This is a genomic window from Stenotrophomonas sp. WHRI 8082, from assembly GCF_040223995.2.
In the GTDB taxonomy this organism is placed as follows: domain Bacteria; phylum Pseudomonadota; class Gammaproteobacteria; order Xanthomonadales; family Xanthomonadaceae; genus Stenotrophomonas.
Genome location: NZ_CP167826.1, coordinates 1,307,022 through 1,768,394, shown reverse-complemented (window position 1 = coordinate 1,768,394; position 461,373 = coordinate 1,307,022). Strand labels below are relative to the sequence as shown.

The 461,373-nt window shown below is 66.2% G+C and carries 383 protein-coding genes, 4 tRNA genes, 2 pseudogenes and 2 riboswitches (2 of these 391 running past the window's edge); of the genes and pseudogenes, 213 read left to right on the top strand and 176 right to left on the bottom strand.

Translation table 11 applies throughout. The features are described from left to right. From ABRP17_RS07795 to ABRP17_RS07760, 8 genes are all read left to right on the top strand, one after another. Window positions 1–158: the 3' end of a glycosyltransferase family 2 protein gene (locus ABRP17_RS07795; protein WP_349985347.1), read on the top strand. It extends 565 nt beyond the left edge of the window; the window shows 158 of its 723 coding nt (coding positions 566–723); the start codon falls outside the window, past its left edge; the stop codon is at window positions 156–158. Then, a complete protein-coding gene (locus tag ABRP17_RS07790; protein ID WP_188325439.1) occupies window positions 158–499 on the top strand; it encodes a lipid-A-disaccharide synthase N-terminal domain-containing protein in 342 nt (113 codons plus the stop codon). The genes ABRP17_RS07795 and ABRP17_RS07790 overlap by 1 nt, the downstream gene beginning before the upstream one ends. A gap of 145 nt (window positions 500–644) precedes the next feature. Next, a complete protein-coding gene (locus ABRP17_RS07785) occupies window positions 645–2,420 on the top strand; it encodes a DUF885 family protein (RefSeq protein ID WP_349985346.1) in 1,776 nt (591 codons plus the stop codon). A gap of 68 nt (window positions 2,421–2,488) precedes the next feature. Next, the gene (locus tag ABRP17_RS07780) at window positions 2,489–3,100 is read left to right on the top strand and encodes a hypothetical protein (RefSeq protein WP_349985345.1); all 612 of its coding nucleotides are present in this window, start codon (window positions 2,489–2,491) and stop codon (window positions 3,098–3,100) included. 58 nt (window positions 3,101–3,158) lie between these two features. Then, a complete protein-coding gene (locus ABRP17_RS07775; protein WP_349985344.1) occupies window positions 3,159–3,536 on the top strand; it encodes a hypothetical protein in 378 nt (125 codons plus the stop codon). 58 nt (window positions 3,537–3,594) lie between these two features. Continuing rightward, window positions 3,595–4,866, top strand: coding sequence for a TolC family protein (locus ABRP17_RS07770; RefSeq protein ID WP_349985343.1), 1,272 nt, complete (start codon window positions 3,595–3,597; stop codon window positions 4,864–4,866). After that, complete coding sequence (locus tag ABRP17_RS07765; RefSeq protein ID WP_349985342.1) at window positions 4,863–5,840, top strand: efflux RND transporter periplasmic adaptor subunit; 978 nt, start codon at window positions 4,863–4,865, stop codon at window positions 5,838–5,840. The genes ABRP17_RS07770 and ABRP17_RS07765 overlap by 4 nt, the downstream gene beginning before the upstream one ends. Continuing rightward, entirely contained in the window at window positions 5,830–9,036 is a 3,207-nt protein-coding gene (locus ABRP17_RS07760; protein ID WP_372486928.1) for an efflux RND transporter permease subunit, read from the top strand. The genes ABRP17_RS07765 and ABRP17_RS07760 overlap by 11 nt, the downstream gene beginning before the upstream one ends. A gap of 125 nt (window positions 9,037–9,161) precedes the next feature. Here the strand turns inward: ABRP17_RS07760 and ABRP17_RS07755 are convergent, their stop codons facing one another. Further along, a complete protein-coding gene (locus ABRP17_RS07755; RefSeq protein WP_188325433.1) occupies window positions 9,162–9,566 on the bottom strand; it encodes a RidA family protein in 405 nt (134 codons plus the stop codon). A gap of 127 nt (window positions 9,567–9,693) precedes the next feature. Between ABRP17_RS07755 and ABRP17_RS07750 the strand changes: the two genes are divergently transcribed. From ABRP17_RS07750 to ABRP17_RS07740, 3 genes are all read left to right on the top strand, one after another. Beyond that, window positions 9,694–10,602, top strand: a complete 909-nt coding sequence (locus ABRP17_RS07750) for a LysR substrate-binding domain-containing protein (protein ID WP_349985341.1) — start codon at window positions 9,694–9,696, stop codon at window positions 10,600–10,602. A gap of 172 nt (window positions 10,603–10,774) precedes the next feature. Beyond that, complete coding sequence (locus tag ABRP17_RS07745; protein ID WP_349985340.1) at window positions 10,775–12,049, top strand: AAA family ATPase; 1,275 nt, start codon at window positions 10,775–10,777, stop codon at window positions 12,047–12,049. A gap of 2 nt (window positions 12,050–12,051) precedes the next feature. Beyond that, window positions 12,052–12,924, top strand: a complete 873-nt coding sequence (locus ABRP17_RS07740; protein ID WP_349985339.1) for a hypothetical protein — start codon at window positions 12,052–12,054, stop codon at window positions 12,922–12,924. A 216-nt stretch (window positions 12,925–13,140) separates the two neighbouring features. Here the strand turns inward: ABRP17_RS07740 and ABRP17_RS07735 are convergent, their stop codons facing one another. Continuing rightward, on the bottom strand, window positions 13,141–14,364 hold the full coding sequence (locus ABRP17_RS07735) for a glycosyltransferase (protein ID WP_349985338.1): 1,224 nt from the start codon (window positions 14,362–14,364) through the stop codon (window positions 13,141–13,143). 271 nt (window positions 14,365–14,635) lie between these two features. On the opposite strand from ABRP17_RS07735, the gene rpmB reads away from it, so the two are divergent. The 6 genes from rpmB (at window position 14,636) to ABRP17_RS07705 (ending at window position 23,428) form a co-directional block, all read left to right on the top strand. Further along, the gene (gene rpmB, locus ABRP17_RS07730; RefSeq protein ID WP_005411638.1) at window positions 14,636–14,872 is read left to right on the top strand and encodes a 50S ribosomal protein L28; all 237 of its coding nucleotides are present in this window, start codon (window positions 14,636–14,638) and stop codon (window positions 14,870–14,872) included. Between the two features lie 7 nt (window positions 14,873–14,879). Then, the gene (rpmG, locus tag ABRP17_RS07725) at window positions 14,880–15,047 is read left to right on the top strand and encodes a 50S ribosomal protein L33 (RefSeq protein ID WP_182339464.1); all 168 of its coding nucleotides are present in this window, start codon (window positions 14,880–14,882) and stop codon (window positions 15,045–15,047) included. Between the two features lie 112 nt (window positions 15,048–15,159). Next, on the top strand, window positions 15,160–16,578 hold the full coding sequence (gene cls, locus ABRP17_RS07720) for a cardiolipin synthase (RefSeq protein ID WP_349985393.1): 1,419 nt from the start codon (window positions 15,160–15,162) through the stop codon (window positions 16,576–16,578). A gap of 34 nt (window positions 16,579–16,612) precedes the next feature. Next, on the top strand, window positions 16,613–18,016 hold the full coding sequence (locus ABRP17_RS07715; RefSeq protein ID WP_349985337.1) for an FAD/NAD(P)-binding protein: 1,404 nt from the start codon (window positions 16,613–16,615) through the stop codon (window positions 18,014–18,016). A gap of 9 nt (window positions 18,017–18,025) precedes the next feature. Further along, a complete protein-coding gene (gene uvrD / locus ABRP17_RS07710) occupies window positions 18,026–20,215 on the top strand; it encodes a DNA helicase II (RefSeq protein ID WP_349985336.1) in 2,190 nt (729 codons plus the stop codon). 213 nt (window positions 20,216–20,428) lie between these two features. Continuing rightward, window positions 20,429–23,428 carry a hypothetical protein gene (locus ABRP17_RS07705; protein ID WP_349985335.1) on the top strand — a complete coding sequence of 1,000 codons (3,000 nt, stop codon included), beginning with the start codon at window positions 20,429–20,431 and terminating at the stop codon, window positions 23,426–23,428. Window positions 23,429–23,435: 7 nt separating this feature from the next. On the opposite strand, the gene ABRP17_RS07700 is transcribed toward ABRP17_RS07705, so the two are convergent. Beyond that, a complete protein-coding gene (locus ABRP17_RS07700; RefSeq protein WP_349985334.1) occupies window positions 23,436–24,149 on the bottom strand; it encodes a ThuA domain-containing protein in 714 nt (237 codons plus the stop codon). 130 nt (window positions 24,150–24,279) lie between these two features. Here ABRP17_RS07700 and ABRP17_RS07695 point away from each other — a divergent pair, with 130 nt between their 5' ends. Further along, window positions 24,280–24,726 (top strand): universal stress protein, encoded by a 447-nt coding sequence (locus ABRP17_RS07695; protein WP_188325425.1) that lies wholly within the window; start codon window positions 24,280–24,282, stop codon window positions 24,724–24,726. A 37-nt stretch (window positions 24,727–24,763) separates the two neighbouring features. On the opposite strand, the gene ABRP17_RS07690 is transcribed toward ABRP17_RS07695, so the two are convergent. The 4 genes from ABRP17_RS07690 to ABRP17_RS07675 all read right to left on the bottom strand — a co-directional run bounded on the left by ABRP17_RS07690 (window position 24,764) and on the right by ABRP17_RS07675 (window position 26,785). Continuing rightward, a complete protein-coding gene (locus tag ABRP17_RS07690) occupies window positions 24,764–25,654 on the bottom strand; it encodes a type II CAAX endopeptidase family protein (protein ID WP_349985333.1) in 891 nt (296 codons plus the stop codon). A gap of 26 nt (window positions 25,655–25,680) precedes the next feature. Next, a complete protein-coding gene (locus ABRP17_RS07685) occupies window positions 25,681–26,172 on the bottom strand; it encodes a helix-turn-helix domain-containing protein (RefSeq protein WP_349985332.1) in 492 nt (163 codons plus the stop codon). A 69-nt stretch (window positions 26,173–26,241) separates the two neighbouring features. Beyond that, on the bottom strand, window positions 26,242–26,484 hold the full coding sequence (locus ABRP17_RS07680; protein ID WP_188325422.1) for a hypothetical protein: 243 nt from the start codon (window positions 26,482–26,484) through the stop codon (window positions 26,242–26,244). Window positions 26,485–26,500: 16 nt separating this feature from the next. Further along, complete coding sequence (locus ABRP17_RS07675) at window positions 26,501–26,785, bottom strand: DUF2782 domain-containing protein (protein WP_372486980.1); 285 nt, start codon at window positions 26,783–26,785, stop codon at window positions 26,501–26,503. Window positions 26,786–26,885: 100 nt separating this feature from the next. On the opposite strand from ABRP17_RS07675, the gene polA reads away from it, so the two are divergent. Next, on the top strand, window positions 26,886–29,660 hold the full coding sequence (gene polA / locus ABRP17_RS07670) for a DNA polymerase I (protein WP_349985331.1): 2,775 nt from the start codon (window positions 26,886–26,888) through the stop codon (window positions 29,658–29,660). 365 nt (window positions 29,661–30,025) lie between these two features. Here the strand turns inward: polA and hemF are convergent, their stop codons facing one another. The 7 genes from hemF to ABRP17_RS07635 all read right to left on the bottom strand — a co-directional run bounded on the left by hemF (window position 30,026) and on the right by ABRP17_RS07635 (window position 38,431). After that, entirely contained in the window at window positions 30,026–30,922 is an 897-nt protein-coding gene (gene hemF, locus ABRP17_RS07665; protein ID WP_192082326.1) for an oxygen-dependent coproporphyrinogen oxidase, read from the bottom strand. A gap of 208 nt (window positions 30,923–31,130) precedes the next feature. Continuing rightward, entirely contained in the window at window positions 31,131–32,414 is a 1,284-nt protein-coding gene (locus ABRP17_RS07660) for a hypothetical protein (protein WP_349985330.1), read from the bottom strand. A gap of 48 nt (window positions 32,415–32,462) precedes the next feature. Beyond that, window positions 32,463–33,023, bottom strand: a complete 561-nt coding sequence (locus ABRP17_RS07655) for a hypothetical protein (RefSeq protein ID WP_349985329.1) — start codon at window positions 33,021–33,023, stop codon at window positions 32,463–32,465. A 32-nt stretch (window positions 33,024–33,055) separates the two neighbouring features. Next, window positions 33,056–33,475, bottom strand: a complete 420-nt coding sequence (locus ABRP17_RS07650) for an NUDIX domain-containing protein (RefSeq protein ID WP_349985328.1) — start codon at window positions 33,473–33,475, stop codon at window positions 33,056–33,058. Further along, window positions 33,472–35,841 carry a S9 family peptidase gene (locus tag ABRP17_RS07645; protein ID WP_349985327.1) on the bottom strand — a complete coding sequence of 790 codons (2,370 nt, stop codon included), beginning with the start codon at window positions 35,839–35,841 and terminating at the stop codon, window positions 33,472–33,474. Before ABRP17_RS07645 ends, ABRP17_RS07650 begins: the two co-directional genes overlap by 4 nt. A gap of 177 nt (window positions 35,842–36,018) precedes the next feature. Beyond that, window positions 36,019–37,032, bottom strand: coding sequence for a cytochrome d ubiquinol oxidase subunit II (cydB, locus tag ABRP17_RS07640; protein ID WP_349985326.1), 1,014 nt, complete (start codon window positions 37,030–37,032; stop codon window positions 36,019–36,021). Window position 37,033: 1 nt separating this feature from the next. Further along, window positions 37,034–38,431, bottom strand: coding sequence for a cytochrome ubiquinol oxidase subunit I (locus tag ABRP17_RS07635; protein WP_192095687.1), 1,398 nt, complete (start codon window positions 38,429–38,431; stop codon window positions 37,034–37,036). 328 nt (window positions 38,432–38,759) lie between these two features. Here ABRP17_RS07635 and ABRP17_RS07630 point away from each other — a divergent pair, with 328 nt between their 5' ends. From ABRP17_RS07630 to ABRP17_RS07540, 19 genes are all read left to right on the top strand, one after another. Further along, window positions 38,760–39,500: a beta-ketoacyl synthase chain length factor gene (locus ABRP17_RS07630; RefSeq protein WP_349985325.1), complete on the top strand. Its 741-nt coding sequence runs from the start codon at window positions 38,760–38,762 to the stop codon at window positions 39,498–39,500. Next, entirely contained in the window at window positions 39,490–40,296 is an 807-nt protein-coding gene (locus ABRP17_RS07625) for a lysophospholipid acyltransferase family protein (protein ID WP_349985324.1), read from the top strand. The genes ABRP17_RS07630 and ABRP17_RS07625 overlap by 11 nt, the downstream gene beginning before the upstream one ends. Next, entirely contained in the window at window positions 40,283–40,540 is a 258-nt protein-coding gene (locus ABRP17_RS07620) for a phosphopantetheine-binding protein (protein WP_188325409.1), read from the top strand. Before ABRP17_RS07625 ends, ABRP17_RS07620 begins: the two co-directional genes overlap by 14 nt. A 17-nt stretch (window positions 40,541–40,557) precedes the next feature. Then, entirely contained in the window at window positions 40,558–40,815 is a 258-nt protein-coding gene (locus ABRP17_RS07615) for an acyl carrier protein (protein WP_188325408.1), read from the top strand. Window positions 40,816–40,837: 22 nt separating this feature from the next. Further along, window positions 40,838–41,389: a hypothetical protein gene (locus ABRP17_RS07610; protein ID WP_223202932.1), complete on the top strand. Its 552-nt coding sequence runs from the start codon at window positions 40,838–40,840 to the stop codon at window positions 41,387–41,389. Then, window positions 41,382–43,088: an AMP-binding protein gene (locus tag ABRP17_RS07605; RefSeq protein WP_349985323.1), complete on the top strand. Its 1,707-nt coding sequence runs from the start codon at window positions 41,382–41,384 to the stop codon at window positions 43,086–43,088. The genes ABRP17_RS07610 and ABRP17_RS07605 overlap by 8 nt, the downstream gene beginning before the upstream one ends. Next, a complete protein-coding gene (locus tag ABRP17_RS07600) occupies window positions 43,078–43,848 on the top strand; it encodes a glycosyltransferase family 2 protein (protein WP_349985322.1) in 771 nt (256 codons plus the stop codon). Before ABRP17_RS07605 ends, ABRP17_RS07600 begins: the two co-directional genes overlap by 11 nt. Then, the gene (locus ABRP17_RS07595; RefSeq protein ID WP_188327381.1) at window positions 43,845–44,786 is read left to right on the top strand and encodes an acyltransferase; all 942 of its coding nucleotides are present in this window, start codon (window positions 43,845–43,847) and stop codon (window positions 44,784–44,786) included. The genes ABRP17_RS07600 and ABRP17_RS07595 overlap by 4 nt, the downstream gene beginning before the upstream one ends. Beyond that, on the top strand, window positions 44,776–46,326 hold the full coding sequence (locus ABRP17_RS07590; RefSeq protein ID WP_349985321.1) for an aromatic amino acid ammonia-lyase: 1,551 nt from the start codon (window positions 44,776–44,778) through the stop codon (window positions 46,324–46,326). The genes ABRP17_RS07595 and ABRP17_RS07590 overlap by 11 nt, the downstream gene beginning before the upstream one ends. Then, window positions 46,319–46,735 carry an acyl-CoA thioesterase gene (locus ABRP17_RS07585; protein ID WP_372486927.1) on the top strand — a complete coding sequence of 139 codons (417 nt, stop codon included), beginning with the start codon at window positions 46,319–46,321 and terminating at the stop codon, window positions 46,733–46,735. Before ABRP17_RS07590 ends, ABRP17_RS07585 begins: the two co-directional genes overlap by 8 nt. Before the next feature lie 32 nt (window positions 46,736–46,767). Then, the gene (locus tag ABRP17_RS07580) at window positions 46,768–47,358 is read left to right on the top strand and encodes an outer membrane lipoprotein carrier protein LolA (RefSeq protein WP_349985392.1); all 591 of its coding nucleotides are present in this window, start codon (window positions 46,768–46,770) and stop codon (window positions 47,356–47,358) included. A 1-nt stretch (window position 47,359) separates the two neighbouring features. Then, window positions 47,360–49,717: a hypothetical protein gene (locus ABRP17_RS07575; protein WP_349985391.1), complete on the top strand. Its 2,358-nt coding sequence runs from the start codon at window positions 47,360–47,362 to the stop codon at window positions 49,715–49,717. Between the two features lie 8 nt (window positions 49,718–49,725). Further along, window positions 49,726–50,307, top strand: coding sequence for a DUF3261 domain-containing protein (locus ABRP17_RS07570; protein WP_372486978.1), 582 nt, complete (start codon window positions 49,726–49,728; stop codon window positions 50,305–50,307). Next, the gene (locus ABRP17_RS07565; RefSeq protein ID WP_188325402.1) at window positions 50,304–51,497 is read left to right on the top strand and encodes a beta-ketoacyl-ACP synthase; all 1,194 of its coding nucleotides are present in this window, start codon (window positions 50,304–50,306) and stop codon (window positions 51,495–51,497) included. The genes ABRP17_RS07570 and ABRP17_RS07565 overlap by 4 nt, the downstream gene beginning before the upstream one ends. After that, window positions 51,494–51,946, top strand: a complete 453-nt coding sequence (locus ABRP17_RS07560; protein ID WP_349985318.1) for a hotdog family protein — start codon at window positions 51,494–51,496, stop codon at window positions 51,944–51,946. Before ABRP17_RS07565 ends, ABRP17_RS07560 begins: the two co-directional genes overlap by 4 nt. Further along, window positions 51,943–52,674, top strand: a complete 732-nt coding sequence (locus ABRP17_RS07555; RefSeq protein WP_349985317.1) for a 3-ketoacyl-ACP reductase FabG2 — start codon at window positions 51,943–51,945, stop codon at window positions 52,672–52,674. The genes ABRP17_RS07560 and ABRP17_RS07555 overlap by 4 nt, the downstream gene beginning before the upstream one ends. Next, window positions 52,674–53,924, top strand: coding sequence for a beta-ketoacyl-ACP synthase (locus tag ABRP17_RS07550; protein WP_349985316.1), 1,251 nt, complete (start codon window positions 52,674–52,676; stop codon window positions 53,922–53,924). Before ABRP17_RS07555 ends, ABRP17_RS07550 begins: the two co-directional genes overlap by 1 nt. Window positions 53,925–54,052: 128 nt before the next feature. Further along, window positions 54,053–54,313 carry a YcgL domain-containing protein gene (locus ABRP17_RS07545; protein WP_188325398.1) on the top strand — a complete coding sequence of 87 codons (261 nt, stop codon included), beginning with the start codon at window positions 54,053–54,055 and terminating at the stop codon, window positions 54,311–54,313. Next, window positions 54,306–57,641 (top strand): ankyrin repeat domain-containing protein, encoded by a 3,336-nt coding sequence (locus ABRP17_RS07540; protein WP_349985315.1) that lies wholly within the window; start codon window positions 54,306–54,308, stop codon window positions 57,639–57,641. The genes ABRP17_RS07545 and ABRP17_RS07540 overlap by 8 nt, the downstream gene beginning before the upstream one ends. A gap of 36 nt (window positions 57,642–57,677) precedes the next feature. Here the strand turns inward: ABRP17_RS07540 and ABRP17_RS07535 are convergent, their stop codons facing one another. Next, window positions 57,678–59,474, bottom strand: a complete 1,797-nt coding sequence (locus ABRP17_RS07535; RefSeq protein WP_349985314.1) for a monovalent cation:proton antiporter-2 (CPA2) family protein — start codon at window positions 59,472–59,474, stop codon at window positions 57,678–57,680. Between the two features lie 326 nt (window positions 59,475–59,800). Between ABRP17_RS07535 and mgtE the strand changes: the two genes are divergently transcribed. The 3 genes from mgtE (at window position 59,801) to ABRP17_RS07520 (ending at window position 64,712) form a co-directional block, all read left to right on the top strand. Then, window positions 59,801–61,171 carry a magnesium transporter gene (mgtE, locus tag ABRP17_RS07530; RefSeq protein ID WP_349985313.1) on the top strand — a complete coding sequence of 457 codons (1,371 nt, stop codon included), beginning with the start codon at window positions 59,801–59,803 and terminating at the stop codon, window positions 61,169–61,171. A 99-nt stretch (window positions 61,172–61,270) separates the two neighbouring features. Then, window positions 61,271–63,985 carry a bifunctional acetate--CoA ligase family protein/GNAT family N-acetyltransferase gene (locus ABRP17_RS07525; protein ID WP_188325394.1) on the top strand — a complete coding sequence of 905 codons (2,715 nt, stop codon included), beginning with the start codon at window positions 61,271–61,273 and terminating at the stop codon, window positions 63,983–63,985. A gap of 25 nt (window positions 63,986–64,010) precedes the next feature. Continuing rightward, window positions 64,011–64,712 carry an alpha/beta hydrolase gene (locus ABRP17_RS07520; protein ID WP_349986597.1) on the top strand — a complete coding sequence of 234 codons (702 nt, stop codon included), beginning with the start codon at window positions 64,011–64,013 and terminating at the stop codon, window positions 64,710–64,712. Between the two features lie 93 nt (window positions 64,713–64,805). Here ABRP17_RS07520 and dkgB read toward each other — a convergent pair whose 3' ends face one another. Beyond that, complete coding sequence (gene dkgB / locus ABRP17_RS07515) at window positions 64,806–65,609, bottom strand: 2,5-didehydrogluconate reductase DkgB (protein ID WP_349986596.1); 804 nt, start codon at window positions 65,607–65,609, stop codon at window positions 64,806–64,808. An 89-nt stretch (window positions 65,610–65,698) separates the two neighbouring features. Continuing rightward, a complete protein-coding gene (locus ABRP17_RS07510; protein WP_349986595.1) occupies window positions 65,699–66,913 on the bottom strand; it encodes an MFS transporter in 1,215 nt (404 codons plus the stop codon). Between the two features lie 105 nt (window positions 66,914–67,018). Between ABRP17_RS07510 and ABRP17_RS07505 the strand changes: the two genes are divergently transcribed. Next, the gene (locus ABRP17_RS07505; protein ID WP_192082368.1) at window positions 67,019–67,927 is read left to right on the top strand and encodes a LysR substrate-binding domain-containing protein; all 909 of its coding nucleotides are present in this window, start codon (window positions 67,019–67,021) and stop codon (window positions 67,925–67,927) included. A 32-nt stretch (window positions 67,928–67,959) separates the two neighbouring features. On the opposite strand, the gene ABRP17_RS07500 is transcribed toward ABRP17_RS07505, so the two are convergent. After that, window positions 67,960–70,083 carry a methyl-accepting chemotaxis protein gene (locus ABRP17_RS07500; RefSeq protein WP_349986593.1) on the bottom strand — a complete coding sequence of 708 codons (2,124 nt, stop codon included), beginning with the start codon at window positions 70,081–70,083 and terminating at the stop codon, window positions 67,960–67,962. A gap of 183 nt (window positions 70,084–70,266) precedes the next feature. Here ABRP17_RS07500 and ABRP17_RS07495 point away from each other — a divergent pair, with 183 nt between their 5' ends. From ABRP17_RS07495 to ABRP17_RS07485, 3 genes are all read left to right on the top strand, one after another. Further along, window positions 70,267–70,719: an Rrf2 family transcriptional regulator gene (locus ABRP17_RS07495; protein WP_349986592.1), complete on the top strand. Its 453-nt coding sequence runs from the start codon at window positions 70,267–70,269 to the stop codon at window positions 70,717–70,719. Beyond that, window positions 70,709–71,626, top strand: a complete 918-nt coding sequence (locus tag ABRP17_RS07490) for an NAD(P)/FAD-dependent oxidoreductase (RefSeq protein WP_349986591.1) — start codon at window positions 70,709–70,711, stop codon at window positions 71,624–71,626. Before ABRP17_RS07495 ends, ABRP17_RS07490 begins: the two co-directional genes overlap by 11 nt. 77 nt (window positions 71,627–71,703) lie before the next feature. Next, complete coding sequence (locus ABRP17_RS07485) at window positions 71,704–74,397, top strand: hypothetical protein (protein WP_349986590.1); 2,694 nt, start codon at window positions 71,704–71,706, stop codon at window positions 74,395–74,397. 99 nt (window positions 74,398–74,496) lie between these two features. On the opposite strand, the gene ABRP17_RS07480 is transcribed toward ABRP17_RS07485, so the two are convergent. Further along, window positions 74,497–75,453: an aldo/keto reductase gene (locus ABRP17_RS07480; RefSeq protein ID WP_349986589.1), complete on the bottom strand. Its 957-nt coding sequence runs from the start codon at window positions 75,451–75,453 to the stop codon at window positions 74,497–74,499. A 169-nt stretch (window positions 75,454–75,622) separates the two neighbouring features. Here ABRP17_RS07480 and ABRP17_RS07475 point away from each other — a divergent pair, with 169 nt between their 5' ends. Beyond that, on the top strand, window positions 75,623–76,486 hold the full coding sequence (locus ABRP17_RS07475; protein ID WP_372486926.1) for a class I SAM-dependent methyltransferase: 864 nt from the start codon (window positions 75,623–75,625) through the stop codon (window positions 76,484–76,486). A gap of 186 nt (window positions 76,487–76,672) precedes the next feature. Continuing rightward, entirely contained in the window at window positions 76,673–77,212 is a 540-nt protein-coding gene (locus tag ABRP17_RS07470) for a pseudouridine synthase (protein ID WP_349986588.1), read from the top strand. A gap of 94 nt (window positions 77,213–77,306) precedes the next feature. Here ABRP17_RS07470 and ABRP17_RS07465 read toward each other — a convergent pair whose 3' ends face one another. Together ABRP17_RS07465 and hrpB are read right to left on the bottom strand one after the other, a co-directional pair. After that, window positions 77,307–77,708 carry a hypothetical protein gene (locus ABRP17_RS07465; protein WP_188325382.1) on the bottom strand — a complete coding sequence of 134 codons (402 nt, stop codon included), beginning with the start codon at window positions 77,706–77,708 and terminating at the stop codon, window positions 77,307–77,309. 128 nt (window positions 77,709–77,836) lie between these two features. After that, entirely contained in the window at window positions 77,837–80,344 is a 2,508-nt protein-coding gene (gene hrpB / locus ABRP17_RS07460) for an ATP-dependent helicase HrpB (RefSeq protein ID WP_349986586.1), read from the bottom strand. 67 nt (window positions 80,345–80,411) lie between these two features. On the opposite strand from hrpB, the gene ABRP17_RS07455 reads away from it, so the two are divergent. After that, window positions 80,412–81,221 carry a TatD family hydrolase gene (locus ABRP17_RS07455; RefSeq protein ID WP_349986585.1) on the top strand — a complete coding sequence of 270 codons (810 nt, stop codon included), beginning with the start codon at window positions 80,412–80,414 and terminating at the stop codon, window positions 81,219–81,221. A gap of 31 nt (window positions 81,222–81,252) precedes the next feature. On the opposite strand, the gene ABRP17_RS07450 is transcribed toward ABRP17_RS07455, so the two are convergent. The 4 genes from ABRP17_RS07450 to ABRP17_RS07435 are packed head-to-tail and all read right to left on the bottom strand — an operon-like array spanning window position 81,253 to window position 84,877. Next, a complete protein-coding gene (locus tag ABRP17_RS07450; RefSeq protein ID WP_349986584.1) occupies window positions 81,253–82,146 on the bottom strand; it encodes an NAD-dependent epimerase/dehydratase family protein in 894 nt (297 codons plus the stop codon). 5 nt (window positions 82,147–82,151) lie between these two features. After that, on the bottom strand, window positions 82,152–83,090 hold the full coding sequence (panE, locus tag ABRP17_RS07445; protein WP_349986583.1) for a 2-dehydropantoate 2-reductase: 939 nt from the start codon (window positions 83,088–83,090) through the stop codon (window positions 82,152–82,154). A 42-nt stretch (window positions 83,091–83,132) separates the two neighbouring features. After that, window positions 83,133–83,933 (bottom strand): ABC transporter permease, encoded by an 801-nt coding sequence (locus ABRP17_RS07440; RefSeq protein ID WP_188325377.1) that lies wholly within the window; start codon window positions 83,931–83,933, stop codon window positions 83,133–83,135. Further along, entirely contained in the window at window positions 83,930–84,877 is a 948-nt protein-coding gene (locus tag ABRP17_RS07435) for an ABC transporter ATP-binding protein (protein ID WP_188325376.1), read from the bottom strand. Before ABRP17_RS07435 ends, ABRP17_RS07440 begins: the two co-directional genes overlap by 4 nt. 103 nt (window positions 84,878–84,980) lie before the next feature. On the opposite strand from ABRP17_RS07435, the gene ABRP17_RS07430 reads away from it, so the two are divergent. After that, window positions 84,981–85,730, top strand: a complete 750-nt coding sequence (locus ABRP17_RS07430) for a ferredoxin--NADP reductase (protein ID WP_349986581.1) — start codon at window positions 84,981–84,983, stop codon at window positions 85,728–85,730. A gap of 595 nt (window positions 85,731–86,325) precedes the next feature. On the opposite strand, the gene ABRP17_RS07425 is transcribed toward ABRP17_RS07430, so the two are convergent. The 5 genes from ABRP17_RS07425 to ABRP17_RS07405 form a co-directional block, all read right to left on the bottom strand. After that, window positions 86,326–87,585 (bottom strand): OprD family outer membrane porin, encoded by a 1,260-nt coding sequence (locus ABRP17_RS07425; protein WP_349986673.1) that lies wholly within the window; start codon window positions 87,583–87,585, stop codon window positions 86,326–86,328. A gap of 39 nt (window positions 87,586–87,624) precedes the next feature. Continuing rightward, window positions 87,625–88,965 (bottom strand): GntP family permease, encoded by a 1,341-nt coding sequence (locus tag ABRP17_RS07420; protein WP_188325373.1) that lies wholly within the window; start codon window positions 88,963–88,965, stop codon window positions 87,625–87,627. A 69-nt stretch (window positions 88,966–89,034) separates the two neighbouring features. Next, on the bottom strand, window positions 89,035–89,967 hold the full coding sequence (locus ABRP17_RS07415; protein WP_349986671.1) for a hydroxymethylglutaryl-CoA lyase: 933 nt from the start codon (window positions 89,965–89,967) through the stop codon (window positions 89,035–89,037). Then, window positions 89,964–91,157: a CaiB/BaiF CoA-transferase family protein gene (locus ABRP17_RS07410; RefSeq protein WP_349986669.1), complete on the bottom strand. Its 1,194-nt coding sequence runs from the start codon at window positions 91,155–91,157 to the stop codon at window positions 89,964–89,966. Before ABRP17_RS07410 ends, ABRP17_RS07415 begins: the two co-directional genes overlap by 4 nt. A 96-nt stretch (window positions 91,158–91,253) precedes the next feature. Next, a complete protein-coding gene (locus tag ABRP17_RS07405; protein ID WP_349986667.1) occupies window positions 91,254–92,150 on the bottom strand; it encodes a LysR family transcriptional regulator in 897 nt (298 codons plus the stop codon). A 642-nt stretch (window positions 92,151–92,792) separates the two neighbouring features. Between ABRP17_RS07405 and ABRP17_RS07400 the strand changes: the two genes are divergently transcribed. Genes ABRP17_RS07400 through ABRP17_RS07390 form a run of 3 tightly spaced genes read left to right on the top strand, consistent with a single transcriptional unit; the run spans window position 92,793 to window position 96,231 of the window. Continuing rightward, window positions 92,793–94,307, top strand: coding sequence for an alpha/beta fold hydrolase (locus ABRP17_RS07400; RefSeq protein ID WP_349986665.1), 1,515 nt, complete (start codon window positions 92,793–92,795; stop codon window positions 94,305–94,307). Beyond that, the gene (locus ABRP17_RS07395) at window positions 94,304–95,050 is read left to right on the top strand and encodes an ATP-binding cassette domain-containing protein (RefSeq protein ID WP_349986663.1); all 747 of its coding nucleotides are present in this window, start codon (window positions 94,304–94,306) and stop codon (window positions 95,048–95,050) included. Before ABRP17_RS07400 ends, ABRP17_RS07395 begins: the two co-directional genes overlap by 4 nt. Next, a complete protein-coding gene (locus ABRP17_RS07390) occupies window positions 95,047–96,231 on the top strand; it encodes an ABC transporter permease (RefSeq protein ID WP_192082157.1) in 1,185 nt (394 codons plus the stop codon). The genes ABRP17_RS07395 and ABRP17_RS07390 overlap by 4 nt, the downstream gene beginning before the upstream one ends. Window positions 96,232–96,280: 49 nt before the next feature. Here ABRP17_RS07390 and ABRP17_RS07385 read toward each other — a convergent pair whose 3' ends face one another. The 3 genes from ABRP17_RS07385 to ABRP17_RS07375 all read right to left on the bottom strand — a co-directional run bounded on the left by ABRP17_RS07385 (window position 96,281) and on the right by ABRP17_RS07375 (window position 98,940). Next, window positions 96,281–96,991 (bottom strand): transposase, encoded by a 711-nt coding sequence (locus tag ABRP17_RS07385; protein WP_349986661.1) that lies wholly within the window; start codon window positions 96,989–96,991, stop codon window positions 96,281–96,283. 145 nt (window positions 96,992–97,136) lie between these two features. Beyond that, a complete protein-coding gene (locus ABRP17_RS07380; protein WP_349986659.1) occupies window positions 97,137–98,162 on the bottom strand; it encodes an energy transducer TonB in 1,026 nt (341 codons plus the stop codon). A gap of 154 nt (window positions 98,163–98,316) precedes the next feature. After that, the gene (locus ABRP17_RS07375; protein WP_192082160.1) at window positions 98,317–98,940 is read right to left on the bottom strand and encodes a TIGR00645 family protein; all 624 of its coding nucleotides are present in this window, start codon (window positions 98,938–98,940) and stop codon (window positions 98,317–98,319) included. A gap of 110 nt (window positions 98,941–99,050) precedes the next feature. Here ABRP17_RS07375 and ABRP17_RS07370 point away from each other — a divergent pair, with 110 nt between their 5' ends. The 3 genes from ABRP17_RS07370 to ABRP17_RS07360 all read left to right on the top strand — a co-directional run bounded on the left by ABRP17_RS07370 (window position 99,051) and on the right by ABRP17_RS07360 (window position 104,035). Further along, the gene (locus tag ABRP17_RS07370) at window positions 99,051–99,740 is read left to right on the top strand and encodes a glutathione S-transferase N-terminal domain-containing protein (protein WP_188325364.1); all 690 of its coding nucleotides are present in this window, start codon (window positions 99,051–99,053) and stop codon (window positions 99,738–99,740) included. Between the two features lie 110 nt (window positions 99,741–99,850). Next, window positions 99,851–102,076, top strand: a complete 2,226-nt coding sequence (locus ABRP17_RS07365; protein ID WP_349986657.1) for a DPP IV N-terminal domain-containing protein — start codon at window positions 99,851–99,853, stop codon at window positions 102,074–102,076. Window positions 102,077–102,223: 147 nt separating this feature from the next. Next, the gene (locus ABRP17_RS07360) at window positions 102,224–104,035 is read left to right on the top strand and encodes a DUF885 domain-containing protein (protein ID WP_192082163.1); all 1,812 of its coding nucleotides are present in this window, start codon (window positions 102,224–102,226) and stop codon (window positions 104,033–104,035) included. A gap of 130 nt (window positions 104,036–104,165) precedes the next feature. Here ABRP17_RS07360 and ABRP17_RS07355 read toward each other — a convergent pair whose 3' ends face one another. After that, window positions 104,166–104,621: a hypothetical protein gene (locus tag ABRP17_RS07355; RefSeq protein WP_188325360.1), complete on the bottom strand. Its 456-nt coding sequence runs from the start codon at window positions 104,619–104,621 to the stop codon at window positions 104,166–104,168. Between the two features lie 196 nt (window positions 104,622–104,817). Between ABRP17_RS07355 and ABRP17_RS07350 the strand changes: the two genes are divergently transcribed. From ABRP17_RS07350 to ABRP17_RS07325, 6 genes and pseudogenes are all read left to right on the top strand, one after another. Continuing rightward, on the top strand, window positions 104,818–105,066 hold the full coding sequence (locus ABRP17_RS07350) for a hypothetical protein (protein ID WP_188325359.1): 249 nt from the start codon (window positions 104,818–104,820) through the stop codon (window positions 105,064–105,066). A gap of 126 nt (window positions 105,067–105,192) precedes the next feature. Continuing rightward, window positions 105,193–105,493 (top strand): annotated as a pseudogene (locus tag ABRP17_RS07345) (bestrophin family ion channel); the annotation flags it as partial. 91 nt (window positions 105,494–105,584) lie between these two features. Next, window positions 105,585–106,574, top strand: a complete 990-nt coding sequence (gene hemB, locus ABRP17_RS07340) for a porphobilinogen synthase (protein ID WP_349986050.1) — start codon at window positions 105,585–105,587, stop codon at window positions 106,572–106,574. 33 nt (window positions 106,575–106,607) lie between these two features. Next, window positions 106,608–106,838 (top strand): SHOCT domain-containing protein, encoded by a 231-nt coding sequence (locus ABRP17_RS07335; protein WP_188325357.1) that lies wholly within the window; start codon window positions 106,608–106,610, stop codon window positions 106,836–106,838. A gap of 182 nt (window positions 106,839–107,020) precedes the next feature. Next, window positions 107,021–107,398, top strand: a complete 378-nt coding sequence (locus ABRP17_RS07330) for a hypothetical protein (protein WP_188325356.1) — start codon at window positions 107,021–107,023, stop codon at window positions 107,396–107,398. 40 nt (window positions 107,399–107,438) lie between these two features. After that, window positions 107,439–108,818 carry an XVIPCD domain-containing protein gene (locus tag ABRP17_RS07325; protein ID WP_349986049.1) on the top strand — a complete coding sequence of 460 codons (1,380 nt, stop codon included), beginning with the start codon at window positions 107,439–107,441 and terminating at the stop codon, window positions 108,816–108,818. Window positions 108,819–108,870: 52 nt separating this feature from the next. On the opposite strand, the gene ABRP17_RS07320 is transcribed toward ABRP17_RS07325, so the two are convergent. Then, on the bottom strand, window positions 108,871–109,767 hold the full coding sequence (locus ABRP17_RS07320; protein ID WP_349986048.1) for a hypothetical protein: 897 nt from the start codon (window positions 109,765–109,767) through the stop codon (window positions 108,871–108,873). A gap of 67 nt (window positions 109,768–109,834) precedes the next feature. Here ABRP17_RS07320 and aroE point away from each other — a divergent pair, with 67 nt between their 5' ends. From aroE to dinG, 3 genes are all read left to right on the top strand, one after another. After that, window positions 109,835–110,674 (top strand): shikimate dehydrogenase, encoded by an 840-nt coding sequence (gene aroE, locus ABRP17_RS07315; RefSeq protein ID WP_188325353.1) that lies wholly within the window; start codon window positions 109,835–109,837, stop codon window positions 110,672–110,674. A 2-nt stretch (window positions 110,675–110,676) separates the two neighbouring features. Beyond that, complete coding sequence (locus ABRP17_RS07310) at window positions 110,677–111,030, top strand: hypothetical protein (RefSeq protein WP_188325352.1); 354 nt, start codon at window positions 110,677–110,679, stop codon at window positions 111,028–111,030. A gap of 129 nt (window positions 111,031–111,159) precedes the next feature. After that, window positions 111,160–113,262, top strand: coding sequence for an ATP-dependent DNA helicase DinG (gene dinG / locus ABRP17_RS07305; RefSeq protein WP_192082169.1), 2,103 nt, complete (start codon window positions 111,160–111,162; stop codon window positions 113,260–113,262). A 105-nt stretch (window positions 113,263–113,367) separates the two neighbouring features. Here the strand turns inward: dinG and ABRP17_RS07300 are convergent, their stop codons facing one another. Next, the gene (locus ABRP17_RS07300; protein ID WP_349986046.1) at window positions 113,368–113,958 is read right to left on the bottom strand and encodes a hypothetical protein; all 591 of its coding nucleotides are present in this window, start codon (window positions 113,956–113,958) and stop codon (window positions 113,368–113,370) included. Between the two features lie 172 nt (window positions 113,959–114,130). Next, the gene (ilvD, locus tag ABRP17_RS07295; RefSeq protein ID WP_349986045.1) at window positions 114,131–115,966 is read right to left on the bottom strand and encodes a dihydroxy-acid dehydratase; all 1,836 of its coding nucleotides are present in this window, start codon (window positions 115,964–115,966) and stop codon (window positions 114,131–114,133) included. A 191-nt stretch (window positions 115,967–116,157) separates the two neighbouring features. Between ilvD and ABRP17_RS07290 the strand changes: the two genes are divergently transcribed. Continuing rightward, on the top strand, window positions 116,158–116,730 hold the full coding sequence (locus ABRP17_RS07290; RefSeq protein WP_188325348.1) for a DUF1190 domain-containing protein: 573 nt from the start codon (window positions 116,158–116,160) through the stop codon (window positions 116,728–116,730). Between the two features lie 3 nt (window positions 116,731–116,733). Next, window positions 116,734–117,912 (top strand): glutathionylspermidine synthase family protein, encoded by a 1,179-nt coding sequence (locus ABRP17_RS07285; protein ID WP_349986043.1) that lies wholly within the window; start codon window positions 116,734–116,736, stop codon window positions 117,910–117,912. A gap of 73 nt (window positions 117,913–117,985) precedes the next feature. Here ABRP17_RS07285 and ABRP17_RS07280 read toward each other — a convergent pair whose 3' ends face one another. The 9 genes from ABRP17_RS07280 to ABRP17_RS07240 form a co-directional block, all read right to left on the bottom strand. Beyond that, the gene (locus tag ABRP17_RS07280; RefSeq protein ID WP_349986041.1) at window positions 117,986–119,284 is read right to left on the bottom strand and encodes a DUF58 domain-containing protein; all 1,299 of its coding nucleotides are present in this window, start codon (window positions 119,282–119,284) and stop codon (window positions 117,986–117,988) included. Beyond that, a complete protein-coding gene (locus tag ABRP17_RS07275; RefSeq protein ID WP_188325345.1) occupies window positions 119,281–120,291 on the bottom strand; it encodes a MoxR family ATPase in 1,011 nt (336 codons plus the stop codon). The genes ABRP17_RS07280 and ABRP17_RS07275 overlap by 4 nt, the downstream gene beginning before the upstream one ends. Next, entirely contained in the window at window positions 120,288–121,484 is a 1,197-nt protein-coding gene (locus ABRP17_RS07270; RefSeq protein WP_349986040.1) for a DUF4350 domain-containing protein, read from the bottom strand. Before ABRP17_RS07270 ends, ABRP17_RS07275 begins: the two co-directional genes overlap by 4 nt. Further along, window positions 121,481–123,118 (bottom strand): DUF4129 domain-containing protein, encoded by a 1,638-nt coding sequence (locus ABRP17_RS07265; RefSeq protein ID WP_349986038.1) that lies wholly within the window; start codon window positions 123,116–123,118, stop codon window positions 121,481–121,483. Before ABRP17_RS07265 ends, ABRP17_RS07270 begins: the two co-directional genes overlap by 4 nt. Beyond that, window positions 123,108–124,109 carry a stage II sporulation protein M gene (locus ABRP17_RS07260; RefSeq protein WP_349986037.1) on the bottom strand — a complete coding sequence of 334 codons (1,002 nt, stop codon included), beginning with the start codon at window positions 124,107–124,109 and terminating at the stop codon, window positions 123,108–123,110. The genes ABRP17_RS07265 and ABRP17_RS07260 overlap by 11 nt, the downstream gene beginning before the upstream one ends. Beyond that, window positions 124,106–124,798 (bottom strand): RDD family protein, encoded by a 693-nt coding sequence (locus ABRP17_RS07255; protein WP_223202927.1) that lies wholly within the window; start codon window positions 124,796–124,798, stop codon window positions 124,106–124,108. The genes ABRP17_RS07260 and ABRP17_RS07255 overlap by 4 nt, the downstream gene beginning before the upstream one ends. Window positions 124,799–125,034: 236 nt before the next feature. Next, window positions 125,035–125,571 (bottom strand): gamma carbonic anhydrase family protein, encoded by a 537-nt coding sequence (locus tag ABRP17_RS07250; RefSeq protein ID WP_349986035.1) that lies wholly within the window; start codon window positions 125,569–125,571, stop codon window positions 125,035–125,037. A gap of 94 nt (window positions 125,572–125,665) precedes the next feature. After that, the gene (gene mnmG / locus ABRP17_RS07245) at window positions 125,666–127,555 is read right to left on the bottom strand and encodes a tRNA uridine-5-carboxymethylaminomethyl(34) synthesis enzyme MnmG (RefSeq protein ID WP_349986034.1); all 1,890 of its coding nucleotides are present in this window, start codon (window positions 127,553–127,555) and stop codon (window positions 125,666–125,668) included. A 455-nt stretch (window positions 127,556–128,010) separates the two neighbouring features. Beyond that, a complete protein-coding gene (locus ABRP17_RS07240; protein ID WP_349986033.1) occupies window positions 128,011–128,553 on the bottom strand; it encodes a hypothetical protein in 543 nt (180 codons plus the stop codon). Window positions 128,554–128,710: 157 nt separating this feature from the next. On the opposite strand from ABRP17_RS07240, the gene ABRP17_RS07235 reads away from it, so the two are divergent. After that, on the top strand, window positions 128,711–129,670 hold the full coding sequence (locus ABRP17_RS07235; RefSeq protein ID WP_349986032.1) for a pyridoxal-phosphate dependent enzyme: 960 nt from the start codon (window positions 128,711–128,713) through the stop codon (window positions 129,668–129,670). Continuing rightward, the gene (locus ABRP17_RS07230; RefSeq protein ID WP_349986031.1) at window positions 129,667–130,272 is read left to right on the top strand and encodes a YdcF family protein; all 606 of its coding nucleotides are present in this window, start codon (window positions 129,667–129,669) and stop codon (window positions 130,270–130,272) included. Before ABRP17_RS07235 ends, ABRP17_RS07230 begins: the two co-directional genes overlap by 4 nt. A 241-nt stretch (window positions 130,273–130,513) precedes the next feature. On the opposite strand, the gene bioC is transcribed toward ABRP17_RS07230, so the two are convergent. The 5 genes from bioC to ABRP17_RS07205 all read right to left on the bottom strand — a co-directional run bounded on the left by bioC (window position 130,514) and on the right by ABRP17_RS07205 (window position 134,685). After that, window positions 130,514–131,398 carry a malonyl-ACP O-methyltransferase BioC gene (gene bioC, locus ABRP17_RS07225; protein ID WP_349986030.1) on the bottom strand — a complete coding sequence of 295 codons (885 nt, stop codon included), beginning with the start codon at window positions 131,396–131,398 and terminating at the stop codon, window positions 130,514–130,516. Between the two features lie 30 nt (window positions 131,399–131,428). Continuing rightward, window positions 131,429–132,211 (bottom strand): SDR family oxidoreductase, encoded by a 783-nt coding sequence (locus ABRP17_RS07220; RefSeq protein WP_349986029.1) that lies wholly within the window; start codon window positions 132,209–132,211, stop codon window positions 131,429–131,431. A gap of 36 nt (window positions 132,212–132,247) precedes the next feature. Then, complete coding sequence (gene bioH / locus ABRP17_RS07215; protein ID WP_349986028.1) at window positions 132,248–133,045, bottom strand: pimeloyl-ACP methyl ester esterase BioH; 798 nt, start codon at window positions 133,043–133,045, stop codon at window positions 132,248–132,250. A gap of 9 nt (window positions 133,046–133,054) precedes the next feature. Further along, the gene (locus tag ABRP17_RS07210; protein ID WP_349986026.1) at window positions 133,055–134,254 is read right to left on the bottom strand and encodes an aminotransferase class I/II-fold pyridoxal phosphate-dependent enzyme; all 1,200 of its coding nucleotides are present in this window, start codon (window positions 134,252–134,254) and stop codon (window positions 133,055–133,057) included. A gap of 161 nt (window positions 134,255–134,415) precedes the next feature. Next, window positions 134,416–134,685 (bottom strand): hypothetical protein, encoded by a 270-nt coding sequence (locus ABRP17_RS07205; protein ID WP_349986025.1) that lies wholly within the window; start codon window positions 134,683–134,685, stop codon window positions 134,416–134,418. Window positions 134,686–134,795: 110 nt separating this feature from the next. Here ABRP17_RS07205 and ABRP17_RS07200 point away from each other — a divergent pair, with 110 nt between their 5' ends. Beyond that, window positions 134,796–135,482 (top strand): ComF family protein, encoded by a 687-nt coding sequence (locus tag ABRP17_RS07200; protein ID WP_349986024.1) that lies wholly within the window; start codon window positions 134,796–134,798, stop codon window positions 135,480–135,482. A 55-nt stretch (window positions 135,483–135,537) separates the two neighbouring features. Here ABRP17_RS07200 and ABRP17_RS07195 read toward each other — a convergent pair whose 3' ends face one another. From ABRP17_RS07195 to ABRP17_RS07175, 5 genes are all read right to left on the bottom strand, one after another. Continuing rightward, the gene (locus ABRP17_RS07195) at window positions 135,538–135,750 is read right to left on the bottom strand and encodes a hypothetical protein (RefSeq protein WP_192094383.1); all 213 of its coding nucleotides are present in this window, start codon (window positions 135,748–135,750) and stop codon (window positions 135,538–135,540) included. Between the two features lie 648 nt (window positions 135,751–136,398). Next, window positions 136,399–136,851 carry a PA2169 family four-helix-bundle protein gene (locus ABRP17_RS07190; protein ID WP_349986023.1) on the bottom strand — a complete coding sequence of 151 codons (453 nt, stop codon included), beginning with the start codon at window positions 136,849–136,851 and terminating at the stop codon, window positions 136,399–136,401. 318 nt (window positions 136,852–137,169) lie between these two features. Beyond that, window positions 137,170–137,565 (bottom strand): hypothetical protein, encoded by a 396-nt coding sequence (locus ABRP17_RS07185; RefSeq protein WP_349986022.1) that lies wholly within the window; start codon window positions 137,563–137,565, stop codon window positions 137,170–137,172. A gap of 422 nt (window positions 137,566–137,987) precedes the next feature. Then, window positions 137,988–138,064: transfer RNA gene (locus ABRP17_RS07180), tRNA-Arg, on the bottom strand. Between the two features lie 134 nt (window positions 138,065–138,198). Further along, window positions 138,199–139,365 (bottom strand): nucleotide sugar dehydrogenase, encoded by a 1,167-nt coding sequence (locus ABRP17_RS07175; RefSeq protein ID WP_349986021.1) that lies wholly within the window; start codon window positions 139,363–139,365, stop codon window positions 138,199–138,201. A 247-nt stretch (window positions 139,366–139,612) separates the two neighbouring features. On the opposite strand from ABRP17_RS07175, the gene ubiA reads away from it, so the two are divergent. Beyond that, complete coding sequence (gene ubiA / locus ABRP17_RS07170) at window positions 139,613–140,434, top strand: 4-hydroxybenzoate octaprenyltransferase (RefSeq protein ID WP_372486923.1); 822 nt, start codon at window positions 139,613–139,615, stop codon at window positions 140,432–140,434. A gap of 432 nt (window positions 140,435–140,866) precedes the next feature. Beyond that, window positions 140,867–141,028 carry a hypothetical protein gene (locus ABRP17_RS07165; RefSeq protein ID WP_349986018.1) on the top strand — a complete coding sequence of 54 codons (162 nt, stop codon included), beginning with the start codon at window positions 140,867–140,869 and terminating at the stop codon, window positions 141,026–141,028. Between the two features lie 76 nt (window positions 141,029–141,104). On the opposite strand, the gene ABRP17_RS07160 is transcribed toward ABRP17_RS07165, so the two are convergent. Continuing rightward, complete coding sequence (locus tag ABRP17_RS07160; protein WP_349986016.1) at window positions 141,105–141,776, bottom strand: VOC family protein; 672 nt, start codon at window positions 141,774–141,776, stop codon at window positions 141,105–141,107. 510 nt (window positions 141,777–142,286) lie between these two features. On the opposite strand from ABRP17_RS07160, the gene ABRP17_RS07155 reads away from it, so the two are divergent. Together ABRP17_RS07155 and ABRP17_RS07150 are read left to right on the top strand one after the other, a co-directional pair. After that, window positions 142,287–149,966 (top strand): YadA-like family protein, encoded by a 7,680-nt coding sequence (locus ABRP17_RS07155; RefSeq protein ID WP_349986015.1) that lies wholly within the window; start codon window positions 142,287–142,289, stop codon window positions 149,964–149,966. Between the two features lie 87 nt (window positions 149,967–150,053). Further along, window positions 150,054–150,863 carry an OmpA family protein gene (locus ABRP17_RS07150; protein ID WP_349986013.1) on the top strand — a complete coding sequence of 270 codons (810 nt, stop codon included), beginning with the start codon at window positions 150,054–150,056 and terminating at the stop codon, window positions 150,861–150,863. 126 nt (window positions 150,864–150,989) lie between these two features. Here the strand turns inward: ABRP17_RS07150 and ABRP17_RS07145 are convergent, their stop codons facing one another. Together ABRP17_RS07145 and ABRP17_RS07140 are read right to left on the bottom strand one after the other, a co-directional pair. Beyond that, window positions 150,990–151,337, bottom strand: coding sequence for a hypothetical protein (locus tag ABRP17_RS07145; RefSeq protein ID WP_349986012.1), 348 nt, complete (start codon window positions 151,335–151,337; stop codon window positions 150,990–150,992). A gap of 119 nt (window positions 151,338–151,456) precedes the next feature. Continuing rightward, a complete protein-coding gene (locus tag ABRP17_RS07140; RefSeq protein WP_349986011.1) occupies window positions 151,457–152,959 on the bottom strand; it encodes a YifB family Mg chelatase-like AAA ATPase in 1,503 nt (500 codons plus the stop codon). Between the two features lie 228 nt (window positions 152,960–153,187). Here ABRP17_RS07140 and ABRP17_RS07135 point away from each other — a divergent pair, with 228 nt between their 5' ends. The 11 genes from ABRP17_RS07135 (at window position 153,188) to ABRP17_RS07085 (ending at window position 163,284) form a co-directional block, all read left to right on the top strand. Further along, window positions 153,188–153,811 (top strand): hypothetical protein, encoded by a 624-nt coding sequence (locus tag ABRP17_RS07135; RefSeq protein ID WP_349986009.1) that lies wholly within the window; start codon window positions 153,188–153,190, stop codon window positions 153,809–153,811. A 99-nt stretch (window positions 153,812–153,910) separates the two neighbouring features. Then, complete coding sequence (locus ABRP17_RS07130) at window positions 153,911–154,435, top strand: hypothetical protein (protein WP_349986008.1); 525 nt, start codon at window positions 153,911–153,913, stop codon at window positions 154,433–154,435. A gap of 20 nt (window positions 154,436–154,455) precedes the next feature. Further along, a complete protein-coding gene (locus ABRP17_RS07125) occupies window positions 154,456–154,698 on the top strand; it encodes a hypothetical protein (protein WP_192094357.1) in 243 nt (80 codons plus the stop codon). Between the two features lie 155 nt (window positions 154,699–154,853). Next, window positions 154,854–155,804 (top strand): glutathione S-transferase family protein, encoded by a 951-nt coding sequence (locus ABRP17_RS07120; RefSeq protein WP_349986006.1) that lies wholly within the window; start codon window positions 154,854–154,856, stop codon window positions 155,802–155,804. An 89-nt stretch (window positions 155,805–155,893) separates the two neighbouring features. Next, the gene (locus ABRP17_RS07115; protein ID WP_349986005.1) at window positions 155,894–157,369 is read left to right on the top strand and encodes a hypothetical protein; all 1,476 of its coding nucleotides are present in this window, start codon (window positions 155,894–155,896) and stop codon (window positions 157,367–157,369) included. A 199-nt stretch (window positions 157,370–157,568) separates the two neighbouring features. Further along, complete coding sequence (locus ABRP17_RS07110) at window positions 157,569–157,964, top strand: glycine zipper 2TM domain-containing protein (RefSeq protein ID WP_188327374.1); 396 nt, start codon at window positions 157,569–157,571, stop codon at window positions 157,962–157,964. Window positions 157,965–158,062: 98 nt separating this feature from the next. Then, complete coding sequence (locus ABRP17_RS07105; protein WP_349986003.1) at window positions 158,063–159,133, top strand: tartrate dehydrogenase; 1,071 nt, start codon at window positions 158,063–158,065, stop codon at window positions 159,131–159,133. A gap of 350 nt (window positions 159,134–159,483) precedes the next feature. After that, complete coding sequence (locus tag ABRP17_RS07100) at window positions 159,484–159,816, top strand: hypothetical protein (RefSeq protein WP_349986001.1); 333 nt, start codon at window positions 159,484–159,486, stop codon at window positions 159,814–159,816. Between the two features lie 409 nt (window positions 159,817–160,225). Beyond that, window positions 160,226–160,738, top strand: coding sequence for a hypothetical protein (locus ABRP17_RS07095; protein ID WP_349986000.1), 513 nt, complete (start codon window positions 160,226–160,228; stop codon window positions 160,736–160,738). A 67-nt stretch (window positions 160,739–160,805) separates the two neighbouring features. Next, a complete protein-coding gene (locus tag ABRP17_RS07090) occupies window positions 160,806–161,402 on the top strand; it encodes a hypothetical protein (protein WP_349985998.1) in 597 nt (198 codons plus the stop codon). Window positions 161,403–161,493: 91 nt separating this feature from the next. Then, window positions 161,494–163,284, top strand: coding sequence for a peptidoglycan-binding protein (locus ABRP17_RS07085; RefSeq protein WP_349985996.1), 1,791 nt, complete (start codon window positions 161,494–161,496; stop codon window positions 163,282–163,284). Between the two features lie 58 nt (window positions 163,285–163,342). Here ABRP17_RS07085 and ABRP17_RS07080 read toward each other — a convergent pair whose 3' ends face one another. Then, window positions 163,343–163,600 carry an accessory factor UbiK family protein gene (locus ABRP17_RS07080; RefSeq protein ID WP_188325313.1) on the bottom strand — a complete coding sequence of 86 codons (258 nt, stop codon included), beginning with the start codon at window positions 163,598–163,600 and terminating at the stop codon, window positions 163,343–163,345. A 99-nt stretch (window positions 163,601–163,699) separates the two neighbouring features. On the opposite strand from ABRP17_RS07080, the gene ABRP17_RS07075 reads away from it, so the two are divergent. Both ABRP17_RS07075 and ABRP17_RS07070 read left to right on the top strand, forming a co-directional pair. After that, window positions 163,700–164,038, top strand: a complete 339-nt coding sequence (locus tag ABRP17_RS07075) for a P-II family nitrogen regulator (protein ID WP_192082244.1) — start codon at window positions 163,700–163,702, stop codon at window positions 164,036–164,038. A 350-nt stretch (window positions 164,039–164,388) separates the two neighbouring features. Beyond that, window positions 164,389–165,303, top strand: a complete 915-nt coding sequence (locus ABRP17_RS07070; protein WP_349986822.1) for a transposase — start codon at window positions 164,389–164,391, stop codon at window positions 165,301–165,303. 76 nt (window positions 165,304–165,379) lie between these two features. On the opposite strand, the gene ABRP17_RS07065 is transcribed toward ABRP17_RS07070, so the two are convergent. Beyond that, window positions 165,380–166,045 carry a kinase gene (locus ABRP17_RS07065; protein WP_349986762.1) on the bottom strand — a complete coding sequence of 222 codons (666 nt, stop codon included), beginning with the start codon at window positions 166,043–166,045 and terminating at the stop codon, window positions 165,380–165,382. 445 nt (window positions 166,046–166,490) lie between these two features. Here ABRP17_RS07065 and ABRP17_RS07060 point away from each other — a divergent pair, with 445 nt between their 5' ends. Continuing rightward, window positions 166,491–167,396: an aspartyl/asparaginyl beta-hydroxylase domain-containing protein gene (locus tag ABRP17_RS07060; RefSeq protein ID WP_188325310.1), complete on the top strand. Its 906-nt coding sequence runs from the start codon at window positions 166,491–166,493 to the stop codon at window positions 167,394–167,396. A gap of 148 nt (window positions 167,397–167,544) precedes the next feature. Here ABRP17_RS07060 and speE read toward each other — a convergent pair whose 3' ends face one another. Continuing rightward, window positions 167,545–168,399: a polyamine aminopropyltransferase gene (gene speE / locus ABRP17_RS07055; RefSeq protein WP_188325304.1), complete on the bottom strand. Its 855-nt coding sequence runs from the start codon at window positions 168,397–168,399 to the stop codon at window positions 167,545–167,547. Window positions 168,400–168,574: 175 nt separating this feature from the next. Between speE and speA the strand changes: the two genes are divergently transcribed. Beyond that, window positions 168,575–170,464 (top strand): arginine decarboxylase, encoded by a 1,890-nt coding sequence (speA, locus tag ABRP17_RS07050; protein WP_188325303.1) that lies wholly within the window; start codon window positions 168,575–168,577, stop codon window positions 170,462–170,464. Window positions 170,465–170,535: 71 nt separating this feature from the next. On the opposite strand, the gene ABRP17_RS07045 is transcribed toward speA, so the two are convergent. The 3 genes from ABRP17_RS07045 to ABRP17_RS07035 are packed head-to-tail and all read right to left on the bottom strand — an operon-like array spanning window position 170,536 to window position 172,834. After that, window positions 170,536–171,864, bottom strand: a complete 1,329-nt coding sequence (locus tag ABRP17_RS07045; RefSeq protein ID WP_349986765.1) for a sensor histidine kinase — start codon at window positions 171,862–171,864, stop codon at window positions 170,536–170,538. Window positions 171,865–171,875: 11 nt separating this feature from the next. Then, entirely contained in the window at window positions 171,876–172,538 is a 663-nt protein-coding gene (locus tag ABRP17_RS07040; RefSeq protein WP_188325301.1) for a response regulator transcription factor, read from the bottom strand. Further along, window positions 172,538–172,834 (bottom strand): PepSY domain-containing protein, encoded by a 297-nt coding sequence (locus ABRP17_RS07035; protein WP_188325300.1) that lies wholly within the window; start codon window positions 172,832–172,834, stop codon window positions 172,538–172,540. The genes ABRP17_RS07040 and ABRP17_RS07035 overlap by 1 nt, the downstream gene beginning before the upstream one ends. Window positions 172,835–172,955: 121 nt before the next feature. On the opposite strand from ABRP17_RS07035, the gene ABRP17_RS07030 reads away from it, so the two are divergent. Continuing rightward, on the top strand, window positions 172,956–173,399 hold the full coding sequence (locus ABRP17_RS07030; RefSeq protein WP_188325299.1) for a PepSY domain-containing protein: 444 nt from the start codon (window positions 172,956–172,958) through the stop codon (window positions 173,397–173,399). A gap of 113 nt (window positions 173,400–173,512) precedes the next feature. On the opposite strand, the gene ABRP17_RS07025 is transcribed toward ABRP17_RS07030, so the two are convergent. The 3 genes from ABRP17_RS07025 to ABRP17_RS07015 all read right to left on the bottom strand — a co-directional run bounded on the left by ABRP17_RS07025 (window position 173,513) and on the right by ABRP17_RS07015 (window position 176,055). Beyond that, the gene (locus ABRP17_RS07025; RefSeq protein ID WP_188325298.1) at window positions 173,513–174,013 is read right to left on the bottom strand and encodes a hypothetical protein; all 501 of its coding nucleotides are present in this window, start codon (window positions 174,011–174,013) and stop codon (window positions 173,513–173,515) included. 328 nt (window positions 174,014–174,341) lie between these two features. Continuing rightward, entirely contained in the window at window positions 174,342–175,556 is a 1,215-nt protein-coding gene (locus ABRP17_RS07020) for an FAD-dependent oxidoreductase (RefSeq protein WP_349986767.1), read from the bottom strand. Window positions 175,557–175,560: 4 nt separating this feature from the next. Then, window positions 175,561–176,055 (bottom strand): lipocalin family protein, encoded by a 495-nt coding sequence (locus ABRP17_RS07015; RefSeq protein ID WP_188325296.1) that lies wholly within the window; start codon window positions 176,053–176,055, stop codon window positions 175,561–175,563. Between the two features lie 162 nt (window positions 176,056–176,217). Between ABRP17_RS07015 and ABRP17_RS07010 the strand changes: the two genes are divergently transcribed. Then, window positions 176,218–176,466, top strand: a complete 249-nt coding sequence (locus ABRP17_RS07010; protein WP_349986768.1) for a hypothetical protein — start codon at window positions 176,218–176,220, stop codon at window positions 176,464–176,466. Between the two features lie 120 nt (window positions 176,467–176,586). Continuing rightward, entirely contained in the window at window positions 176,587–178,959 is a 2,373-nt protein-coding gene (locus ABRP17_RS07005) for a DUF3772 domain-containing protein (RefSeq protein WP_349986770.1), read from the top strand. 884 nt (window positions 178,960–179,843) lie between these two features. Here ABRP17_RS07005 and ABRP17_RS07000 read toward each other — a convergent pair. Next, entirely contained in the window at window positions 179,844–181,946 is a 2,103-nt protein-coding gene (locus ABRP17_RS07000) for a phosphoglycerol transferase I (RefSeq protein ID WP_349985792.1), read from the bottom strand. 294 nt (window positions 181,947–182,240) lie between these two features. Further along, entirely contained in the window at window positions 182,241–183,881 is a 1,641-nt protein-coding gene (locus tag ABRP17_RS06995) for an AarF/UbiB family protein (RefSeq protein WP_349985793.1), read from the bottom strand. Window positions 183,882–184,069: 188 nt separating this feature from the next. Between ABRP17_RS06995 and ABRP17_RS06990 the strand changes: the two genes are divergently transcribed. After that, window positions 184,070–185,011: a DUF808 domain-containing protein gene (locus ABRP17_RS06990; protein ID WP_349985791.1), complete on the top strand. Its 942-nt coding sequence runs from the start codon at window positions 184,070–184,072 to the stop codon at window positions 185,009–185,011. 127 nt (window positions 185,012–185,138) lie between these two features. On the opposite strand, the gene ABRP17_RS06985 is transcribed toward ABRP17_RS06990, so the two are convergent. Further along, window positions 185,139–186,668: a GGDEF domain-containing protein gene (locus ABRP17_RS06985; RefSeq protein WP_349985790.1), complete on the bottom strand. Its 1,530-nt coding sequence runs from the start codon at window positions 186,666–186,668 to the stop codon at window positions 185,139–185,141. A gap of 111 nt (window positions 186,669–186,779) precedes the next feature. Here ABRP17_RS06985 and ABRP17_RS06980 point away from each other — a divergent pair, with 111 nt between their 5' ends. Next, window positions 186,780–187,415 (top strand): NAD-dependent dehydratase, encoded by a 636-nt coding sequence (locus ABRP17_RS06980; protein ID WP_188325290.1) that lies wholly within the window; start codon window positions 186,780–186,782, stop codon window positions 187,413–187,415. A gap of 147 nt (window positions 187,416–187,562) precedes the next feature. Here ABRP17_RS06980 and ABRP17_RS06975 read toward each other — a convergent pair whose 3' ends face one another. From ABRP17_RS06975 to pdhA, 4 genes are all read right to left on the bottom strand, one after another. Further along, window positions 187,563–188,957: a dihydrolipoamide acetyltransferase family protein gene (locus ABRP17_RS06975; protein ID WP_192082566.1), complete on the bottom strand. Its 1,395-nt coding sequence runs from the start codon at window positions 188,955–188,957 to the stop codon at window positions 187,563–187,565. After that, entirely contained in the window at window positions 188,954–189,307 is a 354-nt protein-coding gene (locus ABRP17_RS06970) for an SH3 domain-containing protein (protein WP_188325288.1), read from the bottom strand. The genes ABRP17_RS06975 and ABRP17_RS06970 overlap by 4 nt, the downstream gene beginning before the upstream one ends. Before the next feature lies 1 nt (window position 189,308). Next, the gene (locus ABRP17_RS06965; RefSeq protein ID WP_372486974.1) at window positions 189,309–190,295 is read right to left on the bottom strand and encodes an alpha-ketoacid dehydrogenase subunit beta; all 987 of its coding nucleotides are present in this window, start codon (window positions 190,293–190,295) and stop codon (window positions 189,309–189,311) included. Between the two features lie 73 nt (window positions 190,296–190,368). Then, window positions 190,369–191,451, bottom strand: a complete 1,083-nt coding sequence (gene pdhA / locus ABRP17_RS06960; protein WP_188325286.1) for a pyruvate dehydrogenase (acetyl-transferring) E1 component subunit alpha — start codon at window positions 191,449–191,451, stop codon at window positions 190,369–190,371. Between the two features lie 349 nt (window positions 191,452–191,800). On the opposite strand from pdhA, the gene ABRP17_RS06955 reads away from it, so the two are divergent. Beyond that, a complete protein-coding gene (locus tag ABRP17_RS06955; protein WP_188325285.1) occupies window positions 191,801–192,655 on the top strand; it encodes a tryptophan 2,3-dioxygenase in 855 nt (284 codons plus the stop codon). Window positions 192,656–192,682: 27 nt separating this feature from the next. Here ABRP17_RS06955 and ABRP17_RS06950 read toward each other — a convergent pair whose 3' ends face one another. Then, on the bottom strand, window positions 192,683–194,305 hold the full coding sequence (locus ABRP17_RS06950) for an alpha/beta hydrolase (protein WP_349985789.1): 1,623 nt from the start codon (window positions 194,303–194,305) through the stop codon (window positions 192,683–192,685). A gap of 377 nt (window positions 194,306–194,682) precedes the next feature. Here ABRP17_RS06950 and ABRP17_RS06945 point away from each other — a divergent pair, with 377 nt between their 5' ends. The 3 genes from ABRP17_RS06945 (at window position 194,683) to ABRP17_RS06935 (ending at window position 197,994) form a co-directional block, all read left to right on the top strand. Further along, complete coding sequence (locus ABRP17_RS06945; protein ID WP_188325283.1) at window positions 194,683–196,188, top strand: peptide MFS transporter; 1,506 nt, start codon at window positions 194,683–194,685, stop codon at window positions 196,186–196,188. Between the two features lie 11 nt (window positions 196,189–196,199). Beyond that, window positions 196,200–196,793 (top strand): thioredoxin family protein, encoded by a 594-nt coding sequence (locus tag ABRP17_RS06940; RefSeq protein WP_188325282.1) that lies wholly within the window; start codon window positions 196,200–196,202, stop codon window positions 196,791–196,793. Window positions 196,794–196,887: 94 nt separating this feature from the next. Next, window positions 196,888–197,994 (top strand): hypothetical protein, encoded by a 1,107-nt coding sequence (locus tag ABRP17_RS06935; protein WP_349985788.1) that lies wholly within the window; start codon window positions 196,888–196,890, stop codon window positions 197,992–197,994. A gap of 172 nt (window positions 197,995–198,166) precedes the next feature. Here the strand turns inward: ABRP17_RS06935 and ABRP17_RS06930 are convergent, their stop codons facing one another. Beyond that, window positions 198,167–198,655: a MarR family winged helix-turn-helix transcriptional regulator gene (locus ABRP17_RS06930; protein WP_188325281.1), complete on the bottom strand. Its 489-nt coding sequence runs from the start codon at window positions 198,653–198,655 to the stop codon at window positions 198,167–198,169. 123 nt (window positions 198,656–198,778) lie between these two features. Between ABRP17_RS06930 and hppD the strand changes: the two genes are divergently transcribed. Both hppD and hmgA read left to right on the top strand, forming a co-directional pair. Next, window positions 198,779–199,891 (top strand): 4-hydroxyphenylpyruvate dioxygenase, encoded by a 1,113-nt coding sequence (hppD, locus tag ABRP17_RS06925; protein WP_188325280.1) that lies wholly within the window; start codon window positions 198,779–198,781, stop codon window positions 199,889–199,891. Between the two features lie 59 nt (window positions 199,892–199,950). After that, window positions 199,951–201,255, top strand: a complete 1,305-nt coding sequence (hmgA, locus tag ABRP17_RS06920) for a homogentisate 1,2-dioxygenase (protein ID WP_188325279.1) — start codon at window positions 199,951–199,953, stop codon at window positions 201,253–201,255. Between the two features lie 11 nt (window positions 201,256–201,266). On the opposite strand, the gene ABRP17_RS06915 is transcribed toward hmgA, so the two are convergent. Continuing rightward, window positions 201,267–201,797, bottom strand: a complete 531-nt coding sequence (locus tag ABRP17_RS06915) for a hypothetical protein (RefSeq protein WP_188325278.1) — start codon at window positions 201,795–201,797, stop codon at window positions 201,267–201,269. A 121-nt stretch (window positions 201,798–201,918) separates the two neighbouring features. Here ABRP17_RS06915 and ABRP17_RS06910 point away from each other — a divergent pair, with 121 nt between their 5' ends. Both ABRP17_RS06910 and ABRP17_RS06905 read left to right on the top strand, forming a co-directional pair. Next, window positions 201,919–202,542, top strand: a complete 624-nt coding sequence (locus ABRP17_RS06910) for a hypothetical protein (protein ID WP_188325277.1) — start codon at window positions 201,919–201,921, stop codon at window positions 202,540–202,542. An 86-nt stretch (window positions 202,543–202,628) separates the two neighbouring features. Continuing rightward, entirely contained in the window at window positions 202,629–203,585 is a 957-nt protein-coding gene (locus tag ABRP17_RS06905) for a sodium:calcium antiporter (protein ID WP_349985787.1), read from the top strand. Between the two features lie 8 nt (window positions 203,586–203,593). On the opposite strand, the gene ABRP17_RS06900 is transcribed toward ABRP17_RS06905, so the two are convergent. The 8 genes from ABRP17_RS06900 to ABRP17_RS06865 form a co-directional block, all read right to left on the bottom strand. Beyond that, window positions 203,594–204,028, bottom strand: a complete 435-nt coding sequence (locus ABRP17_RS06900; protein WP_188325275.1) for a Na+/H+ antiporter subunit G — start codon at window positions 204,026–204,028, stop codon at window positions 203,594–203,596. Next, the gene (locus tag ABRP17_RS06895) at window positions 204,025–204,309 is read right to left on the bottom strand and encodes a K+/H+ antiporter subunit F (RefSeq protein ID WP_188325274.1); all 285 of its coding nucleotides are present in this window, start codon (window positions 204,307–204,309) and stop codon (window positions 204,025–204,027) included. Before ABRP17_RS06895 ends, ABRP17_RS06900 begins: the two co-directional genes overlap by 4 nt. Continuing rightward, window positions 204,306–204,812 carry a Na+/H+ antiporter subunit E gene (locus ABRP17_RS06890; protein ID WP_188325273.1) on the bottom strand — a complete coding sequence of 169 codons (507 nt, stop codon included), beginning with the start codon at window positions 204,810–204,812 and terminating at the stop codon, window positions 204,306–204,308. Before ABRP17_RS06890 ends, ABRP17_RS06895 begins: the two co-directional genes overlap by 4 nt. Further along, entirely contained in the window at window positions 204,809–206,344 is a 1,536-nt protein-coding gene (locus ABRP17_RS06885; RefSeq protein WP_188325272.1) for a monovalent cation/H+ antiporter subunit D, read from the bottom strand. The genes ABRP17_RS06890 and ABRP17_RS06885 overlap by 4 nt, the downstream gene beginning before the upstream one ends. After that, window positions 206,341–206,718, bottom strand: a complete 378-nt coding sequence (locus ABRP17_RS06880) for a Na+/H+ antiporter subunit C (protein WP_042614269.1) — start codon at window positions 206,716–206,718, stop codon at window positions 206,341–206,343. The genes ABRP17_RS06885 and ABRP17_RS06880 overlap by 4 nt, the downstream gene beginning before the upstream one ends. Then, the gene (locus ABRP17_RS06875; protein ID WP_349985786.1) at window positions 206,718–209,546 is read right to left on the bottom strand and encodes a monovalent cation/H+ antiporter subunit A; all 2,829 of its coding nucleotides are present in this window, start codon (window positions 209,544–209,546) and stop codon (window positions 206,718–206,720) included. Before ABRP17_RS06875 ends, ABRP17_RS06880 begins: the two co-directional genes overlap by 1 nt. Window positions 209,547–209,888: 342 nt before the next feature. Beyond that, window positions 209,889–210,371: a DUF962 domain-containing protein gene (locus tag ABRP17_RS06870; RefSeq protein WP_188325270.1), complete on the bottom strand. Its 483-nt coding sequence runs from the start codon at window positions 210,369–210,371 to the stop codon at window positions 209,889–209,891. 75 nt (window positions 210,372–210,446) lie between these two features. Beyond that, window positions 210,447–211,373 carry a phosphoribosylaminoimidazolesuccinocarboxamide synthase gene (locus tag ABRP17_RS06865; protein WP_192082541.1) on the bottom strand — a complete coding sequence of 309 codons (927 nt, stop codon included), beginning with the start codon at window positions 211,371–211,373 and terminating at the stop codon, window positions 210,447–210,449. Window positions 211,374–211,514: 141 nt separating this feature from the next. On the opposite strand from ABRP17_RS06865, the gene ABRP17_RS06860 reads away from it, so the two are divergent. The 4 genes from ABRP17_RS06860 (at window position 211,515) to yegS (ending at window position 214,488) form a co-directional block, all read left to right on the top strand. Continuing rightward, window positions 211,515–211,844 (top strand): DnaJ family molecular chaperone, encoded by a 330-nt coding sequence (locus ABRP17_RS06860; RefSeq protein ID WP_188325268.1) that lies wholly within the window; start codon window positions 211,515–211,517, stop codon window positions 211,842–211,844. Window positions 211,845–211,880: 36 nt separating this feature from the next. After that, complete coding sequence (gene rpe, locus ABRP17_RS06855; protein ID WP_057509104.1) at window positions 211,881–212,552, top strand: ribulose-phosphate 3-epimerase; 672 nt, start codon at window positions 211,881–211,883, stop codon at window positions 212,550–212,552. A 59-nt stretch (window positions 212,553–212,611) separates the two neighbouring features. Continuing rightward, window positions 212,612–213,082 (top strand): GNAT family N-acetyltransferase, encoded by a 471-nt coding sequence (locus ABRP17_RS06850; RefSeq protein ID WP_349985785.1) that lies wholly within the window; start codon window positions 212,612–212,614, stop codon window positions 213,080–213,082. Window positions 213,083–213,549: 467 nt separating this feature from the next. Beyond that, complete coding sequence (gene yegS, locus ABRP17_RS06845) at window positions 213,550–214,488, top strand: lipid kinase YegS (RefSeq protein WP_349985784.1); 939 nt, start codon at window positions 213,550–213,552, stop codon at window positions 214,486–214,488. Between the two features lie 41 nt (window positions 214,489–214,529). Here yegS and ABRP17_RS06840 read toward each other — a convergent pair whose 3' ends face one another. Then, window positions 214,530–215,390 carry an ankyrin repeat domain-containing protein gene (locus ABRP17_RS06840; RefSeq protein ID WP_349985783.1) on the bottom strand — a complete coding sequence of 287 codons (861 nt, stop codon included), beginning with the start codon at window positions 215,388–215,390 and terminating at the stop codon, window positions 214,530–214,532. Window positions 215,391–215,503: 113 nt separating this feature from the next. Here ABRP17_RS06840 and ABRP17_RS06835 point away from each other — a divergent pair, with 113 nt between their 5' ends. From ABRP17_RS06835 to ABRP17_RS06805, 7 genes are all read left to right on the top strand, one after another. After that, window positions 215,504–217,873, top strand: coding sequence for an XVIPCD domain-containing protein (locus tag ABRP17_RS06835; RefSeq protein WP_349985782.1), 2,370 nt, complete (start codon window positions 215,504–215,506; stop codon window positions 217,871–217,873). Between the two features lie 198 nt (window positions 217,874–218,071). Continuing rightward, window positions 218,072–219,562, top strand: a complete 1,491-nt coding sequence (trpE, locus tag ABRP17_RS06830; RefSeq protein WP_188325263.1) for an anthranilate synthase component I — start codon at window positions 218,072–218,074, stop codon at window positions 219,560–219,562. A gap of 69 nt (window positions 219,563–219,631) precedes the next feature. After that, complete coding sequence (locus ABRP17_RS06825; protein ID WP_349985781.1) at window positions 219,632–220,414, top strand: SIMPL domain-containing protein; 783 nt, start codon at window positions 219,632–219,634, stop codon at window positions 220,412–220,414. Between the two features lie 3 nt (window positions 220,415–220,417). Then, on the top strand, window positions 220,418–220,996 hold the full coding sequence (locus ABRP17_RS06820; protein ID WP_349985780.1) for an aminodeoxychorismate/anthranilate synthase component II: 579 nt from the start codon (window positions 220,418–220,420) through the stop codon (window positions 220,994–220,996). Window positions 220,997–221,025: 29 nt separating this feature from the next. Beyond that, window positions 221,026–222,057 (top strand): anthranilate phosphoribosyltransferase, encoded by a 1,032-nt coding sequence (gene trpD, locus ABRP17_RS06815; protein ID WP_349985779.1) that lies wholly within the window; start codon window positions 221,026–221,028, stop codon window positions 222,055–222,057. Between the two features lie 55 nt (window positions 222,058–222,112). Beyond that, window positions 222,113–222,907, top strand: coding sequence for an indole-3-glycerol phosphate synthase TrpC (gene trpC, locus ABRP17_RS06810; protein WP_349985778.1), 795 nt, complete (start codon window positions 222,113–222,115; stop codon window positions 222,905–222,907). Continuing rightward, window positions 222,904–223,620 carry a haloacid dehalogenase-like hydrolase gene (locus tag ABRP17_RS06805; protein WP_349985777.1) on the top strand — a complete coding sequence of 239 codons (717 nt, stop codon included), beginning with the start codon at window positions 222,904–222,906 and terminating at the stop codon, window positions 223,618–223,620. Before trpC ends, ABRP17_RS06805 begins: the two co-directional genes overlap by 4 nt. A gap of 566 nt (window positions 223,621–224,186) precedes the next feature. Here ABRP17_RS06805 and ABRP17_RS06800 read toward each other — a convergent pair. Together ABRP17_RS06800 and crp are read right to left on the bottom strand one after the other, a co-directional pair. Further along, complete coding sequence (locus ABRP17_RS06800; protein WP_188327371.1) at window positions 224,187–224,948, bottom strand: sulfite exporter TauE/SafE family protein; 762 nt, start codon at window positions 224,946–224,948, stop codon at window positions 224,187–224,189. A gap of 280 nt (window positions 224,949–225,228) precedes the next feature. Continuing rightward, a complete protein-coding gene (gene crp / locus ABRP17_RS06795; protein ID WP_188325257.1) occupies window positions 225,229–225,918 on the bottom strand; it encodes a cAMP-activated global transcriptional regulator CRP in 690 nt (229 codons plus the stop codon). Window positions 225,919–226,068: 150 nt separating this feature from the next. On the opposite strand from crp, the gene speD reads away from it, so the two are divergent. Next, window positions 226,069–226,863 carry an adenosylmethionine decarboxylase gene (gene speD, locus ABRP17_RS06790; protein ID WP_188325256.1) on the top strand — a complete coding sequence of 265 codons (795 nt, stop codon included), beginning with the start codon at window positions 226,069–226,071 and terminating at the stop codon, window positions 226,861–226,863. 167 nt (window positions 226,864–227,030) lie between these two features. Further along, complete coding sequence (sugE, locus tag ABRP17_RS06785) at window positions 227,031–227,351, top strand: quaternary ammonium compound efflux SMR transporter SugE (protein WP_188325255.1); 321 nt, start codon at window positions 227,031–227,033, stop codon at window positions 227,349–227,351. A 407-nt stretch (window positions 227,352–227,758) separates the two neighbouring features. Here the strand turns inward: sugE and coq7 are convergent, their stop codons facing one another. Beyond that, window positions 227,759–228,403, bottom strand: a complete 645-nt coding sequence (coq7, locus tag ABRP17_RS06780) for a 2-polyprenyl-3-methyl-6-methoxy-1,4-benzoquinone monooxygenase (RefSeq protein ID WP_188325254.1) — start codon at window positions 228,401–228,403, stop codon at window positions 227,759–227,761. Between the two features lie 196 nt (window positions 228,404–228,599). On the opposite strand from coq7, the gene rplM reads away from it, so the two are divergent. Together rplM and rpsI are read left to right on the top strand one after the other, a co-directional pair. Next, window positions 228,600–229,028 (top strand): 50S ribosomal protein L13, encoded by a 429-nt coding sequence (gene rplM, locus ABRP17_RS06775; RefSeq protein WP_006398837.1) that lies wholly within the window; start codon window positions 228,600–228,602, stop codon window positions 229,026–229,028. Window positions 229,029–229,030: 2 nt separating this feature from the next. Further along, the gene (gene rpsI, locus ABRP17_RS06770; RefSeq protein WP_188325253.1) at window positions 229,031–229,423 is read left to right on the top strand and encodes a 30S ribosomal protein S9; all 393 of its coding nucleotides are present in this window, start codon (window positions 229,031–229,033) and stop codon (window positions 229,421–229,423) included. 253 nt (window positions 229,424–229,676) lie between these two features. Here rpsI and ABRP17_RS06765 read toward each other — a convergent pair. Together ABRP17_RS06765 and ABRP17_RS06760 are read right to left on the bottom strand one after the other, a co-directional pair. Next, a tRNA-Gln gene (locus ABRP17_RS06765) sits at window positions 229,677–229,751 on the bottom strand. Between the two features lie 51 nt (window positions 229,752–229,802). Then, window positions 229,803–229,879: transfer RNA gene (locus ABRP17_RS06760), tRNA-Met, on the bottom strand. Between the two features lie 119 nt (window positions 229,880–229,998). On the opposite strand from ABRP17_RS06760, the gene ABRP17_RS06755 reads away from it, so the two are divergent. The 3 genes from ABRP17_RS06755 (at window position 229,999) to bfr (ending at window position 231,519) form a co-directional block, all read left to right on the top strand. Further along, on the top strand, window positions 229,999–230,613 hold the full coding sequence (locus ABRP17_RS06755) for an RNA pyrophosphohydrolase (protein WP_188325252.1): 615 nt from the start codon (window positions 229,999–230,001) through the stop codon (window positions 230,611–230,613). A gap of 123 nt (window positions 230,614–230,736) precedes the next feature. Beyond that, window positions 230,737–230,943: a bacterioferritin-associated ferredoxin gene (locus tag ABRP17_RS06750; RefSeq protein ID WP_188327370.1), complete on the top strand. Its 207-nt coding sequence runs from the start codon at window positions 230,737–230,739 to the stop codon at window positions 230,941–230,943. Between the two features lie 105 nt (window positions 230,944–231,048). Beyond that, window positions 231,049–231,519 carry a bacterioferritin gene (gene bfr, locus ABRP17_RS06745; protein ID WP_192082528.1) on the top strand — a complete coding sequence of 157 codons (471 nt, stop codon included), beginning with the start codon at window positions 231,049–231,051 and terminating at the stop codon, window positions 231,517–231,519. A gap of 109 nt (window positions 231,520–231,628) precedes the next feature. On the opposite strand, the gene ABRP17_RS06740 is transcribed toward bfr, so the two are convergent. From ABRP17_RS06740 to ABRP17_RS06730, 3 genes are read right to left on the bottom strand one after another with little or no spacing between them, the layout of a single operon-like run. Then, the gene (locus ABRP17_RS06740; RefSeq protein ID WP_349985776.1) at window positions 231,629–233,854 is read right to left on the bottom strand and encodes an ATP-binding protein; all 2,226 of its coding nucleotides are present in this window, start codon (window positions 233,852–233,854) and stop codon (window positions 231,629–231,631) included. A gap of 42 nt (window positions 233,855–233,896) precedes the next feature. Next, entirely contained in the window at window positions 233,897–235,741 is a 1,845-nt protein-coding gene (locus tag ABRP17_RS06735; RefSeq protein WP_349985775.1) for an EAL domain-containing protein, read from the bottom strand. A gap of 28 nt (window positions 235,742–235,769) precedes the next feature. Next, window positions 235,770–236,384 (bottom strand): DUF4126 domain-containing protein, encoded by a 615-nt coding sequence (locus ABRP17_RS06730; protein ID WP_188325248.1) that lies wholly within the window; start codon window positions 236,382–236,384, stop codon window positions 235,770–235,772. 218 nt (window positions 236,385–236,602) lie between these two features. Between ABRP17_RS06730 and ABRP17_RS06725 the strand changes: the two genes are divergently transcribed. The 5 genes from ABRP17_RS06725 to ampE all read left to right on the top strand — a co-directional run bounded on the left by ABRP17_RS06725 (window position 236,603) and on the right by ampE (window position 240,106). Further along, window positions 236,603–237,340, top strand: a complete 738-nt coding sequence (locus ABRP17_RS06725; protein ID WP_349985774.1) for a DUF6776 family protein — start codon at window positions 236,603–236,605, stop codon at window positions 237,338–237,340. Between the two features lie 4 nt (window positions 237,341–237,344). Continuing rightward, window positions 237,345–237,815: a polymer-forming cytoskeletal protein gene (locus ABRP17_RS06720; protein WP_188325246.1), complete on the top strand. Its 471-nt coding sequence runs from the start codon at window positions 237,345–237,347 to the stop codon at window positions 237,813–237,815. A 31-nt stretch (window positions 237,816–237,846) separates the two neighbouring features. Continuing rightward, window positions 237,847–238,236: an iron-sulfur cluster insertion protein ErpA gene (gene erpA / locus ABRP17_RS06715; RefSeq protein ID WP_188325245.1), complete on the top strand. Its 390-nt coding sequence runs from the start codon at window positions 237,847–237,849 to the stop codon at window positions 238,234–238,236. 70 nt (window positions 238,237–238,306) lie between these two features. Continuing rightward, complete coding sequence (gene nudC, locus ABRP17_RS06710) at window positions 238,307–239,209, top strand: NAD(+) diphosphatase (protein WP_188325244.1); 903 nt, start codon at window positions 238,307–238,309, stop codon at window positions 239,207–239,209. Between the two features lie 9 nt (window positions 239,210–239,218). After that, on the top strand, window positions 239,219–240,106 hold the full coding sequence (ampE, locus tag ABRP17_RS06705) for a regulatory signaling modulator protein AmpE (protein ID WP_349985773.1): 888 nt from the start codon (window positions 239,219–239,221) through the stop codon (window positions 240,104–240,106). A 169-nt stretch (window positions 240,107–240,275) separates the two neighbouring features. Here the strand turns inward: ampE and ABRP17_RS06700 are convergent, their stop codons facing one another. From ABRP17_RS06700 to ABRP17_RS06665, 8 genes are all read right to left on the bottom strand, one after another. Then, the gene (locus tag ABRP17_RS06700; RefSeq protein WP_349985772.1) at window positions 240,276–240,701 is read right to left on the bottom strand and encodes a DUF2752 domain-containing protein; all 426 of its coding nucleotides are present in this window, start codon (window positions 240,699–240,701) and stop codon (window positions 240,276–240,278) included. Between the two features lie 50 nt (window positions 240,702–240,751). After that, a complete protein-coding gene (locus ABRP17_RS06695; protein WP_192082517.1) occupies window positions 240,752–241,030 on the bottom strand; it encodes a CD225/dispanin family protein in 279 nt (92 codons plus the stop codon). A gap of 32 nt (window positions 241,031–241,062) precedes the next feature. Then, on the bottom strand, window positions 241,063–241,353 hold the full coding sequence (locus ABRP17_RS06690) for a CD225/dispanin family protein (RefSeq protein ID WP_188325240.1): 291 nt from the start codon (window positions 241,351–241,353) through the stop codon (window positions 241,063–241,065). A gap of 183 nt (window positions 241,354–241,536) precedes the next feature. After that, window positions 241,537–243,423 (bottom strand): MFS transporter, encoded by a 1,887-nt coding sequence (locus tag ABRP17_RS06685; RefSeq protein ID WP_349985771.1) that lies wholly within the window; start codon window positions 243,421–243,423, stop codon window positions 241,537–241,539. A gap of 607 nt (window positions 243,424–244,030) precedes the next feature. Beyond that, window positions 244,031–246,211 carry a YccS family putative transporter gene (gene yccS / locus ABRP17_RS06680; protein WP_349985770.1) on the bottom strand — a complete coding sequence of 727 codons (2,181 nt, stop codon included), beginning with the start codon at window positions 246,209–246,211 and terminating at the stop codon, window positions 244,031–244,033. 115 nt (window positions 246,212–246,326) lie between these two features. Then, the gene (locus tag ABRP17_RS06675) at window positions 246,327–249,449 is read right to left on the bottom strand and encodes an efflux RND transporter permease subunit (protein ID WP_188325237.1); all 3,123 of its coding nucleotides are present in this window, start codon (window positions 249,447–249,449) and stop codon (window positions 246,327–246,329) included. Window positions 249,450–249,480: 31 nt separating this feature from the next. After that, window positions 249,481–252,726 (bottom strand): efflux RND transporter permease subunit, encoded by a 3,246-nt coding sequence (locus tag ABRP17_RS06670; RefSeq protein WP_349985769.1) that lies wholly within the window; start codon window positions 252,724–252,726, stop codon window positions 249,481–249,483. Between the two features lie 74 nt (window positions 252,727–252,800). Further along, window positions 252,801–254,051 carry an efflux RND transporter periplasmic adaptor subunit gene (locus tag ABRP17_RS06665; RefSeq protein WP_349985768.1) on the bottom strand — a complete coding sequence of 417 codons (1,251 nt, stop codon included), beginning with the start codon at window positions 254,049–254,051 and terminating at the stop codon, window positions 252,801–252,803. A gap of 184 nt (window positions 254,052–254,235) precedes the next feature. Between ABRP17_RS06665 and ABRP17_RS06660 the strand changes: the two genes are divergently transcribed. From ABRP17_RS06660 to ABRP17_RS06630, 7 genes are all read left to right on the top strand, one after another. Then, on the top strand, window positions 254,236–255,555 hold the full coding sequence (locus ABRP17_RS06660) for a M20 family metallopeptidase (protein ID WP_192082509.1): 1,320 nt from the start codon (window positions 254,236–254,238) through the stop codon (window positions 255,553–255,555). A gap of 586 nt (window positions 255,556–256,141) precedes the next feature. Further along, window positions 256,142–256,960, top strand: coding sequence for an NADPH-dependent 7-cyano-7-deazaguanine reductase QueF (gene queF, locus ABRP17_RS06655; RefSeq protein WP_349985446.1), 819 nt, complete (start codon window positions 256,142–256,144; stop codon window positions 256,958–256,960). A 107-nt stretch (window positions 256,961–257,067) separates the two neighbouring features. After that, window positions 257,068–257,358, top strand: coding sequence for a LysM peptidoglycan-binding domain-containing protein (locus tag ABRP17_RS06650; RefSeq protein ID WP_349985447.1), 291 nt, complete (start codon window positions 257,068–257,070; stop codon window positions 257,356–257,358). 43 nt (window positions 257,359–257,401) lie between these two features. Next, the gene (locus ABRP17_RS06645; protein ID WP_349985448.1) at window positions 257,402–257,911 is read left to right on the top strand and encodes a hypothetical protein; all 510 of its coding nucleotides are present in this window, start codon (window positions 257,402–257,404) and stop codon (window positions 257,909–257,911) included. A 288-nt stretch (window positions 257,912–258,199) separates the two neighbouring features. Next, a complete protein-coding gene (locus ABRP17_RS06640; protein ID WP_349985449.1) occupies window positions 258,200–260,431 on the top strand; it encodes an NADP-dependent isocitrate dehydrogenase in 2,232 nt (743 codons plus the stop codon). A gap of 113 nt (window positions 260,432–260,544) precedes the next feature. Beyond that, complete coding sequence (gene aceK, locus ABRP17_RS06635; protein ID WP_349985450.1) at window positions 260,545–262,275, top strand: bifunctional isocitrate dehydrogenase kinase/phosphatase; 1,731 nt, start codon at window positions 260,545–260,547, stop codon at window positions 262,273–262,275. A 49-nt stretch (window positions 262,276–262,324) separates the two neighbouring features. Continuing rightward, complete coding sequence (locus tag ABRP17_RS06630; protein WP_349985451.1) at window positions 262,325–263,194, top strand: energy transducer TonB; 870 nt, start codon at window positions 262,325–262,327, stop codon at window positions 263,192–263,194. Window positions 263,195–263,842: 648 nt separating this feature from the next. Here the strand turns inward: ABRP17_RS06630 and ABRP17_RS06625 are convergent. The 6 genes from ABRP17_RS06625 to trxA all read right to left on the bottom strand — a co-directional run bounded on the left by ABRP17_RS06625 (window position 263,843) and on the right by trxA (window position 274,081). Beyond that, window positions 263,843–265,411, bottom strand: coding sequence for a sensor domain-containing diguanylate cyclase (locus tag ABRP17_RS06625; protein WP_349985452.1), 1,569 nt, complete (start codon window positions 265,409–265,411; stop codon window positions 263,843–263,845). 288 nt (window positions 265,412–265,699) lie between these two features. Next, window positions 265,700–266,719: a cupin-like domain-containing protein gene (locus ABRP17_RS06620; protein ID WP_349985453.1), complete on the bottom strand. Its 1,020-nt coding sequence runs from the start codon at window positions 266,717–266,719 to the stop codon at window positions 265,700–265,702. A gap of 6 nt (window positions 266,720–266,725) precedes the next feature. Continuing rightward, window positions 266,726–269,737: a TonB-dependent receptor gene (locus ABRP17_RS06615; protein WP_188325226.1), complete on the bottom strand. Its 3,012-nt coding sequence runs from the start codon at window positions 269,735–269,737 to the stop codon at window positions 266,726–266,728. Between the two features lie 713 nt (window positions 269,738–270,450). Then, complete coding sequence (locus ABRP17_RS06610; protein WP_349985454.1) at window positions 270,451–271,467, bottom strand: LacI family DNA-binding transcriptional regulator; 1,017 nt, start codon at window positions 271,465–271,467, stop codon at window positions 270,451–270,453. A gap of 283 nt (window positions 271,468–271,750) precedes the next feature. Further along, a complete protein-coding gene (rho, locus tag ABRP17_RS06605; RefSeq protein ID WP_349985455.1) occupies window positions 271,751–273,526 on the bottom strand; it encodes a transcription termination factor Rho in 1,776 nt (591 codons plus the stop codon). Between the two features lie 225 nt (window positions 273,527–273,751). Beyond that, window positions 273,752–274,081, bottom strand: a complete 330-nt coding sequence (trxA, locus tag ABRP17_RS06600) for a thioredoxin (RefSeq protein ID WP_188325223.1) — start codon at window positions 274,079–274,081, stop codon at window positions 273,752–273,754. A 523-nt stretch (window positions 274,082–274,604) separates the two neighbouring features. Between trxA and rhlB the strand changes: the two genes are divergently transcribed. The 5 genes from rhlB (at window position 274,605) to ung (ending at window position 279,771) form a co-directional block, all read left to right on the top strand. After that, window positions 274,605–276,344 (top strand): ATP-dependent RNA helicase RhlB, encoded by a 1,740-nt coding sequence (gene rhlB / locus ABRP17_RS06595; protein ID WP_349985456.1) that lies wholly within the window; start codon window positions 274,605–274,607, stop codon window positions 276,342–276,344. 197 nt (window positions 276,345–276,541) lie between these two features. Beyond that, complete coding sequence (gene ftsE / locus ABRP17_RS06590; RefSeq protein ID WP_188325221.1) at window positions 276,542–277,228, top strand: cell division ATP-binding protein FtsE; 687 nt, start codon at window positions 276,542–276,544, stop codon at window positions 277,226–277,228. Next, entirely contained in the window at window positions 277,225–278,199 is a 975-nt protein-coding gene (gene ftsX / locus ABRP17_RS06585) for a permease-like cell division protein FtsX (protein WP_188325220.1), read from the top strand. Before ftsE ends, ftsX begins: the two co-directional genes overlap by 4 nt. A gap of 7 nt (window positions 278,200–278,206) precedes the next feature. After that, window positions 278,207–279,046 (top strand): response regulator, encoded by an 840-nt coding sequence (locus ABRP17_RS06580; protein WP_192082053.1) that lies wholly within the window; start codon window positions 278,207–278,209, stop codon window positions 279,044–279,046. Then, window positions 279,046–279,771, top strand: coding sequence for a uracil-DNA glycosylase (gene ung, locus ABRP17_RS06575; RefSeq protein ID WP_349985457.1), 726 nt, complete (start codon window positions 279,046–279,048; stop codon window positions 279,769–279,771). Before ABRP17_RS06580 ends, ung begins: the two co-directional genes overlap by 1 nt. A 35-nt stretch (window positions 279,772–279,806) precedes the next feature. Here ung and ABRP17_RS06570 read toward each other — a convergent pair whose 3' ends face one another. Continuing rightward, the gene (locus tag ABRP17_RS06570; RefSeq protein ID WP_372486972.1) at window positions 279,807–280,157 is read right to left on the bottom strand and encodes a helix-turn-helix domain-containing protein; all 351 of its coding nucleotides are present in this window, start codon (window positions 280,155–280,157) and stop codon (window positions 279,807–279,809) included. A gap of 336 nt (window positions 280,158–280,493) precedes the next feature. Between ABRP17_RS06570 and ABRP17_RS06565 the strand changes: the two genes are divergently transcribed. The 4 genes from ABRP17_RS06565 to rpoH all read left to right on the top strand — a co-directional run bounded on the left by ABRP17_RS06565 (window position 280,494) and on the right by rpoH (window position 302,660). Continuing rightward, the gene (locus tag ABRP17_RS06565; protein WP_349985459.1) at window positions 280,494–282,632 is read left to right on the top strand and encodes a hypothetical protein; all 2,139 of its coding nucleotides are present in this window, start codon (window positions 280,494–280,496) and stop codon (window positions 282,630–282,632) included. A 115-nt stretch (window positions 282,633–282,747) separates the two neighbouring features. Then, on the top strand, window positions 282,748–297,858 hold the full coding sequence (locus ABRP17_RS06560; RefSeq protein WP_349985460.1) for an Ig-like domain-containing protein: 15,111 nt from the start codon (window positions 282,748–282,750) through the stop codon (window positions 297,856–297,858). 3 nt (window positions 297,859–297,861) lie between these two features. Then, a complete protein-coding gene (locus ABRP17_RS06555) occupies window positions 297,862–301,500 on the top strand; it encodes a hypothetical protein (RefSeq protein WP_349985461.1) in 3,639 nt (1,212 codons plus the stop codon). Window positions 301,501–301,784: 284 nt separating this feature from the next. Further along, window positions 301,785–302,660 (top strand): RNA polymerase sigma factor RpoH, encoded by an 876-nt coding sequence (gene rpoH / locus ABRP17_RS06550; RefSeq protein ID WP_188325213.1) that lies wholly within the window; start codon window positions 301,785–301,787, stop codon window positions 302,658–302,660. Between the two features lie 193 nt (window positions 302,661–302,853). Here the strand turns inward: rpoH and purD are convergent, their stop codons facing one another. The 5 genes from purD to prmA form a co-directional block, all read right to left on the bottom strand. Then, window positions 302,854–304,137, bottom strand: a complete 1,284-nt coding sequence (gene purD, locus ABRP17_RS06545) for a phosphoribosylamine--glycine ligase (protein WP_349985462.1) — start codon at window positions 304,135–304,137, stop codon at window positions 302,854–302,856. A 63-nt stretch (window positions 304,138–304,200) separates the two neighbouring features. Beyond that, complete coding sequence (purH, locus tag ABRP17_RS06540) at window positions 304,201–305,784, bottom strand: bifunctional phosphoribosylaminoimidazolecarboxamide formyltransferase/IMP cyclohydrolase (RefSeq protein WP_349985463.1); 1,584 nt, start codon at window positions 305,782–305,784, stop codon at window positions 304,201–304,203. 107 nt (window positions 305,785–305,891) lie between these two features. Next, entirely contained in the window at window positions 305,892–306,167 is a 276-nt protein-coding gene (gene fis / locus ABRP17_RS06535; RefSeq protein ID WP_188325209.1) for a DNA-binding transcriptional regulator Fis, read from the bottom strand. Between the two features lie 117 nt (window positions 306,168–306,284). Next, on the bottom strand, window positions 306,285–307,058 hold the full coding sequence (locus ABRP17_RS06530; RefSeq protein WP_349985464.1) for a DUF3426 domain-containing protein: 774 nt from the start codon (window positions 307,056–307,058) through the stop codon (window positions 306,285–306,287). A gap of 50 nt (window positions 307,059–307,108) precedes the next feature. Further along, the gene (prmA, locus tag ABRP17_RS06525; protein ID WP_349985465.1) at window positions 307,109–308,029 is read right to left on the bottom strand and encodes a 50S ribosomal protein L11 methyltransferase; all 921 of its coding nucleotides are present in this window, start codon (window positions 308,027–308,029) and stop codon (window positions 307,109–307,111) included. Window positions 308,030–308,188: 159 nt separating this feature from the next. On the opposite strand from prmA, the gene ABRP17_RS06520 reads away from it, so the two are divergent. Continuing rightward, window positions 308,189–309,160 (top strand): hypothetical protein, encoded by a 972-nt coding sequence (locus tag ABRP17_RS06520; protein ID WP_349985466.1) that lies wholly within the window; start codon window positions 308,189–308,191, stop codon window positions 309,158–309,160. Further along, window positions 309,157–309,525: a hypothetical protein gene (locus tag ABRP17_RS06515; protein ID WP_192082042.1), complete on the top strand. Its 369-nt coding sequence runs from the start codon at window positions 309,157–309,159 to the stop codon at window positions 309,523–309,525. The genes ABRP17_RS06520 and ABRP17_RS06515 overlap by 4 nt, the downstream gene beginning before the upstream one ends. Before the next feature lie 50 nt (window positions 309,526–309,575). Here the strand turns inward: ABRP17_RS06515 and accC are convergent, their stop codons facing one another. The 4 genes from accC to ABRP17_RS06495 form a co-directional block, all read right to left on the bottom strand. Then, a complete protein-coding gene (gene accC, locus ABRP17_RS06510; RefSeq protein ID WP_188325204.1) occupies window positions 309,576–310,943 on the bottom strand; it encodes an acetyl-CoA carboxylase biotin carboxylase subunit in 1,368 nt (455 codons plus the stop codon). Window positions 310,944–310,953: 10 nt separating this feature from the next. Continuing rightward, the gene (gene accB, locus ABRP17_RS06505; protein ID WP_188325203.1) at window positions 310,954–311,439 is read right to left on the bottom strand and encodes an acetyl-CoA carboxylase biotin carboxyl carrier protein; all 486 of its coding nucleotides are present in this window, start codon (window positions 311,437–311,439) and stop codon (window positions 310,954–310,956) included. 59 nt (window positions 311,440–311,498) lie between these two features. Continuing rightward, window positions 311,499–311,942 (bottom strand): type II 3-dehydroquinate dehydratase, encoded by a 444-nt coding sequence (gene aroQ / locus ABRP17_RS06500; RefSeq protein WP_188325202.1) that lies wholly within the window; start codon window positions 311,940–311,942, stop codon window positions 311,499–311,501. A 159-nt stretch (window positions 311,943–312,101) separates the two neighbouring features. Next, complete coding sequence (locus ABRP17_RS06495; protein WP_372486922.1) at window positions 312,102–312,380, bottom strand: SOS response-associated peptidase family protein; 279 nt, start codon at window positions 312,378–312,380, stop codon at window positions 312,102–312,104. 108 nt (window positions 312,381–312,488) lie between these two features. Here ABRP17_RS06495 and ABRP17_RS06490 point away from each other — a divergent pair, with 108 nt between their 5' ends. From ABRP17_RS06490 to ABRP17_RS06480, 3 genes and pseudogenes are all read left to right on the top strand, one after another. Further along, a complete protein-coding gene (locus tag ABRP17_RS06490; protein WP_349985467.1) occupies window positions 312,489–312,950 on the top strand; it encodes a VOC family protein in 462 nt (153 codons plus the stop codon). Window positions 312,951–313,056: 106 nt separating this feature from the next. Next, a pseudogene (locus ABRP17_RS06485) lies at window positions 313,057–313,455 on the top strand (transposase); the annotation flags it as partial. Window positions 313,456–313,903: 448 nt separating this feature from the next. Next, entirely contained in the window at window positions 313,904–314,389 is a 486-nt protein-coding gene (locus tag ABRP17_RS06480; protein WP_349985468.1) for a hypothetical protein, read from the top strand. 121 nt (window positions 314,390–314,510) lie between these two features. Here ABRP17_RS06480 and ABRP17_RS06475 read toward each other — a convergent pair whose 3' ends face one another. Continuing rightward, entirely contained in the window at window positions 314,511–315,056 is a 546-nt protein-coding gene (locus tag ABRP17_RS06475; RefSeq protein ID WP_372486921.1) for a hypothetical protein, read from the bottom strand. Between the two features lie 166 nt (window positions 315,057–315,222). Here ABRP17_RS06475 and ABRP17_RS06470 point away from each other — a divergent pair, with 166 nt between their 5' ends. Continuing rightward, complete coding sequence (locus tag ABRP17_RS06470) at window positions 315,223–316,134, top strand: type II CAAX endopeptidase family protein (protein WP_349985469.1); 912 nt, start codon at window positions 315,223–315,225, stop codon at window positions 316,132–316,134. A gap of 637 nt (window positions 316,135–316,771) precedes the next feature. On the opposite strand, the gene ABRP17_RS06465 is transcribed toward ABRP17_RS06470, so the two are convergent. Both ABRP17_RS06465 and ABRP17_RS06460 read right to left on the bottom strand, forming a co-directional pair. After that, window positions 316,772–317,221, bottom strand: a complete 450-nt coding sequence (locus ABRP17_RS06465; RefSeq protein ID WP_349985470.1) for a hypothetical protein — start codon at window positions 317,219–317,221, stop codon at window positions 316,772–316,774. Between the two features lie 188 nt (window positions 317,222–317,409). Beyond that, complete coding sequence (locus ABRP17_RS06460; protein ID WP_349985471.1) at window positions 317,410–318,285, bottom strand: LysR substrate-binding domain-containing protein; 876 nt, start codon at window positions 318,283–318,285, stop codon at window positions 317,410–317,412. 111 nt (window positions 318,286–318,396) lie between these two features. Here ABRP17_RS06460 and ABRP17_RS06455 point away from each other — a divergent pair, with 111 nt between their 5' ends. Next, window positions 318,397–319,266, top strand: a complete 870-nt coding sequence (locus ABRP17_RS06455) for an NmrA family NAD(P)-binding protein (RefSeq protein WP_349985472.1) — start codon at window positions 318,397–318,399, stop codon at window positions 319,264–319,266. Between the two features lie 158 nt (window positions 319,267–319,424). On the opposite strand, the gene ABRP17_RS06450 is transcribed toward ABRP17_RS06455, so the two are convergent. Then, window positions 319,425–319,952: a hypothetical protein gene (locus tag ABRP17_RS06450; RefSeq protein WP_349985473.1), complete on the bottom strand. Its 528-nt coding sequence runs from the start codon at window positions 319,950–319,952 to the stop codon at window positions 319,425–319,427. Between the two features lie 292 nt (window positions 319,953–320,244). Here ABRP17_RS06450 and ABRP17_RS06445 point away from each other — a divergent pair, with 292 nt between their 5' ends. Both ABRP17_RS06445 and ABRP17_RS06440 read left to right on the top strand, forming a co-directional pair. After that, window positions 320,245–321,030 (top strand): DUF3011 domain-containing protein, encoded by a 786-nt coding sequence (locus ABRP17_RS06445; protein WP_349985474.1) that lies wholly within the window; start codon window positions 320,245–320,247, stop codon window positions 321,028–321,030. A 56-nt stretch (window positions 321,031–321,086) separates the two neighbouring features. After that, window positions 321,087–321,758, top strand: a complete 672-nt coding sequence (locus ABRP17_RS06440) for a class I SAM-dependent methyltransferase (protein ID WP_349985475.1) — start codon at window positions 321,087–321,089, stop codon at window positions 321,756–321,758. Between the two features lie 119 nt (window positions 321,759–321,877). Here ABRP17_RS06440 and ABRP17_RS06435 read toward each other — a convergent pair whose 3' ends face one another. Both ABRP17_RS06435 and ABRP17_RS06430 read right to left on the bottom strand, forming a co-directional pair. Continuing rightward, on the bottom strand, window positions 321,878–322,312 hold the full coding sequence (locus ABRP17_RS06435) for an H-NS family nucleoid-associated regulatory protein (protein ID WP_349985476.1): 435 nt from the start codon (window positions 322,310–322,312) through the stop codon (window positions 321,878–321,880). Between the two features lie 171 nt (window positions 322,313–322,483). After that, a complete protein-coding gene (locus tag ABRP17_RS06430; protein ID WP_349985477.1) occupies window positions 322,484–322,906 on the bottom strand; it encodes a BLUF domain-containing protein in 423 nt (140 codons plus the stop codon). Between the two features lie 109 nt (window positions 322,907–323,015). Between ABRP17_RS06430 and ABRP17_RS06425 the strand changes: the two genes are divergently transcribed. Both ABRP17_RS06425 and ABRP17_RS06420 read left to right on the top strand, forming a co-directional pair. After that, entirely contained in the window at window positions 323,016–323,330 is a 315-nt protein-coding gene (locus ABRP17_RS06425) for a hypothetical protein (RefSeq protein WP_349985478.1), read from the top strand. Window positions 323,331–323,422: 92 nt separating this feature from the next. Continuing rightward, window positions 323,423–324,085: a hypothetical protein gene (locus ABRP17_RS06420; protein WP_349985479.1), complete on the top strand. Its 663-nt coding sequence runs from the start codon at window positions 323,423–323,425 to the stop codon at window positions 324,083–324,085. Here ABRP17_RS06420 and ABRP17_RS06415 read toward each other — a convergent pair. From ABRP17_RS06415 to ABRP17_RS06405, 3 genes are all read right to left on the bottom strand, one after another. Continuing rightward, window positions 324,048–324,344: a hypothetical protein gene (locus tag ABRP17_RS06415; RefSeq protein ID WP_188325174.1), complete on the bottom strand. Its 297-nt coding sequence runs from the start codon at window positions 324,342–324,344 to the stop codon at window positions 324,048–324,050. The two genes, ABRP17_RS06420 and ABRP17_RS06415, sit on opposite strands and share 38 nt — an antisense overlap. A gap of 470 nt (window positions 324,345–324,814) precedes the next feature. Next, a complete protein-coding gene (locus ABRP17_RS06410; RefSeq protein WP_349985480.1) occupies window positions 324,815–327,421 on the bottom strand; it encodes a TonB-dependent receptor in 2,607 nt (868 codons plus the stop codon). A 706-nt stretch (window positions 327,422–328,127) separates the two neighbouring features. After that, the gene (locus ABRP17_RS06405) at window positions 328,128–329,438 is read right to left on the bottom strand and encodes an acetamidase/formamidase family protein (RefSeq protein ID WP_349985481.1); all 1,311 of its coding nucleotides are present in this window, start codon (window positions 329,436–329,438) and stop codon (window positions 328,128–328,130) included. 168 nt (window positions 329,439–329,606) lie between these two features. On the opposite strand from ABRP17_RS06405, the gene ABRP17_RS06400 reads away from it, so the two are divergent. Next, a complete protein-coding gene (locus tag ABRP17_RS06400) occupies window positions 329,607–334,400 on the top strand; it encodes an ATP-dependent helicase (RefSeq protein WP_349985482.1) in 4,794 nt (1,597 codons plus the stop codon). Between the two features lie 203 nt (window positions 334,401–334,603). Here the strand turns inward: ABRP17_RS06400 and ABRP17_RS06395 are convergent, their stop codons facing one another. Next, window positions 334,604–335,221, bottom strand: a complete 618-nt coding sequence (locus ABRP17_RS06395) for a DNA-3-methyladenine glycosylase (RefSeq protein WP_349985483.1) — start codon at window positions 335,219–335,221, stop codon at window positions 334,604–334,606. Window positions 335,222–335,562: 341 nt separating this feature from the next. On the opposite strand from ABRP17_RS06395, the gene ABRP17_RS06390 reads away from it, so the two are divergent. Genes ABRP17_RS06390 through ABRP17_RS06380 form a run of 3 tightly spaced genes read left to right on the top strand, consistent with a single transcriptional unit; the run spans window position 335,563 to window position 337,566 of the window. Beyond that, window positions 335,563–336,291, top strand: coding sequence for a DUF72 domain-containing protein (locus ABRP17_RS06390; protein WP_349985484.1), 729 nt, complete (start codon window positions 335,563–335,565; stop codon window positions 336,289–336,291). After that, window positions 336,284–337,012 (top strand): DNA-formamidopyrimidine glycosylase family protein, encoded by a 729-nt coding sequence (locus ABRP17_RS06385; protein ID WP_349985485.1) that lies wholly within the window; start codon window positions 336,284–336,286, stop codon window positions 337,010–337,012. Before ABRP17_RS06390 ends, ABRP17_RS06385 begins: the two co-directional genes overlap by 8 nt. Continuing rightward, window positions 337,009–337,566: a GIY-YIG nuclease family protein gene (locus ABRP17_RS06380; protein ID WP_349985486.1), complete on the top strand. Its 558-nt coding sequence runs from the start codon at window positions 337,009–337,011 to the stop codon at window positions 337,564–337,566. The genes ABRP17_RS06385 and ABRP17_RS06380 overlap by 4 nt, the downstream gene beginning before the upstream one ends. A gap of 31 nt (window positions 337,567–337,597) precedes the next feature. On the opposite strand, the gene ABRP17_RS06375 is transcribed toward ABRP17_RS06380, so the two are convergent. Then, window positions 337,598–338,746, bottom strand: a complete 1,149-nt coding sequence (locus ABRP17_RS06375; RefSeq protein WP_349985487.1) for a GGDEF domain-containing protein — start codon at window positions 338,744–338,746, stop codon at window positions 337,598–337,600. 304 nt (window positions 338,747–339,050) lie between these two features. Here ABRP17_RS06375 and ABRP17_RS06370 point away from each other — a divergent pair, with 304 nt between their 5' ends. Both ABRP17_RS06370 and ABRP17_RS06365 read left to right on the top strand, forming a co-directional pair. Then, window positions 339,051–340,322, top strand: a complete 1,272-nt coding sequence (locus ABRP17_RS06370) for a carbohydrate porin (protein WP_349985488.1) — start codon at window positions 339,051–339,053, stop codon at window positions 340,320–340,322. Window positions 340,323–340,526: 204 nt separating this feature from the next. Next, window positions 340,527–343,052 (top strand): methyl-accepting chemotaxis protein, encoded by a 2,526-nt coding sequence (locus tag ABRP17_RS06365; protein ID WP_349985489.1) that lies wholly within the window; start codon window positions 340,527–340,529, stop codon window positions 343,050–343,052. Window positions 343,053–343,235: 183 nt separating this feature from the next. Here ABRP17_RS06365 and ABRP17_RS06360 read toward each other — a convergent pair whose 3' ends face one another. Next, window positions 343,236–343,997: an SDR family oxidoreductase gene (locus ABRP17_RS06360; RefSeq protein ID WP_349985490.1), complete on the bottom strand. Its 762-nt coding sequence runs from the start codon at window positions 343,995–343,997 to the stop codon at window positions 343,236–343,238. Between the two features lie 100 nt (window positions 343,998–344,097). Between ABRP17_RS06360 and ABRP17_RS06355 the strand changes: the two genes are divergently transcribed. Then, window positions 344,098–345,015 carry a LysR family transcriptional regulator gene (locus tag ABRP17_RS06355; protein WP_349985491.1) on the top strand — a complete coding sequence of 306 codons (918 nt, stop codon included), beginning with the start codon at window positions 344,098–344,100 and terminating at the stop codon, window positions 345,013–345,015. A gap of 102 nt (window positions 345,016–345,117) precedes the next feature. On the opposite strand, the gene ABRP17_RS06350 is transcribed toward ABRP17_RS06355, so the two are convergent. The 5 genes from ABRP17_RS06350 to ABRP17_RS06330 form a co-directional block, all read right to left on the bottom strand. Further along, window positions 345,118–347,637 carry a PepSY domain-containing protein gene (locus ABRP17_RS06350; RefSeq protein ID WP_349985492.1) on the bottom strand — a complete coding sequence of 840 codons (2,520 nt, stop codon included), beginning with the start codon at window positions 347,635–347,637 and terminating at the stop codon, window positions 345,118–345,120. A gap of 137 nt (window positions 347,638–347,774) precedes the next feature. Beyond that, window positions 347,775–348,320 carry a TlpA disulfide reductase family protein gene (locus ABRP17_RS06345; protein ID WP_349985493.1) on the bottom strand — a complete coding sequence of 182 codons (546 nt, stop codon included), beginning with the start codon at window positions 348,318–348,320 and terminating at the stop codon, window positions 347,775–347,777. Further along, the gene (locus ABRP17_RS06340; RefSeq protein WP_349985500.1) at window positions 348,317–350,707 is read right to left on the bottom strand and encodes a protein-disulfide reductase DsbD; all 2,391 of its coding nucleotides are present in this window, start codon (window positions 350,705–350,707) and stop codon (window positions 348,317–348,319) included. Before ABRP17_RS06340 ends, ABRP17_RS06345 begins: the two co-directional genes overlap by 4 nt. Window positions 350,708–350,721: 14 nt before the next feature. Next, window positions 350,722–351,060 carry a divalent-cation tolerance protein CutA gene (gene cutA / locus ABRP17_RS06335; protein WP_192082009.1) on the bottom strand — a complete coding sequence of 113 codons (339 nt, stop codon included), beginning with the start codon at window positions 351,058–351,060 and terminating at the stop codon, window positions 350,722–350,724. Between the two features lie 69 nt (window positions 351,061–351,129). Further along, window positions 351,130–352,923: an endonuclease gene (locus ABRP17_RS06330; protein WP_349985494.1), complete on the bottom strand. Its 1,794-nt coding sequence runs from the start codon at window positions 352,921–352,923 to the stop codon at window positions 351,130–351,132. A 270-nt stretch (window positions 352,924–353,193) separates the two neighbouring features. Here ABRP17_RS06330 and ABRP17_RS06325 point away from each other — a divergent pair, with 270 nt between their 5' ends. The 4 genes from ABRP17_RS06325 (at window position 353,194) to ABRP17_RS06310 (ending at window position 357,322) form a co-directional block, all read left to right on the top strand. Continuing rightward, window positions 353,194–353,484, top strand: coding sequence for a co-chaperone GroES (locus ABRP17_RS06325; protein ID WP_188325157.1), 291 nt, complete (start codon window positions 353,194–353,196; stop codon window positions 353,482–353,484). A gap of 72 nt (window positions 353,485–353,556) precedes the next feature. Next, complete coding sequence (gene groL, locus ABRP17_RS06320) at window positions 353,557–355,206, top strand: chaperonin GroEL (protein ID WP_188325156.1); 1,650 nt, start codon at window positions 353,557–353,559, stop codon at window positions 355,204–355,206. A gap of 343 nt (window positions 355,207–355,549) precedes the next feature. Continuing rightward, window positions 355,550–355,981: a DUF1090 domain-containing protein gene (locus ABRP17_RS06315; protein ID WP_349985495.1), complete on the top strand. Its 432-nt coding sequence runs from the start codon at window positions 355,550–355,552 to the stop codon at window positions 355,979–355,981. Between the two features lie 246 nt (window positions 355,982–356,227). Continuing rightward, window positions 356,228–357,322, top strand: coding sequence for a 3-deoxy-7-phosphoheptulonate synthase (locus tag ABRP17_RS06310; RefSeq protein ID WP_349985496.1), 1,095 nt, complete (start codon window positions 356,228–356,230; stop codon window positions 357,320–357,322). Between the two features lie 276 nt (window positions 357,323–357,598). Here ABRP17_RS06310 and ABRP17_RS06305 read toward each other — a convergent pair whose 3' ends face one another. The 4 genes from ABRP17_RS06305 to ABRP17_RS06290 form a co-directional block, all read right to left on the bottom strand. Next, window positions 357,599–360,658, bottom strand: a complete 3,060-nt coding sequence (locus tag ABRP17_RS06305) for an efflux RND transporter permease subunit (protein ID WP_349985497.1) — start codon at window positions 360,656–360,658, stop codon at window positions 357,599–357,601. Then, window positions 360,655–363,762, bottom strand: a complete 3,108-nt coding sequence (locus ABRP17_RS06300; RefSeq protein ID WP_349985498.1) for a multidrug efflux RND transporter permease subunit — start codon at window positions 363,760–363,762, stop codon at window positions 360,655–360,657. The genes ABRP17_RS06305 and ABRP17_RS06300 overlap by 4 nt, the downstream gene beginning before the upstream one ends. Further along, the gene (locus tag ABRP17_RS06295) at window positions 363,759–364,922 is read right to left on the bottom strand and encodes an MdtA/MuxA family multidrug efflux RND transporter periplasmic adaptor subunit (RefSeq protein WP_349985499.1); all 1,164 of its coding nucleotides are present in this window, start codon (window positions 364,920–364,922) and stop codon (window positions 363,759–363,761) included. The genes ABRP17_RS06300 and ABRP17_RS06295 overlap by 4 nt, the downstream gene beginning before the upstream one ends. A 291-nt stretch (window positions 364,923–365,213) precedes the next feature. Then, a complete protein-coding gene (locus tag ABRP17_RS06290) occupies window positions 365,214–365,831 on the bottom strand; it encodes a trimeric intracellular cation channel family protein (RefSeq protein WP_188325151.1) in 618 nt (205 codons plus the stop codon). 118 nt (window positions 365,832–365,949) lie between these two features. After that, window positions 365,950–366,043, bottom strand: a riboswitch (glycine riboswitch). 12 nt (window positions 366,044–366,055) lie between these two features. Next, a riboswitch (glycine riboswitch) is annotated at window positions 366,056–366,146 on the bottom strand. Window positions 366,147–366,186: 40 nt separating this feature from the next. On the opposite strand from ABRP17_RS06290, the gene ABRP17_RS06285 reads away from it, so the two are divergent. After that, the gene (locus tag ABRP17_RS06285) at window positions 366,187–366,456 is read left to right on the top strand and encodes a GIY-YIG nuclease family protein (RefSeq protein ID WP_349985939.1); all 270 of its coding nucleotides are present in this window, start codon (window positions 366,187–366,189) and stop codon (window positions 366,454–366,456) included. A gap of 253 nt (window positions 366,457–366,709) precedes the next feature. On the opposite strand, the gene ABRP17_RS06280 is transcribed toward ABRP17_RS06285, so the two are convergent. Then, window positions 366,710–367,996, bottom strand: a complete 1,287-nt coding sequence (locus ABRP17_RS06280) for an NAD(P)/FAD-dependent oxidoreductase (protein ID WP_349985937.1) — start codon at window positions 367,994–367,996, stop codon at window positions 366,710–366,712. A gap of 102 nt (window positions 367,997–368,098) precedes the next feature. On the opposite strand from ABRP17_RS06280, the gene ABRP17_RS06275 reads away from it, so the two are divergent. After that, window positions 368,099–368,953 (top strand): NYN domain-containing protein, encoded by an 855-nt coding sequence (locus tag ABRP17_RS06275; protein ID WP_188325148.1) that lies wholly within the window; start codon window positions 368,099–368,101, stop codon window positions 368,951–368,953. A gap of 60 nt (window positions 368,954–369,013) precedes the next feature. Beyond that, window positions 369,014–369,634, top strand: a complete 621-nt coding sequence (locus ABRP17_RS06270; RefSeq protein WP_349985935.1) for a glutathione S-transferase — start codon at window positions 369,014–369,016, stop codon at window positions 369,632–369,634. 200 nt (window positions 369,635–369,834) lie between these two features. Here the strand turns inward: ABRP17_RS06270 and ABRP17_RS06265 are convergent, their stop codons facing one another. Further along, complete coding sequence (locus ABRP17_RS06265) at window positions 369,835–372,012, bottom strand: primosomal protein N' (protein WP_349985933.1); 2,178 nt, start codon at window positions 372,010–372,012, stop codon at window positions 369,835–369,837. 415 nt (window positions 372,013–372,427) lie between these two features. Here ABRP17_RS06265 and ABRP17_RS06260 point away from each other — a divergent pair, with 415 nt between their 5' ends. The 4 genes from ABRP17_RS06260 (at window position 372,428) to sppA (ending at window position 377,593) form a co-directional block, all read left to right on the top strand. After that, window positions 372,428–373,429, top strand: a complete 1,002-nt coding sequence (locus tag ABRP17_RS06260) for a hypothetical protein (RefSeq protein ID WP_192094260.1) — start codon at window positions 372,428–372,430, stop codon at window positions 373,427–373,429. Then, window positions 373,422–374,000, top strand: coding sequence for a DUF3106 domain-containing protein (locus ABRP17_RS06255; protein ID WP_349985931.1), 579 nt, complete (start codon window positions 373,422–373,424; stop codon window positions 373,998–374,000). Before ABRP17_RS06260 ends, ABRP17_RS06255 begins: the two co-directional genes overlap by 8 nt. Window positions 374,001–374,185: 185 nt before the next feature. Beyond that, window positions 374,186–375,550: an MATE family efflux transporter gene (locus tag ABRP17_RS06250; RefSeq protein WP_349985929.1), complete on the top strand. Its 1,365-nt coding sequence runs from the start codon at window positions 374,186–374,188 to the stop codon at window positions 375,548–375,550. Between the two features lie 120 nt (window positions 375,551–375,670). After that, window positions 375,671–377,593, top strand: a complete 1,923-nt coding sequence (gene sppA / locus ABRP17_RS06245; protein WP_188325142.1) for a signal peptide peptidase SppA — start codon at window positions 375,671–375,673, stop codon at window positions 377,591–377,593. A gap of 159 nt (window positions 377,594–377,752) precedes the next feature. Here the strand turns inward: sppA and ABRP17_RS06240 are convergent, their stop codons facing one another. Further along, window positions 377,753–377,965, bottom strand: coding sequence for a hypothetical protein (locus ABRP17_RS06240; RefSeq protein ID WP_188325141.1), 213 nt, complete (start codon window positions 377,963–377,965; stop codon window positions 377,753–377,755). A 124-nt stretch (window positions 377,966–378,089) separates the two neighbouring features. Between ABRP17_RS06240 and ABRP17_RS06235 the strand changes: the two genes are divergently transcribed. After that, complete coding sequence (locus ABRP17_RS06235) at window positions 378,090–378,866, top strand: SDR family oxidoreductase (protein ID WP_188325140.1); 777 nt, start codon at window positions 378,090–378,092, stop codon at window positions 378,864–378,866. A 55-nt stretch (window positions 378,867–378,921) separates the two neighbouring features. Here ABRP17_RS06235 and ABRP17_RS06230 read toward each other — a convergent pair whose 3' ends face one another. The 9 genes from ABRP17_RS06230 to ABRP17_RS06190 all read right to left on the bottom strand — a co-directional run bounded on the left by ABRP17_RS06230 (window position 378,922) and on the right by ABRP17_RS06190 (window position 388,440). Then, window positions 378,922–379,590: a DUF4124 domain-containing protein gene (locus ABRP17_RS06230; protein WP_349985926.1), complete on the bottom strand. Its 669-nt coding sequence runs from the start codon at window positions 379,588–379,590 to the stop codon at window positions 378,922–378,924. A 34-nt stretch (window positions 379,591–379,624) separates the two neighbouring features. Next, on the bottom strand, window positions 379,625–380,326 hold the full coding sequence (locus ABRP17_RS06225; protein WP_349985924.1) for a DUF4124 domain-containing protein: 702 nt from the start codon (window positions 380,324–380,326) through the stop codon (window positions 379,625–379,627). Between the two features lie 127 nt (window positions 380,327–380,453). Beyond that, entirely contained in the window at window positions 380,454–381,014 is a 561-nt protein-coding gene (locus ABRP17_RS06220) for an L-threonylcarbamoyladenylate synthase (protein ID WP_188325138.1), read from the bottom strand. Between the two features lie 111 nt (window positions 381,015–381,125). Further along, on the bottom strand, window positions 381,126–383,600 hold the full coding sequence (locus tag ABRP17_RS06215) for a DNA topoisomerase I (protein ID WP_188325137.1): 2,475 nt from the start codon (window positions 383,598–383,600) through the stop codon (window positions 381,126–381,128). Between the two features lie 192 nt (window positions 383,601–383,792). Next, complete coding sequence (locus tag ABRP17_RS06210) at window positions 383,793–384,722, bottom strand: RDD family protein (RefSeq protein ID WP_349985921.1); 930 nt, start codon at window positions 384,720–384,722, stop codon at window positions 383,793–383,795. 53 nt (window positions 384,723–384,775) lie between these two features. Then, entirely contained in the window at window positions 384,776–385,543 is a 768-nt protein-coding gene (locus ABRP17_RS06205) for a pilin (protein ID WP_349985919.1), read from the bottom strand. Between the two features lie 39 nt (window positions 385,544–385,582). Next, window positions 385,583–386,056 (bottom strand): DUF494 family protein, encoded by a 474-nt coding sequence (locus tag ABRP17_RS06200; RefSeq protein WP_188325134.1) that lies wholly within the window; start codon window positions 386,054–386,056, stop codon window positions 385,583–385,585. Then, window positions 386,053–387,222 (bottom strand): DNA-processing protein DprA, encoded by a 1,170-nt coding sequence (gene dprA, locus ABRP17_RS06195; RefSeq protein WP_188325133.1) that lies wholly within the window; start codon window positions 387,220–387,222, stop codon window positions 386,053–386,055. Before dprA ends, ABRP17_RS06200 begins: the two co-directional genes overlap by 4 nt. A gap of 78 nt (window positions 387,223–387,300) precedes the next feature. Next, window positions 387,301–388,440, bottom strand: a complete 1,140-nt coding sequence (locus ABRP17_RS06190; RefSeq protein ID WP_349985917.1) for a LysM peptidoglycan-binding domain-containing protein — start codon at window positions 388,438–388,440, stop codon at window positions 387,301–387,303. A gap of 131 nt (window positions 388,441–388,571) precedes the next feature. Between ABRP17_RS06190 and def the strand changes: the two genes are divergently transcribed. From def to ABRP17_RS06165, 5 genes are all read left to right on the top strand, one after another. After that, window positions 388,572–389,084: a peptide deformylase gene (gene def, locus ABRP17_RS06185; RefSeq protein WP_188325131.1), complete on the top strand. Its 513-nt coding sequence runs from the start codon at window positions 388,572–388,574 to the stop codon at window positions 389,082–389,084. A gap of 134 nt (window positions 389,085–389,218) precedes the next feature. Then, entirely contained in the window at window positions 389,219–390,142 is a 924-nt protein-coding gene (gene fmt / locus ABRP17_RS06180; RefSeq protein ID WP_349985914.1) for a methionyl-tRNA formyltransferase, read from the top strand. A gap of 4 nt (window positions 390,143–390,146) precedes the next feature. Beyond that, entirely contained in the window at window positions 390,147–391,478 is a 1,332-nt protein-coding gene (rsmB, locus tag ABRP17_RS06175; RefSeq protein WP_188325129.1) for a 16S rRNA (cytosine(967)-C(5))-methyltransferase RsmB, read from the top strand. Window positions 391,479–391,503: 25 nt separating this feature from the next. After that, on the top strand, window positions 391,504–393,225 hold the full coding sequence (locus tag ABRP17_RS06170; RefSeq protein ID WP_349985912.1) for a glycosyltransferase family 39 protein: 1,722 nt from the start codon (window positions 391,504–391,506) through the stop codon (window positions 393,223–393,225). A 117-nt stretch (window positions 393,226–393,342) separates the two neighbouring features. After that, the gene (locus ABRP17_RS06165) at window positions 393,343–394,617 is read left to right on the top strand and encodes an O-antigen ligase family protein (protein WP_372486970.1); all 1,275 of its coding nucleotides are present in this window, start codon (window positions 393,343–393,345) and stop codon (window positions 394,615–394,617) included. A 7-nt stretch (window positions 394,618–394,624) separates the two neighbouring features. Here the strand turns inward: ABRP17_RS06165 and ABRP17_RS06160 are convergent, their stop codons facing one another. From ABRP17_RS06160 to ABRP17_RS06150, 3 genes are all read right to left on the bottom strand, one after another. Then, window positions 394,625–395,512, bottom strand: coding sequence for a glycosyltransferase family 2 protein (locus ABRP17_RS06160; protein WP_349985910.1), 888 nt, complete (start codon window positions 395,510–395,512; stop codon window positions 394,625–394,627). Further along, a complete protein-coding gene (locus ABRP17_RS06155; protein ID WP_349985908.1) occupies window positions 395,505–396,779 on the bottom strand; it encodes an O-antigen ligase family protein in 1,275 nt (424 codons plus the stop codon). The genes ABRP17_RS06160 and ABRP17_RS06155 overlap by 8 nt, the downstream gene beginning before the upstream one ends. A 145-nt stretch (window positions 396,780–396,924) precedes the next feature. Then, window positions 396,925–397,731, bottom strand: coding sequence for a glycosyltransferase family 2 protein (locus ABRP17_RS06150; RefSeq protein WP_188325125.1), 807 nt, complete (start codon window positions 397,729–397,731; stop codon window positions 396,925–396,927). Between ABRP17_RS06150 and ABRP17_RS06145 the strand changes: the two genes are divergently transcribed. After that, on the top strand, window positions 397,732–398,784 hold the full coding sequence (locus ABRP17_RS06145) for a CDP-glycerol glycerophosphotransferase family protein (protein WP_349985906.1): 1,053 nt from the start codon (window positions 397,732–397,734) through the stop codon (window positions 398,782–398,784). It abuts the gene before it with no gap. A 153-nt stretch (window positions 398,785–398,937) separates the two neighbouring features. On the opposite strand, the gene ABRP17_RS06140 is transcribed toward ABRP17_RS06145, so the two are convergent. The 4 genes from ABRP17_RS06140 to ABRP17_RS06125 form a co-directional block, all read right to left on the bottom strand. After that, complete coding sequence (locus ABRP17_RS06140) at window positions 398,938–400,482, bottom strand: PH domain-containing protein (protein ID WP_349985904.1); 1,545 nt, start codon at window positions 400,480–400,482, stop codon at window positions 398,938–398,940. Continuing rightward, on the bottom strand, window positions 400,479–400,994 hold the full coding sequence (locus ABRP17_RS06135) for a PH domain-containing protein (RefSeq protein WP_188325123.1): 516 nt from the start codon (window positions 400,992–400,994) through the stop codon (window positions 400,479–400,481). Before ABRP17_RS06135 ends, ABRP17_RS06140 begins: the two co-directional genes overlap by 4 nt. A gap of 115 nt (window positions 400,995–401,109) precedes the next feature. Further along, on the bottom strand, window positions 401,110–402,258 hold the full coding sequence (gene ribA, locus ABRP17_RS06130; RefSeq protein ID WP_349985902.1) for a GTP cyclohydrolase II RibA: 1,149 nt from the start codon (window positions 402,256–402,258) through the stop codon (window positions 401,110–401,112). 34 nt (window positions 402,259–402,292) lie between these two features. Then, window positions 402,293–403,213 carry a lauroyl acyltransferase gene (locus ABRP17_RS06125; RefSeq protein ID WP_349985900.1) on the bottom strand — a complete coding sequence of 307 codons (921 nt, stop codon included), beginning with the start codon at window positions 403,211–403,213 and terminating at the stop codon, window positions 402,293–402,295. A 61-nt stretch (window positions 403,214–403,274) separates the two neighbouring features. On the opposite strand from ABRP17_RS06125, the gene dtd reads away from it, so the two are divergent. The 4 genes from dtd to ABRP17_RS06105 all read left to right on the top strand — a co-directional run bounded on the left by dtd (window position 403,275) and on the right by ABRP17_RS06105 (window position 408,411). Next, complete coding sequence (gene dtd, locus ABRP17_RS06120) at window positions 403,275–403,715, top strand: D-aminoacyl-tRNA deacylase (RefSeq protein ID WP_192080767.1); 441 nt, start codon at window positions 403,275–403,277, stop codon at window positions 403,713–403,715. Between the two features lie 91 nt (window positions 403,716–403,806). Next, window positions 403,807–405,654 carry an RNA polymerase sigma factor RpoD gene (rpoD, locus tag ABRP17_RS06115; protein ID WP_188325119.1) on the top strand — a complete coding sequence of 616 codons (1,848 nt, stop codon included), beginning with the start codon at window positions 403,807–403,809 and terminating at the stop codon, window positions 405,652–405,654. A 326-nt stretch (window positions 405,655–405,980) separates the two neighbouring features. After that, a complete protein-coding gene (yjjJ, locus tag ABRP17_RS06110) occupies window positions 405,981–407,384 on the top strand; it encodes a type II toxin-antitoxin system HipA family toxin YjjJ (protein WP_349985897.1) in 1,404 nt (467 codons plus the stop codon). A gap of 121 nt (window positions 407,385–407,505) precedes the next feature. Then, window positions 407,506–408,411 carry a TIR domain-containing protein gene (locus tag ABRP17_RS06105; protein ID WP_349985895.1) on the top strand — a complete coding sequence of 302 codons (906 nt, stop codon included), beginning with the start codon at window positions 407,506–407,508 and terminating at the stop codon, window positions 408,409–408,411. Between the two features lie 25 nt (window positions 408,412–408,436). Here ABRP17_RS06105 and ABRP17_RS06100 read toward each other — a convergent pair whose 3' ends face one another. After that, a complete protein-coding gene (locus ABRP17_RS06100; protein ID WP_349985893.1) occupies window positions 408,437–409,714 on the bottom strand; it encodes a solute carrier family 23 protein in 1,278 nt (425 codons plus the stop codon). 137 nt (window positions 409,715–409,851) lie between these two features. On the opposite strand from ABRP17_RS06100, the gene ABRP17_RS06095 reads away from it, so the two are divergent. The 3 genes from ABRP17_RS06095 (at window position 409,852) to ABRP17_RS06085 (ending at window position 411,903) form a co-directional block, all read left to right on the top strand. Further along, window positions 409,852–409,927: transfer RNA gene (locus ABRP17_RS06095), tRNA-Ile, on the top strand. 120 nt (window positions 409,928–410,047) lie between these two features. Next, window positions 410,048–410,617, top strand: a complete 570-nt coding sequence (locus ABRP17_RS06090) for a DUF4224 domain-containing protein (RefSeq protein ID WP_349985891.1) — start codon at window positions 410,048–410,050, stop codon at window positions 410,615–410,617. A gap of 365 nt (window positions 410,618–410,982) precedes the next feature. Further along, a complete protein-coding gene (locus ABRP17_RS06085; protein WP_349985889.1) occupies window positions 410,983–411,903 on the top strand; it encodes a hypothetical protein in 921 nt (306 codons plus the stop codon). Between the two features lie 42 nt (window positions 411,904–411,945). On the opposite strand, the gene ABRP17_RS06080 is transcribed toward ABRP17_RS06085, so the two are convergent. Both ABRP17_RS06080 and ABRP17_RS06075 read right to left on the bottom strand, forming a co-directional pair. Next, on the bottom strand, window positions 411,946–412,146 hold the full coding sequence (locus tag ABRP17_RS06080; protein ID WP_349985941.1) for a DUF1272 domain-containing protein: 201 nt from the start codon (window positions 412,144–412,146) through the stop codon (window positions 411,946–411,948). 40 nt (window positions 412,147–412,186) lie between these two features. Next, entirely contained in the window at window positions 412,187–412,453 is a 267-nt protein-coding gene (locus tag ABRP17_RS06075; protein ID WP_372486919.1) for a hypothetical protein, read from the bottom strand. 292 nt (window positions 412,454–412,745) lie between these two features. Here ABRP17_RS06075 and ABRP17_RS06070 point away from each other — a divergent pair, with 292 nt between their 5' ends. Next, a complete protein-coding gene (locus ABRP17_RS06070) occupies window positions 412,746–413,387 on the top strand; it encodes a hypothetical protein (RefSeq protein ID WP_188325101.1) in 642 nt (213 codons plus the stop codon). Window positions 413,388–413,543: 156 nt separating this feature from the next. Here the strand turns inward: ABRP17_RS06070 and ABRP17_RS06065 are convergent, their stop codons facing one another. After that, on the bottom strand, window positions 413,544–414,599 hold the full coding sequence (locus ABRP17_RS06065; RefSeq protein WP_349985885.1) for a hypothetical protein: 1,056 nt from the start codon (window positions 414,597–414,599) through the stop codon (window positions 413,544–413,546). A 1,024-nt stretch (window positions 414,600–415,623) separates the two neighbouring features. Next, window positions 415,624–417,246 carry an alpha,alpha-trehalase TreA gene (treA, locus tag ABRP17_RS06060; protein ID WP_349985883.1) on the bottom strand — a complete coding sequence of 541 codons (1,623 nt, stop codon included), beginning with the start codon at window positions 417,244–417,246 and terminating at the stop codon, window positions 415,624–415,626. Between the two features lie 278 nt (window positions 417,247–417,524). Here treA and ABRP17_RS06055 point away from each other — a divergent pair, with 278 nt between their 5' ends. The 3 genes from ABRP17_RS06055 to ABRP17_RS06045 all read left to right on the top strand — a co-directional run bounded on the left by ABRP17_RS06055 (window position 417,525) and on the right by ABRP17_RS06045 (window position 419,529). Further along, window positions 417,525–418,283, top strand: coding sequence for a hypothetical protein (locus ABRP17_RS06055; RefSeq protein ID WP_188325098.1), 759 nt, complete (start codon window positions 417,525–417,527; stop codon window positions 418,281–418,283). Window positions 418,284–418,381: 98 nt separating this feature from the next. After that, window positions 418,382–418,849, top strand: coding sequence for a hypothetical protein (locus tag ABRP17_RS06050; RefSeq protein ID WP_349985880.1), 468 nt, complete (start codon window positions 418,382–418,384; stop codon window positions 418,847–418,849). Window positions 418,850–419,163: 314 nt separating this feature from the next. After that, window positions 419,164–419,529, top strand: a complete 366-nt coding sequence (locus ABRP17_RS06045) for a hypothetical protein (protein ID WP_188325096.1) — start codon at window positions 419,164–419,166, stop codon at window positions 419,527–419,529. An 89-nt stretch (window positions 419,530–419,618) separates the two neighbouring features. Here ABRP17_RS06045 and ABRP17_RS06040 read toward each other — a convergent pair whose 3' ends face one another. Next, window positions 419,619–419,780 carry a hypothetical protein gene (locus ABRP17_RS06040; RefSeq protein WP_349985878.1) on the bottom strand — a complete coding sequence of 54 codons (162 nt, stop codon included), beginning with the start codon at window positions 419,778–419,780 and terminating at the stop codon, window positions 419,619–419,621. Window positions 419,781–419,824: 44 nt separating this feature from the next. Between ABRP17_RS06040 and ABRP17_RS06035 the strand changes: the two genes are divergently transcribed. Beyond that, window positions 419,825–420,742, top strand: coding sequence for a hypothetical protein (locus ABRP17_RS06035; protein ID WP_188325094.1), 918 nt, complete (start codon window positions 419,825–419,827; stop codon window positions 420,740–420,742). Between the two features lie 28 nt (window positions 420,743–420,770). Here ABRP17_RS06035 and ABRP17_RS06030 read toward each other — a convergent pair whose 3' ends face one another. Further along, window positions 420,771–421,715 carry a LysR family transcriptional regulator gene (locus ABRP17_RS06030; protein WP_188325093.1) on the bottom strand — a complete coding sequence of 315 codons (945 nt, stop codon included), beginning with the start codon at window positions 421,713–421,715 and terminating at the stop codon, window positions 420,771–420,773. Window positions 421,716–421,890: 175 nt separating this feature from the next. On the opposite strand from ABRP17_RS06030, the gene ABRP17_RS06025 reads away from it, so the two are divergent. Beyond that, a complete protein-coding gene (locus ABRP17_RS06025) occupies window positions 421,891–423,012 on the top strand; it encodes an MFS transporter (RefSeq protein ID WP_372486967.1) in 1,122 nt (373 codons plus the stop codon). A 42-nt stretch (window positions 423,013–423,054) separates the two neighbouring features. Here the strand turns inward: ABRP17_RS06025 and ABRP17_RS06020 are convergent, their stop codons facing one another. Next, the gene (locus tag ABRP17_RS06020; protein ID WP_188325092.1) at window positions 423,055–423,597 is read right to left on the bottom strand and encodes an ankyrin repeat domain-containing protein; all 543 of its coding nucleotides are present in this window, start codon (window positions 423,595–423,597) and stop codon (window positions 423,055–423,057) included. Window positions 423,598–423,655: 58 nt separating this feature from the next. Continuing rightward, window positions 423,656–425,170 carry a catalase gene (locus ABRP17_RS06015; protein ID WP_188325091.1) on the bottom strand — a complete coding sequence of 505 codons (1,515 nt, stop codon included), beginning with the start codon at window positions 425,168–425,170 and terminating at the stop codon, window positions 423,656–423,658. Window positions 425,171–425,360: 190 nt separating this feature from the next. On the opposite strand from ABRP17_RS06015, the gene lexA reads away from it, so the two are divergent. The 10 genes from lexA (at window position 425,361) to hemC (ending at window position 437,975) form a co-directional block, all read left to right on the top strand. Then, a complete protein-coding gene (gene lexA, locus ABRP17_RS06010; RefSeq protein ID WP_188325090.1) occupies window positions 425,361–425,975 on the top strand; it encodes a transcriptional repressor LexA in 615 nt (204 codons plus the stop codon). A 1-nt stretch (window position 425,976) separates the two neighbouring features. Next, window positions 425,977–426,603 carry a translesion DNA synthesis-associated protein ImuA gene (gene imuA / locus ABRP17_RS06005; RefSeq protein ID WP_188325089.1) on the top strand — a complete coding sequence of 209 codons (627 nt, stop codon included), beginning with the start codon at window positions 425,977–425,979 and terminating at the stop codon, window positions 426,601–426,603. Window positions 426,604–426,612: 9 nt separating this feature from the next. Continuing rightward, entirely contained in the window at window positions 426,613–428,031 is a 1,419-nt protein-coding gene (locus ABRP17_RS06000) for a DNA polymerase Y family protein (RefSeq protein WP_349985871.1), read from the top strand. After that, entirely contained in the window at window positions 428,028–431,243 is a 3,216-nt protein-coding gene (locus ABRP17_RS05995) for an error-prone DNA polymerase (RefSeq protein ID WP_349985869.1), read from the top strand. Before ABRP17_RS06000 ends, ABRP17_RS05995 begins: the two co-directional genes overlap by 4 nt. Before the next feature lie 206 nt (window positions 431,244–431,449). Further along, window positions 431,450–431,623, top strand: a complete 174-nt coding sequence (locus ABRP17_RS05990; protein ID WP_192094228.1) for a hypothetical protein — start codon at window positions 431,450–431,452, stop codon at window positions 431,621–431,623. A gap of 389 nt (window positions 431,624–432,012) precedes the next feature. Then, window positions 432,013–433,920 (top strand): glucans biosynthesis glucosyltransferase MdoH, encoded by a 1,908-nt coding sequence (mdoH, locus tag ABRP17_RS05985; protein ID WP_349985866.1) that lies wholly within the window; start codon window positions 432,013–432,015, stop codon window positions 433,918–433,920. Window positions 433,921–433,959: 39 nt separating this feature from the next. Then, entirely contained in the window at window positions 433,960–434,619 is a 660-nt protein-coding gene (locus ABRP17_RS05980; RefSeq protein WP_349985864.1) for an alpha/beta hydrolase, read from the top strand. A 30-nt stretch (window positions 434,620–434,649) separates the two neighbouring features. Next, window positions 434,650–435,666 (top strand): sensor histidine kinase, encoded by a 1,017-nt coding sequence (locus ABRP17_RS05975; protein ID WP_372486965.1) that lies wholly within the window; start codon window positions 434,650–434,652, stop codon window positions 435,664–435,666. Next, the gene (locus tag ABRP17_RS05970; protein ID WP_349985860.1) at window positions 435,635–436,420 is read left to right on the top strand and encodes a LytTR family DNA-binding domain-containing protein; all 786 of its coding nucleotides are present in this window, start codon (window positions 435,635–435,637) and stop codon (window positions 436,418–436,420) included. The genes ABRP17_RS05975 and ABRP17_RS05970 overlap by 32 nt, the downstream gene beginning before the upstream one ends. Before the next feature lie 643 nt (window positions 436,421–437,063). Continuing rightward, on the top strand, window positions 437,064–437,975 hold the full coding sequence (gene hemC / locus ABRP17_RS05965; RefSeq protein WP_349986724.1) for a hydroxymethylbilane synthase: 912 nt from the start codon (window positions 437,064–437,066) through the stop codon (window positions 437,973–437,975). A 156-nt stretch (window positions 437,976–438,131) separates the two neighbouring features. On the opposite strand, the gene ABRP17_RS05960 is transcribed toward hemC, so the two are convergent. After that, window positions 438,132–438,908, bottom strand: a complete 777-nt coding sequence (locus tag ABRP17_RS05960; RefSeq protein ID WP_188325081.1) for a YdiY family protein — start codon at window positions 438,906–438,908, stop codon at window positions 438,132–438,134. 138 nt (window positions 438,909–439,046) lie between these two features. Continuing rightward, window positions 439,047–439,670 (bottom strand): hypothetical protein, encoded by a 624-nt coding sequence (locus ABRP17_RS05955; RefSeq protein ID WP_349986722.1) that lies wholly within the window; start codon window positions 439,668–439,670, stop codon window positions 439,047–439,049. A gap of 114 nt (window positions 439,671–439,784) precedes the next feature. Here ABRP17_RS05955 and ABRP17_RS05950 point away from each other — a divergent pair, with 114 nt between their 5' ends. Next, on the top strand, window positions 439,785–440,750 hold the full coding sequence (locus ABRP17_RS05950; protein ID WP_188325079.1) for a YafY family protein: 966 nt from the start codon (window positions 439,785–439,787) through the stop codon (window positions 440,748–440,750). Window positions 440,751–440,774: 24 nt separating this feature from the next. Beyond that, window positions 440,775–441,566, top strand: coding sequence for a MetQ/NlpA family ABC transporter substrate-binding protein (locus ABRP17_RS05945; protein ID WP_192080792.1), 792 nt, complete (start codon window positions 440,775–440,777; stop codon window positions 441,564–441,566). A 58-nt stretch (window positions 441,567–441,624) separates the two neighbouring features. Here ABRP17_RS05945 and glpK read toward each other — a convergent pair whose 3' ends face one another. The 5 genes from glpK to ABRP17_RS05920 all read right to left on the bottom strand — a co-directional run bounded on the left by glpK (window position 441,625) and on the right by ABRP17_RS05920 (window position 447,359). After that, the gene (gene glpK, locus ABRP17_RS05940; protein ID WP_349986720.1) at window positions 441,625–443,115 is read right to left on the bottom strand and encodes a glycerol kinase GlpK; all 1,491 of its coding nucleotides are present in this window, start codon (window positions 443,113–443,115) and stop codon (window positions 441,625–441,627) included. A 48-nt stretch (window positions 443,116–443,163) separates the two neighbouring features. Beyond that, on the bottom strand, window positions 443,164–443,994 hold the full coding sequence (locus ABRP17_RS05935; RefSeq protein ID WP_349986718.1) for an MIP/aquaporin family protein: 831 nt from the start codon (window positions 443,992–443,994) through the stop codon (window positions 443,164–443,166). Continuing rightward, window positions 443,991–445,529, bottom strand: a complete 1,539-nt coding sequence (glpD, locus tag ABRP17_RS05930) for a glycerol-3-phosphate dehydrogenase (RefSeq protein WP_349986716.1) — start codon at window positions 445,527–445,529, stop codon at window positions 443,991–443,993. Before glpD ends, ABRP17_RS05935 begins: the two co-directional genes overlap by 4 nt. 214 nt (window positions 445,530–445,743) lie before the next feature. Then, window positions 445,744–446,427: an OmpW family outer membrane protein gene (locus ABRP17_RS05925; protein ID WP_349986714.1), complete on the bottom strand. Its 684-nt coding sequence runs from the start codon at window positions 446,425–446,427 to the stop codon at window positions 445,744–445,746. A gap of 254 nt (window positions 446,428–446,681) precedes the next feature. Continuing rightward, complete coding sequence (locus ABRP17_RS05920; protein WP_188325074.1) at window positions 446,682–447,359, bottom strand: OmpW family protein; 678 nt, start codon at window positions 447,357–447,359, stop codon at window positions 446,682–446,684. 185 nt (window positions 447,360–447,544) lie between these two features. Between ABRP17_RS05920 and ABRP17_RS05915 the strand changes: the two genes are divergently transcribed. The 4 genes from ABRP17_RS05915 (at window position 447,545) to ABRP17_RS05900 (ending at window position 452,630) form a co-directional block, all read left to right on the top strand. Further along, window positions 447,545–448,060 (top strand): DNA-deoxyinosine glycosylase, encoded by a 516-nt coding sequence (locus ABRP17_RS05915; protein WP_349986711.1) that lies wholly within the window; start codon window positions 447,545–447,547, stop codon window positions 448,058–448,060. Between the two features lie 240 nt (window positions 448,061–448,300). Further along, complete coding sequence (gene aceF, locus ABRP17_RS05910) at window positions 448,301–450,031, top strand: dihydrolipoyllysine-residue acetyltransferase (RefSeq protein ID WP_349986710.1); 1,731 nt, start codon at window positions 448,301–448,303, stop codon at window positions 450,029–450,031. Window positions 450,032–450,138: 107 nt separating this feature from the next. Then, on the top strand, window positions 450,139–451,947 hold the full coding sequence (gene lpdA, locus ABRP17_RS05905; protein ID WP_349986708.1) for a dihydrolipoyl dehydrogenase: 1,809 nt from the start codon (window positions 450,139–450,141) through the stop codon (window positions 451,945–451,947). Between the two features lie 362 nt (window positions 451,948–452,309). Continuing rightward, window positions 452,310–452,630, top strand: coding sequence for a hypothetical protein (locus ABRP17_RS05900; RefSeq protein WP_372486917.1), 321 nt, complete (start codon window positions 452,310–452,312; stop codon window positions 452,628–452,630). Between the two features lie 857 nt (window positions 452,631–453,487). Here the strand turns inward: ABRP17_RS05900 and ABRP17_RS05895 are convergent. Continuing rightward, a complete protein-coding gene (locus ABRP17_RS05895; protein WP_349986546.1) occupies window positions 453,488–454,306 on the bottom strand; it encodes a hypothetical protein in 819 nt (272 codons plus the stop codon). 471 nt (window positions 454,307–454,777) lie between these two features. Between ABRP17_RS05895 and ABRP17_RS05890 the strand changes: the two genes are divergently transcribed. From ABRP17_RS05890 to atpD, 8 genes are all read left to right on the top strand, one after another. After that, window positions 454,778–455,143, top strand: coding sequence for a hypothetical protein (locus ABRP17_RS05890; RefSeq protein ID WP_188325069.1), 366 nt, complete (start codon window positions 454,778–454,780; stop codon window positions 455,141–455,143). Between the two features lie 32 nt (window positions 455,144–455,175). Continuing rightward, complete coding sequence (gene atpB / locus ABRP17_RS05885; RefSeq protein ID WP_349986547.1) at window positions 455,176–455,964, top strand: F0F1 ATP synthase subunit A; 789 nt, start codon at window positions 455,176–455,178, stop codon at window positions 455,962–455,964. 65 nt (window positions 455,965–456,029) lie between these two features. After that, entirely contained in the window at window positions 456,030–456,332 is a 303-nt protein-coding gene (atpE, locus tag ABRP17_RS05880) for a F0F1 ATP synthase subunit C (protein WP_188325067.1), read from the top strand. A gap of 114 nt (window positions 456,333–456,446) precedes the next feature. Further along, a complete protein-coding gene (locus ABRP17_RS05875; protein ID WP_188325066.1) occupies window positions 456,447–456,917 on the top strand; it encodes a F0F1 ATP synthase subunit B in 471 nt (156 codons plus the stop codon). A gap of 1 nt (window position 456,918) precedes the next feature. Beyond that, window positions 456,919–457,446, top strand: coding sequence for a F0F1 ATP synthase subunit delta (locus tag ABRP17_RS05870; protein ID WP_188325065.1), 528 nt, complete (start codon window positions 456,919–456,921; stop codon window positions 457,444–457,446). A gap of 45 nt (window positions 457,447–457,491) precedes the next feature. Further along, window positions 457,492–459,039 (top strand): F0F1 ATP synthase subunit alpha, encoded by a 1,548-nt coding sequence (gene atpA / locus ABRP17_RS05865; protein ID WP_349986550.1) that lies wholly within the window; start codon window positions 457,492–457,494, stop codon window positions 459,037–459,039. 58 nt (window positions 459,040–459,097) lie between these two features. Further along, window positions 459,098–459,961 carry a F0F1 ATP synthase subunit gamma gene (atpG, locus tag ABRP17_RS05860; RefSeq protein ID WP_188325063.1) on the top strand — a complete coding sequence of 288 codons (864 nt, stop codon included), beginning with the start codon at window positions 459,098–459,100 and terminating at the stop codon, window positions 459,959–459,961. A 37-nt stretch (window positions 459,962–459,998) separates the two neighbouring features. Continuing rightward, window positions 459,999–461,373 carry the 5' portion of a F0F1 ATP synthase subunit beta gene (gene atpD / locus ABRP17_RS05855; RefSeq protein WP_188325062.1) on the top strand. Its footprint extends 32 nt past the window's final position, so 1,375 of the gene's 1,407 nt are visible here — the first part of the coding sequence; it begins with the start codon at window positions 459,999–460,001; its stop codon lies beyond the right edge, outside the window.

Sequence of the window (461,373 nt, the reverse complement as noted above, 5' to 3'; positions counted from 1 at the left end):
GCTGGCAGACCACCAGCGTGCCGGTCAACCACCGCCATCGCACCACGGGCGTGTCCAAGTACACCAACCTGGGCCGCGCGCTGGTCGGCATCCGCGACCTGCGCGGCGTGGCCTGGCTGATCACCCGCAGCCGCCGTACTGTCGTGGAAGAAGCCTGATGGAACTGCACTGGCTGGACCAGCCGCTGACCTGGTTGTACTGGACCGGGCTGCATGTGACGGGTTGGAAGCTGATCGGCTATACCGGCGCGCTGATGTTCGGGGGCCGCTGGCTGGTCCAGTTCGTCGCCTCGCGGCGTGCCGGTAAACCGGTGATCCCGCGCCTGTTCTGGTACATGAGCGTGGTCGGCAGCCTGATGACGCTGAGCTACTTTCTGTTTTCGGCCAAGCAGGACTCCGTCGGTGTGCTGCAGAATCTGTTCCCGGCGTTCACTGCCCTGTACAGCCTGAAACTGGATATCGACCACCGCGGCTGGAAGCGCGACAAAGCCGCGCACTGACGGGGCGACGCACACCCCTGCGTCCACCGCCCCTGCGTAGACGTGATCGACGCCATTGCCCGGCACGGGCAGGACATTCGACCCATGTCGCAGGCAGCCAACGGTGCCATGATCGGTGGTCTGCCTTCCCGGGAACCTGTCGCTCGTGAAAAACCGTCTTGCCGTTGCCCTGCTGATTGCCCTTTCCTCGCCGTTGGCCGTCCATGCCGCCGTGCCCACTGCCACGACCGCGCCGGCCAGCGTCGCCAACGAACGCGCTGTCGATGCCGCGTTCCGCGCTATCTATGAAAAGGAATGGGCCTGGCGCCAGGAGGGCGGCGGTGAAGCCAGCGAAGACGGCGATGCGCCGGCCAGCGCGGCACGGCTGCCCGACGTGGGCCCCGCCGCGCAGCAGGACCGGCTGAAGGTCTGGGACGAGGTGCTTGCGCAGCTGGACCGCACCGACGTCAAGGCGCTGTCCCCGGTGAACCAGGTGAACTTCGCGATCTATCGCGACCAGGTCTTCAACCTGGCCCAGGAAGTGCGCCTGCGGACCTACGAGATGCCGTTCAACTCCGACTCGTCGTTCTGGTCCAACCTGTCCTTCATGGCACGGCGCGAGATGAAGACCGCGCAGGACTACCGCAACTACATCGCCCGCTTGAATGACGTACCGCGCTACTTCGGCCAGCAGACCGACAACATGCGGGCCGGCCTGAAGCGCGGCTTCAGCGTGCCGCGCGCGGTGCTGGATGGACGTGAGGTGGCCATTTCCAACGTTGCCGACCTGAAGGATCCGACCGAATCCCCGCTGTACGCACCGTTCAAGAAGCTGCCCGCCAGCATGCCGCAGGCGGAACAGGCCGCGTTGCAGGCGCAGGCACGCGAGGCGATCAGCGGCAAGGTCATCCCGGCGTTCCAGCAACTGCGTACGTTCTTCCTGCAGGACTACGTGCCGCAGGCGCGCACCACGCTGGCAGCCGAAGCCATGCCCGATGGCAAGGCGTTCTACAAGCAGCAGATCCACGAATACACGACGCTGGACCTGACCCCGGATGCGATCCATCGCATCGGGCTGGATGAGGTGGCACGCATCCAGAAGGAAATGAACGCCATCATCCAGCAGGTCGGTTTCAAGGGCAGCTTCGATGAGTTCCTGACCTTCCTGCGCACCGATCCGCAGTTCTACGCGAAGACCCCGGACGAGCTGCTGCATCGTGCGGCGTGGATCTCCAAGCGCGTGGACGGGGTGATCGGCAAGTACATGACGCTGCCGCGTGCGCGCTTCACCATCGTGCCGGTGCCGCCGGACATCGCGCCGTTCTGGACCGCCGGCCGCGGTGGCATGGGCACCTACTGGCTGAATACCTACAACCTGCCGGCGCGCCCGCTCTACAACCTGCCCGCACTGACCCTGCACGAATCAGATCCCGGCCATGCGCTGCAGGGTGCGTTGGCCGCCGAACAGGGTGACCTGCCGGCGTTCCGTCGCACCAGCTATATCTCCGCCTACGGTGAAGGCTGGGGGCTGTACTGCGAAAAGCTCGGCATCGAGATGGGCATCTATGAGACCCCTTACGAAGACTTCGGCCGCCTGACCTACGAAATGTGGCGTGCGGCGCGTCTGGTGATCGATACCGGCGTGCACAGCAAGGGCTGGTCACGTGACAAGGCCATTGCCTACCTGCGTGACCACACGGCGCTGAGCGAGCATGAGGTCACCACCGAAGTCGACCGCTACATCTCCTGGCCGGGACAGGCCCTGAGCTACAAGCTGGGTGAGATCGCCATCGTCCGGCTCCGCGCACAGGCCGAACGGGAGCTGGGCGACAAGTTCGACATCAAGGCCTTCCACGACGCCGTGCTGGAACAGGGCTCAGTGCCGTTGCCGGTGCTTGAGCAGCAGATCCGGGCGTTCATCGCAGAGCGCAAGCGCGCATGAGCGATCCACGGTAGCGCCGCAGCAGGGATGCGGCAGCCTTGGGGGGGTCACCTTCAAAAGGCTGCCGCATGAACAACGTTCCGGATGATTTCTCCATTCAGTGGCGAACCTTCAGCGTATCGCAGGGGGTCGTGCAGCCCTCGGGCGAGCCACCGGCATGGGCGCCGCTCTCGGTGACCAACGCGCCAGCAATGACCACCACCACGACAATGTGCGGCATGCCGTGCTACCAGCATGGGCTGCGCACCAGTGTCATGGACCTGTTGACCCACGCGGAGCGCAGTACCCTCTACCTGGATTACGCCGTACATTCTTCCGCACTCGCCGATCCGGAGCGCATCATCGCGGTGCGCCCGGACCAGGCCGAGGCTCACCTGACCTACCGGCAGTTGTGCGAGCCGGGAAGCTTCTGCGTGCGTCGTGATGAGGCGGGCGGCTTCGTACTCGTGCATCGTCCGCGGCCGGCTGCGGGGGCAGGGGCACTGGTGCCGCTGGTGCGTACGCTGCTGGAGTTTTCGGCACAGGGCTGGCGCCTTCAGGTACCGGAGACAGCTCGCCCGGCATGGAATGGCGTACGTGATGTGCACTTCTCCAGTCTGGACGCGCTGAAAGCGGCGCTGCCGCCCGGCATGAAGGAGGTGACGGGCGCGTCGCTTGATATCGAGGCGACCCATCTGTAGCGGCGCATGCGGTCGCTGCGATTGTGTAACGCCCGATGCGCCCGCTACCCTGCGGGTGATGATCCGTCCACCCCGCCACCGCCGCTTGTTCCTGCTCCGCCTGCTGATGCTGGTGGTGGTGGCGCTGGGTACCGCCGGCGGCGCGCTGGCATCGGCATTGGGTGACCTGCACGAGCTGTCGCACGCGGATCATCCGGCCGTGCCGCATGGCAGCCTGGAAAGCGATAGCGGTCACGACGATGAAGAGGTCGGCGACCGGCTGCTGCATGCGCTGGTGCATTGTGGCCATTGTCACGGGCAGGGCGGGCAGCTGCCGATGGGGCACGCTGGCTGGTGCAGCTTGTCTCCCGGCGTCGTTCTGCTCGACGCGGTGTACGACGCCGGCGGGACATCGATGATGCCCGATAGTCTGCTGCGTCCTCCGATCCAGGGCTGATCCACCGCCGGCCCGCAGCCGGTGATCTGATCCCTGATACGTCCTTCGGAGAGACCCCATGTGGAAATGCCTGGCCGCCTTGGCGGCCTTGGCGATGGCACCGTGCGCCCCTGCACAGGTGACGCCGCCCCCTGTCCCGTTGACACTCGATGCCGCCATCGAGCGTGTTGCGCACACCCATCCTGACCTGCGACTTCTGCCCTTGCAGCAGGATGCCGCGCAGGCACGACGCGATGCCGCCGGGCTCGCACCGCCGCTGGTGTTCGGCGCAGACGTCGAGAACGCCCTCGGCACCGGTGACAGCCGCGGTGTCCGCTCACTGGAGACCACCGTGTCGTTGGCCGGCGTGCTGGAGCGAGGAGGCAAGCTGGATGCGCGCCGTGCGGTCGCGCAGGCCAACCTCGATGCACTGGCCCCTCAGCGGGAGATCACCCGCCTGGACATGATGGCGGAGGTGGCACGCCGCTACCTGGCCATCACCGCCGCCGCCGCCCGCGAGCGGATTGCCCGGGATGACATCGAACAGCGTCGGCGCGCGGTGGACGCAGCACAGCGGCGCCTGACCGCCGGTGCGTCACCGGCTTCGACCCTGATGACCGCACAGGCCGCCCTGGCGCAGGCAGAGCTGGATCGTGACCGTGCCGTGCAAGAGGCCCAGGCAGCGCGGCTTTCGTTGGCCGCGTTGTGGAACGAGCGCAGCGTTGCGTTCGATGTGGTCAGCGGCGATCCGCTGCAGCTGCCTGCGTTGCAGGACTTCGCCCAACTGGCCGATCTGCTCGAGCGCACACCCGAGCTTGCGGTGATCGCCGGCGAACAACGTGTGCGTGAGGCACAGCTGCAGTTGGCGAGTACCCAACTGCGCGGTGACATGTCCTGGCAGCTCGGCGTGCGCCACGACCGGGCCAGCCGCGATGCATCGCTGGTGGGCGGCTTCAGCATCCCGCTGGGCGCTGCACGGCGGGCCGAGCCGGAGATCCGGGCGGCACGCAGCGAACTGGCGATGAGCGCGCTGGAACGTCAAGGGCGCGCGCTGCAGCTGCACGCGACCTTGGCGGAGGCACATGGACGCTACGGCACCGCCAGGCTGGAGGTCACGCGGATGGACAGCGACGTCGTACCGCAGTTGCGCCGTGCCGAAAAGGCCGCCGAAACCGCATGGCGCGCCGGTGCCATCAGCTATCTCGAATGGTCGCAGCTGCAGGCCATGCGCATCGAAGCGCGGCAGCGCCAGCTGGATGCGGCCCTGGCGGGACAGGCCGCTCTCATTGAAATCCAGAGGCTCACCGGGCAACCGCTGGTTGCCCCTGCCATCCAAGGAACCGCACCATGACCCTGACCCTCACGATGTTGGCGCGCAGCGCGTTGTCGTTGCTGCTGCTTTCCGCGCTTGCCGCGTGCACCGGCAAGGTGGACAACGGGGCCTCGGTTGCTGGCACGTCCGCGGTGGACCATGACGCAGCGGAAGCACATGACGAAGAAGAGGCACCGGCCACCACCCACATCGCCGCGTCACAGGCGAGTGCAGCGGGCATCGTCACCGCGCCCGCTGCGGCGGGCACGATTGCCGATGAGCACGAAGTGCAGGGCCTGCTGGCACCCGTCGACGGACGCAGCGCCCAGGTCACTGCACGCTTCCCCGGTCCGGTGCGCGCACTACGGGCGAATGTCGGCGACCGCGTACGCGCCGGACAGCCGCTGGCCAGCATCGAAAGCAACCTCAGCCTGTCGACCTACAGCGTAGCCGCCCCTATTTCCGGCGTCGTGCTGTCACGCCAGGTGCAGCTCGGTGCTGTCGCTGCCGAGGGCCAGGTCCTGTTTGATATCGGCGACCTGTCGCAGCTGTGGGTGGACCTCCACATCTTCGGTTCCGACACGCAGCACATCACCGCGGGCGTGCCGGTCACGGTGACCCGCATGACCGACGGTGCCAGCCAGACCGTCACCCTGGAACGCGTGCTGCCCGGCACCGCGACCGCCAGCCAGAGTACGGTCGCCCGCGCCCTGATCGACAACGCGGACGGCCTGTGGCGGCCCGGCGCGGCCGTGCGGGCCCGCATCGTGGTGGCGAGCACCCCGGCGCCCATCGTCGTACCGCTGACCGCGCTGCAGACGCTGGACGGTGGCGACGTGGTGTTCGTGCGCGACGGCGACACCTACACCGCACGCCCCGTGCAGCTGGGCGCGCGTGATGCCCGCCAGATCGCGGTGACCGATGGACTGCGCGCAGGCGAGCAGGTCGTGGTCGAGCAGAGCTACACGGTGAAGGCGGACATCGGCAAGGCGGGGGCGGCCCATGAGCATTGAGCCGTCTCTCGATGGCACCCCGCACGGCCTGCTGGAGCGCCTGGTCCGCGGCGCCATTGCCCAGCGCTGGCTGATGATGGGGCTCACCCTGGCCTTGGTACTGGTCGGAACGTGGAGCTTCAGCACGCTGCCGATCGATGCCACCCCGGACATCACCAACGTACAGGTGCAGGTCAACACGGCTGCGCCGGGCTATTCGCCGCTGGAGAGCGAGCAGCGCATCACCTATGCCGTCGAAACCGCGATGGCCGGCTTGCCGGCACTGGACCAGGTGCGCTCGTTGTCGCGCTATGGGCTGTCCCAGGTCACAGTGGTATTCGAAGACGGCACTGATCTGTACTTCGCCCGCCAGCAGGTGGCCGAACGTCTGCAACAGGTCAAGTCGCAGCTGCCGGAGGGAGTGGATCCGCAGCTGGGTCCGATCGCCACGGGCCTGGGCGAGATTTTCATGTACACCCTGGATGCGGCGCCCACTGCCCGCAAGCCTGATGGGACGGCGTACACCGCCACCGATCTGCGCACCCTGCAGGACTGGGTGATCCGGCCGCAGTTGCGCAACGTGCCGGGCGTCACCGAGGTCAACACCATCGGCGGTTTCCAGCGTCAGGTCCACGTCACCCCGGATCCCGCGCGCCTGCGCGCGCTGGGCTTCACCATGGACGACGTGGTCGCCGCCGTGCAGGCCAACAACCAGAACGTCGGTGCCGGCTACATCGAGCGCAATGGCCAGCAGTTCCTGGTGCGCATACCGGGGCAGGTCGCCAACCTGGACGAAATCGGCGACATCGTGCTGGACCGCCGGGAAGGCGTGCCGATCCATGTGCATGACGTGGCGCGCGTGGCCGAAGGCGCAGAGCTGCGCAGTGGTGCGGCCACCCAGAACGGCCACGAAGTCGTGATGGGAACCGTGGTGATGCTGGTCGGCGGCAACAGCCGTGACGTGGCGCAGGCCGCTGCGGCGAAGCTGGCGCAGGCACAACGCAGCCTGCCTGATGGGGTCACCGTGACCGCCAGCTATGATCGCACCGCGCTGGTGGACCGCACCATCCACACCGTGGCGAAGAATCTGCTGGAAGGCGCGTTGCTGGTCATCGTGGTGCTGTTCCTGCTGCTCGGCAACTTCCGGGCCGCGCTGATCACCGCGGCGGTGATTCCGCTGTCGATGCTGTTCACCCTGACCGGCATGGCCCGCGGCGGTGTGTCCGCGAACCTGATGAGCCTGGGCGCATTGGACTTCGGCTTGATCGTGGATGGTGCCGTGATCATCATCGAAAATTGCCTGCGTCGCTTCGGCGAACGCCAGCACGCACTGGGCCGCGACATGACCGCCGCCGAGCGCTTCGACGAGACCGCACGCGCTACCGCCGAGGTCATCCGCCCCAGCCTGTTCGGCCTGGGCATCATCACTGCCGTGTACCTGCCGATCTTCGCCCTGACCGGCGTCGAAGGAAAAATGTTCCACCCGATGGCGATCACCGTGGTGCTGGCACTGACCGGGGCGATGCTGCTCTGCCTGAGCTTCGTACCGGCGGCCATCGCGCTGTTCCTGGGCGGAAGGGTCCAGGAAAAAGAGAACCGGGTGATGGCCTGGTTGCGGCGACGCTACCACCCCCTGCTGGACCGGGTGCTGCAGCACGCGGGCTGGGTGATGGCCGGTGCGTTGGTGCTGATCGTGGGATGTGGTGTGCTGGCGACCCGGCTGGGGAGCGAGTTCGTACCCAGCCTCGACGAAGGCGATGTCGCGATGCATGCCATGCGCATACCGGGTACCAGCCTGAGCCAGTCCGTGCAGATGCAGGTCCAAATTGAAACGCGCCTGCTGCAGTTCGCAGAGGTGGAGAAGGTGTTCTCGAAGATCGGCACCCCCGAAGTCGCGTCCGATCCGATGCCTCCGTCGGTGGCCGATACCTTCGTGATGATGAAAGACCGCAGCGAATGGCCCGACCCGCGCAAATCGCGGGCCGCCCTGCTGGGCGAACTGGAAACGGCGGTGGAACAGCTGCCGGGCAACAACTACGAGTTCACCCAGCCCATCCAGATGCGCATGAACGAGCTGATCTCGGGGGTGCGCGCGGATGTGGCCGTGATGGTCTACGGCGATGATCTGGACACGCTGGTGCAGCTCGGGAAACGCATCGAGAAGCAGGTTGCAGCGATACCGGGGGCAGCGGATGTACGTCTGGAAGAGACCAGTGGCTTGCCGTTGCTGACCGTACTGCCCGATCGCCAGGCGCTGGCGGGGTACGGGCTGAATCCTGGGCAGGTACAGTCCACCGTTGCGACGGCGGTAGGGGGCCAGGTGGCCGGCCAGCTGTTCGAAGGTGACCGCCGCTTCGACATCGTCGTGCGGCTTCCGGAAGCGCTGCGGCAGGACCCGGCTGCCCTCGCCGACCTGCCCATATCCCTGGAGGCCGCACTCGCTGGCGGCAACGCGGATGAGCTGAGCCGGGGTGTCGGTGCGGCCGGTCGCGGGCCACGGACCGTGCCGCTGCGGGAACTGGCGCGCATCGAGACCAGTGAGGGACCGAACCAGATCAATCGTGAGAATGGCAAGCGACGCATCGTGGTGACGGCCAACGTGCGCGATCGTGACCTGGGCAGCTTCGTCGCCGATCTGCAGGCCGCGGTCACCGCGCAGGTGCCGCTGCCGACCGGGTACTGGATCGACTACGGCGGCAGTTTCGAGCAGCTCATATCGGCCAGCCAGCGCCTGGCGGTGGTGGTGCCGGTCACCCTGGTACTGATCTTCGCGATGCTGTTCTGGGCGTTCGGTTCGGGTCGCGATGCCGTGGTGGTGTTCAGTGGCGTACCGCTGGCGTTGACCGGCGGTGTGCTGGCGTTGGCCGCACGGGGCATGCCGATGTCGATATCCGCGGGCGTCGGCTTCATCGCGCTGTCCGGCGTGGCGGTGTTGAACGGTCTGGTGATGATCAGCTTCGTTCGCCAGTTGCGCGCGCAGGGCATGCCGCTGAGCGAGGCCGTACGCGAAGGCGCGCTGGGACGCCTGCGACCGGTGCTGATGACGGCGCTGGTGGCCTCGCTGGGTTTCGTGCCGATGGCCTTCAATGTGGGTGCCGGTTCGGAAGTGCAGCGTCCGCTGGCCACCGTGGTGATCGGTGGCATCGTGTCGTCCACGCTGCTGACCCTGCTGCTGTTGCCGGTGCTGTACCGCTGGCTGCACCGCAACGAACGGTAGTGACCCGAAGGTAGAGCCGACTTCAGTCGGCTTCCAAAAACGCAGGGTAGAGCCGACTTCAGTCGGCTTCCAAAAGTGCAGCCGACTGAAGTCGGCTCTACCCGTTCCAGTCGGTTCCGCGCGCCTCAACGCGCGGGCTGGCTGTCCGGCACCCTGGCGATCACCTTGATTTCAAACTGGAAGCCATACAGCCAGGTCACGCCAATCCCTGTCAGGGTGGGGTAGGGCGCCTCGCCCCAATACTCCGGCACGATCGCCCAGGCTTTTTCGAAGTTCTTTTCCGGGTCGACGATGAACACCGTCACGTCGACCACGTCATCAAAGGTGCACCCGGCCGCAGACAGCACGGCATTGAGGTTGTCGAAGGCGCGGCGCACCTGATCTTCCAGCACGGGCTCGGGTGAGCCGTCCTCGCGGCTGCCCACCTGGCCAGACACGAACAGGAAGCCATTGGCCCGTACGGCAGGGGAATAATGATTACGGTCGTAAAGGGCCTGGCGGCCAGCGGGAAAAACGACATCACGGATCATGGAAGGGCTCCAGCAGGATCGCTGCACGGCGCAGCGGGGATGCCTGCATGCTGGACCGCTTCGTGTGCTGGATAAACCGTCCAATCACGCCTAGATTGTTCGGCATAACCGACAGATACAGGCCGCCATGGACCGTTTCGACGCAATGCGCGCCTTCGCCCGGGTGGTCGAAACTGGCAGCTTCACCAAGGCAGCGCACACCCTGCAGGTGGGGCGTACCCGGGTCACCGAACTGGTGCAGCAGCTGGAAACGCACCTGCGCGTGCGCCTGCTCAACCGCACCACCCGGCGGCTCAACCTGACCGCGGAAGGGGAGGCGTACTACCCTCGCGTGGTCGGCCTGCTGGCTGAACTGGAGGCGGTCGAGGGGAGTCTCTCCACCGCCACGGCGGCACCGCGCGGACGGCTGCGCATCGACGTGCCCAGCCCGTTCGCCCGGCTGCTGCTGGTACCGGCGCTGCCGGACTTCCACGCGCGCTATCCGGACATCGAGCTGCATATCGGGGTCAGTGACCGCGAGGTGGACCTGATCGGTGACAGCGTGGACTGCGTGATCCGCGGCGGCACGCCGGACGACCTGACGCTGGTCGCCCGCCCCCTCGGTGCGCTGCCCTTGGCGGTGTATGCCAGTCCGGACTACCTGCAAAGCCATGGCACGCCGACGCATCCGCGGGACCTCGACGGGCCGCACCACCTCACCGTTGGCTTCCTGCGCCCGCGCACCGGACGCACCCGCCGTTTCATCCTGCAGCGCGGTGATGAACGGATGGACGTGCAGGGCCGTCACGTGATCGCTCTGGACGATGGCGATGCGTATCTCGCTGCTGGCCTGGCGGGTCTGGGCATCGTCTGCGTGCCCGTCTACATGGCGGCCCCTCATGAGGGACGTACTGAACTCGTGCGCCTGTTCGATGACTGGCACCTGCAGGCGATACCGATGCATGTGATGTTTCCGCCCAACCGGCACGTCAGTCACCGCCTGCGCGTGTTCATCGAGTGGGTGACGCAGATGATGGCACCCGGCACGACGGGCTGAACTGACGGGATGCGTTGCCTCCTGCCTTCCGTGCTGCTCGCGCGTGCGGTGCGACAGCGATGCACGTATCCGACAGCCATCGCAGCGCCGCACGGCGACCTCGACGGGTTTGCCTGCTGCAGCGGCTGCGGTGGGTTGCCATGCTGGGTCGGCACCCTGCATCGGCACGCACATGCACATCCAGTCTCTCCGCATCCGCAATTTTCGTTCCATCCAGGACATCAGCGTTTCATTGCTCGGACCGGGTGATGCGCCAGACGGGACAGCGCTGGCCAACGTCAACGTTCTGCTGGGGGTGAACGGCGCCGGCAAATCGAGTGTCCTGCGCGCCATCGCATTGAGTGTGCTCGCCCCGGTGCTTGAACGCGGCGCAGGGTTCTTTCCCGATGGCTTGGTGCGGACCCCTCGCGCAGGCACGGACGGCAAGGCAGGCGTCCCACGCCGTGCACCGCTGGTGGCCACGCTGGATACGGCGGTGTGGATTGACGCGCAGGATGGCGCACTCGGCGGCGATTCGGCGAGCGTGGCGTTGACGATGCAGGCGAAGGTCGAGCAGGTCGGTGATTCGGAAGTGCTGCAGTGGATTCCACCCGACGATCCGCACGTGGCACGCGAGGTCCGTGAGCTCCAGGACACACGGCAGACCAGTGCCTTCTTCCTGGTGGGCTACGGTGCGACCCGGCGTGTTGAACACGATCACGATGCAGACCCGGCGCAGCGTTTCAAGACCCGCGCCCCGCGCTACGAGCGCGTGGCGGGCTTGTTCGAAGACCATCACAGCATGGTGCCGTTGTCTGCCTGGTGGCCCGCTTATGCCACGCAGAATCCAGGCCGCGGCAAGCAGGTGATCAACCTGATGAACCGGTTGTTGCCCGAATCGTGCCGCATGCACGCGGCCGGACAAAACAGGGGCGATACGGAAGCGCCTGGCTTCAGCATGCACGGCGTCCACGTGCCATTCCGTGCGCTGTCGGACGGCTATCGTGCGTATATCGGCTGGATCGGTGACATGCTGTACCACCTGTGCATGGGGGCGCCTTCAGGCCTCAAGCTGGTGGACAACCGCGGGGTGGTGCTGATCGACGAGATCGACCTGCACCTGCATCCGGATTGGCAACGCTCGTTGCTGCCCACGCTGTCGCGCGCCCTGCCCAACATCCAGTTCATCGTCACGACGCACAGCCCCTTGGTGGTGGGCTCGTTGCAGCCGCAGAACCTGCTGGTCCTCGACGAAAGCGATGACGACGGCGCCCAGTGCCGCCGCCTGCCCGAACAGGTGCACGGGCGCAGTGCGGAACAGGTGCTGCTCAGCCCCTACTTCGGCTTGGCGTCCACCCGCGCACCGGGCGTGGCGGACCGGCTGGAACAGTTGAGGCGCGCAAGCGAGGCGGGGGATCTGCGCGCTGCGGCCGACTATCTGCACCTGCTGTCTTCCGGAGCGCTGTGAGCATGATACGGATCGAGACCGAAACCGACGTCCTGTACGCTGCCATTGCCGCCCATCGGCCGTCGTGGCTGGCCAGGGCCAAGAGCAGGAAAGCGATGTATCGGCGTACAGGACGCTACGTGGAAGGGCAGGACTTCTGGGGGGAGATAAAAGACATCTACATCGAACTGCAGCACGAGAAATGCGCCTACTGCGAGACCCGTCTGGCCGGCAGGGAGCTGAGCAGCAAAGTGCATGAGGTAGAGCATTTCAGGCCCAAGTCGCGGGTGAAGACGTGGCCGCCGGCGACCGGAAAGGGCGCCGTGGGATTCGTGCCGCCGTGCCGGTTGGGGCGGGCCAGCCGACGTGGCTACTACCTGCTCGCCTACCATCCGTTGAACTACGTCATCGCCTGCACGCGCTGCAACTCGACCTTGAAGGCGGATTACTTCCCGGTCCGCCGGGCGCGCAGCACGCGCGCTGCCCATCCGGACACCGCCATGGCCGAAGATCCGCTGTTGATTTATCCCCTCGGCCATCTGGATGTCGATCCGGCGAGCCTGATCCGTTTTGCGGGTGTGCTGGCTGTGCCGCGGCATGACCGGGGACGGGATTTCGAACGCGCACTGGTGACCATCGCGTTCTTCCAGCTCAACCATCAGGACCTGTGCAGTCGCCGCGCGCGCTTGATTGGAGCGCTGTGGCTTTCGTTGCGTACCAGGGACACGCCCGGACTGCCCGCCCTGTTGATTCAGTACCACCAGCAAGCCGTGGACGCGGCACAGGCCGCTGCGGGAGAGTTCGCGGCCTGTGCGCGGGATTTCGTCGCACTGCATGCCACCGATCCTGCGCTGGCTGACCAACTCGGTGAAGCCGCCGCCGCCATGAGCTGGTGAACACGCGTCTCGCCCTTGGCGCAGCGCCACGCTCGGCGGATGCGTTCGGCGGTGCGATGTCGGATACAGGCCGCGCTGCGCGCTCGCCGAGCATGGCTCGGCGCTACCGGGCTGGCGGCACATCTTTGTAGCGCCGAGCCACGCTCGGCGGAATCCGTCCGGCGATGCGATGTCGGATACAGGCCGCGCTGCGCGCTCGCCGAGCACGGCTCGGCGCTACCGGGCTGTGGGGAGGGCCGCCTGTATCGCGGCCACCGCGTGGGCCACGCCGTCTTCGCCTGCCATGCGTTCGCCCAACGCAGCGGCCCGTGTGCGCGTTTCGGCTTGTTCGACGAAGGCCAACGCTTCCGCCAGCGATGCAGCGGCCAGTCGCTTCGGCGACAGCGCGCGTGGGGCCACGCGCAGGCGGTGCAGGCGATCTGCCCAGAAGAACTGGTCGGCCGCGAAGGGCATCACCATCGACGGCACGCCCGCCCGGCAGGCCGAGTGTGTGGTGCCGCTGCCGCCGTGGTGGATCACCAGCGAGGTGAGCGGAAACAGCTTCTCGTGGGGCACCGCGTCGATCACATGGACGCTGGACGGCATCGCCACCTGTGGCATGCCGGACCAGCCAGGCGACAACAGCACGCGTCGCCCATCCAACATGCGCAACAGCGCGGTCAGCACGGCCTCACGATCAAAGCCGGTCATGCTGCCGAAGCCGACATACACCGGACGCTCGCCGTCATCGAGAAACGCCTGCAAGGCCGCATCCGGTGCCCATTCCAGCGTCTCCGGCATCCGCCATTGCCCGCAGATCCGATGGTCGGACGGCCAGTCCGGCGGAGCCGGCACCAGACTGGGGGAAATACCATAGAGCATCGGCACGTCCGTCCACGGGCTGCGTCGTGGAGGCCGATCCAGCACTGCCCGGCGCGCGTCGTTGATCGGGCCGCGGAACTGACGCCAGATCAGCTGGTTGACCAGCCGATAGCTCGCCCGGTTGAGCAGCGCCGGGGTCCAGCCCGGTGGCAGGAACGGCGAAGGAAACGCGCCGGTGGGCGTGATCGGGATCATGCCGGTGCCGATCAGGGGAAGGCCATGGTGTTCCGCCACGCTCATGCCGACGAAGGCCGCCAGCCCGCCGGTCAGCACGGCATCGCAGTCCTTGGCCACTGCATCGGCCTGACGCATCCAGGCCCCGACATGGCGCTGGGCCATCCGTGCCAGTCCCCGGCTGGCGGCGCGCGGGCTGTTGCCGCGGGCGAGCAGCGCCACCACTTCTTCGTGGATGTCGCCGTCGAGTGCCGCATGCGGCACACCCAGCTGACGTGCGCTGCCCAGCGTGCTGCCATCCGCGAGCAGCATCACCTCGTGGCCGGCGTTCATCAGGCCTCGGCAGAGCAGGGTCAGCGGGCGGGTATCGCCTTCGGTACCGTAGGTGAGTGCGAGCAGTTTCATGGGGCTCTGTGTAGCAGGCGCCGGGGCAGGGCGCTGTGTACCGGCCCGATCCCTGAGGGGTGGCCCGGAGCGCGCTTGCGCCAAGGTCCCGTTCGCGGCATACTTCGCGGCTCGCTGTGTCCGGTTGATTCCGGGCGGCGGGGCCGGGAACACGTCCTCCGGTCCGCCCAGGTCAGCGTAACCCTTTGATTCTCTTGACGTGTGGTGGGCAACCATCGAGGCCGCCGTCGCCCGGGCTACGGGCTGACAACAACTACTATCGAGGTGCGCAATGTCCCGCGTATGCCAAGTTTCCGGCAAGCGAGTGCAGACGGGTAACAACGTCTCGCACGCCAACAACAAGACCCGTCGTCGTTTCCTGCCCAACCTGCACGAGCGCCGCTTCTGGGTTGCCAGCGAGAACCGCTGGGTCAAGCTTCGTGTTTCCGCGCATGCACTGCGCACCATCGACAAGAACGGTATCGACTCCGTTCTGGCTGAGCTGCGTGCGCGCGGCGAAAAGGTCTGAGGAGTAAATCATGGCAGGCAAGCGCGACAAGATCCGTCTGATTTCGACGGCCGGTACCGGCCACTTCTACACGACGGACAAGAACAAGAAGAACACCCCCGGGAAGATGGAATTCCTGAAGTACGATCCGGTCGTGCGCAAGCATGTCCCGTACAAGGAAGGCAAGATCAAGTAATCCTTGCGGATTACGGGTCTCCCCGAAGAAAGAACCCGCCGCGAGGCGGGTTTTTTTTTGCCTCCTTGCCGCCCGTGCCAGAATGCAGGTCGATGTTCCGACGGGCGATGCGATGCTGTTCGAGTGGATGCTGGGGTCATGGTTGTTGCTGCTGGACTGGTTGATCCGGCTGGCGGCGCTGTTCTGGATCCCCACCCGCACCACCCCGGGCGCAGCGCGCAGTTGGCTGCTGCTGGTGGGCTTCGTGCCGTTGCTGGGCCTGCCCCTGTATCTGCTGTTCGGCCATCCGTGGCTGTCCGCCGAACGCGTGCGGCGTCAGGCCGAGGCCTCGCAGGTGATCCGCGAGGAACAGGCGCTGCAGGCCGCGCTGCGTTGGCAACCCTGCCCGGACACCGCGGTGGCCGAGGTGGTGCCGCTGGTGGAGCGCCAGGGCGACTTCATGCCGGTCCATGGCAATGCGCTCGACCTGCTGACCGGGTATGACGAGTCGCTGGCCCAGCTGATCGCCGACATCGATCAGGCCGAAGAGCGCGTGCACCTGCTGTACTACCTGATGTTCGACGATCGGGTCGGCGAGGCCATCGTGGAAGCGCTGCAGCGTGCCGCCGCGCGTGGCGTGCACTGCCGGTTGCTGCTGGACGCGGTGGGTGCCAAACGCGGCCTGCGCGCGTACCGCAAGCGCCTGCTGGCGCGCGACATCGACGTGCGCGCGATGTTGCCGGGTGGCCTGCGTTGGCGCCGCAGCGGACGCATGGATCTGCGCAACCACCGCAAGATCGCGGTGATCGACAACAAGGTCGGCTACATCGGCTCGCAGAACCTGGCCGATGCCGGTTTCGTGCCGGGCCACCCGAACCGGGAACTGGTGGCGCGCGTGCGCGGCCCCGCCGTGGCCCATCTGGAAGCGGTGTTCGCCAGCGACTGGTACATGGAAACCGGCCAGCGCCTGGACGTGATGGCCGATGTGCCGGTATGCACCGAGGACATCGCCACCCAACTGCTGCCCAGCGGACCGGCGTATCCGTTCAGCAACGCACGCGATGCGGTCAACGCGCTGATCCACCTCGCCCGCCGCCGCATCGTGCTGGTAACGCCGTACTTCGTCCCTGATGAAGCCACGCTCAGTGCCCTGCGCATCGCAGCGCTGTCCGGCGTGGATGTGCAGCTGATCGTATCGGCCAGCAGCAATGCCGTGCTGACCGCCTGGGCGCAGGAGGCGTACTACGATGAACTGCTGCGCAGTGGCGTGCGCATCGCGTTGTACGAGCCCCACTTCCTGCATGCCAAGCACTTGAGCGTTGACGAGGACATCGCCTTGCTGGGGTCGATCAATCTCGATATTCGCTCGTTCGCGCTGAATGCCGAGATCGGCCTGCTGTGCTACGACCGCAAGATCGTGCGCCAGCTGCTGGACATCGAAGCGGAATACCTGCGCCACTCCCGCCCACTGGAACTGGACCAGTGGCGCAGGCGTGCCGCCTGGCGTCGCAGCCGTGAAGGCATCGCCCGCCTGGCCGACGCGCTCATGTAAAGGCAGCCCGCTGCCCATCGCCTACAATCGAGTCATGAACGATCAAGCGCATCCACACCGCATCGACCTGGCCATCATCGGGGGCGGCGCCGCCGGCGTGATGGTCGCCCTGCAGGCGCTCCGTCATGCGCGCCACCCGCTGCAGCTGCAGCTGTTCGAGCCCGCTTCCACGCTGGCCGAAGGCATCGCCTACGCCACCCGCGTGCCGCAGCACCTGCTCAACGTACCGGCCGGGCGGATGAGCGCGCTGCCGGACCAGCCGGCGGACTTCATCGCGTACCTGCGCGCGGTGGCGGCCTATCCACAGGATGACGACGCAACCCTCGCCACCCGCTTCGTCTCGCGTCATCACTACGCGGCCTACCTGCGGCAGCGTCTGTCCGAGGCGCAACAGACCAGCGTCGCGCAGCTTACGGTGGTGCAGCAGCCGATCCTTGCGCTGCGTCGTGTCGACGATGGGCTGCAGCTGCAGTTCGGCGACGGGCGTACGGCGATCGCGCGGCAGGTTGTCCTGGCCTGCGGCAACAGCGTCCGCCCGATGCCCGTGGCCGGTGCCGATGCCCTGCCGCACGAGCAGGTCGCAGAAGCCTGGGACTACGATGGCGTGCGCCTGCTGGCGGGTGACGACGCGATCGGCATCATCGGCTCCGGGCTGAGCATGGTGGACAGCGTGTTGGCCCTGTCGGCGGCGGGGCAGACCGGTGTGATCCATGTGTTCTCCCGCCACGGCCTGCTGCCCCTGCCGCATGCGCATGGCGCCGCAGCGGAGTTCGACCCGCAGCCCTTGCTCGCCCTGTCGCTGCGCGGCCGCATGCGTGCTCTGCGCCAGCACGCCCGCGATGCGGCCGCGCGTGGCATTCCCTGGCAGAGCGTGATGGAACGCATCCGTCCGCTTGGCCAAGCGCTGTGGCAAAGCCTGGATGCCGCCGACCAGCGCCGCTTCCTGCGCCACGTTGCGCGGCAGTGGGATGTGCATCGGCACCGGATCGATCCCGATGTACACGCCCACCTGCGCGACGCGATGCGCGACGGGCGCCTGCTGCAGCACCGTGCTCGGCTGCAGGGCGTGGTGGAAACCGAAGACGGCCTGCAGCTGGCGGCGCACAGCGCCCAGGACACGCTGCGGCATTGGCACCTTGGTGCCCTGGTCAACGCCACGGGCGTGGAGACGCGTGCCCATGGCCTGCGCAATCCCCTGCTGCGGCAGCTGCTCGCCGAGGGGTTGGCGCGGCCCGGTCCGCACGGACTGGGTGTGGACAGCGCGCCGCAGGGTGACCGGCTGCTCGATGCAAACGGCACGGCCCACACGGATATCGCCGTGCTCGGCAGCCTGCGCATCGGCACCCTGTGGGAGAGCCTGGCCGTGCCTGAACTGCGTCAGCAAGCGCAGAACGCCGCGCGTCACGCCGTGCAGGAGCTCGAAGCAGCGATGCCGTAAAATGGGGGCATGGATGTCTCCCACTTGCTTGATGGCCTGAACCCGGCCCAGCGCGATGCCGTTTCCGCCCCTCCCGGCCACCACCTGGTGCTGGCCGGTGCCGGCTCCGGCAAGACGCGCGTACTGACCCACCGCATTGCGTGGCTGCACGAAGTATTCGCCGTGCCGACCCATGGCATCTTCGCGGTGACCTTCACCAACAAGGCCGCCGGCGAGATGCGGCACCGCATCGACGCGCAGCTGCCCAATGGCAGTCGCGGCGCGTGGATCGGCACCTTCCACGGACTGGCCAACCGCCTGCTGCGCCTGCATTGGGCGGACGCCAAGCTGCCCGATTCCTTCCAGGTGATGGATTCGGATGACCAGCTGCGGCTGGTCAAGCGGGTCGTGCAGGCGCTTGAACTGGATGATGGCAAGTACCCGCCCAAGCAGATCGCCTGGTGGATCAACGAGCAGAAGGACGAGGGCCGGCGGCCGCAGCACATCCAGCCCGAGCCGCATGACGCGTGGCTGGACACCATGCGCCAGGCCTACATTGAGTACCAGGCGCGCTGCGACCGCGCCGGCCTGGTCGACTTCGCCGAGCTGCTGCTGCGCGCCCACGAGCTGCTGCGTGACAACCCGGCCCTGCTGGCCCATTACCGCGCTCGCTTCCGCGAGATACTGGTCGACGAATTCCAGGACACCAACTCCATCCAGTACGCCTTCGTGCGGGTGCTGGCGGGCGACACCGGACATGTCTTCGTGGTCGGTGACGATGACCAGGCGATCTACGGCTGGCGCGGTGCCAAGGTGGAAAACGTGCAGGGGTTCCTGCGTGATTTCCCCGGCGCGCAGACCATCCGCCTGGAGCAGAACTACCGGTCCACCGCCAACATCCTCGGCGCCGCCAACGCGGTCATCGCGCACAACCCGGACCGCATCGGCAAGGAGCTGTGGACCGACAGCGGCGACGGTGACCCGATCGATCTGTACGCGGCCTACAACGAGATGGACGAGGCGCGCTACGTCGTCGAACGCGCACGTCAGTGGGTGCGCGATGGCGGCAGCCACGGCGAAGTGGCGGTGCTCTACCGCAGCAATGCGCAGTCGCGCGCGCTGGAAGAAGTCCTGCTGAGCGAGCAGGTGCCTTACCGCGTTTATGGTGGCATGCGTTTCTTCGAGCGCGCGGAAATCAAGGACGCGTTGTCTTACCTGCGGCTGCTGTCCAATCGCAACGACGACGCAGCGTTCGAGCGCGCGGTCAACACGCCCACGCGCGGCATCGGCGATCGCACCCTCGACGAAGTGCGCCGCGAAGCGCGCGCGCAGGGTATTTCGCTCTGGGAAGCCACCATGCTGGTCACCCAGGGCAGCGCGCTGGCCGGGCGTGCACGCAACGCACTGGCCGGTTTCCTGATGCTGGTCAACGAACTGCAGGCGCAGACCGCAGAGATGACGCTCGCCGAGCGCATCGACCACGTGCTGTCGCGCTCGCTGCTTCGCGAACACTGGAGCAAGGAAAGCCGCAACGCGCTGGATTCCGAGTCCCGCACCGACAACCTCGACGAACTGGTCTCGGTGGCGTCGCGCTTCGTGCGTCGTGCCGATGATGTCGAGGAAGTCGAAGACATGGACGAGCTGGTCGCCTTCCTCGCCTATGCAGCGCTGGAGGCCGGTGAAGGCCAGGCACAGGCCAATGAAGACGGCGTACAGCTGATGACGCTGCACTCGGCTAAGGGGCTGGAATTCCCGCTGGTGTTCCTGGCCGGCATGGAAGATGGCTTGTTCCCGAGTGCGCGCTCGCTGGAAGAAAGCGGGCGCCTGGAAGAAGAGCGTCGGCTTGCCTATGTGGGCATCACCCGCGCACGGCAGAAGCTGGTGCTCTGCTACGCCGAATCACGGCGCATCCATGGCCAGGACAACTACGGTGTGCCGTCGCGGTTCCTGCGCGAGATCCCGCGTGAATTGCTCCATGAAGTGCGGCCGAAGGTGCAGGTGTCGCGGCCTTCTTCGCTGGGCGCCAGCCGCACTGCCGGCCACGGGTCGCTGGACGTGCCGCCGATGAAGCTGGGCACGCTGGTCACGCATCCGAAGTTCGGCGAAGGCATGGTCACTGATTACGAAGGCAGCGGTTCGCACGCGCGCGTGCAGGTGGAATTCGCCGATGTCGGCAGCAAGTGGTTGGTGATGGCGTATGCGAATCTGACGGCGGCATGACACCCGCGTAGCGGCCCGGTGGATTCATTTGATGAATCGAAGGCGGCGTTTGTGAAAGCCGGTGGCGATTCACACCTGCATTGTGTCCCGCCGTAAACGCCGGAACTGTCCATGCTATCGCCCACCCGCGCCGCCGCGGCTGCTCATGCTCCCCACCCGTCTGTGAGACAGGAGCAGGAGCCAACCGCAGGCCCGTCATCGGCTCCCCATCAGGTGGCCAATGCGGCGGCGCTGCCACGAAACGCACCGCCCATCCTCGATCTCACCGGTGCGAAAGCCATCAAGTGGCAGGGCGCCGGTAGTGGAGCGGCGATAAGGATCGAACTCAATCGCGAACAGTGGCGGGTAAAGCAGAGCGATTGCAGTGCGCAGGAAGTAGCGATGGCCAAGCTGTTCCAGCTGACCGGCCTGACTGTGCCGGAAACCGCGCTGGCCAGCCCGCTCAGCACGCAGGCCGGTGCCGCGCCCAGCGTCGCGTCGCGCTTTGAGGAAGCGTTCTATGACCTCGGCACATTTCTCACCACAGAGCACGCGCTGGCACGGGTAAGCAAAAACGATCCGCAAGCCGCGCAGCGTTATTCCGCACTGCAGCTCGCGCATCAGGATGCGACCGCAGCATGTGGCCAGTTGCTTGCACAGGCCAACGTTGCCCAGCCATGGGAGTTGCCCCCTGAGCTGCATGCGGCACATGCCAAATCTGATAAGGCACGCTTCGACGCGCTGGAGCGCATGAACCGTATGCTGCCCACTGCGCTGCGCTGTGAACAGCTGCGTCACTATGTTGCCTCTCGCTGGCTGGCCAACTGGGATCAGCTGAACTACCGGATGGAGAATTTCGGCTACACGATGCGTAATGGTGAGCCAGTGGGAATGAGCCTGGACTTCGGTGCCTGCGGACCGCTGGGTTTCCGCAACCTGCGCACCGGCGTGATGATGCCCAAGGAGGCGAGCAAGGATGTGGCGATCTGCCAGCGACCGCCGTCCCTGTTCCCGATGCCACCTGCCTTCAAGGTCTACGCAGATGAATTCGATGCAATGGACTGTGACCCCGGCCCGCTGCACGACACACTGCGCTGGCCGTACGGTTTCCAGTCTGAAACCATTGCCGAGCTTTTCCGTCCGCCAGCGGACCCCGATTCGGCCGTCTGCGACACCTTGGCTGAGATGGGGTACAGGCTCTCGCTGATTCCCGAAATGGCCATCGGCGCGGTGACCGAAACGTACTGGCAACCACCGGCACAGGCGCGACCCAACGCATGGCCCGATCCTTCAGTACTTACCGTGCTGTTGAGCGAGCGCCGTGACGCGATGCTGAGGCGATTCGACAGTGTGCAGCTGGTGGACTGGGTCCAGGCAGATCCCACACGTGCGCAGCGGGTGAGAAAGGAGATGTCCGAGGCGATGCAGCCCCTGATGCAGACTTCAACGGGATACGACGCAGAACGCATGATCGAGGCCCGACACAAAGCGCTGCTACGCACTGTCGAGCCCTGCGCGGCGCCGACGCTCAACAGCATGCATCGCGAAATACGTTCGTTGCAGGCGTTCCATAATGCGGTGAGCCGATTGGGCGACGGGCTTACTACAGGTGACGACAAGGTGGTCAGCGCAGCCGCCGCCGAGCTCATGTCACCGGATGTGTATCAGTCACTGCTGCAGAGTCTGGATTTTGGGCCTGGCTACCAGCCACATAGCGTCGCTGCGTTCACCGCCAACCAGGACTGGCTGCTGCTGATGCGCAAGCTGGTACAAGAGCGGCGAGTCGATGCGAAGGCGGTGGCTGCGTTGCTGATGACGCCGATAGAGTACGCTGCCTATCCCGCCAGTGTCGGCTTTCATACCGTCGACCGTCCCGAGGTAGGCATGGCCTTCATCCAGTTGCTGGAAGCGCTGATTGAAGTCCCCAACGGCGTGACGCGCGAGGTGATACGCGCTCAGCTGCTGAAAGCCAAGCAGCCCGGGACAGCCAACTACTTTTCGGCGCTGCTGCAGTCCGACGCGGCGCAAGGCTGGATCGACCGCCTCAAGGCTTCGCAGTTGTGGCCGTCATCGGCCGAGGTAAGCGAGCACAGGTCGCTGCACGCAGCCAACATGTTCAAGTTGAGGTCCGGCATGTTCAAGCTGCGAAACGCAGTGCTGGGCAGTGATACGTCCCTTGGCGAGACCAATTTCTCGGTGGTGCGCGCCAAGATGGAGCTTCAGCAGCTTGTCGAGGAAGTAGACCTCGCTTACTGCCCGGCCAAGCAGTTGCTGCTGGAGTCCAAGCTGTTCCGGCAGGACGTTCTCTCTAAAGTCACACTGGTCTCTTATGACGAGTTGAATTCCCTCGATCACGCCGTGACCGACGCGGTTGGAGAGGCATGGAGGGATGCGCTGCGCAAGTATCCGGCGCTACGCGGGGTCCCTGTGCCTGCAAGCTTGTTGGAGCAGCAGCAACAAGAGGCCGCGCGAGGGTATACCGAGCAGATGCAGGCGGACCGTCATGGCCCTGCCTCCACCCGGATCCAGGGTGCGTGGAAGCGCTATGAAGCGCAGGTGCTGGCGCAGCCGCAGATGACCCGCAGTGAGCGGGGCCTGGCGTGGAAACAGTGCATCGAGCAGGCCTCAGATGAGATCGGTTCTATGGTGAGCGGGCGCGAGATTCCCATCGCTCCGCAGGTGGAGACCGCCTCCATCGCATCGCAGGTGCACACACACGCGGCCCGCCAAGCCAGTGAGGCTGCAGCGGTTCAGGCAGCGGAACAGGCCCAAAGCCAAGCGCAGAAACAGGCTGCCGCGCAGGCGAGCCAGCAGGTAAGAGAGTCGGCGAAGTCCCACGCAGCGGAGCAGGCGAAGAAGGCGGTGCCGTCCTTGGTGGCGACTGCCGTGGCGGCGCAGGCGCAGGCAGCGGCGGCCAAGGCTGCGCAGAAACACGCTGCGGACAAAGCGGCACATGAAGCGGCATCACGTGCGGCGCGCGACGCAGTGATAAACAACAGGCAGTTCCAGGACGAAGTGAATACCCGCTTGGCCCTGCTGCGCGCGCCGGACGTGCAGGGCGTCGCGTCCTCGTCGCGACAGACCACCGCGCAGATCGCGCAGCGCCTGACCGCACTGCAGGACGATCGCCTGAACGAGCCACTGGAAGCACGCCTGCGGGCCCTGCGTGACCCACCTGCGGCGGCAGGCGCATCGGCTGGGCGTACTCGCATTGCGCTGCGCGAGATGAAATAGCCAGGCGTCAGCAGCGAGGCGTCATGCCGGTGGCGTACGCCAGACCCCGCCGCAGCAGGGCCTGCACGTTGGCATCGGCGTATACCGCCGCATCGTGGCCGAAGCCGGTGTACCAGCTGCGGCCCTTGCCCATCGCCCGGCACCAGGCGATGGGGTGGTCCTCGCCCATGCTGCCGCCCTCGTAACGGGATTCATCCACCGTCGCCAGCACCTGCACGAAAGGCCGCGGATTGCGGCGGTAGTTGTAGATCTCGTCGGTCAGGGTCCACTGCACGGGTTCGACAGCGTCCCCTTCCAGGATGACGTGTGTCGTCTGCAGGCCAGGTGGATGCTTGTCGAACCAGGCGCCGACCAGTTCGCCATACCAGGGCCAGTCGTACTCGGTGTCAGCGGCCGAATGCAGCCCGAGGTACCCGCCGCCGCCTTCGATGTAGGCCTGCAACGCCGCCTGCTGGGGGGCATCGAGCACATCACCGGTGGTATTGGCGAACACCACCGCCTTGTACGGGGCGAGGGTGGCCGCAGTGAAGATCGTACTGTCTTCGCTGTGGTCGGTACGCAGGTGCTGGTCACTCGCCAGCTGGCGCAGCGTATGCACGGCGACCGGGATCGACTCATGGCGAAATTTGGCGGTGCGGGTGAACACCAGGATCGCGTCGTCGGCTGCGGCCGGCAGCGGCAACAGCACGAGACACAGACACCACAGCAGAGCTCGTCGCATGCGGCCGATCATGCCACGGCCTGCCGGGCAGGCCATGCTGCACTGCACTGACCCAGCTCACGGCGCGGCCTGCACATTATCTGTGCAATGGTGATATTCCCACCTGGCCCATCCCGCAAGGAGTCCCGCCATGTACAAACGCATCCTGATCGCCACCGATGGTTCGGAGCTGGCTGAAAAAGGTCTTATGAAAGGGCTCGAACTGGCCAAGGACCTGTCCGCCGAAGTGGACATCGTGACCGTGTCCGAACCATGGGCCGTCGGCATGTACGACGCCATGGGCTGGAGCGTGGGCTACATGAACAGTCCCGAGTACAAGGCGGATCGCGAAGAAAGCGCGCAGAAGATCCTGCAGCCGGCCGTCGCCAAGGCGGAAGCCTACGGCGTGCGTGCGAACGCCGTGCACGTGCTGGACCGCTACGCCGCCGATGGCGTGATCGATATTGCCGACGAGCGCAGCACCGATCTGATCGTGATGACCTCGCATGGGCGACGCGGCGTGACACGTGTGCTGCTGGGCAGTCAGACGGCCGAGGTACTGGCCCGTAGTTCGGTGCCGGTACTGGTCATCCGTTGATCGTCAGCGGACCGAGGTCCGCCGGCTGACGTCGGTTTTATCGTGCGAAGCGGCCCATCCGCCACGCCCGCCACATGACCAACGCGCCGATGGCAAGGCAGACGGCCAGGCCGGGCAGCGAAGCCTCTGGGCCGAAGGCACCGCCGGTGAGCCATTCCGGCATGCCCGGAACGGCCGTGCTGCGTGCGATCGCCGGGCCCAGTTCGCTGCCCGATACGGCGGCACCGAAGACATAGCCCTGCGTGAAGTTCCAAGCGGCGTGCACGCCGATCGACATCCAGATACGCCCGGTCAGGGCGTAGAAAGCAGCCAGCATGATGCCCGCCTCCAGGGCGATGCAGACCGCAGCAAAGACGGTGGCGTTCGGATTGGGCATGTGGCCGAAGCCGAACAGCGCCGCAGAGACGGCAAAGGCGATCCAAGGTCCAAAGGCGCGCCAGACCAGACGCAGCAGGATGGCGCGCAGCATCAACTCCTCGATGACCCCCGCCTGCAGCGCTTTGCCTGTGGCGATCCAGGCCGGCGCAGGGCCGGTAAACGTGGTGTCGTACAGGCTGCATACGGCCATGATCACCATCACCGCGGCGAACATCGCCGCACCGAGCAGCAGCCCCAGCAGCAGCTCGGGCAGCAACGACCGCAGCGCGAGCTCCGACGGGCGGCGTCCCTCACCGAACCGCACCGCCAAGGCATAGATTCCCAAACCGACCAGCACCGAGCCGACATAGCCCAGCAGTTGCGCTGGCCCGCTTGTCTTCGGCAGCAGGGTACCCAGCAGTTGGCCGGTGGACATCGAACTCATCACCACCAGTACGAACAGCGCCACCACCCAAGCGAGTGCGCGCAACCAGCGGAAGCGGCCGGGCCGCAGTACGCGCTGGTCGCCCAGCTGGATCGGGTGCACGCGGGAACAGAGAGAGGTCGCCATCAGGTACATCCTCCGGTGCGGTTGAGTCAGGGATTTGCGGAAGCGTCGTCCGGCAGCGTCGCCGCGGCGGCCGCGATGCGCTCGCCATAGGGGCGCTGGTGCAGGGCCGTGATGGCTTCGTCGAGCAGCACCGACAACGGCGAAGACAGCTCGGCGTCCAGCTGGGCGGCGGCTGCATTGGTGGCCGCCCATTGGCGCTGCAGCGCCGGGATCATCTTCACTGCCTTGGGCGTCAACGCGACGATACGCTCGCGCGCATCGACTCCGGGCCTCAGGGCCAGCAGGCGGGCCGCGCGCATCTGTGCAACGGTCTGGCTGACGGCCGAATGGCTGATCCCGATCTGCAGCGCCAGCGTTTTGATCGATACCGGGCCCAACCGCATCAGCGCACGCAGCAGCGGGGTGTAGCGGGGCCGCCAATCCAGCCCGGCCGCCACGTAGGCCGACTCCACCTCACCGTCGAGCAGCTCGATCAGATGGCGGATCAGGGTACCGAGGGTGGCGGAGGGCAATGACATGCAGCGAATGTATAAGCACTGTTATATGTCCGCAACAGGACAAAGGTCACGGTCCGTCGCTGCACCGATTCAGTCGCGAAGTTTCAGGGTCTGCGATTCATCCAGGCTGCCGTCACCCTGCAGCACCACATAGCGCTCACCGCTGCGATCGAACAGCACCGGGATGGGTTCGCGGAACAAAGGCCGGCGCACGAAACGCAGCTGCCAGCCGAAATGCTCAAGGGTCTGTACCGCGGCCAGCTGTTCGCCGGTCAGCCCTTGGCGAAGGGCGACCTGGTCGAGGGCAGCGTTGCGGCGGTCGGCGGTACTCATCGCAGGAAAGCAGGCATTACCAGCTGTAGAGCTTCCAGTACACAGGGGACACCCCGTCCTTGGAATTATCCATTCGGCCATCGCCGTTCTGGTCGTACATGTAATACGGCGCGCCACGTGCCGGGGTTACCTTGACCATGCGCAACTGGCCGGACACGCGGTATTCCTCCACCACATCGCCATTGTCCAGCGTGCGCTGGGCAACCTCGGCACCGGCCACGTCGACCGGCGGCATGCCGGCACCGCCGGACGTCGCACAGCCTGCAAGCAGGAGCGCCAGGACCAGCGGGGTGGCAGGCATCATGCGTTTCATGGACGGGACTCCGGGGCCGGACGGGGACGGTGATTATGCCCCACCCGGTGTGGGCGCCGTGCATGCCACGGGCGCGTAGAATCGTCGCATGAGCAGATTAGTCCTTATCGACGGGTCCAGTTACCTGTATCGCGCGTTCCACGCGCTGCCGCCCCTGTCCAATCCGCAGGGTGAACCCACAGGTGCGCTGTTCGGCGTGGTCAACATGCTGCGGTCGACATTGAAAGAGCGCCCCGCGTTCGTGGCGTTCGTGGTCGATGCGCCCGGCAAGACCTTCCGCGACGACCTGTACGACCAGTACAAGGCCAACCGCCCGCCGATGCCCGATGAGCTGCGCAGCCAGATCGAGCCGATGTGCCGGATCGTCGAGGCGCTCGGCATCAGCATCCTGCGCATTCCCGGCGTGGAAGCCGACGATGTGATCGGCACGCTTGCCCTGCAGGGCGTCGCGCGCGATCTGTCGGTGACCATCTCGACCGGCGACAAGGACTTCGCCCAGCTGGTGCGGCCGGGTATCGAACTGGTCAACACCATGACCGGCAGCCGGATGGATTCCGACGCGGCGGTGATGGAAAAGTTCGGCGTACGCGCCGACCAGATCGTCGACCTGCTGGCGTTGATGGGCGACACCGTGGACAACGTGCCGGGCGTGGACAAGTGCGGCCCCAAGACCGCAGCGAAATGGTTGGCCGAGTACCAGCACCTGGACGGCGTGATGGCCGCCGCGACTGGCATGAAGGGCAAGATCGGCGAGAACCTGCGTGCCGCACTGGAGCGACTGCCGCTGAACCGCGAGCTGGTGACCATCCGCACCGACGTCGCCCTGGATGCCGGCCCGCAGGACCTGCCGCTGCGCGAGCGCCATGTTGACGACCTGCGCGAGCTCTACGCACGATACGGTTTCACCCAGGCACTGAAGGAACTGGAAGGCAGCGCGGGTTTGCCGCCTACCGTCAGCGAGGTAGTGCCAAGCCTGCGCGGCACCGCGGCGGGTTTCGCGCGTGGCGCGGGCGAGGAAGCTGCAGTCGCTGACGTGGACCCGTCGCTGTCGGTGCCCGGCGAGTATGAGACCGTGCTCGAACCGCAGCAGCTGCAGGCCTGGGTGGAGCGGCTGCAGCAGGCGGAGCTGATCAGTTTCGATACCGAAACCGATGCGCTGGATGCCATGCGCGCGCGGCTGGTGGGCATCAGCCTGGCCGTGGAGCCGGGCAAGGCGGCCTACATCCCGCTTGGTCATGACTACCCTGGCGCGCCGGCGCAGTTGCCGATGCAGCAGGTGCTCGATGCGCTGCGTCCGGCGCTGGAAGACGCAAAGAAGAAGAAGCTGGGCCAGCACGGCAAGTACGACCTGCATGTGCTGCGTCGCCACGGCATCGCGGTGCAGGGCTACCACGACGACACCATGCTGGAGAGTTTCGTACTGAACTCCACGGCCACCCGCCACGACATGGATTCGCTGGCCCAGCGCTACCTGGGCTACACGACGATCAAGTTCGAAGACGTGGCCGGCAAGGGCGCCAAGCAGATTTCGTTCTCGCAGGTGGGGATCGACGAAGCCAGCCGCTACGCTGCAGAGGACGCGGACGTGACCTTGCGCCTGCACCACGCGCTGCGCCCGCAGCTGGCGGCGGTGCCGAGCCTGGACGAGGTGTATCGCGACATCGAGATGCCGCTGGTACCGGTGCTGACCCGCATCGAGGCCCATGGCGTGCAAGTGGACATGGCGGAGCTGCGGCGACAGAGCCAGGACCTGTCCACGCGCATGCTGGCCGCCCAGCAGAAGGCCACCGAGCTGGCCGGCCGCAGCTTCAACCTGGATTCGCCCAAGCAGCTGCAGGCGGTGTTGTTCGACGAGCTGAAGCTGCCTGCGCTGGTGAAGACGCCCAAGGGCCAGCCGAGCACCAACGAAGAGGCACTGGAAGCGATCGCCGAGCAGCATGAACTGCCGCGGGTGATCCTGGAGTACCGCGGGCTGGCCAAGCTGCGCAGCACCTACACCGACAAGCTGCCGGAAATGATCAACGCCGATACCGGCCGCGTACACACCAGCTATCACCAGTCAGGCGCCGCCACGGGCCGCCTGTCGTCATCCGACCCGAACCTGCAGAACATCCCGATCCGCACGGAAGACGGCCGCCGTATCCGCCGCGCGTTCATCGCGCCGGAGGGCAAGCTGTTGTTGGCGGCCGACTATTCGCAGATCGAACTGCGGATCATGGCGCACCTGTCTGGCGATCCCGGTCTGGTGGGGGCATTCGAACAGGGCGCGGACGTGCACCGCGCCACCGCGGCAGAAGTGTTCGGCCGTTCCCTGGAGGAGGTCACCAGCAACGAGCGACGTGCGGCGAAGGCGATCAACTTCGGCCTGATGTATGGCATGAGCGCCTTCGGATTGGCGCGCAACCTGGGCATCGACCGCGGGCAGGCGCAGGACTACGTGGCGCTGTACTTCAGCCGCTACCCCGGCGTGCGCGATTTCATGGAGAGGATGCGGCAACAGGCGCGTGAGCAGGGCTACGTGGAAACCCTGTTCGGCCGACGCCTGTACCTGAACGACATCAACGCACGCAACCAAGGGCTGCGGGCAGGCGCGGAACGTGCCGCCATCAATGCGCCGATGCAGGGCACGGCGGCGGACATCATCAAAAAGGCGATGGTGAAGGTGGATACCTGGCTTCGCGATTCGTCCGCGCCGGCGAAGATGATCCTGCAGGTGCACGATGAACTCGTCTTCGAATGCGAGGCGGGCTACATCGACGAGCTGCGTACCGAGGTCGTCAAACACATGTCGCAAGCAGCTCAGTTGCGGGTTCCGCTGGTGGTCGACACGGGCCATGGACTCAACTGGGACGAGGCGCATTGAAGCCTGAATACGTCTGCTGCGGCGACAGTCTGACTAAACGATGAATATTGCACGGGGCAGCAAAGGCTAAATGGGCCGCCTTCACGATTCATCAATGTTCGTAGTGCTTTTATAGCCATCAACAGGCGCAACGCCTGTTGTGGATCTCTCCCATCCCCTGGAGAAGATCTTGGAACGGGGGCTCCTCCCCAAGCACCCGTTCCCCGGCCCCGTTGACCTCCCCCTGGTCAGCGGGGCTTTTTATTTCCAGATCCGGTACGCAGCGCCGACTGATGGCGCCGACCGGTAGAGCCGACTTCAGTCGGCTGGCTTCGGCTGTCGTCCCCTCGCCATCACCCGCTACAGCCGCGCTACCGCCCCCTGCCTCACACCCAGTCGCGCGGCACCAGGTAATCCGCCAGCCGCGCCTCGGCACTGCCGGCCTCCGGCTCGAACCCGTACTCCCAGCGTACGCGCGGCGGCAGGCTCATTAGGATGCTTTCGCTGCGGCCACCGCTCTGCAGCCCGAACAGCGTGCCGCGGTCGTAGACCAGGTTGAACTCCACGTAGCGGCCCCGGCGGTACAGCTGGAACTCGCGCTCGCGCTCGCCATGCACGGTGTCCTTGCGGCGCTGCACGATCGGCAGGTAGGCATCGAGGAAGCCATCACCGACCGCACGCAGGTAATCGAAGTCCCGCTCGAAGTCGCCGTGCAGGTCATCGAAGAACAGGCCGCCGACGCCACGTGTCTCGTTGCGGTGGCGCAGGAAGAAGTATTCATCGCACCAGCGCTTGTGCGCGGGATACCGCTCCGGCCCGAAGGGCGCGCACAGGTCGCGGGCGGTGCCGTGCCAGTGCTGCACGTCTTCGTCGAAGGGGTAGAACGGCGTCAGGTCGAAGCCGCCGCCGAACCAGCTGGCTACCGTCTCACCATCGCGCTGCGCCTGGAAGAAGCGCACGTTGGCGTGGGTGGTCGGCACCATGGGGTTGAGCGGATGGAACACCAGCGACACGCCAGTGGCCCGCCAGGTGGCGCCCGCCAGCTCCGGACGGTTGGCTGATGCGGAAGGCGGCAGGCGGCTGCCGGCCACGTCGGAAAAGCCGATGCCGGCCTGCTCGAACACCGCGCCATCGCGCAGGATACGGGTGCGGCCACCGCCCCCCTCGGCGCGCTGCCACTGGTCTTCCTGGAATCGAGCCTGGCCGTCGGCGCCCTCGATGGCGGCGCAGATGCGGTCCTGCAGGTCGGTGAGGTAGGCGCGTACACGGTCGAATTCGTTCATGCCGTGCAGTTTAGCCGGTGCCCGTCACCCGCTGCAGGCCGGCATCCTGACGGTAGCGCCGAGCCGCGCTCGGCGGAGTGGCGCAGGCCCCCGCGGTGCCCGACGCAGGCCCGCATCCTGACGGTAGCGCCGAGCCATGCTCGGCGGAGTGGCTCAGGCCCCGCGGTGCCCGACGCAGGCACTACCGACCTGCATCGCCGCAGGCGGCTTACCGCTTATGGTTGCGGGTGCGCGCAGGCGCCTCAGGTTCGGCTACGTCGTCGGCTGCTTCCTGCAGCATCCTGCCCATCGCGATCATGTCCCAGTTGGTCGTGGCCAGGACGTCGCAGGCCACGGCCGTGCCGCTGCCATCCGCCTTGCACAGGTGCTCCAGGGCCGCCCGCGCGTCCACCTCGGCACTGCTGTCCTGCGCGCTGACCAGGTTCTCGCAGCCTTCGCGCACACCGGCACGGCATACCGTCTGGTAGTGCGTGGCGGCCTGCGGCCACTGCTCGTCCAGCGCCAGCTGGTTCCCCAGCACGTTGCAGCCCTGCAGCCGCCCCGCTGCGCAGCACGCCTCCGCCGCGCCCTCAGCGGTCGCACCAGGGCAATCCTGCGGCAGCGGCACGGCCTTGAACACCACGGCCGGGCTGCACTGCGCAGCACCGCCGACGCGGCGGTAGACCCGCATCTGCGTCCAATCGTCCATGCCGACCAGATGCCCACCGGCCAACACCTTGAACACGAAGTCGCCGCCCTTGTCGTGGCGGATCCGGATCGCGCCGTCTTCCAACCGTGCCCGGGCATGGTCACCGAGGCCGAACCCCACCAGCCCGCCATCGCCGAACTCCAGCGTGTCCAGCATGCCGCCTTCGCTGCGGTACTCGCCGCAGGGGACCGCAGTAGCAGGCAGCGGCCGCGGCGCGGTGCCCAGTGACTGCAGCGGTGCGTGCAGTTCACAGGCGCTTTCGTCGCCACTCGCGCAGCCGGCTTTCAGCGCGACTAGCGCCGTGTCGTAGCTGCCGGCCGTCCACTGCGCCTGCCCGACCTCGCGGCAGAACTCCCCTTCCGGGTGCGCCAGGCAAAGCTGCTGCAGTGTCTGCCGGCGTGCAGCCGGCAGTACGATCTGCCGCTGGTCGAAGATGCCGACAAGGGCCATTCCCATCGCCTTGGACAGGGCCGCCTTCGCAGCCTCCTCGCACGCCTGCTCATCGAAGGCAGGATCCGCTTCCTTGCACACAGCGGGTTCCTGCAGCACCGGGTCATCATTCTGCGGGCGCGTGTCGGCACTGCGCGCCTCACTGGTCCACTCGCGCAGCAGCCCGCTGCACGCGGCCATCGTGCCCTGCTCGCACCAGCGCTGCAGTTGCGGTGCTTCGGCGGTGTACAGCTGGTTACCGCAGGTGGCGTCGTCATACACCGCGCAGTCCTGCGCAACGACGCTGCCCGTGGCGGCCAGCAGGGCAAAGGGGAGCAACGCGCGCAGCAGGCGCACAGGCGTCTTCAGTGACATGGGGGACTCCAGGAAAAAACAGAAAAGGAAACGGCAACAGCAACGGCGTCAGTAGCGCGAGCGGATATCCGGACGCATCAATCGCCACGCCAGCCAGCCCTGCAGCACGGCGAACAGCACGCAGCTGCCGAGCACGGTGAAGGTGAACAGCAGGCGCTGGGCCTGCAGCTCTTCGACAACTGGCGCGTCACCCAGCTTCATGATCAACGCGGCCGCCACGCGGTCAAGCCACCACGCCACGCCGATATTGCCGAGGCCGGTGATGACCAGCAGCCAGACGTAACTGATCAGTCCCCATCGGGTGCCTTTGTAAAGGCCCCAGCTGGAGACCAGCGAAGGCACGCACACGGCGCCCATCAGCAGGCTGGTCAACACGGGGTGGGCCAGCATCCAGCGCAGGCTGCGTGGCCAGTCATGTTCGGTCGCGGCGTCCACCAGCAGCTGCCACGGATGGCTGGCACCCAGCGGCCAGGCCAGCAGCGCCTGGAACAGGAACCACAGCACCATCGCCGCGCAGACCAGCAACGTGGTCAGGGCCAGCGGACGCACGAAATCCGTGCGCGGCGGCGTCATGCGGGGAGCGCCGAGGGTGGGAGGAGCTGATGACATCCGGTGTCCTTGCGGCAGGCGCGCGCTGGAAATCAGCGCGTGGCGAAGAGGGTACGTGCGGCGGGCAGGATATGGCCTTCGCTCAGTGCTGCCAAGCACACCCCGTGGGGTGGGTGCAGGGGAATCCAGATCAGCTCGGCGATCTCGGCCTGTGCGAGGGGCACGCCCTCCACACGGACCCACCAGACGTCGGCCTGTACACGCTGTCCGGGCTCGTTGACTGCCCACTCACTGAACTGGCCCAGCGCGATCGCAGAGTCGGCGAGCAGCTGCACGCCAAGTTCCTCGCGCAGTTCACGCGCCAGCGTCTGCAGCGGCGTCTCTCCCGGCTCCGGTTTTCCACCGGGCTGCATGAAGGCGGTGGCGCCGTGCTTGCGCACCACCAGCACGTTGCCACGCCCATCATCGATCACCGCGGCGACGATCCGTATCGTCGCCGCGGCAGGGGTCACTTCACGTTCTCGTTGAACAGCTTGAGGATGCGCTTGTACTGGTCCAGCCACGAGTCGGCGCGGGTGTAGCCGTGGCGTTCGAGCGGATACGGTGCGATGGACCAGTTGTCCTTGTGCAGTTCGATCAGGCGCTGGCTCAGGTTCACCGAATCCTGGAAGAACACGTTGTCATCCATCATGCCGTGGCCGATCAACAGGTGGTCCTGCAGGTTCTGCGCATATTCGATGGGCGAGGAAACGCGGTAGGCCTCGGGGTCGATGTCCGGCGTATTGAGGATGTTGGCGGTGTACGCGTGGTTGTAGTTGTGCCAATCCACCACCGGGCGCAGCGCGGCACCGGCCTTGAACGTCCCCGGCGAACGGAACAGCGCCATGAAGGTCATGAAGCCGCCGTACGAACCGCCGTAGATGCCGGCGCGATCGCGGTCGCCCTGCTGCGTGTCCACCAGCCAATCCAGCCCATCCTTGTAATCTTCCAGTTCCGGGTGGCCCATGTTGCGGTAGATCGCCGTACGCCAGTCGCGGCCGTAGCCTTCGCTGCCGCGGTAATCCATGTCCAGCACGATGTAGCCCTGCTGCACCAGCAGGTTATGGAACATCTGCTCACGGAAATAGGCGGGGTAGCGCTGGTGCACGTTCTGCAGGTAGCCGGCACCGTGCACGAACATCACGATCGGATACTTCTTGCCGGGCTCCTTGTTCTGCGGCTCGTAGTACTTCGCCCAGACCACGCCGGCACCGTGCTGGGACGGCACCGCCACCAGCTTCGGCTGGATCCACTCCCGTGCCTTGAACTCGGCGCTGCGGGTATCGGTCAGTACGCGCGGCTGGCCACCGCCGGCCGGCACCACGGCCAGCTGCGCAGGCAGGTAGGCCGCGGAGTAACGCACCAGCAGCTGCTGGCCATCCGGCGACACCGTGAAGTCTTCCACGCCGTTGAGGCTGGTCAGCTCGCGCACCTGGCGGCTGGCCACGTCCACGCTGCACACTTCGTAATCGTGCGGGGCCTGCTGGTTGCACAGGAAGTAGAACCCCTTGCCATCGGCGGACAGCGTCGGCGCGGAGGTCTCCCACTTGCCGCTGGTCAGTGCCTGCGGCTTGCCGTTGCCGGTCTGGGTGTACAGGTGCGAGAAACCGGATGCTTCGGACAGCAGCCACAGCGTGCGGCCATCGGCCATCCAGCCGAAATCATTGAAGCCCCAGTTGATCCACGCCTCATCGGTCAGCCGGTCACGGGTCTGCAGGCGGCCATCGGCAGCGGCCAGGCTGATGATCCAGCGGTCCTTGTTGTCGTTGGCGCGCAGCATGATCGCAACCTGCTGGCCATCCGCGCTCCAGCGGATGCCGCCACCCATGAAGTCGCTCATCACCTCCAGCGCACGGTTGCCCTTCAGCGCGTCCTTGCCCGCCTTCTTGCGCAGCGCAGCCAGCGGGTCGGTGCCGATGCCGGGGAGTGCATCCAGCGACACTTTTTCCACCTTGCCGCTACGCGCATCGACACGCCAGAGCGTATGCGGTTCCGGATCGTTGCGGCCGACGCGGGTGCGGGTGTCTTCGGTTTCCTCGTAACCGGATTCGGTCACGTACAGCGGCATCTTGCTGGTGCGGCCTTCCTCGAAATCCTTCGGCTTGGTCACCACCAGCAGGTGCACCAGGTCCGGCGACAGCACGCTGTCGACGATCTCCACGTCGGCCCCGAGGAACACCGGGCCCGGCGCGCGGGTGTTGTCCGCTTCGCGCCAACGCTGGTCCTGTTCTTTCAGGGCTTCGCGCTGTTCGCGGTCGCGACGCAGGGTTTCCAGCGTACGCAGTTGCTGCTCGCGCAGGGTATCGGCCTTGGGGGGATCGGACGGATTTTTCTCTGCCTTCAGGCTGGCCACCTGGGCGACGCCGCTGGCGGCGGTCCAGTGGAACCAGTTCTGCCCGGTGCGCCAGATCACGCCGCCATCGACGGCGAAGTCGACGCCGGCGGCACGCTCGTTGCCACGGGTCAGCTGGGTCAGCGCACCACTGCGCAGGTCACGGACGAACACATCGCCGTTGCGCACGAACGCCATGCGCGTGCGTCGGCTGTCGTAGATCGGGTTGGCGACGTCGAGGGTGCCGCGCTGGTCGTCGGCGACCTGCGTGGCCACGCCACCGGCAAGCGGCTGGCGGAAGGTGTCGCGGACCGCGCTGCCCTTGCGCTTAAGCTGGTATTCCACCTGCTGGCTGTTCCACGACCACCATGCCCGCTCGACCGGTGGTCCGATCCAGTCCGGATCGGCCATGGCCTGTTCGATGGTGATCGGGGTGGGCGCGGCGTACGCCGCCGGCGCAGCGAGTGCGGCGGACAACAACAGGGAAAGAGGCAGCACTCGGAACATGGGCGGACGGCACCAAGGATGGAAAACCGGCCAAGGGTAGCAGCCCGCTTCCCGCGGCGGCTGGCCCACAGGTCATGCCACCGCGGCAGGCAAAGCCTTCCTGCCGCCGGCACGGTAACGCCGAGCCATGCTCGGCGAGCGCGCCGCGCGGCCTGTGCCCGGCGTTGCGATGCCGGGTCAGTGGTAACCCGCGCCTGCTTCCACCTTGCCGCGGAACACGCGATACGACCACGCGGTGTACCCCAGAATCACCGGCAACAACACCACCAACCCGACCAGGCTGAAGCCCAACGACGAGGCGGGGGCGGCCGCATCCCACAGGGTCATCGTCGGCGGCAGCAGGTAGGGCCACATGCCCAGCACCAGCCCGGCAAAGCCGAGCACGAACAGCGCCATGCTGAGCAGGAAGGGCGGCAGGTCCCGCTTTGGATGGATGGCGCTGCGCCATAGTGCAAAGGCGACCCCGAGCGTCAGCAGCGGTACGGGGGACAGCCACCAGAAATTGCCGTCACTGAACCACCGTGCCATCAGGCGCGACTGCAGGAACGGAAGCCAGCAGCTGACCACGCCCATGGCCACGATCACGGCCACCACCAAGGGCCGCGTCATCTTGCGTGCCAGTGCCTGCACCGGGCCGTTGGTCTTCAACAGCAGCCAGGTACTGCCCAGCAGCGCGTACCCGGCGATCAAGGCGACGCCGGTGACCAGCGCGAACGGGCTCAACCAGCCGAACGCGCCGCCCTGGTAGACACCATCGACGATATCCAGTCCCTGCACCAAGGCCCCCAGGATCACGCCCTGCGCGAAGGCGGCCAGCACCGAGCCGACGGCAAACGCCACGCTCCACAGGCGCCGTGAACGGTGCGCCTTGAAGCGGAACTCGAACGCCACGCCGCGGAATACCAGCGCCATCACCAGCAGCAGCACCGGCAGGTACAACGCCGACAGCAGCGCAGAATAGGCCTTCGGGAACGCCGCCAGCAGACCCGCGCCGCCCAGCACCAGCCACGTTTCGTTGCCGTCCCAGATCGGCGCGGCGGTGTTCATCATCTGGTCGAGCTCGTCCTCGCTGTGGGCGAACGGGGCCAGGATGCCGATGCCCAGCACGAAGCCGTCCAGCAACACGTACATCAGCACGCCGAAGCCGATCACCGCGAACCATGCCACCGGCAGCCAGGTTGTCATCTCCATCTCAGCGCTCCTCAAGCGGTTCATCGGCGGCCGACAGCGGCCGCGCCGGGGTATGGCTGCCACCATCAAGCGCCGGCCCGTCCTCGTACGGCCTGGGCCCTTGGCGCAGGATCTTCACCAGGTACCAGATGCCCCAGCCGAACACGAAGGCGTAGCCCACGATGTACACGCCCAGCGACAGCGCGGTCATCCACGCACTCTGTGGTCCCACCGCATCGGCAGTGCGCAGCAGCCCGTAGACCACCCATGGCTGGCGCCCCATTTCAGTGACGAACCACCCCGACACCAGTGCGATGAAGCCGGCCGGCAGCATCCAGTTCCAGCCCCGCAGCAGCCACGCAGACTGCAGCAGCTTGCCGCGCCACAGCGCGATGGCCGACAACCATGCCAGCACCAGCATCAGCGTGCCCAGCCCGACCATGATGCGGAACGCAAAGAACACCGGCGTCACCGGCGGTCGCTCGCTGGCCGGGACCGACGTCAGGGGCTCGAAGGTGCCGTCCAGCGAATGGGTCAGGATGACGCTGCCCATTCGCGGTATCGCCACCTCGAAATCGTTGCGTTCTTCCTTTTCGTTGGGCAGCGCGAACACCACCAGCGGCACGCCTTCGCCTTCCGCGCTCGGGTGCCAGTGCGCTTCCATGGCGGCGATCTTCATCGGCTGGTGTTTGAGCGTGTTGAGGCCGTGCATGTCGCCGACGAAGATCTGCGCAGGCACGGTGATCGCCGCGAAAATCACGGCGGCCACCAGCATGCGGCGGCCTTCCTCGACGTGCTTGCCACGCCGCAGGTACCAGGCACCGATGCCGCCGATCACGAAGCAGGTAGTGATGAACGAGCCCAGCGCCATGTGTGCGAGGCGGTAGGGGAATGAAGGATTGAACACCACCTGCCACCAGTCGCTGGGGTGCACGATGCCATTGACGATTTCATAGCCGGCCGGGGTGTGCAGCCAGCTGTTGGACGCCAGGATCCAGAACGTGGACACCAGCGTGCCCAGCGCCACCATGCAGGTGGAAAAGAAATGCAGGCGGGGAGATACACGACCCCAGCCGAACATCATCACCCCCAGGAAGCTGGCCTCGAGGAAGAAGGCGGTCAGCACTTCGTAGGTCAGCAGCGGACCGATCACCGAGCCGGCGAACTGGGTCAGCCGCGGCCAGTTGGTGCCGAACTGGAAGGCCATGACGATGCCGCTGACCACGCCCATGCCGAAGGAAACGGCGAAGATCTTCTGCCAGAAGAAATAAAGTTCGCGCCAGATCGGATCGCGCGTGCGCAGCCAGCGCCACTCGATGAAGGCCAGCCAGCTGGCCGTGCCGATGGTGAAGGCGGGGAACAGCACGTGGAAACTGACCACGAATCCGAACTGGAAACGGGACAACAACAATGCGTCCAAGTGACGCCTCCTGCCGGGCGCGGGTGGGGATACCGGACCAGTCTGGGTGGGTTTCCGTTAAGAAGGGATGCGACCCGATGACGCTGTGCTTCACTTTGACGCAGGGGGCAGGCGTCGCCATCGGCCTGCCTTCTTGCCGCTGCGCTCGCCGAGCATGGCTCGGCGCTAACGGGGGCCAGCATCGCCGCGCATGCCGAAGGAGGGGTGGCGCGGAGCCACGCTCGGCGAGCGCAGCGGTGCCGGAACCCGTCCGATCCGAGCCCCAGCCACCGTCTGCAGACAGCGGGCGTGCTAGCGTGCGCGGCTCCGTGTGACTGCCGCTTCCGCAATGATCGAGTTTTCCGTCGTCGACTGGGCCGCCTGGGCCCCGGGCCTGACTACCCGTAGTGACTGGCAGGCCTGGGCGCGGGCGCCATGGCCGCCGGAAGGCGAGGGCACGCCGGGTCTCTCCGAAGTGCCCGCCATGCAGCGGCGGCGAATCGAGCGCCTGGGGCGGATGGCGATCCAGGCCGCGTGCTGGTGTGAGCCGGAACAGGGCGCGGACAGTACGGTGCCGTTGATCTTCGCCAGCCGCCACGGTGACGTGGAGCGGTCGATGGAGCTGCTGCGCTCGCTGGTCGCCGATGAGGCCCTGTCGCCCACCACCTTTGGTCTCTCGGTACACAACGCCATCGGTGCGCTGTATTCGATCACCCGCGGTCACCGCGGCAACAATCTGGCATTGGCCGCCGGCAAGGCGACGGTCGAAGCCGCTTGCCTGGAAGCCGTTGGCCTGCTGGCCGACGGTGCGGCAGAGGTGCGCATCATTGCCTACGACCCCCCGTTGCCTGAGCTGTATGCCGAGTTCATCGACGAGCCGGCGCCTTACTACGCCTGGTGCTGGCGGATCGCTGCGGCGTCGCCGGAGGGCACCCGACTGCGGCTGGCATGGCGGGGCGATACCGCCCAGGACGATCCGCCCGGCCCGCTGCCGCACGCGCTGGACCTGCATCGTTTCCTGCTGTCCGGCAAGCGCCACGATGAACGGGTGATCGATGGCCAGCGCTGGAGCTGGCAGCGTGTCGGCTGATCCCGGATCCGGCCCGTTGGGCCGGGCGTGGCGGACCCTGGCCACCGGCTTCAGCTTCGCCCTGTTCGGCGTCGGTGGACTGATCGCCGGCATCCTGGTCGCGCCGGCCTTGCTGGTGCTGGTGCATCCCCCGGCACGTCGGCGCCGACTGGCCCGCACATGGGTGCAGCGCAGTTTCGCGCTGCACGTGGCGATCATGCGCGGCCTCGGCGTGATGACCTTCGAGGTCACCGGCGCCCACCGCTTGCAGCGCAAGGGCCTGCTGGTGCTCGCCAACCACCCCACCCTGATCGACGTGGTACTGCTGGTGGCGCTGCTGCCGGACGCGGACTGCGTGGTCAAACGGGCGGTGGCGCGCAACCCGTTCATGCGCGGGACGGTCAGGGCCGCCGGTTACATCGTCAACGATGACGGGCCCGCCCTGGTGCAGGCCGGCATTGATGCCGTACGGGAGGGGGGCTGCCTGGTGATCTTCCCGGAAGGCACCCGCAGCACGCCGGGCCACCCCCTGCAGCTGCGCCGCGGGGCGGCCAACATCGCCGTGCGTGGCGGCCTGGACATCACCCCGGTACGGATCAGCTGTACCCCGCCGACGCTGGAAAAGGGAGGGAAATGGTATCGTGTGCCCCCGCGTCGCTTCCATGTCTCGCTGGAGGTCGGTGAGGACATTCCGATCGGTACGTTTGTCGACGACGTCGCTGTGGCAGGAGGGGAATCCCTGGCCGCGCGCCGCGTCACCGACCATCTCACCCGTTACTTCCAACCCTGTGGAGAGCTGCCCCGTGCAGGAACTTGAGCACGAGATCAAGGAGCTGATCATTTCCGCGTTGTCGCTGGAAGACATCTCCGCCAACGACATCGATACGACCGCGCCGCTGTTCGGCGAAGGCCTCGGCCTGGATTCGATCGATGCACTGGAACTGGGCCTGGCCCTGCAGAAGCAGTACGGCGTCAGCCTGTCTGCCGACTCCGAAGAAACCCGCCGCCATTTCGGCAGCGTGCAGGCGCTTGCCGCCTTCGTCGCCAGCAGCCGCGCGTGACCTTCTCTGGTATCGCCATGACCAAGACCGAACTGTTCGACCACATCGCCCAGCTGCTGACCGCCGGGTTCGAGATCGAGCCGGCGCTCATCGTGCCGGGCGCCCGCCTGCATGAAGACCTGGACATCGACAGCATCGACGCGGTGGACCTGATCGTGCAGCTGAAGCCACTGCTTGGCCGCAACCTGCAGCCCGATGCCTTCAAGGCCGTGCGCACCGTGCAGGACGTGGTCGATGTCGTTCATGGCCTGCTGCCCGACCAGGCCGCTGCCTGACCGCGCGCTGCGGACCGCCGCCGTGCCCTCCTTCCGCAAAGTCGCCTTCGTCGCCGTATCGCTGGCGTACCCGCTGCTGATGTACGCCGCGATGGGGCGCTTCGAGCCGCGCTGGCTGTCGTTGTTGCTGTTCGCGTTGGCCGTGTTGCGCGCGCTCGGCAGCCGTGAAGCGGTGTGGATGTGGGCCGCTGCGGGCACCGGGCTGCTGGCCGTGGTGGCGTTGCTGGGCAACCAGGCCTTGCCGCTGAAGCTGTATCCGGCCCTGGTCAATGCGGTGCTGTTGGCGGTGTTCCTGGCCAGCCTGCGTTGGCCACCGAGCATGGCCGAGCGCTTCGCGCGCATGCAGGAACCCCAGCTGCCCCCCTTTGCCATCGTCTACACCCGGCGGGTCACCCAGGTGTGGTGCGGCTTCTTCGTCATCAATGGCGGTCTGGCGCTGGCCACCGCGCTGTGGGCGTCTGATGCCACCTGGGCGCTGTACAACGGCCTGCTGGCCTATCTGCTGATGGGCGTGCTGCATGCGGTGGAGTGGACGGTGAGGCGCCGGGTGAAGGCGGCACATGGCCATGGCTGAGTGGATCCCGCTGCACCAGCTGCTGGGCCCGGCGCGGCCGGACCGCTGGATTGGCGGTGCCGGTGCGGATCGTATCGACCACGCCGGGCTGCTGGCCCGGGTGGCGGCGTGGCGCGTGGCGTTCTCGCAGGCGGGAGGACGCGACTGGGCCCTGTACTTCGATGACAGCCTGGCGTTCGCCGCTGCCCTGTTGGGCGCGTGGTCAGCGGGCAAGCGCGTATACCTGCCTTCCGACAACCTGCCGGCCACGCTGCAGGCGCTGCGGCCGCGGGTCGACGGCGTTGCCGGTGACGTCGACCTGCACTGGCAACCGCTGGCCCCGTCTGCGGTGGGGGCCGATGCCATCGCGCCGATCATGCTGGACGAACGCGCCTGCCGGCTGGTGGTGTTCACCTCCGGCAGCACCGGGGCGCCGGTCGCGATCGAGAAACGCCTGGACCAGTTGGCCTGCGAAGTGGGTGCGCTGGAGCAGGCCTTTGGTGCGCTGCTGGAGGGTGCGCAGGTTCACGGCACCGTGTCACACCAACACATCTACGGCCTGCTGTTCCGGGTGTTGTGGCCCTTGTCGGCGGGTCGGGCGATCCTGCCACGGCGCTTCTTTCACGAAGATCTGGTGGCGGCGCTGTCGACCGGGCCGAGCGTGCTCGTTGCCACGCCTGCCCACCTGAAACGGCTGCCGGCGCAACTGGACTGGCGCGCTGCGCGCACGCATCTACGCGCGGTGTTCTCCTCCGGTGGTCCGCTACCTGCGCAGGCGGCCGTCGATGTCCGCGCGCTGCTGGACCGTGTGCCGATCGAGGTGTTCGGCAGCAGTGAGACCGGCGGCATTGCCTGGCGTGGCGGTGATGCATCGACCAGCGCGTGGCAGCCGCTGCCGGGCGTGCAGTGGCGGATCGACGAGGGCCAGTTGGCGGTTGCCTCCGCGCACCTGCCCGATGGCGGCTGGTGGCGCAGCGAGGATCGTGCCGAGGCTGACGCGCAGGGCGGCTTCCGCCTGTTGGGTCGCGCCGACCGCATCGTCAAGGTGGAAGAGCGACGTGTGTCGCTGGACGCGCTGGAACATGCGCTGCGCGCCCACCCCGCCGTCGCCGACGTCCGCGTGCTGCTGCTGCCGGGCCAACGCGAACAGCTGGCCGCCGTGGTGGTGCCGCGCAATACCCGCCTGCTGCAGGCTGACGAGGCCGGCCGCCGTGCCGCCGGCCGTCAGTTGTCCAACGCCCTTGCCGATGCCCACGACGCCGTCGCGCGGCCACGGCGCTGGCGCTTCGTCGATGCACTGCCCCTCAATGCGCAGGGCAAGACGACCCAGGCCGCCCTGCTGTCGTTGTTCCAGCCGGAGCAGCCGGAGCCGGTGGACCTGCCGCCGGTGCAGTGGCTGCAGCGTGGACCGGCCTCGGCCAGCGCGCAGTTGACCCTGCAACCCGACCTGCGTGCGTTCGATGGGCACTTCCCCGGGGTGCCGGTGCTGCCCGGAGTGGCCCAGGTCGACTGGGCGATCCGCTTGGCCCAGACGGTGTTCGCCCTGCCGGCGCGCTTCGTGCGTATCGACGCGCTGAAGTTCCAGCGGGTGGCGCGCCCGGGTGACACCCTCCTGCTGCAACTGGACTGGGACGCGTCGCGCCGCATGCTCGCATTCCGGTTCAGCTCCGGTCACGGCATCCATGCCAGTGGCAAAGTAGTGTTCGCCGATGCCGATTGAATCCCCGTCCGCTGCCATTGACCATGCCCTGCTGGTGGTGGTGCCGGTGTACGACCACGAACACGCCATCGTCGAGGTGGTGGCAGGCATCCGCGCTGCCGGCCTGCCTTGCCTGCTGGTCGATGACGGCTCGCACGACGCCTGTGCCGCCGTGCTGCGTGCGCTCAGCGCGGGCGATGGGGTGGGGTTGCTGCGGTTGCCGCGCAACGAAGGCAAGGGCGGCGCCATGCTGGCCGGCTTCAGCGAGGCATCACGGCTGGGCTACAGCCACGTGCTGCAGATCGATGCCGATGGCCAGCACGACACCAATGAGCTCGAACGCTTCGTGGCCTTGTCGCAGGCGCATCCGCACGCTGTGATCTGCGGCATCCCTGCCTACGACGAGACGGTGCCGAAAATCCGCCTGTACGGCCGCTACGCCACCCATGTGTGGGTGTGGATCAACACGCTTTCGCTGCATCTGCGTGATTCGATGTGTGGCTTCCGGGTGTACCCGCTGCCGCCTGTCATCCGCCTGATGGCCGAGGAAACCATTGGCCGCCGCATGGATTTCGATACAGAGATCCTGGTGCGGCTGTATTGGCGTGACATTGCGGTGCTGCACGTGGCGACGCCGGTGACCTACCCACGCGACGGCGTTTCACATTTCGATGTATGGCGCGACAACGTGCGTATCAGTGGCATGCACGCGCGGCTGTTCGGCGGCATGCTGCGGCGTGCGCCGCGATTGCTGCGTCGTCGCCTGCGAGGCACGCGCTGATGGCCGCCCGACCGGCGCCGCACTGGGCGGACATCGGCGAGCGCACCTCCGTCAGCGGCGTGCTGCTGCTGTGCTGGGTGCACCGCTGGCTCGGACGCTGGCCTTACCGGATGGGCGCATGGCCAGCGGTGGCCTGCCACTGGCTGGGAAACGGCCTGGCGCGGCGTGCCTCCATGCAGTACCTGCAGCGCCTGCAGGCCCACACCGGGGCATTGGGCCACACGCCCGGCTGGCGTGACAGCCTGCGCCACTTCGCCCTGTTCGGCGACACCATGCTGGACAAGCTGCTGGCGCTGGGACGCCGTTATCCGGCGCAGCAGCTGCAGTTGCATGACAACGCGGCGCTGCAGCGCATCGGCCGTGCCGAAGGAGGCGTGTTCCTGACCGCGCATGTGGGCTGCCTGGAGCTGTGCCAGGTATTGGCCGAAAAAGTGCCGGGGCTGCACCTCACCGTACTGGTCCACACCAAGCATGCGCAGCGCTTCAACAGCCTGTTGGCGCGCCTGGATCCGTTGGCATCGGTAGAACTGCTGCAGGTGACCGAGGTGGGTCCGGCAATGGCGATGGCGCTCGGTCGTCGGGTCGCCGCGGGTGGCTTCGTCGCCATCGTGGGTGACCGGGTGCCGGTGAACAGCGAGCGGGTGGCGCATGCCGATTTCCTGGGTCACCGCGCGCCCTTCCCGGTGGGCGGCTATGTCATGGCGTCGGCGCTGGCTTGCCCGGTCTACACCCTGTCGTGCCTGCACCACGGCGACGGTTATCGCGTTCGCTTCGATCTGTTCGCGGAGCGCATCAGCCTGCCCCGCGGGGCACGCGACGCCGCCCTGCAGGACTGCGCCCATCGCTATGCGCAGTGGCTGGAACAGCAGGTGACCCAGTCACCGCTGGATTGGTTCAACTTCTTTCCTTTCTGGGACCAGGCACCTGATGCCGACTGATCTTTCCCCTTGCTGCCACTTCGGCGCCGCTGCGCTGACCATCGAAGACGTGGTCGCGCTGGCAGACCGGCGTGCACGTGCCGAGCTCAGCGATGCACCGGCTTTCCGTGCGCGCATCCAGCGCGGTGCCGATTTCCTCGACCGCCTGCTGCGCGAGGACGGGGTCATCTATGGCGTCACCACCGGCTACGGCGACTCGTGCACGACGGTGATCCCGCCCTCGTTGGTCGCCGAGCTGCCGCATCACCTGTACACCTACCACGGCTGCGGGCTGGGTCGTTTCCTGGATGCACAGGAAACGCGGGCTGTCTTGGCGGCTCGCCTCGCCTCGCTGTCACAAGGCATGTCCGGCACCAGCGTGGCGCTGCTGGAAGGGCTTACTTCGCTGCTCCAGCACGACGTGCTGCCGCGCATCCCGGCGGAAGGATCGGTCGGCGCAAGCGGTGACTTGACCCCGCTGTCCTACGTGGCGGCCGTGCTGTGCGGGGAGCGCGACGTCCTGTTTGAAGGACGCGTGCAGCCTGCGGCCGAGGTGCTGCCGCGGATCGGCATGGTGCCGCTGCGGCTGCGACCGAAGGAAGGCCTGGCGTTGATGAATGGCACTGCGGTGATGACAGGGCTGGCCTGCCTGGCCTGGCACCGTGCCGACTATCTCAGCCGCCTGGCGACCCGCTTGACGGCATTCAACGTGTTGGCCAGTGATGGCAACGCCCATCATTTCGACGAGACCCTGTTCGCGGCCAAGCCGCATCCGGGCCAGGCACGCATCGCCGCCCGCCTGCGCGCGGACCTGCACAGCGAGCGGCCGCCGCGCAACGCGCAGCGACTGCAGGATCGCTATTCGTTGCGCTGTGCCCCGCATGTGATCGGCGTATTGGAGGATACGTTGCCGTTCCTGCGGCAGTTGATCGAAACCGAACTCAACAGCGCCAACGACAACCCGCTGATCGACCCGGACGAAGAGCGCGTGCTGCACGGTGGCCACTTCTATGGCGGCCACATCGCGCTGGCCATGGATACCTTGAAGAACACCGTGGCCAACATCGCCGACCTGCTGGACCGGCAGCTGGCGCTGCTGGTCGATGCACGCTACAGCCATGGCCTGCCGGCCAACCTGTCTGCCGCCACGGGGCCGCGCGCGGCCATCAACCACGGGCTGAAGGCGCTGCAGATCAGTGTCTCGGCGTGGACGGCCGAGGCGCTGAAAAATACCCTGCCTGCCTCGGTGTTCTCGCGTTCCACGGAATGCCACAACCAGGACAAGGTCAGCATGGGCACCATCGCCGCGCGTGACTGCCTGCGCGTGATCGAGTTGGTGGAGCAGGTGGTGGCGGCGATGCTGATCGCGGCACGTCAGGCGGTGGCGCTGCGCCAGCGGGTCGGCATGCAGGCGCAGCTGCAGGGTGCGCTGGATGCGATGAATACCGATCTCGTCGGGCGCATCGCGCTGGTCGAGGAAGATCGCGCGTTGGACGGCGAGCTGCGCCAGCTGCTGCAGGACATCCGCGGACGCGCGTGGGTGATCTATGCCGATGCATGATCTGACGGAAGAAATCGCCCTGTCGCCCGCGTTTCACGACTGTGACCCGATGCAGGTGGTCTGGCACGGAAACTATTTCAAGTACTTCGAGATCGCCCGCTGCGCCCTGCTGCAGCGGCATGATTACGACTACCCGCAGATGCAGGCGTCCGGCTTCCTGTGGCCGGTGGTGGACGCGCGGGTCAAGTACATCCGCCCGTTGCGTTTCCAGCAGGCGCTGCGCGTGGTGGCACGCATCGTGGAGTGGGAGAACCGCTTGAAGATCGCGTACGAAATTTTCGATGCGCTCAGCGGTGAGCGCCTGACCCGCGCCCATACCATCCAGGTCGCCGTCGCCGCCGACAGCGGCGAGATGCAGTACCTGTGTCCCCCGATCCTGTGGCAGAAGCTGGGAGTATCCGCACCATGAAACTGTTCGCTCCGCTCCGTCTGTTGGCGGTCATGTCGCTGTGTCTGCTGGCGTCGGCAACCAGCGCCGCCGACGCGGTCATCGAATCGATCACCCGGGATGTCGCGCGTCCTGCCGTGCTGCGTGGCAGCTTCAGCCAGCAGAAGCAGGTGGCGGGATTCCGCAATCCATTGCAGTCGCAGGGGCGCTTCGTGGTGGCGCACCAGCGCGGTGTCATCTGGTCCACCCTGAAGCCGTTCCCCTCGGAGATGGTCATCACCGCCGACCGCATCCTCAGCCGGCAGGCCGATGGCAGCACCCGCGTGGAACTCGATGCACGCGAGCAGCCGGCAATGCGTTCGGTGAACGCGACCCTGTTCGCGCTGATGAGCGGTGACGTGCGGGCACTGTCCAGCCAGTTCAATGTCGATGCGCGGCGCGAAGGGGCGGGCTGGACGCTGCAGCTCACGCCGAAGTCGGCGATGCTGGCAAAGGCATTCACCTCGCTGCGGCTGCGCGGTGACCGCTACGTACGTGACGTGGAGATCGTGGAAGCGGGCAATGACCGCACCCTGATCACCTTCAGCGCATTGACCGAAACGCCGGCCACGCTGAGCGCTGAAGAGGCCGCGCGCCTTGACTGACATGCGCCCTGGCGCGGCCGCGGCCGCGGCCGCCCGCCCACACCGCGCTTGGCGCTGGCTGGCCCTGGCGTGGCTGCTGGTGCTGCTGGCGCTGGGTGTGCAGCAGGCCCTGCAGTGGCGCCAGCAGCCACCGATCGACACCGACATTCTGGCAATGCTCCCGCAGGACGCCCACGATCGCCTGCTGTCGGATGCTACCCGGCGCATCGCCGATGCGAACTCGCGCGACGTGGTGGTGCTGCTGGGCAGCGATGACAGCGCAGCCGCTCTGCGTGCGCAGGAGGCATTCGCCCAGGCCATGGCCGACGATGCGGACAGCGGCCTGCTGCGGCCTGCCGGTGCGATGGACGGGTGGTTCGACCAGGCACGCGGGTTCTACGCCCCGTACCGGGATCGCCTGCTGACGCCAGCCCAGCGCGATCAGCTGCAGCAGACCGGCGCCGGCGATCTGGCAGGGCAGGCGCTTGCGTCCCTGTACGGGCCGATGGGCGGTCCGCGTTTGACGGCGTGGCTGCAGGACCCTTTGGCGCTGTGGCCGGCATGGTGGCAACAGCAGGCCAAGGCGGCAGGTCTGCGCCTGGGCGACGATGGCTTGGTGCAGGCCGATGGCAAGCACTGGGCGGTGCTCCGTTTCGATACCCGTGATTCCGCCTTCCAGCTGGATGGCGAGCCGCATATCGACGCGCTGCTGGAGCGCGCGGGCACGGCAGCACGCGGGGCGGCGCCCGGGCTGGAAATCCTGCATGCCGGTGTTCCGTTGCATGCCGAAGCCGCCGCCGTGCAGGCCAACCGGGAGATCAATACGATCGGCTGGGGCTCGTTGGCGGCCGTGCTGTTGCTGGTCTGGCTGGCGTTCCGCTCGCTGCGACCAATCCTGCTGGTGGCGGTGTCGCTGCTGGTGGGGTGTGGCGTCGCCTTGGCCGTGACCGTGCTGGTGTTCGGCAAGGTGCACCTGCTCACGCTGGTGTTCGGTGCCTCGCTGGTCGGCGTCGCCGAGGACTACGGCATCCACTGGTTCGCGTCGCGCCAGGCGGCCCCACGTGAGAGCCGTTGGACCCTGCTGCGGCACCTGCTGCCGGGCCTGTGGCTGGCCCTGCTGACGAGTGCGCTGGCTTACCTGGCGCTGGCGATGGCGCCGTTCCCGGGGCTGCGGCAGATGGCACTGTTCTCGGTGGTCGGATTGTCCGCTGCGTTCGTGACGGTGATCTTGTGGTTTCCGTGGCTGGACGGCGGCCAGGTGCGGCAGACCGGTTTTTCGCGCTGGCTTGGCGGCACGCTGCAGCGCTGGCCACGGCTTGCCGGGCGACGCCTGCTGCTGGTGCTGGTCGGTCTGGTGGTTGTGTCCGCTGCGGGCATGACCCGATTGAAGGTGGACGATGACCTGCGCAGCCTGCAGTCCTCGCCCCCGGCATTGATGGAGCAGCAGATCCGTATCTCGCGGCTGCTGGGGATGCCCAGCCCCGCGCAGTTCTTCCTGGTGCAGGGGGGAGATGCCGAACAGCTGCTGCAACGCGAAGAGGCCCTGACCCGGCGGCTGCGCGCGCTGGAGCACGACGGCCGCATCGGCAGCCATCGCGCGATCAGCGACTGGTTGCCTTCAGCGGCGCAGCAGCAGGCCGATGCCGCACTGACGCGTGGCATCGAGGCGGGCGTACTGCGGGCCGTGGCGGAGGTCAGTGGCGAAACGCTGGAGCGCCCGGCGTTCACCGCAGCGCCGATGACCATCGAACGCTTCGTGGCCTCTCCGGCGTCGTTGCCGGTCCGCCCCTTGTGGTTGGGTCGGCTGGGCGACGGGGTCGCCAGCGTGGTGCTGGTGGATGACCTGTCGCAGCCGCAGGCGCTGCGCGACCTGCAGGGTGCCGGTGCAGGACTGGACGGCGTGCGCTGGGTTGACCGCACCGATGATTTCTCGCGCTTGCTCGGTCATTACCGCAGTCTGATGAGCGTCATGCTGCTGGCAGGCATTGCGCTGGTGTTCGCCGCGCTGTGGTGGCGCTATCGGCGCGATGCGTGGCGGGTGATGGTGCCGACGTTGTTGGCGGGGACGCTCACCGTCGCCCTGCTGTCCTTGTTCGGCCAGCCCGTGCAGCTGTTCAATGTGCTCGCACTGATGCTGCTGTTGGGCATGGGCATCGATTACGGCATCTTCCTGCTGGAGCATCGGGGTGACCCCAGTGCGTGGGTGGCGGTCTGCGTGGGCGCGGCCAGTACCTGGCTGTCCTTCGGGCTGCTCGGGCTGTCGGCCACGCCGGCGCTGCGTGCCTTCGGCCTTACCCTGCTGCTGGGTATCGGCCTGGTCTGGCTGTTGTCACCGCTGTTCCGGCCGGCCGGTGTGCATGAAACAAAGGAGTCCACCTGATGCGTTGGATGCGCTGCGTTCGCCCGGCCCTGCGCCTGTTGGCGGCAATGACCGTACTCGCCGCGCTTGTCGCGTGCGCCGACCGGCCCACGCGGCCCGGTGGCGATCTGCCACCGCTGCGGCTGTCGCCGGCCAGCCTGCAGGGCACCCTCGCGCTGCAGCAGCAACTCCACTTCCGCTTCGGCCGGGTGGAGCGTGATCTGGATGCGTTGCTGGAGGCTGACGACGCGCAGGTGCAACTGCTGGTGCAGGCGATGGGTCAGACCGGCTTCCGCGTGCGCTGGGATGGCCAGCACCTGGACGAACAGCGCGCCCCGTGGCTGCCACGCCAGGTGCGTGCCGAACGGGTGCTGGATGATCTGCAGTTCGCACTCTGGCCCACCGCTGCCATCGCCGCCGTATTGCCGGCCGAGTGGAAGGTCACCGACGATGGTGAACATCGCCGCCTGCAGCACGCCGGCCAGGATGCACTGCACCTGCAGCGCCATGCCGATGGCAGCCTGCAGTTGGACAACCTGCGCGAAGGATACTCATTGACCATCCGTTCGGTGGATGGCGCGGCTGCACCGGCGCAGGAGACGCCGCCGTGACCGCCGCGGTGTATCTCAATGGACTGGGCGTGGTGTGCGCCCTGGGCGCGGACCGCCACAGCGTGGCCAAGGGGCTGTTTGCCGCGGCCCCTGGCGGGCTGTCCGACTGCGATGACGTGGTGCGCGGGCGGACCCTCGCGCTGGGGCGCGTACGGGACGCGCTGCCAGACCTCTCGACGCTGCCGATCTCGCTTCGTGGTCGCAACAATGCCCTGCTGGATGCGGCGCTGGTGCAGATCGCACCGCTGGTGAAGCAGGCCATCAGCCGACATGGTGCCGAGCGTGTCGCCGTGATCATCGGCACCAGCACATCCGGCATCGGTGAGACCGAACCTGCGCTTCGCGCGCTGCAGTCTGATGGCCAATGGCCTGCCGGCTTCTCCTACGGGCAGCAGGAGATGGGCAGTGCGGCATCGTTCGTGCGCCATCGCAGCGGGGCCGGCGGCCCGGCATGGACCTTGTCCACGGCCTGTTCGTCGAGTGCGAAAGCGTTGGCTTCGGCGGCGCGGCTGCTGCGCGCCGGGGTCGTCGATGCGGTGATCGCCGGTGGGGCCGACTCGCTGTGCCACTTCACCGTCGCCGGTTTCAGCGCATTGGAGTCGATCTCGGCCACGCGCTGCCTGCCTTTCTCGCGCAACCGCACGGGCATCAACATCGGCGAAGGGGCGGCGTTGTTCCTGCTCAGCCGTGAGCCGGGCCCGGTGCAGCTGGCCGGGTGGGGGGAGAGCTCCGATGCCCACCACATGTCCGCGCCGGACCCGAGCGGCGCCGGCGCCACGGCTGCGCTGCTCGAGGCACTGCAACGTGCAGGGTGGTCACCGGACGAGGTGGACTACATCAACCTGCATGGCACCGCCACGCGGCACAACGATGCGATGGAGTCCCGGGCAGTGGCCGGCGTGCTGGGCAGCACGGTGCCAGCCAGCTCGACCAAGCCACTCACCGGCCACGCGCTGGGTGCCTCCGGTGCCATTGAAGCCGCCCTGTGCTGGATCGCGCTGGTCGACAATCCCGATAATCGCCTGCCGCCACATTGGTATGACGGCGATATCGATCCGGATCTGCCGGCACTCAGGCTGGTCACCCCGGGCGACTGTTCACCGGTCCCCCTGCAGCGGATGCTCAGCAGCTCGTTTGCTTTCGGCGGCAGCAACGCCGTGCTTGCCCTGCAGCGGAGTACGGCGGCATGACCTTGTATCCCATCCGGGATGTCGTGCCGCACCGGGCCAGCCTACTGCTGTTGGACGAGCTGGTGCACTGGGACGATGACAGCATCCATGCCGCCCTGGTGGTGCCGTCGAAGGGTGCATTCGCCGGGCCTGACGGCGTGCCGGCGTGGATCGGCATCGAGTACATGGCGCAGGCCATCGCGGCCTGGGCCGGCTGCCGTGCGCGCCGTGACGGCGGCGAACCGAAGATCGGGTTCCTGCTCGGCAGCCGCCGCTACAGCAGCCAGCGCGATCTGTTCCCCGCCGGCACCCGGCTGGAGGTGTACGCGCGCCGCGAACTGATGGGTGACAATGGCCTGGGCATGTTCGCCTGCCGGATCGACGCGGGCGGGGAGACATGGGTGGAAGCGAATGTGTCGGTGTTCGAGCCCGCTGACGCGCAGGCCTATCTGGAGAGTGGAACCGCATGACAGCCAACCTGGCGGTGCTGGTGACCGGCGCAAGCCGGGGCATCGGCCGTGCAATCGCGCTGCGCGCCGCGCGCGACGGCTTCGACGTGACCGTACATTGCCGCAGCCGCGTGGAAGAAGCGCAGGCCGTGGCCGATGAGATAACCGCGATGGGACGGCAGGCGCGGGTACTCCCGTTCGATATAGCCGACCGCGCCGCGGCACGTGCCGCCCTGGAAGCCGATGTCGAAGCGCACGGCGCTTACTATGGTGTGGTCTGCAATGCCGGTATCGCCCGCGATGGCGCGTTCCCTGCGCTCAGCGAAGACGACTGGGACCAGGTGCTGCACACCAATCTGGACGGCTTCTACAACGTGCTGCACCCGCTGGTGATGCCGATGGTGCGCCGTCGCCAGCCCGGCCGCATCGTGACGCTGGCATCGGTATCCGGCCTGATCGGCAACCGCGGCCAGGTCAATTACAGCGCGGCCAAGGCCGGCATCATCGGCGCCAGCAAGGCGCTGGCGGTCGAGCTGGCCAGCCGCCGCATCACGGTCAACTGCGTGGCCCCTGGCCTGATCGACACCGACATGCTGGATGCCGGCGTGCTGGAACACGCCTTGAAGGGCATTCCGGCCGGTCGTGTCGGGACGCCCGACGAGGTCGCTGCCACCGTCGCATTCCTGCTGTCCCCTGACGCTGCCTATATCACCCGGCAGGTGATCTCGGTCAATGGCGGGCTTGCCTGATGGCACGTGACGGGCGCCGCGTCGTGGTGACCGGTGCGGCCGCCATCAGTCCGTTGGGCCACGACTGGGCCACCATCCACGCGCGGCTGCGCGCACTGCGCAATGCCGTACGCGCGATGCCGGAGTGGGATGTCTATGAAGGGCTGAATACCCGGCTGGCTGCGCCTGCCGCGCCTTTCGAGCTGCCACCGCACTACAACCGCAAGACCACCCGTTCGATGGGACGGGTCGCCTTGATGGCGGTGCGCGCCAGCGAGCTGGCCTTGCAGCAGGCCGGACTGATCGACCACCCGGTGCTGCGTGGTGGACGCACCGGGGTGTCCTACGGTTCGTCTTCCGGCAGCCATGAAGCGGTGGGCGAGTTCGGCCGGATGCTCAGCAGCTTCAGCACCGATGGCATCACCGCCACCACCTACCTGAAGATGATGAGCCACACCGCGCCGGTCAACATCGGCGTGTTCTTCGGTCTCAGCGGGCGCATCCATACCACCTCCAGTGCCTGCACATCCGGCAGCCAAGGGGTGGGCGAAGCGTACGAAACCATTCGCGCGGGGCGCCAGACCGTGATGCTGGCCGGCGGTGCCGAACAACTTGATGCGACCGCCGCGGCGGTGTTCGACACCCTGTTCGCCACCAGCGTGCGCAACGCGGCCCCAGCCACCACGCCGCGTCCGTTCGATGCCGGGCGCGATGGCCTGGTGCTGGGTGAAGGCGCCTGCACCCTGGTGCTGGAGGATCTGCAGCACGCGCTTGAACGCGGTGCCACGATCCTGGCCGAGGTGCGCGGCTATGCCAGCAACAGCGATGGCCAGCATGTCACCCAGCCCAGCAGCCCGACCATGGCCCATGCGATGCGCCTGGCGCTGGAGGATGCCGGGCTGGATGCTGCACGGATCGGATATATCAATGCGCACGGTACGGCGACCGAGCACGGGGACATCGCCGAAAGCCAGGCGACCGCCGAGGTATTCGGCAGCGCCGTGCCGATCAGTTCGCTGAAGAGTTACGTCGGCCACATGCTGGGCGCGTGCGGCGCGTTCGAGGCCTGGGTGAGCATCGAGATGATGCGCAGCGGCTGGTTCGCCCCCACCCTGAACCTGGAAGACCCGGATCCCCGCTGTGCGGCGCTGGACCACATCATCGGCGACGGCCGTACGTTGCAGGTGGACCACGTGATGAGCAACAACTTCGCCTTCGGCGGCATCAATACGTCGCTGGTGTTTGCGCGTTTCGACGCCTCGGCAGCCTGAACGGCCTGCGGACAATGATGAACCCGGTGCACGAAAGTTCGCCGCGGTGGCGCTGTCGGGGCTGTGACGCCTTCCGCCCGTGACGGGTTTCCGACACAATCATGTCTTAAAGGGTAAAACCTGAAAGCATGCAAGCCTACGTCTACAAAAGCCACCGTAAAGACGACACCTACGTCTATCTCGCCGAGCGTGATGGCTTCGCTGTGCTGCCTGCACCGCTGGCTGCCTCGCTGGGAAAACTCGATCTGGTGATGGAAGTTGCGCTGACCGAAGATCGCCGCCTTGCCCGCGCCGACGCGGCGCTGGTGCGTGCCGAGCTGGCCAGTCGCGGGTTCTACCTGCAGGTGCCGCCCAGCATCACCAGCATGATGCCGCGCCACAATGACTGACCGCAGGCCGCGCGAGGTATACGGCGCCCTGGGGCTGGGCGCGTTGCTGTCGCTGGGTGCCGCCATCGGGGGTATCCCCGGCGCGGTGCTGGCGGCGCTGGCGCAGCCGGTGTATGCGCTGGGCGTGTCATGGGCCCGTCGCAGCCGCGTACCGCGCGCCGTGCCGCAGGTGCTGCGCGAAGAGATTCCCGCGCTGTTGGCGCTGTGGTTGGCCGGCCCTGCGGTGCTGGCGCTGCTGATGGCCTGGCCCCTGGCTGCGCTGCGTGAAAGCGGCAGCCTGGCCGCCGCGCTGGGACTGGCGGTGCTGCTGGGGGTCGCGTTGCTTGCGGTCTGGCGTACCTGGCCGTTGTGGAGCGACGTGGAACGTCTGGCCGGTGGCCTGCAGCGGCATGGGGCAGGCCTGTCCGGCCGCGACCTTGGTGCGTGGCGCGGACTGGCCGTTGCGGCCCTGGTACTGGCGATCAGTGCACTTGTCGTGTTGCCAGCGTGGCCGGCCCTGTTGCCGGTGGCGCTGCGCTGGCCTGCTGTCGCTGCGATCGTGCTGCTGTCGCCGCTGCTGCACCTGATGCTGCAGCGGATCGCGCCGGCCGGCGCGGGGCGCGTGGCTCCGGCGACCCATACGGACGCGCTGCGTACCGCGTGGGAAGCAAACGAGCCCAGGGTCGACGCCGTGCCCACGGCGCTGGAGCCGATGCAGGCCGATGCCTTGGGCCCGGCCCTCTACGAAGCGGCGCGACATGGCCGCATCGAGCGCGCGCTGCAGCTGCTGCAGGCCGGCGCGGACCCGCGTGCTGCGCCGGACCCGCAATGGCGCGACCAACGCAACCTTCCGGTGCTGGCCGCGGTGCTGCCAGACCTGCGGCTGCTACGCGAACTGATCGCGCGTGGCGTCGACGTCAATGCACCGCACAAGGGAATGACGCCGCTGCTGGCGGCGACCCGTGACAGCTGGCACGGTCGTCCCGAAGCGGTGATGACGCTGCTCGCCAATGGCGCCGATTCGCGCGCCACCGACGCCGATGGCAATACGCCCCTGCACCATGCCGCGCGCAGCTCGGATCCCGGGGTGGCCGCGCTGCTGCGTGACGCCGCCGCCGAAATCGACGCACTGAACAATGAAGGCTGGTCACCGCTGGCGGTGGCCTGTCAGGTCGGCAACTGGCGGCTGGCGCGTTTCCTGCTGGAACGCGGCGCGCGGGCCGAGCCCGTGGAAGGCATTCCGGTGCTGCTGGCCGCTGCGGCCACCGACGATGATGATCCCGCGGGCGTCCAGCTGCTGCTCAAGCACAAGGCGCGCGCCGATGCGCGTGACGCCCAGCGCCGCAGCGCGCTGCATGAAGCGGCGCTGGCAGGCCACTCGGCCATCATCGATGCGCTGTTGGCGGCCGGAGCCAACCTGGAAGCGCGTGATGCCCTGGGCCGCACCCCGCTGCTGGAGGCTGCCGCAGGCGGTCGTGCCGCCGTGCTGGAACACTTGCTGCCGCACAAGCCCGACCTGGCGGCGGTGGACGGTGACGGCCGCAACGCGCTGATGCTGGCCGCGATGGCAACGGACGTCCCGCCGCAGCTGGTCCGTCGCCTGCTGGACCTGGGTCTGGTCGCCGACCTGGCAGATCCCGTGGCAAGACGCGCGGTGGACAGCGCTGCCGAAGCGGGCCGTTGGGCCATCGTCAGCATGCTCGACCCCGCGTATCCGCTGCCCGCTGCGGTCAGCGACGGCCTCGCGGCCGCCGAAGGCAGCGAAGGCGGGGCGTCGCTGCTGCCTGACCGGCCGCCGTTGGAACTGCTGCGCGAGTCCTTGGGCTTCGGTAATCTGGACGGTCTGGAGGCGCTGGTCCGGTTGTGCCGCCCTGACGAACTGGGCGCGCTGCTGCACGATCCGGAGCTGGCACTGGATCCGCGCGCGGTCAGCTGGCTGCTGCAGCACGGCGCCTCGCATGACGCGCTCGATGCCTGCACCGACACGCCGATGTTCGCGTTGCTCGCGCGTGGCGTGGACGCCGTGCCTGCCTTGCAGGCCATGCTGGAGCAGGGCGTATCGCCCGCCGGCGCCGGCGGCCTGGCACGGTTCCTGGCGGCGTGTGCACAGCATGACCACGCCAGTCGCGGACTTGAACAACTGGCGCTGGAGCTGCTGGAGCGGGGCGCGGATCCGTTCGCGGCGTCCCCGGCAGGTGATCCGCCGCTGTCGCTGGCCGTGCGCCTGGGCTGGTTGCGCCTGCAGACGGGCCTGTTGAGCCTGGGCGTGGACCGCGAAGCACGCGACAGCCATGGCATGACGGCCCTGCATCTGGCGACCGCGCTGGGTCGCGAAGCCGCGTTGAAGACGCTCGTCCGCCATGGCGCATCGCCGGAAGCCCGTGCCGCCGATGGCCAGACGCCGCTGGGCGTGGCGCTGTCCAGTGGCCGCCGCGATCTGGCCGATTGGCTGGACTGGCGGGTATGGACCCTGCCGCGCCGCACCCTGCGCGAGTCGGACGTGGCCGCGGCCGCCACTACCGGCGATGTCGATGCCGTGCGTCGCCTGATCGACCTGGGTTTCGCCGTCGACAGCGTCGATGCGCAGGGCTGTACCGCCCTGCTGCGTGCCGCAGGCGGCGGGCACCTGGCCGTGGTGGACCTGCTGCTGGCCCGCCACGCGGATCCGCAACATGCCTCGGCCAGCGGTGCCACGCCGTTGTCAGCGGCGGTCAGCATGCGCCAGATGGATATCGTGTCGGCCCTGCTGGACGCCGGTGCGCAGCTGGAACACCGGCTGCCGGGCGGCGTCACGGTGTTGATGCTGGCATCGGCCCTGGGCCTGCCCGACATCGTGGCGCGTCTGCTCAGCGCCGGTGCCGACGTCCACGCGTGCGATGCGCAGCAACTGGCGCCGCTGCATTGCGCTGCGCTGTACGGATTCTCCGCGCGTGATCGTTCGCGCCTGCTGGCGCTGCTCGATACCCTGCTGCTGGCAGGGGCCGAACCGGATCAGTCCGCTGCAGGTGACGTAACCCCGCTGCTGTTGCTGCTGGGCGCGCGTGCCGAACCGGGCACGGCCTGCGACGAGCAGGTGGTGCTGGCCGGCGTCGAACGCCTGCTGGATGAAGACGTATCGCTGGACGTCCGCGATCCACGCGGGTTCGGGCCGCTGCACCTGGCCGCATTGCATGGACTGCCGCTGCTGGTCCAGCGCCTGTTGCGTGCAGGAGCGGACCCCGAGGCACGCGACACGCTCAACCGCAGCCCGCGCGAGATCGCGGTGATGCGCGGTTTCATCGACGTGGCAGGTGAGTTCGCACCCCGGGTCCCGGGCGTGTCATCGATGGCGCGTTTCCTGCGCGAATGAAGCGCTGCGCCGCTGGCCAGTGACGAGCCCCTATCGTCACTGGTCCTCGCGTGACCGGTCCCCATCGTGGCCTGCGTCGGCCTCGAACAGATGCATCAGATCGGCGCGGGCGTCACGCGAGGTCTGGATCACGGCGGTCTCATCGTCGTACACCAGGTACTGGTCACGCAGCAGCTTCTCGTCGTGCTCGCGGAAACGCTGCACGTGCCGCTTCGCCGTGTCGCCCGGGATGCCCAACGCGATCAGTACCCGTTCGCTGAGCTCCAGGCTGGTCCCGAAGACTTCGCGGAACGGTTCGGCGGCCATGTCCATCAAGCGCCACGCATGCTGGCGGTTACGCGCACGCGCCAGCACGCGCGCGTCCGGATACAGCCTGCGGATCACCCGCGTCGCGCGCAGGTTGGTTTCCGGATCATCCATCGTCACCACGAATACCGCGATCTCGGCGCCGCCGGCTGCGCGCAGCATCTCCGGGCGGGTCGGATCACCGTAGTAAAGCTGGTTACCGAATCGCCTCAGGTCGGCCACGGTATCCGGGTTGGCTTCCAGTGCGACGAAAGGCACCTTCTGCGCCGTCAGCAGCCGCGCCACCACCTGGCCGAAGCGTCCCATGCCGGCAATCAGCACCTTCGGCCGATTATCCGGCGCGACGTCGTCAGCCGGTGGGGCCTGGGTGGTCGTGCTGGCTTCGCGCCCCAGCAGCCGCAAGAGCACGATCATCAGCAGCGGTGTCAGCGCCATCGACAGACCGACGATGGCGACCAGCCGATCATGGTTGGCACTGCCCAGCAGCTGCGCGCGCTGTGCCTCGTTGAACACGACGAAGGCAAACTCACCGCCCAGCCACAGCACGCTGCCCAGCAGCAGCGCTTGTCGCGACGGCAGCTTGGCCAAGCGGCCGATGGCGTAAAGAATGCCGAACTTGACCACCAGCAGGATGCCCACGCCGGCGGCGATCATGCCCGGCTCGGCGATGATGCGGTCCAGATCGATGCCCATGCCGACGGCAATGAAGAACAGGCCGAGGAACAACCCCTTGAAGGGTTCGATCTGCGCTTCCAGCTCGTGCCGGAACTCCGAATCAGACAGCAGCACCCCGGCCAGGAACGCGCCGAGGCTCGCACTCAGCCCCGCTTCCTGCATGAACCACGCCGTGCCCAGCACTACCAGCAACGCCGTGGCGGTGAATACCTCCGGGCTGCGGCTGCGTGCGACAACACCGAACACGCGGCGCAGCAGCGGGCGTCCGCACAGGATGACCACCGCCAGCGCACCGATCGCGATGGCGGCATCCTGCCAGTGCAGGGTCTGGTTGCGCGCGCCGCCCAGCAGCGGAATCGCGGCCAACAACGGGATGGCGATGAGGTCCTGGAACAGCAGGATCGCGAAGGCCAGTCGGCCATGATTGCTGTTCAGCGCCTTGTGCTCGGACAGCAGCTGCAGGCCCACCGCCGTGGATGACAGGGCCAGGGCGATGCCCACGACCAACGCGCTCTTCCATTGGAAATGGTCAAGCATCAGCAGGCCGCCCAGCACGAGTCCGCAACTGGCGACCTGCAGCGCGCCGGCGCCGAACACCGAACGTCGCATCACCTTCAGTCGCGACGGCGATAGTTCCAGGCCGATGACGAACAGCAGCATCACCACGCCGATCTCAGCCGCGCCGAGGATGCGGTCTGCATCCTGCACGAAGCCCAGGCCATCGGGCCCCAGCACCACGCCGGCGGCCAGGTAGCCCAGCACTGCCCCGAAGCCGAGGCGGCGGAACACGGGGACGGCAATCACCGCCGCAAGCAGCAGGACCAACGCGAGTTCAAGCACACCGCTATGCATGGGGAGGAACGTCTGGGATGCGGGGGAACGGGCCGGATGCGAAGCACCGGACCCTCGGCGGTCATTATGCGCCGCGTGTTGCCCACGGCGCAGCGCGGAAACTGAGTGCGACCCTACCTGGCGCCGCGATGGGGTTGACCCACCCTGCCGACAGGTCCATCCTGCCCCCCGCCACGGCATGCCCGTCGGCACACCCTTCCGGAGTCCAACCCCCATGTCCAGCGACAGTAGAAGTCGACCTCGTTCGACGCCAGCGACGGCGACCGCCTGACAGGGACGGTTCGCCTGCGTTGGCGTTGCGCTTGCAACCACGAAGGCGAACCACGATGAACCAGAAGCAGATGCTGCGTCCCGCTGCCGACGCCGCCACCCTTGCCGCACCCCTGGCCGGTTTCAACACGGCCGATGCGGTCGAATACCTCAACACCTTGTTGCTGTCCCGCGCCGTGGAACTGCTGGGCGCGCTTCCGTTGCCGCGCGCGGTGAAGCTGCTGGAAGCGCCGGAGCTGCAGCGCGCCGGCGACCTCGTGGCTGCATTGCCGCCGGCCCGCGCCGCCGCGCTGCTTGGGTTGATGGCCGATGACCGCGCCACCGATATCGTCCATCAGCTGGATGAAGAAGAGCGCGCCCGGCTGGTGCCCCTGATCAGTGCCGACGCACGGCAGGTGATCCAGCAGCTGTTGAGCTATCCACCGCATACCGCCGGTGCACTGATGACGACCGAATTCGTCAGCGTGCCTGCCACGTGGACGGTCGGGCAGACCCTGCAGCACATCCGTGATGTGGAGCGCACGCGCGAGACCGTGTACGCGATCTATGTGCTCGACCTGGCCAGCCAGCGCCTGCAGCAGGTGGTGACGATGCGCCGCTTGATCACCGGTCGGGCGGAGGACGCCATCCTCGACGTGGCGCAGGTCAACGCACCGGTCACCGTGGACGTGCAGATGGACCAGGAAGAAGTCGCGCAGCTGATCCGGCGCCACGATCTGCTGGCGATCCCGGTGGTGGATGCAGGGCAGCGCGTGCTGGGCATCGTCACTGTGGACGACATCCTGGATGCGCTGATCGAAGAGTCCACCGAGGACGCGCATAAGTTCGGCGGCATGGAGGCGTTGGAGAAGCCGTACATGCAGATCGGTTTCCTTGAGATGCTGCGCAAGCGCGGCGGCTGGCTGAGCGTGTTGTTCCTCGGCGAGATGCTGACGGCAAGCGCGATGCAGCACTACGAACACGAGCTCGCCCGTGCGGTGGTGCTGACGCTGTTCATCCCGCTGATCATGAGCTCCGGCGGCAATTCCGGTTCGCAGGCGACCTCCCTGCTGATCCGCAGCCTGGCACTGCGCGAACTGCGCCTGCGCGACTGGTGGAAAGTGGCCCTGCGTGAACTGCCCACGGGCATCGTGCTGGGCGTCATCCTGGGCACGCTGGCGATGACCCGCATCACGGTGTGGCAGCTGGGCGGACTGCACGATTACGGCGAACACTGGCTGCTGCTCGGCTTCACCGTCGCGGCAGCACTGGTCGGCATCGTGACGTTCGGCTCATTGTCCGGCTCAATGCTGCCGTTCGCCCTCAAGCGGCTGGGCTTCGACCCGGCCAGCGCCTCGGCCCCGTTCGTCGCCACCCTGGTCGACGTCACCGGGTTGGTCATCTACTTCAGCATTGCCGCCACGATCCTCCACGGCACCCTGCTGTGAAAAAAGGGGACGGAGGGGATTAAGTCGCAATCGGCCGCTGCGTAGCGAGCCGATTGCGACTTAATCCCCTCCGTCCCCTTTTTTTGCTCTACTACGGCCATGAGCACCTACAACCTGCAGTCCGTGTTCCGCCCGCAGTCCGTTGCCGTTATCGGGGGCAGTCCGCGTGATCGTTCGGCGGGCCGTGCGGTGATGCGCAACCTGCGCGGGGCGGGCTTCGCCGGCAAGGTGGCGTGGGTCAATCCACGCCATGCGGAGATCGATGGCACGCGCACCGTCAAGCGCCTCAAAGACCTGGACTGGGTGCCGGAGCTGGTGGTGGTAACTGCGCCAGCCAGCATCGTGCCGCAAGTGATCGCCGATGCAGCGGCGCTGGGCGTTGCGGCGGCCATCATCCTTACCGCGCATCTGGGGGAGGGGCCCGGTTCGTTGGCGGCGCAGGTCGAAGCCAGCGCGCGCGCCAAGGGCCTGCGCATCCTCGGCCCGCACTGCCTGGGCGTGATCGCGCCCCATGCCCGGTTGAATGCCAGCATCGCCGCGCACGTGCCGCAGGCCGGCGACCTTGCCTTGATCTCTGAATCCAGTGCCATCGCCGCTGCTCTGGTGGAGTGGGGCGTGGCGCGCTCGGTCGGGTTCTCCGCCGTGGTGTCGCTGGGTGACACGATGGACGTCGACTTCGGCGACCTGCTGGATTATTTCGCCACCGACTACCGCACGCGCGCGATCCTGCTGTATGTCGAACAGATCAAGGACGCGCGCAAGTTCATGTCTGCTGCGCGTGCAGCCGCGCGCTCCAAGCCGGTGATGGTGGTGAAGTCGGGGCGTGCCGAACGGATCATGCCGGGCAATGACACCCACGTGCAGGCGCTGGCACGTGCCGATGATGTGTATGGCGCGGCGTTCAACCGTGCGGGCCTGCTGCGGGTGAGCGCGCTGGACGAGCTGTTCACCGCGGCAGAGACCCTGGGCCGGTTGGGTGCGTTCCCCGGCCGCCGGTTGGCCATCCTGAGCAACGGGGGCGGTGTGGGCAGGCTCGCGGTAGATCAATTGTCGGCACTGCGCGGCACGCTGGCCGGCCTGTCCGACAGCACCGTCAAGCAGCTCGATGCGGTGCTGCCGCGCGGGTGGTCACGCTCCAACCCGGTGGACATCGTGGTCGACGCCGATGGCGATCGGTATGCCGCCGCCATCGAAGCGCTGCTGGCCGACAACGAAAACGACGCCCTGCTGGTGGTCAACGTGCCCACGGCCTTCACCTCATCGGCCGACGCCGCGCAGGCACTCACCCGCACACTGGGCCTGCGGCCACGGCATCAGCGGGACAAGCCGGTATTCGCCGTCTGGCTGGGCAACGACGAGCGCGCCACGGCCACGTTGAACGCCGCGCGCGTACCGACTTATCCCACCGAAGCCGAGGCCGTGCGCGGCTTCCAGCACCTGGTGCGCTATCGCGATGCGCAGAGTGCGCTGATGGAGACCCCGCCCAGCCTGCCGCAGGATTTCGTCGTCGATGCCGGCGCGGCGCGCGCGATCGTCGAGGCGGCACTGGCTGCCGGCCAGCGCTGGCTTGACCCCTTGGCGACGCATGCGCTGCTGAAGGCCTATGGCATTCCCTCCGCACCCGTGCTGCATGCCCGCGATGCCCACGAGGCGATGGACCTGGCCCAGCCCTTGCTGGAGCAGGGTGCCAGCGTGGCCTTGAAGATCCTGTCGCCCGATATTCCGCACAAGTCCGAGGTGGACGGTGTACGCCTGAATCTGTCCACCCTCGCGGCGGTGCAGGCAGCAGCGATCAGCATCCTGTCTCGCGCGCGCGAACTGCGTCCCGATGCGCGCATCGACGGCCTGCTGGTGCAGCCCACCATCGTGCGCCCGAAAGCGCGCGAACTGATTGCCGGCATCGCCGACGATGCGACGTTCGGGCCGGTGATCGTGTTCGGCCGCGGCGGTACCGCCGTCGAAGTGATCAATGACAAGGCCCTGGCGCTACCGCCGCTGGATCTACGGCTGGCCCACGAGCTGATCGGCCGCACGCGTGTGTCGCGCATCCTCAAGCCGTACAGTGATTTCCCGGCGGCCGACGAGCGCGCCGTGGCGCTGGTACTGGTCAAGCTTGCGCAGCTCGCCGCGGACATCCCCGAGATCCGCACCCTGGATATCAATCCCCTGCTGGCCGATCGCGAAGGCATCCTTGCACTGGATGCCCGCGTGGCCGTCGCGCCATCGCGCATCCTGCACAAGGGACGCGGCCACCCGCGGTTCGCGGTGTTCCCGTATCCCAAGGAATGGGAGCGCGAACTGGTGCTGTCTGATGGCAGCACCGCCTTCGTGCGGCCCGTCCGTCCGGAGGACGATGCGCTGTTCCGTGCGTTCTTCGCCCGGGTCAGTGACGAAGATCTGCGATTGCGTTTTTTCCAGTCGGTGAAGCACTTCAGCCATGAGTTCATCGCGCGCCTGACCCAGCTTGATTACGCACGCTCCATTGCGCTGGTCGCCCTTGATCCGCGATCAGGCGAGATGCTCGGCGCGGTCCGCCTGCATGCCGACGCCGATTACCACAGCGGCGAGTACGGCATCCTGATCCGGTCGGACCTGAAGGGCCACGGCATCGGCTGGCGTCTGATGACGATCATGATCGAGTACGCGAAGTGGCTGGGCCTGGACACCGTGGAAGGCCAGGTGCTGCGCGAGAACAGCACGATGATCGCGATGTGCCAGAGCCTGGGCTTCACTACCCGGCTGGACCCGGACGACTCCACGGTGATGATGGTCAGCCTGCCGGTGCAACAGGTGGCGTCTACGTTGTTGGCGTGATGCGCGGACCGGCGATAATGCACGAATGACCGAACGCATCCCGCTGCTGCTGCTCCCCGGCCTGCTCAATGATGCAGAGCTGTGGCGCGACCAATTGACCGCACTCGAAGATATCGCGGCGTGCACCGTCGGCGATCTGACCCGGGGCGATACGATGCAGGCGGTGACCGACGCCGTACTGGCGCAGGCGCCACCGCGTTTTGCACTGGCCGGATTCTCGATGGGCGGTTTTGTCGCCCAACAGATTGTTCGCACGGCACCCGAGCGTGTTCTCCGGCTGGCCCTGATCGGCACCTCGATTCGTGCTGATTCGCCCGAACGCGCTGCGCAGCGCGCCACCCAGGTGGCCAGCGTGCGTCTTCCGGGCCGGTTCAATGGGTTCGGTGACACGCTGATGCGCAGTTACATCGATGCCTCGCGGCTGGATGACGAGGGGCTGGTACAGCGCGTGCGGGCAATGACGGCCCGGCTGGGCGCCGGGGTGTTCCTGCAGCAGAGCGCGCTGCAGCGGGTGGACGGGCACGATGTGCTGTCCGGCTATCAGGACCCGTTGTTGATCGTCTGTGGGGCGAATGACCGCATCACCCCCGTCTCGATCAGCGAGGAAATGCAGGCGCTGGTGCCGCATTCCACGCTGGTCGTCGTGCCTGGCAGCGGGCATCTGGTGCCGATGGAGAAACCGGCCGAGGTCAGCGCGGCGCTGCGCGCGTGGTTGCTGCGGGACTGACGCAGAAACGCCGAGCAGGGCTCGGCGCTACCGAAGAGGCGCAGGAAGTCCGACGAACCGGGTCGGGTCCGTCTCACGCCCGAACCGGCTCGATCAGTCCCACGCCGGGGCGATGCCCTCGGGATTGGCGAGTCGATGACCGCGGTCCAGTTTGGCGATCTGCGCCAGGTCCTCGTCGGTCAGCCGCAGGCGGGCCGCTTCCAGGTTGCTGGCCAGGTTCGCGCGCTTGGTCGAAGAGGGGATGACCGCGAAGCCCTGCTGCAGTGCCCAGGCCAGCGCGACCTGGGCAGCCGTCGCCTGATGGCGCCCTGCGATGGCCTGGATCACCGGATCCTTGATCACCTCACCGTAGGCCAGGCTCATGTACGCCGTGATGTGGATGCCCTGTTCCTGCAGGAACGGCACCAGCAGGCGGTTCTGCAGGTAAGGATGGATTTCCACCTGATTGGTCGTGATCTGGTCCGCACCGAGGATGCCGATGGCGCGGCGGGTCTGGGCGATGGTGAAGTTGGAGATGCCGATGGCGCGCGTCAACCCGCGTGCCTTCGCGTCAGCGAGGGCGGGCAGGTAGGTCTCCATCGGCACCGCGTCGTCCGGTGACGGCCAGTGGATCAGGGTCAGGTCGACCCGATCGGTGCGCAGCTTCTGCACGCTGGCCTCCAGGCTGGCGATCAGCGCATCGGGCTGGAACTCGCTGATCCAGATCTTGGTGGTCAGGTACACGTCATCGCGCGACACATCGGATTCGGCGAGCGCCTGACCGACCTCGGCTTCATTGCCGTAGATCTGCGCGGTATCGATGGCGCGGTAGCCGACGTCGAGTGCGTTGCGCACCGAATCGATCACCGCTTGGCCTTTCAGGCGGAACGTGCCGAGGCCGAGAGCAGGAAGGGTCATGGGGGAGGACTCCAGCAGGGGATGGAAAGAGGGTAGGGCAGGGGGTGTGTGCATGCGGGCAACGCTGCGTCGTGGCAGCGGGATGGTGCTCAATGCGCGGCCACGGGGATCCCGTTGGCCTGCTCATCGATGCCATCACGTCGATCCAGGCGGCCGCTCAGCGCCGTCAACCCGAGCGCGCCCAGGACCACCACGGCCCCCAACCAGGGCGTGTGCATCAAGCCGACGTGTTCCACCACCAGGCCGCCCAGCGAGGCGCCGAGGGCGATACCGATGTTGAAGGCGGCGATGTTCAGGCCGGACGCCACATCCGTTGCCTGCGGTGCGTAACGCTGCGCCTGCTTGACCACGTAGACCTGCAGGCCGGGCACGTTGCCGAACGCCACCGCACCCAGTGCCAGCACGGTCAGCAGGACCAGCCAGGTGTTGTACGCGGTGAACGTCAGCACCAGCAGCACCAGCGCAAGCAGCGCGAAGATGCGCTTCAGCGCGGGAATCGGGCCCAGCCGGTCGGCCAGTCGGCCGCCCCACACATTGCCGAATGCCACCGAGATGCCATACACCAGCAGCACGCCGCTCACGGCATTGGCCGAGAAGCCGGTGACATCCTGCAGGATCGGGGCGAGATAGGTGAAGGAAAGGAACGTGCCGCCGTAGCCCAGCGCGGTCATGGCGTACACCAGCAGCAGGCGCGGCTGTGCGAGCACCCCCAGTTGTTGCCGGAACGTCGCCGGCGCGCTCTGCGCCAGGTTGCGTGGGACGAACAACAGGCTGCCCAGCAGGGCCACGACACCCAGCGCGGAGACCGCAAGGAACGTCGCACGCCATCCCATGTGCTGGCCGATGAAGGTGCCCAGCGGCACGCCGGTCACCAGGGCGACAGTCAGGCCGGTGAACATGATCGCGATCGCGCTGGCGGCCTTCTCCTTCGGCACGACCGAGGTGGCGATGATCGAGCCGATGGAGAAGAACACGCCATGCGCCAGGCCCGTGAGGATGCGCGCGACGATCAGTGAGCTGTAACCGGGGGCCAGGAAGGCGACCAGGTTGCCAAGGGTGAACACCACCATCAGGGCGACCAGGAGGGTTTTGCGCGGTACGCGGCCGGTGAGCGCGGTAAGCACCGGGGCACCGATCGCCACCCCCAATGCGTAGAGGGACACCAGCAGCCCTGCCGAGGGCAGGCTGACCTGCAGGTCGGCGGCGATGGTGGGCAGCAGCCCGACAATGACGAACTCCGTGGTGCCGATGGCAAAGGCGCCGAGAGTCAAAGCCAGAAGGGCGAGGGGAATGCCACGGGTCATGACAGGGTCCAGCGGGGAGGAAGGAGCGCAGTCTGCGCCGCGTACCTTTGCGCCGGAAGCCATCTTCACGCCAATCACTCTTGCGCCATGGTCAATAATGGCCCCATGAAGACGACCCTTGATGAGATGCAGGCGCTGCTGGCGGTCATCGACTGCGGCACCCTCAGTGCGGCAGCGGAGCAGCTTGGCCAGACCACGTCAGGGGTAAGCCGCGCACTGGCGCGTCTGGAACAAAAGCTCGGCACCACCCTGCTGACCCGCACGACGCGGCGGCTGCACCTGACCGCCGAAGGCGAGGCGTTCGTACGCCAGGCGCGGCACATCGTGGAGGCGGTGGAGACGGCCGAAGAGCAGATGGCGCTGCGTCGCCAGCGTCCGGCCGGCCGCCTGCGCGTGGACGCGGCGATGCCCTTCGTGCTGCATGTCATCGCCCCCTTGGTGGCCCGTTATCGCGATCAATTCCCCGACGTCGCCCTGGAGGTCAACAGCTCGGAGCGCTACATCGATCTGTTGGAACGACGAACCGACCTGGCCATCCGCATCGGCCCACTGGCCGACTCGACCCTGCATGCGCGCCTGCTGGGCCGGTGCAGGTTGCAGCTGGTGGCGGGCCCGGGATATCTGCAGCGGCACGGCATGCCGGACAGCCTATCGGCCCTGCAGGGGCATACCCTGCTGGGATTCAACGAGCCTGAATCGCTCAACCGTTGGCCAGTGCCCGGTGATGATGAGGGGCAGCTGCGGATCCGCCCGGACATCGCCGCGTCGAGCGGCGAAACGTTGCGCCGGCTGGCGGTGGAAGGTGCCGGCATCACCTGCCTGTCCGATTTCCTGACCCACAGCGACCGCGCTGCCGGCAGCCTGGTACCGGTGTTGTCGGCGCAGACCCTTGATGTCTTCCAGCCCATCCACGCGGTGTACTACCGCAACACGGCGGTGTCAGCGCGCGTACGCTCGTTCCTGGACGTACTGGCCGCGGAAATGCAACGGGCGCCGTTCGTGCCCGTTGCCTGACCCCTCCGCACGACCAGCAGACGCGATGGCTGTTACGCGGTGGCCATCGGACGACGCGCCGCATCCAGCGTGAACACGCCGACCGCGTCCGTCAGCCGCGCTGCCTGCTGTTCCATGCTGCGGGCGGCGGCCGAGGCCTCTTCCACCAGTGCGGCATTCTGCTGGGTCGCACCGTCCATCTGCACGATGGTCTGGTTGACCTGTTCGATGCCGGCACTCTGTTCCTGTGACGCCGCGGAGATGTCGGCCATGATGTCGGTGACCCGCTGCACCGATGCGACGATGTCGCCCATCGTGGCACCGGCCTGACGCACCAGTGCGGACCCCTCGGCCACGGTGTCCACCGAGGTCGCGATCAGGTCTTTGATCTCCTTCGCGGCGGCAGCGGAGCGTTGTGCCAGCGTGCGTACTTCGCTGGCCACCACCGCGAAGCCACGACCCTGGTCACCGGCGCGCGCGGCTTCCACGGCTGCGTTCAACGCCAGGATGTTGGTCTGGAACGCGATGCCGTCGATCACCGTGATGATATCGGCGATGCGTCGCGAAGAGGCTTCGATGCCGCTCATCGTGGCCACTACCTGGCCAACGACATCGCCGCCCTCCGAGGCGACCGTCGCGGCGCGGTGTGCCAGCTCGTTCGCGGTGCGCGCATGGTCAGCGTTCTGGCGAACGGTGGACGTCAGTTCCTCCATCGAGGCGGCGGTTTCTTCCAGATTGGCCGCCTGCTGTTCGGTGCGCTGCGATAGATCGTTGTTGCCCGTGGCGATCTCGGCGGCCGCATCCTGCACGCTGTTCGCCACCTGCTTGATGTCGGCGACGATCGTGGCCAGCTGCGCCGCCGTCGTGTTGGCATCGCCGGCGATGCGCGCGAACACGCCGTGGAATTCGCCATGCATCCGCGCACGCAGGTCACCATCGGCGATGGCGCGCAGCATGGTCGACACCTGGCCCAGGTTGCCATCGGTCACCTGCATCAACTGGTTGAGGCCAGCGACCATGTCGGCGAAGTCATGATCGAAGCGTGCCACGTCGCCCCGCTGGCTGAAGTCGCCCGACGCAGCAGCACCGGCAAGCTGCTTGATCTGCGCATTGATCGCGCCCAGATTCACCTTCGCCCGATCCAGCGTATCGGTGATCACCTGCTTTTCGCCGGGCAGTCGGTCCATGTCTTCGGACAGGTCACCCACCGCGTAGCGGCTGACGATGTCGATCACCCGCATCTTCACCTGGATATGGGCCGCAACCAGTGCGTTGCAATCGGCGACCATGCGCCCATACGCGCCGGGGAAGGCGTCGGCCTGCATGCGGTAGCTGATCTGCCCGGCGTCGTGGGTACGGGCCATTTCCGCCTGCGCGGCCAGCACGCCACGCAGCGTGCTCTGCACGTCCTGCATCGCCTTGGCCAGTCGACCGATTTCATCATTGCCCTGCACCTGCACCCGGTAATCAAGGTCGCCGGCCGCCACTGCACGTGCGGCCGCTTCCACCGCCGCCACCGGACGCACAACGGCGCGGCGCAGCCACCAAGCCAAGGCAAGCAGCAGCAACAGCGCGGCGACGACGGTCACGACGGCGCTGGTCACCAGAAGTTCGCGCGCATCCGTAGCGCGCTGGGCGATGGCCGCATCGGCGACCTTCGCGGTATGTGCGGCAAGCGTATCCAACGCCTGGGCCAAGGGCCGGTCGCGCCCGCGCACCGGCGCATCGCCGGCAGCCGGGTCGTAACCGGATGCAATGTAGGCCTGGAGTGCGCTCTGGTAATCGCGCTCCAGCGTGTCCTGATCGGCCATGAAGGCGGCCACCTGTTCGCGGGTCGTCGCATCGTCAGCACGGCCAACGGTGGCCGCCAGATCGCGCACCTTGCGGCCTTCTTCGACCAGTGCAGCCGTATGCTTCTCGCGCAGCGCATCGTCGCTGCCGCGCAGCAGCACGTTCTTCCATTCCTGCACCTGCAGGCGGAACTCGCGCTGCAGCTTCTCCGCATCGCGGTTCACCGCATAAGAGGCAGGCATTGCGGTGCCCAGGTCAAACCAGGCCGACGCCAGGCCGGCCAGGGCACTGGCGACCAGGAGCAACAGGCCCAGCGCCGTGGCACCGACCAGCTTGAACTGGATGCCACGCGCAGGGAGGGAGGAAGCCGGGCTGGCGGTGCGCATGAGCTGTCTGATCCGGGAAGGGAATTCCGGTATCGGTCAAACAACGCCGCGCTTAAGTGCCAATCCCGTCACGGTTCGTGTTGCATTCAATGAGATGAAAGCTTCGTGATAGCGCTTGAGTCTGCGTCTATGGAACGAATCAAGACCATAGACATCAGCATTAAATGTAACTATGTTAGTTACATGAAAGCCGCCAACCCATTGTCCGACGCCCTACACGTCATGGCCCATCTGGTGGGCCAGACCCTGCCGATGACCTCCACGCAGCTGGCCACGTGCCTTCCCACCCATCCGGTGGTGATCCGGCGGCTGCTTTCGCAGATGCAGCAGGCAGGCCTGGTGCACAGCGCACGCGGCCACGGCGGCGGCAGCATGCTGGCCCGACCGCCCGCAACGATCTCGCTGCATGACATCTACCTTGCCGTCGGCGCGCCCTCGCTGGTGCAGGGCCAGGTGCAGCACGAGGGCATCGGCTGCCCGATCCGCCAGCTCGTCGATCAGGCGCTGCACGAAGGCGCCGTGCAGGCACAACGCCTGCTGGAAGCCCGCCTGCGCTCGACCACGCTTGACACGCTGGGGGCGGAATTCGCTCGCCACCTGCAGCACCACCACCACGGAGCGCACCATGCAGACTGAAGTCATCATCGTTGGCGGTAGCTTCGCCGGCCTGTCCGCCGCGCTCATGCTCGCCCGTGCCCGCCGCGATGTGCTGGTGATCGATGCCGGCAAGCCGCGCAACCGCTTTGCCAGCCATTCGCATGGCGTGCTGGGGATGGATGGCATCGCCGGCAGCGACCTGCTGAAGACCGCGCGCCAGCAATTGCTCGATTACCCCAGCGTGCGCTGGCTCAGCGGTGAAGCGGTGGAGGCTGCCGTCGGCGCCGACGGCGTGCAGGTAGGCTTGGCAGACGGCACCCTCGCCACCGCGCGCAAGCTGCTGCTTGCGACGGGCATCAGTGACCAGCTGCCCGACATCCCGGGCCTGGCCGAGCGCTGGGGCAGCACCGTGCTGCACTGCCCCTACTGCCATGGCTACGAAGTAGGCGGCGGGGCGATCGGCGTACTGGGTGGCGTGGAGGGTGCTGCCGCAAAGGCGGCGTTGCTGGCCGACTGGGGCACGATCACGTTCTTCAGCCAGGGCCTGCCGATCACCGACGACGAGGCGGCCAGCCTGCAGCAGCGCGGCGTTCAGATCGAAACCACCCCGGTGGTCGCCGTGCAGGGCGAGCAACTGAAATGGCTCGAACTGGTCCTGGCCGACGGCCGACACAGCGCGCAGCGGGCACTGTTCGCCCCTGCACTGCAGGCCATGGCAACGCCGCTGGTCGAGCAACTGGGCTGCCGGTTGATCGACAGCCCGCTGGGCGTACTGATCGACGTCGATGCGCAGAAGCAGACCAATGTCCCGGGCGTCTATGCCGCCGGGGACGCTAGCGTGATCGGCAACATCACCCTGGCCAGCGCCGAGGGCGTGCGTGCCGGCGTCGGCATCCATCATGCCCTGGTGGCCGAAGACAGCCGGCCCCGCCACACCGCCGGCTGACGCGCGCGATTCCTGGTGGTCCGCTGCCGCGTCAGCGAGCACCATCATCGTCAGTTGATGACGGCAGGGCTCCCCCCATGCGTTCCGAAGCACCGCTGGCGCAGGCCCGCTGCGCTTCGCAGATGACCTTCAGCGTCTCTCGCGCGTTGCACGACGGGCTGGGCGCTCTTGCGGGACGTGCGGTCTACGGCGTCGGCAACCTGCCGCTGCCGGTGCTGCCCGTCGCGCTGCAGAACGAAGTGCGCGCGGTGTTGCACGGCGCAGGCAGCGAACTGATCCACTGGGGAACCGTGCTCGGTTTCTCCCGTGCCGTGCAGCAGGCTGACCGGCTGATTCCCGGTGTCAGTCTCCCCTACCAGGCGTATCAGCTGTTCTCGGCGCTCTCTGCGGCCGGCAAGGGACAGATCGTGAGCGCGCTGCAGCAGCTGCCGTTCTCCGCGCTGGCGCCTGCGCAGGTGCTCCAGGTGCTGGCGGCGAGCCTGCACCAGATCACGGGAGGACGCCTACCGGCGCACGGCGACATCGCACCGATCGTGCTGGGCCTGGCCGCCTGTGCGCTGCTGTGCGCCAGCCAACGCCCCGCCATGTCGCCGCCGCAGACGGCCCCCGGACGCGCGCTGGTGGCGAGCATCGGTTGGCTGCGTGTGCTCGCAGGCCTGCACGCTGCACTGCCGCCTGCCACCGCGTCTGGCCGCACACGGGCCGCGGGCAGGCCGGTCGCGTTCGTCCCTGCACACCGCAACGCTACTGGCCTGCTGCGCGTCGGATCGACGGGCTGGCCTGCCCTGCCGTCGCTGGCAGGGGGGCAGGCCGCACCGACATGGACCGAAGCAAGTGCCTGGCCGCTGCAGGGCGTCGAGGCCGGCGTAGCGAAGGTCAAGGTGAAAGTACCGGTAAAGCCACCGCGACCGGCGTCGCAGACGGGTAGCGGCCGAACCGGTGCTGCTGCGCCTCCGGGCCGCAGCCGGACTAACCACCACCGTCGGTGGCATGCGCGGCCGGATGGCCGCTTGGGCAGCGACGGCCGCGGCGCGGTCGATCCTCAGGCCCCGCCGTGGCGCCCGCAGGGCCTCGCCGGCCAACAGCCCCCGCATGCAAAGGAAAGCACGGCAGTGGCCAAGCAGGCGATCGCCCATGGCACGAAATCAGGCCATCCCGCCATGAGCCGCAACGCGCGCCTCACCCCTGCGCCGCCGCCCGCCGGCCTGCGGGCCATCCTGCCGACCAACGCCAGCATGCCGCTGGCACCACCCGATACCGCGGCGCCACCCGCTTGGCAGGACACCACGCCGGCCATCGAGCCATCAGCCGAGCCCCTTTCCTGCCTGCGCTTCCACGACACCGGCGAGGCGCGCCTGCAGGTTGGCAAGATGCGCTTCCTGCCGCTGCAGCCGGCTTTCTGCGTGCCGCCTGGCATGCGCGCAGACTTCCTGGATGCGTTCGCCGCCGCGCCCTCGCCACGCGACGCGGCGGCAACCTGGATCAAGACCCATGCGGTGCCAGAGGACCTCACCGCCGCGCAGCGCCGCGCCGGGGCCAGCAAGTACTTCGGCCTGGGCCAGATCGAGCGCGCCGAGCCCCGCGACGCCACCGCGCTCGGTGACGATGCGCTGTACGCGCTGATGACGGTATCGGTGCTCAACGATGATCAGCTTCGCCGGCGGCTGGTCCCATCTGCGCAGGTGCTTGCCCGCAACAGTTTCCGCCTGCTGCAGCACCGCGCGCCGTCCGGCCTGCAGAAAACGTTCCTCGTGTTCTTCATCAACGCCGCCGCGTCGCCGTGTCGGGGCGCGCGGGCTGGTTTCCTTGAGGTGACCGCGGCGGCCGATGGCGAGTACGCCGTGCACGATGAAGTCGCAGGGTTCGGCCTGTCGGGCAGCTCGCTCGATGCGCTCGTGGAAGGTGCGCAGAAGATGTCCGGTTGCCGGTTCGAGGCGACGCCCTTGCCAGCCGATGGATCCAGCATGAGTGAAGAGGCCGACCTGGCCCTGCCCGCGCGCCACCTCTTCGTTCGCGAACAGTCCACATGGTGCGGCGATGCGCGCTACATGCCACAGATGCTGAACGACGATCTGCCCTTCTTCATCGCCAAGCGCGTGCACGTGCCGGGGCAGGCCGAGCCGACCATCCTTTACCGGAACAGCTTTTCATTGGGCACTGACATCCTGGTGCACATGGACGAGCACGGCCAGGTGGGCGCGCTACCGCTGCTGCTCTCAACGTCGGTGCCGGGAAGGGTGATGCTGCGGTCGCCGGAGAGTGCCGTCACCCGTCGGTTGCTGGGCCTGCACGACCTGCACGACGGTGATCAGTACCCGCTTCTGGACCTGATCGATCGGTTTGAACGCGGCGGCATGAGCTGGATTCCCGGCGCCATGGCCACCCCCTGCCGACAGCAGGACGACGTCGAGGTGAGCGGGCCAGCCATCGCCTGCGCTCTGATGCCCGCCACTACCGACAGGCCGGAATCACCCCCTACGCTGCCGCCCCGATCCCGTTTTGTATGGGAGGACGAAGAAGTCCGCTACGTGGATCACGATGGAACACCCGGCACGCTTTACTTCCTGCGCAGCGGCACCAGCGCGCGCAATCTGGTGCTCGCGCCAGAGAACGATGGGGCCACGCTTGACTTCGCGCGACGCAATGACCTGCGGCCCCACACGCGATACGCCGAAGATGAAGTGCTCTGGCTGCTGAAAGGCGAAGGCTTCGAGCGCATCCGTGCGGAGACCTCAGCGGACGCCGATGACCAATCGCAGGAGACGGCCTGATGGTCATGATCGAGATCGCCGCCATTCAACCCCGCGAGGAGGAACCAGCATGAGCCACGCACCGGTTCGCCTGCGGTGCGATGGCCTGCAGCGGGCGTTTCAGCCCTGCGCGCTGGCCTGATCCAGCTCGGCGACATCCTGTGCGGACAAGGCAACGCGGGCCGCCGCCAGCACGTCGTGCAGCTGCTCCACGCTGGTCGCGCTGACGATCGGGGCGGTGATCGAGGGACGTGCGATCAGCCACGCCAGTGCCACCTGGGATGCCGTCGCGGCATGCCGACTGGCGATGTCATCCAGCGCAGTCAGGATGCGTTGGCCGCGCGGATTGAGATATTTTTCAACCACGCTCTTGCCACGCGCGGGGCTCTTGGCGGCATCCTCGGCGCGGCGGTACTTGCCACTGAGGAAACCACTGGCCAGCGAGTAATAGCTGATCACCCCGATCTGTTCGCGCTCCACCAGCGCTTCCAGTTCCGATTCGTAGCCGACCCGGTCGTACAGGTTGTACTCCGGCTGCAGGCTTTCATAACGGGGCAGGTGGTAGTTCGCCGAGACCTCCAGGGCGTCCGCAAGGCGCGATGCACTGTAGTTGGAGGCACCGATCGCATGCACCTTGCCCTGCTCGATCAACCGGGCGAACGCACCCAGCGTGGACTCCAGCGGTGTGGACTCGTCATCCTCGTGCGCCTGGTACAGATCGATGTGATCGGTCTGCAGGCGGCGCAGGGAGTCCTCCACCGCGGCGTTGATGTTGTCAGGGGACAGACCGGGACGCTCGGACCACTTCGCCACCTTGGTGGCCAGCACGACCTTGTCGCGCTTGCCGCTGCGGGTGAACCACCTGCCGATCAGTGTCTCCGACTCACCGCCCTGGTTGCCGGGCACCCACGCAGAATAGGCATCGGCGGTATCGACCAGATTGAACCCTGCATCGACGAACGCATCCAGCAGGGCGAAGGTCTGCTTCTCATCCGCACTCCATCCGAATACATTGCCGCCGAACGCGATGGGATGCACCTGCAGGCCGGAGCGGCCGAGTTCGCGGGTTGCTGTCATGCGAAGGTCTCCTGGATAACCGAGCATCCAGCATAGATCGTGTCGCATGACCGCGCTGCGGCAGTGACCACAAAACTGTGTTGCGCACGCGTGCGCTGCGATAACGCTATGTGAACACCCTGCGCGCCTCGGCTGCTAGTCTGCGCCCACCATCCGCGGGAGCCGATCCATGAAAACCCTGTTGAACGCATCTGCCTGTTGCCTTGCCCTGGCCATGGTGCTTGCCGCACCGGCGCACGCCCTGTCGCCTGTTGCCAACCCCGGCGCAGCGAATATGCAGGCATCCCCGGTGATCGAGGCGGCGGTGAAGTCCGCTACGCGCGATCCGGCCAACATCACCCGCGACGCCTACCGCCATCCGGCGCAGACGCTGTCGTTCTTCAAGGTGACGCCGACCAGCACCGTCATCGAAATCACCCCGGGCAACGGCTGGTACAGCGAGATCCTGGCACCGCTGGTGCGCCAGCAGGGCCAGTACGTGGCCGCCGTCGTGGATCCGATGTCCGTACCGGAAGGACGTGGACGTGACTACCAGCAGCGCAGCCGCGAGGGCCTGCAGAAAAAGTTCGGCGCCGCGCCGGCGCAGTTCGACAAATCGGCCGAGGTCGCCTACAACCCGGCCGCCCCGGTGTTCGGCAAGCCGGGTTCGGCCGACGTGGTGCTGACCTTCCGCAACGTGCACAACTGGCGCAAGTCCGGCCAGGCGCCGGGCATGTTCAAGGGCTTCTACGAGGTACTGAAGCCGGGTGGCGTGCTGGGCGTGGTGGAGCACCGTGCGAAGGCCGACGTCGGCGATGACGATGACACCGGCTACGTGGGACAGCAGCAGGTGATCGCCATGGCCAAGGCCGCAGGGTTCACGCTGGACGCGAGCAGCGAGATCAACGCCAACCCGCGCGACACCAAGGATCATCCCAACGGCGTGTGGACCCTGCCACCGTCCAACAACCATGACGCCGCCGACGCCGCGAAGTACAAGGCAATCGGTGAGAGCGACCGCATGACGCTGCGCTTCATCAAGCCGCGTAGCTGATCCAGGATGACGCGATGTGGCGGGTGCCTTGCACGGGCACCCGCCGCACTCCGCCGGCAGGCCCTGTGACGGATGGGACGGCATGCGTCAGACTTGACGTACTTTCCTCCTGCCACGCCTGCCCGGTGGATGTGCTGTCCGTCCGGGCACGCATCGCAATGCCGGCCAGGACCGAGCCCTGCACTGATGGCCCTGATCCTTTTCAACAAACCTTTCAACGTGCTCTGCCAGTTCACTGACCGCAGCGTACCGCCGCGCCCGACCCTCGCCGGGTTCGGCCTGCCGCCGAAGGTATATGCCGCCGGTCGCTTGGACCATGACAGTGAAGGCCTGCTGCTGCTGACCGACGATGGTGGCCTGGCGCATCGGTTGACCGACCCACGGCACAAGGCCGATAAGACCTACTGGGTGCAGGTGGAAGGGGAGCCGACCGACGACCAGCTCGAGCAGTTGCGGCGTGGCGTGGTGCTCAATGATGGCCCGTCGCTGCCTGCCAGTGCCGTATCCATACCTACCCCCGCCCTGTGGCCGCGCGATCCGCCGGTACGTTTCCGCAAGAGCGTGCCCGACGCGTGGCTGGCCGTGACCCTGCGCGAAGGGCGCAACCGTCAGGTTCGTCGGATGACCGCAGCGGTCGGTCTGCCGACCCTGCGGCTGGTGCGGGCGGCCATTGGGCCGTATCGGCTGGATGACCTGCAGCCTGGCCAATGGCGGCAGGTGGACTGACGCGCAAACGACGAAGGGCGCGGTCTGCACCACGCCCTTCGTTACTGCGATGTTGCGGACAACGGGAGGCGGATCATCGATCCACCCCGTCGGCTCAGGCATCGCTGCCGATATCGCTGTGCTCGTCCACCACCGTGTTGGCACGACGGTCACGGGCGGCCACGCGCTTGGCCTGGCTGTTGACGACATGACCGCCTTCCAGCTTCTTCTTCTGCTGCTTGCGGTACAGCGCATAGCCCAGCAGGCCCACGCCCACCGCTGCTGCCGCGATCGTCACCGCCGGGTTACGGCGCACGGCCTTGGTCGCGATCCGGCCACCGGTCTTTACGGCACCCAGCGCGGCGCCGGTCTTCAGCCAATCTGCAGCGGTCGGCCCGAAATGACGCAGGCTGCCGCCCAGGTTGCCGCCTGCGTGCTTGATGCCGTCGCCGGCGCTGTGGGCCAGGTCAAGGGCGCGTTCCAGTGCACGGTCGGTGATTACGGTCAGTCTGCTCATGTAGGGTCCTTTGCCTCGGGTCGGACTCCAGTGTCGCGCGGTCGCTGTAAACGGCATGTCAGGCAAGCGGGCCGATGGCGTGACTCCATGGCCGCCATTCAGGAATCCCGCACCTCCTGATGACCAGGCTACGTCCCGCGGGGTTTGGCGCGGTGCGTTGCCGTGGCCGTCCACGGGTCCTCCGGCCAAGGATGGCGCGGATACCGCCCCTTCATCTCCTTTTTCACCTCCGCATAGGTGTTCGCCCAGAAGTTGCGCAGATCCTGGGTGACCTGCAGCGGACGTCCGCCCGGCGACAGCAGATGCAGGGTAAGGGCGACACGGTTGTCGGCCATCCGTGGCGTATCTGCCAGGCCGAACAGCTCCTGCAGCTTCACCGCGAGCACCGGGGGCACGGGCTCGCCGGTCTCGCTGTCCAGGGCGTAGCTGATCGCGCGCTCCTGCCCGGACGGCACACGGATGCGGGTCGGTGCATGGCGCTCCACCAGCTCGCGCTGCGACCAGTCCATCGGTGTTTTCAGTGCCTCGCCAAAGCTGGCCTCATCCAGAGCATCCAGCCGGGTCTTACCGCGAAAGGCAGGCTGCAGCCACGTGGCGCGACTGGCCAGCAGCGCGGCATCGCCGACATCCGGCAAGCCGAGTTCGGGCATCCAGCGGCGCAGCCCCTGCACGCGCGCCTGCCATTGGCGCAGGCCGTCGGTCCACGGCAGGGCCTGCAGCCCGAGTTCGGCCACTGCCTCGGTCAGCGCGGCGGCGGCATGGGCGGGATCGACGCGCCCCGCCGACCGGCTGTCGAAGACGATGCGGTCGAAACGGCTTTCCCGCAGCGCGACCAGCGCGCGTCGATCGGCGTCCCAGCGCACGATGTCCTCGGTGACGAAGCCCGCCGGAAATGCGCGGCGCAGGTACTGCTCATCCACCGGTGCAGCGCGCAGCAGCAACGCATCACCGCGTGCCTCGAAGCGCAGCTCGCTGGCCACCAGCCACGGCTCGCCGCGCAGGTCGCTGAGTTCGTGCAGGCGCGCGCTGCGGCCGTTGGCAAGCAGGTAACGCAGCGGGTCGTTGGGATGTCGGTACGCGATGCGGTCGGGGAAGGCGTGGGCCAGCAGGTCGCCCAGTCGATGCGCTTCGATGCTGGTGGGCGGCACGGCATTGCAGCGCAGGCGTCGGCGCCATTGCTTCGCGGCCGCATCGATGGCGGCCAGCCCACTGCGGTTCGCATCGTGGGGCGCGCGGCCGGAGCGGAATGCGGCCAAGGCACGCCAGCGCGCGGCCAGCCCGTCACCGCCCTGGCGCAGCGGATCGCGCGCCTCCAGCAGCGCGGCGACGTCGGCAGCCAGCGCCTGCTCGCCTGCCGTATCGGCCGCCAGCAGCATCGAGGCCAATCGCGGGTGTGTGCCCAATGCCAGGATGCGACGGCCCTGCGCCGTGATCGCGTTGCCGGACGACAACGCCCCCAGACGCTGCAGCAGCTCCCGCGCGGCGGCCAACGGTCCGGCCGGCGGCGCGTCGACGAAGCGCAGGTCGCTGCTGCCCCACGCCGCCAGCTCCAGCGCCAGGCCGGCCAGTTCCACCTGTTCGATCTCCGCCCTGCGCTGGGGCTCCAGCCGCTGCGACTGCGGCCACAGCCGCCATGCCCACCCGCTGGCGACGCGACCGGCGCGACCGGCGCGCTGGTCGGCCGAGGCCTGCGCGATGTGCACCACGTCCAGACGGGTGAAGCCGCTGTTGGGATCGTACTGCGGCTCGCGTGCGAGGCCACTATCGATCACCACGCGCACCCCGGGCAGGGTGACCGATGATTCGGCCACGTTGGTGGCCAGCACCACGCGTCGTCGGCCATCGGTGGCGGGCTGCAGGACGCGCCCTTGTTGTTCCACCGGCAGCTCACCGTGCAGCGGCAGCACCTCGGTGCCGTTGTCCACGCTGTCCTGCAGACCCACCAGTACGCGCTGGATTTCGCGCTGTCCGGGCAGGAACACCAGCACATCGCCGGGATGGCTGGCCAACGCCTGCTGCACCGCGCGGCGGACCTGCAGTTCCAGCAGCTCGTCGCGGCGTGCCGGGAAATGGCTGACCTCCACCGGAAAGCTGCGCCCCTCGCTGGACAGACGCGGCGCGTCGAGGAAGTGGGCAAGCCGTTCGCCATCCAGCGTTGCCGACATCACCACCAGGCGCAGGTCGTCGCGCAGCTGTGCCTGCACATCCAGCGCCAGCGCCAGGCCCAGGTCACCACTGAGATGCCGCTCATGGAATTCGTCGAACAGGATCGCGCCGACGCCCTCCAGCATCGGGTCGTCCTGCAGCATCCGGGTCAGGATGCCTTCGGTCACCACCTCGATGCGCGTCCGCGCCGACACCTTGTTGTCGAAGCGGATGCGGTAGCCCACCGTGTCACCGACGTCCTCGCCGCGCTGGCGCGCCATGAACTGCGCGGCACTGCGCGCCGCGACGCGGCGCGGCTCCAGCAGGATGATCTTCCTGCCCTGCAGCCAGGGGGCATCAAGCAGCGCCAGCGGTACCTGGGTGGTCTTGCCGGCCCCCGGGGGGGCCTCCAGCACCAGCCGGGGGTGCGCCGCCAACGCATCCAGCACCTGCGGCAACAGCGACGAAATCGGGAAGTGCGGGGTACTCATCCTGCAAGGATAAGGGCGCACGGGCCCACGGGTACAATGGCGCGGCGTTTTCCCCACAGCGATGACCATGCAACTGATCGATATCGGCGCCAACCTGACCCATGACTCCTTCGACCGTGACCGCGATGCCGTGCTGGCGCGTGCCCGCGAGGCGGGCGTGGCACAGATGGTCATCACCGGTGCCAGCCGCGAGCACTCGCCGCTGGCCCTGCAGCTGGCCCGCCAGCATCCCGGTTTCCTGTACGCCACGGCCGGCGTGCATCCCCACCATGCGGTGGAATACACCGACGAATGCGATGCCGAGATGCGCGCGCTGCACGCGCACGCCGAGGTCGTGGCCGTGGGCGAGTGCGGGCTGGATTACTTCCGCGATTTCGCCCCGCGCCCGGCGCAGCACCGCGCCTTCGAGCGGCAGCTGCAGCTGGCCTCGGAGGTCAGCGCTGCGGACGGCGGACGCAAGCCGCTGTTCCTGCATCAGCGTGATGCGCACGACGATTTCATGGCGCAGATGAAGAACTTCGAGGGCCGCATCGGCGCGGCGGTAGTGCATTGCTTCACCGGCGAACGGCAGGAAATGTTCGACTACCTGGACCAGGACTGGTACATCGGCATCACCGGCTGGCTGTGCGACGAGCGCCGTGGCGCGCACCTGCGCGATCTGGTCAAGCACATCCCGGCCAATCGCTTGATGATTGAAACCGACGCGCCCTACCTTCTGCCGCGGTCACTGAAGCCGATGCCGAAGGACCGTCGCAACGAGCCGATGTACCTGGCCCACATCGTCGAAGAACTTGCGCGGGATCGCGGTGAAGCGGTGGAGGTCGTCGCAGCGAATGCCACGGCGGCCGCGCGGGCGTTCTTCCGCTTGCCGGGGTGATGGCGGAGGTTCCGCCGAGCGTGGCGGGGCGTTACTGACGCCCGTCGCCGTGCACCCACGCGTCCTGCAGCCCTTCCCGGTAGCTGGGGAAACGGGGTTGCCACTGCAGCAGGGCCCGTGTTTCGCGGCTGTCGATGCGCTTGTTGCTTTCGTAGAAGCGCCGCAGCGTCGGGCTGACCGAGGCATCGTCCCACGCCTGCGCCGGCGGCATGGGCCGCCCGCTCAGGCGTGCGGCGTAGGCCAGCACGTCCTGGGGTGGGGAAGGTTCATCGTCTGCAGGCAGGTACAACGTATGCCCGCTTGGCTGCCGCAACGCTGCGATGATGACGGCGGCCAGATCTTCGATGTGCAGGCGGTTGAACACCAGCCCCGGTCGCAGCACCTGCCGTGCTCGGCCTTCGGCCAGCTGCACCAGTGCATTGCGGCCGCGCCCATACAACGCAGGCAGGCGGAATACCGCTGAATCGAGCGTGCGCGCCGTGGCCAACGCCTGCCACTGCGCTTCAGCACGCAGTCGATGCAGCGCTGCGCCGCTGCGACCATCGGCCTCGGACCGCGCGTCGACCCAGCCGCCATCGCGGTTGGCATACACGCCCGTCGATGACAGATAACCGACCCAGCGCAGGGCCGAACTGGCCTGCAGGGCATCGTGGAGCACCCGCAGCGCCGGGTCGCCGTCGGCATCGGGCGGCACGCTGCTCAGCACAGCGTCGGCCTGATCCACGGCGGCCAGCAGCGGCGCGTCCGGATCACGGCCAGCGACCAGCGCATGGCGGGTCAGCCCGTCCAGCGGCGCGGCGGCAGGATCGCGCACTGTGCCGCTGACCTGTACCCCAAGCGACTGCAGCCGGGTGGCCAGCAACCGCCCGCTGTAGCCCATGCCCAGGATCAGCACCTGGCGGGGCAGGGCGCGCACGTCGTGCATCGCCGTCAGCCTGCGCGCTCGGCCTGATAGGCCTGCAGCTGCGCGTACGCCTCTGCCAGCAGGGGGGCGGGCTGGCCGAAAGCCCGAGCACGCGCCACCATGTCGCCCACGATGTGATCGGCTTCCACCTGCTGTCCGGCTTCCAGGTCGCGCAGCATCGACGCCTTCAGGGCGGAGCCCGGCTGGGTCAACGCGCCGAGTGCAGTCTCCTGCGCGGCGGCGGGGATCGGCTCACCCGACGCCTCGGCGACCGCCACGCACTCGGCGTACAGGCCACGCAGAAACGCATCGCCGCCGTCGCCGGCCACGATCGTGCCGATGTCGGCGCGTCGCAGGCAGGTGGCCGCCGCCAACGCGGTCAGGAAGGTGTACTTGATCCACTGCTCCTGGGCGATATCCTCGCTCGCGACATGGTCCACGTCGGCCTGCACACAGGCCGCCGCCAGCGCCAGCACGCGCGCACTGAGTCCAACGTCGTCGCGCTCGCCGAAGGTCAGCCTCGCGGCCTTGGCCAGGTGCCGTATGGCGCCGTCTTCATCCTTGGTGGCGCTGATGAAGCACAGGCCGCCCAGCACCGCATCGCGGCCGAAGCGTGCATCCAACGCGGCGTAATGGCGCAGGCCGTTGAGGATCGGCAGCACGCTGGCGCGCGTGCCGACCGCCGGCGCGATGGCCTCGATCGCACTGTCCAGGTCATAGGCCTTGCAGCTCAGCACCACCAGGTCGAAGGGGCGCTCGGCGACCAGCGCCGGCAGGATCTCGGCGGTGACGTGCTGTACCGCGAACGCGGCATCGCCCAGCGGGCTGCGGATCACCAGCCCGTCGCGCTGCAGCTGGGCTGCACGCGCCGGGCGCACCAGGAAGGTGACGTCGACGCCGGCCTGGGCCAGGCGTCCGCCGAAATAGCCGCCCGTACCACCGGCGCCAAGGATCAGGATGCGCATCTGCAGGTCACTCCAAGTTCGGGAAACATGACGGTCAGTGTGTCAGCTCCGCAGGCCGACGCCCCGGCGCAGAAGCCACAGGGCCACGAAGGTCAGCGCGACCACGAAGCCGATCATCAGCGCATAGGCCACCCACAGCGGTACATCGCTGGTGCCCAGCAGGCCATAACGGAACGCGTTGACCATGTAGAAGATCGGGTTGGCATGCGTGGCGGCCTCGGCCCAGCCCGGCAGCAGCTTCACCGAATAGAACACGCCACCCAGGTAGGTCAGCGGGGTCAGGATGAAGGTCGGCACGATGGCCACGTCATCGAACTTCTTCGCGTACACGGCATTGATGAAGCCGGCCAGCGAGAAGATCGTCGCGCCCAACAGCACCGTGGTCAGCGTCACCAACGGGTGCGGGATACGCACGGGGGTGAAGAACATGGCGATGATCAGCACGATCACGCCCACCATCAGCCCGCGCAGCACTGCGCCGGCCACGTAGCCCCACAGGATCACCCAGTTGGGCATTGGGCTGACCAGCAGCTCTTCCACGTGGCGGCCGAATTTGGCGCCGAAGAACGACGAGCTGATGTTGCCGTAGCTGTTCTGGATCACGCTCATCATCACCAGGCCCGGCACGATGAACTGCATGTAGCTGTAGCCGCCCATCTCCCCGACGCGCGAGCCGATCAGGCCGCCGAAGATCAAGAAGTACAGGGTCATGGTGATCGCCGGCGGCACCAGGGTCTGGCCCCAGATGCGCAGGATGCGCGCCACTTCGCGGCGGACCACGGTGGCCAGCGCGATGCGGTTGCGTTGCCCGTCGGTCAGTACGGGGGTCGGGGTGGTGCTCATGCCACGTTCTCCTGGTTGCCGGTGAGCCGTACGAACAGCTCCTCCAGGCGGTTGCTCTTGGTGCGCATGGACCGCACGCGGATACCCGACGCATTGAGTGCGGCGAACACGCGGTTGAGGTCCATCGCCCGTGGCATGTCGATGTCCAGCGTGTGGCCGTCGGTGGCGGTCAGGGTCGCGCCCTCGATCTGCGGCAACTCCGCCGGCAGCACGCCGTCGATGTCGAACAGGAAGCCTTCCACGTCCAGCTTGGCCAGCAGCTCACGCATCGGGCCCTGGGTGACGATCTGGCCGTGGTTGATGATGGCCAGGTTGCGGCACAGGTGCTCGGCTTCTTCCAGATAGTGGGTGGTGAGGATGATGGTGGTACCGGCGACGTTGATCTCCTGCAGCACCCGCCACATGTCGCGGCGGATCTCGATGTCCACGCCGGCGGTCGGCTCGTCCAGGATCAGCAGGCGCGGGCGGGTCATCATCGCGCGGGCGATCATCAGCCTGCGCTTCATGCCGCCGGACAGGGTGCGGCTCATCACCTGTGCCTTGCCCCACAGATGGGCGCGCTTGAGCTCTTCTTCGGCGCGCTTTTCCGCTTCGGCCCGGTCCACGCCGTAGAAGCCGGCGTAGTTCACCAGGATGTCGAACGGCTTTTCGAACAGGTTGAAGTTGATCTCCTGCGGGACCAGGCCGATCAGCCGCATCGAGGCACTGCGCTCACGCACCAGGTCGGTGCCGAACACCTCCACCTGGCCATCGCTGAGGTTCACCAGCGAGCTGACGATGCCGATCAGGGTCGACTTGCCGGCGCCGTTCGGGCCCAACAGGGCGAAGAAGTCGCCCGGGGCCACTTCCAGGGAAACGCCCTTCAGCGCCACGGTGCCGTTGTCGTAGGTCTTGCGCAGGTCGCGCACGCGCAGGGCGGGCGCGTTGTCGTTCAGGGAAGCCAAGCTCGAAGCCTTTGCGCCGGCAGGTGGCGCATGGAGGGGTTCAGGGGGGGCTATTATAGATCCCCCCACGGGCTCGCCCCGGCTACACACTGTTCCCATCGCCGTGCCTGTCCAATTTCCCATCAAGCTGGTCGACCGCCGCATGCTGGCGCCCACCGTCGGCCATTATCAGTTCCTCCGCGATGACGGCCAGCCGCTGGATTTCCAGCCCGGCCAGTTCATCCAGGTCCACTTCCAGTACGCCGATGGCACCGAGACCAAGCGCAGCTACTCGCTGGCGACGATCCACGATCATGCCCTCGGGCCGGGCGAGGCAGTGGATATCGCGGTGAGTTTCGTGCCCGGCGGGGCCGCCACGGCCCTGTTCGAGGGCCTGGATATCGGCGGCCAGCTCAGCGCCAGCGGCCCATACGGCCGGTTCTGCCTGCAGCCGGGTGACCATAACGGCCGCTACCTGCTGATCGCCACCGGCACCGGCGTCACCCCGTACCGCTCCATGCTGCCCCTGCTGGCAACGGCGATGGCCGAGCGCGGGGTGAAGGTCGTGCTGCTGCAGGGTGCGCGGACGCCGGCCGAGCTGTTGTACAGCGAGGACTTCGACGCCTTCGCGGCGGCGCACCCGAACTTCCGCTATGTGCCGTGCCTGTCGCGCGAGTTGCCGGCTGCGCCGGGGCCGGACGTGCGCCATGGCTATGTGCAGCAGCAGCTGGCGGACGTCGCGCCGGATGCGGCCACGGACATCGCCTACCTGTGCGGCAACCCGGACATGGTGGACACCTGTGTCGAAGCGCTGAAGGCAGCCGGCCTGGGCAACCCGCAGATCCGCCGCGAGAAGTACGTTTCCAGCAAGTAGGTCGGCGAACGGGTGAGACCCCCTCGCGGAGGGCTGCTGCAAGGCTGCTGCGGCTGGGCCGGGCGGTGGGACTGGTCGGGGGACGGCAAGGGCCGCATCCATGCGGGCCTCATTTCGCGCCATCCATGGCGGGGTCCACGTCATCGCATTCGCGCTGCCGCTCCCACGCTTTGCTGCGCAAACCGCGGGCCCCGTCTCACCAGCACCCACACCCCGCCGCTTCGCGGCCGCCCCTGACTCAGGGGCTCCCTCCACCAGACGGGTAACGACGCCTGCGGTAGCGCCGACCCATGGTCGGCGGAATATTCCCGCTAACGGCCCGCTGCGCTCGCCGACCATGGGTCGGCGCTACCGATGCCCGCAGGTCCCATGGCCACCATGGACCTGTCGAAGGTGGGGCAGGGTGGGTTGGCGGGGGTGTTGAGCGCCATGGATGGAGCGAAACAAGGCCCGCATGGACGCAGTTTTTGCCGTCCCCCGGCAACCCACCCTGCCCCGCCCAACCCACAGCCCTGCAGGCCCTTGCCGTTGCTGTTGCACTTGCTGTTGCCGTTGCCGTTGCCGTTGCCGTTGCCGTTGCCGTTGCTTCGCGCTTCTAGCCCTGGCCCGCCCACAGCGGTACGTCGTACACCACCATCACGCGGTTTTCTTCGGCATCACGCTGGTAGTTCGACCGGAAGAATCCGTTGCGCCAGCGGATCGACAGGTGCTTCAGCGCCTCGCTCTGGAAGGTATAGCCGATTTCAAAATCACGCTGCCATTGCCGGCCCTCGCCCGCGAATGTGGCCGGGCGCGCGTTGTCGCCTTTCACGTAGCGCAGCAGGAACTTCAGGCCGGGCACGTTGATCTGCTTGCCGTCCAGTTGGTACCGCAGCTGCCAGCTGCGTTCGTCGCGTTCCATGAAGTCGTTGATGAACGTCCAGTTGGACACGTTGCCATCGGTGCCGCCGACGAACGGCATCGCCGTGTCGCCACGCATGTCCTGCCACATGACCGCGAATTCCTGGCCGGCGTGCTGCCACGCCACCAGTCCGTTGAGCGCCCGGTTGTCGATCACACCGGCCAGCGCAGGACCCACGTCATCGGACACGTAGTAGCGCACTTCGGTGCTCAGCTTGCCCAACGGCAGCGGCTGCTTGAACTGTACCGAGGCAACCTGTTGGCGGTACAGGTCCCGCAGTTCGCCATGCTCGACGTGCAGTTTGAAGCGGTCATCCGGGGCCCACGAAGCGCTGAACAACTGGAAGCCATCTGACTCCGGGGTCCTGCTGAAACGGCGGTCCTTGTTGGTGATGGTCAGGTCCACGCGCTCGGTGCCGTCGCGATACCAGGAACGGTCGAAGCGCGAATAGCCCAGTTCCAGACCGTTGCCCCAACGGGCGCCCAGCGTCGCACCCTCGAAGGTCTGCGGCAGCAGGCGGCTGGTGTTGGATTTCAGCAGCAGGTCCGAGGCGATGTGGCTGCCCACGCGCAGCTCGGCAGGTCCGGCCTTCGCCTTGCCGGTCACGGCGATGCGGCCGAACGCCGAGCGTGCGCCGTCTTCGTTGTAGGGCAGGATGCCGGTGCCCACTTCAGACCGCAGACCATCCAGTTTGAAGTCGGCCAGCCCCAGCACGTCGATGCCGAAACCGATCACGCCCGGCGTGTAGCCGCTGCGCGCCTCCAGCAGGAAGCCCTGCGCCCATTCCTCGCGCTTGCCCTGGCCACTGCCGCTGCGGAAATCACGGTTGTAATAGAAGTTGGTTGCGGTCAGGTCGGCGCTCGCGCCGGCCAGGAAACCTTGGTCATCGGCGGCCAGTGCCGATGCACTGGCCAGCCCGAGGCAGATGAATGAAGAAGTGCGTGCAAGTTTCATGAGTCCGGCCCCTCCGCCGTACACAGATGGAAGAACGGATCAGAACAGCGCGCTGGCCACCAGGATCAACAGCAGCGATACCACCGAGGCCAGTGAAACCGGCAGGCTCAAGGTCTTCAGCGTGCCGCGCAGGGTCATGCCGAAGGTGGTCTGCATCAGCCAGAACGTGTTGCTGGTGACATGCACCAGGAACAGCGACCCGGAGCCTGCCGCCAAGGCGACCAGCACCGGTGGCACGTCCAGCGAATGCAGCGCCGGGGCCAGCATGCTGGCGGCGGTGATGGCCGAGGCAGATACCGAGCCGATCGCGATGTGCAGGATGGCGGCCACCACCCACACCAGCAACAGCGGTGCGGCCGAGTTGGCGCTGAAGTAGCCCGACAGGATGTCGCCCAACCCGGTGGTGGCCACCACCGCGGACAACGAGCCGGCCACACCGGTCAGCAGCAGGATCTGACCGCTTTCCTTGAACGCGTCGGTCACCGCACCACTGCGGTCGTGCGCAGGGACGGTGAAGCGGGCGATGACGAAGGCCAGCACCAGGCCGCAGAACAGCGCGAACGTCGAGTTGCCCACGGCTGCCAGCGCCGGGATGTCCAGGCCCAGTGCACGATCCAGTGCGCCGGTGGCGATCATCAGCAGCGGCACGATGATCGGCAGCAGCGACAACTTCAGCGGTACCGCGTTGTCTTCGTCCTTGATCTCGGCGGCGACCACGGCCGGTGCCTGGTCATCGGGCAGTTCATCGGTGTCTGGATTCCAGAACCCGCGACGCAGCAGGAAGTGGAACCCCCACAAGGTCAGGAACACGGTCGGGACCGCAATCGCCAGGCCGACCAGCAGCATCGTCCCCAGCTCCACGTCCAGCACCGCCGACAGCGCCAGCGCGGCCACGCCCGGCACCACCATGGTCAGCGCGAGGTAGATGCCCACGCCGACTGCACCGGCCATCTTCGGCAGCGCATCGCCGCCCATTCGCTTGGCGGTGGCACGTGCCAGTGGCGCGGACATCAGCAGCAGCACGTCGGTGTAGATCGGCGGGAAGATGGACGTCAGGATCGTGGCGAACGCATACGGCATCTGCGTGGGCTTGAAGGTACGGACCAGCAGGCGCACCACCTGCTGGAAGGCCCCCATGCGGTGCAGGAAGGCGCCGATCATCACGCCGAAGCCGATCAGCAGGCCGATCTTGCCCATCAGGTCGCCGAAGCCGTCGGTGATCGCCTCGATGGTCGGGCCGAACCCCAGCCCGGATGACAGGCCCAGATACAGCGGGCCGGCGATCAGCGCGATCATCGGGTTGACCTTGAAGTAGATGATCAACAGGACGATCAACAGGATGGCGAACAAGGCGTTCGCCAGCACAAACCACTCGTGCATGATTCCCTCCCAGGAATGAAGCGTGTTCTGTAGAGCGGAGCCGTGGCCCGCTGTGAAAGGTCGAAAGGGTTACGCGGCGCGCAGTCCCGGTGGAGCCGGATGCAGGTCGCGCACGCGTCCTGCCTTGGCCACCTGGCCGGCGGTGTCGTGGCCTACCAGCGCCGGCAAGCCGCGCGACAGGGTGATCAGCGCGGGCAGGTCCAACCCGGTTGCAATCCCCATCTCTTCGCACATCGCGACCAGGTCTTCGGTACAGATGTTGCCCGATGCACCGGGCGCGAACGGGCAGCCGCCCAGCCCACCCAGTGCGGCATCGAAGCGCTGTGCGCCTGCATCGAAGGCGGCGATCACATTGGCCAGTCCCAGTCCGCGGGTGTTGTGGAAATGCAGGGTCAACGCATCGGCCGCGACCAGCTTCAAGGCCTGCTCCACCAAGGCGGCCACCTGGCGTGGATTGGCCATGCCCGTGGTGTCGGCCAGCGTGATGCCGGTGCAGCCCAGGTCAAGGTAGCGGCGGACCAGATCGAGCACCTTCGGCACTGGCTGGTCGCCGTCGAACGGGCACCCGAACGCGGTGGCCACGGTGCCATTGAGCCGTGTCTCGCCCCTCGGCAACCCGGCGATCTGCGCGAAGCCGGCGAAGCTTTCCTCGGTGGTCATGCGCATGTTGGCCAGGTTATGGGTCTGGCCGGCGGACATCACCAGGTTGAGCTCGTCCGCGCCGGCGGCAAGCGCGCGCTCGGCACCTTTCAGGTTCGGCACCAGCGCCACGTAGACGGTTCCCGAAGCGCGCTGCAGGCCGGCGAACACCTCGGCCGCATCGGCAAGGGCCGGCACGGCCTTCGGTGAAACAAAGCTGCTGACCTCGATGCGTTCGAAGCCCAGCGCACTGAAGGCGTCACCCAGGCGGATCTTTTCTGCGGTGGGGACGAACACCGGTTCAATCTGCAGGCCATCGCGCAGGCAGACTTCCTGCACGATCAAGCGGCGGTCGGCGTTCATGCGCGTGCTCCCCGGCCACTGGCGGCGGCGATGGCATCGGCGGCCATACCCAGTTCCGTCAGTACCTGATCGGTGTGTTCACCCAGCGCGGGGCCGGTCCAGTGCATCTGCCCCGGCGTTTCAGACAGCTTCGGCACGATGCCCGGCAGGGTGATCGGCTGGCCGTCGGGCAGGGTGGTTTCCAGCAGCATCCCGCGTGCACGGTAGTGCGGGTCGGCGACGATGTCGGCGGCCGAATAGATGCGTCCGGCCGGCACGTCGGCCGCGTCCAATGCCGCCAGCACGGCATCGATGTGCAGGCCGCTGGTCCAGTGGGTGATCGCCGCGTCCAGCTCCGCGTTGCGCAGCACGCGGCCGGGATTGGTGGCCAGTGCGGCATCCGCAGCCAGATCATTGCGGCCGATGGCCTGCATGAAACGGCGAAAAATCGGATCGCTGTTGCCGGCGATCACCACGAAGCTGCCATCGGCCGTCGGGTAGGTGTTGGAGGGGCTGATACCGGGCAGCGCGCCGCCGGTGCGCTCGCGCACCGTGCCGAACATGGCATGTTCCGGCACCAGGCTCTCCATCAGGTTGAACACGCTTTCCACCAGCGACACATCCACCACCTGGCCACGGCCTTGCCCGGTCTTCACCCGCAGCAGGGCCATCAGTGCGCCCATCACCCCATGCAGCGATGCAAGCGAGTCGCCCAGGCTGATCCCCACTCGGGCGGGCGGTGTGCTCGGATCGCCGGTGGTGTAGCGGATGCCGCCCATCGCTTCGCCGATCGCACCAAAGCCCGGCCGATCGCGGTAGGGGCCATCCTGGCCGTAGCCGGAGATGCGCACCATGATCAGGTCGGGGTTCAGCGCGGACAGCACGTCCCAGCCAAGGCCCAGCTTTTCCAGGCCGCCGGGACGGAAGTTCTCGATCACCACGTCGGCACTCGCCGCGAGCTGGCGTGCGGCCTCGGCGCCTTCGACGGACTTCAGGTCCAGCGCGACGGACTTCTTGTTGCGTGCCTGCAGCGACCACCACAGCGAGGTATCGCCATGCAGCTTGCGCCATTTGCGCAAGGGGTCGCCGCCATCGGGCGACTCGATCTTGATCACGTCCGCGCCGAATTCGGCGAACAGGCGCGCGGCGAACGGCGCTGCGATCAGTGTTCCGAATTCAACAACACGGATGCCATGCAATGGACCGGACATCATCAACCCTCCCAGGAAGCAGGTCCGCAGGGTAGGTCGCTGATGCAGGCGGCGCCATGCCTTTCTGACGAAAAAGCGTTCGCATATCGCGAACGCCTACGCCTTTAGTCGAAGGTGCTCCACCAGCTGTTGGGCGGCGGTGGACAGGGGCCGATCGCCGCGCCAGACCAGTTTCAGCTCACGCTGGGCCCACCCGTCGGTGAGCGGCTCGATGTGCAGGTTCATCGCCCGCCCAAACAGGGCGAACACGGGCTCCGGCACCACGCCGATGCCCAGGCCGGCCTGCACCGTGCGGCAGATCGCATCGAAACCCGGCACGTGGATGCGCCGTCGCAACGCCCGGCCCGCATCACGTGCGGCCATCTGCGAACGGGTGAAGATGGAACTCTCCGCATGCAGCGCGATCTGGTCGTAGCCCAGCGTATCGGCGAACGCGAGCGGACCCCCGCCCGCCAGGGGGTGGTCCGGGCGCATCAGCATGACCAGCCGATCGCGGCGGAACGGCAGCGCGGTCAGCTCTCCCAGTTCGCCATCGCCGGAGCACACGCCGATCTCCGCCCACCCTTCCTGGATGCCGCGCACCACGCCGCCGGTAGGCCGCTCTTCGAGCTCGATGCGCAGGTCCGGATGGGTCAGGAAGAACTGCTCCAGCGCTTCCGGCAGGTAAGCCACGATGGCCGACAAGTTGGCCAACATGCGGATGTGCCCGCGGATGCCACGGCGGTACTCCAGCAGCTCCGACGACAATGCTGCCGCGGCCAGCAGCATGCGGCGCGCGTGCTGCAGCAGGCTCTCGCCGGCCAGGGTGAGCTGCATGCCGCGCGAGTTGCGGGTGAACAGCGCAACGTCCAGCCCGCTTTCCAGATCGTTCAGGCGACGGCTGGCGGCGGACGTGGCGATGGCTTCGCGCTCGGCCGCGCGGGTCAGTGATCCCTCTTCGGCCACCGCGACGAACAACCGCAGGGTGGTCAAGCTGATCCGGTCGATGGACATCGGCTGGCTGATGGGAAGGATCCTGCTGCAGGCGGACTGACATTGTACGGCGCACCGCCGCGCTGCCCGTGGCTCGGGTGGATGCTCGAGGAACGATCGCGGAATGGCCGAGAAATTCCCGAGGAAGGCGTGGGGAATGCCCGCGAAATGTGCCAGAGGAATGACCGCGGAATGCACGGGAATGGATGGGGGGATTCACGGCGAAATGCATGCGGAGTGCATGGGAATGCACGGGGAAATGCGCGGGAAAATATCTCAGGGTAGAGCCGACTTCAGTCGGCTGCTCTTCTTACCGCAGCCGACTGAAGTCGGCGCTACCAAGTCCGAAGCCAAGTCCACGTCCGAAGCCAAGTCCACGTCCGAAGCCAAGTCCACGTCCGAAGCCAAGTCCAGAGCCACCTCCACGTCCGAAGCCGAATGCAGAGCCAACGAGACGTCCGAAGCCGAATGCAGAGCCAACGCCGCGTCCGAAACCAAATCAGCGTCCAGATCCAAGTCGGAACCCAAACCCAAACCCATTGAAACGCCGCATCTCGCCGCCACCGCCCATCGCGGCGCTGCCACCCTTCGGTGTAACTTGGTCACATCCGCGATCGGGCCCCGTCCCGTTTGCATGACCATCAGCAAGGGGAAGCAAGGAAGATGTCCAGAATCCACCTGAAACTGGCCGGGGTGTTGGCCAGTGTCCTGTGCGCGTCCTGCAGCGCGCCGCCCTCTGCGGGCGACGGCGACGGCACCGGACGCCACTACGGGCAGATCGAGTTCAAGCCCTGCACGTTGAGCGGCTCGGTGGCCTCGGCCAATGTCGAAGCCCAGTGCGGCACCTTGCCGGTTGCGGAGAATCCGGCTGCGCCGGACGGCCGCCGGATCGACCTGCGCATTGCCTGGCTGCCGGCGGACAACAACGCTACCGGCCTGCCGGATCCGGTGTTCTTCATTGCCGGCGGCCCGGGACAGGCGGCCAGCGAGGTCGCGCTGCCCGTCAGCACCGCGCTGCGCCTGGTGGGCAAGCAACGCGACATCTTCCTGGTCGATCAGCGGGGCACCGGTGGCTCCAATCCACTGAGCTGCCTGGGTGCCGACGGCAAAGAGCTGCCGATGGACGAGAAGGCCGAACCCACCGAAGCCAACGTCCGCGCGTACGCCGGCCGGTGTGCTGCGTCGCTGCAGGGCCGCGCGGACCCGCGCTTCTACACCACCTCGCAGGCCATTGACGATCTGGACGCGGTGCGCAAGGCGCTTGGCGCGCAGCAGCTGAACCTGGTCGGCGGCTCTTACGGCACCCGCGTGGCACAGCACTATCTCGCCCGCTACCCGCAGCACGTCCGCAGCGTGGTCATCGACGGCGTGGTGCCCAACGACCTGGTGGTCGGCGGTGATTTCGCCAACACCTTCGAAGACGCGATCATCCTGCAGTCCGCGCAGTGCATCAAAGACGCGGCCTGCGCCAAGCGCTTCCCGGTCAATACGCGCACCCAGCTGCGCACCGTGATGGATGCGCTTGCCGCGGCACCGGTGACGGTGGACTACCGGGATCCGGCCACCGCCGAAGCGCGGCAGGACGTGCTCAGTCCAGACAGCGTGATCGGGCTGGCGTTTGCGTTCTCCTACATGCCGGAGCTGTCGTCCTTGCTGCCGGTCGTGCTGGATGAGGCCGCGCATGGGCGGTATGCGCCACTGGCCGCACTCAGCCGCAATGCATCACGCGCGGTCGACCTCCAGATCAACCGCGGCATGCAGTGGTCGGTGATCTGCAGCGAAGACGCGCCGCGCTTCCAGCCCGCTGCACAGAGCGATCGACTGCTCGGCCCGCACGTGGCCGGCATGTTCTTCGCTGCCTGCCAAGCCTGGCCCCACGACACGGCCCCGGCCGACAGTGCCGTGCCGCTGAAGAGTGACGCATCCGTGCTGCTGCTGTCGGGCGAGCTGGACCCGGTGACCCCGCCGCGCTATGCGGAGCAGGTGCTGAAAGGCTTGCCCAATGGCCACCACATCGTCGCCCGCGGCCAGGGCCACGGCACCCTCAACGCAGGCTGCATGCCGCGCGTGGTGGCGCAGTACATCGAAACGGCAGACGCCAAGGCAGTGGATGCCGGCTGTCTGGACGCGCTGAGCCACGTGCCGGCGTTCACCTCGTTCAACGGATGGGAACCATGATCGTCGCAGAGGGCCTGCACAAGGCATTCAATACCAAGACTGGCCGCATCCAGGCGGTGCAGGACGTCAGCTTCCGTGCCGAGGATGGTCGCATCACCGGCCTGCTCGGCCCCAACGGCGCAGGCAAGACCACCACCATGCGCATGCTGTACACCTTGATGAGCCCAGACCAGGGCTGTGTCACCGTCGATGGCATCGATGCGAATGTCGATGCGACGGAAGTGCGCCGCCGACTGGGCGTGCTGCCCGATGCGCGCGGCGTCTACAAGCGGCTGACCGCGCGCGAGAACATCGCCTATTTCGGCGAACTGCATGGGCTGGATGCTGGCACCATCGCCCAGCGCACCGAGGCGCTGTCGCGCGCACTGGACATGGCTGACATCCTGGACCGGCAGACGGATGGCTTTTCGCAGGGCCAGCGCACCAAGACCGCCATCGCCCGCGCGCTGGTGCATGACCCCCGCAATGTCATCCTGGACGAGCCGACCAATGGCCTGGACGTGATGACCACCCGGGCCATGCGCCGCTTCCTGCACGGCCTGCGCGACGAAGGTCGCTGCGTGATCTTCTCCAGCCACATCATGCAGGAGGTCGCCGCGCTGTGCGATCGCATCGTGATCATCGCCAAGGGCACGGTGATGGCCGCCGGCAGTGCCGATGAACTGCGCGAACAGGCGGGCGAGAGCAACCTGGAGGACGCCTTCGTCAAACTGATCGGCACCGAAGAGGGCCTGCACGCATGAGCATCATGTCCACGTTGTTCACCGTGATGCGCAAGGAACTGCGCGACCTCTCGCGTGATCGCCGCACGCTGGCGCTGACCCTGCTGTTGGGTCCGCTGCTGTACCCGATCCTGATCCTCGGCATGGGCAAACTCGCCGAAAGCCGGGTCAAGTCGCAGATAGATCAACCCCTGGACATCCCGACCATCGGCGCACAGAACGCGCCGAACCTGGTGCGCTTCCTCGCCGCGCAGGGACTCAATGCAACCGACGCACCGAAGGACCTCAACCAGGCGATTTCCGACCAGCGCATCGACGTGGCGCTGCGCATCAGCGATGAGTTCGATGAACGCTGGCGCGATGGCCGTCCGGCGCTGGTGGAGATCCTGCAGGACAGCACGCGGCGTGCCGCCGATGTACCGACGGCCCGGTTGAAGGCGGCCCTGCAGACCTACAACGGCCAGGTCGGCGCGCTGCGCTTGATGGCGCGTGGTATCGACGCCCAGGTTGCACGTCCGCTGGACGTCGCCTCGCAGGACATGGCATCGACCGAAGCCAAGCAGGGCATGATGCTGTCGATGCTGCTGCCGCTGCTGTTGACGATCACCTCCTTCCTTGGCGGCGCCTACCTGGTCATGGATACCACCGCCGGCGAGCGCGAGCGGCAGTCCTTGGAACCGCTGCTGGCCACGCCAGCCAAGCGCAGCGCCATCGTCAGCGGCAAGATCGCCGCCGCGTGTGCGGTCGGACTGGTCTCCCTGCTGCTGACCTTGGCCGCGTTCAAGATCAGCGCCCAGCTGTCGGACAGCAGCGTCGGTCGCCAGCTCAACATGGGACTCGGATCGATGCTGCAGATGCTGTTGGTGATGCTGCCGATGCTGCTGATCGGCACCTCGCTGCTGACCTTCCTGTCGGCGGCCTCCAAGAGCATGAAAGAGGCGCAGAGCCACATGACCTGGCTGATGCTGTTGCCGATGCTGCCCAGCTACGCGCTGATGGTGTACCCGCTGAAAAGCGTGCTCTGGCAGTACGCCGTACCGTTCCTGTCGCAGAACCAGATGCTGCTGAAGGTGATCCGCCACGAGCACATCAGCCCCACCATCTGGGCGATCTACCTCGGCGCCAACGTCGGCCTCGCCGCCCTGCTCTGGTACGCCGCCGTCCGCCGCTACCAGCAGGAACGCCTCGCGATCTCCGGCTGAAAAAAAGGGGACGGAGGGGATTAAGTCGTTTTCGACTCCCTCCGTCTTCTCATCGCGCCCCTGTACCGTGCAGGCCCTCTTTGCGAGGGCGGCCGGGACACCGCATTGCGACCGATTGGCCCAGCGTTTCGCGCAGCATCTCCAGGAAGCGCTCATCCCCCAGCGGCGACTGCCTGCGTTCGTGCTGGCGGATGGTGTCCGCATCGTCCTGTGCGTGGCTGTCCTGCAGGAACGTGTGGTAGCGCGAAGTTGTCTCCGTGGGTGTGTCGCCCAGCGCTCGGTAGGCAGGATGTGGCATCAGCAACGGATCGCGCCGCAGCCCCAGGTTGCCGTGCACGCTTGACCAGCGATGCTGCTCGGCACGGTTCACCAGCCCCGCCCGCACCGGATTGAGCTCGATGTAGCGGTACACCGCCAGTAGATAGCGGTCGTGATCGATCAGGCTCGAGTGGAAACGCCCCTGCCACAGCGGGCCGCAACGCCCGTGGCGCTGGTTGAAGGCCTGCACGTACCCGTTGCCCAATGCGCGCATCGCGAAGGCGAGCGAGTTTTCCGCGCGCGGCGTGGCCAGCAGATGCACATGGTTCCCCATCAGCACATAGGCGTGCAGGGCGACGCCGTATTTTACGAACGCTTTGTGCAGGACACGGAGGAAGTGCTCACGGTCCTGATCATCGAAGAATATCGCGCCTTTGTTGACGCCGCGCTGGACGACGTGGAAAGGCAGGCCGGGGACCAACAGACGGGCATGGCGAGGCATCAGCGGGGCACTCCAGGCAGGCTGGAAGCACAGCATGACCCGCGGTGTCGCCCATCCGTATCAGCGCACAGCGCACCCGGCCGTCGCGGCATGGCGCGCGCTGCAGAAGGAGGGGATTACGACTTAATCCCCTCCGTCCCCTTTTTTAGTTGCCGGGGCTGAAGGCGAGGGTGCGGCGGGTGGTGACCGGGGCGGCCACGGGTTCGAAGCGCCAGCGCTTTACGGCGCTCAGGGCTTCGCGGTCGAAGGTGCGGGCCGGTGTGGCGCGCAGCACGCGCGCACTGGTCACCGAGCCGTCGGTGCCTACGGTGATTTCCACCAATACTTCGCCGGACGTGTTCGAACGCAGGGCGTCGGCCGGGTAGCGCGGGGCCGGCGTGCTGACCGGGCGCAGCGTGGGTGCAGCGGTCTGGCGCGCGGCGGCAGCGGCCTGCGCGGCAGCCTGCTGCTGGCGCTGCTCGGCCTCGCGACGGGCGGTGTCCGCTGCGGCCGGTGCCGGTGCCGGGGTCGGTGCGGGCGCTGCCGGTGCAGCGACGGGCTGCTGCGCGGCGATCTGCTGCGCAGCGGCGGCCTCACGGGTGCGCTGTTCGGCCAGCTTCTGCTGCTCGGCCAACTGCTTGGTCTTGGCCTCGGCTTCGCGCTTCACCCGGTCGGTTTCTTCCGTGGTGCGCTGCGCGGCCACTTCCACGCCGCGGGTGATGCCCTGCTTCAGGCGCGGCAGTGCCGGCGCCTTCGGATCGACTTTCTCGATCAGCGCGATCAGCCGCTGGCCTTCTTCGAAATCTTCGCGTGCCAGGTTCTGCTCGGCGGCGATCAGGGTGTAAGGCAGCAGGTCGGTCAGCGCGCTCTTCACCGAGGCGTCGTCCGGGGTCTTGTCGCGCAGCGCAAGGTAGTACTCGATGGCGTTGTCACCGGCCGGCGCGTACATGCGGTTTTCGCGCAGTGCCTGGCTGGCCGATTCACGCAGTTCTTCGCTGCCCATCGCCTGTACCTTGCTGGACACCGCAGGCGGCGCCACGGGCGCGGTCGGTGTGGCGGCAGCGGGCTTGGCGGCATCGGCCGCAGGCGCGGCGGTTTCGTCCTTGCCGGAGCAGGCCGCCAAGCCCATCAGCAGGAAGGCAGGCGCCAGCAGGCGCGCACGGACAACCACGGATTTGCTGACGTACGACATCCAACTTCCCCTTGAATACGACGGTACGAAAAGCCCGGCACTGGTCCCAGGCGATGGCCGGCGGCGTTTCCCGACGCCGCCGGCAGATTCACTCAGGGATGCAATCTAGCATCCCGTGCCCGTGATGGGGCAGGGGTACGTGCCGCCGTGCCCTTCAGTGCGCTCGGTGCGCATCCTTGGCAGGCTCATTGCCGCTGTTCATCAGCTTGTCGGTCCAGGCGATACCGATCGCAGACAGGATGAATACGGCATGGATGATGGTCTGCCACAGCACGCCGGTCGAGGTCAGGGTGGAACACCGGGCGGCGCCGATGTTGGCGGCAGACGCAGCGGCGTTCATCAGCTCCGGCGGACACAACGGCAGGCCATCCAGTGCGCCGGCGGCGATGAACGTCTTCAGCAGGTGGATCGACGAGATACCGATGATCGACAGCGCCAGCTTCACTTTCAGCACGCTGGCATTGACGTGGCTCAGCCACTCCGGCTGGTCCGGGTGGCCTTCCAGGCGCAGGCGCGAGACGAAGGTTTCGTAACCGCCGACGATCACCATCACCAGCAGGTTGGAGATCATGACGACGTCGATCAGGCCCAGCACGATCAGCATGATCTGCTGTTCGCCGAGGTGGCCGGCTTCCATGATCAGGTGCCACAGCTCCTTGCCGAACAGGAACACGTAGACGCCCTGGGCAACGATCAGGCCCAGGTACAGCGGCAGCTGCAGCCAGCGCGAGGCGAAGATCAGCGTAGACAGGGGGTTGGGGCGGTACGGAGGGGTCATGGACGGCATGCTGCGTTGCAGGAGAGCGCGCAGAGTACTGGCCCGCGATGACGGTGCCAAGCCAGTGCGCGTTCTACACTCGGTGGACATCCTCGCCGAGTGCCACTGCCATGATCGATCTGTATTACTGGCCCACCCCGAATGGCCACAAGGTCACCCTGTTCCTCGAAGAGGCCGGGCTGGAGTACCGCATCCATCCGGTCAACATCGGGGCCGGCGACCAGTTCAAGCCGGAGTTCCTGGCGATCTCGCCGAACAACAAGATGCCGGCCATCGTCGACAACGCACCCGCCGGCGGCGGCGCACCGCTGAGCGTGTTCGAATCCGGCGCGATCCTGCTGTACCTCGCGGAAAAGACCGGCACCTTCCTGTCGCGCGACGCCCGTGAGCGCGTTGAGACCCTGGAGTGGTTGTTCTGGCAGATGGCCGGGCTGGGGCCGATGAGCGGGCAGATGGGGCACTTCACCGTCTATGCGCCTGAGAAGATTCCGTATGCCATCGAACGCTACGGCAATGAAGTCACCCGCCTGCACGGGGTGATGGACAAGCGGCTGGCGCAGCATGAGTGGCTGGCAGGTAGCGAATACAGCATCGCCGACATGGCCAGCTACCCGTGGATCGGGCCATACGACAAGCTGCCGCCCGACTATGCCGCGTTCCCGAACCTGCACCGCTGGCAGCAGGCCATTGCCGCACGGCCCGCCACCCAGCGCGCCTACGCCCTGCGCCAGCAGGTCAACCCGGACGCCGGCAAGCCGATGGGCGAAGAAGAACGCAAGCACCTGTTCGGCAAGCGCTGAGCAGATCGTGCGCTGGGGCGTGGCCCGTCCCAGCGCACCACCAGGCACCCGGCGAGGCAGCCGTTGGCGCAGCGGGTTAGGATTGGGGTTGCTGCATACCGGAACCGTCCATGCGCCACCTTTTTGCTGCCCTTGCCCTGATGTTCGCCACGACCACCGCTGCCCACGCTGAAAAACTCACCCTGGAAGCCATCACCGGCTCGCTGCCGCTGTCCGGCCCGACGCTGATGAAGCCGAAGGTCGCCCCGGACGGGTCGCAGGTAAGCTTCCTGCGCGGCAAGGACAGCGACCGCAACCAACTGGACCTGTGGACGTATGACATCGCCAGCGGGCAGACCCGCCTGCTGGTCGATTCCAAGGTGGTGCTGCCGGGCACTGAAACGTTGAGCGATGAAGAAAAGGCCCGCCGCGAGCGCCAGCGCATCGCCGCGATGACCGGCATCGTCGATTACCAGTGGTCGCCCGATGCCCGCAGCCTGCTGTTCCCGCTGGGCGGCGAGCTGTACCTGTATGACCTGCAGAAACAGGGCAGCGCGGCCGTGCGCCAGCTTACCCACGGCGAAGGCTTTGCCACCGATGCCAAGCTGTCACCCCTCGGCGGCTTCGTCAGCTTCGTCCGCGCGCGCAACCTGTGGGTGATCGATCTGTCCAGCGGTGCGCAGCGTCAGCTCACCACCGACGGCAGCGCGACCATCGGCAACGGTGTCGCCGAGTTCGTCGCCGACGAAGAGATGGACCGCCACACCGGCTACTGGTGGGCGCCGGATGATTCCGCCATTGCCTTCGCCCGCATCGACGAAAGCCCGGTGCCGGTGCAGAAGCGCTACGAAGTCTATCCGGACCGTACTGATGTGATCGAGCAGCGCTACCCGGCTGCAGGCGATGCCAACGTGCGCGTGCAGCTCGGCGTGATCGCACCGGTGGCCGGGTCGCCGCCGCGCTGGATTGACCTGGGCACCGACCCGGAAATCTATCTGGCACGCGTGGACTGGCGTGACCCGAAGCACCTCAGCTTCCAGCGCCAGAGCCGCGACCAGCGGCAGCTGGATCTGGTTGAAACCGCGCTGGACAGCGGCGCGCAGCGCGTGCTGGCCCATGAAACCAGTAAGACCTGGGTGCCGCTGCACAACAGCCTGCGTTTCCTGGCCGATGGCAGCCTGCTGTGGTCTTCCGAACGCAGCGGTTTCGAGCATCTGTACCGCATCGACAAGGCCGGCAAGGCACACGCGCTTACCCACGGCGACTGGCCGGTGGACGAACTGCTGGCGGTGGACGAGGCCGCAGGGCAGGTGTTCTTCCGTGCCGGCGTCGAATCGTCACGCGAAAGCCAGATCTACAGCGTGCCGCTGCAGGGGGGCGCGCTGAAGAAACTGTCGCAGGCCCCGGGCATGCACAGTGCCAGTTTCGCCCGCAACGCCAGTGTGTACGTGGACAGCTGGTCCAACACGCGCACGCCGCCGCAGATCGAGCTGTTCCGCGCGAACGGCGAGAAGATCGCCACGCTGGTGAGCAACGACCTGGACGATCCTTCGCATCCGTATGCGCGCTACAAGGATGCCCAGTTGCCAGTGGAATTCGGCACGCTGACCGCCGCCGACGGCCGCACGCCGCTGCACTACAGCGTGATCAAGCCGGCAGACTTCGACGCCGGCAAGCGCTACCCCGTTGCGGTGTACGTGTACGGCGGCCCGGCATCGCAGACGGTCACCGATGCCTGGCCGGGCCGTGGTGATCATCTGTTCAACCAGTACCTGGCCCAGCAGGGCTACGTGGTGTTTTCGCTGGACAACCGCGGCACCCCGCGTCGCGGCCGTGACTTCGGTGGCGCGCTGTACGGCAAGCAGGGCACGGTCGAAGTCGCCGACCAGCTGCGCGGCGTGGAATGGCTGCAGAAGCAGCCATGGGTGGATCCGGCGCGGATCGGCGTGCAGGGCTGGTCCAACGGCGGCTACATGACCCTGATGCTGCTGGCCAAGGCGTCCAACCGCTATGCGTGTGGTGTGGCCGGTGCACCGGTGACCGACTGGGGTCTGTATGACACCCATTACACCGAACGCTACATGGACCTGCCGACCCGCAACGAAGCCGGCTACACCGAAGCCCGCGTACTCACGCACATCGATGGCCTGCGCTCGCGTCTGTTGCTGATTCACGGCATGGCCGACGACAACGTGCTCTTCAGCAATTCCACCGTGCTGATGAGTGCCTTGCAGAAGCGCGGCCAGCCGTTCGAACTGATGACCTATCCGGGCGCCAAGCATGGACTGTCCGGCGCCGATGCCCTGCATCGCTACCGGGTGGCGGAAGACTTCCTCGGACGTTGCCTGAAGCCGTGAGCTCAAGGCCGGTCTCTTTCGCTGGGCGAGAGGGACCGGCCCGCTTCCGCGATACCGGGCCACGGCGACGAGCGTGACCTCCGGCCGATTGCCGCGCCGCCGGTGAATGCGTAGGGTGCAGGCATTGCCCATCACCTGGATTGCCTGATGAAGCCGCTTGCCTTTGCCGTCGCCCTGGCCCTCGGGCTCACTCCGTTGCTGTGTGCTCCGTCGGCCGCTGCAGCGCCCGCCGCGGCCACCGCCGCCGCCGCGAAAAAGCCGGCTGCCGCGCCCGCCTGGGTGGCACGCAGCAACCAGCTGGCGCAGATCCTGCTCGACGCGCAGGGCCCATTCCAGCCGGAAAGTACCGGCTTCTTCGGCGTTCCCGGCTACGACGACAAAGTCGCCGACCTCGGTCCGGATAACGGCAAGCGCTACCGCGATGCGATGACCAAGGCGCGGGGCGAACTGCAGGCGAAGCTGGCCGGCGAGAAAGATCCCAACGTCCGTCAGGACCTGGAAATCATGATCGGCGCGGCCAACGAGAGCATCGAGGGTAGCGCGCTGACCGAGCAGTATTTCCTGCCGTGGAGCGATGCGCCGCAGACCATCTTCAGCGGTCTCAACCTGCTGCTGTCCGACCAGGTGCCGGCTGAGCGTCGGGCCAAGGCCGTGGATCGCCTGAAGGCCTACGCGGGCCTGCAGCAGGGCAGCACGGCGCTGACCACGCTTGCCCGCCAGCGTTACGAAGAGCGTCTGTCCAACAAGGCCTTGCTGCAACCGACGAAGATCGAAGTGCAGCAGTCGCTCGACAACGTGGACACCTACGTGAGCGGCATCGAATCGCTGCTGCAGAAGTACAAGATGACCGGCGCGGACGACGCGATGAAGGCCCTCGCCGGCCAGATGAAGGACTATGCCGCCTGGACCCGCGCCGAGGTACTGCCGAAGGCCCGTGACGACGCGCGTCTGCCCGCGCCGGTATACGCGTTCCAGCTCAAGCAGGTCGGCATCGACATCGCCCCGCAGCAGCTGATGCAGCGTGCGCAGCTGGAGTTCATGGAAACCCGCTCGGCGATGCGCCAGCTGGCCCCGCTGGTGGTGCAGGCCAAGGGCCTGAAGGTTGCCGATACCGCCGACATCGTGGCCGTCATCCGCGCGCTGAAGCAGGAAAAGATTCCCAACGACCAGCTGGAAACCCACTACCGCAAGGTGATCGATGCGATCGACCCGCTGATCCACGAGCACAAGATCGTCGACGTGCCGCAGCGGCCGATGCAGATGCGCCTGGGTTCAGCCGCCGAAAGCGCAGCAAGCCCGGCGCCGCATTTCCTGCCTGCACCGTTGGTCAACAATACCGGGCAGCAGGGTACGTTCGTCCTGCCGCTGGGCAATCCGGCAGCCGGCGAAGGCGCGCAGTACGACGACTTCAATTTCGGCTCCGCCGCCTGGACGCTGAGTGCGCACGAAGGCCGCCCGGGTCACGAACTGCAGTTCACCGCCATGGTGGAGCGCGGCATCTCGCTGGCCCGCACCATGTTCGCGTTCAATTCGGTCAACGTCGAAGGTTGGGCGCTGTATGCCGAAGCCGAGATGGTGCCGTACGAGCCGCTGGACGGGCAGCTGATCGCATTGCAGTTCCGCCTGCTGCGTGCCGCACGCGCGATGCTGGACCCCATGCTGAACCTGGGCCAGATCGACCGTGCCAGCGCCGAACGCGTGCTGATCGATGAAGTCGGCCTGTCCAAGGCGATGGCCACGCAGGAACTGGACCGCTACATGGTGCGCATGCCCGGCCAGGCCGGCAGCTACTTCTACGGCTACACCCGGATCATGGAACTGCGCATGCAGACCGAACTCGCGCTGGGCGCCAAGTTCGACCGCAAGGCCTTCAACAACTTCCTGCTGGACCAGGGCCTGCTTCCGCCCGACCAGCTGGCCAAGGCGGTGAACGAAACGTTCGTCCCCAAGTACCGGTAAAGCAAAACGGGACTGCAAAACGGGGACGGAGGGGATTAAGTCGCACAAAACGGGGACGGAGGGGATTAAGTCGCATTTGGCCCACGCGTGGGCCAAATGCGACTTAATCCCCTCCGTCCCCGTTTTTCGTTCAGCGGGCCGGGATCTGCTGGGCGGGCAGGCGCGGGACGGGTTGCGGGTTGGGCACCCAGATCGCCACGCCGGCTGCTTTGCGCTGGGTGGTCGGGATGCCGATACCCAGGCCACCGCCTACGCGCGAACCGTAGCTGCCTGCGCCGACCGACATGCCGACCGGTGACCCGCTGGAGCCGACGCCCATCAGGATCACACCATTGGCACCCAGTGCGGCGGCATCCCGCTTCAAGCGGGCCACGGCGGCATCGGTCTGGCCCTGCGTGCCAAACCCCACGGCACTGGAAGACTCCAGCTGCGCGATTTCCACCGAGCCGGCAGGCGGGGTGGAATACACCTGTACTTGTGACGGATCGATCGGTGCGCGGGCCTGTCCCAGCATGACCTTGGACGTGCTGGCGCAGCCGGCAGCAACCAGCAGCACGGCGGCGGCAGCAACCCAGCGCATTTTCATCGCGTGCATCTTCATGGCTCGAACCCCTGTTGGATGGAACGGATCATCGGTCCATCGATCTGAATCGGCCCCAACGCCGGGGCCCTGAGGCGACGCTAGCACCGGGGTGGTGAGCGTGATGGCAAGCTGCGGCGGGCCTATCCGGTTCCCACGCGACCGGCTATGGTGGGGCCCAATCCATCGGCGAGGAGGGCGCATGGGACTGATCAGTCTGTTGTGGGGCATCGTGGCACTGGGGTGGATGGTCATCGCGCTGGTGCCACTGCTGGGCTGGGGCAACTGGTTCCTTATTCCGTTCGCGGCAGTGGGCGCGGTGGTCGCGGCGATCGGCATCCTGTTCACCCATCCCAGCAAACGGGGTCGTGCCTGGACCGGCCTGATCCTCAACGGCATCGTCATCGTGGTCGGCATCTTCCGCCTGGGCCTGGGCGGCGGCATCGTCTGACTACAGCAGGTGCGACGATGCGTCGCAGCGGCTGAGCGCGCCGTCGGGGCGGGCGTACAATGGCGCCTCTGATGGCGCGCGCCATCGCCTGCGCCCGGCTGTGGCGCGCGACGCCCCTCATTCCTGATGATCATCCGCCCACGTCCCCACGGCTGGCAGCTTCTCTACATCCTGCGCGGCTCCATCGTTCCGGCGGTGGCACCGAAAGTGGTGGCGATCCTGCTGCTGGCGATCGCGATCGCGGTCGCTGCGGTGGCGGAGCTCGGCGATGTGCCGGGCATCGAGCGCGTGTCATCTGCACCCTTCGCCCTGCTTGGGCTGGTGCTGTCGATCTTCCTGGGCTTCCGCAACAGCGCCTGCTACGAGCGATGGTGGGAGGGCCGAAAGCCATGGGCAGCTGATTCTGGAATCGCGCTCGGTGGCCCGCCTGGGTGCGCTGGGCCAGCGCCCGCTACCCGAACCCCTGCTGCCGCGCGACTATCGCCTGCAGTGACCTGATATCCCGACGGAGCCCCCTCATGTCCCATCCTCTGTACCGCCCCCGCCGCATGCGTCGCGATGATTTTTCACGTCGACTGATGCGCGAAAACACGCTCAGCGTGGACGACCTCATCTACCCGGTGTTCGTGCATGAGCATGCAGGACGCACGGCGATTCCTTCGATGCCGGGCGTGGAGCGGCTGTCGATCGAGGAGCTGCTGAAAGTAGCCGAGGACGCAGTCGCGCTCGGCATCCCGGTGCTCGACCTGTTCCCGGTGATCGATCCGGCGCTGAAGTCGTTGGACGCGGAGGCTGCTTGGGCCGATGACGGGCTGGCGCAACGCGCCGTGCGCGCATTGAAAGAACGCTTCCCCACGCTGGGCGTGATGACCGACGTGGCGTTGGATCCGTACACCACGCACGGGCAGGACGGCATCATCGATGACAGCGGTTACGTGCTCAACGACATCACGGTCGACGCACTGGTGAGGCAGTCGGTGTCGCACGCACAGGCCGGCGTCGACGTCATCTCGCCATCGGACATGATGGACGGCCGCATCGGTGCCATCCGCCGCGGACTGGACGACGCAGGCTTCATCAACACGCGCATCATGGCGTACTCGGCGAAGTACGCATCGGCGTTCTACGGCCCGTTCCGTGATGCGGTGGGCAGCGCCGGCAGCCTGGGCAAGGCAGACAAGAAGACGTACCAGATGGACCCGGCGAACGGCGATGAGGCGATGCGTGAGATCGCACTGGATCTGGAGGAAGGCGCGGACATGGTGATGGTCAAGCCGGGCATGCCATATCTGGATGTCGTCCGCCGGGTCAAAGAGACCTTTGGCGTCCCGACGTTCGCGTACCAGGTCAGTGGCGAGTACGCGATGTTGAAGGCCGCCGTTGCCAACGGCTGGCTGGACGAGCGCGCGTGCGTGATGGAGTCCCTGATGTGCTTCAAGCGCGCAGGTGCCGATGGCGTGCTGACCTATTTCGCACCGCAGGTAGCACGCTGGCTGCACGAGCGCTGACAATAGCCGCTTCGTCACAAGGAGAACGGAACGATGGAAATCCTGGGCACAGGCCACTGGATGATCTGGATCATCGGCGTGGTGGTATTCGGCGCGTTGATCGTGTGGCTTGCGCTGGCCGCGTTTCGCCAGAGCCGTCAGAAGCCTGAGCTGCCCTCGGCCGCGCGTCAGGTGGCCCTGGCCGAACTCGATGAGCGCAAGGCCAAGGGCACCATCAGCGAAGCGGAGTACCAGCAGGCACGCGCAAAGCTGCTCGCAGGCTGATCATCGGTACTGACGGCGTCGCTCCTGATAGTGACGCCGCGCCCTGGTAGTGACGGCCGCTGGCAGTCAGCCTCTGCATCCAATGCCCCGAATGACCGCAGACGTCGGCGGTGGCTCTGACAAAGGACGGCTCCAGCCGCTAAGGTCGACCGGTGCCGATTCGGCATCTGCTGGGGATCTCCATGCGCTATTCCTGCTGGCCAACCCTCCTGATGCTGGGCGCGCTGACGCTGTCTTCGACCACTGTGGCAGCCGACGCGGTACGGATGCCCAAGGCGCTCTGGGGGACATGGGACTTGGGGCCAGATCCTTGCAGCTTGCCACTTGAACCGGATCTGGATTCGCCCAAGTGGATAGACGCGTCATCGATTCGTGGCTATGAGAATAATGAAATCCCAACCAAGGTGCGTCGGGTTTCCGTTGTGCCCGCCGTGTGGGTCATTCGGACTGATAACGATGTCGCTCCGCAGATAGTGACCAGCGACATCTATGTCCTGAAGGGAGATCATCTGACGATTACAGATGGAGAATTTACCAAGTACTACCGCCGCTGCCGCTAGCCTTGCACGTTGAATGTCCATGCTGTTGAAGGATGTTCAGATGACTCAGGTCAAGGGAGTGGGTGATCGTCGAAATTACCGCGTTGCTCAGCTATACGATCGGAAGACTGGAAATGTCGCCGTGCGTGAGTTCGAGGGCCTCGTCACGCACCATCCGATCTCGAATGCTGGCGCCGAAATAAAAGGCGGCCTGCCGACTGAAGTAGAGGATGCCAGACATCGCAGCTACGGACTGATCGGAGGCAAGCTGGAAGAGCTCGAAACCCGCCAGTCCGACGCCAAATTCAGTCCAATTGGCCCGGACCAGGTGCTCCTCATAAAAGACTTCATCCTGGAAGACAGTCGGACCGCTCCATTCGGCCGCGGTGCGCGCGACGTCGACGTGCCCGCTCCCTTCGCCGGATATGTCGGCAGGGTCATCCCCGGGCAAGGGTTGGTCGATATCCTTGACCGGAAAGACGGTGAACTGCTGGCCAGGATCCGCCACCTGAAGCCGATCGACGTCAGCGTGGGCGACACCGTCCAGTATGGACAGACGCTGGGCACGCAGGGAGCCGTCGGCCTGGGTCGGGACGGACGCAAGCATGTCCACATGGAAGTCGACACCGGACAGTATCAGCAGTACGCGAACTACGTTGAAGACCTCGTCAGCGGCCGCTTGGCACTGGGTCCGGCTGACCGTGGCACAGGGATCGAACCGCGCGCGGTCGTCGATGATGGCGTCACGCGCGTCGGCGAATCGAATGGGGTCGTGCGGATCGTGCAGCAGCGCTTGAACGAGGGCGGATTTCGCGGCGCAGACGGAGAGCGGCTCGCAGAGGATGGGACCTACCGCTTGTCGATGCAGAGGGCGGTCATCAACTACCAGGCGGCCGAAGGACTGCCGCAGAGCGGCGACCTCGATGCGGCCACCTTGCAGCGCATCGCCCCCACGATCTTTCCACCGGCGGTGAACTCCCCCCGCAACCCCGCTTCGCCCGCTCTTCTCGATGGGCAGGCGCAACTGCATGACGCGCCCGCAGGAGATGCACCCTGCGACCCCTTGTTCGCCCAGGCGCAGGATGCCATGCAGCACCTGGAAGAAAGCCTGGGACGCGGCTACGACGCGCACAGCGAACGCATGGCAGCGAGTGTGGCCTGCCTGGCCAAGGCAAACGGCTTTGATCACATCGACCATATCGTGCTGAGCAGCGCTACAGAAAGGGCGGCGCAGGGTGCGGACGTCATCGTGGTGCAGGGCGCCATGAACGATCCGGCGCACCTGCGTGCACAGATGGGGACGGACGATGCACTGGCGGTGCCCGCGGATGCCTCATTGGCCCGCCTCGCGCGCATCGAGCCGATGGCGCGAGAGCCGATCACAGTGCAGGCCGACCCGTGCGTGCAGCAGGATCCATCGGTGATGCATCGAATGGGCTGACGCCTTGGCTGCACCCGTACGGGCGGAGCGTGGGCATGCCTCCGGCAGACCGCTATCGGACGCCGGCACTCGCCGCGCCCACCGTCGGGCCACAGCCCGCGACCGGCTCCACCCGCGGCGTCATCATCCGGTAGACATCGGTGCCGCCAGCACGTGGCGCACGCGCGCTGCGGCTGACCAGCATCAACTCGCCCGGCTTGGCGTTGTCCACGACCGGTGTGGCAGTGTGGCCGTCCGCGGTATTGAACGACAGCATGACCGGCTGTACGGCCTCGCCGGTCCACGCACAGCCACTGCGCCACACTTGTGCCGTGTCACCGATGGCACGCGTGAATACCACCGCGCCGTCACGTCCCAGCCAGTCGCCGTCGCTCTCGTCAGCGGCAGTGTTCAACCCCTCAAGCGCAATGGCAGCCCCGCGTCGACCGTCGACTACAGGTGCCGCGAACAGATCCCAGCCATGCGCCTTGCCCCGCTGTCGCGAGAACAGCAAGTGCAGGCCATCGGCACTCAGTGCGGGCGCGCGCTCCGGCGCGGCGTCAGCTGGATCTCGCCATGTCTCAGGCATGCCAAAGCGCCCGTCGCTGCCGATCGCCACCCGGTACAGCGTCAGGCCCCCGTTGCGGTCCGAGGCGAACAGCAGCCAGCGCCCGTCGCGGCTGAAATAGGGGTCCACGTCATCGCCGGCGCTGTTGAAGGCCAGCGGCTGCGGATCCTGCCAGCGACCCTCGCGTAGCGTCGCCTGCCACAGATCCCAGCCGCCCACGCCAGCGCTGCGGTCGCTGGCGAACACGATGTGCTGTCCATCAGCGCTGATGCTGGCCCGGCCTTCGTTGGCCTTGGTCGACACGACCCCCATGCCCTCGATGCCGAACTCATTCAACGCCACCGCCACGGGGGCGAAGAGTAAACTGGCGGCAATCGCCAACAGGGGCAGGGCAGTTCGCATCGTCCACGTCCAGGCAGTACAGGGCCGCCCAGTGTAGGGCGTCCCCTTTGAACCCTCCGAGGATTCCATGACCGATCGCTACGCTGTCTTTGGCCACCCTATTGCCCACTCCCGTTCGCCTGACATCCACGCCGCCTTCGGTCGGCAGGAAGGCATCGCCGTGGACTACCGCGCCATCGACGCCGCGCCGGACGCTTTCCTCGCCGCGCTTGACGCCTTCGCGGCGGACGGCGGTCGTGGCGCCAACGTGACCCTGCCGCACAAGGAAGCGGCCTATGCGCTGTGCACCACGCGCACCGCACGCGCTACCCGCGCCGGCTCGGTCAACACGCTGCTGCGCAAGGGGGATCGCTGGCATGGCGATACCACCGACGGTGCGGGGCTGGTGCGCGACCTGACCGATCGCCATGGCCAGGACCTGCGCGGTCGTCGCGTGTTGCTGCTGGGTGCCGGTGGATCGGCCCGCAGCGTCGCCCCGTCGCTGCTGGACGCCGGCATCCGCGAGCTGGTGGTCGTCAACCGCACGCCAGAACGGGCCGATGAGCTTATCGACGCGATGGGTGAGCCGGGCCGTGCGCTCAGCCGCTACTGGGACGACCTGCACGACCTCGGCGACTTCGAGCTGATCGTCAACGCGACCTCGGCCGGACGCGATCCTGCGGCTACCTTCAAACTGCCCCTGTCGCTGGTCAACAGCATGACCACCGCCGTTGACCTCAACTACGGCGACGCCGCCATCGCCTTCCTGGCCTGGGCGCGCTCGGCAGAATGCCGCAACACCGTCGATGGCCTCGGCATGCTGGTGGAGCAGGCCGCCGAGAGCTTCCAGCAGTGGCACGAAGTGCGCCCGGATACCAATGCGGTCTACGCCGAGCTGCGTGCCGACAGCCACAACCTGGAGGACTGAGCATGGAAGGCACCGATCTGCTGATGACCGTGTTGAGCCTGGTGGGTGTGCGCCTGCCGGTGTTGATCGCGCTGACCGTCGGCGTGGTCTGGGTGATGGACGTACCACGCGGACCGGTGCGAAGTGGGGCCCTGGCAGGCCTGCTGTTGCTGGCAGTGACCACGGTCATCGGGCTGCTGGCGTCGATGCTGCCGATGGTGCTGGTCAGCATGGGCCGCTACGAGTCGATCTCCGGCATGAACATGATCTTCGGCGTCGTCCACTTCGTCCTGTCGCTGCTGGAGGCCTTCGGTCTGGTCCTAATCGTGTGGGCGCTGACCCGGGCACTGCGGGGCGGCGTGCCGCGCCCGGCCTGACCCTGTTGCGGTGCCGGCGCCATGGCGGGGACCCGCCCGCAGCACGCTGACAGGTTCAGCGTGCTGGCCCGGGCGCGCGGGCCCGGCGTGCGACAATACGCGGCCTGATCCTGTAACGGTAACCTTGGCGTGACCGAACCCGTCGCCGTCCCGCGTGCGCTTGATGACGCCTTGAAGGATTCGATCCGCAAGGCCTACACCACGCTGCAGGCCAACACCCCCGGCTTTGCCACCCGCCGCTCGCAGAGCCAGATGATCGGCGTGGTATCGCGTGCGCTGGCCAAGAGCGGGGGCGTGGGCGTGGTGGAGGCACCGACCGGCGTCGGCAAGAGCCTGGGTTACCTCACGGCAGGCGTGCCGATCGCCCTGGCCACCAAGAAGAAGCTGGTGATCAGCACGGGCACCGTCGCGCTGCAGTCGCAGCTGGTCGAGCGTGACATCCCGAATTTCCTCAAGGCCACCGGCCTGGAGGCGACCGTGGCACTGGCCAAGGGGCGCACGCGTTACCTGTGCACCCGCAACGCCGCCGAAGCGCAGGGAGAGGCATCGCAGGGTGGCATGTTCGAAGACGAGCAGCCGCTGTACGACCGCCCGCTGGCCCCGATTGAAATGGACATCGCCGCGCGCCTGACGGTGGCGTTCACCTCCGGCAGCTGGGACGGTGACATCGACAACGCCCCGGAAACCATCAGTCCCGGATTGCGTGGGCGCATTACCACGCCGGCATCCGCGTGTGCGGGCAGGCGCTGCGCGTACTCGGCGCAGTGCGCGGTGCTGCGCTCACGCAACACCGTGCGGGATGCGCAGATCGTGGTCACCAACCACGCGCTGCTGCTGTCGGCCCTGTCCATCGGCGAGAGCGACAACGGTCAGCCGATGATCGCCGCACCGTCGGACATGCTGCTGGTGCTGGACGAAGGCCACCACATCGGCAATGTGGCGATCGACCAGGGCGCAGCCAGTCTGGCGCTGGATGACATGGCCAAGCGCGTGGGCCGGCTGCAGATCCTGATCGCCGGGGCGTACCGCGCGGTGGACAAGGACCGCCTGGGCAACCTGCTGCCCAATGAAGCCATCGACGTGGCCACCAACGTGGCCAAGCAGCTGCGCGCGTTCCGCGATCACGTCGAAGCGCTGTGGATGCCGGCACCGGCCGACGAGGAACCGATGTGGCGCGCGGCGAATGGTCGCCTGCCCGAGGCGTGGCGCGAACCGATCGAGGCCTTGGCCGACGACACCCGCAGCCTGTTCAACTGGGCGCACGCGGCCAACGCGCAGGTCGCCAAGGGCAAGCCGGACGATGCCGCGCGCGAACGCCTGCAGCGCAACCTCGGCATGGCGCTGGAGATGATCGAAGGCCAGTACAACCTGTGGCAGGCGTGGCGTCGCGAAGACAGGGATGGCGCACCGCCAATGGCGCGCTGGATCACCGCCACGCGCGAAGGCGACCTGGTGCTGCACGGCTCACCGGTCTCGGCCGCGCACGTGCTGCGCAAGTTGCTGTGGGACGAAGTGGATTCGGTGGTGATGACGTCCGCCACGTTGACCGGCGGCGGTGATTTCCAGTCGCTGGCGATCGACAACGGCATCCCCGAGGACGCCGAGATGGTGTCGCTGTCCTCGCCGTTCGACCTGCCCAACCAGGCCGAGTTGATCGTGCCGCAGTTCCCGGTGACGCCGGATGACCGCGAGGGCCATCCACGCGAAGTGGCGCGCTACCTCGCCAAGGAACTGGACTGGAAGAAGGGCTCGATGGTGTTGTTCACCTCGCGCTGGAAGATGGAGAAGGTCGCCGGCCTGATGCCCGCTGCCAAGCGCAAGCAGGTGTTGGTGCAGGGCGAGATGTCCAAGACGCGGCTGATCGATGAACACCTGCGCCGTGTCGCCGAGGGAGAGGGGTCAGTGCTGTTCGGGCTGAACTCCTTCGGCGAAGGCCTGGACCTGCCCGGTGAAGCCTGCACCACGGTGGTGATCACCCAGGTGCCGTTCGCCGTGCCCACCGATCCACAGACCGCCACGTTGAGCGAATGGTTTGAAGCCCGCGGCCTGAACGCCTTCAACCTGATTGCCGTGCCCCATGCCCTGCGCACGCTGACCCAGTTCTCCGGCCGCCTGATCCGCACCAGCACCGACACCGGCCGCGTGATCATCCTCGACTCCCGCCTGCTGACCCGCCGCTACGGCAAGCGCATCATCGACGCGCTCCCCCCGTTCAAGCGCGTGATCGGCTGACCGGGGCGGTACACCGAAAAAGGGGACGGAGGGGATTAAGTCGTAATTGCCACCCTGCCATCTGCAGGCTGTGCTGAAGACGACTTAATCCCCTCCGTCCCCTTTTTACTGCTTGCAGGTCTGCATCGCTTGCAGATACGGCGTGTCAAAACAGCGTTGCAGCGCCTGCAGCACGTCCAGGTTCGCGGGCCATCGGATCTCCACGCTGTTGCCTTCCGGATCGGTGATAAGGAACTTTCCGTCCTTCACATCAAGGCCCGGTGGCGGGGGTGTTGCGGCAAGCTTGGCGACAGCGCGCTGCAAGGCGGCGTTGTCCCGTTCAAGAAAGGCGATGCTTCCTTCAACATAGGCGTTCCAGCCGCTTGCCTTGCCATCTGGACCGCGCAGCGACTGCCGCATCAAGAGCACGGCGGCCGCGGACTGGCCGGCGTTCGCCCGCATCTGCGCTTCGTGCCATGCCAGCACGTTGCGTTCCTGCGGTTGATGGACCCTGCGGTATTCGGCAATCAGGTCTGCCGCTTCGGCGTGACAGCCCTTTGCTTCGCCCAACGTACGCCAGCCGCCCTGCAGGTCCTGATCGAAGGCCTCGAACGACAACGCCAGCATCGCCTTGCGGTCCACGCTGCAGTCCGCCGCGGTGGGCGCCTGCACGCCGCCGGCCAGCGCGGCGGCGAGCACGAGTGAAATCAACGCCATCACAACTTCCTTGTCGAAAAAGGGGACGGAGGGGGTTAAGTCGTTTCCAGCACTGTGCCATCACTCGGCCGCGCTGGGAACGCGCTGAGGGCCGGGCTCGAAAGGCCGCCGAGCATGGCTCGGCGCTACCGGGCTGAAAACGACTTAATCCCCTCCGTCCCCTTTTTTGGGGTCAGTCGAGCAGGGTGGTGTTGCGTACGGCGCCCTTGTCGGCGCTGGTGGCCAGCAGCGCGTAGGCTTTCAGGGCGCTGGTGACTTTGCGCGGGCGGGCTTCCAGCGGCTTCCAGCCGCGCGCGTCGGCCTCGGCGCGGCGCGTGGCCAAGGTGGCCTCGTCCACCAGCAGATGGATGCCGCGGGTCGGGATGTCGATGCGGATGCGGTCGCCGTCCTGCACCAGGCCGATCAGGCCGCCAGCAGCCGCTTCCGGCGAGACGTGGCCGATGGACAGCCCCGAGGTGCCGCCGGAGAAGCGGCCGTCGGTCAGCAGCGCGCACTGTTTGCCCAGGCCTTTGGATTTCAGGTAACTGGTCGGGTACAGCATCTCCTGCATGCCCGGGCCGCCCTTGGGGCCCTCATAACGGATCACCACCACGTCGCCGGCCTGCACCGTATCACCGAGGATGCCGGCCACCGCGGCGTCCTGGCTTTCGAACACGCGGGCAGGGCCTTCGAACACATGGATGGATTCATCCACGCCGGCGGTCTTCACCACGCAGCCATCCAACGCCAGGTTGCCGCGCAGCACGGCCAAGCCGCCTTCCAGCGAATACGCATGCTGCAGCGAGCGGATGCAGCCTTCGGCGCGGTCCAGGTCCAGCGACGGCCAGCGCGTTGACTGGCTGAAGGCGACCTGGGTCGGGATGCCGGCCGGCCCTGCAGCGAAGAACTCGTGCACCTTGGCGTCGTCGGTCAGGGTGGCATCCCAGCGCTGCAGCGCATCGGCCAGCGTGGTGCTGTGGACGGTCGGAACGGACGTATCCAGCAGGCCGGCGCGATCCAGTTCGCCGAGGATGCCGAACACGCCGCCGGCCCGATGCACGTCTTCGACGTGATACTCCGGTGTATTCGGCGCGACCTTGCACAGTTGCGGTACGCGCCGCGACAGCGCGTCGATGTGGGTCAGGTCGAAGTCCACGCCACCTTCCTGTGCTGCAGCGAGCAGGTGCAGGATGGTATTCGTCGACCCCCCCATCGCGATGTCCAGTGTCATCGCGTTGTTGAACGCGGCGGCCGTGGCGATACCGCTCGGCAAGGCGCGCGGATCTTCACCGCCATACCAGCGGTGGCAGAGTTCCACGATCACCCGGCCCGCGCGGCGGAACAGCTGCTCGCGGTCGGCATGGGTGGCCAGTGTGGTGCCGTTGCCGGGCAGCGACAGGCCCAAGGCCTCGGTCAGGCAGTTCATCGAATTGGCGGTGAACATGCCCGAGCACGATCCACAGGTCGGGCAGGCACTGCGTTCGTACTCGGCGACTTTCTCGTCCGATGCGCTTTCGTCGGCGGCGATCACCATCGCATCCACCAGGTCGAGCTTGTGCTCGGACAGCTTGGTCTTGCCCGCCTCCATCGGCCCGCCGGACACGAAGATCACCGGCACGTCCAGGCGCATGGCGGCCATCAGCATGCCGGGGGTGATCTTGTCGCAGTTGGAAATGCAGACGATGGCATCGGCGCAATGCGCGTTGACCATGTATTCCACCGAGTCGGCGATGATCTCGCGGCTGGGCAGCGAATACAGCATGCCGTCGTGGCCCATGGCGATGCCGTCATCCACCGCGATGGTGTTGAACTCCTTGGCCACTCCGCCGGCCTGCTCGATCTCGCGCGCGACCAGCTGGCCAAGATCCTTCAGGTGCACATGGCCGGGCACGAACTGGGTGAACGAGTTCGCGATGGCGATGATCGGCTTGTGGAAATCGCCGTCTTTCATGCCGGTGGCACGCCACAGGGCGCGGGCGCCGGCCATGTTGCGGCCGGCGGTGGAGGTGCGGGAACGGTAATCAGGCATGGGCTGGCAGCAACGGGCGGGCCGTACGACGTGGGTGTCGTTCGATGATGCCCAATTTTTCCGGTTGCGTTTGCAACCACCGGGCCAAGGTCGATCTGACCCACCGTTCATGTTGTGTGCTTTGCCGACTTTGGTTGCAGCCGCTGATGCGGCATTATTGTGGGGTTGACCCGCATGAGAGGCATGAGGCCATGAAACGTTCCCGCACCACCGCGCTGCTGTTGATGAGCGCCGCACCGCTGCTGTTCACCGCCTGCCAGAAGGAAGAACAGGTGCAGGTGCAGGAAGGGCTGTATACCTCCGTGCAGGCCTGTACCGAGGCCACGGCTGATCCGTCGGCGTGCCGCAACGCGTTCGCCGCCGCCCAGCAGCAGTCTGCCGATGCCGCGCCGAAGTACGCCGACAAGGCGGCCTGCGAAGCCGACTACAAGCCGGAGCAGTGCGTGGAGCAGCGCACCTCGGCCGGTACGTCCTTCATCGGGCCGATGATGATGGGCTTCTTCATGTCGCAGATGATGAACAGCGGACGCGCGGGCCTGGCCCAGCAACCGGCGGCTGCCAGCCCGGCCTTCCAGGACAAGAACGCCGGGTGGGCGCGTGCAGCCCCGGGTGGCAGCGGCGGCCTGAACACCGCCAGCGGCATCGGCGCGGGCAAGGCCGGCCTGGCGCCGGTCACCAACCAGCCGAACCGCGCCACCACCGCCAGCCGCGCCGGCTTCGGCAGCACCAGTGCGCGCCGTAGCGGCGGCAGCTTCGGCGGCTGACCGATGCAGCGTGTCCGTATCGCCGAGCGCCCCCAGTGGCGCGCTCGGGCCGAAGAAGCCGGCTTCCGCTTCCACACCATCGACGGTCAGGCGTACTGGGATGAAACGGCGTACTACGCCTTCACCCTGCGGCAGATCGAGCAGGACATCGAAGACCCCAGCGCCGAGCTGCACCAGATGGCGATGGCGCTGGTGGAGGAGGTGGTCGGTTCCGATACGTTGATGGAACGCTTGGCGATCCCGGCGCATTACCGCGACTGGATCGCCGACAGCTGGCGCCAGCGCCAGCCGCACCTGTATGGACGCCTGGACCTGGCCTACGACGGCACCGGCCCGGCCAAGCTGTACGAGCTGAACTACGACACCCCGACCTCGCTGTTCGAGGCCAGCTTTTTCCAGTGGCAGTGGTTGGAAGAACAGCGCAACGCCGGCCGCCTGCCGGCGCATGCCGACCAGTTCAATGCGCTGCATGAGGCACTGGTGGGACGCTTCGGTGAGCTTGCTTCCCGACTCCCGCCGCCGCTGTATTTCAGCGCCGTGGGCAGTTCGCAGGAAGACGTCGGCACGGTGGAGTACCTCCGTGATTGCGCCGCCCAGGCCAACCTGCATGGCGAAGGCATCGCGGTGGAAGACATCGGGCTGTCCGACGATGGGCGCTTCACCGCGGTGGACGACACGGTGATCGGCACGTTGTTCAAGCTGTATCCGCTGGAAGACCTGATGGCCGAGGAGTTCGGTCGCGCGTTGCCGACATCCGGCCTGCAACTGCTGGAGCCGGCCTGGAAGGCGGTGCTGAGCAACAAGGGCATCCTGCCCTTGCTGTGGGAGCGTCATCGCGGGCACCCGAACCTGCTGGAATCGCACTTCGACGATGGCAGTACGCTGCGCGCGGGGTGGGTACGCAAGCCGCTGTTCTCGCGCGAAGGCGCGAACATCGAAATGCATCTGGCCGACGGCACCACGCAGCGCAGCGACGGCCCGTACGACGGTCCGGCGATCATCCAGCAGGCGCATCCGTTGACCCGTTTCGAAGGCGGCTATCCGCTGATCGGCAGCTGGGTGATCGGCGACCAGGCCTGTGGCGTCGGCATCCGCGAGGATGACAGCGCTATCACCCGGGATACGTCGCGGTTCGTTCCGCACGCGATCATCGACGAAGCGCCGACGCAGATCTACGTCTGAAACCGGCGGGCGATGGCCCCGTATTGAAGGTCAGTAGCCGCTGGGTTTTTTGACGGCCAGCGGCCGTCACTACCTACAACAAGCCGTCGCGCTTGACCGACAGGTAGCGCTCCACCAGCGCGCCGGGCAGGGCGTCGGCGGTGACATCCAGCACCATCACGCCGTGTCCGCGCAGCGCATCGTGCGCCTGCGCGCGCTGTTCCAGGTACAGGGCCGCCGCACCGGCCTGTGCGGCATCGGCATCCGTCTGCACCTGACCCTGCAACGCGTGGTCCAGCACCTGTTCGCGCAGGCTGGCCACGCACACCAGGTGCCGGCGCTGCAGCAGCTTCACCGCGGCCAGCAGGTCTTCGATATCTTCGTCGCGCACGTTGGTCACCAGCATCACCAGCGCGCGACGGCGCTGCAGCACCGACAGCTGTGTCGCGGTGGCCAGATAGTCCGTCGCCACTGGCTGCGGTTGCAGGTCGTAGCTGGCACGCAGCAGGTCATCGATCGTGCCCATGCCGCGTTTCGGTGCTACCCAGCGCTGCTCGCCGCCCATCGCATGCAGGCCCACGCCGTCGCCCTGCCGCAGGGCCAGATAGGCAAGCACCAATGCGGCGTTCAACACCTGGTCGAAGTGCGACAGGCCGCCATCACTGGCCATCATCCTTCGACCAGAATCGAGCACCAGCAGCATCTGCTGGTTCTTTTCGTCCTGATACTCGCGCGACACCAATCGCCGTGCACGCGACGTCGCCTTCCAGTCGATCTGGCGCAGGCTGTCGCCGATGCGGTATTCGCGCATCTGGTGGAAATCGGTGCCTTCACCGCGGCGCCGCTTCAGGTGCGCACCGACCATTCGCGAGGCCTGTTCGGCACTGAACAAGGCGAAGCGTGTGAGCGGCACGAAGTTCGGGAATACACGTACATCGAGCGCAGGCGGCACGACGCGCTGCTGCCGCCACAGCCGCCACGGTGAGTGCAGGCGCACCTGGACGCCGTCAAAGCGGAAGTGGCCACGTTGCAGCGGTTGCACGTGATAGTCGAGCGTGGCGGCAAACCCGGGACGCAGGCGCAGACGTCGCGGCATGCCCTCGCTTTGCCAGGCGCCCGGCAGCAGATCGAACACCTCCAGCCGCAGCGTGCGCTCAGCCTGCAGGGTCAGTTGCACTGCACGTCGCACGTTCAATGCCAGTGCTTCGGGAAGCTGCCGCTGCACGCTCGGCGAGGGCAGCCTGCGCAGACGCAGCAGGTCCACCAACGCCACCGCGACCACGATCGCCAAGACGGCCTGCCAGCTCCAGCGCGGCAGCCAGCCGGCCAGCACGGCAGCGCCTACGCCGGCCCACACCAGCAGGCATCCGAGCAGGGGCAGGGCAGGCCTCATCGGCGCGGTGCATCCACCTTGGCCAGCAGTGCACCGAGTACATCGTCGGCACCCTGTCCTTCGATCTGCAGCTCCGGTGCCAGCGCGATGCGATGGCGCAGCGCCGGCCGGGCGATATCGCGCACATCGTCCGGCGTCACGAAGTCACGGCCGGCCAGCAGCGCCTGTGCGCGTGCCGCACGCACCAGCGCGATGCTGCCGCGCGGGCCTGCGCCGAGGGCGATGCCGGGCCACTTGCGTGTGGCCGCAACGATGCGCACCGCGTAGTCGATCACTTCGGCGTCCACGGTGATCGCCGCGGTGGCCTGCTGCAACGCCACGACATCCCCGGCGTTGAGTACGCGGGGCACCCGCTGCAGGTCGAAGTCGCTGGCGCTGCGGCCGGTGGTCACTGCATCGACCATGCGCTTTTCGTCTTCCAATCCCGGGTAATCGATGACGATCTTCAGCAGGAAACGATCCAGCTGTGCTTCCGGCAGCGGATAGGTGCCTTCCTGTTCCACTGGGTTCTGCGTGGCCAGGGTCATGAAAGGCGGCGCGAGCGCGAACGATTTCCCTTCGATGGTGACCTGGCCTTCCTGCATCACTTCCAGCAGGGCCGACTGGGTCTTGGCCGGCGCGCGGTTGATCTCGTCGGCCAGCAGCAGGTTGGTGAACACCGGGCCGCGACGGATCTTGAAGCTTTCGCTTTTCGGGTCGTACACCGCGTGGCCACTGACATCGCTGGGCATCAGGTCCGGGGTGAACTGCACACGTCCGTGGTCGAGCTCCAACGCCTGTGCCAGCGCACGCACCAGCAGTGTCTTGCCCAGCCCGGGCACGCCTTCGATCAGCACATGGCCACCCGCGAGCAGTGCGATCAGGATCTGGTCGAGCACCTCGGGCTGGCCGATGAAGGCATGACCCACGGCTTCGCGTACGGCGTCCACGCGTTCCAGCACGTCGGCTGCGGCCGATACGGCAGCCAGCGGCGGCGGCACGGAGGGGGAAGAGTCCAGTTCGGTCATAGCAGGCTTCTCATCTGCAGCAGGAGGGTGATCCGCGCTTTCAGCGCGGTCTGGTCATTGGCGGCTGGCGGTGCCAGCGCGGTGTGTACGCGGGTGACGGGCCACTGCAGCAAGGCGGCGATGGCCTGTTCCTGTGCGGCACCCTCAAGCGTGGCCGCCAGCGGTGCACGGGCCTGCAGCCGACGCAGGAACAGGTCCCGTACGGCAGCATGCAGTCGCGGGCCCTGGCGTTGGCGCAGCAGCAGTTCACCACTGGCGCGCACGTGTTCCAGCAAGGAGCGGCGCTCTGCCACCGGCGAAGGCTGCACGCTGCCGAAGCGCTGCGCGCGCGCCCACAACCAGCCCAGCAACGCCAGCAGCAACGGCAACCAGACCGGCCAACCCTGCAGCACGATGCGCGCCCATAGAGAGGGCGGTCGGCTGGCATACACCAGCCACACGGTGCCCTTGCCGTAATTCGGCGCCAGCAGATGGCGGGTCAGGTCGCGGTGCGCACGGTCGTGCAGGCCATCGCGCGGCTGCTCCAGGTCTTTGCTCGGCCGCAGTGCAGCCGGGAGCAGCGAGGTGGTTTCAGGTACGCCACGCATGAAGTCCATGTCCGCCAGCACATCGACCCTGCCCTGGCCATGGCGCAGGCGAGCGAACACGAAGCCGTCTTCGCTGCCCCACTCACGCTGCACCTGTGCGTACGCCGCCTCGGTCAGATCGAAGCGACGACCCTTGCAGAACTCCACGTGGCCGGTGTCATCGTCCACATGGAAACGCTGGCAGGCACTGCCGAATCCAAGGCTTTCCACGCCCAGGCGCTGCAACAGCAAAGGCTCGTTTCGCGTGGTGTCTTCGCCGGTGGGGGGCGTGCGTACCAGCAGGTGGCCGCCCCGCTTCACCCACGCCAGCAGCGTATCCACCTGCGAGGGCGCCAGTTCACCGCTGTCCTGCAGCAGCACCACTGTATCGCCCGGCGCGAGCGTCATCGCCGCCAGGTCCAGCCGGGCCCGCGACTCTGCCCGCAGGCCGTCGGCGCGCAGCGCTTGGCCGAGCACGTACAACGGGTTGTAGCTGGCCTCGCCTTGCGGCGGCATCACCTCGGTGCGCGTCACTTTTTCGTGCGTGCGCAGGAACAGCACCACCAGCGGCACCGCCAGCAATACGATCAGCCCGATCACCAACGACCACACCACCCGGGCCTTCATGCCGGCCACCGGTACTGCGCCTGCAGTGCGTCGGCCAGCGTTTCGAAATCGGCGTGGTCGGGCAGCCGGTTGCCATACGCGGCGTACTGCCACATGCGCACGATCGCCGCGAACAGGTCGCGGTCACGCGCGTCCGGCATGCGCCGCGATGCACGCAGCACCTGGGCTTCGGTGGCGCCGGGTGGCAACGCTACGCCAGTCCGCTCCACCACCGTGCCGACGCTGGCGCGATACAGCAGGGCCAGTGCCTGACGTGGCATGCCGCGCGCCCACAGCGCACGTGCACGCGTGGCCACATCCGGCGGCACCACCTCGGGCAGCACGATCGAATCTTCGTTCACCGCAGGCGCGGCCGGGGCCTTGCGCCGCGCCGATCCACTCAGCCAGGGCAACCAGCGCCGCGCGGTGAGCAGCAGCGCCACGACGACGATGCCCAGCAGCAGCCAGAGGCCCCATTCGGCCACCATCGCCGCGATCTTCGCCGCACCACCGGACATCTGCCTCGCCGACTGTTCGTCGGCCTCGCGCTTCAGTCGTTCGCGCTCCTTGCGCTTGGCCTCTTCGTCGTCGTCCTTCTTGCGGGGTTCCCACTCGCTGATGGAGCGGGTGGGGCGCTGCAGCGGATCTTGGTAAGCGCGCTGCACGGCTTGGCGGAAGCCCGCCGTGTCCACGGGCACGTCACCGAAGATGCCAGCCGGCGTGTCAGCGGGATCGATGGCCGGTGGCTCCTCCTCGTCGTCATCGGAAGCCTCTTCTGCCCGCTCCTCATCCGCCGCGCCCGCATCGTCGTGTGCGTGCGCTTGCTGTGCATGCACCGGCACAGTGGCAACAGGCAGCGCGAACAGGACCACCAGCAGCAACAGCGGCATGGCCTGCTGCAGCCGTTCGCGCAGGCGGCGGAAGCTGATCTCCACGTCCCAGGCCTCCATCTGCGTGCGTCGGTTCAAATAGAGTCCGAACCCGGCACCGACGTGGAAAGGCCCCATCACACTGGCCGCCAGCCAGAGCAGCAGGTTCATACCGAACTTCGCCCAAGCGGGGGTGTCCTGCCGCACCAGCTCCCACGCTGCGCGCCACGAATCGGACAGCAGTTCCACCGGTACGAACATGAAAACGGCCGTCAACGCGCCGATCACCAGCACGGCCTCGAAGCCCATGCACAGCACCGTGAGCAGCATCGATGGACCGGCGGCGGCAGACAGTACCGCGCGGCGGCGCTGCCCGCGGTGCGCGGCGTCCGTGCCTTCCAGCAGGTTCACCGGCAGGCACACATTGCGCACCGCGCTGAAGCGCCGCCACCCCAGGTAACCCCAGAAGCCGGCGACCTGCCAGCCCGGCTGCGCACGCAGCGCCTGCCACGCGGTGACCGGCTCACCGAACACGCCACGCGACAGCACGTACAGCACCACCCGTTCGAACGCCGGCTTGCACCACCACAGCAGCAGCCACGCCCAACCGAATCCGGCACCCAGCCACCACGCCAGCGCATTGGCCAACAGGAACACCGGTGCACTGGCCAGCAGCCACGCGCCCCACGCCGCCCGCCACTGCCGGCGCGCCAGTGCAGTGCCCAGTTCCATTGCTTCCCAGCTGCTGCGGGCACGCAGCACCACGTTGAGCTGATCAATCCGCATGCTGCGCCTCGCCCCGGCCGCCGCGCCACAGCCATAGTCCCACCAGCGACCAAAGCACCGCCGCCACGCTGTACTTGCCCCATGCGGGCACCGCGGCGATGGAGGACCAGAATGCTTCGATGAACGCCGCCACCAGCAGCATCGCGGCGATGCCCAGGCATAGTCGCGCGCCGATGCGGCCGCCCTCCACCAGCGCATCGATGCGGCGCTTGCGCCCCGGCGCCACCAGGCGCATGCCCAGTTGCAGGCCCGCCCCGCCGGCGATCACGATCGCGGTGAGTTCGAAGGCACCGTGGCCGACCACGAAACGCCAGAACGGATCACCGTGGCCGACATGCTGCAGGTGGCCGGCGACCGCGCCGATGGTGATGCCGTTGAACAACAGCACGATCACCGTGCCCACGCCGGCCAGCAGGCCGCTGGCAAACGTGCGCAGGCCGATGCTGATGTTGTTCATGATGTAGTAGCCGAACATCATCCAGTCGGTGCCGCTGTCACGGCCCAGGTTCGGTGACGACGGATCGTACATGCGCTCCATCTGTGCAACGCGCGCGCTGTCCATCAGCAGGTGGATCAGATCCGGGTGCAGCTGCACCAGCACGAAGCTGGCGACCAGCGGCACGGCGAACAAGGCCAGCGCCACCCACATCACCGTCGCCTGGCTGCGCACCAGGTGGGGAAAATCAGCGAACAGGAACTCCAGCACGCTGCGCCAGCGGAAGGCCGGGGTGCGATACAACAGCGTGTGGCCGCGCTGCATCAACTGCTGCAGGCGCTCCACCAGCTGCGGGCTGTACCCGCGCTGGCGGGCCAGCGCCAACTGCTGGCAAAGCCTTCGGTAGCGTTGCGGGAACTCCGCATCCGCGGGCAGGGTGGGATCGGCAGCCACGCGTGCACGTGTGCGGGCACGCAGATGGGCACGCTGCTGCAGCCAGGCCTCCAGTGCTTCCCATTCCCCTTGGTGGCGGGCGACGAATTGTTCCTGTTTCATCGGCGGCCCAGCAACCAGTTGGCCATCGCATACAGGCGCAGCACACCGACCTGGCCGCCGGTTTCGGTCAACGGGGTGACGATGCCGGCCAGCTCCTGCTGGCGTGCGGGTGAGAGCAGGGGCGCCCGCTCGGCAAAGGCGATCACGGCGGACTGCTCCTGCGGCTGCAGCGGCACCGGCGGCGGCAAGGCGCTGTCGATGGTGGCGGGTGCGTGACGCGGGGATGCATCGCCATGCACCACCAGCGTGCCGGCGACCAGATCACCCAACCGCCGGCCGTGCGCATCGAACAGGCTGCTCACCAGCCCGACGGCGTAACCGAACGGCAGCATGTCCACGGTGCGCAGCAGGTTGCGGGTGACCGCACCGCTCCACCCGACCGGTGCCCCATCGCGCGCAATCACCCGCAGGCCCATCGCCCGCTTGCCCAGCGTCTGCCCCCACACCGCCTCGAGCACGATGGCATAGGCCCAGTTGAGCAGGAACATCAGTGCCAGATAGATGCCACGGCCGAGCTCATCAAGCAGCATCAACGGGAAAGAGAGCAGCACCAGCGCGGCACCACGGATGGCCAGGTCAACCAGCCACGCCACCGCACGCGGCAGGGGACCGGCCGCACGCAACTGCAGCGGCACGCCTTCCGGCGTGACCACCTCGCGGTAGGTATCCAGCATCGTCGCGGCGGTCATCGACACGCCACGCGTAATGAGGGAAGGCGCCGGGTTGCTCTCCGGCAGGGCGCCACGGGCATGGAAATCTCGACGTCATCCTGGTCGGGGCTCGACTTTAGCAGACCCGCGCCCCGCCAATGGTAGAGCCGCCAGGTAGAGCCGACTTCAGTCGGCTGCCCCACGAACGCGCGAGACGCCAGCCGACTGAAGTCGGCTCTACCAGGCGGCTCTAACCATCGGCACCACTCACGGCATCACGACGCGCCCAGGTACTCATCCTTCAACCGCACATAATGATCAGCCGAGTAATGCAGCGCTTCGATCTCACTGTCTTTCAACAACCGCGCGGGCCGTGCCGGGTTGCCCAGCCACAACTCGCCTTCGCCCACCACCTTGCCCGGTCCCACTACCGCACCGGCGCCGACGAAGCCGTGCTTCTCCACGCGCGCCCCATCCAGGATGCACGCGCCCATTCCGATCAGGCTGTAGTCGCCGATGGTGCACGCATGGAGGATGCAGCCATGACCCACGGTCACGCCCTCGCCGATCAGCGTCGGATACCCGGCCTTGTTGAAGGGGCTGTGGTGGCTGACATGGATGATGGTGCCGTCCTGCACATTGGTGCGGGCACCGATGCGGACGAAGTTGACGTCACCGCGGATCACCGTGCCCGGCCAGACCGACACATCCTCGGCCAGCTCGACATCACCAATGATCGTGCAGGCGGGATCCACATAGGCGCGCGCGCCGAGTACCGGCATTTTGTCGCGGAAGGGACGTAGTGGGGTCAAGGGATTCTCCAATGTAGCGCCGAGCCAAGCTCGGCGAACGCAGCGGCGGGCAGGCAGCCGCCAAGCAGGGCTCGGCGCCTCCGTGTTCGGTGTGTCAGGCGACGCGACCGCGGCGCGAACGCTCCAGGTGCACCAGCAGCAGCGAGATCGCCGCCGGGGTCATGCCGGGAATGCGCTGCGCCTGGCCGATGGTCTGCGGCCGCACGCGCTCCAGCTTCTGCAGGGCTTCGGCCGACAGTCCACGCACGATGGCGTAGTCGAAGCTGTCGTGGATCGGGGTGGACTCATGGCGCTGCTGGCGCTCTATCTCGTCGCGCTGGCGGTCCAGGTAGCCGGCGTACTTCACACCGATCTCCACCTGTTCGGCCACCTTGGCATCCGCCACGCCGGGGCCCAGCGACGGCACCTGCATCAGCTTGGCGTAATCCAGTTCCGGGCGCTTGATCAGGTCCAGCACGTTGGTTTCGCGGCTGACCGCCACGCCCAGCACCTGCTCGACTTCGCGGCCCAGCGCGTTGCCCGGCGTCGCCCACACCGCGCGCAGGCGTGAGCTTTCGGCATGCACGGCCGACTGCTTCGTCTCGAAGGCGGCCCAGCGCCGGTCGTCCACCAGGCCCATCTGTCGGCCCACCGGCGTCAGCCGCTGGTCGGCATTGTCTTCGCGCAGCTGCAGCCGGTACTCGGCGCGGCTGGTGAACATGCGGTACGGCTCGGTGGTGCCATGGGTGATCAGGTCATCCACCAGCACACCCAGATAGGCCTCGTCGCGGCGCGGGCACCAGCCGTCCAGCCCACGCACCTGGCGCGCCGCGTTGAGGCCGGCCAGCAGCCCCTGCGCGGCGGCTTCCTCGTACCCTGTCGTGCCATTGATCTGGCCGGCAAAGAACAGGCCGCCCACGGTCTTGGTCTCCAGCGAAGCTTTCAGCCCACGCGGATCGAAGTAGTCGTACTCGATGGCATAGCCGGGGCGGGTGATGTGCGCGTTCTCGAAGCCGCGGATGCTGCGCACCATGGCCAGCTGCACATCAAACGGCAGCGACGTCGAGATGCCGTTGGGGTAGATCTCGACGATGCCCAGGCCTTCCGGTTCGACGAAAATCTGGTGGCTTTCCTTCTCGGCGAAACGCACCACCTTGTCCTCGATGGACGGGCAGTAACGCGGGCCGATGCCCTCGATCTGGCCGCTGTACAGCGGCGAGCGATGCAGCGACTCGCGGATGATGTCGTGGGTCCGCGCGCTGGTATGGGTGATCCAGCAGCTGACCTGCGGCGGATGTTCATCCACCGAACCGAGGAAGGACATCACCGGGCGCGGATCGTCGCCGGGCTGTTCGTCCATCATGCTGTAGTCCAGCGAACGGCCGTCGATGCGCGGCGGGGTGCCGGTCTTCAGCCTGTCCACCTGGAACGGGCGCTCGCGCAGGCGGGCCGCCAGCGTGGTCGCCGGCGGATCGCCCATGCGGCCGGCCGCGTACTGGGTGGGCCCGACATGGATCTTGCCGGCCAGGAAGGTGCCGGCGGTCAGCACCACGGCCACTGCATCGAAGCGCAGCCCGGTCTGGGTGAGTACGCCGCGCACCTGGTCGCCTTCGATGACCAGATCATCCACGGCGGCCTGGAACACGGTGAGGTTCGGCTGCGCCTCCACCAGCGAACGGATCGCCATGCGGTACAGGTTGCGGTCGGCCTGGCAGCGGGTCGCCCGCACCGCCGGTCCCTTGGAAGCATTCAAAGTGCGCCACTGGATTCCGGCCCGGTCGGCCGCATGGGCCATGGCCCCGCCCAGCGCATCGATTTCCTTTACCAGATGCCCCTTGCCGATGCCGCCGATGGCCGGGTTGCAGCTCATGGCGCCCACGGTTTCGATGTTGTGGGTCAGCAGCAGGGTGCGCGCACCGCTGCGGGCCGCAGCCAGGGCGGCCTCGGTGCCGGCGTGGCCGCCGCCAATGACGATGACGTCGTAACGATGGAAGGAATCAGTCATGGCTCATGCAATGCGGGGCCGGAAGCGGCAGGTGGCGATTTTAACGCCAATCGGACGAGGCGGTCAGGTCGCTTTTTCAAATCAACCCTAAAGTTGGCACGCTACCTGCAGATAACCCAATAGCACCCAGCGTGATCGGCGCCTCAGGCGCTATGGACCGGAATTGGAACAGGGGCTGGTCCAGATGCACGAGGGGGAAGCGACGGGCCGGCAGTCGGGGGACTGTCCGGCCCAGTTTTTTGCTGTTGGCTTAAACAACAAGGCCCCGCGCGAGCGGGGCCTTGTTGTTTAGTAGGTGCCGACATCCGACAGGGCCGGAACAGGGGGGATCCAGAGTTTCCCATCGGATATCGACATAACTTGCATGACCAGCTGCGTCTGCTTTGTCACTTTTGGACGCGGCGGGTCATTGACGGTCTAGCTTGAACCTTCCCGACGGAAGGTTCAAGACCCGATCACGGCTCGGCCTGCCGTTCTGTGGAACGGTTCAAATTTCGCCACGGCGAACCGCTCGGACGCGGGGCAGAGGCGGGACGCGGCGGCGCGGCCGGGCGGACCTGCTGCTGCGGCGACGGGCGGTTCATGCCCTGCTGCGGACGCGGACGGGTGGTCGAATCCAGGTTGCGCCACGGCGAGCCACCGTTGTTGCCCGGCGGGCGGGGCGGGCGCGGACCATTGTTGTTCGGTGGCCGGGTGTTGGGCGGTCGGTGGCCGTGATGCGGCGGACGGTAGTTGGGGTACGGACGATAGACCGGATAGCCGTAGCCATAACCGCCACCGTAACCACCGCCGTAATAGCCACCGCCACCGCCGTAATAGCCGCCGCCGTAGCCATAGGGCGAACCGTAGGGGTAGCCGGCCGGATAGCGGTATTCGGTCGACGGGGCGCCGTGGTAATAGCCACTGCCGCCGCCTCCGCTGCCGCCCACGTAATCGTAAGTGGCGCAGCCGGACAGGGCCAGCAGCAGCCCTCCGGCAACGATCAGACGCATCTTCATGACAAGACCCCCCATGGGTTATGGACTCCAGCTTCTGCCTAATGCGTTGAATCGCCCCTTAATTCGTGCAACGAAGCATGAATGGTTAGGCGAAGCGGACATCCTGGCACGACGAGATAGGCCGCGACCGATGGCGGGCATACGTTAATCTTTGCACATGAACGAGGCCCCGCCCCCTGCCATTGATGTGTTGGTCGCCGCCGCACGGATCGCTCCGCATGCCACGGTGACGCCGGTGCTGCGCTCGCGCACGCTGGATGAGCTGGCGGGTGCCCGGTTGGCGTTCAAGGCGGAGCACCTGCAGCGCGGCGGCGCCTTCAAGTTCCGCGGTGCCTGCAATGCGGTGTGGGCGTTGTCGGCCGAACAGGCCGGCGCGGGCGTGGTGACCCATTCTTCAGGCAACCATGGGGCCGCACTGGCGCTGGCGGCGCTGACCCGGGGCATCGCCTGCCACGTCGTGGTGCCCGAGGGCGCGGTGGCGGCCAAGCTGGCCAACATCGAACGCCATGGCGCCACCCTGTGGCGTTGCGCCGCCAGCATCGCCGCCCGCGAACAGCTGTGCGCGCAGGTGCAGGCGCATACCGGCGCTACCTTGGTCCATCCGTATGCCGATGCGCGAGTGATCGCGGGCCAGGGCACCGCCGCGCTGGAACTGCTGCACGCCGAGGGTCCGTTCGACGTGCTGGTGGTGCCGGTCGGCGGCGGTGGCTTGGCCGCAGGCACCGCGCTGGCCCTGCAGCATGCCGCGCCGCAGACCCGCCTGGTGCTTGCCGAGCCGGCCGGCGCTGCTGACACTGCGCGCTCGTTGCAGGCGGGCGAGCGGCGCATCGAATTCGTGCCGGATACGATCTGCGACGGCCTGCGAGGCACGCTGGGGGCGCCCAATTTCGAGGTGCTGCGCGCGGCCAAGGCCGAGGTGATCGTGGTGGACGACGCGGCCACTGTGCAGGCCATGCGACTGCTGTGGCAGGTCCTCAAGCAGGTGGTGGAGCCGTCCTCGGCGATCGCACTGGGCGCCGTGCTGGCCCAGCCGCAGCGCTTCGCCGGCCTGCGCGTGGGGCTGGTGCTGTCCGGTGGCAATGTGGATATCGATGCGTTGCCGTGGGGAACTGCATGAGCGGGCAACGGACTGGCGTATTCGGCTGGCTATGGCGGCTGTTCGTGCTGCTGATGGTCTGGCTGTTCGCCGTGACCGCGTGGATCGTGTGGATCGGCGAACGCGACCAAGCCGCGCATGCCGACGCGATCATCGTACTGGGCGCAGCCGCTTACGATGCCAAGCCGTCGCCGGTGTTCCAGGAACGCATCCGCCACGGGCTGGATCTGTACGACGCGGGCTACGCGCCGCTGCTGATTTTCACCGGCGGCTATGGCGGAAGCGGTGCGCGTTTCTCCGAATCGCAGGTGGCGCGGCGTTATGCCTTGAAGCAGGGCATACCGGATAGGGCGATCTTGATTGAAACCGCATCGCGCAACACTGTGCAGAACCTGGTCGAAGCCAAGCGGCTGATGGACCAGCGCGGGCTGCACCGCGTGATCATCGTCAGCGATCCGCTGCACATGGCCCGCGCGCTGCGTCTCAGCCGTGCGATGGGCATCGATGCACTGGCCTCGTCCACACCGAGCACGCGCTTCCGCAGCTTCCACACCAGCTGGCGATTCCTGGCGCAGGAAGTGTATTTCTTCCATCGCGACCTGTTCGTAAAAGCCGCAGGCTAGGGACGTGCCGAAGAGCAGCCAATGGTAGTGCCGGCTTCAGCCGGCACCGTGGCAAAGAGCAGCCGACTGAAGTCGGCTCTACCGAGGCCCGTCCAAGGCCCGTCCAAGCCCCGGCCAACACCCGTCCAACACCCGTCCAACACCCGTCCAACACCCGTCCAACACCCGTCCAACACCCGTCCGTCTGGTCCGTCACAGCGACGTCCGCGGCATGCCGCGCGGCGCGCCCACCGCATCGCACTTACACAGGCCGACGGCGGATCGGGATCGCCGATACCGGCACGGCGGCGATGTCCTGGCCCTGCTCGCGGATCGGGGCGCCGGCCTCCGGTGCCCAGGCATGCGCATAGATGACATCCCAGCTGCTGGGCAACTTTCCGTCAGCGCGCCGCATCGCTTCATACGCCGCCGCCGCCGCAGTGAAGCGGGCGCGTCCGGTCAACGTGCGGCGACGATCCATCCGCGCATTGGTGGCGCCCAGCGCCCGCAGCTCACGCATCAGCGCCGGCAGGTCGTCGTAGGTCAGGGTGAACAGATCGCGGTCCAGCACCGGATCGCGGAAACCGGCCATCATCAGCGCATCGCCGAACTGCGCGATCGGTGCGAAGCGGCTGACGTGCGGTGACGCGTCGTCGGCGTGGAACGCCTCCGCGAGCTCGATCAGCGTTTCCGGGCCGAATGTCGAACACAGCAGCAGGCCGCCGGGCTTCAACACTCGGCGGAACCCGGCGAAGACGGCCGGCAGATCGTCTACATACTGCAGGCACAGGTTGCTGAAGATCACATCCACGCTGTTGTCGGCCAGCGGCAGCGCAGCCGCGTCGGCGCACAGGCGCTGGAACGGCTTCCACCAACCCGCCTGCCGCCTGGCTTCGTGCAGCATCGGCATCGCCACGTCCAGCGCGATCACCTGCGCTTTCGGCCAGCGCTTCTTGATCAGGGCGCTGGCATGGCCGGTACCGGCCCCCACGTCCAGCACGACCTCCGGGCTGCGCGTTTCCAGATAGTCCAGCGACTCCATCAGGCGCTGACGCACCTCGCGCGGCAGTGCAGCCGCTTCGTCGTAGGTCGTGGCGGCCCGCGAAAAGGCGCGGCGAAGGTGGCGGTGGTCGGTACGGGGGTCCATGCGGATCTCGATGCGAAAAACGGTGCGGCGTCAGAACGTTCCGGGGTAGGCGCCGCCGTCGATCAGCAGGTTCTGCCCGGTAAGGTAGCCGGCCTGCAGGCTACACAGGAAAGCACAGGCGGCGCCGAACTCATCCGGCTGGCCAAAGCGCCCTGCCGGGATGTGGTCGCGTTTCTGCGCGGCGATCGACTCCATGTCCCCGCCCTGCTGCTCGGCCAGGAAGGCGAAGTTGCCACGCAGGCGGTCGGTATCGAACTGGCCAGGCAACAGGTTGTTGATGGTGACGTTGGCCGCCACCGTGCGCCGTGCCAGCCCCGCGACGAAGCCGGTGAGCCCGGAACGCGCGCCATTGGACAGCGCCAGAATGTCGATCGGCGCCTTCACCGATGACGAAGTGATGTTGACGATGCGGCCGAAACCGCGCGCCATCATGGCATCCACCGTGGCGCGGATCAGTGCGATCGGCGCCAGCATGTTGGCGTCCAGCGCAGCGATCCAGTCATCGCGCTCGAAGGTACGGAAATCACCGGCAGGCGGCCCACCGGCGTTGGTGACCAGGATGTCCACCTGCGGGCAGGCCGCCAGCGCGGCAGCACGCCCCGCGTCGGTGGTGACATCGGCGGCCACGGCGACCACCTGGCCTGCGCGGGGCAGGGTGCGCAGCAACGCCGCGGCCTGCTGCAGGGCGGTCTCGCCCCGGGCGACGATGACCACGTTGACCCCTTCGGCGGCCAGCGCACGCGCGCAGCCCAGGCCGAGGCCCTTGCTGGCGCCGCACACCAGCGCCCAACGTCCCGCGATTCCCAGATCCATGTCAGTCCACCTTTCGATGCGTACGGCGGTTGGCCGTCATTTGTGCATTGTCGGGTGACGGCCCGCAGTCGTCACTATCCGCTGCATGACGAAGCGTTGCAGCTGCTCCGCCACCTCGTCGGCATGGCCGAGGAATGGGGCGTGGCCACCGTGGGCAATCGTGTGCGCCCAGGCGTGCGGGGCCATCGTCGCTGCGGCATGGGCCGCAGCGGGCGGCACCAACCGATCGCGCTGGCCGGCCAGCCACAGGCTGGGCACCGGCAAAGAGGGCAGGGCACCACGGAGATCGGTGGCTTCGAGCAGGCGCCGGCCGTCCTCCGGCACGCGCGCAGCCGGCACCCCGCTGTCCAGCAGGCGCTGGCGCAGGCCGCGCAGATCCTCCCGGCCTGGCGCGACGTTCATCAGGTCCAAGGCAAGGAAACGATCCACCGTGGCAGGGAAATCCGCAGACAGGTCGGCGGCGAACTGCGCGAAGACCGTCGCAGGAACCGCGTGGGGCCAGCGCTCATCGCGGACGAAGCGCGGCGACGAGGCCAGCATCACCAGACCCTGTACCTGCGGCTGGGTGGCCGCGGCATGCAGGGCGAACAGTCCGCCCAGTGACCAACCACACCACACCGCCGGTGGCGTCGCCGCCGCAATGGTGCTGACGACCGGTGCCAGCTGCAGCGGCATGGTGTCATCGCGGCTGCGGCCATGGCCGGGAAGGTCCACGACGTGCACGGTGAAGTGGTCGGTGAGACGTTGCAGCAAGGGCGCGAATACGTCGCCCTGCAACGCCCAGCCGTGCAGCAGCACCAGATTGGGGCCGCTACCGCTGACTGCGATATGCATGCGGGTCGCTCAGGCAGTCGCGGCAATCGGCAGCACGGTGCCGGACTGCAGCCCATCGCGGGCAAGCGCAATGGCATCCACCAGAGCCTGGACCTGCGCGGGGACATGCAGGGCGGACAGGCGCACGCGCACGCGTGCCGCGCCATCGCCGCTGGCTGCCGCGTCGATGGTCTCGATCCACCAGCCGGCCTGCTGCAGATTCCGCGCGATGGCCTGTGCGTGTGAATCGGAGGGAAAGCTGAGTGACTGGATGGGCATTTCCGAGGCCATCAGCGCAAGCCCGCGGGTGCGCGCGGCGGCGCGGAAGGTGGCCACCAGTTCGCCCAGCTTCTCGCGGCGCCAGTCATCACGGCAGGCCAAGCGGAGTGCGGCCGTCGATGCGGCAGCCAGTGAAGGCGGCAGCATCGGGGCATACAGGTAGGGGCGTGCACAGGTGGCGAGGTGCTCGATCACGTGCGCATCGCCCAGCACCAGCGCACCGGCACCGCCCAACGCCGTGTCCAGCGTCACGGTCTGCAGCGGTACGTCGGCCACGCCCAGCCCGGCCGCCGCCACGCTACCGGCGCCGTGTTCGCCGAGCACGCCGACACCGTGCGCATCATCTACATACAGAAGCGATTCCTGCAGGCGCGCAACCAACGCCAACGACCGCAGCGGGGCGGAATCGCCATCCGTGCAGAACACCGCCTCGGTCGCCAACATCGCCGCACCCTCACCGGCATGCTTGAGCTGGCGCATCGCACCTTCTGAATCCAGATGCGGATAGCGGCGCAGGCGCGCGCCCGCCAGCGCCGTGGCATCCAACAAGCTGGGATGGTTGAGCTGGTCCTGCACGCAGACATCGCCGTCTTCGCCCAGCAGCGCCTGCTGCACGGCCAGGTTGGCCAGGTAGGCACTGCCGAACAGCAGCGCACGGGGGTAACCGAGCCACTGCGCCGCTTCGCGTTCCAGCGCCTCGTGCACCGCATGGCGGCCGCCGTTGGCTGGCGAGGCAGTGGTGCTGCCATCGCGCGCAGCCGCATCCTGCAGGGCGTTGACCACGCCGAACTGCTGCGCCAGGCCCAGGTAGTCGCTGCTACGGAAGCTGGTCAGCCACTGGCCCTCCACTTCCACGCGCACGCCATCGCGACGGCTGATTGCTGCAGGCAGCGTCGCGCCCCCGCTGGCGGGCAGGGTCGGGACGCGGGCAAGCAGATCAGGACGGGCCATGGCGGCGGCAGCGATGCAAGGGCGGCCTAGCGTAGCAAAACGGTGCGGCCGCAACCGGGCGGTGACGGCGGCCGGCCGTCAAGCAATTCGGTAGTGACGGCCGCTGGCCGTCACGCGGCTCGGTAGTGACGGCCGCTGGCCGTCAAGGCGTACGTCCTGTTTCAGGGACGCAGCGCCGGCGCCGCGGGAACCTGGATGACGATAGGGGGCGGAGGGGAAGAAACACCCCTCTCCGAATGAGAGCGAACCGTCCCCACCATGATGTTGGCGATGGTGAAGAGCCCCACCAGCACGAGAACAGCGGTCGCAATGAACCACCCCTTCATTTCACTTGAGACCTTGTGGAGATCCGCACGCACGGCCTCTACGTCTGACTTTGTGGCCAACGTGGGGGTGATGCCTTCGAGCTTTTCAGTGTTAGCAGAGGTCATGAGCCACCTGGCTCCGCGTTCGGCGGGCGACCCTCGAGTCATCACAAGCATGAGTCCCTTCCGCACTTTCCCGATACCGCGCGTTGCCCGCGCTTCGCATGCTCTGGTCCATGCACATCCCCGGCCTCTATACGCTAGTCAACCGCCTGGCCGGCACGCTGCTGCCCCCCGTCTGCCAGATCTGCGCAGAACCCGGCGAGCAGGACCGCGAGCTCTGCGCGGCCTGTTGCCTTGCGCTGCCTTGGCATACTGACGCCTGCGCGCGCTGTGCCGCGCCGGTGCCGGACGATGCCACAGCCCTCTGCTTTCGCTGCGAGGAATCGCCACCGCTGCTGGATGCCGCCTGGGCCGGGTTTCGCTATGAAGATCCCATCTCCGGGCTGCTGCTGCGCTATAAATTCCACGAAGATCTTGCCGCAGGGCGACTGTTGGCGCGGTTGATGGTGTTGTCACCGCCGCCGTGGGATGCCGCGCCGCTGGTAGCGGTGCCACTGCACCCGTCGCGATTGCGCCGACGCGGGTATGACCAAGCCGCGCAGCTGGCCAAGCAGCTTGGACTGCCGCGCTGGCAGGGACTGCACCGCGTACGTGCCACCTTGCCCCAATCCGAACGCAGCGCTGATGCCCGACGCCACAACCTGGACGGCGCATTCGCCGTGCGCGGCGACGTGCCGGAGTCGGTTGTCCTGGTGGATGACGTGATGACAACGGGAAGCACGTTGCATGCGTGTGCCGAGGCCTTGCGCAACGCGGGATGCCAGGACGTGAGGGCATGGGTGTGTGCACGCGTGCCGTGATGGCAGATGCCCGCGCCAAGACATGGCACATGTGGGTGCTTGCTTGGAACCCGCCTCATACCCGGCGTGATGCGATCCGTCCTTCGCGCGAATACACGCTAGCGCGCAGCTCAACGCCGAGCGCACGCATTGCGCCCAGCACCGTGCTGAAGGTGAGTGTGCGTTTACCCGTCAGCTGCCGGCGCAGCACGTCGATGGACAGGCCGCATTCGCTTGCGACGTGGTGCAGATCGTCGTGGCCGATGATGAACAACAGGGTCTCGCCCATGGTGACGGGATCACCGACGCTTTCGTGGATGCTGGCGTCGATGTAGTCCGCTATTTCCAGGGCCGTGCGCGGTCGTTGGTCTGTCTCGAGAACGGTCGCGTCGGTGCTTGAGGGCGGTTCCGATGGCCGCGGGCTCACTTGCCACCCCGACGTGCGGCGGAGGTGGGCAGCAGGTCGGACAGGAAACTGCCGATGACGTCGTACAGACGTAAGGCGCTGGAAAGGAGGTGGGTCATTGGGGCCTCGCGCATCGCAGGGAAACCACCTGCGCCGTGGCGCAGGGTGGCGGGCGGTGCGGGTTGGCGTACCGGACAGCTAGCAGGTGTATAACCGGCGGATCGGGCGATCCCCGCGCACCGCCCGCCGTATGACCGGCAGGGCAATGCATTCTCCGCCGAGCCCGAAGGCAACAACAGAGCCGAACACCTGCGAACTGAGCGGGACGCCAATCCCGGCTGACGCGTACGGCGGCAGCCCGATCATCCTGCGTGGCCTTACGCGGATGCGTCCATCAGGAAAGCTGCATTCTTTAGTCAGTCAGCCCCTTAGCAGACGACAACGCATCGCCCACAAAAAAGCCGACGCTGCGTGGGGCAGCGTCGGCTTCGGCATTGCCTACGGCGACGGGGCGAACCCCGTCAGCGCAGATCAGGCAGCCTTCATCGCATGCTTGCGGGCGCGCATGACCGCATGGGTCTCCTGCACTTCCGGCAGCAGGCGGGTGACTTCAGCGCGCACCGGGGCCGGCACGTCGTTGTCGGTCAGCACATCCTTGAACGCCTTCAGCAGGCGGTCTTCGGATTCTTCCAGCTCAGCCACGTAGCCGTACTGGGTGTCGCCCAGGGTGGCGCGGATGTTGCCGTACATCTTCTGCACCGAACCCACGAAGGTACCGTGCTCTGCCGGCTCACCACCGGTGGCGGCAACGGTGCTGCTCAGCGAGGACACGATGTCCGACTTGCTGCCGGCAATGCGGGTGAACAGGGCAGCCAGCTCGGCGTCCTTCACCTTGGTAGCGGCTTCGCTATAGAACTTCTGACCATCACGGGCGATCTCGATCAGGTCGTTGAGGCTGTGTTCGATCTTGGACTGGGTGCTCATGTGTAGTGCTCCATGTGAGTGGTCGTTTGGAACGGCGAGACAGATGCCGTGCCGTTGGAGACCACCTTGGACGAGTGCATATGCAGTGCGGGTGAGGACCCATTGATGGCTTCGTCATGTGCCGGAACGGGGGTTTAACAGACCCGCCGGACCCCGCGTCATCACGGGCTTGGGACCGGCCAATCTTTCTCCTGCACGGCGGTCGGACCTCCCGGTAGATCCGATTGGTAGAGCCGACTTCAGTCGGCTGGGCCGTTCCCGTAGAGCAGCCGACTAAAGTCGGCTCTACCGCGCGGGCCCCCGGTTCCCCGCGATGCGTCAATCGCGGTCCAATTTGATCGCCAACCCATCCGCCGTATTGCGCACCACGATTACGTCGAAATCCCGATTGCCGTTGATGGCTCTCATCTCGACCTCGTCGGTGCCATCGGTCCTGATCGCATACACGCCGGTGCCGAACTCCTTCGACAACGCATTGGAGATCATCACCGCGGCCGCCTCGTGGTTGGTGGCCGCAGGAATCGCAATCGCGACATTGGTCGCTTCACCGCCTGCTGGGGTGACGGCCAGGGTGATCTCGCCATCCGTCTTGGCCCGGCCCTTCAGATCGATGTTCCATTCATTGGCGGGCGCGGCGAACGCAGCCGGCGCGGCCATGCCGAATGCGGCAGCCATGACCAAGGGACGGATAAGCGGGGTACGCAGGAAGTTCATCGTTGCCACTCCTCGTTGATGCGGGCAGCGGCCCGACGGTAGGCCGATGCTGGCCCAGAGGACTTGGTGATGATGTGAACCGGTGCGATGGCAACAGCTGACAGGAAGTGGCCGGCTGCCGGATTGCGGCGGCCGCCGACGGCCGGGCTAACGGCAGGCAACGGTCGGTCTGATGGCGGTCTGACGGTCGGGCTAACGGCGGTCTGACGGTAGAGCCGACTTCAGTCGGCTGCTCTCGCTTTTGAAGGCAGGACATCTTGTGCGCAAATCAGCCGACTGAAGTCGGCTCTACCTGGATCAGCCCACTGAAGTGAGTTGGCGTCAGGACAGAGGCGAGGAGTTCATAAAGCGCAAATCAGCCGACTGAAGTCGGCTCTACCTTGTGCTTCCACCCCGTGCGAAGCGAGGTGAAGCAAGGGAAATGGTGCGCCCGGAGGGATTCGAACCCCCGACCAATGGCTTCGGAAGCCACTACTCTATCCGGCTGAGCTACGAGCGCGCTGGCCGACTAGTGTAACGGAAAACCTGGCCAGTGTAGAAGCGAGACGCCTGGCCGGGAACAAGACGGGCCAATCGCCCCCACCCGCGCGGGCGGGCTCGAGCGGCTGCCCCGGGCAGCCTGTCAAGCCCGCTTCAGTCGCTGCCGAACAGGTCGCGGGTGTAGACCTTGTCAGCCACATCCTTGAGGTCGTCGGTGAGCCGATTCGCGATGATGACGTCAGCCTGTTGTTTGAAAGCGGCCAAGTCGTTCACCACGGTGGAGCGATAGAAATCGGGTTTGTCGAGCACCGGCTCATGGACGATGACCGTGATCCCCTTGGCCTTGATCCGCTTCATCACGCCCTGGATGGCAGACGCGCGGAAATTGTCCGATCCGGCCTTCATGACCAGGCGATAGATGCCCACCACCTTCGGATTACGACGGATGACCTCGTCTGCGATGAAGTCCTTGCGCGTGCGGTTGGATTCAACGATGGCGTGGATCAGGTTCTGCGGGACATTGCTGTAGTTGGCCAGCAGCTGCTTGGTGTCCTTGGGCAGGCAGTAGCCGCCATAGCCGAACGACGGATTGTTGTAGTGGTTGCCGATCCGCGGATCCAGGCTCACCCCTTCAATGATCTGGCGGGTGTCCATGCCGTGGGCAGCCGCGTACGTGTCCAGCTCGTTGAAGTACGCCACGCGCATGGCCAGGTAGGTGTTGGCGAAGAGCTTGATGGCCTCCGCTTCGGTTGCGTCGGTGAACAGCACGGCGACGTCCTGGCGGATGGCACCTTCCTTCAGCAGGTTGGCGAACACTTTCGCGCGCTCGGAACGCTCACCGACGATGATCCGGCTGGGGTGCAGGTTGTCATGCAGCGCCTTGCCTTCGCGGAGAAACTCCGGCGAGAAAATGATGTTCTGCGTGCCGAATTTCTCACGAAGCGACAGCGTGCAGCCGACGGGAACGGTGGATTTGATCACCATCACCGCATCTGGATTGACCTCGATCACGTCACGGATGACCGACTCGACCGAGCCGGTATTGAAACAGTTCGTGTGCGGGTCGTAGTCGGTGGGCGTGGCGATGATGACGAAAGACGCATCGCCGTAGGCCAGCTGTCGATCCAGTGTGGCCGTGAGGTCCAGTTTCTTGTTGCGCAGGAAGTCCTCGATCTCGCGATCCTCGATCGGCGACTGCCGGGCGTTGATCATCTCCACGCGACCCGCATCGATATCCAGCGCGACTACCTGATGGTGCTGTGCCAACAGGACGGCGTTGGACAGTCCGACATAGCCCGTACCGGCCACGGCAATTTTCATTGCGGAAATCCTTATATCTCAATCTGGGGGAGGCGCTGGCGAGGAACGGCCGCGTTCAACGTGCCCCGATGGCAGGGGCGCAGCGGGAATTGTACCCGCACGGTCTGAAGTAGCGGTTACCGCGGGGGTGGGCTTGCTGGCGTGTCGGTAATGCAATTGTCGGGAGTATCATTTCCCCATGTCACACCCCTCTATTGACGCGTCCCCCGGGGACGCCACGCCGCGCTGGCGGCACTACTGGAAACTGATGCGCGCCGATCGCCCGATCGGCACGCTGCTGCTGCTGTGGCCCACCTGGTGGGCGCTGTGGCTGGCCTCTGGCGGGGTGCCTCCGCTGTGGACGCTGTTCGTGTTTACCGCGGGCGTCTGGCTGACCCGCTCGGCTGGCTGCGTGATCAACGATTACGCCGACCGCTGGCTGGACCCGCATGTAAAGCGCACCAAGGATCGACCCCTGGCCAGCGGCGCGGTGAGGGGCCGGCATGCACTGATGCTGTTCGCCGCGTTGATGGTGGCGGCGTTCGCCCTGGTGCTGACGTTGAACTGGCTCACCGTGGCGCTGAGCTTCGTGGGCATCTTTCTGGCGGCCAGCTATCCCTATCTGAAGCGCTACACGCACCTGCCGCAGGTGTACCTGGGCATGGCGTTCGGCTGGGGGATTCCGATGGCCTTCGCAGCCGTGCAAGGCGACGTGCCGGCGCTGGCGTGGCTGCTATACGTAGGCAATATCGTGTGGTCCACCGCGTATGACACGTGGTACGCGATGGTGGATCGCGATGACGATCTGATAATGGGTTCGCACTCCACCGCGATCCTGTTCGGTCGATACGACTTGGTGATCCAGGGCGTGCTGTATGCCGTGTTCCTGGCGGTCATGAGCGGGGTAGGGGCATGGGCCAGGCTGGGCCCGTGGTACTTCGGCGCGGTGGCCGTGGCGGCCGTGCTGGTCGCCTATGAGTTCTGGCTGTGCCGCAACCGCGAGCGCGACCCGTGTTTCAAAGCGTTCCTGCATAACAACTGGGTGGGCGCTGTGCTGTTCGCGGGTATCGCCGTGGCCCTGCTCCGGTAGAGCCGACTTCAGTCGGCTGCTGTCAGGCGAAGCCGGCTGAAGTCGGCTCTACCGAGGCGATGAAGCGCAGGGGCAGCCGACTGAGGTCGGCTCTACCGGGGCGATGAAGGGGCGGTGAGACCGACACGGTCATGCACCATGGGACCGGGATCGGTAGCGCCGAGCCACGCTCGGCGAGCGCAGCGGCAAGCGCATGGCCGCCAGCGCCGTCGCGACCCCGGCTGCGGCCCGATGAACAGGCCAAAGAACTGCCCGGAATGACCACATGCAAACACCGTCTGAATCCTTAAGGTGCTTGCGCCACTAAGCCTCGGTGGCGGCAGGGCAAGCCGTGTGATGCCGTCCTCCACACGTTCCCACGCGTGGTTAACCAATGCTTGCCGAGGATGGCCATGACCGCGGCATTCCGCATGCGGCTTTGAGAGCACTGACATGGCAAACCAGCAGAATCAGCAGAACCCGCAGCAGGGTCAGCAGAACCAGCAGGATCAGCAGGGCCAGGAGCGCGGCGGCCGCGACCAGCAGCAGCAACAGCAGCAGGAACACCAGCAGCGCAACCAGAACCAGCAGCAGGGCGGCAACGAAGAAGAATGAGTTGTCGCACTGCACTGAAGAGACAAAGCCCCGCGATCGCGGGGCTTTGTTTTTAGGGAGTCTGTTTTCAGCGCATCTACAGTGAAACGCAGCGCCATCGCTGCTGTGCGTCAGCAACCTGTCCGCCGCGTTGCGATGCTTCGATGACAAGTTCGATACCCACCGCATTGGGCAGGTCGCGTTGCTCGGGGAACCAAGGCCGGGTGGCGTCCACCACGATCAGCAGCCCCTCGTCATCGCCCATCGGGGCGAACGCTTCTGAAGGCTCGGACAGCGGCGTCAGACCGAAGGTATCCGCCAACCGGCGCTGCGTGCCGGGCACATCGTCGACGGGCAGGCCGACTTCGCTCAGGCAGGTGATCTCGCTGCCATGGAAAGGACCCGTGCGCGAGGAGAGCGGCAAGCGCTTGCGCCCGATCAGCTCCAGAATCAGGCCGTCCGGTCCGGTGAAATATACCGACTGCGATTTCCAGTTGCTCTCCAGCGCGAAGTACTCCTTGCCGTCCGGCGAGCGCTGCAACGGCGCGCGCTCGCGCAGCCACGCCATTGCTTCGACGAACCGGTTGTCCGGCACATTGAAGGCCAGGTGCACGCCGCCCGTCGGACTGTCATCGGCAGGCACCCGTCGGATCGTGCTCCAACCGATCACGGTGGCGCCGCCATCCACGTCCATCTGCAGCACGTCGGCGAAGTAGGCGGCCAACGCGGCCGGGTCGGAAGCCGGGAGGCTGAGGTCACGTATACGCATGGCCTCACTGTACCGAACCGGGTACAGATGGGCATAACTGTGATGGACGTCTCATATAATTGACGACGACCGTCACGTATTGTTAGCATTGCGTTGTTCGGTAGACCAGTGGATGGTTGTGCAGCAGCAGGGAGTCTGGCTTTTCGCACCGATGCGGACCCCAACACCCAGCTTGCCTTTTCATCCGTCCCTGGCCTGCGCCTAGCAGCCGTGACCCGTCGGGTCGCGTAAGGGGGCTCTTTGTATGTGGCAGTCGATAACGTCGCGTGGAAACGCGTGCGGCGCTTTGCTTCGCCTTGAGTTTGTTGCGCAGGTTCCTACGGGCCTGTCGATGTCCCCTGCGCGCGTGGTTCTGCCCACGCGCTGCGCTGCTGCTTGCCGTCAGGCACCGGACCCCCTCGCCAACCGGCGTAACCGCGGACCCAACCTGCCCCGTGCAGGCGCGGCCGCTCTTCCAAGCGGCCCTTCGCAGCATGCCGTCGACATCGTGAACTTCGTGGAGAACTCTCAGTGAACAAGATTTATCGCAAGGTCTGGAACAAAGCCCTGGGTCGTATCGTGGTCGCATCGGAGCTGGCGAGCAGCGATGGCGGCGGCACCACCGTCGGCGCAGTAGGCACCTCGCGCGGCACCGCGCACGCCAGTCTGGTGGCCGCCGTCGCGTTGGCGTTGGCGTCCATGGGCGCGCATGCGCAGGACCAGAATGTTGATGTCGGCCCGACCGGCAGCGTGACCGCTGGCCAGACCGTGCTGGACAACGATGGCATCCGCATCGGCAACACCGTGGCCATCGGCGCCAACGCCGTCACCGTCAGCAACGGCGCAGACAGTGCATCGCTGTCGGCGCAGGGCCTCGACGTGGGCTCGGTGCTGGTACGCGGCACTGCCGTGACCGTGGGCACCACCCGTCTGGATACCACCGGCCTGACTGCTACCAGCGGCGCCACCACCACCGTGGTCAACGGCACTCGCCTGGGCGTAAGCAACGGCGCGTCCAGCAGCAACCTCACCACGACCGGCCTGGCCGTCACCAATGGGGCGGCGACCACGAATGTCAACGCCACCGGCCTGCGCATCACCAACGGCCCCAGCGTGACCACCACCGGCATCAATGCCGGCGGCCTGAAGGTCACCGGCGTGGCCGATGGCAGCATCGCCGCCAACAGCAAGGAAGCGGTCAACGGCGGCCAGATCTATACGCTGCGCGACGAGCTGTACACCGTCGGCGCCGGCGTGAAGTACTTCCATGCCAATTCGACCGCACCGGATTCCATCGCCAACGGCGGACAGTCCGTTGCGATCGGCCCGAACAGCGTCTCCGATGGCTTCCATAGCATCGCCGCCGGTGACGGCGCCACGACCGCGCTCAATGGGGAAGCCGCCATCGCCGTGGGTCGTCTGGCGACCACCGCCGCTGCCCGCTCCATCGCCTTGGGTGACCGCGCCAACGCCGGCAACCTGAACGTGCAGGACACCATCGCCATCGGTACCACCGCCGCGGTGACCGGTGATTTCAGCCTGAAGGGCATTGCCATCGGCCATGCCGCCACCGTGTCTGCGGTCGATGCCGTGGCTCTGGGCGCAGGCACCACCGCGTCCGGCGATGGCGCTGCCGCAGTGGGCGCCAACTCGGTTGCAGGCGGCGCTGAAAGCGTGGCCGTCGGCCGGGCAACGGCAACCGGCGCACGTGCGCTGGCAGCCGGCAGCGGCGCCACCGTGGCCACCGCAGACAGCATCGCGCTGGGTACGGGCGCAGGCGTCGGCACGGCTGGCAACGCCGCCGGCGACCGCACCTCGCACATCGCCATCGGCACCGGTGCAGGCACCGGCGTGATCGGCAACCAGACCACCGCCATCGGCTTCCAGGCCGGCACCGGCGTGGAAGGTGACCAGAACATCGCCATCGGCACGCAGGCCGGCAACGCGGCGGAAGGTGACTACAACGTGGCGCTGGGTTACCAGGCCAACAGCACCGCGGGCGAACGCGACCGCACCGTCGCCATCGGCGGCCTGTCCACCGCTGCGACGGACGCCACCTCGCTCGGTTATGGCGCCAAGGCCGAAGGCGTGGCCTCGGTGTCGATCGGCTCGCAGAGCCGTGCCAGCGAATCCGGCGTGGCCCTGGGCCGCAACGCTCGCGCCGACAAGGAAACCGTGGCACTGGGCTTCAACTCCGCCGCGCTGGAATCCGACGCGCTGGGTTCGGCCTACCTGACCGGTGACGTCGCGCCGAGCTCGGTCGTTTCCGTGGGTAACACGGTGGCCGGCCAGACCCGCCGCATCGTCAACGTCGCCGCCGGCGCCAATGCAACCGACGCCGTCAACGTCAAGCAGCTGCAGTCCGCGCAGACCTCCGTGGCCAACCTGATCGGCGGCGATGTCTCGCTCAATCCAAACGGCTCGTTCTCGCCCATCAAGGTGGGCAACAACACCTACAACACGGTGACCGAAGCGCTCAGCGCCGTCAGCAGTGGGGCTACCACCGCGTTGCCGCCGGAAGCGGTGACCCGCGTCAACGGACGTATCAACAACATCGCCGCGGGCCAAGTGGCCAGCGATGCGGTGAACGTGCAGCAGCTCAACGAAACGGTTGAAGCGAACAGCAGCAAGTACGTCAGCGTGCGTTCCACCGCCGTCGGCAACCGCAGCAACGACGGCGCGATCGGCGAGAACGCCGTGGCCATCGGCGCACTGACCGATTCTGCCGGTGACGGCGCCACGGCAGCCGGCTACCAGGCACATGCCATCGGTGCCGGTTCAGTGGCGATGGGCCGCAACGTGTCAGCCGAAGGCGCTTCGTCGTCGGTGATCGGTGACAACAGCTACGCCAAGGATGAGGGCGGCGTGGCGATCGGCCGCGGCGCACGCAGCACCGGCGTGAACTCGGTGGTGATGGGTACCCGCGCGCAGGCGGATCCGAAGGCCGGTTCGACGGTCAACGATGCCATCGTGATCGGTACCGACGCCGAAGTGACCGCTAATGACGGCGTGGCTATCGGCCATAGCGCGCTGGCTTCGGCGGTTCGCGGCGTTGCACAGGGCTTCGAGGCGCAGGCCACGGGCGTGGACTCCATCGCACAGGGCAGCAACGCGCTGGCCTCCGGCGTGAGCGCTCAGGCCAGCGGCACCCAGTCCGTCGCCAGCGGCCAGAACGCGCAGGCACGCGGTACCACGGCGCAGGCCAGCGGCACCGATGCGATCGCCAACGGCACCAACTCCCGCGGTTATGCCTCCAACGCGGTGGCCATCGGTACCGGCGCAGTGGCAGGTATCGCCAGCCCGCGTCCGGAAGACCTGATCAACAACACCAACGCCACCGCAATCGGTAACGGGGCTCTGGCCAACCAGCGCAACACCACTGCCATGGGTCCGTCTGCCAGTGCGACCGCACGCTCGGCCATGGCGTTGGGCGACAGCGCCAGCGCTACGGCAGTGCAGTCCTCTGCAGTGGGCACCCGCGCCGCAGCCAGCGGCACCTCGGCCTTCGCGGCAGGCACTGATGCGGCCGCCAGCGGCACCTCGGCCATCGCGGTCGGCACGACCTCGGTCGCGTCTGGCGCAGACAGCGTGGCGGTCGGTTCGACCAGCCAGGCCACCGGCAGCCGTGCCTTCGCGGGCGGCTTCGATGCACAGGCCACCGGCAATGATGCGTATGCACTGGGCCGCGGCAGCCGCGCCAGTGGCATCGACTCCATCGCCTTCGGTCGCGACGCGCAGGCGTCCTTCGCCGATTCGGTGGCGCTGGGCCATAACTCGGTGACCGCCGGTGCCGTAGGCACCCCGAATGCCACGGTCGACAACGTCACCTACAGCTACGCCGGCACCCAGCCGGGCAGTACGGTGAGCGTGGGCACCGACACCATCAAGCGCACCATCACCAACGTAGCCGCTGGCCGCGTGAGCGGCACCAGCACCGATGCGATCAACGGCAGCCAGCTCTTCGGCACCAACCAGGCCGTGACCGCACTGGGCAACAACCTGGACAGCGCAGGTACCAGCATCGCCTCGGGCCTCGGTGGCAACTCGTTCTACAACGCCGGTACCCATCAGGTGGTCACCCGCCTGCAGCTGGGCAACACGACCTACAGCAACGCGCAGGACGCGCTGACCCGCGCTGCCAGCGGCATCAACCTGACGGCCCAGGGCGCCAACAGCACCAACGTCGGCCCGACCAGCACCGTCGGCGCCACGATGGATCTGCGTTCGGTCAACAGCAACATCGGCGTCAGCAAGGCCGCCAACACCAATACCGTCGAGTTCGCCCTGGCCGAAGACATCGACCTGGGCACCAACGGCAGCGTCAAGACCGGCAACACCCTGGTCGACAACGCGGGCGTGGCCGTGACCAACGGTGTCGAAAGCACCCGCATCACCGCCGGCAACGTGGCCGTGGGCAGTGGCGCCAATACCACCAACGTGGGCCCGACCAGCGTGACCGTGGGCGGTGCCAACCCGCTGGTGGTCAACGGCGGCACCGGCACCGTCAACGGCCTGGCCAACAAGTCGTTCAACCCGAACAGCTTCACCAGCGGCCAGGCGGCCAGCGAAGACCAGCTGAAGCAGGTCAACGATGCAGCCACCGCCGGTTGGAATGTGACCGACGCCAACGGCAACACCGCCAACATCGGCCCCAACGGCCAGGTCGCCTTCACCGGTGATGACAACCTGACCGTCGCACAGACCGGCGCGGACGATGCCGGCGTGGTCGGCATCACCCTGAAGAAGCAGATCGACCTGGGCACCGCCGGCAGCGTCACCACCGGCAACACGCAGGTGAACAACAACGGTGTGGTGGTGAATGACGGTGTCTCGTCTTCGTCCATCGGCGCGGGCAACATCGCAGTGAGCGATGTGAACGGGACCACTGCCATCGGCAGCACCAGCATCACCGTCGGCGGGAACCGCCCGGTGGTGATCAACGGCAGCACCGGCACGGTCAATGGCCTGACCAACAAGAGCTTCGACCCGACCAACTTCACCAGCGGCCAAGCCGCCAGCGAGGACCAGCTGGCCTCGGTCAGCCAGACCGTGAGTGCGGGCTGGAACATCAGTGCCGATGGCCAGAACGCCTCCAAGGTGTCGGCCACCAGCCCGACCGGCAGCGACGTCGACCTGAGCAGTGCCGATGGCAACCTGGTGGTGAGCAAGGCCGCCAACAGCAACGACGTCGAGTTCGCGTTGGCCAAGGACATCGACCTGGGCGCAACCGGCAGCGTCACCACCGGCAACACCGTAGTCGACAATGCGGGCGTGGCTGTGAATGACGGTACCTCCCTCACCACGGTGACTGCAGGCAACGTAGGCGTCAGCGATGGCACCTACAGCACCGCCATCGGGGCGACCCAGGTCAGCGTCGGCGGCCTCAATCCGCTGCTGATCAACGGCGCCACCGGCACCATCGGCGGCCTGACCAACACCACCTTCGACCCGGCCAACTTCACCAGCGGCCAGGCCGCCAGCGAAGACCAGTTGAAGCAGGTCAGCGACGTGGCGAGCGCGGGCTGGAATGTCACCGATGCCAACGGCAACCAGGCCAATATCGGTCCGAACGGCGTGGTCACCTTCACTGGTGACAGCAACCTGGACGTGGCACAGAGCGGCGCGCAGGATGCCGGCGTGGTGGGCATCACGCTGAAGAAGAACCTGGACCTGGGCACCACCGGCAGCGTGGCCGCGGGCAACACCACCGTGAACACGGCGGGTGTGACCGTGGATGACGGCACCGCCTCCACCCAGGTCGCCACGACCGGCCTGACGACCACCGACGGTACGTCGTCGACGGTAGTGACGGCAGGCCAAGTGGGTGTCAGCGACGGCACCAATGCTACCGCCATCGGCGCGACCCAGATCAGCGTCGGCGGCCTGAACCCGCTGCTGATCAACGGCGCCACCGGCACCATCGGCGGCCTGACCAACACCACCTTCGATCCGAACAGCTTCACCAGCGGCCAGGCCGCCAGCGAAGACCAGTTGAAGCAGGTGAGCGACGTGGCGTCGGCGGGCTGGAACATCAGCGCGGAAGGTGCCAACAGCAGCAACGTCGGCCCGAACAGTGTCACCGGCAGCAGCGTCGACCTGCGTTCGGCAGACGGCAACGTGGTGCTGACCAAGGCCGCCAACAGCAACGACGTCGAGTTCGCGCTGGCCAAGGACATCGACCTGGGCGCCACCGGTAGCGTCACCACCGGCAACACCGTGGTCGACAACGCGGGCGTTGCGGTGAATGACGGCACCTCGTCCACCACCGTGACCGCCGGCAACGTCGCTATCAGCGACGGCACCTACAGCACCGCCGTGGGTGCGACCAGCATCAACGTCGGCGGCGCCAACCCGCTGCTGATCAATGGCGCCACCGGCACCATCGGCGGCCTGACCAACACCACTTTCGACCCGAACAACTTCACCAGCGGCCAGGCCGCCAGCGAAGACCAGTTGAAGCAGGTCAGTGATGTGGCGAGCGCGGGGTGGAACGTCACCGCCGAAGGTGCCAACGGCAGCAACGTGGCAGTCGGCAGTGCTACCGGCAACAACGTGGACCTGCGCTCCAGCGACGGCAACATCGTGGTGTCCAAGTCGGCGACCAGCAACGACGTCGAGTTCGCGCTGGCCGATGACCTGGCGGTGGCCGGCAGCGTGACCGTCGGCAACACCCGGATCGACACCACCGGCCTGACCATCGTCGGCGGCCCGAGCATCACCAGCGCGGGCATCGATGCGGGCAGCACGCGCATCACCAACGTGGCGACCGGCGTGGACGGCAGCGATGCGGTCAACGTGGACCAGCTGGACGACACCATCGAAGCACGTCGCACCCGCTACTACAGCGTCAACTCCACCGGCGGTGGCAACGAAGCCAATGACGGCGCGACCGGCGCGGATGCGATTGCATCGGGCCGCGATGCCGAAGCAGACGGTGACCAGGCCGTGGCGATGGGTCTGGGCGCTCAGGCAGCGGGCAACGGCAGCGTTGCACTGGGTGCCGGTGCACGGGCACAGGCAGTGAACAGCTTGGCCTTCGGCAACGGTGCCGTGGCCAGCCATGGCAACAGCATCGCGATGGGCGCCGGTTCGGCCACCACGGTGGGCGCGCAGGCGAACTACCAGGGTGCTTACGTGGGCAACTCCAGCTCCACCGGTGAAATGAACCTGGGTGGTCGCCAGGTGACCGGTGTGGCGGCGGGCTCGGCCGCGACCGATGCGGTCAACGTCAGCCAGCTTACTGCCGGCGTAGCCAGCGCGGTGTCTGATTCCAACCAGTACACCGATACGCAGATCAGCACGGTCAACACCCGCATCGACGGCATCGACAGCCGCGTGACCAACGTGGAAGGCGATATCATCGACATCCGCGGTGACATCACCGACATCCGCAACGACGTGGTGGATATCCAGGGCGACATCACCAACCTGGATGGCCGCGTGAACACGATGGAACGTGACCTCAACAACGCCAACATGGTCGCGGGCAACACGGCCGCCAAGGTCACCAACATGGAGTACGGTGCCGACGGCATGTTCCAGGTCAGCCAGGATGGCGATCTGAACAAGCCGCAGGTCACCGGCCAGAATGCGGTGGGCGGCGGCAAGGGCGCAGTGGCATCGGGCAACAACAGCACCGCACTGGGCAACCAGGCCGTGGCCAGCGGCGCCAACAGCACCGCCATCGGCCAGGGCGCGGTCGCCAGCCACGACAACAGCGTGGCACTGGGCCAGGGCTCGAAGACCACGGTGGGCGCACAGACCGGCTACAACGCCGCGTACGTGGGCACCAGCAGCTCCACCGGTGAGGTCAACATCGGTGGCCGCACGATGACCGGCGTTGCGGCCGGCATCGCAGGCACCGACGCGACCAACGTCAACCAGCTCACCGCCGGCGTCAACCAGGCCATCACCTCGGCCAACCAGTACACCGATAACCGCATCGGCAAGGTGGAAGACGACCTGTGGCAACTGGACCGTGGCTACCGCAGTGCAACGGCCGCCGCGATGGCGATGGCCGGCCTGCCGCAGGCGTACATGCCGGGCAAGAGCATGTTGTCGATGGCCTTCGGTGGCTACCAGAGCGAGTACGGCATGGCGCTGGGCCTGTCCGGCATCACCGACAACGGTCGCTGGGTCTACAAGGCGCAGGCCAGCGGCAACACCATGCGCGACTGGGGCTTCTCGGTCGGCGCCGGCCTGCAGTGGTGATGTCGTCCTGATGCCGCAGCGGAGCCGGCCACGCGCCGGCTCCGCTGCAGCCATGCAACCCCATTCGAATTCGAAGGAAACGTCTTGATGAACGTAGCAAAGAGCTTCAAAGCCGCCGCACTGGCCGCGCTGGTCCTGGCCTTGGCCGCCTGCAGTACCCATACCGCGAAGGAAACCAACGGCGACGTGGTGTTCCCGGACGCGGACCGCATCGTGCTGAAGGAAGGTACCTTCCCGAACGTGGCCAACCTGCGCAGCGTGGGCCCCGGCGTGACCAAAGAGCAGCTGTACCACCTGCTGGGCCGCCCGCACTTCAGCGAAGGCTTCGCGCCGAAGGCCTGGAACTACCTGTTCCACTTCCGCACCCCGGACGGCATCGTGACCTGCCAGTACCAGGTGAAGTTCGACGATGAAAAGCGCGGCCAGTCGTTCCATTGGGCCCCGGCCTCGTGCGCTGACATGCTGAAGCCGCCGGCACCGCCTGTTGCCCCGGCGGTGGCGGGCGCGCCGGATGTGGCGCGTTTCTCGCTGTCAGCGGATGCCCTGTTCGCCTTCGGCCGTTCCGGCGTGGCGGACATCAAGCCCAACGGCCGTGACGAACTGGCTCGCATCGCCGCGCAGATCAGCAGCGCGCAGGACAGCCAGGTCACCGTGGTCGGTCACACCGACCACATCGGCAGCGAAGACAGCAACCAGCGCCTGTCGCAGGCCCGCGCGGACACCGTGCGTCGCCTGCTGGCCGACCACGGCGTAGCCGCCGGCAGCATCCGCGCCGAAGGCCGCGGCGAAGCCGAACCGGTCACCCGCAACTGCGCCGACAGCCTGGCCCGTAGCGCCCTGGTGAACTGCCTTGCACCGGACCGCCGCGTCGAAATCACCGTCAGCGGCCAGAAGTAAGTACCCACAGCGGGCGGCGTGCAACGTCGCCCGCTGATTCAAATCGAGCGACACCGGGAGTGACGGCCGCTGGCCGTCAGTCTTCGCTCTGGTAGTGACGGCCGCTGGCCGTCAGCCCCAACTCGCTCAGATCCCGCTCTTCGCAAATTCCGCATTCAACGCATGCGTCATCCGCGCGATCTCCGGCGTCAGGCACGTATTGAACTGCGCCGGATCCTTGCACCGCGACGCCACCTCCGTCGAACGCTGCTTCAACCCGAACGTCCCCAGAATCCCGCGCGCACGGACAAAACACGCCGCGCCCGGCGATCCCTGCTGCAACTCGCCATGACGCGCGGTGCAGTGGGTAATGGCAGCCGCCAGCGCCGCCGCATTGACCGCATACAACGCACCCTCGCTGGTATCAGCGGCATGCGCCTTTATCGGGGCCGCCACGGACAGGCCAACCAGCATCAACGTCCAGATCGATTTCACTTCAAGGCTCCAGCACGGCCAAGCGGCCTGTGTGCCGCACGCGTCATTCTATCGCACGCCCCGGTAGCGCCGAGCCACGCTCGGCGGAATGCCTCATCACCCGCACCCCCAACCGCCCCCTAGAACCCACCCCCACGATCCAACTGCCGATACCCGATCGCCTCCGCCAGATGCTCCGTCCCGATGTCCTCACACCCGGCAAGATCCGCAATCGTTCGCGCCACGCGCAGAATCCGATGCATCGCACGCGCCGACAGCTGCAACCGCTCGATCGCCTGCTCCAACAGCCCCTGATCCGCCTCCACCAGCGACGCACACGCACGCAGCGCCTTGCTGTCCAGGTGCGCATTGAGCGCCCCGCGCTCCAACTGCCGCTCGCGCGCTGCAATCACACGCGCCCGCACATCCGCACTGCATTCGCCCGCAGGTGCACCTTCCCGTAGCTCTTCCGGCGACAGCCGCATCACCGTGACATGCAGGTCAATGCGATCCAGCAGCGGCCCAGACACCCGACCGCGATAACGCTGGATACGCTCACTGGTACACAGACACCGATTGCTGCGATCACCCGCCCAGCCGCAAGGGCAGGGGTTCATCGCCGTCACCAGTTGGAACCGCGCAGGAAACACCGCGCTGCGTGCCGCCCGGCTGATCCGGATATGGCCCGACTCCAACGGCTCACGCAGGATCTCCAATGCACTGCGTGACCATTCGGGAAGCTCATCCAGGAACAACACGCCATTGTGCGCAAGCGAGATTTCGCCGGGATGTGGCGGATTACCACCGCCCGCCAGCGCCGCTGCACTCGCACTGTGGTGCGGCGCCCGGAACGCCCGCTGCCGCCATCGTCGTGGGTCCAATCCACTGCCGCTGATCGACGCCACCGCAGCCGTCTGCAGCGCCTCGGCCTGGCTGGCCTCCGGCAGGATGCCGGGCAGTCGCGACGCCAGCAGCGTCTTGCCGCAACCCGGGCTGCCGATCAGCAGCAGGTGATGCCCGCCCGCCGCAGCCACTTCCAAAGCGCGCCGCGCATGCGCTTGGCCCCGTACGTCGGTCAGGTCCAGCGGCGGATCGGCCTCGATGCTCTCTCTTTCTGCGCGCGGCAATCGCGCCGGGTTATCCACGGAGGCACAGACTTCCAACAGCGTGCGGGCCACGCGCACATCCGCATGTTCCGCCAGCGCGGCCTCGGCGGCATTGGCGGGTGGCACGAACAATGTGCGGCCGGCCTCAGCAGCGGCGATGGCGGCGGGCAACACGCCGTCTACCGGGCGCAGCTCGCCGGTAAGCGCCAGTTCGGCCACGTACTCATGACGGACCACCTGCTGTGGGTCGAGCTGGCCGCTGGCGGCGAGGATGCCCATCGCGATGGCCAGGTCGAAGCGGCCGCCTTCCTTGGGCAGATCGGCCGGCCCGAGGTTGATGGTGATGCGTCGTTGCGGGTAGTCGAAGCGTGCGCAGAGCAGGGCGGCACGAACGCGTTCGCGGGACTCGCGCACGGTGGTTTCCGGCAGGCCGACGATCTGCGTGACGGGCAACCCGCCGGACAGGTGCACCTCCACACGAACCAGCGGCGCATCGGCACCGGAGCGGGCGCGGCTGTGGACCAGCGCGAGGCTCATGGGAGGGTCCCTTGGGGTGGTGGGACCAGTGTGGGCTGGGATGGTGTGGGGATCAGTCAGAAATCCATCGTCGTGCGCGTAGGCAGGTAACGCTGACGCGCGCAGAGGGGGCACCCCACGCACTTGCACTTCCAGTTGAGATGTCGGCCGCAGCTCACGATGTCGTTTTCTGTTAGCGTCAAACCTAGGACAGGCAACGACCATGATGGACATGGAGAGGTACGCCGCATGAAAAGGATAGCTGCAGCCGTCGCCCTAGCATTCGTCTCGTCCACGGCGGCTGCACAGATACCCCCGCCGGGTACCGAGGCGATGCTGGAACTGGAAATGCTCGTCAGCAGCTACGTGGCACGGCATCCCGGCGTATCGATCGACGATGCGGTTTCACGTATGGCCATCCAAAGCGAGCTCATGCCTGTGTCGGAGTCGCTACGCGAAGAGTTTGCCGAGCGCCTGACCGATATTTCCATACAACACGATCCAGACCAGCACATCCTCGTTGAGCTCAAAGGGCCGGGCTCCGTCCCGAACAGAGTTGCGCGAACGCCGAGCGGGGCGACACGTGTGGTGTTCGAGGCAGGCCATCGCTACACGAACGAAGAGTTTCACCAGGTGCTGGATAGCCACCGGTCCTTGATCTACAGCGAAATTCCAGGGATCACGGGGTCTTCGGGCTTTCCTGGCGAGGATCGCGTGCTGATCTACATCTCGGGGGATGCCAATCAGGCAGACCGCCTCAAGGACACCATTGCGAAGCTGGAGCGTGTGCTCGGCTTCAAGATTTCGCTGAGACCCAACATGCCGAAGTCCACGAACATGGCAGCGCCAATGAGCGGTGGCGGTATGGAGTAGCCGTCACAGTGCAGACTATCAAGACGCTGCGCGATTTGTGAAAGCAGACATGCCAGCCCAGTGCGTTAGGGTAATCGTGTCTTCAAACCAGGAGGACGCATGATCTGTGAAGCAACACTCCACGTCCCGCTGTTCAGCGCCTATGCCCTGCCGTTGGGAATCTGCCTGCTGGCCGCACTGGCAGTGGCCGCCATCTGGCGCGCGCCCGTCTCCGAAGGCACGAGCACCCGCTCCAGAAACATCGTTCTGGGGGGCTCCCTCGCCTTGGTACTTATTGTTTCGGCAGGCCTGATCTACCAGGCGCGCAGTGCGCACATTACCGTGCAGGGCGACACGCTGACAGCCTCCGCCCTGTTCGTTTCCACAACCATTCCGCTATCGGCCATCCAGTTCGACGACGCAGTGGATGCTTCAACGCTGGCACTCCCCCGTCGTAAACTCGGAACCAGCACCGGAAGCGTGCAGATGGGCAGATTCGAGACGGGAACAGGTCGCGAAGTGTTCGCCCTTCGCGCTGGCGCGGCGTCACTGCGCATACCGGTTCACGGTAGGGCCGATCTGGTGCTTGACCAACCGTTGTACGAGGAAATACGTGTATGTCTGGCCGCGCGCCAGGCGCCATGACAGGACGAAGGAGAGCAAGGATGAGCAACAAGAACTACTGGTTTACCTCGCGCACCTACGGATGGGGCTGGGGACTTCCCAGCGCATGGCAGGGCTGGGTGATCTACACCGTGGCGGCAGCCGCCTTGATCGCCGGTTTCTTCCTGTTTCCGCCCGCCCGTGAAATGCTGAAATTCCAGCTCTATACCTGGGCCGTGGTGCTGGTGCTCGTGCTGATCTGCTGGCTGAAAGGCGAGCCGCCGAAATGGCGTTGGGGCAAGTAATCCGCCTGTGAGTCACGCAGGGAAAAAGCCAGGCGTACTTACGGCATGACGGCAGCCCTCACCGCGGGTTGTCGTCCCCTCCGTTACAACAGAAGCGTGGCCGCATAGCCAACATCGCGGTCACCCACACTGATTAAAGAGGAGGGTGTTCCCCGATGGGCATGTTGATTGATGGCGTATGGCAGAAGGGCATGGCGGGTGCAGCGGGCGACGATGGGCAATTCCATCGCGAGGAAGCTTCGTTCCGTAGATGGCTGACGGCGGACGGCGGCAACGCCCCCACCGGTGAGCCGGCCGTGCAGGCGGAACCCGCACGCTTTCGCCTCTATGTCAGCCTGGCCTGTCCGTGGGCCCACCGCACGCTGATCGTTCGCGCGCTGAAAGGCCTGGAAACCCTGATTCCGCTGTCCGTGGTGAACTGGCACATGGGCGACAACGGCTGGAGCTTCGCGCCTGGCCCGCTGGTGACGCCGGACCCGGAGCGCAATGCCACCTACCTGCACGAGCTCTACCAGGCGGCGAAGCCCGGCATGACCGGCAAGGTAACGGTGCCGGTGCTGTGGGACAGCGAGCGGGGCGAGATCGTCAGCAATGAATCCGCCGACATCATCCGCATGTTCAACGAGGCTTATGACGCGCTGGGCGCACGCCCCGGTGACTTCTATCCGGCCGAGCTGCGAAGTGAGATCGACCAGATCAATGACAAGGTCTACGACGCCGTAAACAACGGTGTGTACAAGGCGGGCTTCGCCTCCACGCAGGAGGCTTATGAGGAAGCCATCGGGCCGCTGTTCGAGACGCTGGACGAGCTGGATGCCCTGCTGCAGAACCAGGACTGGTTGGTGGGCGGCGTCATGACCGAAGCGGACATTCGTCTGTTCACCACACTGATCCGCTTCGATTCGGTCTATTACGTCCACTTCAAATGCAACGTGAAACGTATCGCGGACTACCCTGGCCTGCATGCGTTCGTGAAGCGGATGATGGACATCGAAGAGGTGGCATCGACGGTGAACTTCCAGCACATCAAGCACCACTATTACGAAAGCCATGCCCATCTGAATCCGTCCGGCATCGTGCCCGCTGGCCCCTCGAAGTATTTTTAAGCGAAAACCGGTTCACGAACAGAAGACAGATGCACGCCATCGAAGTAATGTACGCAGGATCCTAAAACGAACCGCCAGGAATTAAGGTAATGGAATACTTGTCGAGGACGCTCGTGGCCGCTGAGCTGAAAAATAAGGTGGTTAGCGATTTCCGAAGCATAGTGGTCGGACTCGTATTTGCTTTCCCGGCAACGATGACGGGGGCGTCCGAGAGCGAAATTAGTGAAGGCACGTTCGCAATGATGGCTGGCGGGAAGTGTGACCTCCCCAACAGTTCGGACTGCTATCTGAAAGATCCGGCGAAGGCGGGGGTTGTCATTGATAACCTTGCTTCGGCAGGTGTTACCCGGTTTCTGGTGCCTTCAACTGAGCTTAGCGAGCTGAGAATGCTGGGAGGGCTGATTAGGGAGAGGGGACTAACTTTCTATACTTATGAAAGGTGGTCTTTCGAAGCATCTCTGATCGATAATGAGTTCAGTTGCACTGCATTTTCAGAAAACAGGATTTCTAAGGTGCTTGAGCCATTGCGGCAGGAGTTTGGCAGCACGTTTGCTGGGCTGCATTTCAAAGATGAACCGCCTGAGACCCAAGTTGAGGCGCTAGGTAAGCTAACTGATTGCGTTCGGAAAGATCGCCGGCTGGCTGGAATTAAGATTATCGTCAATCTGTTGCCTATTCATGCTAACGCAGCTTCGTACGCGGGCACTCAACATGCGGGCGCGATGTCGCCAATAGAATATGGGGTTGACTGCAGATTGGGTCAGATTTCAGATCCAGAAAAGACTGCTTCGATGGTGGGAAAATACTCGGCATATGCGCAGAGCATCTCGGACGTGGTCAGGCCAGATTATCTTGCTTTTGATATTTACCCTTTTGTCCGCTCACTCGTATCTTGTCCCGCGGCCCAAAGACTGTTGCTGGCTGAAAACATGTCGATCGTAACCAATCTTGGGAGGTCTCGAGGGCAGGTGCCTGTTGCTTATTTGCAGAATGTAAGATCTTTAGGTGGGGCGAGTGGGCCTGATCCATTTCAGTACGCTAGCTTCCACGAACTCCGTTGGTTTGCAGGCTGGTTCAATGTGTTTGGTGGGTCGACTTTCGCCAATTTCGTCTCCCATGATCTCCGGACTAACGTTACCGACGTTCAACCTCATACGCAGGGATTGCTGGCTGCCGACAATTCGCCGACACCCTTGCTGTCAGATCAGGCAAGCACCTATGGAGTTACACGCCAACTTTACAAAGCATTAAATGGTGTTAGTCATATTGGTTTCGTCGACAGTGAGCTTGGTGTAAATAAAGGCAAGCTGGCGGGATGGATTTCGAGCGGGGATTTCATCGTCGGAGAGTATGCAAATGCCGATCAGTCTAGTTCAAGGCTTGTTGTAGCTTCACGAAACCCGCGCCAGTCTGTAAGGGGGTTGATCGGATTAAACAGCTGGTGGACTAAAGTCGAGCAGTTGGATTACGAGACTGGCTTATGGTCAGTGGTTGGCAACAGCACGAACGCTATTGACGTTAACATCAGTGTGGATCCGGTAATCATCTATCGCTTAACGCGATGATGTAGTACCGAGGCTCGGGCAGAGATGCCTAGTAGCGATCAGCTCAGCGATGATTACTTGCGCCAACCTGAACAGGCGCCGGTTCATCCCCGGGTACGCAATGTTGCGGCAATCTTCGAGGCACAGATTCGATTGTGCGGGGGCACTGATGACCCGCCAGCTTCGTAGCTGATCACCTTCCCGATTAGAGGATCCGATGATGCTCACTTCTACTGTTTTCAGCTTCCGTGGCCTGGCGCTGGCATTGGCACTCACCGCAGGCGTGACCGCCGCAGGCAATGCAGACGCGCTGTCGCGCAAGGACAAGAACACCCTGGTGGGTGCAGTGGTAGGCGGCGTGGCGGGCCATGTGCTGTCCAACGGCGACCCGCTGATGACCGCAGGCGGCGCAGTGGCCGGTGGTGCGATTGGTAATGTCGCCACCAAGGATCGCCGCAACAACCGCGATTACCGTTACGACCGTGGTCATCGGTATGACCGCGACCAGCGCTACCAGCGCACCAGCTACCGCGAGCGGGATCGCCGCCATGACCAGCGTCGCTGGGATGATCGTCGTGGCTATGATCGTCGCCACCACAACGGTGGCTGGCGCTGAGTAAGCCAACAATGGGGTCAGAGCGCTTCCGCCATCCGGGAACGGTCTGACCCTTTTTCTTGGCATGATGGTGGTTTCCGTCACGCAGGGAGCCCCTCATGGCACGCACGTTCAACATCGCCGTCATCCCCGGCGACGGCATCGGCAAGGAAGTGATGCCCGAAGGCCTTCGCGCGCTTGAAGCGGCGGCCAAGCGCTTCGATCTGTCGTTCAACTTTACCCACATCGACTGGGCCAGCTGTGCGTACTACCAGCAGCACGGTCAGATGATGCCGGACGACTGGAAGGCGCAGCTGCAGGATCAGGATGCGATTCTGTTCGGCGCGGTGGGCTGGCCCGACCTTGTGCCGGACCACATCTCGCTGTGGGGCTCGTTGCTGAAGTTCCGTCGGGAATTCGATCAGTACATCAACCTGCGGCCCGTGCGCCTGTTCGAGGGTGTGCCGTGCCCGCTGGCCGGCCGCAAGCCCGGCGATATCGATTTCTTCGTCGTGCGCGAAAATACGGAAGGCGAGTACACCAACCTCGGCGGCATCATGTACGAGGGCACCCCGCGCGAGATCGTGATCCAGGAAACGGTGATGAGCCGCCACGGCGCGGATCGGGTGCTGAAGTACGCCTATGAGCTCGCGCAGTCGCGCGCACGCAAGCACCTGACCGTGGCGACCAAGAGCAACGGCATCGCCATCAGCATGCCGTGGTGGGATGGTCGCGCCGATGCGGTAGGTGCGGCGTATCCGGATGTGATCGTGGACAAGCAGCACATCGACATCCTGACGGCGCGCTTCGTGTTGCAGCCGCAGCGATTTGACGTGGTGGTGGCGAGCAACCTGTTCGGCGACATCCTGTCTGATCTGGGTCCTGCCTGCACGGGCACGATCGGCTTGGCACCGTCGGCAAACCTCAACCCGGAGCGGGATTTCCCGTCCTTGTTCGAGCCGGTGCACGGATCGGCGCCGGACATCTATGGTAAAGGCGTAGCCAATCCAGTTGCGATGATCTGGTCGGCGGCATTGATGCTGCAGTTCCTCGATTGTCAGCCGGCCCACGACGCGATCCTTGCGGCTGTCGAGGGTGTGCTGGCGCGTGGTCCGCTGACGCCGGACCTGGGCGGCACGGCGACAACGCGCGAGCTGGGCGAAGCAGTGGCCTTGGCGGTCGCGGGGTGATGGCGCCCTCGTTATGCCATCCAACGCAGTGACGTCGCGGATGACGCGTAGCGCGACCACAACGCAACTTTCCTGATGTACCCGCAGGATCGCTGCTGCGCACGATAGGTCCCGCTGGTGCCGCAACGCGCCAGCCGGGATTGCAGTCCCGCATGACTAAGCGTGATTACCTCTGTTTTGCCCTCACGGGCACGGCGGAGAATGCATCGTCCTGCCGGAACCATGGCGGGCGATGTGTGGGGATGTTTCTCAATCCGCCGGCTTTTCGCGCTTGCTCACCGGTACTGCAACCCGCATCGTCCGCCACCTTGCAATCAGGCAGGTGGCCACAACCCGATGTGAGGCCACCGATGCTGCAGAAATCCGTCGAACACCAAGAACGCACCCCGCCCACCAGCAAGCCCAGCGCGGCATTGCCTGATGCGCCGCGGCGCAGCCCCGAAGAGAGTGCCGCGCTGCTGACCAACTGCATGCGCGAAGGCGATAGCGAGGCCATGCTGTTCGTCCGCACGCTGGGCCTGCTCGCCGACGTGCATGGGATCAACGACATCGCCCGCGCCTGCGGTGGGCTGTCGGCCGATGCGCTGCGCCGGGAGCTGTCAGGGCAGCGGGCGCCGTCGCTGCAGACCGTGGTGAAGGTACTGCGCGCCATGGATCTTCGGTTCCGCGTGCGGCCTTCGTAGCGCGCTCGCAACGCCTACCGGATCAGGCCGGCCAACACGACGTTTGTTTGACCAGCACGCCGTAACCAAGCAGGCATCCTGCCGCTTGGGCGGCGTGCTTTTTTGTGCGCAGCGCCCAGGATGGACGGTCTCTGGGTGCGGAGCTGCCAAGCAGTGCTCGTACGCACTGCTGCCGCGACCCAAGCAACCTCTCCAATGTTCTGGGCGGTCACGCCGGCCAGGCCGCGCTGCGCGTCGTTAGCCGGTCCCCATAGCTTTGCTATATCCGGAGAGAATTGCCCTGGAGTGATTTGTAAACCCAATCGAATCAGACGCTTAGCCCCTGTCTACAGCCCTTAACACGCGGCACGTTATTCTCCGCCCACATGCGCGCCACTTGCGGCGACGCACGACCGATCAGGAGGATCCGTTGTTCAAGTCCCGCTCCCTTACCCTGCTGGCGTTGTCCTTGGGCCTGGCCCTGTCCGCCTGCAAGCCCACGCCTTCGGCCGAAACGACCGCTGCGGCCGATCCGGCGGCGGCGACGCCTGCTGCTGCGCCGATTACCGCTACCGCGGCTGACACCACGGCGGCGCAGTGTCCGCATGCCGATTTCAACGCCTTCCTGACCTACTTCAGCAATGACATCGCCCTGCAGGAGAAGTCGGTAGCGGATCCGCTGACGGTTGAATCGGTGGATGCCGAGGCGCAGCCCGAGCCGCGCCCGGTCACCAAGCAGGTGCCGCTGGCCGAGGTGGAATGGCCGGTGATGCCCGACACGGCCACGTTGCCGCGTCAGGGCCGGGAAATGCAGGTGACCCCGCAGGCCGATGGCAGCGTGCAGGTGCGCATCAACAAGCCGGACACCAGCGATCAGCAGACCTATACCTTCGCGCAGAAGCCGTGCTGGCAGCTGCAGAAGGTGGTGGACGAGTCGATCTGACCCACGCCCTTTGAACTGAGCCCGGCGCAGCCCGCTGACCGGCCTGCGCCTTTTCACGGAGCAGTACATGACGACAAAAATGGTCGCACCTGCCTTGGCGCTGATGCTGCTCACCGCATGCAATGCGCCGGACGCAACCGCCCCCGCCGCGGCACCGGCCACCGCTGCGCCGATGGCTGCTGCGGCAACGCCCGCACCGCCCACTGCACCTGCGTCGGCCGCTTCTGCGGCCACGCCCACCATCCCCCATCAGGACGAGACAGGAATGCACATCGAATGCCAGGGAACCCGCCTGACCGTGGCGGGTCTGCCTGCTGCCGGCAACGACGCCTCGCCGCAGACCCGGCTGGACCTTGAGAAAGACGGCCAGACGCGCAGCCTCGACAAGCCGGCCGAAATGGCCGACTACACCGCCGTGGGCCTGGCCTGCGTGCAGGACAAGGACGGCGCACCGTACTTCGTCGTCCAGTACGGCGAGCTGCCCTTCGGTTGCCAGTTCTGCGAGTGGTTCTATCTGTATGACGCGCAGGGCAAGCAGCTGACCCACAGCACCCCGCCGTTGCGTGGCGAGGGCGATGCGCAGGAACCCAACAACGACGAATACGAGCAGTGGTTGAGCAAGCTCGGCGTGAATCATCCGGAGGTGACGTACTTCAAGCCTTGACGCGTTCAGGGATCCCGGCAACGGGATCCTCGCAACATGGAGCAACACCCCTTAAGGAAATTCCCTTTTTCATAGAATGGATCGCACCGCTATGCCTGACATCTACCAAGACATGGTCCAGCCCCGCGGGGCTGGTTACCGCAGTGATCAGATCAAACCCTACAGCCACTATCGTGAGCCGATCGACCAGACCGATGGCCGCCTGCACGGCGAGTCGCGGCGCTGGGGTGATGCCACCCCGGAAGTGCAATCGCGTGTCATCGATACGCTGATTGAATCGTCGCGGGACGCCGGGCTGTCGCCGCGCGAAACCGCGCACGTGCTGGCCATTGCCCGCGTGGAATCCGGCTTCAATCCGGATGCTGCGGCAGGCACCACGTCGGCCTCTGGCCTGGGCCAGTTCATCGACGGCACCGGCAGTGCCTACGGCCTGGGCAATCGCAACCGCTTCGATGTGGAAGCGCAGTCCGACGCGTTGGTGAAGCACTTCATCGACAACCGCGAACTGGCCCAGCGTCGCGGCCAGGGCGAGGAGTACATCTACAAGTACCACCACGATGGCCCGACCCGCGATTACGGCGGTCTGGGCTTGGCAGAGCGCAAGGTGCTGCCGCATCTGGATGAGTACACCCGGTTCGTCAACGAGCGCTTGTCGCAGTCGCAGGGACAGACCCAGGCACCCGCGCAGACCCCATCGCAGGGCCCGGCACAGTCGACCGTGGGTGCTGCGGCGGCGGTGGGTGCTGCGGCAGGGGCCGGTGTGGCCGCGCTGCATCAGGCGCAGCCGGCCAGCCAGCAGTCGGCCAGCTCGTTCCAGCACACCATGCAGGTGATGCTGCCGCCGCAGAATGGCGTCAAGCCGCACATCACCGGCCACTACGGTGAAGAGCGCGGGCACAAGGACCACGGCGGCACCGACTTCAACTACGTCGGTGGCCAAGCCGGGCGCAACCTGCAGCATCCGACCATCAACGCGCCGATCTCCGGCAAGGTCACCTTCGCCGGCGGCACCTACGGCACGGTGAAGATCCAGGACGCGCAGGGCAATTCGCACGAGATCCTGCACATGCAGGGCGTGCAGGTGAAGGACGGCCAGCAGATCGAGGCCGGCCAGCCGATCGGCACGATGGGCGGGCGCGGCCCGAATGGCGCTGACCAGTATGCGCAGCACGTGCATTACCAGCTGCGCGATCCCAGCGGCAAGCTGCAGAGCCCGGAAGCGTTCTGGGACCAGCGACGGGTGCAGGATGCGCCGGCAGGCCAGGCGCGGGGCGAAGAGGCCTCGTCGGTGCTGCGTCATGGCGCACGCGGTGAGGATGTCACGCGCCTGCAGAAAGAGCTCAACCAGGCCGGCGTACGCGATGCCCAAGGCAAGCCGCTGGCCGAAGACGGACGTTTCGGTGACAACACCCGCGAAGCGCTGACCGCGTATCAGCGTGCCCAAGGCCTGAAGGCCGACGGCGTGGCTGGGCCGCAGACGCTGGGTCGGCTTGCCGAGCCGAAGCCCGCGGCGGACAGCCATTCGCACGCAGCGCCTGCACGTGGCCCGCAGCTCGGCGAACCGGGCCACCGGGACACGCCATTGCATGCGGCCATCCGCGCGCAGTTGCCGTCCGCGGTGTCCAACGACATGGCCGCGCACGTTACGCGCACGGCCAAGGAAGCGGGCATCGACAGTCCTGAGAAGCTGCAGTCGGTGGCGGTGCAGGACGGCAAGGCGTTCGTCATGGGGACCACGCCGGGCTTCCGCGCGATGGTGGACATGAGCCAGCCGGCACCTCCGGCCGAGCAGACCAGTGCGGCCCTGCAGGGCGAGAAGTTGAGCGCCCAGGTACAGCAGGGGCAGGAAGAGCAGCAGCGCGCCGCGGTGGCGATGCGCTGACTGCGGGGTCAGCTCCTTTCGCTTGGCGGAAGGAGTCTGGCCCGTCATCAGCCGGGTATCACGCCGATGGCGGGGTACCCGGCTTCTCCATTTCCGCGACGGCGCGTTCCAGCGCTTCCAGCTTTTCCCGTGTGCGCAGCAGTACCGCGCGCTGCACGTCGAATTCTTCGCGGGTCACCAGGTCCAGCTTGCCCAGGCCGGCCTGCAGGGCGGTCTTGAACGTGGACTGCAGTTCTTCGCGCGATTGACGCAGGCCCGGCGGCACCAGATCGCTCAGGCGGCGGGCGAGGTCATCAAGATGGTTGAGGTCGATCATGGGGGCTCCTGGCCTGTCCGTGGCTGACAAGGATACTGCTGCATCGCGCCGGACGCTGGCAGGCGCTATCCTCGCGACCGGAGCAACGGAGTAAATACGATGAAGATGGTCATGGCAGTGATCAAGCCGTTCAAGCTTGATGATGTGCGTGAAGCACTGGCCGAGCGCGGTGTCACCGGCATCACGGTCACCGAGGTGAAAGGCTTCGGCCGGCAGAAAGGCCATACCGAGTTGTACCGCGGCGCCGAGTACGTGGTCGATTTCCTGCCGAAGGTGAAGCTGGAAGTGGCGGTCACCGATGACCAGGTCGAGGCGGTGGTGGAATCCATCGTCAAGGCCGCCGGCACCGGCAAGATCGGCGACGGCAAAGTGTTCGTCTATGAGTTGGGCAGCGTGGTGCGCATCCGCACCGGCGAGCTGGACGGCGACGCCCTGTAACGCGCCACGAAGCCGGACCGGCGCGGGGGACGGCGGGGGAACGACTTCGGAACTACGCGCGGCGACGGGGGGGGAACGGCCGGGGTAGAGCCGACTTCAGTCGGCTGCTGTGTGGTGAACCCAGCCGACTGAAGTCGGCTCTTATCTCTTCGAGATCTGGCACTTTAGGTGCCGAGAGCCCGGCGCGGGCGACCGTTCGGCTCTAGGTCTTCGCGATCGCTTGGTAGCAAGGATCCCCGCGCCGGTCTTCTCCCTGATCCGCCCGAACAGTTGATCGAGTTGGCGCTCGTAATGATAAGACTGGGCAAGCGGGGGGAGCTCTCGACCCTGTCAGCGTACCGGAGATTGCCATGTTTGGGATCGGGATCGACGTAAGTAAGGACCGTCTGGACGTTGCCGTGCACGAGCAGCAGTTCCGCCACTTCAGCAACAGCAAGCGCGGCTTTGAAGCATTGGTTCGCTGGCTGCAGAAGTGGCCGGCCAAGCAGGTCGTGCTTGAAGCGAGCGGAGGTTACGAGCAGGCAGCCCTGGATGCGCTTCATGAGGCCGGCCTGCCAATGGTGCGGATCAATCCAGGCAGGGCGCGCAGCTTCGCCAAAGCCACTGGGCAGCTGGCTAAAACGGACCGGATCGATGCGATGGTGCTGGCGCAGATGGCACACCTGTTGAAGCACACTCGATATACACCAGAAGCGCCATGGCAGCGAAAACTAGCTGAATTTTCACTGCGCCGGCGTCATCTGGTGCAGATGCGTAGCAGTGAAAAGCAGCGCATGCGTGCATTCAGCGAGCCAGCTCTCCAGGTGATGATGCACAGCCAACTGGAGTACTTGGACGAGCAGATCCGCGTGCTGGACAAGGCAATCGCCGAACAGCTCAGGAATCAGCCCAGTTGGAACAGCTTGGTGGAGATGAAAGGCGTGAGCACGGTTGTGATGACCACGCTTGCTTGTGAACTGCCGGAGCTGGGAAAGCTGAGTGGCAAGGCAATATCCGCCTTGGTCGGCGTAGCCCCCATGAACCGCGAGAGCGGCTCCTGGCAGGGGCGTCGACGCATCACGGGCGGCCGCGCGGTCGTACGGCAAGCGCTCTACATGGCCGCCTTGTCAGCCTGCCGGTATGAGCCGCAATTGCGTGACTTCTTTAAATCCCTGAAAGCAAAAGGCAAGCCGGGGAAAGTTGCCCTGGTTGCCGTCATGCGCAAAATGCTGGTCATCCTGAATGCCCGCAAACGCGACGCGGAGGCCATGATGGCCTCCGCCTGACAACACAGTTGCTACCTCTGGCTCTACCAGGTAGCGCCGAGCCACGCTCGGCGAGCGCAGCAGCGCTCTACCGCCCTCAGCGCCGCTTCGCCCACGCGTAGAACCGCTTCCACCCGTGGCGAACGACCGCCACCCAGCCGGGATCCGCAACGCGCGCGGCCAAGGCCGCACTCGGCCGTTGGCCGGTCAGGCGCTGGCGCATCTTCACCAGGTTCTTCAGGTCGCTGCGGCTGAGCTGCCGGGTGATCGGGTTGCGGCGCAGCCAGCGCGGGGTGCGCCAGGCCGAGGTGAAATCCAGCAGCACCGGTACGCCGGCGCTCACCACCACGTTGGTGCCGTGCAGGTCGTTATGGGTGATGCCTGCGGCGTGCAGCCGGTCCAGCGCATGCTGCAACTGCTCGAAGACCTCCCCGCCGACCGCCTGTGCGGTACTCAGGGTCTGGCCGGGGATGTACTCCATGCCCAGAGCGAGTCCGCCGATGGTGCCCAGCAGAGCGGGCGCGTGCTTCCAGCCACTCAGCCGTTGCAGCATGTGCGCTTCGTGCCGGACCAGCACGCGGGCGAGCAGCGATACCGGCGTACCGCGATACCGGGTGTAGTCCTTGACCACGGCGGGCTGTCCGTCGAAGCAGGTGCGGTAGACATCCGGTTCCAGGAACCGTTCGCCGCGCTTGAGCAGCAACGGCGGCAACGCGGAATCGTCGCCGCAGTCAGGGGAGGGGGTAAACGTGGGGGCGTTCATGACGTTCTCTGACAGCCCGGTGGGTGGCGCAGAGCGTCAAGCGAACCGGTAAAGGGGGGACTAGCTAAACTTTCGTTAATTTTAATACTGGTGAGTTCGCTAATCCATGCGTTGACGGCTTTGCCACCGGAACAGTGTGTGCCTGCTCTTCGGACAATTGAGTCTCACTCATTATTTTTTGCGTTTCCATGTATCTACCGCCAACATCCCCGGGAATCGTCCGGCATCACATCTCCTGATTAAGGGCGCCTGCGCGATATCCGGCAGCATCTGGCGATCAAGCAGCGCTTGACCCGGGCCCCGCACCTGCCGACCATTACCTGTTACCTGCGCGCAGGACGGGCCGCCCCTTCATCGGCACGTCCCCCGATCCTGCGCCAACGGCCCCGGTCCGCGCCGGCACCGCCCCTGCAACCTGCGTCCGGTCACCGCCGGAGGAAACCCAATGATCAAGATCGTGCTGGCCGTGCTGTTCGTCGCCTGCGTGCTGTACATCCATTACCGCGGAAAGGTCCGCGCCCGCTGGTCGCGTCAGCTGCTGGACCATTCCAGCTTCATGGCCCCGATCAACGTGGTGATGTACCTGTTTTCCAAGGTGCCCACCACGCCGTTCCTGGATCCCGGCAAGGAGTTCCCGCAGCTGGAGCCGCTGCGCCAGAACTGGCAGGTGATCCGCGATGAGGCGCTGGCGCTGCGCGATGCACAGAAGATCGCGGCATCGAGCAGCTTCAACGATGCGGGGTTCAACTCGTTCTTCCGCCGTGGCTGGAAGCGGTTCTACCTGCGCTGGTACGGCCCGTCGCACCCGTCGGCCAAGCAGTTCTGCCCGCAGACGGTGGCGCTGATCGAATCGATTCCCGATGTGCGCGCGGCCATGTTCGCGCAGCTGCCGCCGGGCAGCGAGCTGCGTCCGCACCGCGACCCCTTCGCCGGTTCGCTGCGCCTGCACTTGGGCCTGAGCACGCCGAACGATGACCGCTGCTATATCGAAGTGGACGGGGTGAAGAAGAGCTGGCGTGACGGCGAGTGGATGATGTTCGACGAGACCTACATCCATCACGCGCACAATGAAACTGACCAGGACCGGGTGATCCTGTTCTGCGATATCGCCCGCCCGCTGCGCTTCGGGCTGCCGATGCTGTTCAACCGCGCGGTGGCCTCGACCCTGCTCGCGGGCGGCGCGTCGCCGAACCTGCCGGGTGATCCGACCGGTGGCGTGAACAAGGCCTTTGGTGGTGTGTACAAGGTGCGACTGAAGGCCAAGGCGCTGCGCGCGCGCAGCCCGCTGGCCTACCACGTGATCAAGTGGGGCTTGGTGGTCGCGGTGATCGCGGGGATCTGGGCGATCTGAATGAAAAACCCGCGCTGTGATGCGCGGGCTTTTTGGGTGCCGTGGTGATGTGCCGGTGGCGTGTTGATTGGGTAGAGCCGACTGAAGTCGGCTCTACCGTAATTCCAGCCAGCTAGCCGACTGAAGTCGACTCCATCCGTCGGGCCGATCAGCCTTTCAGTGCGGCCTGCACGAACGGCGGAGTCACCAGCACGCCGGTGTGCAGCGCGGCGGTGTAGTACAGGGTGTCGAACCCCTTGGCGGCGGCGTCGGACTGGCGGAAGTCGAATCCGCTTTCGCCCTTGCGTGCCAGCGTCACGCTCCACCAGCCGGTGGGGTAGCACGGCTGCGGGAACGGCAGGGTCTTGAACGAGCCGAAGCCGGCCTTGCCCATTTCCGTGCGCATTTCGTTGATCAGGTCCAGCTGCATCAGCGGCGATTCGGACTGCTGCACGAGGATGCCGTCGTCCTTCAGGGCCTTGAAGCAGCTCTCGTAGAACGCCTTGTTGAACAGGCCTTCGCCCGGACCGACCGGATCGGTGGAATCGACGATCACCACGTCCACGCTGCCGGCCGGGCAGTTGGCCATGTAGGCTACGCCGTCGTCGAACATCAGCTCGGCGCGCGGGTCATCGTTGGAATCGCATAGTTCCGGGAAGTGCTTGCGCGCCATCACCGTGACCTGCTCATCGATGTCGCACTGGGTGACGCTCTGCACGCCCTTGTGCTTGAGCACTTCGCGCAGGGTGCCGCAGTCACCGCCACCGATGATCACCACGCGCTTGGGCGCGGCGTGGGTGAACAGCACCGGGTGGCTGATCATCTCGTGGTAGAAGAAATTGTCCTTGCTGGTCAGCATGATGGCCCCATCGATGGTCATCAGGTTGCCCCAGTCGGTGGTCTGGAAGATCTCGATCTTCTGGAAGGGCGACTGCACTTCGTCCAGCTTGCCGGTGATGCGGTAGCCGATCGCCGAGCCGGTGCGCTCGAAGTGCTCGATGTACCAGTTGTTGTTGTCAGTCATGGAGAAGCAATCCTGTTGTGAGGATGGGAAGCCGGGCGGGCGGCGGCAGGCCGCGTGGCGACCGACCCGTTCAGGTCCAGGGCAGCGACCACGGGCGCGGGCGCGCATGATAACGAACCCTTCGTCGATCAGGGGTTATCATGCACCCCCTTTTTTACCAACCAGGCCGACTTCAATGACCGATTGGTCCCTCGACCAAGCCCGCAAGACCTACTCGATCCCGCATTGGGCGGACGGTTACTTCGATGTGGATCAGGCCGGGCACATGGTGGTGAGGCCGACCGGGGCCGATGGTCCGGTGGTTTCGCTGCCAGATGTGGTAGATGCGGCGCGCGCCAACGGGGCCAAGCTGCCCTTGCTGGTGCGCTTCCCGGACATCCTGGGCCAGCGCCTGGGCAAGCTGCAGGCCGCCTTCAAGCAGGCACAGGCTGACTGGGAGTACCCGGGCGGTTACACGGCCGTGTACCCGATCAAGGTCAACCAGCACCGCGGCGTGGCCGGGACCTTGGCCAGCCACCACGGCGAGGGCTTCGGCCTGGAAGCGGGCAGCAAGCCGGAACTGATGGCCGTGCTGGCGCTGTCGCGCCCGGGCGGGCTGATCGTCTGCAACGGCTACAAGGATCGCGAGTACATCCGCCTGGCACTGATCGGGCGCAAGCTCGGCCTGCAGACCTACATCGTCATCGAGAAGCCGTCCGAGCTGAAGCTGGTGCTGGAGGAATCCAAGGCGCTGGACGTGATGCCGGGCCTGGGCGTGCGCATGCGTCTGGCCTCGCTGGGTGCGGGCAAGTGGCAGAACAGCGGCGGTGACAAAGCCAAGTTCGGCCTGTCCCCGCGCCAGCTGCTGGATCTGTGGAAGTCGCTGCGCGATACCGAATATGCCGACTGCCTGAGCCTGCTGCATTTCCACATGGGCTCGCAGATCTCCAACGTGCGCGACATCGCCAACGGCATGCGCGAAGCGACGCGTTACTTCGTGGAAATGTCGCAGCTGGGCGCGAAGATCACCCACGTGGACGTGGGCGGTGGCCTGGGCGTGGATTACGAAGGCACGCGTTCGCGCAGTTTCTGCTCGATCAACTACGGCCTGAACTCGTATGCCGGCAGCATCGTGCAGCCGCTGGCCGATGCCTGCAAGGAACACGGCCTGACCCCGCCGCGCATCGTCACCGAATGTGGCCGGGCGATGACCGCGCACCATGCGGTGCTGATCGCCAACGTGTCCGAGGTGGAGCAGGCGATGGAAGGCCGCGTGCCGGACCAGCACGATGACGAGCCGGCATCGATCCGCCACCTGCGCGAGATCCATTCCGAGCTGGGCGAGCGTCCGGCGATAGAACTGTTCCAGGAAGCGCAGCATTTCCACGCCGAAGGCCTGTCCAGCTATGCGCTGGGCCAGATCGACCTGCCGCAGCGCGCGCGTATCGATGACTTGTTCTATGCCATCGCCCATGCCGTGCGTGCGCGCCTGAGCTTCGACGAGAAGAGCCACCGTCCGGTGCTGGATGAGCTCAATGAACGGCTGGTGGACAAGTACTTCGTCAACTTCAGCGTGTTCGAGTCGATCCCGGATGTGTGGGCCATCGACCAGGTGTTCCCGATCGTACCGATCGAGCGCCTGGACGAGCAGCCGGACCGTCGCGGCATCATTGCCGACATGACGTGTGATTCGGATGGCATGGTGGAAACGTACGTCGGCAATGAGACGCTGGACAGCTCGTTGCCGCTGCATGCGCTTCGCTCTGGCGAGAGCTACCGTATCGGGTTCTTCATGGTGGGTGCCTACCAGGAGATCCTCGGCGACATCCACAATCTGTTCGGTGATACCGATGCGGTGGAAGTGCGTGCGACGCAGGGCGGCTATGCGATCACCCAGCAGCGTCGCGGTGACACCACCGATGTGATGCTGGATTACGTGGGATACAGCCTGGACGAACTGCGTGCGACCTATGCCGAGCGCGTGGCGGCAGCGGACCTGAGCGCCGAGCGCGCGCAGGAACTGGCTGATGCGCTGGAAACGGGCTTGACCGGGTACACCTACCTGTCCGACGAACCGTTGGTGTAAGCGGGGGACCCGGTAGTGACGGCCGCTGGCCGTCATCTGGTTGACGGCCAGCGGCCGTCACTACCGGCGGGTCAGCCTGCCGGCAACCACAGGGTGGCCCGCAGGCCGGGGTGGGCGTTGTCGAGCGCCAGCTCGCCGCCGTGGCTGGCGGCGATGTCGGCCACGATGGCCAGCCCCAGGCCGCTGCTGTTTTCGCGCTGGTCCAATCGGACGCCACGCTGCAGCACTGCCTGCAGTTGGGTCGGCTGCAGGCCCGGGCCGTCGTCCACCACGTCGATACGCAGCCGGCCGCCTTCTGCGTGGGCAAGCACCTGCACCTGCTGGGTGGCCCATTTGCCTGCGTTGTCCATCAGGTTGCCCAGCATCTCCTCCAGGTCCGCCGCATCACCGGCGAACTGCAGCGCAGGATCGATGTCCTCGCTGGCGAACGCCACGCCGCGCCCGGCATGCACGCGCGCCATCAGCCGACACAGCGCGGACACCACCGGGGCCACGTCCGCGCGCTGCCGGTGATCGACCGCCAGCCCCGCCGCGAGATACCGGTCGATGCTGCCCTGCATGCGGGCACCCTGCTCGCGCACGGTCTGCCGCCACGTGGCCTGGGCTGCATCGTGGTCCGCCTCGGCCGCCAGCACGGTCAGCGGTGTCTTCAGTGCGTGCGCCAGATCCTGGGCGCTGGTGCGGGCACGCGCCACCATGCGCTGGTGATGGTCGAGCAGCGCATTGAGCTCATCGCCCAGCGGCGCGATCTCCGCACTCAGTCCGGCGGTATCCACGCGCTGCGCGTCGCCGCGCCGCACGCGTTCCACCTGCTGCCCGAGCCGACGCAATGGGCGCAGGCCGAAATGGATCTGGCTGGCCAATACGGCAAGCCAGGCGGCGACCAGCACCGCCAGCGCCAACGCACTGCGCTGCCGGAACTGCGCCACCTGCGCCTGCAGGTCGCTGCGATCCAGCGCGACCAGCAGCTGCAGCGGGGCGTGTGCACGCGGAAGCCTGACCTCGCGCGCCAACACGCGCAGCGGCTGCTGCAGCGGGCCTTCGATGTCACTGGCGGTGCCCTCGCCGGGGGCTACCGGCGCGGTGAGGCTCTGGTCCCACAGCGACCGTGACTGCAGCAGCGGCGCGCCATCGGCGCTGCTCAGTTGCCAATAAGCGCCGGAGAACACGCGCTGGAAGCGTGCTTCATTGGGCTCTTGCCGCAACACCACGCGCCCTTCGGCATCCACTTCGGCCTGCGCGAGAACGGTCAGCAGGTCCTGTTCCAGCGCAGCATCCAAGCTGTCACGCGCGGCGCGCTCGAACAGGTGTCCCAGCAGGGCGCTGGCAAGCGCTGTCACCAGCAGCAGACCGAGGCCACCGGCCAGCAACAGACGGTTGCGCAGCGACGCACGCTTCATGCCCGCGACCTTCATGCCGGCGCGGTCAAGCGCCAGCCCTGGCCGCGCACGGTCTGGATCAGATCGACGCCGAGTTTGCGTCGCACCCTGCCCAACAGCACGTCCAATGCATTGGAGTCCGGATCGAATCCGCTGTCGAACACATGCTCACCCAGCCGCTCGCGGCCGATCACGCTGTCCGCGTGGTGGATGAAATAGCCGAGCAGCCGGAACTCCTGCGGGCTGAGTGCCAGCTCGTGGCCATCGAGGCTGAAACGCCCTGCGTTGACGTCCAGCTGCAGGGGCCCACACTGCAGGCGCGGACTGGCATGGCCGGTGCTGCGACGGATGAGGGCGCGCAGGCGCAGCACCAGTTCATCCGGCTGGAACGGTTTGGTCAGGTAGTCGTCGGCACCGGCATCGAAGCCGGCCAGCTTGTCGTGCCAGCGTCCGCGCGCTGTCAGCACCAGCACGGGGAAGCCCCGCCCGTTGGCGCGCCAGCGCTCGATGATGCTCAGTCCATCAAGCCCCGGCAGGCCCAGGTCGACGATGGCGGCCTGGATGTCCTCCACTTGGCCGTGCTCTTCAGCAAGACGACCATCGGTGAAGGCATCCACTACATAACCAGCCTGCTCCAGCAGGGGCTGCAGGCGCTGCGCCAGTTCGGTGTCATCCTCGGCCAGCAGGATCCGCATCAGTCATCCAGTTCGGTTTTAAGCAGCTTGCCGCTGCGGGCATCATAATCCAGCTCGACGACCACGCCGTCCGCGCGCAGGATCTCGACCTCGTACACGCCGTCGTCCAACTCCACTTCCAGCAGTTTGCCGGGATGGCGGCGGACGGCATCGCGCACCACGTTTTCCAGCGGCACATAGCGGCCCTGCTCGACGGCGCGACGCGCGGTCTGCTGGGCATGGTCGTCGCCAGCGACTGCCGGCACGATGGGCAGCAGGGCCAGGGCAACGATAAGGGCGGCTTTGTACGGATACATGGGCGTAGTAATAGCGCGGCCGACTAACCGTTGGCTAACAGCGTGGGCTAAGCAGCTGTTAGGTGGGGTACGCAGACTGTGTTGGCCGGACCTGCATTGGTCTACCTCCCAGGAGAACCCCATGAAGAAGCTGTCCCTGATCGCCACTGCTACCGTCGCCGCCCTGCTGGGCACCGCTGCCGCCGCCCATGCCGCCCCGCTGGGCCTGGCCCAGGTGGAACAGAAACTGCGCGATGCCGGCTACAGCCGCATCCATGAAATCGAGAAGGACGATGGCCTGTGGGAAGCGGACGTGACCCGCGACGATGGTCGTTTCCGCGAGGTCTATGTCGACCCGAAGACCGGCGAGATCTTTGACGAGTTCGATGGCCGTGCACAGCTGAGCATCGATCAGCTGCTGGCGAAGGCGAAGGACCAGGGCCTGCGTGAGATCCATTCGGTCGAGCGGGACGGCGCGACGTGGAAGCTGGAAGCGCGGAATGACCGCAACCAGAAAGTGGACGTGCGCCTGAGCGGGCATGACGGCCGGCTGCTGGCCAGCGAGCGTGATGGCTGGTTGGATTGATTCACGCCGAAGGCGGATCCCGGACTGGGAGCGCCGAGCCATGCTCGGCGAGCGCAGCGGCGAACGGGTCAGGATCCCGCGACGTGCCCAGATCCCGCCCAGCGTGGCGGGGCTTACCAGCCGAACGGTGGCGGGCGGTCCCAGTACCCCGGGCCGGGACCGAAGTCGCCGCCGTAACCGCCACCCCAAGGGCCGTAGAACCCGGGCCCCTTGCCTTCGCTGACATGGATGTTGACGTTCACGCCGCGGGTCTTGCCCTCGTCGGTGGTGTAGTTCTTGCTGAGGTTCAACGAGGCGGCGTTGTAGTGGCTGTTGCCGTAGCCCTCGGAATAGCCGATGCCGGTGCTGACACTGCCTGATACGCGCAGCTTGTCATCGGTGACCTCGGCCACGCGTCCGTCCTCGCCACGCGGCAGCGGGCCGCTCTTGTCGCCGTAATAGGTGCCCGGTGCGTCCTGCTGGAAGCTGGGATCGTTGAGATAGCGCAGCGGCTCGCTGGGTACGGCCAGATTGAGACCGGTCGCGGACTGCGGGCCGGTGGCACCGGCTGCACTCTGCGCCATCACCAGGGACGGTGCGCAGGCCAGGCAGAGCAGGATCAGGGGGCGGATCATGACGGAACGCTCCAGCAGCGGACGGGGCAGGGCACGCGGCCCTCATGGCGACGCTAGCAGCTGCAGCTTGAATGATGCCTGTCGTTGCGCGGTTGCGGTAGCCGTGCGGTGGTGGCCCGGGCGGGGCCGGACGGCCGGCGGCTGATGGGAAGGCGCCGCGTTGCTCGCCGAGCGTGGCTCGGCGCTACCGTCAGGGTGTCGTACGGGCGGTCAGCGGTAGCGTGCGGTGGTGGCCCGAGCGGGGCCGGACGGCCAGCGGCTGATGGGAAGGCGCCGCGTTGCTCGCCGAGCGTGGCTCGGCGCTACCGTCAGGGTGTCGTACGGGCGGTCAGCGTTCCAGCCGCTCAAACGAGAACAACGCTTGCAGCGGGTGGCGTCGGCGTTCGATGTTGGCACGCAGCAGCCCGGCGCCGATCGTCGAATAGGTGATGCCGTTGCCACCGTAGGCCATCGCGAACTGCACCCTCGGGCCCCATTGCGCGTGCACGCCGAAGAAGGGCAGACCGTCCGCGGTTTCGGCGAACGTCCCGGCCCACGCAAACGCCGGAGTGGGATCCAGCGCAGGGAACCACTGCTTCAACCCTTTCAACAGCTTCTTCGACTTGCTGTCCACCCGCCGGTCGCGGCGCGCGGGCACATCCACCGTGTCGTCCAGGCCGCCCAGCAGCAGTCGCTTGTCGCCCGTGCTGCGCAGGTAGAGGTAGGGGCGTGCGCTCTCCCACACCATCGTGCTGGCCAATGCGCCCAGTTCGTCTTCGTGCAGGGGGTCGGTGATCAACGCGTAGCTGCTGCGATTGCGCGCGACGCGCTTGTCCAGCCACTGTTGGTTGGCGTAACCCTGCGCCAGTACCACGTGCTTCGCGCGGATCTCCACCCCGGATTCGGTGCGGGCGGTGACGCCGCGTGTGGTGGGCTGCAGGGCATGCAGCACGGTGCGGTCATGCACGTGGCCACCGCGCCGTTTTACCCGCTCCAGCAAGCGGTAGGTCAGGCAGTAAGGATCGACACGGGCGGCCTGACGGGTCAGCAGCGCGCCGGCGCCGTCCATGCCCATGCGCTCGCGCAGCGCGTCGCTGTCCAGCCAGCGCGCATCCAGCCCGTGTCGTCGGCGTGCGGCACCTTCGTCCTGCAGCACCGCCACATGGCGCGACTTGCTGGCCAGGTACACGCTGTCCATCTGTTTGAAGTCCACCCCGCGCAGGCCGGATGTCACCTCGCGCAGCTGTGTCAGCGCGTCCGCACAGGCCTGGTAGGCCAGTGCGGCATCGTCCTCGCCGTACTGCTTGGCGAGGTCCACCAAGTGGGTATCGATCTCATACTGCAGCAGCGCCGTGCTGGCTGCCGTGCTGCCCCAGCCGATGTCGCGCTGTTCGATCAGCACCACCTCGTGCCCGTGGGCGGACAGTTCATCGGCAATCAGGGCGCCGGTGATGCCTCCCCCCACGATCAGCACGTCGCAGTGCAGGTCGGCCTCCAGCGGAGGAAACGCCTGGATCAGCCCATTGCGGATGGACCAGTACGGGTAGCCACTCTTCAGGTCCATGGGATCAGGCCGTCGGGTTGCCGGTGTGCGGGGTATCAATCAGTTTGGACAGATCGAAGCCCTGCTGGCGCGCAGTGGCCAGATAATGATCGCGGATGGTCTTGTCCAGGTGCGGGGTACGCGAGAGCAACCACAGGTAGTCACGATCCGGGCTGCCGACCAGCGACACGCTGTAGTCGGGCGCGATCTGGATGACCCAGTAGTCGCCCTTGGTGAAGGGCAGCCAGCGCAGGCCCTTGGGCAGGAAGCTGACGGCAAGCCGGGCGCTGTCATTGTCGACCACGCTTGCTTCGCCGATGGCCTCCTCGATCTCGCCCTCCATGCGGCAGCGGTTGTGCACGCGGATGTTGCCGTCGTCCTGCAGGCTGTAATGGGCCGACACATCGGTGCAGGCCTCCGGCTCGTGGCGCATTGGCAGGCGCGCGATTTCGTACCAGGTGCCGAGGTAGCGCGGCAGCTTGAGATCGGGGACGGTCTTGAGGTCGTTATGGGCGGTCATGGGTCTTGTCCCTGAAGGGGTAGGCCACCTTGCCGCCCGTGCCGACATGGACAGGTGAAACCGCCTTCTCGTGGCGTAGCCGCAACGCTGCGTAACAGGGGATGGCTTTAACGGGCCGCTGTGCGGGCCCATGCTGATGGCACGTACCAAGGAGTGATGCTGATGTACCAGGTGATCCTGCTGAAAACCGAATCCAGTTTCGAACGCGCCCGCTGGGCGCAGGCCGAGGACGTGGTGGAGCACGACGGCGTGACCTATACGCTGCGTGCCGGTCCGCGCCAGCCGCTGCCGACCGACCACGCGTGGGACCCCATTGCGGTGTATGCCCCGGAAGAGATCCCGGAAGAGGATTTCCAGGACTGGTACCTGGCCCAGCAGCCACAGGTGGAAGAGCTGCGCCTGAAGTACTGATCCGTTCACCACGTGGGTCGTCGTATAGTCCGCGCACGCGCGGTGGTCCGTGCATGACGGTGCCTTGTTTTGTCTCTTTCCAGCCTGATAGCCAAGCGCGGTGCCATTGCCGGCCTGCTGATGTTCCTGTTCCTGCTCAGTGCCCCCTTGTTGGCGCAGGAGCCGGCCGAGCTGACCCCCGAAGCGCAGGTGACCCGGGCGGAGGCCACGCTCAAGGCCGCCCGGGCATCGCTGGAGGACGCCGAGACCCCCGACACGCTGGCGACGCTGAGCGAGCGCGCGCAGTCGGCCAAGGATGATGCGAATGCGGCGGCCAAGGCGCTGCAGCCGCAGTTGGCGCAGCTGACCGAACAGTTGGTGCCGCTGGGCGAGGTGGCCGAGGGCAGCACCGAGGCCCGCGAAGTGGCCGTGCAGCGGACGAGTCTGACCAAGCAACGCAACGCGGTAGACGGCACGATCAAGCGCGCCGAGCTGGCCGTGGTCAACGCCAACCAGCTCACCGCTGACATAGAAAAACTGCGCGCCAGCCAGTTCAGCGAAGAGCTGGGCCGCAAGGTGGCCTCGCCGCTGTCACCGGCCCTGTGGGCACAGGTGGCGGCGACGGCACCGACCGATACCACCCGGGTGCTGGCCCTCTATCGGCTGGGGACAGGCGCCGTACGCGATGCGGTGAAGCGCAAGGGCTGGGGCCTGCCGCTGCTGGGCCTTGGCGTTGCCCTGGTGCTGTTCTTCCCTGTGCGACTGTGGCTGCGCGCGCTGGGACGGCGGTACGCGGCCGCAGAGCATGCCCCCAAGGGCCGCCTGCGCCGCACCGGTCTGGCCGTGTGGCTGCTGGTGGTCGGCACGCTGCTGCCGGGGCTTGCTGCGTGGGCGCTGGTGTCGGCGATGGATGCGGTGGGGGCCATCCCGCCGCGTCTGCAAACCCTGTCCAACTATTTCCTGGGGGCGACGTGTTTCTCCGCCTTCATCGTGGCGCTGAGCTCGTGTCTGCTGGCCCCGAAGCGCCCGTCGTGGCGGCTGCTGGAGCTGGACGACCGGGCCGCCGGCAACCTGCGCAAGTATGCGTGGAGCGCGGCAGTGGTGAGCTGGGTAAGCATCATGCTGGCGGCCGTGGATCGGGCGGCGCGCACCAGTGAGATCAACACCATCGCCCTGGACGGGGTGATCGCACTGATCTACCTGTGCCTGATCATGGCCATGCTGGTGACCTTGTCCCGTCTGCATCGGCGGCAGACCGCCGAGGCCGCCGAGCGTGCCGAAGCGCAGGCTGCCGATTCGCGTGCACGCGGTCCGGCCCAGCGCAGTGGCTGGATCGTACTGACCCGCGTTGCCGGCAACGTGGTGGTGGTGGCGGCGATCATTGCCTCGCTGCTGGGCTATCTCAATTTCGCCAAGTTCGTGACCTCGCAGCTGGTCTGGGGCGGCATCGTCGCGCTGACGACCAGTCTGCTGCTGAAATTCGCCGATGACCTGTGCACGTGGATGTTGCATCCCGACAGCCGGGTTGGCCGTACCGTGGTGCTGACCACCGGCTTGAGCGCGGCGCAGGTGGAACAGGCGGGCGTGCTGTTGTCTGCGTTCAGCCGCATCGCGCTGGTGCTGATGGCGCTGCTGATCTTCACCGCACCGTTCGGCAATGTCGGATCGGTTCTGGGCAGTGTAGAGGCACTGTCGAACGGCATCCCGATCGGCCCGAACATCAGGCTGCAGCCCGGCAAGATCCTGCTGGCCGTGGTGGTGCTGCTGGCTGGCCTAGCGCTGATGCAGGCCCTGCAGCGCTGGCTGGTCGATACCTACCTGCCGAAGACCGAGCTGGACTCGGGTGCGCAGAACTCGATCAGTACCGTGGCGCGCTATCTGGGCATCATCCTGGCGGTGCTGTGGGCGCTGGGTGCACTGGGTATCGGCTTCGGGCAGCTGGCGCTGGTGGTCAGTGCGTTGTCGGTGGGTATTGGTTTCGGCCTGCAGGCGATCACGCAGAACTTCGTGTCTGGTTTGATATTGCTGGCCGAGCGGCCGGTGAAGATCGGTGACTGGATCAAGATCGGTGACCAGGAAGGCGACATCCGCCGGATCAACGTGCGCTCCACCGAGATCACCGTGGGCGACAAGTCGACGCTGATCGTGCCGAACTCGGAGCTGATCACCAAGACGGTGCGCAACATGACCATGGGCAGCGCGCAGGGCCGCATCCAGATCCAGTTCACCCTGCCGTTGAATGCAGACGTGGCAGCGGTGAAGCAGGTGCTGCTGGACAGTTACGAGGCGCATTCGAGCGTGTTGAGCGACCCGGCGCCATCGGTGTTCATCGATTCGATCAGCGGTGGCCAGGTGGCGATCAACAGCTTCGCCTACGTGCCCAGCCCGCGGCAGGTATATGGCACCCGCAGCGACCTGTTCTTCACCCTGCTGCAGGAATTGGCCGCGCGGGATATCGCGTTGTCTGCGCCCACGGACATCCACTTGATACGTGACCCCGACGCCGCAGGTTGAGTCTGCGGCTCGGGTTTGAGCACTTGCAGCTGCAAGTGCAGCAAGCAAAGGCAACAGCAACGGCAATAGCTGCAGGGCTGTGTGCTGGTGGGGCGGGGTGGGTTGGCGGGGGACGGCAAGGGCCGCATCCATGCGGGCCTCGTTTCGCGCCATCCATGGCGCTCAACGCCCCCGCCAACCCACCCCGCCCCACCTTCGACAGGTCCATGGCGGCCATGGAAGTTGTCGGACATGCGGACATGCGGACATCGGTAGCGCCGACCCATGGTCGGCGAGCGCAGCGGGTCGTTGGCGGAAACATTCCGCCGAGCACGGCTCGGCGCTACCGCCTTAATTGATCCGTGGCCGCTGCTGCGGCCGAAGTTGGTAGCGCCGACCCATGGTCGGCGAGCGCAGCGGGCCGTTGGCGGAAACATTCCGCCGAGCACGGCTCGGCGCTACCGCCTTAATTGATCCGTGGCCGCTGCTGCGACCGAAGTTGGTAGCGCCGACCCATGGTCGGCGAGCGCAGCGGGTTGTTGGCGGAAACATTCCGCCGAGCACGGCTCGGCGCTACCGCCTTAATTGATCCGTGGCCGCTGCTGCGGCCGAAGTTGGTAGCGCCGACCCATGGTCGGCGAGCGAAGCGGGCCGTGGGCGGAGACTTTCCGCCGAGCACGGCTCGGCGCTACCGCTCTTTCTTCATTTTTTCTGCGCGGGTGGAGGGCACCGAAACCTGTCAGAGGGCCGGGTGGTGGGGCTGGGCGGGGGCGTTGAGCGCCATGGATGGCGCGAAACGAGGCACGCATGGATGCGGCTATTGCCGTCCCCCGCCCAGCCCCACCGCCCGGCCCAGCACCAGATACAGCCCCCCCCACTCACGAGGGGCTCAGCCGTTCGACCCACTATCCGCGTGGACGCCGCGATGGCACCAGCGCGAAGGTATCCACGGCAAGCTTCTCGGCATGGTTCAACCATGCGCGGATCTCAAGATCATCCACTTCATGATCCAACCCAAAGCTCAGGTTGATGCGGCCGCTCGCATCGGGCTGAACCCACTGCTGGGCGAGCACCACCTGCCGCTGCGATGACACTGCTTCGATCCAGAAGCCCCGCTGCGGCTGTGTACTGGCCACCAGTTCCAGCATGTACTGGCCAGCACGGGTACGACGGCCTTTGTCGGTGATCATGTGGGCCTGGCGAACGCTCGGACGCGGACCATCGAAGGCATCCAGCGCTGCATCCACCTGCACACCACCGCGCAGGTCATCATCGCGATACAGCTTGATCCCGTTTTCGCGGTTGACCAGCAACGCGCACCAGTCACCGTCGGCCGAGCCATCCTCAAAGGCGGTGCAGCGGTCTACATACGCCAGCGTGCTGTCCTTGTCAGCTTCATCGAACTGACGCGACGTGTTTTCCAGGTAGACCGTCTTCAGTGCCCAGTCCTTGTCGTACTCGAGCAGCACCGGCGGCTGCACATGTTGCACGCCGACGATCACCTGGTTGCTGTCGTCGATGCGCAGTTCGCGCGTTGGCTCGCCCAGCCACAACGAGCGGGCAAAGGCGAGGTACTTGGGATAGTCGCGTCCGTTGTCCTTGCGTGCGGCGACACTGGCGCTGGCCGGCCGCTGCGGATCGATCAACGAGCGGCCGAAGCCGATGCGCTGGATGGCAGGATCCAGCAGGCTGAGCAGGGTCGCCCCGCTATCCAGCGTGGTGGCATCGTCCACCTGCAGCTGGCGCGGCTCGATGTCCTTGCCGACGAACAGCAGCAGGTTCTCGCGCTCCTGCTTGGCCAGCACGTGGCTGAGGTCGTTCGGCATGGCCAGGTGATCGGATGACACGACGATCAACGTGTCCTTGCCATGCGGGCTGGCCTGGATACGCTCCACCAGTTGCGAGATCAGGCGATCCGTGCACTTCAGCGCGTTGAGCAGGCCGATGTTGCCGTGCGGGCTCTCGTAGCGTTCGTTCCTGCACGACACCGGCAGGTGGCCGGCCGGGTGATGGGTGTCCATGGTCAGCGTGGTGAGCATGAAGGGTTCGCCGGCACGTGACAGCTGCTCGAAGCGGCGATAGGCGGTATCCAGCAGCACGTCATCGTGCACGCCCCACGCGGAGTAATGGATGCGACCGACCTTCTTCTGCTGTTTGAACCAGGCAAGGTCGTGCACTTCGTCAAAGCCATGGCTGGCGAGGAACTGCCCCTTGCCGGCGAACTGACCGTTGGCGCCACCCAAGTAGTGGTTGGTGTAACCCTGCTGCTTGAGGTAGTCGCCCAGGCAGACCGCCTTGGGCAGGAAGCTGCCCATGCGGTCCATGCTGTTCTCATCGCCCTGTGCGGTCGTCAGTGGTACGCCACACATCGATGCGACCAGTCCTGCGATGGTCCAGCCGCTGCCCTCCGGCGAATCCAGACCGCGCACATCCAGCGAGCGCGCCGCCAAGCGGTTGAGATTCGGCATCAGGCCGGGGAATACGCTCTCGTCGAGATAGGTGCGTTCCAAGCTTTCGCCGTAGATCCAGACGATGTTGCGCGGGCGCTGCAGCGGCTGCGTCGGCACCTGGTATTCCGGGGCGATCTCAGCGAAATCGACCGGGCGCAGCTGGTAGTAAAGACGCTGGCCGTCGGCGAACAGCGGGCTGACACACACGGCCAGCAACCATAGTCCCGCGAAGCTGGCGAACAGTGTCTTGCCGCGGCCGGGTCGTTGCCAGCGTTTGATGCGTACAAGGGCGAACGGCAGCAGGGACACCAGCAGCAGGGCGATGTAGCCCGCGATGACCTGCTTGAAATCGGAGACACCGGCGCCTTCCATATCGGCGCCCAAGTGGTACAACGTGGCCGCATTCAATCCGTCGCCGGACAGCTGGTCCACCAGCCACCAGGTGCTCAGGGCGATCAGCAGTACCGAAAGCAGGCCGGCCTTCCACCACAACCATTTACTGGAAACCAGCAACAGCCAGGCAAGCACGAACAGCGTAAGCAACAAAATCCAGAGCATGGGCATATTCGGCAGTGACGGAGGTGGTGATGGACGTCGTACCGACGCGTGTCCATCTCGACCGGACTGCCAACCACAACAACATGACAGACCGATGACCCGATCATGCCTGCACGAACCTGACTGAAATGTTTGCCGAAAACGATAAAAGTGGATAAATCGTCAGCTTTGTGGCGTTCGTGTGAATCGCGCGATGGCGCGTGGTGTGATGCGCATTGGTAGAGCCGACTTCAGTCGGCTGGCTTCGACCGTAATGCGCCAGCAGCCGACTGAAGTCGGCTCTACGCGTTGGCTCTACCGGTGGCCGCGTTCTTCGCGGGCGCGGGCGCGGCGGTCGAACAGTAGTGCGCTGGTGATGATGCCCAGGCCGAGGAACACGCCGATCAACATCAGTATCATCGCGATCGCGGGGTAGCCGAACAGGTGCACGCCGTTGTCCACCTTCATCATCAGCGCCGACGCCAGGATCAGCGCGGCGGTGACGATGCCGGCCGACACGCGGTTGGCGATCTTCTGCAGGTTTTCCATCAGGCGCGATTCTTCCAGCCCCGTCACCTTCATCTGCAGCCGGTTTTCAGCCAGCAATGCGAGGATGTCGGTCATCTTGCGGGGGCCAACGCGCAGCAGTTCCTGCACTTCCATCGCTTCGCTGGCCAGGTTGGCCGCCGACAATGATTTCTTCAGCCGCGCGCGCATCACGTGCTGCAGCTGCTTCTCGACGATGCGTCGCGTATCCAGTGTTGGTGACAGCAGGCGGCACACCGATTCCAGGTTCAACAGGGCCTTGCCGATCAGGCTCAGTTCCGGCGGCGTGCGCAGGCCGCTGGCGGTGGCGATACGCACCATGTCCAGCACCACGCGGCCTTCGGAGTAGTGATTGCTGGCGGCGTACCGCGCAATCATCTGGCCGGTCTCGCGCAGGTAGCGTTCTTCTTCGAACGATTCCAGCCGCGTGCTGATCGCGATGATCTCGTCGGCGACTTCCTCGCCACGGCCATCCACCGCAGCGAACAATACCTTCAACAGACGCTCGCGCAGGCGCGGCGGCATATGCGCGACCATGCCCAGGTCGAAGATGGCCAAGCGGCCGTCGTGGGTCACGCGCAGGTTGCCGGGATGCGGGTCGGCGTGGATTTCGCCGTGCACGAAAATCTGGTCCAGGTAGCCGCGGATCAGCGCAGCCGCCAGCGGGTCCATCGAGTATTCGGTGCGCCGGATATCCGGGATCATGTCCACGCGCACGCCGTCGGCGAGCTGCATCGTCAGCACGCGGTTGCTGCAGTAGTCCCAGATGGGCTGCGGGACCCACAGCGGCTTGAACGGTCGCAGGTGTTGGCCGAAGCGCTGCAGGTTTTCTGCTTCTGCCTGGTAATCCAGCTCCTGCATCAGGGTCTTGGCGAACTCGTTCAACCAGTCGCGCAGGCGCACACGGCGCCCCACCTGGGTCAGGTGGTCGGCGGCCAGCGCAAAGCTGCGCAGCGCTTCCAGATCTGATCGCAGCTGCGCGGCGACCTCGGGCTTCTGCACTTTGACAGCGACTTCGCGGCCATCGCGCAGCGTGGCACGGTGCACCTGGGCAATGGAGGCGCAGCCCAGCGGAACGGGATCGAAGCTGGCGAACAACGTGGAGACGGTGGCGCCCAGTTCTTTCTCGATGATGGCGTGAATCCGCTCCACCGGGATCGGCGCGACGCTTTCCTGCATCCGCTCCAGCGCCGTGGCGAACTCCACCGGCACCATGTCCGGCCGGGTCGACAGCATCTGCCCGAGCTTGACGAAGGTCGGGCCGAGGGATTCCAGGTCGGTGACGAACTGCTCCGGGTTGCCGTCCGGCGGCACGTCGGGTGCGCCTGCAGCGTCCAGGTTCATGCCGGAGAACACGCCGGAATTGCGGTAGCGCATCAACAGCCGCAGGATCTGGCTGCGGCGGTTCATGCCGGTGATCAGCGGCGGGTTGGCAGACGCGGCAGGCGGGTTGTTCAAGCAGGACTCCGCGATGGTGCAGGAGGCCCAGTGTGGCGGGGGCAAGGTGGTGGAGTGGTGAATCCGGTGGTGTCTTTTGGGATTCACGCCTTTTAGGTCAGAATCCGCCTTCTTCCTCCCCCTCTGATGATGGACCCTCCATGGCCGGTGCCAGCCTGTTCACCCTGCTCGACGACATCGCCACGCTGCTGGACGATGTGGCGGTCCTGACCAAAGTCGCCGCGAAGAAGACCGCCGGTGTGCTGGGTGACGATCTGGCGCTCAATGCACAGCAGGTCACGGGCATGAGCGCGAACCGCGAACTGCCGGTGATCTGGGCGGTGGCCAAGGGCTCGTTCGTCAACAAGCTGATCCTGGTGCCGGCCGCCTTGGCGATCAGCGCCTTGGAGGCGTGGTTGAAATCCCGCGGGTACAACGTGCCCCTGATCGTGCCGTTGATGATGCTGGGCGGTGCCTTCCTCTGCTACGAGGGCGTGGAGAAGCTGGCACACCGCTTCCTGCACCCGGCCGAGGAAGACGAAGCGAAGCAGGCAGAGCATCGGCAGGCGCTGGCCGACGACACGGTGGACATGGTGGCTTTCGAGAAGGACAAGGTGAAGGGCGCGATCCGCACCGATTTCATCCTGTCGGCCGAGGTGATCGTGCTGACCCTGGGCGTGGTGGTGTCTTCCGGCGCGGCCTTCATGCAGCAGGTGCTGACGCTGAGCGTGGTGGCCGTGGCGATGACGGTGTTCGTCTACGGACTGGTCGGCGGCATCGTCAAGATCGACGACGCGGGTCTCTACCTGGCGAAGAACGGCGGTGCGGTGGCCGCGTTCGGACGCGGCATGGTGGCCGGTGCCCCCTGGCTGATGAAGTTCCTGTCCATCGCCGGTACGGCCGCGATGTTCCTGGTCGGCGGAGGCATTCTGGTGCACAACGTGCCGCCGCTGCACCACTGGGTGCTGGAGCATGGCGGCGAAGGCCAGTGGGCCTGGCTGATCAATGCACTGGTGAACGTGGGCGTGGGCCTGGTGGTCGGTGCGCTGGTGCTGGGAGCGGTGATGCTGGTGCAGAAGCTGCGCGGCAAGCCCGCACACTGAGAGTCGGACGGCCAGCGGCCGTCGCTACCGATGGCGGGAATCCTGACGGCCAGCGGCCGTCGCTACCGATGGCGGGAATCCTGACGGCCAGCGGCCGTCACTACCAGAAGCGGCCGTCACTACCGGGTCAACCGGCCTGTACGCGGTTGCGGCCCTCGCGCTTGGCCGCGTACAGGGCCTCGTCTGCGCGTCGCAGCAGGGTTTCGGCGCTGTCGGTCGGCTGCCACTGCGTCAGGCCGGCGCTGAAGTGCACCGGCACGCGGTGGTCCTGCACGTGCAGCACGCGCTGCGCCAGCGAACGCTGCAGGCGCTGCAGGGTGGACATGCTGTCGGCCCCGGGGGTATCGGGCATCACCAACACGAACTCGTCGCCGCCCAGCCGCGCCACGCTGTCACTGGCCCGCAGCAGCAACTGGCAGACACTGACGAAATGGCGAAGCACCGCGTCCCCGCCTGCGTGACCGTACTGGGAATTGGTCTGGCCGAACTCGTCCAGGTCGATCACCGCCACCGACAGCGCGCTACCGCCCCGCGATGAGCGGGCGAGTTCGGATTGCAGCAGGTCGTCCAGGCCGCGCCGGTTGAGTGCTCCCGTCAGGGGATCTGTGCGGACCAGATCGGTCACTTCCCGCAGATCATTCTCCAGCTGGGCGATGCGCTGTTCGGCCACTTCCACTTCCAGCCGCGCATTGGCCAGATGATCACGGGCCTGCGCGGCCTGCTGCTGCACGCGGCCGGTGTCGTGCAGCACGCCCTGCAGCAGCTGGTTGAGATCGGCGATGCTGCGCGCCTCGCGCAGGGCCAACGCGTAGCTGCTGATGCGATCATGATACTCGCCGGTGCTGTTGGCCATGCCATCAAGCTGCTGCACGAAATCGCCCATCAGCCCGCGCATGGCTGCCTTGGAATCGGTGATGCCCTGCTTGAGCAGGCCCTGTTTGTAGATCACTTGGCGCAGCTCGGCGCGGGTGCGTTCGACGGCCGACGTATCCAAGGGCCCGGCCAGCAGCTGGCGCACCGCATCGATCTGTCCGTGCAGCCACGCGCCGTCGTCCAGCAGCTCACTGATGTTCTCCAGCAGCAGGTCAAACAGGCCCAACAGCAGTTCGTCGCGTTCCTGCCACGCCTCGCTGCGCACGCCGATCTGGTGGCCCAGCTCGCGCAGGTTGTTTTCCAGTCCATCCAGCGGCTGCCCAGGCTGCCACTGCTTCCATGCGGCGGCCTGGGTGATGGCCTGCTCGCGCAACTGCGGGTCGTGCTGCAGCAGGCTGGCCACGGTGATGCCCAGCACGTGGCGCAGCTGCTCGCGCAGGCGCTCGCTGTCGGGCTGGCCGGCCGGGGAATGCTGTTCGATGGTGCGGATGTATTTGTCGATCAGCTGGCGCATCGCCCGGCCATAGCGTGGCCAGTCCGCGCCGGCCTGCGCCGATTGCAGGCGGTCGCCCATGTCGCCCAGCTCGCCGGGAAGGGTCGCCATGCCGTCGGCGAACGCCGCCAGCAGCGTCTCTGGCTGCTCTGCGCCGATGAAGATCTGCTGCAGCGTCCGCCCATCGACGTGGCGCGGGCCCGCATCGGACGTTGCCGGTGCGGCACGCACATGCGCCAGCGGCCCGAGCTGGGTGCCGGCGGCAGGGCGTGGTACAGGGCGGTCCGTCATGCTGTGATCCGTGGGGAGGTGGGGGCTGGTGACAGCATATCGGCGCGGTCGACGTTGGCTTTATACCTGTCCAGCCCTCACGATGGCAGCAACGCGCCATGGGAGAGGACGATGCGGGTGATGCTGCTGGGAGCAACGGGTCTGGTGGGTGGCCAGGCGCTGCAGATTCTGCTGGAGGATACGCGCTGCACGGCGCTGATCGCGCCCACGCGACGCCCGCTGCCAATGAGCGCGGCAAAGCTGGACAACCCGGTGCTGGATTTCGAGCAGCTGCCCGGTACCGCGCCGTGGTGGGCGGTGGATGCGGTGGTCTGCGCGCTGGGCAGCACGTTGGCCCAGGCCGGCAGCCGCGAGGCCTTCCGGCGCATCGACCATGACTACCCGCTCACTTTTGCCGGCCAGGCGCACGCGCATGGCGCTGCCACGTTCGTGCTCAATTCGGCGGCGGGTGCGGATGCGGGCTCGCGGTTCTTCTACAACCGGGTCAAGGGCGATCTGGAGCAGGATCTGCGTGAGCTGGGCTTTGATTCGCTGACCCTGGTGAGGCCGGGGCTGATCGGCGGCGAGCGCGCGCAGAAGCGCACAGGGGAACATCTGGCATCGAAGGTGCTGGGCCTGCTGGGTCCGGTGCTGCCGCGCGGTTGGCGGATCAATCCGGCGGAGAAGATCGCAGCGACGCTGGTGGAAGCGGCGTTGGTGCCGCGGCCGGGCGAACAGGTGGTGGCTGCGCGGGACCTCGCGGGCTGAGCCCACGAGTGTTTCGCTGACGGCCTGCGGCCGTCACTACCGGACAAGCGGGGGGGCTTGGTTGGGGCAGGTTCCCTTGCCCTGCAAAGGAACCTGCCCGCTACGCCTTCCGGGTTTCGCTGACGGCCCTCGGCCGTCCCTACCGGATCAGTTGGCCAGGGCCAGATCGTCCATCATGGTGCGCAGGAAGCGTGCCGCCTCACCGCCGGTGGCGGCGCGGTGGTCGAAGGTCACCGACAGCGGGATCACCTTGTGCGCTTCCACGCCGCCCATCACCGGGGTCATCTGGTGGCGGGCGCGACCGGCGGCCACGATCGCCACGCACGGCGGCACGACCACCGGGGTGGCGTAGCGACCGGCGAACATGCCGAAGTTGGACAGCGAGATCGTGTAGCCGCTCAGTTCGGAGGCGGCGATCGAGCGCCCTTCCACCTGCTCGCGAAGGCGGTTGACGCCCTCGCGGATGCCACGTGCGTCCAGCATGTCCGCGTTGCGCAGGGCCGGCACGAACAGGCCGTCATCGGTGTCCACCGCGATGCCCACGTCCACGTGCGCATGCAGGGTGCGGGTCAGCGCCTCGCCATCGAACCAGGCGTTGAGCGCCGGCACCTTCTGGCAGGCCACCACGATCGCCCGCACCAGGCGGCCGGTCATGTCGGTGCCCGGCTGCCAGGCATGGATGTCGGCGTCGTCGTTCAGCGTCGTCGGCACGACCTTGCTGTGCGCGTCGGCCATGACACGGGCCATGTTCCGACGCACGCCCTTCAGCTGCTCCGGCTGGCCCTTGGCGACCACGCCCGGCGGCTGGGTGCGCATCGGCTTGCCGGCGGCGGACATCGGCGCGCGCTGGCTTTCCACGCGGGCCGGGGCCGGTGCGGCCATCGCCTGCATGGCAGCCGGCGCAGGTGCCGATCCGACCTTGGCACTGCCATCAGCGGCCGCCTGCTTCACGTCCGCCATCGTCACTGCGTTGTCGGTGCCACTGGCACGCACGCGCGACAGGTCGACACCCAGCTTGCGCGCCATGGCCCGCACCGCGGGTACGGCCTTGACCCCGCCTACGGCCACCGCCTGTTCGGCGTGCACGGTGTTGGAGCTCTGCATCGCGCCCACCACGGTGCCGGCGTCATCGCGCTCGCCACCTTCCTTGATCTCACCCCCCTCGTCAGAGGCCACCACCTTGTCCGGCTGTGCCGGAGCGGGCTGGCCGGTGCTCGGCGTGGGCGACGGTGCTGCGGGTGCGGCATGGCCATGGCTGTGGCCGGTGTCCTGGCCATCGGCACGCTGCGGCATGTTGGGGTCGATCTCGAAACTGGCCAGCACGGCACCGGTCGGGATGATGTCGCCCGCCGCTCCGGACAGCTTCAGGATCTTGCCGGAGACGGGCGAAGGCACCTCGACCACGGCCTTGGCGGTTTCCATCGATACCAGCGGCTCGTCCAGCTTGATCGTGTCGCCTTCCTTGACGAACCATTCCACGATGGTTGCGTCCGGCAGGCCTTCGCCCAGGTCGGGCAGGTTGAAATTCTTGGTCTGGCTCATGTGCAGTTCTCTTCCAGCAGTTCCAGTTCGCGGGCCGGCAGCCAGCCCGTCGCGCCGTTTGCGCGCTCGGACCACCACCAGCCCCCATGTTCGTGATGTAGCCGTACCATCTCGCCGTTTTCCACATCCAGCTCGCGCGCATCGTAGTCGCGCAGGGCTTCCGCGCGGCCCTCATCAAGCCGCTGCAACCACGCGACCGGTGCCCAGCCGGCGCGCCCATCCGTGGTGCGCACCCAGGCAAAGGCCGGCCATTCTTCGTCACGTACACCGACTTCGACGATCTGGCCGGTGTGGAACCGGAGCGGGTTGGGATACTGGCTGCGATACGGGCCAAGCAAGCGGGCCCACATATCAGCCTGCCGCAATGGCGCGCTTGGCGGCCGTCACGATCCGCTCCACGCTGGGCAGGTACTTCATTTCCAGGCGGAACAGCGGAATGTGCGTGTCATAGCCGGTCACGCGCTCCACCGGGGCCAGCAGGTCGTACAGCGATTCCTCGGCCAGGCGCGCGGCGATCTCCGCACCGAAGCCCGCCGTCTTCGGCGCCTCCTGCACGATCACGCAGCGACCGGTCTTGGCGACCGATTCGGCGATGGTGGCGAAGTCCAGCGGACGCAGCGTGGCGACGTCGATGACTTCGGCACTGATGCCCTCACCGGCCAGCTTGTCAGCCGCTTCCAGGGCTTCCTTCACCTGCGCGCCCCAGGTCACCAGGGTCACGTCGGTACCGTCGCGCAGCACAAAGCACACATCCAGCGGCAGCGCCTCGCCATCGTTGACCACCACTTCCTTGTACTGGCGGTAGATGCGCTTGGGCTCCATGTAGATCACCGGATCCGGCTCGCGGATCGCGGCCAGCAGCAGGCCATAGGCACGCTGCGGCGAGGACGGCAGCACCACGCGCAGCCCCGGCACGTTGGTGAAGATGGATTCGTTGGCTTCGCTGTGGTGTTCCGGTGCACGGATGCCACCGCCCCACGGCACGCGCAGCACCATCGGGCAGTGCAGGCGGCCACGCGTACGAGTACGCAGGCGCGCGGCATGGCAGATGATGTGGTCGACCATCGGGTACATGAAGCCGTCGAACTGCGCTTCGGCCACCGGCTTCATGCCTTGTGCGGCCAGGCCGATGGTCAGGCCGGCGATGGTGGTTTCATCCAGCGGGGTATCAAGGATGCGGTTGGCGCCGAAGCGCTGCTGCAGGCCGGCGGTGGCGCGGAACACGCCGCCGTTGACGCCGACGTCCTCACCCAGCACCAGCACCGATTTGTCGTGCTCCAGCTCCCAGGCCAATGCCTGGGTGATGGCTTCGATCAGGGTGATGGGCGTAGTGGTCATGACCGTGTCTCCACCGGCGACAGCAGCGCTGTCGGCGGCATTGGTGCGGGACGCAGGAGCGCCGTGCTTGATCTCATCCATGACGCTGCTCCAGGGCGATGGCAGCAGCGCGCTGGGCCAGCAGGTCCGGCGGCGGATCGGCGTACAGGAAGTCGAACATCGCCTCGACCGGCTGCACCGGCGTGTTGAGGTACTGGTTCACGTCCTCGTCCACGCGCGTCCCGCACTCCTCGATCCACGCCTTTTCTTCGGCTTCGCTCCAGACGCCCTGCGCGGTCAGGTACTTGCGCAGGCGCAGCATCGGCTCCAGCAACCAGGCATCCTTCACTTCGGCATCGTCGCGGTAGCGGCGTGCGTCGTCGGCGGTGGTGTGGTCGGACAGGCGATAGGTCATCAATTCCAGCACGGTGCCGCCATTGCCGGACAGGCCGCGTTCGCGCGCCTGCTCCATGGCGGCCAGCACGGCGATCAGGTCGTTGCCGTCCACCTGCAGGCAGTGCAGGCCACCGGCCAGGCCCTTCTGCGCCAGCGTTTCGGCACCGGTCTGCGCCGAGCGCGGAACGGAGATGGCCCAGCCGTTGTTGACGATGCACAGGATCAGCGGGAGCTTGTAGGCACCGGCGGAATTCAGTGCGGCATAGAAGTCGGTCTTGGAGCTGCCACCGTCGCCACAGACGGCCACGGCGACCTGCTTTTCGTCGTTGAGCTTGAACTTCAACGCAGCACCAGCCGCATGCAGGCACTGGGTGGAGATCGGCACGCAGAACGGGAAGTCCTTGGCCGCATTGCCACCGTAGTCGTTGCCACGCTCGTCGCCGCCCCAGTACATCAGCACGTCGTACGGGCGCACGCCGCGCATGAACATCGCGCCGTATTCGCGGTAACTGGGCGCGAACACATCGCCCACCGCCATGGCCGCGCCGATGCCCACATGCGCCGCTTCGTGGCCCAGGCAGGCGGCGTAGGTGCCCAGCTTGCCGGTGCGCTGCAGGGCGATGGACTTGCTGTCGAAGACGCGCACATAGAGCATCTGCTTGAACAGCGGGACCAGCACCTTGGGATCCCGCAGGGAAGCGGGCAGGTCATCACGGACGAGCTTCCCGTCCGCGTCCAGGTATTGGAGATATTCGATCTTGAACTCAGCAGCAACTGTCATTGCGGACGACACCTTCGACAGGAAGTTACAAATGATATGAATTGCCATGTTAAGGACGGCATAGGAAAAAGCTGTCCTGCGGCGCAGCAAGAGTTTGCCCGTTCAGTGCGCGTGTCCGTGCGCAGAACGCCAGCAACAGCAACGTATTCAGCCGATGCTGCACAGCACCACAATACCCCTCCGGCGCGGTCAGTGGCACAGGTAGGAATCGGTTCCACGCGCCAGTGCGCTGTATTTCACGTTCCACGCAACGGGGGCGATCACCTGGGAATGGATCGGGTGCGCTGGTGTTGCTCGTCCCTTGCCCGCGCCCTGCTACGCTTTGCGGCCTTTGACCGGTCCTGCCCCCATGTCCGTCGATAACAACCAACGCGATCTCGAAGCCGGTATCCATACGGATCTGCAGGATCGGCTGACCTACGGCGGCTACCTTCGGCTGGACCAGCTGCTGGCGGCGCAGCAGCCGCTGTCCAGCCCGCCGCATCACGACGAGATGCTGTTCATCATCCAGCACCAGACCTCGGAGCTGTGGCTGAAGCTGCTGGCGCACGAATTGCGGGCGGCGATCAGCTTCCTGCAGCGCGACCAGGTCTGGCAGTGCCAGAAGGTGCTCGCGCGCAGCAAGCTGGTGCTGCGCCAGCTGACCGAGCAGTGGTCGGTGCTGGAAACGCTGACACCCTCCGAGTACATGGGGTTCCGCGACGTGCTGGGGCCGTCTTCGGGCTTCCAGTCATTGCAGTACCGCTACATCGAGTTCCTGCTCGGCAACAAGAACGCGCAGATGCTGAAGGTGTTCGAGCATGACGTGGCCGGCCAGCAGCGCCTGCGCGAGACGCTGGAGGCCCCCAGCCTGTATGAGGAATTCCTGCAGTATCTTTCCCGCTTCGGTCATGACATCCCGGCGCAGTACCTGCAGCGTGACTGGAGCCAACCGCACGTGGCCGACGATGCACTGCACCCGGTGTTCGAGCGCATCTACCAGAACACCGATCGGTACTGGCGCGAGTACGCGCTGTGCGAAGACCTGGTGGATCTGGAGACCGCCTTCCAGCTGTGGCGCTTCCGCCATATGCGCACCGTGATGCGGGTGATCGGGTTCAAGCGCGGCACCGGGGGGTCGTCCGGCGTCGGGTTCCTGGCCAAGGCGCTGGAGCTCACGTTCTTCCCGGAGCTGTTCCAGGTGCGGACCACGCTGGAGGGGTGAGCTCCAGCGCGGTGTCTGGATGCGGTGTCAGCTGTCCGCAGGCATGCGCCGTTCCCCCCGCACTTGATGCGCGCGGGCTTCGATCTGGCGCAGTTTGTCCGTGGTCGACTGCACGGCCGCGGGCGCATGCTCGCAGACGTGCAGGCGTCCGGGTCGGATGCCGTCGGCCATGAACGCGGAGGTCACCCGATCAACGCACGATGAAACGCCGTTGTAGATCATGCCGTGGCCTTTCAGTCCAGCGGCGTAGACGATGGATGCGGAGGGAATGGACGTGAACGCATTGAATGCGGTTGCGCGCGGGGTGAATGCATCGAACTCCATCTGCAGCACCATCAGGTTCCGTACTGCATCCAAAGCTGCCATGTCGGGTCTTGCGGGTACTGAAACCGGCCAGTACGCACAGGGTTGATGGCTTTCCGTGCTGCCGCCGACCGGGTTTTCGCGCGCTTGACGATCCCCCATATCGTCCCAGAACGATGGCGGCTGAATGCCTTCCGCGCTGTTGCACAGAACGGTGTATTGGACGGAATAGGTGGGATCCAGGTTGAGTGGGCCCGGCGATTCCGGAGCACTGAACCAGTCGACCGCCGCATACTGCGCGGAACGTCGAGCAGCTGCGTCGACATCGGGATCATCGCTGAAGTGATGGCCCGCGATGCGTTCATCCAGCGCCTTTGCGTCCATGTCTGGCGATTCGCGCAGCCAGGATTGAAGCATGCGCGCGGCCATCAATGACTCGACGCTGCCAAGGCTGTACCTGACGGTGTCGCGGAAAACCGGCTCCAGATCGGCAAACAGGTCATCGATTGCCTGCCCATCCGTGCCCAGTCCATACACCGCGGGCTGGGCAATAGCGCGCTCGACCAGAAAACGCTGGTAGATCACCTGGCGGCTGTCTGATTTGGGAATGGCGGTGTACTGGATGCCCTTGGTCCAGTCGACGTTGGAATCCAGAATCATCCGATCAACGTGGTCGGGGAACAGGAGGCCATACCATGCGCCCAGTTCGGTGCCGTAGGACACGCCCCAGTAATTGATTTTTTCCTCACCCAGCTGAGTTCGCACCAGATCCATGTCACGTGCGGTCTGCTCGGTGGTAATGAATCGCGACCAAGGGTGGGCGCTGCATCCAGCGGCGATGACGGCGGCATTCTCATTGATGGCGATCAGATTTGCGCTTGAACGGTCATCGGTAATCCGGCCGTAGGGTTTCAGCACTGCCGAGGATCTACAGCGCAGTTCGCTCCCTGAGCTCAGCCCGCGGGGCTGTACCGCGATAAGGTCGTGGCGCTCGGAGATCCGGTGCTTGTCGCTCGCCCCAGCTGCCTCAGCCTCCCAGTTGGCGGGCAAGCTGGCGGTGAAGAACATGGCGCCCAGTCCTGGACCCCCGGGGTTCACCATCAGCACGCCGCGTCGCTCGGCCGGATGGGCGGCGCGCACGCGGAGCAGGTCGAGTGTCAGCGTGCCGGGCACTGATCCCCCATGATCCAGCGGGGCCTGGGTTTGTGAACACTCCAGTCGATCGCCAAGAAGGGGGAAGCTGCTTGAAATATCGTCCGGGCAGGAAGTCCATTTCAAGGGAGTGGCGGACGCGGAGGCTCCCATCAGCAGGGGCGCCATGACCAGTAACAGGGTCAATCGCTTCATGGAAAGTCCAGATAAGTAGGATGAGGTGACCCTGAGCCGCACTCAGCAATCAGCGTCGTTCCTGACGCTACGCGGACCCTGCCGGGGTGTCTTTGCGCAGATGTGCGGAAGTCAATTGGTAAGGACGCGTAGTGATCGATGATCGATAACCGACATAGGCGTGTCGTGTGTAGTGGCCGGCAATCGGGGCGAATGCGTCTGCTGCCGGTTCAGCTTCCTTGTCAGGAAGCTGAATTCGTTGCATTTGCAAGTTCAGCGAGCACGCGGCCTGTTGTTGCGATAAGCGTGTATTTGACGTGAACGCCAGAAGTCGGTGATGCTCGCGCGTTACGCCGGCACAGGGACGTGTCTGTCATCCACCGAACCAGGAATCCCGCATGAGCCTGAACGCCACTGCGAATACCCCCGAACCGGCTGTGCCGGAGTTCAAGACACTGCTAGGCCACCCGCGTCCGTTGTGGATGCTGTTCATGGCCGAGTTCTGGGAGCGCTTTGCGTTCTACGGCATCCGTTGGGCGATGGTGTTGTACATCGTGGCCCAGTTCCACGGCGGCGATGCCACCGGTGAACGGCCCGCCAGCGAGCTCTACGGTGCCTACCTAGCCCTGGTCTACGCAGGCGCGATCTTCGGTGGCTATGTCGCCGACAAGTTGATCGGGTTCCAGCGCTCCATCCTGCTGGGCGCTTTGTTCATGGCCGTCGGCCTGTTCATGCTGGCCTCGCCGACCGAGCTGCTGTTCAAGCTGGGCCTGGCCACCATCATCGTCGGCAATGGTCTGTTCAAGCCGATCATCTCCACGCTGGTCGGCAAGCTCTACCTGCAGGGCGATGCCCGCCGTGACTCCGGTTTCACCATCTTCTACATGGGCATCAACCTGGGCGCGATGATCGCCCCGGTGATCACCGGCTGGCTGGCGCGTGAGATCTTCGGCACCGACGCGATGCCGCATTACCAGATCGTCTTCATCTGCGCCGGCGTGGGCATGCTGGTGAGCCTGGTGTGGTTCTGGCTGGGCCGCAGCCAGCTGAAGGGCATCGGCGCGCCGGCACCGGGCCAGGAAAGCAATGGCCGCGTCGGCCTGGTCGCCATCGTCGGCGCCATCATCGGCGTGCCGCTGTTCTACTTCCTGCTGACCATCGACGCGCAGGCGCTGCAGATGCTGCTGATGGCGCTGTTCGTCGTGCCGGCCGTGATGCTGCTGGTGGAAGGCGTGCGCACAGGCACCGTGGCGCGCGACAAGGTCATCGCGATGCTGGTGATCTTCATGTTCAACGTCCTGTTCTGGATGTTCTTCGAACAGGCCGGCAGCTCGTTCACCTTCCTGGCCGATCGCATCGTCGACCGTCAGTTTGGTGACTGGACCTTCCCGCTGGAGTGGTTCCAGTCGGTCAACTCCATCGCCATCATCACCCTGGCCCCGCTGCTGGCGTGGATGTGGGTGAAGATGGGCCGCGCCAATCCGTCCATCCCGCGCAAGTTCGGCCTGGGCCTGGTGTTCAACGGCCTGGCCTTCCTGCTGCTGATGGTGGCCCTGTCGAGCATGGTCGACGGCGCGGGCAAGATCCCGTTCTGGACGCTGTTCATGGTGTATGTCATCCAGTCCGTGGGTGAGCTGTGCCTGTCGCCGATCGGCCTGTCGATGACCACCAAGCTTGCCCCGGCACGCCTGGGCGGCATGGCGATGGGTTGCTGGTTCCTGTCCATCGCCATTGGCAACAATCTGGCGGGCATCTTCGCCGGGCGGGTCAGCGGCGAAGGTGGCATGACCGTGCAATCCGCGCATGCCGGGTATACCTTTGGTTTCTACGCGTTGGTGGGCTCGGGCGTGCTGCTGTTCCTGGTGGCACCGCTGATCCAGAAGCTGATGCACGGCGTCAAGTAAGAGGAAAGCGCATGCGCAGGACAACAGGTTGGATATCCATGGGGCTGCTGGCCGCTGCATTGGCCGCGTGCTCGCAGCCCACTCCGGAGGCCAGCCAGGCGCCCGCGCAACCGCTTGATACGCGCCCCACCGGGACACCGGCCGCTGATCCCAGCGTGCCGGTGTCCTCGGGCAACAGCCCGGCGGCGGCGGATATCGCCGCCATCGCGGCGCTGAATGCCGCATTCGATCCGGCCCGTGACCCGGCCACCGACCTGGAAATGGCGAAGGTCGAAGCACAGCGCGGCAACAAGCGCATCATCCTGGACGTGGGCGGTGAATGGTGCCCGTGGTGCCACATCCTCGACAGGTTCGTCGAAGGCGATGCGGAAGTGCGCCGCCTGCGTGATGCGAACTACATCTGGATGAAGGTCAACTACAGTGAAGACAACGAGAACAAGGTCTTCCTGTCGCAGTACCCGGAAGTGAAGGGCTACCCGCATCTGTTCGTGCTGGATGCCGAAGGCGGCCTGCTGCATTCGCAGTTCACCGGCGAGCTGGAGCAGGGCAAGAGCTACGACCGGGCGAAGTTCCTCGCCTTCATGAAGGAATGGGCGCCGCGCTGATCGCGCGGGTGCCGGACTCAACTTCACCTCGCGGCCGCCGCTAACGGCAAGGTACCGACGCCACGCTGATCGTGGCGCGCGACCGGAGCGGCCGATGCACAGCGACCTTCTTGACCATCCCCCCGCCGACACCGTGGGCTTGCCGCCGGTGGCGGTGCTGATGGATGACAGCGTGGGCGACGCGGCGGTGTCTGCCGCCGCGACGGCCGTGCACACGCTGCCGATCATCGGGCTGCCGGACAACACCGTGCTGGCTGCGGCGGTGCAGAAGCTGGTGGAACAGAAAGCACAGCTGGACCTGCTGGCGCGCGATCCGAAGCTGGCCGGCCTGTTGCCGGCGGAGTGGATGGGCCCGGGTGCGCGTGCGCTGGATATCGGCAGCTTCGTGCAGAGCGTATTGCCGTTCCTGCGCACGGCCGAGCGCGGCCAGACCGCGCCCGTCCGCCTGCCGCTGCGCCACGTGCTGGGTGACAGTGGGCGCTGGAGCAAAGCGGACGTGGCCGAGCCACAGTCGCTGGCGTGGTTCCTGGCCAGCGACGAACGCGCGATGGCCGGTAGCAAGGATCACGCCGAGGCCTATCTGGTTGGCGCACTGGGGCTGGGCTGGATGCAGGAAGGACGCAGCCGCCCGGGCTTCCTGCGTGCGATGGGCGTGGAGACGCTGGCCGCGCGCACGAGCATGTTGGATTACCCTCCGGCCGAGGAGCTGTCGCTGTATTCCGCCACCGCCCATGGCCAGCTGCAGCTGTGGTGCGTGCACGGCCGTCGTCGCCTGCGCGCGCTGCCGGCGCCATGGCTCAGCGTGCCGCTGCTGACCGCCTATGGCGTGTCGGCGCCGGTGCCGTGGCCGGCCAGCTACCCGGCGGCGGGCGAAGTGGCCGGTGCGTTGGCGTTGGCCGGGCAGGGCCGGATCGCGCCGGAAGTGGACCTGCCCAAACTGGCACGCAGGATGGCGGAAGACGCGAGCGGCGAAGCCTGGCAGCCGGTCAGCCTGCTGCAGTTGGGTACATGGATGCCGCGCTGGCGCTTCTTCCTGGCGGCGTTTGTCGGCCTGCCGTCGGTACTGCTGGTGACCGCCGCGCTGGCGCTGCCGGGCGCCATTGAAGCGGCCACCGTGGCGGCATCGCTCGGCTTCGCCGCCGGGGCCATCGGCGCCCTGGCCGCACCGTGGGTCTACGCCCGCCGCAAGCATCTCAGCTGAGAGCCGAGGGGTAGAGCCGAGGGTAGAGCCGACTTCAGTCGGCTGCCTTGGCTCACCGCAGCCGGCTGAAGCCGGCTCTACCGAAGCGCGTGGGCCCACCGGTAGCGCCGAGCCGTGCTCGGCGGCGGGGTGCATCAGCTGCGGCAGGATCGGGGTCGCGGGCGCTTTCCTGCTATTCGCCCATGCGCTGCAGGCCTTCGCCGGCCAGGCGCAGGATCAGCGTTTCCAACAGCTGCTCTTCGTCTTCGCTGAGCACGGACATCAGCTTGCGGGTGGTTTCAATCACCAGCGGCGCGATGGTCTCGTACACCTCGAAGCCAGCCGCCGACAGCGCCAACACGGAGCGGCGGCGGTCGTCGCCGTGGGTTTCGCGCTTGATGAAGCCGCGCTCCAACAGACGTGCCACGGCGCGGCTCACCGCGACCTTGTCCATCGCCGTGCGCTCGGACACTTCGCTCGCCGATGAGCCCGGGTACAGGGCCAGGATGGTGATCACCCGCCATTCCGGGATCGCCAGGCCGTAACGGTCGCCGTAGAGCTTGGCGATGTTGCCGCTGACCCGGTTGGAGAGCACGCTCAGCCGGTACGGCAGGAACTGCTCCAGATCGAGCAGGACGTGCGAGGCGCGCACGCTGGTAGAGGCGGTATCGACTGGACTCATGTTGCGGTGCACCTTGCTGGTGGTTTCAGGTGTAACTATAAAGGGAATGCTGACCCCGCATTGTCGCGGGTCCCTCTGTCGACCGCACCTGGTTTGTTGCGGAAAAGTTTCGGAGCTTATGCCATGAATACCACCGTCCAGACCGCCTCGCACCCCAATCTCGGCATGCAGGTGACCACGTTCGAAAATCCGATGGGCATCGATGGCTTCGAGTTCGTCGAATTCGCCGCCCCTGCTGGCCGTGGCGAGGAGCTGCACGCCTACTTCCGCAGCATGGGCTTCACCGCCGTGCTGAAGCACAAGGCGCGCCCGATCACGGTCTATCGCCAGGGCGGGGTGAACTTCCTGGTCAACGAAGACCCGGATTCGTTCGCCGCCGATTTCGCCGACAAGCACGGCCCGTGCGCCTGCGGTTTCGCCATCCGCTTCCAGAAGCCGGGTGACGAGGTCTTCCAGACCGCATTGGGCAACGGTGCTGAAGCGATCGCGTTCAAGCCGGAGTCCAAGGCGGTGGACGCGCCGGTGATCAAGGGCATCGGCGATTGCATGCTGTATCTGGTTGACCGCTATGGCACGTCCGGCAGTATTTACGGCGACGATTACGCGCCGGTGGAAGGCGCCGATCCGGCGCCCGTTGGCTTCGGCCTGACCTTCATCGACCACCTGACCCACAACCTGTATTTCGGCAACATGCAGCAGTGGTCGGACTACTACGAGCGGCTGTTCAACTTCCGCGAGATCCGCTACTTCGACATCAAGGGCCTGAAGACCGGCCTGGTGTCCAAGGCGATGACCGCGCCCGATGGCATCGTGCGCATTCCGCTGAATGAATCGTCCGATCCGAAGAGCCAGATCAACGAATACCTCGACGCCTACAAGGGCGAGGGCATCCAGCATATCGCCTGTTTCACCGACGACATCTACGCAACCGTGGAAGCGATGCGCGAACAGGGTGTGCAGTTCCTGGATACGCCGGACACCTACTTCGACGTGATCGACCAACGTGTCCCCGGCCACGGCGAGGACGTTGCCCGGTTGGCGAAGAACAAGATCCTGATCGATGCCGACCCGGAAACCCACCAGCGCAAGCTGCTGCAGATCTTCACCTTGAACAGCATCGGGCCGATCTTCTTCGAGATCATCCAGCGCAAGGGCAATGAAGGGTTCGGCGAAGGCAACTTCACGGCACTGTTCGAAAGCATCGAGCGCGACCAGATGCGCCGCGGCGTACTGTAAGGTCGGTTCCGGCAAGGGTACGTGCCGGCCACTGGCCGGTACACAACAGGACGCTCCAGATGACCAACACGATGCAGGCACGCGGCTACCAGACGGGATTCGGCAACGAGTTCGCCAGTGAGGCCTTGGAAGGCGCGCTGCCGGTTGGACAGAATGCGCCGCAGACCGTCGCCCACGGTCTGTACGCGGAGCAGTTGTCCGGCACGGCGTTCACTGCGCCGCGTGGCGCCAATCGGCGCAGTTGGTTGTATCGGATCCGTCCTGCCGTCACCCACGGTGAGTTCACCGCGTTCGCGCAGCCGCAGGTGCAGGGCAGCTTCCACGGACTGGCCGCTGCGCCGGGCCAGCTGCGCTGGAGCCCGCTGCCGATGCCTGAAACGCCTACCGATTTCATCGAAGGGCTGTACACGATGGGCGGCAACGGCGGGCCGGACGCACACGCGGGCGTGGCGATCCACCTGTATGCCGCCAACCGCGACATGCAAGGTCGTTACTTCTACAACGCCGACGGCGAGCTGCTGATCGTGCCGCAGCTCGGTCGCCTGCGCCTGCTGACCGAGCTGGGCGTGGTGGAGGTCGAACCGCAGCAGATCGCGGTGGTTCCTCGCGGCATCCGCTTCCGCGTGGAGCTGCCCGATGGGCAGGCGCGCGGCTATGTGTGCGAGAACTTCGGTGCGCTGCTGAAGCTGCCGGACCTGGGGCCGATCGGCTCCAATGGACTGGCCAATCCGCGTGACTTCGAGACGCCGCACGCGGCGTTCGAGGACATCGACGGTGACTTCGAACTGGTGGCGAAATTCGATGGTCAGCTGTGGCGTGCGCCGATCGATCATTCACCGTTGGATGTAGTGGCCTGGCACGGCAACTACGCGCCCTACCGCTACGACCTGCGGCGTTTCAATACCATCGGTTCGATCAGCTTCGATCATCCGGATCCCTCGATCTTCCTGGTGCTGCATTCGCCCAGCGATACGCCCGGCACCAGCAACATGGATTTCGCGATCTTCCCGCCGCGTTGGCTGGTGGCGCAGCATACGTTCCGCCCGCCGTGGTTCCATCGCAACGTCGCCAGCGAGTTCATGGGGCTGGTGCACGGCGCCTACGATGCAAAGGCAGAAGGGTTCGTGCCGGGCGGTGCGTCGCTGCACAACTGCATGAGCGGCCACGGACCGGATGCGCCGACCTTCGACAAGGCCTCCGTGGCGGATCTGTCCAAGCCGGACGTGATCAAGGACACGATGGCTTTCATGTTCGAGACGCGCGGCGTGATCCGGCCGACCCAGCAGGCGGTGGCTGCGGGCCACCGGCAGGGCGACTACCAGCAGTGCTGGAACGGCCTGCGGAACCACTTCCGCACCCGCTGAAGCCGTCCCCGCTAAGCGGCCACGGCACCGAACGGGTTGCCGTGCTCGGTGGGCATGACTTCCAGCAGGCGCTCGCGCACGCGTTCGGCATAACCCACTGACGTCAGCGTGGGCAGCGCGAGCAGGGCCGACTGCATGGCCAGAACCACGTCACCATCGCTGCGGGATAGCTGCAGACCGCGGAGCAGCGTGGCGGCCTGGGGATGACGCTGCATCTCCAGGATGCCCAACAGATAGATGCGCGCAGCGGCCAGTGACCGCCGTCGCTCGGGACTGGCCGGCGGGATGCTGATCGGCACGCCCGCGTCCGCAGCAGTGGCCGGCCCTGTTGCCGACGGCGTCGCCTCCGGCGTGGTGAGCAGATAGCCCGCCTGCACCAGCTGGATCACCATCGCTGGCGTCTCTGGCCCGATCAACGCGGTCAGCGCGGCCAGGTCGCGCTGGCCATCGCAGAGGATGAGCAGGCGCCTCTGGCGCATGTCCAGCGGGGCCCGATGGGCCTGTAATGCAGTGCGGGCTTGGTCTGTCTTGCGCGGGAGCATGGCGGGCGGTCAGTGCGGTGCAGGCCGAGCCTGAACCGTTGCGGTTAAGCGCTGATGACAATGCGGCGTGTGCACATCGCCCGCGTTAGCGTCTGCCCACTACCTTCCCGGAGATACCGTCATGAAGATGCTGCCCCTCGCCGGCCTGCTGGCCCTGTCACTTTCCGCCTGCAGCAAGGCCCCGGAAACCGCGCAGGCCGGTGCGCCGTCCACTGCCGGAGCCGCGGCTTCGTCCGGAACCGACGCCAACCTGGCCAGCGACGCGGACATGGCGACAAAGTCGCCGGTCGATCTGCGCAGTGACAGCCCGGCACGCCTGGATGGCTACGGCGCCATCGCCCTTGGCGCCACGGTAGACGAAGTGCGCGGCCGCTTCGGCGCGCCACTGCAGGGTGAGGTGCCCGATGACGATTGCCATTACCTGCGTCCGGAAAAGGAATCGGCGGAAGGCCCGTGGCTGATGTTCGAGAGCAAGAAGCTGGTGCGCTACGACGTGCGCGGCCCGGGAGTCGTGGCACCGGGCGGTGGCCGGGTGGGCATGACCCTGGGTGAGCTGCAGCAGCTGTACCCCGAGCGTGCCGACGTGGGCCCGGACAAGTACGACGCGCAGGCACAGCACCTGCGCGTGCGGCCGGCACAGGAAGGGCAGGCGATCATGGACTTCACGGTGGCCGCGGATGGCAAGGTGGGCGCTTGGCGCGTGGGCAAGTCGCCACAGGTCGACTATGTGGAAGGCTGCGGCTGATCTCTCTCAAGGCGCAGCCGGCGTAGCCACCACAAGGCCTGATGCCGACGTAGAATCGCGGTCATCGCCTGCCGAAGGATCGCCCCATGATTGCCGCCGCTCTTGCGTGGTTCCTGCTCGGCCTGTTGCTGCTTGCGCTGGGTGGCGATTCCGTCGTCAAGGCGGCATCCGGGCTGGCACAGCGCTTCGGCGCGTCGCCCTTCACCGCCGGCCTGGTGCTGTTGGGGCTGGCGACGTCGGTGCCGGAGCTCGCCGTCAACGCCCGTGCGCTGACGGTGGGGCAGCCTGAGCTCGCGCTGGGCAATGCGGTCGGCAGCACGCTGGCCAACCTGGGCCTGACCCTCGCGGTGGCAGCGCTGGCGATGCCGTTGCTGCTGCGGGCACGCGCGCTGCGCAGTTCGTGGACGTGCCTGCTGCTGGGTGCGGTGCTGCTGCTGGTGTTCGGCCTGGACGGCGGGCTGCAACGCTGGGAAGGCGCGATCCTGCTGGCAGCCTTCGGGCTGGCGTTCGGCTGGCTGCTGCATGCGGGGCGGCGCGAGGCGCCGGAGGTGCAGGCGTCGATCGCCGACTCCGCTGCCTCACGCACGAACCTGTTGTTGAATGTCATCCGCCTCGCGCTTGCCGCCCTGACGCTGTACTGGGGTGCCCGGCTGGTGGTCGGCGCTGCGGCGGACTTCGGCACAGCGCTGGGCTGGACGCCGCTGCTGGTCGGCCTGCTGCCGGTGGCGATCGGCACCGCGCTGCCGGAAGTGGCGGCGGCGGTGATGGCCGCGCGCCGTGGCCAGGGCGACATGGTGCTGGGCCATGTACTGGGCTCGAGCGTGGTCAACCTGTTGCTGGTGATCGGCGCGATGGCGGTGATCCAGCCGCTCGCGCTGCCCGCTTCCTTCGTGCGTCTGGAACTGCCCGCCGTGCTGGCGTTCGCTCTGGTGCTGTATCCGATGCTGCGCGGCGACCTGCGCATCAGCCGCGTTGAGGGCGGGGTACTGCTCGCTGCCTTCGTTGCCTGGATAGGCCTGGAACTGGCGCTGCTGGCAAGCTGACCCCGCGGTCAGCCCTCGTATTCGTCGGTCTTGCTTTCATTCGACGTATAGGTGTCGTTGGTTTCTTCCACGACCTTCTCGCGCACCGGTTCCGGTGGCGGCAACTGCTCTTCTTTCGCCCGCTCGTTACCCGGCAGGGTAGGGCGGGTTTCCATCAGCAGCGACAGCGCCGCCTTGGCCATCAGATGGGCGCTGATCGGCGTGGTGATGAACAGGAAAATGGTGATCAGCAGTTCGCGCGGCTGCGGATCCTGGCCCAGGAAGATGTGGTACGCCACCGATGACACCAGCACACAGCCCACGCCCAGCGTGCTGGCCTTGGTCGGCGCATGCAGGCGCTTGAAGAAGGTGGACAGCTTCACCAGTCCCAGCGCGCCGACCAGGATGAAGAAGCAGCCGAACAGGAGCACCACCGACAGCACGATCTGGATGGCGGTGATCATTCGACGATGTCCCGGCGCAGCACGAATTTGCTCAGCACCACCGTGCTGCCGAAGCCGAGCATGGCGAGGATCAGCGCGGCCTCGAAGTAGATGGCCGAATTGAGGTACATGCCGAACAGCATCAGCTGGGCTATGGCGGTCACTGACAGGGTGTCCAGCGCGAGGATGCGGTCGGGAACGGTGGGGCCACGCAGCAGGCGCCAGGTGGCCAGCAGCATCGCCAACCCCACCACGTGCATGCATACCACCAGGGTGTTCTGGATGACATCGAATCCGGTCATGGGAAGATCTCCATCAGCGGGGCCTCGTAACGGCGTTTGATCTCGGTGATCAGGTGCTGCTCATCGTCCAGGTTCAGCACATGCACCAGCAGGTATTTGCGGTCGTCGCTCAGTGCGGCCGACACCGTACCCGGGGTCAGCGTGATCATGCTGGTCAGTGCCGCAATGCCATGGACGTTGGCGATGTCCAGCGGAATCCAGACGAAGCCCGGGTGAATCTTGCTCTCCTTCCCCAGCACCTGGCCGGCCACCTCGATATTGGACACCAGGATGTCCCACAGGGTGACCGCCAGCAGTTTGGGCACGGGCCGCAGGGTCCCGATGCGGGCGAACTCGCGGTCAAGGCGTGCGGCGAACAAGGGTACGACCAGCCCGAGCAGCAGGCCCAGCGCAAGCAGGCCCACGCTGAAGCTGTCCGACATCAGCAGCCAGAACACGATGACCATGATCGTGAGCGGCAGCGAGGGAAAGATCCGGCGCAGCAGGGGACGTTTCTGGGTCATGGATTGCGGACCTCCGGCTGGGTGGCGCGGACCTGGTCAACATAGCCCGAGGGCTGCAGCAGGTCACTGGCGATCGCATCGGCGTGTCGCATCAGCGGCGCAGCAAAGACGGTCATGCCGACGCCGTACAGCAGCAGCAGGCACGCCGCCAGGAGTTCTATCCGGCGCGTCGGTGCCTTGCGCGGCTTGGGCGCGTCAGGCTCGGCGTGGGGGACACGCCAGAACAGCCGGATGCCACCCCGGGCCAGGCCCATGATGACCAGCAGGCTGCTGCCCAGTACCGCTGCCCAGACCGGTGCGGTCAGGTAGGGCGGCATGCCCTGCAGCAGCGCGGCCTTGGCCAGGAAGCCAGACAGCGGCGGCAGGCCTGCGATGGAAATGGCCGCGATCAGGAACAGCACGGCGGGCGTTTCCTTGCCCGGCATCGGCGCGATCACTTCCTTGCGGTCGCTGGCACCGCCGCGACGGCGGCGGATGAGATCGGCGATCAGGAACAGCGCCGCCGCGACGAACGTACTGTGCGGCAGGTAATACAGGCCGGCGGCGAGCACCTGCTGGTTGCCCACCGAGAAAGCGATGAACAGCGTGGCGGCCGACACCACCACCAGATACGAGATCAGCACGCGCAGGCGCACAGCGGCCAGTACGCCCAAGCCCCCCAGCACCAGCGTCACCACGCCGGCCCATAGCAGCCAGTCGCGGCCGTACCCGGCCATCGCACCGGCTTCGTCACCGAACCACAGGCTCTGGATGCGCAGCACGGCGTACAGGCCGACCTTGGTCATGATGGCGAACAGGGCGGCAACGGCCGCCGGCGCGCGCGCATACGATTCGGGCAGCCACAGGTACAGCGGCATCAGTGCCGCCTTCGCGCAGAACACCAGCAGCAGCAAGCCCATGGTGGCCTTCAGCAGCACCAGGTGCGAGGCGGGTACCTCGGCAATGCGCTGCGCGATCTCGGCCATGTTCAGTGAACCCAGCGTGGCGTACAGCAGGCCGAGCGCGATCAGGAACAGGGTGGACGCGGTGACGTTGAACACCACGTAATGCAGGCCGATGCGCATGCGCAGGCCACGGCCACCGCTGAGCAGCAGGCCATACGAAGCAATCAGCATCACTTCGAAGAACACGAACAGGTTGAAGATGTCGCCGGTCAGGAACGCGCCGTTCAAGCCAACCAGCTGGAACTGGAACAAGGCATGGAAGTGCGGTGCGCGGCGGTCCCAGCCGGAGCAGGCATGCATCAGGCAGCCGATGGCGAGCAGGGCGGTGGTCAGCACCATCCAGGCCGACAGCCGGTCGGCCACCAGGGCGATGCCCAATCGTGCCGGCCAGTCGCCGAGCAGGTAGACCAGGGCGACACCGTCGGCCGTGCGCGCGAACAACAGCAGCACTGCGGCGAGCAATGCGGTGAGTGATGCCCATGCCACGGCACGCTGGATGCGCGGGCCGAAGCGGCGGTGTTCCACGAACAACGACAGCGATGCGCCGAGCAGTGGGATGAGGATCGGCAAGATCACCAGATGGTTCATGCGTGGTCCTCGTCGCGGCGCGGCGGTGCATCGTCGTCCGGCTCGTGCGCATCCACATGGTCACTGTGGTTGTCGCTGCGGCTGCGGATCGCCAGCACGATCGTCACCGCCGTCATCGCAAAGGCGATCACGATGGCGGTCAGCACCAGCGCCTGCGGCAGGGGGTCGGTGTAGTTGCCCAGGTTGGCGTCCAGCCCCTCCTTCAATACCGGCGGCCTGCCGGCGACCAAGCGGCCCCCGGCGAAGATGAGCAGGTTGGTGGCATAGGACAGGAAGGTCATGCCCAGGATCACATCGAAGCTGCGCGCACGCAGCAGCAGGTACACGCCGAGCATCGTCAGCACGCCGATGGCACTTGCAATGGCCAGTTCCATCAGCGCATCTCCCCGGTCAGTGCGGAACGTTTCTGCGGATCGATCTCGCCGCGGCGCGCGGTACGGGTGCGCGACGGCTTGATGGTGCCCATCATGGAAAGCATGAGCATCGCGCCCCCGAACACCACCAGGTACACGCCGGTATCAAAGCCGATGGCACTGGCCAGCGGCACGTCGCCGATGATCGGCAGGTGCAGGTCCAGGTGGCCGCTGGTCAGGAACGGCACGCCGAACAGCATCGACGCACAACCACTCACGACCGCAATAAGCAGGCCGATGCCGATGCAGCGGATGTAGTCGAAACCAAAGCGCGACTCCACCGAGGCGGTGCCCTGGATGACGTACTGGATCAGCAGTGGCACGGCCAGGATCAGGCCGGCGATGAAGCCGCCGCCGGGCGAGTTGTGGCCGCGCAGGAACATGAAGATCGACACCGTCAGCGTCAGCGGGAACATGATCTGTGCCAGGTCGGCCGGCACCGGCAGCTTGATCGGCGGGCCGGGCATGATCTGTTCCGGCGCCATCCGCGACCGCCGCAACATGGCATGCACCACCAGGGCGGCAATGCCGAACACGGTGATCTCGCCGAAGGTATCGAAGCCGCGGAAGTCGACCAGGATCACATTGACCACGTTGCTGCCATACGCTTCAGGCAGGGCGCGGGCGAGCATCTCACCGGCCATCGTGTTCGGCGGCAGGGTCATGGCCGTGTAGGCCAGCGCGGCCAGCCCGAGGCCGGCCACCAGCGCAATGCCGGCATCGCGGTACTTGCGCAGCTTGGAGCGCTCGGTCACCGACTGCGCCGGCAGGTAGTTCATGCCCAGCAGCATCAGCACCAGGGTAACCATCTCCACCAGCAACTGGGTCAGTGCCAGGTCCGGTGCGGACAGGAACACGAAGGTCATGGCCACCATCAGGCCGACGCCGCCCACCAGCAGCACCGCCAGCAGGCGCTGCTTGTACATGCGCAGGGTGGCCATGGCGCAGGCCATCATCACCGCCCACAGCGCCCAGCCCAGCAACGGCATCGGCTGTGGCGAGGGCCAGTTCGGCCAAGCGGGCGCGGCCAGCCACGGCGCTGCACCGACGATCACCGCGACCACCACCAGGCCCAGCAGCATGCGCTGCAGGCTGCCGTTGGCGATGGCGCCGGTCAGCCGCTGGGCCAGCGCGGAGAGCAGGTCCAGTTGGTGATGGAAAGCGTCACGCCCGGGCGTGGTGTTGCGCACGGCATACAGGTTGATCAGCCTGCGCAGCCCGAAATACAGCGCGATGCCGCCGAGTACGCCGGCCGCGCTCATCGCCAGCGGCAGATTGAAGCCATGCCAGATGGACAGGCTGTACTCGGGCATCCGGGCGCCCAGGATGGACGCTGCACCGGCATGCAGGACCGGCGCGATGGTCAGTGCCGGCGCAATACCCACCGCCACGCAGATCACCACCAGGATTTCCACCGGCACCTTCATCCAGCGCGGTGGCTCGTGCGGCACGCGATCCAGATCGTGCGGGCCCTTGCCGAAGAACGTGTCGTGCACGAAGCGCAGGCTGTAGGCCACGCCGAGTACGCCGGCCAGCAGCGCGGCCATGGACATGGCCAGCCGCATCGGCTCCGGGCCCCCCGCATCCAGGGCCTCGGCGAACAGCATTTCCTTCGACAGGAAGCCGTTGAGCAGAGGAATGCCGGCCATCGCCAGCGAGGCGATGATCGCCAGCGCGCTGGTGAAGGGCATCAGCTTCCTCAGCCCACCGAGCTTGCGCATGTCGCGGGTGCCGGTTTCGTGGTCGATGATGCCGGCCGCCATGAACAGCGATGCTTTGAACGTGGCGTGGTTGAGGATATGGAACACGCCGGCGACCACCGCCATCGGCGTGGACAGCCCGAACAGCATCGTGATCAGGCCCAGGTGGGAGATCGTGGAATAGGCCAGCAGACCCTTCAGATCGTGCTGGAAAATGGCATTCCACGCGCCGATCAGCAGGGTCAGTGCGCCGATGCCACTGACCGTATAGAAGAACAGATCGGTGCCGGCCAGCGCCGGGTGCAGGCGCGCCAGCAGGAACACCCCGGCCTTCACCATGGTCGCCGAATGCAGGTAGGCGGACACCGGGGTGGGCGCGGCCATGGCCTGCGGCAGCCAGAAGTGGAACGGGAACTGCGCGCTCTTGGTGAAGATGCCGGCAAGCACGAGGAACAGCACGTACGGGTACAGCGCGCTGTCGCGGATCTGCTGACCTGCAGCCAGTACAACGTCCAGATCGAAGCTGCCGACGATGCGGCCGATCAACAGCACGCCACCCAGCAGCGCCAAGCCACCGCCGCCGGTGATGACCAACGCCATGCGCGCGCCTTCACGTGCGTCCTGACGGTGCGACCAGAAGCCGATCAGCAGGAACGAGCTGATGCTGGTCAGTTCCCAGAAAATCATCAACAGCAGCAGGTTGCCGGACAGCACCATGCCCAGCATCGCGCCCATGAACAGCAGCAGATAGCAGAAGAAGCGGTGCGCGTTGTCCTGCGGGCTCAGGTAATAGTGGGCATACAGCACCACCAGGGCGCCGATGCCGAGCACCATCCCGGCGAACATCCAGGCCAGGCCGTCCAGGCGCAGGGTGAAATCCAGCCCGATCTGCGGCAGCCACTGGCCACTGCTGCGCAGCACCTCGCCATCCAGGACGGCCGGCGTGAGCGTGGCAAGCAGGGCGAGACCGGCCAACGGCGCGGCCGCGGCCAACCAAGCGGCCGTGCTGCGCGAACTTCGGGGTAATGCGGCGACCGCCACGGCCAACAGGAAGGGCAGGGCGAGCAGCAGGATAAGGCTTGGGATCATGCAGGGAATACGCGATTCACGAGCAGGTCATGCAGTCTAACAGGCTGCCATTTGCTGCCGATACCCACGAACAGGTCACCAATTGCACGGATCGTGTGCTTATTCATTTTTTTAACCTTTGCCGGTGTCGGGACAGCGGCGCTGCGGGAGCGCGCTGGACACTGTGTCGCATGTGTCGCGAATGGCGCGTGCACCGCTGCATCCCCCGTACGGCAGGGGCTGCAAAGGGATGGTTGAAACCGTCAGTCGGCCGATTGGACACCGCTCAGGGAGCCCGCGCGGTCGCACACCGTCTACGTTTCGCGTGCTGAATACGCGTCGATCTCGTTCAGCAAGAGCGGGTCAATAGCGCCAATCGAACTTGCGGTAGACCTTGGCCAGCACCCACGCCGGTCCGATCAGCAGGTAGGTCAGGTCGGTGAGGAAGCTCGGCTTGCGGCCCTCGGCCTTGTGGCCGATGAATTGTGCGATCCAGGCAAGCACGAACACCACGGCGGCCAATCGGGCGAGGTTGCCCAGGCCGATCCGTGCTTCCAGCAGGCGGCAGGTGCAGCCGATCACGAACAGCACCGCCAGCATGCCCAGTCCCAGCGGCCGCGACAGCCGGTTGTAGAAACACCACGCGCCGAACATCGCCAGGCCGGCCCAGATGCCGTTCTGGAACCAGGTGATCAGCGGCGGCAGGCACCAGAGCAGGGCGACGACCGACCACAGGATGGCCGGCACCGCGACCACATGGATCCGCTGGTTCAGCACATTGCGGTGGTCGTCGGAATAGCTGGCGAAGTAGCGGTCCACGGGGCGGGCAAGCGAGGTGCTGGACATGGTGCCTCCGGTCGAGCCGGCCGCGGGGCCGGCAACCTTTCCTGATGGGTGGGGCGGGCTGGGCCCGCCACTACCTCAATCGACGCTGATGCCCGCCAGGCGCTGCAGGGCTTCGGCGTACTTGGCGCGGGTGCGCTCGATCACCTCGGCGGGGATGCTCGGGCCGGGGGCGGTCTTGCCCCAATCGAGCGTCTCCAGGTAATCGCGGACGAACTGCTTGTCATAGCTCGGCGGGCTGGTGCCCACTTCGTACTCGTCGGCCGGCCAGTAACGCGACGAATCCGGCGTCAGCATCTCGTCCATGATGTACAGGCGACCGTCTTCATCGGTGCCGAACTCGAACTTGGTGTCGGCCAGGATGATGCCGCGCTCGCGCGCGTAATCGGCGGCGAAGGCGTAGATGCGCAGGGTGGCGTCGCGGACGCGCTCAGCCAGGTCGGCACCCACCGTCTTCACCATCGCGTCGAAGTCGATGTTTTCGTCATGGTCGCCGACTGCGGCCTTGGTCGAGGGAGTGAAGATCGGCTCGGGCAGCTTCTCGGCCTGGCGCAGGCCGTTGGGCAGTTCAATGCCGCTGACCTTGCCGGTGCGCTGGTAATCCTTCCAGCCGCTGCCGATCAGGTAGCCACGGGCGATGGCTTCCACCGGTACCGGCTTCAGCTTTTTGGTGACCACGGCGCGCTTGGCATACAGCGCCGCATCCACGCCGTCGGGCAGCACGCTGGCCACGTCGATGTCGGTGAGGTGGTTGGGCATCAGGTGCGCGGTCTTGGCGAACCAGAAATTCGATACTTGGCAGAGCATTTCGCCCTTGCCGGGAATCGGATCGGGCAGCACCACATCGAAGGCCGACAGACGGTCGGTAGCGACCATCAGCAGGTAGTCCCCCGGGGGCGTGCCAACCGGCAGGCGCTCGCGCGGAATATCGAAAACGTCACGCACCTTGCCGCGATGGCGCAAGGGCAGGCCGGGAAGATCGGATTGCAACAACGTGGTCGGCACGGGCACTCCTGGAGGCTTCGTCGATACGGCTGCCCAGGGACCCGGAGGGCCCGCCGGCCAGCGGGCGGCCTAGTGTAAAGCCGTCCGGGGCGGCTGTGACGTAAAATGAAAGCCCAATTGGCCAAATCTCCCCGGAGCGCCATGCGCTGGTACGGAAAACTGCTGGGTTTCATCGCCGGGGCCCTGCTGTTCCGGCCCAATCCGTTGTTCGGCGCGGTACTGGGGCTGCTGATCGGGCACGCCTTCGATGCGGACTGGTTCCGTCTGAACAAGGAGAACCCGTACCGCGAACTGGGCCTGACCTCGTCGGCCACCGAGTCGGAAATCGACCTGGCCTACCGCCGGCTGATGTCGCAGTACCACCCCGACAAGCTGATCGGCGCCGCCCCGGAACTGCTCAAGCAGGCCGAGGCGAAGAGCCGCCGCGTCAACGCCGCCTACGACCGCATCAAGACCCTGCGCAAGCGCTGAGTTTCCCTCTTTCTCCCTGCTCCGAAGGCCCCGGCCATGTCCAACTGCATCATTGCCCCGTCCATCCTGTCCGCAGACTTCGCCCGCCTTGGCGAGGAGGTCGACAACGTACTCGCCGCCGGCGCGGACTGGGTCCATTTCGATGTGATGGACAACCATTACGTACCGAACCTGACCATCGGGCCGCTGGTCTGCCAGGCGCTGCGCAAGCATGGCGTGACCGCGCCGATCGACGTACACCTGATGGTGGAGCCGGTGGACCGCATCATCCCCGACTTCGCCGAGGCCGGTGCCACCTATATCAGCTTCCATCCCGAGGCCAGCCGCCATCCGCATCGCACGATCCAGCTGATCCGCTCGCTGGGCTGCAAGCCGGGCCTGGTGCTCAATCCGGGCACCCCGGTGGACATCCTGGACTGGGTGCTGGACGACCTGGACCTGGTGCTGCTGATGTCGGTCAACCCGGGCTTTGGCGGCCAAGCGTTCATCCCCTCGGCGCTGGACAAGCTGAAGGTCGTCCGCCAGAAGATCGATGCCAGCGGCAAGGACATCCGCCTGGAGATCGACGGCGGGGTAAAGGCCGACAACATCGGCGCGATCGCCGCCGCCGGCGCCGATGCGTTCGTGGCGGGCTCGGCCATCTTCAACGCACCGGATTACCAACAGGTGATCAGCGCGATGCGCGCCAACGTCGCCGCTGCCCGCTGAGAAAAAAGGGGACGGAGGGAATTAAACTCGTTTAATTCCCTCCGTCCCCTTTTCTGCCCATGAACATTCGTCCGGCCACTGTTGCTGATGCAGGTCTGATCCTGCGTTTCATCCGCGAACTGGCGGTCTATGAGAAGGCTGAGTCGTCGGTGCAGACCGACGAGGCCGGCATCGCCGCCAGTCTGTTCGGCCCTGATGCGAGCGCGCAGGCGCTGGTCTGCGAGGCAGACGGCGAAGCGATCGGCTATGCGGTGTATTTCTACAATTACTCCACGTGGCTGGGCCGCAAGGGCATCTATCTGGAAGACCTGTACATCTGCCCGCAACGGCGCGGATCGGGTGCCGGCAAGGCGCTGCTGAAGCACATCGCCCGGCTGGCCGTGGATGCCGGCTGCGGCCGCTTTGAATGGTCGGTGCTGGACTGGAACCAACCTGCCATCGACTTCTACGTCGCCGCCGGCGCCAAGCCGCAGGACGAATGGACCGTGTACCGCCTGGAAGGCGAAGCGCTGCACGATTTCGCCCGGTAACGCCCTCGGTAGAGCCGGCTTCAGCCTGCTGCGTCGCGCAGCATCCGGTAGAGCCGGCTTCAACCGGCTGCATCGCGCAGCATCCGGTAGAGCCGGCTTCAGCCGGCTGCGTCAGGCACGATCGCAGAGGGCAGCCGGCTGAAGCCGGCTCTACCAGAGCGCGAGCGCCCCCAGATACCAGAGCACCCGGCAGTATCAGATCACCCGCCAAAACCAGAGCACCCGCCAAAACCAGAGCGCGGGGCCAGTGCCGGAATGCTCCCCGGAAGCAGGGCTGGCACCCAAAAAAAAAGGCCCCGCCGCTGCCGGCGTGGCCCTGCTGAAATAATCGGAGGCTGATCCTGCCTCCATCCGTCTTCCCTGCTATGGCCTCCCATGATCCGGGCATACGGTGACAGGCCGATGACATTCACTGCTACCGAACGCGGCACTGCTAGCCTGTGCCACCCCCCTTCCGTGAAGCCCCCATGAGCCTTTCCCGCTGGCGTTTGATCCTCAACGGAAAATCCGCCGGGGACGTCGACGTACGTGATGCGGTCAAGGTGTGGCGGGAGCGCGGTATCGATCTGGAAGTCCGCGTTACCTGGGAAGGCGGCGACGCCGAACGCTACGTGGCCGAGGCCATCGACAACGGCGTGGACGTCATCATCGCTGGTGGCGGCGACGGCACCCTGAGCGCCGTCGCGGAAACGCTGGCGCACCGCGATGAGCCCGCCGATGCGCTGCCCTCCTTGGCGCTGTTGCCGTTGGGCACGGCGAACGATTTCGCCACGGCTGCCGGGTTTCCTGAAACCCCGGCCGAGGTGCTGGCCCTTATCACCGCACAGGCGCCGCGCGCCATCGACCTACTGCGGATCGATGCCGACGGCAAAGTCTGGTGGTGCGCCAACGTCGCCAGTGGCGGCTTCGGAACCCAGGTCACCGTGGAAACCGATGAAGGCCTGAAGAAGGTGCTGGGTGGCTTGGCTTACGTTTTGACCGGTATCTCCAAGCTGGGCCGCATCGAGCCGATCCTGGCGCGCCTGCATGGCCCTGGCTTCGAGTGGGAAGGCGGCTTCATCGCGCTCGGCATCGGCAACGGTCGCCAGGCCGGCGGTGGCCAGGCGCTGTGCCCGCAAGCACTCATCGATGACGGACAGCTGGATGTCACGGTGATCCCCGAACTGACGGGTGAAGTCGGGGCAATGTTGGGGCAACTGGTCACCGGCGGCAAAGAGGCTGCGCTGGAACGCGTAGCCACGCGCGCGCGCCTGAACCGGGTAGAGATTCTTGCGGAAAAGCCGCTCACCCTGAATCTGGACGGTGAACCGGTGGAAGCGCGTCACTTCCGCATCGAATGTGTGCCGCGCCGCGTGCGGATGCATTTGCCCGCGGACTGTGCGTTGCTGTCGGTCAGCAAGCGCTGAGGCTGAGCGCCGCGCTGGACGCTGTTGCAGCCGTCAACGCGTCACAGCAGCGGAATATCCTCTTCCTTGGTGGGAAATCCAAAGGCCTTGCGCTTGGCCCGTATGCCATCTGGCATGGGCGGTCGAGGGATGTTGCGCGCGATCAGCCATTGCTGGCACTTTTTCTGCCAGGGAAGCAGATCGGGCGTGGTGATGCCCCAATAGATATCTTCAGCGATGAACATGCGGTCGGGCTTTCCGATCGATGACGTCAGCATCACCGTCGGGTCGGCGCCGTGTTCGAGCAGCCAATAGACGTGCTCGAAGGCGCCTCGGCCGCTGTACCAGCTGATGACCGTGTCGGAAGGCCCGATGCTCGGCGCATTGATATCCGCCCCGTTCTCCACCAGCAACTGGACGTTCTTCCATTGGTTGCCGCTGATGAATGCTTGGAACAGCAGCGTTTCGTTGTTTGAATTCCGGGTGTCTGGATCACCGCGATGCCTCAGCAGCGCGTCGAGAAATCGTGGATCGTCCATCTTTGCTGCGTAGACCATCGCATTGTTGAAGCGGATCACTTCGCCGTTCATTCTTTTGACCAGCCGGGCATCGGGATCGGCGCCGCTTTCCAGCATTGCCTGCAATCCCTGCAGGTTCTTCGCGCGCAGCGGCCAGGCAAGCAGGGGAATGCCCTCGCGGCTGGAGAACTCTTTGTCCGGATTGACGCCTTTCTGCCTTGTAAGCTGCTGAATTTCGTCCACATCCCCATTTTCACTGGCAATGGCCAGCTTGAGTGCATCGCCTTGAAAATACTGTGCAGCGCCATGGCTGGACGGGGCGGCGCAGCCACTGGTGGCAACCAGCAGCAGAAGCGCCACGTAGGAGAGTGCTTTTGCCGAAGAGATGTGAAGGCTGGTCCGCATGATCTACCTGATAGAAAGCCCTTGGCGGGTGACATTAGCAGAACTTTCTGTTATTCGATGATCGCCGCGACTGAGGAAAGTCGCGTGCTTTCTACTGTGCAATGGAGCCTGCCATGAGTGATCCCGAGATCGAGGCGCGTGTACGCGCCATCCACGAGCAGAGCCTTCTCGTCCGGCAATTGCGCGACAGCGGAAATGACGAGCAGGCGAGCAGGCTTCAGGAAACCCACCACGCGCGTGAAATGTCGGGGCTGGCCGCTGACGTCTATCTTTCGGCCAAGCACGAAGGTGAAGCACCGACCGGCTGGGTACGGGGTAGCGCTGATCCCGGCGCAGTACGTGCTGTGGGAATCGACCTGTCGGATGCGCAGCTCTCTGACCTTCTGCATCCGCGGCAGTCCGGTTTTCGCGCGGAAATCTATATTCCGGACAAGCGCGTGTTCGGAGAGGATGCGAAGCCTGTCATCGTCTTCAAGGGGTCAACGGGCGAGATCATTGACCCGTCCGCCTTGGGCGGTCGGCGTGAATCCGCGAGCGAGGACTTCCTCAATAATGGCCAGCAGGGAGTTGGCATGCGCAGCGATTATTACGATCGCGCCATGGCACTTGCGGTGCGCGTCCAACAGCAGGTGGGCGAGAGCTTCGAAATCGCCGGTCACTCGCTCGGTGGCGGCATGGCGTCGGCGGCATCGGCAGTGACGGGCGCCCGCGCGACCACGTTCAACTCCGCCGGCCTGCACCCGCAGACCGCAGCACGCTACGGGGAAGACAACGGGCTGCCCACTTTCAACACCCGCGATACGGTCCACACCTATGAAACCAGCGGCGAAGTCCTCAACGACGTGCAGAACGGGCTGCAGCGGCTGAGCGATCGCCAGCGGCAGGACTTCGGCCTGCTGGCCAATGAAACCACGATACTGCTGCGCCAGCCGATGATGCAGGGACTGGTCACCGGCAAGCTGCAGGCAGCGCTGCCCGAGCACGCGCAAGAGGCCGCCGCCCAGCTGATCGAGCGGCTGGCCACTGAACCCGGTGCGCAGGCGCTGCGCAGCGTGCCGGTTGCTGCCGGCAGGATGGAGATCCTGCTGGACCCCAAGACGCGCGACGCGCAGGGCAACCTGATCGACCGGGCGCAGGTAGCGGCTCCCAGCCAGGTGGCCGAGCTGGCCGGCCCGTTGTCGACCGTGCTGGTGGCGGGGGCACAGGGCATGCGGGGCGGGCGGCTGGCCGGCGAGCAGATCGAGCGCATGGGCGCACTGGGCGGCAAAGGGCTGGACGTGGCCGGTGATGTCATCCAGCAGGGCGCGACGATGCAGGGCAAGGCGATCGGCAGCGTGGTGGATTTCGGCGGGACCAGCCTGCGCGTGGGCGTGCAGGGCGGGGCCACGGTGATCGCGCAGGGACGCGAACTCGCCGGCCAGGTCGAGGCGATCAAGCACCGCGTGGAAGGCTATCGCGACCGCACCTTGAGCGGTTGGGGCGCCACCGTGGCGGGCTGGGTGGGCGCTGACGAGACGGCCGAGCAGTTGCGCCAGCGCGGCACACAGTCGCAGGCCGACCACGCGCTGAAGGCCGAGCAGGCCACGCAGCAGGCGGCAGGCGACGCCGCCCGGATCCGGGCGGGCGGTGAGCACATCGGTGCGCAGATCCAGGCCGGGACGCAGTGGTCCTCCGAGGGCCTGCGCAACGGCTATGCCCAGTACGGTGCCACCCTGAACCAGGCCGCGGACTGGAGCGGGCAGCAGGTGGCCGGTGTTACCTCGTATGCGCCCGTCGTGCTCTCTTCCGTTGGCGGGGCGACCACGGCGCTGGGTGCGGCGCTGGCCACCCACACGCCCGCACTGACGATGCCGCAGAACGAACGGAACCTGGCCAGCACCACCGCGTTCACAAGCAACATCAGTGCAGCCTTCGGCGAAGCGACGGCGCGCCACGGCATGGCCGACACGGTGATTCCCAGCCTGGATGCGGAAATCCAGAAGCAGGAAGCCGCCGCCCGGACGTTGCTTGAAGTGCAGCAGCAGGCGCCGTCACCCGCGGCCCGTCCGGTTGCGATCAACGATCCGGACCATGCTGATTTCCGGTTGTTCCAGGGCGCGCAGAGCGGGGTCCACCGTATCGACGCCAGCTACAACCGCGTGCCTGACCTGCAGAGTGATCAGCTGGCCGGCGCGCTTGCCGCCAAGGCGAAGCAGGATGGCCTGCAGTCCATCGAGCAGGTGATGCTGAGCGATGACCAGGCGCGCGCCTTCGCGGTGGACACGGCCGATGCCGCGTCCTTCACCAAGCGCTATGCGTATGTGGATGTCGCCTCCGGCCTGCAGCAGCCGTTGAGCGTCAGCACCGAGCAGGCGGCGGAGGTTGACCGCCAGCGGCAGGCACCGGCCATGACGCCGACGCTGACGGCAGGCATCGCCGCCGAGCAGCAGGAACAGCAGGATCACGCCCAGGAGCAGCAGCGCGCCGCCCTGCGCATGGCCTAGCGGGCGCGGATCGGGGCACGGTGAGCGGGCCGCTGGTGGGCTCGCCCGGCTTCCGCCCGGCCCCACCCATGCGGTACAGTGGCCCGGTGTCCATTCTGACGACCCCGCATAGTCTTTCTTCCGCTCGCCGTTGGTGGCGATGGTGGCCTGTAGCCGTCGTCCGTCCCGCCACCGCCGCATCCCGGAAGGAAAGTCGTGTTGAATACCCCCGCTCAGTTCCAGCAGCAGGCCGCTGAAGGCCACACCCGCATCCCCGTCGTCCGTGAAGTGCTGTCCGACCTGGACACGCCGCTTTCGGTCTATCTGAAGCTCGCCGACGGCCCGCACACCTATCTGTTTGAATCGGTCGAGGGCGGTGAGCGCTTCGGTCGCTATTCCATCATCGGTCTGCCGGCGCGCCGCGTGTACACCTTCCGTGGGCATACGTTGTCCATCGCCGAAAACGGCGTGGAGGTCGAACGCCGCGAGGTCGCCGATCCGTTCGCCGAAGTAGAGGCGCTGCGCAGCGCGCATTCGGTGCCGAAGCTGGACGGTCTGCCGGGCTTCACCGGCGGGCTGGTGGGCTGGTTCGGCTTCGAGTGCATCGGCTACATCGAGCCGCGCCTGGCACCGCCTGCGGGCCGCGATGAGCTGGGCACGCCGGACATCCTGCTCATGCACTCCGAAGAGCTGGCGGTGTTCGACAACCTCAAGGGACGGCTGTACCTGATCGTGCACGCCGATCCGCGCCAACCGGGTGCGTGGGACGAGGCACAGACGCGACTGGACGGCTTGGTGGCCAAACTGCGCGCGCCGGGTGCGGGCTATCCGGCACCGTTGCACAGCGATGTGCTGGACGAAAGTGACTTCATTTCAGGCTTCACCCGCGACGGGTTCATCGACGCGGTGGAGCGCAGCAAGGATTACATCCGCTCCGGCGACATTTTCCAGGTGGTGCTGAGCCAGCGCCTGAGCGTGCCCTTCAAGGCGCGACCGGTGGATGTCTACCGTGCGCTGCGTGCGCTCAATCCATCGCCCTACATGTACTTCCTGGATGTCGGTGACATGCAGGTCGTGGGCTCATCGCCGGAGATCCTGGTGCGCCTGCAGCACGACGCCAACGGTGTCGGCGAAGTGACCGTGCGCCCCATCGCCGGCACGCGTCCGCGCGGCGCCACCGTGGAAGAAGACAATGCGCTGGAAGTGGAGCTGCTGGCCGATCCGAAGGAGCGTGCCGAGCACCTGATGCTGATCGACCTGGGCCGCAACGACGCGGGCCGGGTATCCACGGCCGGTACGGTGGAGGTCGGCGAGCAGTTCGTGATTGAACGCTACAGCCATGTGATGCACATCGTCAGCGAAGTGACCGGCACGCTGCAGCCGGGTCTGAGTTATGCCGATGTGCTGCGCGCGACCTTCCCGGCCGGAACGGTCAGTGGCGCGCCGAAGATCCGCGCGCTGGAAGTGATCCGCGAACTGGAACCGATCAAACGCAACGTGTACGCCGGCAGCATCGGCTACATCGGCTGGCACGGTGATGCAGACACGGCCATTGCGATCCGCACCGCGGTGATCAAGGACGGACGCCTGCACGTGCAGGCCGGCGCTGGCATCGTCTACGACTCCGATCCGCAGAAAGAGTGGGACGAAACGATGAACAAAGGCCGCGCGTTGTTCCGTGCGGTGGCCCAGGCGGCGAAAGGCCTGTAATCCTCGCATGCGCCGGGTCACTGCGCCGGGCGCGTTTGTGCTTTTTCCCTCCATGACAAGGAATACCGCATGAAGCTGTCGAGCGTTCTTCTGTGGTCGTCGCTGTTGGCTACGCTGGCACCTGAGGCGTTGGCGCAGGCCAACACGATCCCGGACCAGCCGCACCTGCTGGTGAAGGGCGAAGCGCGCCGTGAGGTGATGCCCGACCGCTTCACCCTGCAGTTGACGCTTGCCCAGGTCGACATGGATGCCGACACGGCGCGGGCCAAGGTGCAGGAGGATGCCGCGCGCGTGCTGACGCTGTTCAAAAAGCACGGCGCAGTGGCGGGCAGCGTGCGCGCGGATAACCTCGACATCGGGCCGGCACACCGCTACGAGCAGGCCGGACCGGTCTTCATCGGCACCCGCGTCAGTCGCCGCTTGAAGGGCAGCTTTGCCAGCCCGCAGGCGATGCAGGGATTCCTTGGCGCACTCAATGCCAGTGACACGCTGCAGGTCAGCAGCCTGGCGCCGGGCTACTCCGATGTTGTCGCGCTGCGCCGTGAACTGAAAGGTGAGGCCGCTGCACAGACCCGGCACTCGGCCAGGGCCTTGGCAACCGCCTATGGTGCACGCATCCGCGGCCTGTACAGCATCTCCGACGTGGCCCCGAGCTTTGCCTACGGCGTGCAGGCGGGGCAATGGCCCACCGATGGCGCGTCCGTTATCGCCGAGACGCGACCGACGGATCTGGTCACTCCGCCCGCGCCGCCAGCTCCGCAAGCGCCCTACACGCGCGAATCGATTGAAGCCGGACCCATCACGTACACCGAGAATGTGTACGCCATTTTTCTGATAAGCGACGGAACCTGATCCATGTTGTGGATGATCGACAACTACGACAGCTTCACCTACAACCTCGTGCAGTACCTGCAGACGCTGGGTGCCGAGGTCAAGGTGGTGCGCAACGATGCCATGACGGTCGATGAGATCGCCGCGCAGAGACCGGAGCGCATCGTGATTTCGCCCGGGCCGTGTACACCCAACGAAGCGGGTGTGTCGCTGGAACTGATCCAGCGGCTGGGCCCGACCACGCCGATCCTCGGCGTCTGCCTGGGCCACCAGGGTATCGGCCAGGTGTACGGTGGCACGGTGATCCGTGCAGGCAACATCATGCACGGAAAGACGTCGGCCATCCGACACGAAGGCAAGGGCGTGTTCGCCGGGCTTCCCGATCGCTACCAGGCCACGCGCTACCACTCACTGGTGGTGGACAAGACGCGTCTGCCTGCATGCATGGAAGTCACTGCCTGGACCGAGAACGACGACGGGTCGGTCGAAGAAATCATGGGCCTTCGGCATCGCGAGCACCCGGTGGAAGGCGTGCAGTTCCACCCCGAATCCATCCTGACCGAACACGGTCACGCGCTGCTGCGCAACTTCCTGCAGCGTTGATCTGCAGGCTGACTCCAAGGAATCCACTGATGCACTTCTCCCCCCAGGAAGCCCTGCAGCGCACGATCGAGCATCGCGAGATCTTCTTCGACGAGATGGTCGATCTGATGCGGCAGATCATGCGCGATGAGGTATCGCCCATGATGACCGCAGCGATCCTGACCGGCCTGCGCGTCAAAAAGGAAACGGTCGACGAGATCGCGGCGGCTGCTACGGTGATGCGCGAATTCGCGCTCCCGGTGCACGTCGCCGACACGCGCCACCTGGTCGACATCGTCGGCACCGGCGGCGATGGCTCGCATACGTTCAATATCTCAACCTGCTCGATGTTCGTCGCTGCCGCCGCAGGCGCACGCGTGGCCAAGCATGGCAATCGCAGTGTCTCGTCGAAGTCCGGCAGTGCCGATGCCGTGGAGGCGCTCGGCGCGGTGATTGAACTGCGGCCGGAGCAGGTAGCGCGCGCGATCGAGCAGACCGGCATCGGCTTCATGTTCGCGCCGATCCATCACCCATCGATGAAGGTGGTAGCACCGGTGCGGCGCGAAATGGGGGTGCGGACGATCTTCAACATCCTCGGGCCGCTGACCAATCCGGCCAGTGCGCCATCGGTATTGATGGGCGTTTTCCATTCGGACCTGGTGGGAATCCAGGCGCGCGTGCTGCGTGAGCTGGGTACCGAGCGGGCGATGGTGGTCTGGGGCCGCGACAACATGGATGAGATTTCGCTCGGCGCCGGCACGTTGGTCGGCGAGTTGCGCGATGGGAAGGTGCGCGAGTACGAGATCCATCCGGAAGATTTCGGCATCGCGATGTCGGCCAGCCGCAATCTGCGCGTGGATGGGCCTGAGCAGTCCATCGCCATGTTGCGGGCCGTGCTGGACAACGAAGCGGGCCCTGCACTGGACATCGTGGCGTTGAATGCAGGCGCGGCCCTTTATGTGGCCGGCATTGCTGACGACATCGGCGATGGCCTGGCGCGGGCACGCGCGGTGATAGCCGATGGCAGTGCCCGCGACCGTCTGCAACAGTACGTCGACATCACCCGCGTACTGGCAGGCTAGGCTGGAAAGCCGGAAACGACTTAATCCCCTCCGTCCCCTTTTTTCTGTGAGCATCATGAGCGACATCCTGCAGACGATCCTGGCCCGCAAGGCCGAAGAAGTGGCCCAGCGCCGCGCTGCCGTGCCGCTGGAACAGCTGCAGGCGCGCGTGGCGGCAGCTCCGCCGGTGCGTGGTTTCGTGCGCGCGCTGCAGGCGGCGATCGCCAACGGTGACCCGGCGGTGATCGCCGAGGTCAAGAAGGCCAGCCCGTCCAAGGGTGTGATACGGCCCGATTTCCATCCGGCTGACATCGCGGTGAGTTATGAATTCGGCGGTGCAAGCTGCCTGTCGGTGCTCACCGACGTGGATTTCTTCCAGGGCAGCGATGCGTATCTGCAGGAGGCTCGCGAGGCCTGCACGCTGCCGGTGCTGCGCAAGGACTTCGTGATCGACGCCTACCAGGTGGTCGAAGCACGCGTGCTCGGGGCTGACTGCATCCTGCTGATCGTTGCGGCATTGGACGACCGCCAGCTGGCGGAGCTGTCCAGCCTGGCGATGGAGCTGGGCATGGATGTGCTGGTGGAAGTCCACGATATCGATGAACTGGAGCGCGCCCTGCAGGTGCCGGTGCAGATGATCGGCATCAACAACCGCAACCTGCGCACGTTCGAGGTTTCGCTGCAGGCCACGCTGGACATGCGCACCGCCGTGCCGAAGGACCGTCTGTTGGTGACCGAGAGTGGCATCCTGGCACCGCAGGACGTGGCCCTGATGCGCGATGCCGGGGTCAACGCGTTCCTGGTCGGTGAGGCCTTCATGCGGGTGGAGGAGCCCGGTGAGGGCCTGCGTCAGCTATTCTTCGCTGCATGAGCACGATCTATCCAACCCCGCAGGACAGCGCGCCGCTGGTGGTGTTCGATTTCGACCACACCCTGTACGACGGTGATTCCGGCAGCCATCTGTTCGCGACGCTGATCAAGCGCAATCCGCTGCGGTTGCTTGCTGCGCTGCTGGTCACGCCGGTGGCCGGCCCCTTGGTGGCGATGCTGCCCACGCGCCGTGCCGGCATCTCGATCTACGTGTGGATCGCGACCTTCGGCATGCATCGGGCGCGCGAGTTCAACCAGGTGATCGACGCGTATGTACTGAAGAACGAGCCCAGCCTACGGGCCAAACTGTTGCCCCAGGCGCTGGAAGTCTTCGCTGCGCACCGGGCTAAAGGCGACCGGGTGGTCGTGGCGACGGGTGCGCCGCCTGAGCTGGCCAAGGCCATCCTGGGCTTCGTCGCCCATGTGGACGTGCCGGTGATCGGCAGTGAAGTCGGGCCGCGTTTCGGTGCCGTTGGCGCCACACGTCACTGCCACAACGAAGAAAAGATGCGGATGCTGCGCGAGCGTGGCTACGGCAACATCGACGTGGCCTACTCCGACAGTACGGCGGATCTTCCGCTGCTGGTTGCGTCGAAAGCGCCAGTGGTGGTCAATCCGAAGCATGGCAGCGTGGACTTCTTCCGTCGCGTGCTGCCGGAAGGCACCCGCATCCTCAACTGGGGCTGTGCGGACCGCGGCGGTGAAAAGGTCTGATCCACGCCGGTTGTAGCCGGCCTGCCGGATGCGCCCAGACGAGGGTAGAGCCGACTTCAGTCGGCTGCCCTGCGCGTGTAAACAGCCGGCTGAAGCCGGCTCTACCGACAGCGCCGCATCGCCTCACACCTGTAGCGCCGAGCCGTGCCCGGCGGCATGCCGGATGCGCCGACCCACCTGCCCGCCGAGGGGGTAGAGCCGACTTCAGTCGGCTGCCCTGCGCGCGAAAGCAGCCGGCTGAAGCCGGCTCTACCGACAGCGCCGCATCGCCTCACACCCGTAGCGCCGAGCCGTGCCCGGCGGCATGCCGAACGGCCGACCGACCTGCCCGCCGAGGGGGTAGAGCCGACTTCAGTCGGCTGCCCTGCGCGCGAAAGCAGCCGGCTGAAGCCGGCTCCACCGACAGCGCCGCATCGCCTCACACCCGTAGCGCCGAGCCGTGCTCGGCGGCATGCCGGATGCGCCCACCCACCTGCCCGCCGAGGGGGTAGAGCCGACTTCAGTCGGCTGCCCTGCGCGCGAAAACAGCCGGCTGAAGCCGGCTCTACCGACAGGCGTGCGCGGTGTTACCGGCCCAGCAGGCCGATGGCCGTGTGGCCGATCTGGTACAGACTGATCGCCAGCACCAGGACGCCAACGGCGACAAGCACCCAGCGCTCCTTGACCCGCTTCACCAACACGGCGGCCAACGGCGCGGCCATCATCCCGCCTATCAATAGTCCCGCCACGATCTGTAGGTGATGCAGGCCCATCGTCAGCAGGAAGGTTGCGGACACCGTCAGCGTCACCACGAACTCTGCTGCATTGACGGTGCCAATGGTCGTACGGGCTTGGCCGCCGCGTGCCAGCAGGGTAGAGGTGGCAACCGGACCCCATCCGCCACCGCCGGTGGCGTCGAGGAAGCCGGCGACCGCACCCAACAGAGGGACGCGCTTGATGTCGCCCTTGGGCATCAACCGGCCTGCCGCGCGCAGCAGAATGACGATCGCAAGCACCAGCAAATACAGATAAATCAATGGCCGGATGACGTCTCCGGGCAGCTGGGTGAGGCCATATGCGCCGACGGCTCCGCCGATTGCGCCAGGGATGGCCAAGCGCACGAACAATTTCCGGTCCACGTTGCCGGCCACCAGATGCGAAACGCCGGATGCGCCGGTAGTGAATACCTCCGCCGTATGCACGCTGGCGCTGACCTGCGCCGGTGGCAGGCCCATGCTCAACATCACCGAAGACGACACCAGACCGAAGGCCATGCCCAATGCGCCGTCGACCAGCTGTGCGCCCAGGCCGATAAGGATGAACCACCAGAATTCGCTGCTCAGCTCCATGCGCGCAGCCTGCGGTGTGGAGGAATATCGGTCAAGCCACTGCCCGCCACTGCACGCGGTGATGGTGGGCAGGGCGCGGTAGAGGCGACTTCAGTCGGCTGCTCTGGGCGGAAGACAGCCGACTGAAGTCGGCTCTACCGGCGTTGTGGGAGGCAGCCGACTGAAGTCGGCTCTACCAGGCGTTGGGGCAGGCAGCCGACTGAAGTCGGCTCTACCGGGCGTTGCGGAGGGTGGCCGACCGAAGTCGGGGCTACCGCGCGGCCCGCAGTACGTGGACGCGTCAGCGCGTCCCGTACAGCACCACGGTCTTGCCGCGGGCATGCAGCAGGCCGTCGACCTGCAGCTTCTTCAGCACGCGTCCGGCCATTTCGCGGGAGCAGCCGACCAGACGGGCCAGCTCCTGCCGGGACACGCGCAGCTGACTGCCCTGCGGGTGGGTCATGGCCTCCGGCTCCTCGGCCAGGTCGTGCAGGGTGCGCACGATGCGGTCCGTCACGTCCAGGAAAGCCAGGCGACTGGCCTTGCGGCTGGTATCCAGCAAGCGCTTGGATATCTGCTGGCCCAAGGCATACAGCAGGCGCGGGGCATCAGTGGACAGCGGGCCCAGGAACAGCTGGTGCAGGCGCTCGTAGCTGATTTCGGCCAGCTCACAGGCGGTCCGCGTCCGCAGGATCACCTCACGGCGGTCCGACTCCACGAAGAGGCCCATTTCGCCGACGAACTCACCGGTGCCGAAGTAACCGAGCACCAACTCACGCTCTTCGTCCTCTTCAGCAATTATTGAAACGGATCCACTGATTACGTAATACAGCGTGCCAGCCGGGTCTCCGGGGCGGAACACGTCAGTGCGGGCAGGGTAACGGCGCCGATGGCTGTGAGCCAGGAAGCGGTCGATGGTAGCAATGTCCAAAGCCAACGGACTGGTAGCAAGGCGCACGGTTGACACGATGGTGGCGCTCCCTCTGCGCATGAACGGATTCACGGGGTGTGGGAGCAGCTTAGCGGAGCGGAAATGTTAAGAGCAAACAGATTGCAGGAACCGTTCGTTCGTTCAGGCTCCCCCCGGCGGCACAATTGCCTCATAATTGTTCCTTTCCCCGCTCTTACAGGATCGACCGCCGTGGTCAAGCCGTTGCCTCGCCTGAGGTTGCAAGGTTTCAACAACCTCACCAAGGCGCTGAGCTTCAACATCTATGACGTCTGTTACGCCCGCACCGAAGAGGAGCGTCAGCGCTACATTGATTACATCGATGAAGAGTACAACGCCGACAGGCTGACTCAGATTCTCACGGACGTTGCCGAGATCATCGGCGCGAACATCCTCAACATTGCGCGCCAGGATTACGATCCGCAGGGTGCTTCGGTGACGATCCTGATCTCCGAAGAACCGGTGATCGACAAGAAGCTTGCCGGCAAGGAGCTGATCTCCGATGCCGTGGTTGCGCACATGGACAAGTCGCACATCACGGTGCACACCTATCCGGAAACGCACCCGCAGGAAGGCATTGCGACCTTCCGCGCCGATATCGACGTGGCAACCTGCGGCGTCATTTCGCCGTTGAAAGCGCTGAACTACCTGATCGAGAGTCTGGAATCGGACATCGTGATCATGGATTACCGCGTGCGTGGCTTCACCCGTGACGTAAAGGGCAAGAAGCACTACATCGATCACAAGATCAACTCCATCCAGAACTTCCTGGCGAAGAACATCAAGTCGCGCTATGAGATGTTCGACGTCAACGTCTATCAGGAAAATATCTTCCACACGAAGATGCACCTGAAGGACTTCGACCTGGATCAGTACCTGTTTGAAGAGAAGGCGAAGAACCTTTCCTTCAAGGAACGCATGAAGATCGAGGCGCTGCTGCGTCGCGAGATCGAAGAGCTGTTCCACGGCCGCAACCTGGCCGAGTAAGAAGCCGGTCTGGCGCACTGCGCCGGACCGTTATGCAGGCGGGACGCCCCGTCCCGTGAAACAGCGATCTGCGCAGATTGGTGTTCCACGGCAGAAAACCGACCCACGGCCCGGTGTGAAAGCACTGGGCCGTTTTGTTTCCGTTATAAAAGTTGAGGAGCATCCCCATGCCCTGGATCTATCTCTTGTTGGCCGGCATCTTTGAAATCGGCTTCGCCATCGGAATGAAGTACTCCAATGGTTTCACCAAGCCGTTGCCGACCGTCGCGACGGTGGTGGCTGCGCTGATCAGCCTGTACCTGATGAGCCAGGCCATGAAAACCATTCCGGTCGGCACTGCCTACGCTATCTGGACCGGTATCGGCGCGCTGGGCGTGGCCGTGTTGGGTATTTTCCTGTTCAACGACAGCGCGTCGCCGGCCCGGCTGGGTTGCGTGGCACTGATCGTGGCCGGCGTGATCGGCCTGAAGCTGGTTTCAACCCCGTAAGGCAACGCGATCTGTCCGCCATCCGCCATCACCGCACGGTCTCTGTAGCGCCGAGCCGTGCTCGGCGGAATGCCGGACGCGCCAAGCGATCTACCCGGTGAGGGTGGAGCCGACTTCAGTCGGCTGGCGTTGCGGAAGGAAGCAGCCGACTGAAGTCGGCTCTACCGCGAGCCGCAAGCACCACCCGCGAACCGCCATCTGCCGTCACCGCACGGATTCTGTAGCGCCGAGCCGTGCTCGGCGGAATGCCGGACGCGCCACGCGATCTACCCGTTGAGGGTAGAGCCGACTTCAGTCGGCTGGCGTTGCGGAAGGAAGCAGCCGACTGAAGTCGGCTCTACCGCAAGCCACCAGCCGCCATCTGTCAGCCGCCATCCGCACGCCACCAGCCACCCACCCCCAGCCCATCAAAGGCGGTAGGCGATCGTCTTCATGACCTTCGACGCCAGCGCCATTGCGCCGGGGATCGGGAAGGGTAAGCGGCGTGCGCCGGCCTGTTCGGCGTGCTCGGCATGCCGTGCCTCGTCTTCCTTCATCACCTTGATCACTTCCCGGCTGCGCAGATCGCCTGCGGGCAGGGTGGTCAGGTGCTCGTCCAGATGCGCTTCCACCTGGCGCTCGGTCTCTACGACGAACCCCAGGTTCCAACCGTCGCCGCGCAGTCCCGCCAATGTGCCGATCGCGTAGCTGCCGGCATACCAGACGGGATTGAACAGGCTGGGGCGGCTGTCCAGTTCGCCCAGTCGAATGGCGCACCAGGCGAGGTGATCGGTTTCCTCCTGCGCGGCCTCCAGCAGGTGGGCACGGGTCGCGGGGTCGTGGGCTACCGCGGCCTGGCCGAAGTACAAGCCTTGCGCGCAAACCTCGCCTACGTGGTTGATGCGCATCAGGCCGGCCGCGTGGCGTCGTTCACTGCGGTCCATGCCCGGCTCGTCAGCCTTGGCGGCAGGGTAGGGGCGCAGGGCCGGCGGATTGCCGAACACGGTGTCCAGTGCGCGCTGCGCCTCGGTCAGCAGGTGGTCCAGCGGGGTGGTCTGGCGAAGCGCGCTCATGGTGGGGCCAATGACGTCGGGGTGCCTCCGATTCTCGCCGCCAGGGCCGCTGCTGCCAAGTCTTGCTGAGCAGGGCAACTTGCACCGCAGGCAAAAGGTGGATAAAATCCCGCCCTTGCGTTTCACCTTCACAACGCGTGGCAGAGTTCCGGCCCTCCTGGCCGCAATGAGCCCGACGACCTATATAGAGTTCTTCATGAGCACTTTCACCGCTAAGAACGAGACCGTCCAGCGCGACTGGTACCTCGTTGACGCCGAGGGCAAGACCCTGGGCCGTCTCTGCACCGAGCTGGCCCGCCGTCTGCGTGGCAAGCACAAGCCGGTCTACACCCCGCACGTTGATACCGGCGACTACCTGGTCGTCATCAATGCAGAAAAGATTGTCGTCACCGGCAAGAAGCTGCAGGACAAGATGTATCACCGTTTCACCGGTTACATCGGCAACCTGAAGACCGAATCCCTGGCTCAGGCGCTTGAGCGCCACCCGGAGCGCGTGATCGAGACCGCCGTGAAGGGCATGCTGCCGAAGGGTCCGCTGGGTCGCCAGATGTACCGCAAGCTCAAGGTCTATGCAGGCACTGAGCATCCGCACGCCGCACAGCAGCCGCAGGTTCTGGATATCTAATCATGGCTATCACTCAAAACTACGGCACTGGCCGCCGCAAGTCCTCCACCGCCCGCGTGTTCCTGCGTAAGGGTTCGGGCAAGATCACCGTCAACGGCCGTCCGCTGGACGAGTTCTTTGGTCGTGAGACCGCGCGCATGATCGTGCGCCAGCCGCTCGAGCTGACCAAGAACACCGAAAGCTTCGACATCCTGGTCACCGCCGCTGGCGGCGGCACCACCGGTCAGGCCGGTGCGATCCGCCTGGGCATCGCCCGCGCGCTGGTCGAGTATGACGAAACCTTGAAGTCCGAACTGCGCAAGGCGGGCTTCATCACCCGTGACGCCCGTGAAGTCGAGCGTAAGAAGGTCGGTCTGCACAAGGCACGTCGCGCCACCCAGTTCTCCAAGCGCTGATCCACCGCGCCTGGCGTGGGGCCCTTCGGGGCTCTGCTGGGAGGAAAACAAAAACCCGGCTTCGGCCGGGTTTTTGTTGTTTTAAAGAACGGTCACATCGTCGATCAGGACCTTATCTACCCGCCTGCATCATCCCCGATGGAGTAGAGCCCCTTGTTGTTAAAGAGAGCGAGCCAACGGTGCGGGGATAAGGTGGAATACGCGCCCAAATACTAAAAAAGGCCTGATCAACGATCAGGCCTTTTTTAGTATTTGGCTGCCCCGGATGGATTCGAACCACCGAATGCCTGAGTCAGAGTCAGGTGCCTTACCGCTTGGCGACGGGGCAAAATAGGTAAATCAATTCTCTCACTTTCCAGGTCGAAAACCAACTCCGACATGGTGGCTATGGGTGGACTCGAACCACCGACCCCAGCATTATGAGTGCTGTGCTCTAACCGGCTGAGCTACATAGCCTTGGTGAGCCGCGTATTCTGGGCATGTGTACGAAGCATGTCAATACTTTTGTGTTCCGCTTGTGGGCCGACAGGCGGCATGGGATAGTCCCTGTCAGTAGATTTCTAGGAGTCCGCATCGTGATCGATCCGGACGGCTATCGACCGAACGTCGGCATCGTGTTGATGCGCCAGGATGGTCAGGTGTTCTGGGCACGTCGTGTGCGCCGGGATGGCTGGCAGTTCCCACAGGGCGGCATGAACACGGATGAGACGCCCGTCGAGGCCATGTATCGAGAGTTGCAGGAAGAAACGGGCCTGTTGCCTGAGCACGTTGAAGTGCTGGGAGCAACGCCTGGGTGGTTGCGCTACAAGCTCCCCGCGCGGGCGATCCGCCGCAATGAGCGACAGGTGTGCATTGGCCAGAAGCAGGTCTGGTTCCTGCTGCGCCTGACCGGTGACGAGTCGCACGTACAGCTGGATCTGACCGACAGCCCGGAGTTCGACAATTGGCGTTGGGTGGATTTCTGGTACCCGGTGGAACACGTGGTGATGTTCAAGCGTGGCGTTTATGCACGTGCGCTGCGGCATCTTGCGCCCATGGCCCGCGGTGTCGACGGTGCGGATGTATCGCAGATGCCGACAGGCGCGCAGGAGGCCTGGATGCCAGGCCATGCCGCGGGGCATGATCGCCCGAGAAAGCGGGCGACCACGAAAGGGTACTGGCCGAAAAAAGTGCAGGGCGACCCTACGTAAGGCCCGCCCGATGGTTGTGGCCTGAACCATAGCGAGAATGATTCAGGTAGTTAATTGACAACCATTCGCGTTTGAAGTGGAATGACGGCAGGCCAGTCCGGCCTGCCAGCGTCAAAGCCCACTGTGTACGTCTGCATCTGCAACGGAGTAACCGATCACCAGATCCGCGCTGCCGCGAGTGATGGCTGCACGACGGTGGCCGAGCTGACCATGCGCACCGGCTGCGGTGCCACCTGCGGTTCCTGCCTGGACATGGCCGGTGACCTGCTGGCCAAGGCGATGGGCACACATGATCTGCCGTTGCCCGTACTGGGTCTGCAGGCTGCCTGACAGTGCCTTGAGCGTGCGTGCGTGATTGAGCACGATTCGCGTTCCTTCATCGCCGCGCCAAAGCCGCTACAGTGCCTGCGTTTTCAGCGTGCAGGAGCACCCCCCATGAAAGGCGACGCCACCGTCATCCAGTACCTCAACAAGGTGCTGTACAACGAGTTGACCGCGATCAACCAGTACTTCCTGCATGCAAAGATGCTGAAGAACTGGGGCATCAAGGAGCTTGCAGAGCACGAGTACAAGGAATCGATCGACGAGATGAAGCATGCCGACATGCTGTCCGATCGCATCCTGTTCCTTGAAGGACTGCCGAATTTCCAGGCACTGGGCAAGCTGCGCATCGGCGAGAACCCGACCGAGATCCTGCAGTGCGACCTGGCGCTGGAAAGCGAGGGCGTCGTGGTGTTGCGCGAGGCCGTCGCGCATGCAGATGCCGTCGGCGATTATGTCAGCCGCCAGCTGTTCACCAAGATCCTGGATTCCGAGGAAGAGCACATCGACTGGCTGGAAACGCAGCTGGATCTGATTGCCCGCATCGGCGAGCCGAAGTACCTGCTCAGCAAGCTGGAAGACTGAGCGAAACGGTGCGCCGCGCGGGGCGCTCGCCGAGCATGGCTCGGCGCTACAGAAGCAGATGCATGCGTCCGCGCGCGCCGTAGCGCCGAGCCACGCTCGGCGGTATCTGTCAGCGCGCTGGACGCCAACCCGCCAGCGCGATCCGCGCGCGGGCAAACTCGGCCACTACCCGCGCCGCCGCAATGGTCGGCTTCTCGAGGCTCTCTGCGCGGGCTTCCAGTTCAATGCGACGTGCGGCGGTCGACAACGCCAGTGCGCCGACATTCGCGCTGGATGACTTCAGGCTGTGGGCAAGTCCGCGCAGGCGCTCGGTATCGCTGGCCTGGGCGGCGTCCTGCAGGTGCTGCACCAGCGCTGGCGTGTCATCCAGGAACGCGGTGATGATCGCCTGGGTGCTGTCACCAATCACCTCATGCAGCTCATCCAGTACCGAGGGGTCCAGCGCGGGCTGCGCGGTGTCCGCGTCACTGGCTGACAGCGTCTCGGCCAATGCATCGGCCATCGGGTCTGCCGCGACGGCACCGGTCTCCGGGTGGCCCCAGCGTTCCAGCATGCCGCGCAAGAGCCGCATTTCCACGGGCTTGGATACGTAGTCGTCCATGCCAGCCTGCAGGCAGCGTTCGCGATCACCGGCCATGGCATTGGCGGTCATCGCGATGATGGGCAGCCGGGGGAGGTGATGGGCGGCTTCGTGTGCCCGCCAGCGTTGGGTTGCCGCATAGCCGTCCAACACCGGCATCTGGCAGTCCATCAGCACGACGTCCACGCCGCCGGCATGCAGTTCCTGCAGTGCCTGCTCGCCGTCCACTGCCGTGCGTACCGTGCACCCCAGGACCTCCAGCACGCGTTGGGCGACCAGCAGGTTGACGCCGTTGTCCTCAACCAGCAGCAGGCGCAGGCCAAGCGGCGTTGTCGGGGCTTTCGTCAGTGGGCGCAGCGACGCCTCGCCCAGCGACGCCTGGCCCAGCAGCGGTGCGGGCCGTGCCGAGGCGCGTACCGGCACCAACAGGGCATGCAGGGTGCTGTCGCTGACCAGTTCATCCAGCCAGTGCTGGCCGTTGCGTGACGCGGCGTTGCCGAGCTGCAGCCATAGCACCTGCGGCGCGTCGTCGCCGCGCTCCGCCAAGGCCCGCTGCAGGGAAGCGTCGCCGTTGCGCAGCAGGCGCCCATCCACCACCAGCCACGCCAGCGGCCGCGTCGCGGCGCGCAGCGGCTCAAGCGCTTCGGCCAGGGTAGTGACCGCCTGCACCTGCAATCCATGCTGTGCCCCCACGCGGTGTACGCGCTGCTGCAATGCGGGGTCCTGACTCAACAGCAGCAGGTGGCCCAGCTCCGGACCGTACCCGTTGCCCGTATCGCCGGCCGCTTTTGACAGGGCTATTTCAAACCAGAACGTGGCGCCCTGGCCGGGCTGCGATTGCACGCCGATCGTCCCTTGCATCAGTTCGATGATGCGTCGGCAGATTGCAAGGCCCAGCCCTGTGCCACCGTACATGCGGGTGGTGGACGCATCGGCTTGGCTGAAGGACTGGAACAGCCGCGGTTGCTGCTCCGGGGCGATACCGATGCCGGTGTCCACTACCTCAAAGCGCAGCGCATGGCGCCGCACGGTCTCGCCCAGCCGCCGCACCTTGACGCTGATCTTGCCGCGCGCGGTGAACTTGATGGCATTGCCCAGCAGGTTGCCCAGCACCTGCCGCAGGCGGACCGGATCGCCGCGCACGGACAAACGCACCGAAGGGTCGATCTCCAGCTCGATCCGCAGGCCTTTGGCCTCGGCAGCGCGTTGCATCAGCTGCACCACGCCCTCGAGCAGGTCACGCAGGTTGAAGGTGGTGTCCTCCAGTTCCAGCGCGTTGGCCTCCAAGCGGGAGTGGTCCAGGATGTCATCGACGATGCGTAGCAGCTGCTGCGAACTGAACGCCGCCGTCGCCAGCATCTGCCGTTGTTCGGCCTCCAGCTGCCCGCGCCCGATCAGGTCGAGCATCGGGATGATGCCGTTCAGCGGCGTGCGGATTTCATGGCTCATCGTGGCAAGGAACTCGCCCTTCGCCAACGCGGCGGCTTCGGCAGCCTGCTTGGCCAGCAGCAGTTGTTGTTCCAGCTGTCCCTGCTGGTCATGCAGTCGCTGCAGGTGGTCACGCTGCTGCTGCAGATCGGTCAGTCGAAGGTCGCGTTCGCGTGCGCGTTCGTGGCGCGCGGCGAGCCGCTGCCCATGCAGGAAGAACAGGGCCACCGCCGCCGCTGCGGAAAGCGCGGCCAGCCAGGGCCACGGCCCGGCGAGCTCCAGCGCGGCCGCTATCGCCAGTGCCACGGTCGCCAGTGCGACCCCCATGGCCGGCCACCAGCTTGATGTGCCCCGCCCCTGGGCCATCGGTTACAGCACCGCGTTGAGGAAGTCGAAATCCAGGTCGCTGCCAGCGGACTGCACCATGTTGCCCTGGATGAAGTCGACACCGCCTACCCACATGGCGGCGGCCGCCTGCGGATCTTCGATCTGCTGGCCGATGATCTGCAGGTTGGCCCGGTGCGCCGCTTCGATGGCACTGCGCATCTCGTCGCGGGTCTGCGGATTGGCATGGCTGCTGGAGAAGCGTGCCGCCATGCGTACGAAGGCCAGCGGCAACTGGGTCAGCAGGGCATTGGCCTCCGCGCTGGGTTCAAACTGGCTGAGGCAGAAGCGCACGCCCAGCGTGGCTACCCGCGCGCAGAACTGCTGCAGTGTCACGGTGTGGATCAGGGCATCGGGCAGGCGCACGTCGATCACCAGCGCACTGCCTTCCAGGCGGCGCTGCTGCAGCGATTCCAGCAGCCAGTCGGCGAAGGCATCGCGGGCGAGCGTGCGCAGCGACTGCGACACGAACAAGTGCAGCGGCGGTGATGCGTGGCGATAGTGGTCCAGCAGGCCCAGCGCGTGGTCCATGACCTGCTGGTCCAGATCGGCGATGCGCCCGGCGGCTTCGGCAGCCGGGATCACCTGGCCGGCGGTCAGCACGCTGCCATCGGCCTGGCGCAGCCGCAGCAGCACCTGGTACTGCGCGTTGCCGCCGCCGGCGACGGCGACGATCGGCTGGTAGGCCAACTCCAACTGCCCGTCCAGCATGGCCAGATGCTCATCACTGCTGGCCTCGACATGCGGCACGTGACCGGCAACGCCGGCCGTGAGCAGGCGGGCCTGCAAGGTGGTGCGCTCGATGGCTTCCAGCGCGCTGCCGACATCGGCAAAGCCCGGCGACAACGGCGCAAAGCCGATCACCCCGCGCAGGTGCACCGATTCTTCATCGCGTATCACGAAGGCGCGCGCGGAAAGCTGTTCGCGCAGAGTCTTCGCGGTGGCGTCCAGCTGCTCTTCGTCGATGCCGCGCGCCAGGGCCAGGAAACTGTTGTCGTTCAGCCGGGCCAGCAGGTACGGCTGCGCGGCTTCTGCCAAGCGTTGCCCTGCCTGCACCATCAGGCGCTCGAATGCGGCGTAGCCATAGCGTTCGCGCAGGCCCAGCGCGCTGGCGATCTCGATGAAGAACACGCCGCCGTGATCACGGTGGGACAGTGCGGCGGCCAACTGCTGCAGCAGGTGGTGGCGCGTCGGCAGGCCGGTCTCCGGATTGTTCAGCAGCGGTCCGCCACGCTCGCCCGATGCGCTGGCCGCCTGCGCGCGCGCGCGGCGGATGCGGTTGGACACCGCCGCAATCAGGTGACGTGGACGGATCGGCTTGCTCAGGTAGTCGTCTGCGCCGCTGTCGAGCACTTCGAACTGGCGCTCCGGGTCCGGGTCACCGCTCAGGAACACGATGGGCAGCATCTGCATGCCCGGCATCTGGCGGATCATCGCCGTCAGGCGCATGCCGTCCAGGCCAGGCAGGTGCAGGTCCATCAGGATCAGGTCCGGTGCATGCTCGTGGATCGCGGGCTGCACGCTTTCCGCATCGCCGACGACCACCGCTTCCATGCCTGCGCCGTGCAGCACGCTCTGTGCGAACAGCGCCTGCGCGCGGTCATCTTCGACGACCAGCACACGGTAAGGCGCGTCACTGGGCAGCAGGTCGGACGGCACGCCCGCCTGCGCATCCATGGTGGCGGGCAACGGCGGCGGGGTGGCTGCAGGAAGCGCGACCACGTTGTCGGCGAGGGCGGTCGGCTCGACCGGCGCCGACGCCCAGCGCTGCCAATGATCGGCCGGTGGGGTTTCAGCACGTGCGTTGCGTGGGGAATTGGGATCGTTCACGAAGTCGGCAGCGTCGAAGGTAGGGGGATTATGCGGCAGGGCCTGTGCGCGAGATATCGCGATGCCCGCCCGTCAACCAACGTACACCCTTCCACAAGGCGCGCCAGACCAGCCACACCGCCAGGGCACCGGCCAAGCTGCAGGCCAGCACCACGATCAATGCCAGCCACGGATGGGCCAAGGCCAGTGCCAGACCGCCGACGACAAGGGTGTCTTCGGCCGCCGAAGCGACCCAGTTGCTGGCGGGCTCCGGCGAGGTGTTCAACAAGGCGCGGGTGCCGGCTTTGAGGCCATGGCTGGTCAACGCCACCGCTGCGCCCGCAAGCAGGGTGCCGTTACCGAGGTCGCCATCCGGCGACAAGGTGGCTGCGGCGAGGAATGCGCCAGCAGGCACCCGCGCCAGCGTCTGCAGCAGGTCCCAGGCCGAATCCACGCCGGGAATCTTGTCGGCGAAGAATTCGGCGACGGCCAGGACGGCGGACGTGCCGAGCACCCAATACGATTCGGTGGCCTGCAGCGCCGGCGGCAGGTCGACCCAGCCCAGCAGCCCGGCCAGGCCAACGCCGAATACGGTCAGGTAGACCCGGATGCCGGCCAGCCAGGCCAGCAGGATCCCGATCACGAACAAGTGGGCGTCGGTCATGGCGCAGGCTCCAAAGGAAAGCTCGGTCAGAGCGGCGGCTGGCCACCCCGAAGGGGCCGCTCGCCGGAAGGCTGCACTATCAGCGAAGGCGTCGCTGAATGCCACAGGCGGGCAGTCGGCACGGGCGGAGCGCTGCCTGCGTCCTGAACTACAATAGGCGCGACTGACTGCCTGACGCCGTGCCTGCCCTGCGCAGCGCGCAGCCCCGGAGACCTGCCATGAACCATCGACCGCCTTCGCGCGTCCAGATCCGCCTGCCGGGCCATGCCGCCCGGGGTCCCCGCCGTCCGTGGCTGCTCGTGGCGGTCGGCGTTGCCGTGATGCTGCTCGTCGGCCTGCTGGGTTTCTGGCTGGGCCGCCCCGGTGGTGAGGTCGGTGACACCCTGCAGGGGACGCAGAAACGTGCCGATGCCTTGCAGCAGGAGCTGGTGGAACTGCGCCAGCGTCAAGCCACGCTGGAAGCCTCTGATCGGATCAGCCGTGCCGCCAACAACGAAGTGCAGGCATCGCTGGCCGAGCGCGACGAGGAAATCGCGGGCCTGCGCGCCGATGTGGCCTTCTACGAGCGCCTGGTGGGGGCCACCAGCCAGCGCAAGGGACTCAATACGCATTCCATCGAGTTCCGCTCCGAAGCGGCCGGTACGTATCAGTACACGGTGGTGCTGACCCAGAACCTCAACCGGGGCGCTATCAGCCAGGGTCAGATGCGTTTTACCGTGGAAGGCGTCAAGAATGGACGTCTGGCCACGGTCAGCTGGGATGACCTGCACCAGCGCAGCAAAGTGCCCGGACAGGAGTATTCCTTCCGGTACTTCCAGCAGTTGAGCGGCAGCGTCATCCTGCCGTCGGACTTCACCCCGCAACGGGTGAAGGTCACACTGGGTAGTGGAACGGGGGGTTCCACGCAGGTATTCGACTGGAAACAGGCCGGTGCACCGGCCACGAACGGGGAGTAGGACAATGTTTGGAAGCAGCAAATCCAGCCGTGATGGGCAGTTGGTCGTCGATGCGTTGATCGGCAGCCAGGTGGTGATCCGCGGTGATGTGGAATTCAGTGGTGGCCTGTATGTGGAAGGGCGTATCCACGGCAAGGTGATCGCACAGGAAGGCGCCAGCGCCGCCAATCTCACGCTGGCCGAGAACGGGGTCGTCGAAGGCGAGATCCGTGCCCAAGTGGTGGTGATCAGCGGCCGGATGGACGGTGACGTGCATGCGACCGAGCGCGTCGAGTTGACCCCGAGCGCGCGGGTGAACGGCAATGTGCACTATCAGGTCGTGGAAATGGCGGCGGGTGCCCAGCTGAACGGTCGGCTGATCCATTCCAGCGCCCCGATGGCCGCGCTGCCGCCGCCGGAAACCGGCAAGGATGAGGCCGCATCCGGCAAGGGCGACACCGCTGCCCGCCGCAAGCTGGCCGAGGCCATGGCTTGAAAGCCGACCCCCGCGGCCCCATGCTGAAGCCATGAGCACGTTGATCTCCCTACCCGGCACTGCCGCTGCAGCGCCGGGCTATCAGTCCCTCGACCGCCCGTTGAACTTCACCGAGTCCGCTGCGGCGAAAGTGCGCGAGCTCGTCCAGGACGAAGGCAACGCCGATCTGGCGCTGCGCGTCTATATCCAGGGCGGTGGCTGCTCCGGTTTCCAGTACGGGTTCGAGTTCGATGAGAACCGCGCCGAGGATGACCTGGCCGTGCAGACCAGCGGCGTCACCCTGCTGGTGGATCCGCTGAGCCTGCAGTACCTGATGGGCGCCGAGGTTGATTACACCGAGAGCCTGACCGGCGCGCAGTTCGTGATCCGCAATCCGAATGCGAAGACCACCTGCGGCTGCGGTAGTAGTTTCAGCATGTAAGGGCACGGGGCGGCGCGTAAATGCGCTGCCGCGACTTGCCAGCCGCAGCCCATGCGTTCAGGCTTGGCAGATGCCTACCCATCTCTCGCCGCTGTCCGGTTTTTCCTTTGTCGATGAGCCGCTGGAGCGCGCTGATGCCCTGCGTGCCGATGCCGATGCCCTTGCGCGTCTTTGGCCCGATGCACGCATCCTGATCCTGGACCGCGACGGCACGGCGTTCACCGGCGCTGACGACCAGCCGTTGCCGCTGACCGGTGCCGATCTGGGCGGTGGTCCCGGGACGGCCATCTTCCTTGGCCTGCGTGGTGCGCAGGCGTGGTTTTCGGTAGAAGCGGCGGCGCTGGATGTGACCGCACCGGGGCGCATGGACCTGCGCCAGGCTGCGCTGTCGTGGTCGATGGGGGATGCGACCGCCTTCAGTTACGCGCGCGGCATGTCGTACTGGCATTCGCGCAATCGCTTCTGCGGTGTCTGTGGTGGCGAAGTGCGTTTCGAACGAGGGGGCTTCGTCGGCCGCTGCCAGCAATGCGCGGTGGAGCATTACCCGCGCGTGGACCCGGCAGTGATCGTCGCCGTGCAGAACCGCGGCCGCCTGCTGCTGGGTCGCCAGGCGAGCTGGGCGCCGCGGCGCTATTCGGTACTGGCCGGTTTCGTCGAGCCGGGCGAATCGCTGGAACAGACCGTGGTGCGCGAAGTCTTCGAAGAGAGCAAGGTCAGGGTATCGGCGTGCCAGTATCTCGGCACCCAGCCGTGGCCGTTCCCGGGTGCGCTGATGGTGGGCTTCAGCGCACAGGCTGAGGATGACGCGCCGGAAGTGGACGGTGAGCTGGAAGACGCACGTTGGTTCAGCAAGGAAGAGGTCGGTGCCGCGATCGCCCGCGACGTGCACGATGACGGTGACGGCATCCGCCTGTCACCCCCGATCTCGATCTCGCGCAGCCTGATCGAGCACTGGTACCGCCAGCAGCCCTAGGAGCGTCGCATGTTCACCACGCTGGTTGCCGTACTGGTCGCGTTGGCTCTGGGCCATGTGGTCCCCGCGTTTGCGTCACGGCTGCGGCGCTTTGAAGGCTTCCGCCACTGGCTGACATGGCTGGGTGCGCATGCGGGACCGGCATGGCGCGGCCCGGCCGGCGTGGCAGTGGCCGTCGTGCCGCCCGTGCTGCTGCTGGCCCTGCTGGCCTGGTGGCTGCATGACCGGCTGTATGGACTGCCCGCGCTGCTGCTGGGCATCGCGGTGCTGTGCTGGTGCTGGGGGCCGCGTGATCTGGATCGTGATGTCGAGACGATCATCGATGCCGATGAGGCCGCTGTGCGTCACGCCGCCTTGCAGAACCTGCAGTCGGCGGGCGGCAGCCTGCGCGACGATGTGCCTTCGCTGGTGGACGCCACGGTGTACAACGCCCTGCGTCGCTGGTTCGCGGTGCTGTTCTGGTTCCTGTTGCTGGGCCCGGCCGGTGCGTTGGGGTATCGCCTGTTGGCGCTGATGGCCATCAGCCCGATGCGCGCACGGGTGCCGCCGGACACCTTGGACGTGGCGCAGCGCGTCCTGGGCTGGCTTGAATGGCCGGTCGCACAGGTGATGTCGCTGTCGATGGCGTTGGTTGGCAACTTCGACACGGCGTGGACCGCATGGCGTCAGGCGCATGGCGAGCGCTGGCGGCGCGATGTGGGGTTCCTCGGCGCCGTGGCGCGCGCCAGTGTCAGTGCCGAGCTGCGCGAAGAAGCCCACGATTACACCGATATGGGCCTGCTGCCCGTCTGGCAGCGTCTGCCCGAACTACGCGACGCCATGAGCCTGGTCTGGCGGATGCTGCTGCTGTGGCTGGCCGTGCTGGCGCTGCTGGTGATCGCCGGCTGGATAACCTGACAAACCGGGTAGAGCCGACTTCAGTCGGCTGGGCAATCCTGGGTAGAGCCGACTTCAGTCGGCTGGCTGTCCAATCAGCCGACTGAAGTCGGCTCTACCAGGGAATCCGGCTGTGGCTGTCCGATCAGCCGACTGAAGTCGGCTCTACCGGGGGACCGGTGCATCCGGCTCACCCGGGCGCAAGGGCCATGAACGGTGCCCACGGCAGGTTGCGCAGCACCGCATACCCCAGCAGCAGCACAAGCCACATCATCGGATTGGCCAGCATCCGTATCAGCGGATCAAGCACGCGCATGCGCACGCCGGCCCCATTGAGCAGCATCAGCAGCAGGAACGGCAGACTGATCACCAACAGCGGATTCATGGCCATCGCGCCGGCCAGGTCGCCGTGGACCAGAGAGTAGAGGCAGCGCGTGCTACCGCAGCCGGGGCAGTACAGGCCGGTCAGCGCGTAGAGCGGGCACGAGGGCAGGGGATTGCCATCGGCATAGGGGTTGACGTGGTGCAACACGACGGCAGCGCCGGCAGCCAGCGCAACGGCCGTGCCCAGCGGCAGCCAGCGTTGCAGAGAAGGCGGTAGGACAGGCAACGGCATCGCTCGTGCAGGGAACGGGATCCGGCATGTGCCGGACCCCGTCGATCCGCTTAGTAGCCGCTGTTGCTCAGCGCGCCCATGCCGCCGAGGGCAACCACGAAGATCGCGTACAGCACCAGTACGACGACGCCGGCGATGGCAGCCCACATCGAGAACTTCTTCGCCTTGTCCGAGGCTTCGCGTGCACCGACGATGTCGCCGGCAGCAATCTTGCCGTTGACCTGCGCGGCAAAGACGATCGACACGATGCCCAGCGGCATGCAGCAGAAGAGGGTGGTCAGGATCGCCCAGACGAGGTGGTTCGGGATCTGCGGGTTGACTGCATTCATTGCATAAGCTCCTTGGGATGGTGGGTGGTGACTCAGTTACCGGAGAGGGCGCCCAGCGCAGCGATGCCGCCGAACAGTCCGAACCACAACAGCAACAGGACCGGCAGCGCAGCAGCCGAGGCCACTGCCCACCATCCCGCCCTGCGCGATGCGTCGTGTGCGCCCACGAGGTCGCCAGCAGCGCGGCGACCATCGACCTGGGCGGCATAGACGATCGACACCACGCCCAACGGCAGGCAGCAGAAAAGCGTCGACAGGATCGCCCAGACCAGATGGTTCGGGACGAAGACCGACGAGGTGCCCAGCGGTGGTGGGTGATTCAAGAGCGAGACTCCATTCCATGGTGGCCGGCAGGATCAACGGCGTGCCGGTGCGCCCCCCTGTGGCTGGGTAATCTACAGCAATGAACGACAGGTGTATGCGTCTTCGGCGTGTTTTCTGGAACCGATTACATCGATCCCGTCGCGGACAGACCCACCACGAGGGTGGGGCGTCACGTCGATGGCTCAGGCGTTGTCCCCGCGGAGCGACCGCACCTGCGCTTCCAGCAGGTCGGCGTTGGTCGTTGCGCCATCCACGGCAGACGCGGCCGCGACGTCGATCGTCGCGCGGAACCGCCGCGGTATGCGCATCCGGCCAAGGCGGCTGTCGCGCCGGCTCCACATGCTGCTCCACATGCCGCGCAGCGCCATCGGCACCACCGGTACGGGACGGCGCTTGAGGATCTTCTCCACGCCACTTTTAAAGGCCGTCATGTTGCCATCCCGGGTCAGCGCACCCTCCGGAAAGATGCACACCAGTTCGCCTTCGGCGAGCGCCGCATCGATCTCGTCGAACGCGCGCTGCATCAGGGCAGGGTCCTCCTTCGCACCGGCAATCGGGATGGTCTTGGCGGTGCGGAAGATCCAGCTCATCACCGGGATGTTGAAGATGCGGTAGTACATGACGAAGCGCACCGGCCGCGGGATGCTGGCCGAAAGAATGAGCGCATCCAGATAGCTGACATGGTTGCAGACGATCAGCGCCGGGCCCTCGTCCGGCACGCTCGCTTCGATGCCGTGCGGACGCAGGCGATACAGCACGCGCACCATCAACCAGCTGAGGAAGCGCATCAGGAACTCGGGCACGATCGTGAAGATGTAGATCGCCACCAGCGCATTGGCGACGCCCAGTGCCAGGAACAGCTGCGGGATCGTGATGCCCGCGGCATGTGCCGCCAGCCCAACGCCCGCCGCGGCGACAATGAAGCCCGAGTTCTGGATGTTCAGGGCAGCGAATACACGCGACATCTCCGACTTCGGCGTGCGGCTCTGGATCAGTGCGAACAAGGGCACCACGAAGAAGCCGGTGAACAGGCCGATGCCGAGCAGGTCGATGATGATGCGGGTACTGCCGGCCTGCTGGACGAACTGGATGACGGACAGACCTTCCGCCGTGGCCTCACCGGCCCGCGCGAAGTACAGGTCGAGCAGGAAGGCGGTCATGCCGAAGGCACCCAGCGGAACGAGTCCGATCTCCACCCGTCGCCCGGACAGCTTCTCGCAGAGCAGCGAACCGACACCGGTGCCGACGGAGAACAACGCGAGGGCGAAGATGTACAGGGTGGGCTCGCCACCGAGGTTGGTGACCGCATAGGTCGGCAACTGCGATGTCAGCACGGTGCCGACGAACCAGAACCACGACACGCCGAGGATTGCATTGCGTACGGCTTTCTGCTTCTTCGCCATGCGCAGCACGGCCAACGACTCCGGAAGGGGATTCCAGTTGATCTTCAACGTGGGATCGCCCGCATCCACCTTGGGAATCATCCGCGCGCACAGGTTGCCGCAGACGGCGAGGGCGATCACTGCGGTTGCGGCGACCACCGGGCCGTGGCTGCCGGCAAGGGTGAAGATCAACCCGCCGACGATCATGCCGGTCAGGATCGACATCGACGTGCCCATTTCCACCAGCCCGTTGCCACCGGTCAGCTCTTCCGGCTTCAACACCGACGGCAGTACCGAGTATTTGACCGGACCGAACAGGGTGGATTGCAGGCCCGTACAGAACAGCGCCACCAGCAGCACCGGCATGCTCTGGGTCAGGAAGCCGGCCGCGGCCAGCGTCATGATCACGATCTCCATGGTGGTGGTGATCACGATCAGGCGGGATTTCTCCAGCTTGTCCGCGATCTGCCCGGCCAGCGCAGAGAACAGGAAGTACGGCAGGATGAAGATGGCCGGCGCCAGCGTGGTGTACAGCGAGCGTTCGTCGGCAGACACGCCGAGATAGAACAGCAGGCCGATGATGGCCTGGCGGTACACGTTGTCATTGAATGCGCCGAGCGACTGCACGATGAAGAACGGCAGGAAGCGGCGCTGACGGAGCAGGTTGAACTGGCTGTGGCCTGACATGGAAACTCCCTTCGGACCGGCGGAAGCCTAGCATCCGGCGCGTAACGGATGCTTGCCTGCGGCGGGCTGGACGAAGGCAAGTGCAACGTCAACGTCAGCGGCTACAGGGCTGCGTGCCGGCGGGGCGGGGTGGGTTGACGGGGGACGGCAAGGGCCGCATCCATGCGGGCCTCGTTTCGTGCCATCCATAGCACTCAACGCCCCCGCCAACCCACCCCGCCCCACCCTCGACAGGTTCATGGCGGCTCTGGGTTTACATCGGTAGCGCCGACCCATGGTCGGCGAGCGCAGCGGGCTGTTGGCGGAAACATTCCGCCGAGCACGGCTCGGCGCTACCGGTCCGCATGCCACGACAGGTTTCGCGGCCCCCATGGACCCGTCGGGTGGAGGGAGCCCCTGAGTCAGGGGCGGCCGCGAAGCGGCGGGGTGTGGGTGGTGGTGAGACGGGGCCCACGGTTTGCGCAGCAAAGCGTGGGAGCGGCAGCGCGAATGCGATGACGTGGACCCCGCATGGATGCGGCCCTTGCCGTCCCCTGTCCATTCCCACCGCCCGGCCCAAACCCAGCGGCAGCACCAGCAGCCAGCCGCGAGGGGCCCTACCCGATAACTACCGCACCGGCATCCGCACCGCCTCGTTCGCTGCCGCCCGCAGCTTCGGCAGCAATCGCAACGCCAACGCTACCTGCGTGCGGATCAACTGCAGCTTCGGCGGCATCGCATCGTCGAACTGCTCCAGCTGCTCGGCAATGGCGCGGTCGTTTTCATTGTCCGCATCGCCGATCTGCTCGCGCTCGGCCAGTGCACGCGCCAGCTGCTGCAACCCCTGTTGGACCCGCTCACCGGCGGACAACGCCAGCGGGTCCTGGGCGAAGCTGTCCACCTGATCGCGATGTGCGCCCAAGGCCGAGAGATGCCCGAGCAGCGTGTTGGACAGGGCAAGGAACCGGAAACTGGCATCCAGATTACGGCGGACGTGGCCGGGCTCGCGCAGCATGTTGGACAGCGCCGTGGACAGGGCCGCATCCGCGTTATGCATGTCGCGACGTGCGATGCGGTAGGCCAGGTCATCGCGCATGCCGCTGCGGTACTGGCCCAGCACGGCCTCCAGATAGCGCGCAGCACTGTCCAGGACGCGCGCCAGCACCTTGTTGAGCTGGCGCCCCTGCCAGTCGGGGAGGATCAGGAACGCGGCGGCTGCGGCAAGGGCGCAGCCCAGCACCGTATCGACCATGCGCGGCACGATCAGCAGGAAGCCGTCACCGATCAGGTTGAAGCAGGTCAGGGCCATCACCGTGATCGCACCGGAGGCCATCAGGTAGCGGTCGGTACGGGTGAAGAAGAACAACAGGGCAGACAACAGCGCGATCAGCAGTTGGCTGTGCAGGTCCTGGAACAACTGCAGCAGGGCCCACGTCAGCACCAGGCCGACCAACGTGCCGGCGATGCGTTGCGCCAGCCGCTGCCGGGTGGCGCCGAAGTTCGGCCGACAGACGAACACGATGGTCAGCAGCACCCACGATCCGTTCTGGAAGTTGAACAGGGAAATCGCAGCGAAGCCGACGATCAGGGCGATCGCCATGCGCAGACCATGGCGGAACAGCACCGAGCCGGGCGTCAGCTGCTGGCGCAGCCGCGTGCCCATTTCGCGCAGCGTATGGGGGTTGTTGTCGCGCAGGCGGGTGTCGACGTTATCCAGGGTGGCGTCGGAGTTTTCGGCATCCAGCAGGCGGCGGCCGATGCTCTGCAGGTTGTTCACCAGCAGGTCCAGCGAGGCCAGCAGGCGGCGCCACTGCGGGCGATCCTGACCACGCAGGAACGCCAGCGAATCCACCAGATCGCGCGCTGCCTGTTGGTTGCTGTCGCCGTACACGAAGGGCCGGCGAACGCGGATCGCTTCGCCCAGTCGCGCGCAGGCTTGCCCCTGCAGGTCCAGCAGGCGCTGGCAGCGGTACAGCACATCACTGTGGAAAAACGCATCCACCAGCGCGCCGTAGGGGTAGTGCGATGAACTGGCGCGCTCGTGGAAATCCTGCGCGGTGTAGTACAGCCGCAGATACAAGCCGGAGTTCACCGCCGGCCGGCCGGAGCGTCCGAAGCGGGCCAGGATCGCGGTCTTGGCGACGTTCAATGCATCCACCACGCGGCGGTTCTGCTCGGCCAGCGCCAGCTGACGCCGTTGCAGGTCGGCTTCGCGTACCGGCTCAAACAGCGTGGCCTTCAACTGCAGGTAACGACCCAGTTCCACATACAAGCGGGCCACGCGCTCGCGCACCGGACGGTTGGCGAACAGTGCCGTCCACAGGATCGACAGCAGGCCGTACCACGTGGCGCCTGCGAGCAGATGGCTGACGGCCTCCAGTGACGTGCGCCAGTCCTGCGCACCGTGGTGCTCGAGCCCGATCATCGTGTAGATGGCCAGCGTCACGGTCGCTTGGGCGATCGACGCATAGCGCTCACCCAGGCCACCCAGCAGGGTCAGCCCGAAGGTGGACAGGGCCAGCGCACTGATGAACAGCCACGGTACCGGGAACAACCAGACCACCGCCGCGGCGGCCAGGCAGAAGCACAGCAGCGACAAGACCACGGCCTTGGTGCGGCCCCACGCGTTGTCATCCGTCTCTGCGATCGCACTGGCGATGATGCCGAGGAACACCCCGGGCAACGCCGTGAGCGCATCGAAATGCCAGCACACCGCCATCGCCGCGGTCAGGGCGATGAACACCCGCAGGCCATAACTGGCCTTCTCGTGCGCCCACAGGCGGCTCAGACGGGATTCTCGGGCAGGCATGCGGACCCAGCAACAGAAGCAGCCTCCATTATCGTGAAAAAAGGGGACGGAGGGGATTAAGTCGCATTCGGCCATAGGCGGCCGAATGCGACTTAATCCCCTCCGTCCCCTTTTTTCAGGCGCGGGCGGCGCGTTTGAGCTGCTTCTTCTCGTGGCGGCGGGTGCGCCAGCTGCGCCAGCGTTGGGCCAGGCACGAGAAGATCACGTACAGTGCCGGGGTGCTGAGCAGGGTCAGGCTCTGCGAGAACAGCAGGCCGCCGATCATGGCGATGCCCAGGGGGCGACGCAGTTCGGAGCCTTCGCCGATGCCGATCGCCAGCGGTACCGCGGCCAGGATCGCCACCATGCTGGTCATCATGATCGGGCGGAAGCGCACGATGCTGGCTTCGCGGGCAGCTTCCAGCGCACTTTTGCCGTGCTCGCGCTGCGCGACGACGGCGAAGTCGATCATCATGATCGCGTTCTTCTTGACGATACCGATCAGCAACACCAGCGCGATCATCGAGATCACCGACAGTTCGGTGTTGGTGCCATACAACGCCAGCAATGCGCCCACCCCCGCAGCGGGCAGGGTGGACAGGATCGTCACCGGGTGGATCAGGCTTTCGTACAGCATGCCCAGCACCAGGTACACCGTCAGGATGGCGGCGATCACCAGCACCAGCATTTCCATCGGATCCGAATCGAAGCTGAAACCGCCGCCTTCGGCCAACCGGATGTCACCGGGCATGCGCATGCCCGCAACAGTGCTGTCGATGATTGCCTTCGCCTCGCCCATGCTGGTACCGGGCGCCAGGTTGTAGCTCAGCTCCATCGTGGTGTACTGGTTTTCATGGGTGATCTGCGAAGGCGCCAGCCCCGGTACCTGCTCGGCTACGGCGGTGATCGGCACCATCTGGCCATTGCCTGCGCGCACGTAGACCTGGTCCAGTGCCCCCGGCGTTGCCGTCTGTTCCGGCAGGGCGTTGACCACCACGCTGTACTGGTTGATGTCCGAGTAGATCGTGGAGATCTGGCGCTGGCCGAACGCGCCGTACAGCGCGCCGTCGATGTCGCCCACCGAAATGCCCAGGCGTGCCGCCTTGGCGCGGTCGATCACGATGTTCTGGCGCAGGCCCGCCTCGTCCACGTCGGTGCCGACGTCGGCCAGCTTGGGGTTCTTCTTCAGCACGGCCTGCAGCTTGGGCAGCCATTCCTGCAGTTGCGCCAGATCGTTGCCCTGCAGCGACACGCGGTACTGCGCGCCCTGGCTTGAACCACCGCCGTCGCCGCTGGGCAGATCCTGGATCGCACGCAGGCGCAGTTGCAGGTCCGGGTAGCGGTCGGCCTTGGCGCTGAGCCGTGCCAAGGCCTGCGCGGTGGTCTCGCGGCGTCCGTCCTTGCGGGCCTTCAGCTCGATGTTGAACTGCGCGCTTGAGCCCTGCCGGCCACTGCCCAGGCGCACGCCGACGGTCTTCACCGCAGGGTCGGCCATCAGCATGTCGGTGATGCGGCGCTGACGGTTGACCATGTCTTCGAACGACACCGTCGCGCTGGAGTTCGCGCGGCCCCAGATCAAGCCGGTGTCCTGCGCCGGGAATGCGCCCTTTTTCACCGCACCGAACAGGAACACCGTGGCGGCGATCAACAGCAGGGGGGTGAGCGACAGCAGCAGGGCGTGGCGCAGCGAGAAGTCCAACATGCGGGTGTAGATCCGCAGCATGCGGTCGTGCCCGGCATCCAGCCAGCGGCCGAAGCGGCTCGGCGTGCCCGCATCCGCGTGCGGGTCGAGGAAGCGGCTGCACAGGGCGGGCGTCAGGGTGAGGGAGATGATCATCGACACCACGATGGCCGCCACCAGGGTGACGGTGAACTCGCGGAAGAACGCGCCCATCATGCCCTTGGCGAACAGCAGGGGAATGAACACCGCCACCAGCGAGGCGGTGATCGAGACGATGGTGAAGCCGATCTCGCGTGCACCGGTGAAGGCGGCCTGCATGCGCGGCATGCCCTCGTCCAGGTGGCGCATGATGTTCTCAATCACGACGATCGCATCATCGACCACGAAGCCGATGGCGATCACCAGCGCCAGCAGGCTCAGGTTGTTCAAGGTGAAGCCGAGGGCGTACATCACCAACGCCGCACCGGCCAGTGACAACGGCACGGTAACAGCGGCGATCAGGGTCGGGGCCAGCCGGCGCAGGAACAACGCCATCGTCAACACCACCATCGCCAGCGCGATCAGCAGGGTGATCTGCACTTCATGCAGCGACCCGCGGATGGTCGGCGTGCGGTCGAAGTACGGGGTGAGCGTGGTGCCCGGCTGCAGGTAATCGCGCAGCGTGGGGATCTGCTCCTTTACCCGGTCCACGGTCTCCACGATGTTCGCCCCTGCACGGGTGAACACATACATCACCACGGCGGGTTTGTGGTTGAACCACGCAGCCTGGTACGCATCCTGCTGCCCGTCGTACACATTGGCGACATCCTGCAGGCGGATCACCCGGCCGTCTTCGCCGGTCTTGATGATCAGATTGGCGAAGTCGGCGGCGCGTGCCACCGAATCGTTGGCGATGATCGCGGTGGTGGTGTTGCCGTCGCTCAGGAAGCCGGTGGGCGAGGTGACATTGGCAGCGCGCACGGCGTTGCGCAGGTCATCGGCCGTCAGGCCGAGGGCGTTCATCTGGCGAAGGTTGACGTCTACGCGCACCGCAGGCGTGGAGGCACCGGCGATATCCACCGACGACACGCCGGTGATCTGCCGGATGCGTTGCGCCAGCAGCGAGTCGGCCACGTTGTAGAGATCGTCGGCGGACTGGGTTTCAGAGGTCAACGCAATGGCGATGACCGGATCGTCGTTCGGGTTGGCCTTGGAGAACATCGGCGAACCCAGCCCGGACGGCAGGTCGGCCTGCGCTGAATTGATGGCGGTCTGCACATCCAGCGCGGCCGAATCGATGTCGACGTCGCTCTGGAAGATCATGAACACCAGTGAGCTGCCTTCCGAGCTCGACGAGCGCATGCGGTCGATGCCCGGTAGCTGGCCCAGGTGGCGTTCCAGTGGCGCGGTGACCGTGGAGGCCATGGTCGATGCATCGGCGCCGGCCTGGTTGGCGTGCACGAAAATCACCGGGATCTGGATGTTCGGCAGCGCCGACACACCCAGCTTCAGGTAGCAGATCAGGCCGATGATGAACAAGCCGATCGCCAGCAGGGCCGTGCCGATCGGGCGCCGGATGAAGGGGCCGGAGATGTTCAACGTGCGGCTCCCGCCGTGCGCGTCGTTGCACTCACGCCTGCGGCTCCTGCGCCGGGGGATGGCGATCGCCACGACGCAGCGCGCGCTGCTCGCGACGCCGTGCGGTCCAGTCGGAGAACCGTTCCATGTAGAGGTAGATCACCGGTGTGGTGTACAGGGTCACCAACTGCGACAGCAGCAGGCCGCCGACGATGGCGATACCCAGCGGACGACGCAGCTCCGAACCGATGCCGGTACCCAGCGCGAGGGGCAAGGCGCCGAGCATGGCGGCAGCGGTGGTCATCATGATCGGGCGGAAGCGCAGCAGGCACGCCCGACGGATCGCCTCATGCGCGTTGGCGCCGGTTCGACGCGCCTCGATGGCGAAGTCGACCATCATGATGCCGTTCTTCTTGACGATGCCGATCAGCAGCACGATGCCGACGATGCCGTCCACCGACAGGCTGAGGCCGCTCAGCATCAGGGCAAGCAGCGCGCCCACGCCCGCCGGGGGCAGGGTGGAGATGATGGTGATGGGGTGGATGTAGCTTTCATACAGCACGCCCAGCACGATGTAGATCACAACCAGCGACGCCAGCAGCAACCACACCACGTCGGTCTGGCTGCCGGTGAACTCCGCGGCCTTGCCGATGAACTGTGCATGCACCTGCGAGGGCAACTTCAGTTCGGCCTGGGTCTCTTCGATGGCCTTCACTGCGGCGGACAGCGAGTACCCGCTGGCCACGTTGAACGAGACGGTGACCGCCGGCAGCTGCTGCTGGTGGCTGACCAGCAACGGGGCACTGGTGACCTTGCTGTCGGCCAGCGCGGACAGCGGAATGATGCCGCCGCCACCCACGGTGATGCCGGTGTTCTGGTTGCCGATGCCGGTGGCCGTGGACGAATTGGACGAGGTGACCTGGCCGAAGCTGGTGGCGTTGGTGCCGGTCAGTGCACCGGTGCCATTGGACGCAACGGCCAGCTGTTCCATCAGGGCGGTGCTGGTACGGAACTCCGGCGCGACTTCCAGCACCACGCGGTACTGGTTGAGCTCGGTGAAGATGGTGGAGATCTGGCGCTGGCCGAACGCATCGTAGAGCGTGTCGTCGATGGTCTGCATCGGCACGCCGAGCACGCTGGCCTTGTCGCGGTCGATGGTCAGCTCCAGCGCGCGCCCCTGGTTGGACAGGTTGTTGTCCACGTCGGCCAGCTCGGGTCGTTTGCGCAGCGCTTCGGTCATGCGCAGCGCATGGGTCGCCACTTCGTCGGCCTGTACGTCCGACAGCACGAACTGGTAATCGGTGGCCGCGACGCGGGTATCCAGGGTCACGTCCTGCACGGGCTTCAGGTACAGCGCGATGCCGGGAATGTTCTTCACCGCGTCCTGCAGGCGCGGCAGGATCACCGCCATGCCATCGCGCTCACCCCGTTCCTTCAGCACGATCGACAGCTGGCCCTGGTTGAGCGTGGGGTTCATCGAGCCGGCGCCGATGAAGGCCGATACACCGGTCACGTCCGGATCCTGGCGCAGCGCCTCGGCCACGGCCTTGGTGCGCTGTTCCATCTGCGGGAAGGCGACGTTCTGGTCGGCCTGCACCACAGCGGTGATCATGCCGGTGTCCTGGTCGGGCAACAGGCCCTTCGGGATCAGGATGTACAGCACCACCGTCAACACCAGTGCCGCGCCGGCCACTGCCAGGGTGATCGGCTGGTGGGCCAGCACCCAGTCCAGGCTGCGCTCGTACAGGCCCACGGTGCGGGACCATACGTTCCGCTTGCCGGCCGCGGCCGCGCGTTCGTGCGCGTCTTCGCCTTCCGGTAGTTCGTCCGGCTTGAGCAGGTAGGCGCACATCATCGGGGTCAGGGTCAGCGAGATCAGCATCGACAGCGTCACTGCGATGCTCAGCACCCAGGCGAACTCATGGAACAGCCGGCCGGTGACGCCGGGCATCAGCAGCAGCGGCAGGAACACCGCGACCAGCGACACGGTCAGCGACAGCACGGTGAAGCCGATCTGGCGCGCGCCGATCTCTGCGGCTTCCTTGCCACTCTTGCCCTGCTCGATGTAGCGGACGATGTTCTCGATCATCACGATCGCATCGTCCACCACGAAGCCGGTGGCTACCACGAGGGCCATCAGCGAGAGGTTGTCCAGCGACATGCCGGCGAACGCCATCACCGCGAAGGTGCCGGCAAGCGACAGCGGTACCGCGACCGAGGGAATGATCGTGGCCCACAGGCGGCGCAGGAACAGGAAGATCACCGCGACCACCAGGCCGATGGTCAGGATCAGGGTGAACTGCACCTCATGCACCGACGCACGGATGGTTTCCGTGCGGTCGGAGAAGATCTCCAGGTGTACGTCGGCTGGCAGCACGCCCTGCAGCTGCGGCAGCAGCGCACGCACGCGTTCGACGGTCTGCACGATGTTCGCGCCGGGTTGGCGCCTCACTTCCAGCAGCACCGCTGGCTTGCCGTCGGCCCAGGCCGCCAGCTGGTCGTTCTCTACGCCATCGACCACGTTGGCGACGTCGGACAGGCGCACCGGCGCGCCATTGCGGTAGCTGATGATGGTGTCGCGGTACTCGGCGGCACTGGTCAGCTGGTCGTTGGTGCCGATGCTGTAGGACTGGGTCTTGCCATTAAGCGACCCCTTCGGTGCGCTGACGTTGGCCTGGGTCAGCGCACTGCGCAGGTTCTCCAGGGTCAGTCCCATGTTGGACAGCTGCGCCGGGTTGACCTGGATGCGCACGGCCGGGCGCACGTTGCCGGCGATCGACACCAGGCCGACGCCCTGCACCTGCGACAGGCGCTGGGCGAGGATCGAGTCAGCGTAGTTGTTGACCTCACGCAGCGGGCGCGTATCGGAGGTCAGCTTCAGGGTGACGATGGCCGCGTCGGCCGGATTCACCCGGTTGTAGACCGGCTGGTAGGGCAGTGAGGAGGGCAGGGTGGCCTGGCGGATGGCGGCCTGCACGTCCTGCGCGGCGATGTCGATGTCCCGTTCCATCGAGAACTGCAGGATGATCGTGGACAGCCCCGCCGACGAATCGGACGTCATCAGTTCCAGCCCGGAGATCTGCCCGAACTGGCGCTCCAGCGGCGTGGTGACGAGCGACGCCATGGTCGTGGCGTTGGCGCCCGGGTACTGGGTGGTCACCACCAGGCTGGGTGCATCGATCTCCGGCAGTGCCGACACGGGCAGCTGGCGGTAACCGAGGATGCCGAGCAGCAGCAGCCCCGCCATCAGCAATGAGGTGGCGATCGGGCGACGGATGAAGAGGGTCGAAAAGCCCACGGGCAGATCCTTGCTGGGACGTCATGACGATGCCGGCAGAGGTGCCGGCACCGATGAATCAGGCGGGGCCGCGATCAGCGCGGGCCGCCACCGGGACGGCGACCGCCGTTCTGCTGCTGTGCGGCCTTCAGTTCGGCTTCGGTCGGCGCTGCCGGGGTTTCGCCTGGCTTGAGTGCGTTCACCTTGGCACCGGGCTTGAGCCGGAACTGGCCTTCGCTGACCACCCGCTCACCGCCCTTCAGGCCTTCGGTGACCTGCACATGGCTGTCGCCCACTTCCACGCCGCTGCGCACGGTCTGCATCTTCACCGTGTTGTCGGGCTGCACCACATAGACGTACTCGCCATCAGGTCCGCGCATCACCGCCTGGGTGGGAATGACGATGCCGCCACCGATGGTGCGCAGCTGCAGGCGGACGTTGACGAACTGGCCCGGCCACTGGATGTTGTCCTGGTTGGCGAACAGGGCGCGCGCGCGGAACGTGCCGCTGTCGCTGCTGATCAGGTTGTCGACCACATCCAGCGTGCCGTCGCCGCTGATCACATGGGCATCGGTGCGATCGAGCGCGGCAATCTGGACGGCACCCGCCTGCTGCGCGGTACGCACGTCACCGAGCTGGCGCTCGGGCAGGTTGAACACCACGTGGATCGGATGGACCTGGGTCAGGGTGACCAGCGCCGTGCCGGCACTGACCACGTTGCCGGCGTCGACGGCGCGGATGCCGGCCACGCCGGTGATCGGGGCGGTGACCTTGGTGTACTGCAGCTGGACCTGGGCGGCGCGCATGCTGGCCTCGTTGGCCGCCACGGTGCTTTCGAACTGGGCCACCTGGTTGCGCTGTGTATCCAGGTCGGTCTTCGCCACGTACTGCTGGTATTCCGGCGCACTGGAGCGCTGGAAATTGGAGCGTGCGGTCGCCAGCTGGGCCTGGTTCTGGCGTTTGGCGGCCGCGGCTTCGTCATAGCTGGCCTGCGCGGTGCGCGGATCGATCACCGCCAGCACGTCGCCCTTCTTCACTTCCTCGCCTTCGCGGAAATTGAGGCTCATCAGTTGGCCGCCGATCTGCGGGCTGACAGTGACGGTATTCATCGCGCTCACCGTACCGAGGGCACTGGCGTACACCGGCACGTCCTGGCGCTGGGCTTCCACCACGGTCACCGGCACCGGGCCGGTGTCGGCCGGGGGCCCGCCCCGCTCGCCGCGCTCACCCGCCGCAGCGGCATCGCCGGCAGGCGCATCCTTGCCGCCGCCCATGAAGCGCAGGCCGACGAACACGACCACCAACACTGCCGCCACCAGCAGCACGATCTTCCACAAACGCGACATTCCAATCACTCCTGGGGGCTGGGCCGGGCGAACGCCCAGCTGGCAAGGTGCCAAGCATACCTGTGGGCCGTGTCAGTGCCTGCATGCCAAAAGGGCCGGATGCTCCGACCCTGCCAGGAGCCAAAGGTTCCCGAAAGCGACCGCTTGGCCTACATTCAACCGCAACCCTACCGTGGAGATCCCGATGCCCCGTCGCGCGCTGCTGTCATCCGCCCTGTTGCTGGCCCTGCCGGTGCTCGCCCATGCGCAGTCCGCCGAGCGCCCCGAAGTCGCCGCTGCTGCGCAGAAACTGCAGGCCCAGGTGGTGGAGTGGCGGCGTGATTTCCATGCGCATCCGGAGCTGTCCAACCGTGAAGAGCGGACCTCGGCAGAGGTCGCCAAGCGGCTGCGCGCGATGGGCCTGAAGCCGAAGACCGGCATTGCCCACCACGGCGTGGTGGCGATCATCGAAGGCGGCAAGCCGGGCCCGAAAATCGCCCTGCGTGCCGACATGGATGCGCTGCCGGTCACCGAGCAGACCGGGCTGCCGTTCGCGTCCAAGGCGACCAGCACGTACCGCGGGCAGACCGTCGGGGTGATGCATGCCTGTGGCCACGACGCGCATACCGCGACCCTGCTGGGCGTGGCGGAGGCCCTGGTGGCGATGCGCAAGGACCTGCCGGGGCAGGTGATGCTGATCTTCCAGCCCTCGGAAGAGGGCGCTCCGCCGCCGGAAGAGGGCGGTGCGGCCCTGATGCTGAAAGAAGGTGTGTTCGCTGATTTCAAGCCCGAAGCAATCTTCGGCCTGCACGTGTTCTCCAGCGTGCAGGCGGGCAAGATCGCCGTACGCGGTGGCCCGCTGATGGCGGCCTCCGATCGCTTCGGCATCAAGGTGATCGGCCGCCAGACCCACGGCTCGGCGCCGTGGAACGGGGTGGACCCGATCGTGGCCACGGCTGATCTGATCGGCACCGCGCAGACCATCGTCAGCCGCCGTACGAACCTGGCGCAGCAGCCGGCGGTGGTCACCTTCGGTGCGATCAACGGCGGCATCCGTTACAACATCATCCCGGACGAAGTGGAGATGGTGGGTACCATCCGCACCTTCGACGAGGGCATGCGCCAGCAGATCTTCGCCGACCTGCGCAACGTCGCCGAGCACACCACGGCCGCGCATGGCGCCACGGCGGTGACCGAAATCTACGAAGCGGAAGGCAACCCGGCGACGGTGAACGACCCGGCGCTGACCGCCCGCATGCTGCCAAGCCTGCAGGCGGTGGTGGGCGCGGACAACGTGTACGAGCCGCCGCTGCAGATGGGCGCGGAGGACTTCTCGCTGTTCGCCAAGGAAGTACCGGCGATGTTCTTCTTCGTCGGTTCCACCAGCGAAGGGATCGACCCGGCCAAGGCGCCGGCCAACCATTCCCCCAAGTTCCTGCTGGATGAAAAGGCCTTGGACGTCGGGTTGCGCGCGTTGCTGCAGGTGAGCCTGGATTACCTGAACGGTGCGCCAGCCGAGGCCTGAGTGGGTCCGCCGGGGTTCTGGTTTTTGAAGCCACAGCAACAGCTGCAGGGCTGCCTGTGGGCGGGGCGGGGTGGATTGGCGGGGGACGGCAAAAACTGCGTCCATGCGTGCCTCGTTTCGCGCCATCCATGGCGCTCAACGCCCCCGCCAACCCACCCCGCCCCACCTTCGACAGGTCCATGGCGGTCACGGAAACGTTGGGCATGCCGACGTCGGTGGCGCCGACCCATGGTCGGCGAGCGCAGCGGGCCGTTGGCGGAAACATTCCGCCGAGCACGGCTCGGCGCTACCGCAGGCGTCGCTGACCCGTCGGGTTGAGGGGAGCCCCTGAGTCAGGGGCGGCCGCGAAGCGGCGGGGTGTGGGTGCTGGTGAGACGGGGCCCGCGGTTTGCGCAGCAAAGCGTGGGAGCGGCAGCGCGAATGCGATGACGTGGACTCCGCCATGGATGGCACGAAACGAGGCACGCCTGGATGCAGTTTTTGCCGTCCCCCGGCCAACCCCACCGCCCGGCCCCCAGCTGCAGCGCCAGAACAGCCCACCGCGAGGGGTCTCACCCGTTCGACCCGCTCATTTACAATGAGCGCCATGAATACCCCCCAGGATTCCAGCCTCGGTCGCGAGGTCAGTTACCCATCGCAGTACGACCCCGGCCTGCTGTTCCCCATCCCCCGCGCGGCGGCACGCGCCGAGATCGGCCTCGACGCGGCGACGCTGCCGTTCGTCGGCCATGACCGCTGGCACGCCTTTGAACTTGGCTGGCTGGATGGCCGGGGCAAACCCTGCGTCGCCGTCGCGACGGTGCAGGTGCCGTGCACCTCGCCCAGCCTGGTGGAATCAAAGTCGTTCAAGCTCTATCTCAACTCACTCAACAGTGCCCGCTTCGATACCGCAGAGGACCTGCGTACGTGTATCGCAACCGACCTTTCCGCCTGCGCCGGTGCACCGGTAGACGTCCGCTTCGGCCTGCCGCCGCTGCGCGAGGTGCCACTGGGCGACAGCATTGATGCGCTGGACGTGGATATCGACTGCTATGGACCGCCCCGTGCGGATTATCTGCTGGCCGATGCGTCACAGGTTGTCGAGGAAACGCTGGTGTCGGCACTGCTGAAGTCCAACTGCCCCGTCACCGGCCAGCCCGACTGGGCGACGGTGAGCGTGCGCTATCACGGGCCGAAGATCGACCGCAGCGGCCTGCTCCGCTATCTGGTCAGCTACCGCGAACATGCCGAATTCCACGAGCAGTGTGTGGAGCGGATCTTCAGCGAGGTAAGCCAGCGCTGCGACCCGCAGTGGCTGGAAGTGGAAGCGCGCTACACCCGCCGCGGCGGCCTGGACATCAATCCGTGGCGGGCCAGCCACGGCATCGCGATGCCGGCAACGACCTATCGGGAGCAGCGCCAGTAACGGCGCATGCCTCCCGGGCGGGGCAGGCTTCACGCGAAAACCATCCCTATTTAACAACCTGTGTGCGAACGTGCTTGCCACGTAGTCATGCAGACGGGAGTGTGTTGATGAGTACCGAGAAGAAAGCCGATTTCTCCGGTGTCAGCGCCAAGGTGGACAGCACGGCAGACCAGGTCCCGAAGGCCGACTTTTCCGGCGTTTCGTCCTCTGTCGACAGCACCGCCGAGGTCGTGGGTGGTACCTACACCGTCGAGGCGGGTGACACGCTGTCGAAGATCGCGAAAGAGCATCTGGGCAGCGCAAACGCTTGGAACAAGATTTATGAAGCAAACCGCGACCAGCTTGATGATCCGGACAAGATCAAGCCGGGCCAGGTACTGAAGTTGCCGCCGAAGTAAAACGACATTCCGCGTTATCGCCGTACCCCTTGGAGGAAACCCTATGACCTGTAACCACACGCTTCGTAATGGCCTGCTTGTCGCACTGCTTGGCAGCGTGGCCCTGGTTGGCTGCAAGAAGAACGAGCCTGCAGTCGATACCACGGCCACCCCGGCGGCGGAAACCGCACCCGCTACCGCACCGGCCCCGATGACCGGCGCACCGCCGCCGATGGCCGAAGCGGCTTCGGTGAATGTTGCTTCGGTAACTGTTGGCAAGACGGCTGCGGCGGATAAATCCGTTGCGACTGCAGCGATGTTCGCACCCAAAGACGAGATCATCGTCTCGGTTCGTACCGACGGAACCGCGAACAATGCCAACGTGGGCGCCAAGCTGACCTTCCAGGATGGCCAGGTGGCCGGTGAGCAGAGCGCAACGCTGAACACCAGCGGCGCCGAGACCACCAACATCAGCTTCAAGAATGCCAATGGTTGGCCGGCCGGCAAGTACCGTGCGGAAGTCATGGTGGACGGCAAGGCGGCAGGTACCCCGCAGGAGTTCGAGGTCAAGTAAGTCCACGCATTACCGACTCTCTCCCGGTAGTGGACTCACGATGGACGCAGCCGCGAGGCTGCGTCTTTTTTTATGTGCCGACCAGGTCGCTGCAGTACCTGCGCGTATGGTGCAGCTTTGCTCCGCACGGCGGAAATGGAGACAATGCAGGGGTTACCCCGCCCCGCGTTGTTCGCAGCAGAGGCGGGGGAAGTGCAGGGCGCGTCCGCCCTGTGCACGACACGGTTGCACGTGGTCCGGCGCTGGCGCCGGCCTTCCCCTGAGATCCGCAAAGAGTCCTGATCCCCCATGTCGAATACGCCCAAGATCCTCTATACGCTGACCGATGAAGCCCCGTTCCTGGCGACCCAGTCGCTGTTGCCGGTCGTCAGTGCATTCACCGCCACCGCCGGTATCGCGGTGGAAACGCGCGACATTTCGCTGTCCGGCCGCATCCTGTCGCTGTTCCCGGAGCGGCTGAAAGACGACCAGAAGGTCAACGACGACCTGGCCGAACTGGGCAAGCTGGCCACCACGCCGGAAGCGAACATCATCAAGCTGCCGAACATCTCCGCTTCGGTGCCTCAGCTGAAGGCGGCCATCAGCGAGCTGCAGCAGCAGGGCTTTGCATTGCCGGATTACCCGGAAAGCCCGGCTGACGATGCGCAGCGCGAGATCAAGGCGCGCTACGACAAGGTCAAGGGCAGCGCGGTCAATCCAGTGCTGCGCGAAGGCAACTCGGACCGCCGCGCCCCGCTGTCGGTAAAGAACTATGCGCGCAAGCATCCGCACCGCATGGGCGCGTGGTCGAGCGAGTCCAAGTCGCACGTCGCGCACATGGAGTCGGGCGATTTCTACGGCAGCGAGCAGTCGGCCACCCTGGCTGACGCAGGCAGCCTGAAGATCACCCTGCATGCTGCCGATGGTAGCGAGACCGTGCTGAAGGAAAAGACGGCGGTGAAGGCCGGTGAGATCGTCGACGCAGCGGTGATGAGCCGCAAGGCGCTGGCCGCCTTCATCGGTGAGCAGATCGAAGACGCCAAGGCACAGGGCGTGTTGTTCTCGCTGCACCTCAAGGCGACCATGATGAAGGTCTCCGACCCGATCATGTTCGGCGTGGCGGTCAACGAGTTCTACAAGGACGTGCTGGCCAAGCATGGCGACGTGCTGAAGCAGGCGGGCTTCGATGCCAACAATGGTATTGGTGACCTGGCTGCACGTCTGCCGTCGCTGCTGGAAGCCACCCGCGCCGCCATCGAGGCCGATCTGAAAGCCGAGTACGCGCATCGCCCCGCCGTGGCAATGGTCAACTCGGACAAGGGCATCACCAACCTGCACGTGCCGAGCGATGTCATCGTCGATGCGTCGATGCCGGCGATGATCCGCGACTCCGGCAAGATGTGGAATGCCGAGGGCAAGCTGCAGGACACCAAGGCCGTCATTCCGGACCGCTGCTATGCGGGCGTCTACCAGGCGGTGATCGATGACTGCCGTACCCACGGTGCGTTCGATCCGGCGAAGATGGGCTCGGTGCCGAACGTGGGCCTGATGGCACAGAAGGCCGAAGAGTACGGTTCGCATGACAAGACCTTCCAGATCGCCGCCGACGGCGTGGTCAAGGTCACCGACGAAGCCGGCAAGGTGGTGTTCGAGCACCCGGTGCAGACCGGTGACATCTGGCGCATGTGCCAGACCAAGGACGCGCCGATCCAGGATTGGGTGAAGCTGGCCGTGGAGCGCGCGCGCCTGAGCGGCACGCCCGCCGTGTTCTGGCTGGACGCGTCGCGCGCGCACGACGCCCAGGTCATCGCCAAGGTGGAGACGTACCTCAAGGACCACGACACCACGGGCCTGGACATCCGCATCCTGACGCCGGTGGAAGCGACGGCGTTCTCGCTGGACCGCATCCGCAAGGGCGAGGACACCATTTCGGTGACCGGCAACGTGCTGCGCGATTACCTCACCGATCTGTTCCCGATCATGGAGCTGGGCACCAGCGCGAAGATGCTGTCCATCGTCCCGCTGATGGCCGGCGGCGGCCTGTTCGAGACCGGTGCCGGTGGTTCGGCCCCCAAGCACGTGCAGCAGTTCGTCGAAGAGGATTACCTGCGCTGGGATTCGCTGGGTGAGTTCCTGGCGCTTGCCGCTTCGCTGGAACACCTCGGCAACCGCTACGACAACGCAGCGGCACGCGTGCTGGCCAAGGCGCTGGACGAAGCCAACGGCCAGTTCCTGGACAACGACAAGTCGCCGTCGCGCAAGCTGGGTGGCATCGACAACCGTGGCAGCCACTTCTACCTCACCCTGTACTGGGCGCAGGCACTGGCCGCGCAGGATGAAGATGCCTCGCTGAAAGCGAAGTTTGCTCCGCTGGCCAAGGCACTCACCGAGAACGAGGCAACGATCGTCGAGGAGCTGGCCGCGGTGCAGGGCAAGGCCGTGGACATCGGCGGTTACTACCGCCCGGACCTGGCGAAGGTTGCCGCCGCCATGCGCCCCAGTGCCACGCTGAACACCGCACTGGAACAGCTGCAGGGCTGATCGTCCACCGGTTGTAGCAAGGAAAGGCCCGCGCAGTGCGCGGGCCTTTCTGCATCCGGGCACCGGTAGCGGCGACCGGGTAAGGTGGGCACGTCTCCGGTACCGAGCCTGCCATGTCCCCGATCGACATCGACGCCGAGCTGGCCCAGCGCATGGCATCGGCCATCCGTGATGGCTTCGAGGACTACCACGCAGGCTTCGCTGCGATCACGGCGCGCGCGAAAGGACGTTTCGAACAGCGGCAGTGGGACGCCGCGCGGCAGGACGCGGTCGAGCGCATCGGGCTGTATGACCGCTGCATTGCCTCATGCATGGAGACCCTGCGTCTGCTGGCAGGCGACGCCATCGGCGAGCGCGCGCTGTGGCTGCAGGTGCACGCGCGATATACGTCGTTGCTGAGCACCCTGATCGACGCCGAGCTGTATAAAACCTTCTACAACACCCTCGCACGCCGGCTGTTCGCAACACGTGGCGTGGACGGGCAGGTGGAGTTCCTCGCGCTCGACGTCGAACCTTCCGATGCGATCACCCATCCGGTCGCGCGGCACGTCTATGCCGTGTCGGCACATCGCCCGGCCGATGCCTTGATGCGCGTGCTGGGCGACTATCGTTTCGGTGTGCCGTATGTCCACCAGCTACGCTGCGCTGCTGCTGTATCGATAAGGCTGCAGGACGACCTGGCACATTGGGGGACGCATCCCGTGCGCGGGATCGAACTGCTGGATACCGTGTTCTACCGCGAACGACGTGCCTATCTGGTTGGCCGCGTCTTCGGCGAGCACCGTTTCTCCCCGTGCATCATCGCGCTGGTGAACGATGGCCAAGGCCTGCGCGCAGACGCCGTACTGACCCGGCGTGCCGACGTGGCCCATCTGTTCGGGGTATCGCGCAGCTACTTCCACGCCAACCTCTCCACTGTGGGCGATGCGGTGGTGTTCCTGCGCAGCCTGCTGCCTGGCAAGCCCATCGATGAGATCTACACGGTGCTGGGACGCGCCAAGCAGGGCAAGACCGAGCGCTACCGCACCTTCTTCCGTCATTTCCACGAGCAGGCCAACGAGCAGCTGGTACACGCCGAGGGCACGCCTGGCATGGTCATGGCCGTGTTCACCCTGCCCAGTTATCCATTGGTGTTCAAACTGATCCGCGACCGGTTCGCCTGGCCGAAGGCCATGTCGCGGCAGCAGGTGGAAGACAAATATGCACTCGTGTTCAACCTGGACCGGGTAGGGCGGCTGCTGGACGCACAGCCGTATCGGCACCTGCGCTTTCCGACGAGGCGCTTCGCCCCGGCACTGCTGAAGGAGCTGCGCGAACAGTGCGCATTGAGCGTGCAGGTGAATGATGAAACGGTGGAGATCGCGCTGTGCTACGTGCAGCGGCGATTCCGTCCGCTGAACCTGTACCTGCGCGAACAGGGGCCGACCGGTGTCCGGGCGGCGGCGCTGGACTATGCCCAGGCGATCACCGACATGGCGCGCAACAATATCTTCCCCGGCGACATGCTGCCGAAGAACTTCGGCGTATCACGGCACGGTCGTGCCGTGTTCTACGACTATGACGAACTGTGCCTGGTGAGCGACTGCGTTTTCCGCGATTGGCCGACGCCGCGCAACGAGGAAGACGCGATGTCCGACGAGCCGTGGTTTCATGTGGGACCGCGGGATGTGTTTCCACAGCGTTTCGGGCCCTTCATGGGGCTGCCGGCCCTGGAGTTGACCGCGGTGCGCGAGCACTACGGGCACCTGTTCGATCCGGCGTGGTGGCGTGACCTGCAGCAGCAGTTTGCTGACGGTGTGCTGCCCGACACGCCCCCCTACGCGCGCGCGCACCGGCTGGCATGAGCCGGTGGAGATTGCTAGGCTTGGCGCTCATCGACACGGAGCAGTCAGGATGCGTACGAATCTTTTGCTTGGAATAGCCTTGGCCCTCGGCACCGGCGGGATGCTGGTACCCGACACGGCGCCGGCGCAATCCGCCCGCGCGGCGCGCGCGCAGATCGAAGGCAGCATGGTCCTCACCGGCACCGTCGGCATCGCGACCGACGGCTCGGTAGATGGCTTCACGCTGGACCATGAAGACAAGGTCGATGCGGACATAAGGGATCTGGTCAAACGCACGGTCGCTCAGTGGCGTTTCGAGCCGGTGCTGCGCGATGGCAAAGCGGTTCGCGCCAAGAGCCCGGTCAGCCTGCGCCTGGCGGCAGAGCGTGCCGACGAGCAGAGCATGAATGTGGTGCTGAAAAGCGCCAGCTTCGAAGAGTACGACCCGAAGGCGACTGACACGGTGACGTTTCTGCGCATGAACCCGCCGGCCTATCCGCAGGCGCTTTTCGATGCGCGGGGCGCCGGCGTGGTGAATCTGCTGCTGCGTGTGGCACGCGATGGCACGGTCGCCGATGTGGTGGCAGAGCAGGTGAACATGCACGTGGTGGGATCGGAGCGACAGTTGAAGAGCCTGCGCGCGCTGATGGAACGCAATGCCCTGCTGGCGGCGCGCAAGTGGACGTTCCGCCCACCGACCACGGGTAGCGACGTAGAGGAGGATCACTGGACCGTGCGCGTTCCGGTGCAATATTCCATCGAGGGATCGTCCGCGCGTTACGGTCAGTGGCAGGCCTTCATACCGGGTCCGAAGTCGCGGGCACCGTGGCTGTCCGAAGGCGAAGGTGAGAAGGATGCGACCGATACGCTTATCGCCGGTGGCGTGTACAAGGTGGGTGGGGAGGACAAAGGCCCCCGGCTGTTGACCCCGCTGGGCTGAGCACGGTTCGGGTAGTGACGGCCGCTGGCCGTCAGCATTCGTTGCCTGCAGGCTTATTCGCGTAAGTACCGGCTGGTCTGAACCAATCAGGGGCTGACGGTCTGGCGCAAAACTGAAGGCCAGGTTGATGCTGCGCCAGTATCGTGTGCGTCTGGATTCCCTGCTGGGCTTTGCGATATGTGCCGCATCGGCTCCCCTGCTTCAATCACTGCGCAGTACCCTCAACCCATTCTGCCTGGTGCCCCCTTCGTTCTCGACCGCGGGCCACAGATAAGAAGGATCGGCAATGGCTTGATGCCGGACATGGCGCAGCCCGCGCGGCCACGATCACGCGTTGGCGCCGACATCATACGTCCCGCCGGAGAAAGGGCTGCTGTGGCTCCTCAGCTCTCTCTTGACCAGTATGCGCAGCTGATTCGCGATGCCTATCAAGTATCCGCGGCATGGCGAACTGGCTCGGCGCTCAGTCCCTCGGGCGTCTCCCGTGATACCGAGCGGGAACGCATCAGAGAACTTGCCTAGCAGGCGATGAGGTTGCCGGATCAGGACGTCCTCGCACCACGCTCGGCGGCTTGCCGTCGAGGCAACACGCTGATCGATGCAGGCCGCGCATGTCGCTCGCCGAGCACGGCTCGGCGCTACCAGAGGTCAGCGGTACGGGTAGACCACGCTGCGGTTGCGACCCTGTTCCTTGGCCATGTACAGCGCCTTGTCGGCCATGCGCAGGGCCTGCTCGGCATCAGCGTCAAAGGTCGGGTAATGCGCGACGCCGACCGACACGCTGACGTGGCCGACGGGGTCCACCGCGGTCGCAGCGATCTGCTGGCGCAGCCGCTCGGCGATCGCCAGGGCGTGCTCGGCGTCGGTCGTGGGCAGCAGCATCAGGAACTCTTCGCCGCCGTTGCGGCACAGCACGTCGCCATCGCGTGAGTAGCGTCGCATCTGTTCGGCGATGTGGCCGATGACCTGGTCGCCGACGGCATGCCCGTGCTTGTCGTTGATGGCCTTGAACCGATCGATGTCGAGGGCAAGGATCGCGAATGACTGCCCTTGCACCTTCCAGCTTTCCAGCGACTGCTGTAGTCCGCGACGGTTCAACAGGCCCGTCAATGGATCGGTCCGGCTTGCGCGGTTCAGGGTGCCGATGCGGTCCTGCAGGGTATTGATGCTGTACAGCACGGCCTGCTTCAACTGAGCCACTTCGAAGTACCACGCGCGGATGCTGCCGACGTCGCTGATGGCAAGGCGCGTATCGCCTTCCTGCACGTTGCGCGCCAGTTGCCACAGGGGCAGCGAGATGCGCCGCGCGAACCACCAGGTCACCAGCAGCGAAAGTACTCCCAGCGGGATGGCGCGCCAGATCACTGCCGACATCAGCTGTGACAGCGGCTGCAACGTCGCTGCCGTTGGACGCTGCGCGACCACGCCCCAACCGGTGGCGGGTACCGGCGCATAGCCGGCCAGCATCGACACGCCCCGGCTGTTGCGGATCTGCGCCGCACCGCGTTGCCCGCGCGATACCGCTTCGATGACCGGATTGCCGGGGGCGTAAGTGCCGACGCGTTCGGGGTCGATGTGATACAGCAGGCGGCCGGTACGGTCGACCACGTAGAGGTAGGAGCCGTCACGGTAGTAATGAGTGCCCAGCAGGCTCTGCAGGATGCTGCCCTGGCGCAGGTAGATCGTGCCGCTGACATAGCCTTTGTACGTGCCCCGCGCATCGAACACCGGATGCGACATCGCCACCAGCAGCTTTCCGGTAGTGGAGTCGTAAGGATCACTGACCATCGGCTGGCGCCGCTCCAGGGCTATCTGGTTGCCCACGCTGTGCAGGGTGTCGCCCTTCAGGTGCAGCGTCTGCGGTGAGGTTGCCAGCACCAGTCCGGTTTCGTTGACGATCAGTACCGAGTTGAAGCTGTTGGTCTGCAGCTGCAGGCGACTGGCCTCATCCTGTGCACGGTGGGCCTCCATGTCGGCCCGGCCGAGCAGCATGGCCGTATACGCCAGCTGCTGCTGCGAGGAGAGGATGAAATTCTGCGTGGTCTCGGCCAGTTTGTTGGCGTATACCCGGTTGGCTTCCAAGGTATTGCTGATCAGCTGGTCACGCTGCACGCGGTAGCTGGCCATCAAGGTATTGGCCAGCGCGACCACTGCGCTGAGCAGGGCCAGAGCAAGAATGAGCGAGCCCAGGTTCAGGCGTTTTGAGATGATGCGCATTCGGGCAGGTCGGGCCTGTCTGATGCTGGGCCAACCGATGGGAACGGGTTGAGCGACAGCGAGGGACAACGCCCGCACGCATCAGGCTGCGCACGGTTCGATGGGGATGGCGGTGCCATTATCGCCGAAAGCGACAAGGCGATGGGGGTAGCGCCGAGCCATGCTCGGCGAGCGCGCAGCGCGGCCTGTGTCAGGCGTGGCGGTGCCGGACACATTCCGCCGAGCATGGCTCGGCGCTACAGGTGGGCGCACTGCGGGCGGCGATGGTCCGCCGCACAGGGCACCGCGTCAGCGGTCCAGCCGCTGCCGCAGGGTGGTGCGCAGGGTGGCGGCCGATGTTTCATCCAACGCCCCCAGCACCCCCCGTACGGGTGCCGGGATGTGGGCGGCGGTGTGGTCGCCGGCCTCGAACACGTAGTGATCGAACATCGCCTTCCACGCTGCGCGCTGGGTTGCCGGCAGTTCGCGTATCGCCAGCAGGGACAGCATCATGGCGTTCATCGGCGAATCGGCCCATGCCGGCACCGGGCGCCACCAGTAGTTCACCAGCACGTTGAAGGGGGCCAGCCCTTCCATGTGGTGCCACCACAGCGAGGGAATGAACACCGCATCGCCAGGCTCCAGCTCAGCCACCTGCGCATGCGCCATCGCCTCGGCAAATCGCGGAAAACGCTGCAGGTCCGGTGCGGCGAAGTCGACCAGGCTGATCGCCTGACCGGCCGGGGTGAAGTCGAGCGGACCCACGTAGAGGTTACCTACCTGCTCCGGTGGGAACAGGGTGACGCGTCGACGCCCGGCGGCCACGCAGGCCAGGTTATCCGGTGCGTCGTAGTGCGCCGCGATCCGCGAGCGGTTACCGATCCAGATGCTGGCCAGTGCATCGGCCTGTCCCAGCGCCAGTGGATTCTCCTCCCGCAGTCCGGGCAGGTAGGTATCCAGCGTAGTGGATGCCACATAGATGGTCGGTGCGTCCGGATCGCTGCGGTACTTGAGCAGGGTGTCCAGTACCACGCGCAGCGGCACCTGTTCGCGGCGGAAATTGAAGCCACTCAGGTCTTCGTTGTAGAACACCCGGCCCTTCGCGCTGGGCGCCGCGGTGGTGGCGGTGACCGGCATGCCGCCGTGGTCGAAGCGCTTGAGGTAGTCCGCCGCCGCCGCGTCGGAGCGCTGCCCCGCCTGGACCAGCGGCCACGCGCCGGCAAGCCCCCGCACCACCTTCGGTGTGGTCCAGCTCAGTAGTGCGGCAGGCAGTGCCGCAGGATCCGTGAGCGGGACTTCTTCGATGGGGCGGGGCGGGGGCAGGTTCATCGCCGCTCAGAACTTGTAGCGCACGCCGAACATGTAGCGAGGGCCGGTCTGGGTGGCATAGCGCAGCATGTTGCTGTGGCGGGCGTAGGTGCGCATCGTTTCGTCGGTCAGGTTGATCGCTTCCACGCTCAGCGTCAGCTGCTCGGTCACCGCGTAGCTGATGTTCAGATCGAGCTGGCCATAGGCTTCGGTGTAGTTCGGGTTCGGCCCTTGGCCACCGATGCCGTTGAGGAACTTGTCGCGCCAGTTGTAGGCCGCGCGGATCTGCCACGCGTGCTTGTCATAGAACAGTACCGCATTGGCCGAATCGCTCAGGCCGACCATCGGATACTGATCGCCCAGGCTCAGGTTGTCGAACGTCAGCCCGGATTTCACCTTGGTGTAGTTCGCCGCCACGCCGAAGCCGGACTCGCCGAACAGGTGCTGCACCGCCACCTCCCAGCCTTGCAGATGATCCGAGCGCTGGTTGGCCGGCAGGGTGATGTCGAACCCTGCGATCGGGTCACCCGGCTGGCCGACGATGCTGCCGGTCTGCTGGCCGGCCGAGTTGACGCCGGTAGACACAACGCCCGGGTCACCGGCGTGGTTGGTGAAGATGTAATTACGGATGCACACCGTGTCGGTGGTGACGCAGCCCGACGCCAGCGCTTCGTTCCAGTACGCCCCGCCGACCGGCGTGTGCAGGCTGCCGGCATCTTCGCGGGCGATGGTGTTGCTGATGAAGTTCTTGATGTTCTTGCGGAAGAACCCGACCGAGGCGTAGCTGGCGTCGCCGTAGTACCACTCCAGCGAAAGGTCGAAGTTGTCCGACAGCAGCGGCTCCAGCGCCGGGTTGCCGCGCGAACCGGTGCCCCCCTGCGTGCGCACGATGTTGTCCAGGCGCTGCCCGCTTTCGATCTGCGTCCAGCCCGGACGGCCCAGGCTGCGGCTGTAGCTGCCGCGCAGCGCCAGCGACTCGTTGATGTCCAGCTTGAGGTCGACGTTGGGCAGCACGTAATCGTACTTGCCCTGGCCGCCGATGAACGCGCCGTCGTCGGCATAGGTGATGTTGAACTCATTGAGTGAGTTCCAGCTGATCGAGGTGGGCACCCGGACCAGCGCCAACGATTCCACTTCGGTCTGTTCATAGCGCACGCCGGCTGCGATGTGCAGTGGCATGTTCCAGTCAAAGGTGGTGCGGTACTGCAGGTAGGCGCTCTTGGATTTTTCGCTGGTACGGATGTCTTCGGAGTACTCGGTCGGGGCGAGATAGCACGTCGGGCACGCGGGCTCGGCGCCGTTGGCCACCTGCGCCGCACGGTCACGCAGGCGATCGAAATCGAACACAAGGAACTGGCCCGTCAGGCGCGGATCGTCATGGCCGGAGAACGCCTTGAAGTATTTGCCCATGTCATCGGCGTACCAGATGCTGTCATCGTAGTCGGCCGGCGTGCCGACGCCGCCCCAGCTGTCACGCTGCTGGATCGCCGCTGCGGACCGGTTGTCCACCTGGGTGTGGCCCACGCCGAAATCGAGCGCCGAGTAGTCGGCGAAACGGAACACGCCCTTGGCCTGCAACTGCTCCACTTCGGACTTGTTGTAACTGTTCTGGAACACCGAGCCGGTGACCAGCGCATCGGCGGCCTGCACACCGCCCGGCGGCAGTGCGATGTTGATGATCGGCAGGTCGCCGCTGTAATCCACGGTGGTCGTGCCGCGCACATAGGCCGCCACGCCGAGCACGCCGGCCGATCCATAGGGGCCATCCGGCTGCGATTCGGCGCTGGCACGGTGGTAATCGAACGACATGTCGAGCGCGTCGTTGACTTCCCACTCGACGTTGAACCCCAGCGATTCCATGCTGTTTTTCGTGGCCAGCTTCATGCCGCCCATGGCCACGTCTCCGTTGACCACGTCCTCGCTGTACACGATGGGTGCGGCGATCGGACCATCGGTCCAGGTGCTGTCACCCGGGCCGTAGTTGAACCACACCGACAGTTCGCTGCGCTGCTGCTGCACCTTGTTCTCGACATAGGTGTAGTCCAGCGTGGTGGTGACGTTGTCCAGCGGCTTCCACTGCAGCGTGGCCTGGCCGTTGGTGCGCTGGCGCTGCACGGCGTTGACGTTGTACGCGGTGTTCTGCGGGCGGCCGTAGATGTCCTCCGCACCGGGACGGTTGGTGATGCGGTCCGAATAGCCGGTGCCCGGCTGCGGCAGTGCGCGCCAGTCGCTGGTATCGTCGCCGCGCAGTGTTGCCCAGCCTTCCGCCACGGTGGCCTGGTTGAAGCCCGAATCACGTTCCTGATGGCTGGCACTCAGCGCCACGCCGAAGCGTCCATCGGCGTAGACCTGGCTGAAGATGCCGGACAGTTCACCGGTGACGTTGGATCCCTGCAGCGTACGTGGCACGTTGTCATTGGAGGTGTCGTGCACCGCCTTCATGCCCAGGCTGACCACCGGTGCGGCTTCGAGCGGGCGCAGCGTCTTGATGTTGATCGTGGCACCGATGCCACCGGTCGGGTTGTCAGCGCGGGTGGTCTTGTAGACCTCCACCGCCGAGATCGACTCGGAGGCGATGTTGGCGAAATCGAACGAGCGCGAACCGGACAGTCCACCGCCGCCGTTGCCCAGGTTGGAGGCCGGCATCTGACGACCGTTGAGCAGCACCAGGTTGTAGTCCGGGCCGATGCCGCGCACGGTGACCTTGGAGCCTTCGCCGCTGGAGGTGCGGTCGATCGAGACGCCGCTGATGCGCTGCAGTGACTCGGCGAGGTTGGTATCGGGGAACTTGCCGATGTCCTCGGCGACGATGCCATCCACCACGCCCTGACTGTCGCGTTTGAGGTTCATCGACGACGTCAGACTGCCGCGGATACCGGTGACCTGCACGGTGTCCAACGTGGAAGGATCCACATCCGGCGACGGCGTAGTGGCGGACGGGCGATCAACGGGTGCCTGTGCCCAGCCGGGCGCAGCCACGGCAAGCATCAGAGCGGAAGCGAGCATCGTCTTGCGGGGTACGGCCTTGTACATCCTCATTGCGATCCCTCCCCAGGGAGTGCGGAAACAGCGGGTTTAAGTTCGGCTGAAACGCGGCAACTGCTTGACGGGAGCGATTTGGGGTTGCGTTGACAGCGTTGTCAACAAACTGACATGGACCGCCCCCGCAGGCAGCGCGGCCTGCTGCCAGCTGAATGGCATGACGATGGTAGGCCACATACGGCAAAGTGTTGTCCTGCCTGTGTCCACGCGCACAGGACGGATCGGTGGAGGCGCGCGTGCCCTGCTCAGCGGCGTGTTGCGTTGCGCAACAGTTCTGCGCAGATAAATCACCGCCGACTGACAGCGCTCGACAATTCGCCCGCAAGCGCTTCACCACCCGGCCAAGCAAGCCTGGCGCGCCGTGGAAGACGCAGAGTCGGTAGCGCCGACCCACGGTCGGCGAGCGCAGCGGGCCGTAGGCGGCCGGATCCCGCCGAGCGTCCGAGATAGGCAGCGCCGACCCATGGTCGGCGAGCGCAGCGGGCCGTGAGCGGCAGGATCCCGCCGAGCGTGGCTCGGCGCTACCAGAGCATGTGCAACGGGCCGCGGATGATTCCGTCCGAGGTAGGTAGCGCCGACCCATGGTCGGCGAGCGCAGCGGGCCGTGAGCGGCAGGATTCCGCCGAGAGTCCGAGATAGGTAGCGCCGACCCATGGTCGGCGAGCACAGCGGGCCGTGAGCGGCAGGATCCCGCCGAGCGTGGCTCGGCGCTACGCGCCGGCGCGCCGCCCCGGTGCGGCGGTCGACTCGCGCACCAGCACGGTGTGCTCCAGGGTGATCATGGCGCCGGCGGCAGGGGCGCGGATGCGGTCGATCAACTGTTGGCTGGCCAGCCGGCCCATGTCAGCGGTCGGCTGCCGCACGGTGGTCAGCGCCGGGAAGATGTGGCTGGCGAGCGGCGTGTCATCAAAGCCGCAGACGGACAGGTCGTGCGGTATGCGCAGGCCGCGGCCGCCGGCGACGCGGTACACCGCGGCCGCCATGTCATCGTTGGCCGCGAAAATGGCCGTGGGCGGGTCGGCGAGGTCCAGCAGCCGATGCGCGGCGGGGAGGCCGGACTCGAAAGAAAACTGCCCGCTCACCACCAGCGACGGGTCGTAGGCGATCCCCGCCTCGCGCAAGGCCGCGCGGTAGCCGGCATGGCGCCACTGGCAGGCACCGTGGGTGCGAGGTCCCTTGATATGCCCGATGCGCCGATGGCCAAGCGCAAGGAGGTGCCGCATCAGCTCGACCACCGCCGTGGTTTCATCCATGCGCACGCCGATACCCGTCGACGGGTCGCGCGGGGCAATGCTGGCAAACGGAATGCCGTGCGTGTGGAGGTAAGCCAGCACCACCGGATCATCGGTGAGGGGCGGGATCAGCACCACGCCATCCGGCCGTGAGTTCTCAAACAGGGCACGCAGGTCAGGCAGCGCGTGCTGCCCGATGCCCACCGGACCCAGCAGCAGGTTGTAGTGGTTGCCGTGGCACGCATCGAGCATGCCGCTCTGTATTTCCATCAGGTAGTTGCGTGATGGATTGTTGTAGGCCAGTGCCAACGCATACGAACGCTGGCCGGCCAGGCTGCGCGCCGACGGGTTGGGCTTGTAACCGAGCTTCGCCACGGCATCGCGCACGCGCTGCTGGGTCTGCTGGCGCACATTGGGCTCGTTGTTGAGCACCCGCGACACGGTCTTGATCGACACCCCGGCCGCCGCGGCGACATCCTCGATTCGTCCAGCCATGGTGCAGACCTTCCTTCGTGGGGCAGCGGCGCGCGAGGCGCGCCCGGCGATGGTGCTACGTCGGCCTGATATTGCCACGGTGCGGCGCAGCACGGACGGCCGGTGGATGCCTGTTGCCGGTGCCTGCGGATCCCGGCGCCGCTGGGCTCGCCGACCATGGGTCGGCGCTACCGATAACAGTGGCCCGTCTGGTGGAGAGAGCCCCTGGCGGATGTTCGCACCCCGTAAACGACAAAGGCCCCGCAGTGCGGGGCCTCGTCGTACTTCCATCAGCGCCGGAAAATCAGCGCTTCATGGAACCGAAGAACTCGTCGTTGGACTTGGTGTTCTTCATCTTGTCGAGCAGGAACTCCATCGCGGCCATTTCATCCATCGGATGCAGCAGCTTGCGCAGGATCCAGATCTTCTGCAGCAGTTCCGGCTCGATCAACAGGTCTTCGCGACGGGTGCCCGAGCGGTTGATGTCGATCGCCGGGAACACACGCTTTTCGGAGATACGGCGGCTCAGGTGCACTTCGCTGTTGCCGGTGCCCTTGAACTCTTCGTAGATCACCTCGTCCATCTTGCTGCCGGTGTCGACCAGCGCGGTGGCGATGATGGTCAGGCTGCCGCCTTCTTCCACGTTGCGGGCCGCACCGAAGAAGCGCTTCGGACGGTGCAGCGCGTTGGCATCCACACCACCGGTCAGCACCTTGCCCGAGCTCGGCACCACGTTGTTGTAGGCACGGGCCAGACGGGTGATCGAGTCGAGCAGGATCACCACGTCCTTCTTGTGCTCGACCAGGCGCTTGGCCCGCTCGATCACCATTTCCGCAACCTGCACGTGGCGCGCGGCCGGCTCATCGAACGTCGAGCTGATGACCTCGCCGCGCACAGTGCGCTGCATTTCGGTCACTTCTTCCGGACGCTCATCGATCAGCAGCACGATCAGGTGCACGTCAGGATGATTGGTGGTGATGGCCGTGGCCACCTGCTGCATCATCATCGTCTTGCCGGCCTTGGGCTGGGACACGATCAGCGAACGCTGACCCTTGCCCTGCGGTGCCATCAGATCGAGGATGCGGCCGGTGATGTCTTCGGACGAGCCGTTGCCGCGTTCCAGGGTGAAGCGCTTGCGCGGGAACAGGGCGGTCAGGTTCTCGAACAGCACCTTGTTCTTGGACGCTTCCAGCGGCTCACCGTTGATGGTGTCCACGATGGACAGCGCGAAGTAGCGCTCGCCATCCTTCGGGAAGCGGATGCGACCAGACAGGTGGTCGCCGGTGCGCAGGTTGAAGCGGCGGATCTGGCTGGGCGAGATATAGGTATCGTCCGGACCGGCCAGGTAGCTGGCTTCTGCAGCGCGCAGGAAGCCGAAGCCGTCCGGCAGGATTTCCAGCACGCCGTCAGCCGCGACGCCGTCGCCATGGCGGGTCAGCACCTTCAGCAGGGCGAAGATCACGTCCTGCTTGCGGGCACGGGCCACGCCTTCGGAAATCTGCAGCTGCTCGGCGATTTCCAGCAGCTTCTGCGCCGGCATGCGCTTGAGATCGCTCAGCGAATAGACCGGGAAACCCTCCGGCACGTTGGGCTGCTGGGTACGCACGAACGGCTGCTGCTGTTCGTTGTTGTCCTGCGGCAGGCCATCGTCGCGGCCACCACGGGCAGGACGGTCACGGCGATTGCGGAAGCGATCGCGGCGGTTGCCCTGGCCCTGCTGGTTGCCCTGAGCGTTGTTGCCCTGCGCGTTGTTGCCCTGGTAAGGGCCCTGGTTCTGGCCACCGGCGTTGTTCTGCTGGCGCGGCTGGCCGGATTCGCGGCCTTCGCCACCGTCACCGCCGCTGGAAGCGGACGATTCGGAAGCCGGCGCGCTCGGCGCTGCAGGAGAAGAGGGAGGCGTAGCCGCGGCGGGTGCCGACGACGGTTGCGGTGCCTGCGTCAACGGCAACGCCGGCTGATGGGCCGCCGGTGCGCTGGTCTCGGCACCGGACGGTGCAACGGCCTTGCTGACGCGGGGCTTGCGCACACGCTTTTCGGCGGGCGCATCAGCGCTGCCGGTTTCGGAAGTGGTATCGGACAAGAGCGTTATTCCTCGCTTGAAGGTGCGAGCGCCCGGCTGGGGCGGCGAACGAAGGGAAAGGGGTCTGGAGTGAACTGCGTCCAGAGGGTGCGGCACGCGAACGCGGGCCGGATGTGCCGACACTATCACCGGCGTGCAGCGGCTTGCAAGGGCCGCTTGTGTCAGACGTTCATGCAGAGCAGGCCCTGCGGCAGCCGGGGTCACCGGCTGCCAGTACCTGCAGGGTCAGGCGAGGGCCTTGTCCAGCAGGCCGGCCAGCTGGGCCTTGCCCACCGCACCGATCTGCTCCGCTACCTTTTCGCCATCCTTGAAAACGACCAGGTACGGAATCGAGCGCACGTGATACTTCACGGCCAGATCGCGTTCCTGGTCGACATTGACCTTGACGATCTTCGCGCGTCCCTGGAAGGCATCGGCCAGCTCATCGAGGGCGGGGGCGATCATCTTGCACGGGCCACACCATTCGGCCCAGAAATCGACCAGCACCGGTTCCTTGGAACCCAACACAGTGCTTTCGAAGTCAGCGGTGCTGACGTGTACAACCTTGTCGCTCATCTTGGTCTCTCGTCTGGTGATGCACCCGGCGGTGGCCGGAGGTGGGTGAACTGGGCCACGCCAGTGTGGCGTGATCCGTGTCGTTGCCTCGTGGAGCGTGCCCACGGTGCGTTGGGCGGATGCCTGGACGCTCACGGCCGGCAGTTTACGCCTATCCGCGCGAGGGGACAGAGGCCGGCTGGAACCCAGCGTATCGTGATCGAAGGCATCCGGGAAATGTGCCAGATTCCACTGTCACTACCTATCACCTAGGGGCGCGAGCCAAGTGCCACAAGAGGCAGAAGGGGCTCGATTCAGGCCGTGGAGCGGCAGATGAAGACGGCGAAACGAGTCGTCTCTAATAGCTATGAGACGCTTGGGCCCGGTTTGGCGCCTCGAGTACGCTAAACTTCACCGTTGAGCGGCAAGGGACCCGACAGGTCCAGCGCCCGCCGACCCGCCGCAGGGGCCGCAGTTTGCGACGGAGCCCCCAGATGATGCCGAGCCGCCCGATTGCAGGTGGCGGCCAGACCAAGACGGACACATGAGCGACAAACCGCTGACCGATTTGACCTTTTCCTCCTTCGATCTGCATCCGGCGTTGCACGCCGGTCTTGAAGGAGCCGGATTCACCCGCTGCACCCCGATCCAGGCGCTGACGCTGCCGGTCGCACTCGCCGGTGGCGATGTCGCAGGCCAGGCACAGACCGGCACCGGCAAGACGCTGGCCTTCCTGGTGGCCGTGGTGAATCGCCTGCTTACCCGCCCGGCGCTGGCTGACCGCAAGCCGGAAGACCCGCGCGCGCTGATCCTCGCACCGACCCGCGAGCTTGCCATCCAGATCCACAAGGACGCGGTGAAGCTGGGTTCGGACCTGGGCCTGCGCTTCGCGCTGGTCTATGGCGGGGTGGACTACGACAAGCAGCGTGAACTGCTGCAGCAGGGCGTGGACGTGATCATCGCCACCCCGGGCCGCCTGATCGACTACGTCAAGCAGCACAAAGTGGTGTCGCTGCATGCCTGCGAGATCTGCGTGCTGGACGAAGCCGATCGCATGTTCGATCTCGGCTTCATCAAGGACATCCGCTTCCTGCTGCGCCGCATGCCCGAGCGCACTACGCGGCAGACCCTGCTGTTCAGCGCCACGCTCAGCCATCGCGTGCTGGAGCTGGCGTATGACCACATGAACGAGCCGCAGAAGATGGTGGTGGAGAGCGAATCCATCACCGCCGCACGCGTGCGCCAGCGCATGTACTTCCCGGCCGACGAAGAGAAGATCCCGCTGCTGCTGGGCCTGCTGTCACGCAGCGAAGGCGCGCGCACGATGGTGTTCGTCAACACCAAGGTGTTCGTCGAGCGCGTGGCGCGTTCGCTGGAACGTGCCGGCTACCGTGTCGGCGTGCTGTCCGGCGACGTGCCGCAGAAGAAGCGCGAGAGCCTGCTCAACCGCTTCCAGAAGGGCCAGCTGGAGATCCTGGTGGTCACCGACGTGGCTGCCCGTGGCCTGCACATCGACGGCATCAAGTACGTCTACAACTACGACCTGCCGTTCGACGCCGAAGATTACGTGCATCGTATCGGCCGCACCGCCCGCCTGGGCGAGGAAGGCGATGCGATCAGCTTCGCCTGCGAACGCTATGCGATGGGCCTGCCGGATATCGAGGCCTACATTGATCAGAAGATCCCGGTTGAAGCAGTGACCGCCGAACTGCTGACCTCGCTGCCGCGTCCGGAACGCGCACCGGCTGCGCCGGGCGAAGAAGGCGACGAGAACGAGAGCGTCAGCCAGATCTTCCGTGAAGCACGCGAAGCACGTGCTGCCGAAGAGGAGCGTCGTGGTGGCGGCCGTGGCGGCAAGCCGTCGGCGGGTCGTGGCGAACGCACTGGCGAACGCAGCGGTGAGCGCCGTCCGCGTCCGCCGCGCAAGCCGCGGGTGGAAGGTGAGGTCGTGGCCGGTTCAGAAACCGCCGTCGCCGCCAGTGCTGTGGAAGGCGCCGTTGCGCCGGCTGCGCTGGACAGCCTGCAGGCCCCGCGCCCGCCGCAGGCCGAAGATGCCGCGCAGGATCCTGCCCTGGCCGATGGCGAGCGCAAGCCGCGCAAGCGTCGTCGTCGTCGCAACGGCCGTCCGGTCGAAGGCGCCGAGACCGGCACCGAGAGCGGTACGTCGACCACGCCGGTATCGCCGGTGCAGGTGATGGCCAAGCCGGTCCGTGGCGTCGATCCCAGCGACTCGTTCCTTACCCGCATCGGCCGCAAGATCCGCCGCATGCTGGCGGGCACCTAAGCGGCATCGCGTTCGCGCTGTCGCGCTCGCGGTCCGCTGGGCGAATCGCGGGCCGTGTTTCAACAGCACCTACACCCCCGGGCCTGCGGCGCTGCCCCAGGCTCAGGGGGCAGCGGTCTCTCCGGTCTGCCCCGCCGCGGGCACAGGCCCTGACGCGATGTCTCCACGCCGTGGCGCCTGTCCTGCATAATCAGGGGATGAGCGTCCTGCGTTTTGACAATGTAAGCAAACAGTACGCCGGTGGGCACGAGGCGCTGACGGATGTCAGCTTCGACGTGGCGCCGGGCGAGATGGTGTTCGTCACCGGCCATTCCGGTGCCGGCAAGAGCACCCTGTTGAAGTTGATCCACTTGGACGAACGGCCCAGCCGTGGCGCGGTGGTGTTCAATGAGCGCAACCTGCTGAAGGTGCGCGGTGGCGACGTGCCCCGGCACCGTCGTGAGGTCGGCGCGGTCTACCAGGACCACCGGCTGCTGATGGACCGCAGCATTTCCGAGAATGTCGCCCTGCCGCTGATCCTGCGCGGCACGCGCCGTGCCGACATCGGCAAGCGCGTGCGCTCGGTGCTGGAGCGGATGGGCCTGGGCCATCGCGAAAAAGCCCTGCCGTCGCAGCTGTCGGCAGGCGAGCAGCAGCGCGTGGGCATCGCCCGTGCCATCGTCGGTGAGCCGCGCCTGTTGGTGGCCGACGAGCCCACCGGCAACCTGGACCCGACGCTGGCGGCAGAGATCATGGCGCTGTTCGCCGAGCTGCCCTCGCGGGGCACCAGCGTGCTGGTGGTCAGCCATGACCTGGCCCTGCTGCGGCGTATGCGCAAGCGTGTGCTGATCCTGGACCACGGCAGGCTGGTCGACGACATCTCGCCGCAGGACCTGGCCGAATGAGCACCGATACATCCCCCTCGACCGAGCGCAAGGCAAATGCGCCGGCGGCCGCTCCCTCGCGCGTCGGCATCTGGTGGCAGCACCACATGCACAGCATCGTCTTCAGCCTGGGCCGCGCCTTCCGCAAGCCGTGGTCGACGCTGCTCACCGTAATGGTGATGGCGCTGGCGCTGGCCCTGCCGCTCGGCCTGTCCATCGCCCTGGACAACCTCAAGCACTTCACCGGCAGTGTGCAGCAATCGCGCGACATCAATCTGTTCCTGAAGGCCGAGCTGGACGGTGCGACGGCCGAGGCGCTGGCCACGGAACTGCGTGCCCGCGATGACGTGCAGGCGGTGCAGTTGCGTACCCCTGACGAGGGGCTGGAAGAACTGCGCGAGAACGCCGGGCTCGGCGAAGCGATCGATGCGCTGCAGTCCAATCCCTTGCCCAGCCTGCTGGTGGTGACGCCGGCAGCGGCGACGGACGATGCCCGCCTGGCGCGTGCGTTGGGGACGCTGCCGCAGGCCGACCTGGTGCAGCATGACGCGCTCTGGCGCACGCGCCTGGATGCCTGGCTGGCCTTCGGCGCGCGGCTGGTGCAGGTGTTGTCCCTGGTGCTCGGACTTGGTGCGGTGCTGGTGGTCGGCAACACGGTGCGGTTGGACATCCAGGCGCGGCGCGAGGAGATCGGCGTGCTGCAGCTGCTCGGCGCCAGCGATGGCTTCATCCGCCGCCCCTTCCTGTATCTGGGGGCCTGGTACGGGTTGGGGGCGGGTCTGGTCGCGCTGGGCCTGATCGCCGGTGCCGGCGCAGCACTGTCCGGCCCGCTGTCCCAGCTGTCGCAGAGTTATGCCAGTCCGTTCGCGCTGAAGGGGCTGGACCTGCTGCATTCCTCGGTGGTGCTGCTGGCCATCGTGCTGGTCGGCTGGCTGGGGGCATGGCTGGTCACCGGACATTTCCTGCGCCAGACGCGCCCCACTGAAACCTGAGACCGGCATGCTCAAGCACGCCCTCAAACACCTGCACGACGATGCCACCCGGGTCATGGTGGTCGACGGATCGCGGCTGGTCCGCAAGCTGATCGGTGACGTGCTGCAGCGCGACCTGCCCGGCGTGCAGGTGGTGGGCTGTGCCGGCATCGAAGACGCCCGCCGGGCCCTGCTGGAGGGACCGGTCAATCTGGTCACCACGTCCTTGTCGCTGCCCGATGGCGATGGCCTGGCGCTGGCGAAGATGGTGCGCGAATCCGCCGGCCAGGCGTACGTGCCGGTGATCGTGGTATCCGGCGAAGCACAGGTACACCTGGAGCAGCGCCGTTTCACTGACTACATCACCGATTATTTCGACAAGTCGCTGGGCCACGAGGCGCTGGCCGCCTTCATCCGCGGCTATGTGCAACCGGCGATCATTCCCGGCGCCACGCTGTTGTACGTGGAAGACAGCCGGGTCGTGGCCGAGGCCACCAAGCGCATGCTGGAAAGGCAGCAGCTCAACGTGCTGCACGTGATGACCGCCGAAGAAGCGGTCACCCTGCTGACCGCCGAATCCCTCGGCCGCAACCAGCACCGGATCGATCTGGTGCTGACGGATGTCACCTTGAAGGGCGAGCTCAGTGGCCGCGACCTGGTGGAGCGCGTGCGCGTGGATTTCGGTTACAGCAAGCGCCGGCTGCCGGTGCTGGTGATGACCGGGGATGGCAATCCCCTCAACCAGACCGTCCTGCTGCAGGCCGGTGCGAACGACCTGGTGCTTAAGCCCATCGAAGAACGCCTGCTGGTGACGAAGGTATTGTTCCAGTTGCGGCTGTCCCGACTGAACCCCCGATCGGTAATGTAATGAACGACGTCGTACTCCCCTCCATCCAGCTGGAAGCGAGCTGGAAAGCGCACGTGGGCGATTGGTTGCTGCAGCCGCAGATGCGCGAACTGTCCGCCTTCCTGCGCCAGCGCAAGGCGGCAGGCGCCGCGGTCTTTCCGCCGGGCCCGCAGATCTTTGCCGCCTTCGACGCCACGCCCTTCGATGCGACCAAGGTGGTGATCCTCGGCCAGGACCCGTACCACGGCCGTGGCCAGGCGCATGGCCTGAGCTTCTCGGTGCAGCCCGGCGTGCCGGTGCCGCCCTCGCTGCTCAACATCTACAAGGAGATCGAGCGCGACCTGGAACTGCCGCGGCCGGACCATGGCTGCCTGCTGCCGTGGGCCCGTCAGGGCGTGCTGCTGCTCAATGCGGTGTTGACGGTGGAAGAGGGCAGTGCCGGTGCGCATCAGAAGCGCGGCTGGGAAGGTTTTACCGACCATGTGGTGGAGACCTTGAACCGGGAGCGCGACGGTCTGGTGTTCATGCTCTGGGGCGCCTATGCGCAGCAGAAGGGCAAGGTCATCGACACCGCCCGTCACCGCGTCCTGAAAGCCCCGCATCCCTCGCCGCTGTCGGCGCACCGCGGCTTCATCGGCTGCGGGCATTTTTCCGCCGCCAACGACTATCTGCAGCGCCGGGGGCAGGCGCCGATCGACTGGTCGCTGCCACCGGCCAGCGTGATGAGTGCAGCCGTTGGCGGATGAAGGTGAGTGATGACCGTGAGTCGTCACGCGGTCGATCAGTCCTCCAGCATTTCGATTATCGCGCGCGCCACTTTACGTTTTCGCGGCGTCATTTTCCGCAACAGGCAGAGAATCTCGGCCTCGTGAGGAACGCGCTCGGCGGATGTTATCTCCGGTATCGGCAGATCGTTTCCATCCTGTGGTCTACCCGGTCCTCGCCCCGTTGCCAACCACTCAAAATGGACCTGCGTCACAATTGCAATTTGTGCCAAATGGGTCACACTTGGGCACGTTCCGCCCTCACGTTCCCACTGCGCAACGGCGCTCCGGCGGACGCCGGTTTCCTGCGCCAGCTGTGATTGGGATAAGCCGGCAGTAAGTCGTGAGCGCCGGATCCTGTCGCACATCTCCTTCATTCCCACCTCTCCATGTCGTGGTAAGCACAGCTTACCGGGAAGTGATTCTTTTTTCGGCGGTACAGAAACGCTGTCGGGCGCTTATGTAGCAACCGTGCCGACCTTCCCTTGGACTGCAGGTCAGCGTTACTGCCCTCTACTTTCACATCCTCCCATTTGACGGTTTCGCCGCGTCCCGCATTAATCACTCCGAACCGGGCCTAAACGTAATCCCGGGGAAAAACCGGACAGCAGTGAATCAGTTCAGGTGACGGAGTAATTCCGCCGCCGCGATCAGGTACTGCCTGAAGCAATGCGGGGGGCAAGGGAATGGTTAATGTGAAGGCCGTGAAACTACCGTCATTACGCTGGCACGCGCTGGTGTTGCTGACGGTGTTGATGGTGCTGGGTTGCCTGGGCCGCGCCCATGCCCAAGCGACCACGGCCTGTACCGCCGGTGCCTGCGTCAGCGCCGGCCCGCGGTTGGCATCGGTGGATTCCACCCAGAGCCCGATCCTCAACCTGCTGTTCGGCGCGCTGCTGCCGGGCACCACCCTCAACCTGACTGCCGCCGACTGGAACAGCCTGGCCGGTGCCAACATCAACCTCAATGCGCTGATCACCCAGCTCAATGGCGGCGTGGTCGTCAGCGACCCCAGCCAGGTGCTGAACACCGCGATCAGCCTCGGTACGTTGCGCGCCGCGATGGTGGCCGTGCTGCAGGCCGACAATCAGGCGCTGGCCGCCAATATCCTCAACGCGTTGCCACTCGGCGTAGCCGGTGCCACCGGCACGATCCGGCTGGGGGATCTGCTGGAGATCGCACTCCCCACCGGTTCGCTGACCACGGTCAGGCTCAACGTGCTCGACCTGCTCACCGGCAGCGTGCAGCTGTACAACTTCCGCAACGTGTTGACCACGCCGACGCCGATCACGGTGAACACCGCGGCGCTGGGGCTCACCGGCCTGGCCAACGTGCGCCTGTGGCTGCAGGTGGTGGAGCGCCCGGTCTATACCTGCGGGCCACTGGGCAGCGCGTTCCACAGTGCGGCGATCCGGGTGAAGCTGGACCTCGACCTGGCGCAGGGTCTGAACACGGCGGCGCTGACGGGGCTGCTCAACAACCTCAACGTGCTGGGCCTGGTCAAAGTATCCAACGCCAACATCAGTGCCAGCGTGCTGCACCTGCAGGTATACGCGGACATCGCCCGCGCCGAGGGCAGCATCTCAGCGGTCAACCTGGTGGCCAATGCGGTGACCCTGCAGGCGCGCCCGGGACTGGTGAACCTGTACGTCGGACAGATCAGCGATGCCACGTTCTTCAACCGGTCGACCGTGCTGACCGAAAGCGCGCTGACGCCAGCGACGCTTACCTCACTCAATGTCACCGTGCGCATCACCACGCTGCTCAACATTCCCGTCGCCGATGTATCGGTGCCGCTGGCCGTCAGCATCCGCGGCTTCGCCACGGCCACGCCCGGCCTGCAGGCGGCGAGTTTCACCGGCCCCTACCCACAGACGCGCACGCTCGCCGCCGGTACCGTCAGCGCGGCAACGATGGTGTCCACCCTGGTCAACTCGCTCAACATCCAGGTCACCAGCGGCATCCCGGTGGTGACATTACTGGGTGCGCTGCCGTTGCCGTTGCCGATCAACGACCTGGTCAACACGCTGGTCAGCACCCTGCTGCAGCCGATCCGCACGGCGGTGAACACGCTGGTGACGCCGGTGTTGACGACCCTGCTGGGTGGACTGGTCGACAACCTGCTGGGCCTGCTCGGTATCCGCATCGGCCAGGCCGTGTTCACCGTGGAAGGGGTGACGCAGGCTTGCGCGGCCACGCTGCAGTTGGTGAAGGAACTGCAGCCCACCAGTGACACCGGCCGCTTCGACCTGGCCATCACCTACAACGGCGGCACGGTAGGCACGGCGAACAACGTCGGTAACAACGGGGCCACCGCTGCCGTGGTGACCGTGCCGGGCGGCACCTACGCAATGGCGGAAACCGCAGCGGCGGGCACCACCCTGGAGCGCTATGCCAGCACGTGGCAGTGCGCCAACCAGGACGGCACGGTCGTCAGCTCCGGCACCGGCAACAGCTTCACCCTGCAGGCGCCGGCCGTGAGCGCCGTGCCCGTCGCGCTGGTATGCCGCATCGTCAACCGCACGCGCCGAGCGGATCTATCGATCACCAAGACCGACGGCAGTGGCACGTACACGCCTGGTGGCACCGCGACGTACACCCTGGTGGTGACCAACGGCGGCCCCGACGCAGTGACCGCTGCGGTGGTCAACGACACCCTGCCCAACGGAGCGACCTTGAGCGCCGCCTGGACCTGCAGCGCCAGTGCGGGCAGCGCCTGCGCCGTGGCCAGTGGCGGGGCAGTGGGCGGCAACAGCATCAGCGTCGGTGTCGATCTGATCGATGGCGGGCAGGCCACGATCAACGTCCCGGTGATCTTCAGCAGCAACCCCGCCGCGTACTGACGCGCGGGTGCCTTACCCCGACCGGCGCGCAGCCCATCGCGTGTTGCCGGCACTGACGACGGAACGACGGGAATGCATCGCCGTGATGCGACCCGCAGCAGGCGAGGAACAGGGCATGTCCAAGGCAGTCGAGCACCGCATGCAACGCGCCGTACCGCTTGCCCGTAAAGGGTGGGGTGCGTGCCTGCTCGCCATGCTGCTGCCGGCCACGTTGTTCGCCCAGTCCTACCCGAGCCCGCTCAGCAACACCGCCAACGTGGCGCCGCCTGCCGACATCGGCGATCTGGTGCCGGGCAACAACAGCGCCACCGACAGCAACGTGCTTGCTCTGCAGGCGCAGCTGAGCCTGTCGAAGAGCATCCTCGGCCCGACCAGCGTGACCGCGGGCGCGCCGGTGCAGTACCAGATCCAGGTCAACAACCAGGGCCCGTCCAGCGCGCTGGGCGTGACCGTGGTCGATGCGGTGCCGGTCCTGCTGACCAACGTCAGCTGGACCTGCACGGCGGCCTCGCCGGCCTCGTCATGCGCGCTCGCCAGCGGCACCGGCAACAGCATCAGCGTGCAGGTGAACATCGGCGTAGGCGACGCGGTGACGCTGGTGGTCAGTGGCACGGCGCCTTCTGCCACCCCGGCAACCGTGCCGGCGAACACCGCCTCGCTGATCCTGCCGCCGGGCACCACCGATCCAACGCCGGGCGACAACAGCGCCACCACGCCGGTGATCAGTGTGCAGCCGGCCGCGATCGTGGCCGTCGCCGACGTATTTCCCGGCGTGATCGCCAGCACCGGCGGCACCACCTCCAGCGTGCTGGTCAACGACACCCTGGGAGGGGCGGCGGTCGTGGCAGCGGACCTGATCGTCACGCTGCCGGCGGCGCCGACAGGATTCAGCATCGACAGCGACGGCCGGATCACCGTGCCCGGTGGCGCGCCTGCCGGCCGCACGTCGCTGGATTACCAGATCTGCGAACGGGTATCGCCGAGCAACTGCGCCACCGCCAGCGCCACCTTCGTGGTCGCCCCGTCGACGCTGTCCGACAGCTACAACGTGGCATCCGGCACGCCGTCGTTCAGCGGTACCGTGGCCACCAATGACAATGCCCCGCCGAATGCGGTGTATACCGCCACGAGCGCACTGCCGGCGGGTCTGGTGTTCAACGCGGATGGCAGCTTCACCCTGGCCCCGACGGGCGGAATCCTGTCGCCCGTGTCCTTCGAATACCGCGTGTGCCTGCCTGCACCCGATGCGGCGGTCTGCGCTTTCGCCGGTGCCGGCGTGCTGGTGGATGCCAACCAGCTGCTTGCCGTCGTCGATGCGTTCCCCGCGCCGTTCGCTGCCGGCGCGGGCGGCACCACCCCGTCTGTACTGGGCAACGACACGCTCAACGGGGCCCCCTTTGCACCGGCGCTGGTCGTACTGACGCTGGCCACGCCGCCGGCGGGCTTCAGCATCGCGCCGACCGGCGAAATCACCGTGCCGGCCACGGCAGCTGCGGGCGTCACCACGCTGACGTATCGCCTGTGCGAAGCCGCCGTACCGAACAACTGCGATACCGCCGACGTCTCCCTGATCATCAGTCCGGATGCAGTGGATGACAGCGTGGCCACGCCGGGCGCCGGCCTGCCAGTGAGCGGCAACGTGGCGGACAACGACAACGTCGCGGCCGGTTCTGCGTTTACGGTGACCACGCCGCCGACGCGCGGCACGGTGGTGATGGATGCCTTCGGTGTATTCACCTACACCCCCGGCAATGGCAACACCGGTCCCGACCAATTCGTTTACCAGATCTGCCTGCCCGCACCGAACGCGTTGGTGTGTGATACCGCCACGGTCAACGTGCAGGTCGCGGCGAATGCCATCGATGCGGTGGACGACGTGATCACTGTCCTGGTGGCTGCCAGCGGTGGCACGACGACCAGCGTGCTGGCCAACGATCTGCTGAACGGTGTGGGGGTCGCGCCGGCACAGGTCACGGTGGACCTGCAGGGCGCGCCAGCGGACTACAGCGTGAACGCAGCCGGCCAGATCGTCGTCGCGGCAGGTGCAGCGGCTGGCGCACAGACGCTCACCTACCGACTGTGCGAAGTGGCCACGCCGAGCAATTGCGATACGGCCACCGTGCAGCTTGTGGTGGCGCCGTCGGCCGCGGGCGAGAACTTCAGCGCCACCGCCGGCGTTGCATTCCCCGGCGTGCTGAGCGGCAACGACAACCCCGCAACCGGCGCGGTATACAACCTGCTGTCCGGGCCGACGGACGGCACCGCGACAGTGGCCCCCGATGGCAGCTTCAGTTACACCGCATTGCCGGCCTACAGCGGTACGGACAGCTTCCAGTACCAGGTGTGCCTGCCCGCGCCCAACAGCGCGATATGTGCCACTGCCACGGCGAGCTTCGTCGTGACGGCTGCCGCCATCGCCGCCAACGATGACGACTTCTCAAGCACGCCGCTGACGGCGGCAGGCGGACTGACTGCCAGCGTCCTGACCAACGACACCATCAACGCCGCGCCGGTGGTGCCCGCACAGGCGGCGTTCGCGCTGACCGGTGCTGCACCGGTGGGGTTCACCCTGCAGCCTACCGGCGAGCTGAGCGTGCCGGCTGGCGCCCAAGCGGGCATCGTCAACCTCACCTACCAAGTGTGCGAGCCCGGCACTACCAACTGCGATACCGCCACCATCACGGTGCTCATTACGCCCGATGCGGTGGACGACGTGCTGTCGACCAATGCAGGTCGTCCCGTCAGCGGCAACGTGGCGATCAACGACAATGCACCGGCCGGCTCGCAGTTCAGCGTGGTCGCCCCTGCGCCTGCAGGCCTGGTGTTCGCGGCCGATGGCAGCTTCACGTACACACCGCCGGCACTGTTCACCGGCCCGACCACGTTCGATTACCAGGTCTGCCTGCCGGCACCGCAGGCCACGGTCTGCGCGACGGCAACGGTGACCGTCAACGTCAATGCCGGCACGCTGCAGGCCAACGACGATGATTTCCGCTCGTTGATCCTGGATGCCAACACCGGCGGTACAACCAACAGCCTGCTGGCCAATGACACCCACAACGGCGCGATTCCGCCGGATCCGTCGGAAGTGCAGCTGACCCTGGTGGGCGAGCCGGCCGGATACGTGGTGAACAGCAACGGCACCGTCACCGTGCCCGGGGGCGCTGCGGCAGGCCAGGTCACCTTCGGGTACCAGGTGTGCGAAGTCGCGCTGCCGTCCAACTGCAGCTCGGCCAACGTGCTGCTGCTGTTGAGCCCGGTTGCGAACAACGACAACTTCAGCACCCAGGCGGGGATAGCGCTGAACAACAGTGTTGCCGCCAACGACAACGTTCCCGCCGGCAGTGCCTACGAAGTCAGCGGCACCGCACCGGCAGGGCTGGTGTTCAATGCCGATGGCAGCTTCATCTACACACCACCGCCGGGCACGCAGGGGGCCGTGACATTCGCCTACCAGACCTGCCTGCCTGCTCCCAACACCACCGTCTGCACCACCGCGACAGTCACCCTGAACGTCAACGCGGGCACGCTGGTCGCCAACGACGATGACTTCCGCGCGACACCGGTGGATCCTGCGCTGGGCGGCAGCACCGCCAGCGTGCTGGTCAACGACAGCCTGGACACCGCAACGCCGCCGGCGTCCAGCGCCGTGCAGCTTGCGCTGCTCAATGCGCCGGCCGGTTACACGCTGGCCGCCGATGGCACCGTCAACGTCGCCGCCGGTGTGGTGGCCGGTGCCGTGACGCTCACCTACCAGCTGTGCGAAGCCGCATTGCCCAGCAACTGCGATACCGCCCAGATCTCGCTGGTGGTGTCGCCAGAGGCGCTGGCCGATGCGTTCTCCACTCCGGTCGGGCAGCTGCTCGCGGGCACGGTCGGCAGCAATGACAACGCACCGGTCGGCTCGGTCTACAGCGTCACCGGCATCGAACCCACCGGCCTGTCGTTCAGCCCGGATGGCAGCTTCCTGTTCAATCCGCCGGTCAACTTCACCGGGGCGGTGAACTTCGATTACCAGGTCTGCCTGCCTGCGCCGGACAGCACCCGATGCAGCACGGCGTCGGCCACGATCAGCGTCAATGCCGGCAACCTGGCTGCGCTGGGCGATGACTTCACTGCCACGCCGTTGCCGCCCGGTGGCAACACCGCGCAGAGCGTGCTCGCCAATGACAGCTTGAACGGCGTATCGCCACCGGCGGCCGCTTCGGTGACGCTGCAACTGGTCGGCGCGCCTGCCGGCTACGCGCTGACCACCGACGGTCTGCTGCAGGTGCCGGCAGCGGCCACCGCCGGCGTCAACGTTCTCACCTACCAACTGTGCGAAGCGGCTGCGCCGGCCAACTGCGCCAGTGCACAGATCACCGTGGTCGTGACGCCGCAAGCCAGCGACGATGCGCTGTCCACGCAGGCCGGCCGATTGCTCAATGGAAGCGTCGGTGACAATGACAACGCGCCGGCGGGTTCGCAGTTCCGCGTGACCGGCGTCGCGCCGGACGGGCTGCTGTTCAACGGCAATGGCACCTTCACCTATGCCCCGCCGGTGGGCGTGGCCAGCCCGGTGTCCTTCAGTTACGAAGTGTGCCTGCCGGCGCCGTACGCCACGCTGTGTTCCAGCGCCAACGTCAGCATCAACATCAATGCAGGCACGCTGGTAGCGGCGGATGACGACTTCAGCGCCACGCCGATCAATCCCACCCTGGGCGGCAACACCGCCTCGGTGCTGGTCAACGACAGCCTGGACGGTGTCAGCCCGCTTGACCCCGCCAGCGTAGTGGTGACGCTGCCTGCCGCCCCGGCCGGTGTCAGCATCGGTAATGACGGCGTGCTGACCGTGGCGGCCGGTACGCCGGCCGGCGCGCTCATCGTTACCTACCAGCTGTGCGAAGCGGCGTTGCCGTCCAACTGCGATACCGCCAGCATCCGCTTGGTTGTGTCGCCGCAGGCGGTGGCCGACGCGGTATCGACCCAGGTCGGGCAGGCGGTCAGCGGCAACGTGGGCGCCAACGACAACAGTCCAGCAAACGCGCAGTTCGTGCTGACCACGGCCAGTCCGGCTGGCCTGGTGTTCAATGCGGATGGCAGCTTCGTGTTCACGCCGCCGACCGGCGTGGTCAGCCCGGTCACGTTCGGCTATCAGGTCTGCCTGCCGGCACCGGATGCCGCACTGTGCTCCGGCGCCACGGTCACCCTCAACGTCAACAACGGTGCGCTGTCCGCATCGGACGACGACTTCAGCGGCAGCGCGCTGCTGCCGGGCAGCAGTACCGGCAGCGTGCTGGCCAATGACACGCTCAACGCGGTGACCCCGCCCGCATCGGCTGACGTGCTGCTGTCACTGGTCGGCGCGCCGGCCGGCTATGTGATCAATGCCGACGGCACGATCGGGATTCCCGCCGGTACGGCCAGCGGCCGCGTGCTGTTGACGTACCAGGTGTGCGAAGCCGCCGCCCCCACCAACTGCGATACCGCCCAGGTATCACTGCTGCTGACCCCGCAGCCGGTGGATGACGTGGTATCCACGCCGGTGGGCCAGGCCGTCAGCGGCACCGTTGGCAGCAACGACAACGTGCCCGCTGGCGCAGCGTATGCCGTCGTCGGCGCCGCCCCGGCCGGGCTGGTGTTCAATGCCGATGGCAGCTTCACTTTCACCCCGCCGGTCGGCGTGGTGAGCCCGGTCACCTTCGACTATCAGGTGTGCCTGGTCGCGCCGGATGCAACGGTGTGCGGCACGGCCACGGTGACGATCAACGTCAACAACGGCGCGCTGTCGGCAGTGGCCGACGACTTCCGTGGTACCCCGCTGCTGCCCGGTGACAGCACCGCCACCAGCGTGCTGGCCAACGACACCTTTAACGGTGCCACGCCGCCTGCGGCTGCCGCTGTGGTGCTGAGCCTGGTCGGTGCACCGGCGGGTTACGCGATCAACGCCAACGGCACGATCAGCACGCCGACCGGCGCGGTATCCGGTGTGGTGAACCTGACGTACCAGGTGTGCGAGGCCGCCGCGCCGACCAACTGTGACACCGCACAGGTCGGCCTGCTGCTGACCCCGGTACCCACGCCCGACGCTCTGACCGTGCTGGCCGGGCAGACCGTGCTGGGCAACGCGGGCAGCAATGACAACGTGCCGCCCGGCGCGGTCTTCAGCGTCGTCGGCACCGCCCCGGCCGGTCTGCTGTTCAACGCCGATGGCAGCTTCAGCTACGCACCGCCGATCGGCACGACGGGCGCAGTGAGCTTCGATTACCGCGTGTGCCTGCCGGCACCGGATTCCGCTGTATGCGGCACGTCCACGGTGACCCTGACGATCAACAGCGGTGCGCTGCTGGCCGCCAACGATGACTTCAGTGCCGCCCCGTTGCTGCCGGGCGCTACCAGCGCCGCCAGCGTGCTGGCCAACGATGCCTTGAACGGCGTCAGCCCCGCGCCGGCCAACGAGGTCACCCTGCGCCTGATCGGTGCGCCGGCGGGCTTCGCCATCAACGCCGACGGCACGATAGCGATCACGCTGGCCGCGCCGTCTGGTGCCGTCAGCCTGGACTACGAGCTGTGCGAAGCCGCCGCGCCGAGCAATTGCCAGACCGCCAGCGTCGCAGTGGTGGTGGTGCCGGCCCCGGTGGCCGATGTGGTGTCCACGCTGGCCGGGCAGGCGGTGACCGGCAACGTCGGCGGCAACGACACCGTTCCGGCCAATGCCGTGTTCACCGTGCCGGGCACTGCGCCGGACGGCCTGCTGTTCAACGCCGATGGCAGCTTCACCTATACCCCACCCCTCGGCGTTGCCAGCCCGGTGAGCTTCACGTACCAAGTCTGCTTGCCCGCGCCGAACGGCACCGTATGCGGCACCGCGTCGGTCACGATCAATGTCAACAACGGCGCGCTGGATGCAGTGGCGGACGACTTCAGCGGCACAGCGATCCTGCCCGGTGGCAGCACGCCGAGCGTGCTGGCCAATGACACGCTCAACGGGGTCACGCCACCGGCGGCCGCATCGGTCGTGCTGAGCCTGGTCGGCGCACCGGCGGGCTATGCCATCAACGCCGATGGCACTCTCAGCGTGCCCAGCGGCGCGCTGTCCGGGCCGGTGACTTTGACCTACCAGGTGTGCGAAGCCGCGGCGCCGACCAACTGCGACAGCGCCGATGTCAGCCTGCTGCTGACCCCGGTGCCGTCCAACGATTTGGTGTCGACGTCGGCAGGGCAGGCCGTGGCCGGCAGTGTCGGCAGCAACGACAACGTGCCCGCCGACTCGGTATTCAGCGTGGTAGGCGCCACCCCGGCCGGACTGGTGTTCAACGCCGATGGCAGCTTCCTCTTCAATCCGCCGACCGGCGTGGCCAGTCCGGTCACGTTCGATTACCGGGTGTGCCTGCCTGCGCCGAACGGTGCGGTGTGTGGCACTGCGTCGGTCAGCATCAACGTCAACAACGGGGCCCTGGACGCCGCCGTCGACGACTTCACCGCCACTGCGTTGCTGCCCGGTGCCAGCACCTCCACCAGCGTGCTGGTCAACGACACCTTGAACGGGGTGAGTCCGCCTGCGGCCGGTACGGTGATCCTGAGCCTGGTGGGTGCGCCGGCCGGCTATGCGATCAATGCGGCCGGCTTCATCAGCACACCGGTTGGCGCGACATCCGGTGCGGTCAACCTGACCTACCAGCTGTGCGAAGCCGCCGCGCCGGCCAACTGCGACACCGCCCTGGTCACGCTGGTGCTCGCGCCTGCGCCTGCCGCCGATACGGTATCGGTGGCTGCTGGTCAGTCCACCAGCGGCAATGTCGGCAGCAATGACAACGTGCCGGCGGGCGCTCAGTTCAGCGTCACCGGCATCACGCCGGCCGGGCTGGTGTTCAACGCCGATGGCAGCTACACCTACACACCGCCGGTGGGCGTGGTCAGTCCGGTCGGCTTCACCTATCAGGTCTGCCTGCCCGCGCCGTATGCCGCGGTGTGCGGCACTGCATCGGTGACCATCAACGTCAATACAGGCACGCTGGCGGCGGCGAACGATGACTTCAGCGGCACGCCGCTGGTGCCTGGCGGCAGCACGGCCAGCGTGCTGGCCAACGACGCGTTGAACGGTGTCAGTCCGCCGCTGGCCAGTGATGTCCTGCTGAGCCTGGTCGGTGCACCGGCCGGTTACGCGATCAATGCGGATGGCACGATCGCCACCCAGGGCGGTACGCCAGCCGGCGCCGTTACCCTGACTTATCAGATCTGCGAAGCCGCCGCGCCGGCCAACTGCGATACGGCCACCGCGTCGCTGCTGCTGACGCCCGTGCCGGTGGCCGACCTCGTCTCCACGTTGGCTGGCCAGGCTGTGAGCGGCAGCGTTGGCGACAACGACAACGCGCCCGCTGGCTCGTTGTTCAGCGTTTTCGGCACGCCGCCTACGGGGTTGCTGTTCAACACCGATGGCAGTTTCACTTACACCCCGCCCGCAGGGATCACCGGCCCGGTCAGCTTCAGCTACCAGGTGTGCCTGCCCGCACCGAACGCAACCACCTGCGGTATCGCGTCGGTCACCATCAATGTCAACAACGGCGCGTTGGATGCGCTGGCCGATGACTTCAGTGCCGTGGCCGTGCTGCCGGGTGGGAGTACACCCAGCGTGCTCGCCAACGACACGCTCAACGGGGTCACGCCGCCTGCGGCTGCCTCGGTGCTGCTGAGTCTGGTCGGCGCACCGGCCGGCTATGTCATCAATGCCGATGGCACCGTCGGCGTGCCCGCAGGCACGTTGTCCGGGCCGGTCACCTTGACCTATCAGCTGTGCGAAGCGGCAGCGCCCGGCAACTGTGACAGTGCGCAGATCAGCCTGCTGGTCACGCCGGATCCGGCCAATGATGTGGTATCCACGCCCGCCGGCCAGCCGGTGGTGGGCAATGTCGGCAGCAACGACAACGTGCCGGTGGGTGCAGTGTTCTCGGCCACCGGCAGTGTGCCTGCGGGGCTGGTGTTCAACCCCGACGGCAGCTTCAGCTACAGTCCGCCGGCCGGCACCACCGGACCGGTCAGCATCAGTTACCAGGCGTGCCTGCCGGCACCCAACGGGGCCGTCTGCGGCAACGCGATCCTGGTGATCAACGTCAACAACGGCGCCTTGTCGGCCGTTGCCGATGATTTCAGCGGCACCCCGTTGCTGCCCGGTGCGACCACCACGGCCAGCGTGCTGGCCAACGACAGCTTGAACGGTGCAACGCCGCCTGCCCCCGGCACGGTGACGTTGTCGCTGCTCGGTGCGCCTGCCGGATACGCGATCAACGCCGACGGCACGCTCGTCACCGGCACCGCGTCCGGTGCAGTCACATTGACGTACCAGCTGTGCGAAGTCGCCGCACCCGGCAACTGCGACACGGCGACGGTGTCGCTGGTGCTGATACCTGCTCCGGTGGGCGATACCCTGTCGGTTGCCGCAGGCCAGACCGCCACCGGCACTGTCGGCAGCAACGACAACGTGCCGGTCGGCGCCTCCTTCAGCGTGCAGGGCACCGCGCCCGCTGGCCTGTCCTTCAACGCGGACGGCAGCTTCAGCTACACGCCACCGGTGGGCACCATCGGGCCGGTCAGCTTCAGCTACCAGGTGTGCCTGCCCGCACCGAACGCCACGGTGTGTGGCACCGCAGGCGTAACCATCACCCTGGGCACGGGCTCGCTGCAGGCGGGCGACGATGACTTCAGCGGTGCGCCGCTGCTGCCGGGTGCCACGACGCCCAGCGTGCTGGCCAACGATGCATTGAACGGCGCCACGCCGCCGTCTGCGGCGAGCGTCGTGCTGTCCCTGGTCGGTGCGCCGGCCGGCTATGTGATCAACCCGGACGGAACGATCTCCACTCCGGCTACCACGCCCTCGGGCCCTGTCGCGCTGACGTACCGGATCTGCGAGTCCGCTGCGCCGACCAACTGCGTCACCGCGGCGGTGTCGCTGCTGCTGACGCCGGTGCCGGCCGCCGATGTGGTCTCCACGCTGGCCGGGCAGGCAACCACCGGCAACGTCGGCAGCAATGACAATGTGCCCGCCGGCTCGTTGTTCAGTGTCGTGGGTACGGCGCCCGCCGGCCTGCTGTTCAACGCCGATGGCAGCTTCACCTATACACCGCCTGCCGGTGTCATCAGTCCGGTCACGTTTGACTACCAGGTGTGCCTGGCGGCGCCGAACAGCTCGGTATGCGGCACTGCGTCGGCGGTGATCAACGTCAACAACGGTGCACTGGATGCGCTGGCGGATGATTTCAGCGCCACCCCGGTCACGCCCGGTGCAAGCACCCCCAGCGTGCTCGCCAACGACACGCTCAACGGCACCACCCCGCCGGCGGCAAGTGCCGTGTTGCTGAGCCTGGTCGGCGCGCCGGCCGGCTATGCGATCAACGCCGATGGCACCATCAGCGTACCCGGTGGCACGCTGTCCGGCCCGGTCACGCTGACCTACCAGCTGTGCGAAGCGGCTGCGCCCGGTAACTGCGACAGTGCCCTGGTGACGCTGCTGGTGCGTCCGGCGCCGGTCGATGACGTGCTGTCTACGCCGGCGGGCCAGCCGGTGGCGGGCAACGTCGGCACCAATGACAACGTGCCGGTCGGCGCGCAGTTCACGGTGATCGGTGGCACGCCGCCCGGTCTGCAGCTCAACGTCGATGGCAGCTTCACGTTCACGCCGCCCGCAGGCACCACCGGTCCGGTGAGCTTCACCTACCAGGTCTGCCTGCCGGCACCGAACGCAAGCATCTGCGGCACCGCCTCGGTGACCCTCAACGTCAACAACGGCGCGCTGGCGGCACAGGCAGATGATTTCAGCGGCACCCCGCTGCTGCCCGGTGCGACCACCGCCGCCAGTGTGCTGGCCAACGACACCTTGAACGGCGTCTCGCCGCCTGCGGCCGCTACGGTCACGCTGTCGCTGGTCGGCGCGCCGGCCGGTTATGCGATCAATCCGGACGGCACCCTGGTCACGCCGAGCGGCACGGTGTCCGGGCTGGTGACCCTGACCTACCAGGTCTGCGAGGTGGCTGCGCCGAGCAACTGTGATACCGCGACGGTGTCGCTGCTGCTCACCCCGGCACCCGCAGGGGACAGCGTCTCGGTGGCCGCAGGCCAGACCACCAGCGGCAACGTCGGCAGCAACGACAACGTGCCGGCTGGATCGCTGTTCAGCGTGGTCGGCACGCCGCCGGCCGGCCTGACACTCAACGCCGACGGCAGTTACAGCTACACACCGCCAGCCGGCACCACGGGCCCGGTCGGCTTCACGTATCAGGTCTGTCTGCCCGCGCCGAACGGGAGTGTCTGCGGCACGGCGACGGTGACCATCACGGTCGGCGTCGGCACCGTGGTTGCCGGTAACGACGACTTCAGCAGCGCGTCTCTCGTGCCTGGCGGCAGCACGCCCAGCGTGCTGCTCAACGATGCACTGAACGGTGTCACCCCGCCGCCCGCCAGCAGCGTGGTGCTGAGCCTGGTCGGCGCGCCGGCCGGCTACGTGATCAGTGCGGACGGCACGATCGGCACGCCGCTCGCCGCGCCGTCCGGCGCGGTGTCGCTGACCTATCGGGTATGCGAAGCCGCCGCACCGGCAAACTGCGCGACCGCCAACGTCCTAGTGGTGCTCACCCCGGTGCCGGTGGCCGACGTGGTGTCCACGCTGGCCGGCCAGCCGGTCACCGGCAACGTCGGCAGCAATGACAACGTGCCGCCGGGTTCCAGCTTCAGCATCGTGGGTGCCACGCCGCCGGGGCTGGTACTGAATGGCGATGGCAGCTTCAGCTACACCCCGCCTACTGGCAGCAGTGGCCCGGTCGGCTTGAGTTACCAGGTCTGCCTGCCTGCACCGTACGCGGCCACCTGCGGCATCGCCACGGTGACGATCAACGTCAACACCGGCACCCTGCTGGCCGCGGACGATGACTTCAGTGCCAGCCCACTGCTGCCGGGCGCTGTCACCGCCAGCGTGCTGGCCAACGACGCGTTGAACGGAGTGACGCCGCCGGCTCCGGCCAGCGTGCAGCTGAGCCTGGTGGGTGCGCCTGCGGGCTTCGTGATCAACCCCGATGGCACCGTGACCGTGCCAGTGGGCGCGCTCGCCGGTGCCACCACGCTGAGCTATCAGGTCTGTGAGGCGGCTGCGTCCGGCAACTGTGCCAGCGCGATCATCCGCCTGGTGGTGACGCCGTTGCCGCTGCCCGACGTGGTATCGACCCCGGCCGGCCAGCCGGTCAGTGGCAACGTCGGCAGCAACGACAGCATGCCGCCGGGCACCACGTATTCGATTCCCGGCGCCACGCCGCCGGGCCTGGTGTTCAACGCCGACGGCAGCTTCACCTACACACCGCCGGCAGGTACCACCGGCCAGATCGGCTTCACCTACCAGGTGTGCCTGCCCGCACCGAATGCCGCCGTATGCGGTACCGCGGCGGTGACGTTGAACATCAATACCGGCACGCTGTCCGCACAGGCTGATGATTTCACTGGCGCCCCGTTGACGCCGGGCAGCAGCACCCCCAGCGTACTGGGCAACGACACCCTCAACGGGACCACCCCGCCGGCATCCGCTGCGGTGGTGCTGAGCCTGGTGGGCGCACCGGCGGGCTATGTGATCGCGGCGGACGGCACGATCACCACCCCGACCGGTACCTTGTCCGGTCCGGTCACGTTGACCTATCAGGTGTGCGAAGCCGCGGCGCCGGGCAACTGTGATTCGGCCACGGTGTCGCTGCTGCTGGTTCCCGCACCGGCGGCCGACAGCGTGTCTGCCGCCGCAGGGCAGACCGCCAGCGGCAATGTCGGCAACAACGACAATGTGCCGCCGGGCTCCAGCTTCAGCCTCGTCGGTGCCGCACCGCCCGGTCTGTTGTTCAACGCCGATGGCAGCTTCAGCTACACCCCGCCGCCGGGCACCTCCGGAACGGTTGGCTTTACGTACCAGGTCTGCCTGCCCGCACCCCACAGCACGGTCTGCGGGACGGCGACGGTCAGCATGACGGTGGCCAGCAATGTGGTGCTGGCGGTCAACGATGACTTCAGCAGCACGCCGGTGGATCCGTCCGTGGGTGGCACCATCGCCCGCTCGGTCCTGGAGAACGACACCTGGAACGGCGCAGCGCCGCCGCCGGTGGGCAGTGTCACCGCCACCCTGGTCGGCGCCACGCCGGGCTATACGATGAACAACCAGGGCCAGCTGATGGTGACGCCGGGCGTGCAGCCGGGCCAGGTGCAGTTGAGTTACCAGTTGTGCGAAAACGGTGTGCCGGGCAACTGCTCGACGGCGATCATCACCGTGCTGGTGCAGGGACCGGTGGGGGCGCTGCTGGCGGTGGACGACACGGCGGGCCCGCTGCCGGCGGGGCAGGGGGCGACCAACCTGGTGAACGTGCTTGCCAACGACACGTTCAACAGCGCGGTTCTGGATCCCGCACAGGTCACGTTCGCACCGGCGGCCACGGCGGCGCTGAGCTTCACCGCGGACGGCGGCCTGAACGTGGCGGCGGGGCTGTCGCCCGGCAGCTACAGCACCACCTACACGATCTGCCTGGTCAACCAGCCCACGGTCTGCGACACCGGCACGGTCAGTGTCACCGTGGTTGCCAGCACCGACCGCGTGGTTGCACAGGATGATCTGATCGAGATGCCACAGAACGGTGTGGTGGAGATCGACGTGCTGGGCAACGATCGGATGGACGGCACGCCGATCGACCCCGACGCGGTCGTGCTGAGCATCACCTCACCGCCGCCGTACGGCACCGCCGAGGTGATGGCGCGGGCCCGCATCCGCTTCGCGGTGCTGGCCAACTTCGCCGGCCAGCAGAGCTTCGATTACCGCGTCTGCGAAGCGACGGATGCGAGCCAGTGTGCGGATGCCACGGTGAACGTCATGGTCGATCAGAACGTGCTGGTGCTGGCTGACGACGTAGTCGCCACTGAGACCAGCAGCCCGATGGAGATCGACGTCATGGCCAATGACAGCGCACGCACGGCCGTGCTGGATCCGGCGTCGCTGCAGATGGTGGTCGCGCCGAGCGCAGGGACGGCGTGGTGCGGCAATGGCAACTGCACGTATACGCCAACGGCCGGTTTCTTCGGCACCGACAGCTTCCGCTATCGCCTGTGTGATGTGTCCATCCCCACGCCGATGTGTGCAGAGGCCAACGTGGCGGTTACTGTCGCCGGCCAACAGGCCACCCTGCGGCTGACCAAGACGGCGGCCAAGCGCAGTGCGCAGATCGGCGACCTGGTGCGCTACACGGTGACCATCGACAACGTGGGCGACGTGGATGCCAACGGCGCAACGCTGCTGGATACGCTGCCACCGGGCTTCAGCTTCGTCAGTGGCGGCTTCTCGGTGCGTGATGCGGACAATGCCGCGCGCACCAGTGGCGTGCAGCCGTTGCGCATCGATGGCATCGACATCGCGGTCGGCGAAAGTGCCACGGTGGTGTATTACCTGCGCGTGGGTGCAGGCACCGGCACCGGGCTGCACACCAACCGCATCACCGCGATCGACGGGCAGAACCGCAGCATCGGCAACATCGCATCGGCGGACGTGGACATCACGGCGGATCCACTGCTGGATGAAAGCCTGATCGTCGGCACTGTGTTCGATGACCGCAATGGCAACGGCATCCAGGAGCCTGGCGAGCGCGGCATCCCCGGCGTGCGTGTCGCGGCGGTGGAAGGCCTGCTGATGGAGACCGATGCGTTCGGCCGCTATCACCTGATCGGCATCCAGGGCGGCGGCGCACGCGGTCGCAACTTCATCCTGAAGGTGGACCCGTCCACAGTGCCGGCCGGTGCACGCTTCACGTCACCCAATCCGCTGGTTCGCCGTATCACGCCCGGGGTGCCGGTGCGCTTCGACTTCGGTGTGGTGATGCCTGCCGGTGAGATCGCGGTGCAACCGGCGCACGCCAGCGGTGCGGTGATTGAACTGGGTGACGGGCTGTTCGAACGCGGCACGGCGCGCCTTGCTGCGGGCACCGCCACCGTGCTGGACAAAGCCGCGCAGGCGCTCACGGCGCGCGGCGGTGGCCGCCTGCTGATCGTGGCTGCACCGGACCAGCAGTCACTGGCACGGCAACGTGCCCAGATACTGGGCGATGCGATCAGCGGTCGCCTGGCGACCGACGTGGCCGCCGCCGCACGCATCGACGTGGTGAGCCCTGGTGACGAGAGGGTGCTGCACAGCCTGCGCATCGATGATCCGCCTGCCGCTGCAGGCACCCGCGGGGAGGGGCGCTGACCCATGGAGAAGACCCTGAAAGCCGAACGCCGCATGACCGCGTTGCTGCTGCTGGCGATGCTGCTCTCCACTGCGCCGGTGCTCGCGCAGCAGGTACTGCCTGCGGTTGATCCGCCAGCCATCCGCTGTGACGCCGACAACTGCCGCAACGACGAAGGGCTGTTGCTGCGGATCCGCGGCGACGCGCCATCACCGCCAGTAGCCGATAGCGTGCCGCTGGCACCCTCACCGGTGGCTGCACGGGGTGGCAACTTCGTGTCCGAGCTGCCCAACGGGGGCGTGGTATGGGCCACGGAAGATCCGAGCATGGTGCCGCCCAGCCTGAGCGTGCAGTCGGCGGCGACGGTGCCGTTCGAGAACGGACGCCTGGTGCGCCCGCTGCGCTTCCACAGCTACAACAACTACGCCTCGTTCATCGAAAGGCTGGAGGTCACGCTGTACCGCGGCACCGACACCGATCTGGTCACCCCGCTTGCGCGCATCGACCTGCCCGCGGGCTACGTGTCCGAGGCCGAGTGGGATGCGCAACTGCCCGAGCAGATCACGCTGCGCACCGGCGATGACCTGATCTACGTCGCGCGTGCCTACGGTGCCGGCGATGCGTTTGATGAAACGCAGATCCAGCGCATCCAACTGGTCACCCCGGCCGACTTCGATCGGGGCCTGCAGGTCACCCGCGACAACGTGCAGAAGACACTCGGCCAGGCACTGGACGGTGAGAACGCGCAGGCGCTGCAGGTGAGCAACAGCATCTACGGACAGAGCCAGCTGCGCCTGCAGAACATTCCCATCCACGGATCGCGCGTACGCGTGTACGGGCGTGGACTGGAGCCGAACAGCCGGGTGACCATCAACGGGCAGAGCTTCCCGGTGGACCTGGAGCAGAAGTTCGCGGCGGAGTTCCTCGAACCGGTGGGCGCCCACCGCTACGACGTGCAGGTGGAGGCCAAGGACATGCCCAGTGCCGAGCGGCAGCTGGACGTGGAGGTGACCGGCCGTTACCTGTTCGCGGTCGCCATCGCCGATGTCACCGTGTCGAAGAACAGCGCCAGCGGCAACCTGCAGCCACTCGCCGCCGATGACCGCGATGACGGCAGTTTCCTCAGCGAAGGGCGCTTGGCGTTCTACCTGAAGGGGAAGATGCGCGGCAAGTATCTGCTGACGGCGCAGGCCGACACCCAGGACCGCGAACTGAAACACCTGTTCCGGGATTTCTGGGACGCAGATCCGAGCGACGTGTTCCGCCGCCTGGATCCGGATCTGTACTACCCGGTGTATGGCGATGATTCCACCACCTGGCGTGATGTCGATACGCAGGGGCGGCTGTACCTGCGCTTGGACTGGGACCAGAGCCAGGCGATCTGGGGCAATTACGCAACCGGGATCACCGGCACCGAATACGGGCAGTATGTGCGTTCGTTGTACGGCGGTGCCTTGAACTGGCGGTCGCTGGAAGCAACCCCGCTGGGCGAGGCGCGCTCGCAGTTGAAGGTGTTCGGCTCCGAAGCGCAGTCCGCGCCGGGCCACAGCGAGTTCCTCGGCACCGGCGGCAGCCTGTACTACCTGCGCCACACCGATGTGCTGCCGGGATCGGAACAGGTGGTGCTGGAAGTGCGTGACCGCACCACCGGCCGCACTGAAACCCGCGCCACCCTGCAGGAAGGCGTGGATTATGAAATAGACGACCTGCAGGGGCGATTGATCCTGACCCGTCCGCTGGCGATGTTGACCCGCGAGAACGTTCGCAGCATCACCCGCGACATGCCGCTGGATGGCTACGACCAGCTGCTGCTGGTGGACTACGAATACGTGCCGCTGGGGTTCAGCAGCGATGACGTGACGATGGGCGCGCGCGGACGGCAATGGATCGGCGACCACGTGGCAGTGGGTGGCACCTGGGTGGAGGAAAACCGAAGCGGTGAGAACTACACCTTGAAAGGGGCGGATCTCACCTTGCAGGCGGGTCGTGGCACCTATGTAAAGGTGGAGCACACCGAGACCGATGCCACGGCGGCACCGGTGTTCTACTCGGACAACGGCGGCCTCAGTTTCATCCGCCGCAATCCTTACGAAGTGCAGCGATCCGGCAGCGCCACGGCGGTAGAGGCGCGCGCCAACCTGCGGGAGCTGGGCTGGACCACGCAGGATTGGAGCATGGGCGCCTGGTGGCGCGACGTGGACGCGGGCTTCTCTGTCGCTCGCCAGGACACCGGGTTGGCGGTGCAGGAATACGGTGCCGAGTTCCTCGGCTACCTCACCGACGACTTCAGCCTGTACGGCCGCCACACGCGCACGGAGCAGGGCGAGCTGGCGCTTGAGCAGAGCCAGCTGACTGCCGAGTGGCGGCTGGGCAACGACGGCCAGCTGAGCGGCGAACTGCGTCGCGTACGCGAAGAGCAGAGCCTGCAGACCGTGGATGCACTGCTGGCGGCCATCGGCTATCGGCAGCGGTTCGGTGCATCGTGGGAGCTGTACGGCACCGGCCAGGCCACGGTGGACGATGACGGCGGCGCCTACGAAAAGAACGACCTGCTGACGTTGGGGGCGCGGTATCTGTTTGGCGACCGCAGCAGCGTGGGGGCCGAAGTCAGCGGCGGTAGCCGCGGCCACGGTGCGAAAGTGGATGCCGAGTACCGCATGGCGCCGGACCACAGCCTGTATGGCAGCTACAGCTACAGCAGCGACCGTACCGGCACTGATCCGCTGTTCGATACCGGTCTGCAGTCCGGCTGGACCCTGGGCCAGCGCTGGCGCCTGAGCAATCAGGTCAATGTGTACAACGAAAGCCAGTACCTCAAGGACCGTCGCCAGGACAACGCCGGCCTGGTCCACACCTTCGGCATGGACTTCTATCCGGCACAGGGCTGGAACCTGGGCTTCACCCTGATGGACGGCGAACTGGAATCCACCCTGGGGCGGATCGACCGCCGCGCCTACAGTGTCAGTGGCGGCCGCACCGACGCGGTGGCGCAGTGGAACAGCAAGCTGGAATACCGGCATGACTCCGGTGCCGAGCAGCGCGAGCAATGGGTCACCACCAACCGCCTGCTGTACAAGCTCAACGAAGACTGGCGGCTGGCGCTGCGCGCCAACTATGCCGATACCCAGGACCGCATCAATCCGGTGGCGGACGCCAAGCTGGTGGAAACCAACATGGGCTTTGCCTGGCGGCCGCACGACGACACCCGCTGGGCCGCCTTCGGCAAGTTCACCTATCTCTATGACGTGGCGTCGCTGGGGCAGGAAGGCGGCAACCTCTACGACCAGCGCTCGCAGATCGTTTCCCTGGAGGGCATCCGCCAGCTGGGCGCGCGCTGGGAAGTCGCCGGCAAGCTGGCCTCGCGCTGGGGCGAATACCGCACGGGCCGTGGTGAAGGGGCCTGGCTGGACAGCCGCGCCGACTTCGCTGCGCTGCAGCTGCGCTATCGCCTGTTCGAGAAGTGGGAGGGGCTGGCCGAGCATCGCTGGCTGAAAGTGCGCGACGGCGGCGTCCGCAAGGGCTGGCTGCTTGGCGTGGACCGCCGCGTGGGCGAGAACTTCAAGATCGGTGGCGGCTACAACTTCACGGAGTTCAGCGACGACATGACCGAGCTGCGCTACGACCAGAAAGGATTTTTCCTGAATCTGGCCGGGTATTACTGAGGCATCCGGCGCAGCCGACGACCGGCGTCTGAATGCCCGACAACCTTTTCTGGCTGAATGGGCCGCTAAAGCGGCTTGTTCAGCCAGTTTGCACGTCTTTTTGCCCGTATTTTTCATTCAACATGCTGATGTGAAAGGTTTTTATCGTGATCGATAAGGCTATCGCCACTGTCACCAAATCGCGGTAGGGTAGATGGGTAGTCAGCGCCATTGTTCTGCCAACGGAACACTGGAACTTTTTCAACCTTTAGCAGTCGAAGTATCGGACTGCTAAGATGGAACCCATGAGCCAGAACACCTCTACTGCCCTTGTGGCAAATAATCTCCCGATTCCCAGTGCGCTCGGTTCGCTGGACGCCTACATCGGTGCCGTGCACCAGATCCCGGTGCTGTCGGTCGATGATGAGCAGGACCTGGCGCGTCGTTTCCGTGATCAGACCGATCTGGACGCGGCCCGCGAGCTGGTGCATTCGCACCTGCGCTTCGTGGTGCACGTGGCCCGCGGTTACAACGGCTACGGCCTCGCATTGGGCGACCTCATCCAGGAAGGCAACATCGGCCTGATGAAGGCCGTCAAGCGCTTCGACCCGGACATGGGCGTGCGCCTGGTGTCCTTCGCCGTGCATTGGATCCGTGCCGAAATGCACGAGTTCATCCTGAAGAACTGGCGCATCGTGAAGGTCGCCACGACCAAGGCGCAGCGCAAGCTGTTCTTCAACCTGCGCAAGTCGAAGAAGCGCCTGGGCTGGATGAACGCAGCCGAGGTCACGGCGGTCGCCAAGGACCTCAACGTGTCCGAGCGCGAAGTGCTGGAGATGGAGTCCCGTCTGTCCGGACGCGATATCGGTTTCGATGCGCCCAGCGATGAGGACGACGACCATGCACCACCGTCGCCGGCCGCGTACCTGCGTGCCAACGAAGAAGATCCTTCGATGGCCTACGAGCGTGCGGACAGCGAGGATAACCAGCTGCAGCTGCTGCGCGAAGGCATGGCCGAACTGGATGCCCGCTCACGCGACATCATCGCCCGCCGCTGGCTGGATGCCGACAGCAAGGTCACGCTGCAGGAACTGGCCGACGAGTACGGCGTGTCCGCAGAGCGGATCCGCCAGGTCGAAGCGAACGCGCTGAAGAAGATGAAAGCGCTGTTCACCGCCTAAGCGGAGACAGTCGCTGCGTACAAAAACGCCGGGCACTGCCCGGCGTTTTTCATTGAAACGCGCCCACCGTGCGACACGTCTACCGCACGATGACGCCTCTACCGGTAGCGCCGAGCCATGCTCGGCGAGCGCAGCGGCAGATCAGCGCCGCACCCGGTCCCCACACGTCGTGCAGGCCCACCATGCACCCGCCTCAGCTCTCGCGGGCAATCGCGCGCCAGCCGATGTCATCGCGGTGGAACTCGTTCGCCCACGTCACCTTGGCCACGCCCGCATAGGCATTGGCCTGCGCGTCGCGCACGCTGTCGCCCAACGCAGCCACGCACAGCACGCGGCCACCGGCGCTGACCACGTTGCCCTGCGCATCCAGTGCGGTGCCTGCATGGAACACCTTGGCGGTGTCCGGCACAGCATCCAGACCCGAGATCACATCGCCGGTGATGGGGGCTTCCGGGTACGGCGCCGCAGCCAGCACCACGCCCAGCGACGGACGCGGATCCCACTGCGCCTGCATCTGGTCCAGCGTGCCGTCGATGGCTGCCTGCACCAGGTCCAGCAGGTCCGACTGCAGGCGCAGCATGACCGGCTGGGTTTCGGGATCGCCGAACCTCACGTTGAACTCGATAACCTTCGGCGCGCCCTCCGCGTCGATCATCAGCCCTGCGTAGAGGAAGCCGGTGAACGGGATGCCATCGGCGATCATGCCCTGCACGGTCGGATTGACCACCTCGCGCATCACCCGGGCATGCACCTCATCGGTCACCACCGGGGCGGGCGAGTAGGCGCCCATGCCACCGGTATTCGGACCAGTATCCCCGTCACCCACCCGCTTGTGATCCTGCGAGGTCGCCATCGGCAGCGCCGTTACGCCGTCGACCATGGAAATGAAGCTGGCCTCTTCGCCGTCCAGGAACTCTTCAATCACCACCCGCGCGCCCGCATCACCGAACGCATTGCCTGACAGCATGTCGCGCACGGCGGATTCGGCTTCGTCCAGCGTCATCGCCACGATGACGCCCTTGCCGGCCGCCAGGCCGTCGGCCTTGACCACGATCGGTGCGCCCTTTTCGCGGAGGTACGCCAGCGCCGCGTCCACGTCGGTGTGCACGGCGTAGAACGCGGTCGGGATGTTGTGGCGGGCGAGGAAATCCTTCGCGTAGGCCTTGCTGCCTTCCAGCTGGGCGGCGGCGGCGGTCGGCCCGAAGATACGCAGCCCGGCATCGCGGAAGCGATCCACCACGCCGGCCACCAACGGTACTTCCGGGCCAACGACGGTGACCGCCACGCTCTCGGACTGCGCCAGCGCCAACAGGCCATCCAGGTCGGTGACCTTGATGTCCACGTTGCGGCACTTCGCCTCGGTGGCGGTGCCGGCGTTACCGGGGGCAACGAGCACTTCGCTGACCTGCGTGGACTGAGCGAGCTTCCAGGCCAAGGCGTGTTCGCGGCCGCCGGAGCCGATGACAAGAATCTTCATGCTGATGGATTTCCGATACGGGGTGGGGGGCCGCCGAGCATGGCTCGGCGCTACCGGTCAGCGTCAGTGACGGAAGTGGCGCACGCCGGTGAACACCATCGCCAGGCCGGCTTCGTCGGCCGCGGCAATGACTTCGCTGTCGCGCATCGAGCCACCCGGCTGGATCACCGCCTTGATCCCTGCCGCCGCGGCGGCATCGATGCCGTCGCGGAACGGGAAGAACGCATCGGACGCCATCACCGATCCGTCCACCACCAGGTCCGCATCAGCGGCCTTGATGCCGGCGATGCGCGCCGAGTACACGCGGCTCATCTGCCCGGCACCGACGCCGATGGTGCGGTTGTCCTTGGCATACACGATGGCGTTGGACTTGACGAACTTGGCCACCTTCCACGCGAACAGCAGGTCGGCGAACTGTGCCTCGGTCGGGGCCACCTTGCTCACCACTTTCAGCTCGTCGCGCGTCATGCCGCGGTTGTCCGACGACTGCAGCAGCAGGCCCGAGCCCACACGCTTGCTGTCGAAATTGTTGATGCCATCGCCATGCGGAATACGCAGCACGCGTACGTTGGCTTTCTTCGTCGCGTACTCCAGTGCAGCCGGTTCGTAATCCGGGGCGATCAGCACCTCGACGAACTGGCGGTCCAGGATCACCTGCGCGGTGGCCAGGTCCAGCGGCTTGTTGAAGGCGATGATGCCGCCGAAGGCACTGGTCGGATCGGTCGCGTACGCAAGCTCATAGGCATCGCCGTTGCCGGCGCCCACGGCCACGCCGCAGGGGTTAGCATGCTTGACGATCACGCAGGCCGGCGCGTCGAACTGGCGCACGCATTCCCACGCCGCATCGGCATCGGCGAGGTTGTTGAAGCTCAGTTCCTTGCCCTGCAGCTGCTGGAACGTGGCCAGCGTGCCGGGCACCGGGTACAGGTCGCGGTAGAACGCGCCGCTCTGGTGCGGGTTCTCGCCGTAACGCAGATCCATCACTTTCACGAAGGAGGAGTTCATCTGCGCCGGGTACTCGCTGCGCACCGGCACGGCGGCATCGCGCGATGCCACGGCGGACAGGTAGTTGCTGATGGCGGCGTCGTACTGCGCGACGCGGTTGAAGGCAGCGACCGAGAAAGCAAAACGCTTGGCTGCCGACAGCTGGCCATCCTGCGCCGCCAGTTCGGCCAGCAGCTCGTCGTACTGCGACGGGTCCGTTGCCACGGCAACGCGGGCGAAGTTCTTCGCTGCCGAGCGCAGCATCGCCGGGCCGCCGATGTCGATGTTCTCAACGGCATCGTCCAAGGCGCAGTCGGCCTTGGCGGTGACCGATTCGAACGGGTAGAGGTTCAGCACCAGCAGGTCGATCGCTCCGATGCCATGCTGGGCCATCACTGCATCGTCGATACCCGCACGGCCCAGCAGGCCGCCGTGCACTGTCGGATGCAGGGTCTTGACCCGGCCGTCCATCATCTCCGGGAAGCCGGTGACATCGGCGACGTCCTTCACCGGCAGGCCCGCATCGCGGATCGCCTTGGCGGTACCGCCGGTGGACAGCAGTTCCACGCCGCGCGCGGCCAGGGCAGTCGCCAGTTCGATCAAACCGGTCTTGTCGGAAACGGAAAGCAGGGCCCGACGGACGGGCAGCAGGTCAGCACTCATGGGGACAGGGCAACGGCAGCAGGCGGGGCCGATATTGTAGGCCGTGTGCACCCTAGGGTGGGGTCAGGCGCCTGTTCCTGCGGAAAAACACGCGATCACGGCCGGCCTCAGGCCGAGATGCCGTATTCCTTCAGCTTCTTGCGCAGGGTGGCACGGTGGATGCCCAGCATCGACGCCGCACGGCTCTGGTTGCCTTCGCAATGGTTCAGTACTTCCACGAACAGCGGTATTTCCATCTCGCGCAGCACGATCTCGTACACATCGTCGGCGTCGCAGCCATCCAGGTCGCGCAGGTAGCGGCGCACGGACTGGGCGACGTGTTCGCGGAGCGGAGGACGCGCAGCGCCACGACTAGTGTCAGGACGAGAGAGTACAGCGTTCAATGGGAATCCCGATCTGGTGGCCGCGCCGGAGCGGATGCTGGCGCTGGCGAAGAAGGTGGTGGCGACCAGTCTAGCGCGAGCGGCAGCCCCCTGCACGGGTGGCCGCTCGTACGACCCTCACAGGAAGTCGAAGTTGAATGCGACCGTGGACGCCGCAGGCTCCCTGACCCTGAAGCTGATCTGCGTGCTTTGTCCGGGCTCCAGCGGGGGCGCGGCCGCGCCGTCGGCGGCCAGGTAATCGGCCGGCGTGAACACGCCGGTGCCGATCACGCGTCCATCCGCATCGGACAGTGACAGACGCAGCGACGGCCAATCCTGTGCCCATCGTGCGTCGTTGCGGACACTGGCTTGTACCTGCAGCGCACCGGCCTGGCCGGGCACCGGACGCACGTCGCGGCTCAGCATGGTGAACGCCGTCGGCTCGCGCCAGGTCGGCAGGCTGCAGCGCAGCACGCTGCACACCAGGCTGATCATCGGGCGGGTGCTGGCATCGCTGGCAAGCCGGGCCCGGTCTGCGACCGCCACCTGCAACAGCAGCACCACGGTCAGTGCGGCCACGATCAGCCACTGCCATCGGGGCGTGTGCAGCGGTGACGTGCCGCGCAGGAAAACCGGTTCGACGGGCGACGCCGCCGCTGCCACCGTGTCAGTTGCGTCAGCGTGCATCGCGACGCTGTCGTCTGCCTCGTCTGCGTCGTCCGCGGCCGTCGCAACGACCGCCTCGACCGCTTCCACCGAAGCGTCCGTCACCGGCACGCTGTCCGCCGATTCATCGGTCGCGTGGCGCGCAGCCGGGTCAGCATCGGTCACCGGCGGTCCTTCCTGCTGCGGCTCAGCAGCAGGACGCAGGAAAGTGGCCAACGGGCGGCGGGGCAGGGGCGGTTCGGGCATGCGAGGTGCCGTCTCGGATCGAAGGGCTATTCAATCACGTCCAGACGCGCTCAGGCGCGCCGTACGCCGGTGATGCGCATCCAATCGCCGTCCTGGGTCGCCTGCAGGTCATCGAACCACGTGGCGTACCGCTTCAGCAGATCATCCTCCTGGCCCTGCAGGATGCCCGACAGGGCGATGCGACCGCCGCTGGCAACGCGCGCCGCCAGCAGGTCGGCCAGCGCATCCAGGGCAGAGGCCAGGATGTTGGCGACCACGATGGGATAGGTGGCCACCGGTTCGTCCTGCGGCAGGTATACGTGCATGCGCGGCAGCTCGCCGTTGCGTTCGGCGTTGTCCGCCGTGGCGATCAGGGCCTGCGGGTCGTTGTCCACGCCGATCGCTTCGGCCGCGCCCAGCTTAAGCGCAGCCAGCGCCAGGATGCCCGAGCCGCAGCCGAAGTCGAGCACCCGCTGGCCCTGTAGCAGGCCTTCGCCCGCCAGGCCATCCAGCCAGCGCAGGCACAGCGCGGTGGTGGGGTGGGTGCCGGAGCCGAAGGCCAGGCCCGGATCCAGCCGCACCACGGCTGCATCGGCTGCCTGCGCGGCCTCGGGCAGCTCGTGATTCCACGGCACGATCCATGCGCGCTGGCCGAACGGCATCGGCGCGAACTGGTCCAGCCAGACGCGTTCCCAGTCCTGGTCTTCCACTGCTGCGAAGCTGACGGTCGACCAGTCCAGGCCATCATCGAAGGCTTCCAGTGCAGCCAGCAGCAGCAGACCGTCGGCGTCGTGCGGGAACAGCGCGCTGAGCACCAGCGCGTCCCACATCGGGGTCTCGCCGACGCCCGGTTCCAGGATGGCCCGCTCGTTGCTGGTGTCGGCCTGCGCATCGAGCAGGGTCACCGCCAGCGCGCCTAAATCCTCCAGCGCGTTCTCGTAGCGGGGCTGGGTGGCTTCGGTGCAGCGCAGGGTCAGTTCCAGGAACGGCATGGTGGCAGGCGTAGTCCGGCAAAGAAGGGAATGCTAGTCGATCCGGCCCGCGCACCGAAATCTCCTGCGATCCTGAGACTGAATCGCGGTGCCCGGACAAGCACGCATCCCCTTGCTAGACTCGCGACCTTGCCTTGCGAGTCAATGGCTTGTAACCCGATGGCGTCCGTGCCTGCCCTGAAAACCTGGTTGTTCGTTCTGCCTGCCGTGGTATTGCTCGGTGCGGCAGGCGTGCGCATGGGCGATCACCTGAAGCAGGCTGACGGATCGGGGCGCATGGCAATGGAACAGGGCACGGCACCGCAGCAGGACACCGCACAGGCGACGCCGTCGCTTCCAGCCGCATTGGCGCGCCGCCTCGCCAGCGAATCCACGCTCAACAGCGTGCCGTCGGGGCTGCCGCTGGACATCCGCGCGGACATCGAAGGCGATACGGATCTGTTTGCGTATGCGCAGCGGCTGCGCTGGCAGGCCGACAGTGGCAACGTCGAAGCGCGCTGGATGCTCAGCCGCGTGTACGACTACTGCAGCCAGTACGCCAATGATCCGGGCGGGTACCAGTTGGACAACACGGTGCTGAACGGCATGGGCGAGCGCGCGTCGACGGCCATGGCATCGGCCCGCCAGCGCGTGGCCGCGCGGTGTGGTGGTTTCGTGGCCAGCGATGGCCTGGGCTACCCGTTGGTGTTCGCACAGCGCCGTCAGGCGGCCCAGTCCGGCAACCTTGCCGCCGAGGCATCGCTGTTGGCTGACGGGCAACCGCTGCAGACCGATGAAGACTATCGCCGCGGGCTGGTGCAGCGCGTGCGCGACTCACACGATCCAGAGGCCTACATGGCGCTGGCGCCGGCGATGGGCATCCGCGCATCGGGCGACCGCGCGATGACCGGGCTGGTGGCAGGCGAGGCGTTGAGCGAACTGGCGTGGCGCGTTGCCGCCTGCGAACTGGGCATGGCCTGCGGCAGCGACAGCGTGCTGATGAACAGCTTCTGCGCCAACGGCGGCATCTGCAGCCAGCAGACCGACCAGGATTTCACTGATTTTGTTTATGACGCTGCGGTATCGCGGCAGGGTGCCGAGAAAATGACCGAATGGGTCGAAGAACTGATTGGAAAGAGGAAAGGGCGATGAACTACCGTCGAGTCCTGCACGGTGCGAAGTTCTGGTTCTGGGTGGCGTTGTTCGTGGCCTACTCCGCCGGTGCGGTGGGGCTGCTGATGATCGATACCCAGGAAGACCGTTATCGACGATTGTCTTCGGTGGAACTGACCAAGGTGCAGTCCACGCCGGATGCGCGCCGCAGCGGTGCCAGCCAGGTGGCCGCCGTGTATCGCGCGCAGAGTGGCATGCCGTTCAATTCGCTGCCGGCCGGCAGCACCTTCCAGGTGGTCTGGCCCGATGGCTCGACCGAGACGATGATGATCGTCGACCCGACCTCGCCCAACGGCGTGCGTCCGGTACCGGGCAGCCAGATCGCCGCAGACCCCCGTCCGTAAGACGGGGGCGTGATACGCAGCGCCGAGCCCCGCTCGGCGCTGCCATCGGCTTACGTCAGCGCAATCGACTTCGTCTTGCGCTCGTTCAACCGCTTTTCCAGGTAGTGGATGTTCTGCCCACCGGCCTGGAAGCCCTTGTCGCGCATGATGCGCTGCTGCAGGGCCACGTTGGTCTTGATGCCATCCACCACCATCTCGCTCAGCGCCACCCGCATGCGGGCGATGGCGGTCTCGCGGTCCGGTCCGTGCACGATCAGCTTGCCGATCATCGAATCGTAGTTCGACGGCACGCGATAACCCGCATAGATGTGGGTGTCCACGCGCACACCCGGGCCACCCGGTGCATGGAAGGCGGTGATCTGGCCCGGACTGGGTACGAACGTTTCCGAATCTTCCGCGTTGATGCGGCATTCGATGGCATGGCCGGTCAGCACGATGTCGCTCTGCTTGATCGACAGCTTCTGGCCCGCGGCGATTTTCAGCTGCTCCACCACCAGGTCGATGCCGGTGACCATCTCGGTGACCGGATGCTCCACCTGGATACGAGTGTTCATTTCGATGAAGTAGAAGTTGCCGTCTTCGTACAGGAACTCGAAGGTACCGGCGCCGCGGTAGCCGATGCGTACGCAGGCTTCCACGCAGACCTTGCCGATCTGCTCGCGGGCTTCGGCACTGATGCCCGGTGCCGGCGCTTCTTCCACCACCTTCTGGTGGCGACGCTGCATCGAGCAGTCGCGCTCACCCAGGTGGATGGCGTTGCCCTGGCCGTCGGCGAGCACCTGGATTTCCACGTGACGCGGATTCTCCAGGTACTTCTCCATGTAGACCTCACCGTTGCCGAACGCGGCCTTGGCTTCGCTTTTGGTGGTTTCGATGGAGGTCTTCAGCGACGCTTCGGCATGCACCACGCGCATGCCGCGACCGCCGCCACCGCCGGACGCCTTGATGATGACCGGGTAACCGATCTCGCGGGCGATCTTGGTGTTGGCGACGATGTCATCGCCCAGCGGACCACCCGAGCCCGGCACGCACGGCACGCCGGCAGCCTTCATGGCACGGATCGCTTCCACCTTGTCGCCCATCAGGCGGATGGTGTCTGCCTTGGGGCCGATGAAGATGAAACCGGATTCTTCGACACGTTCGGCGAAGTTCGCGTTCTCCGACAGGAAGCCGTAGCCCGGATGGATCGCCTGCGCGTCGGTGACTTCCGCCGCGGCGATCAGCGCCGGGATGTTGAGGTAGCTGTCCGTCGATGCAGCGGGACCGATGCAGACCGACTCATCGGCCATGGCCACGTGCTTGAGGTTGCGGTCGACCGTGGAGTGCACGGCCACGGTGCGGATGCCGAGGGTATGGCACGCGCGCAGGATGCGCAGCGCGATTTCCCCTCGGTTGGCAATGACGATTTTATCGAGCATGGTCTGCCCCTCAGCCGATCACGAACAGGGGCTGGTCGAATTCCACCGGCTGGCCGTTCTCGCCGAGGATGGCGACGATCGTGCCCGACGCATCGGCTTCGATCGGGTTGAACATCTTCATCGCTTCAATGATCGCCAGGGTCTCGCCTGCCTTGACCTGCTGGCCGATGCTGACGAAGGCCGGCTTTTCCGGCGACGACGACGTATAGAACGTGCCGACCATCGGCGAACGCAGCACGTGGCCTTCCGGCAGTGCGTTGCCCGGCTTGGCGGTGCCGCCGGTGGAGGCTTCGGTCGGGGACTGCATCGGCATCGCCGGGGCAGCGGCCGCTGCCGGGGCCATCATCATCTGCGGCGGCGTGGCCGCCATCTGCGCGAAGGTGCCGACCGGTGCGCGCGACAGGCGCACGGATTCTTCGCCTTCCTTGATCTCGATCTCGGCGAGGTTGGACTCTTCCAGCAGGTCGATCAGTTTCTTGATTTTGCGCAGATCCATGGGGGCCTCTTTGTTTTTGATTATCTGGGGTGGGAAGGGCGCAGGCGCCCGTTCGGATTTCAGACGCTGGACAGCCGCTGTACGGCGGCATCCATCGCGTAACGGTAGCTGTCGGCACCGAAACCGCAGATGACGCCGATCGCCTTGTCACTGAAATAGCTGTGCTGGCGGAAGGGCTCACGCGAATGCGGATTGGACAGGTGGATTTCGATGAACGGCACGTCCACGGCTGCCAGCGCATCGCGAAGGGCGACGGAGGTGTGGGTGAACGCGGCCGGGTTGATCAGGATGAAGGCGGTGCCATCGGCACGCGCGGCCTGTATGCGGTCCACCAGCACGTGCTCGGCGTTGGACTGCAGGCTTTCTACTGTGTGGCCTGCCGCCGCGCCCTGCGCATGCAGCGCCTGGTCGATCTGGGGCAGGGTGGTGTGGCCATAGACCCCCGGCTCGCGCGTACCGAGCAGGTTGAGGTTGGGGCCGTGCAGGACCAGCAGTTTCGCCATGGGAGCCGAACAACAGGAAAGGGCGGCAGTCTGGCGGAAGCTGGAGTTGATGTCCAGTTCGGCGAAGTTATGCGCGTTTCAAGCGATTGTTTGAAAGCGGGCGTGCTTGTGTGGGGTGCGGCGTGCTGCTCCTGGTGTGCGGCTCAGCATAGCTGGTGGCTATCGGGGCGCTGGTGGCCGCTCCCTCGGCGTTGCCAGGTTGAGGAACTCGCCCTCTGAGCGTGGATATCCGTCTGCTCGGCTGACTCGGCATGCCTCCATGGAAGTGGGGGGCTCGCTGGCCAGCAGCATCGCCATGGCGTCGTCGGGCTCGGCGGCCATCCAGTCGTCGACCTGGCCAGGCTGCAGCCACACCGGCATCCGGTCGTGGATATCGGCTGACACGCCGCTGCTGTCGCCGGTGATGATGGTGAAGGTGCCGAGGCTGCCATTGCGCATTCACTTGACCGAACAAGCTGCGCCACCTAGATTTCCTGATGAACCCACTATCACGCGTAACCCCAGAGACGGCCAACATGCCGAGTCGGCCCCTATGATCATGCAGCCATGACTAAGACGACGCACCTCGGTGGCGTTGATCACGCCGGCTTTACGGTTTCCTCCTTGGACGAATCCATCCACTTTTGGACCCAAGCGCTGGGTTTCGAGCTGCAGCGCCAATCGGAGATGGGAGGCGATTTCCTGTATCAGGTTACAGGCGTTGATGATCCGAACGTGCGCACGGCAATCGTCTTGGCGCCGAATGGGTTCATGGTTGAGCTGCTGCAGTACTCTGGAGGTCGCCAGCATGGAGCCGCGCCGGAGAGTGCCGGTGCGATCGGAGCTGCACACCTGGCTTTGACCGTGGAGGATATTCACTCCGCCATCGCCCGTGTAGAGGCTGCGGGATGGAAGGCGAAGGGCAGTCCACAACCCATTCCAGGCGGTCCACGCAAGGGGACACTAGCGGCCTACGTCTCCGGCCCCGATCACATCACAATCGAGTTCATGCAGCCGCCAAGCAGGTGATGGGCGGGCCAGCGCAAGAAGACGCGCCGCGAGTTGTTCCTCAATGAAATGGATCACGTAGTGCCCTCGAAGCGTCTGCTGGCGCTGATCGAGCCTAGGCCTTGTGCACCATGTGACATGCACGGCTGCCAATGTCGGCGACGTCACGGTCACGCACGAGCTTCTGCACGGGAGGGAGGGCTGCGTGCTGGGCGATAGTGGATATACCGGGGCGGAGTCGCGGCCCGAGCTTCAGGACTCCAAGGCAGCCTTCCTGATTGCGAAGAAGCGCGGCAAGGTGAAGGGGATCAAGGACGCGCGCGATCTCCAACAGCACGAGCGCTGGGAGCGTTGCAAGGCCAGCATGCGAGCGAAGGTGGAGCATCCCTTCCGCGTCATCAAGCGCTAGTTTGGCTACACCAAGGTGCGCTACCGAGGCCTGGCCAAGAACAGCGGGCAGGTGCTGACGCTGTTTGCGCTGTCCCATCTGTGGATGACACGCCGACAGTTTCTGCCGACAGGATAATTCCGTCTGGAGACGCCCAACGGTACCTTCAAAACCCCGTTTTAAACAAAATCCGCTGCTCAGACAGGGGCGGAGGTCGCTCGGCTCATGAATCCAGCAGTGCGGGTGATCTGCTCGACCTTCCCTAGAGCGCCCTCCGCCTTGATGCCTAGGTACGCACGATGCTTTCTAGCTCCGCATGCCCACAGCAACAGTTGGACCCCCTTGAGGTCTCGCGTCCTGCGCTGGATCAGCGGGGATACTGCTACTGCGGGGGGCGATGGGAGGGTAGCCTAGACCGAGGCGACCTTGAGCCGGCGAAATTCGCGGCTGTAAACAGCTACGTGGCCACGCTGAGTGGTTCTGTCATGGGGTTTGACGTCAATGGGATGAGCAAGGCGGTGAGAGCCGCGGGCTCGGATGAAGGTGCATACATACCCGCAGAGAACTATTTCCTCGAGGTGAAATGATGAATGCTCATTTGGGTGCAATTACGGTGGTATTGGCGTTGGCCCTGTCGGTGCTTTCCGGCTGTGAGCGCCCCTCGGAATCTCAGGCGCAGGGTCGAGTGCCTGGAGCCTGCAAGATGCGCGGCAACGGCGATGCGCCTCCAACCTGCATGACTTCAATTTCAAGCGTTCTTGCGGCGCCAGAGCGATATGAAGGGATGAAGGTATCGTTTGGAGCGTGGGTGGACCAGATAAACGATGTTTTACTTGTCTTCCCATCGGAGGATGCGATGGGTTTGAGGGATGCGGCTAGCTCGATGGTCATCTACCCGGAGAAGAATGTGCGGTCTGAGGATCGTTCGCTCTCGGGTTTGTCTGGGAGTGCTAGATTTGTTCGGGTCACCGGCTTCTTTTATCGAATAGAGGACGGGGTTCGAAACTCCCGCGTGGATCCTATTGATTCGGGTAGATTCGGTGTGTTGGAAGGCGTAACGATTGAGGACTGAAGCGGGCGCCAACTTTCCTGCAGAGGCCATTCGCGCCAGTGACTCATTCCAAGTGAGTTTGTACACGCAGGGCGATGCGCTCGATCCTCATGCTGAGCCGCACACTCGTAATGTTGTGCGTCTACTGCGCCCGGCGGCAGAGCAGGGCCCGCAGTAACGGGGGATCACCGATGACACGCTGCGCGCAGCCGCCCACTTGGGCGTGGCGGGCCATGAAGGCCTTGAGAGGACAGGCCTGGACAGGATCGACGCGCTGCGCTTGCTGCTGGATGTCCCTGATGCCGGCAGCGTCTCCGCTGTCGCGCGCCAGCGCTCCATCGCTACGTCCACGGTGGCGCTCGCCGTCAGTCAGTTGGAACAGGGATGCGATCGAGCGGATCGTATGGCCGGCAAACGGCGCCCGCGATACGTCTTCGCGCTCAACCAAGCTAAGCGCCCGCGGGGATCGTCGACGGACCGCCGGCCGGATCCCGCCAGTTTCGGCGAGAACCCCTCGCACGGACGAGTGATGCCGATCGAACAGCCTCGCAATCTGGTGCAACGACTCGCCCTGCCGCCAGCGGTCCCACATCAGGGTTTTGTGGCTGTCGGTGTACTGAATCCTTGTCCTTCGCTTCATTCGCAACACTCCTGTTGCTTGGGCAGCTGTCTGTGTTTCATCGAACATATGAAACCGCCACCCAAAGCGGACACCACGGGCGACGGCTCAGCGCCATTTCGTCGGCGATCCGGGTGATTCATCGGCGGCTTCTGTGGCTTGGTCGCAAACGGGTTGCGACGTCCCCGCGCGGATGGCAACTTGCAGCGGCGATGACGTCGACATGGAGCCCCGCATGACCCCCGTTGCCCTGTATTCGCCCGATCCGGCGCGCGGCTGGCTGCCCTGGGCTTGGCTGACGCCGATCCTGATGATTTTGTTCAACGCGGTACCGGTGATCGTGCTGGACGGGTGGATGCAGTCGCAGCATTGGTCGACGCCGCGCGGCGATCCGATCGGCCTCGCTGGCATGTATGCGCTGCTGTGGATCGGCTTCGCGCCGACGCTGGCGGCCGTGCTCGCCTGGGTACGGTTCGTCGAAGGGCGCTCGCTGGCGAGTATCGGGCTGACCGGTCCGGCGCCGCTGAAAACGTTCCTGCGCGGACTGGCCTTTGGAATCGGCACGATCGCGCTGGTCGTTGTCGCGATCTGGATGGCGGGCGGCATGCAGGCGGCGGGCTTGGGGCAGGCCTGGCGGTCGCCCGTCAGTCTGCTGCACATCGGTCTGCTCCTATTGAGTTTCATGTTCCAGGCGAGCGTGGAGGAAGTCATCTTCCGCGGCTGGATGCTGTCGGTGGTGGCGCGCAAGACCAATGTCGCGGTGGCAGTGCTGCTGGTGTCGCTCGTTTTCTGCTTCCTGCATTTCAGTCCGCACCAGCCGCCCCGGGTCATGCTCGGCACGTTCCTGCTCTCGCTGTTCGCCTGCGCCTGGGCGCTGCGGACCGGCAATATCTGGGGCGTGATGGGCTGGCACGCGGGGTGGAACTGGTTGCTCGCGACCGGCTTCGAACTGCCCGTCACCGGCATCGATGCGCACTTGCCGGCGCTGCTGGTGGCGCTGCGCCCGCAAGGCCTCGACACCCTGACCGGTGGCGCGCATGGGCCGGAAGGCAGTTACCTGTGCAGCGTCTTCTTCGTCGCCGCGATCGCGTGGATCCAGTGGCGAAAGACGCGCGGAGCTCAGAACTTCTCGCCGAGCAGCAGGTAACGCCACTGCCCGGGCGGCATCGCCCCGTCCGGGCCCTTGCCGATCGGATGCTGGTTCGCGCCGTACCGGCGACGACCAAGCAATGGAGTGTCCGCTAGCGCTCGGTGGGCCGATCGACGCTCCGCTACGGGGCGTCTCGGTATCGATCGACCCGAGGCCGGGCCCTCGCTAATCGAGAGGGCCTTGCGTCTGCGGCGGACGCGCCAGATCGCTCCACTCATCGCGCGCCGCCCCCGAGATTTCGGCGGCGCGCAGGGCGTACGTGCAAGCTCATCCGGAAGCAGCGGGTGCTCGCTTTGCAATTTGCTACTGGTGCGGATTCCGCTCCAGATATTCAGCGAACTAGAGGCAACTTAGGTTCGGGATGCGAGTGCCATTACCGGCTGGAGCCGAGACTGCCTTTGCCGAAGTGTCAACAAAGGGTGGTCTGGCTTCCCCGACAAAGCTCGACTAGGCCCACCTTCGGCTTTCGTTTCGCGACGACTGCCCTTGGCCGGAAGCGGACACCCAATGGTTAGAGGAATTTGGTAAGCCCCATCAACTCCGCGCCAATCATGAGCGCGCCGTTGGTCAGCCAAGGCTGTGGAAGACAGCCTTGGCTTTACGCTTCCGATGCCCTGCACCAGCAAGAACCAAATCAGTTTTCCTGATAATCGCTTTCGTCGTACGCGCCCGCGACCGTGCACGTCAGCTTCGGCGAGGTGTCTCCGCCCAGCGTCAGGTCGCCCATCGGGGTGGTGCGCCCATCCTCGGCGTTGAGTTTCGCCGCCTTGCGGACAGCGGCCAGGCTGGCACCCAGGTCGGCGGTGTAGCTCTCGCCCAGCTCGCCACTGGCGTCGATGAAGATGGCCACCTCGCGTACCGGCAGGCCGAACACCAGGAACGGCACCGGCGGCTTGATGGCGGCGATTCCGCCCTCCGCATCGTGGGGCAGTGACATCCACGCTGCACCGGTGGTGTCAGGTTTCGTGCGGCATTCCAGCGCCGCTTGAAGCGTCGGCGCGACGGCCTGCCACTGCGCGGCGTCGAGCGCATGCGCTGCCGGGGCCGCCAGTACGCCAACAAGCAGGGGTGCCAGGCTTTTCATGGGAACGCCACGCACACACGCCATCCATTGCGTCAGGGTCATCACAGGTCACTCCGGGTTGCATTGCAGTGTCTCGAATGGCGCCGGCCCGAATGGCCGTGACACGGACGCGCCAAGTCTACGATGCGGCAAGGTGATCGCTTGGTTGCGCAGTGCGTTGGACATCAGCGGTCATGTTCCATGACGCCCTATCCGTGCAATGTCAGGGCCATATCCGGGTAGCGCGCACAGATGAAGTCCACGAAGGCGCGCACCTTCGGCGTGGCCAATCGGCGCGAGGTGTGCAGTACCCATAGCGCGGGCTCGGCACCGGTGATCACGCCCCACTGGATGAGCGCGCCGCTGGCGATGTGCTGCTGCGCGATGGACGCGGGAATCAGCGCGGCGCCGCCACCGGCCAGCGCGGCATCGCGGATCATCAGGAACGAGGAGAATCGCAGCCGCGGAATGGGCTCCAGAATCAGGCGTCCGTCGTCGAGATTCCATTGCCCAGGCTGGAAGGTGGCGGCGACAATCGCAGGCACCGCGCGGACGGTGCCGCGCTCTGGCATCGCCATGCCGGGCGCGGCAACCACCACCAGCCGGTCCTTGGCGAAACAGCGACCGACCAGAGCGCTGTCTGGCCGTGGATTGGTCCGGATCACCACATCGAAGTGTTCTTCAATGAGGTCGACCATGCGGTCCTCGGCCACGACCTCGACGGTCACCTCAGGATAGGCGGCGCAGAAGTCTGCACCGATGCGCCCCATGGCCAGCTGCGAAAACAGTACAGGGGCGGCGATGCGCAGCACGCCGCGTGGAGAGGAAACGCCATCCCGCGCGGCGGCCATGGCCTCGGCCACCTCACCCAGTGGGGATTCGATGCGGTTGACCAGTATTTGGCCAGCCTCGGTCAGGATCAGGCCGCGCGCGCTGCGCTCCACCAGCCGCACGCCCAACTGGTCCTCCAGATCCGAGATCCGGCGGGACAGTGTCGCCTTGGATCTGCCGCTGGCCCGACTGGCCTTGCCCAATCCGCCGCTGGCCGCGACCAGCAGGAAGTCGCCCAGATCATTGAGGTCCATGGTGTTTCATAGATGAGACGGCGGGTCTACATAATGTGGTCTGCGTTTTGATAGTGCAACGGACTATCGTTTGCTCGTCCGATCCCCATCCATCCGCTGAAGGAGTTTCACATGAGCATTCTCGTTACTGGTGCCACGGGCACTGTCGGTGCATTGGTTGTCGAGGGCCTGGCCGGTGCAGGTGCCGACGTCAAGGCGCTGGTCCGCACACGCGGCAAGCGCGCCTTTCCTGCTGGCGTCACCGAAGTGGTGGGCGACCTGACCGACGTCCCGTCGATCCGCGCCGCGCTGTCTTCGGTCCGCACCTTGTTCCTGTTGAACGCGGTCACGCCCGACGAGGTAACGCAGGCGCTGATCACGTTGAACCTTGCGCAGGAAGCGGGCGTCGAACGCATCGTTTATCTGTCCGTGATCCATGCGGACACCTTCACCAACGTGCCGCACTTCACCGGCAAGCACACGGTCGAGCGCATGATCGAGAGCCTCGGCATTGCGGCCACCGTGCTGCGTCCGGCGTACTTCATGCAGAACGAGCTGATGGTCCAGCAGACCATCCAGGACCATGGCGTGTACCCGATGCCGATCGGCTCGGCCGGCGTGTGCATGATCGATGCGCGCGACATCGCAGAGATCGCTGTGGCGGAGCTGCTGCGACGTGACCGTGCACCGGCGGCGCTGGAGGCGCTCACCCTGGAACTGGTGGGTCCGCAGGCCATGACGGGCGCATCGGTGGCGGCCGCGTGGAGCACCGCACTGGGCCGTGAGGTAGCTTACGCCGGTGATGACGTGGCGGCGTTCGAAGCGCAGATGGCGTCCTATGCACCGTCCTGGCTGGCGTATGACATGCGCCTGATGTTGGCGGGCATCCAGCTGCACGGCATGCGCGCCGCCGAGGGATCCGTCGAACGACTGCAGGCGATCCTGGGGCACCCGTTGCGCACCTATGAAGCGTTCGTGCGCGAGGCAGCCGCGGGGGGCTGATTGCACAACAACGGCAGCCAAAAACACGGTTCGCCCCCGGCGCGGTGGGCTTCGCGCAGCGAGGGGCTCAGTTGCTGCTGCGGGACCAGTGCCTTTGCATTGCCCTTGTCATGCCTGGAGGGCCGTCAGGACGTCGGCCCCATGCTCCCTTGGCATCGTCACTTCCGCCTATGTGCCTCGGAGCGGACGGCGTTGAGACAGCCGCGTCCGAATGCGTCGAAGAAGAGGATCACATCATGGTCGGCGGCCACATGCTTGAATCCGATGAGGGGTTGCGGAGAGCCGGCCGGCGACGCCCAGTACATTTTCGTCGGCGCGAAGTGGTCCTTTGCGATCTGCCGTTCAATACAGCCTCCCGATACCCTCATGACCAAGTCTGTATTGCTCGTCAGGCCAGGATCGACAGATGTGGCTATTGAAAGACGGCCGACAGTTTCTGTGCTCAGGTCGACGCGACCCTCGAGGTTGAATTCTGTTTCCGCGCTTGTCGTTCCTGCGCGTTGGCCGTGCGTTGCGAGCAGCGTGCTGCGCTCGTGTGTAACGTCAGCGGCGAGCATCCGCAGCCGCATCAATGCGCTCAGTTGATCTGCGCGTGATGCGGGCTCGGTCGGTAGGGCGGAGCTGGGAGGGGAGGCAAACGCAATGCCTGGGTCGACACATAGTGCGCTTATGAAAAGTAGTTTCATCGCGTCATTCATTTCGCACCAGGATCGTTTGCATCGTAGTGAGCTGGCCAGCACGGGGTACACCTCGCGCATCGGAATCACGTCCGGCATCGCAGGATAAAGTGCCGGTCCGGGTGCCGCTTGCCCCGCTTCCGAGCGGGGCAATAAGTGCAGACTGATTCAGCGCAGCGACGCCCTCCGGCGTGCCTATCTCCTTGCAACGTGACCCGCGCGCGCTTTAGGCCGTGCACACCGACTGCCACGTGCGACTGCTATCGTCCGCTTTCCTCGACAGGTCTCACGGATGCTCACCATGTTCAGGTTCTCGCACCTTGCCGCAGTCGTTCTGCTGACCCCCTTGGCGGGCGTTTCTCCCGCGGCCAACGCGGCCATCCCGCTCTTCAACGGCACCTGCCCGGGCTCCATCGAGGTGCATGCCGATGAGGGCGGCCCGGTCTACATCAACGGCCGCCAGACGCAGTTGAAACGCTTCAACGACAATTACTATGAGGCGCGTGACGCGAGCAGCGGCGTTACCTTGTCCATCAACCGTTCGCCCGATGGCGGCGTGCAGATGAGCTATACCGGCAGGGGCGGCGCCAACGGGGTCTGCCAGGTGGGCAGCGCGGGTCAGTCGGGTGACGGCGAACGGCCGCGTCATGATCGTCCTGCCACCGACCGTGGCGAGGGGGCGTTGCCGGCTGAGGTGACCTGCGAATCGCGTGACCGCAAGCAGACCGAGTGCGACATGGACACCCGCGGCGACGTACGGGTCGTTCGTCAGCTGAGCAGCACGCGCTGCGTAAAGGGTGAGAACTGGGACCTCAACCGCCACTCGATCTGGGTCAAGGACGGGTGCCGCGCGGTATTCCGCAATACGTCCTCGCGGGGGCGACCCACCGAATCGCGGGCTGATGGGCGAGGGGCGTCCGCCGCGTGCGACGACCGGGCCAATGCGGAGGGCCGCGTGGTCACCCGCGTACCGGTCAATGAACAAGTGACCGAGCTGATCATCGATTATCCGGACGGCCGTTATCTCTGCATGGCCAACGACGACGGCACCGTGCAGTCGCTGACGCGCATGCGCAGGCAGCCCTGAGGCTTAATGTAATCGTAAGTGTTACATTTGCGGTCAACCTCGAAGAGATGGCCGCCATGTCGTTTTCTGATCCCGCTGCGGTATCGCAGTACATCGATAACCTGGTGCGCAACGTGCCAGGTGTGCATGCCCTGCATCAGATGGCGCAGGTGCTGCTGGCCGAGCGGGTGCCTGCGCACGGGCAGGTGCTCGTGCTCGGTGCCGGGGGTGGGGTCGAAATGCGGGCATTTGCCGAGGCGAGCCCGACGTGGCGCTTGGTGGGCGTTGACCCGTCGGCCGAAATGCTGGCGCTTGCGCACCACACGCTTGGCGACCTGTCGCTGCACGGCGAGTTGATCCAGGGCTATATCGACGATGCACCTGACGTGCTCTTCGATGGCGCGACGTGCCTGCTGACGCTGCACTTTCTGTCGCCGGACGAGCGGTTGCATACGCTTCGCGAGCTGAAACGTCGGCTCAAACCGGGTGCTCCCCTGGTCATTGCCCATCACAGCGTGCCTGACGAACCCACCGAAAAAAGGGTATGGCTGCAGCGCTGGGCCGCATTCGCCATGGCGCGCGGAGGTACCGACGACGACCTCGCCGCCCGCGCCGAGGCGCTGGCGAGCAGGTTGCCCACGCTCTCACCCGAGCGCGAAGTGGCGCTGCTGGAAGAGGCCGGGTTCATTGAACCCCGCCTGTTCTACGCGGCGCTTTCCTTCCGCGGGTGGGTCGCCTACGCCGGGTAGAGCCGACTTCAGTCGGCTGCCGTTCCGCAGGTGATTCGCCTATGCCGGGTAGAGCCGACTTCAGTCGGCTGCCGTCGATTGGCAGCCCTCAGTCGCCTGCTATCGATAATCTCCCCGCATCAACCCGGATAAAGCGGGAACCGCTCATCAGGGTGGCGCTTCTTCCATTCGGTGTGCGCCACCGTGCCTTCCCAAGCAAGGAATGCGTTGGGCGGGCGGCCACGGCCTGACCACGTCTCGCCACTGAACGGCAGCCAGAAACGCGGCGGAAGCTCCTCTGTCGGCCGCTTGGCCGGGCGCGCTGCCTTGGCAGGCGTCTCGCGGGACGCCACGCTCGAGGTCGACTTGGCACCAATGGTCGCCAGGATAAGCGCCTGTTGTTTCGGGCTGAAATCGGCGTAGTACGCCTTGAGCAGCAGGTTCACCCGCTCGAAGGCTTCCTTGGTGGCGGCACGCAGCAGCGCCTGGTCGTTCAGGCCTGAGCGTGCGATTTCCTGTTCAAGTGCGGCTTTTGCAGTGGAGGCGGATCGAACGCCTGGGGACACGCGCGGCATGGGATTCCGGTGAGGCAGTGGAAGGGCCGGGGCAAGATAGCAAATGCGGGCATGCGGCTGCGATCAACGTAACGCTGAGCCAAGTCGGGGTGCGGCGAGCGCAGCGGTATGGTGGGCATCAGTCGCTGACAGATACCGCCGAGCGTGGCTCGGCGCTACCGATGTGACGGGTCAATCGCGGACTGGATGTACGCCCACGACGTCGATCAGGCGGCCCACTGCGGTGGCGCTACCTTCCGCCGCGCTGGGGGCGAAACCTGCCCAGCTGGCCTGCGCGACCGCATCGAACGTCTCCGGGTCCACGTCGAACTTCTTCATGGGCCAATACGGGAAATAGCGGGAACCGGCATGCCCTTGGGCAATGACCTCGACCTGCGTGTGACGCGTCGCCTGAAAGATCCGACCATAGACGGCGGTTACGCCATCCTCCGGCCCCTCCAGATACTGCAGATAGCGCGCGCCGTCGAACAGCAGAACACCGCTCACTCCCGCCGTGCGGTTGAACGTCTGTGCATTGTTTACAAGCACTTCCAGCTCAGGAGGGCTGATCTTTGGAGAAACCTTACTTACGTACACCAACGCCCTTACAGGCATTCCCGGCACCTCATGACGCAACACACTCTGGACTGGGAACGCTAACACTTAACGCGTTCATCACAGAGGAGGAAAACCTGAACGATTTATCCTGACCCGTTCTCACGCCATGGCGCGTCTTGATGCCGGGATCACGCTGGCATGGAACTCCCCTTACGCGCGGTTGGCTACTTTGACCGTCAGATCATTCGAGACTGACCTGATGATTGACACCGGCGTATTCCGAATCAGAGATTTCCAAGCGGCAAAGGGACCCGATGGCGCCATCGCGTACGTGCAGACGATCCATGCCGAATGCAAAAGCTGTGGCCACATCACGTGCATCGAGGAACGGGACATCCAGCAGCTGTTTGGTGGACTGGTCGTCAAATGCGAGAACTGCGCGACGGTACAGACGTTGAGCAATGCGGCACTCGGCAGGTAGGCTGAGAGCAAGAACCACCAGGTTGCAGATGCTGGATGCCGCCGCTTCAGCGCGCCCAGCCCGGCGGTAGGTACTCCAAGGAAGGTAACGTCATGTCACTGCCGGGCTATCGGATAAGCACGTACGTCGCATTCGCGATCAGCACCGCCTGCCTGGCACTGATGACCACCCGCTCGCCCAACGGTGGAATGTTCTACATGGCGGGCATGGTCGCAGGGTTGGTCGGGCAGCGGCTGTGGCTGCGGGCGACGCCCCGTGTCATCGGGTGGCCATTGGTGGAGCTCTACCTCCTGCTGTGCGTGAGTGCATTGTTCGCTGCAGCGTTGGCGGCGATACGGGGCGACGCGCAGCCATTGGCCCACCAGGCGGGCGTGACGTTGTTATGGGCCGCCGTGCCCGTGGCGACAATGGCAATGGGTGCGTTGATGGCACAGCGGCTTCAGTGGCGGCGAGGGCTCTGTATCGTCCTTGCGCTTCTGCTCACCGCGTTCGCCTGCGTGGGCGTCCGATGGAGCGACACCCGCTCCCAGCGCCCTCCATGGGATGCGGCGCTGCTGCCGCTGGTGGGCTATTGGCCCGGCGTTGTCCACGCGGTGTACGGGATTCCGATCACGGTGCACCTGCCCGCGTCAGGGACGAGCAGCGCCGACGACGGCGGTCGGCAGGGTCGTGCTGGACCGCCGGGTGGGCTTCAGTCCAGGCAGCCGGGGAACAACGTCACGGCCGATCCAGATGCGGACTCGCCGACGCCCTGACCAGCTCGCGGGCGGCCACCAGCAAGCCATCGGTCAGATGCTCACCCAACAGCGAAGCGATATCGCCATCGCATCGGGCGATATGCTCGGCCTGCAGGATTTCCAAGGTGGCATCCAGGGCACGCAGCACGCGAACGGACACAACGACGCGCCCGGTCCGCTGCAGGTCTGAGCTGACGCCGTCTGTAGAACGATCGGCGTTCTCCGCGGACGCGATCAGGCGCAGCGGCGGGGTAGGGGGAAGATCGGAAGAGCTCATGCAAGCGACCTCACAGTGCGTTGAAGCCACCCGCGCGGAAGCACGGGGTGGCGGGCGATGCGGGTTGGCATACCGGTGTACAACACGAAAAAGGGCCGGCGGATCAGGGATCCCCACACACCGCCCGCCGTATGACCGGAAGACGATGCAGTGCATTCTCCGCCGTGCCCCGAGGGCAGAACAGAGCCAAATCGTGTTGCACAAACAGGATGCCAATCCTGGCCGACGTCGTGATGGCGCCGGCGTCATCATCGTGCGTAAGCCCACACTCCCGCGTCCATGAGGAAATCTGTGAAAGACGGGGGCGGGATGCAATACGCGACACGCAGATCGCTCGGGATCGCGCTTGGTGGACGCAGGAGGCATCCACGGCCTTTTTGCCTGTCGGGCTCTATGCGGATGAGCGGCGTGCGGATAAGACAGGCGGCAGGCACTTCTCTGGCCCGCCGCCTGCCTCCCGGGAGAACGGCCTAGAACTTCCAGCCCACCCGCGCGTAATAGAACCCGCCGTTGAAGCCATACGGCGAATGCACCGGGTACTCGGCGCCGGCAACGCCCGCCCAGGGATTCTTTGAGGGCACGCGGTCGAACAGGTTCTGCGCGCCGACGCTGAAGTAAAGTCCAGAGTCGAAGTTCCAGCCCACGTCTGCATCCACCAGCAGCGCGCTGCCGGCATGGATGGGCAGACCGCCGTCCGCTGCCGAGATCACGCCACTGTCCAGATGGTCTTCATACCACGACCCGTAATAGTTCAAGCGCAGGTTGGCATGGAAGATCTGACGCTGGTGGTTGATGCTGAAGTAGCCCTTTGTCTTCGGCAGGGATTCCTCCAGCTTGTAGACGCGCGCGGCATCGATGAAGTCGGTGTCGTACCGGTCGACCTCGGTGCGGTTCCAGTTGGCGGCGAGCGAGTACGTGGTGGTGCCACCGAAATGGTCGCTGCGATAGCTGGTGACCAGATCCACGCCGGTGGTGGTGGTGTCGAACGCGTTGCCAAAGTAGGTCACCTGCGAGATCGAGGCGGCTTCCGGGTTGCCGCCTGCCACCAGCGCCGCGCGTTCTTCCGGCGTTACCGCGAAGCTGGTGCTCAGCGCGATGCGGTCCTCCACCTTGATCTGGTAACCATCCACGGTGACCAGCCAGTCGCCCTCGGTCCACACCGCGCCCAGCGAGATGTTCGTTGACTCCTCCGGCGTGAGCGGCCGTGCACCTTTGAGCTGCGCGATCGGATCGGTTGGCGGCAGCGTGGCGATGTCTTCCAGGGCCGTCCCCCCGAACACCGTGCTGATCTGGCTGATGTTGGCCTGGCCTGGCGTCGGTGCACGGAAGCCGGTGTTGAATGCACCACGCAGAGCGAAGGTCGGTGTGAAGTCGAAGCGCGCGGTGAGCTTGCCGATGGTGGTACTGCCGAAGGAATCGTAGTCCTCGTAACGCAGCGCGCCGGCCAGCAGGAAGCGTTCGGTGAGCTGCGCCTCCAGATCAGCGTAGGCCGCCCAGTTGCGTCGGTCGAAGGTGCCGGCCGTTCGCGCACTGAACCCGTTGAAGCCGTTGGAACCCAAGGCGAAGCCTTGGTCGGTCAGTGGACCGATGGCCGTCGACGGTCCGTCGCCCGGGCTGATCGTGAAGCTTTCTTCGCGCCATTCCGCGCCCATGGCCAACCGCAGCGGTTGGCTGCTGAAGGTCGTAGTGATATCGCGGCTGACATCGACGTTGAGGTTCTTTTCTGTCTGGGTATTGCCGCCGGGGCGGAAAGAGAGGCCGGCCGGTTGGTTCGGGCCCAGCGATGCATTGACCGTGTTGTAGATGACGAAATCGATGTCATTGCGGCCCCACGACCCGCTTACGTCCCAGTACCACTCGTCCCAGGTGCCCTTTGCCCCGGCAACCACCGAGGTATCTTCCAGCGAGCCGCCGAAGCGCGGCGTAAAGCCACCAGGCAGGCTGGACAGGAAGGTGTAGCAGTTGGCGGGCAAGGCGGCGACCGCGCCGCTGACCCCGCTGTACGGCAGCAGGTTGCCGGCACCGTCGCGCAGTGCAATGGTCGGGCAAGCGCCTGCACCGGTCAGGTTGCCGACCAGCAGGGTATCGCCGCCATCGTTGGAATACACCCCGGAGCGCGCAGTTGGATCACGGTAGTAGAACCCACCGTCGACATCGCGCTTGGCGTAGTTGCCGAACAGATAGAAATCCACGGTGTCGGTGGACAGGCCGAGGTTGTAGACCAGCTTCAGGTCATCGTCGACCTTCGGTGAACCCCACACCTGCGCGGGATCGCCTACGCCCGGGTATCCGGCCGCCGCCGCGGCGCCCGCATCGTCCCGCTGCACACTGCGCGAGGTGTCGTCCGCCTTGCGCCACTCAGCGGTCAGCGTGGCAAAGCCGCGCTCGGTCAGTGGCAGTCCGATCTGCGCCGAATACTGCGTGGTCAGGCCATCGCCCTCGTAGTACTTGCCGGTGAACACCTCGGCGCTGCCGCCTTCGCGCAGTTTCTTCAGGCCGAAGTTGATCACCCCCGCGATCGCATCCGACCCGTACTGGGCCGCTGCACCATCGCGCAGCACCTCCACCTGCTCCAGCGCCAGCGACGGGAACGCCGACAGGTCCGGACCCTGTGCACCGTCGGACAAGCCATGCCCCAGGAACGTGATCACCGCAGCGCGGTGGAAGCGTTTGCCGTTGATCAGCAGCAGCGTGTTGTCCGGCGGCAGGCCGCGCAGGTTGGCCGGGCGCACCAGGCTGGCGGCATCGTCGATGGGGATCGTGCTGACGTTGAAGGACGGCACCAGCACCTTGAGCTGGTCCAGTGCGTCGGTGGCACCCTGGTTGCGGAACTCGTCACCGCTGATGATGTCGATCGGCACGGCAGACGATGAGACAGTGCGCGGTTTGGTCCGGCTGCCCAGCACGGACACGGTGTCCAGGGTGGCGGCTTCGGCGGTAGGTGAGGTGTTTCGGTCCTGCGCCACCGCGATGGAGCTGGTGGTCAACAAGGCGGTGGCCAGCGCCACGTGTACTGCAGATGCCAATGGCGAAAAGGCTTTCGGAGCGTGAACACACTTGCCAATGCGGTAGTTCATGCATGCACCTTGCAGTCGGATTGTGGGATTTCGGGTCAGGTCAGGTCTTCATTCCTTGGTTCTCCTTGCGTGCCAGAGGTTCTGGTGCGCTGCAGCAATAGTTAACAGAACTTAAACCGTACTGCAACGAATGTGTGCTGAGTCTGGCGGTTGGGGGGTGTGGGGGTGGTAGCGCCGAGCCACGCTCGGCGAGCGCAGCGGCCTGCATAGGCGTGCGTGCACCGGACCGGAAAGCCGCCGAGCACGGCTCGGCGCTACCAGGTGGCGGCGGAGCGGGGTGGTAGCGCCGAGCCACGCTCGGCGAGCGCAGCGGCCTGCATCAGGCGCCCGCGCACCGGACCGGAAAGCCGCCGAGCACGGCTCGGCGCTACCGAGCAGCGGCGAAGCGGGTTGGTAGCGCCGAGCCACGCTCGGCGAGCGCAGCGGCCTGCGTCAGGCACCCGTGCACCGGACCGGAAAGCCGCCGAGCACGGCTCGGCGCTACCAAGTGACGGTGGAGCGCGGTGGTAGCGCCGAGCCACGCTCGGCGAGCGCAGCGGCCTGCATCAGGCACCCGTGCACCGGACCGGCAAGTCGCCGAGCACGGCTCGGCGCTACCAATTGACGGTGGAGCGGGGTCGTAGCGCCGAGCCACGCTCGGCGAGCGCAGCGGCCTGCGTCAGGCACCCGTGCACCGGACCGGCAAGCCGCCGCGCACGGCCATGCGTTACTTCGCCGGAGCAGTCACGGGCGTCAGTGTCCGCAGCACTGTCTTGTCGATCTTCGCGGCCACGCCCACGCTCCGTCCGGCCAGGTTGGCCACGTTGTACTGCACGGCCACGCCAAGCACCTGCGTCGCCTCGGACAGCGTCAATCCATAGGACTGTCGGAGCCATTGCAGCATGCCGGCCGTAGCAAGACGCAGGGCGTCGTCGCTGGAGCCGCCTTGCCCCAGCGCCATCAGCTGGGTCGGGGATTCAACGCGCGGGGTCGCGATGGACTGTCGCTTCACCAGCTCCACCTTCACGATGACATCCAGCGAGGTCTCCAGCGCCCACTGCGTGGTCTCGCCATCACCCTGCAACGCATGCCCATCGCCCAGGTACAACAAGGCGCCGGGCTGCTGCACGGGCAAGAACACCGTGTTGCCTTCGACAACCGCATTGAAGTCCATGTTGCCGCCGAACACATGGGTGTCGCCCGTGGAGATCGGGGGATAGCCGAAACCCGGGGCCAGTGCCAGACCACCCAGCATCGGCTTCACCGGCACCTCGAAATCCTTGAGTGCGCCGGAGGCTCCCTGTGGACGGGCCATGCCCCGCGCACGGTCCAGCTGCCAGCGTACCGGCTTGCCCAGCGCAGAGGCTTCACCGGCTACGCGAGCCGTCTTCAGACGGTCGACGAGGCCGTCCAGGCTGTCGGCGTAATCGCGGTTGAGCTTCAACGAGACCAAGGTGATGGCCAAGGTGTCGCCGGCTTCTGCGCCGACAACAAAGAACGGGCCGACTTGGGGATTGCCGTACAGCGCCCGGGTGATGCCCCGCTCGTCTACGCCACCCGAATCCAGCGTGCGGGTCTGCACGGAATCGCCGGGATGGATGACCAGTACCGGCGGACGATCCGCACTGAAGGTGTTGGAATAATCCGTTGGCGTGAACCGATGCACCTGCGGCGCGGACTGCGTGCGATCCGGGACACGCCAACCGCTGAACGCGTGGGCGGCGCGAGCTGCGCGATCATTGGTGTCCGGCTGATCGCTCTCCCCACGCATCCGCGCGTCGGCGATGCGACCGCGGTAGTGGCTGACCTGACCCTCCTTGTCCGTGACAGTGAAGGAAAAGCCGCCGTCTGTGCGCGACCCTGCCACCGCGTCACCATCCAGCGTGCCCTGCAGGCGTTCCCCGTGGGTGTCCAACTGCAGTGTCTGGTAGCTCGTGTTGCCCCACAGGTCGGTGCCGATGATCCATTGCTCGGCGGCGAATGCATCAAGCGGTGCGGCTGCCAGCAGCAGCGAAGTCAGTTTCCAGGCAATCGTCATGGCAGGGCGCGTCCGCAAGGCACCGGGCGGTGCATGCAGCGCAGCCTAGTTGCTATATACCCGCTGCCCCAGTGTCCAAGGTAACGCGAGCAGCGGTCGGGTCCACCGGCACCCGACGCAGCAGCCCCGTCATGCCGGCCTGCACGCGGCCGCTCGCATAATGGGGACATGTCCAGCCCCCTCGACGCACTTCCTGAAGTCTTTGGTCCCGCCACGCGCGCGTGGTTTGCTCACGCCTTTCCGGCCGCCACCCCCGCACAGGTACAGGCGTGGCAAGCCATCAGCGAGGGCCAGCACACGTTGGTGATCGCGCCGACGGGATCGGGCAAGACACTGGCCGCCTTCCTGCACGCCATCGACCAGCTGTTCACCGAACGCGACCAGCAGGCACGTTCGGCCGAAAGCGTGCCCGGCCCTGACCGCGCCGCTACCCGCGTGCTGTACATCTCGCCGATCAAGGCATTGGGCTCGGACGTGCAGCGGAACCTGCAGATCCCACTACAGGGCGTGCGTGCCGAGCGTGCACGCCGTGGTGATCCGGAGGTGGACCTCAGCGTCGCGATCCGAAGTGGCGACACCACCCCGGCCGAGCGCGCCCGCCTGCTGCGCCGCCCCCCGGACATCCTGATCACCACACCCGAATCGCTGTTCCTGATGCTCACGTCGAAGGCACGGGACACCTTGCGCAATGTGCATACGGTCATCATCGACGAGATCCATGCGGTCGCCGGCACCAAGCGCGGTACACATCTCGCGCTGAGCCTGGAGCGGTTGGAGGCGCTGTTGCCGGCACCTGCGCAGCGTATCGGCCTGTCGGCAACGGTTCGCCCTGTTGACGAAGTCGCACGCTTCCTCGGCGGCGACCGGCCGGTACGCGTCGTGCAGCCACCGTCTCCGCGGCATCTGGCGATGCGCATCGTGGTGCCGGTGGACGACATGGCCGACCTGCCCACGCACGGGCCCGCGGCGGGTGGCCGCGAGCAGTCGTCACGGGTGGGCTCGATCTGGCCGCACGTGGAGGCCAGCATCCTGGAGGAGGTGTTGCGCTGGCGCTCGACGATCGTCTTCGCCAACTCGCGCGGCGTGGCGGAAAAGCTCACCGCGCGCCTCAACGCGCTGTACGCGGAGCGCCTTGCGCAGGCCGCGGGTGAGCAACCGGCACAGGGCCTGCAGGCCACCGCCTACGGTTCATTCAATGGCGGCACGTCCGGGCGTTCGGAGGGTGCGGAGCCGTTGATCGCGCGTTCCCACCATGGGTCGGTGAGCAAAGAACTGCGTCGTGAGATCGAGGTCGCGCTCAAGTCCGGTGAACTGCGCTGCGTGGTGGCGACGTCCAGTCTGGAACTGGGTATCGACATGGGGCTGGTGGACCTGGTGATCCAGGTGGCCGCGCCGCCGTCGGTGGCCAGCGCCTTGCAGCGGGTGGGCCGTGCCGGCCATCAGGTCGGGGGGGTGTCCACCGGCTTCGTCTACCCACGCACACGTCGCGATCTGATCGATGCGGCGGTGATCGTGGACAGCATGCTGGCCGGTCGCATCGAGGCAGTGGATCCGCCGCGCAATCCGTTGGATGTGCTGGCCCAGCAGACGGTGGCCGCAGTCGCGATGGATCCGCTCGATGTGGATGCGTGGTATGCCTGCGTGCGTCGCGCAGCGCCGTATCGCGAACTGCCACGCAGTGCCTTTGATGCGGTGCTGGACATGCTGGCAGGCCGCTATCCGTCGGACGACTTCGCCGGGTTTCGTCCGAAGGTGGTGTGGAACCGGGACAGCGGCCAGCTGACCGCGCGGCCCGGTGCGAAGCAACTGGCAATCACCAGCGGCGGCACCATTCCCGACCGCGGCATGTTCAGCGTGGTGCTCCCGGAAGGAGAGGAGCGTGCGGGCTCGCGCCGTGTGGGTGAGCTCGACGAGGAAATGGTGCACGAGTCGCGGGTCAACGATGTGATCACGCTCGGCGCCACCTCGTGGCGGGTGGAGCAGATCACCCACGACCAGGTGATCGTGACCCCGGCCCCAGGCCGCTCTGCACGCCTGCCTTTCTGGCGCGGCGAAAATGCGGGACGGCCGGCCGAGCTCGGCTTGGCCATCGGTGCCTTCTTCGCAGCCCTCGAACCGGCTGCACGTGCCGACGGCACGTTGCCGGAAGCGCTCGCCTCGCGGCTGCAGGCATGCGGTCTGGATGCGCGTGCGATCAAGAACATGCTCAGCCTGCTGAAAGAACAGCGCGAGGCGACCGGCGTGCTGCCAACCGACCGGCAGCTGGTGGTGGAGCGCTGCCGCGATGAGCTGGGCGATTGGCGGGTGATGCTGCACTCGCCCTATGGACGCCGCGTGCACGATCCGTGGGCATTGGCCATTGCCGAACGTATCCGTGAGCGCTGGCATGTGGATCCGTCGGTGGTGGCGAGCGAAGACGGCATCATGGCGCGTATCCCGGACAGTACGGGGCGTGTGCCGGGGGCGGAGCTGTTCCTGTTCGATCCCGATGCCCTGCAGCGCAGCGTCACGGCGGCAGTGGGTGGCTCGGCCCTCTTTGCCGCGCGGTTCCGCGAGTGTGCATCGCGTGCCTTGCTGCTCCCGCGGCGGACCCCCGGTCGGCGTTCACCCCTGTGGCAGCAACGCCTCCGTGCGGGGCAGCTCCTGGACGTGGCGCGTGCCTATCCGGATTTCCCGATCCTGATCGAAACCGCCCGCGAGTGTCTGCAGGATGTCTATGATCTGCAGGCGCTTGGTGCACTCATGCAGCGCCTGGTGGACGGCGCAGTACAGATCGCCGAGGTCACCACCGAGGTGCCGTCGCCGTTCGCGGCCAACCTGCTGTTCGGCTACGTAGCCGAGTTCATGTACGGCACCGATGTGCCACTGGCGGAGCGCCGCGCGTCCATCCTGTCGCTGGACAGTGGGCTGCTGGGCGACCTGCTGGGCCAGGTGGATGTGGGCGAACTGCTGGACACCGCCGTCGTGCAGCGCGTCGGCGATGAACTGCAACGGCTCGCTACCGATCGCCTGGCCAAGGGCAAGGAGGGCGTGGCCGATCTGCTGCGCGAGCTGGGTCCGCTGACCACGGACGAGATCGGTGCGCGCCTGCAGGATGGCCATGGAAGCGCCGAAGCCTTCATACAACTGCTGCATGACGAGCGCCGCGCGCTGCCGGTACGCATCGCGGGCACGGCGTACTGGGCCGCAGTGGAAGATGCAGGGAAGTTGCGCGATGCGTTGGGCAGTGTCTTGCCCGCCGCTGTGCCGGAGGCCTTCCGCACGCCCAGCGCTGATCCGCTGGGGGAACTGGTTGCACGCTACGCGCGTACGCGCTCCCCGTTTTTCACTGCGGACGTGGCCGAGCGATTCGGCCTGGGCGTTGTAGTAGCCGATGCGGCATTGTCTCGGCTCGGCGAGCAGGGCAAGGTGTTGAGCTGCACGTTCGGCACGGTGAATGTCGCAGCGGGCGCTGCTGCCTGCACGGACATCAGTCCGTTGGCGTATCACGAGTGGGTGAGCGAAGACGTCTTCCGGCGGCTGCGCGTGCGCTCGCTGCAGGCGGCGCGTGAGGCCACCCGCCCCGTGCCCGGGGACGCGTACGCGCGGTTGCTGCTCGAACGGCACGGCGTGATGAGCGGCGCGGTGGGACATGCCGCTCTGCCCGATGTCGGCGCCAGTGAAGGGACGATGGAGGGCGTGGACGGAGTAGTGCGCGTGGTCGAGCAGCTGGCCGGCGTGCCGTTGCCGATATCCATCTGGGAAAACCAGATCCTGCCTGCCCGTGTTCGGGACTATGTGCCGGCCTTGCTGGATGAGTTGCTGGCCACGGGCGCGGTGCTGTGGTGTGGGCACGGCAGGCTCGGTGACGACGACGGGCTGGTCTCGCTCCACCTGCAGGAGGTGGCCGCTGAGACGCTGCCGGCGGCACCTGGTGGCGCGGAAGCAGATACGGCATCGCCCCTGCAGCCGTTGATCCTGTCCGTGCTGGAGGGGGGCGGTGCGTTCTTCGCGCGGCAGCTTGCGGCGGGCGTGCATGCGCGCATGCAGACCGACCCCGACGGTTCGCCACGCGTGGAGCTGTCGCCTGAAAACCTGCATGCCGCGCTGTGGGATCTGGTCTGGACAGGAAAACTGACGACGGACATCTGGGCGCCACTGCGCGCGCTGTCCGGGGCGCGTGTGCAATCGCGCATCCGTGCCGCCAGTGTGTCGCGTCGACGCCGTGGCTTTGCCGGATTCCACATGGCAGACAGCGGGCCGGCTGCGTCCGTTGGGGTGCAGGGGCCGGCTACATACGATGCCCCGTCGTTGGCGGGTCGCTGGTCGTTGCTGCAGCGCGGCTCCGCCAGCGATACCGTGCGTGCAGTATCACTGGCTGATGCGCTGTTGGATCGCCACGGGGTGGTCACCCGGGGCGCGGCAGTGGCCGAGGGCATCGCAGGGGGTTTCCCCGCCTTGCAACAGGTCTATCGGGGGATGGAGGATGCGGGGCGCGTGCTGCGCGGACGCTTCGTGCACGGCTTGGGCGGCGCGCAGTTCGCGGAGCGCGGCAGCGTGGATCGGCTCCGCGAGTTCGCCGAAGACAGCGTATCCGCGGGAAGGGACGTTGCTATTGGACTTTCGGTACTCGACCCTGCCAATCCTTATGGGACGGTGCTGCCTTGGCCGGCGCACCCGGCACGGCAACGGCCCGTGCGCCGCGCTGGTGCACTGGTGGTGATCGGCGCAGGGCAGCTGCGCATGTACTTGGCACAGGGCGGACGCAATCTGCTCACCTTCTTCGAGGGCGATGACCCTGCGCACGCAGCGATGGTGACCAGTGCGGCACAGGCGCTGGCCATCGCACTGCGACGGGGCAAGCGGTTGTCGTTCACCCTGGACCTCATCAACGATGAGGTGATCGGTCGCGGGCCGATCACCGATGCCCTGCGCGCAGCAGGTTTCCGTAATGCACCGCGCGGCTTGTCATGGGAGGGATGAGCGAGCGTCTCGGGTACCGGTAGCGCCGAGCCATGCTCGGCGAGCGCAGCGGACCGTCGGCGGGAACAGTCCGCCGAGCGTGGCTCTGCCCTACGGAGAATCGCGGGCATCGGTAGCGCCGAGCCGTGCTCGGCGAGCGCAGCGGGCCGTCGGCGGGAACAGTCCGCCGAGCGTGGCTCTGCGCTACCGGGCGTTGCGACCCATCAGGCCTTTCGCGGTGGACGCACCGAGACGTGCGGGTTGTCCCGTACGTGCCAGCGCCACGGCAACTCGATCGCGCGGCTGATGCCGATGCGCGGTCCGACGACCGGGTGCGACGGCGGCGGCGTGCCATCGTCCACGATCGTGATGCCTCTGTCGGCCGTAACCAGGTCGGCACCGTCCAGGGCGCGCGTGATCGCGAATGCCTGCGACAGTTTGCCGGGCCCACTGGCCAGATCGCGCTCGCGTTTCGCTTTGGGCCGTGACAGCTGCATCGCCTCGATGCCCCGCAAGGGTTCAGCCGCACGCAGCAGTACGCCCACACCTTCCCCCACTTCGCCACACACCGCGTTGCTGCCCCAGTGCATGCCGTAGGTGAAGTACACGTACAGGTGCCCGGCCGCGCCGAACATGGTGGCGTTTCGTGCGGTCATGCCGCGGAATGAGTGCGCCGCGGGATCTTCGCTGCCGGCGTAGGCCTCCACTTCGACGATCCGTGCCGCGCGTCCGTCCGCGCTGACCAGGATCTTGTTCAGCAGTTCCGGGGCCACCGCCGCCGGATGGCGCCTGTAGAAGTCGCGCGGCAGGACGGACCAGGATTCGTCAATGAATTCGAACATGGCCGCAGCATGCACCGGACGGCGTAGCGGGCCGGTCAACAGGGAGCGTGTGGACCCCCGCCATCGGTAGCGCCGACCCATGGTCGGCGAGCGCAGCGGGCCGTCGGCAGGACCATTCCGCCGAGCACGGCTCGGCGCTACCACAGCCGCGATTGGTAGCGCCGACCCATGGTCGGCGAGCGCAGCGGGCCGTTGGCGGGACCATTCCGCCGAGCACGGCTGGATACCCAGGCCCCGCATCAGCTGCGGCTTCACAGGGCTTCGCCGTTCCGTAACGCGCGGCGGCGGACGCTTGAGCCTGGTCAATCACGAGCAGGGGGGACCGGACGGTGGCATCGGCAGTGCGGATAGGTTGCGCCGGTTGGTCGATTCCCAGCCGCTACGCAGATCGCTTCGGCGAAGGCGCCAGCGCGTTGCAGCGCTACGCTACACGCCTGACCGTCGCGGAAATCAACTCCTCGTTCTATCGCCCCCATCAGCCGGCGACCTATGCGCGCTGGGCGGCGGCCGTACCGCCAGACTTCCGTTTCTCGGTCAAGGTCCCCAAGCTCATTTCGCATGAGCTGGCGCTGCGCGGGGTGGGTGCGCCGCTGGACCGTTTTCTGGGCGAAGCGCTGCATCTGGGCGACCACCTGGGCGGTCTGCTGCTGCAGCTACCGCCGGCGCTATCGTTCGACGCACGCGTGGCGTCGACGTTCTTTGCGATGCTGCGCCGGCGTACAGCGCTGCCGGTAGCCTGCGAGCCGCGCCACCCCAGCTGGTTCCTGCCTGAAGCCGATGCCTTGCTGCAACGCCATGACATCAGCCGCGTCGGCGTGGATCCACCGCGCGTTCCGGCCGGTGCGGTTCCCGCCGCCAGTCCGGCGTGGGCATACTGGCGCTGGCACGGCAGCCCGCGCATCTATTACAGCGCGTACAGCGACGAGGCGCTCCAGCAACTGGCCGGCCAGCTTCGCGCAAGCACCACCCCGGGTACGCCGTGCTGGGTGATCTTCGACAACACTGCACACGGCTTTGCGATCGACAACGCCCTGCGGCTGCAGGCTTTGCTGGAGCAGGAAGATGCCTGAAGGTCCCTCCATCCTCATCCTGCGCGATGCCGCAGCGCATTTCCGCAACAAGACCGTGCGCCATGCCAGCGGCAACAGCAGCCTGGACCTGTCGCGCATGGAGGGCCGCCGGATCGTGTCCGTGCGCAGCTGGGGCAAGCACTTTCTGCTTGAGTTCCGTGGCTTCAGCCTGCGCGCGCACCTGCTGATGTTTGGTACTTGGCGGATCGATGAGCGCAAGCCGAACCCGGCACGTGCGTCGCTTGTGTTAGACAACGGCGAGCTGAATCTCTACACGTGTTCGTTGAAGTACATCGAAGGCGACCTGGACGATGCCTACGACTGGCGGACCGATGTCATGAGCCCGCAGTGGGATCCCCGGCTTGCGCGTCGCCGCTTGAAGGCCCAGCCGGACACGTTGATCTGCGATGCGTTGCTGGACCAGTCGATCTTTGCCGGCGTGGGCAACATCATCAAGAACGAGGTGCTGTTCCGTACGCGCGTGCATCCCGCCACACCGATTCACGCGATCGCGCCACGCAGGCTGGGCCAGGTGATTGCGCAGGCCCGCGACTACAGCTTTGATTTCCTGGCATGGAAGAAGGCATTCGAGCTCAAGAAGCACTGGCAGGTGCATACCCGGCGCATCTGTCCGCAGTGCGGCGGACCCATCAGCAAGCAGTATCTTGGTACCACGCAGCGCCGCGCGTTCTTCTGCCCCGTCTGCCAGCCCGCGCCATGAACCTGCGAACGGATGGGCACTGGTTCGCCTATGTATTTCCCTGCGCATGGGAGGACTTCTGCAAGATCGGCTTCTCGCGCGATCCGCTGGGACGCATCAGTGCGCTGCACCGGCGCTGGTTCGAGTTCTTCGATCTGGAAGCGGGATGGTTGGTGGAGGCGGAGACGCAGCGCGATGCGCGCGACCTGGAGTTGCAGCTGCGGCGTCCCTTGGCCCTGCACAAAGCACCGTCGCCACTCACCGTGCAGGAAAAGGCCGGTGGCAAGACCGAGTGGGTGCGGGGGGCGAACGCGCTGCTGGCCGATGCCGTGGCGGGGCTGGCCGATAATGGTCACCACGTGTACGCCCTGCGTCCGTGGCTGCATCAGGTGATGCTGCAACGGGTGGACCGGTTGCATGACTGGGCCGCCGCGCAACTACCGGAAGAAGAAAGCCTGCGCTACCGCACTCCCTCCGTGGAAAACGCGTTGCGTGACCAGCTCGACGCGTACGCGGCGCTCGACATCGATCCGCGACCGTGGCTGCCTGCGCATGTGGTGCGCTGGTACGGGTGACGCCCATCCGGCGCCAATCAACATACAGAGGTCAGTCGCCGTCGCTGCCCATCACCCGGTTGCGGCCTGCCTGCTTGGCGCGGTACATCTGCCGATCCGCTGCGGCCACCAAGGCACCCGCGTTCGAACGGCGGCCTTGGCTGATGGCCACGCCTACGCTGAGCGTCGCATCAATGCGGTGCCCGGCTACCTCCTGGGCAGAGCGCTCGAAGGTGGAGCGAAGGCGTTCCGCTGCGGCCATCCCGGCTTTCAGGCTCGAGTCGGGCAGGATGCACAGGAACTCTTCGCCGCCGTAACGAAAGATCAGGTCGTCGCGGCGCACCGCCTGCTCCGCCGCCCTCGCGGCCTGGCAGATCACCTTGTCACCCATGTCGTGGCCGAAGCGGTCGTTGATGGTCTTGAACTCATCGATATCGAAGAACAACGCCGCGCGCACGGTCCCGCTGACACGGTCCTCCTGATCCCAGATGCCCAGTTTTTCATCCAGCAGACGTCGGTTGTACAACCCGGTCAACGGGTCACGCGTGGCCTCGTCGTAGAGGCGGCTGGCCGCCTGTTCCTTCAGCACCGCAACCATCAGTCCGCAGACCAGCAGCACATCGATCAGCACAATGCCGCTGAATACCGCCACGGCCCACGTGCGCGGCGCGCCGGCACCCAGTGGCTCAGGCAGCCAGGGCGACAGGGTCATCGCGACGGCGGCCAGGGCGGCCGACGCCATCAGGATGCGCGCCAGCAGCCGCGCCGACGGCAGTGCGGGGTCGCGGCGCTGGACCAGCGTGACCGCCGACAGACCACAGTAAAGCGCCGCAAGCGCGGCGCGCCCCGCCGCGTTCAACGATGACATCTCGCCGGGACCGAACACTGCCGCTACCAAAACCAGCCAGCACAGCGGGGGCGCGAGCAGCAGGCCCCAGCGTGGCGGCAGGTGGAAGATGGATCGGATGCCCTGCCAACCTGCTGCAAACGCCAGCAACGCGAAGAAGGTGCCAATGTAGCCGGCCGCCGGCGCCTGCTTGAGTGCGGGCCACAACAGCAGGGCACAGCAGCACGCGCCGGCCAGGAATGGCATGGCAAGCCACAGGCGCGCGCCACCCCGAGGCCGGGTCAGCAGCAACAGGATCGCAATGGAAACCAGGACTGCGGCGCTGAAGCCGAGCAGGGTGGGGATATCGATCATCACCCGCGAGGCTAGAGCGCGCTTTGCGAGTCTGCCGTCAACGGCGCCCTCACCACAGAGTGTGCGGTTCATCACAGGTTGCCGGCGGTTCCCGATCCGTTAATCAAGCGCCGCCATCACGCCGCCGACTGCGCGGGCATGTCGTGGTTGGCGAGGTGCGCACTGCGGAAAGCGACAGCGGACTTTGCGTGTTTACGCCTTTCGCGGCAAGGGCTGTGACCTGCTTCGCAGTCCGCGCGTTTACGCGCCGCGAGGGCGCGCGCGGGCATGCCACGTTGAGGCTCCTCGCAGCAAGGAAATTTCAATGAAGAAGCCTCTGATCCCTCACGGCGCCCTGAGTTGCCTCATTCTGATGTCCGCCACCGGAAGCTGTGGGGTAGCCGTGGCGGCACAGGGCATCACGGGGGATTGGAACGGGGCACGCGAGCGGCTCGCCAGCGACGGAATCGAGCTGGACATGGGCTATACCGTCGAAGCCGCACGCAACCTGTCTAGCGGTTTACGCCACACCTCGGCGCACGCCGGCCAGTTATCGGCCAGCGGACAGTTCGACCTGCAGCGTCTGTGGGGCTGGGAGGGCACGCGCGCTGCTGCATCGCTATCGCTGCGCGACGGACACAACCTGACAGAACGGGCGGGGCTGGGCAGCCTGCTGCAGAACCAGGAAATCTATGGGCGCGGCAACATCGCACGGCTGGGCAGCCTGTGGCTGGCGAAGCAGTCTGCCGATGGCCAGTTCGACCTGAAGCTCGGCCGGGTATCAGCCGGTGATGACTTCAACGCGCTGGACTGCATCGCCATGAATCTCGCGCTCTGCGGCAGTCAGCCCGCCGTGTTCGGCGGCGACTACTGGTTCAACTCACCCCTCAGTCAATGGGGCGGCGTGTTCACCTGGCGGCCCGTGCAGGAGGTGTACGTGCGTGCAGGGGCGTACCAGGTCAATCCGCGTTACGCCGACACCCACGGCGGCGGACTGCGGTTCGCACCGTCCGGAACCGTGGGCACGCTGACGCCGCTGGAGCTGGGCTGGGAGCCCACCTTCGACGGGCGTAGCGGGCATTACGCAGTGGGCGGCTGGTACAGCAGTGCCCGGCGCGCCGATGCAGTGCAGCGGTTTCCTGTCGAGGGGATGTCGCAGCAGCAGGAACTGCGCACGGGGGCCTACGGCGGCTGGGCCAGCGCGCAGCAGCAGTTGACGCGCGGCAGTGGCGCCAACGAACGGTCCGGGCTGCGTGGCCAGGTGGCGTTCGCACAAGGCGACCGGCGTACCGGCGATATCGATCAGATGTTCAACGTGCAGTTGATCCAGACCGGGCTGATGCACACGCGGCCTGACGATCGGATCGGCATCGGCCTGGCGACCACCCGGGTCAATCCACGTGCTGCGCGTTCTGGCCAGGAAGGTGTTGGCACGGCGTTTGCGCGTCGCGAGCATATGGCCGAAGTGTTCTACGGCTGGAAGCCGCTGGTCGGCGTGGATCTGCAGCCCGGTATCCAGTTTGTCCGCCACCCCGGCGGATTCACCGCGCGCAAGGATGCGGTGGTGGTTGGCATGAAGGCGGATGTGCGTTTCTGATGTTCCCGCGCGCTGTCATCGGCGCGTCTTGCACCGTTGCTACAACGTCCCCGGTACCGCTGCGGCATGCGTGGCGGTTCTCCCTATGCCCGCGGGGCAGGGGCGCAGGCCGCCGCGCTCACCGAGCTGGGTTTGGCGCTACCGGGGCTAAAGTACGCAAGCTGACGGCCGATACCGATGCGTCATTCTGCCTCGGAGTCTGTCATGTCGGCTGTACCGCATTTCCTGCGAACATTGGGCGCCCGCGTGCGCGGCACCGCTGCGGTTGCCAGCGGACCTATCCACCGCCTGGCCCGCCTCAGTGTAGCTGCCAAGATCAAAGGCAGCCTGCTGGTCTGCGGCATCGGCCTGGTCACCGTTGCCGCGATGTATGCGTGGACGACTCATGTCAGTGATCGGGCCGCGCGCACGTTCGCTGTCCATCAGCAGGGCACCGGCCTTGCCTCCACGCTGGCGGCGGAGGTCGCCGAAGCCCGCAGACTGCAGACGCAGTATGCCCTGACGTTCGATGCGGCTGATCGCACCTCGCTGCAACAGGCCCAGCAGCGCCTGCAGGCCACGCTGGAGCAGTTACGTGCGCTGCCGATGGACGGTGCACGGAAGACAGCGCTCGACGAGGTGGCCAGCCATGCCGCCGCATTCTCCGAAGGGATTGCCGGTTTGAACGCCCGCGTGGATGAGATGGGACGCGGTGATGAGGCGCTGGCGGTGCAGCTTGATACCGCCGCCGACGCCTTGCAGTCTGCCGTGGATGCAACCGATCGCCCCTTACTGGCGATGCACGTGCAGAAGATGCGCCGGCAGGAGAGTCTGTTGCTGTTGAACGGTGACTCCAGCCATGCCGACAAGGCCAGCGAAGAAAAGCTGCCGTTCGATCTCGCGCTGGCGGGCCTGTCTGCCGATACGCAACAGCAGCTTCGCGAGCTGATGGATGCGTATCAGGGCGCTTTGCTGTCCTACACCGCGGCGCGTGTCGGACTGGATGTCGAGGCACAGCTGCTGGTAGACACTGCGTCGAGCATCGCGCCGGCATTGCAGGCATTCCAGACGGTGCAGGCCAGCAACCTGGAGCAGGCGCGCGAACGACAGCAGGCGCAGGCGTCGCGGCTGGGTGTGATGTTCGCCGCAAGCCTGTTGACGGTTGCGCTGGTGTTGATCGGCACACTCTTGATGGTGCTGCGCGCGGTGCGTCGACCGATCCAGGACACACTGCGATTTGCGCAGGACATTGCCGAAGACCGGCTGGATACCGAGCTGCGTGTGCACAATCCACACGATGAGATCGGGCAGCTTGCCCAGCGACTTGGTCATATGCAGCAGCAACTGCGCGCGCGCATCGAGCGGGACCGCGCCGTCGCCCAAGAGAACGCACGCGCACGCCAAGCGCTGGACAGCGCGTCCACGGGATTGATGGTGATAGACCCACAGGGCATCGTGACGCATGCCAACCCGGCGCTGCTGCTGACCTTGTCACGTGCCGCCGATGAGGTGATCGGCGCGTCGGCCCGCGACGTGCACACCGCATTGTCCAGCGTGGGTGGGAGTGGAAGGCGGGACTTTGACATCCAGCACGCCGGCACGACCTGGCACGTAGTGACGACACCCATCTTCGACGATGGACACGCGCTGGGCGAGGTGGTGGAGTGGCGAAGTCGCGCGCTGGAGGTGCTGCTGGAGACCGAGGTGGCGGCGCTGGTCGACGCAGCGGCGCTCGGTGAACTGGCCGGGCGGATTCCGCTGGAGGGCAAGGCGGGCTTCGTGCACCGTCTGTCCGCCAGCATCAACCATCTGTTGGCAACCTTCGAACACAATCTGGGCGACCTGCAAACGCTGCTGGCAGCGCTGGCCCGCGGTGACCTGCGCGCGCGCATGGACGGTGAGGTCGAAGGGGTGTTTGCCCACATGCGCGACGATGCCAATGCGACGGTGCAGCAACTTGCAGGGATCGTGGCGCGCATCCAGCAGGCCGCGGGGTCCATCGGCGAGGCGGCCGGTGAGATAAGCGCAGGCAATGCCGACCTGTCGACCCGGACGGAGTTGCAGGCTGCCAATCTGGAAGAGACCGCTGCATCGATGCACGAGCTGACCGATACCGTATCGCGCAATGCCGATGCGGCCAGCCAGGCCAGCGTACTGGTGCAGGCCAGTGCGGAGGTCGCCGCACGCGGAGGCGACGCGGTGGGTCGCGTGCAGCGCTCGATGAGTGATATTTCGGCGGCGTCGCGTCGCATCGGCGAGATCACTTCGCTGATCGATGGCATCGCGTTCCAGACCAATATCCTGGCCTTGAACGCAGCCGTGGAAGCGGCGCGCGCAGGGGAGCAGGGGCGCAGCTTCGCGGTGGTTGCCAGCGAAGTACGCAGCCTGGCCCAACGGAGCGCGGATGCGGCGAAGCAGATCAAGGGCTTGATCGAAGATTCGGTGGCGCAGGTCGGGCAGGGTACGCAGGCGGTCGGCCAGGCGGGCGCGACGATGACCGAGCTGCAGGCCAGCGTGCAGCAGGTGGCGGCGATCATGCTGCAGATTCGCGATGCGTCGCTGGAACAACGCAATGGCATCAGCCAGGTCAACCAGACCATCGTGCAGATGGACGCCAGCACGCAGCAGAACGCGGCGATGGTGGAAGAAGCCACGGCCTCGGCCCGTGCGTTGGAAGACCAAGCGGATCTGCTGGCCGAAGCGGTGGCCGTGTTCCAGCTGCGCGCCGCGCCACGCGCTGTGGCCGCGTGACCTGGGCCGCTGCCCTTGGTAGTGACGGCCGCTGGCCGTCAGGTTCTTCCCGCTGCGCTCGCCGAGCGTGGCTCGGCGCTACCGGGGTGCTGCGATTCGCCGTGGCCGCGTGATCTGGGCCGCTGCGCTCGCCGAGCGTGGCTCGGCGCTACCGGGATGCTGCGATAACGTCGTGTCGACGCGTCAGATGAACATGCCGCCCGATGCTTCCACGCGCTGGGCGTTGATCCAGTGCGTGCCCGGTGACATCAGGGCGACCACGGCCGGGCCGATGTCGTCCGGTTTGCCTGCGCGGCCCAGCGCGGTGGACGAGGCCACCATCGCGTTGGTGCCTGCATCGTCGCGCACCCGGCCGCCACCGAAGTCGGTCTCGATCGCGCCCGGCGCCAGGGTGTTCGCACTGATCCCGCGTGCGCCCAGCTCTTTGGCCAGGTAGCGGGTGAACACTTCGATGCCGCCCTTCATCATCGCGTAGGCGGAGCTGCCCGGCAGCGAGAAGCGGGCCAGTCCGCTGGACACGTTGAGGATGCGGCTGCCATCGGCCAGCAGCGGCAACAGCGTCTGGGTCAGGAAGTAGGGCCCTTTCAAGTGCACGTTGACCAGATGATCGAACGACGCCGGGGTGGTATCGGCGATCAGCGCGTAGTGGCCTTCGCCGGCGTTGTTGACCAGGCCGTCAAGGCGCTCCACGCCCCAGGCTTGCAACTGCAGCTCCAGGCGTTCGCTGAATGCCGCGAACGCGCTGATGTCGGCCACGTCCAACGCCAGCGCGGCAGCGCGACGGCCCAGCGCTTGAATCTGTGCCACCACATCATCGGCCGCAGCGGACTGGCTGCGGTAGGTCAGTACGATGTCGGCCCCGTCGGCGGCCAGGGCGAGTGCGGCATTGCGACCCAGGCCACGGCTGCCGCCGGTGATCAATACGGTACGGATAGCGGTAGTCATAGCGAACTCCATCAGCGGGTAGGGGGCCAGCGTATTGGGCTTGCAGGCGCGAATAAATCGCGTGATGCTGATATGACTGTTCAATCTGGAACAACAATCAATGGACAGCCTGGCGCAGCTTCGCGCGTTTCTGCATGTGGCTGAGCGCGGGTCGTTCACCCGCGCCGCTGAAGGACTGGGCCTGCCCAAGGCCAGCGTATCGGTCGCCGTGCAGCAGCTGGAAACCGCGATGGGCACGCAGTTGCTGCACCGGACCACCCGCCGCGTGCAGTTGACCGCCGATGGCGAGCAGCTGTTCCAGCGCGCACGCGATCTGCTGGACGATGTGGAGGACCTGCAGGGGATGTTCCGCCGCGACACCGCTACCCTGCGTGGCCGCCTGCGCGTGGACATGTCCAGCGGGCTTGCGCGGCACCTCGTCGTGCCGACGTTGCCGGATTTCCTGCAGCAGCATCCTGGGCTGGAAATCGAGCTCAGTGGCACCGATCGCCGCGTCGACCTGGTGCGGGAAGGATTCGACTGCGTGCTTCGGGTCGGCCCGCTCGATGACAACACGCTGGTGGCGCGGACGCTGGGTTGCATGGAGGTGGTGAACTGCGCCAGCCCGAGCTATCTGGCCCGCTACGGTACGCCGCATACGCTTGAAGCGCTGCACGATCATCGGCTGGTGCACTACGTGAGCACGCTGGGCCAGCGTCCGTCCGGCTTTGAATACTTCGATGGACAGCAGTACCGCACCCTGCCGATGGCCGGCGCGGTGACGGTGAACAGCGGCGATGGATACAGCGCAGCGGCAGCAGCGGGGCTGGGCATCATCCAGGTACCGCGCCTGGGCGTGCGGCAGGCGCTGCATGACGGGGTGCTGGTGGAGATCCTGCCGCAGTTTCCGGCCGAGCCGATGCCGGTCACGTTGCTGTATGCACAGCGCAGGCACCTGCCCGCGCGCGTGAGAGTATTCATGGACTGGGTAGCGGCGCTGCTGCAGCCGCATCTGCAGCCTGTCAGCGGCGAACGGTAAAGCCGACTGGTAGAGCCGACTTCAGTCGGCTGACGTGGTGCTCGAAATGCCAGCCGACTGAAGTCGGCTCTACCGGGTCAGCTCTACCCCTTCCGCTACAGCTCAGTACACGTCGCGGCGGTAGCGGCCTTCTGCCAGCAGGGCGTCCAGGGCGTCTTCGCCCAGCGTCTCGCGCAGTACGTCATCCACGCCTTGCGCCATGCCCTGCAGCGAGCCGCAGACATACAGGCAGGCGCCATCGGCGATCCAGTGGCGAAGCTCTGCGCTCGCCGCACGCAGCAGGTCCTGCACATACAGGCGCGTTTCGCCATCGCGCGACCACGCAAGATCCACGCGCGACAAGTGCCGCTGTGCTTGCCAATCCCGCAGCTCATCGGCATACAACGCATCGCAGGCCTGCTGGCGTTCGCCGAACAGCAGCCAGTGCCCGTGGTGTCCCGCTGCATGGGCTTCGCGCAACAGGCTGCGCAGCCCTGCGATACCGGTGCCGTTGCCGATCAGGATCATCGGCGGCGCATCGGCATGCCGATGGAAACCGGCATTGCGTCGAACGCGCGCATGCACGGGTCCCGCCACCGGCGCGTGGTGTGCCAGCCAGCCCGACCCCAGCCCCGCGCGACCAGCGGCGTCGTACACCAGGCGGACCACCAGCTGCACCGTGCCATCGGCCGCGCACGAGGCGATCGAGTATTCGCGTGGCGGCAGCCGCGGCAGCTCATCCAGCCAGTGCACCGCGTCGTGCACGGCCTGCACCTGGGTGGCATCGGGCAACACGCGCAGTGCGGCCGCATCGTCGACTCGTACCGTTGCGCCATCCACGTGCACCCACGCATCCGCATCCACGCCGGCGGCGTGCAGGACGGCCTGTACGTGCGCATCGCCCTCCCGGGGGGCTACCTGCAGGATGTCACCGGCCTGCCAGCCGGTGCCGGGCGGTGGCTGCAGGGTGATCTGCCAGATCGCACCGCCCTGGCTGCCCGGATTGAGCAGCACGCGCTCCACCAGTGACCATTCCTGCAGGGCGCTCGGGCTTGCATCCGCCTCGAGTGCCTCGATGCCGGTCAACGCCACCAGGTGCTGCTGCCAGCGCTGCAGCGCGCGTGCATCATCGCCATCCACTTCGACGCAGGGGAACAGCGCCGCCGCCCCTTGTTCGCCCAGCCAGGTCTCCACCCGGCGCGCGAATCCACAGAAGCGCGCGTACTGACGATCACCCAGTGCGAGCATCGCGTAGCCCAGTCCGGGCAACGCTTGCGCCTGCGCCAGTACCTTGCGTTCGAACACCCGCGCGCTGTCCGGTGCTTCGCCGTCGCCGAACGTGCTGACCACGAACAGGGCGCGTTCGGTCTGCTGCAGGGTGGCCACATCCAATCGGGCCAACGGCTGCACCTGCACGCGCATGCCGGCCGCCTGCAACTGGCCGGCCGCGCGCCAGGCCAGCTGCTCCGCCTGGCCGCTCTGGCTGGCGAAGGACACCAGCCACGCCGGCCCGCCGGCATCGCCGGTGACATCGAGCGCAGGAAGGTCGACACGTGAGGCGCGTACCGCGCGCTTCTTCGCCCGACGATCCAGGTACAGCATCCAGCCGGTGACGAAGAACAGCACCATCATCAGGCTGGACAGCATCACGATGAGGCGGCCGGGCAGGCCGAAGAAGCTGCCCGAATGCAGTGCGAACATGCTGGTCAACACTTTGCCGCCTGCATCCAGGCTGCCGTAGGCGCGCTGTTCGAGGAGCGCACCGCTGGAGGGATCAAGCTGCAGTACGTCGTGGGCGCGGTCGTGGTGCGTGCTGGTGGCCGACATCACGCGCACGGTCAGCGGCCGGTCGCCACGGGCCGGCAAGCGCAGGTCGATATAGCCCTCGCGTACGCCGGGCAGGGCGTACAACGTGGCCTGCACGCGCTGCAGGTTCAACGTCCCCTCGCCCTGCAGCACGGCCGGAGTTTCCCTTTCGCCGCCCAGCACGCGGGTCAGGCCATCGCGGTACCAGTCGAACGACCACCACAACCCGGTGAGCACGATCAGCAGGTAGACCGGCAGCACCCACGTGCCGATCACCGAATGCAGGCTCCACAGGAAGCTGCGGCCACGGTGTTTCCACTCCACGGCGAACCAGCTGCGCCAGTTCCACCACTGCCGCGGCCAGCGCAGGTAGATGCCCGACAGCACGAACACCAGCAGGAAGATCGTGCAGATACCGGTGACCAGCTGCCCCCGCTCGCCGGCCACCAGGCGACGGTGCAGGTCTTCCATGAAATCGAAGAACGCCTGTCCCCGCAGCGCACTGAACGACTCGCCGGTGTAGGGATCGAAATAAACCCAGTTATCGCGTCCGCCTTCGAAGCGGGCCACTGAGGGGCGCTGACCTGTCGCGTCCACACGCAGCCGCTGTAGCGGGGTGTCACTCGAAGCGCCAAGGGTGTCCACCAGGGTACTCAACGGCAATGCCTGCTGCCCGTCCGCATGCTGGGTCGCCACGGCGGCGAAGCCGGGATTCAGCGCGCGCAGCAGCTCGTCCTCGAACGACAGCGTGGCGCCGGTGAGGCCCATCAGGGCGAGCACGGTGCCGGCAGTGATGCCGAGGAACCAGTGCACCTGGAAAAGAACGTTCTTGAACATCGGGGGAGGGGAAACCGGTACCGCCAGTGGGGGCTGGCTGCTGCGCAGGAAGTGGCGATGCGGATGGCATCCTTGCCATTAGCAAATGAGAATCACTCGCACAGTGTTCCGGTCCAAGGCTTCAGGGTCAAGCGCGATCAACGGCCTGTCGCCCACTCCTCGATCTCACCTTGGGCAAAAGGCCCGAGCTTGCGGCGCACGATGCGGCCCTGCGCATCCACCAGCACGCTGTAGGGCAGCAGGCCCTGTGTATTGCCCAGTCGCACGCTGGCGTCGTCGCGGCCCGGCGTGTCCAGCACGATGGGATAGCCCACTGGCACCCGCTGCAGGAAGTCCTGCACGCCTTCACTGGTGTCCAGTGCCAGGCCCAGCACCTGCACGCCCTGCTCGCCCTGCGCGTCGGCAAAGCGAGCCAACTCGGGCATTTCCTCAACGCAGGGGCCACACCAGCTGGCCCAGACGTTGATCAGCAGCGGCCGTCCACGGAACGCGGCAAGGTCCACCGGGGTCCCGGACAGGTCCGGCAGCACGATGGCGGGCAGCGGCGATCCGATGGGATCTGCAGCCTTCGCCTGCCGGGAAACGGGGGCCGCCCCACGCTCTTCCATCACGTTCCCGGCCCACAGGCCCAGGCCACCGGCCAGCACCGCCGTCCACAGCAGTGCGGGCCGCAGGCGCGTCACCGCGCAGTACGCAGCAAGGCCTCTTCGGCCAGCGCCTGGGTCAGCACCGAAGGCAGCACGATCGGCGGTGCGCCGGGGCCATACACCACGTACAGCGGCACGCCCACGGCTTTGTGCTCATCGAGGAACGCGGTGATCTGCGGATCCACGTTGGTGTAGTCCCCGCGCATGTACACCGCATTGGTCCTGCGCAGCAGGTCCTGGAACGCGGGGCGCGACAGTACGGCGCGCTCGTTGGCCTTGCAGGTGACGCACCAGTCGGCGGTCATGTTGACGAATACCACGCGGTTGTCGCCGCGCAGCCGGTCCAGCATCTCCGGCGAATAGGCCACCGCGTTCTCGCCGGCGGCCTGTGCACCGGCAACCGGCGCCGCCAGTCGGCTCACGCCCCACACCGGTACCAGCGCCGCCAGGATCACCACGCCGGCCAGCACCGCACCCATGCGCTGGCTGCGCCAGCGGCTGCGCTCGAACCACCACAGGCCCAGCGCCAGCAGCACCAGTCCGGCCAGTACAAAGGCCATCGCGTCCACGCCGCGCTGCTTGCCCAGCACCCACAACAGCCACAGGGCGGTGGCATACATCGGGAACGCCAGGACGTGCTTGAGGGTCTCCATCCAGGCTCCCGGACGCGGCAGGCGGCGGGCCAGCGAGGGCACGAAGCCGACCAGCAGGAACGGCAGCGCCAGGCCCAGGCCCAATGCCAGGAACACCAGCATCGACTGCACCGCCGGTGCGGCGAAGGCATAGGCCAGTGCCGGGCCCATGAACGGCGCAACGCACGGGCTGGCGACCACGCACGCCAGCACGCCGGTGAAGAAGTCGCCCATCGGGCCACTACGCGAGGCCAGCGACTGGCCGATGCCGCCGACACTGCCGCCCAGCGTGAAAACGCCGGACAGGCTCAGGCCGACGGCGAACATCAGGTACACCAGGGTGGCGATGAACCACGGATGCTGCAGCTGGAACCCCCAGCCGGCCGCCTGGCCCGCGGCGCGCAATGCCAGCACCAACGCGCCGATCACCGCAAAGGCCACCAGCACGCCGGCGGTGTACCACAGGGCATGCGCCCGCGCGCGCTGGCGGCTTTCACCGCTCTGCGCCAAGCCCAGCACTTTCAGGGAAAGGATCGGCAGCACGCAGGGCATCAGGTTCAGTACCAGGCCACCGGCGAGCGCCAGCAGCAGCACCATCAGCAGACCCTTGACGGTGGTCGTCGGCGCCGAGGTAGGCGGCGGCGTGCGCTGCGCATTGCCTGCGCTGGCGTCGGGGCTGGGAGCTGCGGCATCGGCGGTCCGGGCCACGGTGTTGTCATCGGGCAGCGGGTCCGGCGTTATCGCAACCAGGCGCCGCCCATCGGTGGATCCACCACTGCCGCCGTCGGTGCGCTGTGCTTCGCGCGGCAGCGCGGCCGGCAGCTCGGTCGCCGCTGTGGTGCCGGCAACGCCGTTGTCGACGGTGCCGGCGGGGATCGCAAGCTTCACCCGGCGGGTCATCGGCGGATAGCAGATGCCGTCGGTCTGGCAGCCCTGGAAGGTGACGACCAAGGTGGCATCGACCGGGCCCGGACGGGTGCGCTGCAACGGCAGGGCCACATCGGTCTGATCGAAATACACCGCGACATCACCGAAGTGCTCATCGCGGTGCGAGCGCGCCGCCGGCCAACGCAGCGGCTGCAGGCGCACGCCGTTGGCGCCTTCCAGCTTCAGCGAAGTGCGGTCGCGATACAGGTAATACCCCTTGGCCGGGGTGAAGCGCAGCAGCAGCGCATTCCCGTCGTCGACGATGGCGTCGAAGCCGAAGGCTTTCTCCGCCGGCAGCGGCAACGACTGCGTCGCGCTGGCCGTCCCGGGCAGCCGCAGGCCGCCACCGGTGCTGCCCAGCGGGCTGCCGAGCAGGGCCGCCGCGCCGCCGCTACGGACCGCTGAACCCGCTGTTCCCGTGTCAGCGCCAGCGCCGGGCAGGGCGACCTGGATCACCCGCTTCTGCGGCGGGTAGCACACGCCCGCATCGGCGCAGCCCTGGTAGCGGACTTCCACGCTGACCGTGCCGGCGTCGGCTGCCGGCTGGCCGGGCAGGGTCGCCACCAGCTGCTGCCGGTAGGTTTCCACTTCGCCGAAGAAATCATCGTGGTGGCGATCACCGGCGGGCATCTTCAGGGTGCCTGCATTGAACGCGGGATCCGCCTTGACGCTGGTGCGATGGCGGTACAGGTAATAGCCCGGTGCGATCTTCCACTGCAGCTCGATCTGGCCGCGCTGCGGGGCCGTGGCGCTGAGCGCGAACGCTTCATCCACCGGCAGCAGGTCTTTCTCGCTCAGTGCCCACGCGGGCAGGGACAGGGCCAGCAGCGCACACAGGGCAGCGCCGCGACGGACAAGCGTCATCAATCCAAAGGTGTTCAAGCGTGTTCCTCCCGGGTCTGCGCCCGGATCCAATCCAGATAGGCCGGCAAGCCGGCGCGTGCTTCGACCGCGATGCACTCGGGGAGTTCATACGGATGCAGTTCGACCAGCCGCGCCATGGCGGCATCGAGTCGGCTGGCCGTGGTCTTCACCAGCAGCTGCAGCTCGGTGTCTGTGGTCACTTCGCCCTGCCAGCGGTACGTGGACCGCGCGCCCTCCTGGCGGGTAACGCACGCCGCCAACCGCTCACCTACCAATGCGTGCGCGATGCGCTCGGCAGTGGCCAGGTCAGGGCAGGTGGTGAACAACAGCAGCACGGGATCGGCGGTCGACATCGCCGCCGAGTATAGGGCCCCGGTCCGCGCAGGAGGCCGGACCGGGGCATCAGACAGATCAGCAGCGCATCAGTTGGCCAGCTGGCAGCTGGCCGGCTTCGCTGAAGTGAACAGGGCCGGGGTGGCCCACTCGGGGTGGTCGATGAAAGGGTTGCGGTTGCCCTGGAAGCTGTAGATCACCTCGTTGCGGGCCCGCTCGGCGTCGGTCGGTGGGTCGGCCAGATGCCAGTCGATCAGGGTGGACAGCAGGCCCATGTAAGCCGGCGAGCTGCTGGTCTTGACGATTTTGCTGCGGTCGTCGGTCAGCTCCAGGTCGGGTTCGGACTGGCCAGTTGCGGCATCTTTGCCCCCCTCATAGCGGATGGCCATGTACATCACCGCGCGGGCCATGTCGCCCTTGCGCTTGCCCCACACCTCGAACGTGCCCTGGTTGCCATCCGGCGTGCGCACCCAGTTCGAATTGCCGGGATAGGCGCCGCTGCCGCCACCCTGGCCGTTGTTCGACTCGGTGGCGCGCTCGCCGCAGTTGCTGTCGCACTTGGCGAACGGCTTGTTGCCCCGGTCGGCATTCCACTGCGCATCGGTCAGGTACAGCATGTGGGTATCGGTATACGGCGCGTACGGCAGGCCTTTGTCGCCGGAGGTGCTGGCAAAACCCAGCGAGTTCGGCCAGGTGTGCTCGCGGTTGTAGGTCAGGCCGCTGCCGGTGCCCGCGCGCGCGCTGCCCTTGACGTAGCTGCGGTTGCGGTAGGCATCCAGCACGTTGCCGGCGTTGTTGGGATCTTCGTCGGCAATTTCCAGGATGGTCCAGGTACTGGTGCCCGACCCGCTGTACGGATACGCGGTGTGGCCCTTGATGGTGGCGTGCAACGAGCAGCGCAGCTGGCTGGGGCTGGAGGCGTTGACCTTGGAGTAGTACGCACCGGGGTTGCCCGGATTGCCCGGATCGGGGGTGCCGGTAGTGCTGGCCACGGTGAAGGCGATGCGTGAATCGGCCGCCGGTCGCGCGCCCTGGCTGTCGCTGATGCGGCTGGCCCGGATGTCGAAGCGGCACGCTTCACCGGCCACCAGGGCGGTGTTGGTGGAAATCTTCAGGGTGCGGCCACTGGACGGATGGTTCAGCGGCACGCTGCCGGACTGGCCACAGCTCAGCGCGAACGCGCCGCTGGCCAGGGTCACGTTCTCGCTGAACACCACTTCCAGATCGCCGGCGGCGGGGAAGGTGCTGCTGCCCTGAGCGGGCAGGGTCGTGGACACCGACGGCGGCGTGTTCGGGCCCGGGGTGCCGGGGCTGCCGCTGAAGGTCTGGCCGGTGTTGCAGGCGCCGAACGTCTGCGCGGCCGATTCGGCCCAGGTGAAATGCGTGTACTGGCTGCCGCTGCCGGTCAGCTGCAGCGAGGTGCCCGGCGCAGTGCTGTTGCTTTCCGCAACCGGGATGTTCTGGCTGGTCATGCCGGCGGCTGGGCCGCTGCCGGCGGTGATGGTGCCCTCGTAACTGAGGAACTGCACCACCTTGCCACTGGCGTCGACCAGCGCGATGCCGTCGTTGGCCCCGTTCTGGATGCCGTTGGTCGGGTAGGTCACCACCGCAATGCGGGCGCTGCCGCAGGCCGCTGCCGTGCCCGCCGGAACCGCATTGTTGGCGTACACGCTGGCTGCCGAGGGCGTGCTGCCGTTGTACAGGTACAGGCGGTACCCGGACAGGTCCTCGCCGGCCGTGGCAACGACCTCGATCGCCTCGCCGACGTCCCCGGCCGGAGTGCTGTCGTCGTAGTGCAGTTCATTGATGAAGACCTCGGCCCGGACGGGCGAGGTGGCCAGTGCCAGCAGGCAGGCAGCGGCTAGTGGTGACAGCAATCGCATCGACTACTCCTTGTGAGCGGATCCCCTGACGGCAATCTAAGCCGATTCCATGACATTTCTGTCGTATTCGGCACGCTTCTTATGGGGGTCGTGATCGGCATCACTAAAAAAGAAATTGAAGGAGCCCCTTGAAAGGGCAAGGCCGGGCTCCATCTCTGCTGTGTCCCGATCAGTTCGGGCTTTTTTCACGAGCGGTTCTGGCAGTCACCTCGGGTGAGTGCTAAAATCGCCGGACTTTTTCAGCACAATCAATAACTTGAGAGGTCTCACATGAGCAACTTGAAGCCGCTTCACGACCGCGTTGTAGTCAAGCCGATCGAAGCCGAGGAAGTGTCCGCCGGCGGCATCCTGATCCCGGATTCGGCCAAGGAAAAGTCGACCAAGGGTGAAGTCGTTGCCGTGGGTCCGGGCAAGGCACTGGACAACGGCAGCGTGCGCGCGCCGTCGCTGAAGGTTGGCGACAAGGTGATCTACGGCCAGTACGCCGGTAGCAGCTACAAGGAAGCTGGCGTGGAGTACAAGGTCCTGCGCGAAGACGACGTGCTCGCCGTCATCGGCTGAGCTGCATCCGCGCATCAAGCCGCCGGGCGTCGCCCGGCGCTACAACCGCATTTCAATTAAAAGGTAATCGCAATGGCTGCCAAAGATATTCGTTTCGGTGAAGACGCCCGCGCCCGCATGGTCCGCGGCGTCAACGTGCTCGCCAATGCCGTGAAGGCAACCCTGGGTCCGAAGGGCCGCAACGTTGTGCTCGAAAAGAGCTTCGGCGCGCCGACCATCACCAAGGACGGCGTCTCCGTCGCCAAGGAAATCGAACTGGCTGACAAGTTCGAGAACATGGGCGCGCAGATGGTGAAGGAAGTTGCTTCGCGCACCAATGACGACGCCGGCGACGGCACCACCACCGCGACCGTGCTGGCACAGGCCCTGATCCGCGAAGGCGCCAAGGCCGTCGCGGCCGGCATGAACCCGATGGACCTCAAGCGCGGCATCGACAAGGCGGTCATCGCCGCGGTTGCCGAGCTGAAGAAGATCTCCCAGCCGACCGCTGACGACAAGGCGATTGCCCAGGTCGGTACGATCTCGGCCAACTCGGACGAATCGATCGGCAACATCATCGCCGAAGCGATGAAGAAGGTTGGCAAGGAAGGCGTCATCACCGTTGAAGAAGGCTCGGGCCTGGACAACGAGCTGGACGTCGTCGAAGGCATGCAGTTCGACCGCGGCTACCTGTCCCCGTACTTCGTCAACAACCAGCAGGGCCAGACGGCCGACCTGGATGACCCGTACATCCTGCTGCACGACAAGAAGATCTCCAACGTGCGTGACCTGCTGCCGGTGCTGGAAGGCGTCGCCAAGTCGGGCAAGCCGCTGCTGATCGTCGCTGAAGAAGTCGAAGGCGAAGCGCTGGCGACCCTGGTGGTCAACACCATCCGTGGCATCGTCAAGGTCGTGGCCGTCAAGGCACCGGGCTTCGGCGACCGTCGCAAGGCGATGCTGGAAGACATGGCCGTGCTGACCGGCGGTACCGTGATCTCCGAGGAAGTGGGCCTGTCGCTGGAGAAGGCCACCATCACCGATCTTGGCCGCGCCAAGAAGGTGCAGGTTTCCAAGGAAAACACCATCATCATCGACGGTGCCGGCGACGGTGCAGCGATCCAGTCGCGCGTCACCCAGATCAAGACGCAGATCGAAGACACCTCGTCCGATTACGACCGTGAGAAGCTGCAGGAGCGCGTGGCTAAGCTGGCCGGTGGCGTTGCAGTGATCAAGGTCGGCGCATCGACCGAAATCGAAATGAAGGAAAAGAAGGCCCGCGTTGAAGACGCCCTGCACGCTACCCGCGCAGCCGTCGAAGAAGGCGTGGTCCCGGGCGGCGGTGTGGCCCTGGTGCGTGCCCTGGTGGCCGTTGGCGACCTGAAGGGTGCCAATGAAGACCAGACCCACGGCATCCAGATCGCCCTGCGCGCCATGGAAGCCCCGCTGCGCGAGATCGTGGCCAATGCCGGTGAAGAGCCGTCGGTCATCCTGAACAAGGTGAAGGAAGGGACTGGCAACTACGGCTACAACGCCGGCAATGGCGAGTTCGGCGACATGGTCGAATTCGGCATCCTGGACCCGACCAAGGTGACCCGTTCTGCCCTGCAGAACGCCGCTTCGATCGCTGGCCTGATGATCACCACCGAAGCAATGGTGGCTGAAGCCCCGCGCAAGGAAGAGTCTGCTGGCGGCGGCGCTGGTGGCATGGGCGGTATGGGTGGCATGGGCGGAATGGACTTCTAAGTCCAACGCGTCCCGTAGCACCTGCATCATCAAAAACCCCGCCGGAAACGGCGGGGTTTTTTTTGTTGGCCCGGCGGCTTTCTGTTCCGGCAACAGGATGCCTGACGCAGGCCGCGCTTCGCGCTCGCCGAGCGTGGCTCGGCGCTACCGGGTTGCATCGCCGTGGTAGCGCCGAGCCATGCTCGGCGGCTTTCCGTTCCGGCAACGCGACGCCGGGCTGCAGTGATGCGTGCCTCTGTCTCGCTGCGTTCTTACAGCCACGTCCGATGGCCGATGCGCGCTGTCTCGTTTTCACTGGGTGCCAGGGCGTACGCCTGACGCTTTTCCCACCGAGACACCTACCATGAAGAAGATCACCCTCACCGCGTTGCTGCCGCTCGCCCTGCTGTCCGCATCCAGCGCCTTCGCCGGAACGCAGACCTGCGCCATGAAGATCGACGCGATCCAGCGTCAGATGGATGAAGCCCGTCAGCAGGGCAATGTCCACCAGGCGGCCGGTCTGCAGACTGCGCTGACCCAGACCAAGGCCCATTGCACCGATGCGGGGCAGGCGGAGCGCGCTGAGCGCAAGGTGCGCAGTGCGCAGGAAGATGTCCGCAGATCGCAGGAGGATGTGCGCCGTGCGGAGCAGAACCTGCGCGACGCACGGGCACGGAACGATGAGGGAAAGATCAGCAAGCATCAGGAAAAGCTCAGCGAAAAGCAGCGTCGGCTGCGCGAGAAGCAGGATGACCTGCGTCGCACCCGCTCCGACCGGACGGCGCTGAACCACTGATTCACGTCGGGTCGATGTTGCGATTGAAACTGTTGCACTGGCGCATTTCTGTGCTAACAATACTGACCATGCACGCAGCCCACGCCAACTTTTATTGGTATTACTTTCCGAAGCCCCAGGCGGAGGAAGGACTGCGTTCACCCTGAAGAAACCTTCAGACGCATTCCCGAAAGCCGCCAGCGAACCTGGCGGCTTTTTTGTTGTCGCCGCGCTGGGGAACCCCACCCGCTTACCGAGATCCCCGCCATGCCCCCCCATACCGACGACCTCCGCATCCGCAAGATCGAACCGCTGGCCTCACCGGCAGAACTGCTGGCCCTGCTGCCCTGCGACGATGAAGCATCCGACACCGTCAGTGCCTCGCGCAGCGCGCTGCATGCCATCCTGCACGGGGCGGACGACCGTCTTGCCGTCGTAGTGGGGCCGTGTTCGATCCACGATCCGGCCGCCGCAATCGAATACGCGCAGAAGCTCAAGCCGTTGCGCGATGCGCTGGCGGGCGAACTGGAAATCGTCATGCGTGTGTACTTCGAGAAGCCGCGTACCACGGTGGGCTGGAAGGGGCTGATCAACGATCCAGACCTCGACGGCAGTTTCAACATTAACAAGGGCCTGCGTATTGCCCGTGGCCTGCTGCGCGACATCAACAAGCTGGGGCTGCCGGCCGGCGTGGAGTTCCTTGATGTGATCTCGCCGCAGTACATCGCCGACCTGGTGGCGTGGGGGGCGATCGGCGCACGTACCACCGAAAGCCAGGTGCATCGTGAGCTGGCGTCCGGCCTGTCGTGCCCGGTCGGCTTCAAGAACGGGACCGACGGCAACATCAAGATCGCCGCCGATGCCGTTGGCGCGGCGATGAACCCCCATCATTTCCTGTCGGTGACCAAGCAGGGCGATACCGCGATCGTCGCCACGGCGGGCAATCCGGATTGCCACGTGATCCTGCGCGGCGGCAAGCAGCCCAACTACGATGCGGCGAGCATCGCCGATGCCTGCCAGGTGCTGACCAAGGCGCATTTGTCCACGCGCCTGATGGTCGATGCCAGCCACGCCAACAGCCTGAAGAATCCGGACAACCAGCCCAAGGTAGTCGATGACATCGCCGCGCAGATTGCCGGCGGTGAGCAGCGCATCGTCGGGGTGATGATCGAGAGCAACCTGGTCGGCGGTCGGCAGGAGCTGGTGGAAGGCCAGCCGCTGGTGCACGGCCAGAGCATCACGGATGGCTGCATCGACTGGGCGACCACCGAAGTGGTGCTGGAGCGGTTGGCCGCTGCCGTGCGTGCGCGCCGCGAGGCCTTGGCGGCGCGGGAAGCAGAAGTGGAAGCGCAAGCCGCCTGAGCGGTGCAACGTGTGTGGAAGACGGTTGCTGCCTGCGGGGGCGCGCCGTCTTCAGCGGTGGCTGGCGGAGTTGGCAGCCATCGCGGCCGCATCGGCGATGCGCCTGGGACGGGATGCATTGAACCCGTTCCAGGTTCATCGCCGGGGTGGTGGACGAGGTGGTGTTCGCGATCTGGCGTGTGGGGTAAAGCCGCCTGGTAGAGCCTCGCTGGTAGAGCCGACTTCAGTCGGCTGCGTGCGGGTCGCGAGTGCGGGGGCAGCCGACTGAAGTCGGCTCTACCGGGGCCGCTGCAGTTTTGCCAGCGCGAGATATATCGCCGGGGTGGTGTACAGGGTCAGCAGCTGGCTGACCAGCAGCCCGCCGACGATGGCGATGCCCAGCGGGCGGCGCAGCTCCCAGCCTTCGCCGCCGCCGAGCATCAGCGGCAGGGTGCCCAGCAGCGCGGCGATGGACGTCATCAGGATCGGTCGCAGGCGCAGCCGTGCCGCCTCCATCACCGCATCGTGCGCGCTGAGACCGCGCCGCTCGGCGGCCAGGGCGAAGTCGACCAGCAGGATGGTGTTCTTCATCACCACGCCGACCAGCAGGAACAGCCCCAACAGCGAGATCAGGTTGAGTTCGTTGTCGAACAGCAGCAGGGCGAGCAGGGCGCCGACGCCGGCCGACGGCAGCGTGGACAGGATCACCAGCGGCTGCAGGAAACTTTCATACAACACGCCCAGCACCAGGTACACCGCCAATGTGGCGCCCAGCAGCAGCCACAGCTGCCGTTGCCGCATCTGCTCCAGGCCGGCCGCTTCACCGGACAGCTTCGCCTGCACGGTGGCGGGCAGCATCAGCGTGGCCATGGCGCCGTTGATGGCGGTGACCGCCTGCTCCAGACCCACCCCAGGTGCCAGCGCGAACTCGATCCAGATGGAGGCGAACTGCTGGCTGTGGGAGACACGGTCCGACGCCATGCCATAGCGCCACGTGGCCACACTGGACAACGGGATGCGCTGGCCTTCCGCGCCGACCACCTGCAACTGCTGCAGCGTGGTCGGGTCCTGGGTATGCCGCGGGTCCAGTTCCATCACCACGCGGTACTGGTTGAGGGTGTCGTACAGCGTGGCGACCTGGCGTTGGCTGAAGGAGTTGTTGAGCACGGTGGCGATCGTGCGCAGGTCCACGCCATGGCGCGCGGCGGCTTCGCGGTCGATGTCCAGCACCACTTGGCGCATGCCGGCCTCGCCCTGCGCTTCCACATCCACCAGTTCCGGCAAGGACTTCAGCGCGGCGCTTACCTTCGGCGCCCACTCACGCAACGGCGCGAGGTCGGCGGCCAGCAACTGCAGTTCCTGCTTGCCGCTGTCGCCGGCGCCTTCCAGGCGGATGTCCTGGTCCACCCACATGTACAGGTTGCCGCCAGGCAGCGGTGGCAGGTTCGCGCGGAGGCGCTCGATCACCTGCTGGCTGGATATCTTGCGTTCGGCCAGTGGCTTCATCTTGATCATGATGAAGGCATTGTTGACCCCCATGCCGCCGCCGATGTATCCGATGATGTCCTCGATCGCCGGGTCATCCAGCAGCAGCTGGCGGTAGGCACTGATCTTGGGCTGCATTGCCTGGAATGACAGGCCGTCATCGCCACGCGCGAAGCCACGCAGCTGCGCGGTATCCTGCTGCGGCACCATGCCCTTGGGTACCTTCTGCAGCAACCAGGCATTGAGCGCGATCACGGCGACGAAGGCCAACAGCGGCCAGCGGAGCCGCTGCAGGCCCTTGTCCAGCGTGCGCAGGTAACCCGCGCGCACCCGCTCGAACAACGCGTTGCTGCCACGCTGCCATCGCGATGGCGTGCGCTGTGCATCGGTGAACAGATGCGCGCACAGCATCGGCACCAGGCTCAGTGCCACCACGACCGATACCGCCATCGCGGCCACCAGGGTCAGCGAGAACTCGCGGAACAACCGTTCAACGAAGTCATCCATGAACAGGATGGAGACGAAAACCACTGCCAGCGCGAGGTTCATCGACACCAGCGTTGCGGACACTTCACCCGCACCGCGTATCGCCGCCTGCCACCGATCGGCACCCAGCTCGCGATGGCGTGCGATGTTCTCCAGCACCACGATGGCGTCGTCCACCACCAGCACGGCGGCAACGATCAGTGCCATCAGCGAGAGCGTGTTGAGCGAAAAGCCCAGCAGCGCGATCAGGGCCAGCGTGCCGAACAACACGACCGGGATGGCCACGCTGGGCACCAGTGCGGCACGCCAGTGACCGAGGAAGCCGAGCACCACCAGCACCACCAGCACGATCGCCAGCAGCAGGGTCAGCTCGGCCTCGTGCAGGGTGGCGCGGATGACCGGCGAGCGATCCATCACCAACTGCATGTCGACGTTCGCCGGCAGCAGCGCATGCAGCTGGGGCAGTTGCTGCTGGATGGCGTCCACGGTGGCGATGATGTTCGCGCCGGGCTGGCGGCTGATGATCAACAGCACGGCGGGACGTTCGTTGTGGAAACCACTGGCGTAGCGATCCTCTACGCCGTCCGCGACTTGTGCCACGTCACCCAGCCGCAAGGGGCGACCGTCCTTGATGGCAAGGGCGAGTTCGCGGTACTGCGCCGCTTCGCGCAGTTGCAGCGGTGCCTCCAGCTGCCACTGCTGCTGCGCGTTGCCCACTGCCCCCAGCGGCCGCAATGCGTTCGCACGCGCGATGGCCTGCGATACGTCATCCAGGGCCAGCCCGGCGTGGTTCAACGCGTTCGGGTCCAGCGATACCCGCACGGCGGGCAATGCGCTGCCGCCGACCTGCACCCCGCCCACGCCGGGTACCTGTGACAGCTTCTGCGCCAGGACGGTGGAGCCGATGTCATACAGCTGGCCCGGCGACAGTACGTCCGATGTCAGCGCCAGGGCCAGGATCGGTGCCTGCGATGGATTGACCTTGCGGTACTCCGGCATGCCGGGCATGCCACTGGGCAGCTGGCCGCGTGCCGCATTGATGGCGGCCTGCACTTCGCGCGCCGCTTCATCGATGTTGCGGTCGAGCACGAACTCCAGCTCGATCTCCGTCTGCCCCTGCGAACTGGATGATTCGAGGTTCGTGATACCGGGAATGCTGCCGAGTGCGCGCTCCAAGGGCGTGGCCACCGTGGCCGCCATCGATTCGGGCGAGGCGCCGGGCAGGCTGGCGCTGATCTCGATGGCCGGATAATCGACCTGCGGCAGCGGTGCCACGGGCAGCAGGCGCAGCGCCATCAGGCCGGCCAGCACGAGGGCGACGGCGAGCAACGTGGTGGCGACCGGCCGCTGCACGCAGGCCTGGGCAATGCGCGCGCCCGGGTTCACGCCTTGGCCCCGCCGTCGGCCGGGATCGGAGCGGCCACGCGACGGCGCTGCAGGCGGTCGAAGGCGAGATAGATCACCGGCGTGGTGAACAAGGTCAGTACCTGGCTGACCAGCAATCCACCCACCATCACCCAGCCAAGCGGCTGGCGCAGTTCGGCGCCCGAGCCGCTGGCCAGCATCAGCGGTATCGCCCCGAACAGGGCCGCCAACGTGGTCATCAGGATCGGCCGGAAGCGCAGCAGCGCCGCCTGGTGGATCGCCTCGCGCGGCGCCATTCCCCGGGTGCGCTGCGCATCCAGCGCGAAGTCGATCATCATGATCGCGTTCTTTTTCACCAGCCCGATCAGCAGCACGATGCCGATCACCGCGATCAGGTCCAGGCTGCGCCCGCTGATCCACAGCGCGGCCAACGCACCCACCGTGGCCGAGGGCAGCGTGGACAGGATGGTGATGGGATGGATGAAGCTCTCATAGAGCACGCCCAGCACGATGTACATCACCACCACGGCCGCCAGGATCAGCCACAGCGTGCTGGACAGCGATCCGTTGAAGGCCGCAGCCGCGCCCTGCAGGCGCAGCTCGATGCTGGCCGGCAGCGCGATATCCGCCCGCGCGGCCTCGACCGCGGCGACGGCGGCGCCCAGCGATGCACCGGGCGCGAGGTTGAACGACAACGTGGCGGCCGGGAACTGGCCGACATGGTTGCGCAGCAGGGGCGCAGGGCCTTGTTCGATGCGCGCCACCGCGCCCAGCGGCACGGTCTGGTCCTGGGCATTGCGCACGCGCAGGCCGGCGATCGCATCCGGTCCGGGCTGGTGCGCAGGATCCGCCTCCAGCACCACGCGGTACTGGCTGGCCTGGGTGAAGATGGTGGAGATCTGCCGTTGCCCGTAGGCGTCGTACAGCGCATCGGCTACCGCTTCCACGGACACGCCCAGCCGGGCCGCTGCATCGCGATCGATCACCACGCGCGCCTGGCGGCCCTGCATCTGCAGGTCGCTGGCCACATCGCGCAGCACCGGCGAACGTTGCAACGCCTGCAGCAGCCGCGGCGTCCAGTCCTGCAGTGCATCGGTGTCCGGGCTGGTCAGGGTGAACTGGTACTGGCTGCGGCTGATGCGGTCTTCCAGGCCGAGTTCCTGCACGGGCTGCAGATACAACCTGATGCCGGGGATGTCGGCCACGCGCTGCTGCAGGCGGGCCATCACCGAAGCGACGTCGCCGCGTCCCTCGCCGCGTTGGCCGTGCGGCTTGAGCTCGATCAGCAGGCGGCCCGTATTGAGGGCCGCGTTGTTGCCATCCACACCGATGTACGACGACAGGCTGGCCACCGCCGGGTCCTGCTCGATGGCCGCGGCAAGGGCCAGCTGGCGCTGGCGCATCGCCTGGAACGAAATCGCCTGCGGCGCTTCGCTGATGCCCTGCACCAGCCCGGCGTCCTGCACCGGGAAGAAGCCCTTGGGGACAGCGAAGTACAGCGCCACGGTCAGCAGCAACGTCGCCGCAGTGGCGATCAGCATCAACGGTTGGCGCTGCAGCACCCAGTGCAGCTGGCGGTCGTAAGCGGCGATGACACGGTCGAACATGTCGCCGCGCTGGCCGCTGACCCCTTCGTGCTTGTTCGCGCCGGGGCGCAGGAAGCGTGCGCACAGCATCGGCGTCAGGGTCAGCGAGACCAGCAGCGAGATGCCGATGGCCACGGCCAGGGTGATGGCGAACTCATGGAACAGCGCGCCCACCAGATCGGCCATGAACAGCAGCGGGATCAACACGGCGATCAACGATACCGTCAGCGATACCAGAGTGAAGCCGATCTCGCTGGCGCCTTTGAGCGCTGCGGTCATCGGCGTCTCGCCTTCTTCCACGTGCCGCGCGATGTTTTCCAGCATCACGATGGCATCGTCGACCACGAAACCCGTGGCAATGGTGAGTGCCATCAGAGTGAGGTTGTTGAGCGAAAAGCCGGCCAGCAGCATCACCGCGAACGTCCCCACCAGCGACAGTGGCACCGCGACACTGGGAATCAGCGTGGCCGAGGCACTGCGCAGGAACACGAAGGTCACCAACACCACCAAGCCGATGGCGAGCACCAGCTCCTTCTGTACGCCGCGGACCGACGCGCGGATGGACTCGGTGCGATCACTGAGTACCTGCAGTTCCACGCCCTTGGGTAGCGCCGCCTGCAACTGCGGCAGCAGCTCGCGCACGTGCTCCACCACCGCGATGACATTGGCCCCCGGCTGGCGCTGGATGTTCACGAGCACCGCAGGCGTGGTGCCGGACCACGCTGCCAACTGCCGGTTCTCGGCACCGTCGCTGATGCTGGCCACGTCGCCCAGCCGCAGGGGCGCGCCGTCGCGCCACTTCAGTACCAGCGCGCGGTACTCCGCGACGCTGCGCATCTGGTCGTTCGCATCGAGCATCACCGCGCGGATCGGCCCGTCGAAACTGCCCTTGGGCAAGTTGACGTTGGCGGCGGCAATCGCCGTGCGGACATGGTCCATGCCCAAGCCGTTGGCGGCCAATGCGGCAGGGTTGACCTGGATGCGTACGGCAGGGCGTTGGCCGCCGGCCAAGCTGACCAGGCCGACGCCCGGCAACTGTGACAAACGCTGCGCCACGCGCGTATCGACCAGGTCGTGCACCTGCGGCAGGGCCATGCCCTGCGAGGTCACCGCCAGGGTAAGGATCGGGGTGTCGGCCGGATTGACCTTGCGGTAGACCGGCGGCACCGGCAGGTCGTCGGGCAGGAAACTGCCGGCGGTGTTGATCGCCGCCTGCACGTCCTGTTCGGCCACGCCCAGCGACACCTCCAGCCCGAACTGCAGCGTCACCACCGAAGCGCCACCGGAACTGGTGGAGGACATCTGCTTCAGTCCCGGGATCTGGCCCAGCTGCTTCTCCAAGGGGGCAGTGACCATCCGCGTGGTCAGCTCGGGGCTGGCACCGGGATACAGCGTGGTGACCTGGATGATCGGGTAATCGACCTGCGGCAGCGCCGCCACCGGCAGCAGCCGATACGACAGCACGCCGGCCAGCAGCAGCGCCACCATCAACAGGGTGGTGGCGACCGGGCGCAGGATGAAAGGCCGCGACAGATTCATGCGCCGTCCTGCGCAGCGTCCTCGCTGATGATGCGCACGGCGCTGCCGTCTTCCAGACCGTCGATGCCTTCCACCACCACCTTTTCGCCGGCCTTGAGCCCGCTGCGCACCGAGACGCGGCTGCCATCGGCCGGTCCCAGCACCACATCACGGCGTTGCGCCTTGTCATCCTGGTCGATCACATGCACGTAGTTGCCTTTGCTGCCGAACTGCACGGCGGCATCGGGAATCACCACGGCATCGTGCGCACCGAGCTGCAGGCGGATGTTCACGAACTGGTTGGGGAACAGCGCGTCATCGGCGTTGTCGAACTGCGCGCGCAGCTTCAAGGTGCCGGTGGCCGTGTCGATCACGTTGTCCACGCTGGACAGCACACCGTCGCCCAGCGCGGCGCGCTCTTCGCGGTCCCAGGCCTGCACCGCCAACGCCGGCGTGGCGCGCACGGCATCCAGCAGCGCCGGAAGTTCCGGTTCGGGTACGGTGAACAGCACGCTGATCGGCGCGGTCTGCGCCAGCGTGACCAGGCCATCGGCATCGCTGCTGCGGATCAGGTTGCCTACGTCCACCCGTCGCAGGCCGAGCCGACCGCTCACCGGTGCGGTGATACGGGTGTACCGCAACTGCAGGCGGGCTTCGTCCACCGTGGCCTGGTCGCTCAAGCGTCGCCCCTGCAGCTGCCGGACCTTGCTCTGCTGGTCACTGAGTTCCTGCCCGGACACATAGTTCTTTGCCTGCAGCTCGCGGAACCGCTGCAGCTGGCGCTCTGCATTTTCCAGTTCGGCCAGGTTCTGCTGCTGGGTGCCCTGTGCCTGGGCGAGACGCACCTCGTACGGGCGCGGATCGATCTGCGCGATCAGCTCGCCTGCACGGACGTCCTGGCCTTCGTCGACATGCAGCTTCAGCAGTTCACCATCGACGCGGCTGCGCACCACCACGCTGTGCAACGGGGTCACGGTGCCGATGGCTTTCAGCCGCAACTGCAGCGGTTCGGCGCTGGCGCGCGCCACGCGCACCGGAGTCGGCTTGCGGCCGCCTTCATCGGTTGCCGGAGCAGCGTGCGGCCACGCCCACCATGCGATCAGTGCAACAAGCGCGACGAGGGAAGCTGCCAGCAGCAGCATGCGGTTACGGCGAAGGCGCGACGGTTCGGCAACGGACATGGGGCATCCTGCACCCTGCGCTGGCGCAGGGTAGTACTGCGCCAGGGACACGACTGCATCGCCTGGCAACGGGGGGAAGGGTTGTCTGGCGGGGCCGCAGAGGCAGCGTGGCTGGATGCCGCCGCACGCAGCGACGGGGCCGCCATGGTAGCCAATCGCACGGCAGATTTCCGCATGACCAAGGTCATGGGGGTGGCATGCCGGCGCGTGACGCCCGTCAGCAGAACTTCGGTAGTGACGGCCGCTGGCCGTCAATCGAACTGACGGCCAGCGGCCGTCACTACCGGTTTTTCAGTGCACTTCGTCGTGGTACACGAACTTCGGCATTTCCCAGCGGTAGTGGATCGCCAGCAGGCGTAACGCGAACCCCCCGCCCAGGCAGCACAGGATGGCGATGTTGTCGGCCACGTTCCAGCGCAACAGCAGCAGGTACGCAGCACCGGTGAGCAACGAGATGATCGCGTAGAGCTCTTTCTGGAAGATCAGCGGCACCTCGTTGCACAGGATGTCGCGCAGCACGCCGCCGAACGCACCGGTCAGCATCCCGGCGATCAGCACGATCGGTGTGGCGTGTCCGGTCTCGCGGGCGATCGCGCAGCCGATCAGGGTGAAGGCGATCAGCCCCAGACCATCCAGCACCAGGAACGTGCGGCGGAAGTGGTGCATCCAGCGCGCCACCCAGGTGGCGATCAACGCAGCGCAGACGGTGAATCCGAGGTACTCCGGGTGCTTCACCCAGGCCAAGGGGTAATGGCCGAGGATGATGTCGCGCAGTGAGCCCCCGCCCAACGCGGTGACACAGGCGATCATGACCACGCCGAAAAGATCCATGCGGCGGCGTCCTGCGGACAGGGCGCCGGTCATGGCTTCGGCGGAAATAGCGATCAGGTAGATGATGGACAACAGCATGGGCAGGCTCCGGATGCGGTGGGACGCCGCTGACGGTAGAACCGACGTGAGTCGGCTGACGGACGGCCACGCAAGGCACGCACCGATGCGCGCGCATCAATGAATCAAGGTGACCGGTGCCGCTCCCGCTGTCCTTTTGCCTGAGAGTTCAGCGGATGAAACCGCGTGCCCCTTCGGCGGATCCTTGCGGACCTCTCTCCAGCTCGGCGAATCGGATACATGGTTGGTGGGATGCCATCCCACCGGCCTGAGCGATCATGGGAGCCTGCGCCTTCGGCGGGTGCCAGCGTGGCACCACTCTCCTGCATCCGGCGCGTAGTGTAGCTGCTGGCCGCCGTTGGGCGATAATCGCCGCATGCCCTGCCTGACTGCCCCGTGGTTTCTGTACCTGCTTGAATGCCGGGATGGCAGCTATTACGCGGGGATCAGCACCGACGTACAGGCACGCTTCGCCGCCCACCAGGCCGGCAAGGGGGCGCGTTACACCCGCGCGCGCCCACCCCTGCAGATCCTGGCCGTACGCCAGTATCCAGACCGCGCGGAAGCCTCGCGCGCCGAGTGGCAACTGAAGCAGCTGCCGCGCGCGAAGAAGCTCGCATGGCTCAGCGGCGCCATCGGCCAATGACGCACGACCGATAGAGCCGCTTGGTAGAGCCGCTTGGTAGAGCCGACTTCAGTCGGCTGCTCTTACCGCACCACCGCGCAAGCCGACTGAAGTCGGCTCTACCGGTAGGCCCCATCTGTCGGCCCCATCCGTAGATCCGATCCGTAGACCCGATCCGTAAGCCCCACCCGTAGGCCCATCCGTGGCCGCAACCCGTGGGCCCATCCGCAGACCCCACCCGTGAATCCCACCCGTCAGCGCAGCGGTCGCGCCGCTACACCGAAGGTGGCGGATCCTTCGGCGGCTTCACGTCACCGAAGATGATCCGTGCGCTGCGCTGGTAGCTCCAGTACGCCACGGCCCAGTTCAACAACACCACCATGCGGTTGCGGAAGCCGATCAGGAAGAACACGTGGGCGGCCAGCCAGAACCACCACGCCAGCACGCCGGAGAGCTGCAGCTTGCCCAGGTGCACGATCGCGGCCATGCGGCCGATGGTGGCCAGGTTGCCGTAGTCGGCGTATGTGAAAGCGCCCGGCTCCGGCTTGCCGTGCAGGCGCGCACGAACGGTGTCCGCTACGTGTTTGCCCATCTGCTTGGCCGCCGGTGCGACGCCTGGCACCGGTCGGCCATCGGCCTGGGTCAGCGCAGCCAGGTCGCCGGCCACGAACACTTCCGGGTGGCCGGGCAGGGTCAGGTCGGGCTGCACCTGCACGCGGCCAGCGCGGTCGAGCGGCACGTCCAGCGTGGCGCCCAACGGCGATGCGGCGACGCCAGCCGCCCACACCACCGTGCGTGCGGGAACGAACTGATCGCCCAGCTGGAAACCGAGGCTGTCGATCGACGTCACCGGGGTGCCGGTCAGTACTTCCACGCCCAGTTTTTCCAGCTGCCGACGTGCCTTCAGCGAGAGCACGTCCGGGAACGTGGACAGCACGCGCGGTCCGGCTTCCACCAGGCGCACCTTGGCCGACGCCGGGTCGATGTGGCGGAACTCGTTGCGCAGGGTATGCCGGGCAATTTCGGCCAGCGTGCCGGCCAGTTCCACGCCGGTCGGGCCACCGCCGACTACGGCGAAGCTGAGCCACGCCGCCTTCTTTTCCGGATCCGGCTCGGCCTCGGCACGCTCGAAGGCCAACAGCAGCTTGCGTCGCAAGGCAATCGCGTCATCCAGCGTCTTCAGGCCGGGCGCATCCTTGGCCCATTCGTCATGGCCGAAATAGGCATGCGTGGCGCCGCTGGCCAGCAGCAGGGAGTCGTACGTCATCGAGGTGCCATCGGCCAGATGCACGCTGCGCGTCACCTTGTCGATGCGGCTGACTTCGCCCAGGCGGACTTCCACGTTGCGCTGTTGGCCGAGGATATGCCGCAGCGGTGCGGCGATATCCGGTGCGGAAAGGCCTGCCGTCGCGACCTGGTACAGCAAGGGCTGGAACAGATGATGGTTGCGGCGGTCGATCAGGGTGATGCGGATGCGCTCGCTGGCCAGGGCGCGGGTCGCCCAGAGGCCGGCGAAACCGCCGCCGACGATGACCAGGTGGGGGGTGCGCTCGCGGGACATCGCGTGGCTCCAGTAGGGGGGCGTGGGGATGATCGCATGTCACGGCGGGGTACGCCGGGCTGGAACATACTGTCCTCTGCCCATCGTCAGCCTGGAGTCGGTATGTCAGAGTCTGAAAAGCGCATTGCCCTGTTGATCGACGCCGACAACGCGCCTGCCGCGAAGATCGAGGAAGTCCTGGCCGAGGTCGCCCGCCACGGCGTGGCGAACGTGCGCCGTGCCTACGGCAACTGGAAGAGCCCGAACCTGAAAAGCTGGGAAGCGGTGCTGCACGAGTACGCGATCCGCCCCATCCAGCAGTTCGCCTACAGCCGCGGCAAGAACGCGTCCGACATGGCGATGGTGATCGATGCGATGGACCTGCTGTACGCCGGCAACCTGGATGGCTTCGCGATCGTCTCCAGCGATGCCGACTTCACCCCGCTGGTGATGCGCCTGCTGACCGATGGGGTGAAGGTGTACGGCTTCGGTGAAAAGAAGACGCCGGAGCCCTTCGTCAACGCGTGTTCCAAGTTCACCTATGTCGAAGCGCTGGGCCAGGCGCATGTCAGCGCGCCGGAGATCGAAACGGGTGCGGTGTCCGCAGGTGAAACGAGCAGCGAGGCACGCCCCCGAAAGACCGGCGCGGAGATGCGCAGCGATACCAAACTGGTGAACCTGCTGCGCCGCGCGGTGGCATCGGCGGAGGGTGAGGACGGCTGGTCGCACCTGGGGCCGGTCGGTAGCCAGATCGGCAACCAAGCGTCGTTTGATCCGCGGAATTATGGCTACGGCAAGCTCAGTGACCTGCTGGCGGCGATCGGCCTGTTCGACATGAAGAAGGAAGGCAAATCGTCTTTCGTACGCGCGCTGGCGAAAAAGCCGGCTGCAAAACCTGCCGCAGGACAAGCGCCGAAACCCGTCGCCAAACAGGCGAGGAAGCAGGCAGCAAAAAGCGGCAAGCCAGATGTCGCGTGATGGGCGTATCGTAGCGGTCCCGCGCCTGCCGGGCGCCCGTTTGCCCGCAAGAGAACCAACATGCTTAAGATCTGGGGCCGTCGCAATTCGAGCAATGTGCGCAAGGTGCTGTGGTGTGCCGAAGAGATCGGCCTGACCTACGAGTCCATCGAAGTAGGCGGCAGTTTCGGCGGTACGCAAGCAGTGGAGTACCAGGCGATGAATCCCAACGGACTGGTGCCGGTGATTGAAGACCACGGCCTGCCGCTATGGGAATCCAATGCGATCGTGCGCTATCTGTCGGCGCGTTATGCGTTGGGCAGCTTGTACGACGAATCGCCGATCGTGCGGGCGCAGAGCGAGAAATGGATGGACTGGAGCACTTCCCGCATGGCGCCGCTGTACAGCGAGCTGATATGGGGGGTGATGCGCACCGCGCCGGCAGACCGCGACGAAGCGCGCATCAACGCGGCACTGGTGAAGGCGGGCGATCTGCTGGCGATGGCCGATGCGGAGCTTGCCAAGCAGCCCTGGCTGTCCGGCGACCACTTCGCGATGGGTGACATTCCGCTGGGGTCGCTGGTGTATGCGTGGTTTGAGATGCCGATCCAGCGCCCCGACCTGCCGCACCTTGCGGAGTGGTACGCGCGGTTGCGCGAGCGCCCTGCCTACCAGCGCGGTGTGATGACCGGCATGAGCTGAGACGGCCGCGCGCCGCAGTGCGTCGGGGGGGCGGCACCGGTAGAGCCGACTTCAGTCGGCTGCGGTAGATCTCGCGAAACGCAGCCGACTGAAGTCGGCTCTACCGGTCGGCTGCGGCGGGACCGGTCGGCGAAACCAGCGGGCGAAACCGGTCGGCGAAGCCAGTGGGCGATACCAGTCCGCCCCGTTCCCTGACGCGCTCAGTACAGGTCCATCGGATCCACATCCAGCGACCAGCGCACTTTGCGTGCTTCCGGCAGGCCGTGCAGCAACGGGGCGACGTGGTCCAGTACGGCGTGCAGCAGTGGCCGCTGCGCGCTGGACAGCAGCAATTGCGTGCGTTGGTATCCCGCACGCCGGGGCATGGGCGCGGGCATCGGGCCGAATGCTTCCAGGTGCGGTTGCTCGCCCAGCAGGCCGCGTGCAGCCAGCAGGAACGCGTTGGCCTGCTCGACCTGCTGGGCTTCGGCCCGTAGCAGGGCGAGATGGGCAAACGGGGGAAAGCCCGCCGCGTGGCGCTGGGTCAGTTCGGCCGCCGCGAACGGGTGGTAGCCGCCGTTCACCAGGGTTTCCAGCAGCGGATGGCCGGGATGGTGGGTCTGCAGCCAGACTTCACCGGGATCGCGCGCGCGGCCGGCGCGACCTGCCACCTGGATCAACTGCTGGGCCAGCTTCTCGTTGGCGCGGAAGTCCGACGAAAACAGGCCTTCATCGATGCCGACCACCACCACCAGGGTCAGCTTGGGCAGGTCGTGGCCCTTGGCCAGGATCTGCGTGCCGACCAGGATGCCGGGCTGGTCGCCCAGCGTGGCCAGTTGCTGCTCCAGCGCGTCGCGGCGCGAGGTGGTGCTGCGATCAATGCGCAGCACCGGCACGTCCGGGAACGCCTGCAGCAAATGCTCTTCCAGTCGTTCGGTACCGATGCCCTGTGGCTGGAGGGCCAGGCTGGCGCAGGCGGGGCAGGCCAGCGGCGCCGCTTGGCGGGCACCGCAGTGATGGCATTGCAGGCGGCGGCCGGCACCGTGCACGGTCATGGGCGCATCGCAGCGCTGGCAGGGTGCGGTCCACCCGCAGTCGTGGCACAGCAGCACCGGCGCGTAGCCACGGCGGTTCTTGAACACCAGCACCTGCTGGCCGTTGCGCAGGTGTTCGGCGATGCCCTCCAGCACCTGCGGCGACAGGCCATCGCGCAGCGGGCGCTTGCGCACATCCAGGATGCGCACGCGCGGCGGCCGCGCCTCGCCGGCGCGCTGCTTCAGCCGAAGATGCGTGAAGCGGCCAGCGTGTGCATTGTGCAGGGATTCCAGGGCCGGGGTCGCGCTGCCCAGCACGACCGGTACGGCCAGCGCCTTGCCGCGGACCAGGGCGAAATCACGCGCGTGGTAGCGGATGCCGTCCTGCTGCTTGTAGCTGTTGTCATGTTCTTCGTCGACGATCAGCAACCCCGCCTCGGGCAACGGCATGAAGATCGCCGAGCGCGTGCCGACGATCACCCGTGCTTCGCCGCGCGCTGCGGCCGCCCAGACGCGCGCGCGCTCGTTGTCGTTCAACCCCGAGTGATATGCGTGCACCGCGATGCCGAGGCGACCGCGGAAGCGCGCAAGGGTCTGTGGGGTGAGGCCGATCTCCGGCACCAGCACCAGCGCCTGCCGACCCTGTGCCAGACACTGGATGATGGCCTGCAGGTAGACCTCGGTCTTGCCGCTGCCGGTCACCCCGTCCAACAGGAAAGGCACGAATCCCGTTGAGGTGGTGATGGCCTCAACGGCCGCCGCTTGATCCGGATTCAGCGTCGGGCCGCCCAGCGGGCTGGCCTGCATCGGCGCCACGCTCAGCGCGACACGTTCGGCCAGGCCGCGCTTGCCCAGACTGCGTGCGGCGGGGCGCCAGTCCTCCATCCGCGCAGCGATCACGTCCTCGTCAACGACCGCGTCGGCCAGCAGTTCGGCCAGCTGCCGCGGCCGGCTGCCTGCGCGCAGACCATCACGCTGATCGCGCCCGGCCTGCGTGAGCTGCCAGCCCCAGTGATGGGTGTCCGGCATCGGCTCGCCGTGGCGCAGCGGCCCGGGCAGGGCCATCGACAGCACCTCGCCCAATGGGGCATGGGTGTAGCGGGCAAGCCATTGCAGGCTCGGCCACAGCTCGCCCTGCAGCACCGGCTGCGGGTCCAGCCACGCGATGGCCTGACGCAGGGAGGCGCCCTCCTCGGCCGTACCGTGTCCGGCCACGACCCCCACCAGTTCGCGGGGTCCGAACGGCACCTTTATGCGGCAACCCACGACGTCGCCCGCGGCCGCGCCATCGGGCGGCAGATAGTCGAACAACTGCGGCAGCGGGACGGGGAGGGCAACGCGCAGGGTGGGTGACAGAGCGACCATGCACTCAGTGTAGCGGCCCGTTCAGCCGACTCGCGACCCGGGTTCAGCGCTCTCACACTTCAGTGAAGACAGCCTAAACACGAGCTAAATATAAGACTCCATTGGATATTCAGGGTTATCCACATCTTCTGTGGATAAGTCTGTGTGTTAGCGGCGGTGTAACGCGCCAAGTCCCGATGCCGACAGCCGCATTGTTCTCTTGGTCAAAAAATAGCCACACAATATTTGTCTTTAAAATCAACGTGATGAATGTGAAATGCCGTGGAAACATGAGCCGGGCTGCGTTTTGGCATCAGCGAACATGACGGTCCATGACGCTGTGCACAACCTGCAGCACGATCCCCGCAAACGCGCAAGCCCTCGGCGGCACCAGTGACGACCCGTTATCATTCCGCGTGAATTCTTGGAGTACCCGATGACGGCTGCGTCCGCCCCTGTTTCCCCCACTGCGGCCGGTGCACTGTCGGCATTCCTTCGAGGCGTCGAGCGCCGGGCGCTGGTCGTCGCTGAGCTGCAGACCGGCGACCCCGCGCGGGCCGAGCAGGCCTTGGTAGCGGTCATGCGGGCCTTCGCCGCCGTGGCCAGCGACCTGCCCATGGCACAGTGGCCGCCGCGCTTCTGGGCGCTGCTGGCGGCCCGCCAGGCCCTGCGTGACACGCCCACCGGCCGCTGGGACGGCGGGGTGGCACATCTGGGTGAACTCGACCCGCTGGTCCGCTTGGCACTGCTGCTGCGCATCGGCGCAGGCCTGGATGAAGATACCGCCGCACGGCTGTTGGACACCGACGTGGATGGTTATCAGGAAGCGCTTGCCGCCGCCTGTCCCCGCGACGCGGGTGGGCAGCCCGACGCCCACGGCTGGCGGGTCCTGGCCGAAGAGGTGCAGCAGCGCATCCGGGAGTTGCCAGCGCAGCGCCTGAAAGAGCTGCAGCAACCGGTGGCGGCGGGCAAGAAGGAGGCATCGTCGAAGAGCTGGCGCGCGCCGGCCAACGAGCAGCGCAGCACGCCGGTGCCGCCGCGTCGTCGGCCCTCACAGCAGCGCCGCTGGCGTGGCCCGGCGATCCTGCTGGCCACTGTACTGGTGCTGCTGGTGGCCGGACTCGGCTGGCGCGCGTGGCAGGGCCGTACCCCGGACGCCCCCGCGATCGTGCCGGAGGGTGCCGTGGGCGACGCCGGGCCGGTGAAGGTGGAGGCGCTGGACACGGATGCGCCCAAGGTGGCTCCTGCCGGCACCGACCCGATGGCCACCGAAGATGCCGCGATGCTGGCCGACCCCGATTTCCCGCTGCTTGCCGACGCGGACCTGCATGCCTGGTCAGCCGCGGGTGGCCCGCTGCCGGTGGACGAGTCGCAGGCAAAACCGACCCGTCCGGAGCCGGTGGCTGCTGGGCTTGAAACGGCCGCGGCCGATGAATAAGTCGGTCGGGAGGCTGCTGCTGGTTGGGATGATGATGTCGACCGCAGCGCAGGCCGCGCCGGACCGCAATGTGCTGCCGCTTTCGTCATCGAGCGGCCCCGCCGGCGTCCCGGTCACGCCCGCGCCCGCGCTCCCGGCTTGGGATCAGCTCAGCCCCGAGCAGAAGCGTCAACGTCGCAGCGACTATGCCGCGTGGCGATCAATGAGCGAATCGGAACGGCAACGCGTACGGCAGGCGGCCGGCCAGTTCTCGGCGTTGCCGCCGGCGCGCCAGCAGGCTCTGCGGGACAGCTTCACTGCACAGGACCAGGCCTTCCGCGATGGGTGGCGGCTTGGCCCCTTGCTCGGTGAGCACTTCGGTCGGCTGCAGGGCATGTTCGGGTATGTGCCGGAAGACCAGCGCGACGCGACGCTGGCCATGCTGCAGCAGCTGACTCCCGCCCAGGTGTCGCAGTTGACGCTGGTGGCACAGCGCACGCCGCCACAACAGCGCGACGCCGTGCGCAGCGAAGTCCTGGCGGTCGCACCCGCACAGCGCGACGCCTGGCTGACCCGCCAGGTAGGCCGGTAAGCAGCGCCTTCATCGCGCGGCCGCTGCGCTACCGGTGGGTCGGCGTAAGCGGTCTGTCCGTTTTCTGGTAGAGCCGGCTTCAGCCGGCTGGCTCCAGCTCGCTGAAGAACAGGTAAGATGGCGCCCCGCAACCCGGTGCCTGTGCCCTTCGCGCGCAGCCGCAGTTGGCGACCTCCGCCGCATCCATGTCCATCGCATCCCCCGCCCCGCGCTTCAGCCAGGAAGTGCGCGCCACCGGCATCCTCGCGCTGCCGCTTGTCCTCGGCCACGTGTCCACCGGATTGATCTCGTTCGTCGACAACGTGATCGCCGGCCACCATGGCACCCATACGCTCGCTGCGGTCACGATCGGCACGGCCCTGCTGTGGCTGCCGATGCTGATCCCGATCGGAACCCTGATCTCGCTCACCGCGTCGGTTTCCCAGCTGCACGGGGCCGGCCGCGAGCGTGAGATCGGCCCGCTGTTCCGCCAGGCCCTGTGGCTGGCGCTCGGGCTGGGACTGATCATGTTCACGTTCCTCAGCCTGGTGCCACCGCTGCTGCCGGCATTCGGCATCGCGCCGGAGATCGTGCCAGGGGCCACCGCGTTCCTGCACGCGGTGCGCTGGGGTGGCCCGGCCCTGACGCTGTACTTCTGCATGCGCTATCTCAGCGAGGGCATGCATTGGACGCTGCCGACCATGCTGATCGGCTTCGGCGGGCTGCTGGTGCTGGCCCCGATGGGCTATGTGCTGGCCAACGGCAAGCTGGGCTTCCCGGAGCTGGGCGCGGAAGGGCTGGGCATCGCCTCGGCGGTGATGATGTGGCTGCAGGCGCTCTGCTTCGGCACCTACCTGTGGAAGACCAAGCGCTTCGAGCACCTGCAGCTTTTCAGCCATTTCGAGGGCCCACGCTGGCGCGCCATCTGGGAGCTGCTGCGTACCGGCCTGCCGATCGGTATCACCGTGCTGATGGAGGGTGGACTGTTCATCGTCACCGCGCTGCTGATCGGACGACTCGGCGCCAACGAAGCGGCAGCGCACCAGATCGCCATCAACGTGGCCCAGCTGTGCTTCATGATTCCGATGGGCGTGGCCGAAGCCACCACCGTACGTGTCGGCCATTCGGTCGGGCGCGGTGATGGCCACGGTGTGCGCCGCGCGGCCTGGGCGGGCTACGCGATCATCCTGGGCACGCAGACCGTGTCCGCGTTGGCCCTGTTGCTTGGCCATGACGCCATCGTCGGTGTGTACACCAATGACCTTGCCGTCGCCGGGCTGGCGTCGACGTTGCTGCTGTACGCCGCGGCCTTCCAGTTCCCGGATGGCATCCAGGTGATGTCCGCCGGTGCGCTGCGTGGCTTGAAAGACACGCGCGTGCCGATGTTCATTGCCATGTTCGCGTACTGGGGCCTGGGCATGCCGCTCGGCGCCGGGCTTGGGTTGTGGCTGGGCATGGGCCCGCAGGGCATGTGGATCGGCCTGATTGTCGGGCTGACGGCGGCGGCCATCCTGATGGGGTGGCGCCTGCACCGCAGTGGCGCCCGGGTGGGGCAGTCGCTGCCGGCCTGAACGCTCGCTGCGCCCACGTTCCTCACGCAGACCCCCTTACTTGTGTCCGATGCTGCGGACAACCACACCCGTTATGCTGATCCCGCAAATTCCTCGGCAAGATGCCAACCGGAGCACCCCATGAACCAAACCGTGCCACCGCTGCCCCCGGCGCGTCGCAATCCTATCGCCGCGTTCTTCGTCGGGCTGTGGGACGTGATGAACTTCACCCGCCGGCTGATCCTCAACGTGCTGTTCTTCGGCCTGTTGTTCTTCATTCTGGTCGCGCTGGTCGTGGCCGCCGGCATGGGGGCAGGCGCCAGCAAGTCGCTGCAGGACCGCACCACGCTGGTCATCGCGCCGGAAGGCCGGCTGGTGGAGCAGTTCAGTACCGACCCGGTCAGTCGTGCCTTCGCCAAGGCGATGGGCGATACCAATGCCGAGGAAATCCAGCTGCGCGACCTGATCCGCGCGATCGACGCGGCACGCGACGACAAAAAGATCGAGCGTGTCGTGCTGGAGCTGGACAAGCTGCAGCCGTCCGGCTTCGCGTCGCTGCGTGAAGTGGCCGCCTCGCTGCAGCAGCTGCGCGCGTCGGGCAAGCAGATCGTCGCTTACAGCGAGAGCATGGGCCAGTCGCAGTACCTGCTGGCCGCGCAGGCCGACGAGGTGTACCTGGATCCGATGGGCGCGGTGCTGCTGGAAGGCCTGGGTCGCTATCGCCAGTACTTCCGCACCGGCCTGCAGGACAAGCTGGGCGTGGATGTGCACCTGTTCAAGGTTGGCGAGTACAAGTCCGCCGCGGAGCCCTACGTGCTCGACGCCGCATCCCCGCAGGCCAAGGAAGCCGACCTGTACTGGATGAACGATGTGTGGCAGCGCTACCTCGGCGATATCGCCAAGGCCCGTCGCCTGGATCCGGCGCAGCTGGCCGCTGGCATCGATACGTTGCCGGAAGGCGTCGCCGCCGCCGGTGGTGATCTCGCCAAGTTCGCGCTCCAGCAGAAGCTGGTCACCGCGCTGAAGACCCGCGAAGAGTTCGAAGACCTGATGATCGAGCGCGGCGTTGCCGACGGCGATGCAGACGGCGGCTTCCGCAACGTCAACCTGGGCGCCTATCTGGGCCAGCTGGACGCACGCCGCAGCCCGGTGGATTCGCGTCCGCAGGTAGCGGTGGTGGTCGCGGCCGGTGAGATCAGCGGCGGCGATCTGCCGGCCGGTCGCATCGGCGGCGAATCGACCTCCGCGCTGCTGCGCGAAGCGCGCGACGACGACAACGTGAAGGCCGTGGTGCTGCGCGTGGATTCGCCGGGCGGCGAAGTGTTCGCGTCCGAGCAGATCCGTCGCGAAGTCGTCGCACTGCAGGCTGCCGGCAAGCCGGTGGTGGTGTCGATGGGCGACCTGGCGGCATCGGGCGGTTACTGGATCAGCATGAACGCTGACCGCATCTATGCCGATGCATCGACCATCACCGGCTCGATCGGCATCTTCGGCATGGTGCCGAACGTGGCCCGCGCGCTGGACAAGATCGGCGTGCACACCGATGGCGTGGGTACGACCCGCTTCGCCGGCGCGTTCGACATGACCAAGCCGCTGGATCCGGCCGTGGGCCAGGTGATCCAGTCGGTGATCAACAAGGGATATGCCGACTTCACCGGTCGTGTGGCCGATGCGCGCAAGAAGCCGGTGGAAGCCGTGGACGAAGTGGCGCGTGGCCGCGTCTGGTCCGGCGCGCAGGCCAAGGAACGCGGTCTGGTCGACGCGTTTGGTGGCTTGAAGGATGCAGTGGCCGATGCGGCGGGCCGGGCCAAGCTCGGCGCCGACGACAAGTACCGCGTGCGTTACATCGAAAAGGCGGCCACGCCGTTTGCGCAGTTCGTCAGTAGCTTCGCCGGCACCCATGCCGGTGGCTGGATGCTGGCCGAATCCGGCGTGGGCCGGATGGTGCTGGCGCGCACGATGCCGGAAGTGAATACCCAGCTGCGCTTCGTCGAAGACGCCGCGCGCGAGCAGGGCAAGGGCACCCCGGTGAAGGCGCTGGCGTACTGCTTCTGCGGCTTCTGAGACACCCGGCGGGGGTAGCGCCGATGGGGGGTAGAGCCGACTTCAGTCGGCTTCCCTCACCGCTCGCGGTACACCAGCCGACCAGGTAGAGCCGACTTCAGTCGGCTTTCCTCATCGCCCGCGACACACCAGCCGACTGAAGTCGGCTCTACCGTCTGATCATTGTTCGGCGCGCTCTTCCTGGGCGCGCCGTTCTTTTTCTGCGTCATCCACTGTCTGCTGCACGCCGCGCGCCTTCTCCAACGGGGCCTGCACGCTGCGTGTGAGTGCTTTCGGTTCCGGCGGTTTGTCCTGCGCTGGTACCGGCGGCCGTTGGCAGGCGGCGAGCATCAACATCGCCATGGCAGCGGCGGTGATCTTCAAGACAGGCATGCACGGATCTCCCGGACGGTGAAGTGCGGAGTGTGCCACGCGGAGGGCCGACTGCCGTGACGGGGGCAGCGGCGCTATGCTTGCGTCATCGTTACACGGGCATGGCTCGGCAGGAGATACAGACGTGACTGCGCAGCGTTGGCGGCTGGATGGACAGACCGCACTCATCACCGGTGCAAGTGCCGGCATCGGGCTGGCGATCGCCCGCGAACTGCTCGGCTTTGGTGCCGACGTGATGATCGTGGGGCGCGATCTCGACATGCTGGAAAGCGCGCGCGACGACCTGGCCGATGAATATCCCGCGCAGGCGATCCATGCGCTCGCTGCAGACGTATCCGATGACGAAGACCGACGCGAGATCCTCGACTGGGTGGAGGATCATGCAGACGGGTTGCATATCCTGGTCAACAACGCAGGCGGCAACATCACCCGTCCAGCGATCGACTACACCGAAGACGAGTGGCGCAACATCTTCGAGACCAATCTCTTTTCCGCGTTCGAACTGTCGCGCTACGCGCATCCGCTGCTGGCACGCCATGCCGCATCGGCCATCGTCAACGTGGGAAGCGTGTCCGGCCTGACCCATGTACGCAGTGGGGCGGTCTATGGCATGACGAAGGCGGCGATGCACCAGATGACCCGCAACCTGGCCGTGGAGTGGGCCGAAGATGGCATCCGGGTGAATGCCGTGGCGCCGTGGTACATCCGCACGCGACGCACGTCGGGTGCGCTGGCGGATCCGGATTACTACGAGCAGGTGATCGACCGCACGCCGATGCGGCGTATCGGCGAGCCGGAAGAGGTGGCGTCGGCTGTTGGATTCCTGTGCCTACCGGCAGCCAGCTATGTCACCGGCGAATGCATCGCAGTCGACGGCGGGTTCCTGCGTTACGGGTTCTGAGCGGCATCATCGCGGGGCAGTGGCGTCGCCGACCCGGGAGGGTCGATCCCTGATCTCAGGGCACCGCGCAATCGCTGGCTTCAAGTACAGCCTGCAGCCGTTCGCGTTCGGCGGTGGCGGCGGTTTGTCCTTCGGCCAGGACGAAGCGCTCGCGACCGCGCGCGTCGCGCAGGCGCTGTTGCCACGCGCCACAGCGCTGGTCTTCGACCAAGGCGGTGCAGGTATCCCGCTGCACCTCGCAGCTCTCGGCATTGCCCGGCGCGAGGCTGCCGCCCAGACCCGTCAGTGCCAGCGGCGCGCAGCGCGGAGGCGCAGGTTCAATCTCATGCAGGTACTGGTTGCCGTCCTTGCCCACGCACTGGTAGATCTCCGGCAACGGGGGTTTCGGCGGTTGGTCGGTGTTGGCCGCTGCCGCCGCTGCGCGCGCGCGGAACACATCGCTGTCCAGGATGGCGTCGTTGCCATTGCCTGTCGCGGGGGCGGCCTGCAGGGTGGGCAGCAGGTCGCTGTCGAGCACGCCGGCCGCCACGGGCGCCGGGTCGCCCAGCGCGGTGCTGGCGGTGGACGTGGCCGATGCCCCACGACGCTGGATGATCTGCGCGGTGCCAGCGGGGCAGGGGGTGTCCTGCACGTTCACTGCGCCCTCGGCGTCCGTGCAGCGGAACACCACGGCATCGTCGGCCGACGCGGTGAGCGACAGCGCCATCAACAGCACTACGGACATCAGGAGTTTCATCCGCTGATTGTAGCGGCGTGGCTCAGTAGCGACCGCAATCCTGGTCCAGACGTGCGTCGATGCCGCGCTGCTCGCGGCTGATGTCCTGGCGCTCGCTCTGCAGGGCGCTGTTATAGCGACGATCCAGGTCCCAGCGCTGGTCGCGCAGGCGGGAACAGACCTCGCGTGGTGGCAGCGCGTTGCAGGTGTCACGCACGAGGATGTTGCCGGCAGGGAAACTGACGCTGTGACCGATGCCGTGGGACGGCGGGTAATGACCACCGGCGATTCCCTGTCCTTCCGCACGTACGGGGGGCAGGCCGGGACCGCCCTGCCAGGGGCGGTGACCGCCGCCGCCCGGGATCCAGCCGGTGGTCCACAGCGGCACCCAGCGTGGATTGCCTTCGTTGTTGTCGCTGATGTAGCGCCGGCCTTCTTCAGTCACGCATTCGTACATGGGCTGTGGCGGCTGGATGTAGACATGGCGGATCTCCCGCGGCGCCTGGGTGGACGGTGCCGCCGGCGTGGCGACGTCGGCCGTACTGGCGCGACGGGGAGGCGGATCCTGCGGCCGCTGCATGTCCCGGACTTCCTGCCGACCGCTGGTACACGGGCTGTCCTGCAGGGTCACCGCGCCCGTGCTGCCGACACACCGGTAGATCCGCACGTTTTCAGCGGACGCAACAGGCACGGCGAAGGCCCATAGGGGCAGCAGGGACAACAACAGGGCAGGGGGCAGGCGCATGCCCACATCGTGCGGTATCACCGCACCCGGCGCCAGTAGTGACGGCCGCTGGCCGTCAACCGGAGCGGCCGTCGGCCGTCAACCGAAGCGGCCGTCGGCCGTCAACCGAAGCGGCCGTCGGCCCACATCATGAGCGCAGGACGTTGCCGCTCAATGCATCGCGGATGGGGGTGGGCTGCGCCAGTCCACCGGTATCCCCGTCCAGTACGCCGTCCAGCAGCGACAGCAGGCGCGGATCCAGTTCGTCGCGGGTGCGCGCCGGTGGCTCTCCGGCCAGATTGGCGCTGGTGGATACCAGCGGACCGCCCCAGGCGCGGCACAATGCGGCAACCAGCGGATGCGCGCTGATGCGCACCGCCAACCCGCTGTGATCACCGGTCACCCACTTGGGCGCACGCGGACCGGCAGGCAGTATCCAGGTATTCGCGCCCGGCCAGCTGGCCAGGACTTCGCGCTGTCGTTCATCGGGAAGCGCATCCAGGCGCGCCCATCCCTGCAGTTGATGCAGATCGGCGGCGACCAGGATCATCCCCTTTTCCACCGGGCGCTGTTTCAGCTTCAGCAGGGCATGCACAGCCATCTGGTGGCCCGGGTCGCAGCCCAGTCCCCACACGGCTTCAGTGGGATACGCGATCACGCCCCCGGCACGCAGGCGGGCAACGGCGGTCAGCAGGGTGAGTTCTTTCATACCGCCAGTATCCGCCTGTGCAGCACAAACGGATAGCGCCCGGCCCAGTTCGGCGAGTGCGCCACGCAGACGTCGATCTGCCGCGCAGTGCGCGGCGCCAACGCCCCCGTGTCAGCCCGCGGTCTTCTTCGCCGCAGCCTTTTTGGCAACCTTTTTCACCGCCTTCTTGGCGGTCTTCTTGGTGGCTTTCTTGGTGGTCTTCTTCACCGCGATCTTCTTGGCGGCCACCTTCTTGGGCGCGGCCTCCTTCTTCACGGTCTTCTTGGCCGCCTTCTTGCCGAAGCCCTTGCGCACCGGCTTGCCGGTCTCTTCCATGAACTGCTGTGCTTCGGCCAACGTCAGCGAGGCGGGCTCCCGATCCTTCGGGATCTTGCCGTTCATCTTGCCATCGCTCAGGTACGGGCCGAACCGGCCGTTCAGTACCTGGATTTCACTGCCATCGAATTCCTTGATGATCCGGTTGCGCGCGATCTCTTCCTTTTCTTCAATCAGGAAGACGGCCCGATCCAGGTCGATGGTGTACGGATCATCTTCTTTCTTCAGCGAGGCGTAGACGCTGCCGCGCTTGGCGAACGGACCGAAGCGGCCGATGCCCACGCTGACGTCCTCGCCCTTGTCCTGGCCCAGCGCACGCGGCATCAGGAACAGCTCCAGCGCGTCTTCCAGGCGGATGGTGTGCATCGACTGGCCGGGACGCAGCGAGGCGAACTTCGGCTTGTCTTCGGCGTCCTCGGCGGTGCTGCCGATTGCCGCGTAGGGCCCGAAACGGCCCAGCCGCACGCTGACCGGCTTGCCGGTCTTCGGATCCGTGCCGAGCTCGCGCGCGCCACTGGCCTCGGCGCGGTCCACCGATTCGTTCTTTTCCTGCACCAGCTTGTTGAACGGGTCCCAGAAGCGGGCCATCAACGGGATCCAGTCTTCCTCGCCACGCGACACGGCATCAAGCTCATCTTCAAGCTTGGCGGTGAAGTCGTAGTCCACGTACTGGGTGAAGTGGCTGGACAGGAACTTGGACACTGCACGCCCCACGTCGGACGGGCGGAAGCTGCGGCCTTCCATCTCCACGTACTTGCGGAACTGCAGGGTCTGGATGATCGAGGCGTAGGTCGACGGGCGACCGATGCCATATTCTTCCAGTGCCTTCACCAGCGCCGCTTCGGTGAAGCGCGGCGGCGGCTGGGTGAAGTGCTGGTCGGCGCTGATGCGGTCCAGTGGCACGCGGTCGCCGGGCTTCATCAACGGCAGCTTGCGGCCCTCGTCCTCGTCGTCGGCGCTCTTGGTGTCCTTGCCTTCTTCGTACACGGCCAGGAAGCCGGCCACCACGACGGTGGTGCCGCTGGCGCGGAACACATGCTCGCTGCCGGCCGACAGGTCCACGCTGACGGTGTTGAGCGTGGCCGGGATCATCTGGCACGCCACCGACCGCTTCCAGATCAGCTCGTACAGCTTGCGCTCGTCGTCGGTGAGGTAGCGCGCCACCTGTGCCGGCGTGCGCAGCGCGGAGGTCGGACGTACGGCCTCATGCGCTTCCTGGGCGTTCTTGGATTTGGTCTGGTAGGTATTGGGCTGGTCCGGCAGCGAGGCGATGCCGAAGTCGCGGGCGATCACGTCGCGGATTTCCGCCAGCGCGTCCTGCGACAGGTTCACCGAGTCGGTACGCATGTACGAGATCAGGCCGACCGTCCCTTCGTCACCAATCGCCACGCCTTCATACAGTTTCTGCGCGACCTGCATGGTCTTGCGCGTGGTGAAGCCCAGTTTGCGCGAGGCTTCCTGCTGCAGGGTGGAGGTGGTGAACGGCGGCGCCGGGCGGCGCTTGCGCTCTTTGCTGACCACGTCGGTGACATGCAGGCTGCCCTGTGCGGCCTGCTGGATACGCAGGCGCGCCGCCTCGGCGGTGTCGCCGTCGGTGACGGTGAACTGCTCGAACTTCTGCCCATCGAGCTTGATCAGCTTGGCGCTGAAGGGCTGCGACGGGTGCGCGCACGCGGCGGCGATGGACCAGTACTCGCGGGCGATGAAGGCTTCGATCTCTTCTTCGCGCTCCACGATCATGCGCAGCGCGGGGCTCTGCACGCGGCCGGCCGACAAGCCGCGCTGCACCTTGCGCCACAACACCGGCGACAGGTTGAAGCCCACCAGGTAATCCAGTGCGCGACGGGCCTGCTGCGCATCGACCAGGTCGGCAGCGATGGCGCGTGGGTGGTTCATCGCCTCCTTGATGGCGCGCGGGGTGATCTCGGTGAAGACCACGCGCTGCATCGGCTTGTCGCCGACCAGGCCGCGTTCGCGCAGGATCTCGGCGATGTGCCAGCTGATGGCTTCACCCTCGCGATCCGGATCGGTCGCCAGAAAGATGTCATCGGCGCCCTTTGCGGCTTTGGCGATGGCTTCGACATGCTTCTCGTTCTTCTCGATCACGTCGTAACGCATCGCGAAGTTGTTGTCCGGGTCGACCGCGCCTTCCTTCGGTATCAGGTCACGCACATGCCCATACGAGGCCAGGACGGTGAAGTCCTTGCCGAGGTATTTGTTGATCGTCTTGGCCTTGGCGGGCGATTCGACGATGAGCAGGTGCTTGGGCATGAGAGTCGGGTTCTGTGCGCACGGCAGGGGTAAGGGCCGCTAGGGTGGAGCAAATGGCCGCATTAGTGAAGCGGCGGTGTCGAGATACATAAACTGAACGCCCGGGGGTGAGCCGGGCGTTCAGCTTTCTCCTTATTAGAGGAATCATGCCGTGAGCGCTCTGTCAAGCGCCGGACACGTCCCGCCGCCGGCTCAACCGGCCATTTTGGCGATCGCGCCGATGGCCACCACCATGGCCACCATCACGCCAGCGGTCAGGATGCCGCCGATGATCAGGATGACGATGGTGACCGCGCCAAGCTCGTGGCGCTGGCGCTGCGGCTGGTCGGTGAAGGCCCATTTGTCGACGACTACGGTGTCGCAGATCATGTCGTGCAGGGCCTGCTTGCGCTCGGTGAACGCCGCCAGCAGGTAGCCGATCAGCAGGGTGAGGCTGCTCAGCAGGGTCGCGAAGTAGCGGCCGATCGAACGCGCCATGGTGATGCGGTCGCCGTCGCTGCGTACGACCTTGATGCCGATGGCCATCTTGCCCGGCGTGGCGCCGCCACTGGAGGCGTGGAACCACGCATAGTAGGCCAGGCTGATGCCGAAGCCGATCAGCGCGCCGATCACCTGGCTCATCACCCCGGCAGTGGTCGATCCGCCGCCCGCCAGGCTGGCCGCACCGCCGATGCCCAGGCCGACGATGGCGCCGATCGCCATGGAAGACGCGGTCAGGATCACATAGTCGATCAGGTAGGCCGCGAGGCGCTTCCAGAAGCCGGCGTAGACCACTTCGGCGCCGTGTACCGGCATCGCACCGGCAAAGGCTACGTCCGAAGCAGGGGCGCTGTAGGGCGAGGCGCTGAGCGGCCCGGTGCCCGGCAGCGGCGCGGTGCCGTTGTCGATGGCCGCGTAGTCGCTGCGCAGGTCGAAGCCGGTGGCAGGTTCGGCTGCAACGGCCGCCAGTGACTGCAGCTGCAGCTCATCGACCACGCTGCGCAGTTCCGCCCATTGGCCCATGCCTTCGCGCCAGACCAGCGTGTCCAGGGTGATCTGGCTGCGCTGGAACAGCTGGCGTATTTCGGTGTCCGGCACCGGACCCTGGCGCTGCTGGCCTTCGGCGTAATACCACTCGCTCATCGTTTTTCCCTGTCAAATCGTGTTGGTGAAAAGGGTTTTCCCCTGCGCCGGCATCAGCCGCGGCAGTTCACGGGAAGGTATTTATCAGTCGTGTCGCTGCTGCATTCCCAGGCGGAATCAGCCGGGCTGTATTCGAGCCACAGCAGGTCGCCGTCGAGTTGGGGCTTGCCCACGCCCAGCGTCGCTTCGATGCCGCAATGCGCGTTCTCGAACTGGCCCAGCTGCACGCTGGACAGCCCCTGTGCCGTGAACGCGTCGTGCGCCGGGAAGCCGGGGTCGCTGCTGCTCGGACAGCGGCTGTGAATCTGGTGGAACTCCTGTACCTGCGCCTTCAGCGGCTGCAACGTGGCAATCGACTGCGCCACCTTGGCGCGGATCGTGTAGTCGTTGTAGGCAGGCAGCGCGATGGCCGCGAGAATCGCACACACCGGCACCACCACCAGCAAGGCGGCGCCGCCGATGATGGCCGTCAAGGCGCAGCCGGACAGCCCTTTCTTCGCAGGCTGCATCGCCATGGGCGGTACGCGGCTGACGCCGGGCCCGGCGTACGGGCTGCTGTCAGGCACGATCGACGCCGGCGAGACCGGTGGCGGTATCGTGGGATCGGGCGCCGGTGGCACGGGAGGGGCCAGCGGAGCAGGTGGCACGGCCGTCAGGCCGAGTTCGGCCACGACGCTGCGCAGGGGCTGCCACGCAGGCAAGCCCTCGCGCCACACCAGCGTGTCCAGTCCAATACGGTTGTCTCTGAACAGCGACCCGATTTCCTCACTGGAAACCGGGCCGACCTGCCGACTGCCCTCGGCGTGGAACCACTCGCTCACGTGAACGCCCCCTGTATGCGCAAGGGGTGCAGTGTACGGTCAGTGAAGGGGTTCTGGCTCGTCCATGAACATCTGGGTTTCCATCCACGCATAAGCGGCTTCCGAGCCAGGCTGATTGAACAGCACCATCAACACGACCCACTTCAGGTCGTCCAGATCCAATTCGTCCTGGTCCAGCGCCATCGCCCGATCAAGCACCAGCTCGCGCTGGTCCGCATCGAGGATGCCGTGCTGTTCCAGATACAGGATGAAGCCCCGGCACTCCACGTCCAGCTTGTCGAGCTCTGGACCGTGATAGATGCGCACCGGGCCGTCGACGCGCGTATGCGAAACGGCGGGCCGCTGGGCGGCCAGGGCATCCAGCCAATCAAACGCCTTGGCTGTTTCGGCTGGGCTGAAGCCCGCCTGGATCAGGCCGTTCTGCAGGGAATCGCGGTCACGGATGAGGTCAGCGTCTTCGCTGAAGTAGTGTTCAAACAGGTACAGCAGTACATCGAGAATGCTCTCTTTCATTGCCCCTCGGCCTGCGTCATCGACGCTGTGGAGGTTGGGAAACCAGGGTTTCGACAGTAGCGGCCGTGTTCGCACACCACGATACCCGCCAGTTCCATGGCCAGCAGCATGGAGGACAGCCGAGCGGCCGTCAATCCGGACTGTGTGATCAATGAATCGGCAGGGGTTGGGTCGTGGTCGAGCAGTTTCCACAAGCACTGGTAGTCCGGGTCGGAGGCCAGTGTGGGCGGAAGGCGGGCTCGCCGTCCCTGTTCAGTGGGGGTGGCCAGATGCCTTTGCAAGTCAGGGACGGCGTCGGCCAAGGCGGGGGCGATCAGGGCCATGACCTCATCCGCCGACTCCACCAGGGCGGCACCCTCGCGGATCAGCCGATGGCAGCCGGCCGCGCGGGGATTGCGCACCGAGCCGGGCAGGGCGCAGACCTCGCGACCGGCTTCTGCCGCCAGGCGGGCGGTGATCAGCGCGCCGGAGCGGTTTGCTGCTTCGACGACCACCGTGGCCAGGCTGAGCCCGGCCACCAGCCGGTTGCGGGCCGGGAAGTAGGCGGGCCGCGCCGGGGTGCCGGGCAGGTACTCGCTGGCCACCGCACCGCGGCTGGCGACGGCAGCCTGCAGGCTGCGGTGATGCAGGGGGAAGACATGGTCCGGCCCGTTGCCCACCACCGCGACGGTGATGCCGTCATTATCCAGCGCGGCACGGTGCGCGGCGGCGTCGATGCCGGCCGCCAGGCCGCTGGTCACCGCCAGTCCCGCACGGGAGAACGCCGTGCTGAACTCTGCCGCAAGCGCCCGGCCGCTCGGCGTCGGCGAGCGGCTGCCGACCACGGCGATGGCCGGATGCCACAGGTGGCTGGGGTCGCCGTCCACGAACAGCGCCAAGGGCGGTTCCGGTGCTGCGCGCAGCAGTGGCGGGAATCCATCATCGTCGGCGGCGATCAAGTGGTGGCCCGGCTGCTGCAGCCATCGCAGGGCACGTTCGATGGCAGCGTGATCGGGGCTGGCCAAGTGTTGTTGCTGGGCGGCCGAACAGCCGGCCTGCCGCCAGGCGACGGGGCCCGCGTGCAATGCCGCAGCCACGGTCGGTCGGGCAGCGGCCAGGGCCCGCCGCGAGGCCAGACTGCCCCCGGCCAGGATCAAGGTGAGCAGGGCTGGGGTGTGTTCGTCCATGGCCGCAGCGTGGCGCGGAAACAACAACGGCGCCCTAGGGCGCCGTTGGCATCTGCTGTCGGACGAATCCGGCAGCGGTTACTGCGTGGCGTCCGGGTGGCGCGCGCTGTAGCCCAGCTGCACCGGCTTGATCCCTTCCATCACCAGCGCGTAGCTGACGTTGTCGAAGGTGCGGAACACCATCGCATGCGCGGCGTACTCGTCCGGCAGGCTGACGCGGTTGTTGCCGTCGGCACGTGCATCGTCCATCTGCGACGAGTTGGGCGCCTTCATCCGGTCCTTCACGTGGCTGCCGAAGCGCCACAGCGAGAACACGGTGCCGTTGTCCACGCCCTGCAGGCGGCCGGCAGACAGCGCGATCACGTCACGCGGGCCGCCGGACAGGAACATGTCCGTTACCGCCAGTACGCGCACGTCCAGCCCTTCGGTGCCGGCAGCCGGCACATGCGGGAAGAACTGCAGGTCGTACGGTGTGGCTTCCACCGGCACAATGCGGTCACCGGCACGTACTTCGCGGCCATCGCCACTGCCCTGCAGTGCCAGCGTCGCCACGTCCACGCGGCCGGAGGGCACCGCGGTGATGGTGCCGACGTTGACCTTGGCGAGCTCGTAGCCCAGCACCTGGTGCGGACGCTTGTTCGGGATGGTGAAGTCCTTCCACAGGTTCCCGCTGCCCGGCGTGACATGGCCATTGGCGGTCAGGTCCTCGGTCGCCTTCGGCAGCGCATAGCGGACGGTGGGACGCACCACCGCATAACGCTGGCCCACGGCGGCCTGGTCCAGTCCCTTCACATAGGCCACCTGGCCGGCCGTGGCCCGAAGACGGTTGTCTTCCAGTCCAGCGACGTGCGGCAGGTTGTCGATGCGATCGACGACGCTCAACTGCTTCAGGAACGGCTCGACTTCCGACAATGGAATGCCGGTGATCGGTGCCTCCTGGCGCGGCCCTGGCTGCTGGCTCGCGACGACGCGGTCCAGGTACGCCAGGCTGAGTACATCGCCCGGATAGATCAGGTGCGGGTTCGCCACCTGTGGGTTCGCCTGCCAGATTTCCGGCCAAAGCCAAGGCTTTTTCAGGAAACGCGCAGAGATATCCCACAACGTGTCGCCCTTCTGGACGACATAGGTGGTCGGGTGCCCGTTCATTTCAACGGCGGTAGCATAGGCGGCAACGGTCAACATCGCCGCGGCGACGACCGTGCGGATTCGTAGCAACATAAGAGTGGTCAGCCCTGATTCCCCAACAGGTTGCCGCACTATAGTCCAGAAACCGGGGCGCAGGGCAAGCGTTGGCGATAGAATTGCAACGCAGCCCGGCGTTGACCGGCCCCCACCAGACGATTACAGCCATGGCACTGCTTCCCATTCTCGAGTTCCCCGATCCGCGCCTGCGCACCAAGGCCGTGTTGATCGATGCCGCCGAGGTCACCACGCCGGCCTTCCAGACCCTGCTGTCGGACATGTTCGACACCATGTACGACGCCCCGGGCATCGGCCTTGCCGCCAGCCAGGTCGACGTGCACCAGCGCTTCATGGTGATCGACGTCAGCGAAGAGAAGAACCAGCCGATGGTCTTCATCAACCCGGAGATCGTCGCCCACGACGGTGGCCAGGTGTACCAGGAAGGCTGCCTGTCGGTGCCCGGCATCTTTGCCGACGTCACCCGCGCCAACCAGATCACCGTGCGCTTCCTGGATCGCCAGGGCCAGCCGCAGGAGCTGACCACCGAGGGTCTGCTGGCGGTCTGCGTGCAGCACGAAATGGATCACCTGGACGGCAAGCTGTTCATCGACTATCTGTCGCCGCTGAAGCGCGAGATGGTGCGCAAGAAGCTGGCCAAGCAGCGCCGGCACGTCGCCTGACCGTAACAACGGGGCGCCACCCGCGGTGGTGCCCACTGTCTGCCTGCCAGTGGCGTGCGCGGACGGACCCAAGGGCGCCGCACATCGGCGCCCATTTTCTGCCTGCAGGTTTCCACCTGCATAACGGGGTGACCATGAGGATTGTCTTTGCCGGTACGCCGGAGTTCGCGGTGTCGTCGCTGCGCGCGGCTGCACGCCATCACGAAGTGGTGGCCGTTTACACCCAGCCGGACCGTCCAGCCGGCCGTGGCCGTGGCCTGGCGCCTTCGCCGGTGAAGCTGGAAGCGGTGGCGCGTGGGATTCCGGTGTACCAGCCGGAATCGCTGAAGGACGAGGCGGCCCAGCAGCAGCTGCGTGACCTGCAGCCGGACCTGATGGTGGTGGTGGCTTACGGGTTGATCCTGCCGAAGGCCGTGCTGGCCATCCCGACCCATGGCGGTTGGAACGTGCATGCCTCGCTGCTGCCGCGCTGGCGCGGTGCCGCGCCGATCCAGCGTGCGATCCAGGCCGGCGATGCACAGACCGGCGTCTGCCTGATGCAGATGGAAGCGGGCCTGGATACCGGCCCGGTGTTGTTGCAGCAGGCGCTGCCGATCAGCTCCACCGACACGGGCGGACAGCTGCACGACAAGCTGGCCGCACTGGGCGAGCAGGTGCTGTCCGACGGCCTGGGCCTGCTGCGCGCCGGCCTGATCCCGGTCAAGCAGCCGCAACCGGCCGAAGGCGTGACCTATGCGCACAAGCTGGACAAGGCCGAAGCCCGGCTGGACTGGACGGCCGATGCCGACGTGTTGGCGCGCACGGTGCGTGCGTTCAATCCGTGGCCCATCGCTGAAGCGCAGCTGGCGGGTGAGCGCGTGCGCATCCACGGCGCGGTCGCACTGGAGGACAACGGCGGCCATGCCCCGGGTACGGTGATCGCCGCTGCACGCGAGGGCATCGACATCGCGTGCGGCCACGGCGCGCTGCGACTGCGTGTGCTGCAGCGCGAAGGCGGCAAGGCGATCACCGCCGCCGACTACCTCAACGCACGACGCGACCTGCGTGCGGGAGCCTGAGCCGGTGAGCAAGCAAGCTGATCTGTCTGTGTCCAACGCCGCGCCGGGCGCTGCCACGCGCATGCTCGCTGCGCGCGTGCTGGCCCAGGTCTTCACCCGCGGCCGTTCGCTGAAGGCCGAGCTCAACTGGGCGCTGCCCAAGCTGGCCGACACGCGCGACCGCGCGCTGCTGGAGGCGCTGTGCTTCGCCGTGCTGCGTCGTCGCAGCACCTACGATGCCGCCTTGGCGAGCTGGATGCAGAAGCCCCTGTCCGCACGCGATGCCGACCTGCGCACCCTGCTGATGGTGGGCTTCGCCCAGCTGGATGTGCTGGAGCTGCCCGCCCACGCGGCGCTGTCGGCCACGGTCGATGCGGCGCGTGCACTCGGCCGTGAGCGCCAGGCCGGCCTGGTCAACGCGATCCTGCGCCGTGCGCAGCGCGAAGGCTTTGCACCGCAGCCGCCGCGCGATGCGTTCCCCGCGTGGCTGGCCGACAGCATCGAAGCGGATTGGCCCGGCCAGGCCGATGCCATCTTCGCCGCCAGCCTGCAGCCGGCCCCCTTGTGGCTGCGCGTCAACCGGCAGCAGGGTGACCGTGCGCAGACGCTGGCCGCGCTGGCCGCCGTCGGCATCGAGGCCGAACCCAGTCCTGTCAGCGCCGATGCCGTGCGCCTGGCCGCGTCCACGCCGGTCAACCAGCTGCCCGGCTTTGCCGAAGGCGCGCTGTCGGTGCAGGACCTTTCGGCCCAGTGCGCGGCCGATGCGCTGGCCCCGCCCGCCGGCGCCCGGGTGTTGGATGCCTGTGCCGCGCCGGGTGGCAAGTCGGCGCACCTGCTTGAGCGCGATCCGTCGCTGCGCCTGTTGGCGCTGGATATCGACGCGCGTCGGCTGGCGCGGGTCAAGGACACATTCACCCGCACCGGCGTCGGCGCCGAGGCACAGGTGCGTGCCGCCGATGCCAGTGATCCGCGTTCGTGGTGGGACGGAACGCCGTTCGACGCGATCCTGTTGGATGCGCCCTGTTCGGCGACCGGCATCATCCGCCGCCAGCCGGATGTGATGTTCCACCGTCGTGCCGAAGACATCGACGTGCTGGTAGGCATCCAGGCCCGCCTGCTTGAAGCGTGCTGGACGATGCTGCGCCCGGGTGGCGTGCTGGTGTATGCCACGTGCTCGATCCTGCGCGCCGAAAACGTGGATCAGGTGCAGGCCTTCCTGAAGTGGCACGCAGACGCCACTGCAGACGCGCTCGATGACGGGTTCGGCATGGACTGCGCAGGGGTTGGTCGCCAGCGGCTGCCGGGTGATGATGGCGGCGACGGCTTTTTCTACGCGCGTCTGTTAAAAAACGCCTGACCCCTTCCTTATCACTGCCGTGCCCATGCTGAAGACACGCGCTTCCCGCGAATCCTGGTTGTTGATCGTCATGGCCCTGCTGGTGCTCGGTGCGGGGCTGGGCCTGCGCGACCCGTGGCCGTCGGACGAACCGCGTTTCGCGCTGGTGGCACGGCAGATGGTGGAAAGCGGCGACTGGCTGTTCCCGCATCGCGGCCTGGAGCTGTACTCCGACAAGCCGCCGATGCTGATGTGGTGGCAGGCCACGCTGTATTCGCTGATCGGCAACTGGCGCATCGCCTTCCTGCTGCCGTCCCTGCTGGCTGCGCTGGGCACGCTCTGGTGCGTGCATGACCTGGGGCGCCGACTGTGGACCCGCCGGGTCGGCCTGTATGCCGCGTGGACCCTGCTGTTCGCGTTGCACTTCACCTTCCAGGCGAAGAAGGCACAGATCGATCCGTTGATCGTGTTTTTCATCACCTTGGCCAACTATGGCCTCATCCGGCACCTGTTGCTGGGGCCGGCGTGGCGCTGGTGGTGGCTGGGCTGGTTCGCCGCCGGCCTGGGGGTGATCACCAAGGGCGTGGGCGTGGTCGCGTTGCTGATGATCGTGCCGGCCGCGCTGGCATCGGTGTGGGGCTGGCGTGGCGTGGGCCTGAGCGTGCGCCGCTGGCAGTTCTGGGTGGCACCGCTGGTGTTCCTGCTGGCGATCGCCCTGTGGCTGGTGCCGATGGTGGTCGCCGCGCTGTCCACCGGCTCGGCCGAGTACCGCGCCTACATGGACGACATCCTGTTCCGGCAGACGGCCAAGCGGTATTCGCAGTCGTGGGACCACCACCAGCCATGGTGGTACTTCCTCGCCACGATGCCGTCGATGTGGATTCCGGCGTTCCTGGCGGTGCCATGGGCGATCCCGGCCTGGTGGCGGCGCCTGCGTCGGCGCGACCCCCGTTATCTGGTGCTGCTGGGCTGGTGGGCGCTGATCGTGCTGTTCTTCTCCATTCCCGATGGCAAGCGCGATGTCTACATCCTGCCGTCGCTGCCGATGTTCTGCCTGGCCTTGGCACCGCTGGTGCCCGGCCTGCTGCGCAAGCGCAGCGTGCAGTGGATGCTGACCGGCTTCACCGCACTGCTTGCCGTGCTGACGCTGGGCGCGGGCATCGCCATGCTGACGGGCCAGCCGGGCTTTGAAACGAAGCTGATGGGGTCGCGCGGCATCGACAGTTCAGTGACCGCGTCGCTGGCCTGGGCGGCGGTAGCGATGGGCTGCTGGGCACTGGCCAGCCTGCTGGTATGGCGGCGGCCGCGCGCCCACATCGGCGTGGTATCGGCGCTGACGGTGATCTGGGTGCTGTACAGCCTGGTCGGCTACCCGCATCTGAACGATTCCAGTTCGGCACGCGGCCTCATGCACCGTGTCGGTGAGCGCATCGGTGTCGACGCCGAGCTGGGCCTGGTGGCGTGGAAAGAACAGAACCTGCTGATGGCCGACCGACCCGCCGCGACGTTCGGCTTCCAGAAAAAATGGGACCTGCAGTTGCGCGAAGGCGTGGCGTGGCAGGCGCAGGCACCGGCCACGCGCTGGCTGCTGGTGCAGGAAGATGCCCTGCTGGCCTGCGTGGACCGTAGTCGAGCCGAGCTGGCCGGTATCGCCAATCGGCGTCGTTGGTGGCTGGTGCGGGCCGAAGCGGTGACCGTGCCCTGCGAGGCGACCGCCGAGGAGCTGGTGCGCGAGCATGCCATGCAGTCGCGGCAGGCCAACGAGTGAAGGCGACCGCTGACGCCGCCGCGCTGACCGCTGGTACTGCTGGACAGCGCGTGTTGGGCGTTCACTGTGCAGTATCCCTTTCCGTTGCCGACCTGATCCGATGATCCTGCCGTGAGCCTGCCGCCCTACGATTCCTCCACCCCCCGTGCGCGGTTGCCGCAGCCACCGCGCGTGCGCTTCGCCCACGGGCTCGGCCACCTGGGGCTGTTGCTGCTGCCGGCCTTGGTGGTCTCCACTCCGGCCAACCTGCTGCCGTTCGGGTTGCTGCTGCTGGTCAGCACGGTGATGGTGCCTGACCTGTTGTGGCGCGCCCGCGCCGATGCGGGGCGCAGCATCCGCGTGCTGGCCTGGCTGATGCTGGCCGTGCTGGCGGCCGGTGTGCTGTCGGTCGTGCTGTTCGAGCATGGATTCCGCGACGTGGACAACCGCTCGCGTTTCTTCGTGATGCCGTGGATCGCGCTGTGGGTGTGCGCGCTGGAACTGCGCCTGCGCTGGCTGTGGCGCGGTGCCGTGGTGGGCCTGCTGCTCGTGTTCGGGCTGTCGCTGCGGCAGGTGCTGGGCGGTGCGCCGCGTGCTGACCTGTTCACCAATGCCATCGTGCTCGCCGACATGGTGGTGATGCTGCTGGTGCTGGCCTTGTTCTGTCGTCCGCACGGCGTGCGGGGCTGGGCGTGGGGCCTGCCAGCGGCGGCGCTGGGCTGCGCCACGCTGGTGCTCACCGGCAGCCGCGGGGCGCTGTTGGCACTGCTCGCAGTGTTCCTGGTGATGGCGCTGACCCTGCGCTGGGGATCGCTGCAGCGGCGCCTGCTGATCCTGGCGGCACTGCTGGGCCTGTCGGTCGTGGCAGTGGTGAGTGTGCCGGAGCTGCGCCACCAGGTGCGCCTGACCGAGCTGCACAGTGATGTGCAGCGGCTGGAACGCGGCGATGCGGATTCCTCCGCAGGGGCGCGCGTGGAGCGGTTGCAGGTGGCGTGGGACACGTTCCTGGACCACCCGCTGACCGGCGTCGGCGTTGGCCATTTCGACAACGCGATGCAGCGCCTGCCGGTGTGCCGTGACGATCCACTCGAGGCACGCTGCCACCTTGGGCACGCGCACAACGATCTGGCCGAGTGGGGCGCAACCCAGGGTGTCCTGGGCGCACTGCTGCTGCTGGCGGTCTATGGCGTGCCGCTGTGGCTGTTCCTGGGGCTGCATCGGCACAGCGGGCGGGCGACCTTCCGCGGCCCGGCGGCCGCAGGCGTGATGATCGTGGTCTGCTACGTGTTGTGCGGCCTGACCCAGTCGATGTTCGCGCACCAGATCACCGCCAGCTTCTATGCGTCCATCGTCGGCGTGCTGGCCGGCCTGTCACGCGTGGAAGGCCTGCGTCACCAGCGCAACCGGGTGTAACAGCGTCTCAACGGATCCGGTTGGCGATACCGTCGAGGTGGAAGGCAGCACATAGCCCGGCCAAGCCCCAGCCAAACCATTTGCTGGCGTGCTGGCGCTGCAGGATCAGCGCATACAGGACAGTGGCCGGCAGCCAGGCCACCAGCAGGCGCGCGCGATGCGCAAACGCTGCGCCGCCACTGACATAACGCTGCAGGGCGATCTGTCGTGAGCGGGCGTAGTGGAACTGCTTGATGAAGGTCGTGCGCACGCTGGGCGCGGACGAGGCGCCACCGGGATGCAAGGCACGTGCGGCCGGTTGCAGCAGGCAGCGCCACCCCGCCTGCTGCATGCGCAGGCACAGGTCATCGTCTTCGTAGTACAGGAAGAACGCAGGATCGAACCCGCCGACTGCGGCGAACGCACGCGTGCGCACCAACTGACAGCTGCCGTGCAGCCATTCGGCTGCCACCAGTTGATCCGGCACACAGTACTGACCGGGAGGCTGCGACCTGAAGAAGGCGGGCCGCCATGATTTCTGTGGCACGGTCAGGCTGCGCCAGCCCTGTGGAGCGACGATGCCTGCATCGGGATGTGCATCCAGAGTCTGCTGCAGCAGGTCCACGGCGTGCGGTTCGATCTGGCAATCCGGATTCAGCAGCAGCGCGTACTCGGTTTCAACCCGCTGCATCGCCTGGTTGTTGGCGACGCCGAAGCCGGCGTTGTCGGTGCGGGCGATCACCCGCGCATGCGGCACGTGGTCGCGCAACTGGTGCAACGTGTCGTCGCGGCTGCCGTTGTCGATGACCACCACGTTGCGGAAGCGCGCCAGGGTGACGGCCAGGGCGGGCAGGACCGGTGCGCTGTTGTAGGTGACACAGACAACGGTCACGCGCGCGAGCGTCGGGTCAGCCATGGCGGTCGGCCCGGGCGCTTCTTCGCGCCCACACGGCGACGGCGGGCATGCACGACAGCAGCAGCACGAACGTGTTGCGGTGGGTGTAGTCCGAAACCAGCCCATTGCCCAGCCCGGCGACCAGATACAGGATCAGCACACTGTTGAAGAAGTGACGCTGCGGTGCCGGCAGCCGCTGGATCACGCGGGCCAGCAGCACCAGCAGGATCAGCAAGGCAGCGAAACCCAGCGCGCCTTCTTCGGCCAGCACCAACAGGTATTCCTGATGCGGGTGGGCGACAATGAACGGCGCTGCACCTTGGATGTCGTCCATCCGCGTCTGGTATTGCGGCCGCCATTGGCCCAGCCCCCGCCCGAGCATCGGGGCCTCGCTGACCATGTCGACGGTGTGCTGCCATAACCAGAGCCGGGTGCCGCTGGACGTCGCATCCCCGTGCTGCGCGTAACGGCTCACTTCGGTGGATACCGAGCGCAGCAACCGCTCGCCGATGTCCGACACGGCAACGGCACTGCCGCCGACTACCAGGCACAGGCCGATGACCGGCAGGTGCATGCGCCACCGCCACGCGGTCGCACGACACACGACCCACAGCCAGTACAGCAGCAGGGGCACGGCCGCGAGGTAGCTGGTGCGACTGCCCAGCAGCAGAGCGACATTGAGCAGGGCGAGCACGGCGATGGCGATGGCCAGCCAGTGCCGCGGCCGGGTGGCGGCACGCGGCAGGCGCGAGAGCGCGAACGCGGCCAGCAACAGCGTGGCCAGGCCTTGCTGGGTGTATTCCTTGAACACGGTGTTGCGCATGCTGGCCATCTGTTCGGCAATGGCGCGCTGGGGCAGCAGCCCGGCAGCCATCAACCAGGACGCCAGCAACACCAGTGTCGTCCCTGCAGCGAAGCCGTACAGCGCGTGCCACCGCTGCTGCGATGTCTGCAGCAGGGAGGCGACCACCATCGGCAGCAGGAACGTCCACAGCGACGAGCCCCGCAGCGCGCTGCCACCATGGCCGGCCGCGAGCGCGTGCAGCGCACTGGCCAGCAGCACGGCGGCCCACACCAGCATCCCCTTGGCGATGGGGTCATGCCAAGCCTGTCGCCAGCGCGCGCGCGTTTCGGCGCCGGCCAGCGACGCCAAGCCGGCCAGGACGATGAAGCAGGAGGTCAGCGGCTTGTTGAGCGGGACGCAGAACAGTGCCAGTACCACGCAGCCACGGCCTGCAACGAGCAGCCGCGAACGCGCATCGCGGACGAGGGCAGTCGATGGGGTCATGGGGCGGGCATGCTATGGCCCGCTGCGATCCTCTTCTATGAGGAATGTTGCAAAAAGGCGGGGTGTTGCTGACAGTGGCGTGCGTATGGCGACGCGTTGCGGCAATGCGGCCAAGCGTCAGGCGTCCTGCGGAGTGGCGATCCGGCTACGGTGTCGGCGGGTCGGCCACCGGCTGGCCGTGCTGCAGCATCCACAGCATGATGGTCTTCTGCCGCACGTAGTTGGCGCGCACGTAGGCGTAGACCAGCCCGTGCCAGCCATCGCGGAAGCCCCCTCGAAACACAAAACCACGCCAGAAACGCCAAGCGGGTGCGAGCACCAGCTTGGGCAGGGTGGCCCGTTTGCCGCGCGCGAACTCATGCTCGGCCATCATCCGCGCGTACTTTTCTGTTTTCGCCAGTTGCTGCTGCAGGGAGCGATAGGGGTAGTGGATGAGGTCGCCACGCAGGGTGCCGACGCGGCCGTCCACGCTGGCGGCTTCGTGGATCTCGCGCTTGCCGCGCCAGCCGCCATGGCGCCGGTCGAACAGTCGCAACACGCGGTCGGGGTAGGCATTGCCATGCCGCAGGAAGCGGCCGAAGTACTCCGACAGGCGGGCGAAGCGGTAACCGTGGTGCTCCGCGAACCCGCCGTCGCGGGCCTGCTCGATGGCCGCGCGCAAGGCATCGCTGACCCGCTCGTCGGCATCCAGGCACAGCACCCAGTCATGGCGTGCCTGCTCTACGGCGAAGGCCTTCTGGCTGCGGAAACCCTGGAACGGGCGCTGCAGCACGCGGGCCCCGGCCGCCTCGGCAAGGGCCACCGTGTTGTCGGTGGACTGCGAGTCGACCACCACCACCTCATCGCAGAATGCCAGCGAGGCCAGGCAGTCGCCGATGCGCCCCGCCTCGTTGAACGCGATAATGCAGGCCGAAATGCGAGGCCGTTCGTTGTGGGCGGTCGTGGAGGACATATGGCCGGGTACCTGTTGTTTGCGACGGAGCGTTACGCGCTGCCTATTCTCGCCCCGTTGGCCGAGGCCTTGCACGCATCCGGGCATGAGGTTGCCGCCTGGTTCGAAGATGGCGCCGCCGGTAGCCGGCTGCCGGGGGTGGCCAGCGTCGGCCTGCGCGAGGCCTTGGCGATGCGCCCGCAGGCCGTGTTCAGTGCCGCCAACTGGGTGCCGACCTTCCTGTCCGGTGCCAAGGTGCAGCTGTTCCATGGCTTCAACGTGCAGAAGCGGGACAGTGCACGGGGGCACTTCCGGGTGCGCGGCATGTTCGATCTGTACTGCACACAGGGCCCGGCGACCACCGCGCCGTTCCAGGCGATGGCCGCGGAGCAGGGTCATTTCGCCGTGGTGGAAACCGGCTGGCCGAAGCTGGACCCCCTGTTCCGCGACGACGGTGGAGCCAGCGCCGCACTGCGTGCTCCGGCGGCCGGGCGACCGGTGGTGCTGTTCGGCTCCACCTTCACCGAGCGCCTGAGTGCAGCCCCGCATCTGTACCCGCAGATCGCCGCCGACATCGCGGCGGGCCAGCACTACTGGCTGCTGACCCTGCATCCCAAGTGCGCCCCGGAGCTGTTCGCGCAGTACCGCGCGCTGGCCGGCGCGAATGCCTGCTTCGTCGAGCCGGAGCAGGTGATGGCTGCGCAGCGTGCAGCCGACGTGCTGGTGTCTGATACCTCGTCGATCGTTTCGGAGTTCATCGTCCAGCACAAGCCGGTGGTGACCTTCCGCAACCGCGTGCCGCAGCCGCACATGATCGACTTCGATGATGCGGCGCAGTTGCCGGCCATGCTGGAGCAGGCGCTGCACCCCACGGCCGCGCTGCAGGCCGAGATCACGCGGTATGCCGATGCGATCCACCCGTGGCGGGACGGACGATCCAGCGAGCGGGTCATCGCAGCCACTGATGCGTTCGTGTCCGGCGCGTTGGGGACGCTGGCACGCAAGCCGCTGGGCAGCTGGCTGCGCAATCTGCAGATCCGCAAGGACCTGGGCTATTGGGGCCCGAAGGGCTGACGCCCAAGGCAGGGTAGAGCCGACTTCAGTCGGCTGCTCCGCACCCCGCGCGATCCCTGCAGTCCGCCAAGCACGGCTCGGCGCTACGGCGATCATCCCGGTAGCGCCGACCCATGGTCGGCGAGCGCAGCGGCCGGCGCGTTAACCGCTCCCTTACCAACGCAACTGCCGCCGCGCCAGCGCACGGCCCAACTGCTCCAATACGTCGGCGGCCTGCGCCTGCGGCAGGTAGCGCAGGCACAGCGCCACATCACCGCGCGCACCTGCGGTATCCAGCCAGACGCTGCTGGTCCCCAGCAGGCGATCCAACGGCGAGCGTGACAACCGCAGCGCCTGCAACTTGTCCAGTTCCGCCCAGCGCCACCAGCGCCGCCACCAGCCGCCGCGTAGCGCCACGTAGCGATCATCCAGATGCCAGCCGATGCGCGCCATCTGCAAGCGCGCTGTCCACAGCGCAACCGGCAACCAGGCCAACACCAGCAGGCCCATCCCGCCCCAGCGCCATGTCAGGCCCGCCGCCAGCAGCGGGGTCAGCCACAGGCTGGTCACGCACAGCCGCCAGCTGCCGCGCAGCGCCACCGGATGCCAGAGCGCTGGCGGCCACCGCACGGTGGGCAGCAGGTGCTGCACCAGCGCATCGCAGTCAGCCGGTGCGGCCAACGGAGCCAGCTCGCGCAGCCCGCGCTGCTGTTGCTCATCGTTGCCCTGGCTGGCCGCGCTGTCCACGCTGAGCTGGCGCCGCCCGGCCCAGCGCTGCAGCGTGGTCTCGCTCAGCGTCCAGGCTTGTATGCGGCGAAGCGCCACGCTGCTGCGCACCTTGCTCAGCAGGCCGGTACTGACCGTCAGCCGTCGTTGTTGTTCACTCAACTCGAAGCCGTAATAGCGCAGCAGCGCCAACAGTACCGAGAGCACGCGCAGTGCTACCCAGCCGGCGAGAAGCAGCACCGCCGCAATGACCAGCATGCCGGTGATGCCGGGCTGCAGACCGTTGGCATAGCCGAAGGCCTCGCGCCCGCCGTACTCCACGAACGTATCCATGCGGTCGCGCGGTACCACCTGCACCAGCGCGCCGAGCGCGGCGGCCACCATCACCCAGCCACGGTTGGACAGCATGCCCAGCTTGATGACTTCGATGCTGCTCATGCGCAGCAGCACGTGGCGCGTGTCGGTTTCCGGTAACGGCGGGGGCGTGCCCGGATCGCCGTCCGGTGTGGGGTGCGCCATCACCGGCCCGCGATGGCGCACGCGCTGTTCCAGCGCCAGGGCCTCGTCCATCCGCAGCACCCGCATTTCCGCTTCCGGACGATTGCCGCCGGCGGACTCCAGCCGCAGCTCGGCCACGCCGAACAGCCGGTGCAACGGGTTCTGGTGCACGACCACGTTGTGGATGCGCGCGAACGGGATTTCGCGCCGGTTGCGCGCGAACACGCCGCTGCGGATCGTGATGCCATCCTCGCCGATGCGGTAGCGGTAGCTCAGGTACTGCAGCACCGAGGCCAGTACCAGACAGGCGATGACGATCAGCGGGATCAGTTGCGCCCATAACGGATCGCGGTCACCGCGCTGGCCGAACACCAGCAGCGCCGCCAGCGGCAGCAGATACTGCCGGAGCTGCATGATCAGGACGAACAACCAGGACCACGGATGCAGGCGGCGCTCGGCATCGGTGGCCGGAATCGGCGGTGGCACGCTGCTCACAGGGCGTCGGCGTCCTGGTCGAGCTGGCGGGCAAGCGTATCGCGTAGCCGCTCGGCGTCATCCTCGTCCAATCCATCCAGCACCACCGCACTGAAGCGGCTGCCTGCGGTATGCACCACCAGCGTCGCCAGCCGCGCGCGTCGCTGCAGGGGGCCGCGGCGCACGTCGAGGTGCTGCACGCGCGATGTCGGCACGCGGGTGTCGCGCTGCCACCACAGGTCGCGGCGCAGGCCCAGCCCGCTGTCATCCAGCCGCCACCAGGTGCGCCGCACGCGGCGCCAGCTGATGCGCGCGCCGATCAGTGCGCCGACCAGCAGCCACGCTGCAGCGGCGGGCAGGCCGCCAGGCAGGTCCAGCAGCCACCATGCAGCAGCGAAAGGCAGGCCGGGGAAAAGGGCGCCCGCGGGCAGGCCGCCCAGTGCCGCGAGCCGCGCGGCGCGCACCGGCAACAGCTGCCAGCCGTCCGGCGTGGCGTCAGGGGAGGGCGATGAGGTCATGGGGGTGTCAGGCATGTGCAGAAGGTAGCAGGTGGCTTGTGTAGCGCAGAAGCCTGCCCCGGTGGGGTCGATCCGCGAAGGGCCCGCTGCGCTCGCCGAGCGTGGCTCGGCGCTACCGGTGGTACGCCGGTTACTGCGCGGCCTGGATCAGTGCGTCCACGTCCAGCAGGTGCCCGGCACGTTCGGCCTTGGTGCGCAAGTACTGTTCGTTCTCCACGGTGATGTCGCCGGTCACCGGGATGCAGTCGACCACATCCATCCCCGCATTGCGCAGGCGCTGGACCTTGGTCGGGTTGTTGCTCAGCAGGGCGATGCGGGCGATGCCCAGCCCTTTCAGCATCGCCACCGCGCTGCCGTAGCGGCGCTCGTCCGCGCCGAAGCCCAGCTGTGCATCGGCGTCGATGGTGTCCAGCCCATCGTGCTGGTAGCCATACGCGCGCATCTTCGCGGCGATGCCGGTGCCGCGGCCTTCCTGGTCCAGGTACAACAGCACCCCGCCACCGAGCTCTTTCAACTTGCGCAGACCACGGCGCAGCTGGTCGCCGCAATCACACTTCAACGAACCGAACAGATCGCCGGTCAGGCACGAAGAGTGCACCCGCACCGGCACCACCGATGCAAGGTCGGGCTCGCCCACGATGATCGCCACCTGATCGCGCTGGGCCACGCCGCCGCGGAACACCGCGAAGGTGGTCATCCCGACCTCGCGCAGCGGTACCGGTGAGCGTGCCACCAGCTCGTAATCGTGGGCGGCATGGGCGGCGCCTTCGGCCAGGTCGCACAGGGCGACCTGCGCGGCACCGTCGAAACGTGCATCGTCGCCGGCCAAGGGCAGGCCGACCATCGCAGGCAGCAACAGGCCCAAGCGGGCCAGCTCCACAGCGCCGGCATCGAGTGCATCGCCGGGGTTCCACTGCGGTGGCAACGGGCCAGGCTCACGCAGGTAGCCCAGCTGCGGCAGGGCATCGAAGGGGATGCCCGCCAACGGAATGCGGACGCCCTGGGCAGCTTCGATGCCCTCCACCCCCAGCACGCGGGCACGGGTTTCAGTCAGAAACAGGTAATGGCGGTCGTCCGCCAGCCCGGCGAAGGTCTCGAAACTGCGCGCGGTTGCACTGTCCAGCGCAATCACGGCCATGCGCTGGCCGGTGTCATCGGTGATCACGACCGGCCGCCCGGAACGCAGTTCGGCCACCGCACGCTCGCAGCGGATGGCCGCCGGATCACCGAACAGGGAGGAGGCAGCAACAGGCATGGCAGGACCGGGCAGGGGAGACATCGTGGTCAATCACATGGGGTTGAGTGCGACGGAATCAATGCGGATGGGTCGCGGTGGCGTACGGGTCGGCCTCGCCGCTGCCATCCGGACGCAGGGTGAAACGCTTGTAGGTCCACTGGTACTGCGCCGGGTCACGGCGCGCGATGCGCTCGATGCCGGCGTTCAATGCGGTGCCGGCGACCAGTGGATCCGGGTCGGCCAGGGCGGGCGCGGACGCTTCGATGTGCAGGGCGAACTGCATGCCCGGCCCGGTGCGCTCGCACCAGCCGTACAACACGGTCGCGCCGGTGCGCTCGGCCAGCCGGTTGACCAGGGTCATGGTCAGCGCCTGCATGCCGAAGAACGGCACGAACACCCCGTCGCCGGCCTTGGGCTGCTGGTCGGGCAGGATGCCGGTCGCACCGCCGTCCTTGAGCACTTTCAGCAACTGGCGCACTGCGGTGCCTTCGGCGCGCACCTGCTGCACGTTGTCACCGCCACGCACCAGCTGCAGGAACGCGTCGCCGGCGGCATCTTCCGGCGGCTTGTAGACGATCGCGATCTGGCCGCGGGACGCCAGCCACTGGTTCAACAGCTCCCAGTTGCCGAAATGCGGGGCCGCCACGATCACCCCTTTTCCCGAGGCCAGCGCGGCGTCGTACAACGCCTCGCCATGGCGCTCGCGCAGATGGTCGCGCAGGTTGTGGGCCGCCGGGCGGGTCCACAGGCGCAGCGTCTCCAGCGCCTGCAGGGCAGTGGAGCGCAGCACGTCACGTTGCAGGCGCGTGCGCTCGACGCTGTCCAGCGCGGGATAGGCAAGCTCCAGGTTGCGGCGGGTGACCCGGCTTTCGCGGGCATTGAAGGTCATCCACAGCCACGCCAGGCCGTTGGCGAGGGCGCGCAACACGGGCCAGGGCAGGCGGGTCAGCAGGGTGGCGGCACGGTAGGCCAGCCGGGCTTTGCGGTGCGGGTTCATCCCGGCAAGTCTAGCGTGGCCGCTGCTAAGGTGGCCCGTTGCTCCCCTGATCGAGGTCCCCATGCTTGTTCTTATCCAGCGCGTCAGCCAGGCCGCCGTGCACGTCGATGGCCAGCCCATCGGGCAGATCGGTGCCGGGTTGCTGGCCTTGGTGGGCATGGAGCCGGGCGATACCGACGCGCAGTTGCAGCGGATGGCCGATCGGCTGCTGGGTTACCGTGTGTTCGCCGATGACGACGGAAAAATGAACCGCTCGCTGCGCGACACCGGCGGCGGCCTGTTGCTGGTCAGCCAGTTCACCCTGGCTGCCGACACGCGATCAGGCATGCGGCCGAGCTTCACCAGCGCGGCCCCGCCGGCCGAGGCTGAACGCGGGTTCAATCGATTTGTCGAGATCTGTCGTGAAAAGCATGCAACAGGGGTGGAAACGGGGCGCTTTGGTGCCCATATGGTCGTCAGCCTGGTCAACGACGGTCCCGTGACCTTCCTGCTCAGGCCCTGACCCCCCGGGACCACCGCCCGGGCAGGCCGGGCGAGGGGCTGGTATAATGCTACGTTCCCTTTTCCTACTCCAGCCGGTGGCGCGAGCATCCATGGCCAACGAACGTCCTGCCCAATCCGAAATCAAGCAACTGATCAGCAAGGGCCTGGAACAGGGCTACCTGACCTATGCCGAAGTCAACGATCACCTGCCCGACGACATGGTCGATCCGGAGCAGATCGAAGACATCATCGGCATGATCAACGGCATGGGCATTGATGTCCATGAAGTGGCCCCTGATGCGGAAACCCTGCTGCTCAATGACGGCAACACCGGCAATCGCGAGGTGGATGACACCGCCGCTGAAGAAGCCGCTGCCGCACTGACCGCACTCGACACCGAAGGTGGCCGCACCACCGACCCGGTGCGCATGTACATGCGCGAAATGGGTACGGTGGAACTGCTGACCCGCGAAGGCGAAATCGCCATCGCCAAGCGCATCGAAGAAGGCCTCGGCCAGGTACAGGCCGCACTCGGCCTGTTCCCGGTGTCGGTCGAATCGCTGCTGTCCGATTACGAGGCCCACAAGGAAGGCAAGAAGCGCCTGGCCGAAGTGATCGTCGGGTTCAACGACCTGTCCGACGAAGTCCCGGCGCCGGCGGTGGTGGAAGACACCAGCGACGACGATGACGACGCCGATGAGGACGAAGAAGACGACGCCGACGACGCCGAGGAAGAAGCCGGCCCGACCGGTCCGGACCCGGAAGAAGTCGCCGCGCGCATGCAGGCGCTTGCTGATGCTTTCAACGCCTTCAAGAAAGCCGCCGCCAAGGGCGAAGGCAAGCACCTGCTGAAGCTCCGCGAGGAGATGTCGGCGGTGTTCGTCACCCTGAAGCTGCCGCTGCCGCTGACCGACGTGCTGACCCGCCAGCTGCGCGACACCATGGCCGGCATCAAGTCGCATGAGCGTCGCGTGCTGAACCTGGCTACGGTCACTGCCCGCATGCCGCGCAAGGATTTCATCCGCTCGTGGGAAGGCAACCAGACCAACCTGGAGTGGGTGGAAGACGCACTGAAGCGCAAGCAGAAGTGGTCCTCGGCCCTGCGTGACGTGAAGGACCAGATCATCTCCGAGCAGCAGGCTACGATCGATATCGAGAAGAGCACGCTGCTGAGCTTGGATGACCTGAAGGAAATCAGCCGCGCGATGGCCTACGGCGAAGCCCGGGCCCGCAAGGCGAAGAAGGAAATGGTCGAGGCCAACCTGCGCCTGGTCATCTCCATCGCCAAGAAGTACACCAACCGCGGTCTGCAGTTCCTCGATCTGATCCAGGAAGGCAACATCGGCCTGATGAAGGCCGTGGACAAGTTCGAATACCGTCGCGGTTACAAGTTCTCCACGTATGCGACCTGGTGGATCCGCCAGGCCATCACGCGTTCGATCGCCGACCAGGCACGCACCATCCGTATCCCGGTGCACATGATCGAAACGATCAACAAGTTGAACCGCATTTCCCGTCAGATGCTCCAGCAGTACGGCCGCGAGGCAACGCCGGAGGAGCTGGCGAAGGAAATGGACATGCCGGAAGACAAGATCCGCAAGGTGATGAAAATCGCCAAGGAGCCGATCTCGATGGAAACCCCGATCGGCGACGACGAGGATTCGCATCTGGGCGACTTCATCGAGGACACCAACGTGGAGTCCCCGATTGAGAACACCACCAACATCAACTTGTCGGAAACCGTGCGTGACGTGCTGGCTGGCCTCACCCCGAGGGAAGCCAAGGTGCTGCGCATGCGCTTCGGCATCGACATGAACACCGATCACACGCTGGAAGAAGTCGGCAAGCAGTTCGACGTCACCCGCGAGCGCATCCGCCAGATCGAAGCGAAGGCGCTGCGCAAGCTGCGTCATCCGAGCCGGTCCGAGCAGCTGCGCAGCTTCCTCGATATCGACTGATTCCGGTTGGTTCCTCGAGGATCTGAAAAACCCCGCCTCGGCGGGGTTTTTCTTTGTGCGGAATATGGATCTGCCGGCTGCGCCTGGTATGTCTGCGCTTGATGCCCCTGCGCTTGGTAATGCGGACTTCGGTCCGCACCGCCCTCCGGGGCAGCCGACTAAAGTCGGCTCTACCGTCCCGTGCCCGTGCCCGCGCCCGTGCCAGTGCCCCATAGCCGACATTACGTAACATTATTCGTAACCAAATTTCGAAAATGACAGGCGCCGCAATAGGCTGTCCCCACCAAGCCAAAATGTTACGTAACAAATCATGTAACACTGTGCGCATGTCCAAGCCAACCCCTCCCACCATCCAGACCCTCTTGGCCCAGCTGCCGCCCGGTGATCCCATCGCGGCCGGCGCCTTGGCTGAGCGCCTGGGTGTGAACCGGATGGCGTTGAGCCGCTTGGTCGCCAAGGCCGGTGACCAGGTCGTCCGTATCGGCCAGACCCGGCGCACGGCGTACGCGGCACGCCAGGTGACACCCGCTGGCAGCCAGTGGCCGCTTTATCGGCTTCGCGCCGATGCAACGCTTGAAGCGCTGGGAGAACTGCACGCGCTTACAGGCGATACCTTCCATTTCCAAGCCAATGCGGTGCGGCCCAACCTCACCCGCTCGCCTGACGGCGACGTGCCTGCGTTCTTCCCCGGTCTGCCGTGGTACCTCGACGAACTGCGGCCGCAGGGCTTTCTCGGGCGCACGTTCGCACACCGCGCGGCGCGCTCGCTGGGCGTGCCGAACGACCTCAACCGCTGGCAGCTGAGCGATACCTTGCTGGCCTTGGTCAATGCGGGGGGCACCCAATCGGGCGATCTGCTGCTCGGTGGAACGGCCGCGCAACAGGCCCTTCAGGTCCTTGAGTCGCCGCCTGACAGAATGGCGGTGAGTGAGCGCATCCGGGAGTACCCACGCCGCGCACTGGCTGCGCTGGAAGGCGAGGAAGTCGGGTCGTCACCGGGCGGTGAGCAACCCAAGTTCACCGCAACGCTGGAGCAGGACAGCGTGCGTCGCGCCGTGTTGGTGAAATTTGCCCAGCAGGGAGCCGGGGAGGCAGCGGAGCGCTGGGCAGATCTGCTGGTCTGCGAGCATCTGGCGTTGGATACGCTACGTGCGGCGGGGGTGGCTGCATCGGCCACTTCGCTGCTGACCACAGACACGCACACCTTCCTGGAAGTCGAGCGCTTCGACCGCACGCCCAACCTGCTCGGGCGACACGGATTCGTGTCGTTGTCGGCGCTGTCTTCGGCGTTTACGGGTGAGGCATCACAAGAGTGGACGGGTGCTGCCGGCCTGCTGCAGGCCCAAGGCTGGCTGACGGCCGACACCGTGGCGGACATTGGACGCCTGCAGGCATTCGGCCGCCTCATCGGCAACACCGACATGCATCAAGGAAACCTGGGTTTCCATCTGGTCGATAGCGGCACGCTGTTGCTGGCGCCAGCGTACGACATGCTGCCGATGTCGTTGGCGCCCTCGCGTACCGGCATCCTGCGTCCAGCGTCCGGGCTGCAACCGCCCGCGCCCACCAGCAGCCGGGATCTGGTGCACCTGCAGTGGGCGGCACCGCTGGCGCGACAGTTCTGGGAGCGCGTGGCAGCATCCAACTTGATACGCTCATCCACGGTGCGCGACCTGGCGGCGGAAAACGCCCGCCGGGTGGGCGTCTTGGGAAGGCAATTCGGAGGCTGAGCGCGTTCATCCTGTTCAGCAAGTGCCTATTAATTTGCCAAAAATGCGTGCTCCGCGTCACATATTTGGGGGTAATCTGCGCGTGACATCCATATCGGATGCAGTCCACAGGGGGACGTCAATGTTGGCTCGATTCACCGGCGACGAAGGTCGCCGCAACCTGCTGTATGCGCTGTCCGAACAGAAACTCGTTCGGGGTGACAGCGCACTTGCCGAGGCATTGGCCAGCAGTGTGACCTTGTTGGAGGCACAGGTCGGTGCCGCCGTCATCCATCAGGGTGGAGTGGACAATGACGTCTACCTCATCGTTACCGGTTCGTTCGATGTCTTCGTCAACGGCAAGCGCGTAGCGCACCGCAAAGCGGGCGAGCATGTGGGCGAAATGGCCGCCGTGCAGCCGACGCAGATCCGCTCGGCCACCGTGGTCGCGGCCGAACCCAGTGTGGTCGCACGTCTCAGTGCGGCCCGCCTGGACGACCTGGCGCAGCAGTTCCCGCTGATCCATCGTCATGTCGCGCAGGAGCTCGCGCGCCGCCTGTTCCAACGCAACGATTACGTTGGCAGCGCGCGCGAACGCACGAAGGTGCTTGTGCTTGCCTCGGCGCAGTCGGCCGATGCCGCACAGGTACTGCAGGAAACATTGGCCAGTGAAGGCTTCACCGTGCGCCTGTGGCAGGACGGCCTGGCGCGCAGTGGTGGGCTGGCGGTGCAGCGGCTGCAGGAAACCGCCGCCGGCGTGGACTTCGCGGTCGTGCTTGCGGGAACCGAAGATGCGCGCACCTCTGATGATGCGGCATGGCCCGCATCGCGCGATGAGGTGCTGCTGGAAGTGGGTGTGCTGCTGGGTGTGCTCGGCGGTGACCGAGTGGTGCTGCTGGAAAGCCACGGCGGCACGGCTGAGCTGGCGGGGGTGGTCAACCTGCGGTGGCAGCCGGATGCCAGCCGGGATCTGGGGACGGTGCTGACGCCAGCGTGCACGCGTTTGCGGCGTTACTTCGAGTCGCAGGGGCCGTACGCGGTCGCGTGATCGGGGTCTACTGTGCGCCGGTCTCTCAGGGGCCGGCGCGCCGTGGCAGCATCGCCTGCAGGGCAATGGCCGCGACTGAGGCAACAGACACCCCGTCAAAGGTGAGTGCTCCCAGTGACAGCGAGAAATGGCCAGCGCCCAGCATCAGCGGAACGAGCACGATGACTTGATTGCGTGGCTGGCGTAGATCGACGGCGTGGTCGTGCAGCATGCGAATACCGGCAATCGCAATCATCCCGAACATCACCAGTACGACGCCGCCGAGCACGGGCGCAGGTATCAGGCGCAGCACGGCCCCCAATTTGGGCGACAGACCGAGTACGACGGCGAGAATGCCCGCCACCACCAGTACCGCCGTGGAGTAGACACGGGTTGTCGCCATCAGTCCGACATTTTCGGCGTAGGACGTCATCGGCGGGCCACCACTGCTCCCGCTGAGCATGGTGCCCACACCGTCCGCCACGAGCGCATTTCCCATCTGCCCCTGAAGGTCGCGCCCGGTCATGTCGCCGACCGTTTTTACGTGGGCCAATGTCTCCACCGCGAGCACCAGCACCAATGGCAGCAGCGTCATGGACGTCGCCACGTCCAGGCGTGGAGCTTGGAACGCGGGTAAGCCGAACCACGCTGCCTGAGTCAACGGCTGCAGGGAGATCGGCGCTGCCAGCGACAGCGCGCTGCCGGAAAGGGCATGGACGAGCGTGCCGATGAGCAGAGCCGCAAGCAGCGCGATGCGCCGTACGAATTGATGACGCGATGTCAGCAGTACGGCGAGCAGGGCCGCCGTAGCAAGCAGGATCCCCGTGCCGAAGGGCGTGCCATCGTGCATGGTCGCCGGGATCGACGCCAAGCTGGTACCGACCAGCAGCAGTATGGTGCCGGTCACCACCGGTGGAAGCAGCGCCATGATCCAACGGGTGCCGAAACGGCGGACGGTGATGCCCAAGAGAAACGTGGCCGCGCCGCAGAAGAGGATGCCGCCCAGTACGGCTCCCAGGTGGGCGTTGCCACCCTGGCCGTCGTAGTCGGTAAGTGCGATCACCGCACCGACAAAGACGCCGCTTGTGCCCATGAAGCTTGGCACCCGGCCGGCCGTGACCACGTAGAACAGCAGCGTGGAAATCCCACACATCAGCAGAGAAAGGCTGGGATCGAACCCCATGAGCAGGGCGGCCACCATGGCACCCAGCATGACGGTGAAGTACTGCGTGCCCAGAATGAGGGTGTGGGGCCACGAGAGCCGCTGATCTATGTCAGCGATGGAGGATCCAGCAGGCAACCGTGTCCATCGGAACAGGGGCATGAACGAGGCCTGGAAGGTGGGCCTCCATGCTGGGTGACCCACGCGGGCGTGCGCTAGAGGAGCTGGCGACACACGTGGCGACGCATGGGTATCTGGAGCCCGACAGGGGCCTTGCATTACACTGACGCTCGTCAAGCGGGCCTATAGCTCAACGGTTAGAGCAGAGGACTCATAATCCTTTGGTTCCAGGTTCGAATCCTGGTGGGCCCACCACATTGACGTTTACAGGCGTCCAGCGAAGTCCACTTGCATCGTCCTACGGCAACCGGTCGGGGCTCCGGTACGACCTGACTCGCCCCGTCCGATATGGCGCTCCAACAAGGCGGTAGTCTGATGCCAGACAAGCTCTGCTTGACACGCGACGAGATCAAAGCGCTGGCGCGCAGCCCGCGGAGGGATGGCCAGCTGCGTTTCTTCCGGCAGAACGGCATCCGGCACTACATAGACGGCAAAGGTTGGCCCGTGGTGTTGCTTATAGCTGTTGCATTCGCCCTAGCTGGCTGTGAAGGCGAGCGAGGCGTCCCCGACGATAATGAGATCATGAGTCCAAGCGATGCGCACATGATTCCGGAGAAGGAGCGTGCATTGGTGGAGGCGGCCGCGAAGAAGGGCGATCTCGAATCCGTGAGGCGATTGATCGCGCACTATGAGGCGCTCTCGGGGAGCGACGAACTTGCCGAGAAGTGGAAGGCAACCGCTCGTGAGCTTGGTGATTCGAACGAGCTGTACTTCTACGCATCAAGTACTGTCTTGGCGGCAAGGCGGGAGAGCGATGCAGCGAAGCGACATGCAATGCTGCTTGATGCCTTGGAGGCGGCCAGGCGATCCGACGCAAGTAAAGCCAATGCAGCTGCACAGCAGCTCATTCGTCAGGTAAGGCGGCAAATGGAGGTCGAGCCGTAGATCCGCAATTGTCCGGCCGCGGCATGCAGAGTCTGCTGGTCAAAGGAACGATCGCGAGGCCTGACACAGAGAAGTCAGCTGTGATGGAAGCACAGGTGGAGCGCGGTGTTGGGGCTGTCCAGGGTCGAAGCGTCGGCGATGCCACGCGTTCCAGCGCAGCTTTCTGTCGCTAGCTTTGCCGCGATGGGTATGAAGGTTACCCCGGCGGGCATGCCTCGGCTCGGGTGCGCTTTGCCAATGAGCATGGACAGGACGTGCCATGGTGGTCGCTGGGCACTCCTCGCGTCCCTGACTTCGATGTAGGCTGTCATGCGGTTCTTGGCGCGCCGCGACCTCATCACCACGTCTTGGCAGACCGGAACACTATGACCACCAGAGTTATCCGAGTCCTGGGCATCGCCGCATTGCTGCTTTTGACCGGCTGCGCCTGGACCAGCAAGGAACCAGTGCTCTCCTCCGACACCTTGAAGGTCGTCGCGGTCACCGAGAGCAGATTGGACATCAACATCAGTGAGTACCGGCACTACACGACGTACGTGCTGTACCTCGATGGCGAAAAGCTGTCCGACAAGGCGTTCGCCTCGCTGCTGCAGGACCCGCAAGCCGCCAACGATACGTTCGTGCACAGCGATGTAGTCGTGCTCGCCGATGATGCGATATTGCTGGCCTCGCACAATCGCGATTCGACGCGCTGCTGGACGTCGCGACTGCTCGCGGGGAAGGGCAAGGCCAGGGTCGAGAGGATCAAGACAAGCTCGACGGACTGCTCCCCTAGTGAGACAGCGCCCGGCTGGCAGACACTCTATGACGAGGCAAGCAATGTGCTGCTGGTGCGCGAGCGGCCCTTCCATGTCTATCCGATAACGGGGTACTGGTGGGTGCTTTGGATAGAGGGCGACGTCGTCGCGCTCTACAACGACGACTCGGATCGAGAGCGGCTGATCGTCAGACTCGTGCGGGTATCCACCGATGAGCTGCTTGCCGAGCAACTGCTGCCCATGCAGACGTACGCCGAGGCCGACCTGCTTCATGCATCGCCCGACGTGCGGCGGAAGTGGCTGTTGGACAACTTCGCCGTCTCGATGAAGACCCCGGCGTCGCTCCAGCTACGCCCTGACAACCAGCTAGAGGTCCTGCCGCCTGGCCGCTGGGCGGAATACCAGGAAATTGCACGGCAGAACAGCGAAGCGGATGCCCGTGCACGCGCCGCCGGTGAGGCAAAGCTCGAGGCCTTGTACAGGGAAGTGCGGGAAGAAGAAGCCGCGCAGCAACCACCTGTGGAGTGAGTCCGGCAGGAAAAGGGGGACGGCAGCCGACTGAAGTCGGCTCTACCCTGACGCTGGATTCCGCGCCAACGCGTCGCCCACGCGAGTGGGCCTTCTGCAGAGGTCGCCGGCGCAGTTCGGGCATCGCTGCTTCAGCGTGGTGTCCACGCAACGGGTGCAGAACGTGCATTCGAACGAGCAGATCCAGGCATCTGTCGAGGTTGCAGGAAGATCAACATCGCAGCATTCGCAATGGGGGCGCATCTGCAGCATGAGGCGGCACTCCACATGGGGAAGGGGAGGCTCAGGCGAAATGCCAGAGCGTGGCAACGACGGTGCCCAGGATGCCCAGCACGATCAGAATGCCCATCAACAGCCAGCAAGCATGCAACAGGAACTGACCTGCGCGACCGATCACGTAGGTGCCTGCTGCTACGCCCAGTAGAGACAGGCTGAAGCGGATGGGTTTGGACCAGGCCGCGCCCGGCTCCACGGCGTAGTTGACCAGGGCCACGGCGAGCACGGAGATGAAGAATCCGATGACGGCCCAGAAAACGGAAAACTCGAACATCCCGGGCGCTGGTGGCACGTCGGCCAACATGGCTTCTTCGGAATCATAGTAGGCGACCGTGCCATCGCCCCGTTGCTTTGAATACCCTCTTGCCATCGCGGCGTCGCTCCTTGCATGCCCTGTTCCGATGCATGACGTTACCCAACGGCGAGCCGATTTTCCAGCGGTCCGGCTCGCAATTTCATGTTGGCTTCTCGCAGTGCTTACGGCATACGCTGCAGATTGGGCGGCTCGCGCTGCCGCCTCACTCCACATGCGGCGGGCGCCCTGACAGACGCACAAGGACCTTACGTTGCTCCAGACCCTGCTCCACTACGCACCCCTGATCACCGCCGTGATGGCAGGCGTCACGGCCCTTATCTGGATCGTCTACCTCAACGTCTTCCTGTCCAGCTACCGGCGGCAGCGGCGACCGTCGATCCTGATTACCTCCGGGGCAGGGCGGGGCATGAATGCGCACTGTTTCGTCACCAACCTTGGTCTGGAGCCGGTATTCCTGCTGGACATCATGTTCGACCTCACCCAGCCCGATGGCACCCGCATCCGCGCGATCATTCCCGAGCGTAACGAGCAGTGGGCCAGTGGTGACGAACCCGATTCGGGCGATGCGCGGCGGGCGACCAACGTGGGGCCGCTGAGCAGTGGTGAGGAGATCGATATCGGGCGATTCTCCACGATGATCAACCGGGCCTGCGCGGAGAATCCGGATATCACTGCGGACATGCCGCTGGCCTCACTGGAAATCACGGTGGTGGTGATTACCGCTGCGCGGGCGGAGCTCTGCGCGGCGTCACGCGGTTACCGCGTGGAGGAAACTGCCGGGAACGGAGTCCGTCTGCGCCCGACCACCATCAAGGCGCGGCAGTTGCAGGGTTTCTTCGCGCGCCGCCGGCTGACGCGCCATCTGGTGCAGCAGCTCAGCCAGGAAAGCTGAGCGCCGAAACGCATCAGGCCACCCGAAGGTGGCCTGATGCGATGCAGGTCTGCGATCTCAGAAGAAGATCGCGTACAGGATCAAGAGCGGAATCGGCACGCCCAGGAACCACAGCAGCAAGGTCTTCATGAAAGCTCTCCTTGGTGAGAAATGAAGTTAGAGGTCACGGCGACGGCCGCCCCACGTGGCGCTGAGGCTGGCGAAGAACGCGCCGATCAGCAGGGTGATGAACAGCCACAGTGCGGCATAGGCAGATGCCTTGCGGGCGTCATCGGCCGCCTTCATGGCGGTGGTCTTGGCTTCTTCCAGCGCTGCACGCATGCGGGTCTGCACGTCGGTGACGCGCGCCTGTGCTTCAGCCTGGCTCATGCCGGTCTCGCGGGCAATCAGCTGGGCCAGATACTGCGTGTCGGCCGGATTCAGGCCTTCCGAACGCAGGCTGGACACGATGATGCGGTTCACTTCGCTGCGGACTTCGCGGCGATCTGCACCACGCTCGTTGCCCGGCATCGGACGCGGCGGCGGCGGGACGTTACCCGGCGCAGCAGGGGCCCCAGCGGTCGGCGACGGCATGGCACCCGGTGCCAATGGTGCCGGCGGCGGCGGCGCTGCCGGATCGGTCGATGCGTTGCGGAACAGAGAGTCGACCCAATAATCCAGATCACCTTCCTGGGTGCCCATCGCGGCCGAGCCTGCACCTGCGGCGGCAACGCCGACGGTGGACGCTGCAGCGCCTGCAGTCGCACCGGCGACCTTCGCACCGGCACCGAGGATGCCGCCGATGGCGGAGGTCAGCAGCGCAGCGGTCAGCAGGGTGGCAACGGCCCACGACACGAAGCCGTGTGCGGTATCGCGGAAGTAGGTCTCGTCACCGTGCAGGCCCGCCCACTTGGTGCGCAGACGGCCGGCCAGATAGCCACCGAGTGCCGATGCCGCGATGGCGGTGAAGGTCAGCCACGCGACGCTGGTCCAGCCGAACGTTTCCTTCGACACGCCATCGAATGACCACGGGGAAACCGACGACAGACCGAGGCCGACGCCAAGGATCAGCAGGATCAGCGAGAGCGCGGCAGCACCGATAGCGCCGGCCAGGATGGCGCCCCAGGAGACGGCGCTTTCGTGCGTAGGGGCGACGATCGCCGGTGTGCTGACAACCGTTGCCACATCGGCACCGAGGGGTCTGCGATCTTCGTAATCGCTGCGGGTATTCATGGGATGACGCTCCGTATCTGTGCGCTGCCGATGCAGCGTGCGCCATGAGGCTGCGCGTTTGGTTGTGAAAGTTTTCGAAGGGCCGTTTCACGCTGGTTTCATGGAGTTAGCCGAGCGGTGCCGCCGCGCTTGGGACACTGGGTGGGTCAAGGGAACAACTTGTCTCCCGTCAATCAGGTGTATCCATAGTCGGCACTTACAAATTTCCTTCAGTTATTGGCGCGAGCGCGGGAGAAGCATGCGAGCCTCTTAGTCCTCTGTGGTCCCTGACCAGTAACTTGCAGGTGCGCTCTTTCCAATGTGCGCGTAGCATTCAGCTGCGCATGGAGCGCCTTTCAAATCAGGGGGAAAGATGAAGATCAAAATGACTGTGACGAGTTTTCTCGTCGCAACTACTGCGTGTGGATGTATGAATCTGGCGACGAAGCCTTCAGAAATTACCGGTTCATACACGTCTGACATGAAGTACGCGCGTAACAGCTGCGATGAGCTTGGTATTGAGATTAATTCACTAGCTCGTCGGGAAGACCAACTTACAACGGCTCAAGAGCAAAGAAGGAAGTCCAGCAAAGTTCAAGCTTTCTGGGTGGGATATGGTAATGGCGACGGCATCGAGGCTTCAGAGCTCGCTAATGTAAGGGGTGAGAAGGAGGCCGTGCGTCGCGCATTTGATAAGCAGCGCTGTGAGACTGGGCGTGAGGCTACGCGAGCAGTCGTCTCTTCCGGTGTGGTCGGCCGTACAGGGTCTGGCAATGTTGTCACCCAGACTCAGACAACGGGCGCGTCTTGGCGCGACTGGGCGGGGCAAAATGGGGAACCCAAGAAGGAGCCCCTCTATCTTTGCTCTAAAGGAGACGGTACGGAGGTAGTGAGCGCAGAGCCGGCCGTCGGCTGCAGGGTCATACCCGCGCATTAAGCCTTACGCACCGCGAGATTGCCGTTCGCGGACAGGATCATCGAGCAGGTGCCTTGCACCTGCTCGGCACTTCTAAAGCAAGCGCGGCTGCAAGTCTTCAGTTTTGCACTACGGAGATGATGAGTCTTCCACGTCGGCTGCACTGTCACAGCGCTTCTTCGGTGCACACAGCCGATCCAGCAGCGCCAGCGTCACGCCGTTGCTCCAGCCGAAGCCATCCTGCAGCGGGTATTCGCCGCCACCACCACCGCCGGCGGACCCATCCACGACATATTTTTCCACCAGTTTCTGTTCGCCGTCGTAGACCGATTGCACGGTCCGCAGGAAGCGCACACCGACCTGCCGCGCCAGCGTGTCCTGGCCATAGTGCTGAAGCCCGTCCACGGCGACCCACTGCAGCGGCGCCCAGCCGTTGGGCGCATCCCACTGTTGGCCGGTGGTGATGGTCGTGGTCAGCAGGCCGCCCTGTTTCACCAACTGCTGTTCGACCGCATCGGCCGTGCGGCGTGCCTGCGGCCGGGTTGCCACCTTCAGCCACAGCGGGAACAGTGCCGCCGCCGTGAGGGCCGGGCGCGTCTGCCCACTGCGCAGGTCACGGTCGACATACCAGCCCTGTTCCGCGTTCCACAGGGCGCTGTTGATGGCGCGGGCGCGGTCGTCGGCCTTCTGCTTGAAGGCGCGGCGGCCCGCACGGTCACCGGTTGCGCCACTGGCATGCGCGATCGTGACTTCCAGGTGGTACAGCAGACTGTTCAGATCCACTGGCACGATATCGGTGGTGCGGATGCTGGACAACGCCGACGGATCATCCAGCCAGCGCGAGCTGAAATCCCAGCCGGATTCAGCGCCGGCCCGCAGATCGCGGTAGACCTGTGACGGTGCACGCTGAGGCGCCTGCGCGGCCGTCGCCAAGTCATCCGTCCACGATTCGGTGCGTGGCACCGCGCGGGCATCGTAGTAGCGGTTCAGTACGCTGCCGTCGGCCAGTTTCACCACGCGGGTCTGTGCGGTGCCGGGCGCCAGCGCCTCAGCGCCGGTCATCCAGAAGGCATGCTCCGCGCGCAGCTGGGGCAGGTAGCGACGGTAGGCCTCGTCGCCTTCGTGTGTCGCCAGCAGATCCACCATCAGGCTGAAGAAAGGCGGTTGCGAGCGGCTGAGGTAGTAACTGCGGTTGCCGTTGGGAATGTGGCCGTAGGTATCGATCTGGTAGGCGAAGTTGTCCAACATGTCGCGTACCAACTGCCACTGCTGGCTGCTCGCCAACCCAAGCAGCGTGAAGTAGCTGTCCCAGTAATACACCTCGCGGAAGCGACCGCCGGGCACGACATACGGCTTGGGCAGGGGCAGCAGCGAGCCGTGCGGATCCACCGTGCCAGTCTGCCGGGTCAGCACCGGCCACAGACCGTCGATGTGCGCGCGCAGTGTCTCGCCCGCCGGCGGGGTGTATGCCTTGGCCTCGGCAGGCATCTCAAAGTTGTCGCTGACAAAGGTCTGCAGTGCGTAGCCCGGTTGGAGCTGCTCACGATGCCAGGCACCCAGCACGTCGGCAGGCGCACGGCGGGGTATCGCGTCAGCAAACGTCTTCTGGTCGGGAAACAGATGAGCGCCCTGGACCTGTTGAAACAGCGGCTGCAACTGTTGATCGGGTGGTACCGGATCGGCGGCAGCGGCGATGCCACTCCACAGCAGGGGGGACAGGAACAGGCCGGCCAGGCCGTGGGATGCGCGCATGGGCATGCCTCAGGATGAGCGTGGAATCCACTGTAATACGGGCTGCCGCCAGCGGCGGGTGATGACATGTCGCGCCTGCCGGGTAAAGTGGACAGGGATTGAATCAAGGACGACACATGCGCAGGGATCAACCGCCAAAGGGGCCGCTCAAACGCGCGCTCACCCTCGTTGGGCTTCTGCTGTGTGTGGTTGCCGCTGTCGTCTGGTGGTCAGGGCAGGGCACATCTTCCGTCGAACCCGCGAATGACGGGGACGTAGCGGTCACGAGATCGACTGGAGTGTCCGGGAGCCAGAGCGGTGCGGCGGAGACACCGCGCAGCAATCCAGCGACGGCGGCGTCGCGTGTGCTGGAACTTCGGCGCGACGCGGAAGCCGGCGACCCGGTTGCCATGCGCGAGCTTTCCGAGCTGATCCTGAATTGTAGTTTTGGACTCAACCGGGGAAGCGATTTCTGGAGCGGCGTTGAGTCCACGGCATCGCGGTTGAATCCTGTCGATCAGGCCGCGCTGCGCGCTGCCGCCACCCGCGTGGGATCGCAGTGCGAGAACCTCCGGCTTGGCAGCCAAAAGGAGCACGTGCTGCTGTACCGTCAGCTTCTTGCTGATGCTGCGGAAAGTGGTGATCTGCTGGCGCGCTTGCGTCAACGCGGCCGCGCGTTTACGCCGGAGACGCAGGCGGCATTGCCGGATGATGCGGACACCCTCATCGACGACGCACTGGCTTCCGACGATCCGCGCGCATTGTATGAGCTGTCGATGATCTACTTACCGACAGTGCAGAGGGCGCCTCCCCGCTTTGGTATTGGCAGCACCCCGTACGACCACACGGCGCTGATTCTCTTGGCCTGCGAACGTGGAATGGACTGCGGGATGGAATCGGTTCGCCACGATGAAACGTGCCTCATAGGTTTGATGTGCGGTGAGACGTTTGAAGGCATGGTGCGCAAGCAGGCCCAGGGGGAGGGTGAAATGGAGCGGGTGAATGAGCGCCTTGAGTGGTTGCGCAGACTGCTTGATGAGATGCATTCGGGGCACTGATGCGGAGCGCGCGCTGCCGCCGAGCATGGCTCGGCGCTACCGGTGTCGGTCCGTCTTGTGTTGGATCATCCATGGAATGTATGTGGGAAGGAGAAACTGTGAGCAAGGGAATGGGCCGTGTCGCTGACAATCGATGGATGATGCTCTGGGGAGCGATGGACCTTGCTGCTCTCCTTTTATATGCGGTGAGCAGCGTTTACCAGGGAGGGATCCCGGTGGCTCATGACATCGCGTCGGGCATGGCGATACAGCAGCGCCACGGCAGCATGCTGCCGTTACTTGTGTCGATTCTTGATGCCACCCTGCTGCTGTCGATGCTGCTATCTGGCATCTTGCTGGTGAAGCGTTACAGGCTGGGGCGTTACGTCGTCATTGCCCAACTGCCTTTCAGAATACTGCTCGTGATGCCGTCGGTATTTTTCCTGGCACACATGGGTTGGGCCGGTTTTTCGCCCGCATTGCTGATGGTCTTGATGGCCCTTGGCGAGCTTTTGAAGCTGTGGTCGCTATGGGGGAAACGCCGTCGAAGCGACGGATCAGGTCGGGATGGCGGGTCAGGGCAGTGAGATATCGGCGATCGATCTCAAGATTGCAGGAAGCCTGATAGCGAAAAGCCGCAGCGGCTGTGCACGATAACGGGGCTGGGGCCTTCGCTCCAGCCGGAATTGACGTTCCGAATCAAGTTGTTGTCGCTTACCTCTGTTGTGGCCCTCCGGGTACGGCGGAGAATGTACTGCCATGCCGGTTCTGCGGCAGGCGGTGCGCGGGGATCACCCGATCCGCCGGTTTTTCGGCGACAACTTGGCCGGTACGTCAACCCGCATCGCCTGCCACCCTGCGCTTCGGCGCGGGTGGCGCTTCCGTGCTGCGAGAGCCTGCCATGTCACGTCACTATCCGCCCGCCCACCGCCTGCATGCGCTGATCGGCGACGCCGTACTCGACCTGCCTGCGCGTGCCGTCGAAAAACTTGAGGCGCTGCTTGCCGATCACCCGGTGCTGGCGTGTCTGTGCGATCCGGCGGCGCGCGCTGCGTGGCTGCTTGCCGCATCAAACCGGCGTGCGAACTCGACAGTGGAACAGCGCCGGCTGCATGGGCTGTCGGCCATTCTCGAAATACTCCACGCCGAACACCTGAGTCTGCACGACGGCGGCAGTGAGCCGATTCTTGGGCAGGAACTGGTTGAGGGACTGCTGGTGGCGAGTCGCGAGCTGGTCAAGCCGGTCGATGGGCGGGCGGGTGCTTGAAGGCTGCCGCCGGTCGCGGATGGCGTCATGCAGAAACTGACGGCCAGCGGCCGTCACTACCCGATGCAGCTGTGCGGGCTCGTTCGGCGTTACAGCGGGTTGTCGTCAGTGGGCGTGCGCGGTGGCAACTGACTCACCGGCGAGCGCTTGTTCGAGATGCGCACGATGAACCAGACGACCAGCGCGATACCGACCGGGATCAAAAGCAGGCTCAACAGGATCAGGATGTGCCAGATGCTGAAACTTCCCATGGTGATCGTCCTTGAGGATGAGCGCCCGATGCTAGCATCCGGTGGTGAACGTACTTGATGACGGGCCGGATGTAGCAATGCGCAAACGAAGTGCGCGAAGAAGCAGCGTGATCGCCTGGTGTGCCGCCTTGGTAATCGTGATTCTGCTGATCATGGGGAGGCAGGAGCGGACAGTCATGGACGTGGTCGGCTCGCCGGAGACAAGTCGGCCGGACAGAACACCAATCCCTGCATCTGTGCCATCTGTGGACCCGGCTGTGCATCAGGTGCCGATGCCGGAAGCCCAGGCACAGGTTCACACGGTCAGCGCCCTGAAGCGCTCAGCGCAAGCCGGTGATGCTGCGGCCATGCGGCAGCTGGCGGGGATCGGTGCGCGCTGCGTGGGAATGGGCTACGCACGGTCAAGGTTCGACAGCACGGTGGATTCGGTGTCGGCGAACCTTGCACGTGGTGATCAGGTCACCGCAGCGCAGTACCGCGCCGCCGCCGGGCGTCTGAAGCTGCAGTGCGACGCGTTGCGGCTCGCCCCGGATCAGATGCAGGCCATCGCGCATCAGTGGCGTAGGCAGGCAGCAGAGGCCGGCGATCTCTCTGCACGCATCATCGAGCGGACTGCCACAGGGCGCGGTGAGGCGGTGACCGGGCTACTCGACGAGGCGCTGGCGGGTGGGGACGGTGAAGCCCTGAAGGAGATGGGGGTGCTGTTGTCCAGTCTGCTTGTGAAAGAGATTGATCCCGATGTGGGCATGAAACTGTCCGAGCAGGACGCCTATGCGGTCAGCTTGCTCGCCTGCGAGCGTGGGCTGGAGTGCGGGCCGGAATCTGCCATGGCGGATGAGATGTGTCTTTCCGGGCTGGTGTGCAACGGCAGGGGCTACGATGAAGAGGTGCGCGAGAACCTGCGGATGCGTGGCGAGATGCAGCGCACCGAGGTGCGCATGGATATGTTTCGAGGGCTGTGAGAAGAGCGCCGCCGAGCATGGCTCGGCGCTACCGCAGGCGCATGCCTTCGATGCCCGGAATGCTCTCGCGGATGGCATCCAGGAACAGTTGCAGGCGCGCCGGACGATGGCGACCCGCGGGAAACACCAGATGCACCGGCAGCGGTGCGGCTTCCCAGCCGGGCAGTAACTGCTGCAGGCGGCCGCTGCGCAGATCGTCGGCCATCAGCCAGGCCGAGCCGATGCCCACGCCCAGTCCTTCGCGAACGGCCTGGTGCAGGACGAACAGGTTGTCGGTCAGCAGGCGGGGCTGGATGGCGATGCGTTCGCTGGTCTTGCCGGTGCCTGCGCCCTGGCAGCGCTGCAGTTGCACGCTCTCGCGATAGAAACTGGTGAGTGATACCCACGGCAGGGCGGCAAGGGCGGCGGGGTGCGTTGGCAGCGGGTCCGGCATCTGCGATGCAGCGCAGACCACGATGCGCGGTACATCGGCCACATGGACGGCCACCACGTCCTGCTGCTCGAGGGGGCCTACGCGGATGGCGCAGTCCATGCCTTCGGCAACCAGATCGGACGGACCATCGTGCAGCCGCCATTCCAGGCTGATCTGCGGGTACCGGCGCAGGAACGCCAGCATCGGCGGCATCAACTGGGCCTGGCCGAATGCATGCGGGACCATCACCCGCAGGCGTCCACTGGGCTGCTGGGCCGCGCCACGCAGGTCCTGCTCGATGCCCTCCCAGCTGTCCAGCAACTGGCGCGCGTGCTGCAGGCAACGCTCGCCGTCATGGGTCAGTTGCATGCCATGGGTGGAACGCTGCAGCAGGCGCAGGCCGAAATGCCGCTCCAGTGCCTGCAGGCGGCGGCTGATGGTCGGCTGGGTGGTGCCGAGTTGGCTGGCCGCTGCGGAAAGGCTGCCGGCATCGACGATGCGCACGAAGGTGCGCAGCAGATCGATGCGGTCGGCGTTGAGGGTGGTTACCGGCTTGGTCATGCGTCTGGCGTATGGGGCTGATGCGGCAAAGCCTACTACACGTCGCATCGAGGCAGGAGGAGACTGCGCGGCATCCCCTCCAAGGCATCTTCCCATGTCCACTGCGCATGACATTCCTGCTCCCACCCTGGGCTCCGTTGCACCGGCTGCCTTGCCTGCCATGCTGGTCCCGGTGATGGCCGCCGGCGCCGGTTTCAGCGTGGCGTCGCTGTACTACGCGCAGCCGATGTTGGGCGCGATGGGGGCCTCCCTGGGCGCAGGAGATGCGGCCATCGGTCTGGTGCCGACGGTTACCCAGCTCGGCTACGCTGCAGGTATTGCGTTGCTGGCGCCACTGGGTGATCGCTTCGAACGGCGGCGGATCATCCTGGTGAAGTCGCTGCTGCTGGGTGCCGCGCTGCTGGCGGCGGGCCTGTCCGGCCACCTGCCGGGTGTGTTGATCGCCAGTCTGCTGGTCGGCTTGATGGCCACGGTGGCGCAGGACGTGGTGCCGGCAGCCGCTACGCTGGCCGCGCCGGAACATCGCGGCGCGCTGGTGGGCAAGGTGATGACCGGCCTGCTGCTGGGCATCCTGCTGTCGCGCGTGGTCAGCGGCGTAGTCGCCGAACAATGGGGCTGGCGGGTGATGTTCCTCGCTGCCGCCGGGTCAGTGGTGCTGATGGGGGTGCTGTTGCGCATCACCCTGCCACGTTTCGCGCCGACCACGACCTTGGGCTACGGCGCGCTGCTGCGATCGATGGGCGCACTGTGGATGCAGCTGCCGCCGCTGCGCCGTGCGGTCTTGGCGCAGGCGCTGCTGGCGATGGGCTTCAGTGCGTTCTGGTCCACCTTGGCGCTGATGCTGCATGCCCGGTTTGGTATCGGCAGTGCGGGGGCAGGGGCGTTCGGTATTGCCGGTGCGGCCGGTGCACTGGCGGCGCCGTTTGCAGGTCGCTTCGCTGATCGCCTGGGCACCCAGCGCGTGGCACGCTTGGCCATTGGCATCGCGTTGATCGGCTTTGCCAGCCTGCTGCTGGATGGCGTGCTGCCCACGTCGCTGCGCCTGGTGCTGCTGGCAGTGAGTGCGGTGATCTTCGACTTCGGCTTCCAGGCAGCGCTGGTTTCGCACCAGACGCTGGTCTACGGCCTGCAGCCGGAAGCGCGCAGCCGCTTGAACGCCCTGTTGTTCACCGGCGTGTTCGTGGGCATGGCGGCGGGGGGTGGCCTGGGCGCGGTGGCCTTGGCACAGGGCGGATGGCATGCGGTGGTGTTGCTGGCCTGCGGTACCAGCGCGCTGGCATTGTGGGTGCGGCGGTAAGCGGTCTCCGGCTGTTTCAGGTTGCCGTGTGGGGGTGCTTCATCAGCGGGCGAATTCGCCGCGTTGCAACTGCTCTGCACTGTTGCCGGCGGCATCCTTGAGATCCAGGTCGGCGCCGTGGGCAGCCAGCTGCTGCAGGATGTCGCGGCGCTGGAACAGGGCCGCATACATGGCGGCGGTCTGGCCGGCATGGTTGCGCTGGTCGGGTGAGCAGGCGGCACGCATCAGGCGCTGGGCGATGCGCAGCTCCCCTTTGAAGATGGCCCCCATCAGCGCAGTGTTGCCGCGTTTGTCCTGGGCGCAGGGATCCGCACCGGCGGCCAGCAATTGATCCACCGCTTCGGCATGACCGTGGTAGGCGGCGAGGATCAAGGCGGTATAGCCCTTTTCATCGCGGGTCTGCAGGTCGTAGCCGGCGCGGATGAACTCGGCCAGCATCGCTTGCTGTCCGCTGCGTGCGGCATCGAAGTAATAGGTGCGCAGTTGCGCCTGCGCGTCGGCGGCCGACGGTGGGGCCGTGGGTGGAACGGCCCAGGTGGGTGTTGCCAGCAGAAGGGTCAGCAGACCGGTCAGGTAGTAGCGCATTGTGGCTGTCCTTGGGGCCGGGCCCTTTGATGAAAGGGCCCGGCCTTGGCGTTGACGGTCAGTCCTGCAACTCGCTGGCGAGCTGCATCACGCGGTCCAGGTCACCGCCGGCCACGCGGGCTACCCGTGTGCCGTAATCCGGGTCTGCCTTGTACAGGAAGGACAGCATGATGTGCTTGCTTTCATTGTCCGCGCCGGCCAGCGACTGGCCAAAGCTGTGCACCAGGTCCAATTGCTCGCGTCGGCTGTAGGACCGGTACAGATCACCGGCCTGCTTGAAATTCTGCTCACGCGCGATGCCTTTCTGCTGGGTAGTGCCTGACAGCGGCAGGTTGCTGTACAGCGCATGCGCGCTCTGCGGACGCGGCTGCAGCCGGCTGGGCTCGTAGTTCACGCCGCTGTTGCTGTGGCCGGCATTCAGGGCGCCGTCCTGGTTGACGTCGTTGACGGCCACACGGGGCCGATTTACCGGCAACTGCAGGGCATTGGCGCCGATGCGGTACATCTGCGTATCGGCATAGGAAAACACGCGGCCCTGCAGCAGACGATCTTCAGACGGTTCGATGCCGGGCACCAGGTTCGACGGCGCCATGGCCACCTGTTCGGTTTCCTGGAAGACGTTGTCGACGTTCTGGTTCAGCACCATCTGGCCGATCTTCTGTTCCGGCACGTCAGGCCAGATCTTGGTGGCGTCCAGCGGATCGAAATCGAAGGTGGCCAGCTGTTCCGGTGCCAGCACCTGGATGTACAGGTCCCAGCGTGGGTAGTCGCCCCGCTTGATGGCGTCTACCAGATCACGGGTCATGTGGCTGTAGTCCTTGCCCTGCACCTCCTCTACCTGTGTCGGATCGAGGTTGCGGGTGCCTTGCAGGCTTTTCCAGTTGAACTTGACGTAGTGCACCACACCGGCAGCATTGACCAGCTTGTACGCATGCACGCCGTTGCCGTCCATGAAGCGGTAGCCCGCCGGTGTGCCCTCGTTGGAATACAACTGGGTCAGCGTGCGGGTGGCTTCAGGCACGTGCGAGAAGAAATCGAAACGACGGGCGTCGTCATCCAGGTTGGTACGCGGATCGGGTTTGAAGGAATGCACCATGTCCGGGAACTTGATGGCGTCGCGGATGAAGAAGGTCGGGAAGTTGTTGCCGACCAGGTCCCAGTTGCCTTCGCGGGTATAGAACTTGGTAGCGAAGCCGCGCGGGTCGCGCAGGGTTTCCGGCGAGTGATTGCCGTGCACCACCGAGGAAAAACGGACGAACACCGGGGTGGTTTCGCCCGGGGTGAACAGCAGGGCGCGGGTCAATGCGGAAACATCGGCACTGGCGGTGAACTCGCCGCGCACGCCCGTGCCGCGTGCATGCACCACGCGCTCCGGAATGCGCTCACGATCAAAGCGCTGCAGCTTCTGGATCAGCTGTACGTCCTGCAGCAATGCCGGGCCGGTGGCACCGGCGGTCTGGGAGTTCTGGTTGTCGCCCACCGGGGCGCCGTTGTCGCGGGTCAGCGTGGTCTGTGCAAGTAACGGGGCAGCGGGGATGAGCAGGGCAGCTACCAGCAGGCAGGCATGGCGCATAGGGAAAGACTCCGGGAAACGAGTCAGGATCATCCCTGTTGGAATGCGCCGAGGAACAATTGTTTTTTATAATTCAATCAATAGCTTGCTTTGATAATCTGACGCAGGCGTCGCGATTCATGTCGTAAGCGACAGCGGTTGTCAGGCTGAACAATCGGGCTGTCGCTTTTCTGAAAGCGAGGGTGTACAAATGTACACCATGGACCTCAACGACCTCCCTCCCCAACGTGCCGCCGTACTGGCCTGGTTGCGACAGGCGCTGGCTTCCGGCCAGTCGCCGTCATTGGCCGATATCGCCCATGCCTTCGGTTTTGCCTCGCGCAATGCCGCGCAGAAACACGTGCAGGCGCTGGTCGAGGCCGGGTTGCTGGCGCAGGCGGCGGGTCGCAAGCGTGGCCTGGCCTTGCCCGGCGAGCCGGCCGAGCTGCTTCCGCTGGCGGTGCTGGGGCGGGTGGCCGCGGGCCAACCCATCGGCGCGGATATCGGCCTGGACCAGCAGCTCTGGCTGGACCGGCGGATGTTCTCGCCGCGTCCGGACTACCTGCTGAAAGTGCAGGGCGATTCGATGATCGATGACGGCATCCTGGATGGCGACCTGGTCGGTGTACACCGCACGCCGAGCGCCCGCGATGGGCAGACGGTGGTCGCGCGCATCGATGGCGAGCTCACCATCAAGCGTCTGCAACAGGATGCAGATGGCGTGCGCCTGCTGCCGCGCAATCCTGCACATGCGCCGATCGTGATCGAAGCCGGGCAGGATTTCGCCGTGGAAGGCGTTTACTGCGGCCTGGTCCGGCAGGGCTGAGATGAACACCGCGCCCGACCTGCAGCAGATGCTGTCCAGCCAGACCCTGTGGCATGCAGGGCGAGGCAGTGCAAAGGAGGGCGTGGAAGGCGAGTCCACCGGGCATGCGGCACTGGATGCGTTGCTGCCGCAGCGCGGCTGGCCACGCCGCGCGCTGACTGAACTGCTGTTGCCGGCCGATGGGGTGGGGGAGCTGCAGTTGCTGCTGCCTACCTTGGCGCGGCTGAGCCAGACCGGCGCGGCGGTGGCGGTGATTGCACCGCCCTACCTGCCCTATGCCCCGGCGTGGCAGGCCGCAGGCGTTTCATTGCAGCACCTGCAGTTGATCGAGGCTTCGCCACGCGATGCCCTGTGGGCATTCGAACAATGCCTGCGCAGCGGTGCCTGCGGCGCGGTGCTGGGCTGGCCGAAGCAGGCCGATGCGCAGGCACTGCGCCGCCTGCAGGTGGCCGCCGATACCGGCCAGTGCCTGGGCTTCGCGCTGCGCGACCGCAAGCACGCAGCCAATCCATCGCCGGCGGCCTTGCGGCTGGAAGCGGTGCGCGAAGGCCACGCCACGCAGTGGCAGGTGCGTAAGTGCCGGGGTGGCCCTGCGCCATCGCAGGCCTTTGCCCTGAGGGCCGGGTGAGGTACGCCGATGCTCTGGGCCTGTATCGTGCTGCCGCAGCTGGCGCTGGATGCCGTCCTTCGCCGTCACCCTGATCCGGGCACGCCGCTGGCGTTGATCGGTGGATCGGCGCAGCTACGCACCCTGCACGCGGTCAACGTCGCCGCCGTCCAGGCCGGGCTGCAGGTCGGCATGCGGCTGACCGCCGCGTTGGCGTTGCTGCCGGATTTCCAGATGGTGGAGCACGATGCGCAGGCGGATGCGCGCTGGCAGCGCTTCCTCGCTGGCTGGGCGTATCGGCACAGTTCCCTGGTGAGTGCCCAGTGGCCGGGCTGCATCGTGCTGGAAGTGCGCGCCAGCTTCCAGCTGCTGGGGCCGTGGCCGGTATTGCAGGCGCGCCTGCGCGAGGAACTGCAGGCGCTGGGTTTCCAGCACCGCATCGCGATGGCGCCCACCGCACGGGCGGCGATGGTATTGGCTGGTATCCGCGATGGCATGGCCGTGGAAGACATCGCGGCCATGCATGCCCTGCTGGATCGCGTGCCGGTGCGCCGCGCGCGGCTGCCCGATGACCACGGTGCACGGCTGCAGCACATGGGCGTGACTACGTTGCGCGCCCTGCGTGCGCTGCCCCGCGATGGCCTGCGCCGGCGCTTCGGCCTGCCGCTGCTGGACCATCTGGACCGGCTGTACGGGCAGGCCGATGAAGCCCTGGCCTGGTATGCGCCGCCGGACCATTTCGATTCGCGCGTGGAGCTCGGCTATGAGGTGGAAAACCACATGGCGTTGCTGTTCCCGTTGCGGCGCTTGATCGGCGATCTGTGCACCAGCCTGTCCATCCGCGATGGGGGCGTGCAGCGCTTCGTGCTGCGGCTGGAGCATGAGGAGGGCCATACCGACGTGGAGGTTGGCCTGTTGGCTGCCGAGCGCGATGCGACCTTGTTGTTCGAGCTCACCCGCAACCGGCTGGAACGCGCCAGCATCGACCGGCCGGTGGTCGCGGTGCGCCTGTTGGCGCGTGAACTGCCGACTTTCGTACCGGCCAGCCGTGATCTGTTCGATACCCGCAACCAGCAGCAGTTGCCCTGGCCGCAGCTGCGCGAGCGCCTGCGTGCCCGGTTGGGCGATGCATCGGTCTTCCGCGTGGGCCCGGCCGGTGACCCGCGCCCGGAACGGGCCTGGCAGCGCGTGGAAGGGGATGGCATGGCCATCGCCCAAGCGCCTGTGCGGCCGCCACGTCCGTGTTGGCTGCTGCCCACGCCGGTGCCGCTGCGTGATGCGCGTGCGCGCATCGTGTCGGGACCGGAGCGGTTGGAGAGCGGCTGGTGGGATGGGCAGGAGGCACGCCGCGACTATTACGTGCTGGAGACCTCGCAGGGCCAGCAGGCCTGGGCCTTCGCCTTGCCGGGCCAGCAGGGTGACTGGATGCTGCACGGCTGGTTCGCATGAGCCGTATCGAACAACACGACGATGCGCCGTGCAAACGCATGCCGCGTGCGTGGGAAACCCGCGAGCGCCTGGCCGCGGCCAATGATGACCTGCCGCGCGAACAGGATCTGCCGGCCTATGCCGAGCTGCATTGCTTGTCCGATTTCTCGTTCCTGCGTGGCGCGGCCAGTGCCGAAGCCCTGTTCGTGCGCGCGAAGCAGTGTGGTTATGAAGCACTGGCCATCACCGACGAGTGCTCGCTGGCCGGCATCGTGCGCGGGCTGGAGGCCTCACGTGCCACCGGCGTGGCGTTGATCGTCGGTAGCGAGTTCGTGCTGGCGTGTGGGCTGAAGCTGGTGCTGCTGGTGGAAAATCAACGTGGCTATGTGCACCTGTGCGAGCTGATCACCGCCGGACGGCGTGCGGCAGGGAAGGGCAGTTATCGGTTGGCGCGGCAGGATGTGGAGCGGGTACTGGGCGGTGCAGCCGATGCCGAACTGGGGCTGTTCGCGCTGTGGGTGCCGGGCGCGCAGCCCGATGCCGAACAGGCACGATGGATGCAGCAGGTGTTCGTGCAGCGCACGTGGTTGGCCGTGCACCTGCACCGCGAACGCGACGATGCGGCGCGGCTTGCGCAGCTGCTGGCGGTTTCCGCGCAGCTCGGGATGGAGGCGCTGGCCTGCGGCGATGTGCACATGGACGTGCGGCGTCGCCGTGTACTGCAGGACACCATGACGGCGATCCGCCACGTGCTGCCGTTGTCCGAGTGCGGTGGTTTCCTGTTCCGTAATGGTGAACATCACCTGCGCACGCGGCGCGCGCTGGGCAACATCCATCCCCCTGCCTTGCTGCATGCGGCCGTAGCGCTGGCACGGCGCTGCCAGTTCCGCCTGGACGAGGTGCGCTACCAGTACCCCGCTGAACTGGTGCCTGCAGGCCATACGCCCAGCAGCTGGCTGCGCGCGCTGACGCTGCGTGGCATGCACGAGCGCTGGCCGGATGGCGTGCCCGCAGCGGTGGCCACGCAGATCGACAGCGAACTGCTGCTGATCGCCGACATGAAGTACGAGGCCTTCTTCCTCACCGTGGAAGACATCGTCCGTTTCGCCCGCTCCCGCGACATCCTGTGCCAGGGGCGCGGGTCGTCGGCGAATTCGGCGGTGTGCTTCGCACTGGGTATCACCGTGGTGAACCCGGCGGAGAGTCGCTTGTTGATGGCGCGTTTCCTGTCGCGCGAACGCGATGAGCCGCCGGATATCGATGTGGATTTCGAGCACGAGCGGCGCGAGGAAGTGCTGCAGTATGTGTACGGGAAATACGGGCGCGAACGCGCGGCACTTGCTGCGACCGTCATCCGTTACCGGGGCAAGAGTGCGGTGCGCGATGTGGCCAAGGCGTTTGGCCTGCCGCCGGACCAGGTGGCCCTGCTGGCGGAATGCTTCGGCTGGGGCAACGGCGAGACGCCGATGGAGCAGCGGCTGGCCGAGGCCGGTTTCGATGCGGCCAATCCGCTGCTGCAGCAGGTGATGGCGGTGACGGAACAGTTGCGCGACCATCCGCGGCATCTGTCGCAGCATGTGGGCGGGTTCGTCATCAGCGATGCGCCGTTGAGCACGGTAGTGCCTGTGGAAAATGCGGCGATGGCCGACCGCACCATCATCCAGTGGGACAAGGACGATCTGGAAACGATGAGGATGCTGAAGGTGGACTGCCTGGCGCTGGGCATGCTGACCTGCATCCGCAAGGCAGTGCAGCTGGTGGCGCAGCACCGGGGTCATCGCATCGACCTGGCCCGCCTGCCGGTGGATGACCCGCCCACGTTCGCGATGATCAAGGCTGCCGATACCGTCGGCGTGTTCCAGATCGAGTCGCGCGCGCAGATGAGCATGCTGCCGCGGCTGAAACCGCGGTGTTTCTACGACCTGGTGATCCAAGTCGCGATCGTGCGCCCGGGTCCGATCCAGGGCGGCATGGTGCATCCCTTCCTGCGCCGTCGGCAGGGCCATGAGGCGGTGACGTACCCGTCCGAAGGCATCGAAGAAATCCTGGGCATGACGCTGGGAATTCCATTGTTCCAGGAACAGGTGATGGAGCTGGTGATCCATGCCGGCTACAAGCCGCATGAGGCGGACCAGCTGCGCCGTTCCATGGCGGCATGGCGCAGTGGGGGCGACATGGATTCCCACCGGGAACGCATCCGCGGCCTGATGGAAAAGAAGAACTACAGTTCGGAATTCATCGACCAGATCTTCGAGCAGATCAAGGGCTTCGGTGCCTACGGATTCCCGCAGAGCCACGCCGCTTCGTTTGCCAAGCTGGTGTACATCAGCTGTTTCCTGAAACGGCACGAGCCGGCCGCGTTCGCCTGTGCCCTGCTCAACGCACAGCCGATGGGCTTCTATTCGGCCAGCCAGATCGTGCAGGACGCCCGCCGTGGCAGTGCCGAGCGGGCGGGCGTGCAGGTGCTGCCGGTGGACGTCTGCATCAGCGACTGGGACAACACCCTGGAGGGCGGTGATGCCTGCACGCAGCCGGCGATACGGCTGGGGCTGCGGCAGCTGACCGGTTGCAGCGAAGCGGCGGCGCAGGCGGTGATGGCGGCCCGTGCACAGGCCCCGTTCGCCGATGTGGCCGACCTGTGCCGCCGCGCGCGACTGGATGGCAAGGCGCGCCAGGTGCTGGCCGATGGCGGGGCGCTGGCCGCGCTGGCGGGCAACCGCAATGCCGCGCGCTGGGCCGTGGCCGGCATCGAGCGGGCCATGCCGCTGCTGCAGGGCAGCCCGGATGAGCAGGACATCGTGTTGCCGACCCCGAACGTGGCCGAAGAGATGCTGTCCGATTACCGCAGCAGCGGGCTGACCTTGGGCGAACATCCGCTGGCCTTGCTGCGTACCCGCCTGCAGCAGGAACGCGCGCTGGACTCGCGCCAGTTGCGCGGGCTGGCGCACGGGCGCGGCGTGCATACCATCGGGCTGGTCACCCAGCGGCAGAAGCCGGGCACGGCCAACGGCACGGTGTTCGTCACGCTGGAAGACGAGCACGGCATGGTCAACGTGGTGGTGTGGTCCCACCTGGCCCTGCGGCGCCGCAAGGCGTTGCTGGGATCACGGCTGCTGGGCGTGCGCGGACGCTGGGAATGCGTGGACGGTGTCCGCCATCTGATTGCCGGCGACCTGCGCGATTACAGCCATCTGCTGGCAGGGCTGAACGCCCCCTCGCGCGATTTCCGGTAATGCCGACCGCAGGTCAGGTAGTGACGGCCGCTGGCCGTCAGCTCGGTAGTGACGGCCAGCGGCCGTCACTACCGGGAAGCCGCCAATGACGGCCAGCGATCGTCATTACTCCCTACACACAGTTGACATGGTTTTAAGGTAGGGTGCGCAATCCGTCGGCCCAGCCCCCTCAGGCCAGGCCTGGCGGATTGTCCTTGGAGGGATGCATGAGCAAGTCCGCTACAGTGGAAACCACTCCCGGTCCGGTGCTGTTGTCCACCCCGGAAGTACAACAGGCACAACACCTGCTCGCCCGCCAGCAGATCGCGGTGGCGATGGAGCGTGCACGTCATGCCGCCGACGCCGATATCGCCCAGCGCGAAGGCGTACTGTCGCGCTGAGGCCGGGACGACCCTCGGGTCGTCGCCCCCACCCGCATGCCTTGCCCCGTCCGCGCACCATCGCGCGGCGAACGGATCTGCACACCTGGTTCCGCCTCACCCGGCGCATGAACCCGGCGTGTTGTACGCCGCATGCGTGCGCGGCGCCCCCTGCGGGAGTATCCTGAATGGGGGGAAACGCTACCGCCCCCCTTTCGCGCTCGACTTACACGCATCGTCCTAGACTGAGGTGCAATTTTTGAATCGACCGGGTGAGCGTTCGTGGGTTCCTGTAAAGAGAGCAAGCATCTGCGGGCCCTGGATAACGTCGTGCGCGACGCTGACGTGTACGGTGCTGCGCCCTGCGCTGACCGTGCACCTGGACTGCGCGTTGACGCGAGGTAACCTGGATGAGTGAGACCCTTGATAGCGTCAGGCTGGATGCAGGCCTGGCGACGCTGCCGGGTGGTTCGCCCTTGCCGATGCCTGAGCAGGAACTGCATCAGGGCGAGTTGAAGATCCGTCGTCACCGCACATCGCCCCGGCTGATCGGCCTGCGCCGTGCCTACCTGTTCGGTGGCACCGCGCTGATGACCTCAGCGGCCACGATCATGATGTGGCGAGTGCTCTCCCCGAACGGGGTGAGCGTGCTGGAGGCCTGCCTGCTGGTCCTGTTCGTCGGCTTGTTCGGTTGGATCGCGCTGGCCTTCGCCAGTGCCGTCGCCGGCTTCCTGACCGCCGTGTTCGATCGGGGCTACCGGCTTGGCATTGATCCGGACGAGCCGCTGCCTGAGCTGCACACGCGCACCGCGCTGCTGATGCCCACCTACAACGAAGATCCGCGCCGCCTGCTGGCTGGCCTGCGGGCGATCTACGAATCGGTGGAAGCGACCGGCCAGATCGCCAACTTCGATTTCTTCGTGCTCAGTGATACCCGTCGCGAAGACATTTCGCATGCCGAAGAGCAGGTGTTCGCTGAACTGCGGGAGACGCTGGGCGCGCACGACCACCTGTTCTACCGCCGTCGTGCCGACAACAGCGGACGCAAGGCCGGCAACATCGCCGACTGGGTACGCCGCTTCGGCGGCAACTATCCGCAGATGCTGATCCTGGATGCGGACAGTCTGATGACCGGCGACACCATCGTGCGCCTGGCCGCCGGCATGGAGCACAACCCGGACGTGGGCATCATCCAGACCCTGCCCGTGGTGGTCGGTGGGCGGACCCTGTTTTCGCGGATGCAGCAGTTCGGCGGCCGCGTGTACGGTCCCGTGATCGCGCGTGGCGTGGCATGGTGGCATGGCGCGGAAAGCAATTACTGGGGCCACAACGCGATCATCCGCACCGTGGCCTTCGCCGAGAACGCCGGCCTGCCCGCCCTGCCGGGTCACGAACCGTTTGGCGGCCACGTCCTCAGCCATGACTTCGTCGAGGCGGCGCTGATGCGCCGCGGTGGCTGGGCGGCGCACATGGTGCCGTATCTGAAAGGCAGCTACGAAGAAGGCCCGCCCACCCTGACCGACATGATGGTGCGCGACCGTCGCTGGTGCCAGGGCAACCTGCAGCACGGCAAGATCGTCGGCAGCCGCGGCCTGCACTGGATCAGCCGCGTGCACATGCTGATCGGCATCGGCCACTATTTCACCGCCCCGATGTGGGGGATGCTGATGCTGATCGGCATCGCCATCCCGCTGTTCCAGGAAGGCATCGATCTTAACGGGGTGCTGCATCTTTCCCCCAGCACCTACTGGCGCACGCAGGACGAGATCCATGTCGTGCGGCTGTTCGCCGCCACCATGGCGGTGCTGTTGATGCCCAAGGTGCTCGGCTACCTGGCCACCTTGTTGGAACCGGGCGATCGCCGTGGCTGCGGTGGCACGGTCCGCATGTTCATCGCGATGTTGCTGGAAACCGTGCTGGCCGCCCTGATGGCGCCGGTGGTGATGTACGTGCAGTCCCGCGGTGTCGCCGAAGTGCTGTCAGGCCGGGATTCCGGCTGGGACGCGCAACAGCGTGACGATGGCGGCGTGGACTGGTTCGCGCTGATCAAGGCCTACGGTGGTCTCAGCCTGTTTGGTGCGTTCATGGGCCTGCTGGCCTGGGCCGTGTCGCCGGCACTGGCCGCGTGGATGGCCCCCGTGGTGATCGGCATGATGCTGTCCATCCCGGTGGTGGCGTTGACGTCCTCCCGCGGGCCGGGCAGCTGGCTGCGCCGGCTGCGGCTGATGGACATCCCCGAAGAGCGCGATCCGCCGCAGGTGCTGGTGCGCGCCGCGCAGCTGCGTCGCGAGGCGATGGAAAAGCCGCGGCTGTACTGAGTCGCGCATAATGCGGCCTCGTATTGAAGGAGCCGCAACATGTTGCAGACGGTGGAACTGGAAACCGGCGCGTCACCCCAGTGGTCGATCATCTGGCTGCACGGGCTGGGCGCAGATGGCCATGATTTCGCGCCGATCGTGCCCGAGCTGGTACGTCCAGGCTGGCCCGCCCTGCGCTTCGTGTTCCCGCATGCCCCGGTGCGCCCGATCACCATCAACAACGGCGTGCCGATGCGCGGCTGGTATGACATCGTCGGCATGGATTTCCGCTCGCGGGCGGACATGGACGGCGTACGCGCATCGGTGGTTGAACTCGATGCGCTGATCGATCGGGAGATCGAGCGCGGCGTACCGGCCGAGCACATCTTCCTGGCGGGATTCTCGCAGGGCGGTGCCGTGATCCTGACCGCGGCCCTGCAGCGCACCGCGCCGCTGGCCGGCTTGATCGCGCTGTCGACGTACCTGCCTGAAGCCGAGACGGCCCGTCGTGCTGATAATGCGGTCCAGGTGCCGATATTCATGGCCCACGGCACGCAGGACCCGGTGATCCCCCTGCAGATCGCCGAACACAGCGCCGCCGCCGTGCGCGCGATGGGGCTGGAGCTGCAATGGCAGTCCTACGCGATGGCCCACCAGGTCTGCGCGGAAGAACTCACTGCCCTGGGCGACTGGCTGCAAGCACGGCTGCAGGCCGCCTGAGCCATGAATGCGCCCGCCGCCACGCCCTGGATGCCCGAGCTGTGCCGGCTGCCGCGGCTGGCGGCGATGTGTGGGCTGGCGCTGCTGGTGGTGGTCGTGTTGGCGCTGGCACCCGACGGCAGCCGCCACTGGAGCATGGGGCGGCTGGTGTCTGCCAGTGGTTTTGCGCTGTGGCTGGCATTGGCGGTCAGTGGCGCGTTGTGCGTGCTGCGCCGTGTGCTTTCGCGGTTGCCTCCCGTGGCCGGATCGTTGGCCGCCATCGGCCTGACGGCGGTGATTGCCGTGCTCGGCGCCGGCATCATCCATGCGTTGTACGCCGTACTCGGCGACAGCTTCACCCGGGGTATCGGGTTCTGGCGTTTCACCTTGGGCAGTGCGGCCACCACGGCGCTGATCAGCGCCGTGGCGCTGCGCTATTTCTACGTCAGTGACCGCTGGGCGGCGCAGGTGCAGGCCAAGGCCCGTGCCGAGGCCGATGCGTTGCAGGCACGGATCCGCCCGCATTTCCTGTTCAACAGCATGAACCTGATCGCCAGCCTGGTGCGCCGCGACCCGGTGGTCGCCGAGCGTGCGGTGCTTGATCTATCCGACCTGTTCCGCGCTGCACTGGGTGCCGGCGACGGCGATTCCACGCTGCAGGGCGAGTGCGAGCTGGCCGAACGCTACCTCTCCATCGAAACGCTGCGCCTGGGGGATCGGCTGCAGGTACGCTGGCAGCGTCCGGACGACCTGCCCTGGCAGCATCCGATGCCGCGCCTGGTGCTGCAGCCCCTGGTGGAAAACGCCGTATTGCACGGCATCTCGCGGCTGCCGGAAGGGGGCACGATTGAACTGGACATTGCCTGCGCGGAGGGGCTGCTGCAGATACTGATCCGCAACCCGGCGCCGGACCCGGAAGCGCCGTCGCTGGCACTGACCCAGGGCGCCGGCCATGCCCTGCACAACATCGCCCACCGGCTGGCCTGGCGCTTCGGTGCCGGGGCGCGGATGACGGCGGGTTGGAGCGGGGGCTACTATGAATGCCGCATCACCATGCCGGTCCGTTGATTCCGGTCCACCAGAGGGGAGCCACGTGAGGGTAGTGATCGCCGATGACGAGCCGCTGGCGCGCGAGCGCCTGCAGTCGCTGCTGGCCGAGCTTCCCGGTGTGTCGGTGGTGGCCGAGGCGGCCAACGGTGAGCAGGCCCTGCATGCCTGCGCGGAACTGCAGCCGGACCTGGTGCTGTTGGATATCGCCATGCCCGGCCTGGACGGGCTGGAGACGGCGCGCCACCTGGCCACCTTCGAGCCACGACCGGCCGTGGTGTTCTGTACGGCCTACGACGCGCATGCGCTGTCCGCCTTCGAGGCCGCGGCAATTGATTACCTGATGAAGCCGGTGCGGCCCGAACGGCTGGCGTCGGCGGTGGAGCGTGCGCGTGTCTTCCTGGCTGGCCGGGGCGAGTCGCAGGGCAACGGCGATGGCCGTGCCCGCACCGTGCTCTGTGCACGGCTGCGCGGCGGCCTGCGCTTGATCCCGGTGGAAGACATCCACTATCTGCAGGCGGAAGAAAAGTACGTCGTGGTGCATCACGCGCGGGGCGAAGACCTGATCGAGGAATCGCTCAAATCGCTGGAGGAAGAGTTCGCCAGCCGCTTCATCCGCATCCACCGCAACTGCCTGGTCGCCCGCCACGAGTTGATCGAGCTGCGCCGCGGCGTCGCCGGCCAAGTGCAGGCGGTGCTGCGGCATGGCAAGCAACCGCTGGAAGTCAGCCGACGCTGCGTGGCGACCCTGCGGCAGGATCTGCGTCACCTGTAAGAACGTCAACGTCAAAAGCCGCAGGGCTCCTTGCTGGCGGGGCGGGGTGGGTTGGCGGGGTACGGCAAAATCCGCATCCATGCGGGCCTCGTTTCGCGCCATCCATGGCGGGGTCCACGTCATCGCATTCGCGCTGCCGCTCCCACGCTTTGCTGCGCAAACCGTGGGCCCCGTCTCACCAGCACCCACACCCCGCCGCTTCGCGGCCGCCCCTGACTCAGGGGCTACCTCCACCAGACAGCCTGCTGTCATCGGTAGCGCCGAGCCGTGCTCAGCGGAATGTCCCCGCCAACGGCCCGCTGCGCTCGCCGACCATGGGTATGCCGGTCGTCCTGACCGGCACCCTACGGGCCGTCGCAAGCGACGTTGGCCGCGGCTCCTGCCGCTGCCTTCGGCGCTACCGCTTTTCTTCTTTTTTTTCATACGCGGCGGGCGGCCACGGAACCTGTCAGGGGGCCGGGCGGTGGGACTGGGCGGGGGCGTTGAGTGCCATGGATGGCGCGAAACGAGGCCCGCATGGATGCGGTTGTTGCCGTCCCCCGCCCAGTCCCACCGCCCGGCCCTCTCGCAGCAGCCTTGAAGCAGCCAGCCGCGAGGGGGTCACACCCGTTCGTCCCATTTCCCGATGCGCGATAATGACGGCATGGAAACCCTTCGCATCGCTACCCGCAAAAGCCCGCTCGCCCTGTGGCAGAGCGAACACGTCGCCGAGCGCCTGCAGGCCGCCCATCCCGGCCTGCACGTCGAACTGATACCCATGAGTACCCGCGGCGATGAAGTGCTGGATCGCTCGCTCGCGGCCATCGGCGGCAAGGGCCTGTTCCTGAAAGAACTGGAGTTGGCCATCCTGCGCGGTGAAGCCGACTGCGCGGTGCACTCGCTGAAGGATGTACCGATGGAACTTGATGCGCCGTTCGTGCTGCCGGCGATCCTGCCACGGCATGATCCCGCCGATGGCTTCGTCTCCAATCTGTACGCATCGCTGGATGCGCTGCCGCTGGGCGCACGCGTCGGCACGTCGTCGCTGCGCCGCCAGGCCCAGTTGCGCGCATTGCGCCCGGATCTGGAGCTGCTGGACCTGCGCGGCAACGTCAATACGCGGCTGGCCAAGCTCGACAACGGCGGCTACGACGCGATCGTGCTGGCGGTAGCGGGGCTGGAGCGCTTGGGGCTGGAGCAGCGCATCATGGCGCGCCTGACCGCACCGCAGTGGTTGCCGGCACCTGCGCAGGGCGCGGTGGCGGTGGAGTGTGATGGCGGCAAGCCGGCGGTGATGCAGCTGTTCGCAGCGCTGGACGATGCCACCACGCGCAGCTGCGTCGAGGCCGAGCGGGCGATGAATCGCGCGCTGCACGGCAGTTGCCATGTGCCGGTGGCGGCCATTGCCGTGTGGCAGGGCGACGATCTGCATCTGCAGGGGCTGGTCGGCGGTGTGGCCGATGGCCGCGCAGTGCGCGCCGAGGCCGTGGGCCCGGGCGCCGACCCCGAGGCGTTGGGACAGCAGGTAGCGCAGATGCTGCTCGATGGCGGCGCAGGCGAACTGCTCGCGGTGTGATGTCCCTCGTCGCGTGATGCCCCGGGACGCGCGATGCTCCGGTAGAGCCGACTTCAGTCGGCTGCTTCTGCCGCGCCGGAAATCTTGATCCGCACGCAGGCCGCGCTTCGCGCTCGCCGAGCATGGCTCGGCGCTACCCGAAATCGCAGGCGGGGCTTACTTGAACTTGTAGACCACGTTCATCGTGGTCAGCGTGTCGGTCTTCTGCTTGTCGATGCCGACGTCGCTGTTGTGGCGCGCCTGCCATGCCGCCTTCAGCGCCAGGTGTTCATTCATGCTGACCGATACGCCGAAATCGTTCTGCGCGAAGGTGTTGTACGAACCCGATTCCACCAGCAGCGTGTTGACCAGGTCGGTGTTGGGGGTCAGCGAATACTTGATGTCGAAGAAGCCACGGCCGATCAGGCCCGTGCGGGTTTCATCGTCTTCGGTGCTGTGGGTGCGACGCACACCGGGGCCGATCTGCGCATCCAGCGAGAAGCGGTCGTTGCCCCACAGCCGGGTGCCGTAACCCAGACCGAACGAGCTCTGCCGGTCGTAGGTGGCGAAGTCGTCGCGCTCGTAACGCACCGTCGCGGTGATCTGCCGGTGTTCGCCCAGCTGCAACGCGCTGCCGGCACTGCCGGTATAGCGGTTGGCGGTAGTGTTGCTGACCTTGGTTTCGGTGCCGTCGTCACTGGTCTGGATCGACTCGGAGCGCGAACGCAGGCCGAACAGGTCCATGCTGTGCACCCAGTCGTCGTCGGTGTAACGCAGGCGCAGCCGGCCATTGGCGCTTTCGGTGGTGCTGTTGCCACGTGCGGACGCGAAGCCCAGTTCGCCGCCACTGCCGCTCCACGGGGAGGTCATCGCCGCCAGTTCGGCGGGATCCTGGGCGAATGCCGCAGGGGCGACCAGCAACAGGGGAAACAGCAGGTAAACACGCAGGGACATCAGGATTCTCCGGGGGGGCGGGCGTGGAACGCAGGGCGTGATGATAACGTCAACCCGCGCGCGTCTCGACCGCAGTCCAACGCGTGCTTCAGTCAGCGTTTCTGCTGTCGCCCATTCAGTGCTTGCACCCACCCGGCGTCAGGGCAGGGGCACCTGCAGCGTGGAATCGTCCAGGCGCGAATAGCGCAGCGTGATCCGGTAGGGCTGGTCCTTGTTGAAACCATCGCGCTGCACCTGCCGCGGCAGGCCATCAGCGCCGATCCAGTACTGCAGGGTCTCGCCGCTACCCGTCGGCCCCTCCACCCGGTACAGGCGCGTGGCCGTGCCGTCGATATCGGCCGTACCGCCCGCTTCGACCGTCAGCCCCTGCAGGCCAGCCTCGGAAGGCAGCGGACTGCGCCACTGCTGCAATAGGCCGTCGGGTACCGGCACCTGTTCGATGCGGCCCTCGGACTGCAGGAAGAAGGTGTTGCCGATGATCGTCTGCACGCCGCCGGGCCCTTCCAGCCGATAGCGGTCCGGGGCGACGAAGTCCATGGTGGTATGCACCACCTGGCCGGCCTGCGCGCCGTGCAGGCGCATCTCAGCGTGGAAGCTGCGCAGCGCAGCAAACCGCTGGCTCGCCCGCAGCACGGCCTGTGCCGGATCCGCATCCGCCGTAGGCGCCTGGGCCGGCGCGGCGGGCACGGAGCCCGGGAGCGCTGCATCGGCAGGCGGCGAGCGCTGCTCACAGCCACTGAGCAGCAGCAGAGCGGCTGCCAAGGACGCGACGAGGGGGAGCGGAGCGCGCATACGGGGCCGACCGGGACGTGGGGGACCGACACGATAGCCGATCATCGCCGCCACAACGGCCGCGACTCGGACATAATCGGAGCCATGGACCGATACGAACGCATCACTGCCCTGCATCGTCTGCTGAAGTCTGCCCGCTACCCGGTGACGGTGGCCACGCTGCAGGACAAGCTTGGCTGCTCCCGCGCGACTGTTTACCGCGACCTGGCGTTCCTGCGCGACGCCTTGATGGCGCCGATCGAAGGTGACGGCGAAGCCGGCTTCCGCTACATGGCCGATGAGAGCGACCGGTTCGAGCTGCCGGGGTTGTGGCTCAGTTCGGAAGAACTGCACGCGCTGCTGGCCTCGCAGCACCTCCTGGCGCGCACCGGCGGCGGCGTCCTGTCGTCGGTGCTGGCCCCGCTGCAGCAGCGGATAGAGGGCCTGCTTGCCGCCCAGGCCGGCGTATCCACGTGGCCGGTGGACCGGGTGCGGGTGATTCCGCACCGGGTACGCAAGTTCGATGAAGGCAGCTTCCGCAGCGTGGCCTCGGCGGTACTGGAACGCCGGCAGCTGGCCTTTGAGTACCGCGCCCGCTCCACGGACCAGCCGACCCGCCGCATCGTATCGCCGCAGCGGTTGACCCACTATCGCGACAACTGGTACCTGGATGCCTGGGACCACGACCGCGAGGCGCTGCGCAGCTTCGCCGTGGACCGCATCAACAAGGCGCGGGTCGTGGATGCACCGGCCACCGATGTCGACGACGACGAGCTGGACGCCCAGCTGGGTGCCAGTTATGGCATCTTTTCCGGCGCGCCGAAGGGCTGGGCGACGATCCTTTTCAGCGCCAAGGCCGCCCGCTGGGTGGCCGACGAGCATTGGCACGCCAACCAGCAGGGCCGCTACCTGGCCGACGGACGCTATGAGCTGAAAGTGCCGTACAGCGTTTCCCGCGAATTGTTGATGGATGTGCTGCACTATGGGTCCGATGCCGAAATCATCGAACCGGTGATGCTGCGCGAACAGGCCAAGAGCCTGTTGGCGCTGGCACTCAGCAACTACGAATGACCCTCCCCCGAGATACCGCATACGATGAAGAAGACCCTGTTGTTGTCCCTTGTCGCCGCGTTGGCCCTGAGTGCCTGTGGCAAATCCGGCGATGCGTCGCAGAAGCTGGTGGTGGCCGCGACGGCCGTGCCGCACGCGGAAATCCTGGACGTGGTCAAGCCGATGCTGAAAGAGCAGGGCGTGGAGCTGGACGTGCGGGTGTTCAATGACTACGTGCAGCCGAACGACCAGCTGGTGCAGAAGCAGGTGGACGTCAATTACTTCCAGACCGAGCCCTACCTCGATGCCTACAACCGCGACCGCAAGACCGACCTGGTCACCGTGGTCGGCGTGCACATCGAGCCGTTCGGTGCCTATTCGCGCAAGGTGAAATCGCTGGACGAACTGCGTGATGGTGCCGACGTGGTGATTCCGAACGACCCCAGCAACAACAGCCGTGCGCTGATCCTGCTGCACAACGCCGGCGTGATCCAGTTGAAGGATCCGAAGAACGCGCTGGCGACCCAGCGTGACATCACCGCGAACCCGAAGCACCTCAAGTTCCGCGAGCTCGATTCGGCGATGTTGCCGCGGGTGCTGGACCAGGTGGATCTGGCGTTGATCAACACCAACTACGCGCTGGATGCGGGTCTGAACCCGACCCAGGATGCGTTGGCGATCGAGAGCAAGGATTCGCCCTACGTGAACTTCCTTGTCGCGCGCGCCGACAACAAGGACGACGCCCGCGTGCAGAAGCTGGCAGCGGCGCTGACCAGCCCGCAGGTGAAGGAATTCATCGCGCAGAAGTACAAGGGCGCCGTCCTGCCGGCGTTCTGACCGCACCATCGCCGCTGCATGCGTCGAGCAGGACTCGGCGCATGCGCGGCATCCGCCGTTACCAGGCCAAGGTCGCGTTGACGGCCCGCTGCCAACCGGCATACAGCGCTTCACGGTGCTGCGGATCCAGCGTCGGTTCGAAGCGCCGGTCTACGCCCCACAACGCGGCGATCTGCTCTCTGCTTTCCCAGAATCCGGTGGCAAGGCCCGCCAGGTAGGCCGCACCCAGTGCCGTCGTCTCTGCCACCTGGGGCCGCAGCACGGGCACACCGAGCATGTCGCTCTGGAACTGCGCCATGAAGTCATTGGCGATGGCACCGCCATCAGCGCGCAGCTCCTTCAGCTCGATGCCAGCATCGGCCTGCATCGCAGCCAGCACGTCACGTGTCTGGTAGGCCATCGATTCCACCGCAGCACGGATGAAATGTTCCTTGGTGGTGCCGCGGGTAACGCCGAACATGGCGCCGCGTACGTCGCTTCGCCAGTACGGTGCACCGAGGCCGACGAACGCGGGCACCAGATACACCCCGCCCGTGTCTGGCACACGTTCGGCATACGCCTGGCAATCACCGGACTTGCCGAACATGCGCAGCCCGTCGCGCAGCCACTGCACCACTGATCCGGCGACGAAGATCGACCCTTCGAGCGCGTATTCGACCTGGCCATCGACGTTCCAGGCAATGGTCGTCAGCAGGCCATTGCGTGATGCCACCGCCTTGTTGCCGGTGTGCATCAGCATGAAACAGCCGGTGCCGTAGGTGTTCTTGGCCATGCCCGGTTCGAAGCAGGCCTGGCCGAACAGTGCGGCCTGCTGGTCGCCCGCGATGCCGGCGATGGGGATCTGCCGATCAAAGAAGAACTGCGCACGGCTGTGGCCGTAGATTTCGCTGCTGCCGCGCACCTCCGGCAGCATGGCCCGCGGGATGTCCAGCAGCGCCAGTAGTTCGTCATCCCAGCACAGTGCGTGGATGTCGAACAGCAACGTGCGGGCGGCGTTGGTCATGTCGGTCACGTGCACCGCGCCGCCGGTGAGGTTCCAGATCAGCCAGCTGTCGATTGTGCCGAACAACAGTTCACCGCGTTCGGCACGTGCCTGGGCGCCCTCCACATAGTCCAGGATCCAGCGGATCTTGGTCGCTGAAAAGTAGGCATCCACCAGCAGCCCGGTCTTCGCGCGGATCATCGGCTCGTGGCCTTCGGCCTTCAGGCGCTCGCAGATCGCCTCACTCTGGCGCGACTGCCAGACCACCGCATTGTGGATCGGTTGCCCCGTTGCCTTGTCCCATACGACGGTGGTTTCGCGCTGGTTGGTGATGCCGATGCCGGCGATGCGGCGCGGGTCGATCTGCTGGCGATTGAGCAGCTCGGTGATGGTGGTATAGACACTGGTGAGGATCTCGCGCGGATCGTGTTCGACCCATCCCGGCTGCGGGAAAATCTGCGCGAATTCGCGCTGTGCCGAACCGGCGATGCGCCCTTGGCGGTCGAACAGAATGGCGCGCGAGCTGGTGGTGCCCTGATCGATGGCGAGGATGAAATCAGCTTCCATGGCAGGCTTCCTGGTCGAGGCGCGGGAATGGGTGAGGGTGTGCTGGTTTCATTGTGCGCTGCCGTCCGTGCCGACGCCGTGCGCGTCGCGGGCGCGCTGGCGCGCAGGCAGGAACGGCAGGATCAGGCACTGGTAAGCCGCACCACCGAGCGCGCCGCCGACCAGCGGGCCCAGGATCGGGATCCACCAGTAGTGATCTTCGGCAGGCAACGCGGCGGCGCCCCAGCCGTTCAACCACGCGAACACACGCGGGCCGAAATCGCGCGCGGGGTTGATGGCCCAGCCCTCCAGATAACCCATCGAGGCCCCGATGCAGGCGACCAGCAGGCCGATCATCAGGGCACCGCTGTTGGCGCCCGGAGCGGCCTCGTTGTATCGCTCGGTGATGGCGAATATGCCGAACACGAGCAGGGCGGTGAGGATGACCTGGTTGCTCAGCGCATGCAGGGGCGTGACGGCCAGGCCGGGTGCGGTGAAGAAGACGCTGGCCGCGCCCCCTTCCGCACGAGTGAGGCCGTGCAGCGCGTTGTAATGGTCGATCACCGGCGCGTACAGCAGGTAGACGATCGCCGCGCCGACCATCGCGCCCAGCACCTGTGCTGCCCAATACGGCAGCACGCGCGACCAGGGAAAACCGCGGTAGAGGGCCAATGCGAGGGTGACCGCGGGATTGGCGTGGGTACCGGAAATGGACGCGGTGGTGTAGATCGCCAGGCTCACGGCAAGCCCCCAGGTGATGCACAGCCCCCAGTAGGCGTTCTGATACGGGCTGGGATCGTACAGCAGGTACATCGCGGCGGCCGAACAGCCGATGCTGATGATGATCGCCACCGCAACGGCTTCGGAAATCAGTTCGCCGATCAGCGGTTGTCGGGTCATGGTGTGCTCCTTGTCGTCGGGCTGGGGACGTCGAAGCGAGGGGCGGGTGTGGGGTCGCGCGCCACGCGGGCGGCCAGCCACTGCGCCACGTCGTGCTGCTGCACGGCATCCAGCGACAGCCCGAGCAGCGTGCGTCGCCACAGCAGATCGTCCACGTGGCGGACCCACTCATGCAGGTACAGGTACTCGACCTCGGCTTCATGCAGATCCGCACCGAAGTGCATGCCGAGCGCTTCCAGCGATTCCGCGTTGCCGAGGATGCGCGCCGCGCGGCTGCCATAGCTGCGTGCCCAGCGTGCAGCCAACGGCGCTGGCAGCCACGGCCAGCGGGTGGCCAACCAGTGCCTCGCCTGGGACGGCGTGCCAAGGTCGCCGCCTGGCAGCACGGGCCCCTCTGCGGTCCATGCCGGCGCATTCGAACCGGCTTCGTGCACCAGCAGGTCCACCGCCTCTTCGGCCAAGCGACGGAACGTGGTCAGCTTGCCGCCCAGCACGTTGAGCAGGGGAGCGCCTTCGACATCCAGGTCCAGGCGATAGTCACGCGTCACTGCACTGGCAGCGGCATGCGCATCATCCAGCAGGGGCCGCACACCGCTGAAACTCCACAGGACATCATCTGCACCGATCTGCCGCCGGAAGCTGCGGTTGACCGCCGCGCACAGGTAGGCACGCTGCGCCGGGTCTATCCGCACACGCGCCGGGTCTTCGTCGAAATCGACGTCGGTGGTGCCGATCAGGCTGAAACGATCTTCGAACGGAACGACGAACACGATGCGCCCGTCCGGCTGCTGCAGCAGGTACGCATGGCCATGGTCATGCAGCGCAGGCACCACGATATGGCTGCCCTGCACCAGCCGTAGCGGCGTGCTGCGACTGAGGCTGATGTCCTCGGTGAAGCGCGAGGCCCAAGGGCCGGTGGCATTGACCAGCATGCGGGCCTGCACGCTATGCAGCTGACCGCGCTCGTCGCGAAGATCGACGCACCATCCACTGGGTTCGCGCCAGGCCTGCAGGCAGGTGGTGCGGGTCCAGATGCGCGCCCCGCGTTCGTGGGCATCCAGCGCGTTCAGTACGACAAGCCGTGCGTCGGCGACCTGCGCGTCGGCATACAGGAAGCCCTGGGTGACACTGTCGCGAAGCGGAGCGCCGAGGGCAGTGCCGCGCAGAGGGACGCGCCGCGACCGTGGCAACGTATCCCCGCGCGGAGCCAGACGGTCGTACACCATCAACCCCAGGCGGATCATCCACGCAGGACGCAGGTGCGGCTCGTGGGGCAGCACGAAGGGCAGGGGATGGACCAGATGCGGCGCGAGGCGCATCAGCACTTGGCGTTCGGCCAGCGCCTTGCGGACCATGCCGAATGCGCGGTGTTCGAGGTAACGCAGGCCGCCATGGATCAGCTTCGAGCTGGCACTGGAGGTGTGGGCCGCCAGATCGTGCTGTTCGCACAGCGCCACCTTCAGTCCGCGGCCGGCAGCGTCACGGGCAATGCCCACGCCATTTATGCCACCGCCCACCACCAGCACATCGAACATGATCGGGTGACCTTGCCTGCGCTCCGCCTTGGTGGTGCGAGCCTAACGCACCGGCGGTGGCAGAAACCTCCCATCCGATGGCCAAGGCCTGTACGCGGTGCGCATACGCGTGAGAGTGGCGCATGCGGTCCGGCCCCCTTGACGCGTCATGCCGCAGAAACGACAACGGGCCCCGAAAGGCCCGTTGCGTTGCGACGCTGTCTGGCAGGGAGGCTTAGAAGCGTGCGCCGATGCCGAAGCCGACGGTCCACGGATCCATCTTGGCCTTGCGGCCGCTGTCCACGCCGCTCTCGGTGACCTTCGAGCGGGCATTCAGGTAGCGCGCATCTGCGCGGGCGAACCAGGTGGAGTTGATGTTCATGTCGACGCCGACGGTGCCCATCGCACCCTTGGCGGTCTCCAGGCCGACGTGGCCGACAGCAGCCGGCACGGCGAGCTTTTCATTGCTGTAGTTCGATTCGAAGTAGCCCACGCCCACGAACGGACGGAACACGTTGTCGGCCTGACCGAAGTGGTACTGGCCGCTCAATGCGATCGGCTGCTGCTGCAGCGTACCGATGCGCGTGCCGGCCGGACCCTTCACGGTGTGGTCGAACTTGTCGGCAGCACCCCACAGTTCAACGGCCCAATTGTCATTGACGTAATAGCTGAGGCTGATGGTCGGCGCCGAGCCGCCATCCGTCTTCTGCGAAACGCCCTTGACGGCGTCATTCTTCGGCTGCAGCAGCGCAATGCCGCCGACGACGGCGAAGTGCTTGCCGGACGCGGTTTCATTGGCGGCGACAGCGTCGGTGCCGGCCGGGCGCTCGACCGTGGTCGACGGGCTCTGGGCAAACGCCGCAGGGGCCAGGGCGGCGCTGATCAGCAGGGACAGCGGCAGGGTGGTAATGGATCGCATGGGGTAGCTCCTGAATCTGGAAGTGGGTGAGCCCCCTTCTGCGGGGCGCGGCGAAAACGGTAAGCCGCGCAACATGAATCGATTCCAAGGAGGATTAAATTTTCGTTCCCCATACCGCATGCAGGGGTCAAAGCCCTTGCGCTGCAGGGTTTTTGATATATGACGTATATGGCTATGCGTCGCGGGTGACATGTCAGAAACGACAACGGACCCCGAAGGGTCCGTTGCGTTTTGACGCTTTACTACCGTGACGCTTAGAAGCGTGCGCCGATACCGAAGCCGACGGTCCACGGATCCAGCTTGGCATCCGCGCCGGTGCCCTGGCCACCCACCTTCACTTCCGGACGGGAGTGCATGTAACGCGCATCCGCACGGGCAAACCAGGTGGAATTGATGTTCATGTCAACGCCGACGGTGCCGATGGCGCCCTTGGCGGTTTCCAGCCCGATGTGCTGGGTGACGCCCGGTGCGACCAGGTCTTCATTGCTGAAGTTCGACTCGTAGTAGCCCACGCCCACGAACGGACGGAACACGTTGTCCGCCAGGCCGAAGTGGTACTGGCCGCTCAGCGCGATCGGCTGCTGTTCGACCGTGCCCAGGCGTTCGTTGCCGACGCCGCGCACGCGGTGGTTGAACTTGTCTGCTGCGCCCCACAGTTCAACGGCCCAGTTGTCGTTGATGTAGTAGCTCAGGCTCAGGGTGGGCGCCGGGCCACCATCGAACTTGCGGATGCCGTCGATCGGGTCATTCTTCGGCTGCAGCAGGGCGACACCGCCGACAACGGCGAAATGCTTGCCCGACGCAGTGTCGGTGCCCGTGGAGTAGCTGCTGTCTGCCGGTGCAGCCGTGGTGGTGTAGTCCTGCGCGAACGCGGCCGGTGCAAAAGCGGCGCTGGTCAGCAGGGACAGGGTCAGGATATTGATCTTACGCATGGGGGTATCTCCTTCGATTACTGTTACAAGGCCCCCGTGGCGGGGTGGGCATCAACGTATTCCTCCGCACATGAATCAATTCCTACGGACGTTAAAAAATAGTTGGATGCGTTCAGCCAAGTCGCGTACAGCCTTGCAATTCCGTGTTTTCGGCAGTCAAGTCAGTTCATGCAGATGGTGGAAATGTGATTGAAATCGACCTCTGTACCGGCCTGTCCGCGCAGATCGGGGCGGATTGCCGGGTGCTGGTGCTCGGTTCGATGCCCGGCGTAGCGTCCCTGCGCCAAGCGCAGTACTACGCCCATCCGCGCAACCGTTTCTGGCCCCTGATGGCGTTGTTGGCGGGTGTTGAGCTTTCCGCGCCCTACCCGCAGAGGCTGCAGCAGCTGCACAAAGCCGGCATCGGCGTGTGGGATGTGATCGGGGAGTGTCGACGCCGGGGCAGCCTGGATGCGGACATCGTGCGCGGCAGTGAAGTGCCCAACGCGCTGGGGCCGGCCGTGGCGGCGCTGCGCGATCTGCGGCTGATCGCGTGCAACGGCGCTGCGGCCCACCGCGCGTTCCTGCGCTTCATCGTTCCGGTCGGTGGGAATCCGCAGGTGCCGGTGTTGGCCTTGCCATCGACCAGTCCCGCCAATGCGGCCGCCTCGCTGGGCGCGTTGCAGCAGGCCTGGCAGCCCGTTGCCGACGCCCTGCGGTAGTGACGGCGGGCGACACGACCATCGAAAACGACGATGGCAGGGGTCTGACCCGCTGGTCCGACTCGGACAATACGCCACCGACTGGTGACACCGTGCAGCGTGTCGCCACAACGCAACGGCGTAGGCACAACAGCGTGTCCCGGGACAGTGTGGACTGAAAACGCCATCAACGGTTGGCGAGGGGGGCGTGCTGGCCGCACAATAGAGGATTCCCTACACCAGATTGCCGGAGTTATCCCCATGGCCGAAATCAAGGAAGCCCTCGTCCCCGATATCGGTGACTACAGCGATATCCCGGTAATCGAGGTGCTGGTCGCCGTCGGCGACACGGTCAAGAAGGACCAGGGACTGGTCACGCTCGAAAGTGACAAGGCCACGATGGAAGTCCCCTCGTCGGTGGCCGGTGTCGTCAAGGAAATCAAGGTGAAGGTCGGCGACAACCTGTCCGAGGGCAAGGTCGTGGCGCTGATCGAAGTGGCGGAAGGCGATACCGCCCCGCCTGCCAAGGCCGCCCCTGCACAGGCTGCTGCCGCGCCGGCGCCGGCCAAGAGCGCTGCCCCGGCCGCTGCTGAAAGCGCGCAGGCCGCTGCGCCCGCACCCGCTGCCGGCGGTGGTGCCGTTGAAGCGTTGGTGCCGGACATTGGTGATTATTCGGATATCCCGGTCATCGAGATCCTGGTGGCCGTGGGCGATACGGTAAAGAAGGACCAGGGCCTGGTGACGCTGGAAAGCGACAAGGCGACGATGGAAGTCCCGTCGTCGGTCGCCGGCGTGGTCAAGGAAATCAAGGTCAAGGTCGGCGACAACCTGTCGCAGGGCAAGGTCGTGGCGATCATTGAAGCCGAAGGCGCTGCCAGCGCTGCACCGGCTCCGACCCAGGCCAATGCCGCCACCAACGAAGCCGCCGAAACCGCCACCAAGGTGGAACCGGTGGCGGTGTCGGCTCAGCCGGACAAGCTGGCCCAGCGGGAAATGGCCAGCGCGCCGTCTGCCGGTGCGCCGACCAGCCCGCCGGTGCAGTTCAATGCAGACAGTGTGCTGCCGGCCAAGGTGCCCTATGCCACCCCGGCGGTACGCGTGTTCGCCCGTGAACTGGGTGTGGACCTGCTGCAGATCAGCGGCACCGAGAAGGGTGGGCGCATCACCAAGGGCGACGTGCAGAAGTTCGTAAAGGCCGCGTTGACCGGCGGTACTGCTGCCGGCGCTGCTGCACCGGCCGCCGCAGGTGGTGGACTGAATCTGCTGCCCTGGCCGAAGGTCGATTTCAGCAAGTTCGGCGAGGTTGAAGTCCAGCCGCTGTCGCGCATCAAGAAGATCTCCGGCGCGAACCTGGCCCGCAACTGGGCGATGATCCCGCATGTCACCCAGTTCGAGCAGGCCGACATCACCGATCTGGAAGCCCTGCGCGTGGCTTTGAACAAGGAAAACGAGAAGGCCGGCATCAAGCTGACCATGCTCGCCTTCCTGGTCAAGGCCAGTGCTGCGGCGTTGAAGAAATTCCCGGAGTTCAATGCCTCGCTGGATGCCAGTGGCGAGAACCTGACCCTGAAGAAGTACTTCAACATCGGTTTCGCCGCTGACACCCCGAACGGCCTGGTCGTGCCGGTGGTGCGTGACGTCGACAAGAAGGGCGTGGTGCAGATCGCGCAGGAAAGCGGCGAACTCGCCAAGAAGGCACGTGACGGCAAGTTGGGTCCGGCGGACATGAGTGGCGGCTGCTTCTCGATCAGCTCGCTGGGCGGCATCGGTGGCACGGCGTTCACCCCGATCGTCAACGCGCCGGAAGTGGCCATCCTCGGCGTGTCCAAGTCGTCGATCCAGCCGGTCTGGAACGGCAAGGAATTCGCGCCCAAGCTGATGCTGCCGCTGTCGCTGAGCTACGACCACCGCGTCATCGATGGCGCACTGGCCGCCCGCTTCACCACGTACCTGTCGCAGGTGCTGGCCGACATGCGCCGCGTGCTGCTCTGATCGAGCCCGCAAGCCCCCTCCGTGTGGCCGCCGCGATGCGCGCGGCCGCGTGACGAACTGCAGCAGACGCCCGCCGGCCTTCCCGCGCGGGCATGAAGGAAACCACCATGGCCACGATTGAAGTCAAGGTTCCCGACATCGGCGATTACAGCGATGTGCCGGTGATCGAAATACTGGTCGCCGTTGGCGACACGGTGAAGAAGGACCAGGGCCTGCTTACCCTGGAGTCGGACAAGGCGACGCTGGAAGTGCCGTCCTCGGCCGCTGGCGTGGTCAAGGAAATCAAGGTGAAGCTGGGCGACACGCTGTCTGAAGGCGCGGTCGTGGTCGTGCTGGACGCCGAAGGTGAGGGCGCAGCGCCCGTTGCACCGGCCAAGGCCGCCGCACCCGCCGCCGCACCGAACAGCAAGCCGCCGGTGACACCGTCGCATCGTGCGCCGGCCGAGCCGACTGCACCGAAGCCGGCCCTGTCCTCGGGCAAGGCCGCCGACATCGAATGCGCCATGGTCGTGCTGGGCTCCGGCCCCGGCGGCTACACGGCCGCCTTCCGCGCGGCCGATGTCGGCCTGGATACGGTGCTGGTCGAGCGGTACACCAGCCTGGGCGGTGTCTGCCTCAACGTGGGCTGCATTCCGTCGAAGGCGCTGCTGCACGCGGCTGCGGTGATCGATGAAGTCGCCCACGCCGGTGATTTCGGTGTCGAGTTCGGCGCCCCGAAGATCACCCTCGACAAGCTGCGCCAGTACAAGGAAAAGGTCGTCGGCCAGCTGACCAAGGGCCTGGCCGGCATGGCCAAGCAGCGCAAGGTGCGCACCGTGCAGGGCGTGGGCCGCTTCGTGTCGGCCAACGAGCTGCTGATCACTGCCGAAGACGGCAGCACGCAGTTGCTGCGTTTCCAGCAGTGCATCATCGCGGCCGGCTCGCAGGCAGTGAAGCTGCCGAACTTCCCGTGGGACGACCCGCGCGTGATGGACTCCACCGACGCGCTGGAACTGGCCGAGGTGCCGGGCTCGTTGCTGGTCGTGGGCGGGGGCATCATCGGCCTGGAAATGGCCACGGTGTATGCCGCACTGGGCAGCAACGTCACCGTGGTCGAGTTCATGGACCAGCTGATGCCGGGTGCCGACAAGGATCTGGTGAAGCCGCTGGCCGACCGCTTGAAGAAGCAGGGTGTCGAGGTCCATCTGAAGACCAAGGCGTCTGGCGTCAGCGCCGACAAGACGGGCATCACCGTGACCTTCGATGCGGCCGCAGAGGGTGAGACGCCCGCGCTGCAGAAGGGCACCTTCGACCGCGTACTGGTGGCCGTGGGCCGTTCGCCGAATGGTGGCAAGATCGATGCCGACAAGGCCGGTGTACAGGTGTCTGACCGGGGCTTCATTCCGGTGGACCGGCAGATGCGCACCAATGTGCCGCACATCTTCGCCATCGGCGACATCGTCGGCAACCCGATGCTGGCGCACAAGGCCACGCACGAAGGCAAGCTGGCGGCGGAAGTGGCTGCCGGCCACAAGAAGGAATGGGTCGCGCGGGTGATTCCGTCGGTGGCTTACACCAACCCGGAAATCGCGTGGGTGGGGGTGACCGAGACCGAAGCCAAGGCCAAGGGCCTGAAGGTCGGCGTAGCGAAATTCCCGTGGGCCGCCAGCGGGCGGGCCATCGGCATCGGCCGCACCGAGGGCTTCACCAAGCTGATCTTCGACGAAGAGACCCATCGGATCATCGGCGGCGCCATCGTCGGCGTGCATGCGGGCGACCTGCTGGCAGAAATCGGCCTGGCCATCGAGATGGGTGCGGAAGCCGAGGATATCGGCCACACCATCCATGCGCATCCGACGCTCAGCGAATCGGTCGCGATGGCATCGGAAATCTACGACGGCACGATCACCGATCTGTACATGCCGAAGAAGAAGTAGTCTCTCGTTTGATCTGCTCTTCATCAAGAGGCCCGGGCATTGCCTGGGCCTTTTCTTTGGGCGCGATCGCATTGGCGGATCGGCGGAGGTACTGCGAATTCACTCGCCGTAGTCCGCCCGGAGGGCCAAGGGCTTCGCGGGCCCACAGGGTGCAACGTAAGCCGATTGCAGGCACGGTCGTAGCGGTTTCCGGACTTCGCGCACAGTTGCATACAGACCGCTCATAGCCGTCAGCGTAAGTTGCCGTCCCCCCTTCCGCATTGCATCCGCGAACCTAGACTGCGAAGTTACGGAGTGCGAGCGCGCTCCGCCGCAGAGATCACACCTGCGTCCACTCCTGGAACATGCAGCGGAGCGATGCCATGACACAGCTGAAAGGAACCTCCTCACCCGGCCACTACCGTCGCGTCGCCTACGGCCTGCTGGTCGTGGCGCTAAGCGTCCTGCCAGCGCTCTCCGCGCCTGCGCAGGCGTCATTACCGCCCGCCTGGGCCAGCGCGCCCGATGGCGGCGCCAACATGCTCACCACTTTCTGGGCCTGCGTATACCGGGATATCAACCCACCGAACTGGGAATACGTGCGCTACATCGAAGCCGCAAGCAAGGGCGAAGCCGAGGCCAAAATGCGTGTCGAGCTACCGGACCATCAGATGCTGATCGGTTGCAACCCTACTGGATTGTGACTTCAACGTCCCCCGACGATCCCGCGTGGGGCACCTGATCTGATCGACTGGTAGCTGGATCAATAAGCCCGGTACTCAACATCGCAATGCGGGAGGGCGTTGGTGTTTTTGACTCTGACGCATCATCGCCGCTCGAAAAGGCGGGTGCCGTGATTCACGGAACATCACGAGGCAGTTCGCCTACGCGGAAAGCGGAGTGCCGAGTGCTCCCGGTTGGGCTCTTCCTTATTACATCATGAATCGACTCAAACGAAGATGGATTCGCTGTCATCGCATGGCAGCCATTCGTCAATTTGAGGAAAATGTCGTGAGCAGATCAATCACCGTCGCTACACTGCTGGCAGCTGCAATGGCGCTTTCCTGCGTGGCAGGTACAGCGGCTGCAGTCGGGGGCGGGAGCCAGAATCAGTATCCAGGCGACCAGAATCAGTACCCCCGAGATCAGAACCAGGTGCCAGGAGCCAAGCTTTGGGTATGCGTGGTATCAACCGTCAGCCATGTCCCGCCTTTCAATGTAGTTGTCTGGGCGCGCAATAAACAGGAGGCGATTGACCGTGCGAAAGCGCGAGCTGGGTTCGGTGCGCGTGTTCATTCATGCTTTGACACCAATCAGCGTACGCCCTGAGGACTTGGAAAGCGCTTTCGCCTGAGCGAAACAGCCATGCAACGGGTAGGGCTCCCCGCGGCCTTCCTGCGTGTTGAAGTCGACGGAAGGCGATCCTGTCGAAAGGGGCTGCCTGGCAGCTGCGACCGAGCGCCTGATATCCGATCACCACCGTGCACGCAGCATGCGGTAGCGTGCTCAAACGAAAAACCCCAGGCAGGCCTGGGGTTTTCTATTTCGCCAAACTCATGGATCAGAACGAAAGGCTGACGCCCGCCACCGGACCCTTGAACTCCTGCTTCAGACCGATCACGCCGTCGCTGCCGCGCTGATCGACGTCCAGCTTGAACCAGTCATAGCCAGCGAAGATGCCGAACGTATCGGTCAGGCGGTACTCGACGATCGCATTGGCGCGGCTCAGGTCGCCCTTGTAGTCATCGAAGTTGCCCCAGCTGGTGTTGAGGTACTGGCCCTGCAGATTGATCATCCAACGATCCGCCGGATTGAAGGTCATACGCGCGCCGACCACCGGGGCCACGCCGTTTTCCTTTTCATCCAGGAAGCGGCCGTTGTAGACGGTGCCCAGGTCCGCGAAGCCCTTGGCGCTGATCTGTGCCCACTCGGCACCGATCTGCAGGCCCAGGTCGAAGCGGTCGGTGTCGACGACGGAGTAGTCATACACCAGGGTGGCGACCTGATACTTCAGTTCGGCCTTGACGAAGCTGCCTTCCGGGACGTTGATGTCGCCGAAGGCGATGCCGTCGTTCAGGGTCTCGCGACGATCTTTGTCCCACTTGAAGTAGTCGAAGATCAGGCGCTGGCGGTCGCTGAAGCGGAACACGCCGTCGACGCGCGGCTCCCATTCCTTACCGCCCATGCTGAAATCTTCGTTCAGATTCACGTCCTGGCCGGCAATGGTGGTGCTGCCGCGGATCGTGTTGTCGGTATCGATGTTCATCGCACCCAGGCGCAGCGTGAAGCGGTCGTCGCCTTCAGCAGCGTGCGCGGTAGATGCGAAGCCGGCGCCGACGGCGACCAGCGAGAGAGCAAGCAGGGTGGGAGCGGAGCGCATCGGCGAAATCCTTGCAGTGGTTCAACGAAAGTTGCCCCACTATCGCTATCGCCGCGTCCACCATTCGTGAAGGTATGGTGGAGAACGCGTCAGAAAAGGCTTAATGCACAGCGCGCCAAGGGGCCCTGGCAGGCACCGATACAGAGAAAAAAAAGTCCCGCCAGGCAGTGGCGGGACTCGGTTACCGACCTGCAAACTGCGCCGACGAGGATGAGAGAGGGCAGGTCGAGGGGTTGGACCCCGCCCCGCGACCAAAGTTCAATGGTGCACTGCGACATGGCCACGACCCCCGCTGGGCCTGATTGTCCTGCCCCCGGATGGAAAAATCCCGGCCATCCCGTAACTTGCACCGATCCGGTATGAACACGCAGCGGTTGTCTCGCAAATTGTCCCATTGCTATAATTTGGCGGCTCGACGAGGCACCACGCTGCTGCCTCACGCCTTTCCACTCCAATGTGCGGGACGTCTCTGTGCTGAATTCCGTTGATCCGGGTCGGCGACTGATGCTGCGCGCCGCGGTCTATCCGCTGGCGGCAGTGATTGTCCTGGCCCTTGGCTTCCTGCTGGTGAGTCCGAAGCATGCGCTGGGCGCACTGCTGTCCGGGCTTGCGGTTTCAGCCGGTGGCTGGGTGGCGGCACGGATGGCGCTGGGGGGCGGTGTACAGGCGGCAGGCTCGGCAATGGCACGGCTGATCATCGCGGTGGTGGCCAAGTGGGCGGTGGTGTTTGGTGTGCTGATCGTTGGATTTCTGGTATTCAGGCTGCCCGCATTGGCACTCCTGGCCGGTATCGCGGTTGGCTTGATGTTTCAGGTCCTGGCTCTGGCCAGGCGTTGATCGAATTTCTAAATAACTAAGGTTCCGGACACATGGCAGGCGAGGCGTTGACACCCACCTCCTACATCCAGCATCACCTGCACAACCTCACCGTTGGGCAGGGCAGCCCGTGGGCGCTGCACCTGGATACCATCGCCACGTCGGTCCTGATGGGTCTGGTGATGGTTTTCGCTTTCTGGATGGCGACCCGCAATGCCACGGCCGGCGTGCCGGGCAAGTGGCAGGCCTTCGTGGAAATCTGCCTGGAGTTCGTTGACCGGCAGGCCAAGGACACCTACCACGGCACCAGCAAGCTGGTGACGCCGATCGCGATCACGATCTTCTTCTGGATCCTGTTGATGAATCTCATCAAGATGATCCCGGCCGATTTCATCGCCATGCCGCTGGAAGCCCTCGGTGTGCCGTACTGGAAGCCGGTCCCGACCGCTGACGTCAATGCCACCCTCGGCATGTCGATCAGCGTGTTCTTCCTGATGCTGTTCTTCGCACTGCGCTCCAAGGGCATTGGTGGATTCACCAAGGAGTTCCTGACCGCGCCGTTCGGCAAGTGGATGCTGCCGTTCAACCTGATCCTGAACATCGTCGAGTGGCTGAGCAAGCCGATTTCGCTGGCGATGCGACTGTTCGGCAACATGTTCGGCGGGGAAATCGTCTTCCTGCTGATCTGGGTGCTGGGCGGTGCAGGTATCGCCGGCATGTTCGCAGGCGCCTTCGCCGGCTTCGGCTGGATGCTGTTCCACCTGTTGGTGATTCCGCTGCAGGCTTTCATCTTCATGATGCTGTCCATCGTGTACCTGAGCCTGTCCGAAGACAGTCACTGAGTTTCGCTGCACCCTTCATCCGTTAGTTTCCATATCCCTTAGCAATCACGTTCCCGGAGAAAACCATGTACTTCGCCGTCCTGACCAATCTCGCCCAGGTCCAGAGCTCCACCGTCCTCGCCGTCGGCATCATGATCGGCCTGGCCGCGCTGGGCGCAGGCCTGGGTCTGGCCATCATGTCCGGTAAGTTCCTGGAATCGGCCGCGCGCCAGCCGGAACTGATCCCGGTGCTGCAGGTCCGTATGTTCATCACCGCCGGCCTGATCGACGCCGCGTTCATCATCTCGGTCGCCGTGGGCCTGCTGTTCGCCTTCGCCAACCCGCTGGTCGGCGAGTTCGTCTCGCGCCTGCCGGCAGTGGCTGGCTGATCCAGCCTCTGTGAAACGACCGGGCACCGCTGGTGCCTGGTATCGGATGAAGGTTCGGGGGTGCCGCCCACCGGGCGGCACTTCCACCCCGTCACCACCGACTGAGCGAATAAAATGGAAATCGGTTTTACACTCATCGCCCAGGCCCTGGCCTTTGCAGCCCTGATCTGGATCATCGCGACCAAGATCTGGCCGCCGCTGATGAATGCGATCGAAGAGCGCCAGCAGAAGATCGCTGAAGGTCTCGCCGCTGCCGATCGCAGCCAGAAAGATCTCGCCCAGGCCCAGGACAAGGTCAACGAAGCCCTGAAGGATGCACGCGGCAAGGCCAATGAAATCATTGACCAGGCCCACGCGCGCGCCAACCAGATCGTTGAAGCCGCCAAGAATGAAGCGATCGCCGAAGCCAACCGCCAGAAAGAACTGGCCCAGGCTGAAATCGACCTCGCCGCCAACCGTGCCCGCGAGGAGCTGCGCAAGCAGGTGTCCGCGCTGGCCGTAAGCGGTGCGGAGAAGCTGCTCAAGCGCGAAATCGATGCCAACGCCCACAAGGCGCTGCTCGACGAGCTGGCTTCGGAGATCTGATATGAGCCAGGCCCTCACGCTTGCCCGCCCTTACGCCCGCGCCGCCTTTGCGACCGCGCGTGACGAAGGTGCGTTCGCGCCGTGGACGGATGCGCTTGCGTTCTCCGCCCATGTCGCCGCCGACCCTCGCGTGTCGGCCCTGCTCGCCAACCCGGAGCTGGGCCGCGACGACGCCGTCGCGCTGCTCGCCCCGGACCAGCGCAGCGAGACCTTCTCGCGGTTCCTGTCCATCCTCGCTGATGCCCGCCGCTTGCCGCTGCTGCCGGAAATCGCCGGCATGTACGACCAGCTGCGCGCCGAAGCCGAACACGTGGTGAAGGCCACGGTGACCTCGGCCAACGAACTGTCGCCCGGTGAACTGGACGCGATCAAGGCTGCGCTGCGCAAGCGCTTCGGCCGCGAAGTGGATGTGTCCACCGCGGTGGATGCGTCGCTGATCGGCGGCGCCGTGATCGACGCCGGTGACGTGGTCATCGACGGTTCGCTGAAGGGCAAGCTTGCCCGTCTGCAGACCGCACTCGCTAACTGAATTCAATTAAACGTCCGGCGTTACCGCCGGCACTAGGACTCGACGATGGCAACCACGCTCAATCCCTCCGAAATCAGCGAACTGATCAAGAACCGCATCGAGAAGGTCAAGCTGGCCGCGGAATCGCGCAACGAAGGCACCGTGACCAGCGTGTCCGACGGCATCGTGCGCATCTTCGGCCTGGCCGACGTGATGCAGGGCGAAATGATCGAACTGCCCAACAACACCTTCGCCCTCGCCCTGAACCTGGAGCGCGACTCGGTCGGCGCCGTGGTGCTGGGTGATTACCAGAACCTTCGCGAAGGCGACGTGGCCAAGACCACCGGCCGCATCCTCGAAGTGCCGGTTGGTCCGGAGCTGCTCGGCCGCGTGGTGAACGCGCTGGGCGAGCCGATCGACGGCAAGGGCCCGCTGGGCACAGAACTGACCGCTCCGGTGGAGCGTGTGGCCCCGGGCGTGATCTGGCGCAAGTCGGTCGATCAGCCGGTGCAGACCGGTTACAAGTCGGTCGACTCCATGATCCCGATCGGCCGTGGCCAGCGCGAGCTGGTCATCGGTGACCGCCAGACCGGCAAGACCGCCCTGGCCATCGATGCGGTGATCAACCAGAAAGACACCGGCATCAAGTGCGTGTACGTCGCGATCGGCCAGAAGGCGTCGACCGTGGCCAACATCGTGCGCAAGCTGGAAGAGAACGGCGCGCTGGCCCACACCGTGGTCGTCGCCGCCACCGCCTCTGAATCGGCTGCGATGCAGTACATCAGCGCCTACTCGGGCTGCACCATGGGCGAGTACTTCATGGATCGCGGCGAAGACGCCCTGATCGTGTACGACGATCTGTCCAAGCAGGCTGTCGCCTACCGCCAGATCTCGCTGCTGCTGAAGCGTCCGCCGGGTCGCGAAGCCTATCCGGGCGACGTGTTCTACCTGCATTCCCGCCTGCTCGAGCGCGCCGCCCGCGTGTCCGAAGAGTATGTGGAAAAGTTCACCAACGGCGCCGTGACCGGCAAGACCGGTTCGCTGACCGCACTGCCGATCATCGAAACGCAGGCCGGCGACGTGTCCGCGTTCGTGCCGACCAACGTGATCTCGATCACCGACGGTCAGATCTTCCTGGAAACCGATCTGTTCAACGCCGGTATCCGTCCGGCCGTCAACGCCGGTATCTCGGTGTCGCGCGTGGGTGGTTCGGCCCAGACCAAGATCATCAAGAAGCTGTCCGGCGGCATCCGTATCTCGCTGGCCCAGTACCGTGAACTGGCTGCGTTCGCGCAGTTCGCCTCGGACCTGGACGAAGCCACCCGCAAGCAGCTGGAGCGCGGTCAGCGCGTCACCGAGCTGATGAAGCAGAAGCAGTACGCGCCGATGTCGATCGCCAACCAGGCGCTGTCGATCTACGCCGTCAACGAGGGTTACCTCGACGACGTGCCGGTCAACAAGCTGCTGGCGTTCGAGGAAGGCCTGCACGCCCATTTCGCCAACACCCAGGGCGAGCTGATCGGCAAGGTCAACGCCACCGGCGGTTGGGACAAGGACATCGAAGAGGCCTTCAAGAAGGGCATCACCGAGTTCAAGACCACCGGCAGCTGGTAACAGCGCACGTGGAGCGGGGCCAGTCCCCGTTCTACCGTTGAACATACGGGAATAAGAGATGGCAAGCGGACGCGAAATCAAAACCAAGATCAAGAGCGTGCAGAACACCCGCAAGGTGACGCGCGCGCTCGAGATGGTCTCGGCCTCCAAGATCCGCAAAGCGCAGGAGCGGATGAAGACCTCGCGTCCGTACGCGCAGGCGATGAAGCAGGTGATCGGTCACCTGGCGCAGGCCAGCACCGACTACCAGCACCCGTTCCTGGCCGAGCGCGAGCAGGTCAAGCGCGTGGGCTACATCGTGATCTCGTCTGATCGCGGGCTGGCGGGTGGCCTGAACAACAACCTGTTCCGCAAGACGCTGGGCGAAGCCCGTGCGTGGCAGGAAAAGGGCGCTGAAGTCGACATGGTGACCATCGGCCAGAAGGCGTCCACCTTCTTCCGCCGGATCAAGGTCAACATGGTCGGCAGCGTGACCCATCTGGGTGACGTGCCGCGGCTGGAATCGCTGATCGGCGTGATCAAGGTGATGCTTGATGCATTCACCGAGGGCAAGGTCGACCGCGTGTACCTGGTGTACAACCGCTTCGTCAACACCATGACCCAGACCGCCAGCTTCGACCAGCTTCTGCCGTTGCCGGCGGCTGAGAAGCAGGTCGCTCACCACGACTGGGACTACCTGTACGAACCCGATGCCGCGACCGTGCTGGAGCACGTGATGACGCGTTACATCGAGTCGCTGGTGTACCAGGCCGTGCTGGAAAACGTCGCCTCCGAGCATGCGGCACGCATGGTGGCGATGAAGGCGGCCAGCGACAACGCGAACAAGCTGATCGGAACCCTGCAGCTGGTCTACAACAAGGCCCGCCAGGCAGCGATCACCCAGGAAATCTCCGAAATCGTCGGCGGCGCAGCAGCAGTCTGACGCGCACGTCCAAAGCACACATTTAGAGGATGCAGCAATGAGTCAGGGCAAGATCGTTCAGATCATCGGCGCGGTCGTCGACGTCGAGTTCCCCCGTGAGTCGGTGCCGAAGGTGTATCACGCACTGAAGGTCGACAACACCGAAATCACCCTCGAAGTCCAGCAGCAGCTGGGCGACGGCGTGGTCCGCTGCATCGCCCTCGGTTCCACCGATGGCCTGAAGCGCAACCTGGTTGCCACCAACACCAACCGCGGCATCTCCGTGCCGGTCGGCGCGGGCACGCTGGGCCGCATCATGGACGTGCTGGGTCGCCCGATCGACGAAGCCGGTCCGGTCACCGCCAGCGACACGTGGGAAATCCATCGTGCCGCGCCGTCGTACGAAGACCAGTCCCCGGCCACCGAGCTGCTGGAAACCGGCATCAAGGTGATCGACCTGATGTGCCCGTTCGCCAAGGGCGGCAAGGTCGGCCTGTTCGGCGGCGCCGGCGTCGGCAAGACCGTCAACATGATGGAACTGATCAACAACATCGCCAAGGCGCACAGCGGTCTGTCCGTGTTCGCCGGCGTGGGTGAGCGTACCCGTGAGGGCAACGACTTCTACCACGAGATGAAGGACTCCAACGTCCTGGATAAGGTCGCGATGGTGTACGGCCAGATGAACGAGCCGCCGGGCAACCGTCTGCGCGTTGCGCTGACCGGCCTGACCATGGCCGAGTACTTCCGCGACGAGAAGGACGCGTCGGGCAAGGGCAAGGACGTGCTGCTGTTCGTCGACAACATCTACCGCTACACGCTGGCCGGTACCGAAGTGTCGGCACTGCTGGGCCGCATGCCGTCGGCCGTGGGCTACCAGCCCACCCTGGCCGAGGAAATGGGCGTCCTGCAGGAGCGCATCACCTCCACCAAGAACGGCTCGATCACCTCGATCCAGGCGGTCTACGTGCCGGCCGATGACTTGACCGATCCGTCGCCGGCGACCACCTTCGCCCATCTGGATTCGACCGTGACCCTGTCGCGTTCGATCGCCTCGCTGGGTATCTACCCGGCCGTGGATCCGCTGGATTCGACCAGCCGCCAGATGGACCCGCTGGTCATCGGCCACGAGCATTACGACACCGCCCAGCGCGTCCAGCAGACCTTGCAGAAGTACAAGGAACTGAAGGACATCATCGCGATCCTGGGCATGGACGAACTGTCGGAAGAAGACAAGCAGGCCGTGACCCGCGCCCGCAAGATCGAGCGCTTCTTCAGCCAGCCGTTCCACGTGGCCGAAGTGTTCACCGGCTCGCCGGGCAAGTACGTGTCGCTGAAGGACACCATCCGTGGCTTCAAGGCCATCGTCGATGGCGAGTTCGACCACCTGCCGGAGCAGGCGTTCTACATGGTCGGCAGCATCGAAGAAGCGGTCG

Bases quoted from the DNA above. Each gene is read 5' to 3' on its own strand.
- ABRP17_RS07790 (WP_188325439.1), top strand. From the start codon at position 158: ATGGAACTGCACTGGCTGGACCAGCCGCTGACCTGGTTGTACTGGACC.
- ABRP17_RS07780 (WP_349985345.1), top strand. From the start codon at position 2,489: ATGAACAACGTTCCGGATGATTTCTCCATTCAGTGGCGAACCTTCAGC.
- ABRP17_RS07775 (WP_349985344.1), top strand. From the start codon at position 3,159: ATGATCCGTCCACCCCGCCACCGCCGCTTGTTCCTGCTCCGCCTGCTG.
- ABRP17_RS07770 (WP_349985343.1), top strand. From the start codon at position 3,595: ATGTGGAAATGCCTGGCCGCCTTGGCGGCCTTGGCGATGGCACCGTGC.
- ABRP17_RS07765 (WP_349985342.1), top strand. From the start codon at position 4,863: ATGACCCTGACCCTCACGATGTTGGCGCGCAGCGCGTTGTCGTTGCTG.
- ABRP17_RS07760 (WP_372486928.1), top strand. From the start codon at position 5,830: ATGAGCATTGAGCCGTCTCTCGATGGCACCCCGCACGGCCTGCTGGAG.
- ABRP17_RS07755 (WP_188325433.1), bottom strand. From the start codon at position 9,566: ATGATCCGTGATGTCGTTTTTCCCGCTGGCCGCCAGGCCCTTTACGAC.
- ABRP17_RS07750 (WP_349985341.1), top strand. From the start codon at position 9,694: ATGGACCGTTTCGACGCAATGCGCGCCTTCGCCCGGGTGGTCGAAACT.
- ABRP17_RS07745 (WP_349985340.1), top strand. From the start codon at position 10,775: ATGCACATCCAGTCTCTCCGCATCCGCAATTTTCGTTCCATCCAGGAC.
- ABRP17_RS07740 (WP_349985339.1), top strand. From the start codon at position 12,052: ATGATACGGATCGAGACCGAAACCGACGTCCTGTACGCTGCCATTGCC.
- ABRP17_RS07735 (WP_349985338.1), bottom strand. From the start codon at position 14,364: ATGAAACTGCTCGCACTCACCTACGGTACCGAAGGCGATACCCGCCCG.
- rpmB (WP_005411638.1), top strand. From the start codon at position 14,636: ATGTCCCGCGTATGCCAAGTTTCCGGCAAGCGAGTGCAGACGGGTAAC.
- cls (WP_349985393.1), top strand. From the start codon at position 15,160: ATGCTGTTCGAGTGGATGCTGGGGTCATGGTTGTTGCTGCTGGACTGG.
- ABRP17_RS07715 (WP_349985337.1), top strand. From the start codon at position 16,613: ATGAACGATCAAGCGCATCCACACCGCATCGACCTGGCCATCATCGGG.
- uvrD (WP_349985336.1), top strand. From the start codon at position 18,026: ATGGATGTCTCCCACTTGCTTGATGGCCTGAACCCGGCCCAGCGCGAT.
- ABRP17_RS07700 (WP_349985334.1), bottom strand. From the start codon at position 24,149: ATGCGACGAGCTCTGCTGTGGTGTCTGTGTCTCGTGCTGTTGCCGCTG.
- ABRP17_RS07695 (WP_188325425.1), top strand. From the start codon at position 24,280: ATGTACAAACGCATCCTGATCGCCACCGATGGTTCGGAGCTGGCTGAA.
- ABRP17_RS07690 (WP_349985333.1), bottom strand. From the start codon at position 25,654: ATGGCGACCTCTCTCTGTTCCCGCGTGCACCCGATCCAGCTGGGCGAC.
- ABRP17_RS07685 (WP_349985332.1), bottom strand. From the start codon at position 26,172: ATGTCATTGCCCTCCGCCACCCTCGGTACCCTGATCCGCCATCTGATC.
- ABRP17_RS07680 (WP_188325422.1), bottom strand. From the start codon at position 26,484: ATGAGTACCGCCGACCGCCGCAACGCTGCCCTCGACCAGGTCGCCCTT.
- ABRP17_RS07675 (WP_372486980.1), bottom strand. From the start codon at position 26,785: ATGCCTGCCACCCCGCTGGTCCTGGCGCTCCTGCTTGCAGGCTGTGCG.
- polA (WP_349985331.1), top strand. From the start codon at position 26,886: ATGAGCAGATTAGTCCTTATCGACGGGTCCAGTTACCTGTATCGCGCG.
- hemF (WP_192082326.1), bottom strand. From the start codon at position 30,922: ATGAACGAATTCGACCGTGTACGCGCCTACCTCACCGACCTGCAGGAC.
- ABRP17_RS07660 (WP_349985330.1), bottom strand. From the start codon at position 32,414: ATGTCACTGAAGACGCCTGTGCGCCTGCTGCGCGCGTTGCTCCCCTTT.
- ABRP17_RS07655 (WP_349985329.1), bottom strand. From the start codon at position 33,023: ATGTCATCAGCTCCTCCCACCCTCGGCGCTCCCCGCATGACGCCGCCG.
- ABRP17_RS07645 (WP_349985327.1), bottom strand. From the start codon at position 35,841: ATGTTCCGAGTGCTGCCTCTTTCCCTGTTGTTGTCCGCCGCACTCGCT.
- cydB (WP_349985326.1), bottom strand. From the start codon at position 37,032: ATGGAGATGACAACCTGGCTGCCGGTGGCATGGTTCGCGGTGATCGGC.
- ABRP17_RS07630 (WP_349985325.1), top strand. From the start codon at position 38,760: ATGATCGAGTTTTCCGTCGTCGACTGGGCCGCCTGGGCCCCGGGCCTG.
- ABRP17_RS07615 (WP_188325408.1), top strand. From the start codon at position 40,558: ATGACCAAGACCGAACTGTTCGACCACATCGCCCAGCTGCTGACCGCC.
- ABRP17_RS07605 (WP_349985323.1), top strand. From the start codon at position 41,382: ATGGCTGAGTGGATCCCGCTGCACCAGCTGCTGGGCCCGGCGCGGCCG.
- ABRP17_RS07600 (WP_349985322.1), top strand. From the start codon at position 43,078: ATGCCGATTGAATCCCCGTCCGCTGCCATTGACCATGCCCTGCTGGTG.
- ABRP17_RS07590 (WP_349985321.1), top strand. From the start codon at position 44,776: ATGCCGACTGATCTTTCCCCTTGCTGCCACTTCGGCGCCGCTGCGCTG.
- ABRP17_RS07585 (WP_372486927.1), top strand. From the start codon at position 46,319: ATGCATGATCTGACGGAAGAAATCGCCCTGTCGCCCGCGTTTCACGAC.
- ABRP17_RS07580 (WP_349985392.1), top strand. From the start codon at position 46,768: ATGTCGCTGTGTCTGCTGGCGTCGGCAACCAGCGCCGCCGACGCGGTC.
- ABRP17_RS07575 (WP_349985391.1), top strand. From the start codon at position 47,360: ATGCGCCCTGGCGCGGCCGCGGCCGCGGCCGCCCGCCCACACCGCGCT.
- ABRP17_RS07570 (WP_372486978.1), top strand. From the start codon at position 49,726: ATGCGCTGCGTTCGCCCGGCCCTGCGCCTGTTGGCGGCAATGACCGTA.
- ABRP17_RS07560 (WP_349985318.1), top strand. From the start codon at position 51,494: ATGACCTTGTATCCCATCCGGGATGTCGTGCCGCACCGGGCCAGCCTA.
- ABRP17_RS07555 (WP_349985317.1), top strand. From the start codon at position 51,943: ATGACAGCCAACCTGGCGGTGCTGGTGACCGGCGCAAGCCGGGGCATC.
- ABRP17_RS07550 (WP_349985316.1), top strand. From the start codon at position 52,674: ATGGCACGTGACGGGCGCCGCGTCGTGGTGACCGGTGCGGCCGCCATC.
- ABRP17_RS07545 (WP_188325398.1), top strand. From the start codon at position 54,053: ATGCAAGCCTACGTCTACAAAAGCCACCGTAAAGACGACACCTACGTC.
- ABRP17_RS07540 (WP_349985315.1), top strand. From the start codon at position 54,306: ATGACTGACCGCAGGCCGCGCGAGGTATACGGCGCCCTGGGGCTGGGC.
- ABRP17_RS07535 (WP_349985314.1), bottom strand. From the start codon at position 59,474: ATGCATAGCGGTGTGCTTGAACTCGCGTTGGTCCTGCTGCTTGCGGCG.
- mgtE (WP_349985313.1), top strand. From the start codon at position 59,801: ATGAACCAGAAGCAGATGCTGCGTCCCGCTGCCGACGCCGCCACCCTT.
- ABRP17_RS07525 (WP_188325394.1), top strand. From the start codon at position 61,271: ATGAGCACCTACAACCTGCAGTCCGTGTTCCGCCCGCAGTCCGTTGCC.
- ABRP17_RS07520 (WP_349986597.1), top strand. From the start codon at position 64,011: ATGACCGAACGCATCCCGCTGCTGCTGCTCCCCGGCCTGCTCAATGAT.
- dkgB (WP_349986596.1), bottom strand. From the start codon at position 65,609: ATGACCCTTCCTGCTCTCGGCCTCGGCACGTTCCGCCTGAAAGGCCAA.
- ABRP17_RS07510 (WP_349986595.1), bottom strand. From the start codon at position 66,913: ATGACCCGTGGCATTCCCCTCGCCCTTCTGGCTTTGACTCTCGGCGCC.
- ABRP17_RS07505 (WP_192082368.1), top strand. From the start codon at position 67,019: ATGAAGACGACCCTTGATGAGATGCAGGCGCTGCTGGCGGTCATCGAC.
- ABRP17_RS07500 (WP_349986593.1), bottom strand. From the start codon at position 70,083: ATGCGCACCGCCAGCCCGGCTTCCTCCCTCCCTGCGCGTGGCATCCAG.
- ABRP17_RS07495 (WP_349986592.1), top strand. From the start codon at position 70,267: ATGAAAGCCGCCAACCCATTGTCCGACGCCCTACACGTCATGGCCCAT.
- ABRP17_RS07490 (WP_349986591.1), top strand. From the start codon at position 70,709: ATGCAGACTGAAGTCATCATCGTTGGCGGTAGCTTCGCCGGCCTGTCC.
- ABRP17_RS07485 (WP_349986590.1), top strand. From the start codon at position 71,704: ATGCGTTCCGAAGCACCGCTGGCGCAGGCCCGCTGCGCTTCGCAGATG.
- ABRP17_RS07480 (WP_349986589.1), bottom strand. From the start codon at position 75,453: ATGACAGCAACCCGCGAACTCGGCCGCTCCGGCCTGCAGGTGCATCCC.
- ABRP17_RS07475 (WP_372486926.1), top strand. From the start codon at position 75,623: ATGAAAACCCTGTTGAACGCATCTGCCTGTTGCCTTGCCCTGGCCATG.
- ABRP17_RS07470 (WP_349986588.1), top strand. From the start codon at position 76,673: ATGGCCCTGATCCTTTTCAACAAACCTTTCAACGTGCTCTGCCAGTTC.
- ABRP17_RS07465 (WP_188325382.1), bottom strand. From the start codon at position 77,708: ATGAGCAGACTGACCGTAATCACCGACCGTGCACTGGAACGCGCCCTT.
- hrpB (WP_349986586.1), bottom strand. From the start codon at position 80,344: ATGAGTACCCCGCACTTCCCGATTTCGTCGCTGTTGCCGCAGGTGCTG.
- ABRP17_RS07455 (WP_349986585.1), top strand. From the start codon at position 80,412: ATGCAACTGATCGATATCGGCGCCAACCTGACCCATGACTCCTTCGAC.
- ABRP17_RS07450 (WP_349986584.1), bottom strand. From the start codon at position 82,146: ATGCACGACGTGCGCGCCCTGCCCCGCCAGGTGCTGATCCTGGGCATG.
- panE (WP_349986583.1), bottom strand. From the start codon at position 83,090: ATGCGCATCCTGATCCTTGGCGCCGGTGGTACGGGCGGCTATTTCGGC.
- ABRP17_RS07440 (WP_188325377.1), bottom strand. From the start codon at position 83,933: ATGAGCACCACCCCGACCCCCGTACTGACCGACGGGCAACGCAACCGC.
- ABRP17_RS07425 (WP_349986673.1), bottom strand. From the start codon at position 87,585: ATGAAACTTGCACGCACTTCTTCATTCATCTGCCTCGGGCTGGCCAGT.
- ABRP17_RS07420 (WP_188325373.1), bottom strand. From the start codon at position 88,965: ATGCACGAGTGGTTTGTGCTGGCGAACGCCTTGTTCGCCATCCTGTTG.
- ABRP17_RS07415 (WP_349986671.1), bottom strand. From the start codon at position 89,967: ATGAACGCCGACCGCCGCTTGATCGTGCAGGAAGTCTGCCTGCGCGAT.
- ABRP17_RS07410 (WP_349986669.1), bottom strand. From the start codon at position 91,157: ATGTCCGGTCCATTGCATGGCATCCGTGTTGTTGAATTCGGAACACTG.
- ABRP17_RS07405 (WP_349986667.1), bottom strand. From the start codon at position 92,150: ATGTCCATCGACCGGATCAGCTTGACCACCCTGCGGTTGTTCGTCGCG.
- ABRP17_RS07400 (WP_349986665.1), top strand. From the start codon at position 92,793: ATGTCCAGAATCCACCTGAAACTGGCCGGGGTGTTGGCCAGTGTCCTG.
- ABRP17_RS07395 (WP_349986663.1), top strand. From the start codon at position 94,304: ATGATCGTCGCAGAGGGCCTGCACAAGGCATTCAATACCAAGACTGGC.
- ABRP17_RS07390 (WP_192082157.1), top strand. From the start codon at position 95,047: ATGAGCATCATGTCCACGTTGTTCACCGTGATGCGCAAGGAACTGCGC.
- ABRP17_RS07385 (WP_349986661.1), bottom strand. From the start codon at position 96,991: ATGCCTCGCCATGCCCGTCTGTTGGTCCCCGGCCTGCCTTTCCACGTC.
- ABRP17_RS07380 (WP_349986659.1), bottom strand. From the start codon at position 98,162: ATGTCGTACGTCAGCAAATCCGTGGTTGTCCGTGCGCGCCTGCTGGCG.
- ABRP17_RS07375 (WP_192082160.1), bottom strand. From the start codon at position 98,940: ATGACCCCTCCGTACCGCCCCAACCCCCTGTCTACGCTGATCTTCGCC.
- ABRP17_RS07370 (WP_188325364.1), top strand. From the start codon at position 99,051: ATGATCGATCTGTATTACTGGCCCACCCCGAATGGCCACAAGGTCACC.
- ABRP17_RS07365 (WP_349986657.1), top strand. From the start codon at position 99,851: ATGCGCCACCTTTTTGCTGCCCTTGCCCTGATGTTCGCCACGACCACC.
- ABRP17_RS07360 (WP_192082163.1), top strand. From the start codon at position 102,224: ATGAAGCCGCTTGCCTTTGCCGTCGCCCTGGCCCTCGGGCTCACTCCG.
- ABRP17_RS07355 (WP_188325360.1), bottom strand. From the start codon at position 104,621: ATGAAAATGCGCTGGGTTGCTGCCGCCGCCGTGCTGCTGGTTGCTGCC.
- ABRP17_RS07350 (WP_188325359.1), top strand. From the start codon at position 104,818: ATGGGACTGATCAGTCTGTTGTGGGGCATCGTGGCACTGGGGTGGATG.
- hemB (WP_349986050.1), top strand. From the start codon at position 105,585: ATGTCCCATCCTCTGTACCGCCCCCGCCGCATGCGTCGCGATGATTTT.
- ABRP17_RS07335 (WP_188325357.1), top strand. From the start codon at position 106,608: ATGGAAATCCTGGGCACAGGCCACTGGATGATCTGGATCATCGGCGTG.
- ABRP17_RS07330 (WP_188325356.1), top strand. From the start codon at position 107,021: ATGCGCTATTCCTGCTGGCCAACCCTCCTGATGCTGGGCGCGCTGACG.
- ABRP17_RS07325 (WP_349986049.1), top strand. From the start codon at position 107,439: ATGACTCAGGTCAAGGGAGTGGGTGATCGTCGAAATTACCGCGTTGCT.
- ABRP17_RS07320 (WP_349986048.1), bottom strand. From the start codon at position 109,767: ATGCGAACTGCCCTGCCCCTGTTGGCGATTGCCGCCAGTTTACTCTTC.
- aroE (WP_188325353.1), top strand. From the start codon at position 109,835: ATGACCGATCGCTACGCTGTCTTTGGCCACCCTATTGCCCACTCCCGT.
- ABRP17_RS07310 (WP_188325352.1), top strand. From the start codon at position 110,677: ATGGAAGGCACCGATCTGCTGATGACCGTGTTGAGCCTGGTGGGTGTG.
- ABRP17_RS07300 (WP_349986046.1), bottom strand. From the start codon at position 113,958: ATGGCGTTGATTTCACTCGTGCTCGCCGCCGCGCTGGCCGGCGGCGTG.
- ilvD (WP_349986045.1), bottom strand. From the start codon at position 115,966: ATGCCTGATTACCGTTCCCGCACCTCCACCGCCGGCCGCAACATGGCC.
- ABRP17_RS07290 (WP_188325348.1), top strand. From the start codon at position 116,158: ATGAAACGTTCCCGCACCACCGCGCTGCTGTTGATGAGCGCCGCACCG.
- ABRP17_RS07285 (WP_349986043.1), top strand. From the start codon at position 116,734: ATGCAGCGTGTCCGTATCGCCGAGCGCCCCCAGTGGCGCGCTCGGGCC.
- ABRP17_RS07280 (WP_349986041.1), bottom strand. From the start codon at position 119,284: ATGAGGCCTGCCCTGCCCCTGCTCGGATGCCTGCTGGTGTGGGCCGGC.
- ABRP17_RS07275 (WP_188325345.1), bottom strand. From the start codon at position 120,291: ATGACCGAACTGGACTCTTCCCCCTCCGTGCCGCCGCCGCTGGCTGCC.
- ABRP17_RS07270 (WP_349986040.1), bottom strand. From the start codon at position 121,484: ATGAAGGCCCGGGTGGTGTGGTCGTTGGTGATCGGGCTGATCGTATTG.
- ABRP17_RS07265 (WP_349986038.1), bottom strand. From the start codon at position 123,118: ATGCGGATTGATCAGCTCAACGTGGTGCTGCGTGCCCGCAGCAGCTGG.
- ABRP17_RS07260 (WP_349986037.1), bottom strand. From the start codon at position 124,109: ATGAAACAGGAACAATTCGTCGCCCGCCACCAAGGGGAATGGGAAGCA.
- ABRP17_RS07255 (WP_223202927.1), bottom strand. From the start codon at position 124,798: ATGACCGCCGCGACGATGCTGGATACCTACCGCGAGGTGGTCACGCCG.
- mnmG (WP_349986034.1), bottom strand. From the start codon at position 127,555: ATGACTGATTCCTTCCATCGTTACGACGTCATCGTCATTGGCGGCGGC.
- ABRP17_RS07240 (WP_349986033.1), bottom strand. From the start codon at position 128,553: ATGAAGATGCGTCTGATCGTTGCCGGAGGGCTGCTGCTGGCCCTGTCC.
- ABRP17_RS07235 (WP_349986032.1), top strand. From the start codon at position 128,711: ATGAACGAGGCCCCGCCCCCTGCCATTGATGTGTTGGTCGCCGCCGCA.
- ABRP17_RS07230 (WP_349986031.1), top strand. From the start codon at position 129,667: ATGAGCGGGCAACGGACTGGCGTATTCGGCTGGCTATGGCGGCTGTTC.
- bioC (WP_349986030.1), bottom strand. From the start codon at position 131,398: ATGGACCCCCGTACCGACCACCGCCACCTTCGCCGCGCCTTTTCGCGG.
- ABRP17_RS07220 (WP_349986029.1), bottom strand. From the start codon at position 132,211: ATGGATCTGGGAATCGCGGGACGTTGGGCGCTGGTGTGCGGCGCCAGC.
- bioH (WP_349986028.1), bottom strand. From the start codon at position 133,045: ATGCATATCGCAGTCAGCGGTAGCGGCCCCAATCTGGTGCTGCTGCAC.
- ABRP17_RS07210 (WP_349986026.1), bottom strand. From the start codon at position 134,254: ATGGCCCGTCCTGATCTGCTTGCCCGCGTCCCGACCCTGCCCGCCAGC.
- ABRP17_RS07205 (WP_349986025.1), bottom strand. From the start codon at position 134,685: ATGACCTCTGCTAACACTGAAAAGCTCGAAGGCATCACCCCCACGTTG.
- ABRP17_RS07200 (WP_349986024.1), top strand. From the start codon at position 134,796: ATGCACATCCCCGGCCTCTATACGCTAGTCAACCGCCTGGCCGGCACG.
- ABRP17_RS07195 (WP_192094383.1), bottom strand. From the start codon at position 135,750: ATGGGCGAGACCCTGTTGTTCATCATCGGCCACGACGATCTGCACCAC.
- ABRP17_RS07190 (WP_349986023.1), bottom strand. From the start codon at position 136,851: ATGAGCACCCAGTCCAAGATCGAACACAGCCTCAACGACCTGATCGAG.
- ABRP17_RS07185 (WP_349986022.1), bottom strand. From the start codon at position 137,565: ATGAACTTCCTGCGTACCCCGCTTATCCGTCCCTTGGTCATGGCTGCC.
- ABRP17_RS07175 (WP_349986021.1), bottom strand. From the start codon at position 139,365: ATGAAAATTGCCGTGGCCGGTACGGGCTATGTCGGACTGTCCAACGCC.
- ubiA (WP_372486923.1), top strand. From the start codon at position 139,613: ATGCGCGCCGATCGCCCGATCGGCACGCTGCTGCTGCTGTGGCCCACC.
- ABRP17_RS07165 (WP_349986018.1), top strand. From the start codon at position 140,867: ATGGCAAACCAGCAGAATCAGCAGAACCCGCAGCAGGGTCAGCAGAAC.
- ABRP17_RS07160 (WP_349986016.1), bottom strand. From the start codon at position 141,776: ATGCGTATACGTGACCTCAGCCTCCCGGCTTCCGACCCGGCCGCGTTG.
- ABRP17_RS07150 (WP_349986013.1), top strand. From the start codon at position 150,054: ATGAACGTAGCAAAGAGCTTCAAAGCCGCCGCACTGGCCGCGCTGGTC.
- ABRP17_RS07140 (WP_349986011.1), bottom strand. From the start codon at position 152,959: ATGAGCCTCGCGCTGGTCCACAGCCGCGCCCGCTCCGGTGCCGATGCG.
- ABRP17_RS07135 (WP_349986009.1), top strand. From the start codon at position 153,188: ATGAAAAGGATAGCTGCAGCCGTCGCCCTAGCATTCGTCTCGTCCACG.
- ABRP17_RS07130 (WP_349986008.1), top strand. From the start codon at position 153,911: ATGATCTGTGAAGCAACACTCCACGTCCCGCTGTTCAGCGCCTATGCC.
- ABRP17_RS07125 (WP_192094357.1), top strand. From the start codon at position 154,456: ATGAGCAACAAGAACTACTGGTTTACCTCGCGCACCTACGGATGGGGC.
- ABRP17_RS07120 (WP_349986006.1), top strand. From the start codon at position 154,854: ATGGGCATGTTGATTGATGGCGTATGGCAGAAGGGCATGGCGGGTGCA.
- ABRP17_RS07115 (WP_349986005.1), top strand. From the start codon at position 155,894: ATGGAATACTTGTCGAGGACGCTCGTGGCCGCTGAGCTGAAAAATAAG.
- ABRP17_RS07110 (WP_188327374.1), top strand. From the start codon at position 157,569: ATGCTCACTTCTACTGTTTTCAGCTTCCGTGGCCTGGCGCTGGCATTG.
- ABRP17_RS07105 (WP_349986003.1), top strand. From the start codon at position 158,063: ATGGCACGCACGTTCAACATCGCCGTCATCCCCGGCGACGGCATCGGC.
- ABRP17_RS07100 (WP_349986001.1), top strand. From the start codon at position 159,484: ATGCTGCAGAAATCCGTCGAACACCAAGAACGCACCCCGCCCACCAGC.
- ABRP17_RS07090 (WP_349985998.1), top strand. From the start codon at position 160,806: ATGACGACAAAAATGGTCGCACCTGCCTTGGCGCTGATGCTGCTCACC.
- ABRP17_RS07085 (WP_349985996.1), top strand. From the start codon at position 161,494: ATGCCTGACATCTACCAAGACATGGTCCAGCCCCGCGGGGCTGGTTAC.
- ABRP17_RS07080 (WP_188325313.1), bottom strand. From the start codon at position 163,600: ATGATCGACCTCAACCATCTTGATGACCTCGCCCGCCGCCTGAGCGAT.
- ABRP17_RS07075 (WP_192082244.1), top strand. From the start codon at position 163,700: ATGAAGATGGTCATGGCAGTGATCAAGCCGTTCAAGCTTGATGATGTG.
- ABRP17_RS07070 (WP_349986822.1), top strand. From the start codon at position 164,389: ATGTTTGGGATCGGGATCGACGTAAGTAAGGACCGTCTGGACGTTGCC.
- ABRP17_RS07065 (WP_349986762.1), bottom strand. From the start codon at position 166,045: ATGAACGCCCCCACGTTTACCCCCTCCCCTGACTGCGGCGACGATTCC.
- ABRP17_RS07060 (WP_188325310.1), top strand. From the start codon at position 166,491: ATGATCAAGATCGTGCTGGCCGTGCTGTTCGTCGCCTGCGTGCTGTAC.
- speE (WP_188325304.1), bottom strand. From the start codon at position 168,399: ATGACTGACAACAACAACTGGTACATCGAGCACTTCGAGCGCACCGGC.
- speA (WP_188325303.1), top strand. From the start codon at position 168,575: ATGACCGATTGGTCCCTCGACCAAGCCCGCAAGACCTACTCGATCCCG.
- ABRP17_RS07045 (WP_349986765.1), bottom strand. From the start codon at position 171,864: ATGAAGCGTGCGTCGCTGCGCAACCGTCTGTTGCTGGCCGGTGGCCTC.
- ABRP17_RS07040 (WP_188325301.1), bottom strand. From the start codon at position 172,538: ATGCGGATCCTGCTGGCCGAGGATGACACCGAACTGGCGCAGCGCCTG.
- ABRP17_RS07035 (WP_188325300.1), bottom strand. From the start codon at position 172,834: ATGTATCCGTACAAAGCCGCCCTTATCGTTGCCCTGGCCCTGCTGCCC.
- ABRP17_RS07030 (WP_188325299.1), top strand. From the start codon at position 172,956: ATGAAGAAGCTGTCCCTGATCGCCACTGCTACCGTCGCCGCCCTGCTG.
- ABRP17_RS07025 (WP_188325298.1), bottom strand. From the start codon at position 174,013: ATGATCCGCCCCCTGATCCTGCTCTGCCTGGCCTGCGCACCGTCCCTG.
- ABRP17_RS07020 (WP_349986767.1), bottom strand. From the start codon at position 175,556: ATGGACCTGAAGAGTGGCTACCCGTACTGGTCCATCCGCAATGGGCTG.
- ABRP17_RS07015 (WP_188325296.1), bottom strand. From the start codon at position 176,055: ATGACCGCCCATAACGACCTCAAGACCGTCCCCGATCTCAAGCTGCCG.
- ABRP17_RS07010 (WP_349986768.1), top strand. From the start codon at position 176,218: ATGTACCAGGTGATCCTGCTGAAAACCGAATCCAGTTTCGAACGCGCC.
- ABRP17_RS07005 (WP_349986770.1), top strand. From the start codon at position 176,587: ATGTTCCTGTTCCTGCTCAGTGCCCCCTTGTTGGCGCAGGAGCCGGCC.
- ABRP17_RS07000 (WP_349985792.1), bottom strand. From the start codon at position 181,946: ATGCTCTGGATTTTGTTGCTTACGCTGTTCGTGCTTGCCTGGCTGTTG.
- ABRP17_RS06995 (WP_349985793.1), bottom strand. From the start codon at position 183,881: ATGAACCGCCGCAGCCAGATCCTGCGGCTGTTGATGCGCTACCGCAAT.
- ABRP17_RS06990 (WP_349985791.1), top strand. From the start codon at position 184,070: ATGGCCGGTGCCAGCCTGTTCACCCTGCTCGACGACATCGCCACGCTG.
- ABRP17_RS06985 (WP_349985790.1), bottom strand. From the start codon at position 186,668: ATGACGGACCGCCCTGTACCACGCCCTGCCGCCGGCACCCAGCTCGGG.
- ABRP17_RS06980 (WP_188325290.1), top strand. From the start codon at position 186,780: ATGCGGGTGATGCTGCTGGGAGCAACGGGTCTGGTGGGTGGCCAGGCG.
- ABRP17_RS06975 (WP_192082566.1), bottom strand. From the start codon at position 188,957: ATGAGCCAGACCAAGAATTTCAACCTGCCCGACCTGGGCGAAGGCCTG.
- ABRP17_RS06970 (WP_188325288.1), bottom strand. From the start codon at position 189,307: ATGTGGGCCCGCTTGCTTGGCCCGTATCGCAGCCAGTATCCCAACCCG.
- ABRP17_RS06965 (WP_372486974.1), bottom strand. From the start codon at position 190,295: ATGACCACTACGCCCATCACCCTGATCGAAGCCATCACCCAGGCATTG.
- pdhA (WP_188325286.1), bottom strand. From the start codon at position 191,451: ATGACAGTTGCTGCTGAGTTCAAGATCGAATATCTCCAATACCTGGAC.
- ABRP17_RS06955 (WP_188325285.1), top strand. From the start codon at position 191,801: ATGTCCGTCGATAACAACCAACGCGATCTCGAAGCCGGTATCCATACG.
- ABRP17_RS06950 (WP_349985789.1), bottom strand. From the start codon at position 194,305: ATGAAGCGATTGACCCTGTTACTGGTCATGGCGCCCCTGCTGATGGGA.
- ABRP17_RS06945 (WP_188325283.1), top strand. From the start codon at position 194,683: ATGAGCCTGAACGCCACTGCGAATACCCCCGAACCGGCTGTGCCGGAG.
- ABRP17_RS06940 (WP_188325282.1), top strand. From the start codon at position 196,200: ATGCGCAGGACAACAGGTTGGATATCCATGGGGCTGCTGGCCGCTGCA.
- ABRP17_RS06935 (WP_349985788.1), top strand. From the start codon at position 196,888: ATGCACAGCGACCTTCTTGACCATCCCCCCGCCGACACCGTGGGCTTG.
- ABRP17_RS06930 (WP_188325281.1), bottom strand. From the start codon at position 198,655: ATGAGTCCAGTCGATACCGCCTCTACCAGCGTGCGCGCCTCGCACGTC.
- hppD (WP_188325280.1), top strand. From the start codon at position 198,779: ATGAATACCACCGTCCAGACCGCCTCGCACCCCAATCTCGGCATGCAG.
- hmgA (WP_188325279.1), top strand. From the start codon at position 199,951: ATGACCAACACGATGCAGGCACGCGGCTACCAGACGGGATTCGGCAAC.
- ABRP17_RS06915 (WP_188325278.1), bottom strand. From the start codon at position 201,797: ATGCTCCCGCGCAAGACAGACCAAGCCCGCACTGCATTACAGGCCCAT.
- ABRP17_RS06910 (WP_188325277.1), top strand. From the start codon at position 201,919: ATGAAGATGCTGCCCCTCGCCGGCCTGCTGGCCCTGTCACTTTCCGCC.
- ABRP17_RS06905 (WP_349985787.1), top strand. From the start codon at position 202,629: ATGATTGCCGCCGCTCTTGCGTGGTTCCTGCTCGGCCTGTTGCTGCTT.
- ABRP17_RS06900 (WP_188325275.1), bottom strand. From the start codon at position 204,028: ATGATCACCGCCATCCAGATCGTGCTGTCGGTGGTGCTCCTGTTCGGC.
- ABRP17_RS06895 (WP_188325274.1), bottom strand. From the start codon at position 204,309: ATGACCGGATTCGATGTCATCCAGAACACCCTGGTGGTATGCATGCAC.
- ABRP17_RS06890 (WP_188325273.1), bottom strand. From the start codon at position 204,812: ATGACCCAGAAACGTCCCCTGCTGCGCCGGATCTTTCCCTCGCTGCCG.
- ABRP17_RS06885 (WP_188325272.1), bottom strand. From the start codon at position 206,344: ATGAACCATCTGGTGATCTTGCCGATCCTCATCCCACTGCTCGGCGCA.
- ABRP17_RS06880 (WP_042614269.1), bottom strand. From the start codon at position 206,718: ATGGAACTGGCCATTGCAAGTGCCATCGGCGTGCTGACGATGCTCGGC.
- ABRP17_RS06875 (WP_349985786.1), bottom strand. From the start codon at position 209,546: ATGATCCCAAGCCTTATCCTGCTGCTCGCCCTGCCCTTCCTGTTGGCC.
- ABRP17_RS06870 (WP_188325270.1), bottom strand. From the start codon at position 210,371: ATGTCCAGCACCTCGCTTGCCCGCCCCGTGGACCGCTACTTCGCCAGC.
- ABRP17_RS06860 (WP_188325268.1), top strand. From the start codon at position 211,515: ATGCGCTGGTACGGAAAACTGCTGGGTTTCATCGCCGGGGCCCTGCTG.
- rpe (WP_057509104.1), top strand. From the start codon at position 211,881: ATGTCCAACTGCATCATTGCCCCGTCCATCCTGTCCGCAGACTTCGCC.
- ABRP17_RS06850 (WP_349985785.1), top strand. From the start codon at position 212,612: ATGAACATTCGTCCGGCCACTGTTGCTGATGCAGGTCTGATCCTGCGT.
- yegS (WP_349985784.1), top strand. From the start codon at position 213,550: ATGAGCCTTTCCCGCTGGCGTTTGATCCTCAACGGAAAATCCGCCGGG.
- ABRP17_RS06840 (WP_349985783.1), bottom strand. From the start codon at position 215,390: ATGCGGACCAGCCTTCACATCTCTTCGGCAAAAGCACTCTCCTACGTG.
- ABRP17_RS06835 (WP_349985782.1), top strand. From the start codon at position 215,504: ATGAGTGATCCCGAGATCGAGGCGCGTGTACGCGCCATCCACGAGCAG.
- ABRP17_RS06825 (WP_349985781.1), top strand. From the start codon at position 219,632: ATGAAGCTGTCGAGCGTTCTTCTGTGGTCGTCGCTGTTGGCTACGCTG.
- ABRP17_RS06820 (WP_349985780.1), top strand. From the start codon at position 220,418: ATGTTGTGGATGATCGACAACTACGACAGCTTCACCTACAACCTCGTG.
- trpD (WP_349985779.1), top strand. From the start codon at position 221,026: ATGCACTTCTCCCCCCAGGAAGCCCTGCAGCGCACGATCGAGCATCGC.
- trpC (WP_349985778.1), top strand. From the start codon at position 222,113: ATGAGCGACATCCTGCAGACGATCCTGGCCCGCAAGGCCGAAGAAGTG.
- ABRP17_RS06805 (WP_349985777.1), top strand. From the start codon at position 222,904: ATGAGCACGATCTATCCAACCCCGCAGGACAGCGCGCCGCTGGTGGTG.
- ABRP17_RS06800 (WP_188327371.1), bottom strand. From the start codon at position 224,948: ATGGAGCTGAGCAGCGAATTCTGGTGGTTCATCCTTATCGGCCTGGGC.
- crp (WP_188325257.1), bottom strand. From the start codon at position 225,918: ATGCGCAGAGGGAGCGCCACCATCGTGTCAACCGTGCGCCTTGCTACC.
- sugE (WP_188325255.1), top strand. From the start codon at position 227,031: ATGCCCTGGATCTATCTCTTGTTGGCCGGCATCTTTGAAATCGGCTTC.
- coq7 (WP_188325254.1), bottom strand. From the start codon at position 228,403: ATGAGCGCGCTTCGCCAGACCACCCCGCTGGACCACCTGCTGACCGAG.
- rplM (WP_006398837.1), top strand. From the start codon at position 228,600: ATGAGCACTTTCACCGCTAAGAACGAGACCGTCCAGCGCGACTGGTAC.
- rpsI (WP_188325253.1), top strand. From the start codon at position 229,031: ATGGCTATCACTCAAAACTACGGCACTGGCCGCCGCAAGTCCTCCACC.
- bfr (WP_192082528.1), top strand. From the start codon at position 231,049: ATGAAAGGCGACGCCACCGTCATCCAGTACCTCAACAAGGTGCTGTAC.
- ABRP17_RS06740 (WP_349985776.1), bottom strand. From the start codon at position 233,854: ATGGGGGTCGCACTGGCGACCGTGGCACTGGCGATAGCGGCCGCGCTG.
- ABRP17_RS06730 (WP_188325248.1), bottom strand. From the start codon at position 236,384: ATGACCGACGCCCACTTGTTCGTGATCGGGATCCTGCTGGCCTGGCTG.
- ABRP17_RS06725 (WP_349985774.1), top strand. From the start codon at position 236,603: ATGAACCATCGACCGCCTTCGCGCGTCCAGATCCGCCTGCCGGGCCAT.
- ABRP17_RS06720 (WP_188325246.1), top strand. From the start codon at position 237,345: ATGTTTGGAAGCAGCAAATCCAGCCGTGATGGGCAGTTGGTCGTCGAT.
- erpA (WP_188325245.1), top strand. From the start codon at position 237,847: ATGAGCACGTTGATCTCCCTACCCGGCACTGCCGCTGCAGCGCCGGGC.
- nudC (WP_188325244.1), top strand. From the start codon at position 238,307: ATGCCTACCCATCTCTCGCCGCTGTCCGGTTTTTCCTTTGTCGATGAG.
- ampE (WP_349985773.1), top strand. From the start codon at position 239,219: ATGTTCACCACGCTGGTTGCCGTACTGGTCGCGTTGGCTCTGGGCCAT.
- ABRP17_RS06700 (WP_349985772.1), bottom strand. From the start codon at position 240,701: ATGCCGTTGCCTGTCCTACCGCCTTCTCTGCAACGCTGGCTGCCGCTG.
- ABRP17_RS06695 (WP_192082517.1), bottom strand. From the start codon at position 241,030: ATGAATGCAGTCAACCCGCAGATCCCGAACCACCTCGTCTGGGCGATC.
- ABRP17_RS06685 (WP_349985771.1), bottom strand. From the start codon at position 243,423: ATGTCAGGCCACAGCCAGTTCAACCTGCTCCGTCAGCGCCGCTTCCTG.
- yccS (WP_349985770.1), bottom strand. From the start codon at position 246,211: ATGCCTGCCCGAGAATCCCGTCTGAGCCGCCTGTGGGCGCACGAGAAG.
- ABRP17_RS06665 (WP_349985768.1), bottom strand. From the start codon at position 254,051: ATGTCGCGTTTGTGGAAGATCGTGCTGCTGGTGGCGGCAGTGTTGGTG.
- ABRP17_RS06660 (WP_192082509.1), top strand. From the start codon at position 254,236: ATGCCCCGTCGCGCGCTGCTGTCATCCGCCCTGTTGCTGGCCCTGCCG.
- queF (WP_349985446.1), top strand. From the start codon at position 256,142: ATGAATACCCCCCAGGATTCCAGCCTCGGTCGCGAGGTCAGTTACCCA.
- ABRP17_RS06650 (WP_349985447.1), top strand. From the start codon at position 257,068: ATGAGTACCGAGAAGAAAGCCGATTTCTCCGGTGTCAGCGCCAAGGTG.
- ABRP17_RS06645 (WP_349985448.1), top strand. From the start codon at position 257,402: ATGACCTGTAACCACACGCTTCGTAATGGCCTGCTTGTCGCACTGCTT.
- ABRP17_RS06640 (WP_349985449.1), top strand. From the start codon at position 258,200: ATGTCGAATACGCCCAAGATCCTCTATACGCTGACCGATGAAGCCCCG.
- aceK (WP_349985450.1), top strand. From the start codon at position 260,545: ATGTCCCCGATCGACATCGACGCCGAGCTGGCCCAGCGCATGGCATCG.
- ABRP17_RS06630 (WP_349985451.1), top strand. From the start codon at position 262,325: ATGCGTACGAATCTTTTGCTTGGAATAGCCTTGGCCCTCGGCACCGGC.
- ABRP17_RS06625 (WP_349985452.1), bottom strand. From the start codon at position 265,411: ATGCGCATCATCTCAAAACGCCTGAACCTGGGCTCGCTCATTCTTGCT.
- ABRP17_RS06620 (WP_349985453.1), bottom strand. From the start codon at position 266,719: ATGAACCTGCCCCCGCCCCGCCCCATCGAAGAAGTCCCGCTCACGGAT.
- ABRP17_RS06615 (WP_188325226.1), bottom strand. From the start codon at position 269,737: ATGAGGATGTACAAGGCCGTACCCCGCAAGACGATGCTCGCTTCCGCT.
- ABRP17_RS06610 (WP_349985454.1), bottom strand. From the start codon at position 271,467: ATGGCTGGACGAATCGAGGATGTCGCCGCGGCGGCCGGGGTGTCGATC.
- trxA (WP_188325223.1), bottom strand. From the start codon at position 274,081: ATGAGCGACAAGGTTGTACACGTCAGCACCGCTGACTTCGAAAGCACT.
- rhlB (WP_349985456.1), top strand. From the start codon at position 274,605: ATGAGCGACAAACCGCTGACCGATTTGACCTTTTCCTCCTTCGATCTG.
- ftsE (WP_188325221.1), top strand. From the start codon at position 276,542: ATGAGCGTCCTGCGTTTTGACAATGTAAGCAAACAGTACGCCGGTGGG.
- ftsX (WP_188325220.1), top strand. From the start codon at position 277,225: ATGAGCACCGATACATCCCCCTCGACCGAGCGCAAGGCAAATGCGCCG.
- ABRP17_RS06580 (WP_192082053.1), top strand. From the start codon at position 278,207: ATGCTCAAGCACGCCCTCAAACACCTGCACGACGATGCCACCCGGGTC.
- ung (WP_349985457.1), top strand. From the start codon at position 279,046: ATGAACGACGTCGTACTCCCCTCCATCCAGCTGGAAGCGAGCTGGAAA.
- ABRP17_RS06570 (WP_372486972.1), bottom strand. From the start codon at position 280,157: ATGTGCGACAGGATCCGGCGCTCACGACTTACTGCCGGCTTATCCCAA.
- ABRP17_RS06560 (WP_349985460.1), top strand. From the start codon at position 282,748: ATGTCCAAGGCAGTCGAGCACCGCATGCAACGCGCCGTACCGCTTGCC.
- ABRP17_RS06555 (WP_349985461.1), top strand. From the start codon at position 297,862: ATGGAGAAGACCCTGAAAGCCGAACGCCGCATGACCGCGTTGCTGCTG.
- rpoH (WP_188325213.1), top strand. From the start codon at position 301,785: ATGAGCCAGAACACCTCTACTGCCCTTGTGGCAAATAATCTCCCGATT.
- purD (WP_349985462.1), bottom strand. From the start codon at position 304,137: ATGAAGATTCTTGTCATCGGCTCCGGCGGCCGCGAACACGCCTTGGCC.
- purH (WP_349985463.1), bottom strand. From the start codon at position 305,784: ATGAGTGCTGACCTGCTGCCCGTCCGTCGGGCCCTGCTTTCCGTTTCC.
- ABRP17_RS06530 (WP_349985464.1), bottom strand. From the start codon at position 307,058: ATGCCCGAACCGCCCCTGCCCCGCCGCCCGTTGGCCACTTTCCTGCGT.
- prmA (WP_349985465.1), bottom strand. From the start codon at position 308,029: ATGCCGTTCCTGGAACTGACCCTGCGCTGCACCGAAGCCACCCAGCCC.
- ABRP17_RS06520 (WP_349985466.1), top strand. From the start codon at position 308,189: ATGGCGTCCGTGCCTGCCCTGAAAACCTGGTTGTTCGTTCTGCCTGCC.
- ABRP17_RS06515 (WP_192082042.1), top strand. From the start codon at position 309,157: ATGAACTACCGTCGAGTCCTGCACGGTGCGAAGTTCTGGTTCTGGGTG.
- accC (WP_188325204.1), bottom strand. From the start codon at position 310,943: ATGCTCGATAAAATCGTCATTGCCAACCGAGGGGAAATCGCGCTGCGC.
- accB (WP_188325203.1), bottom strand. From the start codon at position 311,439: ATGGATCTGCGCAAAATCAAGAAACTGATCGACCTGCTGGAAGAGTCC.
- aroQ (WP_188325202.1), bottom strand. From the start codon at position 311,942: ATGGCGAAACTGCTGGTCCTGCACGGCCCCAACCTCAACCTGCTCGGT.
- ABRP17_RS06495 (WP_372486922.1), bottom strand. From the start codon at position 312,380: ATGCGCAATGGCAGCCTCGGCACCTTCACCATCATCACCGGCGACAGC.
- ABRP17_RS06490 (WP_349985467.1), top strand. From the start codon at position 312,489: ATGACTAAGACGACGCACCTCGGTGGCGTTGATCACGCCGGCTTTACG.
- ABRP17_RS06480 (WP_349985468.1), top strand. From the start codon at position 313,904: ATGAATGCTCATTTGGGTGCAATTACGGTGGTATTGGCGTTGGCCCTG.
- ABRP17_RS06475 (WP_372486921.1), bottom strand. From the start codon at position 315,056: ATGTTCGATGAAACACAGACAGCTGCCCAAGCAACAGGAGTGTTGCGA.
- ABRP17_RS06470 (WP_349985469.1), top strand. From the start codon at position 315,223: ATGACCCCCGTTGCCCTGTATTCGCCCGATCCGGCGCGCGGCTGGCTG.
- ABRP17_RS06465 (WP_349985470.1), bottom strand. From the start codon at position 317,221: ATGAAAAGCCTGGCACCCCTGCTTGTTGGCGTACTGGCGGCCCCGGCA.
- ABRP17_RS06460 (WP_349985471.1), bottom strand. From the start codon at position 318,285: ATGGACCTCAATGATCTGGGCGACTTCCTGCTGGTCGCGGCCAGCGGC.
- ABRP17_RS06455 (WP_349985472.1), top strand. From the start codon at position 318,397: ATGAGCATTCTCGTTACTGGTGCCACGGGCACTGTCGGTGCATTGGTT.
- ABRP17_RS06450 (WP_349985473.1), bottom strand. From the start codon at position 319,952: ATGAAACTACTTTTCATAAGCGCACTATGTGTCGACCCAGGCATTGCG.
- ABRP17_RS06445 (WP_349985474.1), top strand. From the start codon at position 320,245: ATGTTCAGGTTCTCGCACCTTGCCGCAGTCGTTCTGCTGACCCCCTTG.
- ABRP17_RS06440 (WP_349985475.1), top strand. From the start codon at position 321,087: ATGTCGTTTTCTGATCCCGCTGCGGTATCGCAGTACATCGATAACCTG.
- ABRP17_RS06435 (WP_349985476.1), bottom strand. From the start codon at position 322,312: ATGCCGCGCGTGTCCCCAGGCGTTCGATCCGCCTCCACTGCAAAAGCC.
- ABRP17_RS06430 (WP_349985477.1), bottom strand. From the start codon at position 322,906: ATGCCTGTAAGGGCGTTGGTGTACGTAAGTAAGGTTTCTCCAAAGATC.
- ABRP17_RS06425 (WP_349985478.1), top strand. From the start codon at position 323,016: ATGGCGCGTCTTGATGCCGGGATCACGCTGGCATGGAACTCCCCTTAC.
- ABRP17_RS06420 (WP_349985479.1), top strand. From the start codon at position 323,423: ATGTCACTGCCGGGCTATCGGATAAGCACGTACGTCGCATTCGCGATC.
- ABRP17_RS06415 (WP_188325174.1), bottom strand. From the start codon at position 324,344: ATGAGCTCTTCCGATCTTCCCCCTACCCCGCCGCTGCGCCTGATCGCG.
- ABRP17_RS06410 (WP_349985480.1), bottom strand. From the start codon at position 327,421: ATGAACTACCGCATTGGCAAGTGTGTTCACGCTCCGAAAGCCTTTTCG.
- ABRP17_RS06405 (WP_349985481.1), bottom strand. From the start codon at position 329,438: ATGACGATTGCCTGGAAACTGACTTCGCTGCTGCTGGCAGCCGCACCG.
- ABRP17_RS06400 (WP_349985482.1), top strand. From the start codon at position 329,607: ATGTCCAGCCCCCTCGACGCACTTCCTGAAGTCTTTGGTCCCGCCACG.
- ABRP17_RS06395 (WP_349985483.1), bottom strand. From the start codon at position 335,221: ATGTTCGAATTCATTGACGAATCCTGGTCCGTCCTGCCGCGCGACTTC.
- ABRP17_RS06385 (WP_349985485.1), top strand. From the start codon at position 336,284: ATGCCTGAAGGTCCCTCCATCCTCATCCTGCGCGATGCCGCAGCGCAT.
- ABRP17_RS06380 (WP_349985486.1), top strand. From the start codon at position 337,009: ATGAACCTGCGAACGGATGGGCACTGGTTCGCCTATGTATTTCCCTGC.
- ABRP17_RS06375 (WP_349985487.1), bottom strand. From the start codon at position 338,746: ATGATCGATATCCCCACCCTGCTCGGCTTCAGCGCCGCAGTCCTGGTT.
- ABRP17_RS06370 (WP_349985488.1), top strand. From the start codon at position 339,051: ATGAAGAAGCCTCTGATCCCTCACGGCGCCCTGAGTTGCCTCATTCTG.
- ABRP17_RS06365 (WP_349985489.1), top strand. From the start codon at position 340,527: ATGTCGGCTGTACCGCATTTCCTGCGAACATTGGGCGCCCGCGTGCGC.
- ABRP17_RS06360 (WP_349985490.1), bottom strand. From the start codon at position 343,997: ATGACTACCGCTATCCGTACCGTATTGATCACCGGCGGCAGCCGTGGC.
- ABRP17_RS06355 (WP_349985491.1), top strand. From the start codon at position 344,098: ATGGACAGCCTGGCGCAGCTTCGCGCGTTTCTGCATGTGGCTGAGCGC.
- ABRP17_RS06350 (WP_349985492.1), bottom strand. From the start codon at position 347,637: ATGTTCAAGAACGTTCTTTTCCAGGTGCACTGGTTCCTCGGCATCACT.
- ABRP17_RS06340 (WP_349985500.1), bottom strand. From the start codon at position 350,707: ATGACGCTTGTCCGTCGCGGCGCTGCCCTGTGTGCGCTGCTGGCCCTG.
- cutA (WP_192082009.1), bottom strand. From the start codon at position 351,060: ATGTCGACCGCCGATCCCGTGCTGCTGTTGTTCACCACCTGCCCTGAC.
- ABRP17_RS06330 (WP_349985494.1), bottom strand. From the start codon at position 352,923: ATGCGATTGCTGTCACCACTAGCCGCTGCCTGCCTGCTGGCACTGGCC.
- ABRP17_RS06325 (WP_188325157.1), top strand. From the start codon at position 353,194: ATGAGCAACTTGAAGCCGCTTCACGACCGCGTTGTAGTCAAGCCGATC.
- groL (WP_188325156.1), top strand. From the start codon at position 353,557: ATGGCTGCCAAAGATATTCGTTTCGGTGAAGACGCCCGCGCCCGCATG.
- ABRP17_RS06315 (WP_349985495.1), top strand. From the start codon at position 355,550: ATGAAGAAGATCACCCTCACCGCGTTGCTGCCGCTCGCCCTGCTGTCC.
- ABRP17_RS06310 (WP_349985496.1), top strand. From the start codon at position 356,228: ATGCCCCCCCATACCGACGACCTCCGCATCCGCAAGATCGAACCGCTG.
- ABRP17_RS06300 (WP_349985498.1), bottom strand. From the start codon at position 363,762: ATGAATCTGTCGCGGCCTTTCATCCTGCGCCCGGTCGCCACCACCCTG.
- ABRP17_RS06295 (WP_349985499.1), bottom strand. From the start codon at position 364,922: ATGTCCGTTGCCGAACCGTCGCGCCTTCGCCGTAACCGCATGCTGCTG.
- ABRP17_RS06290 (WP_188325151.1), bottom strand. From the start codon at position 365,831: ATGCTGTTGTCCATCATCTACCTGATCGCTATTTCCGCCGAAGCCATG.
- ABRP17_RS06285 (WP_349985939.1), top strand. From the start codon at position 366,187: ATGCCCTGCCTGACTGCCCCGTGGTTTCTGTACCTGCTTGAATGCCGG.
- ABRP17_RS06280 (WP_349985937.1), bottom strand. From the start codon at position 367,996: ATGTCCCGCGAGCGCACCCCCCACCTGGTCATCGTCGGCGGCGGTTTC.
- ABRP17_RS06275 (WP_188325148.1), top strand. From the start codon at position 368,099: ATGTCAGAGTCTGAAAAGCGCATTGCCCTGTTGATCGACGCCGACAAC.
- ABRP17_RS06270 (WP_349985935.1), top strand. From the start codon at position 369,014: ATGCTTAAGATCTGGGGCCGTCGCAATTCGAGCAATGTGCGCAAGGTG.
- ABRP17_RS06265 (WP_349985933.1), bottom strand. From the start codon at position 372,012: ATGGTCGCTCTGTCACCCACCCTGCGCGTTGCCCTCCCCGTCCCGCTG.
- ABRP17_RS06260 (WP_192094260.1), top strand. From the start codon at position 372,428: ATGACGGCTGCGTCCGCCCCTGTTTCCCCCACTGCGGCCGGTGCACTG.
- ABRP17_RS06255 (WP_349985931.1), top strand. From the start codon at position 373,422: ATGAATAAGTCGGTCGGGAGGCTGCTGCTGGTTGGGATGATGATGTCG.
- ABRP17_RS06250 (WP_349985929.1), top strand. From the start codon at position 374,186: ATGTCCATCGCATCCCCCGCCCCGCGCTTCAGCCAGGAAGTGCGCGCC.
- sppA (WP_188325142.1), top strand. From the start codon at position 375,671: ATGAACCAAACCGTGCCACCGCTGCCCCCGGCGCGTCGCAATCCTATC.
- ABRP17_RS06240 (WP_188325141.1), bottom strand. From the start codon at position 377,965: ATGCCTGTCTTGAAGATCACCGCCGCTGCCATGGCGATGTTGATGCTC.
- ABRP17_RS06230 (WP_349985926.1), bottom strand. From the start codon at position 379,590: ATGTCCGTAGTGCTGTTGATGGCGCTGTCGCTCACCGCGTCGGCCGAC.
- ABRP17_RS06225 (WP_349985924.1), bottom strand. From the start codon at position 380,326: ATGCGCCTGCCCCCTGCCCTGTTGTTGTCCCTGCTGCCCCTATGGGCC.
- ABRP17_RS06220 (WP_188325138.1), bottom strand. From the start codon at position 381,014: ATGAAAGAACTCACCCTGCTGACCGCCGTTGCCCGCCTGCGTGCCGGG.
- ABRP17_RS06215 (WP_188325137.1), bottom strand. From the start codon at position 383,600: ATGCCCAAGCACCTGCTCATCGTCGAATCGCCCGCCAAGGCCAAGACG.
- ABRP17_RS06210 (WP_349985921.1), bottom strand. From the start codon at position 384,722: ATGAGCGAGTGGTATTACGCCGAAGGCCAGCAGCGCCAGGGTCCGGTG.
- ABRP17_RS06200 (WP_188325134.1), bottom strand. From the start codon at position 386,056: ATGAAAGAGAGCATTCTCGATGTACTGCTGTACCTGTTTGAACACTAC.
- dprA (WP_188325133.1), bottom strand. From the start codon at position 387,222: ATGGACGAACACACCCCAGCCCTGCTCACCTTGATCCTGGCCGGGGGC.
- ABRP17_RS06190 (WP_349985917.1), bottom strand. From the start codon at position 388,440: ATGTTGCTACGAATCCGCACGGTCGTCGCCGCGGCGATGTTGACCGTT.
- def (WP_188325131.1), top strand. From the start codon at position 388,572: ATGGCACTGCTTCCCATTCTCGAGTTCCCCGATCCGCGCCTGCGCACC.
- fmt (WP_349985914.1), top strand. From the start codon at position 389,219: ATGAGGATTGTCTTTGCCGGTACGCCGGAGTTCGCGGTGTCGTCGCTG.
- ABRP17_RS06170 (WP_349985912.1), top strand. From the start codon at position 391,504: ATGCTGAAGACACGCGCTTCCCGCGAATCCTGGTTGTTGATCGTCATG.
- ABRP17_RS06160 (WP_349985910.1), bottom strand. From the start codon at position 395,512: ATGGCTGACCCGACGCTCGCGCGCGTGACCGTTGTCTGTGTCACCTAC.
- ABRP17_RS06155 (WP_349985908.1), bottom strand. From the start codon at position 396,779: ATGACCCCATCGACTGCCCTCGTCCGCGATGCGCGTTCGCGGCTGCTC.
- ABRP17_RS06150 (WP_188325125.1), bottom strand. From the start codon at position 397,731: ATGTCCTCCACGACCGCCCACAACGAACGGCCTCGCATTTCGGCCTGC.
- ABRP17_RS06145 (WP_349985906.1), top strand. From the start codon at position 397,732: ATGGCCGGGTACCTGTTGTTTGCGACGGAGCGTTACGCGCTGCCTATT.
- ABRP17_RS06135 (WP_188325123.1), bottom strand. From the start codon at position 400,994: ATGCCTGACACCCCCATGACCTCATCGCCCTCCCCTGACGCCACGCCG.
- ribA (WP_349985902.1), bottom strand. From the start codon at position 402,258: ATGTCTCCCCTGCCCGGTCCTGCCATGCCTGTTGCTGCCTCCTCCCTG.
- ABRP17_RS06125 (WP_349985900.1), bottom strand. From the start codon at position 403,213: ATGAACCCGCACCGCAAAGCCCGGCTGGCCTACCGTGCCGCCACCCTG.
- dtd (WP_192080767.1), top strand. From the start codon at position 403,275: ATGCTTGTTCTTATCCAGCGCGTCAGCCAGGCCGCCGTGCACGTCGAT.
- rpoD (WP_188325119.1), top strand. From the start codon at position 403,807: ATGGCCAACGAACGTCCTGCCCAATCCGAAATCAAGCAACTGATCAGC.
- yjjJ (WP_349985897.1), top strand. From the start codon at position 405,981: ATGTCCAAGCCAACCCCTCCCACCATCCAGACCCTCTTGGCCCAGCTG.
- ABRP17_RS06105 (WP_349985895.1), top strand. From the start codon at position 407,506: ATGTTGGCTCGATTCACCGGCGACGAAGGTCGCCGCAACCTGCTGTAT.
- ABRP17_RS06100 (WP_349985893.1), bottom strand. From the start codon at position 409,714: ATGCCCCTGTTCCGATGGACACGGTTGCCTGCTGGATCCTCCATCGCT.
- ABRP17_RS06090 (WP_349985891.1), top strand. From the start codon at position 410,048: ATGCCAGACAAGCTCTGCTTGACACGCGACGAGATCAAAGCGCTGGCG.
- ABRP17_RS06085 (WP_349985889.1), top strand. From the start codon at position 410,983: ATGACCACCAGAGTTATCCGAGTCCTGGGCATCGCCGCATTGCTGCTT.
- ABRP17_RS06080 (WP_349985941.1), bottom strand. From the start codon at position 412,146: ATGCGCCCCCATTGCGAATGCTGCGATGTTGATCTTCCTGCAACCTCG.
- ABRP17_RS06075 (WP_372486919.1), bottom strand. From the start codon at position 412,453: ATGTTCGAGTTTTCCGTTTTCTGGGCCGTCATCGGATTCTTCATCTCC.
- ABRP17_RS06065 (WP_349985885.1), bottom strand. From the start codon at position 414,599: ATGAATACCCGCAGCGATTACGAAGATCGCAGACCCCTCGGTGCCGAT.
- treA (WP_349985883.1), bottom strand. From the start codon at position 417,246: ATGCGCGCATCCCACGGCCTGGCCGGCCTGTTCCTGTCCCCCCTGCTG.
- ABRP17_RS06045 (WP_188325096.1), top strand. From the start codon at position 419,164: ATGTCACGTCACTATCCGCCCGCCCACCGCCTGCATGCGCTGATCGGC.
- ABRP17_RS06040 (WP_349985878.1), bottom strand. From the start codon at position 419,780: ATGGGAAGTTTCAGCATCTGGCACATCCTGATCCTGTTGAGCCTGCTT.
- ABRP17_RS06030 (WP_188325093.1), bottom strand. From the start codon at position 421,715: ATGACCAAGCCGGTAACCACCCTCAACGCCGACCGCATCGATCTGCTG.
- ABRP17_RS06025 (WP_372486967.1), top strand. From the start codon at position 421,891: ATGGCCGCCGGCGCCGGTTTCAGCGTGGCGTCGCTGTACTACGCGCAG.
- ABRP17_RS06020 (WP_188325092.1), bottom strand. From the start codon at position 423,597: ATGCGCTACTACCTGACCGGTCTGCTGACCCTTCTGCTGGCAACACCC.
- ABRP17_RS06015 (WP_188325091.1), bottom strand. From the start codon at position 425,170: ATGCGCCATGCCTGCCTGCTGGTAGCTGCCCTGCTCATCCCCGCTGCC.
- lexA (WP_188325090.1), top strand. From the start codon at position 425,361: ATGTACACCATGGACCTCAACGACCTCCCTCCCCAACGTGCCGCCGTA.
- imuA (WP_188325089.1), top strand. From the start codon at position 425,977: ATGAACACCGCGCCCGACCTGCAGCAGATGCTGTCCAGCCAGACCCTG.
- ABRP17_RS06000 (WP_349985871.1), top strand. From the start codon at position 426,613: ATGCTCTGGGCCTGTATCGTGCTGCCGCAGCTGGCGCTGGATGCCGTC.
- ABRP17_RS05995 (WP_349985869.1), top strand. From the start codon at position 428,028: ATGAGCCGTATCGAACAACACGACGATGCGCCGTGCAAACGCATGCCG.
- ABRP17_RS05990 (WP_192094228.1), top strand. From the start codon at position 431,450: ATGAGCAAGTCCGCTACAGTGGAAACCACTCCCGGTCCGGTGCTGTTG.
- mdoH (WP_349985866.1), top strand. From the start codon at position 432,013: ATGAGTGAGACCCTTGATAGCGTCAGGCTGGATGCAGGCCTGGCGACG.
- ABRP17_RS05980 (WP_349985864.1), top strand. From the start codon at position 433,960: ATGTTGCAGACGGTGGAACTGGAAACCGGCGCGTCACCCCAGTGGTCG.
- ABRP17_RS05975 (WP_372486965.1), top strand. From the start codon at position 434,650: ATGCCCGAGCTGTGCCGGCTGCCGCGGCTGGCGGCGATGTGTGGGCTG.
- ABRP17_RS05970 (WP_349985860.1), top strand. From the start codon at position 435,635: ATGAATGCCGCATCACCATGCCGGTCCGTTGATTCCGGTCCACCAGAG.
- hemC (WP_349986724.1), top strand. From the start codon at position 437,064: ATGGAAACCCTTCGCATCGCTACCCGCAAAAGCCCGCTCGCCCTGTGG.
- ABRP17_RS05960 (WP_188325081.1), bottom strand. From the start codon at position 438,908: ATGTCCCTGCGTGTTTACCTGCTGTTTCCCCTGTTGCTGGTCGCCCCT.
- ABRP17_RS05950 (WP_188325079.1), top strand. From the start codon at position 439,785: ATGGACCGATACGAACGCATCACTGCCCTGCATCGTCTGCTGAAGTCT.
- ABRP17_RS05945 (WP_192080792.1), top strand. From the start codon at position 440,775: ATGAAGAAGACCCTGTTGTTGTCCCTTGTCGCCGCGTTGGCCCTGAGT.
- glpK (WP_349986720.1), bottom strand. From the start codon at position 443,115: ATGGAAGCTGATTTCATCCTCGCCATCGATCAGGGCACCACCAGCTCG.
- ABRP17_RS05935 (WP_349986718.1), bottom strand. From the start codon at position 443,994: ATGACCCGACAACCGCTGATCGGCGAACTGATTTCCGAAGCCGTTGCG.
- glpD (WP_349986716.1), bottom strand. From the start codon at position 445,529: ATGTTCGATGTGCTGGTGGTGGGCGGTGGCATAAATGGCGTGGGCATT.
- ABRP17_RS05925 (WP_349986714.1), bottom strand. From the start codon at position 446,427: ATGCGATCCATTACCACCCTGCCGCTGTCCCTGCTGATCAGCGCCGCC.
- ABRP17_RS05920 (WP_188325074.1), bottom strand. From the start codon at position 447,359: ATGCGTAAGATCAATATCCTGACCCTGTCCCTGCTGACCAGCGCCGCT.
- aceF (WP_349986710.1), top strand. From the start codon at position 448,301: ATGGCCGAAATCAAGGAAGCCCTCGTCCCCGATATCGGTGACTACAGC.
- lpdA (WP_349986708.1), top strand. From the start codon at position 450,139: ATGGCCACGATTGAAGTCAAGGTTCCCGACATCGGCGATTACAGCGAT.
- ABRP17_RS05900 (WP_372486917.1), top strand. From the start codon at position 452,310: ATGACACAGCTGAAAGGAACCTCCTCACCCGGCCACTACCGTCGCGTC.
- ABRP17_RS05895 (WP_349986546.1), bottom strand. From the start codon at position 454,306: ATGCGCTCCGCTCCCACCCTGCTTGCTCTCTCGCTGGTCGCCGTCGGC.
- atpB (WP_349986547.1), top strand. From the start codon at position 455,176: ATGGCAGGCGAGGCGTTGACACCCACCTCCTACATCCAGCATCACCTG.
- atpE (WP_188325067.1), top strand. From the start codon at position 456,030: ATGTACTTCGCCGTCCTGACCAATCTCGCCCAGGTCCAGAGCTCCACC.
- ABRP17_RS05875 (WP_188325066.1), top strand. From the start codon at position 456,447: ATGGAAATCGGTTTTACACTCATCGCCCAGGCCCTGGCCTTTGCAGCC.
- ABRP17_RS05870 (WP_188325065.1), top strand. From the start codon at position 456,919: ATGAGCCAGGCCCTCACGCTTGCCCGCCCTTACGCCCGCGCCGCCTTT.
- atpA (WP_349986550.1), top strand. From the start codon at position 457,492: ATGGCAACCACGCTCAATCCCTCCGAAATCAGCGAACTGATCAAGAAC.
- atpG (WP_188325063.1), top strand. From the start codon at position 459,098: ATGGCAAGCGGACGCGAAATCAAAACCAAGATCAAGAGCGTGCAGAAC.